315 protein-coding genes, 6 tRNA genes and 1 other RNA gene (1 of these 322 running past the window's edge) are annotated in these 341,010 nt (G+C 35.9%); 178 read left to right on the top strand and 144 right to left on the bottom strand.

Annotation, left to right across the window (positions count from 1 at the left end; all coding sequences use genetic code 11):
* Window positions 1-104 precede the first annotated feature (104 nt).
* The 7 genes from WJN01_RS12405 to rsfS all read right to left on the bottom strand — a co-directional run bounded on the left by WJN01_RS12405 (window position 105) and on the right by rsfS (window position 5,517).
* Entirely contained in the window at window positions 105-287 is a 183-nt protein-coding gene (locus WJN01_RS12405; protein WP_445197474.1) for a hypothetical protein, read from the bottom strand.
* A 331-nt stretch (window positions 288-618) separates the two neighbouring features.
* Entirely contained in the window at window positions 619-885 is a 267-nt protein-coding gene (locus WJN01_RS12400; protein ID WP_445197473.1) for an acyl-CoA-binding protein, read from the bottom strand.
* Window positions 885-1,535, bottom strand: coding sequence for a phosphatidylserine decarboxylase family protein (locus WJN01_RS12395; RefSeq protein WP_445197472.1), 651 nt, complete (start codon window positions 1,533-1,535; stop codon window positions 885-887). Before WJN01_RS12395 ends, WJN01_RS12400 begins: the two co-directional genes overlap by 1 nt.
* A complete protein-coding gene (locus tag WJN01_RS12390) occupies window positions 1,525-2,346 on the bottom strand; it encodes a phosphatidate cytidylyltransferase (RefSeq protein WP_445197471.1) in 822 nt (273 codons plus the stop codon). The genes WJN01_RS12395 and WJN01_RS12390 overlap by 11 nt, the downstream gene beginning before the upstream one ends.
* 1 nt (window position 2,347) lies before the next feature.
* Window positions 2,348-2,956, bottom strand: coding sequence for an LUD domain-containing protein (locus tag WJN01_RS12385; protein WP_445197470.1), 609 nt, complete (start codon window positions 2,954-2,956; stop codon window positions 2,348-2,350).
* A gap of 212 nt (window positions 2,957-3,168) precedes the next feature.
* Entirely contained in the window at window positions 3,169-5,136 is a 1,968-nt protein-coding gene (gene ftsH, locus WJN01_RS12380) for an ATP-dependent zinc metalloprotease FtsH (protein WP_445197469.1), read from the bottom strand.
* A gap of 9 nt (window positions 5,137-5,145) precedes the next feature.
* Complete coding sequence (rsfS, locus tag WJN01_RS12375; RefSeq protein WP_445197468.1) at window positions 5,146-5,517, bottom strand: ribosome silencing factor; 372 nt, start codon at window positions 5,515-5,517, stop codon at window positions 5,146-5,148.
* Window positions 5,518-5,610: 93 nt separating this feature from the next.
* Between rsfS and WJN01_RS12370 the strand changes: the two genes are divergently transcribed.
* Window positions 5,611-6,342, top strand: coding sequence for a biotin--[acetyl-CoA-carboxylase] ligase (locus WJN01_RS12370; RefSeq protein WP_445197467.1), 732 nt, complete (start codon window positions 5,611-5,613; stop codon window positions 6,340-6,342).
* Here the strand turns inward: WJN01_RS12370 and WJN01_RS12365 are convergent.
* Window positions 6,339-6,734 (bottom strand): SRPBCC family protein, encoded by a 396-nt coding sequence (locus tag WJN01_RS12365; protein WP_445197466.1) that lies wholly within the window; start codon window positions 6,732-6,734, stop codon window positions 6,339-6,341. The two genes, WJN01_RS12370 and WJN01_RS12365, sit on opposite strands and share 4 nt — an antisense overlap.
* A gap of 79 nt (window positions 6,735-6,813) precedes the next feature.
* The gene (pyrE, locus tag WJN01_RS12360; RefSeq protein ID WP_445197465.1) at window positions 6,814-7,458 is read right to left on the bottom strand and encodes an orotate phosphoribosyltransferase; all 645 of its coding nucleotides are present in this window, start codon (window positions 7,456-7,458) and stop codon (window positions 6,814-6,816) included.
* A 136-nt stretch (window positions 7,459-7,594) separates the two neighbouring features.
* Between pyrE and WJN01_RS12355 the strand changes: the two genes are divergently transcribed.
* Window positions 7,595-8,176, top strand: a complete 582-nt coding sequence (locus WJN01_RS12355; RefSeq protein ID WP_445197464.1) for an NUDIX hydrolase — start codon at window positions 7,595-7,597, stop codon at window positions 8,174-8,176.
* 82 nt (window positions 8,177-8,258) lie between these two features.
* Window positions 8,259-9,872 (top strand): SulP family inorganic anion transporter, encoded by a 1,614-nt coding sequence (locus WJN01_RS12350; protein WP_445197463.1) that lies wholly within the window; start codon window positions 8,259-8,261, stop codon window positions 9,870-9,872.
* Here WJN01_RS12350 and WJN01_RS12345 read toward each other — a convergent pair.
* From WJN01_RS12345 to WJN01_RS12335, 3 genes are read right to left on the bottom strand one after another with little or no spacing between them, the layout of a single operon-like run.
* Window positions 9,869-10,327 (bottom strand): HEAT repeat domain-containing protein, encoded by a 459-nt coding sequence (locus WJN01_RS12345; RefSeq protein ID WP_445197462.1) that lies wholly within the window; start codon window positions 10,325-10,327, stop codon window positions 9,869-9,871. The genes WJN01_RS12350 and WJN01_RS12345 overlap by 4 nt on opposite strands.
* A 60-nt stretch (window positions 10,328-10,387) precedes the next feature.
* Window positions 10,388-10,843, bottom strand: a complete 456-nt coding sequence (coaD, locus tag WJN01_RS12340; protein WP_445197461.1) for a pantetheine-phosphate adenylyltransferase — start codon at window positions 10,841-10,843, stop codon at window positions 10,388-10,390.
* 18 nt (window positions 10,844-10,861) lie between these two features.
* Window positions 10,862-11,833, bottom strand: a complete 972-nt coding sequence (locus WJN01_RS12335; protein ID WP_445197460.1) for a D-alanine--D-alanine ligase — start codon at window positions 11,831-11,833, stop codon at window positions 10,862-10,864.
* Window positions 11,834-11,972: 139 nt separating this feature from the next.
* On the opposite strand from WJN01_RS12335, the gene WJN01_RS12330 reads away from it, so the two are divergent.
* Window positions 11,973-12,530: a PASTA domain-containing protein gene (locus WJN01_RS12330; protein ID WP_445197459.1), complete on the top strand. Its 558-nt coding sequence runs from the start codon at window positions 11,973-11,975 to the stop codon at window positions 12,528-12,530.
* Window positions 12,531-12,532: 2 nt separating this feature from the next.
* On the top strand, window positions 12,533-13,573 hold the full coding sequence (locus WJN01_RS12325) for an RluA family pseudouridine synthase (protein WP_445197458.1): 1,041 nt from the start codon (window positions 12,533-12,535) through the stop codon (window positions 13,571-13,573).
* 13 nt (window positions 13,574-13,586) lie between these two features.
* Here the strand turns inward: WJN01_RS12325 and pepT are convergent, their stop codons facing one another.
* Window positions 13,587-14,834 (bottom strand): peptidase T, encoded by a 1,248-nt coding sequence (pepT, locus tag WJN01_RS12320; protein WP_445197457.1) that lies wholly within the window; start codon window positions 14,832-14,834, stop codon window positions 13,587-13,589.
* Window positions 14,835-14,947: 113 nt separating this feature from the next.
* Here pepT and WJN01_RS12315 point away from each other — a divergent pair, with 113 nt between their 5' ends.
* Entirely contained in the window at window positions 14,948-15,991 is a 1,044-nt protein-coding gene (locus WJN01_RS12315) for a quinone-dependent dihydroorotate dehydrogenase (protein WP_445197456.1), read from the top strand.
* On the opposite strand, the gene WJN01_RS12310 is transcribed toward WJN01_RS12315, so the two are convergent.
* Together WJN01_RS12310 and WJN01_RS12305 are read right to left on the bottom strand one after the other, a co-directional pair.
* A complete protein-coding gene (locus WJN01_RS12310; RefSeq protein WP_445197455.1) occupies window positions 15,981-17,900 on the bottom strand; it encodes a T9SS type A sorting domain-containing protein in 1,920 nt (639 codons plus the stop codon). The genes WJN01_RS12315 and WJN01_RS12310 overlap by 11 nt on opposite strands.
* 162 nt (window positions 17,901-18,062) lie before the next feature.
* On the bottom strand, window positions 18,063-19,004 hold the full coding sequence (locus WJN01_RS12305) for a T9SS type A sorting domain-containing protein (protein ID WP_445197454.1): 942 nt from the start codon (window positions 19,002-19,004) through the stop codon (window positions 18,063-18,065).
* A 133-nt stretch (window positions 19,005-19,137) separates the two neighbouring features.
* Between WJN01_RS12305 and WJN01_RS12300 the strand changes: the two genes are divergently transcribed.
* From WJN01_RS12300 to guaB, 6 genes are all read left to right on the top strand, one after another.
* Window positions 19,138-20,001 (top strand): hydroxymethylglutaryl-CoA lyase, encoded by an 864-nt coding sequence (locus WJN01_RS12300; RefSeq protein WP_445197453.1) that lies wholly within the window; start codon window positions 19,138-19,140, stop codon window positions 19,999-20,001.
* 212 nt (window positions 20,002-20,213) lie between these two features.
* Entirely contained in the window at window positions 20,214-21,392 is a 1,179-nt protein-coding gene (locus tag WJN01_RS12295; protein WP_445197452.1) for a putative porin, read from the top strand.
* A 116-nt stretch (window positions 21,393-21,508) separates the two neighbouring features.
* Window positions 21,509-22,036 carry an FMN-binding protein gene (locus tag WJN01_RS12290; RefSeq protein WP_445197451.1) on the top strand — a complete coding sequence of 176 codons (528 nt, stop codon included), beginning with the start codon at window positions 21,509-21,511 and terminating at the stop codon, window positions 22,034-22,036.
* Window positions 22,037-22,525, top strand: coding sequence for an Aq_1264-related membrane protein (locus WJN01_RS12285; protein WP_445197450.1), 489 nt, complete (start codon window positions 22,037-22,039; stop codon window positions 22,523-22,525).
* A 78-nt stretch (window positions 22,526-22,603) separates the two neighbouring features.
* Window positions 22,604-25,363, top strand: coding sequence for an outer membrane beta-barrel protein (locus WJN01_RS12280; protein WP_445197449.1), 2,760 nt, complete (start codon window positions 22,604-22,606; stop codon window positions 25,361-25,363).
* A gap of 74 nt (window positions 25,364-25,437) precedes the next feature.
* The gene (gene guaB, locus WJN01_RS12275) at window positions 25,438-26,910 is read left to right on the top strand and encodes an IMP dehydrogenase (protein WP_445197448.1); all 1,473 of its coding nucleotides are present in this window, start codon (window positions 25,438-25,440) and stop codon (window positions 26,908-26,910) included.
* 24 nt (window positions 26,911-26,934) lie between these two features.
* Here guaB and WJN01_RS12270 read toward each other — a convergent pair whose 3' ends face one another.
* From WJN01_RS12270 to WJN01_RS12230, 9 genes are all read right to left on the bottom strand, one after another.
* The gene (locus tag WJN01_RS12270; protein WP_445197447.1) at window positions 26,935-27,555 is read right to left on the bottom strand and encodes a hypothetical protein; all 621 of its coding nucleotides are present in this window, start codon (window positions 27,553-27,555) and stop codon (window positions 26,935-26,937) included.
* 262 nt (window positions 27,556-27,817) lie between these two features.
* Window positions 27,818-30,055, bottom strand: coding sequence for a TonB-dependent receptor (locus tag WJN01_RS12265; protein WP_445197446.1), 2,238 nt, complete (start codon window positions 30,053-30,055; stop codon window positions 27,818-27,820).
* A gap of 54 nt (window positions 30,056-30,109) precedes the next feature.
* Complete coding sequence (locus WJN01_RS12260) at window positions 30,110-30,442, bottom strand: hypothetical protein (protein ID WP_445197445.1); 333 nt, start codon at window positions 30,440-30,442, stop codon at window positions 30,110-30,112.
* Window positions 30,443-30,745 carry a DUF6787 family protein gene (locus WJN01_RS12255; RefSeq protein WP_445197444.1) on the bottom strand — a complete coding sequence of 101 codons (303 nt, stop codon included), beginning with the start codon at window positions 30,743-30,745 and terminating at the stop codon, window positions 30,443-30,445. It abuts the gene before it with no gap.
* A gap of 36 nt (window positions 30,746-30,781) precedes the next feature.
* Window positions 30,782-31,219, bottom strand: a complete 438-nt coding sequence (locus WJN01_RS12250; RefSeq protein WP_445197443.1) for a DUF6146 family protein — start codon at window positions 31,217-31,219, stop codon at window positions 30,782-30,784.
* A gap of 218 nt (window positions 31,220-31,437) precedes the next feature.
* Window positions 31,438-32,076, bottom strand: a complete 639-nt coding sequence (locus WJN01_RS12245; RefSeq protein WP_445197442.1) for a DUF937 domain-containing protein — start codon at window positions 32,074-32,076, stop codon at window positions 31,438-31,440.
* A 115-nt stretch (window positions 32,077-32,191) separates the two neighbouring features.
* Window positions 32,192-33,145 carry a D-2-hydroxyacid dehydrogenase gene (locus WJN01_RS12240; RefSeq protein ID WP_445197441.1) on the bottom strand — a complete coding sequence of 318 codons (954 nt, stop codon included), beginning with the start codon at window positions 33,143-33,145 and terminating at the stop codon, window positions 32,192-32,194.
* 75 nt (window positions 33,146-33,220) lie between these two features.
* Window positions 33,221-34,285 carry a 3-phosphoserine/phosphohydroxythreonine transaminase gene (gene serC / locus WJN01_RS12235; protein WP_445197440.1) on the bottom strand — a complete coding sequence of 355 codons (1,065 nt, stop codon included), beginning with the start codon at window positions 34,283-34,285 and terminating at the stop codon, window positions 33,221-33,223.
* A 73-nt stretch (window positions 34,286-34,358) separates the two neighbouring features.
* A complete protein-coding gene (locus tag WJN01_RS12230) occupies window positions 34,359-35,420 on the bottom strand; it encodes an acyl-CoA reductase (protein WP_445197439.1) in 1,062 nt (353 codons plus the stop codon).
* Window positions 35,421-35,486: 66 nt separating this feature from the next.
* Between WJN01_RS12230 and WJN01_RS12225 the strand changes: the two genes are divergently transcribed.
* The 6 genes from WJN01_RS12225 to WJN01_RS12200 all read left to right on the top strand — a co-directional run bounded on the left by WJN01_RS12225 (window position 35,487) and on the right by WJN01_RS12200 (window position 40,608).
* A complete protein-coding gene (locus WJN01_RS12225) occupies window positions 35,487-35,840 on the top strand; it encodes a 4Fe-4S dicluster domain-containing protein (RefSeq protein ID WP_370476864.1) in 354 nt (117 codons plus the stop codon).
* A 146-nt stretch (window positions 35,841-35,986) separates the two neighbouring features.
* Window positions 35,987-36,487, top strand: a complete 501-nt coding sequence (locus WJN01_RS12220; protein ID WP_445197438.1) for a PepSY-associated transmembrane domain-containing protein — start codon at window positions 35,987-35,989, stop codon at window positions 36,485-36,487.
* 78 nt (window positions 36,488-36,565) lie between these two features.
* A complete protein-coding gene (locus tag WJN01_RS12215) occupies window positions 36,566-37,171 on the top strand; it encodes a thiamine diphosphokinase (RefSeq protein WP_445197437.1) in 606 nt (201 codons plus the stop codon).
* A 39-nt stretch (window positions 37,172-37,210) separates the two neighbouring features.
* A complete protein-coding gene (locus WJN01_RS12210) occupies window positions 37,211-38,203 on the top strand; it encodes a Gfo/Idh/MocA family protein (RefSeq protein ID WP_445197436.1) in 993 nt (330 codons plus the stop codon).
* Window positions 38,204-38,236: 33 nt separating this feature from the next.
* Window positions 38,237-39,502, top strand: coding sequence for an endo-1,4-beta-xylanase (locus WJN01_RS12205; RefSeq protein WP_445197435.1), 1,266 nt, complete (start codon window positions 38,237-38,239; stop codon window positions 39,500-39,502).
* 206 nt (window positions 39,503-39,708) lie between these two features.
* Complete coding sequence (locus WJN01_RS12200) at window positions 39,709-40,608, top strand: hypothetical protein (RefSeq protein ID WP_445197434.1); 900 nt, start codon at window positions 39,709-39,711, stop codon at window positions 40,606-40,608.
* Between the two features lie 128 nt (window positions 40,609-40,736).
* Here the strand turns inward: WJN01_RS12200 and WJN01_RS12195 are convergent, their stop codons facing one another.
* Window positions 40,737-42,209, bottom strand: a complete 1,473-nt coding sequence (locus tag WJN01_RS12195; protein WP_445197433.1) for a carboxypeptidase-like regulatory domain-containing protein — start codon at window positions 42,207-42,209, stop codon at window positions 40,737-40,739.
* Between the two features lie 156 nt (window positions 42,210-42,365).
* Between WJN01_RS12195 and ychF the strand changes: the two genes are divergently transcribed.
* The 5 genes from ychF to WJN01_RS12170 all read left to right on the top strand — a co-directional run bounded on the left by ychF (window position 42,366) and on the right by WJN01_RS12170 (window position 49,445).
* Window positions 42,366-43,460: a redox-regulated ATPase YchF gene (ychF, locus tag WJN01_RS12190; protein WP_445197432.1), complete on the top strand. Its 1,095-nt coding sequence runs from the start codon at window positions 42,366-42,368 to the stop codon at window positions 43,458-43,460.
* A 139-nt stretch (window positions 43,461-43,599) separates the two neighbouring features.
* Window positions 43,600-44,505 carry a DMT family transporter gene (locus WJN01_RS12185; RefSeq protein WP_445197431.1) on the top strand — a complete coding sequence of 302 codons (906 nt, stop codon included), beginning with the start codon at window positions 43,600-43,602 and terminating at the stop codon, window positions 44,503-44,505.
* A 119-nt stretch (window positions 44,506-44,624) separates the two neighbouring features.
* The gene (locus WJN01_RS12180; RefSeq protein ID WP_445197430.1) at window positions 44,625-46,475 is read left to right on the top strand and encodes a DNA topoisomerase IV subunit B; all 1,851 of its coding nucleotides are present in this window, start codon (window positions 44,625-44,627) and stop codon (window positions 46,473-46,475) included.
* Between the two features lie 165 nt (window positions 46,476-46,640).
* On the top strand, window positions 46,641-46,778 hold the full coding sequence (locus WJN01_RS12175; protein WP_370476854.1) for a hypothetical protein: 138 nt from the start codon (window positions 46,641-46,643) through the stop codon (window positions 46,776-46,778).
* Between the two features lie 6 nt (window positions 46,779-46,784).
* Entirely contained in the window at window positions 46,785-49,445 is a 2,661-nt protein-coding gene (locus tag WJN01_RS12170; RefSeq protein WP_445197429.1) for a DNA gyrase/topoisomerase IV subunit A, read from the top strand.
* Here WJN01_RS12170 and WJN01_RS12165 read toward each other — a convergent pair.
* On the bottom strand, window positions 49,442-50,242 hold the full coding sequence (locus tag WJN01_RS12165; protein WP_445197428.1) for a TerC family protein: 801 nt from the start codon (window positions 50,240-50,242) through the stop codon (window positions 49,442-49,444). The genes WJN01_RS12170 and WJN01_RS12165 overlap by 4 nt on opposite strands.
* A 71-nt stretch (window positions 50,243-50,313) precedes the next feature.
* Entirely contained in the window at window positions 50,314-51,579 is a 1,266-nt protein-coding gene (locus tag WJN01_RS12160; protein ID WP_445197427.1) for a carboxypeptidase-like regulatory domain-containing protein, read from the bottom strand.
* Between the two features lie 434 nt (window positions 51,580-52,013).
* Between WJN01_RS12160 and WJN01_RS12155 the strand changes: the two genes are divergently transcribed.
* The 6 genes from WJN01_RS12155 to bshC all read left to right on the top strand — a co-directional run bounded on the left by WJN01_RS12155 (window position 52,014) and on the right by bshC (window position 63,692).
* Complete coding sequence (locus WJN01_RS12155; protein WP_445197426.1) at window positions 52,014-52,670, top strand: hypothetical protein; 657 nt, start codon at window positions 52,014-52,016, stop codon at window positions 52,668-52,670.
* A 160-nt stretch (window positions 52,671-52,830) separates the two neighbouring features.
* Window positions 52,831-53,352 carry a T9SS type A sorting domain-containing protein gene (locus tag WJN01_RS12150; protein ID WP_445197425.1) on the top strand — a complete coding sequence of 174 codons (522 nt, stop codon included), beginning with the start codon at window positions 52,831-52,833 and terminating at the stop codon, window positions 53,350-53,352.
* 23 nt (window positions 53,353-53,375) lie between these two features.
* Entirely contained in the window at window positions 53,376-55,604 is a 2,229-nt protein-coding gene (locus WJN01_RS12145; RefSeq protein WP_445197424.1) for a hypothetical protein, read from the top strand.
* A gap of 8 nt (window positions 55,605-55,612) precedes the next feature.
* Window positions 55,613-61,288: a T9SS type A sorting domain-containing protein gene (locus WJN01_RS12140; RefSeq protein WP_445197423.1), complete on the top strand. Its 5,676-nt coding sequence runs from the start codon at window positions 55,613-55,615 to the stop codon at window positions 61,286-61,288.
* Window positions 61,285-61,998, top strand: coding sequence for a hypothetical protein (locus WJN01_RS12135; RefSeq protein ID WP_445197422.1), 714 nt, complete (start codon window positions 61,285-61,287; stop codon window positions 61,996-61,998). Before WJN01_RS12140 ends, WJN01_RS12135 begins: the two co-directional genes overlap by 4 nt.
* A gap of 95 nt (window positions 61,999-62,093) precedes the next feature.
* Window positions 62,094-63,692 (top strand): bacillithiol biosynthesis cysteine-adding enzyme BshC, encoded by a 1,599-nt coding sequence (gene bshC, locus WJN01_RS12130; protein ID WP_445197421.1) that lies wholly within the window; start codon window positions 62,094-62,096, stop codon window positions 63,690-63,692.
* A gap of 57 nt (window positions 63,693-63,749) precedes the next feature.
* On the opposite strand, the gene WJN01_RS12125 is transcribed toward bshC, so the two are convergent.
* From WJN01_RS12125 to WJN01_RS12100, 6 genes are all read right to left on the bottom strand, one after another.
* The gene (locus WJN01_RS12125; protein WP_445197420.1) at window positions 63,750-64,715 is read right to left on the bottom strand and encodes a cadherin repeat domain-containing protein; all 966 of its coding nucleotides are present in this window, start codon (window positions 64,713-64,715) and stop codon (window positions 63,750-63,752) included.
* A gap of 11 nt (window positions 64,716-64,726) precedes the next feature.
* Window positions 64,727-65,092, bottom strand: coding sequence for a hypothetical protein (locus WJN01_RS12120; protein ID WP_445197419.1), 366 nt, complete (start codon window positions 65,090-65,092; stop codon window positions 64,727-64,729).
* A 221-nt stretch (window positions 65,093-65,313) separates the two neighbouring features.
* On the bottom strand, window positions 65,314-67,170 hold the full coding sequence (locus WJN01_RS12115) for a tetratricopeptide repeat protein (RefSeq protein WP_445197418.1): 1,857 nt from the start codon (window positions 67,168-67,170) through the stop codon (window positions 65,314-65,316).
* Between the two features lie 150 nt (window positions 67,171-67,320).
* Window positions 67,321-67,674 carry a hypothetical protein gene (locus WJN01_RS12110; protein WP_445197417.1) on the bottom strand — a complete coding sequence of 118 codons (354 nt, stop codon included), beginning with the start codon at window positions 67,672-67,674 and terminating at the stop codon, window positions 67,321-67,323.
* Between the two features lie 29 nt (window positions 67,675-67,703).
* Window positions 67,704-68,069, bottom strand: coding sequence for a hypothetical protein (locus WJN01_RS12105; protein WP_445197416.1), 366 nt, complete (start codon window positions 68,067-68,069; stop codon window positions 67,704-67,706).
* 225 nt (window positions 68,070-68,294) lie between these two features.
* Window positions 68,295-70,154: a tetratricopeptide repeat protein gene (locus WJN01_RS12100; RefSeq protein WP_445197415.1), complete on the bottom strand. Its 1,860-nt coding sequence runs from the start codon at window positions 70,152-70,154 to the stop codon at window positions 68,295-68,297.
* A gap of 138 nt (window positions 70,155-70,292) precedes the next feature.
* On the opposite strand from WJN01_RS12100, the gene WJN01_RS12095 reads away from it, so the two are divergent.
* The 5 genes from WJN01_RS12095 (at window position 70,293) to WJN01_RS12075 (ending at window position 76,161) form a co-directional block, all read left to right on the top strand.
* The gene (locus WJN01_RS12095) at window positions 70,293-71,663 is read left to right on the top strand and encodes a pyridoxal phosphate-dependent decarboxylase family protein (RefSeq protein ID WP_445197414.1); all 1,371 of its coding nucleotides are present in this window, start codon (window positions 70,293-70,295) and stop codon (window positions 71,661-71,663) included.
* A gap of 80 nt (window positions 71,664-71,743) precedes the next feature.
* A complete protein-coding gene (gene guaA, locus WJN01_RS12090; protein WP_445197413.1) occupies window positions 71,744-73,279 on the top strand; it encodes a glutamine-hydrolyzing GMP synthase in 1,536 nt (511 codons plus the stop codon).
* A gap of 139 nt (window positions 73,280-73,418) precedes the next feature.
* The gene (locus tag WJN01_RS12085) at window positions 73,419-75,344 is read left to right on the top strand and encodes a LysM peptidoglycan-binding domain-containing protein (protein ID WP_445197412.1); all 1,926 of its coding nucleotides are present in this window, start codon (window positions 73,419-73,421) and stop codon (window positions 75,342-75,344) included.
* Window positions 75,345-75,384: 40 nt separating this feature from the next.
* Window positions 75,385-75,921: a DUF922 domain-containing protein gene (locus WJN01_RS12080; protein ID WP_445197411.1), complete on the top strand. Its 537-nt coding sequence runs from the start codon at window positions 75,385-75,387 to the stop codon at window positions 75,919-75,921.
* 9 nt (window positions 75,922-75,930) lie between these two features.
* Window positions 75,931-76,161 carry a DUF3820 family protein gene (locus WJN01_RS12075; protein ID WP_445197410.1) on the top strand — a complete coding sequence of 77 codons (231 nt, stop codon included), beginning with the start codon at window positions 75,931-75,933 and terminating at the stop codon, window positions 76,159-76,161.
* Between the two features lie 158 nt (window positions 76,162-76,319).
* Here WJN01_RS12075 and WJN01_RS12070 read toward each other — a convergent pair whose 3' ends face one another.
* From WJN01_RS12070 to WJN01_RS12040, 7 genes are all read right to left on the bottom strand, one after another.
* Window positions 76,320-76,676 carry a cupin domain-containing protein gene (locus WJN01_RS12070; protein ID WP_445197409.1) on the bottom strand — a complete coding sequence of 119 codons (357 nt, stop codon included), beginning with the start codon at window positions 76,674-76,676 and terminating at the stop codon, window positions 76,320-76,322.
* Window positions 76,677-76,791: 115 nt separating this feature from the next.
* Window positions 76,792-77,658 carry an AraC family transcriptional regulator gene (locus WJN01_RS12065; protein ID WP_445197408.1) on the bottom strand — a complete coding sequence of 289 codons (867 nt, stop codon included), beginning with the start codon at window positions 77,656-77,658 and terminating at the stop codon, window positions 76,792-76,794.
* A 160-nt stretch (window positions 77,659-77,818) separates the two neighbouring features.
* Window positions 77,819-79,108: a retropepsin-like aspartic protease gene (locus WJN01_RS12060; protein WP_445197407.1), complete on the bottom strand. Its 1,290-nt coding sequence runs from the start codon at window positions 79,106-79,108 to the stop codon at window positions 77,819-77,821.
* A gap of 128 nt (window positions 79,109-79,236) precedes the next feature.
* Entirely contained in the window at window positions 79,237-79,881 is a 645-nt protein-coding gene (locus tag WJN01_RS12055; protein WP_445197406.1) for a head GIN domain-containing protein, read from the bottom strand.
* Window positions 79,882-79,949: 68 nt separating this feature from the next.
* The gene (locus tag WJN01_RS12050; RefSeq protein WP_445197405.1) at window positions 79,950-80,492 is read right to left on the bottom strand and encodes a Crp/Fnr family transcriptional regulator; all 543 of its coding nucleotides are present in this window, start codon (window positions 80,490-80,492) and stop codon (window positions 79,950-79,952) included.
* Window positions 80,493-80,658: 166 nt separating this feature from the next.
* The gene (locus WJN01_RS12045; RefSeq protein WP_445197404.1) at window positions 80,659-81,243 is read right to left on the bottom strand and encodes a phosphatase PAP2 family protein; all 585 of its coding nucleotides are present in this window, start codon (window positions 81,241-81,243) and stop codon (window positions 80,659-80,661) included.
* Window positions 81,244-81,255: 12 nt separating this feature from the next.
* Window positions 81,256-81,492, bottom strand: coding sequence for a hypothetical protein (locus tag WJN01_RS12040; RefSeq protein WP_445197403.1), 237 nt, complete (start codon window positions 81,490-81,492; stop codon window positions 81,256-81,258).
* Between the two features lie 146 nt (window positions 81,493-81,638).
* On the opposite strand from WJN01_RS12040, the gene WJN01_RS12035 reads away from it, so the two are divergent.
* From WJN01_RS12035 to WJN01_RS11995, 9 genes are all read left to right on the top strand, one after another.
* Window positions 81,639-83,594, top strand: coding sequence for a peptidylprolyl isomerase (locus WJN01_RS12035; protein ID WP_445197402.1), 1,956 nt, complete (start codon window positions 81,639-81,641; stop codon window positions 83,592-83,594).
* On the top strand, window positions 83,595-84,449 hold the full coding sequence (locus WJN01_RS12030) for a peptidyl-prolyl cis-trans isomerase (protein WP_445197401.1): 855 nt from the start codon (window positions 83,595-83,597) through the stop codon (window positions 84,447-84,449).
* A complete protein-coding gene (locus WJN01_RS12025; protein ID WP_445197400.1) occupies window positions 84,412-85,869 on the top strand; it encodes a peptidylprolyl isomerase in 1,458 nt (485 codons plus the stop codon). Before WJN01_RS12030 ends, WJN01_RS12025 begins: the two co-directional genes overlap by 38 nt.
* 4 nt (window positions 85,870-85,873) lie before the next feature.
* Window positions 85,874-86,827 carry an AAA family ATPase gene (locus WJN01_RS12020; protein WP_445197399.1) on the top strand — a complete coding sequence of 318 codons (954 nt, stop codon included), beginning with the start codon at window positions 85,874-85,876 and terminating at the stop codon, window positions 86,825-86,827.
* Window positions 86,828-87,290: 463 nt separating this feature from the next.
* Window positions 87,291-90,071, top strand: coding sequence for a bifunctional aconitate hydratase 2/2-methylisocitrate dehydratase (locus WJN01_RS12015; protein WP_445197398.1), 2,781 nt, complete (start codon window positions 87,291-87,293; stop codon window positions 90,069-90,071).
* A 129-nt stretch (window positions 90,072-90,200) separates the two neighbouring features.
* Window positions 90,201-92,468 carry an aconitate hydratase gene (locus tag WJN01_RS12010; RefSeq protein ID WP_445197397.1) on the top strand — a complete coding sequence of 756 codons (2,268 nt, stop codon included), beginning with the start codon at window positions 90,201-90,203 and terminating at the stop codon, window positions 92,466-92,468.
* A gap of 117 nt (window positions 92,469-92,585) precedes the next feature.
* Complete coding sequence (gene mazG, locus WJN01_RS12005) at window positions 92,586-93,359, top strand: nucleoside triphosphate pyrophosphohydrolase (protein WP_445197396.1); 774 nt, start codon at window positions 92,586-92,588, stop codon at window positions 93,357-93,359.
* Between the two features lie 55 nt (window positions 93,360-93,414).
* Window positions 93,415-95,487 (top strand): beta-galactosidase, encoded by a 2,073-nt coding sequence (locus WJN01_RS12000; protein ID WP_445197395.1) that lies wholly within the window; start codon window positions 93,415-93,417, stop codon window positions 95,485-95,487.
* A gap of 169 nt (window positions 95,488-95,656) precedes the next feature.
* Window positions 95,657-98,134 (top strand): FIDD domain-containing protein, encoded by a 2,478-nt coding sequence (locus WJN01_RS11995; protein ID WP_445197394.1) that lies wholly within the window; start codon window positions 95,657-95,659, stop codon window positions 98,132-98,134.
* 12 nt (window positions 98,135-98,146) lie between these two features.
* Here WJN01_RS11995 and WJN01_RS11990 read toward each other — a convergent pair whose 3' ends face one another.
* The 7 genes from WJN01_RS11990 to WJN01_RS11960 all read right to left on the bottom strand — a co-directional run bounded on the left by WJN01_RS11990 (window position 98,147) and on the right by WJN01_RS11960 (window position 107,838).
* On the bottom strand, window positions 98,147-100,141 hold the full coding sequence (locus tag WJN01_RS11990) for a DUF349 domain-containing protein (protein WP_445197393.1): 1,995 nt from the start codon (window positions 100,139-100,141) through the stop codon (window positions 98,147-98,149).
* A 105-nt stretch (window positions 100,142-100,246) separates the two neighbouring features.
* Window positions 100,247-100,987, bottom strand: coding sequence for a shikimate dehydrogenase family protein (locus tag WJN01_RS11985; protein ID WP_445197392.1), 741 nt, complete (start codon window positions 100,985-100,987; stop codon window positions 100,247-100,249).
* Window positions 100,984-102,000: a DUF368 domain-containing protein gene (locus tag WJN01_RS11980; RefSeq protein WP_445197391.1), complete on the bottom strand. Its 1,017-nt coding sequence runs from the start codon at window positions 101,998-102,000 to the stop codon at window positions 100,984-100,986. The genes WJN01_RS11985 and WJN01_RS11980 overlap by 4 nt, the downstream gene beginning before the upstream one ends.
* A 2-nt stretch (window positions 102,001-102,002) precedes the next feature.
* Complete coding sequence (locus WJN01_RS11975) at window positions 102,003-102,920, bottom strand: polyprenyl-phosphate transporter (RefSeq protein WP_445197390.1); 918 nt, start codon at window positions 102,918-102,920, stop codon at window positions 102,003-102,005.
* Between the two features lie 53 nt (window positions 102,921-102,973).
* Window positions 102,974-104,362 carry a tetratricopeptide repeat protein gene (locus WJN01_RS11970; protein ID WP_445197389.1) on the bottom strand — a complete coding sequence of 463 codons (1,389 nt, stop codon included), beginning with the start codon at window positions 104,360-104,362 and terminating at the stop codon, window positions 102,974-102,976.
* 152 nt (window positions 104,363-104,514) lie between these two features.
* A complete protein-coding gene (locus tag WJN01_RS11965; RefSeq protein ID WP_445197388.1) occupies window positions 104,515-105,705 on the bottom strand; it encodes an aspartate aminotransferase family protein in 1,191 nt (396 codons plus the stop codon).
* A 3-nt stretch (window positions 105,706-105,708) separates the two neighbouring features.
* The gene (locus tag WJN01_RS11960; RefSeq protein ID WP_445197387.1) at window positions 105,709-107,838 is read right to left on the bottom strand and encodes an OstA-like protein; all 2,130 of its coding nucleotides are present in this window, start codon (window positions 107,836-107,838) and stop codon (window positions 105,709-105,711) included.
* 181 nt (window positions 107,839-108,019) lie between these two features.
* Here WJN01_RS11960 and WJN01_RS11955 point away from each other — a divergent pair, with 181 nt between their 5' ends.
* The 3 genes from WJN01_RS11955 (at window position 108,020) to WJN01_RS11945 (ending at window position 109,330) form a co-directional block, all read left to right on the top strand.
* Window positions 108,020-108,337 (top strand): rhodanese-like domain-containing protein, encoded by a 318-nt coding sequence (locus tag WJN01_RS11955; RefSeq protein ID WP_445197386.1) that lies wholly within the window; start codon window positions 108,020-108,022, stop codon window positions 108,335-108,337.
* Between the two features lie 59 nt (window positions 108,338-108,396).
* Complete coding sequence (locus WJN01_RS11950; RefSeq protein WP_445197385.1) at window positions 108,397-108,783, top strand: rhodanese-like domain-containing protein; 387 nt, start codon at window positions 108,397-108,399, stop codon at window positions 108,781-108,783.
* A 220-nt stretch (window positions 108,784-109,003) separates the two neighbouring features.
* Window positions 109,004-109,330 carry a hypothetical protein gene (locus tag WJN01_RS11945; protein ID WP_445197384.1) on the top strand — a complete coding sequence of 109 codons (327 nt, stop codon included), beginning with the start codon at window positions 109,004-109,006 and terminating at the stop codon, window positions 109,328-109,330.
* A gap of 61 nt (window positions 109,331-109,391) precedes the next feature.
* Here the strand turns inward: WJN01_RS11945 and ssrA are convergent.
* Window positions 109,392-109,786, bottom strand: a transfer-messenger RNA (tmRNA) gene (ssrA, locus tag WJN01_RS11940).
* Window positions 109,787-110,009: 223 nt separating this feature from the next.
* On the opposite strand from ssrA, the gene WJN01_RS11935 reads away from it, so the two are divergent.
* The 3 genes from WJN01_RS11935 to WJN01_RS11925 all read left to right on the top strand — a co-directional run bounded on the left by WJN01_RS11935 (window position 110,010) and on the right by WJN01_RS11925 (window position 112,935).
* Window positions 110,010-111,218: an NAD(P)-dependent oxidoreductase gene (locus tag WJN01_RS11935; RefSeq protein WP_445197483.1), complete on the top strand. Its 1,209-nt coding sequence runs from the start codon at window positions 110,010-110,012 to the stop codon at window positions 111,216-111,218.
* A 28-nt stretch (window positions 111,219-111,246) separates the two neighbouring features.
* A complete protein-coding gene (locus WJN01_RS11930; RefSeq protein ID WP_445197383.1) occupies window positions 111,247-112,029 on the top strand; it encodes an SDR family NAD(P)-dependent oxidoreductase in 783 nt (260 codons plus the stop codon).
* Window positions 112,030-112,188: 159 nt separating this feature from the next.
* On the top strand, window positions 112,189-112,935 hold the full coding sequence (locus WJN01_RS11925; RefSeq protein ID WP_445197382.1) for a slipin family protein: 747 nt from the start codon (window positions 112,189-112,191) through the stop codon (window positions 112,933-112,935).
* A gap of 8 nt (window positions 112,936-112,943) precedes the next feature.
* Here the strand turns inward: WJN01_RS11925 and WJN01_RS11920 are convergent, their stop codons facing one another.
* The 10 genes from WJN01_RS11920 to WJN01_RS11875 form a co-directional block, all read right to left on the bottom strand.
* Window positions 112,944-113,606: a DUF1361 domain-containing protein gene (locus WJN01_RS11920; protein WP_445197381.1), complete on the bottom strand. Its 663-nt coding sequence runs from the start codon at window positions 113,604-113,606 to the stop codon at window positions 112,944-112,946.
* Window positions 113,603-113,971 carry a ribosomal maturation YjgA family protein gene (locus WJN01_RS11915; RefSeq protein WP_445197380.1) on the bottom strand — a complete coding sequence of 123 codons (369 nt, stop codon included), beginning with the start codon at window positions 113,969-113,971 and terminating at the stop codon, window positions 113,603-113,605. The genes WJN01_RS11920 and WJN01_RS11915 overlap by 4 nt, the downstream gene beginning before the upstream one ends.
* On the bottom strand, window positions 113,968-114,597 hold the full coding sequence (locus WJN01_RS11910) for a SanA/YdcF family protein (RefSeq protein ID WP_445197379.1): 630 nt from the start codon (window positions 114,595-114,597) through the stop codon (window positions 113,968-113,970). Before WJN01_RS11910 ends, WJN01_RS11915 begins: the two co-directional genes overlap by 4 nt.
* Complete coding sequence (locus WJN01_RS11905; RefSeq protein WP_445197378.1) at window positions 114,594-114,938, bottom strand: hypothetical protein; 345 nt, start codon at window positions 114,936-114,938, stop codon at window positions 114,594-114,596. Before WJN01_RS11905 ends, WJN01_RS11910 begins: the two co-directional genes overlap by 4 nt.
* Before the next feature lie 47 nt (window positions 114,939-114,985).
* Window positions 114,986-116,371 (bottom strand): DUF4153 domain-containing protein, encoded by a 1,386-nt coding sequence (locus tag WJN01_RS11900; RefSeq protein ID WP_445197377.1) that lies wholly within the window; start codon window positions 116,369-116,371, stop codon window positions 114,986-114,988.
* 183 nt (window positions 116,372-116,554) lie between these two features.
* Window positions 116,555-117,319 (bottom strand): oxygenase MpaB family protein, encoded by a 765-nt coding sequence (locus tag WJN01_RS11895; RefSeq protein WP_445197376.1) that lies wholly within the window; start codon window positions 117,317-117,319, stop codon window positions 116,555-116,557.
* 4 nt (window positions 117,320-117,323) lie between these two features.
* Window positions 117,324-117,617 carry a winged helix-turn-helix domain-containing protein gene (locus WJN01_RS11890; RefSeq protein WP_445197375.1) on the bottom strand — a complete coding sequence of 98 codons (294 nt, stop codon included), beginning with the start codon at window positions 117,615-117,617 and terminating at the stop codon, window positions 117,324-117,326.
* A 75-nt stretch (window positions 117,618-117,692) separates the two neighbouring features.
* Entirely contained in the window at window positions 117,693-118,301 is a 609-nt protein-coding gene (locus WJN01_RS11885; protein ID WP_445197374.1) for a hypothetical protein, read from the bottom strand.
* Window positions 118,302-118,402: 101 nt separating this feature from the next.
* Window positions 118,403-119,221, bottom strand: coding sequence for a 3-deoxy-8-phosphooctulonate synthase (kdsA, locus tag WJN01_RS11880; RefSeq protein WP_445197373.1), 819 nt, complete (start codon window positions 119,219-119,221; stop codon window positions 118,403-118,405).
* Window positions 119,222-119,253: 32 nt separating this feature from the next.
* On the bottom strand, window positions 119,254-119,613 hold the full coding sequence (locus WJN01_RS11875; protein ID WP_445197372.1) for a hypothetical protein: 360 nt from the start codon (window positions 119,611-119,613) through the stop codon (window positions 119,254-119,256).
* A gap of 147 nt (window positions 119,614-119,760) precedes the next feature.
* On the opposite strand from WJN01_RS11875, the gene typA reads away from it, so the two are divergent.
* From typA to WJN01_RS11845, 6 genes are all read left to right on the top strand, one after another.
* Complete coding sequence (gene typA / locus WJN01_RS11870) at window positions 119,761-121,560, top strand: translational GTPase TypA (RefSeq protein ID WP_445197371.1); 1,800 nt, start codon at window positions 119,761-119,763, stop codon at window positions 121,558-121,560.
* A 2-nt stretch (window positions 121,561-121,562) separates the two neighbouring features.
* Window positions 121,563-121,796, top strand: a complete 234-nt coding sequence (locus tag WJN01_RS11865; RefSeq protein WP_445197370.1) for a uroporphyrinogen decarboxylase — start codon at window positions 121,563-121,565, stop codon at window positions 121,794-121,796.
* 185 nt (window positions 121,797-121,981) lie between these two features.
* Window positions 121,982-123,286, top strand: a complete 1,305-nt coding sequence (locus tag WJN01_RS11860; protein ID WP_445197369.1) for an O-antigen translocase — start codon at window positions 121,982-121,984, stop codon at window positions 123,284-123,286.
* Window positions 123,287-124,579 (top strand): O-antigen translocase, encoded by a 1,293-nt coding sequence (locus WJN01_RS11855; RefSeq protein ID WP_445197368.1) that lies wholly within the window; start codon window positions 123,287-123,289, stop codon window positions 124,577-124,579.
* Window positions 124,572-126,110, top strand: a complete 1,539-nt coding sequence (locus WJN01_RS11850; protein ID WP_445197367.1) for a phosphoethanolamine transferase — start codon at window positions 124,572-124,574, stop codon at window positions 126,108-126,110. The genes WJN01_RS11855 and WJN01_RS11850 overlap by 8 nt, the downstream gene beginning before the upstream one ends.
* Window positions 126,103-127,176 (top strand): glycosyltransferase, encoded by a 1,074-nt coding sequence (locus WJN01_RS11845; RefSeq protein WP_445197366.1) that lies wholly within the window; start codon window positions 126,103-126,105, stop codon window positions 127,174-127,176. Before WJN01_RS11850 ends, WJN01_RS11845 begins: the two co-directional genes overlap by 8 nt.
* On the opposite strand, the gene WJN01_RS11840 is transcribed toward WJN01_RS11845, so the two are convergent.
* Genes WJN01_RS11840 through WJN01_RS11825 form a run of 4 tightly spaced genes read right to left on the bottom strand, consistent with a single transcriptional unit; the run spans window position 127,140 to window position 130,699 of the window.
* The gene (locus tag WJN01_RS11840) at window positions 127,140-128,063 is read right to left on the bottom strand and encodes a glycosyltransferase family 2 protein (protein WP_445197365.1); all 924 of its coding nucleotides are present in this window, start codon (window positions 128,061-128,063) and stop codon (window positions 127,140-127,142) included. The two genes, WJN01_RS11845 and WJN01_RS11840, sit on opposite strands and share 37 nt — an antisense overlap.
* The gene (locus WJN01_RS11835; protein ID WP_445197364.1) at window positions 128,060-128,914 is read right to left on the bottom strand and encodes a glycosyltransferase family 2 protein; all 855 of its coding nucleotides are present in this window, start codon (window positions 128,912-128,914) and stop codon (window positions 128,060-128,062) included. Before WJN01_RS11835 ends, WJN01_RS11840 begins: the two co-directional genes overlap by 4 nt.
* 39 nt (window positions 128,915-128,953) lie before the next feature.
* Window positions 128,954-129,646, bottom strand: a complete 693-nt coding sequence (locus WJN01_RS11830) for a cell division ATP-binding protein FtsE (protein ID WP_445197363.1) — start codon at window positions 129,644-129,646, stop codon at window positions 128,954-128,956.
* Window positions 129,647-129,706: 60 nt separating this feature from the next.
* Window positions 129,707-130,699 (bottom strand): class I SAM-dependent methyltransferase, encoded by a 993-nt coding sequence (locus tag WJN01_RS11825; RefSeq protein ID WP_445197362.1) that lies wholly within the window; start codon window positions 130,697-130,699, stop codon window positions 129,707-129,709.
* 222 nt (window positions 130,700-130,921) lie between these two features.
* On the opposite strand from WJN01_RS11825, the gene WJN01_RS11820 reads away from it, so the two are divergent.
* Both WJN01_RS11820 and WJN01_RS11815 read left to right on the top strand, forming a co-directional pair.
* Window positions 130,922-133,960 (top strand): tetratricopeptide repeat protein, encoded by a 3,039-nt coding sequence (locus tag WJN01_RS11820; protein WP_445197361.1) that lies wholly within the window; start codon window positions 130,922-130,924, stop codon window positions 133,958-133,960.
* 34 nt (window positions 133,961-133,994) lie between these two features.
* The gene (locus WJN01_RS11815; RefSeq protein WP_445197360.1) at window positions 133,995-135,728 is read left to right on the top strand and encodes a TonB-dependent receptor; all 1,734 of its coding nucleotides are present in this window, start codon (window positions 133,995-133,997) and stop codon (window positions 135,726-135,728) included.
* On the opposite strand, the gene WJN01_RS11810 is transcribed toward WJN01_RS11815, so the two are convergent.
* Window positions 135,710-136,429, bottom strand: coding sequence for a class I SAM-dependent methyltransferase (locus WJN01_RS11810; RefSeq protein ID WP_445197359.1), 720 nt, complete (start codon window positions 136,427-136,429; stop codon window positions 135,710-135,712). The two genes, WJN01_RS11815 and WJN01_RS11810, sit on opposite strands and share 19 nt — an antisense overlap.
* 109 nt (window positions 136,430-136,538) lie before the next feature.
* On the opposite strand from WJN01_RS11810, the gene WJN01_RS11805 reads away from it, so the two are divergent.
* Window positions 136,539-137,036 carry a YkgJ family cysteine cluster protein gene (locus tag WJN01_RS11805; protein ID WP_445197358.1) on the top strand — a complete coding sequence of 166 codons (498 nt, stop codon included), beginning with the start codon at window positions 136,539-136,541 and terminating at the stop codon, window positions 137,034-137,036.
* A gap of 108 nt (window positions 137,037-137,144) precedes the next feature.
* Window positions 137,145-137,987, top strand: coding sequence for a sterol desaturase family protein (locus WJN01_RS11800; protein ID WP_445197357.1), 843 nt, complete (start codon window positions 137,145-137,147; stop codon window positions 137,985-137,987).
* Here WJN01_RS11800 and WJN01_RS11795 read toward each other — a convergent pair.
* A complete protein-coding gene (locus WJN01_RS11795; RefSeq protein ID WP_445197356.1) occupies window positions 137,984-138,379 on the bottom strand; it encodes a DUF2721 domain-containing protein in 396 nt (131 codons plus the stop codon). The two genes, WJN01_RS11800 and WJN01_RS11795, sit on opposite strands and share 4 nt — an antisense overlap.
* Before the next feature lie 67 nt (window positions 138,380-138,446).
* On the opposite strand from WJN01_RS11795, the gene WJN01_RS11790 reads away from it, so the two are divergent.
* From WJN01_RS11790 to WJN01_RS11675, 24 genes are all read left to right on the top strand, one after another.
* Window positions 138,447-139,724 carry a DUF2851 family protein gene (locus WJN01_RS11790; RefSeq protein ID WP_445197355.1) on the top strand — a complete coding sequence of 426 codons (1,278 nt, stop codon included), beginning with the start codon at window positions 138,447-138,449 and terminating at the stop codon, window positions 139,722-139,724.
* A 102-nt stretch (window positions 139,725-139,826) separates the two neighbouring features.
* Complete coding sequence (locus tag WJN01_RS11785; RefSeq protein ID WP_370476793.1) at window positions 139,827-140,054, top strand: PspC domain-containing protein; 228 nt, start codon at window positions 139,827-139,829, stop codon at window positions 140,052-140,054.
* Window positions 140,055-140,057: 3 nt separating this feature from the next.
* Window positions 140,058-141,077, top strand: a complete 1,020-nt coding sequence (locus tag WJN01_RS11780; RefSeq protein WP_445197354.1) for a potassium channel family protein — start codon at window positions 140,058-140,060, stop codon at window positions 141,075-141,077.
* Window positions 141,078-141,183: 106 nt separating this feature from the next.
* Entirely contained in the window at window positions 141,184-142,806 is a 1,623-nt protein-coding gene (locus WJN01_RS11775) for an alanine/glycine:cation symporter family protein (RefSeq protein WP_445197353.1), read from the top strand.
* A 22-nt stretch (window positions 142,807-142,828) separates the two neighbouring features.
* Window positions 142,829-143,713 carry a ComEA family DNA-binding protein gene (locus WJN01_RS11770; RefSeq protein WP_445197352.1) on the top strand — a complete coding sequence of 295 codons (885 nt, stop codon included), beginning with the start codon at window positions 142,829-142,831 and terminating at the stop codon, window positions 143,711-143,713.
* Complete coding sequence (locus WJN01_RS11765) at window positions 143,710-144,876, top strand: acyl-CoA dehydrogenase family protein (protein ID WP_445197351.1); 1,167 nt, start codon at window positions 143,710-143,712, stop codon at window positions 144,874-144,876. The genes WJN01_RS11770 and WJN01_RS11765 overlap by 4 nt, the downstream gene beginning before the upstream one ends.
* Before the next feature lie 85 nt (window positions 144,877-144,961).
* Window positions 144,962-145,156 carry a 30S ribosomal protein S21 gene (gene rpsU / locus WJN01_RS11760; protein ID WP_445197350.1) on the top strand — a complete coding sequence of 65 codons (195 nt, stop codon included), beginning with the start codon at window positions 144,962-144,964 and terminating at the stop codon, window positions 145,154-145,156.
* A 246-nt stretch (window positions 145,157-145,402) separates the two neighbouring features.
* Window positions 145,403-146,293, top strand: a complete 891-nt coding sequence (locus tag WJN01_RS11755) for a tyrosine-type recombinase/integrase (protein WP_445197349.1) — start codon at window positions 145,403-145,405, stop codon at window positions 146,291-146,293.
* Window positions 146,294-146,329: 36 nt separating this feature from the next.
* On the top strand, window positions 146,330-146,632 hold the full coding sequence (hpf, locus tag WJN01_RS11750) for a ribosome hibernation-promoting factor, HPF/YfiA family (RefSeq protein ID WP_445197348.1): 303 nt from the start codon (window positions 146,330-146,332) through the stop codon (window positions 146,630-146,632).
* A 100-nt stretch (window positions 146,633-146,732) separates the two neighbouring features.
* Window positions 146,733-146,806 (top strand) — tRNA-Thr (locus WJN01_RS11745).
* A gap of 36 nt (window positions 146,807-146,842) precedes the next feature.
* Window positions 146,843-146,925 (top strand) — tRNA-Tyr (locus WJN01_RS11740).
* 58 nt (window positions 146,926-146,983) lie between these two features.
* Window positions 146,984-147,056: transfer RNA gene (locus tag WJN01_RS11735), tRNA-Gly, on the top strand.
* A gap of 71 nt (window positions 147,057-147,127) precedes the next feature.
* Window positions 147,128-147,199: transfer RNA gene (locus tag WJN01_RS11730), tRNA-Thr, on the top strand.
* A gap of 67 nt (window positions 147,200-147,266) precedes the next feature.
* Window positions 147,267-148,454: an elongation factor Tu gene (gene tuf / locus WJN01_RS11725; protein ID WP_445197347.1), complete on the top strand. Its 1,188-nt coding sequence runs from the start codon at window positions 147,267-147,269 to the stop codon at window positions 148,452-148,454.
* 64 nt (window positions 148,455-148,518) lie between these two features.
* A tRNA-Trp gene (locus WJN01_RS11720) sits at window positions 148,519-148,591 on the top strand.
* Window positions 148,592-148,643: 52 nt separating this feature from the next.
* Window positions 148,644-148,838 (top strand): preprotein translocase subunit SecE, encoded by a 195-nt coding sequence (secE, locus tag WJN01_RS11715; protein WP_370476784.1) that lies wholly within the window; start codon window positions 148,644-148,646, stop codon window positions 148,836-148,838.
* An 18-nt stretch (window positions 148,839-148,856) separates the two neighbouring features.
* Window positions 148,857-149,411 (top strand): transcription termination/antitermination protein NusG, encoded by a 555-nt coding sequence (gene nusG, locus WJN01_RS11710; protein WP_445197346.1) that lies wholly within the window; start codon window positions 148,857-148,859, stop codon window positions 149,409-149,411.
* A 71-nt stretch (window positions 149,412-149,482) separates the two neighbouring features.
* A complete protein-coding gene (gene rplK, locus WJN01_RS11705; protein WP_370476782.1) occupies window positions 149,483-149,920 on the top strand; it encodes a 50S ribosomal protein L11 in 438 nt (145 codons plus the stop codon).
* A gap of 19 nt (window positions 149,921-149,939) precedes the next feature.
* Complete coding sequence (gene rplA, locus WJN01_RS11700) at window positions 149,940-150,629, top strand: 50S ribosomal protein L1 (protein ID WP_445197345.1); 690 nt, start codon at window positions 149,940-149,942, stop codon at window positions 150,627-150,629.
* A gap of 19 nt (window positions 150,630-150,648) precedes the next feature.
* Window positions 150,649-151,170, top strand: coding sequence for a 50S ribosomal protein L10 (gene rplJ / locus WJN01_RS11695; protein WP_445197344.1), 522 nt, complete (start codon window positions 150,649-150,651; stop codon window positions 151,168-151,170).
* 62 nt (window positions 151,171-151,232) lie between these two features.
* On the top strand, window positions 151,233-151,610 hold the full coding sequence (gene rplL, locus WJN01_RS11690; RefSeq protein WP_445197343.1) for a 50S ribosomal protein L7/L12: 378 nt from the start codon (window positions 151,233-151,235) through the stop codon (window positions 151,608-151,610).
* 190 nt (window positions 151,611-151,800) lie between these two features.
* The gene (gene rpoB / locus WJN01_RS11685) at window positions 151,801-155,613 is read left to right on the top strand and encodes a DNA-directed RNA polymerase subunit beta (protein ID WP_445197482.1); all 3,813 of its coding nucleotides are present in this window, start codon (window positions 151,801-151,803) and stop codon (window positions 155,611-155,613) included.
* Window positions 155,614-155,641: 28 nt separating this feature from the next.
* Entirely contained in the window at window positions 155,642-159,943 is a 4,302-nt protein-coding gene (gene rpoC / locus WJN01_RS11680; protein WP_445197342.1) for a DNA-directed RNA polymerase subunit beta', read from the top strand.
* Between the two features lie 55 nt (window positions 159,944-159,998).
* Entirely contained in the window at window positions 159,999-160,316 is a 318-nt protein-coding gene (locus WJN01_RS11675; RefSeq protein ID WP_445197341.1) for a DUF3467 domain-containing protein, read from the top strand.
* A gap of 134 nt (window positions 160,317-160,450) precedes the next feature.
* Here the strand turns inward: WJN01_RS11675 and WJN01_RS11670 are convergent, their stop codons facing one another.
* Window positions 160,451-160,717, bottom strand: coding sequence for a (4Fe-4S)-binding protein (locus WJN01_RS11670; protein ID WP_445197340.1), 267 nt, complete (start codon window positions 160,715-160,717; stop codon window positions 160,451-160,453).
* A 98-nt stretch (window positions 160,718-160,815) separates the two neighbouring features.
* The gene (locus tag WJN01_RS11665; RefSeq protein ID WP_445197339.1) at window positions 160,816-162,405 is read right to left on the bottom strand and encodes a peptide chain release factor 3; all 1,590 of its coding nucleotides are present in this window, start codon (window positions 162,403-162,405) and stop codon (window positions 160,816-160,818) included.
* A 128-nt stretch (window positions 162,406-162,533) separates the two neighbouring features.
* Here WJN01_RS11665 and idi point away from each other — a divergent pair, with 128 nt between their 5' ends.
* The 5 genes from idi to WJN01_RS11640 all read left to right on the top strand — a co-directional run bounded on the left by idi (window position 162,534) and on the right by WJN01_RS11640 (window position 164,958).
* Window positions 162,534-163,058, top strand: a complete 525-nt coding sequence (gene idi, locus WJN01_RS11660; protein ID WP_445197338.1) for an isopentenyl-diphosphate Delta-isomerase — start codon at window positions 162,534-162,536, stop codon at window positions 163,056-163,058.
* Window positions 163,055-163,462, top strand: a complete 408-nt coding sequence (locus WJN01_RS11655; RefSeq protein ID WP_445197337.1) for a 6-pyruvoyl trahydropterin synthase family protein — start codon at window positions 163,055-163,057, stop codon at window positions 163,460-163,462. Before idi ends, WJN01_RS11655 begins: the two co-directional genes overlap by 4 nt.
* Window positions 163,463-163,483: 21 nt before the next feature.
* Window positions 163,484-164,455, top strand: coding sequence for a type I phosphomannose isomerase catalytic subunit (locus WJN01_RS11650; protein ID WP_445197336.1), 972 nt, complete (start codon window positions 163,484-163,486; stop codon window positions 164,453-164,455).
* Window positions 164,456-164,553: 98 nt separating this feature from the next.
* Window positions 164,554-164,823, top strand: coding sequence for a hypothetical protein (locus tag WJN01_RS11645; RefSeq protein WP_445197335.1), 270 nt, complete (start codon window positions 164,554-164,556; stop codon window positions 164,821-164,823).
* Between the two features lie 61 nt (window positions 164,824-164,884).
* Window positions 164,885-164,958 (top strand) — tRNA-Thr (locus tag WJN01_RS11640).
* 66 nt (window positions 164,959-165,024) lie between these two features.
* Here the strand turns inward: WJN01_RS11640 and WJN01_RS11635 are convergent.
* Both WJN01_RS11635 and WJN01_RS11630 read right to left on the bottom strand, forming a co-directional pair.
* Entirely contained in the window at window positions 165,025-165,729 is a 705-nt protein-coding gene (locus WJN01_RS11635) for a DUF4369 domain-containing protein (protein WP_445197334.1), read from the bottom strand.
* A gap of 559 nt (window positions 165,730-166,288) precedes the next feature.
* Window positions 166,289-166,882, bottom strand: a complete 594-nt coding sequence (locus tag WJN01_RS11630) for an alpha-ketoglutarate-dependent dioxygenase AlkB family protein (RefSeq protein ID WP_445197333.1) — start codon at window positions 166,880-166,882, stop codon at window positions 166,289-166,291.
* Window positions 166,883-166,921: 39 nt separating this feature from the next.
* Here WJN01_RS11630 and WJN01_RS11625 point away from each other — a divergent pair, with 39 nt between their 5' ends.
* Window positions 166,922-167,599 (top strand): M15 family metallopeptidase, encoded by a 678-nt coding sequence (locus WJN01_RS11625; protein ID WP_445197332.1) that lies wholly within the window; start codon window positions 166,922-166,924, stop codon window positions 167,597-167,599.
* Here WJN01_RS11625 and WJN01_RS11620 read toward each other — a convergent pair.
* The 9 genes from WJN01_RS11620 to htpG all read right to left on the bottom strand — a co-directional run bounded on the left by WJN01_RS11620 (window position 167,596) and on the right by htpG (window position 179,271).
* A complete protein-coding gene (locus WJN01_RS11620; protein ID WP_445197331.1) occupies window positions 167,596-168,099 on the bottom strand; it encodes a cupin domain-containing protein in 504 nt (167 codons plus the stop codon). The two genes, WJN01_RS11625 and WJN01_RS11620, sit on opposite strands and share 4 nt — an antisense overlap.
* A gap of 13 nt (window positions 168,100-168,112) precedes the next feature.
* Window positions 168,113-169,354 carry a DEAD/DEAH box helicase gene (locus WJN01_RS11615; protein ID WP_445197330.1) on the bottom strand — a complete coding sequence of 414 codons (1,242 nt, stop codon included), beginning with the start codon at window positions 169,352-169,354 and terminating at the stop codon, window positions 168,113-168,115.
* A gap of 32 nt (window positions 169,355-169,386) precedes the next feature.
* A complete protein-coding gene (locus WJN01_RS11610) occupies window positions 169,387-169,767 on the bottom strand; it encodes a hypothetical protein (RefSeq protein ID WP_370476764.1) in 381 nt (126 codons plus the stop codon).
* 64 nt (window positions 169,768-169,831) lie between these two features.
* Entirely contained in the window at window positions 169,832-170,467 is a 636-nt protein-coding gene (locus tag WJN01_RS11605) for an MOSC domain-containing protein (protein ID WP_445197329.1), read from the bottom strand.
* A 15-nt stretch (window positions 170,468-170,482) separates the two neighbouring features.
* The gene (locus tag WJN01_RS11600; protein ID WP_445197328.1) at window positions 170,483-171,691 is read right to left on the bottom strand and encodes an outer membrane beta-barrel protein; all 1,209 of its coding nucleotides are present in this window, start codon (window positions 171,689-171,691) and stop codon (window positions 170,483-170,485) included.
* A gap of 70 nt (window positions 171,692-171,761) precedes the next feature.
* Entirely contained in the window at window positions 171,762-172,373 is a 612-nt protein-coding gene (locus tag WJN01_RS11595; protein WP_445197327.1) for a YkgJ family cysteine cluster protein, read from the bottom strand.
* 200 nt (window positions 172,374-172,573) lie between these two features.
* Window positions 172,574-175,684, bottom strand: a complete 3,111-nt coding sequence (lacZ, locus tag WJN01_RS11590; RefSeq protein WP_445197326.1) for a beta-galactosidase, LacZ type — start codon at window positions 175,682-175,684, stop codon at window positions 172,574-172,576.
* Between the two features lie 119 nt (window positions 175,685-175,803).
* On the bottom strand, window positions 175,804-177,114 hold the full coding sequence (locus tag WJN01_RS11585) for an OmpP1/FadL family transporter (RefSeq protein WP_445197325.1): 1,311 nt from the start codon (window positions 177,112-177,114) through the stop codon (window positions 175,804-175,806).
* A 246-nt stretch (window positions 177,115-177,360) separates the two neighbouring features.
* A complete protein-coding gene (gene htpG / locus WJN01_RS11580) occupies window positions 177,361-179,271 on the bottom strand; it encodes a molecular chaperone HtpG (protein WP_445197324.1) in 1,911 nt (636 codons plus the stop codon).
* A 166-nt stretch (window positions 179,272-179,437) separates the two neighbouring features.
* On the opposite strand from htpG, the gene WJN01_RS11575 reads away from it, so the two are divergent.
* On the top strand, window positions 179,438-180,442 hold the full coding sequence (locus tag WJN01_RS11575) for a 3-oxoacyl-ACP synthase III family protein (RefSeq protein ID WP_445197323.1): 1,005 nt from the start codon (window positions 179,438-179,440) through the stop codon (window positions 180,440-180,442).
* A 478-nt stretch (window positions 180,443-180,920) separates the two neighbouring features.
* Here the strand turns inward: WJN01_RS11575 and WJN01_RS11570 are convergent, their stop codons facing one another.
* A complete protein-coding gene (locus tag WJN01_RS11570) occupies window positions 180,921-183,392 on the bottom strand; it encodes a TonB-dependent receptor (protein ID WP_445197322.1) in 2,472 nt (823 codons plus the stop codon).
* A gap of 147 nt (window positions 183,393-183,539) precedes the next feature.
* Here WJN01_RS11570 and WJN01_RS11565 point away from each other — a divergent pair, with 147 nt between their 5' ends.
* A complete protein-coding gene (locus WJN01_RS11565; RefSeq protein ID WP_445197321.1) occupies window positions 183,540-183,899 on the top strand; it encodes a CoA-binding protein in 360 nt (119 codons plus the stop codon).
* Here WJN01_RS11565 and WJN01_RS11560 read toward each other — a convergent pair.
* Window positions 183,870-185,330, bottom strand: a complete 1,461-nt coding sequence (locus WJN01_RS11560) for a sodium:solute symporter (RefSeq protein ID WP_445197320.1) — start codon at window positions 185,328-185,330, stop codon at window positions 183,870-183,872. The two genes, WJN01_RS11565 and WJN01_RS11560, sit on opposite strands and share 30 nt — an antisense overlap.
* Before the next feature lie 97 nt (window positions 185,331-185,427).
* On the opposite strand from WJN01_RS11560, the gene recR reads away from it, so the two are divergent.
* The 13 genes from recR (at window position 185,428) to WJN01_RS11495 (ending at window position 195,903) form a co-directional block, all read left to right on the top strand.
* Complete coding sequence (gene recR / locus WJN01_RS11555) at window positions 185,428-186,045, top strand: recombination mediator RecR (protein WP_445197319.1); 618 nt, start codon at window positions 185,428-185,430, stop codon at window positions 186,043-186,045.
* Window positions 186,046-186,118: 73 nt separating this feature from the next.
* Window positions 186,119-187,225 (top strand): glycosyltransferase family 2 protein, encoded by a 1,107-nt coding sequence (locus WJN01_RS11550; protein ID WP_445197318.1) that lies wholly within the window; start codon window positions 186,119-186,121, stop codon window positions 187,223-187,225.
* Window positions 187,226-187,311: 86 nt separating this feature from the next.
* Window positions 187,312-188,652 (top strand): dihydrolipoamide acetyltransferase family protein, encoded by a 1,341-nt coding sequence (locus WJN01_RS11545; RefSeq protein ID WP_445197317.1) that lies wholly within the window; start codon window positions 187,312-187,314, stop codon window positions 188,650-188,652.
* Window positions 188,653-188,832: 180 nt separating this feature from the next.
* Complete coding sequence (locus tag WJN01_RS11540) at window positions 188,833-189,609, top strand: exonuclease domain-containing protein (RefSeq protein WP_445197316.1); 777 nt, start codon at window positions 188,833-188,835, stop codon at window positions 189,607-189,609.
* 42 nt (window positions 189,610-189,651) lie between these two features.
* Entirely contained in the window at window positions 189,652-190,263 is a 612-nt protein-coding gene (locus WJN01_RS11535) for a fumarylacetoacetate hydrolase family protein (protein ID WP_445197315.1), read from the top strand.
* Complete coding sequence (locus tag WJN01_RS11530) at window positions 190,264-190,605, top strand: Hpt domain-containing protein (RefSeq protein ID WP_445197314.1); 342 nt, start codon at window positions 190,264-190,266, stop codon at window positions 190,603-190,605.
* A gap of 4 nt (window positions 190,606-190,609) precedes the next feature.
* Entirely contained in the window at window positions 190,610-191,860 is a 1,251-nt protein-coding gene (locus WJN01_RS11525; RefSeq protein WP_445197313.1) for a competence/damage-inducible protein A, read from the top strand.
* An 82-nt stretch (window positions 191,861-191,942) separates the two neighbouring features.
* Window positions 191,943-192,179, top strand: coding sequence for a 50S ribosomal protein L28 (rpmB, locus tag WJN01_RS11520; protein WP_027136933.1), 237 nt, complete (start codon window positions 191,943-191,945; stop codon window positions 192,177-192,179).
* A 26-nt stretch (window positions 192,180-192,205) separates the two neighbouring features.
* The gene (rpmG, locus tag WJN01_RS11515) at window positions 192,206-192,388 is read left to right on the top strand and encodes a 50S ribosomal protein L33 (RefSeq protein WP_445197312.1); all 183 of its coding nucleotides are present in this window, start codon (window positions 192,206-192,208) and stop codon (window positions 192,386-192,388) included.
* 6 nt (window positions 192,389-192,394) lie between these two features.
* The gene (locus WJN01_RS11510; protein WP_445197311.1) at window positions 192,395-192,547 is read left to right on the top strand and encodes a DUF4295 domain-containing protein; all 153 of its coding nucleotides are present in this window, start codon (window positions 192,395-192,397) and stop codon (window positions 192,545-192,547) included.
* A gap of 189 nt (window positions 192,548-192,736) precedes the next feature.
* Window positions 192,737-193,711, top strand: a complete 975-nt coding sequence (gene ftsY / locus WJN01_RS11505) for a signal recognition particle-docking protein FtsY (protein ID WP_445197310.1) — start codon at window positions 192,737-192,739, stop codon at window positions 193,709-193,711.
* A gap of 91 nt (window positions 193,712-193,802) precedes the next feature.
* Window positions 193,803-195,110, top strand: coding sequence for a 30S ribosomal protein S12 methylthiotransferase RimO (rimO, locus tag WJN01_RS11500; protein ID WP_445197309.1), 1,308 nt, complete (start codon window positions 193,803-193,805; stop codon window positions 195,108-195,110).
* 106 nt (window positions 195,111-195,216) lie between these two features.
* Window positions 195,217-195,903, top strand: a complete 687-nt coding sequence (locus WJN01_RS11495; protein WP_445197308.1) for a peptidoglycan DD-metalloendopeptidase family protein — start codon at window positions 195,217-195,219, stop codon at window positions 195,901-195,903.
* Between the two features lie 145 nt (window positions 195,904-196,048).
* Here WJN01_RS11495 and WJN01_RS11490 read toward each other — a convergent pair whose 3' ends face one another.
* The 4 genes from WJN01_RS11490 to WJN01_RS11475 all read right to left on the bottom strand — a co-directional run bounded on the left by WJN01_RS11490 (window position 196,049) and on the right by WJN01_RS11475 (window position 200,287).
* Window positions 196,049-196,822, bottom strand: a complete 774-nt coding sequence (locus WJN01_RS11490) for a DUF6090 family protein (protein ID WP_445197307.1) — start codon at window positions 196,820-196,822, stop codon at window positions 196,049-196,051.
* A 102-nt stretch (window positions 196,823-196,924) separates the two neighbouring features.
* Window positions 196,925-197,617 (bottom strand): N-formylglutamate amidohydrolase, encoded by a 693-nt coding sequence (locus tag WJN01_RS11485; RefSeq protein ID WP_445197306.1) that lies wholly within the window; start codon window positions 197,615-197,617, stop codon window positions 196,925-196,927.
* Window positions 197,614-198,840: a carboxylate-amine ligase gene (locus WJN01_RS11480; protein ID WP_445197305.1), complete on the bottom strand. Its 1,227-nt coding sequence runs from the start codon at window positions 198,838-198,840 to the stop codon at window positions 197,614-197,616. The genes WJN01_RS11485 and WJN01_RS11480 overlap by 4 nt, the downstream gene beginning before the upstream one ends.
* Before the next feature lies 1 nt (window position 198,841).
* Window positions 198,842-200,287 carry a RimK family ATP-grasp domain-containing protein gene (locus WJN01_RS11475; protein ID WP_445197304.1) on the bottom strand — a complete coding sequence of 482 codons (1,446 nt, stop codon included), beginning with the start codon at window positions 200,285-200,287 and terminating at the stop codon, window positions 198,842-198,844.
* A 231-nt stretch (window positions 200,288-200,518) separates the two neighbouring features.
* Here WJN01_RS11475 and WJN01_RS11470 point away from each other — a divergent pair, with 231 nt between their 5' ends.
* The 5 genes from WJN01_RS11470 to WJN01_RS11450 all read left to right on the top strand — a co-directional run bounded on the left by WJN01_RS11470 (window position 200,519) and on the right by WJN01_RS11450 (window position 206,828).
* Window positions 200,519-201,826, top strand: coding sequence for a TolC family protein (locus WJN01_RS11470; protein WP_445197303.1), 1,308 nt, complete (start codon window positions 200,519-200,521; stop codon window positions 201,824-201,826).
* A gap of 68 nt (window positions 201,827-201,894) precedes the next feature.
* Window positions 201,895-202,971, top strand: a complete 1,077-nt coding sequence (locus WJN01_RS11465) for an efflux RND transporter periplasmic adaptor subunit (protein WP_445197302.1) — start codon at window positions 201,895-201,897, stop codon at window positions 202,969-202,971.
* A 98-nt stretch (window positions 202,972-203,069) separates the two neighbouring features.
* A complete protein-coding gene (locus tag WJN01_RS11460) occupies window positions 203,070-206,291 on the top strand; it encodes an efflux RND transporter permease subunit (protein WP_445197481.1) in 3,222 nt (1,073 codons plus the stop codon).
* Between the two features lie 33 nt (window positions 206,292-206,324).
* The gene (locus WJN01_RS11455; RefSeq protein ID WP_445197301.1) at window positions 206,325-206,627 is read left to right on the top strand and encodes a hypothetical protein; all 303 of its coding nucleotides are present in this window, start codon (window positions 206,325-206,327) and stop codon (window positions 206,625-206,627) included.
* A 12-nt stretch (window positions 206,628-206,639) separates the two neighbouring features.
* The gene (locus WJN01_RS11450; protein WP_445197300.1) at window positions 206,640-206,828 is read left to right on the top strand and encodes a YgaP family membrane protein; all 189 of its coding nucleotides are present in this window, start codon (window positions 206,640-206,642) and stop codon (window positions 206,826-206,828) included.
* A 206-nt stretch (window positions 206,829-207,034) separates the two neighbouring features.
* Here WJN01_RS11450 and WJN01_RS11445 read toward each other — a convergent pair whose 3' ends face one another.
* From WJN01_RS11445 to WJN01_RS11420, 6 genes are all read right to left on the bottom strand, one after another.
* A complete protein-coding gene (locus WJN01_RS11445) occupies window positions 207,035-207,976 on the bottom strand; it encodes an alpha/beta hydrolase (RefSeq protein ID WP_445197299.1) in 942 nt (313 codons plus the stop codon).
* 120 nt (window positions 207,977-208,096) lie between these two features.
* The gene (locus WJN01_RS11440; RefSeq protein WP_445197298.1) at window positions 208,097-208,972 is read right to left on the bottom strand and encodes a helix-turn-helix domain-containing protein; all 876 of its coding nucleotides are present in this window, start codon (window positions 208,970-208,972) and stop codon (window positions 208,097-208,099) included.
* A gap of 44 nt (window positions 208,973-209,016) precedes the next feature.
* Window positions 209,017-209,841, bottom strand: a complete 825-nt coding sequence (gene ygiD, locus WJN01_RS11435) for a 4,5-DOPA-extradiol-dioxygenase (protein WP_508493504.1) — start codon at window positions 209,839-209,841, stop codon at window positions 209,017-209,019.
* Window positions 209,842-210,199: 358 nt separating this feature from the next.
* Entirely contained in the window at window positions 210,200-210,826 is a 627-nt protein-coding gene (locus tag WJN01_RS11430) for a tRNA (guanine-N1)-methyltransferase (protein WP_445197296.1), read from the bottom strand.
* Window positions 210,827-210,957: 131 nt separating this feature from the next.
* Window positions 210,958-212,406, bottom strand: a complete 1,449-nt coding sequence (locus tag WJN01_RS11425) for a glyceraldehyde-3-phosphate dehydrogenase (protein WP_445197295.1) — start codon at window positions 212,404-212,406, stop codon at window positions 210,958-210,960.
* A 200-nt stretch (window positions 212,407-212,606) separates the two neighbouring features.
* Window positions 212,607-214,013 carry a trypsin-like peptidase domain-containing protein gene (locus WJN01_RS11420; protein ID WP_445197294.1) on the bottom strand — a complete coding sequence of 469 codons (1,407 nt, stop codon included), beginning with the start codon at window positions 214,011-214,013 and terminating at the stop codon, window positions 212,607-212,609.
* 145 nt (window positions 214,014-214,158) lie between these two features.
* Between WJN01_RS11420 and dapF the strand changes: the two genes are divergently transcribed.
* The 5 genes from dapF (at window position 214,159) to WJN01_RS11395 (ending at window position 218,183) form a co-directional block, all read left to right on the top strand.
* Window positions 214,159-214,932: a diaminopimelate epimerase gene (gene dapF, locus WJN01_RS11415; RefSeq protein ID WP_445197293.1), complete on the top strand. Its 774-nt coding sequence runs from the start codon at window positions 214,159-214,161 to the stop codon at window positions 214,930-214,932.
* Window positions 214,929-215,450, top strand: a complete 522-nt coding sequence (locus WJN01_RS11410; RefSeq protein ID WP_445197292.1) for a GNAT family N-acetyltransferase — start codon at window positions 214,929-214,931, stop codon at window positions 215,448-215,450. The genes dapF and WJN01_RS11410 overlap by 4 nt, the downstream gene beginning before the upstream one ends.
* A 5-nt stretch (window positions 215,451-215,455) precedes the next feature.
* Window positions 215,456-216,499 (top strand): endolytic transglycosylase MltG, encoded by a 1,044-nt coding sequence (gene mltG / locus WJN01_RS11405; protein WP_445197291.1) that lies wholly within the window; start codon window positions 215,456-215,458, stop codon window positions 216,497-216,499.
* Between the two features lie 8 nt (window positions 216,500-216,507).
* Window positions 216,508-217,410, top strand: coding sequence for a DUF2279 domain-containing protein (locus WJN01_RS11400; protein ID WP_445197290.1), 903 nt, complete (start codon window positions 216,508-216,510; stop codon window positions 217,408-217,410).
* 110 nt (window positions 217,411-217,520) lie between these two features.
* Window positions 217,521-218,183 carry a lysozyme family protein gene (locus WJN01_RS11395; protein WP_445197289.1) on the top strand — a complete coding sequence of 221 codons (663 nt, stop codon included), beginning with the start codon at window positions 217,521-217,523 and terminating at the stop codon, window positions 218,181-218,183.
* A gap of 21 nt (window positions 218,184-218,204) precedes the next feature.
* Here the strand turns inward: WJN01_RS11395 and WJN01_RS11390 are convergent, their stop codons facing one another.
* Genes WJN01_RS11390 through dnaA form a run of 4 tightly spaced genes read right to left on the bottom strand, consistent with a single transcriptional unit; the run spans window position 218,205 to window position 222,277 of the window.
* A complete protein-coding gene (locus WJN01_RS11390; RefSeq protein ID WP_445197288.1) occupies window positions 218,205-218,921 on the bottom strand; it encodes an SAM-dependent methyltransferase in 717 nt (238 codons plus the stop codon).
* Window positions 218,922-220,331 (bottom strand): PQQ-dependent sugar dehydrogenase, encoded by a 1,410-nt coding sequence (locus WJN01_RS11385; protein ID WP_445197287.1) that lies wholly within the window; start codon window positions 220,329-220,331, stop codon window positions 218,922-218,924.
* Between the two features lie 51 nt (window positions 220,332-220,382).
* Complete coding sequence (locus WJN01_RS11380; protein ID WP_445197286.1) at window positions 220,383-220,838, bottom strand: low molecular weight protein-tyrosine-phosphatase; 456 nt, start codon at window positions 220,836-220,838, stop codon at window positions 220,383-220,385.
* An 11-nt stretch (window positions 220,839-220,849) separates the two neighbouring features.
* Window positions 220,850-222,277 carry a chromosomal replication initiator protein DnaA gene (gene dnaA / locus WJN01_RS11375; RefSeq protein WP_445197285.1) on the bottom strand — a complete coding sequence of 476 codons (1,428 nt, stop codon included), beginning with the start codon at window positions 222,275-222,277 and terminating at the stop codon, window positions 220,850-220,852.
* Between the two features lie 192 nt (window positions 222,278-222,469).
* Between dnaA and WJN01_RS11370 the strand changes: the two genes are divergently transcribed.
* A complete protein-coding gene (locus WJN01_RS11370; RefSeq protein WP_445197284.1) occupies window positions 222,470-222,868 on the top strand; it encodes an acyl-CoA thioesterase in 399 nt (132 codons plus the stop codon).
* A gap of 1 nt (window position 222,869) precedes the next feature.
* On the opposite strand, the gene WJN01_RS11365 is transcribed toward WJN01_RS11370, so the two are convergent.
* The 4 genes from WJN01_RS11365 to WJN01_RS11350 are packed head-to-tail and all read right to left on the bottom strand — an operon-like array spanning window position 222,870 to window position 225,548.
* Window positions 222,870-223,478, bottom strand: coding sequence for an IMPACT family protein (locus WJN01_RS11365; protein ID WP_445197283.1), 609 nt, complete (start codon window positions 223,476-223,478; stop codon window positions 222,870-222,872).
* A gap of 6 nt (window positions 223,479-223,484) precedes the next feature.
* A complete protein-coding gene (locus WJN01_RS11360; RefSeq protein ID WP_445197282.1) occupies window positions 223,485-224,096 on the bottom strand; it encodes an HAD family hydrolase in 612 nt (203 codons plus the stop codon).
* On the bottom strand, window positions 224,089-225,072 hold the full coding sequence (ribD, locus tag WJN01_RS11355) for a bifunctional diaminohydroxyphosphoribosylaminopyrimidine deaminase/5-amino-6-(5-phosphoribosylamino)uracil reductase RibD (protein WP_445197480.1): 984 nt from the start codon (window positions 225,070-225,072) through the stop codon (window positions 224,089-224,091). Before ribD ends, WJN01_RS11360 begins: the two co-directional genes overlap by 8 nt.
* A 20-nt stretch (window positions 225,073-225,092) precedes the next feature.
* Window positions 225,093-225,548 (bottom strand): LEA type 2 family protein, encoded by a 456-nt coding sequence (locus WJN01_RS11350; RefSeq protein ID WP_445197281.1) that lies wholly within the window; start codon window positions 225,546-225,548, stop codon window positions 225,093-225,095.
* 53 nt (window positions 225,549-225,601) lie between these two features.
* On the opposite strand from WJN01_RS11350, the gene WJN01_RS11345 reads away from it, so the two are divergent.
* The 4 genes from WJN01_RS11345 (at window position 225,602) to WJN01_RS11330 (ending at window position 229,769) form a co-directional block, all read left to right on the top strand.
* On the top strand, window positions 225,602-226,093 hold the full coding sequence (locus tag WJN01_RS11345; RefSeq protein WP_445197280.1) for a GNAT family N-acetyltransferase: 492 nt from the start codon (window positions 225,602-225,604) through the stop codon (window positions 226,091-226,093).
* Window positions 226,090-226,947 carry a peptide chain release factor N(5)-glutamine methyltransferase gene (prmC, locus tag WJN01_RS11340; protein ID WP_445197279.1) on the top strand — a complete coding sequence of 286 codons (858 nt, stop codon included), beginning with the start codon at window positions 226,090-226,092 and terminating at the stop codon, window positions 226,945-226,947. The genes WJN01_RS11345 and prmC overlap by 4 nt, the downstream gene beginning before the upstream one ends.
* Window positions 226,947-228,944: an NAD-dependent DNA ligase LigA gene (ligA, locus tag WJN01_RS11335; RefSeq protein WP_445197278.1), complete on the top strand. Its 1,998-nt coding sequence runs from the start codon at window positions 226,947-226,949 to the stop codon at window positions 228,942-228,944. Before prmC ends, ligA begins: the two co-directional genes overlap by 1 nt.
* An 87-nt stretch (window positions 228,945-229,031) precedes the next feature.
* Window positions 229,032-229,769: a hypothetical protein gene (locus tag WJN01_RS11330; protein WP_445197277.1), complete on the top strand. Its 738-nt coding sequence runs from the start codon at window positions 229,032-229,034 to the stop codon at window positions 229,767-229,769.
* Window positions 229,770-229,773: 4 nt separating this feature from the next.
* Here WJN01_RS11330 and WJN01_RS11325 read toward each other — a convergent pair whose 3' ends face one another.
* Window positions 229,774-230,154, bottom strand: a complete 381-nt coding sequence (locus tag WJN01_RS11325; protein ID WP_445197276.1) for a DoxX family membrane protein — start codon at window positions 230,152-230,154, stop codon at window positions 229,774-229,776.
* A 172-nt stretch (window positions 230,155-230,326) separates the two neighbouring features.
* Between WJN01_RS11325 and WJN01_RS11320 the strand changes: the two genes are divergently transcribed.
* Entirely contained in the window at window positions 230,327-231,073 is a 747-nt protein-coding gene (locus WJN01_RS11320; protein WP_445197275.1) for a hypothetical protein, read from the top strand.
* Here WJN01_RS11320 and WJN01_RS11315 read toward each other — a convergent pair.
* On the bottom strand, window positions 231,070-231,987 hold the full coding sequence (locus tag WJN01_RS11315) for a bifunctional metallophosphatase/5'-nucleotidase (RefSeq protein ID WP_445197274.1): 918 nt from the start codon (window positions 231,985-231,987) through the stop codon (window positions 231,070-231,072). The two genes, WJN01_RS11320 and WJN01_RS11315, sit on opposite strands and share 4 nt — an antisense overlap.
* Before the next feature lie 37 nt (window positions 231,988-232,024).
* Complete coding sequence (locus WJN01_RS11310; RefSeq protein ID WP_445197273.1) at window positions 232,025-232,720, bottom strand: 5'-nucleotidase C-terminal domain-containing protein; 696 nt, start codon at window positions 232,718-232,720, stop codon at window positions 232,025-232,027.
* 123 nt (window positions 232,721-232,843) lie between these two features.
* On the opposite strand from WJN01_RS11310, the gene WJN01_RS11305 reads away from it, so the two are divergent.
* The 13 genes from WJN01_RS11305 to WJN01_RS11245 all read left to right on the top strand — a co-directional run bounded on the left by WJN01_RS11305 (window position 232,844) and on the right by WJN01_RS11245 (window position 245,362).
* A complete protein-coding gene (locus tag WJN01_RS11305; RefSeq protein ID WP_445197272.1) occupies window positions 232,844-233,374 on the top strand; it encodes a DUF6913 domain-containing protein in 531 nt (176 codons plus the stop codon).
* Complete coding sequence (dapA, locus tag WJN01_RS11300; protein ID WP_445197271.1) at window positions 233,367-234,242, top strand: 4-hydroxy-tetrahydrodipicolinate synthase; 876 nt, start codon at window positions 233,367-233,369, stop codon at window positions 234,240-234,242. The genes WJN01_RS11305 and dapA overlap by 8 nt, the downstream gene beginning before the upstream one ends.
* Window positions 234,243-234,359: 117 nt before the next feature.
* Window positions 234,360-235,190 carry an outer membrane protein assembly factor BamD gene (locus WJN01_RS11295; RefSeq protein ID WP_445197270.1) on the top strand — a complete coding sequence of 277 codons (831 nt, stop codon included), beginning with the start codon at window positions 234,360-234,362 and terminating at the stop codon, window positions 235,188-235,190.
* A gap of 12 nt (window positions 235,191-235,202) precedes the next feature.
* Complete coding sequence (locus tag WJN01_RS11290) at window positions 235,203-235,529, top strand: DNA-directed RNA polymerase subunit omega (protein WP_445197269.1); 327 nt, start codon at window positions 235,203-235,205, stop codon at window positions 235,527-235,529.
* A gap of 90 nt (window positions 235,530-235,619) precedes the next feature.
* The gene (gene coaBC / locus WJN01_RS11285; protein ID WP_445197268.1) at window positions 235,620-236,831 is read left to right on the top strand and encodes a bifunctional phosphopantothenoylcysteine decarboxylase/phosphopantothenate--cysteine ligase CoaBC; all 1,212 of its coding nucleotides are present in this window, start codon (window positions 235,620-235,622) and stop codon (window positions 236,829-236,831) included.
* Window positions 236,824-237,711, top strand: a complete 888-nt coding sequence (porD, locus tag WJN01_RS11280) for a type IX secretion system protein PorD (RefSeq protein WP_445197267.1) — start codon at window positions 236,824-236,826, stop codon at window positions 237,709-237,711. The genes coaBC and porD overlap by 8 nt, the downstream gene beginning before the upstream one ends.
* Before the next feature lie 77 nt (window positions 237,712-237,788).
* The gene (gene recN / locus WJN01_RS11275) at window positions 237,789-239,441 is read left to right on the top strand and encodes a DNA repair protein RecN (protein ID WP_445197266.1); all 1,653 of its coding nucleotides are present in this window, start codon (window positions 237,789-237,791) and stop codon (window positions 239,439-239,441) included.
* Window positions 239,442-239,545: 104 nt separating this feature from the next.
* Window positions 239,546-240,364: an enoyl-ACP reductase FabI gene (locus tag WJN01_RS11270; RefSeq protein ID WP_445197265.1), complete on the top strand. Its 819-nt coding sequence runs from the start codon at window positions 239,546-239,548 to the stop codon at window positions 240,362-240,364.
* Window positions 240,365-240,472: 108 nt separating this feature from the next.
* Window positions 240,473-241,483: a glycosyltransferase family 2 protein gene (locus tag WJN01_RS11265; protein ID WP_445197264.1), complete on the top strand. Its 1,011-nt coding sequence runs from the start codon at window positions 240,473-240,475 to the stop codon at window positions 241,481-241,483.
* Window positions 241,480-242,439 (top strand): CdaR family protein, encoded by a 960-nt coding sequence (locus tag WJN01_RS11260; RefSeq protein WP_445197263.1) that lies wholly within the window; start codon window positions 241,480-241,482, stop codon window positions 242,437-242,439. The genes WJN01_RS11265 and WJN01_RS11260 overlap by 4 nt, the downstream gene beginning before the upstream one ends.
* Window positions 242,436-243,020 (top strand): dephospho-CoA kinase, encoded by a 585-nt coding sequence (gene coaE, locus WJN01_RS11255; protein ID WP_445197262.1) that lies wholly within the window; start codon window positions 242,436-242,438, stop codon window positions 243,018-243,020. The genes WJN01_RS11260 and coaE overlap by 4 nt, the downstream gene beginning before the upstream one ends.
* Before the next feature lie 69 nt (window positions 243,021-243,089).
* Window positions 243,090-244,655, top strand: coding sequence for a sensor histidine kinase (locus WJN01_RS11250; RefSeq protein ID WP_445197479.1), 1,566 nt, complete (start codon window positions 243,090-243,092; stop codon window positions 244,653-244,655).
* A 2-nt stretch (window positions 244,656-244,657) separates the two neighbouring features.
* Window positions 244,658-245,362, top strand: coding sequence for a response regulator transcription factor (locus tag WJN01_RS11245; RefSeq protein ID WP_445197261.1), 705 nt, complete (start codon window positions 244,658-244,660; stop codon window positions 245,360-245,362).
* 105 nt (window positions 245,363-245,467) lie between these two features.
* Here WJN01_RS11245 and WJN01_RS11240 read toward each other — a convergent pair whose 3' ends face one another.
* The 8 genes from WJN01_RS11240 to WJN01_RS11205 all read right to left on the bottom strand — a co-directional run bounded on the left by WJN01_RS11240 (window position 245,468) and on the right by WJN01_RS11205 (window position 251,990).
* Complete coding sequence (locus WJN01_RS11240; protein ID WP_445197260.1) at window positions 245,468-245,914, bottom strand: DUF3997 domain-containing protein; 447 nt, start codon at window positions 245,912-245,914, stop codon at window positions 245,468-245,470.
* A 67-nt stretch (window positions 245,915-245,981) separates the two neighbouring features.
* On the bottom strand, window positions 245,982-246,395 hold the full coding sequence (locus WJN01_RS11235) for an SRPBCC domain-containing protein (protein ID WP_445197259.1): 414 nt from the start codon (window positions 246,393-246,395) through the stop codon (window positions 245,982-245,984).
* Window positions 246,377-246,748 carry an iron chaperone gene (locus WJN01_RS11230; protein WP_445197258.1) on the bottom strand — a complete coding sequence of 124 codons (372 nt, stop codon included), beginning with the start codon at window positions 246,746-246,748 and terminating at the stop codon, window positions 246,377-246,379. Before WJN01_RS11230 ends, WJN01_RS11235 begins: the two co-directional genes overlap by 19 nt.
* 15 nt (window positions 246,749-246,763) lie before the next feature.
* Window positions 246,764-247,420: an alpha/beta hydrolase gene (locus tag WJN01_RS11225; protein ID WP_445197257.1), complete on the bottom strand. Its 657-nt coding sequence runs from the start codon at window positions 247,418-247,420 to the stop codon at window positions 246,764-246,766.
* Window positions 247,421-247,422: 2 nt separating this feature from the next.
* Complete coding sequence (locus tag WJN01_RS11220; RefSeq protein ID WP_445197256.1) at window positions 247,423-247,761, bottom strand: hypothetical protein; 339 nt, start codon at window positions 247,759-247,761, stop codon at window positions 247,423-247,425.
* A gap of 3 nt (window positions 247,762-247,764) precedes the next feature.
* Complete coding sequence (locus WJN01_RS11215) at window positions 247,765-249,021, bottom strand: dihydroorotase (protein ID WP_445197255.1); 1,257 nt, start codon at window positions 249,019-249,021, stop codon at window positions 247,765-247,767.
* On the bottom strand, window positions 249,018-250,943 hold the full coding sequence (locus tag WJN01_RS11210; protein WP_445197254.1) for a vWA domain-containing protein: 1,926 nt from the start codon (window positions 250,941-250,943) through the stop codon (window positions 249,018-249,020). The genes WJN01_RS11215 and WJN01_RS11210 overlap by 4 nt, the downstream gene beginning before the upstream one ends.
* A 39-nt stretch (window positions 250,944-250,982) precedes the next feature.
* Entirely contained in the window at window positions 250,983-251,990 is a 1,008-nt protein-coding gene (locus WJN01_RS11205; protein WP_445197253.1) for a glycosyltransferase family 2 protein, read from the bottom strand.
* Window positions 251,991-252,078: 88 nt separating this feature from the next.
* Between WJN01_RS11205 and WJN01_RS11200 the strand changes: the two genes are divergently transcribed.
* Entirely contained in the window at window positions 252,079-253,971 is a 1,893-nt protein-coding gene (locus WJN01_RS11200; protein ID WP_445197252.1) for a M61 family metallopeptidase, read from the top strand.
* Window positions 253,972-254,044: 73 nt separating this feature from the next.
* On the opposite strand, the gene WJN01_RS11195 is transcribed toward WJN01_RS11200, so the two are convergent.
* From WJN01_RS11195 to WJN01_RS11185, 3 genes are all read right to left on the bottom strand, one after another.
* Window positions 254,045-255,853 carry a cytochrome-c peroxidase gene (locus WJN01_RS11195; RefSeq protein ID WP_445197251.1) on the bottom strand — a complete coding sequence of 603 codons (1,809 nt, stop codon included), beginning with the start codon at window positions 255,851-255,853 and terminating at the stop codon, window positions 254,045-254,047.
* A 6-nt stretch (window positions 255,854-255,859) separates the two neighbouring features.
* Window positions 255,860-257,320, bottom strand: a complete 1,461-nt coding sequence (locus WJN01_RS11190; protein ID WP_445197250.1) for a PhoX family protein — start codon at window positions 257,318-257,320, stop codon at window positions 255,860-255,862.
* A gap of 150 nt (window positions 257,321-257,470) precedes the next feature.
* Complete coding sequence (locus WJN01_RS11185) at window positions 257,471-258,235, bottom strand: TIGR02757 family protein (RefSeq protein WP_445197249.1); 765 nt, start codon at window positions 258,233-258,235, stop codon at window positions 257,471-257,473.
* Window positions 258,236-258,430: 195 nt separating this feature from the next.
* Between WJN01_RS11185 and WJN01_RS11180 the strand changes: the two genes are divergently transcribed.
* From WJN01_RS11180 to WJN01_RS11170, 3 genes are all read left to right on the top strand, one after another.
* Window positions 258,431-260,821: a TonB-dependent siderophore receptor gene (locus tag WJN01_RS11180; protein WP_445197248.1), complete on the top strand. Its 2,391-nt coding sequence runs from the start codon at window positions 258,431-258,433 to the stop codon at window positions 260,819-260,821.
* Between the two features lie 56 nt (window positions 260,822-260,877).
* On the top strand, window positions 260,878-262,002 hold the full coding sequence (locus WJN01_RS11175; protein ID WP_445197247.1) for a PepSY-associated TM helix domain-containing protein: 1,125 nt from the start codon (window positions 260,878-260,880) through the stop codon (window positions 262,000-262,002).
* 125 nt (window positions 262,003-262,127) lie between these two features.
* A complete protein-coding gene (locus tag WJN01_RS11170) occupies window positions 262,128-262,940 on the top strand; it encodes a hypothetical protein (protein ID WP_445197246.1) in 813 nt (270 codons plus the stop codon).
* A 78-nt stretch (window positions 262,941-263,018) separates the two neighbouring features.
* Here the strand turns inward: WJN01_RS11170 and WJN01_RS11165 are convergent, their stop codons facing one another.
* Window positions 263,019-263,684, bottom strand: a complete 666-nt coding sequence (locus WJN01_RS11165) for an ABC transporter ATP-binding protein (RefSeq protein ID WP_445197245.1) — start codon at window positions 263,682-263,684, stop codon at window positions 263,019-263,021.
* Between the two features lie 189 nt (window positions 263,685-263,873).
* Between WJN01_RS11165 and folE the strand changes: the two genes are divergently transcribed.
* Both folE and WJN01_RS11155 read left to right on the top strand, forming a co-directional pair.
* Window positions 263,874-264,461: a GTP cyclohydrolase I FolE gene (folE, locus tag WJN01_RS11160; protein ID WP_445197244.1), complete on the top strand. Its 588-nt coding sequence runs from the start codon at window positions 263,874-263,876 to the stop codon at window positions 264,459-264,461.
* 55 nt (window positions 264,462-264,516) lie between these two features.
* Window positions 264,517-264,786 carry a hypothetical protein gene (locus tag WJN01_RS11155; RefSeq protein WP_445197243.1) on the top strand — a complete coding sequence of 90 codons (270 nt, stop codon included), beginning with the start codon at window positions 264,517-264,519 and terminating at the stop codon, window positions 264,784-264,786.
* A 5-nt stretch (window positions 264,787-264,791) separates the two neighbouring features.
* Here WJN01_RS11155 and WJN01_RS11150 read toward each other — a convergent pair whose 3' ends face one another.
* Window positions 264,792-265,409 (bottom strand): DUF4386 domain-containing protein, encoded by a 618-nt coding sequence (locus tag WJN01_RS11150; protein ID WP_445197242.1) that lies wholly within the window; start codon window positions 265,407-265,409, stop codon window positions 264,792-264,794.
* 45 nt (window positions 265,410-265,454) lie between these two features.
* Window positions 265,455-266,909 carry a hypothetical protein gene (locus WJN01_RS11145; protein ID WP_445197241.1) on the bottom strand — a complete coding sequence of 485 codons (1,455 nt, stop codon included), beginning with the start codon at window positions 266,907-266,909 and terminating at the stop codon, window positions 265,455-265,457.
* A 199-nt stretch (window positions 266,910-267,108) separates the two neighbouring features.
* Between WJN01_RS11145 and pyrG the strand changes: the two genes are divergently transcribed.
* The 3 genes from pyrG to WJN01_RS11130 all read left to right on the top strand — a co-directional run bounded on the left by pyrG (window position 267,109) and on the right by WJN01_RS11130 (window position 271,649).
* Window positions 267,109-268,749, top strand: a complete 1,641-nt coding sequence (pyrG, locus tag WJN01_RS11140; protein WP_445197240.1) for a CTP synthase — start codon at window positions 267,109-267,111, stop codon at window positions 268,747-268,749.
* A 129-nt stretch (window positions 268,750-268,878) separates the two neighbouring features.
* Complete coding sequence (gene yidC / locus WJN01_RS11135; RefSeq protein WP_445197239.1) at window positions 268,879-270,771, top strand: membrane protein insertase YidC; 1,893 nt, start codon at window positions 268,879-268,881, stop codon at window positions 270,769-270,771.
* A 173-nt stretch (window positions 270,772-270,944) separates the two neighbouring features.
* Window positions 270,945-271,649, top strand: coding sequence for a toxin-antitoxin system YwqK family antitoxin (locus tag WJN01_RS11130; RefSeq protein WP_445197238.1), 705 nt, complete (start codon window positions 270,945-270,947; stop codon window positions 271,647-271,649).
* A gap of 79 nt (window positions 271,650-271,728) precedes the next feature.
* On the opposite strand, the gene WJN01_RS11125 is transcribed toward WJN01_RS11130, so the two are convergent.
* On the bottom strand, window positions 271,729-272,712 hold the full coding sequence (locus WJN01_RS11125) for a fasciclin domain-containing protein (protein ID WP_445197237.1): 984 nt from the start codon (window positions 272,710-272,712) through the stop codon (window positions 271,729-271,731).
* A gap of 180 nt (window positions 272,713-272,892) precedes the next feature.
* Here WJN01_RS11125 and mnmA point away from each other — a divergent pair, with 180 nt between their 5' ends.
* The 6 genes from mnmA to WJN01_RS11095 all read left to right on the top strand — a co-directional run bounded on the left by mnmA (window position 272,893) and on the right by WJN01_RS11095 (window position 279,167).
* A complete protein-coding gene (gene mnmA / locus WJN01_RS11120; protein ID WP_445197236.1) occupies window positions 272,893-274,080 on the top strand; it encodes a tRNA 2-thiouridine(34) synthase MnmA in 1,188 nt (395 codons plus the stop codon).
* Between the two features lie 17 nt (window positions 274,081-274,097).
* On the top strand, window positions 274,098-275,726 hold the full coding sequence (locus tag WJN01_RS11115) for a S8 family serine peptidase (protein ID WP_445197235.1): 1,629 nt from the start codon (window positions 274,098-274,100) through the stop codon (window positions 275,724-275,726).
* Window positions 275,726-276,667 (top strand): NAD(P)H-dependent flavin oxidoreductase, encoded by a 942-nt coding sequence (locus WJN01_RS11110; RefSeq protein WP_445197234.1) that lies wholly within the window; start codon window positions 275,726-275,728, stop codon window positions 276,665-276,667. Before WJN01_RS11115 ends, WJN01_RS11110 begins: the two co-directional genes overlap by 1 nt.
* A gap of 267 nt (window positions 276,668-276,934) precedes the next feature.
* Window positions 276,935-278,311, top strand: coding sequence for an MATE family efflux transporter (locus WJN01_RS11105; RefSeq protein ID WP_445197233.1), 1,377 nt, complete (start codon window positions 276,935-276,937; stop codon window positions 278,309-278,311).
* An 11-nt stretch (window positions 278,312-278,322) separates the two neighbouring features.
* A complete protein-coding gene (locus WJN01_RS11100) occupies window positions 278,323-278,550 on the top strand; it encodes a DUF8828 family protein (protein ID WP_445197232.1) in 228 nt (75 codons plus the stop codon).
* 200 nt (window positions 278,551-278,750) lie between these two features.
* Complete coding sequence (locus WJN01_RS11095) at window positions 278,751-279,167, top strand: phosphatase PAP2 family protein (protein WP_445197231.1); 417 nt, start codon at window positions 278,751-278,753, stop codon at window positions 279,165-279,167.
* Here WJN01_RS11095 and meaB read toward each other — a convergent pair.
* Complete coding sequence (gene meaB / locus WJN01_RS11090; RefSeq protein WP_445197230.1) at window positions 279,157-280,233, bottom strand: methylmalonyl Co-A mutase-associated GTPase MeaB; 1,077 nt, start codon at window positions 280,231-280,233, stop codon at window positions 279,157-279,159. The genes WJN01_RS11095 and meaB overlap by 11 nt on opposite strands.
* A gap of 75 nt (window positions 280,234-280,308) precedes the next feature.
* The gene (locus WJN01_RS11085) at window positions 280,309-280,863 is read right to left on the bottom strand and encodes a DUF2911 domain-containing protein (RefSeq protein ID WP_445197229.1); all 555 of its coding nucleotides are present in this window, start codon (window positions 280,861-280,863) and stop codon (window positions 280,309-280,311) included.
* A gap of 176 nt (window positions 280,864-281,039) precedes the next feature.
* On the opposite strand from WJN01_RS11085, the gene WJN01_RS11080 reads away from it, so the two are divergent.
* The 3 genes from WJN01_RS11080 to WJN01_RS11070 are packed head-to-tail and all read left to right on the top strand — an operon-like array spanning window position 281,040 to window position 283,712.
* The gene (locus WJN01_RS11080) at window positions 281,040-281,591 is read left to right on the top strand and encodes an RNA polymerase sigma factor (RefSeq protein WP_445197228.1); all 552 of its coding nucleotides are present in this window, start codon (window positions 281,040-281,042) and stop codon (window positions 281,589-281,591) included.
* A complete protein-coding gene (locus WJN01_RS11075; protein ID WP_445197227.1) occupies window positions 281,575-282,153 on the top strand; it encodes a hypothetical protein in 579 nt (192 codons plus the stop codon). The genes WJN01_RS11080 and WJN01_RS11075 overlap by 17 nt, the downstream gene beginning before the upstream one ends.
* Before the next feature lie 11 nt (window positions 282,154-282,164).
* Complete coding sequence (locus WJN01_RS11070) at window positions 282,165-283,712, top strand: hypothetical protein (RefSeq protein WP_445197226.1); 1,548 nt, start codon at window positions 282,165-282,167, stop codon at window positions 283,710-283,712.
* A gap of 45 nt (window positions 283,713-283,757) precedes the next feature.
* Here the strand turns inward: WJN01_RS11070 and WJN01_RS11065 are convergent, their stop codons facing one another.
* From WJN01_RS11065 to WJN01_RS11020, 10 genes are all read right to left on the bottom strand, one after another.
* Complete coding sequence (locus WJN01_RS11065; protein WP_445197225.1) at window positions 283,758-284,435, bottom strand: GNAT family N-acetyltransferase; 678 nt, start codon at window positions 284,433-284,435, stop codon at window positions 283,758-283,760.
* On the bottom strand, window positions 284,422-285,348 hold the full coding sequence (gene miaA, locus WJN01_RS11060; RefSeq protein ID WP_445197478.1) for a tRNA (adenosine(37)-N6)-dimethylallyltransferase MiaA: 927 nt from the start codon (window positions 285,346-285,348) through the stop codon (window positions 284,422-284,424). The genes WJN01_RS11065 and miaA overlap by 14 nt, the downstream gene beginning before the upstream one ends.
* 29 nt (window positions 285,349-285,377) lie before the next feature.
* A complete protein-coding gene (locus WJN01_RS11055) occupies window positions 285,378-286,217 on the bottom strand; it encodes an ion transporter (RefSeq protein ID WP_445197224.1) in 840 nt (279 codons plus the stop codon).
* Window positions 286,218-286,252: 35 nt separating this feature from the next.
* Window positions 286,253-288,214: a DUF3858 domain-containing protein gene (locus WJN01_RS11050; RefSeq protein WP_445197223.1), complete on the bottom strand. Its 1,962-nt coding sequence runs from the start codon at window positions 288,212-288,214 to the stop codon at window positions 286,253-286,255.
* Between the two features lie 50 nt (window positions 288,215-288,264).
* Window positions 288,265-289,629, bottom strand: coding sequence for an exonuclease domain-containing protein (locus WJN01_RS11045; protein WP_445197477.1), 1,365 nt, complete (start codon window positions 289,627-289,629; stop codon window positions 288,265-288,267).
* A 69-nt stretch (window positions 289,630-289,698) separates the two neighbouring features.
* Window positions 289,699-290,367: a YggS family pyridoxal phosphate-dependent enzyme gene (locus WJN01_RS11040; protein ID WP_445197222.1), complete on the bottom strand. Its 669-nt coding sequence runs from the start codon at window positions 290,365-290,367 to the stop codon at window positions 289,699-289,701.
* Window positions 290,368-290,441: 74 nt separating this feature from the next.
* Window positions 290,442-291,680 carry a DUF1015 domain-containing protein gene (locus WJN01_RS11035; RefSeq protein WP_445197221.1) on the bottom strand — a complete coding sequence of 413 codons (1,239 nt, stop codon included), beginning with the start codon at window positions 291,678-291,680 and terminating at the stop codon, window positions 290,442-290,444.
* 5 nt (window positions 291,681-291,685) lie between these two features.
* Window positions 291,686-292,144 (bottom strand): YcxB family protein, encoded by a 459-nt coding sequence (locus WJN01_RS11030; RefSeq protein WP_445197220.1) that lies wholly within the window; start codon window positions 292,142-292,144, stop codon window positions 291,686-291,688.
* Window positions 292,145-292,147: 3 nt separating this feature from the next.
* Window positions 292,148-293,038, bottom strand: a complete 891-nt coding sequence (locus WJN01_RS11025) for a 3-hydroxyacyl-CoA dehydrogenase family protein (RefSeq protein ID WP_445197219.1) — start codon at window positions 293,036-293,038, stop codon at window positions 292,148-292,150.
* 114 nt (window positions 293,039-293,152) lie between these two features.
* Window positions 293,153-294,112 (bottom strand): Gfo/Idh/MocA family protein, encoded by a 960-nt coding sequence (locus WJN01_RS11020; protein WP_445197218.1) that lies wholly within the window; start codon window positions 294,110-294,112, stop codon window positions 293,153-293,155.
* 159 nt (window positions 294,113-294,271) lie between these two features.
* Between WJN01_RS11020 and WJN01_RS11015 the strand changes: the two genes are divergently transcribed.
* On the top strand, window positions 294,272-294,913 hold the full coding sequence (locus WJN01_RS11015) for a protein-L-isoaspartate(D-aspartate) O-methyltransferase (protein WP_445197217.1): 642 nt from the start codon (window positions 294,272-294,274) through the stop codon (window positions 294,911-294,913).
* Here the strand turns inward: WJN01_RS11015 and WJN01_RS11010 are convergent, their stop codons facing one another.
* From WJN01_RS11010 to WJN01_RS10995, 4 genes are all read right to left on the bottom strand, one after another.
* The gene (locus tag WJN01_RS11010; protein ID WP_445197216.1) at window positions 294,914-295,354 is read right to left on the bottom strand and encodes a YybH family protein; all 441 of its coding nucleotides are present in this window, start codon (window positions 295,352-295,354) and stop codon (window positions 294,914-294,916) included. It abuts the gene before it with no gap.
* A 2-nt stretch (window positions 295,355-295,356) separates the two neighbouring features.
* Window positions 295,357-295,911, bottom strand: coding sequence for a hypothetical protein (locus WJN01_RS11005; protein WP_445197215.1), 555 nt, complete (start codon window positions 295,909-295,911; stop codon window positions 295,357-295,359).
* A gap of 67 nt (window positions 295,912-295,978) precedes the next feature.
* On the bottom strand, window positions 295,979-296,437 hold the full coding sequence (gene smpB / locus WJN01_RS11000) for an SsrA-binding protein SmpB (RefSeq protein WP_445197214.1): 459 nt from the start codon (window positions 296,435-296,437) through the stop codon (window positions 295,979-295,981).
* 49 nt (window positions 296,438-296,486) lie between these two features.
* Window positions 296,487-296,696 carry a dodecin gene (locus WJN01_RS10995; protein WP_445197213.1) on the bottom strand — a complete coding sequence of 70 codons (210 nt, stop codon included), beginning with the start codon at window positions 296,694-296,696 and terminating at the stop codon, window positions 296,487-296,489.
* Window positions 296,697-296,990: 294 nt separating this feature from the next.
* Here WJN01_RS10995 and lpdA point away from each other — a divergent pair, with 294 nt between their 5' ends.
* From lpdA to WJN01_RS10970, 5 genes are all read left to right on the top strand, one after another.
* A complete protein-coding gene (lpdA, locus tag WJN01_RS10990; protein ID WP_445197212.1) occupies window positions 296,991-298,391 on the top strand; it encodes a dihydrolipoyl dehydrogenase in 1,401 nt (466 codons plus the stop codon).
* A gap of 348 nt (window positions 298,392-298,739) precedes the next feature.
* A complete protein-coding gene (locus WJN01_RS10985; RefSeq protein WP_445197211.1) occupies window positions 298,740-299,312 on the top strand; it encodes an RNA polymerase sigma factor in 573 nt (190 codons plus the stop codon).
* Window positions 299,312-299,485 (top strand): hypothetical protein, encoded by a 174-nt coding sequence (locus WJN01_RS10980; protein WP_445197210.1) that lies wholly within the window; start codon window positions 299,312-299,314, stop codon window positions 299,483-299,485. Before WJN01_RS10985 ends, WJN01_RS10980 begins: the two co-directional genes overlap by 1 nt.
* Before the next feature lie 24 nt (window positions 299,486-299,509).
* Window positions 299,510-300,337 (top strand): mechanosensitive ion channel family protein, encoded by an 828-nt coding sequence (locus tag WJN01_RS10975; RefSeq protein WP_445197209.1) that lies wholly within the window; start codon window positions 299,510-299,512, stop codon window positions 300,335-300,337.
* 349 nt (window positions 300,338-300,686) lie between these two features.
* The gene (locus WJN01_RS10970) at window positions 300,687-303,311 is read left to right on the top strand and encodes an MGH1-like glycoside hydrolase domain-containing protein (protein ID WP_445197208.1); all 2,625 of its coding nucleotides are present in this window, start codon (window positions 300,687-300,689) and stop codon (window positions 303,309-303,311) included.
* A 15-nt stretch (window positions 303,312-303,326) separates the two neighbouring features.
* Here WJN01_RS10970 and WJN01_RS10965 read toward each other — a convergent pair whose 3' ends face one another.
* Entirely contained in the window at window positions 303,327-304,154 is an 828-nt protein-coding gene (locus WJN01_RS10965; protein WP_445197207.1) for a helix-turn-helix domain-containing protein, read from the bottom strand.
* 191 nt (window positions 304,155-304,345) lie between these two features.
* Here WJN01_RS10965 and WJN01_RS10960 point away from each other — a divergent pair, with 191 nt between their 5' ends.
* The 3 genes from WJN01_RS10960 to WJN01_RS10950 all read left to right on the top strand — a co-directional run bounded on the left by WJN01_RS10960 (window position 304,346) and on the right by WJN01_RS10950 (window position 306,278).
* The gene (locus WJN01_RS10960) at window positions 304,346-304,693 is read left to right on the top strand and encodes a cyclophilin-like fold protein (RefSeq protein WP_445197206.1); all 348 of its coding nucleotides are present in this window, start codon (window positions 304,346-304,348) and stop codon (window positions 304,691-304,693) included.
* A gap of 20 nt (window positions 304,694-304,713) precedes the next feature.
* On the top strand, window positions 304,714-305,211 hold the full coding sequence (locus WJN01_RS10955) for a cupin domain-containing protein (RefSeq protein WP_445197205.1): 498 nt from the start codon (window positions 304,714-304,716) through the stop codon (window positions 305,209-305,211).
* A gap of 98 nt (window positions 305,212-305,309) precedes the next feature.
* Window positions 305,310-306,278, top strand: coding sequence for an alpha/beta hydrolase (locus WJN01_RS10950; RefSeq protein ID WP_445197204.1), 969 nt, complete (start codon window positions 305,310-305,312; stop codon window positions 306,276-306,278).
* A gap of 112 nt (window positions 306,279-306,390) precedes the next feature.
* Here WJN01_RS10950 and WJN01_RS10945 read toward each other — a convergent pair whose 3' ends face one another.
* Both WJN01_RS10945 and WJN01_RS10940 read right to left on the bottom strand, forming a co-directional pair.
* Window positions 306,391-307,743: a DEAD/DEAH box helicase gene (locus tag WJN01_RS10945; RefSeq protein WP_445197203.1), complete on the bottom strand. Its 1,353-nt coding sequence runs from the start codon at window positions 307,741-307,743 to the stop codon at window positions 306,391-306,393.
* Between the two features lie 41 nt (window positions 307,744-307,784).
* A complete protein-coding gene (locus tag WJN01_RS10940) occupies window positions 307,785-308,675 on the bottom strand; it encodes an aldose 1-epimerase family protein (RefSeq protein WP_445197202.1) in 891 nt (296 codons plus the stop codon).
* 80 nt (window positions 308,676-308,755) lie between these two features.
* Between WJN01_RS10940 and WJN01_RS10935 the strand changes: the two genes are divergently transcribed.
* Window positions 308,756-310,048, top strand: coding sequence for an anthranilate synthase component I family protein (locus tag WJN01_RS10935; protein ID WP_445197201.1), 1,293 nt, complete (start codon window positions 308,756-308,758; stop codon window positions 310,046-310,048).
* Here WJN01_RS10935 and WJN01_RS10930 read toward each other — a convergent pair.
* Window positions 310,045-310,788: a hypothetical protein gene (locus WJN01_RS10930; RefSeq protein WP_445197200.1), complete on the bottom strand. Its 744-nt coding sequence runs from the start codon at window positions 310,786-310,788 to the stop codon at window positions 310,045-310,047. The genes WJN01_RS10935 and WJN01_RS10930 overlap by 4 nt on opposite strands.
* Window positions 310,789-310,861: 73 nt before the next feature.
* On the opposite strand from WJN01_RS10930, the gene tilS reads away from it, so the two are divergent.
* From tilS to WJN01_RS10845, 17 genes are all read left to right on the top strand, one after another.
* Complete coding sequence (gene tilS, locus WJN01_RS10925; protein WP_445197199.1) at window positions 310,862-312,181, top strand: tRNA lysidine(34) synthetase TilS; 1,320 nt, start codon at window positions 310,862-310,864, stop codon at window positions 312,179-312,181.
* Window positions 312,178-313,797: an adenine deaminase gene (ade, locus tag WJN01_RS10920; RefSeq protein WP_445197198.1), complete on the top strand. Its 1,620-nt coding sequence runs from the start codon at window positions 312,178-312,180 to the stop codon at window positions 313,795-313,797. The genes tilS and ade overlap by 4 nt, the downstream gene beginning before the upstream one ends.
* A gap of 2 nt (window positions 313,798-313,799) precedes the next feature.
* The gene (locus WJN01_RS10915; RefSeq protein ID WP_445197197.1) at window positions 313,800-314,762 is read left to right on the top strand and encodes a YheT family hydrolase; all 963 of its coding nucleotides are present in this window, start codon (window positions 313,800-313,802) and stop codon (window positions 314,760-314,762) included.
* A gap of 69 nt (window positions 314,763-314,831) precedes the next feature.
* Window positions 314,832-315,287 (top strand): (2Fe-2S)-binding protein, encoded by a 456-nt coding sequence (locus WJN01_RS10910; protein WP_445197196.1) that lies wholly within the window; start codon window positions 314,832-314,834, stop codon window positions 315,285-315,287.
* Between the two features lie 11 nt (window positions 315,288-315,298).
* The gene (locus WJN01_RS10905) at window positions 315,299-317,491 is read left to right on the top strand and encodes a molybdopterin cofactor-binding domain-containing protein (RefSeq protein ID WP_445197195.1); all 2,193 of its coding nucleotides are present in this window, start codon (window positions 315,299-315,301) and stop codon (window positions 317,489-317,491) included.
* Between the two features lie 28 nt (window positions 317,492-317,519).
* Window positions 317,520-318,539 (top strand): XdhC family protein, encoded by a 1,020-nt coding sequence (locus WJN01_RS10900; RefSeq protein WP_445197194.1) that lies wholly within the window; start codon window positions 317,520-317,522, stop codon window positions 318,537-318,539.
* Between the two features lie 7 nt (window positions 318,540-318,546).
* Window positions 318,547-319,167, top strand: coding sequence for a nucleotidyltransferase family protein (locus WJN01_RS10895; protein WP_445197193.1), 621 nt, complete (start codon window positions 318,547-318,549; stop codon window positions 319,165-319,167).
* Window position 319,168: 1 nt separating this feature from the next.
* Window positions 319,169-321,463: an FdhF/YdeP family oxidoreductase gene (locus tag WJN01_RS10890; protein WP_445197192.1), complete on the top strand. Its 2,295-nt coding sequence runs from the start codon at window positions 319,169-319,171 to the stop codon at window positions 321,461-321,463.
* Between the two features lie 157 nt (window positions 321,464-321,620).
* Window positions 321,621-324,143, top strand: coding sequence for a nitrite reductase large subunit NirB (nirB, locus tag WJN01_RS10885; protein ID WP_445197191.1), 2,523 nt, complete (start codon window positions 321,621-321,623; stop codon window positions 324,141-324,143).
* Between the two features lie 52 nt (window positions 324,144-324,195).
* Complete coding sequence (gene nirD / locus WJN01_RS10880; RefSeq protein WP_445197190.1) at window positions 324,196-324,573, top strand: nitrite reductase small subunit NirD; 378 nt, start codon at window positions 324,196-324,198, stop codon at window positions 324,571-324,573.
* 11 nt (window positions 324,574-324,584) lie between these two features.
* Window positions 324,585-325,169: a DUF4202 domain-containing protein gene (locus WJN01_RS10875; protein WP_445197189.1), complete on the top strand. Its 585-nt coding sequence runs from the start codon at window positions 324,585-324,587 to the stop codon at window positions 325,167-325,169.
* An 11-nt stretch (window positions 325,170-325,180) separates the two neighbouring features.
* Window positions 325,181-327,001, top strand: a complete 1,821-nt coding sequence (locus WJN01_RS10870) for an ATP-binding protein (RefSeq protein ID WP_445197188.1) — start codon at window positions 325,181-325,183, stop codon at window positions 326,999-327,001.
* A gap of 63 nt (window positions 327,002-327,064) precedes the next feature.
* Window positions 327,065-327,727, top strand: a complete 663-nt coding sequence (locus tag WJN01_RS10865) for a response regulator (RefSeq protein WP_445197187.1) — start codon at window positions 327,065-327,067, stop codon at window positions 327,725-327,727.
* A 171-nt stretch (window positions 327,728-327,898) separates the two neighbouring features.
* Window positions 327,899-329,326, top strand: coding sequence for an MFS transporter (locus WJN01_RS10860; protein WP_445197186.1), 1,428 nt, complete (start codon window positions 327,899-327,901; stop codon window positions 329,324-329,326).
* 139 nt (window positions 329,327-329,465) lie between these two features.
* The gene (locus tag WJN01_RS10855) at window positions 329,466-332,987 is read left to right on the top strand and encodes a molybdopterin-dependent oxidoreductase (protein ID WP_445197185.1); all 3,522 of its coding nucleotides are present in this window, start codon (window positions 329,466-329,468) and stop codon (window positions 332,985-332,987) included.
* Window positions 332,987-334,417: a rubredoxin gene (locus tag WJN01_RS10850; RefSeq protein ID WP_445197184.1), complete on the top strand. Its 1,431-nt coding sequence runs from the start codon at window positions 332,987-332,989 to the stop codon at window positions 334,415-334,417. Before WJN01_RS10855 ends, WJN01_RS10850 begins: the two co-directional genes overlap by 1 nt.
* Before the next feature lie 296 nt (window positions 334,418-334,713).
* Window positions 334,714-335,127: an Hsp20/alpha crystallin family protein gene (locus WJN01_RS10845; protein ID WP_445197183.1), complete on the top strand. Its 414-nt coding sequence runs from the start codon at window positions 334,714-334,716 to the stop codon at window positions 335,125-335,127.
* A 35-nt stretch (window positions 335,128-335,162) separates the two neighbouring features.
* Here the strand turns inward: WJN01_RS10845 and moaA are convergent, their stop codons facing one another.
* The 9 genes in view from moaA to WJN01_RS10800 are tightly spaced (at most 3 nt apart) and all read right to left on the bottom strand, a layout consistent with a single transcriptional unit that may run on beyond the window.
* Window positions 335,163-336,170, bottom strand: a complete 1,008-nt coding sequence (gene moaA / locus WJN01_RS10840; protein WP_445197182.1) for a GTP 3',8-cyclase MoaA — start codon at window positions 336,168-336,170, stop codon at window positions 335,163-335,165.
* Window positions 336,170-337,081 carry a bifunctional molybdenum cofactor biosynthesis protein MoaC/MoaB gene (gene moaCB / locus WJN01_RS10835; protein WP_445197181.1) on the bottom strand — a complete coding sequence of 304 codons (912 nt, stop codon included), beginning with the start codon at window positions 337,079-337,081 and terminating at the stop codon, window positions 336,170-336,172. The genes moaA and moaCB overlap by 1 nt, the downstream gene beginning before the upstream one ends.
* Window positions 337,082-337,084: 3 nt before the next feature.
* Complete coding sequence (locus WJN01_RS10830; RefSeq protein ID WP_445197180.1) at window positions 337,085-337,528, bottom strand: molybdenum cofactor biosynthesis protein MoaE; 444 nt, start codon at window positions 337,526-337,528, stop codon at window positions 337,085-337,087.
* Complete coding sequence (moeB, locus tag WJN01_RS10825) at window positions 337,518-338,612, bottom strand: molybdopterin-synthase adenylyltransferase MoeB (RefSeq protein ID WP_445197179.1); 1,095 nt, start codon at window positions 338,610-338,612, stop codon at window positions 337,518-337,520. The genes WJN01_RS10830 and moeB overlap by 11 nt, the downstream gene beginning before the upstream one ends.
* 3 nt (window positions 338,613-338,615) lie before the next feature.
* Window positions 338,616-338,849, bottom strand: a complete 234-nt coding sequence (locus tag WJN01_RS10820; protein ID WP_445197178.1) for a MoaD/ThiS family protein — start codon at window positions 338,847-338,849, stop codon at window positions 338,616-338,618.
* Entirely contained in the window at window positions 338,839-339,417 is a 579-nt protein-coding gene (mobA, locus tag WJN01_RS10815; protein WP_445197177.1) for a molybdenum cofactor guanylyltransferase, read from the bottom strand. The genes WJN01_RS10820 and mobA overlap by 11 nt, the downstream gene beginning before the upstream one ends.
* Window positions 339,418-340,158: a sulfite exporter TauE/SafE family protein gene (locus WJN01_RS10810; protein ID WP_445197176.1), complete on the bottom strand. Its 741-nt coding sequence runs from the start codon at window positions 340,156-340,158 to the stop codon at window positions 339,418-339,420. It lies immediately after the preceding gene.
* Window positions 340,158-340,496: a winged helix-turn-helix domain-containing protein gene (locus tag WJN01_RS10805; protein WP_445197175.1), complete on the bottom strand. Its 339-nt coding sequence runs from the start codon at window positions 340,494-340,496 to the stop codon at window positions 340,158-340,160. The genes WJN01_RS10810 and WJN01_RS10805 overlap by 1 nt, the downstream gene beginning before the upstream one ends.
* 1 nt (window position 340,497) lies before the next feature.
* Window positions 340,498-341,010 carry the final stretch of a molybdopterin molybdotransferase MoeA gene (locus WJN01_RS10800; RefSeq protein WP_445197174.1) on the bottom strand. The gene runs 732 nt beyond the window's last position, so only the last 513 of its 1,245 coding nucleotides appear in the window; its start codon lies off the right edge, out of view; its stop codon occupies window positions 340,498-340,500.

The following is a 341,010-nucleotide window of genomic DNA, read 5'->3' as shown; positions in this document are numbered from 1 at the left end:
ACTATGAACTATAATAGTTTACCTGCTCTTTGGTCAATCCTAAAGTTACTATATTTTATTATGCAAGTCTAAAGGAATTATAGCCGGTGTTGTATCCAGTTTTTTTATTCAGGCCACTTAAAGTTATTTGCTTTCTCACTTTCTGGGTCAAACCATTCTTTAGCCGATTCTTTATATTTTGGTTGTCCGTCTTTGTTTATTCTTGTCAGAATTAAATCTCCAACAGGAGCTCCGTGCAAATATCGAAGTCGCCCAACGTTGTCAAACCTTATTTTTCCTTCTGTCAAAAGTTTTAAAAAATTCGGCCAATTTTCAATGTTGTTTTTAGTCAGACGTATTCTTTCGGGCGGATTTGAATTAGTCCGAAAAGCAGATTTTATTTTGTCAAAAAAGCTCATTTCTCAAATTGGCTACAACGGTTGGATAAACGTAATACGTTTATCTACATAATATTTATTCCACTAAATATACATAATATTCTTACAAGTAAAAATAGTTTTCCTTTAACCAGATAGTTTTTTCGCCTATTAATGGGTAATTAATGGATTTAAGCAAATTTGTTTTGTTGGGTAGTGCGGTAGACTTCGATTCGGTTACCAAATTTTCTCAAAATAACCCTTATTTCCGGTATAAAAAGTAATTGTTTACCAAATCAATGTAGTTCTGTTTGGCTTCTTCTTGGGTAAGGCCCTTTACTTGAAAAAGGGCGTTGGTTTTAAAGGCGTTTATTATGGGTTTTTTGCTTCGGGGTTTGCCATAATCGTTGGTGGCTTTTTTGTAGAAGGCATAAAGTTTTAAAAGCGTATCGGCAGGAAATGGGTCGGTGTGTGCGTTTACCCGTTCCACAGCTTCTTCAAACTCTATATCCAGTTTGGTTTTACCCATTACGATTCAGCAATAATAGTTTCTCCCCCACGAACTTTTTGGTTCAATGTTACTTTAATATTGGTGTTGAGCGGTAAAAATAAATCTACCCTAGAGCCAAATTTTATAAACCCAGATTCACCACCTTGTTCTACTTGGTCATCCACTTTGGCATAGTTAACAATGCGTTTTGCCAAGGCTCCAGCAATTTGCCTGTGCAATACTTTGCCATAGGTTTCGTTTTCAACAACCACGGTGGTGCGCTCATTTTCCTCACTAGCTTTTGGGTGCCATGCCACCAAATATTTACCAGGGTGATACTTACTAAAAATAACTTTTCCTCCAATGGGGTAGCGTGTTACGTGCACATTAACCGGCGACATAAACACACTTACTTGCAAGCGCTTTTCTTTAAAATATTCTTTTTCGAAAACTTCTTCAATAACAACCACTTTGCCATCAACCGGAGATACCACTTGGTTTCCATTAATTGAAGTTTTTCTTTTTGGGTTTCTAAAAAATTGAAGAATAATAATTAAGAACGCCAAAAGCAGAATCATGATGGTGGTTCGAAGCCAATTGATATTGATATAGCTATCCACCAATAAAAAGCCTGCAACAACAATAACAAATGTTACGAATATGATTTTATGACCTTCTTTATGAAACATAATGCAAAATTCTTAAAAATAAATAAATAATAGGTGCTGCGAAAATGATACTGTCTAACCTATCAAGCAGCCCGCCATGCCCGGGCATGATTATTCCACTATCTTTTACGTTGGCCTGTCTTTTAAATTTCGACTCGATTAAATCGCCCAAAGTGCCAAATACACTTACTATGATACTTAAAATCAGCCAATTTGTAAAACCTAGGGTTTCTGTAAAGGTAGCAATAAAATAACTTGCTATGCAGGCAAAAAATAATCCGCCAAGAAATCCTTCAACCGTTTTTTTAGGCGATATTTTTTCAAAAAGCTTTTGTTTGCCAAAGTTTTTTCCGACCAAAAATGCAAAGGAATCATTCACCCAAACCAAAATAAAGGAACCTAAAAGGATATTTGGGTTATAACTTTCATGATGATTACCAATTAACACCAAAAACACAAAGGCACTCGTTAAGTAAAATGTGGTGAGGATAAACCTTTTGGAATGAAATAGAGGTATGGTTTTTTCTGAAAATAAATCTTTAATAAGAAATAGTTGAACAAAAATCGTCAGCACCATAAGTATTTGAACAACTTCGTTAAAGCCATCATTCGTTTTAAAAATACTTTTCCAGTAGCCAAAAACGCCATAAAGGACAACAAAAATGATGTAGGGAACATAGCTTTTTAATTGGATGAGTTTTTTAAACTCGCCCAAACAAATCAATCCGAAAACAAAGAACAACCCTATAAGTGATTGCTCAAAAAACAAGCATGTAATAAGTAGTACAATGTATAGTAAACCTGAAAGCGACCTAACAAGAATTTCCTTCATGCTATAAATCTTCTAAAAGAAGTAGGTATAGGTTTTTGGCGCTGCTACCATAACTTAGGAAATCTTTTTCATCACCAGATTTAAAGTGCTTAATGGTGGTGATGTTAGTAGGTATTTTTTGTCTGTTTTTTGATTTTATACCGCGCAAGCCCTCACCAATATTTTCAACAATTTGGCTTGTGGTTGCAAAAACTATAAAGTTTAGTGGTAATTCGGGCAATTTTTTTTCGAAGATTTGTTTTGAGGAAATTAACAGGGAACCGTCGTTGGCAATCAAGTTTTCACAGGTGGTTAAAAAGAATGTAGACTCGCTAATTTTTGTTGTTGGATTTAAACTCGTTTTTTTGAATTTATCCTCCAAGTTTTCGTCAATTACCAAGGCTTTTTTTTCTTCCCAATTATTTTCGGCGATGATATTTTCCAGATTTCTGTAAATTTCATTTAAGTCTTCACAATACAAAAACTTGCCACCATTAGCTTTAAAGTTTATGGTAAACCTTTCATCTATCGGTAGTTTTATTTCCGGCATGTATTTGCCTCTATCATCAGATTTTAATTCGTCGTCTGTACGTTCAGATTTAGAACCAAAAAGTTTTCTAAAAAGACTCATTTAATGTATTGCTATTAACCGTAATGTAAAAGAGGTTATTCAAATATAAAAAATCTTAAACTAACCTACGACTAATTTAAGATTTTTACTCGATAATCGAGATTTAAGTGTTCCATGGTTTGATTTCAATCAAACTTTTGTTCCTTAAAATGCCTTGTTATCCTACCCAAGAGTAGTTTGCAAAAACCTTGACTTAATAATGTCCACTGTGCTTACTCCTCCTCCTGAGTGTCGTCTTGCGTTTTTGCTGCTATAGCCTCCTCTTTTTCAAAGGCTCGTTTTCCAAAAATTTTCTCTAGGTTGTCTTTAAAAATAACTTCCTTTTCAAGTAGCACTGTTGCCAATTCTGTTAACTTGTCTTTATTATCTTCAAGTAATTTTACTGCACGTTGATACTGTTCTTCAATAATTCTTGAAATTTCTTTGTCTATCAGTTCTGCGGTTTCCTCACTGTAAGGTTTGGTAAAACCATACTCGCTTTGTCCTGAAGAGTCGTAATAGGTTAAATTCCCAATTTTATCACTTAAGCCATAAACGGTAACCATGGCCCTTGCTTGTTTGGTTACTTTTTCAAGGTCACTCAAAGCACCAGTTGAAATTTTATTGAATACTACTTTTTCTGCAGCACGACCGCCAAGGGCAGCGCACATTTCATCTAGCATTTGCTCTGGGTGAACAATCAATCGCTCTTCTGGTAAATACCAAGCAGCACCCAATGAACGTCCACGAGGTACAATAGTTACTTTTACAAGTGGCGCAGCATGTTCCAACATCCAGCTCACCACGGCATGTCCAGCTTCATGGAAGGCCACGGCTCTTTTTTCACTCGGTGTAATGATTTTATTTTTCTTTTCAAGACCACCAATTATTCTATCAACAGCGTCGAGGAAATCTTGTTTATCAACTTCTTTTTTACCGTTTCTGGCAGCAATTAAAGCCGCTTCATTACACACGTTGGCAATATCGGCACCAGAAAAACCAGGAGTTTGTTTTGAAAGGAAATCTAAGTCTAAATCTTTGGCTTTTTTCAGTGGGCGCAAATGAACCTCAAAAATCTCTTTACGTTCCCTTACATCTGGTAAATCCACAAAAATTTGACGATCAAATCGTCCCGCACGCATTAACGCCTTATCTAAAATATCAGCCCTGTTGGTTGCTGCTAAAACAATAACGTTTGTGTTTGTGCCGAAACCGTCCATTTCGGTCAATAATTGGTTAAGAGTATTTTCGCGCTCATCGTTACTTCCAGACATGGCATTTTTACCTCTGGCACGACCAATGGCATCAATTTCATCAATAAAAATGATTGATGGCGATTTTTCTTTGGCTTGTTTAAACAAATCACGAACACGGGATGCACCAACACCAACAAACATTTCCACGAAATCTGACCCAGATAATGAAAAGAAAGGTACTTTGGCTTCGCCAGCTACAGCTTTAGCCAATAAGGTTTTACCGGTACCTGGGGGGCCCACCAATAGGGCGCCTTTTGGTATTTTACCACCCAAAGTGGTATATTTTTCAGGATACTTAAGAAAATCAACAATTTCTTGTACCTCTTCTTTGGCACCTTCAAGCCCAGCCACATCTTTAAAACTGGTTTTTACTTCAGTGTTTTGATCAAATAGTTTGGCCTTGGATTTTCCAATGTTAAATATTTGTCCGCCGGCACCTCCGCCAGCACCTCCAGACATACGGCGCATAATAAATATCCAAACGGCAATTAAAAGAATAAACGGTAAAATGCCCATTAAAAGATTCCCCCAATTATCAGTTTCCTTATCGAAGTCTATTCGAGGTTTGGTGGATAAGTCTTTTGTTACGTCATCTAAATCTTGTTCAAACTTTTCAAGACTTCCAAATTCAAAAGTGTAATTCGGTAATTTGTTGGTTGTTGGAAGAAATGTTTGCGGTTTCGATTTTCGGTGAACATCCTTGCTTTCGGCTTCCTTTGTTAAATAAACCTTGGCTACACGAGTGTTTGTTATGATATCAACCTGTTCAATATCACCATCTTCTAAATATCTAAAAAAGTCGGACTTGGTAATCTTATTGCCATCTTGGTAGCTTCCGCTACTAAATAACTGAAATCCTAGAAAAATAGCTATGAGTATACCGTAAATCCAATACGGGCTGAATTTAGGTTTTTTGTCTTTTGCGTTTTTATTATCGTTTGCCATTATAATTTTTTAGTAACTCGTTTCTATAACTGTTGTTTTTGCATCCCCCCAGAGACTTTCTATATCATAAAATTCCCTGACGTGTTTTTGGAACACATGCACTACAACGTTAACATAATCTATTAATACCCACTCGGCATTGTCGGCTCCCTCTGTATGCCATGGGTTGTCTTTTAGTTCTTTACTAACTTTTTTTTGGATGGAGTTAACTATGGCGTTTACTTGTGTGTTTGAAGTACCTTCGCATATAATGAAATAATCACAAACCGTGTTTTCGATATCCCTTAAATCCAGTATACTAATTTCTTTTCCTTTAACGTCCTCAATACCGCTTATAATAACTGATATTAATTGGTCTGTGCTTATTTTTTCTTTCGCCATTAATTTTAATTAATTTGTGCAAAGTTATTATTTTTTTGGTTCTTTATACTTTAAAATAATCATAAGATTTGATACTTATTTAATAACCTGCAAATGCGTATAATCAAACTTAATGCCACCGATTCAACAAATAGCTATCTGCGCAATTTAAGCGTCAAGGAAAAGTTGGATGATTATACCGTTGTTCTTGCCGAAAAACAGATAAATGGTAGGGGGCAAATGGGCACGATTTGGGAATCTGAAACAGCTAGAAACCTTACATTCAGTGTATTTAAAGACTTTTTTGGTCATGCTGTTGAACAGCCATTTGTTATAAGTATGGTTACTGCTTTGGCCATTTTAAAGACACTTCAAGGCTTTTCAGTTCCCCGATTGAGCATTAAGTGGCCAAACGACATTTTGTCAGAACATAAGAAAATTTGTGGTGTTTTGATTGAAAATGTCATTAAACAAAATACACTTCAGGCATCCATAATAGGTATAGGGTTGAATGTTAACCAAACTTCATTTGAAAACTTGCCACAGGCCTCCTCACTAAAAATTATAACAGGTCAGATACATAATCCCGAAGAAATAGCCATAAGCATTCTTGAGCATTTAAAAGGATACTTTAAACTACTTGCAAAAGGTGAATTTAATGAGGTTAAAGAAGCCTATGAAAGTTGCCTGTTTAGAAAAAACAAACCTTCAACCTTCAAAGACCCTGAAGGCTTGATGTTTTCAGGATTTATTAAAGGGGTTTCTGATTCTGGAAATCTTCAAGTTTTGCTGGAAGACAATATTTTAAAGGAATTCAATTTAAAAGAAATAACGCTGCTGTATTAAATGGCCTTTGGAATATTGGTTACCAAAGTTTCAATAAATTTTGAAATGGGCTTCTTGATCATCATTGCCATCATCGGGTTGAAGTCTCCAGTAAACTCCAATTGAACTTCACTTGATGACTCATCTTTTGGCAATATGTGTCCAATAAGTGAAAAATCTATTTTGCCACCAGCGGCGCCAAAAACAACCTTGTTTGGCGGTATGACTTCTTTCTTTTTAAGGGTTATTTCAGGCATGCCGGCTAAAGCGAAAATAAAGGTGTCATCATCCAAAACTTCAAACTTACTTGTATTTTCAGGCATCAAGGATTTAAAATTATTTACATCGGTTAGAAAATTAACGATGTCTTCAGGAGATTTTTCGATGCTTATTTTTGGGGATTCTAAATTCATTTCAGTTGAGCTGTTATTTGTTTAGATGTTTAGTTGCCGAGCCTAAACGCATTACAACTAAAACAACTTACTTTTAATGTCAATTAACATTCCATTCACTTGGATTGGAATTCCATTCAGACAAAGTTACCAATTCCTTTTGTGAGATATAGTTGGTTTCCAAAGCTTCTTCCAGTAAACTTTCGTAATTGCTTAAAGTGTGGAGCAGCACATTTTCTTTTTTAAAGTTCTTGGCCGCTACATCAAACCCATAAGTGAAAATGGCAACCATGCCCTTTACATTTATTCCAGCTTCCTTCAATGCTTTAACTGCATTCAAGCTGCTTTTTCCCGTGCTAATCAAATCTTCAACAACAACAACATTTTGTCCGCTTTCTACAAAACCTTCAATTTGATTTTTGCGCCCGTGACCTTTTGCATCAGGGCGAACATAAATAAATGGCAATCCTAAATATTCGGCAACCAGCATACCAACACCAATTGCCCCAGTTGCAACACCGGCAATAGCATCTGGTTTCCCATATTGTCTTTCAATATGCTTGCCCATGGTTTCACGAATGTAATTTCGGATGGGAGGAAAGGATAAAACAATTCTGTTATCACAATAAATTGGTGATTTCCATCCGGAAGCCCAAGTAAAAGGCTCTTTCGGGCTAAGTTTTATAGCATTGATTTGCAATAAAACTTCGGCAGTTTTTTTTGCTGTTTCTTTGTTAAAAATCATAAGGGCAAAATTAAGCATTAATTTAATTTTACGAGGTAGTAAAAGGTTGAATTAGAAAAATTATTTTTTAACAATGCTAAGTTTGAACCTAAAAATGATATTTTTACCACATTGAATACGATAATAGTCAGCGAACATGTATAAAGTTTTTGTTGGAGATAAGCCAATGGTTTTAACTACTAAAGTAGAAAAAGAAACTAACTTTAAGAACTATTTGCTTAAAACAGTAAATCTGAGAAGAGTTATAAGAAAGTTGAACAATGGATCATTAGAGGAGGCTCGTCTGATACATAAAAATAAGGATAAACTTCTGAAAAAGTTTTTAGCCAAGTTACCTAATGTGGTTGCTGGAGGAGGTAAGGTTTATAATTCCAGAGGAGAAGTGTTGTTCATTTACAGAAATGATAAGTGGGATTTGCCAAAAGGAAAGGCAGAACGCCGTGAAAGTATCGAAAAAACGGCAATAAGGGAAGTGACCGAAGAAACAGGGGTGGCCGGTTTGGAAATTACAAAACCCCTCGAAACAACTTATCATATATTTAAGCGCAATGGCCGTTACAAAATAAAAATAACCTACTGGTTTGAGATGAAAACCAATTTTGATGGCAACCTATATGCCCAAGAAGAAGAAGGCATTACCAAGGTAGAATGGCTAAATGGTCCTCAGATAGAAAAAGCCCTTGAAAATTCGTATGCTAATATCAAACTTCTAGTTTAAATTTAAACGCGCTTAATTTTACTTGGTTTAACCTTGTGGGGCAATATTTTAACTGTAAATTTGCACCTTCAAAAAAGTAACCATGACAGAGTTTATTAGAAAGCGTGCGGCCAACGCCAAAGACGATATTTTAAGTGGAATTACAGTGGCCTTAGCCCTTGTGCCAGAAGCAGTTGCGTTTGCATTTGTTGCAGGTGTAGATCCATTGGTGGGGTTATATGCCGCTTTTATGATTGGTTTGATTACGTCAATTTTTGGTGGCCGTCCAGGTATGATTAGCGGTGCCACGGGCGCTTTGGCGGTTGTTATGGTAAATTTAGTGGCAGAAGGAAACGCCATGGGAGAACCCAGTGAACAACTAGGACTATATTACCTATTCGCGACAGTAATTCTTATGGGGATTATCCAAATGATGGCGGGTGTTTTTAAGTTGGGTAAGTTTGTTAGGTTAATTCCGCATCCTGTAATGATGGGCTTCGTAAACGGATTAGCCATTGTTATATTTCTTTCGCAATTGAATATGTTTAGAGATGCCAGCGGTGATTGGTTTTCAGGAGCTCAATTATGGACGATGCTTGGTCTTGTAGCTTTAACAATGGGTATCATGCTCGGGTTGCCAAAGCTGAGCAAAAAGTTGCCTGAAGCCTTAATAGGTATTCTCGTGGTTTCGGCTATTGTTATTTTTGGAAATTTGGATGTGGCAACGGTAGGTAGTTTTATTCGTGATGGTGGTGGTACTGGATTGGAAGGAGGTTTACCTCAATTTCAAACCGATATTTTTAGTAAAGTGCCATTTAATATGCAAACCCTATCGTTTATTGGCCCTTATGCGTTAATATTGGCCGCAATTGGTTTAATTGAATCATTAATGACCTTAAATTTGGTAGATGAGCTTACCGAAACCCGAGGGAATGCCAATAGAGAGTGTTTGGCCCAAGGTGGTGCCAATATCGTTACTGGTTTCTTTGGTGGAATGGGTGGTTGCGCTATGATTGGCCAGTCGTTAATCAATATTAAATCTGGAGGTAGAACCAGACTATCCGGAATAGTTGCAGCGGTTTTACTTTTAATGTTCATTCTTTTTGCGTCCACCTATATTGAGCAAGTACCTATTGCAGCATTGGTTGGTGTGATGTTTATGGTGGTTATTGGCACATTTGCTTGGAGTAGTTTTAGAATTTTGAACAAAATTCCAATAAGTGATGTTATTGTTTTGGTTGCTGTTTCAGCTTTAACCGTTATTTTCGATTTGGCCATTGCGGTAATTGCAGGTGTTATTATCAGTGCTTTGGTGTTTTCTTGGGAAAACGCAAAACGTATTCGAGCAAGAAAACGAATGAAGGAAGATGGAACTAAAGTTTATGAAATTTGGGGACCATTATTTTTTGGTTCCATTATAGCTTTTAATGAAAAGTTTGATGTAAAAAATGACCCTGATAAAGTTGAAGTCGATTTTGTTGAGTCAAGGGTTAGTGACCATTCGGCCATTGAGGCCATTTTTAATCTGGTCAATAAATACGAAGAAGCTGGCAAGCAAATCAAATTAAAACACTTGAGCGAAGATTGTAAAGTGTTGCTTTATAAATCTAGCCCAAAATTTAGGGAGGTGATTGTTGAGGATATTGACGATCCCCGCTATCATTTAGCCGAAAACCCTGAGGCATTTACCAAAGGGCTTTCGGAATATAAGTTTTAAAATGATGCCCAAGTTATAGGACGTTTAAGTTGTTCTTTAACGCGGTCAAACGATTTTTTGCTGGCTCGTTCCCAACGGTAGATGTTGTATTTTTTATTTTTGTTGGCTTCGTATTTTGCTTTTCTGTCCTGAACTTGTTTTACCCAATAAAAACGTTTTTTTGTAATAGTTTTTATAAGTTCATCCTCTGCCCCAATGCTTTCTAGGGCATTTAAGGCAGCAATGGAAACGTTTTGAACTTTGTCGTCAATACATTTCAATAATACAGGAATAGATGAAGGTTGGCCAACAACTTCTAAGCCTTCAGCGGCCCATTTTCTGGTTTTGTAATTGCCATTTGTAACTGCATATTCAAGTTTTTCAACATGACCATAATACGTCCAAAAGTTTAATGTACTTTCAGAGGGCTGAACGAGTTTCAGTTTAAAAAGTAAATATGTAATTTGGTGTAACATGACGAAGAGCTGTAACCTTTATTTATAGGTATATAATACCATAAAAATGTTACAATCTGCTTATTTCACGTGAACACTCTCAGGAACCAACTTCGTATAATCACCATTATTTCTAATAACATCTCGAACAATGGAAGACGCGATATAAGATGTTTTAGCTGAGGTTAAAAGAAATACCGTTTCAATTTCCGATAGGCTTCTGTTGGTATGGGCAATGGCTTTTTCAAACTCAAAATCGGCTGGATTTCGTAGTCCGCGTAAAATAAAATCAACACCAATATTTTTGCAGAAATCAACGGTTAAACCTTCATAGGTCATCACTTTTACATGGGGCTCATCTTTAAAGGCATCTTCAATAAATTGTTTTCTTTCTTCAAGCGAAAACATGTATTTTTTATCAGCATTAATGCCTATAGCCACAATTATTTCATCAAAAAGCGTAATGCCACGCTTTATAATATCGTAGTGACCTAAAGTTAACGGGTCGAAAGAACCAGGAAATAGTGCACGTTTCATAAATTAAAATTACAACTTTTATTTCAAAGCTTCAGCAATGGCATTATCAAATAACTCTGCCAAGGTGATATTTGCCGCCGCCGCTTGTTGAGGTAGAATACTTTCTCGTGTTAACCCGGGAACGGTATTTACTTCCAGTAAGTGTGGCTCTCCATTTTTAAAAATAAATTCGCTTCGGCTAAAGCCTTTCATTTTTAAGACTTCATACACTTTTTTGGCTTCGGCCGTTACTTTATCTTCTTGTCCTTTGGATAATCTTGCGGGCGTTATTTCCTGCGATTTCCCCAAATACTTGGCTTCATAATCAAAAAAATCATTTTCAGAAACTATTTCTGTTATAGGTAATACTTTGGTTTTACCTTTAAAGGTAATAACACCAACGGAAACTTCGGTGCCCTCTAAAAACGATTCAATAATAATTTCATCATCTTCTTTAAAGGCAACATTAATAGCATTTTGAAGTTCTTCTTTTTTATGCACTTTGCTCACGCCAAAACTACTACCAGCTTTATTGGCTTTAACAAAACAGGGAAGGCTTACTTTGGCAATAATGTCGTCCTCATTCACTTCATCGCCAAAATTCAAATAAAACGATTCGGCAGTTTTTATGCCATATGGTTTTAAAACACTCAAACAATCTCGTTTGTTAAAGGTTAAACTCGCTTGGTACATATCGCAGCTTGTGTGCGGAATATTCAATAATTTGAAATAGCCTTGCATAAAACCATCCTCTCCGGGAGAGCCATGAATGGCATTAAACACACAATCGAAGGTGATTTTGAAATTATCAATATTAATTGAAAAGTCATTTCTGTCAATCGGGTATTCATTCTCATTTTCATCAACATAAACCCATTTGTGTTTAAAAATGTGAATTCGGTAAGCATTGTATTTTGAGGTGTCAAGGGTTTCGTAAACCACGTTTCCGCTTTTCAGTGATATTTGGTATTCACTGGAATAACCTCCCATAATAATGGCGATGTTCTTCATTTAATATTTTGTAAATCTAAAACCAACAATAAAACGTATCTGTTGATAGTTAATAATACTTAAAGCTAAAATATCATATATATTGCAAAAGAAAAAACAGTTCTGTTTTTATATATTTGCCTAATCGAAAATACTTCAAATGAGCATAATAAAATTCCTTACCAGTAAAACTTTTTTGAAACAAATTTTATTGGCCTTAGCGGCTGTTGTGGTTTTATGTTTTGTTATTTTGAAATGGTTAAACATTACCACGAACCACGGAGAATTTGAAACGGTACCTGATTTAAGGGGAAAATCTATTGATGTGGCAGAAATTGAATTAAAGCAGAACAATTTGGTCATGAAAATTCAAGATTCAGCCAATTATAACCCAGATTATCCTAGGTTTTCGGTAATAGAGCAAGAACCTTTAGCAGGTACAAAAGTTAAGGAAGACCGAAAAATATATATTACCTTAAATCCCTCGGGCTACCGAAAAATAAGAGTTCCAGATGGTTTAATAGACCAAACATTTAGGCAAGTTAAACCAACTTTGGAAGCTTTGGGTTTTAAGGTGGGTAAAATTAGCTATGAGAACAATATTGGAAAGGATATGGTACTTAAGCTTTACCACGAGGGCAAAAGAATAGAAGCTGGCGATAAATTGGCCAAAACCTCAAAGATAGATTTGGTGCTTGGTAATGGAAATAGGCCATAAACATGGAGGACTACACGCCTGAATTACCAGATGAAGAAAGCGACCTCTACGAGCATCATGCCTTTACTGTAGAAAAGGGTCAAAAACCACTTCGTATCGATAAATACTTGATGAACTTTGTTGAAAATGCCACCCGAAATAAAATTCAGGCAGCCGCCAAAAACGGAAGTATTTTTGTTAATGGAACGCCCGTAAAATCAAACTACAAGGTTAAACCAAACGATGATATTAGGGTACTGTTCACCCATCCACCACATGAAAATTTATTGGTTGGCGAAAACATTGATATTGATGTGGTTTATGAAGATGACCAACTTTTGGTAGTTAACAAACCTGCAGGAATGGTGGTTCACCCAGGCCATGGAAATTATTCAGGCACCTTGATAAACGCACTGATTTACAGATTTGATAATTTGCCAAACAATTCAAGCGAGCGCCCCGGATTGGTGCACAGAATTGATAAATACACTAGCGGACTTTTAGTCGTGGCCAAAACCGAACATGCCATGAATCATTTGTCGATGCAGTTTGCTGTAAAGACTAGTGAGCGCGAATACGTGGCTTTGGTTTGGGGTAATATTGAAGAAGACCAAGGCACTGTTGAAGGGAATATTGGGCGCCATCCAAAAAACCGATTACAAAACACCGTTTTTTTAGATGATGAGGCAGATAAAGGCAAGCCCGCTGTAACCCATTATAAAGTTTTGGAGCGTTTAGGGTATGTCACATTGGTTTCTTGTAAATTGGAAACAGGCCGTACCCACCAAATACGTGTGCATATGAAGCATATTGGGCATACCCTTTTTAATGACGAACGATATGGTGGTGACAAAATTTTAAAGGGAACAACCTTTACAAAATACAAACAGTTTGTAGAAAATTGTTTTAAGGTTTTGCCTCGTCAAGCGTTACATGCCAAAACATTGGGTTTTACACACCCTAAAACAGGTAAGTTTATGTCTTTTGAAACCCCTATTCCTGAGGATATGCTAGAGTGTATTGAAAAATGGCGTAACTATGCCAAACACCAAGACATGGAATAGTTTTGATGTTTAATTAATCATCTAAATTTATTAGAGCCGTTAACTCGGCAATTTTACAGATAACCTCGGTAGCTTTAATCATACTTTCAACGGGCACATATTCATATCGTCCATGAAAATTATGTCCGCCAGCAAAAATATTGGGGCAGGGTAATCCCATATAACTGAGTTGTGAACCATCGGTTCCACCTCGAATAGCTTTTATGATGGGTTCAACATCAACAGCTTTCATGGCTTGCTCTGCAATATCAACAATATGCATTACAGGCTTTATTTTTTCACGCATGTTGTAATATTGGTCCTTAATTTCGGTTGTAATAATTTCCATACCATACTGAGAATTTAGCTCGTTGGTCAATTTTTCCATAACCTCTTTTCGAGCCTCAAAATGGCCTTTTTCATGGTCGCGGATGATGTAGTGCAAGGTGGTTTCATCCACATCCCCTTTTATATTATGCAAGTGAAAAAAACCTTGGTAACCTTCGGTATGCTCTGGAGTTTCCATTCTTGGCAATGAATTGATGAATTCTGTAGCGATGTACATGGAGTTTATCATTTTGCCTTTGGCGTACCCGGGGTGCACAATCTTTCCTTTAATTTTGACTACGGCACTTGCAGCATTAAAATTTTCGTATTCCAATTCCCCAATTTGACTACCATCCATGGTATAGGCCCAATCAGCACCAAATTTTTTCACATCAAAATGATGTGCGCCACGCCCAATTTCCTCATCAGGGGTGAAGCCAATTCTAATTTTTCCATGTTTTATTTCTGGGTGATTTATTAAATATTCCATAGCTGAAACAATTTCACAAATTCCAGCTTTGTCATCTGCGCCTAAAAGTGTCGTGCCATCCGTAGTGATTAAGGTTTGCCCTTTGTACAGCAATAAATCCTCAAAATAATCAGGAGATAAAACAATGTTTTCCTTTTTATTTAGAACGATGTCTTTGCCATTGTATTTTTCAACAATTTGCGGATTGACATTCGCTCCTGTGAAATCTGGCGACGTATCAAAATGTGATATAAATCCAATTGTTGGCACCTCGTGTTTTACATTGCTAGGCAAAGAGGCCATGATGTATGCGTTTTTATCAATGGTAACCTCTTGCATACCAATGCTTTTAAGTTCTTCGGCCAGTTTGTTTGCCAAGTCCCATTGCTTTTCTGTGCTGGGTGTGGTTTTTGAATTGGGGTCAGATTCCGTGTCTACTGTAACGTAGCTGATAAAGCGTTTTATAAGGTGTTCTTTTGAAATCATTGAAATGAAAAATTAATAGCCTTTACTTGACCTCTAAAATACAATTATAAATTTTTTCAGCTTCGTAATTGGTTGATTTTTTAATAAGGCGTATTTTTGCACAAATAATACTGATGTATAAACTTTTACTGCGCCCTTTATTTTTCGCATTCGATCCAGAAAAAATTCATCATTTTACATTTTCACTGATTAAGTTTACTTCCAAAATTCCAGGATTTCAAGTGATTTTTAGAAGTCTTTACACGGTTGAAGATAAAAGGTTGGAGCGAAATTTATTCGGGCTCACCTTTAAAAACCCTGTTGGGTTGGCGGCTGGTTTCGACAAAAATGCCGTGCTTTATAATGAACTGGCAAATTTTGGTTTCGGTTTTATTGAAATTGGTACGGTAACTCCAAAAGGTCAACTTGGAAATCCTAAAAAAAGGTTGTTTAGGTTGAAAGAGGACCAAGGGATTATTAACCGTATGGGATTTAACAATAAAGGTTTAGAAGCTGCCATTGCTCAGCTAAAAAAGAATAAAGGTAAATTAATCATTGGTGGAAACATTGGAAAAAACACCAATACAAAACCCGAAGATTACACTAGGGATTATTTGGAATGTTTTAATGCCCTTCACCCTTATGTAGATTATTTTGTGCTAAATGTTAGCTGCCCCAATGTTGGTAGCCACGCCAAATTAAACGATAGAGATTATTTGGAGGAGTTGATTAAGACTGTTCAAAAAGCCAATACATCTTTTGAGAAGCAAAAACCCATTCTTCTAAAAATAGCACCAGATTTAAACAATAATCAATTGGACGAAATTGTAGAATTGGTGAAGGAAACAAATCTTGATGGGGTAATTGCCTGTAATACGTCAACCGATAGAAAGGGACTAAAAGCGTCAAATGAAAGGCTTGATGAAATTGGCAATGGCGGTTTAAGTGGCCAGCCCATAAAAGCCAAAAGCACTCGGGTTATAAAATATCTTTCCGAAAAAAGTAACAAAGCATTCCCAATCATTGGCGTGGGAGGGATTCATTCCGCTGAAGATGCTTTAGAGAAAATTGAAGCCGGGGCAGATTTAGTTCAAATCTACACAGGTTTTATTTATGAAGGCCCAAGTTTGATAAAGCGTATCAACAAGGCAATACTTCAACGCAATTCTATTTTATAAAACGTTTTACAACGGTTGATTTTCCGTTTGTTATACTAAGCAGATAGCTTCCAGAAGATAAGTGGCTGATATCAATGGGGTAATTATTGTTTACCGTGCCTGTCAGAAAGGTTTGCCCAATTAGATTCTTAATGGTAAAACTTGCAACTTCCGAAGGGTTGCTGTTTTTTACGTAAAGCAAATTATCGGTTACCGGGTTCGGGTAAACTTTGTAAATATCATCCGTTACTGCTGTGTAAATGGTTTGGAAAAAGACATTGTCAATGGCAATATCGCCATCCCAACCATAACCTCTTATAGCTCGAAAACGAACCTTAATGGTTTCATGGGCAAATGCAAATAAATCTATGGTTTTTGTTCTAAAAGGATCGCTTTGCTTGTTTTGCTGGCTACCGCGAAGGGGAGGTATAACATCATTGATGAATCCTTTTTGGGTTTTAATATCAATATGTAATTCACCAATGTTTTTGCCGTACATGTGGTATGCAAATTCCAATCCGCTATTTACATAATCTACATTAAAGCAAGGTGAAATAAATTCCGCAACGTCTCCATGTTCAGCACCTGAAGCCTCGGCATACATGTATCTGTTGGCAGAGCCATCTGAATTTGAGCTAAATGAAGGCCCTGTTTCGACAGATTGGGTTTCGCCAATGTTAGAATACCAATTGTAGCCATTTCCGGTAATATCGTTACTGGTCCAACCCGGGTTGTCCATTAGGTTGAAATTTTCAAAATCTTCATTGAAAAACCCTGTTTGCGTGCCTACCTTAATAAGATTTCTATAGGTTTTTTGAAGGGTTTTAGATTTGTTTGAAACGATTAGCGTAACGTCATAAATTCCTGTTTCAAAGGTGTGTGAAAGTTTTTTGGTCATGTAGTCAACAATGCCATCTCCATCAACATCCCACTGCCAATTTGTTGCATTTTCAGTTATGCTTTCAAAATCCACGGTTAGAAATTCTTCACAGGTTTCAGTCAAACTTGCCGATATGTTGGCATTAAACGATGGGCAAGCTAGATAGCTTTTGGCAGTCATGTAAAAAGCGTAAATTCGGGCGAGTTGCTGTTGCGAAAAATGCGTACGGCAAATTTTCTTTGAGTACGACATGATGTTAGACGTGTCCGGGGTGTACAAATCACCGTTGGCATCGGTTGCAATTCCAACATAATTGCAACCTAAATCCATATTTTTTGAGGTTAAACCAGGGTCGGCTGGTGTATCGCAAATGCCATCACCATCTGTATCGCAGTTACTTCCGTCAACCAATTCTGATGTGCCAGAATCATCGTTCCCATGGGTATGCAAAAGTGAAAAGTAATGTCCCAATTCATGTGCTAAAGTCGAATCATTTAGCACGCAACTATTTTTCATTACTACTACATCGGTTCGGCCTAAGTTGTCGCTGTAGCCACATATACTTTCTTCGTTTGAATTTTCAATATAATCTGTAAAGTATAGATTGATTAAACCAGGAACATAATGAGTTTCAATCAAAGTTTTTTCATCTCCTTTTTTAAAGTGACATAAGTTGTCTTCATCAATGTAATTGACATCAACACATAGAAAAAACTCTAAATATGCTTCGGCATAAATTGCATTAAGATTTGAAATAGCTTCATTGATTTCCGCTAAACTGATGCCTCCACTTCCATCAGAATGTCTAATGATATGGGCTTTAACAGGTATTGAGTTTAATATGTTTTGGGAAGAATTGCCTCTTCCAGATTTTTTAGACTGAAAATCATTCTCATATACTTTGATTTGAGCTTTTATACTATTAAAAAAAGAAAGATTTTTTTCAGAAGAGGTATTAACACAAATTGACTCAGGACCTTTTTGGGAATAAATAGGAGATATTTGCAAAATAAATATTGCAAACAGGGAAAGAAGGTTTTTGTAGGTCAAAATATTCATTTGGGGTAAAACATTTCTAGACCAAATGTATATTTAACTGAACCTTCTTAAGAATAAAGACGTTATAACGCTAAAATTGTCGATTATTTAACATTTTGATGATAAAAGGAGAATGTTCTAAAGCTCGAAATTGCTTAATATACTTGAAAAAATCTATTTTAATACAATTTTTTCGCTTGCCGTAGCCCCATTTACATCCGTTAAAGTCAAAAGGTAAATGCCTTTACTCAAATGGGTTAAGTCTATTTTTAGTTCAAGAAGATTTGACGCCACTTGTTTTGTGGTAACCAATCTACCCAAAACGTTATAGATTTTTACGGAATTTAATTGAGTGTTCTGAATATTCGAAATGGTTATAAAATCTTTGGTAGGGTTTGGATGAATGGTCAAATTTTTAAGGGAAAATTCGTTTTCAACACCTAAAGTGGAAGATTTATAAGTAAACGTTATCGTGCCAATTTTTCTATCATTAAAAGGTGAAATGTTGGATAGGGTTGAAATAAACCCAACAGGATTTGTCTCAGGATTGGTCAAGGAATACATATCGCCATCCTCGGTTCCAGCATCGTAAGGATATAAATCTAAAGAGAAGGTGGCTTTCCAGCCATTATTCATTCCTAAATTTCCAGATCTAAGATTTTCGCCATTTATGGCAATAAACCAATCTGGACTTGGAGCTATCATGGAAGCTAAGCTTATCAATGGAAATTCTTCGTTCACTTCAAGATTATTAATTGTTATTGTTCCTTTAGCTGAATTTAACCCGCTTCCAACAATAACTTGATTGGCATCGGAATTTGATGCAACTTCATTTTCAAAAGTGTTTGTGGCACCAGTTTCAGCAATCGATTCTATACCTGGTGAAGCTAGTGCGCCCATCATCAAAAACGTGTGTACCGTTTTATGCGTTACAACGACCAATGGCGACCAATGGGCGTTGGGGGGTAAATCTATTGTGCTGATACCGTCTGTTGTGTTATCTGCCACAGATTCCCAAACACTTTCAAAAGTTATGTCATAAAAGGCGACACTTTGGGCAGATGAAAACATTGAAAGTAGTAATAATAAGGAGAGCAATAACGCAGTGTTTTTCATATAGCATATTTTTTATTCCTTAAATAGTCGAGGCCTTTTAATCTGACTTACAAAACTATAGATAAAACATGCTAAGTTTTGATATGCTTTGTCAAATTAATACTATTTTTATCACACTTTTTGAAGTAAATGAATGTCCAAAGCTGTAAAAATAATTGAATGCCCCAGAGATGCCATGCAAGGCATCAAGGAATTTATTCCAACGGCAAAGAAGGTGCAGTATATCCAGTCGTTGTTGAGGGTTGGGTTTGATACCATTGATTTTGGCAGTTTTGTTTCTCCAAAGGCCATTCCGCAAATGGTTGATACGGCTGAAGTCTTGGCACAGCTAGATTTGTCCAAAACAACTAGTAAACTATTGGCTATTATTGCCAATACAAGAGGAGCGGATGATGCCAGTAAGCACCCTGAAATTGATTTTTTGGGCTATCCGTTTTCAATTTCAGAGAATTTTCAAATGCGAAACACCCATAAAACCATCGCGCAATCGGTGGATATACTTTCCGAAATTCTAGACGTAGCCAATAAAACCAATAAAGAAGTGGTAGTTTATATTTCTATGGGATTTGGTAATCCTTACGGCGACCCTTGGAATGTAGATATCGTTGGTGAGTGGACGGAGAAACTTGCTAATATGGGCGTAAATATTTTATCGTTAAGCGATACGGTAGGCACTTCAAGCCCCGAGAGTATTGATTATCTGTTTTCAAATTTAATTCCCCTTTATCCCAAAATAGAATTCGGGGCCCATTTGCACACAACCCCTTCAACTTGGTTTGAAAAGGTTGACTCGGCATACAAGGCAGGATGCAATAGATTTGATGGGGCCATTCAAGGTTTTGGAGGTTGCCCAATGGCTAAAGACGAACTTACGGGCAATATGCCAACTGAAAAACTGCTTTCATATTTCACGTCAAAAAGCAAGAATAGCTTAAATGCTCTTAGTTTTGAAAGTGCCCACAACGAAGCTTCAAAAATCTTCAATTTTTATCATTAACAATTCAAATTCATCTTTTAGTTTTAATTTCTAAAGAATTTAAATGTTAAAATTTAAACCCTAAAGACTTGATATTTAGATGTATGAATTTTTAATTTAAAATTATTTAAAATTAATCTAAATAAACTTTGTGAAAGTTTAAATAGGTGTTATTTTTGCCCCTATAAAAAAATCTATTTATAACCAATCTAAATAAAAATAACAAATCAGCCATGAGAAAAATAACCTTAATTTTTTCAATTTTAATGGTGTCATTTTTAAATGCCCAAACCCTGCAGGATTCAATTACTTTCGATCCCCAAAAACAACTTAATGCGGCGCAACGCCTATTATCAGGTAATTATGGTAAGGCCGTAACTGTTGGAGCATATGGAGAAACAACGTACAATCAACCGGAAGGGATGAATGGAGAATTGGATATACAACGTTTGGTATTGCTTTTTGGCTATAAGTTTGATGATAGAACTCAATTTGTAACAGAGTTGGAACTTGAGCATACAGTAGAAATTTTTGTAGAGCAGGCTTTTGTTAATTATGCCGTGGCACCTAACGTAAGTTTGCGCGGTGGTTTAATGTTGGTGCCTATGGGGATTATAAATGAGTTTCATGAACCTACTACATTTAATGGTGTTGAACGACCAGCAGTTGATGCCGCCATTATCCCAACAACATGGCGCGAAATAGGTGTTGGTGTTACAGGGCGCTTCAATGAATTATCTCTTGGGTATCAGGCCTATATTTTTAATGGATTTAAATCTACAGAGGCTGATGGCCAGGGAGGTATCAGTGGTTTTCTTGGAGGTTCCAACGGGCTGCGCGGTGGTCGCCAAAAGGCCATTCAATCTACCATTGATAGCCCAACACTATCAGCTAAATTTGATTATTACGGAATACCAGGACTTCGTTTGGGCCTTGCAGGATATTTTGGAAAAACCCAAGCAGCTGACGATATTGAGGAAATAGACGGTGCAAATATTGGCATTTCAATGTTAGGACTCGATGCCCGTTATGCTTATCAACGGTTTACAGCACGTGGGCAATTCGTTTATGCTAGTTTAAGTGATACTGCAGAATACAATGCGGCAACAGGTAGAGATTTGGGTAGCGCCCTACAAGGTTGGTATTTAGAAGGTGCGTATAATTTGCTTCCTCAAGATAACCAACAACGTTTATTTGCTTTTGTAAGGTATGAGCAATATGATACGCACGCCAAGACAGAAGGCGGTTTGCCGCAAAACGATGCCTATAACCGAAATGATATAACAACCGGATTGAGTTACCATATTGCCCCGGGTGTTGTCCTTAAAGGCGATTATCAGTTTAGGGATAATGCTTTGTCTGAACCCGATGTGTCCAACAGGCTTAATTTTGGTATTGGTGTTTGGTTCTAAGATAATTTAGGCAGCCCGAACCTACTTAACCAAAGGCAAATCATCAAAATTATTTTTGTCGATTCGCCTTTGGTCATTTTTCTTGAAATAACAACTAAAAGCAATACATTTGTAGCATGAAAATAAAAGCGGTTTTAACACTTTTTGCAACATTTCTGATGTTGTCTTTTGGCTTGCCACAGAACATTCAGAAAAAAGTAGATAAGGAAATCACCAAAGTTTTTGGTGTTGAAGCTTTTGATTTTACCGAGGTTGCCATCAACCCAGAAATTGCTAAGGAATTACCTTCAAAGTTTGAAAAGGATAATTTCTTCAAGATTGAAGCCAATAACACCGTTTTGGGTTATGCTTATTTGTCGCAAGCACCAAGTAAAACGGCCCAATTTGATTATTTAGTATTGCTCGACAAGGAACTGATTGTATTGAAATCTAAAGTTTTGGTATACCGTGAAGAGTATGGAGGTGAAATTGGAAGTTCCAGATGGCTCAGGCAATTTGAAGGTAAAACCGGTGGCGACGAGCTTAAATATGGCGATAACATTATGGCTATTTCCGGTGCCACCATTTCGGTACGTTCTATGACCAATGCCATGAACGATCTAATGGCCTCTTTAAAAATCCTTCAAAATAAAAACGCTCTGTAAATGCAACTAAACGGATTGATATTTACGCTTCCAAAAGAGATTAAATTATTGATCGGTGCATTTATTATTGTATTGAGCCTTGGATTTTTCACCGGGTTATTATTTGTAGAAGAAACATCATCCGCAAACCCAAATGGCATTGAAGAACAGTATTTGGGAAATGAAGATGATGAGCAAGCTGAAGTCATGCGCTTTAAAAAGAGCGACCAAGAAATGCTCACTTTGGTGCATAATCACATGCTGTCCATGTCCATAATTTTCTTCTTGTTGGGTTTGATTGTTTCCTTAACAAAGCTTCCAAAAAAGTTTAAGTTATTTTTAATTGTAGAACCATTTTTCTCAGTAGTCTTCACTTTTGGCGGGCTATATTTGCTCTGGAAAGGCATGCTTTGGATGAAGTATATTGTTATGCTTTCCGGGGTTTTGATGACACTTACATTTTCACTTGCCGTGGTCGTCATCCTTTGGCAACTGCTCCAAAAGAAATAATTCTCCATTTTAACAGTTTGTTATTAAACTATTGGTATTTGATTTAGTCTATAGTACAGATTAACCAAATAGCCACTCTTGAAAAAGTTACTGTACATTTCGTTTTTATTGATTTCTTCAACTTTATTTGCCCAAAAATTTTCTTTGGATGGCATTGTTAAAGACCAAGATTCCACGTCTTTGGAAGGTGCTACAGTTTACCTCCAAAGTATTTCAGATAGTGTGCCGATGTCTTACGGCATCACCAATAAAAAGGGTGAGTTTTCACTTCAAGTCAATGCAGAGGAGGATAAAAAAGCCATTTTCAACATTGCTTATTTAGGCTATAAGCCTTATACAAAAGAGATTGATGTGCCCAATGGCGACCAATTAAATTTGGGTGTGATTACTTTGGAAAATCAGGTTGAGGAATTAAATGAAATTTCAGTAGTTGGTAAAGCACCTCCGGTGGTCATTAAAAAGGATACGATAGAATATAATGCCGATAGTTTTAAAACCATGCCCAATGATATGGTTGAAGATTTACTAAGAAAATTGCCTGGCGTTGAAATAGACATGGATGGCGGCATAACGTACAATGGTATTGAGGTTGAAGCAATAAACGTTGACGGTATGGAGTTTTTTGGAGACAGAAGAGGCGATGTGGCACTAAAGAACATTCCGAGTAATGCCGTTAGCAAAGTTCAAGTAACAGATTATAAAACCGACACCCAAAAGTTTACTGGTGAAGAATCAGATTCTGGCACCAAGGAAATCAACTTAAAAATTAAGAAGGGTAAAAATAGGGCTTATTTTGGTGATGTTAATGTGGGTTACGGTACCGATGAAAAATATCAGGCCAACGCCAATTTATTTCAGCTCATTGAGGGCAAACAGTTAGGCGTTATTATGGGAACAAACAACATCAATATGACCCGCGGTTTTAATTCGTTGCCCGATGCAACTTCCAGTACGGGCTATATTGAATCTGATTTTATAGGTGCCAATTTTGCCAAAGGAAAATGGAATGAAACCCGTATAAATGCTGATTACCGTTACAGTGCTCAAAATACGGATAGGGCACAGAAAAGCTATTCAGAAAACTTTTTACCCGATTTCAACTATATCACCAATTCCAATAGTAGCAGCTACAACGACTCCGATAGCCATAATGCAGGCTCAGAGCTGAGGTTTCTCATTAAACCAAAAAATGAAGCCTCTAGAAAACAAGTTCGGGTATCCAATAATACCAGATTTAATGCGTCCAATAATGATGCATTTTCTACTACCGATAGGATTTCAGAATATGAAAACGGTGATTTGGTAAGCAAGTATTTTTCAACTAATAGTTCTTCAAGCTCCAATTATTCCATTAATAACGATTTTAATGTGGCTTCGCGGTTAGGTGGACGACGCGATTTTTTGGTCATAGGATTTAATACCAATTTTGATAAGCAAGATAGTGAGGGCTCTAACTATTCCAGAAATGAATTGGAAAGCAGTGCCGAAGACATCATTCAAGATCAGGTTTCAACCACCAATAATTCGGGCTCACGAATTGGTTTTTATGGTCGATGGAGCAAAGAAATATTGCCGGATTTTAGAATAATTCCTGGCTATAATGCCACGGTGAATACGCAAGTTGATGAAAAAAGTATTTACGATTTCAATGAAGACACCCAGGAATATGATAGCTTTAATGACCAAATAAGTATTGATAGCCGATACGTTTCTACTACAGTAAGTCCGTCTCTGAGATTGCGCTACGACCATAATGATTTTCGTTTTGAAATTGGTGCCACTCATACCAATACATTCAGAAAATATACCGATAACATTATTGAAGCCCGAAATTTTAAAAACGATTTTCAATATTTAACCTACAATGGTAGAATCCGCTATCGCGACGAAAAAGGCTATAAAAATATTTCTTTGGACTACAGACAAAATGTTGATTTGCCCAACGTCAACCAATTGCAGCCTATCGCCAATGTTAGCAATATTACCAATATAGTTACAGGAAATCCAGACTTAAAACCTGGTGTGAGCCATAATATTGATTTTGGTTACCAAAATAATCTGGCCGCTAACAAAATAAGTTTAAGTGCTGGCGCAGAAGCTACTTTTGTCAACGACAAAATCATCAATTCCACCATTACAGACACCGATTTAATCCGCTATACTACTTTTGAGAATATTAATGGTGATTATACTTTTTCGGGTAATGCAGGGATTTCAAAATCGTTTTTAAACAAGAAAACCAATTACAACATTAGCTTAAGGATGAATGGTGATTATAGAAATATCAGATCTATTCAAAATGCCATAAAGTTTACGGCAAAAACCAATACACTAAGGCCTTCATTGTCGTTTAGCTATTCATATGACAAAAAAATAGAGATTAGTTCATCGTACAGTTACGGTTTAACAAATACCACGTATAATACAGATGCCTTTAATGATAACGACTTTTTTGTTCAAAATTTAAGACTTGAATCCTCGGTATTTTTCCTAAAGGATGCCTTTTTCACCAATAAATTATCCTATCGCTATAACAGTAGGGTGGGCGACGATTTTGATGGAGCCGCCATATTTTGGAACGCTGGTTTGGGCATGACCATGTTTGAAAAGAAAGCAACGCTAACTTTGGTGGGGTATGATATTCTTGGCAAAAACAATGGCTTTAATCGTTCGGTAACCGAAACTTCCATTCGTGATGTGGAAAACATGATTTTAGAGCAATATTTTATGGTCACTTTTGTATACAAATTTGGCAAATTTGCAGGCCAAAATATGATGGATGGGCGCAGGGACTTTAGAGGAGGAGGCCGTGGAGGTTTCCGTGGCAGACCTCGTTAGATGAAGATGAAAAATTAGCCATTAAATTGATATAATATTGTATATTTGCACGCAATTATAATCGTAATTGCATCATGACTGCACATCAAAACAAAATTGTCGGCGAAGGTTTAACTTATGACGACGTTCTTTTAGTTCCAGCATTTTCTGAAGTTCTCCCGCGCGAAGTCAATATCCAATCCAAATTAACGCGAAATATTACCATTAATGTACCGATTATTTCAGCAGCTATGGATACGGTTACCGAAAGTAGAATGGCCATTGCGATGGCGCAAGAAGGTGGTATTGGGGTGTTGCACAAAAACATGACCATTGAACAGCAGGCACTAAAGGTAAGACGTGTAAAACGTGCTGAAAGTGGTATGATCATCGACCCAGTTACTTTGCCGATGAAGGCAACCGTTCGTGATGCGAAAGCGTCTATGGCAGAACACAGTATTGGGGGAATTCCTATTGTGGATAACAACGGAACATTAAAAGGTATTGTTACCAACCGCGATTTACGTTTTGAGCACGATAACAAAAAACCAATTGTTGAGGTGATGACAGGTGAAAACCTGGTTACGGCACCTATAGGAACCTCGTTACGTGATGCCGAAATCATCCTACAAGAAAATAAAATTGAAAAGTTATTGATTGTTGATGAAGATTATAAATTATCAGGATTAATTACGTTTAGAGATATTACCAAGGTTACCCAAAAACCAAATGCCAATAAAGATAAATACGGACGTTTACGTGTTGCGGCTGCGTTGGGCGTAACTGCCGATGCCGTTGTGCGTGCTGAAGCATTGGTAAATGCAGGTGTTGATGCCGTGGTTATTGATACCGCACATGGGCATACCAAAGGTGTGGTAAGCGTTTTAAAAGAAGTAAAAGCCAAATTCCCGGAGTTGGATGTTATTGTTGGTAATATTGCTACTGGGGCAGCCGCCAAATATTTGGTTGAAGCTGGTGCCGATGCCGTAAAAGTAGGTATAGGTCCAGGTTCTATTTGTACTACGCGTGTGGTTGCGGGTGTAGGTTTTCCTCAGTTTTCCGCGGTATTGGAAGTTTCAGCAGCCATAAAAGGTTCGGGTGTTCCGGTAATTGCCGATGGCGGTATCCGTTATACGGGTGATATCCCTAAAGCTATTGCTGCTGGTGCCGATACGGTTATGTTAGGCTCATTATTGGCAGGAACCAAAGAATCTCCAGGGGAAACCATTATTTACGAAGGCAGAAAATTCAAATCTTATCGCGGTATGGGCTCTGTTGAGGCCATGAAAGAAGGCAGTAAAGACCGCTATTTCCAAGATGTGGAAGACGATATTAAAAAACTGGTGCCTGAAGGTATTGTGGGTCGCGTGCCTTATAAAGGTGAACTATACGAAAGCATACACCAATTTATTGGCGGTTTACGTGCCGGTATGGGCTATTGTGGCGCCAAAGACATTGAAACCTTAAAGGAAACTGGGCAATTTGTGAAAATTACGGCTAGCGGTATTAACGAAAGCCACCCACACGATGTTGCCATTACCAACGAGTCCCCTAATTATTCGAGGTAGTTTTTTAAAATTTATTAAGTAGAGTTAATTGTTCCTTTTTAACTTCTTAAGTTTTTTTACGGCATCCCAAACTTGGTTTTTTCCAAACTCAGCTTTGTTGATGACATAGTTGCCTTCTTTATCTACTATAACTGAGCTAAAACATGGGTAGTGTAAATTGAAGAATGTGCTTTCAAAAAAATGTGCAGGATCGATTTTCCAGCTGGTCTTGCTATTCGTGTAATCTCTTAAATTATTATCCTGAGTTTTTGCTAACCATTGGATTTCGTAAGTCCCAATTTTATTCAATTCCAGTTCAAAATCATCTTGGAAAATATTCCAAGTAGATTTCCTTCCGATTTTATTACAACGGTCAACCCCTGGATAAAAAATATATATCCAAAATTCTTTTTGCTCGGACGGTTTTGTCATTGACTTTAATGTGTCAAAAGTTTGTTTGTCTAATTTTCCCAGTTCTGAGCGATTGACAATTCTATATTCCGAAATCGTATCAGTAATGTGATAACCATAAACTGTTTTTTTTGTAACTCGGTTTTCGTTGAATTTTTCTGAAGTTATTTCTTTACCATTTAAATCGAAATATTTTGTAATTGATTGTGCAGTTAGTTTTGAACAAATCAATAATATAAGAATGGTGTATTTCATGTTAATTTATGCAGTTTTAATATCGAAGAAATGTTCAATAGAGATAAACGAATTTAGCTGAAAATTTTTACAAAGTCAAGTTTTTTCTTTCAAAGAAAAAATGAGGGTGTTTAAATGATTTTAATATTCCGTCATTACAAATCACGCTTTTTGGCGTGGTGAAGTAATCTGTTAAATAGGAGTTTAAATTTAAAAGATTGCTTCCTCGCTCTGCTCCTCGCAATGACGTTATTTTTTAGACACCCTCATTTTAAATATAACTTTACAACTTATAATTTACCCCAAACATAAAGTTTCTACCCATATTAAAAATGCCGTCGGGCTTTAATCGAGATAGGTGGTTTATATAGGTTTTATCGGTTAAATTGTTTCCTGAAATGGCAACAGAAAGTTCTTTGTTAAACAATGTAAAGCTACCGCCTAATCCAGCGCTTAACAAATTATAGCCATCTGTGGCCGTTTCAAATGTGCTTACCTTGGTTTGTTTAAAAGTACTACGCAATTTTACAAAGGCATAACCTTTTTTAACCCATGGTTTTTCAAATTCCATGCGTACCACATTGCTTAAACTATTGGCAGGGATTAAAGGCAAATAGGTATCGTTTTGTTGCATTCCGGTAACGGTTTCAAAACTGCTTTCAAAATGCAACCAATCCAACGGGTGTGGGTGCAAATGGAAACCAATTTCACCCCCATACAGATGGGCATCGTCCTGTACATATAAAAATACGGGGTCTTCGTTTACAAAATCACCGTTTGGCGACAGAAAAATGTAGTTGTTTATGGTATTGTAAAAGCCGTTGGCAAACAATTCGATATGCTCGTTTTTGAGTTCTAAAGCCACATCGGTTTGAAAGTTTTGTTCGCTTTTAAGCTCAGCATTACCAATTTCGTAACGGTTGGTACCTTCGTGCGTTCCATCGGAAGTGAGTTCCGATAGATTGGGTGCCCGAAAGCCCGTTGCCAGATTGATTCTTAAGGTCAGGTTTTTTGCCATATCTGTTTTTACACCAAAAGCGCCGTTAAAACTGTTGAAGTTTCTCTCCATACCATGTAAAACCAAAATCGCTCGATTATCAAAACGTGCGCCCAATTGTACATCAACCTTTTCAAAATGGATGTGCGAGGTTGCCAATAGACCAATGTCGTTTGTGGTGGCATCAGGAATCAATTGCTCCTCGCCGTAATTGCCATTTACTTGGTGCATGCCCTGAACGCCTACAATGGTTTCAAATTTTCCCAATTCGGTTAAGTGGTATTTTACGTCGTAATTGGCGGTTTTTAATTTCATGTGAAGGGCAGCTTCCAAAGGTTCGTCTTCGTGTTCTTCCTCTTCGTGCTCTTCGTCATGATGTTCAATCAGGCCGTCCTCTTCATGATGGTGTTCCTCAAATTCCTTTCTGTCGTTGTAAATGTAACCCAGATTGATATCCAACTTGGACTTGTTTAAAAACCAAGTGGATTTTGAACTGAACACGTGGTTGGTAATATCCTGAAAGGGCAGAAGGGGTGTTTTGCTCAACGATTGTTCACCTATTTCTTCTGGAATGCCCAATTTTGAGTGGTTGAGGTTGTAACGGAATTCTGTTTTAAAACTATTGTTTTGATAGCCTATTCCGGCTTTAAAATCTTCTTCCTTAAAGCGCGTGTTGGTCACCCTGTAAGGTTTTGTATTGTAGTCGGCGTGTTCGGTAATACTTCCACGGAACAGGAATTTAAAATTGTCTTCAGAAGCTTTGTACCCTGCGTTAGAACTAAAACCATGGGTATTGCTAAAATAGTTGCCACTAATATCGCCTGACGAAGTATTATTTTGTGCAAATCGCTCAGGATTTAAATAAAGTACTCCACCAAGAGCGTCGCTACCGTAAAGCAAAGAGGCGGGACCTTTTATGACTTCAACACTCTCAACACCAGCGGAATTTAAGCCTAATCCATGTTCGTCACCAAATTGTTGGTTTTCTAGGCGAACGCCCTGTGTATAAACTAAAACACGGTTAGAACTGAGTCCACGAATAACAGGTTTGCCAATGCCCAAACCCGTGGAAACACTTTCCACCCCTGCAATATTGGTAATACCGTCCGAAAGGGTAACAGCTCCGTTGGCCTTTAAATCGTCAACCGATTTTTGCTCTACTTTCATCACATTCTCGCTCTGTAATTTGTGGAATGGTGTTGAAATGATAATGCTTTCCATTTCAATGGCCGACGGTTCTAAGGCAATGGACATTTGTTGGGTTGTTGGTACCGTAATTTTAAAGGATTTGGTTTCATAGCCCATAATAGAAACCACAATGTTATGGTTCCCTGGGGCAATGTTTTCAATATAAAATGCTCCTTTGGCATTTGTAACCGTTCCTTTTTCAAGGTCGGAAATATAAATGTTGGCGAACTCCAATGGTTCATTTGTTTCGGCATCCGTCACGATGCCCTGAATACTATTTTGACTGTATAGATTCGCGATTACCAATAACAGCAATGCGCTTAAAAATGATTTCATTTAAAAATGTATTTAATTTAATAATATGTGAAGCTGATATAGCTTGATTGCTTATTAAATTAAAACGGGAGGCCCCCGAAGCGAAAAGTGTAAACGTTGGTATTTACTTAAAAACTGATAAAATGATACCTGTTTTTCTGAGGTTTCGGTGGGTGAAAACAGTTGAAAATGTAAATCTGAAAACGTAAAGTAATTATAGATTTGGAACTTTTGAAAATCACAATCTAAATCCACTTTATGTAGATGGGTGGTACTATCGCCATTACAAACTTCATGATTATGATGCTGAAAAATGTGCACCATTTTTATTGAGGCCGGCAATAATAAAGCTGCCACTAAAAGCAGTGTAAAAACTCTAAAAACGATATGTTTTTTTAGGTCGTTCAACTAATCTACAAAACGTTTAAAACCAATTCTGCGGAGCATCTTTTTTTCAAAATTCCAAAAGAACTTATATTGACCAAATAGCCACCCAAAAAACACGAGCATAAACTGGTAAACAATAAAAAGAAGTATGATTCTAATCGTCCAATAGCCAAATGTGCCAAAACTTTCAGTATCAATATGCAGAAAGCTTAAAATGGGTTTTCCGATGTAAGATGCTGTAGAGCCTGTAATGGCAAAGACAATGAATATAAGTGCCACTTGCCAATTACTTTCAATGCCCCAACGCGTTTTTAATTTTTCCAAAATTTGCAATTTGATGCAAAAATAATGAAAACGGATTTAAATTCTAGGCATCCAAGGCCCCAATCTCTGATTGTAGGTCATTTGAAAATAGATAAAGTAATTGTACAACAAATAATTAACTTCATAGCCATAGTCAATATTCTGTTGGTAGTTAATTTGCATTTCATATAGCTGAGGGTTGTATTGTTGCGGTTGGAGCACTCGTTGGTTCCATTCCAAAACATATTGAAAGTTTCTGTTCTCTAGGTATTGTTGTGAATAAAACCCACGGGGTCTGGCTCTGCTGGCTACCCAAAAATTGAAGCCTGGTTCAATAATTATGATTTCATATTCCAGTTCTTCATTGGCAATTTTAACAGTGTCATTTTCCTTTACATTTTCCAACCGTTCATCTTTTTTTGAAGCGGTTTGTTTTGTTGTATTACAATTAAATAGGAAAGCTGAAATTAATAGAATGTAGATGAGTTTTTTCATGGCTTGAATGTTTTAGAATATACCTTCAAAAGTAGTACCCAGAGAAGCCTTTTAAAAGCTACAATGAGTTAAATGGGGTTTCCGTCGAGGGAAACAATTGGCTTATCATTAAAGTTACAAAAATCATTTCTGTATAAACTTTTATTCAAGATTGTTTTAATAAAAAAAGCGCCGAAAAACTAATATTCGACGCTTGTTTGGATATGATAAAGAAGTACTTATCTTTTTCCGAAAAGGCCACCCAATAAACCTCCAAGGCCACCTTTCTTTTTATTGCCCCCTAAAACCATTCCGGCAACATCGTCAATAACGCTTCCGTCTCCATCAGCGTCCAAAATAGATTCCAAGAAGCTTTGCTCTTGTTTTGGCGAGTTTCCTTGTATTAAACCTCCCAATAAGCTTTCAATACCGCTTTGGCTGTTCACGTTGTTTTGTCTGGTCTGTTTTCCTAAAACACCCATTAAAATTGGCGCAGCCACCTTTAATATTTGTGCTACGGAACCAGCGTCCATGCCCGCTTTGGCGCCTAGTGCTTGCTCAACACGAGGTTGCTTGTTGCCTAATACATGCCCAAGAATTTTACTACCATCATCAAGAACATTGGAATCTACACCTCCACTGAATAGGCCACTGAGGTTGTCTAAAATACTTCCGTCATGTTTGTTGCTTAAAGCACTCATTAAGCCTTCAGCACCTTGAGGTGTTGCTGCATTTCGTCTCATAGCTTGCATTAAAACAGGCAAAGCCATAGTCAATACATCTTGCGTTTTGTTTTGCGGTTGATTGGTTTGACTTGAAACACCATTGATAAGGGTTTTACCCAAGTCGCTGTTTAATAAATCTAGAATTCCGGACATGATAATTTATTTTGTTTTAAAAAGATTAGAAAAAATTCGGACAAACAATGTACAAAAAAAAGTCCCAACTTATGAAGTTAGGACTCAATTTTAACCTTATGGTCACATTTTATTATTATTGGGCCATTAGCGTAATAATTTGTGATGCCAATTCTGTACCAATTCTATCTTGTGCCTCGTTGGTTGCTGCTCCTGTGTGTGGCGTTAAAGACAACGCAGGATTCATCAACAATTGCATTTCTGGCTTAGGTTCGTTTTCAAAAACATCCAAGGCTGCTCTGGCAACTTTACCACTTTCAATGGCTTTTACAAGAGCTACTTCGTTTACCACACCACCACGTGCTGCGTTGGCGATGATAACACCATCTTTCATCATGTTAAATTCTGCTTCGTCAATAACATAATCCTTCTGTGCAGGAACGTGTAATGTGATAAAATCTGACTGTTTTAAAACCTCTTCCTTTGAAATGGTTTTAATGTCGAAGTTTACTTTTTGCCCATCAAAAAAGTCTAATTCCAAATTAGCTTTTTCAATAAAAGGATCAAAAGCAACCACTTTCATGCCAGCTCCCAAACCTACTTTTGCAGTAGCTTGGCCAATACGGCCAAATCCTAAAACACCCAAGGTTTTACCTTTTAGCTCAATACCTTTAGCGTACGCTTTCTTTAATTTGCCAAAGTTGGTATCACCTTCCAAAGGCATATCGCGGTTGGAGTTATGTAAAAAACGCGCCAATCCGTAAAAATGACCAAACACCAATTCTGCCACAGAGTGCGAAGATGAAGCAGGCGTGTTGATTACATGAATGCCTTTGCTTTTGGCATAATCCACATCAATATTGTCCATACCAACGCCACCACGACCAATGATCTTTAATCCAGGACAGGCATCAATTAAATCTTTTCGTACGGTTGTAGCACTACGAACCAATAAAACTTTTATGGCTTTTTCGTTGATGTAGTTACTTAATTGTTCTTGGGCCACGGTAGTAGTAATTACTTCATAGCCTCCTTTTTCCAATGCATCGATACCACTTTTTGAGATACCGTCGTTTGCTAATACTTTCATTATTTTAGTTAGTAGTTAAAAGTTAAAAGGTGATAGTTCAATGAACAAAACCATTTAACTTTAAATTAAATTTTATTATGCTTTGCTCTCCAATTCGCTCATCACTTCAACCAAAGCTTTTACGCTATCAATAGGAAGAGCGTTGTACATAGAGGCTCTGTAGCCACCCACACTTCTATGACCATTAACACCACTAATACCAGCTTCTTTCAACATGGTATCAAAAGTGTCTTTCAGGTTGTCGTTGGTTAGGTTGAACGTAGCGTTCATATCTGATCTATCTTCTTTGGCAGCAAATCCTTTAAACAATGGGTTTAAATCTATTTCAGAATACATTAAACGCGCTTTCTTTTCGTTTTCTTTTTCAATTCCTGCGATACCACCAATGCTTTTTAACCATTCCAAAGTCAACATAGAGGTATAAACCGCAAATACAGGAGGGGTGTTTAACATACTGCCATTGGCAATATGTTTTTTGTAATCCATGATAGATGGAATTTTACGGGAAACTTTTCCAAGAATATCTTCTTTAACAACCACAAGTGTTGTACCTGCCGGTCCCATATTTTTTTGTGCACCAGCATAGATTAATCCGAATTTTGAAAAATCCAACTGACGTGAAAAGATATCGCTACTCATGTCGCAAACCATTGGGATTGGCGAATCAGGAAAAGATTTCATTTGAGTACCAAAAATGGTATTGTTTGAAGTACAGTGAAAATAATCATAATCTTCAGGAATGGAGTACCCTTTCGGGATGTAGTTAAAGTTTGCCTCTTTTGATGAAGCCACTTCGTAAATATCATCCAACATTTTAGCTTCCTTTATAGCTTTTTCACTCCATGCACCAGTATTTAAGTAACCCGCTCTTTTTTCCAAAAGGTTCATGGCCACCATCAAAAACTGGGTACTTGCACCACCTTGTAAAAAAAGTGCTTTATATCCTTTGCCTTCCAAACCAAGAAGCTCTAAAACCAAAGCTCTTGCTTTCTCCATGACATCAACAAAATCCTTGCTTCTATGTGATATTTCAATTAAAGATAAACCAGAATTATTAAAGTCCATTACAGCTTGGGAAGCTTTTAATAATACCTCTTGAGGTAAAATACTAGGTCCTGCGCTAAAGTTATGTTTTTTCATTTTGTCTTATAAAAATTAGGATGCAAAGTTGCTAATTAATTAGGGATTATATGTTATAAAATCAATAATTTTTTCAAGAAATTGCTAACAAAAATTCAATGGAATCTACACTATCCGCATAATCCCAAAGTTGCGGTTTTTGTGTCTGTCCAAAGGGAATTTCATTTTCAACAAACCCTTGCGAAACAATGCATTGAATTTTGTTTTTTTCGGTTTCCAGTTTTTCTTTAAGACTAGCTGTGTCGTCATAATATTCATAGAATGCCGTAGCTATGGGCGATGCATACCTTTCGTCTTCTTTTATCATGAAAAATCCGTTCTCGAGCATGTCGAATTCGCTCATTAAATACACCGCTTTGTTGTAGTCGTAATTATTGGCATATTTTACTCGGTCAATAATGGGGTGCCAATGGTAAATGGCTTCAAAAAAAGCATCAAATTTATAGTCTTTTGGCACAAAAAGTTTTGATACATTTCTGCAACCTAAGCCATAGTATCTAAAAATATCTTCAGCAAGGTTTTTTAAATCTTCGGTCGATTCATTACCTGTTAAAACAGCAACCGAATTCCTGTTGTTTCTGATGATGGAAGGTTTACCTTTAAAATAGTATTCAAAATACCTTGCCGTATTATTGCTGCCTGTGGCAATAACTGCATCAAAATCTTCAACCTTGGCTTCTGTGAAATTTATTTTCCCTTTAAATTGAGGTTCAACATATTCCAAATACTTGGTCAAAAACGGAAGCAAATGTTTATCGCTTGACGATTGTTTTACCAAAACCTCATGGCCCGTAATCAATACCGATAAAAAATCATGAAACCCAACCAAAGGTATATTTCCCGCCATAATTATGGCCACTTTTTTAGGTGAAACATTATTAATTTGGTAGGGCTTAAGCCATTTATTTAGATTTTCGGTCGTTAGCAAATCAGCCCATCCTTTTATGGCGAAACGCATGTTTTCTGAGGTAAACCATCCATTATGTTCTTCAGCCAATTTTAGTTGATGCTTAAAACCATCAAAAAACAGGTCATTATGTGCAATATTGTCCGCCTTTAGAATAACATCATTAGAAAATTGCCTTAAAAAATCTCCTAATTTTACAAAAGCGTTAATTCTTTCAGGTAATTGCATCTTAATTTGGTTATGAAGGGTTTTGGCTTTATTTTTGCGACTGCAAAGTTAGAAAGAAAAAACGCTATGGCAATTATAATAACAGACGAATGTATAAATTGTGGTGCTTGCGAACCCGAGTGCCCAAATACAGCAATATATGAAGGTGCGGACGATTGGCGCTATAAAGATGGCACCAGTTTAGAAGGTACAGTGGTGCTAACAAACGGGAAAGAAGTTGATGCCGACGAGGCTCAAGAACCAATCAGTGATGAGCTATACTACATTGTTCCAGACAAATGTACCGAGTGTAAAGGTTTTCATGACGAACCACAATGTGCTGCAGTATGCCCGGTAGATTGTTGTGTTCCTGATGAAGACCACGAAGAAACGGAGGAAGAATTGTTGGCTAAACAACGCTTCATGCATCCAGAGGACTAGTTGGCAATCGAAAATATATTATAAAAAAATCCTGTGCTTTTTGCTCGGGATTTTTTTTGTGACTTATCCTGTTAGATAATGTAAACTTTTCTGGAAGGGTTATTAAACTTTATTAAAGTAATTTAGTCCTATTGCAAAATAAGGTAATGATGAATAAATACATGCGAATAGTACATCGCTATTTAGGGTTCTTCTTGGTAGGAATAATGACAGTTTATGCATTAAGTGGCGTTGTTTTAGTTTTTAGGGATACCGAATTTTTGAAAAGGGAAGTGAAGGTTGAAAAAACTTTAAAATCAAATATTTCTGCGCAAGAATTGGGCAAAGAACTTCGAAGAAAAAATCTAAAAATACTAAAGGCAGAAAACGATATTTTATTTTTTGAAGATGGCCAGTACAACAAATCTACTGGTGAAGCAATTTATACGAATAAAGAATTGCCTTTTGTACTCAACAAAATGACCAAACTTCATAAATCTAGTTCTAAAGAACCTCTATATTGGTTAAACGTTTTTTTCGGGTTGTCTTTATTGTTTTTTGCCATTTCATCATTTTGGATGTTTTTGCCAAAAACCAAGATTTTCAATAAGGGGTTGTATTTTACCTTTTTTGGAGTTGTTTTAACATTTGTTTTGCTTTTTCTCTAGGCTAAAAGGAAATATAATTTACGTTTGGGATTAGAAATTGAAATATAAAAGTTTCGAACCCTTTTGTATTTTTGTCAGATGCATTTAAAAAAAGCATTTATCTTAATAGATGGTGAGCAGCCAAACAAACTGCCAAATTTATCGGAATATGATTTGGTTTGTGCTACCGATGGTGCCTATAGGTTTTTGGCTGAAAATAACATTACTCCAGATTTTATTTGTGGTGACTTTGATGCTTTGGAAAAATTACCCATAAACATTGAGACAATTACTACCCCAAATCAAGATTATACTGATTTTGAAAAAGCACTCAAGATTTTAAAAGAACGAGACTTCTCTAATATTCATGTTTACGGTGCAAGTGGGAAAGAGCAGGATCATTTTTTAGGTAATTTAAGTACCGCCATAAAATGGAAACCCAAATTGAACCTCACTTTTTTTGATAATTACGGCTATTATTTTTTAGCTGATAAAACCACAAGAATTAATCACTGTAAAGGCAAAACGGTGTCGTTGGTACCATTTCCAGAAGCATTGGGGATTGTCACATCAGGATTACAATATCCACTCTATAATGAAAGCCTGACTTTTGGCGGCAGGATTGGAACTAGAAATGTGGCCATAGAAGATGAAGTTACCATTACCTTCGAATCTGGGGCTTTATTTGTTTTTGTTAATGATTAAACTGTAACTTAGCAGAACACCAAACCAATAAAAATCATCATGAATTCTATTGTTAAGTTTGCCATCATAGGAAGTGGTAATATTGCCAACACCTATCTTTCGGCAGTTAAAAATATTGCTAATGCCGAAGTTGTTGCAGTGGTTTCCGGCAAATCTGAAAAGCCACAATCGCTAAGCCATCTTCCCTTTTTTAAAAGTATTTCAGAAATAAATATTGATTTTGATGCCGTTATTGTGTGCACCCCAAATGGCCTTCATCATGTTAGCGCCGTTGAAGCAGCAAAATTGGGCAAGCACGTGCTATGCGAAAAACCCATTGACATTACATTGGAAAGCATAGACCAAATGATTACGGCCTGTAAAGAGCATAAAGTTCAATTGGGCGTGGCCTACCAAAGGCGTTATAGTTCAGATAATCCCGTTGTGAAAAAGTTAATTGATGCCGATGAGTTAGGGCGTATATTTTCAGTGGATCTGTCCGTAAAAAATTATCGCGACCAAGCCTATTACGATTCTTCACCATATCGTGGAACTTATAACATTGATGGAGGCGGCCCGTTTATTCAGCAAGCCTCACATTATATCGATTTATATTATTGGTTTTTTGGAAAGCCTAAAAAAGTGGTCAGTAAATTGGGCACTTTTGCCCACGATATTGAGGTTGAAGACCACGGTGCAGCCATATTTGAACATGCTTCTGGAATAATCGGTACCATAACAGCTTCAACAGCTACAAAACCAGGCTTCCCAGCCAAAATGGAAATTTATACCAGCAAAGGTTACCTTATTTTAGAAAACGATGTGATTACCCATTGGGACATTGATGGAATTCAAAACCCTACCACACAAAAAGCAAAAGAAAACACACATACTGGTGCAGCAACCGCCGCGGTAGCCGATACCACCAACCATGAAATCATACTGAACGATTTTGTAAATGCCATTAAAACAGGTAACGATTGTCTTATTACAGGTGAGTCGGCTAGAAATGCCACCGAAATGGTTTTGGAGATTTATAAAAGCCAGTTTTAATGTTGTGTTGAATTAATTCAAGTGCTAACCAATATGCTAGCGATTACGAAATATATTACGCTTAATTTAAGGCTTACTGTTTGCGCTTTGCTGCTTTTTTCTTGCCTTTTCTCGTGCAAAACAGAAACGGTAAAATTTGATTGTAAAAATGCTGAAATAATTGAGGCACCTTCAGGCCTATCTATTGCTGAAGAAGATAAATACTATTACGAAAGTTATGGATTCGTTCCACCGCTTAATCAAAAATATAAAAATGATTTTCCTTTGGGTGTAGCCATGGCGAATCATCAAAGATTTTCTGCAGAAGGAGAACTCGTGAAATACCACTTTGATGCCATTACACCCGAAAATGAGCTAAAGCCAAATTACGTTCAGCCATTTGAAGGCGATTGGCGCTGGGATGATGCCGATAATCTTTTGGCTTTTGCCCAAATGAATGGTAAAGAATTTCACGGGCATTGCCTAGTTTGGCACTGGCAAACGAGCGAATGGATGTTTCAAAGTCCTGATAATCCCAACAATCAAGTATCAAGAGAAAAACTGATTGAAAGAATGAAAACCCATATCAGTAATGTTGTTGGTCGCTACAAAGGAAAAATAAAATATTGGGACGTTGTCAATGAAGTTATTTCAACAGACAATACAAACCCAGATAACCTTTACAGGCCATCTTATTGGTATGAAATAATTGGTCCCGAGTTCATCGAACTGGCTTTTCAGTTTACCCAAGAAGCCGACCCCGATGCGTTATTGGTGTTTAATGAATATGGACTTGCAGATTCACAGAAAAGAGCAAAAGCATTAAAAGTGATTGGTGCACTGCTTGAAAAAGGTGTAAAAATAGATGCTATTGCAGAACAGGCTCATTGGTTTTTGAATTGGCCAAGCACAGGACAAATAAGGAATATGATTAACGACTTTCATAACTTAGGGCAACAATATGGCGTGGACCTGAAGTTTTTAATAAGCGAGCTGGACATAGATGTTTACAACGGAAACACAAATGCAGCAGAAATGGCATATGTTTCAGTAGAAGAAAATCTAACCGCACGTTATGATGACATATTTAAAGTATTTAGGGAAGAAAGTGACAAAATAGATAAGCTTTCGTTCTGGCATATTTCAGATAGTTATACTTGGCTTGAATTCTATTTTGCACCTGGGCGGGCAACCTATCCCTTACTGTTTGACAAAGAGCAAAAACCAAAACAATGTTTTTGGTCGGTTGTAAATTTTGATGCTGGTTCAGGATACGAAAACTTTAGGCAAAACTGGATTGAAGAAAACCTATGTAACTGATTAGGAAAATCGTTTAATGCCTTAAATAATTTTTGTCTATAATCTGGTCTGTATTGATTTTCTGATAATAAATATATAATTTCGTTTATCAATCGATAAAAAGAATTGAAACTGCTTTTTATCTTTACTTTAGCACCAATATGACCAAAATACTGCCAAAATTCATAAAATATTTTTTAATAAGCAGCCTGATTTACTACATATTCTTGATAGTTGAAACCATTAGCTTATATTTTAAAGAATTTGGCTTTAATTTGACATACGGAATTATTTTCAGTTTTAGTCAAATCGCATCAGTTATAAATTTTGGGATTTTCATCGCTTTTATATTAGTCACAGTATATTCATTAAATGATAAAGTTTCATTATCCAAATTGGTAAAATTCGGATTACTTGTATCATTAATCTTTGGAGGACTGATTTTTTTATTATCAGATAAAGTTGTCCCTGAATTACGAATGACCTCTTATCTCGACAGATATGAAAACGCAAAAAAAGAACCTTTCAATACTCAAGAAAGAGCAGAAAAGGAAATGGAACTTAAGAAAACGAATTCGGATATGATGAGTATTCGACTAATCGTAAAGTATACTGACTCATTGAATACCGAAAGTTCATCCCAAAAGAAGATAATCTCTGACTTATTTCAAAAAATTCCTGACAGCATAATTCAAAATGATTTTTCTATTAGGGAACTTGAAGAATATAGTCTAACAAAAAACAAATTCATAACTGAATACAATCGTAGAGATTTGTTTACACTACAGACAAAAATTAGACAAAATCAAATTTTGACAAAACAAATAAAGAAATCAAATTGGAGCAAAAACGAACGATATTTAAATAGTTTTCTGACCCTTTTTTTTGTATGCTTTGGTATTGTAATTGGGATTAATTTTAAAAATCAATTAATATTCTCATTGGTCTGTATTGGAATCGCTTTTTATTCTCAAACTCTAAGTCTATTAACTTCAATAGCTGATTATTTTACGAGCGAGAGAAATTTGATTGCTCTTATTTTTAAGCTAACAATTATCCTTGTAGTATTTTTGTATTTATGTTATAGGATGCAAAAGAATAAAAATACTGGTGCTAACATCGTATAAAAACAATGCGTAGTTTATTACAAAACCAAAAGTTAGTGCGTATTTGGTCTCTCTGATTTTCCTGCGGAAAATCCTAGGACACAAAACCGCACTATTCTAATACAAACCGATAAGCGTAACACCCAAACTCATTTCCCAACACCAAAGGCCTTCATCTCCTGCAAAGGCTCTAATGTTTCATCGTCTTGCCAAAGGGTGTCCTCAAACCTATCAAGTACTTTGTATGGCGCAATGCTGTCTTGTTTTATAGAGGCAAAATCATTTAAGGTCAGCTTGCTGTTATCTGTAAAAAGGAGTTCTTTTTTGCTACGGTTATCACCTTCAATTTTAAAGCTAAAACCAATTTTATTTTTTGCCCGGCTGTTTTCAATAAACTTTAAATCGCGGTTAACATAAAAATAACTGCCCTCGGTCTCTTTCAAGTATTTTAGGTGGTAGGTGTTGTTTTTGTTCTTTTCAAATAACAAGGTGCCTTCGCTTACATTGGCTATATACTTTACGCCAAGAAGTAGTTTTAAGTTCAATTTGCCGCCATGTCGATTTTTATAAAAGTTATAATCAAGCCTTGTTACAGCATATGTGGAATCGGCAACATAAATTTTTCCGGTGTATATGGCCTTTCCTTTTCGGGGTTCAAAATTAATGACATAGGTTAGTTTGTCGTTATTAATGGTCATGTATTCAAAAGCATACTCATATAAATCGCTATCTAAAATGTTGCTTAAAAAGGAGTTATTGCAGTACTGTGTCTTTCGCAACATATTGCGGGTTTCGTTATTTAAATTTGTTATGTTGAACTCGTTTTTTTCTTCCTTTTCAAAGTCTTCATCTTTGAGTGACAGCGAATCTTCAACTTTAAAAATACCTGTTTTTACTTTGTAGGTTTTTGTGGTATCTAAATAAGTGAGCATAATTTGTGTGGCTTTGGTTTGAACATCTTCAATGGAAAAATCATTTTTATAGTCAATCAGTTTGGTGGCTTTATTGACGATGAGTTTGCTGCTATCTAAATTAAAGCTGTACAATTCGCCTTTAAAATCAGTAAAATGGGTCATATCGCTTTCGCGTATTTTTTTTGAAAGTGCCATCAAATCCGTATTGGCTTGTTCAATATTCTTTTTCTTGACGTGTGATGCTTTTTCAATTTCAAATGCCAGGCTTTTAAAATCTACGTAATCGGAATTTCTTCTAAAAACATGGTATTTGTTCAATTCGTAATCGTAGTTTTTAGAAATATTCCGTTTTACTTTAGCTATAATTGAATCGGCATTGGGTTCTTTGTTGCTCAAATAAACTTCAGCTAATTGATTAACGGCTTCCGCCAGTTCAATTACAAGTCCAGAGTTTTTTATTTCTTGAATAGAAAGCGTTTTGTTTTGATAGCCCAAACAGGAAATGGTTACCATACTCGATGCATTATCCAGATTTATCGTGAAATATCCTTCTTCATTAGAAATTACACCCGTAAATTCCCCTGTTTTGATGGTGGCGTAAGTTATGGGGTTGCCATTGTTTTTATCTATTAACTTAGCTGTTATGCTTTGCGAGAAGCAAAAACAAGTGCCAAATGCCATGGCTAAAACAAAAAGTATTTTCTTCATCAATATTGAGTAGATAGAAACCCATCTTGGGCCTTTAAAAGTTAAAACGATTAAAGCCAAATAATGTTACAAAAAATAATAATGGAAATGACTACATTTGCACTCGCAAAAACCAAAGCTTGGTTCTTGTCTTTTTAATTAAATAGCTACTAAAAAATGAAAGCAGGTATCGTAGGATTGCCGAACGTAGGAAAGTCAACGTTGTTCAATTGTTTATCAAATGCAAAAGCGCAAAGTGCCAACTTTCCATTTTGTACCATAGAACCTAATATTGGTGTGGTAAATGTGCCAGATCCAAGGTTAGAAAAACTAGAATCTTTGGTGAAGCCCGAGCGTGTTATGCCTGCGACCGTTGAAATTGTAGATATTGCCGGATTGGTAAAAGGTGCCAGTAAGGGTGAAGGTTTGGGCAACCAATTTTTAGCAAACATTCGCGAGACTGATGCAATTCTGCATGTATTGCGTTGTTTTGATAACGATAACATTGTTCATGTTGATGGTAGCGTGAATCCCATTCGTGATAAGGAAACCATCGATATGGAATTACAATTGAAGGATTTGGAAACCGTTGAAAAAAAACTGGATAAAGTGAAGCGCGCTGCCAAAACGGGTAATAAAGAGGCTCAAAAAGAAGAGGCTGTTTTGCTGCAGATAAAAGCAGGATTGGAAACAGGAACGTCGGTTAGGGCTTTAGAGTTTTCTGAGGATGATTATAGCGATTTTGTAAAACCCGCGCAGTTTATTACAGATAAACCCGTGATGTACGTTTGTAATGTGGATGAAGGTTCTGCGGTTTCGGGTAATGCCTATGTTGAAAAAGTAAAGGAAGCCGTTAAAAATGAAAATGCTGAGGTTTTGGTACTTGCTGTTGGAACTGAGGCTGATATTAACGAACTTGATGATTACGAAGAACGCCAAATGTTTCTTCAGGATATTGGGCTGGACGAACCGGGTTCTGCAAAATTGATTCGTGGTGCTTATAAACTATTGAAACAACAGACCTATTTTACAGCCGGTGTTAAGGAAGTACGTGCATGGACCATTGATGTAGGCGCTACTGCTCCACAAGCGGCAGGCGTAATTCACACCGATTTTGAAAAAGGCTTTATCCGTGCCGAGGTTATTGCTTACAACGATTACATCACTCACGGTAGTGAGGCCAAGGTCAAAGAAGCCGGAAAAATGCGAGTTGAAGGGAAAAACTATGTGGTTAAAGATGGCGATGTGATGCATTTCTTGTTTAATGTTTAGTTTGTCATAAAATATAAGCCATAAGCTTTTTCCTGCTAAACATATTCCATTCAATTATGCGTTCCATTTATAATATGAACGTCGTAATTTCTTCAATTTTTGAAAAATAAACGATAATAGGTTTCCGATTTTCGTTTTTATGAAGTCAACCAAATCATTTATTTACGGCATTTTACTCGGTATAATCGGTATCGTGATGTTCTCTTCCAAAGCGGTGATGGTAAAATTGGCCTATCAATATCAAGTTGATGCCCTAAGTGTTTTGTTGTTGCGCATGCTGTTTTCTTTTCCATTTTATTTGGTTGTGGCCGTTATTTATAGTAGAAAGGAAAATAAGGTTAAAATCACCTCAAAAGATTATACTTGGGTAGCGTTTTTTGGTTTTTTGGGGTATTACTTGTCCAGCTATTTCGATTTTGTCGGGCTAGTTTACATCAAGGCAAGTTTAGAACGCATTATTCTGTTTTTGTATCCAACCATCATCCTAATTTTTAATCGATTGTTTTTGAATAAACCGATTACTAAAACCCAAATTATAGCCATTATTTTGAGTTATGTGGGCATTGTAATTGCCTTTTGGGGCGAAGTGGCCATTTCAGGAAATGACACCTTTATTGGCGGCTTCTTAATATTGCTTTGTGCCATTACATATGCTTCCTATTTGGTGGGAAGCGGCTGGTTAATACCAAAATTGGGCGTGGTTAAGTTTACATCTTATGCCATGCTGGTTTCTTGTATCTGCGTGTTTGTCCATTACGGTTTAGTATCTAAAATTGATATTCTAAATTATCCATGGGAAGTTTATCTGTTGGGTTTCTTGATTGCCATTTTTGCAACCGTTATCCCTTCCTATTTGGTATCGGAGGCTATTAATCGGATCAATTCATCTAATTTTGCCGTTATAGCTGGTTTTGGGCCTATTTCAACCATAGTTTTGGCAGCAATATTTTTAAATGAACATCTTACCATGATGCAATTATTTGGTGCTCTGGTAGTTATTATTGGCATCCTCCTCGTTTCAACCAAAAAGAAGGCCGCGGCCTAAATTGAGGTTCTCAACAATATCAAGCAGATATTGTTAATTACTTTGTTTATTGCCCTTTTCTTTTTTTATTTGGTTATGCTATATTAGCAACCCCTCACTGAATTTTACTGAGTAGATATATGGCGGAACAAATCAATTACACCGAAGATAATATACGTTCTTTAGACTGGAAGGAGCATATCCGTATGCGCCCTGGAATGTATATTGGAAAGCTCGGTGATGGTAGTTCGCCAGATGATGGTATTTACATTCTGCTTAAGGAGGTTTTAGACAACTCCATTGACGAGTTTGTCATGGGAGCAGGCAAAACCATTGAGATTTCCATTCAAGGCAACAAGGTGATAGTGCGCGATTATGGTCGAGGTATTCCCCTAGGGAAAGTAGTCGATGTGGTTTCGAAAATGAACACCGGTGGAAAGTACGACTCCAAAGCCTTTAAAAAATCAGTTGGATTAAACGGTGTGGGTACCAAAGCGGTAAACGCGCTCTCAAATTATTTTAGGGTTGAATCGAATCGGGATGGAAAGTCTGCTTCAGCGGAATTCGAGCAAGGAAATCTTACCAACCACGAAATGCTTGATGATACTACCCGAAGAAAGGGCACCAAAGTATCATTTATTCCTGATGAAACAATTTTCAAAAATTACAAGTTCAGGAATGAGTATGTCGTTAAAATGCTCAAAAACTATGTGTATCTCAACCCTGGGCTAACCATAGTTTTTAATGGCGAAAAATATTATAGTGAAAATGGGTTAAAGGATTTATTAAGTGAAACCATAAATGAGTCAGATACATTATATCCAATCATTCATCTTCGAGGGGAAGATATTGAAGTAGCCTTAACACACAGTAAAACCCAATATAGTGAGGAGTATCACTCTTTTGTAAACGGGCAGAATACTACCCAGGGAGGGACACACTTAAATGCTTTTAGGGAAGCTTTGGTAAAAACCATCCGTGAATATTTTGGTAAAAACTATGATCCTTCCGATATAAGAAAATCTATTGTAAGCGCCATTGCCATTAAGGTTATGGAACCTGTTTTTGAAAGCCAGACCAAAACAAAATTGGGCTCTACTGATATGGGTGGTGATCATCCAACGGTGCGCACCTTTATCAATGATTTTGTGAAAACCAATCTCGATAATTATTTGCATAAGAATACCGACACCGCTGAAAAAATACAGCGCAAGATTTTGCAAGCTGAACGCGAACGTAAAGAGCTTTCCGGAATCCGAAAATTGGCTCGAGATCGTGCAAAAAAAGCAAGTCTTCACAATAAAAAATTACGCGATTGCAGAGTGCATTTTGGCGATACCAAAAGTGACCGAAATCTTGAAACAACTTTATTTATTACTGAGGGAGATTCGGCTTCGGGTAGCATAACAAAATCGCGGGATGTAAATACCCAGGCTGTATTTAGTTTAAAAGGTAAACCACTTAATTGCTACGGCTTAACTAAAAAAATTGTTTACGAAAACGAAGAATTCAATCTGCTTCAAGCCGCTTTAAATATTGAGGAATCGCTGGAAGATTTACGTTACAATAATGTGGTAATCGCTACAGATGCAGATGTCGATGGTATGCATATTCGCTTATTGCTGATTACCTTTTTTCTTCAATTTTTCCCAGAAGTGATTAAAGAAGGCCATTTATATATTTTGCAAACACCACTTTTTAGGGTTCGAAATAAAAAGGAAACCATATATTGTTATTCTGAAGAAGAACGCATAAATGCCATTGAAAAGCTAAAACCCAAACCAGAAATTACCCGATTTAAAGGGTTAGGTGAAATTTCGCCAGATGAGTTTAAACATTTTATTGGTGATGATATGCGTTTAGATCCTGTAATGTTGGATGAGGGCATGTCCATTGAGGAATTATTGTCATTTTATATGGGGAAAAACACACCAGATAGACAGGAGTTCATCATTGATAATCTGAAGGTTGAAATGGATATTGTTGAATAAACAGGGGCTGAAATTTTCATTTTAACAGTTTGGGACTAAAAAAATGAGAATTTGGTTATAAAATAAAGTTAAATAGGTAAAGAATGATTCACATAAAATTTAATTTTGTAAAAAAATAAATTCAAGAATCATCCCGTCATTGCGGGAATAAAAAACTAAATTAAAATGTTATATTCAAAAGAAACTAAATTAGTAAGAAGAGAGGTTTATGATTTTGTAACTGCCTTAAACAGCAATATCAATAAAACAAAATCCAAAAAGCACGGTAAAACAATGCTTACTGGAAAACCCAAGAAAGATTGATGATTAATGATTGAAGAAAACGACGATTTAATTAATAACGAAGACGAGCCCCAAGAAACCATAACCCGTGTTACGGGCATGTACAAAGATTGGTTTTTAGACTATGCTTCGTACGTAATTTTAGAACGGGCGGTTCCCGCTATTGAAGATGGCTTCAAGCCTGTTCAACGTCGTATCATGCATTCTATGAAAGACCTTGACGATGGGCGTTACAATAAAGTGGCGAACATCGTCGGGCATACTATGCAGTACCATCCACATGGCGATGCCAGTATAGCTGATGCCATGGTGCAAATTGGACAAAAGGACTTGTTAATTGATACCCAAGGAAACTGGGGAAATATCCTAACAGGGGATAGTGCAGCGGCATCACGATACATAGAAGCGCGCTTGAGCAAGTTCGCTTTAGATGTTGTTTACAATCCAAAAATTACCGAGTGGCAGGCCAGTTATGACGGTCGTCGTAAAGAGCCGGTAAATCTGCCGGTGATGTTTCCGCTCCTTTTGGCACAGGGCGGAGAGGGTATTGCCGTAGGCCTGTCAACAAAAATTTTACCACATAATTTTGTCGAGCTTATTGATGCTTCCATAAAACATCTGCAAGGTAAACGATTTACTATTTTACCCGATTTTCCAACGGCTGGAATAGCCGATTTTTCTAACTATAATGATGGATTAAGAGGGGGAAGGGTTCGTGTTCGTGCACGAATTTCTCAACTTGATAAAAACACTTTGGTCATTACTGAATTGCCATATGGAACCACAACTTCCACGTTAATAGATTCCATTTTAAAAGCCAACGATAAAGGCAAAATTAAGGTTAAAAAAATTGAGGATAATACGGCTGCCGAGGTTGAAATTTTAGTTCACTTGCCTTCCGGATTATCGCCTGATAAAACTATTGACGCCCTTTATGCATTTACGAGTTGTGAAAGTTCCATTTCGCCTTTGGGCTGTGTGATTGAAGATAATAAGCCTCTATTTATAGGGGTTTCTGAAATGCTACGACGGAGTACCGATAATACGGTGGAACTCCTGAAGCAGGAATTGGAAATTAAGCTAGGCGAGTTTGAAGAACAGTGGCATTTTGCATCTTTGGAGCGTATTTTCATTGAGAACAGAATTTATCGTGATATTGAGGAAGAAGAAACTTGGGAAGGCGTAATAAGCGCCATAGATAAGGGACTTCAACCGTATATAAAGCATTTAAAAAGAGCGGTAGTTGAAGAAGATATTGTGCGCTTAACCGAGATTAGAATCAAGCGTATTTCAAAATTCGACATTGATAAAGCCCAACAAAAAATTGAAGCTTTAGAGGAGCAAATTGCTGAGGTAAAACATCATTTGGCAAACCTTATTGATTATGCCATTTCGTATTTTAAACGTCTTAAAAAAGAATACGGTGAAGGACGGGAACGCAAAACAGAAATTAGGGCTTTTGATGATGTTGATGCCACTAAAGTGGTTATTAGAAACACGAAACTTTATGTAAATAGAGAAGAAGGTTTTATCGGTACATCACTCCGCCGGGATGAATATGTATGTGATTGTAGTGACATTGATGACATTATAGTGTTTACCCAAGAAGGCAAAATGATGGTTACGAAAGTAGATGCCAAAACCTTTGTTGGTAAGGACATCATTCATGTGGCGGTGTTTAAAAAGAAGGACAAGCGCACCATTTACAACATGATTTATCGCGATGGTAAAAAAGGTGCATCCTACATTAAACGTTTTGCCGTAACAGGCATAACCCGAGATAGGGAATACGACCTCACGAGTGAAAATAAAGGTTCCAGTGTATTGTATTTTTCAGCAAACCCAAACGGAGAGGCTGAAGTAGTCACTATATTGCTGAGGCAAGCGGGCAGTATAAAAAAGTTAAAATGGGATATTGATTTTGCAGACATACTCATTAAAGGTCGGGCTTCAAAAGGAAATTTGGTTACCAAATATGCCGTAAAACGTGTTGAACTGAAGGAAAAGGGCATTTCAACCTTAAAACCTAGAAAAATTTGGTTTGACGATACCGTTCAGCGCCTTAACCTAGATGGTCGAGGGGAATTGATAGGGGAATTTAGAGGAGAGGATAAGCTTTTGATTATCAATCAATCAGGAATTTTGAAAACGGTCACGCCTGAAGTTACCATGCATTTTGACGATGACATGATTGTTTTGGAAAAATGGGTGCCAAAAAAGCCAATTTCAGTCATTTATTATAATGGAGAAAAGGAACTTTATTATGTTAAGCGGTTTTTGGTTGAGCAGGAAGGTAAGGAAGAATCTTTTATTTCAGATCATCCAAACTCACAATTGGAAATCGTTTCAACTGATTGGAGACCTATGGCGGAAGTGGTTTTCGCAAAAGAGCGCGGAAAAGATAGAAAAGATAACTTGGAGGTAAACCTTGAGGAATTTATTGCAATAAAAGGAATCTCTGCATTAGGGAATCAATTGACCAAAGATAAGGTCATCCAAATTAATCTGATGGATTCATTGCCATACGAAGCACCTGAGGAAGTCCATGCTGACGATTTAGAGGTGGTTGATGAAACCGATGTGTCATCCAACGTTTCGGATGATAAAATGGATAATCCATCAAGTTCAAATGATGATACAGACCAAGATTTTGACGTGGATGGTGAAGGACAGACTTCTTTATTTTAATCCTGTAACTGTTTGCTCTTCTTGTTTATTCTAAAATTCAAAAACTCTACAAACAGAGAAAAAGCAATGGCGAAATAAAGATAGCCTTTAGGTACTGCGCCAACTTCATTTCCAAACAATTTGGTATGTGATAGGTGAGCGGCTTCAGTAATAAGCATAAAGCCAATCAAGATTAAAAATGCCAACCCTAAAATTTGCATACTGGGGTGGGTTTTAATGAATTCCCTTATAGGGTTTGCAAAGCCAATCATTATTACAATTGATATAATAACCGCAATTATCATCAACGCTAAAGTATAGTTATGATTAGGATGTAAGCCATTGGTCATGCCTACGGCTGTTAATATAGAATCTATTGAGAAAATAAAATCAATAATTAATATTTGGATCAATGCTTGTGATAAACTCTTTATTTTTTTCTTGCTCAAACTGTTCTCGTCGTGGTTGGGCATTTCAACTTTTTCATGTATTTCAGAGGTACTTTTATAAATTAAAAATAATCCACCTGCAAAAAGTATAAGGGCTTGCCAACTAATGGCTATATGCAACCACGAAAGTTCAATAGTATAAAAAGGCTCCTTTAAACCTATTAAAAAGCTGACAAAAAACAATAATATAATGCGCTGAACCATAGCCAAGACCAAGCCAACTTTTGTAGCTTTTGATTGTTGGTTTTCGGGTAATTTATTGGCTGCAATTGATATAAAAACAATATTATCGATACCTAAAATTATTTCCAGAAAAGTTAGGGTAAGAAGTGCCATTATGGCATCACTGGTAAAGAGAAAATCTATCAACGTTCAATCAATATTTAGACTGTAAATTTAACAAAAAAGCACCTGGTTTTCTCTTTTAAATTTGCATGATTTTAGGTTCTTTTTAACTGCCGTTGAATTTTTTTTATGGCCGATTCTATTGATTTTTCAGGTTCAATGATATTGTATGGCCCCCAAAATTTTGGGTCTGAAAAGCCCGATGCCTTTTCCGTCAAAATGGTTGTAGGACGTATTAATTGGCTTCTGATTTCAGCAATTTTTGTGTCTTTAATTTCCCAATCGGTTATAGCCATTTCACTGTTCAAGCTATATAAACTATTAAATAATTTGCCTTTCCAATTCACTTTAAAAGTTATCGAAATATTGCTGTAAGCGTAGTGCCATTTGCCATTTTGGGTGCGATAATTCACTCTATAATTCGCCTCTTTAGGGTAAACTTCAACTTTTTTGGGTTTTTTACGAACAAACATTCGGCTGGATAATTCTCGATTGGAAACGTTTAGGCTATACACGGCACTTTTAAGGGCCAAAGAACCCGCATCAATATAGAGTTTACCATAGTAGAGAGGTGTATTAATATGGCTTTTTTGTTTAAAATCAATAACATAAATAGGCTTATTATTAATTGTTGTGGTTGGGGCATAGCTAAAGTTATAAAGTTCTAAGCTTTCTTCCGTAAAAATAAACTCCGGGTATTTTATAATATCGGTGTAAAGATTACTAAAAGGCCCACCTTGTAGCTTCAGGGCAATGGTGTCCAATTTTGTGTAATCGGTATTTTTTCTGGCTTTGACCAATTCAATATGGTCGTCTCTAAAATTATTGTATGGTTGTTTATGTATCTTTACAACCGCTTCAGAGATGGACGCATTTTTCTTCCTTTTCTTAATTGTTTCTCTATAAAATGCGGTCATTAAAGCGTTATTGTTATTGTAAATGGTGCTTTTGTTTTTGAGTGTTTTTTTAACGAGCTCCAGAGCATCTTCCATACGTGTGGCAATGATGCTAATTTCGTTTAGCGTAGTAAAACCTTGCTCTAATTCTATTTTTTCATTTTTTCCAATTGAAGAAATCTTTAGCTCCACTTTGTCATAACCTAAATAGGTAACGCTGATGGTTTCGTCAATAAGATTTTCAGGCACTTTTAATAAAAATTCACCATCACTATTTGTTACGGTGCTAATATTTGAGTTGTTTATAACAATATCAGCGAAAACAAGTGGTTTGCTTGTGGTTTTGTCAACCACTTTTCCTTCGATTTCTTTAAAATTATCTGAATTTTGGGCATATACTATGCTGCCACAAAATAAGAAAAGAGCTAACGCATAAATAAAACGATATTGGGTTATTTTGTTCATGACGATAATTTTTAGATAACCATGACATAAGTTACAAAATATTGGTCTAATTATCTAATATCCAATAATTTTTAACACATATGAGTAGTGTTGTTAAAAGAAGATTTATATTGAGAAATCTTCGAAAAATTTAATGAATTTGAACAAGTAATAAAAAGGTGTTGTTTCAAATTTGCTGGTATTTTGAGGAATTAAAATGTTTTGATGGACAAATAGTGGACATAAACGGATTTATTTTTTTTTGTAACCTGATATCAATACATTAGTATTGACCTTAAAATGAAATTAACCCATAGCTTCACTTTTGGCAACTGTACCAACCGCTTTTCCATTAGAAACAAATTATAGAATTATCTTTTATGAGCATATAGATATTGTTTTAAAAGAGAAAAGATTGCTAAAGGGAGTTATAATTTAGGTAAATTGAATTACAAATGATGAGAAAACTACTGCTAAGCTTTATTTTTTTATTTGGTATTTCGTGTTATGCCCAACAGCTTTACATGGAATCTGGTTCCACGATTTCAGTATTTGACTATAAAAATTCCCAAGGACAGCCTCTAGACAATTTGCTTTCTAGGTCTAAAACCCACTTTGGTATGGGCTATAGGCATGTTTTAAACAACCAAAAATCGTTGTTTTTAGGTTTGGGTTTGTCCTACAACAATTATGGGGCGATAGGTAGTGAAAGCAGTGTGGATAATTATTTTGCTTGGGATGTAAGTTATCTTGGTCTTAGCGCTAGTTTGGATTTACAATTGTTTCAAATCAGGAATCTTTCATTTTTTGCAAAAGGTTCATTGGCTTCAGAATTTTTGGTTAGAGGAAACCAAACCATAAATAACGATGTGTACAATCTGGTTGGTGAAGAAGAATTCAACAATAACATTTTGTTTTTTAGGGGAGGGGTTGCCTTGCAGTATCCTATATCAAATAATACGGCTATTTATGTGGGTTACAATTTTGGCAGGTCGGTTTTAATAAGCAGTGGCGAAAATGCCGAAAAATTAAATTTAAATGTCCATGAATTTGGCATAGGGTTCATAATTAACCTGCCAAACTGTTATTGTGATTTTGATCCCAGACTATAACAACAGTTTTTTTGACGGGGCTTTATTAATTTTTAAAGGAATTGTGCTTAAAACCCGATTTTAAAGGTGGACAAACATAGGACAAGCTATTACAATAGGCAGAAATATGCTAATTTTAGTTTTAGAACCAAAACCCTAATAACACAAAGAAAATTAAAGAATGAAAATATTTTTACCCTTAGCGTTTATTTTCAGTTTTGTCTTTTCAATTCAGGGGCAAACCAACTCTGATTCTAAATCATATACCATCGTTAGGTCGAATTTGGGTGCTGGTGGCTCATCCCGCGTTGTTTCAACACAAAAAGGAAACTATAAAGTAAGCCAAAGCATTGGCCAAAGTAGTGTTATTGGAACGCATTATGGTAATGGTTTTGCGCTACGGCAAGGATACCAACAACCGTTGAACAATATCAAGGTAGTGCCCATATCTAGAAACAATAATTTAGTCGCCCATGTTTATCCAAACCCTTTTGAGGAATCGGTTGATGTCACTTTTTCTCAGGACATAAAAAAGGATGTTTCCGTTCTCGTTTTTGATGTGGCTGGAAAGCTCGTGTATTCAAAGGAATTTAAACCCTCACAAAAAATAAATTTAAATCTTGTGGATATCTCCAGTGGTTCATACCTCTTAAAGGTTATGAGCGATGATAAGTTGTTCAACGCAAAACTCATCAAAAAATAAAATTATTTAAAATTCAATCAGCTATGAAACATATACTTACTCTAGGATTATTTCTATTATTCTCTTTAAAGTTGATGGCACAAACCGACGGCATTACTTATCAAGCCGTCATTATCGGGCCAGATGTGCTGGAATTACCAGGTGTAGATTCTGAAGGCAATTATTTGCCAGTTACAGATGTGGCCATTCGGTTTACCATATTCGATTCAGGCAATCAAGTTGAATTTCAAGAAATCCAAACCACAACTACAGACGAATTCGGTCGTGTGAATTTAATTATTGGCGCTGTTGAACATGACTATTTTGAAACCATTAGTTGGGACGGCACATCTAAGGATTTAAAGGTAGAAATAGATTTTGAAGGTGGTAGCAATTTTGTTGATATGAGCAGGGAACAGCTTACTTTCGCGCCTTATGCCTATCACAGAAACATAACAGCCACAGGAACATTGGATGTTGATGATGATACCTTTTTAAACAGAGAATTGACCGTAAATGGTCCAACAACCTTAAACAGTACCCTTTTGATAGATGGTGGCAATGAGGCTAATTTAACAGGAGATTTAACGGTTGATGGAACTACTAATTTAAATGGCTCCTTAGATGTAAATAACCAAAGTAATACTAATTTAACAGGCGCATTAAACGTTGGTGTCCCTGGAGCAATTGATGTTAATGCGCCAACAACTTTAAATGGAACATTGGATGTATTGGGAAAAACCACCGTTTCCGATTTTGAAGCAACAGGACAGGCCTCTTTTGCAGATTTGGAAGCAACTAATTTAGTAGTAAATCAGTCTACAAACCTTTTCGGGACTCTTGAAGTTGAATCAACCCAACAAATTGTTTTAAGGTCAACGGTTCATACAGCTGCCATTACCTATGCCAATAATGCAGATGGAGTTCCACAAGCACAAAATGACCCTGGTAGAAGTATGGGTAATTATCCGCTTTTGGTTGAAGGAAGTACCCAAGGGATTGCAATTAAAGTAAATGGCAGCAGAAGAAACGGAAACAATTTTGTTTCCTTCTGGGACGGTTTAGGTCAATGGGGAAGAATAGAAGGGGAAATACCTAGTGAGTATGAAAATAATGCAGATTATTTGTTTGATCAATCCTCATTGGATTATGATATTTATGATGCATATCTTGATTATGGCTTTGCACTTGCAAATGAAATTATTGCCGGAGCACAGCTTATTAAGGCTTCATCTGATTTTAGAGCTTGTGTTGGATTGGGAGGTTGTTTGGCTTCCCCCGGTCCAGCAGATATTGCTTTTGCCGGTGTTGAGCTAATTTCAGCTACGGCACAGGCTGTTTTTCAAGCTTTTGCAATTGGTAGGGCTGAAGATAATCAAACAAGATATGACAGTAACAAAGATTTTTATCAAGGGGTAACATATGCTTCAGGTGCCGGAGATTATGCTGAATATTTGCAAAGAGCGGACAAAAATGAAACGGTTACATATGGTGATATTGTTGGTGTTATAGGAGGTAAAATTTCTAAGAATACCCAAAATGCAGAGCGAGTAATGGTGGTTTCTTTCAAGCCAATTGTGCTGGGAAATATGCCACCAGCCAATAGAGAAGACGATTTTGAAAAAGTAGCTTTTATGGGTCAAGTTCCAGTTAAAGTATTTGGCAATGTAAATATTGGTGATTATATCTTGCCAAGTGGTAAAAACGATGGAATTGGTGTTGCAGTTTCATCCTTAAAAATAAAATCGGAGGATATAGCTAACATCGTTGGCGTTGCGTGGGAAAAAAGCAGTAAAACATTTGGTTTTAATTTGGTAAATGTTGCCGTTGGATTAAATAAAAATGACAATAACAGTATTGTAATTCAGCTCGAACAAAAGGTAAAAGAACAAGCTGAGGAAATAAATGAATTAAAAAGTCAAATAGATGAAATCCATAATATACTATCCAACTTAAAACAGGGTAAGAGTTTTTCCAATCAAAATTTGGATGAATTGGTTATAAATAATTTTGATGGTAGAGATTATGAAGTAGTAGATACAGATCATGGTAAAATTGTTTATTGGGAAGTTACCAAAGATGATTTTGAGAAAGGGCTTGCCATGGCACAGGAACAGATGAGTGCCAATGGTGTTGATGTTGAAAACCATGTTCTTTGGAAAAAGATTAATGAAGACCCCGCATTTAAAAATATGCTCTTTAACAAAATAAAAACAAGACTAGACAGACAGTTACACTATCATAAAAAAATTGAGTTAAAAGAAAAACACTAAACTTAGCTATGAATTTTAATAAATCAATCATCGCTAGGCATATTCTATTCTCTTTTATAGGCACATTGTTGTTTGTGCCATTTTTGGTGGCACAAACAACAAGCATTCCTGATGTTAATTTTGAAAATTATCTAGAAACCCATACAGCTGATGGAGCCTTGGTTAGTGTTGGTGATGCATCAAGTATGGGAGATGGCGTTAACGGTAATGGAACGGTTTTAACATCAAGTATAGATAATGTAATTACACTTGACGTCAGTAATCAAAATATATCGAATATTACTGGAATAGCAGCTTTCACGAGTTTAGAAACACTTATTTGTAGTAATAATGACTTGACTAACGTTGATGTTTCCAATAATACAAATTTGACCTCGCTATTATGTGGTTCAAATGCATTGGTTGGTCTTTCGTTGGCTAATAATACTGGTTTAGAAACTCTTAATTGTTCTGATAATCAAATACAAGTTTTAGATCTGAGCAATCTTTCGGCGTTAAAAAGTTTAACCTGTTCTGCTAACCAATTAATGCAACTGAATATAAGCAACAACACGAACATATCTTTTCTGAATGTTTCAAACAATAGGTTAACGGGATTAGATGTTAGCGTTCATTACAAATTGGAAAGCTTATTTTGTGCATCAAACCAAATAGCAGATTTAAATTTGTTAAATAATGCATCTCTAAAAAACCTTAATGCATCAAACAACTTATTGTCAATTTTAGACCTAAGTCTTATTAATATCGAGTCTTGTCCAGATCCCCAAACTGACCCTGCAACGGTTTGTCAAGGTTCGGGTTCCATAAATGTTTCCAAAAACCAATTGGTGACATTAAATATTTCCAATGGGTTTAATGACTTGATTTCAACTTTTAATTCAGAGGATAATCCAGATTTGTATTGTATACAGGTTGATGCCAGCTATTCGCCTCCCTTAGCATGGATTAAAGATGATTGGACATATTATTCAGAAACAACATGTGCAGATATTTTTACCTATGTTCCTGACGATAATTTTGAACAGGCGTTAATTGATTTAGGTTACGATAACGTGTTGGATAATTTTGTGCTAACTGCAAATATAAATGGCTTGGCCAGTTTAGATATAACAAATAAATCTATTTCAAGTTTATCGGGCATTGAAGATTTTGTTGATTTAGAAACATTGGATTGCAGCATGAACCAAATAGAATACATTGATTTTTCGAACAATACAGGGCTGTTACAAATTAATGTTTCAAATAATACGCTGTCGAGCTTAAATTTGAGTTCCAATTTGGTCTTACAAATAGTTGATTGTTCAAATAATTCTATTTCCAATTTGGATTTAAGAAATAATGTGGCGCTTACCAATCTAAATTGTGCCAATAACTCATTGACAAATTTAGATATTGCAAATAATGTTTTGTTGGTCAGTTTAGATTGTTCCTTCAACCAAATTGAAGTCTTGGATATCAGTGTCAATGCGTCATTGGTAAGTTTTATTTGCAACGATAATAGTTTGTTTTCATTGAATGTACAGAATGGGACTAACAATACCATAACAGCTTTTAATGCGATGAATAATGCCAATTTATTTTGCATTCAAGTAGATAATATTGCAAATGCCAATGCAGCGGCTGGCTGGCTAAAGGATGTTTCGGCAAGCTATAATTTAATTTGTGGAACTTATGTTCCTGACGATAATTTTGAGCAAGCTTTAATTGATTTGAACATTGATTCAGATGGAACACTTAACAATTTTGTGCCAACTGCCGATATTAACGCACTAACGATACTGGATGTTTCTGGTTTGGGCATCACAGATTTAACAGGAATAGAGGATTTTCTAGCACTTCAAACCTTAAATTGTTCCAATAACACCCTGTCTGTTTTAGATTTAAGCGACAATGTGGCTCTACAAATTTTAAACTGTTCAAATAATCAAATTGAATATTTGAATTTTGCTTCAAACACCTCGCTTTCAGAATTACTATGTAATAATAATGCACTTTTTACATTGAATATTAAAAATGGGGCCAATGTCAATTTATCGGTTTTTAATGCAACAAATAATCCAAGTTTGTTTTGTATAAATGTGGATGATGCAATTATTGGAAATATTCCTGGTAGTTGGCAAAAGGATGCCATTGCAACGTATAATGTCGATTGTGAAAACAATAGATTCACAACAATACCAGATGACAATTTTGAACAGGCTTTAATTGATTTAGGTTTGGATTCTGGTCCTTTGGATAATCAGGTTTTAACCTCAAATATTGAGCATATTTTGAATTTAAATGTCAATAATAAACAAATACAAAGTTTGGAAGGAATTCAGGATTTTGTATCGTTGACGAGTTTAGATTGTAGCAATAATTACCTGAGTGATTTGGATATTAGTGGCATGGTAAATTTGGAAGAGCTGTACTGTAGTTCAAATTATTTTTTAACTAATAATATTTCGAATACAGCTGGGTTACTCAACACCACAGGAACTGTTAGTTTAAAAAAGTTGTTTTGCTCAAGCAATAAATTAGCCGATTTAGATACTTCATTAAATATCAATTTAGAGGAGTTGGACTGTGCCGACAACAATTTAAGCGTTTTGAATATTTCTGGAAATAGTCTGTTAAAACTACTTGATTGTTCCAATAATAAGCTATCGGTTTTAAATATTACCAATAATGTTTTTCTAGAAGAAGTGAATTGCAACAATAATGACATTTCTAATCTCATTGCTGCAACTTCAACCAATACCACTTTAACAAAACTAAGTTGCGCCAATAATGATATGACCAACTTGCAGGTTAATAATTATCTATCGTTGGTGGAAATCAATGCGGGGTCGAATAGTTTAACACAGTTAAATACAAATTCAAATGTTGCTCTTGAAATTCTCAATATTACCAATAATGAAATTTCTAATTTGAACTTGGTAAGCAATACTAATTTGATGCAATTGTTTGTGGCGCAAAACCAGCTATCACAACTTGATTTAACTACTAATGCCCAATTGTTGAATTTAAATTGCAACTTTAATGAAATAAGTCAACTTTCACTCGATGGAGCAACATTGTTAAGATATTTATCATGTACAAATAATCAATTGAGCACTTTAGATGTTAGCAATAATTCCGATTTAATTGAAATCAATGTCAGTAATAACATTTTGTCGGTCATTGTTTTGGCAAACGATTTAAATCAACTCAAAATACTAAACTGTAGTAATAATTTGCTTGAGGCTAATCTAGATTTAAGCACCATGGGCACGGGTATCTGTCCTTTAGATTTAAATTCCCAAGATTTTTGTTCGAATGAAATTATGATTAATGTGGCGAATAACCAATTGCAATCCATAAACATTCAAAACGGCATAAATGCCAATATTTCAATGTTTAATGGAAGTTCTAATCCAGTTTTAAAATGTATTCAGGTAGACGATGTAAACAATATAGGTGCCGAATGGCAAAAGGATACCACGGCCCAATACAGTATTAATTGCCGTATTGGTGAAACATACGTTCCTGATGATAATTTTGAACAGACACTTATTAACTTGGGGTACGATGCTGGGCCATTGGATGATTATGTGGCAACATCTGTTATTGCAGTTGTCGTTTTGTTGGATGTAAACTCAAATGCCATTATGGATTTAACGGGTATAGAAGATTTTGCAGCCCTGCAAAACTTGAATTGCTCAAATAACTCATTGGTTGAAATCAACATAAACCAAAATGAAAATTTAATTGAACTTGATTGTTCAAATAATGGCTTAACCAATTTAGATGTTTCCAATAATGTATTATTAACAAACATTAATTGCTCAAATAATTCCCTGAGTTCTCTTGATTTAACGAGCAATGTTGATTTGGTAAATCTCAATATTTCCAATAACAGCTTTTTACAATTTATACCTGGCGATATTTTGTTTTTGCAAGTTTTTAATTGTGATTCCAATCAATTGGTCGATTTAGATTTTAGGTCAAATGAATCGTTAACAAGTTTGAGTTGTGCAAATAACTTGCTAGAAACATTAAATATTAAAAATGGACAAAATGCTAGCCTTAGCAATTTGAATGCACTAAATAATACTGACTTAACCTGCATTGAAACAGATAGTGGAACTGTGCCATCTGGTGTTACCTGGCTAAAAGATGTCACAACACAATTTGCTATAAATTGCCATTTTGGAGAAACTTATGTTCCGGATGATGCCTTTGAAACCGCTTTAATAAACCTTGGTTATGATTCAGGTGATTTAGATGATTACGTGCAAACGTCAAATATAAGTGTGATTTCTTATCTAGATGTTAGTGCACAAAACATTTCAGATTTGACAGGGATTGAAGATTTTGTAAAACTAAAAACATTGATTTTTGAAGGAAATCAAATTGCAAATGTTAATTTAAACAATAATATTCTTTTGGAAAACTTAAATGCATCCAATAATATGTTGTTTAATTTAGATGTTTCATTGTTTGTAAACCTAAAACAACTTAATACCTCAGGCAATATGTTGGCTCAAATTAATTTGGATTCAAATATTGATATACTAGATTTAAATGTTTCAAATAATGTTTTAACATCTATAAATCTCGGTCTTTTGATAGGTTTGAAAAAGTTGGTTTGTTCAAACAATCAATTGGTTGAGTTGGATGTTACTTCAAACCCAAACTTAATTGAGCTTACATGCCACTCAAATGCATTTATTCAAGACAAACTTAATCTCCAAAACGGAGCAAACGAAAAACTGGTAAAATTTACGGCTACAAATAATCCAGATTTAAGATGCATTTTGGTAGATGATCCTTTTGAGGTAATATCAAATACTAGTGGTACATATGATAATTGGTTTAAGGACGCAACTGCAAACTACCAAATCATTTGTGATGACGCCGATAATGATGGTGTGGCCAATATAGATGATCAATGCCCGAATACGCCATTTGGTTATACGGTAGATTTATTTGGTTGCCCCATTTTAGAATTGCCAAATAATAATTTTGCTATCCTTATTACTGGAGAAACCTGTCTAAATAATAACGATGGTAAAATCAATATCAGCACTCTAGAGTATTATAATTATACGGCAACATTAACTAAAGCGAATTTTTCAAAAACTTATCATTTTACCAATGAAATAGATATTTTGAATTTATTAGCTGGCACGTACCAACTGTGTATTACTATGGAGGAATGGCCAGATTTTGAACAATGCTATACCGCGGTAATTAGTCAGCCCGACCCCTTGGAAGTAATATCCAGTAAAAGCACTGACGGCGGAAAAGTGTCTTTAGATATGTACGGAAGCACCAGTTTCAACATTAAATTTAATGAATTTGAATTCACCACAAACGATGCATCTTTGACCTTAAATTTAAAACATGGAGAGAACACTTTAAAAATAAGTACAGATATTGATTGTCAAGGTATTTACGAAGAAAGTCTGTTTTTCTCTGATTATGCGCAGGTTTATCCCAATCCGTTTCAAAATAAGGTGGATGTTTATTTAGGAAGTGCAAAAGAAGAGGTTAAAGTAAATGTATTTTCGTACCTCGGTCAATTGGTTTACTCCCATAAGACTCTTGATGAAAACACTCGAAATATTCAAATTGATACTAGCCAATGGGCAGAAGGTTTTTATTCGGTTGTAGTTGAAGCAGGTTCATCATTCAGAACATTTAAAATTGTGAAAAAATGAAAAAAGTTATAACCATTCTTTGTTTGTTCTTTTTGATTTTTGGCTGTAGCAAATCCTCGAACGACGGTGGCGATTTGGGTGAAAACCCGGATGGCGAAGGAAATCAAGGCATAAATAGAATAGGAGTTAAACTCTATTTTCCACAAGAAAACATGTTGTGCAATTTAGGAGAAGACATAACACCAACGCACAGTACGGTCTATTTTGAATGGGAAGCCAATGGATCAGATAATTATAAAATAACGGTTGAAAACTTATCAAATGGTAACATAATTCAGGATGAAACGGTTGCTGATATTATTCCTGTAATTCTAGATCGAGCCACACCTTATTCATGGTATATAGAGTCCGTTTCGAGTTCAAAAACTGAAAAAAGTGAAGTCTGGCAATTTTATAATGCTGGCCCTGGGGTACAATCGTATGCGCCTTTTCCAGCTGTAATTGAAGCCCCGTTAATGGCAACTTCTTTTCCTTCGGGAACTACCACTGTAACTTTAAAATGGACTGGAAACGATGTGGATGACGATATTGTTGGTTATGATGTTCATTTTGGAACCGCGGAAAACCCAAATGCCCATTCTTCAGATATTACCACAACTGAAGTCAGTGTTTCAGTGTTTTCGGGAACAATTTACTATTGGAAGGTTATTACCAAAGATTCTTTCGGCAACACTTCCGATTCTGGCATCTTTCAGTTTAAGGTTTTATAGCACGATTCGGTTTTTACAGTTCTAATAACTCTTAACGTAATTTTTGGATTTCAAAAAACAGAATAGCTGTATATTTACATGATTTTTATTAGAACATGCAGCAAAACTTCATACCGTTTTATAAAACAGGTTACTTTTCATCTTTAATTTGTGATTATTTAGACGAAAAGTCTCAGTTAAATCTGTTTTATAATCGCTTTCCTAAAATTGAAAATTTTAAACTTCAAATTGAGGAGAAAGAGCTGTCGTTCAAAAATGAATCTCGAAGTGTTTTGGTTGAATCTCTTAAAAAACAATACCAAAACCTTGAAACGTCAAAAAATACACTACAAAATATTGAACGTTTAAAATCAGAAACAACATTTACAATCACCACCGGTCATCAGCTAAATTTATTCACAGGTCCGCTTTACTTCCTCTATAAAATTGTTTCGGCTATCAACCTTTCAAAAGAATTGAAAGATGAATATCCCAATTATGATTTTGTGCCAGTTTATTGGATGGCCACGGAAGACCACGATTTTGAAGAAATCAATTACTTCAATTTTAAAGGGAAAAAAGTGAGGTGGAACAAAGACGCCAGCGGTGCGGTTGGACAGCTTGCAACTGATGGACTGGAAGCTGTTCTAGATTTGTTTTCGCAAGATTTGGGCGTAAGCAAAAATGCCCAAATTTTAAAAGAACTATTTAAATCATCTTATATAAAACATGATGATTTAGCAGAGGCTACCCAATATTTGGCCAATGAATTGTTTAAGGACTACGGATTGGTAATTATCGATGCCAACAATGCAGCGCTTAAAAAAGAATTTGTACCATTTATGGAACAAGAACTTCAGAAGCAAACATCTTTTAAATTGGTTTCTGAAACGAATAAACGGCTTAACAATTTACCCGAAAATTACAAAATACAAGTAAACCCTCGTGAAATCAATCTGTTCTATATAAATGACGGCTTGCGCGAGCGTATTGTTTTTGAAGATGGTGTTTATAAAGTTTTAAACACTAACCATTCATGGAGCAAGAGCAACATGCTTAAACATCTCAATGAATTTCCTGAACGATTTTCTCCAAATGTGATTATGCGCCCGTTGTATCAAGAGGTCATTTTGCCCAATTTATGTTACATTGGCGGTGGTGGTGAGCTGGCCTACTGGTTTCAACTCAAAGCATTTTTCGATGAGGTAAATGTACCATTTCCAATGTTGTTGCTTCGAAATTCTGTTTTAATCCAATCTGAAAGACAATCCAAGAAACTAAAAAAACTGCATATTTCAGATGAAGATATTTTTTTAAAACGCGATGCTTTTATCAATAAAAAAGTTAGGGAAATATCAAATATAGACATTGATTTTTCACCTCAAATGAATCATTTAAAACAGCAGTTTGAAGATTTGTACAAGCTGGCAGAGCAAACCGATAAGTCTTTTTTAGGTGCTGTTAAGGCACAGGAAGTCAAGCAGATCAAGGGACTTGAAAATCTTGAAAAACGTTTGCTTAAAGCACAAAAAAGAAAATTGTCCGATGAGGTTTCTAGAATGGTGGAACTACAAAACGAACTGTTCCCAAATGGAGGCTTGCAGGAACGAAATGCCAATTTTTCAGAATTCTATTTAGAATATGGGGAAGCTCTTATTTCTAATCTTATTGAAAGACTTGATCCCTTAAAAGCGGAGTTTTCAATTTTGACTTAATAAAAAAAGACTATGTTTTCACATAGCCTTTTAACTAAACTAACAATTAAAAAAAACTTAATCCCATTGTTTTTGGGTACTACTTAGGCCTTGGTACATGATTAATGCAGAATTGGTGCCTCCTTTTGTAGTAAGATCTGTAGCATCGCTAAATGAATAATAATAATCCGTTGGGGTGTCAATAATTTTATAACCTAAGGATAGATTTGTAAAAACGCCTAAATAGCTTACTTCAGTTGTGGGCGTGTTATTGCCCTTTAAAAGAAAGAAATGATATCCGGTTATTGTAATAATAGGTAGCTCACTTCCCAGATTTTCATAGCCGGATATTGAAGTTGTCTCGGACATTTTTACATAGGATACATTTGCTGTCGGGCCATTTGCAGCATAGTATTTAAATGCAAAACAATAACTGTTTTGTGGGATTATAACATCATTGTCATTAGCTATTGTTATGTTGCTATTGCCATTAAGGCCAACACCAAATATTGAGTTTGAATAATCAAATTGCTCAGCCGTAGTTCCATTTTTTGTGACATTATTTAACACGTTGGCTAGCATATTGTATTCTTCTTCAGTTATTTTTACCCATTCATTATTACTGGCATCTAAATAATCTTGTTTTGATGTAGTTAAAAAATATGCTATATCGTCAATATTGTTTAAAGTTACGCTTACTGTAGAAGTAGCGACTTCTGAAGAATTGGTTACTGTAACCGTTGCAGTTAAAGTTGGGGCGGTTTCAAAGTCAAAAACAGAACTTTCCTTAACGGTTACTAAGCCAGTTGTACTATTAATAGAAAACGCATTTGGTACAGATTCTGTAACTATACTATAAATTAATGTACCCGAGAGGTTTGTTGTGACCGTGCCAACGGTTGTGCCATTTGTAGGGTATTCATCTAGGGTTTCGTTAATATTTGATGCACTGGGCTTAAAGGAATTATCGTCTTTGCTGCAAGAAGCTATTAAAATGAAAATGCTTAGCAGATATGTTTTGAATAAATAGTTTTGTGTTTTCATGATTTTTGATTTTAAAAAGTTAGGTTTAAGTCTTCACAGCTTGAAAGATCTAATACTTTGTTATCATCCAAAACCGACCAAGAAACCCAACATCTAGACCCATCGTCGTTACAGCCACCAGTAAATAATTTTATATGTGTCGTATAGCTACCTGCGGATAAGTCAATGTTTCCTTTGCTTTTTGGTTCAACAACTAAATCGCCTGGTGTGTTGCTAGCCTTCGGGCTACTTTTGTAAAAGTGAAGACTGTATTGCGTGTTTGCGTTCTCAATAATTACCGTTCCGGTATTGTCCTTGGCGCAACCTTCTTCAGTACTGCACGACATATTGAATGCAATAAGAGTTGCAATCAGAATTAATTTCCGTAAATTTTTCATAATACATTGTTTTGTGGTTAATGATAAGTTTTTGTAGCGCTTGCCACTGGTTTTATCTGCAGTTAAACCAGTGCAAGACACCACAAAACTGTATGGTCAAATTAATGACTTAACAAACTTAATGTATTGTTTTTAAGTGTTTTAATGATGAAAGTGGACAACCCGTGGACAGTAATTTTAAAGGCAGTGGACAAATGGTGGACGCTAAATAAGAAGCGCTTTTAAAGACTGAATACTAGGTCTTTGAGTGAATCTTCTGTGGAAATATCTAGTTTTTTTCGAAGTCTGTAGCGCGCTTTTTTTATGCCTTCTTGGGAAATATTCAGAATGCTCGCTATTTCTTTGGAAGATAAATTCATTTTTAATAAGGACATTAATCGCAATTCGTTTGGCGTAACATCTGGGAATTTTTGTTTTACGTTGCTGTTGAAATCTTTATGGACCTCTTGAAAATACTTGCTGAAATTTTCCCAATTGTTATCGTCCTTAAGGTCAAAATTAATGGTCCTAATTAATTGATTGTAACCTTTAATACTGTTTTCGGAATCTTTAAATGCTTGCGCTTTTTGTTTTAAATCTTCCAAAACTTCATTTTTCTTGGCTAAGTGCAAGGCATGGGTGGTAAGTTCTTTCTTTTTGTATTCCAATTCTAGGTCCACTTTTTCTTTTTCAATTTTACTGCGTTTTAGTTTTTGTTTAACGGCGTAAAAGCCAATTAACGAAAATAGTAGTCCAAAGCCCAATAAAACCTTATATAGAAAATCGATTTCTCCTTTTTGCTTTAAGAGGTCGATTTCGTTTTTCTGAAGCAAAATTTGTTGTTCTTTTTTTTCGTTTTCGTATTGGGCTTTTAATTCATCAATCTGTTTGGCGGTGGCTTGGTTAAATATACTGTCGTGAAAAATTTGATATTGCCTTTGGTCTTCCAAAGCAGTGATGTAATTTCCTGTCTTTTCATAAGCTTTAGACCTCTTGCTGTAGCCATCTTCAAGCAAATCAATGATGTCCATGGAGTCCGCAAGCCTAATGGCCTGAGAGTGGTTTGTGATGGCGTTTTTATAATTACCGTTTCTGAAGTACGCATCGCCTATTTCATTGAAACTGATAATTAGATTGTTTGCAGAACCAATTTTTTGGGTTATTGCATGGCTTTCCATGAGTAATTCCAGCGCTTTTTTGTGGTCTCCGCGCTTGGAGTAAATGCCTGCCATATTTGACAGGTTTGAGGCTACATAATCATTACGATTCATCTTTCTACCCAAAGCCAGACTTTGTTCATAGCTTTCCAGAGATTTATCGTAATCTTCCAAATACCAATATAAATTTCCAATTTCAATGTACATGGTCGCTATCCATCGTTCATTATTTAAGACTTTAAACGCATCCAACGATTCGGTTAAAGGTTTCATGGCATCATTATAATTGCCCCTTAGCATTTCAATGCGACCAATGTCCGCCAGTGCTATGGCTTTCCCGATTTTGTTTTCAGGTACAATCGTATCCAAAACCCGTGATGCATTAAGAGACGCTTCCATAGCCGATTTAAAATCTCCCATATCCATGTATATAGTGGATTTTCTTTGGTAATTATCCACCATGTGTGGGCCGTGTTTTATTTCTGTGGCCACTTTTAAACCTTCATCCGCCAAATTAAGTGCCGTTTTAAAATTGCCTTGTAATGTCTCAAAAACGGCATACTCGTTTAAGGCTAACCATAGGTTTGGTTTATCGTTGTAATCGGATAGTGATTTAACTGATTTTTTAAAATAAAACCTGGCAGAATCCAAATTTGGTGCAAACCTGTAATAGTAGGCTAGGTTGAGATAACCAAACCCAATACCAGTTTTGTAGCCAATTTTTTTTGACAAATCCAATCCCAAATGTGCATAGTTGAATGACTCTTCAGGGTTTTTATGTTTAAAGTTATGGTAGAGTTTTTGAATGGTTTTAACTTTTTCAATGCCTTCAGGTTGATTGTTAAGCGCGTTGAGAAGGCTATCTATTTTTTTATCGTTTTGGGAGATGCAGAACAGGGGTGCTAATAGAATAAAAACAATAAACTTTGAAAGGTGTACCATACTTTTAATTGACAAGTTTCAATAAAAGTAATAATTTCAGTGGTGCAAATCAACTTATTAGGCTTTGCATTTAGTTCGCTTTAAAAATACGAAAGTAAACCTGACGAGGTTTACTTTCTATATTGGGTAAAATGTGTGCTACAAGTTTTGCTATTTAAAGGAATAGCAGGCAGTTCCTTTAAACGTAGTACTAACAATAACATCATTTTCATTAGCTGTAAATGAAGTTTGGCAATAAGATTGCGAAGACGTTTGATAGGTTTCATTAAGCCATTCATTGTATTTTGTGGTAACCAAAGAATTATTGACGTATAAGTAGCTGTACATTTTGTTGCCGTTGGGCATCTCATAAATATCACTTGGTGGGCCCCAAGAGCTAATAAGACTATTAATGTCGTGACCCCTCCAAGTATTTACACGGTTAGCATAATTTTTTGTTGAAATACATGAGGTCATTATAAGGGCAACAAAAATGATTATAAAGGGTTTTATCTGGATTTTCATTTTGTGGATTTTTTAGTTACCGTATAATCTTAATAGCTCAGGTTTAGGTCTTCACAACTTGAAAGGTCGAGTTCTTTTGAGTTGTCCAGAGATTGCCATGACACCCAACATCTATTATTATCTGGATTACAGCCTCCGGTATATAACTTAATAACACTTGTGTAACTTCCAGCGGGGATGCTAATACTGCCCTTAGATTGGGGTTCAACAACCAAATCTGCGATTGAATTGCTGGCTTTTGGAGCGGTTTTGTAAAAATGAAGACTGTATTGTGCATTGCTGTTTTCAATAATGACAGTTCCAGTATTGTCTTTGGCGCATCCTTCTTCTGTACTACACGATAGATTGAATGCCAGAATCAATACGATAAATTTTAATCTTAAAAGAGTTTTCATGATGTGTTGTTTTGTGGATTAATATTTAGTTTGAGGAGTTGCTTGCTGCTGGTTTAGTCTGCAGCCTTAACCAGTGCAAGACTCCACAAAACTTGTTTGCCAACTTAATGACAACACAAACTTAAAACGGTAATCTAGGTATTAAAAATTTAGAGGGGGTACAAAGGGGGTACGCCTTTTAAAGTCAGCATTTAAAAGGGGTTTTTTAGGTTTTTGTATAATGGTTTAAATGGCTAAAACCGCATGTTCAAGAGAATCTTGCGGCGTTAAATCCATTTTTTTTCGCAAGCGCTGTCTCGCTTTTTTAACACCATCAGTAGATATGTTTAATATGGTTGCGATTTCTTTTGAAGACATATTCATTTTTAAAAGAGCCATAAACCGAAGCTCGTTTTTAGTAACCTCAGGGTATTTGTTCTTTACATTTTTACTAAAGTTTTTATGAACCTGCTCAAAATACTGTGTAAAGTTTTCCCAATTTTTGTCGTCTTGCTGATCAAAATTTATGGTTTTAATAAGCAGTTGGTATCCCTTGGTTTCCTTTCCTGATGTTTTTAACGCTTTAACTTGCTGTTTTAGGTTTTCTAAAACTTCGTTCTTTTTTGCCAAATGTAGTGCGTGTGTGGTGAGCTCTTTCTTTTTAAATGCCAATTCGGCATCTAATTTTTCTTTTTCAACTTTATTTCGCTTTATTTTTTGCCTGTAACCATAAAAACCAAAGCTGATAACCACTAGGGCCAAAGTTAAGCCACCACCCAAAAGAATTTTTTGAAGATTGCTGATTTTGGCTTCCTTTTCCAAAATTTCAATTTCATTTTCCTGTAAAACTATTTGCTGTTCTTTTTTTTCAGTTTCGTATTGAGTTTTTAGTTCGTCAATTTGTTTGGCCTTGGTGGTGTTAAACACGCTGTCATTAATTTTTTGGAACAACCTTTGGTCTTCAAGCGCTTTGATATAATTCCCTGTTTTTTCATAGGCCTTCGATCGGCCATTATAACCATCTCTTAGAATATCTACGGATTTTATTGAGTCTGCCAAAGCAATAGCCTTACTGTGGTATTGTATGGCTTGTGCATAATTCTTTTTGCCGAAATAAGCTGTGGCGATGTTATTTAAACCTATGATTCTATTATTTGTAGAGCCTCTGGTACTGTCCAGTCTTTCAGATTCCAAAAGATTTTTTAAGGCTAAATCGTAGTTTTTATTGCCTAAATGAATCAGCCCAATATTGGATAAATTCATGGAAATAAAAGGAACCCTATTCATTTCATAACTAATCTCCAAGCTTTTTTGATAGTTGATTAATGCCTTGTCCAATTCATCCATATACCAATAAAGATTGCCTATTTCCATAAGAATGGTAGCCTGCCAATGCTTGTTTCCCGCATCGGTGTAAATGGTGAGTACGTCATTTAGGGGCTTTAGAGCGTCAGCGTAATTTCCGCGTAAAATATCAATCCGAGCCAAGTAAGCCAAAACCATTGCTTTTTTTTCAGGGTCGTAGGGTGTTAAAGTATCCGATATTTTTGAAGCGCGAAGCGTTTCGGTTATGGCCATTTTGTAGTCGCCTTGATCTAAATAAATCGTGGCTTTTCTCCTGGCATTTTCCATAATCAAGCTGCCATTTTTTAATTCTTTTGCGATGTTTTCTGCTTTATCGGCTAATTCCAAAGCTTTTTTAAAGTTGCCTTGTATGGTTTCATAAACAGAAAATTCGTGGGTGGCATGCCATAAGCTTCTTTTGTTTTCGGAGTCTTTTAAGGTCATCATGGCCTTGTTAAAATAATGCCTTGCCGAATCAGGTTGTTTCTCCAATCGGTAAAAATATCCAAGATTAGTATATCCCAAGCCTTCACCCTTTGTGTACTTAATTTGTTTTGAAAGGGTTACAGCCTCATTGGCATAATGTAAAGCCTTTGGTTTATCAGAGTATTTATAATGATGGAACAAATTTTCCATAGTGTTCACTTTGTCAATGCCATTGGTTAAACGATTATATATATTCAAAAGGCTATCAATCTTTTTGTTCTGTTGGGCCACAATTAATAGTGGAATGAATGACAATATCAAAATGAATTTCTTCACGTAATAGGCAGGGTTAGTGTTTTATAAAAATACCCTTTTATTTTGTCTAATACAAAACGACCATAATTTGGGTTAGATTTAGCATTTTGGATTTGAATATTCTAACTTTGACATTAGAAGTCCATACATAAAAAAAACATGCATAAAATAGATATCGAGTTAGTAGAGATGACCTTGGATGTTATGAAATATACCATCGATCGTCTCACAGCAACAAATACTAAAATTGGCAAGCCTCAAAAGGAGGAAGAACTAAAAGCGTTGGTTGGTGAAACGGTTACCAAAGACGGTATTGGGGGAGAAGTTGCCTTTAAACTCTGGAAAAAATATTTAATGAAAGCCACGGTATCTATTGATCACCCCAGGCACTTGGCTTTTGTGCCTGCATCTCCAACACGTGCTGCAATCATGTTCGATTTGGTAACCTCGGCATCCAGTATTCATGGTGCCTATTGGATGGAGGGCGCAGGAGGTATTTTTTGTGAAAATGAAGCCATGCGCTGGATTGTTTCCTTAACGGGCTTGCCAGAAGGCGCTTTTGGTGTTTTTACGAGTGGCGGCACTGCGGCCAATTTATCCGCCATAGTTACCGCACGCGAGTATTGGAGAAAAGACGATACTTACAAAAGAGAAAAAGGTTTGATTATAACATCCATTGGGGCGCATTCTTCCATAAAAGCTATGGCTAAGGTTGCCGATGTGGATATTTTATTGGTAGAAAGTGAGGAAAAACTAACTGGCGATGATTTACGAAAAACGATTAATGGGTTAACCTTTCATCAAAGAAAGCGTCTTTTTGCAGTGGTGGCCACAGGTGGAACAACCAATGCCGGTATCATTGATGATTTAACAGGTATTGCTGAGGTTTGTGAAAAAGAAAAGTTATGGTTTCATGTTGATGCTGCGTATGGGGGAGGAGCCTTGATTGCCGATTCCGTAAGACACTTGTTCAACGGTATAGAGCGAGCTGATAGCATCACTATAGACCCTCATAAATGGATGTTTTCACCATACGATTGTGGTGCTGTAATCTATAAAAAACCAGAACTTGCCAAAGAGGCACATTCACAGGAAGGATCTTATTTAGATATTTTTAAAGACGAAGGGGCGCATGGTTTCAACCCAACCGATTATCAAATACAGTTAACACGGCGTGTTAGAGGGCTGCCTTTGTGGTTTTCTTTGGCTATGCATGGCACAGATAAATACAAACAAGCCGTAGAGCGAGGCATTGAATTAACCCAAATTGCAGGAAAATTAATTGATGATATGCCTCATGTTGAGTTGGTAAGAGAGCCAAGCCTATCTTGTGTTTTATATAGAAGGATAGGCTGGAAACCTGAAGACTATACACATTGGACCTATGAAAACCATAAAAAAGGATTTGCCTTGGTAACACCCACAAAATGGAAAACAGCCGGTGGTTTTGAAACAGTATCTCGCTTCTGTTTTATAAACCCAGATACCACAAAGCAGGATATCAAGGCTATTTTGGAATCCATGAAATAGTTGATAGTCTTGTTGAAAAAAATACCTGAAAAATTGCAATTCCGAATGCTTCAATAAAAAATCAATTCCTATTTTTGCGCATGCAACATGATAAGGTACTTATTTTAGACTTCGGATCGCAATACACACAACTTATTGCACGCAGAGTTAGAGAGCTCAATATTTATTCCGAAATACATCCATTCAACAAAATTCCAGAGCAAATTGAAGATTACAAGGCGGTTATTCTTTCGGGTAGTCCAAATTCTGTAAGAGGTGAAGATGCCCTGCATCCAGATTTAAGCAATATTAGAGGAAAAAAACCTTTGTTGGCGGTTTGCTATGGGGCACAATATTTAGCGCATTTTTCAGGTGGAGAAGTAGCTCCGTCAAACACACGTGAGTACGGTCGAGCAAATTTATCCTTCATTAAAGGGAATGAGCCTTTTTTCGCTCATATTCACACCGGAAGTCAAGTTTGGATGAGCCATAGCGATACTATAAAAAAGCTACCGAAAAATGGCGTTTTAATTGCCAGTACGCATGATGTTCAAAATGCGGCATATAGAATTGACGGTGAAGAAACTTATGCCATTCAATTTCACCCAGAGGTTTACCACACAACAGACGGTAAACAATTATTGGAGAATTTTTTAGTCAGCATTGCGGGCTTACATCAAGACTGGACACCACAATCTTTTGTTGAAGAGACCGTTGAGGCCATACAGAATAAAGTTGGAGATGGCAAAGTGGTTCTTGGTCTTTCCGGTGGTGTAGATTCTACAGTTGCTGCCGTTCTTCTAAATAAAGCTATTGGCGATAATCTTTACTGTATTTTCGTAAACAACGGTTTGCTTCGAAAAAATGAATTTGAAAACGTATTGAACCAATATAAAGGCATGGGGCTTAACGTTAAAGGAGTTGATGCTTCACAGCGTTTTCTAGATGCGCTAAAAGGGTTGGAAGATCCTGAGAAAAAACGCAAGGCCATTGGTAATGCGTTCATTGAGGTTTTTGATGATGAAGCCCACAAACTGCAAGATGTAGAATGGTTGGCCCAGGGAACCATTTATCCTGATGTTATTGAGAGTGTTTCTGCTACTGGTGGACCTTCCGCTACCATAAAAAGTCACCATAATGTTGGTGGTTTGCCAGATTTTATGAAATTGAAAATAGTAGAGCCGCTTCGTTCAATTTTTAAAGATGAGGTAAGGCGTGTAGGTGCTACCTTAGGTATCGACCCAGAACTTTTGGGACGCCATCCGTTCCCTGGTCCTGGATTGGGCATAAGGATTTTAGGTGATATTACTGCAGAGAAAGTCCGTATTTTACAGGAAGTAGATTTCATTTTTATCAATGGTTTAAAGGAATGGGGGCTATACGATAAAGTTTGGCAAGCTGCTGCTATGTTATTGCCTGTTAATAGTGTTGGCGTTATGGGTGATGAACGTACTTATGAAAAGTGTGTGGCGTTAAGAGCCGTTGAAAGCACCGATGGAATGACTGCCGATTGGGTGAATTTGCCTTACGAATTCCTTCAAAAAACATCAAACGATATAATAAATAAGGTAAAAGGCGTTAATAGAGTAGTGTACGATATTAGCTCCAAGCCACCGGCAACTATTGAGTGGGAATAAACAATTTTAAAGCCCAAAAATAGTTTTTGGCACATTATATGATTGCCTTGTTAATGAAATTAAATCATCCATTAAGTATCAGGCAACGTATATATGAATTGTGCGGCGTTTGTTATATTTATGTTTTATTTTGAACCAAATGAATAAATTTTTATTAGTAATAGTCCTGTTTCTGGCGTTTAGTTTAACTTCCTTAAATGCACAAAATTTCAGCACACATAAGGTAAAAGAGGGTGAAACCATAGAAGAAATATCTTTAAAGTATTATGTAACTCCTTTTGATATTTACTCCTTAAATCCGGATGCTAAAAATGGACTTAAACCTAATACCATACTAATTATTCCCATTTCAAAAGCGCAAAAACCAAAAGTTACCGTTACAAAGGACTTACAAGGGTTTAGGGAACATAAAACAAAACGCAAGGAAACTTTATACAGCCTGTCCAAAGAATATGATGTTTCTGAAGATGACATTAAAAAGTATAACAAGTTTTTATATTCCAATACCTTAAAAAAGGGGGATAAAATTCAAATACCCATTTACAAAATAACCGAAACCGTTGAGGAGGTAAAAACTACGAAACCTTATACAGTTTTACCTCAAGAAGGAAAATGGCGCATAGCGTACAAATTTGGAATTTCAGTGCAAGAATTAGAAGCGCTGAATCCAGATATGCCCGAAGTTTTAAAAGTGGGTGAAGTTATAAACGTGCCTAATTTAGATACCGAAGACCAAAATGAGGTAGATGAAAAATACAGTTACTACAAAGTTTTGCCAAAAGAAGGTTTTTATCGTTTAAAGCTCAAATTAGGTCTGGAGCAGGATGAAATTGAAGTGCTGAATCCAGGATTAAAGGAAAGCGGTTTAAAAGACGGTATGATTTTAAAAATTCCGCTTGCTAGTGGCGTTGGCCAGATATCAATGGATGATAAGGTTAATTTAATTGACAGTATTTCAGATTTCAAAACCAAGCGCATTGCCATTATGCTGCCTTTTAGGTTAAACCGAGTAGGGTTCGATTCGGTTGCCGATACTAAAAGAAGCATAAAAAATGATCCTTATTTAGATACCTCTTTAGACTTTCATTCAGGAGTTTTAATGGCCGTCGATTCTCTTAAAAAACTCGGCATTTCATTAAAAGTTGATGTTTACGATACCAAAAACGAAGTAAGCGAGGTTTCAAGAATTATAAAGGGAAATAATTTTGAAGATGTTGATGCCGTTATAGGTCCACTTACTTCAAGGAATTTTGAACAAGCGGCTTCAGAATTGAGAGCGTATAATACACCAATTTTTTCACCAATTGGTACCAATTTAAAATTATATGATAATGTATTTCAGTCAAGGCCATCAGACGACTTGTTGAAAACCAAGATTGTAAATTTTGTAAAGACAGATACTTCGGCAGCTAACATTTTGATTGTATATGATTCTAAAAATGTAGAAGTTTCAAACGAATTAAAACGTGAATTTGGACGTGCGAAACAGGTTTTGTCCCGAAAAAATAAAGATGGTAAGGATGAGTTTTTTGTGACGCGAGAAGATATTGAAAACGCATTAAAACCAGGAAAAAACATTGTGTTTTTGGAAACCGAAAATGCGGGTTTTGTATCAAATGTAACCAGTGTTTTGGCATCTTTAATCAGAAAAGAAAAAACGGAGGAAGAAGAGGCCAGAGAGATTGTTTTGGTGACCACCCATGCTAACGGAGCTTTTGAGGGCGAGCAAGTAAACAACACGTATTTATCAAAATTGCAGTTTCATTTTGCTACGGCATCAAAAGATTACGACGAAAACCAGCACAAAGTTTTCATCAAGAAATATAACCAAATGTATAATATAACCCCCAACAACAAGGCCGTTAAGGGATTCGATTTAACCATGGATGTCGTTCTGCGTTTAGTGTCTTCTGACGATTTGTATATGTCGGTTAAAAATGCACCGTTAACGGAATACGTCGAAAATAAATTTGCGTACAAAAAGCAACTTTTGGGTGGTTACTTTAACGATACCGTTTACCTTGTTAAGTACGATAATTTATCGATTGTTGAGGTAAAACAATAAGTTTAACGGCTAGTCGTTTTATTTCTACAATATTTAGCTTGTGCTTAAATTCATCCTTTTATTTTGTGGTTTTTTATTTTTCCAGCAAGACGAGCCTGTCATATCATGGAGCGAAACTTATAAATTATCTTGGGCAGATTTTAAATCAAAGCCCAATAATAATGAAAGCACCGCAGCTATAACCGCATCGGGGATAACCTTTGGTTTTTCCATTACCCAAACAGATAAAAATCAGGTGTTAAGTTTTACTTCTGAGGTACATGCCCATTTTTATCCGAAGCAATCTTGGTATAAAGTAGAGCAAACTGATGACCATGTTTTGGGGCATGAACAATTACATTTTGATATTACGGAATTGTATGCTCGAAAATTTAGGGAACGTATTGGTAAACTAAAAGTTTCAAATAACATTAGAAGAGAGCTGAAAGGCGTTCACCAAAGTATAAATAAAGAACTTGCGGAGATTCAGAATGCTTACGATAATGAGACCGACTATTCCCGAAATTACGAAACACAAGCTAAGTGGTCTGCCTTTATAAAATCGGAGCTCCAAAAATTGGCAAAATATAAATCATAAGAATAACGCATGTTGCCCGATAAACAATTCTTAATCGATTTGGCACATACCAAAATGCCCTATGGTAAATACAAAGGCCGTTATTTAATTGATTTACCGGAATATTATGTGGTTTGGTACCACAATCAAGGCTTCCCAAAAGGTAAATTGGGCAATATGCTTAAACAGGTTTATGAGTTAAAGCTAAACGGTTTAGAAGACTTGGTTAGGAATATTCAAAAGCAATATCCGAAAGGATGATTAATTGGGTTCGTTTAAAGGTAAATTGTATGAGTAATGGCAGATTGCGTGGTAATTTCCTTTCAAACCGTTACGCTGTTTGAGCGGGTTACAAAGTTTGATGTTTGCCACTGTCACTGCCATTACTTATACAAAATGTTGGCAACAGTTGTTAGCTGTTATTCCTTCAAATATACCAAAATCATCTTTGTCGGTTGATCTCCTGAGTTAATTACAGCATGTGTATCAGCATCACCGAACCAAATGGATGTACCGGATTCAACTTCAATTTCCTGAGCATCTCCATTCTCGGGGGTAATCTTAACTTTAGCATCTGTTAAGACAATCGTTAAGTGTGGTTCGTGATAGTGCATCCCCAATCCACATACATCGCCTTGTGGCAAACTAAAATGTTCGATTACTTTAATTTTGTCATTATCAATAATGACTTTTTCTCCTGATTCAGGAGTTTCCTGATTTTGTGCAGCAAGTGTGCCACATAAAAACACTAATGATAAAATAAATAAATGCCTCATGATGTTAATTTTTAATGATTAATAATTACATCACAAAGTTAAATGCGTATATCTCAAAGAGTTTTTCTTAAAAAATCAATCTTTTTGTTTTGGCATCCAATCCAAATTAAATTGACTATTTGTTTTGATTCCGATATTCGGAGGGAGAAACATTGAACGTATCTTTAAAAATCCGGCTAAAGTGAGATACATTCTCGAAGCCACAATTAAAAATAATATCACCAATCGATTTTTCTGAACTGATGAGAAGCATACGGGCTTTTTCAATTCTTTTCATTTTTAACCATTTCCCTGGAGTAGTACCATAATGTTTTTCAAAATCTCTTCTGAAAGTACTTGTGCTTCGATTAGAAATCTCAGCAAATTCTGAAATCTTTAAATTATATATATAATTCGCCTCCATTACTTCCCAAATAGGTGTCACATAATCTCCTGTTATTTGATTTATATATGCAAGTATGTGCTTATTATCAGGGTGTACTAGGATGTTGAAAATTAATTCCTTAAACTTCCCTTCGAAAATAGTATCAGGTAATAATTGTGGATTTTCAAAATAAGGTAAAAGGCTCTCATAACAAATACGAATCTGGTCGTTTAGCATGAACTGCTGAATCATTTCCACATTCACCTTAGGCAGATTATTTAACTTAAGATAGGTTCTAAATTCATCAAAAATTTTCTTTAAATAGTTATCTTTTAAATACAATACCAATACTTTCCAATCTGTAAAATCATCTGGTAATTCTTGATGGAACGCACCTCTTTTTAACAAAAAGCCCTGGCAATCATTTAAAATCCATTTTTTATCACCGTGCTTAATAATCCGTTTACCGCTAATAGTAAAGGTTAACTGATTATGATTAGAATATAACTGAAGGATTTTTTCCTTCTGAGGGCATTCGTAATAACAGAACAGTTGGTCCTTCAAACTTAGCTGATTAAATATATCAGGATTCGATTTATGTATTTCGTATATATTCATTCAATCAAGTTCTATTTGCTTCAACAATCCCAGGTTCAAATTGTTGTCAACTTTAAGATATGGATTTTTTTAATTATTTATATCGGTAGTTAAACGAAATTAGTTGAAAATTTTATAAAGTCAAGACTTTAGGGATTCCAATTCTGTTTGTCTTATAAAATCATTTAAAAAGAACAGAACTATATTTAAAACTAATAATCATTTCATCAAACTGTTTGATAAAGTCTTGGCCAAAGTTGCCATGAAAGTGATTGACATCGGTACCGATATTATTGATGTGAAGCCGTAAGTCTTTCAAAGTGGCGCTTGATTCACCAACGCTTAACGTTACACTATCCAGCACAAAACCTTCAAATTCTATAGTACCACCGGCACTAGCCGATTGAAAGGTTGTTGGCGTATATTTTTCTTCAATTTCGGTTTTATACTTCTCGTAAAATGGTTCATACAATGCAGTTTGTCTCGCACCCGTATCAAACCCAAAACTCAAAGTGTCTTTTTGATAAGTAACGGCAATTATGGGTGTTAGGCCGTCCAATGCAAAATTGTTTTTATTGTAGTCTATGGGAATTTTGGGAATGGAAATGGTATCGTTTTTAGAAATTCTGATTTCATCCATAGCTTCGATTACGGGGAATCCTATAATTCCATTAATATAATAATCAATTTGTGGGAATGAAACATCTGCATCATTCAGCACCAAGAACACCACGTTTTTAAACATCAGGTCGCCAATCATCAATTCATTGGCTATGGCAAGGTCGCTATCTACTCTTTGACCCGTAAAGGCGGTTACATAAAAGTTAGATTCTATAAAGGTTAGGCCAAGTTCTTCAACCAATGATTTTTTAATCACCGAAATGTTTGCGCCTGTGTCAAATATAAAATTCATGGTTTTGTCATTCATAGAAACATCAACGTTGAACAGCCCCACTTTGTCCTTAACCATTGGAAATGAAACATCGGCACTTTTAACAATTTCTTGCTTGGGAATGTTTTTCAGAAAGCTCCAAATGTTGATTTCATTTTTCAAATTTTCGATATCGGAAGAATCATTCAACTGAAGGAAGTTTTCTTGAATATATTTACTTGCCATGGCTGCCTCGCCGTATTCATAGAGATTCACATGGTTGAGCAGTTTGGTATTATAAAGGGTATTGAGAACAGTGTCTGAGAGTTTGGTTTTGCTTGGGCTCAATAATTCATCAATCACCGCGTTGGATTCTGATAGTTTATTGAAGACATTATATACAATTGCTTGGTAATATAGTTTGTGGTCTTTTGAGAGATTGTCTTTTTGGGCATAAAAGCTTTCTTTCAGTTTAAAATAGTTTTGCGTTTCAATTAAACTATCCAATAGGGTTAGTGTTTCTGGATTGCTTACCTTTTCAACTGAAGGATTTTTGCAGGCCATTGAAAGAATAAGAAGTAAAAGAAAAAGCTTTTTCATGCGTTTTAATTTTAAAAATGATGTGGATAAGTTAACCATAAAAAAAGAGAACGTTTGTAAAAATACGTTCTCTTTTGGGTTAGACGTTTTTATTTGTTTATTGTTACTTCATTTAAACGTTTAATGGGTTAGTTGTCATTGATGACTTGTCCTGAACCTAAAATATTAACATTCATTGAAGGGTTTCCCCTGTAATAAACATTCCCGCTTCCTTCAATTTTTACATCAAGGTTTGATTCACAGGCCACTTCAATTTCACCAGACCCTTCATTATCAATGTTACAACTTTTTGATGGCATGTTGAAAGCAAAAATACTGCCCGATCCTTCATTGGTAATATCTAAACCATCACAGCTGCCCTCCAGGTAAATGTTTGCAGCGCCACTGTTAAAAGCCTTAAAATTTTGAACATTGATGTTGTTGTACACGTGCATATCACCTGTGCCCGAATTTTCAATTTCTGTTAAACTAGTCACCGTTAAATGGGCTTCTAAATGTACATTGCGGTAATTGCCGTCGGCTAGGGACAATTTTAATTTTCCATTTCTGACATCGGTTTGTACTCTGCCCATAATATTGTTGTCGGCAATAATTTCAACACTCTGCTCAGTGCCTTTTGTAATGGTTACATAAAAGGTGCCCTCGCTAGATACAGCATCAAAATATTCTACTGGCCTAAATTCTGAAATGGTTTGGCCAGAACCAACAAACTGGTCTTCAGAACATCCAAAAAACGTTATGGATACTGTAAGAATCATAAATAATTTTTTCATTTTTTTTACTTTTTTAAGATTGAAGAAGCAAAACTAAAATGAAAAAAATGGCTGGGCATTGATCTATATCAAGATTTACGTTTTTTGAATTTAGCCCGTAAACGCGACAAAGTTTCGGGCGTCATATCAAGGTAAGAAGCAATAATGTGGTGCGGAATACGGTTAAAAAGGTTTAAATCTGTTTCATTAAATTCAATCAATCGTTCTTCGGCATTTTTTATGATTCTTGAAATTTCCTTATTGTGCTTTTCCACAATAAAGTCCTTGAGTTTGGCCGTTTCAAATTTGGCAAATTCAGGTTGGTTGACTCTTAAAACATCCAATTCATCTTTGGTCCAAAAAATTAATTTGGTGTCTAAAAGTGCTTGGCAGTTGATGTATGAGGGTTCGCCAGTCCAATAACTAACATTAGAGGAATAGAAGAAATCATGCTCTTTTGAAATTCTTATGGTTTTTTCGTTGCCCGAATAATCTATAACATAATGACGTACCACACCTTCAAGAACAAAGAAAACGCGTTTTGAAACATCGCCTTGGGTTAAAAGGTGTTCATTTTTTTTGTATCCAATGCTATGGCCAGATTTTAAAAAGCTATCTAAAGAAAAATACATAAAGGTGTGTTGAAAGCATAAGGTTAGCGAGAGGTTCGTTTAACTTGGTGATATGTGTCATTTTGGATGAATTATATCAGTTGCCAAACGAAGTTAGTTGAATTTTTCTATAAAGTCAAGTCATCGTTTTTTTCTTATCCCTCAATTATGATCATTAAATGATGGGTTAAAACTTATAACGTAAACCTAGCAAATACGATTCATTTTTGGAGCTAAAACCAATTTCTAAATGTTCCTTGGAATATGGAGAGGTAAAAATATAGGTACTGCCAATGCCCACAACGGCCCCAGCCAAAACATCCCAATGGTCGTGCCAGCCATCGGGGCCTTCCATTCGGCTAACGCCTACAATGGTTGCCCCTAAATAGGCCCATTTGCCATATTTCCAGCCATAACGACGTTGTATGAAAGATGCAGCTGAAAATGCTGATGTGGTATGCCCCGAAGGAAATGCGTCGTACAGATTTCGGCCTTCGGGCCTTTCTTTTTTAATGATTCGTTTGAGCGAATGGGTAACAATTAAACTTGTTCCATAAGAAAGGGCAAATTGTTTTGTCCCTTGCCAATCTTTTTTAATTAAGGTTGTTAATCCTGCAATTGCTGGCATGGCAACTTGCAATACATCACCGGTGTCTTCTAAAACAAATTCCCATTTTTCGTGATCCCCTTTTTGGGTTTGTGCTTCAGCATTTAAGTAAACTAAAATAAGTAGGGTGCAACTTAATAAATACCTGGTTAGTTTTCCTTTCAAAATAAATATGGTTTAAGGATTGTAAACTTGACCTCTGTGTGGTTTAAGGGCATCCCGTATGGGTTTCATGTCTGGTTCATCAACCACCAAATAAGCTATACTGTGTATATTGCCAATATTTTCAACTCCAGTAATGGTAATGGCTAACTTCTCCATTTTTGCATACTCCTTCAAGTGAATTTCATGGTGCTCCGCTATTTTACGGGCATTTGGTCCACGAAAATCCCAAATCAATTTAAGTTTACGCATGTTGGCTCTGGGTATTTTTTACCTATAAATATCTGTTAAATATAGTTTAAAAAGTGTAATAATCGCTATTTTTCACCGTTTGAAAAACAACTTGTATTATAGGTTTATATTAGTATTTTTGTAACCGCTGAAAAAAAATTACACTCATGAAATCAAACTATTTTATTGCCTTATTTTTAATGTTTTTTGTTTTAACTGCTAAAGGGCAATCTAATAACGAAACCGTATTGTTTACCGTTGATGGCGACCCTGTTTATACTTCAGAATTTATCAGGGTTTACAAGAAAAACCTCGATTTGGTTCAAGATGAATCTCAAAAAGATGTAGATGAGTATTTAAAGCTCTTCACCAATTATAAACTGAAACTAAAGGAAGCAAAAGCGTTGGGGTTGGACGAAAAGCTTGCCTATATAAGGGAGCTTTCCAATTACAAACAGCAGTTGGCCAAAAATTACATGTCTGATAGCAAGGTAACCGATGACTTGGTTGAGGAAGCCTACGAGCGTATGTCATATGATGTAAATGCCGACCATATTTTGGTCAAGGTTGATGAAAATGCAAGTCCGCAAGATACTCTGGTGGCTTACAGCCAAATAGTGAAACTTCGTGAAAGAGCACTTAAAGAAGGTTTTGAAAAAGTGCGAGCAGAAGTGCACAATGGGCAAACTATTTTTGGTGAAAAATTGGGTTATTTTTCTGGGTTTAGAATGGTTTATAAGTTTGAAAACGCTGCATTTAATACAGGAGTTGGTGAAATTTCACAGCCTTTCCGTACCCGATTTGGCTACCATATTGTACATGTTTTGGACAAGCGTAAATCAAAAGGTGAGGTTACGGTAGCCCACATTATGGTGATTGAAAAGCCAAATGATTCTTTGGCTGAAAAACCAGAAAACAGGATTCAGGATATATACAAAAAAATAGAACAGGGCGAAGATTTTGCATCTTTGGCTAAGCAATTCTCAGATGATAAAAATTCGGCCATAAAAGGTGGAGAATTGGCGCCGTTTTCAAGTGGACAGTTAAGGGCCAAGGAGTTTGAGGATGTTGCTTTTCAATTGGAAAACGAGGGTGATATTTCAAAACCGTTCAAAACAGATTTTGGCTGGCACATTGTTAAGCTAATCAACAAAAAACCGATTCCAGAATTTGAAACCATAAAGCTTGAATTGATTAACAAAGTTAAACGCGACAGCCGATCTAAATTAATTGATGAAGCTTTGGTGAATAAACTCAAATCCAAATACAATGTGAGTAGTGACCAACCAAATTTGGATTATTTTGTTTCTATTTTAAATGATGATTATTTTGCCAGAACATGGCGACTTCAAGAAGATTTTGAAGGCGATAAGCCATTTTTAAAAATAGGCGATGAACAATTGTTATTCAAAGATTTTGGTTATTATCTAGAAAACCAGCAACGTAATACCACGCCAAGGGCACCTTTTAAAACTATTGTTTCTGATAAATATCAAAACTTTTTAAAGGAAGAGTTAATTCAATATCAAGAAGACCATTTGGAAAGTGAAAATCCAGATTATGCCGAAATAGTTGCAGAATATAGAGATGGTTTGTTGTTATTTGACCTTATGGAAACCACAATTTGGAATTCAGCAAAAACCGATACTACGGAAATAGAAAACTATTACGAAACGAATAAAAGTAAGTATATTTCAGAAAAGCAAATTAATGCCGTTGTAGCGTCTTCTACGAAACAAAAAACTTTAAAGAAAGTAGCAAAGTTGTTAGAAGAAGGTATGGCAATAGATCGTATAAAGTCTTTGGTTAATAGCAACGATGCGATTGAAGTGATTTTTACATCAGGTATTATGGAAGCAGATGACCAAGCTTTGCCAAAGGATTTGGAATTTAAAAAAGGCATTTCTAAAATCCTGAAACATAATGATGGCTTTGTGGTGGTTCAAATAAAGGAAGTGCTTCCTGCAGGTCAAAAATCATTTGACGATGCAAAAGGTGCTGTTATTGGTGATTACCAAAACCACAAGGAAGAAAATTGGTTAAAAGAATTGGCTGAAAAATATAAAATTGAAGTAAACCAAGAGGCTCTGGAGCGTGTAAAGGCTCAACTCAAAAATAAATAGGTGCGCATTAAATCCCTCATATTAATAGCCTTATTGGCTTTAATGTTTTCCTGTGATTTTTTCAAGAAAACAGACGAACGCAAACCCATTGCTCGGGTGAACGAAAGTTATTTGTATGAGGATGATATTAAAAATTTGGTGCCCGAGGAAGCTTCTAAAGAGGATAGCACACTTTTGGTGCAAAACTTTATCAATCGCTGGGCAACACAACAACTTTTTGTTGATGGCGCCTTATTGAACCTAAGTGTAGATCAGCAAGAATCGTTCAATAAATTGGTAGAGCAATACAAAAACGATTTATATACCAAAGCTTACATAGAGGCTTTGGTAACCCGAAACCTTGACACCACTATACCCATTGAGGAAGCAAAAAAGTATTATGAAGACAACAAAGAGGTCTTCAAGCTCAACGAAGAATTGATAAAGTTCAGGTACATTCACGTTGATGAGAACATGAATAATTTTAATAACATAAAGGATCGCTTTCGCCGTTATAACGCCAAGGATAAACGCGTTTTGGATTCCATTTCAATTCAATTCAAATCTTACTCGCTAAATGACTCTATTTGGATAAAGTTAAGTCAGGCCGTAAGCAAAATTCCAACGGTGAATTCTGAAAATAAAAATGAACTGTTAAAAAAATCTAATTTTGTACAGCTCAAAGATTCATTAGGAGTATATTTGATGCAGATTAATGATGTTTTGTTGCGCAACGAAACGGCTCCTCTAGAGTATGTAAAGCCAACAATAAACCAAATAGTAATCAATAAAAGGAAGTTGGACCTCATTAGAGAATTAGAAAAAGATATTACTAAAGATGCTATTAAAAACAAACAATTTGAAATATACAATTAATTTGAAACGCATTACACTACTTGGTGTATTGATGTTCGCCTTTAATATTTCAACTTCACAGGAAATTATTGAAGATGAAGCAGAAGATGAAGTTGCTGTTGTTGAAACTCAGCCAATCGATATTCAAAATGGTAGAAAGGTAGATGGCGTTGCTGCTGTGGTGGGCGATTTTATTGTTTTGGATTCCGACGTGCAAAAGGAAAGAGACCAGATAATTGCTGCTGGTGGTTCGTTGGAAGGTGTTGATAATTGTCAATTGTTTGGTTTAATGTTAGAGAAGAAGTTGTATGCGCACCATGCCATTCAAGATAGTCTCCCAATATCTGATGCTGAAATCCGAAAAAGCGTTGATTACCAAATAGAACAGTTTTTACAACAAACCAATGGTTCTATGGAGCGGCTTTTGGAGTTCTATAATATGGATGACGAAAAAACCTTTAGGGATGAAATGTTCGAAATCAATAAATCCAATCAATTAGCGTCTAAAATGCAGGCGAAAATTGTTTCAGAAATTGAAATTACTCCAGAGGAGGTTCGTACGTTTTTCAATAAAATACCCAAAGATGAAAGGCCAACTTTTGGTACAGAACTTAAGGTGGCGCAAATTGTTGCCGAACCAAAAGTATCAGAAGAAGAAAAGCAGAGAATTATTGACCGGTTAAAACAGTTTAAGGCCGATATTGTTGAAAATGGAGCCAGTTTCCGTTCTAAGGCGGTATTGTATTCTGATGATCCAGGCTCTGCAAGTCGGGGAGGAAAATATACCTTGAACCGAAAGCAACCAAGAATGGTTAAAGAGTTTAGACAGGTGGCATTTTCATTGCAAGAAGGTGAAGTGTCCGAACCCTTTGAAACCGATTTCGGTTACCACATCATTACTTTGGAAAAAATCAGGGGACAAGAGTACGATGTCGCACATATTCTGTTAACGCCCAAAGTGTCCAATCAAGCTGTTGAGGAAGCCAAAGAGCGTTTGGAAAAAGTAAGGAAACGTATTGTTGATGGTGATATTTCATTTGCAGATGCCGCAAGGGAAGCCAGTGATGAAAAGGAGACTAGGGCAGATGGTGGTCAATTAATTAACCCAACTACACAGGACTACAATTTTGAATTGACCAGAATGGATCCAGAACTTTACTCACAAATTCAAAACCTAAAAGATGGTGAGGTAAGTTTGGTATTGAAAGAAGAAGACCGTACGGGAAAAATAAAGTTCAAAATCTTAATGGTTACAGATAGAATCAATGAGCATGAAGCTGATTATGCCCGAGATTTTTTAAAGATTAAGGAACTGGCTCTAGAAGAAAAGAAAATTAGGGAAATTGAAAAATGGCAAGAAGAAAAAATAATGGATACCTACATAAAAATTAGTGGCAATTATAGAGATTGTCAATTTTCTAGTAATTGGTTAAAAAAATAAGTCCATGTCTGATGTAACTGCCATTGAACAATTTGTAAAGCAATATAAAAGCTTAAAAAGTGAAATAGCCAAAGTAATTGTTGGCCAAGATGATGTGGTCAATCAAATTTTAATCTCTATTTTTTCAGGAGGGCATTCATTGCTTATTGGTGTGCCTGGTTTGGCAAAAACCTTAATGGTAAATACTATTGCACAGGCTTTGGGGTTAGATTTTAAACGGATTCAGTTTACACCAGATTTAATGCCCAGTGATATTTTGGGTAGCGAAATACTGGATGAAGACCGTCATTTTAAATTCATCAAGGGACCAATTTTTTCCAATATCATTTTGGCTGATGAGATTAACAGAACACCTCCAAAAACTCAAGCTGCTTTGTTGGAAGCTATGCAAGAGCGTGCTGTTACCGTGGCTGGTCATCATTATAAACTGGATTTGCCATATTTTGTTTTGGCAACCCAAAACCCTATTGAGCAGGAAGGAACTTATCCGCTTCCTGAGGCACAATTAGATCGTTTTATGTTTGCCATTTATTTGGATTATCCATCCTTTGACGAGGAGGTTGAAGTGGTTAAAGCTACTACGGCCGATACACAGCTAAAGGTAAATGCGCTTTTTTCGGCACAACAAATTATAGATTTTCAGCATTTAATTCGTCGTATTCCGGTGGCCGATAATGTTATTGAGTATGCCGTTAGTATGGTTGGCAAAACCAGACCAAATTCTGATGCAGCTCCGGAATTGGTTAAAACCTATATTGATTGGGGTGCGGGGCCAAGAGCTTCGCAGAACTTGATTTTGGCGGCCAAGACGCATGCTGCAATCCATGGTAAGTTTTCGCCAGATATTGAAAACGTTCAAGCTGTGGCGCACAGTATTTTAAGGCATAGAATCATAAAAAATTACAAAGCTGAGGCCGAGGGCATTTCAGAAGAACAAATCATTAAGAGTTTGTTTTAGGCAAATTCAAATAGTTTATCACAACAACCATCATTTTTATTGTTGTTTTGGTGCTGTTGCTTCTACTCATGTATAGGTTAAAAAATTGGTTTTTTCACCAGAAATTTAACAATAACCAGTAACGTTTTTTAGGATTCCGGCTATTTTATTGGCTACTATAAAATTGATTTTGATTTATCACATAAATTGAGCTTGATAAATCATCATTTTTCTACCTCTTTTTTAAAAAAACCTTTAACCATATCAAATAGTAATGACACTATCATAATTTGATATTATTGCACGAGTTAATCGAAGTTTTATTTAAAAAAAATGCTTTAATTTTGGTATTTTGCAACACTTTTGCAAAACTAAAAAAACACGAAAACGATATCGATGGCTTTTTACGATTAAGAGGACATTGTTTTTTTCTAAACAGTAGAGTCTTAAAGAAAAGTCTTTAAAATTGAAAAGAAACCTAACTATGAATAATTACAACGATTACATCAAGGAAATCGAAGAAAGGAAAGCCAAAGGCTTGCATCCTAAGCCAATTGAAAGTGCTGAACTACTTGCTGAAATAATAACGCAAATTAAAGATTTAAGCAATCCATACAGAGAAGATTCGCTTAAATTTTTCATTTACAATGTTGTGCCCGGAACTACCGGGGCAGCAGGGGTTAAGGCTAAGTTTTTAAAAGAGATTATTCTTGGTGATGCCGTTGTTGCAGAAATAACGCCAACATTTGCGTTTGAACTGTTGTCGCACATGAAAGGTGGGCCTTCAATTAAGGTTCTACTAGATATTGCTTTAGGTTCCGATTCTGAACTTGCCAAACAAGCTGCTGAAGTTTTAAAAACACAGGTGTTCTTATACGAGGCAGATACAGCTCGTTTAAAAGAAGCCTTTGAAGCAGGAAATCCTATCGCGAAAGATATAATTGAGAGTTACGCCAATGCAGAGTTCTTTACAAAACTTCCTGAAGTAGAAGAGAAGATAGACATTGTTACTTTCATAGCAGGTACAGGTGATATTTCTACCGATTTACTTTCACCTGGTGCTGATGCACACTCTCGTTCAGACAGAGAATTACATGGCCAATGTATTTTTGAGCACAACAAAGACATGCAGAAAGCTCTTTCTGAGTTGAAAGCAAAACACCCTGATAAGCGTGTGATGTTAATCGCCGAAAAAGGAACAATGGGTGTAGGTTCTTCAAGAATGTCTGGTGTAAATAACGTGGCACTTTGGACAGGTATTCAGGCTAGCCCTTATGTGCCGTTCATTAACATTGCGCCAATCATTGCTGGTACAAACGGTATTTCACCAATTTTCCTTACAACAGTTGGTGTTACGGGAGGTATTGGTATTGACCTAAAAAACTGGGTTAAGAAAACAGATGCTAATGGTAAAACTGTTGTTGATGCAAATGGTGATCCTGTTTTAGAGCAAGTATATTCCGTAGAAACAGGAACAGTTTTAACCATCAACACAAAAACAAAAAAACTATACCACGGTGATAAAGAACTGAAAGATATTTCAGCAGCACTAACGCCACAAAAAATGGAATTCATCAAAGCAGGTGGTTCTTACGCTGTGGTATTTGGAAAAAAATTACAAACGTTTGCTGCTAAAGTTTTAGGTGTTGAAGCACCGGTTGTTTATGCGCCGTCAAAAGAAATTTCTATCGATGGTCAAGGCCTTACAGCGGTTGAGAAAATCTTCAACAAAAATGCAGTTGGAACTACCCCAGGTAAAACATTGCATGCGGGTTCTGATGTTCGTGTAGAGGTAAATATTGTTGGTTCACAAGATACCACAGGGTTGATGACTTCCCAAGAACTTGAAGCCATGGCTGCTACAACTATATCTCCAATTGTTGATGGAGCTTACCAATCTGGATGTCACACAGCTTCTGTTTGGGATGATAAATCCAAAGCGAACATTCCTAAGTTAATGAAGTTTATGAACGACTTCGGTTTAATTACTGGTCGCGATCCAAAAGGAGTTTACCACGCCATGACCGATGTAATTCACAAGGTGCTTAATGATATTACGATTGACGATTGGGCCATCATAATTGGAGGCGACTCACATACGCGTATGTCTAAAGGTGTTGCGTTTGGCGCAGATTCAGGTACCGTTGCTCTAGCTTTAGCAACTGGGGAGGCAACTATGCCAATTCCAGAGTCTGTGAAAGTTACGTTTAAGGGTGACATGAGAAGTTACATGGACTTCCGAGATGTGGTTCACGCTACGCAACAACAAATGTTGAAGCAGTTTGGTGGAGAGAATGTTTTCCAAGGCAGAATTATTGAAGTTCATATAGGTACGTTAACATCCGATCAAGCCTTTACATTTACAGATTGGACTGCAGAAATGAAAGCGAAAGCTTCAATTTGTATTTCAGAAGATGATACCTTAATTGAATCTTTGGAGATTGCAAAAGATCGTATCCAAATCATGATTGAAAAAGGTATGGATAACGACAAGCAAGTCCTTCAAGGTTTAGTAGATAAAGCAAACAAGAGAATCCAAGAAATTAAAACAGGTATCAAACCAGCGTTAAGACCAGATGCCAATGCAAAATATTATGCAGAGGTTGTGGTTGATTTAGATCAGATTGCTGAGCCAATGATTGCCGATCCAGATGTAAATAATGAAGATGTTTCTAAACGTTATACCCATGATACTATTCGTCCTCTTTCATATTACGGTGGAACCAAAAAAGTAGATCTAGGTTTTGTAGGTTCTTGTATGGTGCATAAGGGAGATATGAAAATCTTAGCACAAATGTTAAAGAACATCGAAGCGCAACAAGGAAAAGTTGAATTTAAAGCGCCTTTAGTTGTTGCACCGCCAACTTACAATATTGTAGATGAATTAAAAGCTGAGGGCGATTGGGCAGTATTGGAAAAATACTCAGGCTTTGTGTTTGATGATAACGCACCAAAAGCGGCAGCACGTACCAAGTATGAAAATATGCTTTACTTAGAGCGCCCAGGTTGTAACCTTTGTATGGGTAACCAGGAAAAAGCAGAGCCAGGTGATACGGTAATGGCAACTTCTACGCGTTTGTTCCAAGGTCGAGTGGTAAAAGATTCAGGAGAGAAGAAAGGTGAATCATTATTGTCTTCAACGCCAGTGGTAGTGCTTTCTACAATTTTGGGAAGAACTCCTACCATGAAAGAGTATGAAGCGGCTGTTGATGGTATCGTTTTAACAAAATTCAAGCCATCCCAAAAACAATTAATCAACGCTTAAACCTTTTTTACCATTATAATCTAAAAGCCCAAATCACCAGATTTGGGCTTTTTATATTTCCTATGACTAAGATTTTTAGTATTTTAGTAAGGAATGAAAAGTTTAACATTGAAAAAATAAAAAATACATATGGCATTTGACATTGACATGATAAAAGGTGTTTATTCCACCATCGGGGAACGCGTAAATAAGGCCCGTGAGATTGTAGGGAAACCATTAACGTTATCTGAAAAGATTCTGTACGCCCATTTATGGGACGGTAACCCAACAAAAGCATATGTAAGAGGAAAGGATTATGTTGATTTTGCTCCTGATAGAATTGCGTGTCAGGATGCTACGGCACAAATGGCGCTATTGCAATTCATGCAGGCTGGAAAAAGTAAAGTGGCTGTGCCGACTACGGTACATTGTGATCATCTAATTCAAGCGAAGGAAGGCGCTGCGGCAGATTTAAAACATGCCAATAGTGTAAGTAGCGAAGTATTTAAGTTCCTAGAATCTGTTTCAAATAAATATGGCATTGGATTTTGGAAACCGGGTGCTGGTATTATTCACCAAGTAGTTTTAGAAAATTATGCATTTCCAGGAGGAATGATGATAGGTACCGATTCACATACAGTTAATGCTGGTGGGCTGGGCATGGTAGCCATTGGTGTTGGTGGGGCAGATGCCGTTGATGTTATGGCTGGCATGGCTTGGGAATTGAAATTTCCAAAATTGATAGGTGTAAAGTTAACAGGTAAGTTATCGGGATGGACAGCACCAAAAGACGTTATTTTGAAAGTAGCCGAAATTCTTACCGTCAAAGGGGGAACAGGTGCTATTGTGGAATATTTTGGTCCAGGAGCAACAGCAATGTCTTGTACTGGTAAAGGAACTATTTGTAACATGGGTGCCGAAATTGGGGCAACTACTTCTACTTTTGGATACGACGAATCAATGGAGCGCTATTTACGTTCTACCGATAGAGAAGATGTGGCGGATGCGGCGAATACTGTTAAAGAACATTTAACCGCCGATGCTGATGTTTATGCGAATCCTGAACAATATTTTGATCAAGTTATTGAAATTAATTTATCGGAATTAGGGCCACTTTTAAATGGACCGTTTACACCAGACTTATCTACAGAAGTAGGTGAAGCAATGGCCAAAAAGGCAAAAGCCAATGATTGGCCAATTAAAGTTGAATGGGGCTTGATTGGATCTTGTACCAATTCTTCTTACGAAGATTTATCAAGAGCATCCTCAATAGCCCAACAGGCATTGGATAAAAATTTAAAAACAAAGGCTGAGTTCGGTATCAATCCTGGTTCAGAGCAAGTGCGTTACACCGCTGAACGTGATGGTATTCTTCAAGTTTTTGAAAAGTTGGATGCTAAAATATTCACTAATGCCTGTGGGCCATGTATTGGGCAATGGGCAAGATATAGCGATCCTAAAAACGCGCCAAAAAACAGCATCGTGCATTCGTTCAATAGAAACTTTGCAAAACGTGCAGATGGAAACCCAAACACACATGCATTTGTAGCTTCACCTGAATTAACTGCGGCCATTGCCATTGCTGGTCGTTTGGATTTCAATCCTTTAAAGGATAAATTAATCAATGAAAATGGTGAGGAAGTTATGCTGGATGAACCAACAGGATGGGAATTACCTCCAAAAGGTTTTGAGGTAAAAGACAATGGTTATTTGGCTCCTGAAGAAGATGGTAGCCATGTTAATGTTGTGGTGAAAGAAGGCTCAGAACGCTTACAGTTACTAACACCGTTTGAGCCTATTGGGGATTCAATCACTGGTGCGAAATTATTGATCAAAGCTTTTGGAAAATGTACTACAGATCATATTTCTATGGCAGGGCCTTGGTTGCGTTTTAGAGGACATTTGGATAATATCGCCAACAATACTTTAATTGGTGCGGTAAACGCATTCAACCAAAAAACAAATTTTGTAAAAAATCAATTAACTGGAGAATATGGTGGTGTTCCAGATGTTCAGCGTGAATATAAAAAGGCTGGTATTAAAACCGTAGTTGTTGGAGACCATAATTATGGAGAAGGTTCATCACGTGAGCATGCGGCTATGCAACCAAGACATTTGGGCGTGGCTGCTGTAATTGTGAAATCGTTTGCGAGAATACACGAAACAAATCTTAAAAAACAAGGAATGTTGGCACTGACTTTCGCCAATGAAAACGATTATGATTTAATTCAAGAAGATGACACCTTCAATTTTTTAGATTTAAATGAATTTGCTCCAGATAAGCAATTGACTGTAGAAGTAGTGCATACCGATGGAAGCAAAGACATCATAAAACTGAACCACACTTATAACGCTGCACAAATTGAGTGGTATAAGGCAGGTTCAGCTTTAAATTTGATAAAGAAACAAAATGCTTAATTTAAAGGGTGACGATCCAAATAAAATGCTTTTAAAATCCAGCAAAAATGCTGGATTTTTTTACGTTAAACTTTATATAAAAATCTTATAATTGTATTTTTACCAAAACACCTTATCATGAATTCTAGAGCCGCTCAGCTTAAAGCCTTTGATAGATTATTAACCATTATGGATGAACTTCGGGAGCAATGCCCTTGGGATAAAAAGCAAACCATGGAAACTTTGCGGCACCTCACAATAGAAGAGACTTACGAACTCGGCGATGCCATTTTGGATAATGATTTGGAGGAGGTGAAAAAGGAGCTTGGCGATGTACTGCTTCATATAGTATTTTACTCAAAAATTGGCAGTGAAACCAACGACTTTGACATTGCTGATGTTTGCAACAGTATTTGTGATAAATTAATCAGCAGGCACCCCCATATTTATAGTGATGTTAAGGTGGAAAACGAAGAAGATGTAAAACGAAATTGGGAAAATTTAAAACTAAAAGAAGGCAAAAGAAGCGTTTTGGAAGGAGTTCCAAATAGTTTGCCGGCGTTGGTGAAGGCCAATCGTATTCAAGAAAAAGTGGCAGGAGTTGGTTTTGATTGGGAAGCACCAAATCAGGTTTGGGAAAAAGTGGAAGAAGAGTTAAGTGAACTAAAGGAAGAAGTGGAAAACGGAAACAAAGACGCTATGGAAAGTGAGTATGGTGATGTGCTGTTTTCGATGGTAAATTATGCCCGTTTTTTAGGTATAAACCCAGAAAATGCGCTAGAACGTACCAATAAAAAATTCTCAAAGCGATTTCAATATCTAGAGGAAAAAGCAAATGGACTCAACAAACCATTAAAAGAAATGACCCTCGCTGAAATGGATGTATTTTGGGAAGAAGCTAAAAATCTTTAGCTGTAATTTTGGTTTTAATTAATGCTTAAGTCCATTTTGTATAAAATAAAAGTATATGAAAAACAGAATAATTATTCTTTTGTTGTTAATAAGTTTAAGCGGTGTTGCGCAAAACGGGCAAGAATATTTTCCTTCAGATCAATTAACAACCGTTGGGGCATATTATTATCCTGAACATTGGGAACCATCACAATGGAACAGGGATTTGAAAAAAATGGCCGATATGGGTTTTGAATTTACCCATTTCGCCGAATTTGCTTGGGCACAATTGGAACCGCAAGAAGGTGTTTATGATTTTGATTGGTTGGACAAGGCGGTTGATATTGCGGCAAAAAATAATCTAAAGGTGATTATGTGTACCTCTACGGCAACACCACCCGTATGGTTAGTTCGCAAATACCCTGAGGTATTGTTAACTCGTGAAGATGGTACAAAATTAGACCATGGTTCTAGGCAGCATGCCTCTTTTTCAAATGAATTTTACCGTAAATATGCATTAAAAATGATTGCTAAATTGGCTAAACATTATGGTAATGATAATCGCATTATGGGCTGGCAGTTAGATAATGAGCCACGCTCAACCTCAGATTATGGGCCTGATGCAACAATACGTTTTCGCAATTGGTTAAAAAATAAATACAAAACTATTGAAGATTTAAACAAAGCCTGGGGAACAAATTTTTGGAGTGGGACTTACAACAATTTCTCTGAAATTAATATTCCTACCTATAATCAATGGGGAATAAACTTATACCAAAAACTTGACCATAGCAGGTTTGCTGATTCAGAAACCGCTTCTTTTCTAGATGAACAAGCTACAACCATTAAAAAATATGCAAATAGAAGCCAATGGATTACCAGTAATTATATACCTATGTACGATGCCCGTTTTATAGGTGGAAGTAAAGAACTTGATTTTATCTCGTACACCCGTTATATGGTTTATGGAGAAAGTAAAGGCATTGGGTTAAAAGGGTATCGAGTTGGCGATTATTTAAGAATCGCTATGGCAAACGACTATTTTAGACCTATAAGTCCGCTTTATGGTGTTATGGAATTGCAACCGGGCCAGGTAAATTGGGGCAGTATCAATTCACAACCTTTACCCGGAGCAGTACATTTATGGTTGTGGCATGTGTTTTCTGGAGGCAGCAAATTTGCATGTACCTACCGTTTTAGGGCACCTATTTATGGATTTGAACAATACCATTATGGTATTATTGGACCAGACGGGGTAACGCCTACAAATGGAGGGTTGGAGTATAAAAAATTTATAGATGAAATCAATTTATTGAGGGAAAAAATTACTTCTTCTAAAGTTCCAAAAGAGTACTTAAAGCGTAAAACAGCTATTTTGTACAATCCGGATAATACTGTGGCCATTGACCAAAATAAACAAACAACAGCTTGGAATACAGAAAAGCATGTGTTGAAATATTATAAATCCCTAAAATCGTTTGGTGCTCCGGTAGATTTTATAAGAGATACAATGGATTTTTCTAAATACCCTGTAATTATAGCACCTGCATACCAACAAATGGGGCTGAAACTTATTGGCAAATTAAAAGATTATGTGCAAAAAGGCGGAAATTTGGTTATGTCTTGCCGTACAGGGCATCAAGATGAATTTGGACATCTTTGGGAAGCTAAGCACGCCAAGCCTATATATGAATTGATAGGAGGAGAGATTCCTTTTTATGATCTTCTTCAACCATATGCTTCAGACAGCATTACTATGGACAACCAAAAATATGCATGGTCCATTTGGGGAGATGTGTTGATGCCCAATGGCAAAACAGATACCTGGGCAACTTATGAAGGTGATTTTTATGAAGGCAAATCTGCGGTTACGTTCAATAAGTTAGGAAAAGGCACGGTAACCTATGTAGGGGCCGATAGTAATTCTGGTGATTTAGAACAGGCAGTTTTAAACAAGCTTTACAAGAAACTTGGTATTTCGGTTGAAAGTTATCCTGAAGGTGTAATCGTAGAATATAGGGATGGTTTAGGAATAGCCATGAACTATTCAGATACGTCTTATAAAATGGAACTCTCTGCAAAGAATGAAATTTTATTAGGTAATGAAGAAATTAAAACTGCTGGGGTTTTGGTCTGGAAAATTGATTAGATAACGAAAAAGCTGCTAGTATTTAATCGTCATAATTTCATGCTTCACCTTAAACATCCTAATTTGGGGATGTGAAAACAGATATTTACTTTATTTTTATTGAAATAATTAAAATGTGATATTAAAACGATTGTACAGATTATGTTATTGCATAACATTTTTGGTGTTTATGGTTCAGCTATCTTGGTGTCAAAATATCGCACCTACATTAACGGCAACAGGCAATCAGCCATATTGTCCACAAAGTCAAATTAATATTGTCACCGATTTTAGTGTTGTTGACCCTGACGATACTGAGATTGAGGCATTTTACATACAAATATCAACGGGTTATGTTCTGGGAGAGGATTCTTTAATTCTCTTAGGGGCTCATCCAAACATTGTTTCTTCATGGAATAGTCTTGAGGGTAAATTAACGTTAACAGGATCAACTTCAATCGAAGTGAGTTATGTTGATTTTATTGCGGCGATAAAAGATATTGTTTTTCAAAGTACGAGTAATAATCCTTCTGATAAGGTTTTTTCAATAACTATAGGAGATGCCAATTACTTACCATTAACAGGTCATTATTATGAATACATTCCAGCTTATGGTATTACATGGGCTGATGCTAGGGTGGCGGCTGAAAACTTAACTTATTTTGGCTTGCAGGGTTATTTGGCAACCATACTTTATCCAGAAGAAGCCCAATTGGCGGGTGAACAAGCTCCAGGTGCTGGTTGGCTGGGAGGGTCAGATGAAGAAACTGAAGGTGTATGGAAGTGGGTAACAGGACCAGAAGCTGGCACAGTTTTTTGGAATGGGGGTAATAATGGCTCAACTCCAAATTATGCAAATTGGAATATCAATCAACCGGATAATGCTCATGGTGGTCCAGGAGAGGATTATCTTCACATAACCGATCCATCTATCGGTATCAGGGGTGCATGGAATGATTTAAGAATTGCGGGAGATGATCCCCCGGGACCTTATCACCCCAAGGGATTTATTGTGGAGTATGGAGGAATGCCAGGAGATCCTATTATAAATATAGCGGCCAGTACAAGTATTTATACACCATCAATTATTGATAGTACCCCAGGAAGTGTTTGTGGTAGCGGAACTGTTAGTTTATCGGCAACTGCTTCAAGCGGAGATATTTTGTGGTTTGATGTCCCAACAGGAGGGACTCCATTATTCAGTGGTCAAAATTTTACAACTCAAGTGATAAATATCACAACAACCTATTACTTGTTGGCCTCAGAAAATGGATGTATGGAAGGTGTCAGGGTACCCATAGTCGCAACTGTATATGCAGAACCAACATATCAATCGAATATTACTTTTAAGAATTGTGACGCAGATAGTGTCCCAAATGATGGCTTTACCAATTTTAACTTGGAAGAGGTTAATGATATTATAACAAATAATAATTCTGATGGGCTTTATTTTTCCTATCATCTAACTTATCTAGACGCAGATTCAAACACAAACAGTATAACATTCCCCAACTCGTATAATAATTCTAATGGCAATACCGTATATGTTAGAATATTTAATGATTTAGGTTGTCATGTTGTATCCACTGTTGATTTGGAAATAACAACAACTTCTTTTTCCCCAAACTATTTTGAATTGCTTCAATCATGTGATGACAGTACTGAAGATGGCTTTTTTGAATTTGACTTGGAGCAAATGTCGCCTTTGTTTATCGCCCAGTTTCCATCAGGACAAAATCTGAGCGTACATTATTTTGAAAATTTAGAAGATGCGCAACTGGAACAAAATGAAATTCTTCTGCCTAGTAATTATGTAAACACTGAACCTTATTCACAGATTTTATACGTTCGTGTTGAAAATGATGATAACGGCGGCTGTTTTGGGATTGGCCCACATTTGATTCTAAACGTTCTTCAAAGACCAGAATTTGGAGTAGATAATTCCGCATTTTATTGTTCAAATGCTCAACCAATAAGAATTCCTGTAGTTAATGCAAAAGGCAATTACACCTATGAATGGCGCGATGAAATGGGAAATATTATAAGCACTGAGTCTTATGCCGATGTGTTTTCTGGAGGCTCGTTCAGTGTAATAGCTACGTCTTCCTTGGGGTGCGAATCATTTCCAGTTACTTTTTCTGTTGCCGAATCTGGTTTTGCCGAAATAACTTTGGAAGATATAACTATTGTTGATGCATCCGAAAATAACACCATAACCATAAACAATACCAGTAATAACCTCGGAATTGGGGATTATGAGTTTGCCCTTGATGACGAAGAAGGGTACTATCAAGATACTCCTTTTTTCGACAGAGTTCAACCAGGATCCCATATGATTTATGTAAGGGATAAAAACGGTTGCGGCGTAACGTCAATAGAAGTTTTTATTCTTGGTTTCCCTAAGTTTTTTACACCAAACAGTGATGGTTATAATGATTTTTGGCAGGTTGAAGGTTTAGGTTCAGATTTCAATACCAACAAATCTAAAATAAGTATTTATGATCGATATGGAAAACTAATCAAGCAACTTACGGCAAAAAGTGGTGCTTGGGACGGTACTTTAAACGGGCAAGACCTTCCAAATTCTGATTATTGGTTTGTAGCTGAGTTGGTGAAACTATCAGGTGAATTGAAAACCTATCGGGGGCACTTCAGTTTAATTAGGTAAAGAGATCTTGAATCAGTACAATTCTTTTATTTTACTAAGTTTATTTTTCCAAAGTTTTAAAGATTCCTTGTGTTCCTTGATGTTGTTTTTCACTTCTTTTACAACAGGATTATCGTCTTCAACATTAGTGAAGAATTGCAAATTGTTTTCCAATTGATTTATTTGACTTTTTACTTCATCAATTTTTTTGCGGATAAATGCACGTTCATTGTCCAAATTTCTGCTATCCTCAGAGGCATTTAAAACATCAAGCTTGTTTTCAAACTTAATCATTTCAACCTCATTCTTGGCCATTTTTAAACCAGTTAGAAGTTGGTCAATGGTTTTTTGGAATTTCCCTTCAATAAAACGTTTGTCGTTTGGAACTTTACCAAGGTTTTGCCATTCGCTAATCTGCTCCTTTATAAGGTCTACACTTTTGTCCTTGTCTTTTGGCAATTTCAAATCTTTTAATTTGTCCAAAAGCTCATTCTTTTTATTGTAAGCTTCAACTTGTTCTTTGCTGGCTGCATTTCGTTTGGCATGTATACGGTCAAAGTAATGGTTACAAGCTGCTTTAAAGCGTTTCCATATTTTGTCGCTATCTTTTCTAGGCACATGACCAATTTTTTTCCAATCGCTTTGGATTTTCTTCATCAGCGGGGTGACTGTCTCGAAATCTTCACTATCCTTGTTATCTTCAGCTATTTTAATTAAATCGAGTTTTAACTGAAGATTACTATATTGGTCTTTTTTAAGTCCTTTATAAAATGCATTCTTTTGTCGGTTGAAGGTTCTAACAGTTTCTTTGAATTTTGCCCAAGTATCTTCGTTAACTTTTATAGGAACCTTTCCAGCATTAAAAAAAGCATCCCGTAATTCTTCAACAGCCCTAATTTTCTTTTGCCAAGCACCGTGCGTATTGCTTTCTTGTGCAGTTACATTATCAATTTGGGAAATAATTTCAAGCTTTTTTTCTAGATTCTTTTCGTAAACTTTATCTATTTCTTGGTAATACAGTTGGCGTTTGTCATTTATTATTTTGGTTGCTGCCTTAAAGCGTTCCCAAATCTCTTCCCTATGCTCCCTAGCTACAGGACCCAGCTCTTCTTTCCACATTTTGTGTAATTCCTGCAACTCTCTAAAAGCGTGCATCACGTTGTCGTCTTTGGTCAATTCTTCCGCACGCTCAATAATAAGTAACTTTTTTTCAAGATTATGTTTGAAATCAAGATCGCGTAAATCCCTGTTCAAATGTAAAAAGTCGTAAAACATTTCTACATGGTGGTGGTAGCTGTTCCAAGCATTGTTGTATTTGTCACGTGGAATTGGCCCCGTATTTCTCCAGCGTTCTTGCAGTTCTTTAAAGTGCTTGTAGGTAGTGTTTATGTTTTCTTCAACATCAATTAAGCCCTTTAATTCTTCGATAATCTCCAATTTATCTGCGAGATTTTGTTTTAGGTTTTTCTCTAAACTTTGATAATGCTCATTAAGTTTTTTTCTGTATTCTCTGTAGGCTGCTTTAAACCGTTTTTGAACGGGTGAAGAATAATAAAAATCTATCTCGTGGCCTCCATCGTTTACGAAATCTTCTTTTTTCTCGTCGATTAAAGCCTGTAATTTAGTTTTGAATTCTGAATTTATACTGTTTACATGGTTTCTAATGGCTTGTACCTTTTCATTTTTTAGGAGCCTTTCCAGTTCAATGGCCAATGCTTCCAGCGACATGGTGTCGTATTCCTTTACCTCAATTTTATGTCTGTCTTTGTTGCCTTCATCTTCTGCGTCTTCTGCGTTGGACTCCTCAATTTCATTTAGAACCTCGTCGTGTTCATCTAAATTTTTGACAGAATGCGTCTTGTCTTCCTCAAGCTTTTCTTCAGCAGTTTTAGCGACTACCTCGTTGGATTGAGCATCTGTATGAGATGTTTCTTCAACAGTTTTGTTGGTATCCAACCCCGTCGAATTCTCGTTGAGATTGGTTTCTTCAGCTCCTTCTGCGTTATGCAGTTTATTTATGTCAGACATTTTAAAAAATGTTAAGGTTCATTTCACTCATTAGAACTTTAAAGATACTAACAAGTAAAGTATTTACAAAGAGGTTGAAGATTTTTAGTTGTAATATGGTAGGTTTTATTCAATATCCCATATAGACCAAGCCTTTTCGGCCTGCAATTTTAGCATGTTTAGTCCATTTATAATGGTTGATCCATTTCGTTTACCAAGGCTTAAAAATTTAGTTTCTTTAGGGTTGTAAATGAGATCGAACAAAATATGCTTTTCAGTTATAGCATTGTAGGGAATATCTGGGCAAACATCAATATTTGGGAATGTGCCAAGCGGCGTGCAATTGATTATAATTTGATGGTTTTCAATATCTTGTGGAGTTAAGGTTTCATAACTAAAAGCAATACCGTTTGAAAGCTTTCTCGATACATATTGATAAGAAATACCTAATTCTTTGAGGCTATAAGCAATTGCTTTGCTAGCACCTCCAGTACCTAAAATCAAAGCGCTTTGGTGGTGTTTTTTTAGAAACGGTTCCAACGATTTTTTAAAGCCATAGCAATCTGTATTATAGCCCACCATATGACCTTTTTTTGTAATTTTAATGGTGTTGACTGCACCAATTTCTTTGGCCTTTTTGCTTAGTTTATCCAGATAAGGAATAACCTGCTCTTTGTACGGAATGGTAACATTTAATCCCTTTAAGCCTTTGGTGTTCTTTATTATAGAGGGAAAAAGATCAATACTTTGAATATCGAAGTTTTCATAGGAAGTATTGTCAATACCTTCGTCTTCAAATTTTTTTTTGAAGTATGCTTTTGAAAATGAATAGGATATATTTCTTCCTAAAAGGCCTAATTTGTTCATTTAATTTTTCTGGTTTTTTGTCCGTACCATTCCAGGGCCAAAACTATTAAAATTCCCAGAATTATAAAACCAATGGCGTAGTATGTTTCAGTGTCCCATTCTGGTAAATAGCGTTGGTAGTTTTTTATAACTTTTTTGCCAGCAGAATCCAGTAATAAGCTACCATCAGCGGCAACTTTGTATATGCTCTTTTTCCATGGCCAAACAACGCCCAATGAGCCAATAATGAACCCTATAATTGATGCAAGAGTAATACTTTTAAAGTGTTTAAGAATATAGCTTAATGCATGAGAGAAGGTAACCAAACCGGTAAAAGAACCCAAGGTGAAAATCCCCAAAACCTCCAGCATTCTAATCCGCTCTCTATTGTTGATAAAACTGAAATCGCCTGAAAAAATATCAGAAAAAGTATCGTATAAAGCATTAACAGAATCTACCAAAAGCAATACATAGTTGCCCAAAAGAATTAAAATAAACGATCCTGAAAAACCGGGCAAAGTCATGCCAGAAACACTAATAATACCGCAGAAAAAAACAAACCATAAGTTATCATTTTCCGTGGCAGGATTTAAAAAGCTAATACTGGCTCCCAATATAATACCAATCGCTAAGCTTATGTAGGTTTTATAGTTCCAGTCATTAAAATCTTTATTAATATAATAGATGGAGCCAATAATCATTCCGAAAAAAACACTCCAAACATATAGTTCATAATGTTCGATTAAGAAGTCCAAAACCTTGGAGACGCTGAAATAGCTGACAATCATTCCGAAGAAAAGCAGCGCCAAAAAACGGCCATTTACATATCGGTAAAAACTATTAAACCTTCCGTTAAAAAGCAACAAAAAGGCCTTTCGGTTTATTTTTTTTAACGAATAGATGAACTCCTCATAAAAACCAGCCACAAAAGCAACCACACCACCAGAAACCCCGGGAACCTTATTAGCTGCACCCATTCCCAGTCCTTTTAGAATCAGGAATATTTTGTCTCTGAGTGTTCTGGTGCTTTGCATGTTTATTTTTTAGAACCTAATCTTTCCAGAATAAAAATAGTTAAAAACCCTAAAACCATTAAAATTATGGCAAATGCTAATTGATTGTTGCCTTCAAAAGCAAGCGGAGAAATACTTTCTTGTAACAATGGAGTCTTAATTCCATTTGAATTGGTGTGCCAAGTTAGTGTATTTTTCCATGGCCAGACCCTGTTTAGAGATCCAAAAATAAAACCCGTCAACACAGCCAAAGTTATATTGTGAAAGTGTTTGAACAACCATTTTAAAACGTGGCTAAAACTTAACAGCCCAATCACGGCACCAATTATAAAAATCAATAGCTTTTTGAAATCCAAGTCATGAATGGCATTACTCAACGTTTGGTAGGCGCCAAGAATAATAAGTATAAATGAGCCAGAGATACCGGGTAAAATCATGGCGCAAATGGCTATAGCTCCAGCAAAAAAGAGAAATAATGAGTTGTCGTTTGTCGCCAATGTTGGTAATTTACTTATGTAAAACGCTATTACGGCACCAACAAGCAAAGATATGATGGTTGCTAAGTTCCATTTGGTGATTTGTTTGCCCACAAAGTAAATACTGGCAATGATGAGCCCGAAGAAAAACGACCATATTAAAATAGGGTGGTTTTCAAGTAAGTATTTGGCCAACCGCATAAAAGACACAAAACTTATGATGATACCTGAAAGTAACGCAACAATAAAATTTCCATTAAGCTGTATCCAGAAAGGTTTGATGCCTTCTTTAAAAAGGGTTTTAAATAATGATGCATTTACGTTACTAATGGTGGTGATTAATTCTTCGTAAATACCTGAAATAAAAGCTATAGTCCCTCCCGAAACGCCCGGTACAGCATCTGCCGCACCCATAGCTAATCCTTTAAGGGAAATAATTAAATAGTCGATTAAACGTCTTTGCATATTTGGTTTTTTAAGCGAAAACCAAAGGTATGTATTTTAATGGAACGTTTAAGTTATGGATTGGTTTTTAGTAAGTTTTTAACAACCATATTGTTAACAACATCAGGAAAAAGCTCATCAAGTATAAACGAGTAATCTTCGTTTAATTTTATGGCATTTTTTAAATGGAAAATGCCCTTGTTGTTTTGATTTAACGAAAAATATGAGCCGGCTAGACGATACTCAATTTCAGCATTTTCATTATAGAAATCTTGGGCTTGTTCAAAATTAAAAATAGCTGCTTCAAGTTCCCCCAGTTTTATTAATAAATCACCGCGGGACAGCCATGTACTCAATTCGTAATTGCCCAATTCCAGAGTTTTTTTGAAACCGCGCTCTGCTTCTTCGTAAAAATTTAATCGTTGATTGATTTGGGAATACAATTTCCAATATGTAACATTTTCTGGATCAATATTGATGGCTTTGTTGATAAAGTAAAGGGCTTTTTGAAAATCTCCTTTTCTTTTGTAAAATCTGGTGATAGCAATCCAACCTTTATCCAATAGAGGGTCTTCATGTACTGTTCTGTCGTAATATTGAAGAGCCAAATCAAAGTTTTTCAACTTTTCATAGCAGTTGCCAATGCGCAGTAATGCAAATGAAGTTGGTTCGTCCAATTTTAAGGTTATGGAGTAATTTTCTACGGCGTCCTCGTAACGTTTTAGTTTTTCCAATACCTTGCCTCGTTCAAGATACGCACCAACAAAAGTGTCGTCTGAAATAATTGCAAAATCAAAAGCAGTCAATGCTTTGTTGTAGTCTTTTAAAATGAAATATTGTTTGCCCAATTGATGCCAGGCCACTTCACAATAGGGGTTTTTGTCTAAAAAGATGTTCAAATATGAAATGGCATCTTCATTCTGATTTAAAAATTCGAAGCAGTAAATGATATTGTATAACGCTGAATAATCATCTATATCCTCTTCGAGACACTTCATAAAATACATTTTGGCATTTTCATATTCATCAAGAAATAGGTACTCCATGCCGATTAATGAATAGATGTCAACAACATCATCGGTAAGGCTAAGGGCCTGTTTTAAAACATCAATAGCTCTTTGGTGATTATCCTGTTTAGAAAAAATATTGGCTTTTTGGATGTAAATTTCTTCATTGGTAGGGTCAATGCTATAAAGCTCATTTAATAATGTGTTTGCTTGAGGAAACTTATCTTCAAAAACATAGATTTCAACTTTAAAAAGTCTTAAGTTGATAGAGGTGGGATGTTGATCTAAACCTAATTTAATGGCCTTTTTGGCTAGAGCTATTTTGCCTTGGTTTAGATAGTGGTGAATGATGTTTTCAAATTCTTCAGAATCGAAAAACAAAACATGGTTGGTTTTTAACATCGATTCAAACTTGGTGAGCGGTAAGTTATTGTTCTCTTCAGGACTAAACTCCATAGGCAAATTTGTGGGATTTCTACTCGAATAAATTTAAGCTTCTAAATGCTTTTGAATGGAAAATGAAGTAAATGTTTTTAACAAAGTAATCAACAGGTACCGGCTTTTTTTAATTTTATTAATAGTTTTTTATTGATTATCAGAAGGTTGTGTTATTTATTTTGACGGTGTATTTCATCTAAAATATCAATAATTACTTTGCAACCTTGTTTTATTTCGTCATTTGAAATTGTCAACGGCGGAGTAATTCTTACAGCTTTAGGCTCGAAAAGTAACCAAAAAAGTATTAATCCAGCATCTTGACACTTCAAAATAAGTTGATTTGTTATTTCTGCAGAAGGCGTTATAAAAGCTAACATGAGCCCTTTGCCTCTTATTTCTTTGATTAATGGATGGACAAGAAGGCTCTTGAATAATTTTTCCTTTTCCAGTACTTCTAACATTAAGTTGCTTTCAGTAATTTCCTTTAAAGTTGCCAAGGCCGAGGCAGCAATTACCGGATGCCCGCCAAATGTGGTAATGTGCCCTAATTTTGGGTTTTCATATAGCAAATCCATTAAGTCGCCCGATGCCGTAAAAGCCCCAATGGGCATACCCCCGCCCAAACCTTTACCGATCACTAAAATATCTGGGATGCAATTATAATGTTCAAAACCGAAAAGTTTTCCGGTGCGTCCAATTCCTGGTTGAATTTCATCTAAAATTAAAAGTGCCCCAACATCATCGCATTTCTTTCTTACTTTTTCCAAATATCCATTTTGGGGTTCTAAAAATCCAGCGCCTCCTTGTATAGTTTCTAAAATAACACCAGCGGTTTTTTCGGTTATCTGGTTTAAGTCTTCTTCGTCATTAAAAGTTATGAATCTCACGTCTGGTATAAGTGGCCTGAAAGCTTGTTTGCGCTCTTCATAGCCCATAACACTCATAGACCCCATAGTATTACCGTGGTATGCATTATGGGCGGCAATGATTTCACTCCGGCCAGTGGCTCTTTTTGCCAGTTTTAAAGCGCCTTCAATAGCTTCTGTTCCAGAATTGGTTAGATAAGTTTTTTCTAAAGAATATGGGAGTTTATTGGCTAGTAATTTTGTGAGTTCAACAGCAGGTTTTTGAATATATTCACCATATACCATAACATGTAGGTATTTGTCTAACTGCCCTTTAATGGCCTTTATAACTTTAGGGTTGTTATGGCCTAAAGGACAAGCGGAAACACCAGCAACAAAATCTAAATAGACTTTGTTGTTCGTATCATAAATAAATGAGCCATTGGCATGAGAGATTTCCATGGCTAAAGGATGCGCAGTGGTTTGTGCTTGATATTTAAGAAAGTCTGATTTCATTTTTTATTCAGAAAGTTTTAATAACTCAGCTCCCCAAGCGTATACTTCATCAGAGGGTTGAATTTGTCCTAGCAAAAACCTAAAAACATTGTCTTTTTCTTGTTGCCCTTCTAAAGTATATTTAGTCCAGGTGTTTTTTAGGGTTATGTCTGAGTGGGATAAGTCTCTAAAGCCTTTTCCATTTAAATTTTTTGATTGCAATCTAAAGACTATTTTGCCATTCCCTTTTATCCAAATTGAGATTTGAATTTTACCTTTCAAGTCAGTTACATCTTGAAGAATAATACCGTTTTCTGCATTCGTGTTGTAAATTTTATCAGCTTTTTGGGAGTAGTTTTCAACTAACATATCATCAGATTTTACAGAAATATTAATCTTTATCCAAGAGCTTTCATTAAAGTCATTTCCGGATTTCAATAGATTTTCACCAATTCCGTTAGAAAATACGCTGTAGTTGCCGGCCTGTTCTATGCGTTCCATCATATCTTCATCAAAAAAGGCACTTTGGGGCACATAATCCTCAAGCCCTTTTATTATTGGTAAATTATAAGGTTTGTCATCTTTAAATAAATCTTCAACGCTTAATGGACGCTCTTGCTCGCGCCAATCAAAACCTTTGAGGAATTTTTGGTTTTCAGGGTATTTTGATTCGGGGTACAAATTGCCATCTACTTGATTGAACCTCGTATATTCATCAATATCTCCATCGGAAAATAATATGGAGATACTACCCGATTTTGCTTTATCAATGCCAATTAATTCCTGTTGGTCGTTTCGAGCATAGAAAATAGATTCAGCATTTTTATTAATGTCTACTTGCCTTAATTTGTTTTCATCATTAAATAAACCAACCAATCGCATACCATAAATTTGGTTATAGCCCGTTTTGCTGATGGTATCTTGACTAATAATGAATGCATTATTGAAAACCAAAAGTGAATCTATTTTTTCGGTTTCGTTGTTTGATATTAAGTGAATGGTGTCACCCGTCATCTGGTTTTCCAAATTCCACAAAACAGGTTTTCGCTTTACCGAAAATTTGTCTCCTGGTGAAAAACGTGGAATATTTATAAATTTGGTCATTCCCGTTTTTTGGTTTGAATAGATGGAATCGGCCTTTCCGCTCATATCCGATTTATACATTTTGGCATTGTAATAGGCATTGATGATTCTGTTTTCTGGTTTACCGGTAACCATTATTTTATCGGCATGTATGTAAATGGAGTCATTCTCTTGTACTGTTATAGCCAATGCACGTTTTGTAATGAAAACAGAATCCTTTTCTTTAAACACTTCGGCATAGTGACCTTTTACAACACTGTTGTTTATGGTGTCGGTAATCTTGATATTATTTGAAGCAGAGGCAAAACTCTTAGTGTCATCAAAATATAAACTATCACCTTCAATAATTCGGTTGTCGTAATCTATTTTGGCGTTTTTCAGTGCATAGCCAACCTTGTTTTCTGTGTCATAAAAACCTTTCTCACAATAGGTCTTGCTGGTTTCGGTTGTTATTGTTGAAGGCCCATACAAATAAGCAAGACCGGTATCTGAATAAAAATCGAAATAATCAGAATTAATGGTTGATTCTTCATTCACCAAAACAACATCATCAACAAACTGATACTTTTTCATGTTCATGTAATACCTGCCAATTTTACTTGTAATTGTTCCAGAAGAGTCTTTTACAACCGTACCACCACTTTTGTAAAAGGCCTGTTCCTTGAGTTTGTCAAAATATAGTGTGTCTGAAGTTATTGTAGAGTTTGGGTCTTCCAAAACCACTTCGCCACGTGCAAAAGCAAGTTCTGTAATGCCGCTGTATTCAACATATTTTGCGGTCATATTTATGGTGTCACCCTGTTTTATATTAACATTGCCATAAGCTTCTATAAAATTTTCAGCACTGTAATGTATGGCTTTATCACACCACATATTAGCGCCATTATGTTCAATATGAACTTGCTGTGCATCATCCCGAGTAAGAATTTTGGCCCCAGGATAATTTTCTTCGTCAATAGTAAGTTTCCCGGCATATTCAATTTGGATTTTCTTTTTGGTTTGTCCGTTGATAAAATCGGTGGAAATATAGCAAATAAAAAGCGTGAAAATTAAAACCTGTAGTCTGTTCAAAATAAAAAATATTTGTAGCAAAAATAACGATTAAAATGATGTTTTATGATTGCAGAACAAAAAACGCCTCAAATATATTCTAGAAGACCGAAACAAGATGAATTTTAATCTTTATTGTCTGTTTTTTTTTCGTCTATAGTTTCATAATATGTTAATTTTGTAAAATAAAAACTAAAAATACATGGAAGATTTATCACAAGAGGAATGGGCAGAACAATTGGCTAACGACGATAATGCCGTTGTGCTGGATGTGAGAACAGACGCAGAAGTTGCCGAAGGTATTATACCAAATGCCATTCATATTGATATTTACAAAGGACAAGGTTTTATTTACCAAGTTGAGGAGTTGGACAAGAGCAAAAATTATTATGTGTATTGCAGGTCGGGGAACAGAAGTGGCCAGGCCTGTAAAATAATGGAGCAGCTGGGTTTTGAAAACACATATAACCTCGAGGGAGGCATGTTGCAGTGGACTGGTGACATTGTTGATATGGATTGAGTTTTCAAACCTTTCAAGTAAGCCAAAAACTATATAATTAATTTTAAACTAATACGCAGATGAAATACTTATGGTTTATAACCTTGGTCACATTTCCAATATTGTTTAATTGCCAATCGATAGGTAAGGAAATTAAAATAACCCCAGCAGAACTTAATGAGGTTTTGCAGAGTAACGAAGGCATACAACTGGTTGATGTAAGAACTCAGGAAGAATACCAAACATCACATTTAAAAAATGCCACAAACTTTGATTTTTATTCAAAGAGTTTTGCCGATTCTTTAAAAACGCTGGACAGAAATAAACCTGTTTATGTCTATTGTCGTTCAGGTGGTAGAAGTGGAAAAAGTGTTGAGCAATTGAAAAAACTAGGCTTCAAGGAAATTTATGATTTGGAGGGCGGCATTCTAAATTGGACAGATTATGGTTTGGAAGTATCTAAATAAAATGCTCCATTATTGAATTGAAAGTATTTCCCATATACTTGTATCGGGGTTTCCAATGAAATTGTCATTCCCGTGAAAACGGGAATCCAGATCAAGTGAAAAAGTAGCTGTAATAACATTCAACTACTTTTTTTAGTCATTCACCTTTTTTATTTTTTAGTCATATCTTATTTTTTGTATTTTTATGTATCATTTACTAATTAATAGCAAAAAGTACTGAATGATTTTTGACATATTTTCAATTGTAAAAATTTTTAAATTAATAATTTTAAAAAATATGGAAAACGGATATATAATTTTAGGAATAATTGCCCTGCTTTTTTTAAGCATGTATGGGTATTCTTATCTATCGGTTTACATGGAAAAAATCAGGCAAAATAAAGAGAAAAAGCAAGAGATAAAAAGGCAGGAATTAAGACGTCAAAAACGTTTGGAACATCAGGCCATGGTTGACGAAAAAGTTAAAAAATTCAATAAACGTAAAGAAGAAATTCAACATGAATTAATGCTGTTGGAAAAAATGAAAGAAAAGCAGCGAGTTAGTTAGTCCTTAAATTCTTCTTTAACAAAAAACCCATATAAGTGTTAATTTATATGGGTTTTTTAGTTTGTGGAGCCGCCGAGATTCGAACTCGGGTCCAAACAAGTAACCAAAGGGCTTTCTACACGTTTATTCTTTTCTTGTTTTTCGATTGTAAGCTGGTTAAAGACAACCCACCCACAACTTAGCTTTTAAATCTCGAAAGTGAATCAAAGCGCTACACTATCTTGGTTAATTTTTACGATGCCCCTAAAAAGAACGCCACTAACCAAGGCTTTCAAGGGACATTTAGCTTTCCCGCCTTGCGGGACTGGGCTTGCTCTTACTATAATTCAGAATTAAGCAGCTAAAGCGTAGTTATTCTCGCCGTTTAAATTTTGGTCTAGCCTTTTACGTGTTTCAAAACCATTACACGACGTGCTTACCGTTTAATTAATCTCGCTGTCAAAACCAGTCGACCCCCAATTAAATAGTAATTCTTTTGGCGTTGCCCTATCGGGTCAGGCTTTCGGCAGTCGCTCTTTACAAGTAGCTACAACAAATGCCTCAATCCTTAACGCGGGCAGCAAAGGTATCAAAAAAAGTTTGGTTAAACTTTCAAATCCCTTTACATTAGTTCAAAATTTATACCAAAAATTGTTTTGTCAGTTATAATGTCACAGCAACTAATTAATAAAAAATGAACATTAAATTTGCCATCATTAAAGAACGTAAAAACCCTCCTGATAGACGTGTGGTTTTTTCGCCGTCAAAACTAAAAGAGGCTCAAAAACAATTTCCCAATGCCACTTTTAAAGTGGAGGCTTCAGATATTCGGGTATTTCCCGATGACGAATATGCCCGTGCTGGTTTTGAGGTTACAAATGATGTTTCAGATTGCGATGTTTTAATTGGGGTAAAAGAAGTACCAGTTGAGGCTCTTATACCCAGTAAAAAATATTTCTTCTTTTCACATACCATAAAAAAACAACTATATAACAGAAAGCTGTTAAAAGCCATTTTAGAAAGAAATATCGAACTCTATGACCACGAAACCATTGTTAACAAAGATGGTTTTCGTTTAATTGGTTTTGGCAGGTACGCTGGCATTGTTGGTGCCTATAACGGATTTCGGGCTTGGGGATTAAAGTACAATTCATGGCAGTTGCCAAAATCTGAGACACTTCCAAACCAAACAGCATTAATTTCTGAGTTGAATAAAATAAACCTTCCAAGCATAAAAATACTTTTAACAGGAAGTGGAAAAGTATCCAACGGTGCCCAAGAAATGTTTGATGCCATGGGCATAAAATCGGTTTCAGTTTATGAGTATTTAAAGCAATCTTTCACCAAACCGGTATATTGCAAAATTGATGTGTTGGATTATAACAAACGCAAAGATGGAAAAGCGGTTGACGATGTCTTCGATTTTTTCAATAATCCGGAGGACTATGAATCCGATTTTTTCAGATTTGCCAAAGTAACAGACTACTACATTGCTGGGCATTTTTATGGAGACGGTGCGCCTTATTTATACACTAGACAAGATGTAAAATCTCCCGATTTCAATATTAAAGTAGTAGCCGATATTAGCTGCGATATTGATGGTCCGGTGGCTACAACCCTTCGAGCTTCAACCATTGAAAACCCCATTTATGGGTACGACCCTCTAACAGAAACGGAGGTTGATTACAGAAATGATAAAGCCATTGTGGTTATGGCAGTTGATAATCTGCCTTGTGAATTACCAAAAGATGCCAGTGAAGGCTTTGGCGATATGTTTTTAAGGTATGTTATACCTGCTTTTTTTAATAATGATAAAGACGGCGTGCTGCAAAGAGCAAAAATTACCGAAAACGGAAAACTGACCCAACGTTTTGCTTATTTGCAGGATTATGTGGATGAAAAGGAATAAATTTGTACCCTTACCCAATTTTTAATTTATGATAAAAACGGCTTTGGTTACGGGCGCAGCATCTGGCTTGGGTTATGAGTTGGCCATGCTTTTGGTAAATGATGGTTATAAATTAATATTAGTTGATATTGATGAACAAGGGTTGACAAAAGTAAAAGCTGAAATAGCCGATGAGTTTAATTTAGCAGTTGTTACCTTGGTTAGGGACTTAAGTGCCCCTAATGTAGCCCAGGATATAATTGACGCCATAAATAATGAACCTATTGACGTTTTGATTAATAATGCAGGTTTTGGTTTATTTGGTTCGTTTGTGGAAACAGAATGGGAGCGAGAGTCCAAGATGTTATACTTACATATTTTAACAACAACCCATTTAACGAAACTAGTTTTAGAGGGTATGGTTAAACGTGGCTCTGGGCGAATATTGAACATGTCTTCTTTGGCAGCTTTTCAACCGGGACCATTAATGGCTATATATTACGCTTCAAAGGGTTATATGCTATCTTTTTCTGAGGCCATTGCCAATGAATTGAAAGGTACAGGAGTTACAGTAACAGCTTTGTGTCCCGGACCAACAAAAACGGATTTTCAAAAAACGGTATCTGAAGATTCTTCCGATAATAAAATTACTTTCAATATGGCTTCTGCAAAGGCTGTGGCCTTATATGGCTATAATTCGATGCTAAAGGGTAAGGCCTATGCCATTCCTGGTAAATTCAATAAGTTTCTTGCTGTTTTACCAAGATTGGTTACTCGAAACGCGGCGACATTCATTGTTAGGAAAATACAGGAGAAGAACCGGGAAAAATAATAGGCTTTGAGCCAATTTAATAAGCAATCCAGCTTTTTTCAATCATCATTTTATTTCTACTTTAATAAGATAATTATTGCTCATTATCCTTTTATAATTTATTAAAAAGTGTTACCTTATAAAGTCGTTCACTGGCTGTTAATTTAAAAGTAATGAATCATGAGTTTTGCCTTAATTTTTACAATTTTATTAGTCGTATTTCTACTGTCGGGCATACGCATCATTTTTGAATATAAACGGGCTTTAAAGTTCAGGTTTGGTAAGCATATTAAGACTTTGCAGCCCGGTTTCAGATGGATTATTCCACTTGTTGAGACTATACAAATAGTTGACATAAGGGTTATTACTATTAATGTGGTTTCGCAAGAGGTTATGACTGAGGATAATGTTCCATGTAGTATAGATGGTGTGGTTTTTTTCAAGGTTATAGACCCCGAAATGGCCGTATTGGAGGTTGAGGAATACACCTTTGCTATCACCCAGTTGTCTCAGGCAGCACTTAGGGATGTTTGTGGTAAGGTAGAGTTGGATACGATTCTGTCTAAACGGGAAGAAATGGGCAACAATATTAAAAAGATTGTTGAGGTTGAAACAAAAGAATGGGGAATAGATATAATCGATGTTAAGATTAAGGATATTCAGTTGCCTGAAAACATGAAACGCATGATGGCAAATCAAGCTGAAGCAGAACGTTCTAGACGAGCACGAATTATCCTTGCTTTGGCAGAAGAGCAAGCTGCTGGCAAATTACTAGAAGCGGGTAAACTTATTGATCAGTCACCTTCGGCAATAAAATTAAGATTATATCAAACCTTGTCAAACATTGCGGCAGAGAAGAATTCCACAATATTATTCCCGTTCCCAGAGGAAGTATTGCCTAGAAACTCTAAAAAAGATGTAGGATAGAGTCATTTTTAATTTCCTTTTGTTGATAGCATTTTAAAAACCCAAAACCCGACCCATAAAAACGTTCCGAAAAGTAGGGTGAACAACCAAGCTTCTTTGTTGGCCAAAGGTTTTAATGCTATGCTTATAATATCATTAAAAAGATATTTGGGATTGCTTAAAATTTCCCAAGAATTATATCTTAAAAACCGTCCGAGATAAACTCCAAATCCCATTAAAAATAGAAGGGTGGCTTGCCATAAATTAAGTGCTGATTTTTTTATAATGGGTTGTAAAATCTTTTTCATTTCTAAAACAGACAGGTAAAACAATAACATCCCATTAAGCGCAAAGGAAGTCACTACCAAAATATCCAGCCAGAGAAAACTTGTGCGGCTTATTTTTATGTGCAATAAATCGGTGATTATGTATGGGGCGTTTGGTAAAAATAGCAGCCATACACAAAACCAAATTGCAAGCTTTACCTTATTAAGCTTGGGGAGACTTGACAAATAGCTTGTGATGGTAAAAGGTATGACTGCTAGAAATAAATTCCATACCAAAAACAAGTAGAAAAACGAATGGGTGAGCTTCATTCTAATCACGAGCAAAACAATACTAAAACCCGTTGTGGTTATTAAGATGGAAATTATTTTATATCTATTTATAATGAGCTGTTTTATGTTGTTCATGATTTTTGGAGTTTAAATTCTACAATTATAACCGTTAAAATCCCTAATGTGTAAGCCACCAAATCTGAAATTTGAAACGTGCTACCCAAAACCAATTTTGCAATTTTGTTGTTTTCAAGATTGAAGATTTTCAGTATATGGAAGTATTGAGAAAACTCAATGGCAAAAGCAAAAATTAAAACGGCTATAGCAAGTTTAAAAGGGTTTGCATCAAAAAAACTTTTAACGAATGTGTGGATTAGAATTACAACTAAAAAGTCGCCGAAGGTATACCGAATAAATCCGGTTTCTAGAAATATGGCTATGAGTGCTTCTATTGCAAATAGCAGTATAGCGATTATTAAATAGGAGGTGTTTAGTTTCATATAATCTTAATTTGCTTTCCCAAAAACTTAGGGCCAACATTGAAAAGTACATCGGTTGATGCTTTGGTGCGCGCTAGATATTCTCTTATTTTGGTCTTAATTCCATAACGCCCACCAATGTCTTTAGCATTGAATGCCACAGCGTTAATGTTAAAATGATTGGCCAAATACAGTGCTCGTTCATTATGAAATTTTTGAGATATTATAGTAGCCGAGTTTAACCCAAAAATCTGTTTTGCCCTAGCCATAGAATCGAGTGTTCTAAATCCGGCATAGTCCAGATAAATTTTACATCCAGGGACACCTCGAGCAATTAAATCCTTCTTAAAATCCGTTGGCTCGTCATATTCTTTTCTGCTATTGTCACCGCTAATCAGGATAAATTCAATTTTGCCAGCTTTGTACAATGATATTGCAGCTTCCAAGCGATATTTATAATATAGGTTGATATAGCCATTTGAAGTATATTTGCTCGCCCCTAAAACTATACCGACTTTATTTTTGGGTGTTTCTGAAATAGTATTGTAAATAGAGTTTTTTGCCTGATAAGAAACCCAAAAGTTTACGACTAAAATGTATGTAAAGGCAAACGGAATTAACCACTTTAATGTTTTTAAATAATTCATATTGAATGTTTTAACTTTTTTTCACTTGCAAACCAAACCCAAGATTGTAATGATGTAAAGTATGCAGCGCTGAAAAAACAGATTATTTCTGGAGTAGATATTGAACCATAAAAACACAAACCAAAACTTAAAATGGCATAAAAAGGAAACCATTTTTTAAATACATCTCTTTTTGTTTTGTTGTTGTTTTCTAGCCAAAAAAATGGAGCAATTGTAAATAAAATTGTAGCGGTGCAACAAATAGATATCGGAACCATAGATACTAAAATGTATAGAGCTATATCAATGTTTTCATGAAAGTTTTTCGACAAAATCACAACCCAAAAAATGATGGTTGCCAAAAGGGTTGACTTCATAATGTTTAATGGTACATTCAGGTTCATTTTGGTTATTTTAATTCTTTTTTAAAATTATCATAGGTTAGTTCTTGCCAATTTCTTGTTTTAAGTTCATTTAAATAATTATTGTACTTATTTGTCACCAATCTTTTATTTTCACTATTAAGCACTAAATGATCACTGTAGCTTTTCAATAACAATGTGTTATTATTAGAAAGATTTATGAGATAGTTAAAGTCTATAGCTTTTGCATAATTAAGATTGTAAGAAGTAATGTGTTTATCCCAATTAATCGTGCAGCAAATAATCAAAACAGCAAATGCGGTTATTGTATTAACCCTTAACAAATACCAAAAGTTTTTAATTTGCATCACTTTAATGGATGTTGTAATTAAACCAATTACTGTTAGCAATAAATAAACCAGAACACCTATTCTTTTATAAGTTAAGCCGAAATAATAAATGTATTGGTAATCCTTGACGGCCGTGTTTGCTACTAAGATGATATTGAGGACTATCCAGGTATAAGACAATAACTTTAGTGTTTTGTTTTCACGGTAAAAATTCAGGTTTCCTCGAAAAAAGTATAGAATAATAATAATGGCAATAATAATGGAAGCGATAAGCGCATTGATACCATCATGAACCTGACTGGAAAATATAGATGCCCTAAAATCATTGGAGGAAAATAGAAAACTAAAGTCGGTAATAAGAAAAATCACAATGAGTACATTCAATAAAGAAATAAGTATAATGCCCAACTGGTTTTCCTTTTTTGTGTTTTCAATTGAAAAATTTTCGATTTTATTTAGATAATTGTTTGTTGTTAAATCGATTTCAGTAGCTGGGTCTATGGAAATTGGTGTTGAGATGTTGTAAAGTAAATAGTACCCTAATGCGGCGAACAATATCCATTGAAAATTGAGAAAACTAAAATCAATTTTTGAAATGAGGTCATTAAAAACAGGATTACCATTTTTATAAAGGCTAATAAAAATAATGAGAACAACGAGAGGAATACCTATGATTTTAATCCATTGAACATAATCGATGGACTTTTTAGGTTTAACCTTTTGTTCGTTTTCCAAAACACTAAAATTGCGATGGAAAAAACCAGCAATAAATGTATATAAGCCATTAATCCAATTGATATAAATAGATGACTTATGTTGCGAAACACTGCCAACAAGGGTAAAAAAAGCAACGTAATTAGCGACAATTGAAAGCGTAGATTGGTAAAAGAAGATACTTATGGCCGTAATAAAGTATAAAAAGCCTAAAGTTATTGTTCTTCTATTTTTAAAAGATTTTGGATTATATATGCTTAAAACCAAAAAGGTAATTAAACTGAATAAGGTTAAGTTAAGCCCAACATTTTGTCTGTAAAACAATGTGCTGAATAATATGGCTCCGATGAATAGCGATAGTTTTTTCATAATTAAATATTAAAGTTCTTCATTAAGTTTTTCAATCCTTTTTGGTAAGTTTATGTATATGGTATGTCTGCTGTTTCAAGCAATTTCCAAATTTGTTTTGCGGTGGGGTGTTTTTGTGTTCTTCTATTTTTAGTGATTTAAAGTACTTTGTTTTTCAAAGTAAAAAATTAAAAAATTTTGTTTTTATTCTGAAATTATATTTAAACGTTTAATATCGGCTTTATATGCCGTAGGTAGCAATGCCTCTTTTAAAATCCAGTCTAGTTTGAATTGCCTAAAAATTTTATAGACCATAACTGAAGGGGTTAGAAAAGAATACTTTCTAAAACTCAAAAGGTTCCTGACTTGGTTTGGCAGCAATAAAATTTGGGTTTCAATGAGCAATAGATATCTCATGAGCCCTAAATGCTTTCTGTATTGTTTATAGAGGTGTTTTGTGTGTGCACCATTTTGAAGGTGATTTTCAAGATGATTTTGGCGTGCCTTTTCAAACTCAGAGTAGGTTTTAGCTAAGTCTTTTAAGCCCATCCTTTCTCCAACATTGTTAAATACTTTTAATACTTCCTGTTTTTCCAAAGGCGATAATGGTCTTTCAAGCGTTTCAAACGACTTAACTGAATAATAAATGAGCATGAACAGCACATCTTTATAAGCCCAGTCTGGGATGGTTTTGCCTCGTTTTTCTTCAACTGATTTATGAATGGTGGTAATATTGTCTATGGCATTTAAAGCGGATTGGTGTTCTGAAAAAACAATAGCCCTGGCATAATTTACTGTTGAAAACAACCTGCCCAAAGGGTCGTTTGGCAACTTTCCTGTAAAGTACAGCCAGTCCACAGCTTTGTTTAAGGCAAATTCTGCAGATGCACCAACAAAAACCAAAAGAATGGTGTCGCTTTTGCCCCAAATCTCCCTAACTACGGAATTTTTATCTACAAAATATTTCATGGTTTCAGCCTTTGTTAATTAATTTTTCAAGTGCTTCAATATGTTTTTTAAATTCGGTTTCACCAAGTTTTGTGGTGGAGTAGCGCGTATTTGGTTTTCTCCCAATAAATTGCTTTTCAACTTTTATATAGTCTTCTTTTTCCAGTGCTTTAGCATGGCTTGCCAAATTACCATCGGTTACATCGAGCAATTCTTTAAGAGTATTAAAATCGGCGTACTCGTTCACCATTAAAATAGACATGATGCCCAATCTAATTCGGTGATCGAATGCTTTATTTATGTTATTTATTATACTCATTTTCAGTTTGCAGTATTCGGTCAGCAGTTGGCAGTTGTTGCACTTCCTTTGTGCCTTTGCAGCTTTACGAGAAACTCAATTTCTATCGTACTTAAAATGCATCCAAGTACCGTAAACAATATGCATAAATCCAAAACCTAAAACCCAAAACCAAAATCCGTAACTTGGTAAAAAGGCACAAATTAACCCTAAGATAATATCTGTTAAGCCTAGGTACTTAATATCTCCAATGCTATATTTTGAAGCGTTTACTAGTGCTAAGCCATAAAAAATAAGCATTAATGCGGCAGTGTGTCCATATCTGCCTTGGTTTAGAATAATTAAAATGTAAATACCACCTGTAACAAGAGGAATTAAAAAACTAACCAACAATCTTTTTGAGGAACTGTCCCATATTTTTTCTCCATTCTTTTTTGCTTTTCTTGTAGTTAAATAGATTCCTGTGACGATACTGAAAAACGCTATTAGAGCAAGAATAAACATGCAAATAGCAAAAATTTTTCCGTCTAAAATTAGATAACCTCTAATAGAGTTGTCTACAATATAATAAGCAATTGCAGCACCAATTAAAGCATAAATACCGGCTAAAATTCCGGAAAGCCCACTGAGGGAAATAAAACGAGACGATTTATTCATTAAATTTTTAATCTCGCTAATGTCTTTCAGATAATCTTTTGATTCCATATAAAAGTACTTTGAATTACAAAGTAAATAAATATTTTTTAAATTTTCACAAAAAAAGTTGTTTTAAATTAAAAACTTTAGAGAATCTAAACTTTGATGGTTTACAGTTTGTTTATCGTTTTTCGAATAGCCACTAAATTGGTTAGCAGTTTTTCCAAATTATCCAAATGTAGCATATTGGCACCATCGCTTTTGGCATTGGCTGGATCGAAGTGGGTTTCGATAAACAATCCATCAACCTTATTCACAACACCAGCTCTGGCAATGGTTTCAATCATATCTGGTCTACCACCGGTAACCCCGGCCGATTGATTTGGCTGTTGCAAAGAATGGGTAACATCTAAAACCGTTGGGGCGAACTTACGCATGGTTGGGATACCCCGAAAATCAACAATCATATCTTGGTAACCGAACATGGTGCCGCGATCGGTTATCCACGTTTTGTGGTTTCCGGCATCCTTTACTTTTTGAACTGCATGTTTCATGGATTCGGGACTCATAAATTGCCCTTTTTTTAAATTGACCACTTTCCCCGTTTCGGCAGCAGCTACTACCAAATCGGTTTGTCTCACCAAAAATGCAGGAATTTGAAGCACATCAACATATTCTGCCGCCATGGCAGCATCCGAAATTTCATGGATATCCGTAACGGTTGGTATGCTGAAGGTGTCTGAAACTTTTTTCAGGATTTTTAAAGCTTTCTCATCTCCAATGCCCGTAAAACTATCAATTCTGCTGCGGTTTGCCTTTTTAAAGCTGCCTTTAAAAACATAAGGAATTTCAAGCTTCTCAGTAATGCCAACAACCTTTTCGGCTATACGCAGAGCCATGTCTTCACCTTCAATGGCACACGGACCACACAATAAAAAGAAATTGTTAGAATTGCTGTGCTTTATCCTTGGAACTTCAGAAATGTTCATTTGCTTAAAAATTTAAGCAACAAAGTTACATATTAAATGGCTTCTTTTAAACTATTTCTAATAATCCATAAAGCCATGACAAAATTTGCAAAAACCAGTATTCCACCATAAAGTAACGGCTCATTAATACAAGACAACGAGATTAGCTTAAGGGCATCAGATAAAAATGCTATGATAAGATATGACGAGATACATACAAAAGTAATTCCCAAGGTGAAATTGAGGTTTTTGTTGGGTTTAACAATTTGCCATAAAAACGGAATTGCAAATAATAAAATGGGATAAGCAGCTATACCTTCTTCTTTGTTAATTACTGTAAACCAGTAAGCGGAAACCGCTGTAAAATAGAGGTATGGAATTGAATTTGTGTATTTATTGATTAAGGACGACATAGAATTGGGTTTTGCTATTTGAAAATCAGTTCATTATAAAAATAACGAAAACTATTTTTTAAAATTATTATAACTTTTAATTATAACAATTTTTTAACTATATATGAAAATAACACGTACCTTTGCACGCTCAAAATAGGCACCATTATGGCTAACATTAAAAATATTGCAATTATTGCACACGTAGACCATGGTAAAACTACCTTGGTTGATAAAATCATGTACCACTGTCAGTTATTCCGTGAGAACGAAAATACAGGCGATTTAATCCTTGATAACAACGATTTGGAGCGTGAGAGAGGTATTACCATTACTTCAAAAAACGTTTCGGTAGTATATAAAGACACAAAAATTAATATTATTGACACTCCTGGGCACGCCGATTTTGGGGGTGAAGTAGAACGTGTTTTAAACATGGCTGATGGTGTTTTGTTGTTGGTTGATGCCTTTGAAGGGCCGATGCCACAAACACGTTTTGTGCTTCAAAAAGCTATTGATTTGGGTTTAAAACCATGTGTGGTAATCAATAAAGTTGATAAAGAAAACTGTACTCCAGATGAAGTACACGAAAAAGTTTTCGATTTAATGTTCGAATTGGGAGCCGAAGAGTGGCAATTGGATTTTCCAACTGTTTACGGTTCAGCAAAAAACAATTGGATGAGCGACGATTGGCAAAATCAAACCAGCAATATAGAGCCTTTGTTGGATATGGTGATAGAGCATATTCCATCACCAAAAATTGAAGAAGGTTCCACTCAAATGCTGATTACTTCCTTAGATTTTTCATCGTTTACAGGAAGGATTGCCATTGGACGTTTTACTCGAGGCACTTTAAAGGTTGGTCAAAATATTTCCTTGGTAAAAAGAAATGGCAGCATTGTAAAATCTAAAATAAAGGAGGTTCATACGTTTGAAGGTTTAGGTCGCAAAAAAGTAGATGAAGTTCAAGCTGGTGATATTTGTGCAATTGTTGGATTGGAGAATTTTGAAATCGGTGATACCGTGGCCGATTGGGAAAAGCCTGAAGGTTTAAAAACCATTGCTATTGATGAGCCAACCATGAGCATGTTGTTTACTATTAATGATTCGCCGTTCTTTGGAAAGGATGGAAAGTTTGTAACCTCCAGACACATTAAGGAGCGTCTAACAAAAGAATTGGAAAAAAATCTTGCGCTTAGGGTAGAGGAAACCAGTAGTGCTGATAAGTTTATGGTATTTGGTCGTGGGGTACTTCATTTGTCGGTTTTAATTGAAACCATGCGCCGAGAAGGCTACGAACTTCAAATAGGTCAACCTCAAGTTATCATTAAAGAAATTGACGGTGTAAAATGTGAACCGGTAGAGGAAATGACTATTGATTTGCCCGAAACGGTTTCTGGTAAAGCCATTGAAATGGTGACCCTTAGAAAAGGTGAAATGCTCAGTATGGAGGCTAAAGGGGAGCGCATGGTTTGCCAGTTCATTATTCCGTCCAGAGGCATTATAGGTTTGAGAAACCAGTTGTTAACTGCAACGGCGGGTGAAGCCATCATGGCACATCGTTTTAAAGAGTACCAACCATTGAAAGGAGGAATTCCCGAGCGTCAAAATGGTTCTTTGGTTTCGATGGAAAAAGGACAAGCAATTCCTTATTCCATTGATAAATTACAGGAAAGAGGTAAGTTTTTTATCGATCCGGGAGAAGATATTTATGAAGGCCAAGTTATTGGTGAAAACTCACGTGGCGATGATATGACTGTTAACGTTACCAAAACCAAAAAGTTGAGTAACGTGCGTTCTTCTGGTGCCGATGAAAAAGCAAAAATAGTTCCTGCCATAAAATTCTCTTTAGAAGAAGCTTTGGAATATATTCAAAAAGATGAATATGTTGAGGTGACTCCGAACCATTTACGCATTCGTAAAATCTTTTTGACAGAAGTAGAACGCAAGCGAAATAAATCCATTTAAAAATGGAGTTTCTGTGGATTTCTTGGGTAGAGTTGGTTGGTTATGCTGCCATGGCAACGGTACTAATTTCATTCTTAATGAAATCTGTAGATAAATTACGAATAGTAAATGCTTTAGGGTGTTTACTATTCGTGTTTTATGGCTTTGCGCTTCAACCATTATCAAAGCCAATCATTATAACCAACTTAGCCATTCTCAGCATTAACATATATTATCTAGTTAAAAAGCAAGCCTAACAGCATATAATCGATGAAATCTTTATTTCATATTGTTTTATCTGTATTGAATATGAAAGGTAGAATCATTTTGTATATTTGGTTTCCTTAAAAACTATGCAATAATAAACTACTCAAATTTTTGTTATTAGTGAGTATTTTGTTTGTTTTGATTGTTTAAAAGCAACGGTTAAACTTCACATTAATTGAAAAAACTAATTGATTACATAAATAGCAAGGTTTTAGTAGAAATGGCATCGTTGCAAATAGCCTCGGTAATAACTAAAATTATTGCAGGGATACTAACATCTAAGGCTATAGCAGTGTTTATTGGCCCTGTAGGATTGGCCTTAGTTGGCAATCTCCGTAATTTTGTTAGTGCTTTTCAAACTATTGCCACAGGTGGTTTTTATAAAGGAGCCGTTAAGTTTATTTCCGAATTTAAAGACGATTTACACAAACTAAGCAAAACCATATCTACAATCTATTATGTCGGATTTGTTCTCACAATATTGGTGTCTTTTTTTTGCTATTTTAAGGCAGATTGGATAAACAATGTCATATTTCCAACATCAACCAAATATGCCTACGTCATTCAGATATTTGCTATAGTTCTTCCTTTTTATGCTTTAAATATGTTGTCGTTTTCTATCATGAATGGCTTTTCAAAGTATAAAATTTTAATTATAATCAATATTATTGGCCAGATTCTAAGTGTATCGGTTGCTCTTTTGTTAATCTATCAGAACAAAATTGACGGAGCACTTATATCTGTTGTGATAGCTGAGTCCTTAATATTTTTGATAACATTAGTAGGTATTATCAATAGGCGAAGTTTGGTGCCGCTCATTAAAGCCAAGAATGTAAGTTTAAGTTTGTTTAAAAAATTAGGGCCATATTCATTAATGGCTGTTTTTTCAGCTGTTTTGTTGCCGTTTGTTGCCATTGCTATTCGTTCTTATATCATTAATAATGTTGGGTTTAAAGATGCTGGGTTTTGGGAGGCCATGACTAGGATTTCTAAATACTACCTGATGTTCGTTAGTTCATTGATTGCATTATACCTTTTGCCAAGGTTTTCCGAAATTGATACAACTAAGGAATTTAAAAAAGAAGTGTTTAGTTTTTATAAAACTATAGTGCCTTTTTTGCTTGTCGGTTTGTTGTTAATTTATTTTTTCAAGCATTACATTGTCCTTGGAATTTTTTCAGAAGAGTTTCAACCTGTTGAAGATTTGTTTTTATGGCAATTATTGGGTGATTTTGTTAAGGTATTGTCCATTGTAATAGCCTATCAGTTTTTAGCTAAAAAAATGTTCTGGCATTATGTTTTAACCGAGGCGTTTTTGGTAATTATTCTTTACATCACCAGCATTTATTTTATCAACTTGGTTGATGGTGCCAAGGGTGCCGTTATAGCACATTTTGTAAGTTATGTGATGTATTATGGTATTATTTTGCTCATTTTTGGAAGTTCGCTTTTTGGAGTTGAGAATGAAAAGGAATCTTAAGTGCTTAAAAAATTTTTAAATAATGAGCTTTACAAAACCATTTCATATAATGGTGTTATAGTTTTTTTTAAAGTAGTTTCTTCATTTATAGCTTCAAAGGTAACCGCTATTTATTTAGGGCCTTCAGGTTATGCCTTGGTGGGTAATTTTAAGAATGTCTTGCAAGGGCTTTTGGGTTTTACTTCTACGGGATTTGAAAGTGGCATAATAAAATATGTTTCGGAACATAGGTCTGATGATCAGAAATTGAAATTTGTTGTTTCAAATGTCTTTACTTTAAATTTTATTATATGTTGCATAATTATTATTCCACTACTTTTCTTTTCAGAAGAGTTGTCAATATTCACGCTCAAAGATGCTAGCTTTTCATATATTTTCAAATATCTGGCTTTTTTGATGCCTTTAATTTCATTTAGTTTTTTAATTGTATATATGGTTAATGGCTTACAGAAGTTTAAGTTATATACTACTTTAGTAAGTATTTCAAACATCTTAAATGCACTTCTAACATTTTTGTTTATTTACTTATATGGTCTAAAAGGAGCTTTAATGGCAAGCCTTTTTGTGCCAAGTTCAACTTTTGCTTTGTCTTTTTTATTTAGGGAGATCAGAATATTTTTTTTTGAGGCACTAAAAAGTTTACACGGTCTTTCGATAGCATTTTTTAAAAATATTTCCACCTATCTTTTGATGGCCGTATACTCTTCTATTTTAATCAGTTTGAGTTATTTGTTGATACGAAATAAAATTATTGAAAGTATAGATATGGAAACTGCTGGTTTATGGGAGGCCATGAACAAAATTTCCATGTTTTACATGATATTTTTTTCTTCATTGTTCACACTTTACCTATTGCCAAAGTTAGCAGAAAACCAAACAATTCAGGGCTATAATAAAATAATGATGGCGTATCTTAAAACACTTATACCTTTAACAATAATTGCTTTTATGGCTTTATTTTTTTTGAGGTCCTTAATTATTAGATTTTTTTTAACACCTCAATTTTTAGAACTGGGTAACTATTTTTATTTACAATTAATAGGAGATTTTATTAAAATTCTGGCATTTTCGTTTGCTTATCAGTTTCATGCAAAAAAAATGGTGTTCGCCTATTTTTTTACCGATGCTATTTTATACGGAGCTTTTTACTTGCTAAGTATAGGTTTTGTGGAAAATTTTAATCTTGATGGGGTTTTTTATGCTTATAATTTAAGTGTGTTCCTTTATTTGATTTTTGTTTTATTTTTTGTTTTTAAATTGCGCAATAAATATTTGGATGGCAAGCATGCTTAAAAGTCTAATTCCTTACATATCCCTATTAATTCCTTTATTCTTAAAGTATTTGTTTATTTTAATTTTTGGAGACATCAAGGTCGTTTTTTATGTTGATATTTTAGAAGATATTATATTTTTTTTAATCATTTCTTTTGCATTTAATATTTCAAGATTTCTTTTTTATAGATTAACATTATTATTGCTTTATGTGCTTTATTTTATTTTAGAGACCACATCTTATTTGGCAGTTTCTGCAAATTTTTCCTCTTCTTATATGTATGTGCTTATCGAAACAACCAAAGCAGAATTTGGAGAGTTTGTACATTCCTATGGTAATAAGGTGATAATAGCTTCAATTGTGTTTATGATTCTTTCTTTTTTATATATCAAGAGAAGAATGATGAAGGTTGAAAAAATTAACAAGTATGTAAGTTTGATATTAGGATTGGTACTTATTGTTCTTTTAAAACTTACCGGTCTTATTGAAAATAATGTTTACCATAATGTAGTAAGGGGTATTTATGGTTATTATAAATTGCAGCACAGTTTTAATTTGGCTAACAATTTAGATAGAGAAGATATAGAAGTAATTAAAGAAAATGACGTATTGGTTATTGTTTTGGGAGAATCTACAACTCGGGGGCATATGAATCTTTACGGGTATAGGAGAAACACTACGCCTTTTTTAAGTGGTTTTAGAGATAGTCTGTTGATTTATGATAATGTTATTTCAACAGATGTATTGACTTTAAAGGCCGTTCCTAAAATGATTACATCCATTTGTAATTCTCATGAAAATAATGAAAATATGGATTTGGTAAGTGTTTTCAATGCCTCTGGTTACAGCACATACTGGCTTTCCAATCAAAGACCAATTAGCTATCATGATAACGCTATTAGTCAAATAGCATCTCATTCAACATTTTTCAAGTTTTATAATTACAAAATAGAGAAGTATACTACTTCCACTGATGAAATTTTACTCCCAGATTACTATGAAATTTTAAATGAACCCGGAAAAAAAGTTATTTTTCTGAGGTTGATAGGTACGCATTTCGACTACCATAAGAGATATCCAAAGAGTTTCAATAAGTTTGATAAACCAGGAACATCAAAAAAACAAACCATAATAAATCAATACGATAACGCCGTTTTGTACAATGATTTTATACTAAAATCAATTTTAGAAAGTTTAGAAAAAGTTGGTGGAAAAACAGCTTTGATGTACCTGTCCGATCATGGTGAAAATGTTTATGATGATGGTGATTTTATTGGTAGAGTTGAGACTAACCTGAAAAAGAACATGTTTGAAATACCCTTTTTAGTTTGGACGTCAAAAGATTTTGAATTACCTGATGATTTTGAATATGTGCCCAATAGAAAGTTTATGGCAGACCATTTTTACGAAAGCGCACTTCATTTATTTGGGGTAAAGTATAAAGGTGTTGATGCTGGCAATAGCATCTTCAGTAAGGAATTTAAAGAGCGGAACAGAATAGTTGTTAACGGTGTAGATTACGATAAACAGTTTTTGAACAAAAATGAGTAAAAAAATATGTTTGTTGGTTGATAGTTTAAGCGGTGGTGGCGCCGAGCGGGTTGCCGCAAATATGTCTGTTTCTTTGTCCAGAAAAGGATATAAAGTGCACCTTGTTTCCATGAAGGATGAAATAACCTATGCCTTTGAGGGCGAGTTGTTTAATTTTGGTAAAGTTAAGTCGAAAACCAGTAAAATAAACGCATTTAAGGCCTTTAAGTTTTTTTTTGAATCCCAAAATTTTGACTTGATTATCGATCATAGGGTGCGTTCTGTCTTTTTAAAAGAGCTTATTTTTTCAAAAATTGTTTTTAAAAATAGTAAGGTAATTTATTGTATTCATAACTATAAGTTGAGCTATGCGTTTTCGTATGTTAAATGGCCGTGGTTGGCAAAACTTCCACTGGTAAAAAACAATAAGTTTGTATGTGTTTGCAATGAAATCAAAAACCATTTGCACAAAACTTTAGGGATTCAAGGTTATGTGATTTACAATTACTTCACAAAAAAGGGTTTAAATCCCGATGTTGAAAAAATCGATTTAAACGAAAATTATATTATTGGGGTGGGGCGGCTTACCAAAATAAAGCAATTTAACAAACTGATTGCCGCTTATTCCAATTCAAAATTGCACGAAGCCAACATAAAACTTTTTATTCTCGGCGATGGAGATAAAAAAGCGTTTTTAGAAAAACAGGTAGCTGAACTAAAATTGGGCGATTTTGTGAAACTTATGCCGTTTAAAAAGAATCCTTATCCCTTAATTGGTAAGGCCAAAGCATTGGTTATGTCTAGCAAGGCCGAAGGCTTTCCTATGGTTTTGTTGGAAGCTTTAACCCTAAAAACTCCGGTAATAGCGTTTGATTGTAAAAGTGGCCCAAAAGAAATTATTAAAAATGAAATTAACGGTATTTTGGTTGAAGATCAGAACGAAAGTCAATTAACTCTTGCCCTAAACAAACTTTTGGAAAGTTCATTTTATGAAAATTTAAAAATGAACACCCATGTTGGTTTAGAAAAGTTTTCAGAAGAAAAGATTGTTCAGGATTGGATAAACCTATTGGAAAACCAAAGATAGATGCGCTTGCTGTAATAAAATGCCCAAATAGGCAGGTGAAATTTTATTTTTTGAACCAGATTTAAGTTTTTGTTTGAAATTTTCTGTTTATAAAAACGCACTAAATCTTTATTCCGTTCCATTTTATAAAGTACCAATAGCTTATAGTGAATAGCATCTAAATAAGGTTTTAAATCTTTTATGTTTTTAGTGGTTGCATAACTTTCAAAATTTGGAATATTTCTTTTAAATTTAGGATTTGGGCTTGTTAACTGATTTGTGCCCAATATTCTGTAAAATGCCTTAGGCAAAGTGTAATAAACTAAATCAAAATTAGTTTCTGAAAATGCCCGGATGTAAAAATCCTCATCCTCGGCATAGTTGATGTGTTCATCGAAACAACCAACTTTATTAAAGACCCTTTTGTGTACCACCATGGCACCAATGTGCACCAAGATTTTTGATAATTGCGTGTAGTTTGCTATGTTTTTGGTTAAAGTGATATCAAATTCACTGGAAGCTAAATCTGTGTGTTTTGATTTTGCAAATACTTTAAATGCTGTGGTGAATAATGAATGTTTGCTAAACTTTTTAATCAGTTTAAAAATGGTTTCCAAAAAATCTTCAGCCCACAAATCATCCGCATCCAAAAAGGCAATAAAGTCTGCCTTTGCCTGTTTAATGCCGAAGTTTCTGGAAAATGACAAGCCTCCGTTTTTATTTGTAAACAGCCTTATTTTTTCAGTTTTTAATTTATTTACAATTTTTAGGCTTTGATCTGTTGAGCCATCATTAACAACAATAATTTCAAAATCCTGAAAAGTTTGGTTTAAAACACTTTTTAGGGTATCTTCAATAAATTCTTCTTTATTGTAAAGCGGTATGACAACGGAGAAAAAAGGCTTCATTCTTCGTTTTTTATGTTGCAAAAGTAACCCAATCTATAAAAATCAAACACCAATAACGAAGGTCGGGAGGAATTTAGGTTTTTTAAAATAATTTTTTTTGAAAGTTTGAATAAAGCGGCAACAGAGGTTGATAGTCCTAGCTTATTTAAAATGTTGTGATATTTTAAAATTTTGGAAGAGCTAACTTGAAGCTTTTTTGACTTTTCGAGAATAACAAGATTTTCAATAGCGTACTCAGTATTTTTTATATAAGTAGCGGCATCGTCGTCATCAAAATGAATTACTTGGTTTTTAATTAATTCAACCTCAATGCTATTGTCAATTAGATTATTAAAAAATAGCACATCCTCGTAGCCATATTTGTTTAAAGATTCATCAAAAGGATATTGAAGCATCAACTCTTTTTTTATTAAAAAGTTAGAGGAACAAAGCGTGTTGGCTTCCCGTTCTTTTGTATAAATCCATCTAAGTTTAAAGGGTGTTTGTGGAGGTTTTTCAGTATTGGTCATGCCTCCACAAATAACGCTGTTGGTTGTATGGTTTAAATATATTTTTATGAAGTCTTTTGATTTTGGAAATGTCCCGGCATCAACAAACAACAACAAACCATTTTTGGCATTCTTGGCAAGCAGGTTTCTTATGATACTGCGCCCAACGTTTTGTTTTAATATTGTATAGGAGGTGTTTTTTAATTGAGAAATGATGCTGTTTTTATCTGAATAATAGATTTCTGAAGCATCATCGTAAACCAAAATTTCAAAATCAATATTACAATCTTCAGCTTGTTTATGTAATTCTTTAACTAAAGAAACAATGTTGTAATTATATGTTGGTATTAAAATAGAAAGCATTATTTTTCAGCTACAGATACAGAAATTTGGATGCCAATTTTATATTGTTTTATTTTTCCGTTGAACAACCTCATAAACTTGGTTTTCATCACACCTTAAGGTTTTACTTGGGTATTTAAGCAAAAGCGCATAATCGTGAGTGGCCATAAGTATGGTGTTGCCATTTTTATTGATGTCCTGCAAAACCTCCATAACTTCAACACTGGTTTGAGGGTCTAAGTTCCCTGTAGGTTCATCGGCCAAAATAAGTTCAGGGTTGTTTAGTAAAGCCCGTGCAATGGCAACACGTTGTTGTTCGCCACCAGAAAGTTCGTGTGGGTATTTGAAGCCTTTGGTTTTCATATCGACTTTTGCCAGTACTTCTTCAACTCGCGTGTCCATTTTATCTTTGTCTTTCCAGCCCGTAGCCTTTAAAACAAAAAGCAAATTGTCGTTAACCGTTCTGTCTATTAGTAATTTAAAATCCTGAAAAACGACTCCTAATTTTCGTCTTAAGAATGGAATTTCTTTATCCGTTAATGTTTTTAAATCAAAATCAACAATATGGCCTTCGCCTTCTTTTAGAGGTAAGTCGCCGTAAAGGGTTTTCATGAAACTACTTTTCCCCGTTCCTGTTTTTCCAATGAGATATACAAAATCACCTTTGTTAACTTCAACATTAACGTTTGAGAGCACAAGGCTTTCACCTTGAAAAATAGATGCGTCCTTTAATTTTAAAATTGGATTTGCCATAAAATATGTTGAAGTTTTTGATGATATAAATGTATTATTAATTACTTGATTTTTTACTTTCTATGAAGCAATTATGTTTGTTTTTGGCTTGTATATTCCAAATATATAATCACTCTTGTGCTTTTGCAAATAATGGTCTTCATAGTCAAACAATGAATTTAGTGTGGCCTCTTTTTCATCATCAAGTTCTACAAAGTGATGTGCTATATCTTTTAGTGCCAATGTAAGTATGTTTCCGCCATAACCAGTTTCATGTACAGTTTCAAAATACTTGCGAATAGAAGGCATTATGCTAGCAGAATCCACACATTCTGAGGGGTCTGCCAAAACCATTCGTATTAAGCCAGCCCCATAAACCTTGTTTTTATAAAAATTTAATTTGAACCTTTTTCTGAGTTTTTTAGGAATTAATTTAATGGATTTATTTATGGATTTTATTTGATGCTTTGAAAATTGAAGCCTTGTAGGACCAACATATTCATCAATTATTAAAAAGCCATCCGATTTAAGGGTTTTTAAAATATGGTTTCCAATAAATGAGTCAATATTTCTAAAATGATGGAGCGATGCTCTAAAATAAACAACATCAAATTGATTTTCAGGAAGTGAAAAATTATTGACATCCTGTATTTGAAATTTAATGTTGTTCAAATTTTCCTTTGTTGCGATTTCTTTTGCTTTATTTAGGGGTTTTTCGGCAATATCGGTACATAATATTTCTTTAAAATTTTTGTATTTGGCAAATTTTAATTCAGACGTACAGTCGCCACTACCCAATGACAACATTTTTAAGTTTTTCAGTCCTTTCAAATGATTTTCCATTATGAACTGCTCAAGTTCTAAGTCCTTGTTGCCGCTTATCATTTTCCTCCAGCGTTGTTGCACCTTTGGGATAATCCACCAATTTGAAGATTGTATGGATAAATGATTAAAAGCCGTCTTGGCCCGGTCTATTTCGTTCAAATTAAACTTAGATGATATAAAACCTAAACCCCTTTGGCGAAGTTTTGCATAAGTTTCAATAAAATCATCAGGTGTAATAACTTTGGGCATTCTAAACAGCGTTTTTTCAAGAGGTAAAAGTATTATTAAAAAGTTAAATCTTAAAAAGTAACGGTAAAAGTTTAAAAAAAGTACTTCATTGCTTCGGCCTTCAAGCATCGGTCTTCCAATTTTTTAATCATTTAATAACTCGGTTTATAATTATGGCACGATTATTTCGTTATAGGATTCAGATTAATATATCTTTGATCATCAAATTAAAAACGAACGTTAATGACTATAAAAAATATGGTTTTGCTATTGTTGGCGGTTAATTTAAGTCTACAAATTTTAGCACAACAATCAGCCACATATACCAGTAATTTGGTAGAATACCAAAAGGCGTTATCGCTATATAACAATCAACAATATCGTGCTGCTCAGTCTTTGTTTGGAGACATTAAAAAAACCGCAGACGAAGAAGTATTGCAATCTGATTGTGCCTATTATGTTGCCAATTGTGCGGTACGTTTAAACCAGCAAAACGCAGACCAATTGGTTGAGGATTTTGTAAAGGATTATCCAACAAGTACCAAAAGAAACACTGCATTTGTTGATGTGGCCGATTATTATTTTACCAATGGAAAGTATGCATACGCCAGAAAGTGGTATGACAAAGTAGATGAAAATGCCTTGGGGAGAAAAGAGCGTGAAAAATTTTATTTCAACAACGGCTATACGGCCTTTACAACAAAGCAATATAAAGATGCCAAAAAATATTTGAGCCGTGTTGAAAATTCCCAAGAGTATGGTTCACAGGCGAAATACTATATTGGCTTTATGGCTTATGAAGGTGACGATTATGATAAGGCCAATACCTATTTTGAACAAGTTAGCGACCAAGAACGCTACAAGGAAAAACTGTCCTATTACCAAGCCGATTTGAATTTTAAATTGGGGAATTTTGATAAAGCGATTGAACTGGCAAAAGCACAATTGGATAAAAGTGATGCCAATGAAGTTTCGGAACTTTCAAAAATTATAGGTGAAAGCTATTTCAATTTAGAAAAATATGCTGAAGCCATTCCATATCTGACTGAATACAAAGGCAAAAAAGGGCCAAGGGATAGAACGGGGAAATGGAACAATACAGACTATTACCAATTGGGCTATGCCTATTACAAACAGAAGGATTATGAAAAGGCCATATCAGAATTCAATAAAATAGTTGGTGGAACCAATGCCATTGCCCAAAATGCCTATTACCACTTGGGTGAAAGCTATGTGCACCTTGATAAAAAACAAGAGGCTTTGAATGCTTTTAGAAATGCCTCACAAATAGATTTCGATTTAAAAATCCAGGAAGATGCTTGGTTAAATTACGCTAAAATTAGTTACGAAATAGGCAATCCTTACCAATCGGTGCCACAAGTGTTGGCAGGTTATTTGGAAAAATATCCTGAAACCAGCTACAAGGAGGAAATTGAAACACTTTTAATAGACTCGTACATTACTTCAAAAAATTACAAAGAAGCGTTAAAGCTACTGAAAGATAAAAAAAGTTTTGAAAGCAAAGTGGCCTATCAAAAAGTGGCCTTTTATAGAGGTTTAGAACTTTATAATGAAGGCAATTTTCTTGAAGCAGCGTCACTTTTTGATGCCTCTTTAACCGAACAACAAGACCTAGTTTATACAGCACGGGCAACTTTTTGGAAGGCCGAAACCGATTATAATTTAACCAATTATGATGATGCTTTAATTGATTTTAAGCAGTTTCAGCAGCAAACAAAATCGTCCTCAACTCCAGAAATGGAAAATCTGGATTACAACTTGGCCTACACATATTTCAAATTAAAAAATTACGGGAAGGCAACGGAACATTTCAATCAATTTATTTCCAAAAAGAAAGATGATAAGGTTAGATTGAATGATGCTTATTTGCGTTTGGGTGATGCGCATTTTGTGTCGAGTGAATATCAAAGTGCTATTTCAGCTTATGAAAAAGCCATAAAATTAAACGAAATAGATTCTGATTATCCAGCATTTCAAAAAGCCATGAGTGTTGGCTATACGGGGCAATCCACAAAAAAAATAAAGGAATTGGAGCAATTTGTGTCACAATATCCTAAATCAAAATTACGTGATGATGCCTTGTACGAGTTGGGTAATTCTTATGTAAAAGCAAATGAAACAGATAAGGCGATGCGGGCTTACGACCAATTAAGCAGCGAATACAGTATGAGTTCGTTTGTGCCAAAAGCTTTGTTGCGGCAAGGTTTGGTGTATTACAATGGAAGCGAAAATGAGCGCGCTTTAACAAAATTTAAAAAAGTAGCCGCCGATTACCCAAATACGCCCGAGGCAGTTCAAGCCGTTTCTACGGCACGCTTAATCTACATTGATTTGGGTCGAGTAAACGATTATGCCAAATGGGTAAAAACCTTGGATTATGTTGAGGTTACCGATAAAGAATTGGATAACGCCACATATGAGGCTGCGGAAAAGCAGTATTTAGACAATAATACCGATAAAGCCATAACACAATTTAATGGCTATTTAAATGAATTCCCAAATGGATTGCACACTTTACAAGCACATTTTTATGTGGCACAGTTGTATTACAAAAAGAATTTAAGCGAAAATGCAGCACCGCATTATAAGTATGTTGTGGAAGCTGCCCAAAATGAATTTACCGAAGAGGCTTTAACCCGATTATCACAATTCCACTTAGAAAAGAAAAGCTGGAACCAAGCCATGCCGTTGTTAAAACGATTGGAGCAAGAGGCTAACTTTCCGCAGAATGTCATTTTTGCGCAATCTAATATGATGAAGGCACACTACCAGTTGGAAAATTATAATGATGCCGTTTTGTATGCTGAAAAAGTATTGGCAAGCTCAAAAGTGGATAACAGAATTAAAGGCGATGCCTATATCATTATTGCACGGTCTGCAATGAAAACAGGTAATGAATCTAAGGCAAAAGCAGCTTATTCTAAGGTGGAAAATGTAGCAACAGGTGAAACCGCTGCCGAAGCCTTGTACTATAACGCTTATTTTAAAAATAAGGATGGACAATATGAAGCTTCAAATAATTCAGTTCAAAAATTGGCAAAAGATTTTTCAGGCTACAAATATTACAGTGCCAAAGGCTTGGTGCTTATGGCGAAGAATTTTTATGCCTTAAATGATGCTTTTCAAGCCACTTATATCTTAGAAAGTGTCATTGAAAATTTTGCGGAATTTAGTGATGTTGTCAGCGAAGCTAAAACGGAATTAAGCAAAATTAAAGCCGAGGAAGCCAAAACAAATTCATCAATTCAAACAGAAGATTAAAATTCATCAATCATATAAAACGAAAAATAAATACATGCGAAAGCACATAAAACACATATTGGTATTGGCAGTTGTATTAATTACTACGATTGCATTTTCCCAAAACAGACAAAACGATACCATAAACACGGGCGTTATCGATGTTGTAAAACCTTATACACCGACGATTTCAGACGCCTTTAAGGTAAAGGAAACTCCCTCTTTGGATGATGAAACCACTGAAACGAAAAAAGAAATTAAGTATAATATTTTTTCATTTCCCGTGGCATCAACATTTACGCCCGCAAAAGGAAAGGCCGCCACTGTTGAAAAACAAGCTCCTGAAAAATTGTATGACAATTATGCTACTTTGGGTTTGGGAAGTTATACCACCATTTTGGGCGAGGTGTATCTAAACCATGCCATTAGCCGAAACGAAAGTGTTGGAGGTTATGTTAGCCACCATTCCTCTGGAGGCGATATAGAAGGAGTTTCATTTGCGGATAGTTTTTCCAATTCAAAAATCAACTTGAATTATGCCAGTAGGTTGAGGGATTTGGCTTGGAATGTTGAGGCGGGTTTTCAGCATCAAATGTACAATTGGTACGGCGTGCCAGAATCCCAAGTTGCGCAAGCGCTGAACAATGGTATTGATGTTGGACATTCATTTTACGAAGCACATTTTGGGGGTGATATTTCTTTTGAAGATACATACATTAATTCTGGAAGTTTCTTTTTTAGACGTTTTGGCGATAACCAGGGTTCGGGCGAAAATCGTTTAAAAATTCAATCAACTGTTGATGTACCCATTAACGGCGAAGAGATTTCAACCGATTTAATCATCGACTATTTAGGAGGAAGTTTTGATAGAAATTATTTTACAGATGAAGAGTTGAGCTATGGTAATTTCCAAATTGGGCTTTCACCATCATACGAGTTGAAACAAGACGATTTAACCGTTAATTTGGGCGTGTCTTTATTCTATTTAAGCGATAAGGAATCAGGAAAAAGTAAATTTTATATTTATCCAAATTTTACAGCTTCGTACCGTTTGGTTAACGATGTATTGATTGCTTATGGGGGCATTCAAGGTGACTTGATTCAAAATTCATATTACGGGTTTGCCAACGAGAATCCTTTTGTTTCCCCAACGTTGTTTATTATGCCCAATGACCTACTTTATAACGCTTACGTGGGGTTAAAAGGAAAGCTGTCCAGCAACATGAGCTATAATATTAGTGGCCGTTATATTTCGGATAGAAACAGGGCACTTTATAAAACTAATGTGGTTAGAAATGTAACTCCTGAACATGGTTATGACTACGGAAATTCATTCGGGATAGTTTATGATAACGTCGATACATTTAGCGCAGCAGGTGAAATAAATATAGATGTTAATAGAAATTTCACTTTAGGCTTAAAGGCAGAGTATTTTACTTATAATACCGATGATGAAGCCGAACCTTGGAACTTGCCCGATTTTAAAGGTTCGTTGTTTTTAGATTACCAAATAGATGAAAAATGGTTTGCAGGAGCCAATTTGTATTATGTAGGCGAGCGCAAAGATATTTTGGAAATGGAAGGCTCATTAACGCCAGAAGCAAATGTACCCGCTGTTCTGGACAGTTATTTTGATGCCAATGCACACGTGGGTTACCACGTTAACGAGCAGTTTTCAATTTTTGGAAAGGTGAACAATATTACGGATAAAGCCTATCAGAAATGGCAAAATTTCCCGGTGCAAAGTATTCAGTTTTTGGCTGGAGCAACTTATAAGTTTGATTTTTGATGTAGGAATGACAATTTAGCCAAATAGTCAAAATGTTCCCCCTTCAAAACCAATTCGCATTTTAAACCAATGGTTTCAGATGCCAATTTTAAGGTTTCAAAATCGAGGTATAACCATTTCATGGGGGTTTCTTTTTCGCCTTTATAGCTTAAATAGTAATCGAGTTCGCCATAATAATTGGCATTCATGTCCATCCAATAACCACCATCATCATCTTCATACATGTATTTGATATCCGACGAGTCAATTAAAATCTGTCCGTTTGGCTTTAGCAGGCTTTTTAAATGGATTAAATACGTTGAAACCTGTTTAATCTCTTGAAAAATACCCGTGCCATTCATGAGCAATAAAATGGTATCAAACGTTTCGGTTTCATCTAAAACATTTAAAACTTCGGCATGCAAAACACCACGGTTTTTGGCAACTTCAATGACGCCTTTTGAAATGTCTATAGCTTTAACCTTAAAACCTTTTTCCTGCAAATACAAGCTGTGGCTTCCTGAACCACAACCAACATCCAACACATTTCCTTTGCAAAGTTTTAATGCTTTTTGTTCAATTTTGGGCATTTCGGAATACGACCTGAATAAATAGGGCAGTGGTAATTCATCTTCATCAGAAATATTAGTTGAGGTAATGATGTCTTCAGTATAATTTCCGTTGTAGTAATCCAATAGGGCTTTTCCGAAAAGGTCTTTCATTGTAAAAGTTACAAGTTAAAAAGATATATGTTAAAAGTTTTTAGAGTCGCGGTGTAAAAATCTAGGTGTTCTAAAAGGTCTAACAAATCTAAATGTCTAAATTTACCCTATGCAAGATTTCATTAACCAACTGCCTGAGCTCGCCAAAGATAAGCATAACGAAAACAAAAAATTCTTCGCGAAACTAAAAAAGAAACCGCCAAAAAACTTGGATTATGTGATGCAAAAATTGCACGAAGAAGAGTTTGAGCGAACGGATTGCCTAAAATGCGCCAATTGCTGCAAAACCACAGGGCCGTTATTTACTGATAAGGATATTGAACGCATAGCCAAGCATTTTAAGTTGAAACCACAGCAATTTATTGAGCAATTTTTGCGTGTTGATGAAGATAACGATTACGTTTTGCAAAGTGTACCTTGTAAGTTTTTGGGTAACGATAATTACTGCTCCATTTATGAGGTGCGCCCAAAAGCTTGCCGTGAATTTCCGCATACCGACCGCAAAAAGTTTCAGCAAATTTCAAACCTTACCCTAAAAAATGTAGCCATTTGTCCCGCTGCTTTTAACATCGTGGAGGCTATGAAAGTCCATAAGGGCATTAAATAGGCAAAGTATAGGTTTCATCGAAATGATGAAGTAACAAAGATTTTGCTGCAAAATTTTAAAAGGTTATCGAACAGATAAAATAAGTATATTTAGTTCAAAAATTATACTTTGGAAACCATCTTTAATTATTTTGAAACCATCCCATCGCATCATCGTGCCCTAATAATTTTAGGAGGCTTAACCTTGTTTTGGATTATTGAAGGTATCATGCCCCTTATTGGATTTAAATACAAAAAGTGGAAGCATGCTATCCCAAATATTTTTTTCACTATAACGACCATTTTGGTGAATATGCCATTGGCTTTTTTGTTTTTAAAAGCTTCAGATTGGGCGGTTGCCAATAAATTTGGCATTATAAATTGGTTGCCCGAAATGCCATTGTGGCTATACGCTTTATCGGGGTTATTACTTTTAGATGGAATTGGCGCTTATCTTCCCCATATAATAGAACACAAGGTAAAACCACTGTGGATGGTACATTTGGTGCATCATTCTGACCATTATGTTGATACGACTACCGCAAATCGTCATCATCCGTTGGAAAGCCTAATTCGCTATGTGTTTACGCTTTTTGGAATTATTATGGTAGGTTCGCCTATCGCATTAGTACTGCTTTACCAAGCGCTCTCAGTAGCGGCCACACAATTTAATCATGCCAATATTAAATTGCCTAAAAGAGTAGATGATTGGATAAGCTATATCATTGTTTCACCAGATATGCACAAGGTACACCACCATTATAAATTGCCTTATACGGATAGTAACTACGGCAATATTTTTTCTGTATGGGACCGCCTTTTTGGGACGTACATGAAATTAGATACAAATAAAATTATTTATGGTGTTGATGTGTTTCCAGACGAAAAGGAAAACAGCAATATTGTGGATTTGCTGAAACAGCCTTTTCAAAAATACAGGAAGCCAACTTCGGTAGATGAGAATTTGGACTAACCGTTTTCTATATCACTAATATGGTGCTCCAAAGCTTTCACTGAAATTTGGATTTCCTTAATTAAAAGTGCCAAAGAAAAAATCAATAAAATAAGTGCCAGGCCGAATACCCAGACGGCAATAATGTGCTGTTGTATGTAAATTAAAAACATGGTCAGCACACACAAAAGTAAGCTGCTGATCCCTGCAATTTGCATGCTTCGAGTAAGGTATAAGCGCTTTTTTAAATTTTGTATTTGTTTGATCAATCGTTCGTCCTTTTTCTTGAGATATTTGTCGTGTAAATCCCGAATAACCGCCGCATAGGCAATGAATCGATTCGTGTATGCCAACATAATCAACGAAATGGCAGAAAACAAAAGTGCTGGTGTAGTTAAGGTGAGCTGCTCCATTAAAAAAGTTTCTTCAAATTTAGATAAGTTCAAATAAAAAAGCCCAATATTTTTCTATTTTAGTGGCATGCGAGAAGACTTTCTACACTACATCTGGAAACATAAAAAATTTTCAACGGAAAGTTTACAGACTACAGCTAGCGAAAGCATTTCAATTACTTCTTTAGGGCAACATAATCTTGATTCTGGCCCTGATTTTTTTAATGCCCAAATGAAAATAGGTGAGCAACTTTGGGCTGGAAATGTTGAAATTCATGTAAAGTCATCAGATTGGTTTTTGCATAGTCACGAAACTGATAAGACCTATGACAATGTGATTTTGCATGTGGTTTGGGAACATGATACGGACGTGTTTAGAAAGGATAACACGCCAATACCAACTTTGCAATTGAAGGGTTTAATAGACACTTCAATTTTGAATAATTACGAGAAGCTATTTTCCAAAAAAAATAAATGGATTAATTGTGAAAACGATTTTGGTGACGTGAATGATTTTGTGTTGAACAATTGGTTGGAACGTTTATTTTTTGAACGTTTGGAAAGAAAATCCAAGGATATTGAAGCGCTTTTAATAGATTCAAAAAACGATTGGGAAGCAGTGTTTTTTAAAATGCTGGCCAAAAATTTCGGACTCAAAGTAAATGGTGAATCTTTTTTTAGTTTGGCCAATTCAATTGATTTTTCAATTATTAGAAAAACAAGGCCGAATCAAAATAGTTTGGAAGCGCTTTTGTTTGGGCAAGCTGGTTTTTTGGATGAAGATTTGGAAGGAGCCTATTTCAAAAAACTGAAACAAGAATACATGTTTTTAACGCAGAAATTCCAATTGAAGAATTCGCAAGTTTTGCCAATTCAGTTTTTTAGGTTGCGCCCGTCAAATTTCCCAACAATAAGGTTGTCACAATTGGCAAGTTTATACCAACAGCATCAAAATTTATTCTCAAAAGTGGTTGAAACCAATAAATTGGAAGATTTTTATGAGCTTTTCAAAGTATCAACTTCCAAGTTTTGGAAAAACCATTACACATTTCAAAAGGAATCTAAACCATCAGAAAAAAGGCTTTCAAAATCCTTTATAGACTTATTGCTAATAAATACGGTAATTCCTGTTACGTTTTGTTATGCAAAGCATCAAGGTAAAGATATTGAGGATACTATTTTAAATTTGGCTACATCAATTAATTCAGAAAAAAACAATATTGTTGATGCATTCAATAATTTGAAAAAAGTTTCTCAATCATCTTTCGAGTCTCAGGCATTCATTCAGCTTAAAACAACTTACTGTGATACTAATAAATGTTTGCAATGTGCTATTGGCAATACATTATTATCTAGAAATATTTAAAAAGCATATTCAAAAATTATTAAAATCATAGAAATATGATTAACCTAGAAATAGGAAACTTAAAAGATTAAATTATATTAATTTTATAATTAAATTGCGGGTATGAATAGTATTTACAAACCTTTGTTATTTTTTCAAAAGCACGGTTATTATGTTTGCCAACGTATTGCCGACAGGTTGGGTATTAGGGCAAAAGTGGTGAGAACCTCATTTATGTACTTAACTTTTGTTACCTTGGGTTTTGGGTTTGCACTCTATCTCTTTTTGGCTTTTTGGATGCGTATTAAAGACTTAGTTTACACCAAACGCTCCTCAGTTTTCGACCTATAATACATGAATCCACTTATACGATTTTTTAGAACCAAAATTTACACAGCGGTATTTTTACTGGTTGTTATTTTACTTATTGGTATTGCCGGTTACAAAATCATTTCGGGGTATTCTTGGGTTGATGCTGTTTATATGACGGTTATAACCATGACGACTGTTGGTTTTGGAGAGGTGGTTGCATTGGACGATACGTCAAAAATTTTCACCATATTTTTAATTTTGGCAAGTGTGGTTATTGTTGGTTACGCATTATCCATTATTACAGAATATATTTTGAGCAAAAACAATATTGAAGAACTAAAGCACAAAAAAATGCAAAAGAAGATTGATAGTTTTAAAAACCATGTGGTTATTTGTGGTTATGGACGTAACGGCAAACAAGCCGCTAGAAAGCTAAGTGCACACAATAAGCAGTTTGTTATTATTGAGAAAAACAAGAGCATTGAAGAGCGCCTACAAATGGATAGGGTGCCATATGTGATAGGTAATGCCAATGAAGATGAGGTTTTGAACTTGGCAGGTGTTGATCGCGCATCTTGTTTTATATCTGCGCTACCAAATGATGCTGATAATTTGTTTGTTGTGCTTTCGGCCAGACAACTAAATTCTAAAATAAATATTATTAGCCGTGCTTCAAGCGAATCATCATATGATAAACTAAAGTTTGCTGGAGCCAATAACGTTATTCTACCTGATAAAATTGGAGGAGATCATATGGCCTCCTTGGTCGTGGTTCCAGGTTTAATGGAGTTTATTGATAATCTTTCTATCGTGGGCAAATCAAACATCAATATTGAAGAAGTGGCCGTTGAAAAGTTGTTTAATACAAGAAGAGAACGAACTATCAAAGATTTAGACCTGCGAAGAAAAACAGGCTGCACAGTGATAGGTTATAAGGATGAAAATGGCGAATATATAGTAAATCCTGAGGCAGAATTAAGGTTGGCCGCAAATTCTAAGATTATTGTTTTGGGAAGACCAGAACAAATTGAGGCACTCAATTCGGAATACGATATTGATTAGGGAATCTTCTATTTTAACAAGCTTAGTTTTAAAAAACCATTTTTTTTTAGCATATTGCTGCTTTTTAGTGCGAATCTTTCAAAAAATTTTAACTAATATTCTCCTTATGAAGAAACATCTTCTTTCAATTTTTACAATAATTTTACCATTACTAACATTCGCTCAAGAAACAACTTCCGAAAAAATCGACCGGGTTTTCAAGGATTATACAGGTTGGTTTGTTGATGCCATTTTTTATGAAATTCCTTTTTCAGAAGAATATCAAATTCCATGGGTTTTAATTGTGTTGATTGGAGGAGCAATTTTCTTCACAATATATTTCAGGTTTATAAATGTAACCGGGTTCAGAACAGCTTTACGTGTGGTACAAGGTAAATATGAAGATATTGAGAAACACGGAGCAGATACTTTATATGGAGACCCCACCGATAATGTTGACCATAATATTATTGAAACTTTAAGGGACGATAGTGCCCACGGAGAAGTATCGCATTTTCAGGCTTTAACCGCTGCATTATCGGCAACAGTTGGTTTGGGAAATATTGCAGGTGTGGCGGTTGCCTTATCAATAGGTGGGCCAGGGGCAACATTCTGGATGATTCTTGCTGGTCTGTTGGGTATGGCATCAAAGTTTGCTGAATGTACTCTGGGAGTAAAATATAGAGATGTGGGAGAAGATGGTACCGTGTATGGTGGTCCAATGTATTATTTATCTAAAGGTTTTGGTGAAAAAGGCATGAAAGGGCTTGGTAAAGTGCTAGCTGTTGTGTTCGCCATTTTTGTGATTGGAGGCTCATTTGGTGGTGGAAATATGTTCCAAGCCAACCAAGCTGCTGCTCAATTTATTAAGCTTTTTAATTTTGAAAGTGGAAACGCTGGAATGTATTTTGGAATTGTTATGGCTATAATTGTAGCTATTGTAATTATTGGTGGAATAAAACGAATTGCCTCGGTTACTGAAAAAATAGTGCCTTTTATGGCGGGTATTTATGTGCTGGCTGCGCTTATTATTCTAGGATTTAATTGGCATTTAATTGATGATGCTTTTGCACTGATAATTGAAGGAGCATTTTCTGGTTTGGGTATTGCAGGTGGCCTTGTAGGTGTTATGATTCAAGGTATTCGAAGAGGGGCTTTTTCCAATGAAGCTGGTGTTGGTAGTGCAGCAATTGCCCATTCTGCAGTGCGCACAAAATATCCAGCTAGTGAAGGGATTGTGGCACTTTTAGAACCTTTTGTAGATACCGTTGTAATCTGTACCATGACTGCCTTGGTAATTGTAATTACAAATTTTGATGGTAGCTTCATGGAGTATGGCGTGCCAATTAAAGAAGGCGTTGAGTTAACGGCAACGGCCTTTGATAGTGTAATTCCGCATTTCTCTATTGTGTTGACCGTGGCAGTAATATTATTTGCCTTTTCAACCATGATTTCATGGTCTTACTATGGTATGCAGGGCTGGGTGTTTTTATTTGGTAAAGGTAAAATAAGCGATTTGGTATATAAAATTTTGTTCTTGTTTTTTGTGGTTGTTGGCTCATCCATTAGCCTTGGTGCTGTAATTGATTTTTCTGATGCCATGATTTTTGCCATGGTTGTGCCAAATATTATTGGTGTAGTAGTCCTATCTCCAATAATCAGCAGGGAGCTTAAAAAATATATGGATGCTATCAACGTAAAACATGACGCTCTGGATGAAGGTGCTGAAGACCTCACCAAGCACATGTAATTAACTAAACTAAATAGATTTTATGAAATCCCATTTCACGTTTTCTAAAGAACAGCGGAATGGGATTTTTTTGTTATTGGTGCTCATTGTCATTCTGCAATGTATTTATTTTTTTGTTGATTTTGGTTCGGATAAAATTGTTGTTGATGAAGAAGCATTGTCAGAATACACAAAAGAAATCGATTCATTGCGCCAAGTTCAACTGGAACAGAATAAGCCAAAGATATTTCCGTTTAACCCCAATTACATTACTGATTTTAAAGGTTCAACTTTAGGGATGAGCAATGAGGAAATTGATAGGCTGTTGGATTACAGAAAACAAGATAAATGGATTAACTCGGCACATCAATTTCAAGAAGTCACCATAGTGTCGGATTCATTGCTGGATGCCATTTCCCCATATTTTAAGTTCCCAGATTGGGTGACCAATTCAAAACAATCAAGTTCACATGCTAGTTTCAGTTATAATAATGCTCCCAAAACCTTTGCACAAAAAGGAGATTTAAATACGGCAACGGCGCAACAACTTCAAAAAGTAAATGGTATTGGTGAAGTGCTTTCAGAGCGTATTGTAAAATTCAGGAATAAACTCAAAGGTGGTTTTGTGGGTGATGCCCAACTTCAAGATGTTTATGGTTTAACACCCGAAGTTATTGAAAAAATCACAGAACAATTCACAGTTAAAACACCAATCCCAATTAAAAAAATAGATTTAAATACAGCTACTGTTGATGAATTGGTAACCATTCCACATATTGATTACGACTTGGCCAATGAAATTGTGGAGCAACGTAAATTGCGTGAAGGATTTCAGTCCATTGACGAATTAAAAAAAGTAAAAAACTTTCCTTCAAATAAAATCAAGATAATTGAATTATATTTGCACCTCGAAAAAGAAAAAAGATGAATAGTATGTACTTCACTGAAGAGCACAATCTTTTTAGAAAAAGTCTTCAGGATTTTTTAAAAAAAGAGGTGGTACCCCATATTGATAAGTGGGAGAAAACAGGAAATATCGACCGATTTATTTGGAAAAAATTTGGCGATATGGGTTTTTTTGGCATCAATTATCCTGAGGCCTATGGTGGCTTGGGTTTGGATTTGTTCTATACCATTATACTACTTGAAGAACTACAAAAAATAAATTCAGGCGGTTTTGCCGCGGCTATTTGGGCGCATACGTATTTGGCGATGACACATATAAATGCAGAAGGTGATGAAGCCATAAAACAAAAGTACTTAGCCCCAAGTATTACTGGTGATAAAATAGGATGTCTGTGTATTACTGAGCCTTTTGGCGGTAGCGATGTAGCAGGCATGCGAACGACTGCTGTTAAGGAAGGAGACCATTATATTATTAATGGTTCAAAAACTTTTATAACGAATGGTGTGATTAGTGACTATTTAGTGGTTGCTGCCAAAACAACACCCGATAAGGGTAACAAAGGGATTAGCATTTTTGTGTTAGATAGGGATATGGCAGGTGTTTCGGCAACCAAATTGGATAAATTGGGTTGGCGTGCTTCAGATACTGGTGAGATTGCTTTTGATAATGTAAAAGTACCAGTGGAAAATTTAATGGGTGAAGAAGGAAAAGGCTTTTCATATATCATGCAACATTTTTCGTTGGAGCGTTTGGTTATGGGCGTTAATGCACACGCGCGTGCCGAATATGCTTTGGAATATGCCCTGCAATATATGGGGGAGCGCCATGCCTTCGGAAAATCAATTGATAAATTCCAAGCACTAAGACATACCATTTCAGATTTATACACAGATATGGAAGTTTGCAAGGCGTTCAATTATTCAGTGGCTTACAGGTTGAATAAAGGCGAATACGTGGTTAAAGAAGCTACCATGTCTAAACTAAAATCTACTAAAATGGCCGATGAGGTGGTTTACCAATGTTTGCAGTTTTTGGGCGGTTATGGTTATATGGAAGACTACCCCATGGCACGACTGTTTCGCGATAGCAGATTAGGCCCTATTGGTGGTGGAACTTCAGAGATACTTCGGGAGATACTCGCCAAAATTATTATTGATAAAAAAGAATATAAACCCGCAACTTAAAATAATTTTGAATTTTAATTTAGGAATTGCGAATTAATTTTATATTTGCACCCACAAATTCTAAAAGAGAGGAGGTTAAGACACTATGTTAATAATACCAATTAAAGAAGGAGAAAATATAGATAGAGCGCTAAAGCGTTATAAGAGAAAGTTCGATAGAACAGGAGCTAAACGTGAATTACAAGTTCGCAAGCAGTTCAGCAAACCTTCCGTTGTACGTAGAGCACAAATTCAAAAGGCTCAGTACATTCAAAGACTAAGAGATGCAGAAGACATATAAGCTGCACTAAATAAATCGAAATCCCGCACCAAGCGGGATTTTTTTTGCCCAAAAATCAATATACAGAAAGATTATGTCATGCTGAACTCGTTTCAGCATCTCAAAACTGCTTTTGGAAAAAAGCATAATGAAAACCTGAAACATGTTCATGTTGACAAAACTTTAACTAAGTCTTTATATCCTGAGTGTAAAAAAATGTTGCGTTTTGGCGTTTAAACTTTTAACTTTAAACTCTAAACCTAACACATGCCTTTCAAATCGTTTCTTGATTATCTTTCTTTGGAAAAAAACTATTCGGCTTTAACCGTAAAGGCCTATCAAAATGATTTGGGGGATTTTTTGGATTTTGTAAAAACCGAATACGAAACCAACAGCATAAACACCGTTAACTACTCACAAATAAGAAGCTGGATTGTAAGCTTGGTTGAAAGTGGATTGAGCAACCGAAGTATAAACAGGAAAATATCGGCTTTAAACTCGTATTACAAATTTCTATTAAAGGTTGGCGATATTCAGTTAAATCCTTTATCAAAACACAGGGCTTTAAAAACAAGTAAAAAGGTGCAGGTGCCATTTTCGGAATCCGAAGTTAAAGCTGTTTTGGACGATTTTAATTTTGATGATGATTTTGAAGGTCTTCGGAACAGATTCTTGATAGAATTGTTTTATTCAACTGGCATAAGAAGGATTGAATTAATCGAGCTTAAGTTGTCGAGCATCGATTTGCAAAGCAAAACCTTAAAAGTATTGGGCAAACGAAATAAGGAGCGTATCATTCCGTTATTAAGCTCAGTGGTTCAGACTGCAAATCGCTATTTGGAGAAAAGGACTAGCCTGCCTGGTATTTCGGATGACAATTATCTGTTTTTGACGAAAAAAGGCGTTAAATTATATGAAACGCTTGTATACAGATTAATAAATGATTATTTTAGTTTAGCATCTTCAAAGGTGAAAAAGAGCCCGCATATTCTTAGGCACTCTTTCGCTACACATTTGTTAAACCAAGGTGCCGATTTAAATGCAGTTAAAGAACTTCTCGGACATTCAAGCTTGGCCTCCACCCAAGTTTATACGCACAACAGTATAGCAGAATTAAAAAAAGTGCATGTAAACGCACACCCAAGAAGTAAAAAGTAGTATTAAAATATTGTCTAACCAAAAAAGTGTATTAATATGAAAGTAAACACGCAATCAGTAAATTTTAATGCCGACAAAAAGTTGATAAGTTTTATCCAAAAACGAATGGATAAATTGGATTTGTTTTATGACAAGGTTATTAAATCTGATGTTTTTTTGAAAGTAGAAAATACCAGTGAAAAAGAGAATAAAATTTTTGAGGCAAGAGTAAGTGTTCCAGGTGATAGTTTTGTAGTAAAAAAACAGTGCAAAAGCTTTGAAGAAGGTGCAGATATGGCGGTAGCATCGCTAGAAAGACAACTTAAAAAGAGAAAAGAAAAATTAAGGCCGCATTTATAATAAAATTTCTTAAAAAATGTTTTGAATAAAATAAAAAATCTATACATTTGCAGTCCGTTAGAAATAACGGGCTTTTTTTTATGCCCAAAAAGCATAAAAAGCCGATGTAGCTCAGCTGGCTAGAGCAGCTGATTTGTAATCAGCAGGTCGTGGGTTCGAGTCCCTCCATCGGCTCAAGTTCATTAAAAAAAATTGGGATAAATTAAAATTGGGGAGATACTCAAGCGGCCAACGAGGACAGACTGTAAATCTGTTGTTTTTTAACTTCGCAGGTTCGAATCCTGCTCTCCCCACATTTAAAATTTAAGATGTCAGGTTTTCAAATCAAGATTAGAAAATCGTCATCAAATTGCGGGAGTAGCTCAGTTGGTAGAGCGTCAGCCTTCCAAGCTGAATGTCGCCGGTTCGAACCCGGTCTCCCGCTCAATAATTTACGAGTTACACGATGTGCAATTTACGAATCGTAAATCTAAAATCGGCAATCGTAAATGTAAAGCCGGTGTAGCTCAGGGGTAGAGCGTTTCCTTGGTAAGGAAGAGGTCACGAGTTCAAATCTCGTCATTGGCTCTATATTAGAAGAAAATTAGAATACACTAATATTATTTATAACTAAGATTAAAATTATTTAAAAAACATGGCAAAGGCAACTTTCGATCGTTCAAAACCACACTTAAACATTGGTACAATTGGGCACGTAGATCACGGTAAAACAACTTTAACTGCTGCTATTACTAAAGTATTAGCTGATGCAGGTTTCTCAGAAGCAAAATCATTCGACCAAATTGATAACGCACCAGAAGAAAAAGAAAGAGGTATCACAATTAATACTTCTCACGTAGAGTATCAAACAGCTAATCGTCACTATGCACACGTTGACTGTCCAGGTCACGCGGATTACGTAAAAAACATGGTAACTGGTGCTGCTCAAATGGATGGCGCTATTTTAGTGGTAGCTGCAACTGATGGTCCAATGCCACAAACTCGTGAGCACATCTTATTAGGTCGTCAAGTAGGTATTCCTCGTATCGTTGTTTTCTTAAACAAAGTTGATATGGTGGATGATGAAGAGTTATTGGAATTAGTAGACATGGAAGTTAGAGATTTATTGAACTTCTATGAGTACGATGGAGATAATGGTCCTGTAATTTCTGGTTCTGCTTTAGGAGCACTTAACGGTGAGCAAAAATGGGTAGATACTGTAATGGAATTAATGGAAGCATGTGATACTTGGATTGAAGAGCCTGTTCGTGATATGGATAAGCCTTTCTTAATGCCAATCGAAGACGTATTCTCAATTACAGGTCGTGGTACAGTAGCAACTGGTCGTATTGAAACTGGTGTTGCTAAAACTGGTGACCCTGTGGAGATTATCGGTATGGGCGCTGAGAAATTGACTTCTACTATTACTGGTATTGAAATGTTCCGTCAAATATTAGATAGAGGTGAAGCTGGTGATAACGCTGGTATCTTATTAAGAGGTATTGAGAAAACTCAAATCTCTAGAGGTATGGTAATCACTAAACCAGGTTCTGTGACTCCTCACAAAAAATTCAAAGCTGAGGTTTATATCCTTAAAAAAGAAGAAGGTGGACGTCACACTCCATTCCATAACAACTACCGTCCACAGTTCTACGTTCGTACAACTGACGTAACAGGAAACATTGCGCTTCCAAGCGGTGTTGAAATGGTAATGCCAGGAGATAACTTAACTATCACTGTTGAATTGATTCAACCAATTGCAATGAACGTAGGTTTACGTTTCGCTATCCGTGAAGGTGGTAGAACTGTAGGTGCTGGTCAGGTAACTGAGATTTTAGACTAATACAGTTGAAATAAATATTAAGCTAAGGTATTCCGTTTTTTTCGGAATACCTTGACTTATGTTTACGGGTTTAGCTCAGTTGGTAGAGCACTGGTCTCCAAAACCAGGTGTCGGGAGTTCGAGTCTCTCAACCCGTGCAATTATAAAGTTGAATACCATTTCAAATTACTTTTAAAAAAAACAATAAAAATGGCTGGATTTGTAAATTATATAAAAGAATCATTCGGAGAACTAAAGAATAATGTGTCTTGGCCTACATGGGCTGAAGGGCAAAGCTTAACAGTTTTAGTTGCGGTATTTTCAATTATATTTTCTCTTGCCATTTGGGGTGTTGATACGGTATTTAGTAAAGTTATTACAGCTTACTTTCAATGGATTGGTTAATTGGGAAAAAGAGAAGTTATGTCTGAAGTAAGTGAAAAAAAATGGTATGTTGTTCGTGCCGTAAGTGGTCAAGAAAACAAAATCAAAACCTATATTGAGAATGAAATTGCTCGATTAGGCATGCAAGATTATGTTGACCAAGTATTGGTGCCAACGGAGCGCGTGATTCAAATACGAAATGGAAAAAAAATACACAAAGAAAAGGTGTTTTTTCCTGGGTATATTATGATTCAAGCAAATTTAACAGGAGAGATTCCTCATATCATAAGATCGGTTACCAATGTAATTGGGTTTTTAGGTGAAACAAAAGGAGGGGATCCTGTGCCATTAAGGCAATCTGAAGTAAATAGAATGCTAGGTAAAGTTGATGAACTTTCGGTTGAAGAAAGTGCAAATGTAGCTATTCCATTTACCAAAGGAGAAACCGTTAAAGTTATTGATGGACCATTCAATGGATTTGATGGTACTATCGAAAAAATTAATGAAGAAAAGCGTAAACTTGAAGTTATGGTTAAAATTTTCGGAAGAAAAACGCCATTAGAGTTGAGTTATATGCAAGTTGAAAAAGTATAATAATTGTTACACTATATAAAATGATGCGGTTTTCGCTTCCAAATTAAAGCGCATCGACTAAATTATTAAAAATGGCAAAAGAATTAGGTAAAGTAGTTAAGTTACAAGTTCGGGGAGGTGCTGCGAATCCGTCGCCACCGGTTGGACCCGCTTTAGGTGCTGCTGGAGTAAACATTATGGAGTTCTGTAAGCAATTTAATGCTAGAACCCAAGATAAAGCTGGTAAAGTATTACCTGTTGTTATCTCTGTTTACAAAGACAAGTCGTTCGACTTTGTTATTAAAACTCCTCCAGCTGCAGTACAATTATTAGAAGCGGCCAAGGTGAAAAAAGGTTCAGGAGAACCAAACCGAAAAAAAGTAGCTAAAGTGACGTGGGATCAGATTAAAGCCATCGCAGAAGACAAAATGCAAGATTTAAATGCATTTGAAGTAGGTTCTGCTATGAAAATGGTTGCTGGTACTGCAAGATCGATGGGAATTACCGTAACAGGAAAATTTCCTTCTTAATCTATTAAAGCATTAAAAAATGGCAAGATTAACAAGAAAGCAAAAAGAAGCTTTAGCGAAGATTGAAAAAGGTAGGGTGTATTCATTAGATGAAGCATCAGCCTTAGTTAAAGAAATTACCAATACAAAGTTTGATGCATCAGTTGATATCGCTGTACGTTTAGGAGTAGATCCACGTAAAGCAAATCAAATGGTAAGAGGTGTTGTTTCACTTCCTCACGGTACTGGTAAAGACATGAGAGTATTAGCATTGGTAACACCAGATAAAGAAGCCGAAGCCAAAGAAGCTGGAGCAGATTACGTTGGTTTAGATGAGTATCTTGATAAAATTAAGAGCGGTTGGACAGACGTTGATGTTATCATTACCATGCCAAGTGTAATGGGTAAATTAGGTCCGTTAGGACGTGTATTAGGTCCTCGTGGTTTAATGCCAAATCCAAAAACTGGTACGGTAACTATGGATGTTGCAAAAGCGGTAAGCGAAGTAAAAGCGGGTAAAATTGACTTTAAAGTTGATAAAACCGGTATTGTGCACGCTGCTATTGGAAAAGCATCATTCAGTGCTGATAAAATTGCTGGAAACGCAAATGAATTGATTCAAACATTAATTAAATTAAAACCAACAACTGCAAAAGGAACTTATGTAAAAAGCATTCACTTGTCTTCTACCATGAGCCCTAGCATCATTGTTGACCCAAAAATTGGTTAATTAGGTTAAAACTTTTATTATGACAAGAGAAGAAAAATCACAAGTAATTGAGGACTTAACAGCAGAATTAGCCAATAACGCAAATATCTATTTAGCAGATATTTCAGGGTTAAACGCAGGAGCTACCTCAGATTTACGTCGCGCCGCTTTTAAGGCCAACGTAAAAATGGCAGTTGTTAAAAACACATTACTTGCAAAAGCAATGGAAGCTTCAGACAAAGAGTTTGGAGAACTTTCAACAGTTTTAAAAGGAAATACATCTGTGATGTATTCTGAAACAGGTAATGCGCCAGCTAAGTTAATAAAAACCTTCCGTAAAAAATCAGAGAAGCCCCTATTAAAAGGTGCTTTTATTGAGGAAGCTATTTACATTGGCGACAACCAATTAGACATGTTAGTTGATATCAAGTCTAAAGAAGAGTTGTTAGGAGATATTATAGGTTTACTTCAATCTCCTGCTAAGAACGTTGTTTCTGCACTTAAATCAAGTGGCGGAAAATTAGCTGGAATTTTAAAAACACTATCTGAAAAAGAAGGATAGTATTAAGCAGTACGCACTTTATTACAATTATATTATTACAAAATTATTAAAACGATAGAAAAATGGCAGATTTAAAAGATTTCGCAGAACAATTAGTTAACCTTACTGTTAAAGAAGTAAACGAGTTAGCAACTATATTAAAAGAAGAGTATGGTATCGAGCCTGCTGCTGCAGCTGTAGCTGTAGCTGCTGGTCCTGCTGCTGGCGGTGATGACGCTGCTGAAGCTCAAACTGAATTTGACGTAATGTTAAAAGCAGCTGGTGCTTCTAAATTGGCAGTAGTTAAATTAGTTAAAGAATTAACTGGTTTAGGATTAAAAGAAGCTAAAGAATTAGTTGACGGTGCACCTAGCGCAATTAAAGAAGGTGTTTCTAAAGACGAAGCAGAAGCTTTAAAAGCACAGTTAGAAGAAGCTGGAGCTGAGGTTGAGCTTAAGTAAGCTTAGCTACTCAAAAACATAAAGGTTTAGGTCTGGAACTTACGTTTCAAGACCTAGACCATTTTGTGTATATAATTGTATACTCAAATAAATTTTCTAACAGCACATAGATATTCAAGATTATTTTAAGCTGTTTTAAAAGTGTTTAAAAAGCACTATAACTATTTTTTAATCAAAATTCCGTCCATTGATGTTATCAACACAAGCTGAAAGATTAAATTTCTCATCTATTGTAAATAGAACGGAATATCCTGATTTCTTGGATATTCAGATTAAATCCTTCCAGGATTTTTTCCAATTAGAAACAAAATCTGAAGAAAGAGGTGATGAAGGTCTTTATAATACCTTCATGGAAAACTTTCCAATTACAGATTCTCGTAATCAATTCGTATTAGAATTTTTAGATTACTTCGTAGATCCACCACGATATACCATTGAAGAGTGTATTGAAAGAGGACTTACTTACAGCGTTCCGCTAAAGGCAAGGTTAAAATTATATTGTACAGACCCTGAACATGAGGATTTCGAGACCATTGTTCAAGATGTGTACTTAGGAACTATACCTTACATGACACCTAGTGGAACCTTTGTTATAAACGGTGCAGAGCGCGTTGTGGTTTCTCAACTACACCGTTCTCCAGGGGTTTTCTTTGGTCAATCCTTCCATGCCAATGGTACAAAATTATATTCGGCAAGAGTTATTCCTTTTAAAGGGTCTTGGATTGAATTTGCTACAGATATCAATCAGGTAATGTATGCCTACATTGATAGAAAGAAAAAGTTACCTGTTACAACGCTTTTCCGTGCTATCGGGTTTGAGCGTGATAAGGATATCTTAGAGATTTTTGACTTGGCCGAAGAGGTTAAAGTTTCAAAATCTGGATTGAAAAAATATTTGGGTCGCAAATTAGCTGCTCGTGTTCTTAACACATGGCATGAGGATTTTGTTGATGAAGATACAGGAGAAGTGGTATCTATTGAGCGTAACGAAATTGTATTAGATCGTGACACGATTTTAGATAAAGATAACATTGAGGAAATAATTGAAGCTGATGTTAAAACGATTCTTTTACACAAAGAATCTAATGAACAAGCAGATTACGCTATCATTCATAATACGCTTCAAAAGGATCCAACAAACTCTGAAAAAGAGGCTGTTGAGCATATTTATCGTCAATTAAGAAATGCCGAGCCGCCAGATGAAGAAACTGCACGTGGTATTATAGATAAATTGTTCTTTTCAGACCAACGTTACTCATTAGGGGAAGTAGGTCGATACAGAATGAACAAAAAATTAGGTCTTAATATTGAAATGGATAAGCAGGTACTTACCAAAGAGGATATTATAACCATTATTAAATATTTAATCGAGCTTATCAATTCTAAAGCTGAGATTGATGATATTGATCACTTATCAAACCGTCGTGTACGTACCGTTGGTGAGCAATTGTCACAACAATTTGGCGTTGGTTTAGCACGTATGGCACGTACTATTCGTGAGCGTATGAACGTTCGTGATAATGAGGTGTTTACACCAATTGATTTGATTAATGCCAAAACATTATCATCTGTAATTAACTCGTTCTTTGGTACGAATCAGCTATCTCAATTCATGGATCAAACCAATCCATTAGCAGAGATTACTCATAAGCGTCGTTTATCGGCTCTTGGACCTGGAGGTCTTTCTCGTGAAAGAGCAGGGTTCGAGGTTCGTGACGTTCACTATACTCACTACGGACGTTTATGTCCTATTGAAACACCAGAGGGACCAAACATTGGTTTGATTTCTTCACTTTCAGTATATGCTAAAGTGAACTCTATGGGATTCATTGAAACACCTTACCGTCCTGTCGAAAACGGTGTGGTGGACATCAAAAACGCCCCAGTATATTTAAGTGCTGAAGAAGAAGAAGAAAAATTAATCGCTCAAGCAACGGTTAAGGTTGATGATGATGGAAAGATTTTGCATGAAAAGGTAATTGCCAGAATGGAGGGCGATTTCCCAGTTATTGAGCCTACTGCAATCCATTTTACTGATGTCGCTCCTAACCAAATTTCATCTATTTCGGCTTCATTAATTCCATTCTTGGAGCATGATGATGCAAACCGTGCGTTAATGGGATCAAACATGATGCGTCAAGCGGTACCATTATTATTGCCACAAGCACCAATTGTTGGAACAGGTTTAGAGCGTCAAGTGGCTTCAGATTCTCGTGTATTGATTAATGCAGAAGGAACAGGAGAGGTGCTTTACGTTGATGCGAATGAAATTAAAATTAGATATGACCGTACTGAAGATGAGGCTAAAGTTAGTTTTGACAGTGATGTTAAAACATACCAATTAGTGAAATTCAGAAAAACCAACCAAGGTACTTCAATAAACCTTAAACCAATCGTGGTTAAAGGTGATAAGGTAACCAAAGGTCAGGTTTTATGTGAAGGTTATGCGACACAACAAGGAGAGTTGGCGCTTGGAAGAAATATGAAAGTTGCCTTTATGCCTTGGAAAGGATATAACTTTGAGGATGCGATCGTGATTTCTGAAAAAGTTGTTCGCGAAGATATATTTACATCCATTCATATTGATGAGTATTCTCTTGAAGTAAGAGACACGAAATTGGGTAACGAAGAATTGACCAATGATATTCCTAACGTTTCTGAAGAGGCAACAAAAGATCTTGATGAAAACGGTATGATTCGTATTGGCGCCGAGGTTAAGCCTGGCGATATTCTTATTGGTAAGATTACGCCTAAAGGAGAATCTGATCCAACACCTGAAGAAAAATTATTGCGTGCTATCTTCGGAGATAAAGCCGGAGATGTAAAAGATGCCTCTTTAAAAGCTTCACCTTCATTAAATGGTGTTGTAATTGAGAAAAAATTATTCTCTAGAGCGGTAAAAGATAAACGTAAGAGAGCTCAAGATAAGGATGATATTTTAGCTTTGGAAGCTCAGTACGACAGAAAGTTCGATGAGTTAAAGGATGTATTGGTTGAAAAGCTATTTAACATTGTAAATGGCAAAACAGCTCAAGGTATCTACAATGATTTAGGTGAAGAAGTATTACCAAAAGGTAAAAAATTCACGTTAAAAATGTTGAATGCCGTAGATGATTATGCTCATTTGATATCAGGAAAATGGACAACAGATGATCATACCAATCAATTGGTTGCCGATTTAATTCACAACTACAAAATCAAGGAAAACGATTTACAAGGTTCTTTACGTCGTGAGAAGTTTACCATTTCTGTGGGTGATGAATTACCAGCCGGTATCATTAAATTAGCTAAAGTTTACATTGCTAAAAAGCGTAAGCTTAAAGTTGGAGATAAAATGGCGGGTCGTCACGGTAACAAAGGTATTGTTGCACGTATTGTTCGTCAAGAAGATATGCCATTCTTGGAAGATGGAACACCAGTTGATATCGTATTGAATCCACTTGGGGTACCTTCGCGTATGAACATTGGTCAGATTTATGAAACTGTATTAGGTTGGGCAGGACAAAAATTAGGGCGTACGTTTGCTACTCCTATTTTTGATGGTGCCAATATAGACCAAATTAATGCGTTAACTGACGAAGCTGGAATTCCAAGATACGGACATACTTATCTCTATGATGGAGGAACTGGTCAACGTTTTGACCAACCAGCAACGGTGGGTGTTATCTACATGTTGAAACTAGGACACATGGTTGATGATAAAATGCACGCACGTTCTATTGGACCTTACTCATTAATTACTCAGCAACCTCTTGGTGGTAAAGCACAATTTGGTGGTCAGCGTTTTGGTGAGATGGAAGTTTGGGCACTTGAGGCTTATGGTGCATCAAGTACCTTACGTGAGATTTTAACTGTAAAATCTGATGATGTTATTGGTAGAGCTAAAACATACGAAAGTATTGTAAAAGGTGAGGCAATGCCAGATCCAGGATTACCTGAATCCTTCAACGTACTTATGCACGAATTGAAAGGTTTAGGTTTAGATATCAGATTAGAAGAGTAGTTAATTAAAAAATTTCAACCATAATATTATGGCAAGAAAACAAGATAAAAATGCAGTAAAGAGATTTAACAAAATCTCCATTGGTTTGGCATCTCCAGAATCTATTTTAGCAGAGTCTAGAGGTGAGGTTTTAAAACCAGAAACTATCAATTATCGAACTCACAAACCAGAACGTGATGGTTTGTTTTGCGAGCGTATCTTTGGTCCTGTTAAGGATTATGAGTGTGCTTGTGGAAAATATAAAAGAATTCGTTACAAGGGTATTGTTTGTGACCGTTGTGGTGTTGAAGTAACCGAAAAGAAAGTACGTCGTGATCGCGTAGGGCACATTAATTTGGTTGTTCCTGTGGCTCATATTTGGTACTTCCGTTCGTTACCAAATAAAATAGGTTACTTACTTGGTTTGCCATCTAAGAAATTAGATATGATTATTTACTACGAACGCTATGTAGTAATTCAGCCAGGTAATGCCAAAAACGAAGACGGTGAACCATTACAAAAAATGGATTTCCTTACTGAAGAAGAGTATCTGAACATATTAGAAACACTTCCTCAAGACAATCAATATTTAGATGATTCAGACCCTAACAAGTTCTTAGCTAAAATGGGTGCTGAATGTTTAATTGAGTTGTTGGCAAGAATAGATTTAGAATCGTTATCATACGAGCTACGTCATAAAGCTAATACAGAAACGTCCAAACAACGTAAAACAGAAGCTTTAAAACGTTTGCAAGTTGTTGAGTCGCTGCGCGAATCAAACTTGAATAGAGAAAACAGACCAGAGTGGATGATTATGAAGGTAATTCCAATCATCCCACCAGAATTGCGTCCATTAGTGCCACTTGATGGTGGTCGTTTCGCAACTTCAGATTTGAACGATTTGTATCGTCGTGTTATTATCCGTAACAACCGCCTTAAAAGATTAGTTGAAATAAAGGCTCCTGAAGTAATTTTACGTAACGAAAAGCGTATGTTACAAGAATCAGTAGATTCATTATTTGATAATACGCGTAAATCTTCAGCAGTAAAAACAGATTCTAACAGACCATTAAAATCGTTATCAGATTCACTTAAAGGTAAGCAAGGGCGTTTCCGTCAAAACTTACTTGGTAAACGTGTTGATTATTCGGCGCGTTCGGTAATTGTTGTTGGTCCGGAATTAAAATTATTCGAGTGCGGATTGCCAAAAAATATGGCTGCCGAGCTTTACAAACCTTTTGTAATTAGAAAGTTAATTGAAAGAGGTATTGTAAAAACGGTAAAATCTGCTAAGAAAATTATAGACAAAAGAGAGCCTGTGGTTTGGGATATCTTGGAAAATGTTCTTAAAGGACACCCAGTATTGCTAAACCGCGCTCCTACATTACACAGATTGGGTATTCAAGCTTTCCAACCAAAATTAATTGAAGGAAAGGCTATCCAATTGCACCCATTGGTGTGTACAGCATTTAACGCGGATTTTGATGGTGATCAAATGGCGGTTCACTTACCATTAGGACCCGAGGCGATTTTAGAGTGTCAATTATTGATGTTGGCGTCTCATAACATCTTAAATCCAGCGAATGGTTCTCCTGTAACGGTACCTTCACAAGATATGGTTCTTGGTCTTTATTATATGACTAAAGAGCGTAAATCTACTCCAGAAGTGCCAGTTAAAGGTGAAGGATTGACGTTCTATTCTCCAGAAGAAGTTGAAATTGCTTTTAATGAAAGAAAAGTTGATTTGAACGCTGGTATTAAAGTGCGAACCATTGATATCAATGAAAATGGTAAGCTTGATAGAATGATTGTTGAAACTACTGTTGGACGTGTATTGTTTAATCAACATGTTCCTCAAGCAGCTGGTTTTATCAATAAAGTATTAACTAAAAAATCTTTAAGAGATATTATTGGTGATATTTTAAAAGTAACATCAGTTCCAGAAACTGCAGATTTCTTGGATGCTATTAGAACATTAGGTTTCAAATTTGCATTCCAAGGTGGTTTGTCATTTAGTTTAGGTGATATTATCATTCCACCGGAAAAACAAAGTATGATTGATAAAGCCAATGGTTTAGTTGATGGTATTACAGGAAACTATAATATGGGTCTTATCACAAATAATGAGCGTTACAACCAGGTTATTGATATTTGGACATCTACAAATGCTGAATTGACCGAGTTGTCCATGAAACGTATTCGTGAAGACCAACAAGGCTTTAACTCAGTGTTCATGATGCTTGATTCAGGAGCTCGTGGATCTAAAGAACAGATTCGTCAGCTTACTGGTATGCGTGGTTTGATGGCAAAACCTAAAAAATCCAATGCTGGTGGAGGTGAAATTATTGAAAACCCAATTCTTTCTAACTTTAAGGAAGGGCTTTCAATTTTGGAATACTTTATCTCGACTCACGGTGCACGTAAAGGTCTTGCAGATACCGCTTTAAAAACGGCTGATGCTGGTTACCTAACACGTCGTTTGGTGGATGTTTCTCAAGATGTTATTATTAATTCTGAAGATTGTGGTACGCTAAGAGGTGTTGAAGTAGAGCCATTGAAGAAGAATGATGAAGTTGTTGAGACTTTAGAGGAAAGAATAGTTGGTCGTGTATCATTAAATGATGTTTACAACCCATTAACTGACGAATTGTTGGTTGCTTCAGGTCAATTGATTGAAGATGATATAGCAAAAGCTATAGAGGAATCACCACTTGAAAGTTTAGAAGTGCGTTCAGCTTTAACTTGTGAAGCATTACAAGGTATTTGTGCTAAATGTTACGGACGTAACTTGGCAACTGGTAAAATGGTTCAACGCGGTGAAGCGGTTGGTGTTGTTGCAGCACAATCTATTGGTGAGCCTGGAACACAGCTTACATTGCGTACTTTCCACGTGGGAGGTATTGCGGGTAACATTTCAGAGGAAAATAAATTGGCCGTTAAGTTTGATGGTATTGCCGAAATAGAAGATTTAAAAACAGTTAAAGGTAAAGACGGAGAAGGTAACGATGTAGATATCGTGATTTCCAGAACGTCTGAACTTAAATTGATAGATAAGAAAACAGGTATTGTTTTAAGTAATAACAACATTCCTTACGGATCTACGCTTCATATTAAAAACGGACAAGAGCTATCTAAAGGGGATGTAGTTTGTACTTGGGATCCTTATAACGGTGTTATCATTTCAGAATTTGCTGGTAAAATTAAGTATGAAAACATCGAGCAAGGTGTTACTTATCAAGTAGAAATTGATGAACAAACCGGTTTCCAAGAAAAAGTAATTTCTGAATCTAGAAACAAAAGATTAATTCCAACACTTCATATTGAAGATGGAAAAGGAGAAATTATCCGTTCTTACAACTTGCCAGTAGGATCTCACTTGATGATTGATGATAAAGAGAAGATTAGCGTTGGTAAGATTTTGGTTAAAATCCCACGTAAATCAGCCAAAGCGGGTGATATTACTGGTGGTCTTCCTCGTGTAACCGAGTTATTTGAAGCACGTAACCCATCTAACCCAGCGGTAGTTAGTGAGATAGATGGTGTCGTTTCATTTGGTAAGATTAAACGTGGTAACCGTGAAATCATTGTAGAGTCTAAACTTGGTGAGGTTAAAAAATACTTGGTTAAATTATCTAATCAAATCCTTGTTCAAGAGAATGATTATGTAAAAGCAGGTATGCCTTTATCTGATGGGTCTATTACGCCAAACGATATTCTTGATATCAAAGGACCTTCTGCTGTTCAGCAGTATTTGGTTAATGAAGTACAAGAGGTATATCGTTTACAAGGTGTGAAAATTAACGACAAGCATTTTGAGGTTGTTGTAAGACAGATGATGCGTAAAGTAAGAATCATTGATTCTGGTGATACTATCTTCTTAGAAGACCAATTGGCGCATAAAGATGATTTTATTATGGAAAATGATGAAATCTTCGGAATGAAAGTTATTGAAGATGCTGGGGATTCGGTAAATCTTAAAGCGGGACAAATTATTTCGCCTCGTGAATTAAGAGATGAAAACTCTATTTTACGTCGTGAGGATAAAAATCTTGTAGTGGCAAGAGATGCCAAACCGGCAACAGCTACGCCTATATTACAAGGTATAACAAGAGCATCGCTTCAAACTAAGTCGTTCATTTCTGCGGCATCGTTCCAAGAAACAACAAAAGTTCTTAACGAGGCAGCGGTAGCCGGTAAGGTTGATACCTTAGATGGCTTGAAAGAAAATGTTATTGTAGGTCATAGAATTCCGGCGGGTACAGGTATGAGAAACTATTCTAATATCATTGTGGGCTCAAAAGAAGAATTTGACGAGATGATGCAAGTAAAACAAGAATTAAATTATAACTAAAAATTGTCATTCCCGCTTAGGCGGGAATGCTTTTTTTATATCATATCTAAAAATTATGGCAGACGAAAAGGATAAACCAAAACAAGGACAAATCAATATAGAACTTGACGAGAAGGTTGCGGAAGGAACTTATTCCAACTTAGCCATTATAAATCATTCCGTTTCAGAATTTGTAGTGGATTTCGTGAACATTATGCCAGGAGTACCAAAAAATAAAGTAAAATCTAGGATTATATTGACGCCGCAACATGCCAAACGCTTGTTAAAAGCTTTAGGTGATAATGTGGCTAGATTTGAAAATGCCCATGGTGAAATCAAAGATTACGAGCAACCACCAATACCATTAAACTTTGGCCCAACGGGACAAGCTTAATAAAAACTTATACGAATTTTATATTTTCGAAAGGTTGCTCGAAATGGTTTAATGAGCAACCGCCAATACCATTGAATTTTGGCCGACGGGACAAGCATAAATAAAAAAGCCTTTGTTTTACAAAGGCTTTTTTATTATTCACTAATTTCTAGAATTTTGTTGAGGTGAAATTTTAAGGCTCCAGAAGGACATTTGTTTACTTGTTTCATGATTCTGTCCGTTGATGAGCCGTTTAGGTCAACCCAAGGTATAACAGAGTTCATAAAAACTTCAGAAAGTTCTTTGGCACATATACCAGAAAGAACACAAACACAGGGGTCGTAGGTTACAGTAATTTCATCATTACTGAATTCTTTTGCATTAATTTCCATAATATAATCAATTTGGGGTTGATTGTTCATTTAAAATTAGAAATACCTTAAGTTTATAAATCAATTAATCGTTAAAAACGTCCAAAAACTTGTCAAAAAGTTGCATTTTCGATGAAATACATAGTCATTTAATCAAATTCTGATACAAAATGAAATTTTAAACTCGGATACTTTTGTTGACTCATTTCAAGTGAAAAGGGTGAATCTGCAAGAAATACCAATTGGTTTTGTTTGTCTTTTGCAAGAAAACGTTGCTTTACCCTTAAAAAATCTTTGAATTCTTCACTTTTTTCATCTTCGGCTTCAATCCAACAAGCTTTATATACGTTTAGGTTTTCATAAGTACACTTTGCACCATATTCATGTTCTAACCTATATTGAATGACTTCGTATTGTAATGCACCAACGGTACCAATGACTTTCCTTCCATTAAGCTCTAATGTGAACAATTGAGCCACACCTTCGTCCATCAATTGGTCTATCCCTTTAAAAAGTTGTTTAGATTTTAAGGGGTCGGCATTATTGATATATCTAAAATGTTCTGGTGAAAAGCTTGGTATACCTTTATAGTTTATTTCTTCTCCTTCGGAAAGCGTGTCGCCTATTTTAAAATTACCGGTGTCATGCAGGCCGACAATATCACCTGGATAGGAGACATCAACAATTTCCTTTTTTTCGGCAAAAAATGCATTCGGACTTGAAAACTTCATCTTTTTGTTTTGTCTTACGTGAAGGTATGGCTTGTTTCTTTCAAACTTTCCAGAAACAATTTTTACAAAGGCCAAACGATCTCTATGGTTGGGATCCATATTGGCGTGTATTTTAAACACAAACCCTGTAAACTTGTCTTCCTTGGGTTCAACCAAGCGTTCTTCACTGTGTTTTGGTCTTGGTTTAGGGGCTATTTCGATAAAACAATCCAATAGTTCCCTTACACCAAAATTGTTTAATGCGGAACCAAAAAATACAGGTTGTTGTTTTCCTTGAAGATATTCATCTTTATCAAAATCAGGATATATGCCTTCAACCAACTCGATTTCTTCCCTTAACGTATTGGCAGCTTTTTCACCAACCAACTTATCAAGTTCAGGGGAGGACAGATCGGATATTTCAATAGTTTCCTCAATATCTTTTCTGCTATCTCCGGTAAAAAGGTTGATGTTTTTCTCCCATATATTATAGATACCCTTAAAATCATAGCCCATACCAATTGGGAAACTCAACGGAACAACTTTCAGACCCAGTTTCTGTTCAATTTCATCCAACAAATCAAACGCATCTTTACCTTCTCTATCCATTTTGTTGATGAACACAATCATGGGAATGTTGCGCATGCGGCAAACTTCAACTAATTTTTCAGTCTGTTCCTCAACACCTTTGGCAACGTCAATGACAACTATCACGCTATCAACAGCGGTTAAAGTTCTAAAGGTATCTTCAGCAAAATCTTTATGCCCAGGTGTATCTAAAATGTTGATTTTAATGCCATCATATTCAAAAGCCAAAACAGAAGTAGCTACCGAAATACCACGCTGGCGCTCAATTTCCATAAAGTCGCTCGTCGCTCCCTTTTTAATTTTATTGCTTTTTACGGCACCCGCTTCTTGAATGGCACCACCAAAAAGCAAAAGTTTTTCGGTTAATGTTGTTTTACCGGCATCGGGGTGTGAAATAATTCCAAAAGTTCGTCTGCGTTGTATTTCTTTTAAAAAGCTCATAACTGTTTGTGCAAATGGGTTGCAAAGATAATATTTATAGTTCATTAGAAATATAAGTTATAGCATCATTTTATTTTTCTATTTATAAATACGGGATTTAGCATTTTACTTGGTATTTTTGTTAGACTATGAAAGAAGAAAAGGTAATTTTGGTTAATGAAAATGACGAACAAATTGGGTTGATGCCCAAGTTGGAAGCACATGAAAAAGCATTGCTGCACCGCGCGTTTTCGGTTTTTGTTTTTAATGACCAAAACGAGTTGATGCTGCAACAAAGAGCATGGGATAAGTATCATTCTCCAGGACTTTGGACGAACACGTGCTGCAGTCATCAACGGGAAGGTGAAACCAATATAGAAGCCGGGAAAAGGCGGTTACGAGAGGAAATGGGTTTTGTTGTTGACTTGCAAGAATCTATTTCATTTATATATAAAGCCCCTTTTGATAACGGTCTCACAGAGCATGAATATGACCATATATTGTTGGGCAAATACAACGGCGAACCTGCAATTAACCCTGATGAAGTGGCCAATTGGAAATGGATGTCCTTAGAGGCAGTAAAAGATGATATTTCTTCGAATCCTGATTTATATACTGCTTGGTTCAAGGTGATTTTTGATAAATTCTACCAACACATAAATATCAAGTTATGAAGGTAAAGGTTAGTAGAAAAGCGCATTTTAATGCGGCGCACAGATTGTTTAGGAAAGATTGGAGTAATCAAAAAAATGAAGAGATTTTTGGAAAATGCAACAATCCTAATTTTCATGGCCATAATTATGAACTCATCGTATCGGTAATAGGCGAGATTGATGAAGAAACGGGTTATGTTATTGACATGAAAATTCTAAAGGATATCATAAAGGAAGAAGTTGAAGATGCCTTCGACCATAAAAACTTAAATCTTGAAGTTCCGGAATTCAAAACTTTAAACCCGACCGCCGAAAATATTGTCGTTGTTATTTATAATAAAATTAAGCCTAAACTAGATCCTAAACTGGAACTGGAAATAACACTTTACGAAACACCTCGAAACTTTGTTACCTTTTCAGGTTAATAATTTAAAATCAATAAAATTATGTCAAGTAATTTATACCCGCTTAAGTTTCATCCTATTTTAAAGGATAAAATTTGGGGAGGGCAAAAATTAAAAACTATTCTTAATAAAAAATCTGATTTACCAAATATTGGTGAAAGTTGGGAAATTAGTGATGTTGAAGGCGATACTTCAATTGTTAGTAATGGCAATTTAGCCGGGCAGTCGCTTAAAGAACTTTTAAAAACATTAAAAGCTGATTTGATTGGTGATAAAAACTATGAGGTTTTCGGGAACAAATTTCCCCTGCTTATCAAGTTTATTGACGCAAAACAAGATTTGTCTATTCAACTGCATCCAAATGATGAGTTGGCTGCAAAACGCCATAATTCGTTTGGCAAAACTGAGATGTGGTACGTTTTTCAAGCCGATGAAAATGCTAATTTAATTGTTGGTTTCAATCAAGAAGTAACTCCAGAGAAGTATTTAAAACACTTAGAAAATAAAACTTTGACCGAAATTTTAAACTTTGATGAAGTTAAAACCGGTGATACTTATTTCATTGAAGTAGGTCGTGTACATGCCATAGGGGCAGGGGTAATGGTGGCAGAAATACAACAAACCAGCGATATTACCTACCGTGTTTATGATTGGGATAGAGTCGATGACCAAGGAAATGAACGCGAGTTGCACAACGATTTAGCCATTGATGCCATTGACTTTAACATGCCAGATAATTTTAGGGTGAACTATTCAAAAATAGAAAATCAGTCTAATATGATGGTGAGTTGTCCCTATTTTAAAACGAGCTATTTGGAAGTGTCCAAAACGCTAAAAAAGGAAAATGACAAAGACTCGTTTTTCATTTATATGTGTGTTGATGGTGAGGCAAAAATCAGCGCCAATGGTTTTTCTGAAAACATTATAAAAGGGGAAACATTGTTACTTCCTGCCGGAATAAAGAACTATGAGATAAGTGCTGCACATGCTAAACTACTAGAGGTTTATGTTTAACGATAAGGGCAATAGATATTAAAAAACTATTCCTACAAATTCTGGAACTTTATACCAAAATATTAGCTATTTTTGTTTAAAATTAAAATGATTAAGACATGGCAAACGTTAGAGATTTAAAAAAGGATATAAATTACGTTCTAGGTGATATTATAGAGGCAGTGTATGTTTGGGAATATTCAAACACGGATAAAGACACAAAAAAGAGCGAGGCTATTATTGATGAAGCCATTGAAACTTTTGACGAACTTATTGCAAAAGTGAATGCTAAAAATGTAGAGAATCCCAAAGGCCATTTTAATGCCATTAAAGATGAGCTAGAAGAAAAAGGCAAAGCATTAATTGAAAAAATTAATAAGCTTGGATAATTTTTTTAGCGGATTTGTTGCAGATATTGTTTTTGAGATTATATTTGCAGCCGTTAAATAAGCCGATGTAGCTCAGTTGGCTAGAGCAGCTGATTTGTAATCAGCAGGTCGTGGGTTCGAGCCCCTCCATCGGCTCAGAAAATAAAAAAAGACCTTTCAAATCTGAAAGGTCTTTTTTTATGCTTATTTCTGATATAGATTCTATTCTATATTTTCGTTTATTTTTATTTGTTCAATAAACTCATTTAATTCTTTCCCGTATTTGGATTCTTTAATTTTTGGTGTCAACGATTTGTTTATGGTGTCCAAGAAATTAAATTTTGCATCGTAGATTTCCGTCAACGCCAAATATGGAGCCACCTCGCTATCACCATGACTAATGGCAAAATTAATGGTATAAAGATATTTTCGCTTTAAAATATTTTTGGATTCTTTTTCCAAAGAATCAATTTTAACGGAGTCGCCATCTCTTTGCGCATCAAAAGTTTCCTTTATCAAATCTAGTTTTCTATCATTAATTTTAGAAATAATAGATCGGTATTCCTCTAAAGTTTTTTGCTGTGCCGAACCATTAATTTTGGCATCAAAAACGAAGTTTTTTAAAGTTGTGTTTATTTCGGTGATTCCTTTATCCGCAAAAAAGGAAATTCTATCTTCAACAGTACTATTTTTATCTAAGTACAAAAAGAAAACTTCGGGAGTGTCAATTGGGCTATAAAGTTCAAAAGTAGGGTTGCCATTAATGACGATGGAATCCATAGTAACCAAGTTGGTATCTATTGTTTTCTTTAGATAAACGGTTCCCTTTTTTAAATCTTTGATGTTTACTTTTACTGTTAAATCATTTTGGTTGTTGCTACAGCCTATAATTATAAGGGCTAGCAACAAAATTGAAATTCTTTGCATGAAGTGATTTGTTTTTTGACGGAGCAAATATCCTATAATTATATTTTAAATACTAGTTGGCATAAAACTATTTTTAATTGTTAATTAAATCATAAAACGAAATTAACCAACAAAGTTTGGCACGGGTATTGCTATTTAGTAAATGATTACATTCAAGTAGTTAGTTTATTGAGTGGTTACTTTAAACTGAAGAATTGTAATTCATATTTTGGTTGGTTAGTTAGTAAAGAAGCATCCTTTTTTGGATGCTTCTTTAATTTTAAAATGGTCTGTTTTTAGTTTTTTAGCTATTGAAAAAACATGCATTTCGTCGACGATAAGCATATTTTCATCTTTAAATGTTAAAATTTTATGCATTTAATCGATTTTTAGTGTATTTTGTCGTTAGTTAATATTTAATAATTATATCTTTGGAGTGTACTAAATAACACACTTTTTAGTTCAATGGATTAATTAATTAATATTTGCATTATGTTGTTGATAAGGAGACCCCAAATCTGACATCATAATATTAAAAAGCAAATTGAAAAGAAACCGGGTTTGAGGGAACCCGGTTTTTTTATGCAATAATTCTAAAGGTCAGATTAATCCGTTTTCCGATATCTTTTTGGGTTTTTGGTATTTGGTGCAGCCAGTTATGTTGCGTTTCTCCTTTCATCAATAAAAGGCTGCCATGTTGCAAAACCAGTTTGGCTTTCAAAGATTTATCATTTTTATGTTTTATATGAAAAATACGCTCGGCCCCAAAAGATATTGAGGCAATAACTGGGTTTTTACCAAGTTCTTTTTCGTCATCGGCATGCCAACCGTTGCTATCTTTTCCAGAACGGTACAAATTTGCCAAACAGCTGGTAAACCCTATTTTTAATTCTTCATCAATTATGTTCTTGATTGCAAGCAATTCGCCTTCAAAAGGCAAAGGCTTCATTTTTATATTGCTATAGGTGTAGCTATTGTTGTTGGTTGCATAAAAAGCGGTAAGTCTTGGCTGTTCAAATGTTTTGCCAAAAACAGTAATGTTGTCCTGTTTCCATTGGATATCCTTTAAAAGCTTATTAAAAAAACCATCAGCTTCGTCGGTACTGAAGAAATTTGGGTAATAAATAACATCGGCATCTTTCAATTCTAAATTTATGCAGGGATTCAGCCTCATTATCTTTTATTTTCTAATTTAGCATAATCCATACATAAAATGAAGCACACTTTTCTTTTTTTATTCTTGTTGCTGGGGTTTAATTCAGTTGCGCAATTGCCGGAAGGCTTTGTTTACGTGCAAGATAGTATTCCTGATTTAGATGTAGAATTGCGTTATTACGGTTCAAACAATTTTGTGGGAAAGTCAATAGATGGGTATGAAACCAACAGGCTCATACTTACTATTGAAGCTACTATGGCTCTGAAGAAAGTGCATATGGCCTTGCAAGATCAAAATCTGTGTTTAAAAGTTTATGATGGCTATAGGCCACAACGTGCCGTAAACCACTTTATTCGCTGGGCAAGAGATTTGAATGACACCATTAACAAACATAAATTTTATCCTGATGTTAAGAAGAGTAATTTGTTTAAGGAAGAATACATAGCAACTAGATCTGGCCATAGCAAAGGCAGCACGGTAGATTTAACCATAATTGATGGAAATACAGGAGAACCTTTGGATATGGGCAGTGCTTATGACTTTTTTGGGGAACAATCTTGGGTTGATTATGAAGCTATTACCAAAAAACAAAAGGCCAACAGGCAATTATTGCAAAAAATAATGCTTCAACATGGTTTTAGAAATTACCCCAAAGAGTGGTGGCATTTTACTTTGCGCTGGGAACCATTCCCAAATACTTATTTTGATTTTCCTATTGTGCCAAAACCTATTTAGCTTCTGGTAAGTTTTTCAATAATTGTTTTGTGCTTTGGGAATTTGCTAATCAATGCATTTCGTTCTGCCAATTCAAAATCCCTAAAATCAAATCCAGGGGAAACTGTGCACCCAAGAAGCGAATAAGAATCTTTATTGGTAACTTCAGCAGCAAACCAATCTTTGGCTTTTACAACAAATTGAGGAATTTCATTTTTTTCTAAATTATTTCCAATAATTACCGAGCTATACTCACCTTCTGCGGAAATGATGTGCAACTTTATTGGAGAGCCTTTGTAAAAATGCCAAATTTCATCTTGTTTAATCTTGTGGAAAGCAGAAAACGTATCTGAAGTCAATAAGAAATAGATACAGGTAGAAAAGTTTCTGTTTTCAGTAAAGTCAGAACCGAGATTTTCCGGAGTTATTTCACCAGAACTTCTGTATGTTTCTTTAAAATATCCACCCTCCGGGTGAGGTTGCATGTTCAGTTGTTCAGCTATTTTTTTTGCCTCCTCCATTATAAAATATTGTTTAGTACCAGCGTTTCTTTTTCTTTTTGGAAGCTTCACTTTTTCTACCTTTTTTGTGTTTGCTTCCCGTTTTTTTGGATTTATGGACTATCGGTTTTGCTTTTGGATCCAGCGGATAAGGGTGGTCATCCACTACATCTATTTGAAGTTGAATAAGTTGCTGTATTGTTTGTACATAACTTTTTTCGTCGGCAGAACATAATGAATACGCCTTTCCTAAATTTCCTGCTCTGGCCGTTCGGCCAATTCTATGCACATAGGTTTCGGGTACATTGGGCAAATCAAAATTTATTACGGCATCTAAATCATCAATGTCAATACCACGTGCGGCCACATCGGTAGCAATTAAAATATTGGTTTCACCTTTTTTGAATTGATCTAATGCCTCTTGTCGTGCCGTCTGACTTTTATCGCCGTGAATGGTATTGACTTTGTAGCCATTTTTTAATAACGTATGCTCTAATTTATCCACGCCAAACTTTGTACGTCTAAAAATGATGATATGCCCTTTAATAGTATTGCGCAATAAATGCAAGCACAGTTCCATTTTATTTCGTTTCGGAACATAATATAGCAATTGGTCAACATCTTTTGAGGTTGATGCATTCTGTGTCACTTCAATGCGCTCTGGGTCTTTTAAAATGGTATTTGCCAAAAATTCCACTTTGTGCGGAATGGTAGCCGAAAACAGAAGTGTTTGTTTTTCTTTGGGGCAAAGACGTTCAATTTTTCTAACATCATCAATAAAGCCCATATCTAACATGAGGTCGGCTTCGTCCAGCACCAGAATTTCCACATAATCAAGATTTACAACATCTTGCTTGTGTAAATCGAGCAATCGGCCGGGAGTGGCAATTAAAATATCAACGCCTTTTTTCAGTACGTCTTTTTGTGGCTCAATAGATGTACCACCGTAAACCACGGTAGACCTTAAGTTGGTGTATGTACTATATGCTTTAAAGTTATCGTAAATCTGTACGGCCAGTTCCCTAGTGGGGCTGACGATAAGCGCCTTTATTTTTTTGCCGTTTCTAGGAGCGTCTTGGTCGTCAATCAATAATTGAAGTATAGGAAGTGCAAAAGCAGCAGTTTTTCCCGTTCCGGTTTGCGCCGAAACAATAAGGTCTTTTTTCTTTAAAACCAGCGGAATGGTTTTTTCTTGAACCAATGTGGGGTTATCGTAACCAGCTTCTGCAGCAGCCCTTAAAATGGGCCTGTTTAATTGTAAGTCTTTAAAGGACATTTAAAATGTTTTGCCGCAAAGATAACCCAATTTTAAGAGAGGATTTTTTTTATTTTCATGGCATTCCAGGTATTGTCCACATGAAGAAGTTTAGCCGGCTTTAAACGGTAATCGCCTAAAAAATCCCAATCAAACTCTTTGTGCAGATTGCCTATTTCGCTCAAGGTGGTTTCATTGGGGTAAAATACCCAAAGCACCGAAGAATCCATGAGCCTTGGAAACAGCGTAAGCATTTGCTCCATAAACTCATTTTTGCTTTCGGTGAACACAATGGCACATTCTACACAAGAGGTGATGACCAAAGATTCATTGTGCTCAATTTTGGCGAATATTTCCTCAAAATTGTCCGGAACATTCAAAATATAAATGTCTTTAAACTTTTTGAGTTTTAATTTTGTAGTGAGGGTTTGCATATCCTAAAGATACAAAAAAAATGATTTTAAAAGGGCGACAAATTGCCGTATAAAATGAAAAATTCTATTTTAAAAAGCCCATAAATTCCTTTCGTGCGCGTTCGGGTAAAGCATTGTTTTTTGTAGCACGATTAAGCAGGTCTTTATCTTTGGTTTTGGCAAAAATTAAATGATACAGTTGCGCCGTTGTTAGGCTGTTTTCAGGTCTTTCAACAAGCGTAAATGTATCGCCAGGTTTTACATAACCTTCTTCCAAAACCCGAATATAGGTGCCAGGGTGGCCGTGTGCTATAAATTTTTTTAAAATGTTTTGGTTGCCAAATTTGGCACCTAATTTAAAACAGGGTTCGCGCGGTTGGGTTATTTGTATTTTGGCTTCTCCAACTTTATAAATATCGCCAACAAAAATCTTTGTTTCATCAAGACCGGAAACGGTTAGGTTTTCCCCAAACATGCCCCAATTCCATTTTAAATTGGGGTACAAGTTTTTCCAATAGCCATAATAATCTTCAGAAAACAAATAACACGCTTTAAACTCGCCTCCATGGTATTTTCTGTCGGTTACTTCATCATCTTTTACATCACTCTTGCCCAAAAAAATAGGGGCGTTGGTTGGGGTTTTATAAATACCGGTAACCACTTCTTTTTTTCTCCAAATGATGGTTTTAGGTTTTGCTATGTTGGTTGATGTAATTTGCATAAGGGGTTTGATGATTTAGAATACCGTATATCCAAATATTAACGATGCTGTATTATAGTCGGTGGCCCAGTATATATATCTACTCAATACATCTCTTTTGGTCTGATATCTCAATTCTAAGCTGTATTTGTCGTTATATTTGTACCCCATTCCGAAGGCCAGATTACTTCCTGATTTTATATTTAAATCAAATGAACTATAACCAGCTTTGGTACTATTATATTCAATAATTGAGTTTTTTTTATTAAAATCAAGAGAATAAGAACAATTGATGAAAATTTTGGAATTATCATTAAGAAAAAAATAGTGCCTTAAGCCAAAAGGTAATTCAACAGATGTGTAATCTACATTAGCGGTTCTGTTGGGTAATGTTTTTTCAGATTTAAAATATTGGTATGTTGGTTCCACGATAATGCTCCATTTATTATTTCTGAAGGGCAAAATAAATTCGCCTTCAATCCCAAATCTAAAAGCTAAATCGTTACCGAATTCGGTATTCACATTATTAATTAAATTATTTTGAATGGCAAGGGTTGATTTGTTAATACCTGGCCTTATGCTTAGGTTAAAAAAATCTTTGTTCTTTTTTGCTTCATAATTCGTATATTCTTGATTGTTGCATTTATTATATTCTGTAAAAATATTTGCTAATTCATCTTTGTGATAATCTACACGTTCTATTTTGTTAGTAGTTAAAGTTGGGCACTTTAAATCATTCCACAATTGCTGTTTGAAATGATGATTTTTGGCAATTTTGTCATTTTGAGTTATGTAGGATTTGAAAATCAATGGTTTGATATTAGAGTTTTCCTTACTGTAAAAAAACCTCGTTACATCCTTGTCTCTAAACATGTATAAATTAGCACTACCTTCAACCAGTACTTTTAAAAAAACTTCTTCTTTGTTAAATAAGGGGTTTTTCTCAATACTGATTTTATTGATTTTTTCACTAGATCTATCAATATTTACAATTTCTCTGATAAATTTAGAAGTGTTGTTTATTCCAAATTCTTTCACATATTTTAAGACTGCCGTTTTGGTTTCGACATTTTCATCTAATTTATACTCAAATTCGGTTGGATTGTTTTCCCAAACGACGTTTTTGATCAAACAATTTATTTTTTGATTATTATTATCAATATAATAACCATTTTCAAAAGAAATTTGCGAAAAACAGTTTAAGCTTAAAATAGTTGTAAAAATAAGTATGATTTGGTTTTTCATTTTAGGTGTTTAAATTAATGAATGCCAATATAAGCAAATAAAATCTCACAAAAACGAAATAGCAAAAAAACTAAGCTATTTTTTCCAACCCACCTGGGAAAGGTCTGTAGGCGTAGTATTGCAGCACTTCCTCAATTGCCAGTTTTAAGGCTTTGTTTATGGGCACAATCATGTTTCCCAACTTAAAATCTATTTGGGACAACTGCATGTAGTAGTCTGTAAACATGGGTAGATACAGCCCGTTGTTAATGGCCTCCGTGGTATCTTGGTAAATGCCTTGTTGGTTTTCTTTAATGATTTTGCAGGTAACCAAACGTTGTTTGCCGTATTTATCTCGAGATGCGGCGTACCCAAAAAGCCGGCATATTAGCCCACGATATTTATAATTGCTGCATTGCCCCGCGGCATAATCAACTATGTTTAAGGGGTTGTATATATGGCAAATGCTCGGGTTTTGTTTGCTTTGCAATTCTTTAAGTGTGGTTTCGGCTTTTCCAGTTAAAAACAGATTAAAAGCCAAAGGTAAAAACTCTAACGGCGAAGCTTCCATAGTTGGGTTGTTGCAGCATTGGCCACAGCCCGATATGCATTGCAATTTTGTTTTATTTTGAAATGTAAAGATTTCTGAATCAAGTTGCTCGAATAGACCTTCTATCAACTTTACTTTTCGCTCTATGGACATAAATGACGCCTCGATATTTTTCGCGAATGTAATTTATTTTTCGATTGGTTGTTACGGTGTCTATTTCTTTTTTTAAGGAAAAATTAAAATATAAGCAATTGGGGTTTAGTGGTTTATGTCTTTACGAAATTAGCCAATCAATCTGATACATTAACGACGAAATAAGTCGATTCTGCAATGTCTTTTAAATTCAATATATTTTAGATTTCTGGTATTATGGTGAAACCAAAATCATAAACTTTATCAGCATAATACATGTATTTTGGGTGTGGTTTTGCACCCCAACTGTTGTCACCACCAACACCCATCATTTTATGGTCAATATGAAGTTCAACAAAATCTTTTTCAGTAATATCGGCAGTTGTTCTAAGTAATTTTTGCTTTCCGGGGTCAAAATCGGAAGTGCTGTTGTGCAATGCATTAAACTCCAAAACTTCGTTATACGCCATAAATTTTAATCCCAATCCGTATTGATTTTTTAAACTCAGCCAACGTACATCCGATTTATGCCCATTTTCCTGTGGTCGGTTGTATGCTACATATTGGTCGGCAACTTTAGAGTTGTAAAGTCCAACAAAAGCCGCTGTGTTCCGGTCTATGTAATTTTCCCATGGACCGCGACCGTAGTAGATTAGGTTGTCAAATTCCTTTGGGAGTTGAAGTTTTAAACCAATTCTTGGAATTTCAGGTAAATCCTCCTTTTTGGCTTTAAAACTATAATTGACATTGATTTGCCCATTTCCTTTTATGGTATAAGTAATGGAAACATGGCCATCAATTTGTGGGTTATGGAACGTTGTACTTACTATAATTTCTGATTCTGACACTTTTTTGGTTTCAATATCCTTCAAAACAAATTCATTGGCGGCTTGCTTCCAAATTTCAGCACGTTCCTGGAGCTTATTTCCAAAATCGTTATCGGTAGGCGCTCTCCAAAAATCCAATGCCAAAGGTTCCTTTATCAATTCGTAGCCATTGAGCATATATGAACTTAACATTCCCGTTTGTTTAGAAACACTGGCGGTAAAAGTATTCCCTGAGATGATTATATTGTTTTCATCTTCTGCTGAATTTATAGGAGCGGAACGCTCTAATTTATTTGCGGAGGGCACAAATTCATTTAGCCCAAACTGTTCTGAGGCTACACTATGGCCGTACGGAATCAAATAATTGAAATCGTTTTGAACGGCATAAAGATTTAAAAAGTATTCTTTGTTGTTATCGGGCAATGAAAATTCTATGGTAAACTCTTTTTCAGATTGCGGTGCAATGCCCACGGGCTTAAATTCCCCAGAATTGGCAACGGTACCATTGGCTAAAAGTTCCCATTTAACCATGTAGCCATCCAAATTTGTAAAGAAATTATCATTTTTTATACTTATCAGTCCTTTTGAGGCATCAATATTTTTGAACTTAATATTTTGGTAAACCTTTTTTATCTCAAATAGCGCAGGGTGTGGCTTTAGGTCGGGGTCAACAATACCGTTTAAACAGAAGTTGCCATCGTGGTGCACGCCTTCGGGTTCAAAATGACCGCCATAAGCCCAGAATTTTTTGCCCTGTTCATCGTATTTGGCCAAACCTTGATCCATCCAATCCCAAATAAAACCACCTTGTAATTGTGGATGCGAATAAACCAAGTTCCAATACTCCTGAAAATTGCCATTGCTATTGCCCATGGCATGTGAATATTCACACCAAATAAAAGGGCGTTCTTTATCTGTTTCCAACCATCTGTTTTTTATATATTCAATCTCCGCATACATAAAGCCTTGGATATCTGTGTGCCGTTCTTTTAAATCGGTCATTCTTTCGGCGCGTTCATAATGTACAGGGCGGCTAGCATCCAATTTTTTTATGGCATTATAGCCCGCTAAAAAGTTTGGTCCTGTGCCGGCTTCGTTTCCCATGCTCCAAACAATAACCGATGGATGGTTTTTATCTCTTTCAACCATATTGACTATTCGTTCTTCATGCGCTGCTTTCCAAGCAGGATTATTGGCTAACGTATGTTCTGGTTCATAGCCCATACCATGCGACTCGATATTGGCTTCATCATAAACATATAGTCCGTACTCATCGCAGAGCCTATACCAAGTCGGGTCATTTGGGTAATGGGATGTCCTAACGGCATTAATGTTAAATAACTTCATCGTTTTGATGTCGGCTATCATGTCCTGTTCGTTTACCACATGTCCGTGATAAGGATTGTGTTCATGCCTATTTACACCTTTCAGAAGAATAGGTTTGCCATTTACCAATAGTTGTCCGCCTTTAATTTCTGAATTTCTAAACCCGATTTTGATAGTGGTGGATTCTATCAATTCTCCTTTTTTGTTATGCAGGCTTAAAACTAGTTTGTACAAGTTGGGAGTTTCGGCAGACCATTTTTTAACGTTGGTAATTTCAGCACTGAAATTAATCTTTTTAGTGCCTTTGCCCATCTCGAAAGAAGATTGGTTGCCATCAATTTGATTCCCTGAATCATCTAATATTTGATAGGCAATGGTATATTTTCCTTTCTTTTTCTGGGTGTTTTTTATATCAACCTCTAGATTAAATATGCCGTTTTCATAGTTTTTATCCAGTGATGCATTTGCAAAGAAATCATTAATGTGTGTTTTGGGCCTGGCCAATAAAATAACATCTCTTTGAATACCAGATAGGCGCCAAAAATCCTGGTCTTCGAGGTAGCTTCCATCAGTAAACTGGAATACCTGAACGGCAATTTTGTTTTTTCCAGCTTTTAAGTAAGGTGTAATATTGAATTCTGAAGGCAACTTAGAATCTTGGCTGTAACCAACTTTTTGCCCATTCACCCAAATGTAGTAACCCGATTTTACAGACCCAAATTGGATGAAGATTTCTCTGTTGTCCCATGTTTCAGGTAAATTAAAGTAAGTAATATAGGACCCAACTGGATTTTGAGCTTCATTTATAAACGGTGGATTTCTGTCAAAAGGATAGTCTGCATTGGTATAATTAGGGTAACCGTACCCGTACATCTCCCAGCTTCCTGGTACAGGAATTTCATCCCAATTGCTATCATCATAACCTACTTTGTAAAAATCCAGATTTCTTTCTGACGCTTTGGGTGCATATTGGAATTTCCATTTTCCATTTAAAAAATGAATATACTCCTCTTCCTTAGGGGCACTTTCCATTGCGCTCTCATGAGTAGAATAAGGGTAAAATGAGGCATGGGCATTTTCTCTGTTCTGTTTGAAGATTTCTGGATTTTCCCAATCATTTTGTCCAATAATGTTTTGAGACAGAATGAATAAAAGGAAAAAGATTTTTAATGATTTCATGTGGTAATTCTGAATTTTGTTTAAATGTACTATAATCTTGCGCAAAAAAAACCGCTTTGTGAAAACAAAGCGGTTTAATACATTCTTAATAAACTATAGAAATGGATTTATCTTATGTTTTATTTATTAAAAATGTATTTAAAGCCAACCATAACCAAATCGGTCGTCATGTCATAAGATACGTTGCTTCCTGGTATAGCTCCATAAGGTGGGTAGCTTTGTGCAAACATAGGATTTAGAATTTGTCCTGATGTTTTACCACCGCTGTCACCATGATGATACATGGCATTTAAAGAAAAACGCTCACTTGCTTCGTAGGTTAAACCAAATTGAAAAGCATTTTTTATAATAGCTGTTGCCGGAATGTTGAAGAATGCCACGTCTTCATTTATAGGATTTGAGCTATAAGTATAACCAAGGCGAAGCGGTAATTTTTCAACACCCTTGTACTGAACACCGACTGAAATAATATCTATATTTTCCCAACCAAATCCTTTAACCGATGCCGTTTGTGTCCAACCTGTTGTGGAGAAACCATCTGTGTTTTCATAATCTACCAAACGGTAATCTAAAGCGATGTCAAAATCAGATTTAGAATAGCCTAATCCCACTGAATAAATAGCTGGATAATCCATGTTAAATGAATTGCTGGCCGTTGAATTATCTAAATGAACATTATTAAATTCAAAATCCTGAAATGATTGTGTGGTTTTATAAGAAGCACCTGCTTTGAAGCCAGTTCTGCTATCATAGAATAAGCCTATTTGTGCACCAATTCCTGTTGCTGTGGCTTTATCGGTAGATGGGTAGCCAGACCCGTTGGGATTTGCAGTAGGGTTTGGCATGAGTTCTAAGGAGGCGAAGTTGAATGTGGGTTGAACACCCACTGAAAACTTATCGCTTATTTCATAGGCATAGGTAAGCCCAATTTGTAGGAGCATATAATCTGATTCAATTCTGCCAAACCCACCCATGCTTTGGGGCATATTAATAGGGTTGGTCATACTTTCTGGAAATGTAACGCCAAAACCGCTAATGCCAAAAGCGGAAAAACCAAAAGTGTGTTTGCTGTCTTCTTTGCCCCAAACAAGAGCTAAAGCAGGCATTGGGGAAATACCTCTGTCATCTTCTGTCATTCCAGAAAAGAAATTTCCTGTTGGCTGCCCCGAATTATCAAATTCTGGTACTGTAGAATATAAAGTAGGAGATGAAAAGAAAAGCCCAATATCAAAATTTAAGATGGTTCCGTCAAATGTGGAAACAGTGGCTGGGTTCCATTGTAGCGCCCCTGAAATGTCCAACGGCTGGGCCGTTGCGGCGCCCCCCATAGACATATTAACAGAGCCTACCCCTTGCATGATGTGTCCAGATTGAGCTAATGATGAAATCGAAAATAATAAAAACAAAAACTTTGGTATAAATGAGTTCATGATGATATATTTAGTTGTATTACTTTAAGTTTGAAGTTCAAAATAACACATGGTTTTTCCGCTCGAGTTTGAAATCAAAAGTATGGTAGCCAAGGAAATATTTAAATGATATATATCATGAATTTGCTTTTAAATGCCATTAAGAATAAGTAGTTCTCCTTAGGGGAAAATAAAAACCACTTTGTGAAAACAAAGTGGTTTTTATTATTTGTGAGATACTGAAACACGTTCAGCATGACGCTAAACTTATTTTATCATTTCGTAGCTACGTTTGATAAAGTTTGTAAGCTCTTCACCTTTCAATAAACCTTGAGACAAGCGCGCCAAATCTAAACTTTGGTTTATTAAACGCTCTTGTTTCTTTTTGGTTTTGGTGTTTAAAATTTCGCCTACCAATTCGTGATTGGTGTTCACCACCAAATTATACATTTCTGGCATATTGCCCATACCAAACATACCGCCACCGCCAGTTTGTTGCATTTCTTTCATTCGGCGCATAAACTCAGGTTGGGTAATGATGAACGGATTCGCGTTGCTGTCCATAGCTTCCAATTGTACCATGAATTTTTCAGAAGGAATAACTTCTTTCAACAATTCATCCAATTCTTTCTTTTGGTCGTCATCCAATTTCGAAATGGTCGTGTCATCCTTTTTAATTAGATTATCAATATGGTCGCCATCAACGCGTGCAAAAGAAATATTTTCTTTACTAGTTTCAAGCTTTTGGATTAAATGTGAAACTATAGGAGAATCCAGCAGCAATACCTCATAATCTTTCGCTTTGGCCGCTTCAATATAACTGTGCTGAGCATCTTTATCTGAAGCGTAAAGAATCACTAATTTATCGTCTTTATCGGTTTGTTTCGCTTTAATTTTGTTGTAAAGCTCTTCGTAAGTATAATATTTACCATCAACCGTTGGGTAAAGTGCAAACGCTTCTGCTTTTTCAAAGAATTTTTCTTCGGAAAGCATACCGTATTCAATTACGATTTTAATATCGTCCCATTTCTTTTCAAAATCCTCACGATTGTTATTGAACAATGATTTTAACTTATCGGCCACCTTTCTGGTGATATATGATGAAATCTTTTTAACGGCACCATCGGCTTGCAAGTAAGAACGCGATACATTTAACGGAATGTCAGGAGAATCTATAACACCGCGAAGCATAGTTAAAAACTCGGGAACGATGCCTTCTACATTATCGGTTACGAATACTTGGTTTTGGTACAATTGTATTTTATCCTTCTGGATTTGCATGTCGTTGGACAGCTTTGGGAAGTATAAAATCCCTGTTAAATTAAATGGATAATCTACATTTAAATGGATGTGAAATAAAGGCTCCTCAAACTGCATAGGGTACAACTCACGATAAAAGCTGCTGTAATCTTCATCTTTTAAATCGGTAGGTTGCTTGGTCCAAGCTGGGTTTGGGTTATTTATAATGTTATCAACTGTTATTTTTCTTTGCGGCTCTTTAGTTTCCTTGCCATCTTTGTCTGTGATTGTTGCCGGTTCATGATCAGGATCGTTTATTTCCTTTGTTCCAAATTTGATTGGAATGGGCATGAACTTATTATACTTCAATAAAAGTTCTCTGATTTTACTTTCTTTAAGGAAGTCTTTTTCACCTTCAGAAATGTGTAAAATAATTTCAGTACCTCGCTCCGTTTTTTCGTCAGGCTCTAATGAAAACTCTGGAGAACCATCACAAGTCCAATGCGCTGCAGGTTCATCTTTATATGATTTGGTGATGATTTCAACTTTATCTGCAACCATAAAGGCAGAATAGAACCCTAAACCAAAATGGCCAATGATACCGGTGTCTTTTCCTGAATCTTTGTATTTGTCCAAAAATTCTTCCGCACCAGAGAACGCAATTTGGTTAATGTATTTTTCAACCTCCTCGGCTGTCATACCCACACCTTCGTCTATAATGTGAAGTTTTTTTCCTTTTTCATCTATTTTAACTTCAATTTTTGGGTTGCCATATTCAACCTTTGCTTCACTAATGCTGGTTAAATGTTTTAGTTTAAGCGTGGCATCGGTAGCATTACTGATCAACTCACGTAAAAAGATTTCGTGGTCGCTATACAAGAATTTTTTAATGAGTGGAAAGATATTCTCTACCGATACATTAATGTTTCCTTTTGTCATGATTTATAATGTTTTATTGTTGTTTTTGATATGCTCCTCATAAGGCAACAAAAATGCCAATTACTTAAAGGTGACAAACTGGCATTAAAAATGATTTTATTTTAAATTTTATAATTTGAAAATATTGGTAGTTGTTGTATTTTGTATGACTAAACGAAAAAAAGTTATGTACAATTCTAAAATTATAGGTTTAGGTAAATATGTTCCTGACAACGTGGTGACCAATGATGATTTGTCCAAAATGATGGATACCAATGATGAATGGATTCAGGAGCGGACAGGCATTCAGGAACGCAGGTGGATAAAAGAAGGAAGTAATGATACCTCTGCGGTTATGGGTGCTAAAGCGGCGAAAATGGCCATAGAGCGTTCTGGTTTAACCAAGGATGGTATTGATTTTATTGTGTTTGCCACCTTAAGTCCAGATTACTATTTTCCTGGCTGTGGCGTTCAAATTCAAGATATGCTTGATATGCCAACAGTTGGTGCCCTGGATGTAAGAAACCAATGCTCTGGATTTGTGTATGCCATTTCTGTGGCCGACCAATTTATAAAAACAGGCATGTACAAGAATATATTGGTTATAGGAGCAGAATATCATAGTAACGGGTTGGATAAAACAACAAGGGGTAGGGGCGTAACCGTTATTTTTGGTGATGGCGCGGGGGCCTGCGTGCTTTCAAGGGAAGAAGACACAACTAAAGGCATTTTGTCAACCCATTTGCACAGCGAAGGAAAGTATGCCGATAAATTGATGGTTGAAGGGCCAAGTATTGCCCATTGGGTTCCAGAAATTTTGGAGAACCCAGACGATACGTCCTATTTTCCATATATGGATGGCACTTTTGTTTTTAAGCATGCCGTTGTCCGTTTTAGCGAAGTAATTATGGAAGGTTTAATGAAAAACGGATTGAAAAAGGAAGATATTGACATGCTCATTCCACATCAGGCCAATTTAAGGATAGCTCAATTTATACAGAAAAAATTTAGGTTACGCGAGGACCAAGTTTTCAATAACATCATGAAGTACGGAAACACCACAGCGGCTTCTGTAATTATTGCACTTACTGAAGCTTGGGAAGAAGGTAAAATAAAACCTGGGGATAATGTGGTTTTGGCTGCTTTTGGTAGTGGATTCACTTGGGCAAGCGCTATTATTAAATGGAGTTAATTCATTCCTGAAATCACCAAAAAACGAAAAACCCGACACTGTAAAGTTTCGGGTTTTTCTAGCTATTAATCAACTTCAACTAACACTAATGTGAAGAATCTTAGTATATTAGACGTTAAAAGTCCAATATTATTGCACGGAATTTTAAGATTTAACTTTTTTTAACAGATAAAAAAAACCCGAAGCCAAATGCTTCGAGTTTTTATTATACTAATCTTTAAATACGAATTTTGAAATGTGTAGATGACTAACTCTAAATAATTATTATTCGTGTTTGGCTAGATTGTATGAACTTATAACGTAAGTTACTGATTTTTATTGTGTAAAGAAAAAATTTTAACATTTAAGAAACCAATGCCTTGAATTGAGTAAAATCAAACCCCTAAAACTAACTAGTTTTAGGGGTTTTTATTTAATATCAGCATGTACACTAACCATCAACTACTAATATGCTGAGTATTAAATATTATTTGTTTTCTTAAATGAAACCGCCGCCGCTAGACTCCACGTTATTGTCCCTTTGTTTTCTTGATTTAGCTCTGTACTTACCACCACCGAATCTATAGGACAAACTAACATTCCATGTGTTGCTTTCCCAATTAAAGGCACCAATTTGAGGAAATGGTTTGCTACCGTTAAATGCAAATTCCATGGTATTGAATATGTCGTTGTAGTTGAAGCTTAAGGTTCCTTTGCCTTCAGAAAAACTAATACGGGCACCTAGGTTTACAAAATACATAGGCTCCCTTAATATTTGTATGCTTTTGTTCTTGCCACGGTAAAAACCAAAAGCAGTTAGCGAAATAGTTTTGTTTAAACTGAAATTGTTATACATTCTAAAGTTCCACGCAACGTTGTCAACCTCATCTATTTTGGTTTCAATATCATCAATTGTAGCGGTTTCTATGGGAGCCGTTAGGTTTTCTGCAATACCTCTATTAACTTGGGAATATAAATCAAAACTTGAGTTTATGTTCCACCATTTTACCGGTCTGTAATTCGATGAAAGTTCAACGCCATAAGCCGAAACGTCATCAAAATTATCATGGGTCAATATCACTCGCCCAGAAGTAACATCGGTTCTGTCAATGAACAACGCTCTGTTAATATCGTCTGTAATCCTTCTGTAAAAAACACCAGCAGTTACAGTGCCCTTACGTTCATTCAATGTGCGTGTATAGTTGGCTTCTACCGAGTTGGTAAATTGCGGTTTTAAGTTAATATTTCCATAGGAGGAAACTAGTGGGGTACTCCACTCTTTTATGGGGTTAACCTGGCCAATCCCGGGTCTATCAACACGTCGACTATAACTTAATTGATATGAATTTTTTTCTGAAGCCGTGTAGGTTAAAAATGCAGATGGATATACTTGAACATAGTCATTTTTAAAAGTTTCGGTGCTCTCAGCTTCAGACGAAAGCGCAACGGCATCTTCTATAACATTTTCGGCCCGCACACCTACTTGGTATGACCATTTTCCAATTTCTTTGCTGAACGTCGCGTATGCCGAGTAAATATCTCTGGTATAATCAAAATTTGTACTGGGAGTGGGTCTTAAAACACCACTAGCGTTTAGGGATTCACCTGTTGATGCGTATTTTATATCTGAATTAAATAAGCGAGCCTGCAAACCCAATTCCAATTTTGAGGTTTCCGTAAGCGGATTTACATAATCTAAATTGATAGTTGTGCTTTTTCGTTTGGTATCGTTAAAATCCCTGTAATCTTGATTGGAACCTAAAAGAAAAATGAAATCGGCAGGTCTGTCATCAATAAAATCATTGTAATCTACTTCCAGTTCTATATTGTGCCCATCTTTTGAAAAATCGTGTTTATAATCGAAATTATATTGCGACGAGGTATTGTCACTTTCCGATAGAAAAAGTTGACTTTGATTAAAAGAGGGGTCATCGTAAAAGAAAGCATCTGTTTTTCCGCGGGTACTATTTACCGAAGGGTTCTGGGTGGTGAAAACAGAGAGCGTATTTTTTTCATCCAGGTAATAGTCAACTCCAACCTTAAATAAGTGGGAATTTCTTTTATCTAAAAACTTAAAGAACTGCTCCGAATTGTTTTCTGGCCTATTAACAATTCCCCTATTTTGGTTTTTGGAAATATTGTTGCTGTAGCTTCCGTAAAAATTAAACTTTCCGTTTCTGTAATTTAGGTTGACAGCGCTATTGAATTTGGCTTCAATTTGGTGGGTAAGGCCAATGCTAACATCACCATTAAAGCCAATCAACGTATTTTTATGAAGTATTATATTGATGATACCACTCATGCCTTCCGGATTATATTTGGCCGAAGGATTGGTAATTAATTCTATAGATTTAATTGCTGTAGAAGGAATTTGCTTAAGCAACTGAGCCGTTGGGATGTTGGATAGTTTGCCATCAACCATAACACGAACATTTTGGTTTCCGCGAAGGCTAATATCTCCTGTTTGGGCATCAAGACTAACAGATGGGATACCAACCATAAGTTCTGAGGCACTTCCAGCGGCTGCCAAATCCTTTCCAATGGTAATCACTTTTCTATCAACCTTTTGTTGGATGGTTGAGGTTTCGGCAATTACGGTAACTTCATCCAAGCCTTCCGCTTCTTCCTCAAGAAAAATATTTCCTAAATCTATTTTGTAGTTGTTCTTTCCAACAGCAATATTTTTGTTAATTGTTTTGTAACCGATGTATTGAATACTGACAATGAGGCTTCCTTCTTCAACTTTTTCAATTGCAAAAGTGCCATCGTCTAAAGTTATTCCACCTGTGACGGTTTCGCCTGAAGGATTTTTGATAATTACATTAACATAGGGTAAGGGCTGTTGTAAAGCAGCGTCTAAAACGGTGCCAGTTATGGTGCCTAACTTTGCGTTTTCTGGATCGGGATTTTTAGTGTGTGCCTTAATGGAAATTGAAAACAATAATAGGCACAAAAAGAGAACTCTTTTCATTTGGTTTGATTGATTTTTTGATTGATGATTATTTACAAGACGAGGAATTTTAAATCTTGTTACTATATTTAGGACAATTAACAGCATTTTAACATAAAAAGCCCCTAATGGGAATTTGGCTTTCAATACTTATTTTAATTTAAAAAGATGAAAAAAACTTTGGTGCTGGGTGCTTCGCTAAAACCCAATCGATATTCCAACTACGCCATACAACGGTTGGTGGCAAACCACATTGAAGTTGTTGCGTTTGGTTTAAAGAAAGGTGAGGTTGCGGGAATTTCAATTGATACAGAACTCATGCCGTATAAAGGCATACATACGGTAACGTTATATCTGAAATCAAAAAGTCAGCAAGAGTATTACAACTATATTATTTCGTTAAATCCGCAGCGAGTAATTTTTAATCCCGGAACAGAAAACCCCAAGTTTTACAGAATTTTAAAAGATAAAAATATTCCATTTGAAGAAGCTTGTACACTAGTGTTGCTTGCTACGAATCAATATTAAACCGATAAATGTAATAAGTCCATTTAGCGGTAAAATTTCCCAGTGAAATTTATAGGTGCCAATAACACTTTCAGGCAGAAGGGTTATTAAATAACTTATAATTATGGAAACTAAACCAATAATCCATGAGTAGTTGTCCTTGATTTGGTATTTTGTTAAAATACCAAAAGCGAATAACCCTAAAAGTGGACCATAAGTAAACGTGGCGAATTTGAAAAGGTTGCTTACTACGTTGCCCTCTAAAGTATTAAAGAAAATTACGACAAGGATTAATAGTATAGAAACGCCAACATGCACTTTTTTGCGCAGGGGTTTTTGTTGTTCTTTAGGGAGTTTTTCAATGTTTAAAAAATCAACAGAGAATGAGGTGGTTAGGGAGGTTAATGCGCTATCAGCGCTAGAGTATGCCGCCGCGATTAAACCGATAATGAACGTTATAGCCAGTCCTGTGCCCAAACCTTGGTTCATTGCTATTTCTGGGAATAGTAAATCGGTTCTGGTTTTACCATCAACAATAGGTATATGTAATCCAAATTTATCGGCATAAATAAATAATAAAGCTCCAAGTGATAAAAAGAAAAAGTTCACAAAAATGAGTAATGTAGCCATAGTGAACATATTTTTTTTGGATTCATAAGGGGTTTTGCAGGTTAGGTTTTTTTGCATCATATCTTGGTCTAATCCTGTCATGGCGATAGCAATAAAAATACCACCAATAAAGTATTTCCAGAAATAGGTTGTAGAGTTGGGATTGTCAAAAAAGAATATTTTTCCTCTTTCAGAAAACTCATAGGAATTTAAAAACCCAACAAAATTCCAATCCAATTTTTCATTTATCAAATAAATGGCGACACCAACTGAGGTCAACATTGCTAGTGTTTGTAATGTATCGGTCCAAATGATAGTTTTAATTCCACCTCTATTTGTATAAATCCAAATCAATAAAATGGAAATAACAACAGTAGCCCAAAAAGGGATGCCAATACTTTCAAAAACAATGTATTGCATCGCTAATGCCACTAGAAATAACCTAAATGATGCACCAGTAACCCGCGAAAGCAAAAAGAAAAATGCACCGGTTTTGTAACTAACTGTTCCAAAACGCTGTTCGAGGTATTGATAAATTGATGTTACATTGAGTTTATAATATATTGGTAAAAGAATAAGTAGGATGAACAAATACCCGACAAAAAACCCGAATACCCCCTGCATATAAGCAAACTGCTGACCGCCGATCATTCCAGGAACCGAAATAAAAGTTACCCCTGAGAGCGATGCCCCAATCATTCCAAAAGCAACCAAATACCAAGGTGCCGATTTGTTCGCTTTAAAAAAGGCATCGTTAGAGTCTTCTTTTCCGGTAAAATAGGATATTAAAATTAAAACTGTAAAGTAGGCGGCGATTAATAATAGTATTTGAGTTGCAGTCATAAAACCTTATGTTTATTTCGCCAAAATACAAAATAAGTTAAGGGAGCAAAGCTAATTTGTTGTTGAATTTGAGCCAAAAAGTGTTAATTTCGCGCCTATGGAATTTTCTTCTAAACTATTGGAACGCGCGGTTAACGAAATGTCGCAATTGCCAGGCATTGGTAAACGTACAGCCTTACGTTTGGTTTTGCATATGTTAAGACAGCCCAAAGAGCAAACCAATGCACTTGTCCAAGCATTGCAAACCATGCGCAACGAAGTAAAGTTCTGTAAATCATGTCATAATATTAGTGATATTGAACTTTGTGAAATATGTTCAAGCTCTAGCAGAAACAAAGATATTATATGTGTTGTTGAAGATATTAGGGATGTTATGGCGATAGAAAATACAAGTTCCTTTAAAGGCTTGTATCATGTTTTAGGAGGAAAAATTTCACCAATGGATGGTATTGGCCCCCACGATTTAAACATAGGGACCTTGGTTAAAAAGGTGAAATTGGGTAGTGTTAAAGAACTTATCTTTGCTTTGAGCTCTACCATGGAAGGAGATACCACCAATTTTTATATTTTCAAACAAATTCAAGATTTCAACATTATAACGTCCACAATTGCAAGAGGTATTTCTGTTGGTGATGAATTAGAATATGCCGATGAAATAACGTTAGGTCGAAGCATTATTAATAGAGTGCCTTTCGAAACTTCGTTGAAATCTTAATCGATTATGAAAAAACAGAGCAACTTCATTAATTATCTTAATTTAGATTAATCGATTACACTAAACTGCTTTCGTGAAACTTTCCATAATCATATTAAATTATAACGTACGCCATTTTTTAGAACTTTGTTTGAAAAGTGTCGAGTCGGCCATAAAAAATCTGGATGCTGAAATCATTGTGGTTGATAATGATTCTGAGGATGATAGTTGCCAAATGGTTAAGGATTTGTTTCCACAAGTTACGCTTATTGAAAATAAGAAGAATTTAGGGTTTTCAAAAGGGAATAATGTTGGGGTTTCAAAAGCAAAAGGTGAGTATTTATGTATTTTGAACCCAGACACCGTTGTTGCCGAAGATACTTTTGAAAAATTGCTAGAGTTTGCAGAATCAAAAACAATACTAGGGGCGATAGGCTGTAAATTAATCAATGGTGGGGGATTGTTTCTGCCCGAAAGTAAGCGCAATATACCATACCTAAGGGCAGCAGTAAAAAAAATATTCGGCAATCCTTCAGAATATTACGCCAATCATATCGGGCAAGATGAAATTGGCAAAATAGATATATTGGTTGGGGCGTTTATGTTTTTAAAACGACAAGTTTACAATGAAGTACGAGGTTTTGATGAAGATTATTTTATGTATGGTGAGGACATCGATTTATCATATAGAATTTTAAGAGCAGGTTATGCTAATTACTATTACGGAGCCATAACAGCTATTCATTTTAAAGGAGAAAGTACTTTAAAAGACAAATCGTATGCTAAGCGGTTTTTTGGAGCAATGCAAATATTTTACACGAAACACTTCAAAACCAATGTTTTATTCGATTTGTTCGTGTGGTTGGGTATAAAAATGGCCTATGTTTTTAGGAAAATAAAGCCAGAAAAAATTAAGAATGTCAGCGCTTATGTTTTTGTATCAGATAAGATGGACCAGCGAATAACCGATGTTTTATCTGGTCCAATCCATTTGCAAAACCAATTGGAAAGTAATTTTGAAAGTGAAGTGGAGGTCATTTTTAACGGAAACAAATTCTCTTACAAGATTATTATTGAAACTATGGAACGGAATTTTAAAAAAAATAAACAGCTAACCTATAAAATTCTACCAAATGGCTCAAGTTTTCTTGTCGGCAGCGATGATGGTTTTAGTAGGGGTGAAGTTATAATGTTGGAGTAGTTTTTATTGATAACATTTTAAAATAAATATTGTTTTTTAGTAATTTTGCAAAAGAAATTAAATAAAAAAGGCGTTACGTTGTAGATATGGCAAAATTTGAACTGAAGTTACCAAAAATGGGAGAGAGTGTTGCTGAGGCAACCATAACATCTTGGTTAAAAGAAGTTGGAGACACTATTGAAATGGACGACCCCATTCTGGAAATTGCTACCGATAAAGTTGATAGTGAAGTACCCAGTGAAGTTGACGGTGTTTTGGTTGAAAAGTTTTTTAATGTTGACGATGTGGTACAGGTTGGACAGGTTTTGGCCTTAATAGAAACCGAGGGTGATGACGAAACTAGTGATTTAGATCAGGAAAGTGTTCCAGTGGTTTCGAAAGAAGAAGAAAAGGCCGTTGAACAATTGACCCAATCCATAACAAAAGCCAAAGAAACTATTGCTCCGGTAATCTCAAGTAGCGATAGGTTTTATTCCCCTTTGGTTAAAAATATAGCCAAACAAGAAGGTGTTTCACAGTATGAGTTGGATACCATAAAAGGAACCGGAAAAGATGGACGTGTAACCAAGAATGATATTTTAAATTACATTGAAAATGGTGGTGGAACGCAGGTTGAAACATCTAATGTTTCAATGCCCAAACAGGTTGAAACTCCCATGGCAAAACAGCCACAGTCTGAAAATGTAAAGGAAACTGCACAGCCTATTTTATCAAGCGGTGAAGATGAAATTATAGAAATGACCAGAATGGGCAAACTTGTTGCAGAACATATGGTCAATTCTTTGCAAACATCGGCCCATGTGCAAAGCTTTATTGAGGCCGATGTCACTAAAATTTGGAACTGGAGAAATAAAGTTAAAGACGGTTTTTTGAAACGCGAAGGTGAAAACTTAACGTTCACACCTGTTTTTATGGAAGTTGTTGCCAAAACACTTCGCGATTATCCTATGATGAACATTTCAGTTCAGGGAACTTCCGTCATTAAAAAGAAAAATATCAATTTGGGGATGGCTGCAGCATTACCCGATGGAAACCTTATTGTGCCTGTCATAAAAAATGCGGACCAGTTAAATTTAGTGGGCATGACCAAAAAGGTTAACGATTTGGCAAATCGTGCACGTTTGAATCAGTTAAAACCTGATGAAGTACAAGGAGGAACCTATACGGTAACCAATGTTGGGTCTTTTGGAAGCATTATGGGAACACCTATTATCAATCAGCCTCAAGTAGGCATTTTGGCATTGGGAGCAATAAGAAAAGTGCCAGCAGTAATAGAAACCTCAGAAGGAGATTTTATTGGTATACGCTATAAAATGTTTTTGTCGCACTCATATGACCACCGTGTTGTAAACGGAGCACTTGGAGGCATGTTTGTAAAAGCTGTAAAAGACTATTTAGAGGCTTGGGATAGCAATAGGGAAATTTAAATATATTTTGAATAAATTATTCTCTTTTTTTAAAGAATCTGGGATGATAATATTTTATTACCTAGTTGGGCTTGCATTTATTTCTTTTTTCTTGTATGTCTTCTACCTTATAATAACATTGCTTGTTTAACGTCAAACTTATTAACCACCAATTGTTTTTTCAAATCATAAAACCTTAAAATGCAATTAAACCTAACAAAACCCATATGTTTTTTCGATTTAGAAACTACTGGGGTTAACATAACAACAGATAGGATCGTTGAAATTTCAATCTTAAAAATCTATCCAAACGGAACGGAAGAAAGCAAAACATGGTTGGTAAATCCTGAAATGCCAATTCCCAAAGAAGTTACGGCCATTCATGGTATAACCGATGAAAAAGTAGCCAATGAGCCTACGTTTAAGGAACTGGCCAAGGATATTTATAATATGATTAAGGATTCTGATTTGGGAGGGTTTAATTCCAACCGATTCGATATTCCTTTGTTGGCTGAAGAAATGTTGCGGGCAGAGGTCGATTTTGATATGAAAAACAGATTGGCTATTGATGTACAGACTATTTTCCATAAAATGGAACAGCGTACTTTAAGTGCTGCATATAAATTTTATTGCAATGAAAACTTGAATGATGCCCACACTGCCGAAGCTGATACCAAAGCAACTTACGAAGTTCTGAAGGCCCAAGTTGCCATGTACGACGAACTTGAAAACAATGCCAAATTTTTGGCCGAGTTTAGCGCACGAAAAAAGTTTGCCGACTTTGCTGGCTTTATTGCTTATAATAAAAAAGGAGAAGAATGTTTTTCTTTTGGAAAACACAAAGGTAGGTTGGTTACAGAAGTGTTGGAAAATGAACCTGGCTATTTTGGTTGGTTGCTTAATGCCGATTTTCCACTTTACACGAAAAAGGTTTTAACAGCTATTAAACTTAGAAATTTTAATAATAAGCTAGGTTAGTTTCTAAGAATCTAATTATTTAAAAATCTAAGAAGTCTAGAAATGAAACTTATTTGCATAGGTAGAAACTACACCGAACATATTAAAGAGTTGGAAAACGAAAAGCCAACGGACACAGTGGTCTTTTTAAAACCGGATACGTCAATTTTGCTAAAAAAGCAGCCTTTTTTTATTCCAGATTTTTCTGAAGATGTACACCACGAGGTCGAGGTTTTGGTGAAAATTAATAGGGTTGGAAAACACATCGATAGAAAATTTGCCCACAAATATTATGATGAAATTGGTTTGGGCATAGATTTTACAGCCCGCGATTTACAAGCTCAATTAAAGTCAAAAGGGCTTCCTTGGGAAAAAGCAAAATCTTTTGACGGTGCGGCCGTAATTGGTAAATGGATTGATAAAAAAAGCATTAGTGACATAAATAGTATTGAATTTTCGTTAAAAAAGAACGATAAAATTGTTCAAAATGGAAATACAAGCCACATGCTTTGGAAAATTGATGAATTAATAGAATATGTTTCAAAATATTTCACTTTAAAGATAGGAGATATTATATTTACAGGAACACCAGCAGGAGTAGGCAGAGTTATTGCTAACGATAAACTAAAAGGATATTTGGAAGACATTGAAATGTTTTCGATAACAGTTAAATAAATGGAATTAAACTACAAACTTCATAGGGTAAGAGAACTGGCAGACAACGACGAGGATTTTGTTAAATCCTTGGCCGAAGCTTTTTTGGAAGAGGTTCCCGTTGATGCCGAACGATTAAAAAAAGCAGTTGCAGAAAAGGATTATTTTAATGCTTACCAAGCCGCCCATAAAATGAAACCAACCGTCGATTTGTTTGAATTGGGGGTTTTGGATACTTTAATCGAGGTTCAGGACTGGGGTAAGTTTGAAAAACGCGATTTGGATGTTTCTGCTGAATTGGATATTGTTGTTTCTGCGGTAGAAAAGGCTGTTGCTGAAATAAAATCAGATTTTAACCTATAATGCCATGTTAGCCGAAATAATAACCATCGGCGACGAACTTCTCATAGGGCAAGTTATAGATACAAATTCTGCCTTCATTGCAAAACAACTCAACAAAATAGGGGTATCTATTTATCAAATTACATCGGTTCAAGATGATAAGGATCATATTCTACAGGCTTTGAGTGATGCTGAAGGTCGTGTGGATATTGTTATTCTTACAGGCGGATTGGGGCCAACCAAAGACGATGTCACTAAAAAAACTATAGCTGAATATTTTGGCGATATCCTCGTTAGGGATCAATCGGTTTTGGATAATATTGAATCCATTTGGAAACAACACGTTAGAACCCAGTTGCTTCAAGTTAATAGAGACCAGGCTTTGATACCATCAAAGGCTAAACCGCTGATGAATAGGTTAGGTACGGCGCCAGGTATGTGGATGGATAAAGGTGATAAGGTTTTTATTTCCCTTCCGGGGGTGCCTTATGAAATGATGGCTTTAGTTGAATTTGAAGTACTTCCAAAACTTAAAGATAAATACCATCGTCCATACATCCTTCACAGAACCCTTATGGTTTATGGCCTTGGTGAAAGTGCATTGGCGGAAAGAATTGAACCTTGGGAAGATGCGCTGCCCAAGCATATTAAATTGGCCTATTTACCAAATTTGGGTCAAATGCGTTTGCGTTTGTCAACCAAGGGATTTGATGAGGTTCAACTTAAAAATGAGGTTCAGGAACAGATTGATAAAGTTATTCCGTACATAAAAGACGAATTTGCCGGTTTTGAAGATGAAGAAGGCTCAGTGGAAATTGTTATTGCCAAACAGCTTACCAAACTGGGCAAAACTTTGGCCATTGCCGAAAGTTGTACAGGTGGTGCCGTAGCTGAAAGATTTACAATAAACCCAGGTGCTTCTGCCTTTTTTAAGGGTGGTGTAGTTACATATGCAACCCAATCAAAAATTAATGTTTTACACGTTTCAAAAACCTTGATTGACGCCCATTCGGTGGTAAGTGCTCCCGTTGTAGAATCTATGGCCGAAAATGCGCTTCAATTATTTCAATCAGATTATGCCATTGCAACTACAGGAAATGCTGGCCCAACAAAAGGTGATTCCAAAGCCGAAATAGGTACGGTTTTTATTGCTATTGCTACAAAAAACGGAGTTTATTCCAAAGAATTTAACTTCGGAAATCTTCGCCTAAAAGTTATAAACAAGGCAGTGAATAAAGCCTTGGAAATGCTCCTAAAAGAAATTTTTAAAAATTGATAAAATTTAGGTTGGCATAATATAAAGAATTTGTATATTTGCACCTCGATTTTAAGAAACAAAGAATTTAAAGTTATATATAATGTCAAGAGTTTGTGAACTTACAGGGAAGAAGGCTATGGTTGGAAACAACGTGTCTCATGCATTAAACAGAACTAAACGCAAATTTAACGCGAATTTAGTGAAGAAACGTTTTTACATTCCAGAAGAAGACAGCTGGATAACTTTAAAGGTTTCTACATCTGCTTTAAAAACAATCAACAAAATTGGTATTTCTGCAGCAATTAAAGAAGCAAAATCTAAAGGATTTTTAAAATAGTAGCTGCATTTAATAAGTTATAAGACATGGCAAAGAAAGGTAATAGAATACAGGTAATATTAGAGTGCACAGAGCACAAGGAGTCTGGTCAACCAGGAACTTCTAGATACGTTACTACAAAAAATAAAAAGAATACGCCAGGAAGAATGGAGATTAAAAAATTTAATCCTATCCTTAAACGTATGACAGTTCACAAAGAGATAAAATAGTAAGTCATGGCAAAGAAAGCAGTAGCATCATTACAAACAGGATCTAAAAGATTAACTAAAGCAATAAAAATGGTAAAGTCGCCAAAGACAGGGGCTTACATGTTTGTTGAGTCTATTATGAGTCCAGAACAAGTTGACGACTTTTTAAAGAAAAATTAAAAGGTATCGTTTCAAGATATTATAAGCTGCTTTCATTCAGAAAGCAGCTTTTTTTATTTTATATTTGAACGTTTTCTGCCATAAATGCAGTAAATCAATATTTGGTAAGAAAATTGAAAATAAAGTTTTGGTGGATTGCTTACTCAAATATGAAGTAATAGCTTCCAAGAATAAACAACAAATGGAACAATGAGTCTTTTTAAAAAAATATTTTCCTCAGAAAAAAAGGAAACCTTAGATAAAGGATTGGAAAAATCTAAAACCAGTTTTTTCGGGAAGCTTAGTAAGGCCGTGGCCGGAAAATCGAAAGTTGACGATGAGGTTTTAGATAACTTGGAAGAAGTGTTGGTAACGAGCGATGTTGGTGTAAATACTACCTTGAAGGTTATTGAGCGCATTGAAGAACGCGTTGCCAAAGATAAATATTTGGGAACGGACGAACTCAACCAAATACTTCGTGAAGAAATTGCCGCGTTGCTGAGTGAAACCAATTCTGGAGAAGAAAGCGATTTTACGATTCCAGATTTGCCAAAACTAGAAAGCGGAAATAAAACGCCTTATGTGCTTATGGTGGTTGGCGTAAACGGTGTTGGAAAAACCACAACCATAGGTAAATTGGCTTATCAATTTAAAAAGAAGGGCTTAAAAGTGATACTCGGTGCGGCCGATACCTTTAGAGCCGCTGCTATAGACCAACTTCAGGTTTGGGCGGATAGGGTAGATGTGCCCATGGTTCGCCAGAATATGGGTAGCGACCCAGCATCTGTGGCTTTTGATGCGCTTCAATCTGGGGTCAACCAAAATGCCGATGTCATTATCATAGATACTGCAGGACGATTGCATAATAAGGTAAACTTAATGAATGAATTGACCAAGGTAAAACGCGTGATGCAAAAGGTGGTTCTCGATGCTCCCCACGATGTCTTATTGATATTGGATGGATCCACAGGGCAAAATGCATTCGAGCAGGCAAAGCAATTCACTGCATCGACTGAGGTAACTTCTTTGGCTGTAACCAAATTGGATGGAACCGCTAAAGGTGGCGTGGTTATTGGCATTTCAGACCAATTCCAGATTCCTGTAAAATACATTGGTGTTGGTGAAGGCATTGAGGATTTACAAGTGTTTAATAAGTTTGAGTTTGTAGATTCGTTTTTTAAATAAGCCTTAAAACCTTTCAATTCAGCCTCACATTTTGGGATTTAAAATTCCAATATCATTGCGTACCTTTGCGCCCAGATTTATAAGAACATATATGCGCACAAAATCGATTAAGAAAAATAAGATTAATGTTGTTACGCTGGGCTGTAGTAAAAATGTTTACGACAGCGAAGTGTTGATGGGGCAATTGAAAGCCAGTGGAAAAGATGTAGTGCATGAGCAAGAGGGCAATATTGTGGTTATCAATACCTGTGGATTCATCAATAATGCCAAGGAGGAGAGCGTCAATACCATTTTGGAATATGTTCAAAAAAAGGAAGAAGGCGATGTAGATAAGGTTTTTGTAACAGGCTGTTTAAGTGAGCGCTACAAACCAGATTTGATGAAGGAAATCCCGAATGTGGATGAGTATTTTGGCACTACCGAATTGCCAGGTTTACTTAAAGCTCTTGGAGCTGATTATAAACATGAACTCATCGGCGAACGTTTAACCACCACACCAAAAAACTACGCTTATTTGAAGATTGCTGAAGGTTGCGACAGGCCATGTTCATTTTGTGCCATTCCTATAATGCGCGGAAAACATAGGAGTAAGCCCATTGAAGACATTGTTATTGAAGCTGAAAAACTGGCAGCCAATGGTGTAAAGGAACTTATTTTAATTGCGCAGGATTTAACCTATTACGGACTCGATTTATACAAAAAACGAAATTTAGCGGAATTGCTAGAAGCCTTGGTTAAAGTTGAAGGTGTAGAATGGATTCGTTTGCATTATGCCTTTCCAACGGGTTTTCCAACCGATGTGTTGGATGTTATGAACCGGGAGCCAAAAATCTGCAATTATTTAGATATTCCGTTGCAGCATATTTCAGATGATATTTTAAAAAGTATGCGTCGCGGTACAACAAAAGAAAAGACCACTAAGTTGATAGAGGAATTTAGGGCAAAAGTCCCTGAAATGACTATCCGTACTACACTGATTGTGGGTTATCCTGGGGAAACTGAAGCACATTTTCAAGAGTTGAAACAGTGGGTTAAAGATATGCGTTTTGAGCGTTTGGGTTGCTTTACATATAGTCACGAAGAAAATACCCATGCCTATAATTTGGAAGACGATGTGCCAGAAGAAGTAAAGATTGACCGTGCCAACCAAATAATGGAAATTCAATCGCAGATTTCATGGGAATTGAACCAGCAAAAAATCGGACAGGAATTCAAAGTAGTTATTGATAGAAAAGAAGGCAATTATTTTATTGGTCGCACCGAGTTTGATTCTCCAGATGTGGATAACGAAGTGCTTATAGACGCCACCAAAACCTATTTAAAAACAGGCGAGTTTACCACCGTTAAAATTATTGAAGCCGAAGACTTCGACCTTTATGGAGAAGTCGTGTCATCTTGAGCATTGGTTGAAAAGAAATGTATTTTCTTTGAAAACACCTTGCAAAGCAAGCCGAAAGATCGATTTGTATGCTGAAGTAGTGAGCTAGTTTACTATTTTTGAATGTATGCAACCCCATGAGTTTTCACAGTTTTTAAATCAAATTAGTTCGGAGGCATTGTTTGTATTGGATACAAGCATTCCGAAAGAAAAATATGTGCCTTTAGATTTGTCTGAATCTAACGGTGATTTAAAGAAGGTTGATGTTTCATCTTCTGAAAAGTTGGGAACTTACATTTCGGAACACATCAAAAACCACAATGCTTTAGTGGCTTATGGAGGGTATTTGGAAGTCAGAACCATTTACCAACGGAGTATACATTTTAATAAGCAAAATACAGAAGCCCGTAATATTCATTTGGGTATTGATTTGTGGAGCGAAGCAGGTTCTGCTGTTTTTGCACCTTTGGATGGCGAAGTACACAGTTTTAAAAACAATGCTAATTATGGCGATTATGGGCCAACCATCATCTTAAAACACCAAATTGAAGATGAGGCATTTTATACCCTTTACGGACATTTAAGTTTAGAATCTATGGCTAAATTGAAAATAGGTCAAACTTTTAAACAAGGCGATTGTTTGGGCACATTGGGAGATGCCAAAGTTAATGGCGACTACCCACCACACTTACATTTGCAGATTATAAAAGATATCCAAGGTTTTATGGGTGATTACCCAGGCGTTTGCAGCCAAACCGATTTAGAATTTTATAAAGCCAATTGCCCGAATCCTAATTTACTGTTGAAGTTGTAGTTTTTTGGAAAAGTCAGTTTAACAGTTCGAATATGATGCGTGCAGCACTTTGTTCAATAATTTTCTTTGTTGATTTTCAATTTTACTATTTCTTTTCTTTCTATTGCTAACCGCGGCATGCACTATGTTTTTTGTTGTGCTTTCGTTATTTATTCTTCGCTATTTTTGAGTCAATTATATCCAATAGTTTTTCAGACAGGGCTTTCATTTTCTTGTACTCACCAATAACTAGGTTATTGTTAAATTTAGACAGTACAAAACCATTTTTAAATGTTTGGTTTTTCAATAGTAATTCGATTTTTTCTCTAGAAAGTTCTGTTCTATCTCCTTGAGTTCCATTCGACACTTGATGTGTATAATTTGAAATATCTGATTCAAGGTCTGCTGTGCTGAAGTAAATTGGGAACATGTAATTTTCGAAATCTTTGTACATATGACTTTCTATGAATTCTATTTCCTTGTAAACTAGCTGTATATTAAGCAAAATATCCTTTATGGAGTCATTAGAAATAATGGCAAAATTTCCTGAGTTTATTAATTCTTGATAAGTGTTATCATTCTTCTTAAAAGGAGACCAAATCTGAACATTTAAGTTATGGAAATTAAATTCATCGAGAGTAGGCTCATTTTCATTATTGAACATTTGAATGATAGTTTTCGCAGAATTAATTGATGTCTTTCTCAGATTAGTATAATTTTCAAGTTCAATTATGGTAAGTTCCATATCAGATTTAATACCCGAAAGATATTTTAGTTCCTGATTTTTGAGTTTTCTTGCTTCATTCCAATTATTAATACTTAATGCAATTAAAATTCCAACGACAACGAGTACTATTTCACCAATTGCATATTTCAAATACTTTCCAGTTTTTCCTTCTGAAATTAAATTTTGTCTAATTTTTCTAAAGAATTTTATCATTGGTTAACGGTTTGTCATAATAAAGCACAACTTTAAGGTTAATTATTTATATCGATAATTAACCGAATGTAATAGAAATTTTTTATTAAGCCAAGTTATAAATCAAAAGTGACTCTGCAATACCGATTTTATAGCAGAAAACAAAATAAGCTTTAATTCCTCAGGAAAAATATTTTTGATTGCATATTTTTGGTTTACTTCCAATTCTATACCCAAATAATTATTTTGGAATTGTTTACGTAAATGGGTTGTAAACCCATCGGCTTTTCCTAAATATGGATAATTATAACGAATCTTTAAATTTGGGTCTTTGCTCAAAATATCTTCTTTGAAAAACTTGCAAAATGCTTTTTCGCCATTTCGACGTGAATCAAATAACAACCCAATATCGCAGTTACGTTCAATACCGTTAAGATTGGGCGTGAACGAATGCACTGAAACATGTAAAACGGTTTCACTCTGATTAATCCAACCACGGATTGTGTTTTCTACAGCAACTCTATACGGTAAATAATAGGTGTTTATAAGTTGCTCTTTTTCGGCTTTTAAAAGGGATTTGGTGAATTCTGAAAATAATTTGGGATGGTGTAACGATCGGTTCAATTCAATAAGTAGTCGGCTGGTTTCAGAATGTAAAGTATAACCGGCCAAAGGGTTTAAGTGATGAAACAAATCAAGCGCACCCAAGTCATAACCTCGATGAGAGTTTAAAAGGGCTTCCTGTTTTTCAAAATATACTTTAAAACCTTCGGGAATAACATTTCCTCCGTGTTCACAGGTTAAAACGAGTTTCACGGAGTGAACATTTTATTTTTTTGAAGGCATTGTGCCAATTCAAAATAGACCTTTTTAATGTTGGACTCTGAAAAGTTACCAGCCAGCGCATCTAATATTCTGGTTGATAAAGTGCCACGGTTTAAAATGGTTTCTATGGCTTGATGGTACATGTCTTCAATATCTGGTTTAACCAAACTATAAAGGTGTTTCCAAATGTTTTGAGAGTTGCATGCTTTGTTAATTCCGAAGAGCTTCAAATACGCTAAATTTGAAATAATGGCATCTTCACCGTATTTGATGCATGAATTCAAAATATCGAAAAGAGGCACTACTTCAAATATTTTTTGACGTTCCAAAGTTGATAATTTCTCAGAGACCAAAAGTTTTAAAACTTCAATAATGAGTACGCAAATAGCAATATCTGCCATGGGGCATTCCTGTATATCCACTAACCTTATTTCAATGGCACTTCTATCAAAACGGGCTATGGCACCACGGGAATTCAAGAAATAATGGTCTAAAATATGTTCGGTATCATGAGGTTTTATGGCCTTATTGATTGGGTTGAAAATAATATTTTCATAGTCTTTTTTGGAAAAGATATTTTCTGGAATAACGTGTCCAGTCATTTCCGGAATTTCCTTTTGGTTGGTTTTGTAATATTCCAATCGAGTATCTTTAAACCCTGTATTTTGTCCTTCTAAAATTGGCGAACTAGCACATAATGCTGGAATTAAGGGTAAAACAATTCGAATGGCAGCATGTAATTTTTCAAATTCAGCATCATCATAAAACGGAAGGTTGATGTGGGTGCTCTGTACGTTGCTCCAGCCATGCCCTTTACAATTAAAAATACGATTGTATAAAGCATAAACCTCACTATAGCTATGCTGCCAAAGCGTGGTTTCGGTTAATGGATTCATAAAAGGATGGGCCGCTGTTGGCAAGAGCATACAGTTTTCGGAACCCAATAAGGTGTTGATTTCCATTATATTTTTATGGAACTCCTCAGAAAGTGCATTTAGGTTTTTTGTAGGCCCATTGGTCTTTAATTCTACCACATGGGCAACCAATTCATTGCTCCACGCAATAGTGCCATTATCAACATCCGAGGTTAATTCACCGTTTTTCAAAGTAAGCAGTTGATCTACAACAGGCATAATCTTTAAATTGGAACGGCCAACCAACATATATTCCAATTCAATACCAAAAACCTCAAATAAATGATATTTCTTGCCCATGTTAGTCCAGTCTAGATTTTAACGCCATCAATATTTCAGAATAAACCAAATCGCCATAAAAAGCATCTTCAACACCAAAATCGATATTGGGATTATCGTTTATTTCAATTACCATCGGTTTTCCGTCCACAACTTTTATATCAATGCCAAAGAGCCCTTTGCCCATTAGTTTGGCTGATTTAACAGCCATTTTTATCACCTTTTTTGGTACTTCTTCAATAGGTAAACAGTCGGCGTCACCATCCTGATCGTGTTTATTTTTGGCTTTCCAATTATATATTTGCCAATGACCTTTGGCCATGTAATATTTACAGGCATAAAAGGGTTTACCATCTATAATGCCAATACGCCAATCGTAATCAGAAGGGCAAAACTCTTGGGCAATAATTAAATCAGATTCTTTGAGCATACTGCTTGCTAGTGAGCTGAATTCTTCGGCAGTTTTGGCCTTTTTTACACCAAATGAAAAGGTAGAATCCGGAGCTTTAAGCACGCATGGTAGACCTGTATGTTTCAAAACCTCGCTAAGGTTGTCTTTATGCACAATGATGGTCTTTGGGGTGTCTATATTGGCATTTTCCAAGGCTTCGGCCATATAAACCTTATTACAGCATTTTAGTATGGCATCGGCATAATCAACCACCGCAATACCTTCTTGCTGTGCTTTACGGGCAAAGGCGTAGGCTTCGTTGTTTACTTCGGTGCTTTGCCTAATAAACAGTGCATCAAATGACGATAAGCGAGTTAAATCTTTGGGTTCAATAATTTCGGCGTAAATATTCATCTTTTCGGCAACCTCAATAAACTTTTTTAAAGCCTTTGGGTTGCTTGGCGGAGCAGGATCGTTTGGGTTTACCAAAATAGCCAAATCAAAATCGCTGGTTATTAATTTTGGCTTATCGTACCTTTTTTTGGAAAAGTACTGATTGGCAAATAGATGCACACTTTCCAAATGTTCGTTTGGAATTTCGCTTTCTGAAATTACCTTAACGCTTTGTATGTTCCATTTCGTGGTGTAATTAAATTTCACCCTAAAAAATGGCACTTGGAAATGTCTATAAAACAAGTTGCTAAGCTCTTTATACTTTTGGGCCACATTTTGTCCGAAGTAAATGCTCAAAGTAAACTCGCGGGATTTTATGTTTTTTAAACTTTGCTGAATGATGTCGTCAAATTCATCCGAAACAATTCTCACCAGTTTTAAGTTTTTTAGATCAACAATGTTTTTTACTGTTGGAATAGGCAAATGCCCACGTGCCTCGGCCAAAAGCGATACGTAATAGCCTTTGGATTGGTAGTTGTAGTCTTTACATAGATTGAAAATCCGAGCTTTTTTCAGCAATGAAAATTTGGGGTTCGTTAAGTAATCCTGAGAAGAAATAACGGTAATATGCTCAATCGAAAAATTCCACTTTTCAGGTTGATTGACAACAATATATTTTTGCATTAACGTAGCATTCAGCAATATAAATTTTAAACAAAATTAGTGTTTTTTTGAATTGAAAATATTTTTTTGAAGATGTTTAATTTTCTTTAAAATAATTTGAACATCGCTCTTTTTCAGTGATTTATGATTTTTTGGAATCTAAAATTCTAGAAAAAATTCACCTTGGTAACCTTTGTTACGCACTCACCCGATTTACTGATATAATTTTGCGCCAAATAAATAAAACAATACATGCGAAATATATATTACTTAATTACTTTATCGTTTTTGTTTTGGTCATTTGGTCTTGAGGCACAAAATGTAGTTGCCATAACCAAAACTGAGGCTTTAATTAAAGTATCAGAACATAACGTGTCCTTAAAGATTTCTGCGGAAGAATTCAAACAGGCCAGAGCAGATTACCGTCAAACCAATGCGGTTTTCTTGCCAAATATTACAGCCAGCCATACCGGAATGGCCACTACAAATCCATTAATGGCATTTGGCTCAAAAGTGAACCAGGAAATTTTAACAGCAAACGATTTCAATCCAGCATTGTTAAACGACCCATCCCAGATTGAGAATTTTGAAACCAAGCTGGAAATTCAGCAACCATTGCTCAATTTTGATGGTTTTTATCAGCGCAAGGCGGCAAAATCAAAAATGGATGCCATGTCGTTACAAACGCAACGTACATCTGAGTATCTGGAATTTGAAGTAGATAAAGCTTATATGCAATTGCAATTGGCCTACAAAGGTGTTGCCGTTTTAGAGAAAGCTTTGGAAGCTGCCAACGCCAATAAAAAACTGGCAGACAACAGTTTTAATCAAGGTTATTTGCAACGCGCCGATGTATTAAACGTGGAGGTTCGAGTAACCGAAGTACAAAACCAGTTGCAAATGGCCAAAAGTAATGTGCTGAATGCCTCTAATTATCTGTCTTTTTTAATGAATGATGAAACCGATGCCGTTTACAAACCAACCGATAGTTTGAGTGTATCGTCTCCAACTATTGAAATGGCCATGATTTCAGAGAATCGCTCGGATATTAAAGCTATGGCTATGGCAACCGATGCCTATAAAGCCATGAGCCAATCTGATAAAATGGCGTTTTTGCCTCGATTGAATGCCTTTGGAAATTACTTCTTATATGACGATGAAATTTTCCAGGGCAATAGCAATGGCTACATGTTCGGGGCGCAGTTGTCTTGGGATATTTTCCAAGGTTCAAAACGTTTTGGAAAAGCCCAAAAGAGTAGAGCGGAATTTGAAAAATCTAAATTGGAATATGAGCAATATGTTTCAAAAAGCAATTTAGAATTCAACAAAGCCAAACGTACGTTTACCGATGCTGAAAACAAGTTAAACTTAAACACTTTGGCCTTGGCACAATCTGAAGAATCATTGCGAATTAGAACGAACCGATTTAGAGAGGGGTTGGAAAAAACATCTGATTTATTAATGGCAGAAACACAATATGCCCAAAAACAATTGGAATACTACCAAACCATATTTGAATACAACTATGCGTTGGCCTATTTACAATTTTTAACCAAATAACAAACTAGAAACTGTGCTTGATTTTAAGGTTGAGCACAATTGACACCTAAATTATAAACAGATTTAAAATGAAAATAATAAATACAGTAGCAGCACTAACACTAACCGTAATGATAGCAAGCTGCGGAAAGGAAGATAAAAAAGTTGTTGCAGATAATGCTCCGGCAATACAGGTAACAGTTGCCCAAGTTAAGGCCAACGAAAGTAACGCATTTTTAAGTGCAAGCGGAAAAGTGCAAGCCACAAATAGTGCTGATTTAAGCACCAGAATGATGGGTTTTGTAAATAAAGTACATGTTAATGTTGGTGATAAAGTAAACAAAGGACAATTGCTTATCACCATTAACAATACAGATTTACAGGCTAAAAAAGCACAGGTTAATGCAAGTATTACTGAGGCAACCGCCGCTTTTAATAATGCTGAAAAGGATTATAACCGTTTTAAAAGTCTATTTGCCAATAACAGTGCTTCACAAAAGGAAATGGACGATATGACAGCGCATTTTGAAATGGCAAAAGCCCGTTTAAGTGCAGCCAAAGAAATGGAGAATGAAGTAAACGCACAGTTCGCCTATTCTAACCTTAGAGCGCCATTTGATGGTGTGGTTACCTTAAAGACAGTGAAAGAAGGTGATATGGCAAACCCCGGTCAGCCTTTAATTTCTGTGGAATCTCCAGGAACTTTTGAAGTTATTACCATGGTGCCTGAAACGGAAATTTCCAAAATTAAGAAAGGCACTGTAGTAGATGTTTTAGTAAAATCTATTGATGGAACACTTAAAGGAAAAGTAACCGAGGTCAGTGCTTCGGCAAAACATACAGGTGGGCAATATTTGGTTAAAATAGATTTGGACAAAACCGACGCGAACATTCTTTCGGGAATGTTTGCAACGGTGCAGTTTCCAGTTGAAAAACAAACTAAAGCTCAAATTGTTTTAGTGCCGCTAGATGCTATTGTAACTAACGGCCAACTAACCGGAATTTATACGGTTAGCCAAAGTAATACGGCTATTTTACGTTGGGTACGTTTAGGAAGAACTTTTGGAAATCAAGTTGAGGTGTTATCTGGTTTAAGTGCAGATGAAGGTTACATTATTTCGGCTGAAGGAAGGTTGTTCAATGGCGCTAAGGTGAGCGTGCAGTAAGCTATATCAACTATTATTAAGATTATTGAATTTAGTATAAATTAAAAAATAGCCCAATAAAATTTCCCCTTTTGGGAAATAAGAAGGGAACACATATTATGGAAAAAGGATTCGCAGGACGCATAGCCAATTTCTTCATCAATTCAAAGTTGACCATTTTGTTGATGATAGCATTAATGATTATTGGCGTTTACAGTTCTACATTAATACCAAGAGAGGAAGAGCCTCAAATCATTGTTCCAATGGCCGACGTTATGGTTGGCTACCCAGGAGCTGGGCCAAAAGAAGTCGAAAACAGGGTTGTAAAACCTTTGGAAAAAATCATTTCCAATATTAAAGGTGTTGAGCATATCCATGCTATGGCCATGAACGGTCAAGCCATGATTATTGTTCAGTTTTATGTGGGTGAAGATACTGAACGCTCCTATGTAAAGCTTTATGATGAGTTAATGAAACATAGAGATATGTTTATTAATGGCATCTATGAACCCATGGTTAAAACACGATCTATTGACGATGTACCCATGCTGGGCGTAACACTTTGGAGTGAAACGTACGATGATTACGAGTTGCGTCAAATAGGTGAGGAACTTTCTACGGATATTAAAAAAATAAAGGATGTTTCTATAACCACGGTAATTGGTGGAAGAAACCGTCAGTTGAAGGTTATTTTGGATAAGGGCAAAATGGCAGAGTTGAATGTAGATCCGTTGAGCATTATGCAAATGGTTCAAGCCAACAATGGCAGTTCACAATCTGGTCATTTCAATGCTAACGATACCGAATATCTTTTAACAACCGGTAAATTTTTAAGTAGTGCAGATGATGTTAAAAACTTAGTCATTGGCACGTCACAAAATATGCCTGTTTACCTAAAACAAGTTGCGGAAATAAAAGATGGTCCTGAGTCGCCAGCTAACTACGTTAGTTTTGGCTATGGAAGCACAACAGATGAGGGTGTTATTCACCAATCGGAATACCCTGCAGTCACCATTTCCATATCAAAAGTAAAAGGTGCAGATGCAATGAAGATTTCTGAGAAAATCCTGGATCAAGTTGAAGACTTAAAGAAAACCTTGATTCCTGATGATGTTCATGTAGAAATCACCAGAAACTATGGTGAAACTGCATCACATAAAGTATCAGAATTGTTAATGCACTTGGGGGTTGCCATTTTAGCGGTTACGGTTTTGGTTATGTTGGCTATGGGTTGGAGAGGTGGATTAGTGGTGTTCTTTTCGGTGCCATTAACCTTTGCGCTTACACTGTTTAGTTATTATATGTTAGGTTACACGCTTAACAGGATTACACTGTTCGCTTTAGTATTTGTTGTTGGTATTGTGGTAGATGATAGTATCATTATTGCCGAAAACATGCATAGGCATTTCCATATGAGGAAGTTGCCATTCAAGCAAGCGGCTATTTTCGCCATCAATGAGGTGGGTAACCCAACCATTTTGGCAACGTTTACAGTAATTGCGGCAATCTTACCTATGGCGTTTGTATCTGGAATGATGGGACCATATATGAGCCCGATGCCTATTGGAGCATCTATTGCCATGATGCTATCGTTATTTGTAGCTTTAACGGTAACGCCATACTTAGGGTTTCATTTGCTTAAAGTGAAAGATAAAGAAGAGCATAAAGAGGAACAAGGTTTAGAGACTAGTAAAATTTATAAAATCTACAAAAAGGTTGAAGAACCATTGTTGGAAAGTAAATCCAAAAGATGGTCTATGATGGGAATAACTGTGGTTTTATTGCTGGTTTCTGTGTTGGCATTCTTTACCAAATGGGTGGCTGTAAAAATGCTTCCTTTTGATAACAAGAATGAAGTTCAAATTGTTATTGATATGCCGGAAGGCACAACTTTAGAGCGTACAGGAGCCGTTGCAAAAGATATTGCCCAATATTTAAAATCGGTTCCGGAGGTAGTTAATTACCAAAGTTATGTTGGGTCTTCGGCACCAATTACATTCAACGGTTTGGTACGTCATTACGATTTACGAGGAGCGAGCAATACAGCTGATATTCAAGTAAATTTATTGCACAAAGCCGAAAGGGATGCACAAAGTCATGATGTAGCAAAACGTATTAGACCTGAAATCCAGAAAATTGCCCAAAAGTACAATGCCAATGTAAAAATTGTTGAGGTGCCGCCAGGACCTCCAGTGCTATCAACTATAGTAGCTGAGGTTTATGGACCTGATTACGACGGACAAATAAAAGTGGCGAAACAAGTTGAGCAAATTCTTCAAAAAACCGATGACGTGGTGGATATCGATTGGATGGTTGAAGCACCACAAACGGAGTACAAAATTGAGGCTGATAAAGAAAAAGCCATGTTAAATGGTGTGGTTCCGCAACAAATTGTTGGAAACCTCACGTACTTAATGGGTGAGCATTCCATTGGTAATCTGTATGATGAAAAATCCAATGATGCCGTTAGTATTGTCATGAAATTGGATGATGCTGATAAAACATCGTTACAAGAGGTTACTAATCTTAAAATTAAAGGCCAAAGAGGGATGGTTCCTGTAAGCGATTTGGTAAAAATTAAACATGACACGTTGCAGAAAACCATTTTCAGAAAAGACCAAAAGCAAGTGGTTTATGTGTTGGCCGATATGGCAGGTGGATTGGAAAGTCCGGCATATGCTATTTTGGGTATGGAAGAAAAGTTGAAACAAATTAAACTTCCAAAAGGCTATAACATTAATGAATTGTACATGAACCAACCTGATAATGAAGATGATTACACCGTAAAATGGGATGGTGAATGGCAAATTACCCTTGAAGTTTTTAGGGACTTGGGTGCCGCATTTATGGTGGTTATCATCATTATTTATATGCTGATTGTTGGGTGGTTCCAAAATTTTAGAACACCAATAGTAATGATGGTTGCCATTCCGTTGTCGTTAATAGGTATTGTATTTGGCCACTGGTTGTTGGGGGCATTCTTTACAGCCACCTCATTTATTGGTATGATTGCTTTGGCTGGCGTTATGGTTAGGAATTCAGTATTGTTGATTGACTTTATTGAAATTCGTTTGAACGAAGGTGTGCCTATGAAACAAGCCATAATAGAAGCGGGAGCCGTAAGAACAACACCAATTTTGTTAACTACGGGAGCTGTGGTTATCGGCGCCGTAATCATCTTATTTGACCCGATTTTCCAAGGATTGGCAATTTCATTAGTGTTTGGTGCTATTGTGTCAACATTGCTTACACTTTTGGTTATTCCACTGATTTATTACATAACGGAAAAGAAAAACTGGGAAAACAACACTATTGAATCTGATGACGAAGGCATTGAATAATTCCCATCAATGATAACTTTAAAAATTTAAAAAATGAAACTCATACTTATAACTGCAATAGAAGAATTTGAAAAAGACGTAAAGAAAATTCTAAGCCATTCGGGCGTAAAGTCTTTTTCATATCAAGAGGTGAAAGGCCATAAAAATGATAGCGATGGCACCATTGATAATTGGTTTGTGTCCAGTCACAACGAATTTAATTCATTGTTGTTTACCGTATTTATAGCATGTGAATGCGTTGAAGACATTTATAAACGTGTTGAAAAATTTAATGCCAAGCAAGAAAGCTTATCTAAAATACATTTGGCAACATTAGAAATATCAAAATCAATTTAACGGATAATAAAAATGAAAAATAGAATAGTACGCGGTATAGCAGGAACATTTATTTTAGTAAGTCTTTTGTTGGCTATTTACGTCAACATCAATTGGCTTTGGTTTACCGCTTTTGTGGGGGCCAATTTATTGCAGTCCTCATTAACAAAATGGTGCCTTATGGATACCATTTTGGAGAAGGTTTTTAAGGTGAGGGATTGATTGTGTTTTGGGATTTTGTTTAACCACAAGATTTGGTTTTTGGTTAGTTATTTTTGGTTAAACATTATTGATAGCAATTTTGGTGGATTCGGTAATAATTGAATCCACCTTGATTGCAGTTACTCGTCGAGGTTAGTTCAATTTTTATTGAGGTTATTTAAGAAAAAAGCCGAAGTATAACTTCGGCTTATAAAATTAAAACTTGATTAAGCATCAACAAGTTCTGCAACGCCTATATACTCTTTAAAGAAGGGCACCAATTGTGCCACAGCTTCGTCAAGATATTTTGGAATATCATACAATTTCATATGGTTTGCTCCTTCAACAATGTGCATTTGCTTATTGTCTGTCCCTGCTCGTTTCATTAAATCATCACTCATCCATTTAGATTCCGCAACGCTACCTGCAACCACAAACAAGGGTTGTGTTAAAAATACTTCAGCCATATTAAAGGCGTCATAGGTTACTAATTGCGTTAAGCTCCTGGCAGTGCCATAACCTGGAGAAGTTGGGCATTGCGCTCTATCGGTGTGGTAATACTCCCAAGCTTCTTTTAAATCGGTGTATGGCGTGTCCTCTTTTTTCATCGGTGCCATAGGCATTTGCACTATCTCGCTTCCGTTGGCTTCTTGTGAGCGAGCAGAAGCTCCATATTCCAGCCATTTAATGGAATTCTTCATATCTTGGTCACCTAACCAACCTTTGCTAAACATGTGACCGATATTAACGGCACTTACAGTTCCTACAGCTTTTATGCGCTTGTCGTTAATGGCAGCGTTAACCGTATAACCACCACCGGCACAGATTCCCCAGGCACCTATGCGCTCGTTATCGACATAAGGTAATGTTGTTAAATAGTCAATGGCTGAACTAATATCTTCCGTTCTGATATATGGATTTTCTAATTGACGTGGCTCTCCACCGCTTTCACCTTGGTAAGAAGCATCTGTTACAATGGTAACAAAACCGTGTTCTGAAAACTTTCTACCATAAATACCTGCAGTTTGTTCTTTTACACCGCCTCCTGGATGTGTCAAAACTATTGCAGGATATTGTTTGTTTTGATCAAAATTATTTGGAAGGTCTAAATAAGCAGACATGGTTAGTCCGTTATTTGTGTTCTTGTAAGAAATCTTTTGTTGTGACATAATATGGATATTTTTAAGATTAATATTTAATTACAATCCAAAATTACCTCATAACAAGAACTTTACAGTGGAAGATTTACTGATAAAAAAGAAACATTTTACGGATGGATGATTTTTTGACTATTTTTTAACCTTTTGCTTAGCCCTAAACTGTTTTGGGGTTTGTTGTGTTTGCTTTTTAAAGAACTTGGCAAAATAATTAGGGTAGTCAAAACCTAACTCAAAGGCTATTTCGGCATTGGTCAGGTTGCTTTCAATAAGTAGTTTTTTGGCACTGCTGGTTATATGCTCATGAATGGTTTCAATGGCAGATTTATGGGTGTATGTTTTTAAAACATCACCAAGATAATTGGGTGTTAGCTTCATTTTTTCAGCAAAATAGTGTACGGTTGGTACACTCTCAACGCTATCTTTGTAGTAATCTCGAAGCAATTGCTGGAACTCACTTACTATATAGTTGTATTTTTTTGTTTCGGTAGCAAACTGCCTTTTGTAGAAGGACTCTACCAAATTTAGAATTAAGTTAACATAAGCCAACAATACATTTTGATAGGTATTTTCGCTATTGGATTTCTGAATAAGGCTTTCGTAAAGCAAAACAACTTCTTTTTCCTCCTGCTTTGATAAAAATAGGGCTTCATGATAACCATATTCCAAAAAATTCTGGAACAGATAGCGGTTTTTTTCAATGGCCTCTTTTGACAGTTGAAGATAATAACCTTCAAATTGATCGGTTAATTCCCATTCGTAAGGTTTCCCGGGACTATTGAAAAATACGGCAGTTATAGGTTTTGGGTTTTTTGAGTCAAAATCAGGTAAATCAGGATTAATATAATTGGTTTTAAAGGAAATTCTGTAAAAATCAATATAAATTTCTTGAGATTTTAATAAGGTTGTTTCTGGATACTTTCCAATATCTATATGCTCGTTTATTGGCTCTGGAACACCAATAAAACTATTGAATAATTTGAAGTCTGTAAATGTATTTGTTTGCATTTTAGTTAGTTGAAAATTCTATAAAATCAAGCTAAAAAACCTTGCTAATCAATTTTTATGGAGGTCATCGTTAATGAGCCACCAACAGGTTTGTCATTAAAAATGGCAACAGCCTCATTTTTTTCTTTTAGCCCCAACGTATAAATAAGCGGTAAAAAGTGTTCAGGCGTGGGTATGGCCAAATCAAAAGCTCTTCCTTGCTTTTTGAAATTAACCAGGTTTTGGTGGTTGCCGTCCAAAATATAGGCTTTCATTTTTTCGTTGGCTTCGGTAGCCCAATCATAGGCATAAGGTTCGTTAAGTTTATTCCAAGCCACCATTCTTAGGTTGTGCACCATGTTTCCGCTACCAACAATAAGCACGCCTTTTTGCCGTAAACTGGCTAGTTCTTTGGCCAATTCGTAATGGTATTGTGGTGGTTTGGTGTAATCAATGCTCATTTGTATTACTGGAATATCAGCATTGGGGTAAAGATGTTTTATAACGCTCCACGCACCGTGGTCCAATCCCCATTTATCGTCCAAACCAACTTCTGTTGAGGTAACGATGCGTTGGGTTTCCTTTGCCAATTCGGGGCTTCCGGGCGCAGGATATTGCACATCGAACAACGCTTGTGGAAAACCGCCAAAATCATGAATGGTACGCGGGTGTTCCATGGCCGTTACAAAAGTGCCGTTGGTTTCCCAGTGTGCCGAAATGCATAAAATGGCATTGGGGCGAGCCAATTCCTTTCCAATTTTCCTAAAGGATTGTACAAACTCGTTTTCTTCAATGGCGTTCATGGGGCTGCCGTGCCCCAAAAACAACACGGGCATTTTACTGGTGTTGTCCAAGTTTGATGTTATTTTGTTTAAATTACTTAGGGTCATAGAGCTTGCTAATATTGGTAAACTTGCCAAGGTTAATAAAAAATCTTTTCGTTTCATAGCTCATAAGGAAGAGTGTTAATTTGGCCGAATAAGTTCTAAATTTAATGAAATAATCGATTGTCACCTTGAGCATTGGTTGAAAAGAAAATGTTTTTTCTTTGAAAGCACCTTGCAAAGCAAGTCGAAAGGTTTAATCATTTCGCTATATTAAATAGGTTTCGACTTTAGTTTATTTGAGCGGAGCCGAAAGGCTCAACCTGGCAAAATTAAATAATTACAAGAAAAGGTTGAATTCCTTTTTAATGGTTCGGAATTCAACCTTTTTAAAAAACTTCAAAAAGTTTTCTATGGTTGCTTTTTAAATCTTTTTCTGCTTGTTGATTTCGTCCTGCAGTTGGCGTCTTACTTTTTGTTCGCGCTCCAAGGCTGTTCTGCGGTGCTCGTCAAATTCTTCCTCAATTTCAGCAAGTGCTTTTTTGGCGTCGCGTGTAATGGCATTACTGTTTTTGAATTTATAGATGAATAAAAGGAGTAAAGCCAAAAGACCTGCAATGATGGTCCACATTAGCGCATTGTAACCTGTTTTGCTCATTTGCATACCAAAAAGTGCCATGCTGTCTTTTTCAGTATTGGTTTTATCTAAATTTTCCTTTGTATTGGCCAAATTGGCTTTTAAATCTGAAATTTCATTGGCCTGAGATTTTACAACGGCTTGGGTTTCAGCAAGATTTTTATGGACTGTTTTAAGGGAATCAATAGTGTGCGCCCGTAAAGTTAAAAACATACTAAGTTTTACAGCTTCGTAGGCTTGGCCATTGGTACCTTTAAAGTTACCGGATTTCCTAAGAATATATTCGAATTGATTATCAATGGTGCCACTATTTAAGGATAGGGCTTCTTCTTGGTCGTCGTTAGATTGTGAAAATGAGGCTATTGAAATTAAACAAGTACATACGACAACGAAGAGGGTTTTGATAGGATTCATTTTTTGGTTTGATTTTAATGGTTGTATTTGGTTTGCCAATTTATAAAATTATGATTATAAATCATTTAAAAAGCCTCATTTTATGAGGCTTTTTTTATATACGAATCAAAATTTAATTTAGATGTTCAATTTTAATAATATGTATAACGCCTAACCTTGGCAATATATTTTGCAAGTCGAACAACTTGATGGCTATAACCATATTCGTTGTCATACCAAATATAAAGGATGATGTTTTTACCATCTTTACGCACAATAGTCGCTTTGCTATCATAAATTGAAGGTGCCGAACTGCCAACAATATCGCTGGACACCAATTCATCGCTCAGCTCATATTTTATTTGTTCTACTAAATCGCCTTCTAGGGCATACTTTTTCAAAATGGTATTAACACCATCCAACGAAGTTTTGTTTTCAAGTTCTAAATTTAGAATGGCCAATGAACCGTTAGGAACCGGAACCCTTATGGCATTTGATGTTAATTTGTCTTCCAAACTTGGTAAAGCTTTGGCAACTGCGTTACCGGCACCGGTTTCCGTAATGACCATATTTAAGGCTGCGGCCCTACCACGGCGGTATTTTTTATGGAAATTATCCACCAAATTTTGGTCGTTGGTATAGGCATGGATGGTCTCTAAATGACCACTTTTTACACCAAAAGAATCTTCAATAGCCTTTAAAACTGGGGTTATAGCATTTGTGGTGCATGAAGCTGCCGAAAAAATATTTAGTTTATCCGGATCATGCTGTAGATGGTTAACCCCATGCACAATGTTTGGAACATCTTTTCCAGGAGCGGTCAATAAAACCTTGTCAATTCCTATAGATTTTAAATGTCTGCTTAAACTGGGTTTATCCCGAAAAGCGCCTGTATTGTCAATGACCAAAGCGTTTTTGATGTCATAAGCTGTATAGTCTATATCTTCAGGGGCGTTTGCCGAAATAATATGAACGGTGGTGCCATTTATAATCAAAGACTTGTTTTTTACATCAATGGTAACTGTTCCTGGAAATTCGCCATGAACAGAATCATTACGAAGCAGAGCTGCTCGTTTTTCCAAGATGGTTTCATTCAATTCACCACGGGTTACAATGGCCCTTAAACGTAATTGGCTTCCCTTCCCGGTACGCACCATAAGTTCGCGCGCTACCAATCTTCCTATTCTACCAAAACCATAAAGCACAACATCTTTTGGTTCAATTTCGCCATATTTTGAAGCGTCCCTTAACTTTGAAGCGACAAACTGTGTGGCATTGCTTTGACCGTTATCTTCCAAATGAAACTCATAGGTGAGTTTGCCAATATCCAATTTTGCGGGAGCAAGATTCAGGGCTTTGATGGCTTGGGCAATTTCTACAGAATCGAAAATGGAAATGGGTTTTTGAACAAATTTCCCAGCGTATTCGTGTAAGTTTAAAATCTGGCTAACATTTCTGTCGATTAACTGATTTCTAAAAAGCACCAATTCAATGGACCTGTCATACCACAAATCGCTTACAATTTTTATAAATTCTACTGTTGCTTTTCGCCGGTCTGACTGAAAGGCTAATTCTTTTTCATAAGTTTTGTTGGAAACCATAGTTTATGTGTTTAGTATAGTGAAGCATATATAAAAATACCTTATTTCAAACGTTTTCGTAAGATATGTCGTAAAAAAATCGTTAATCTGTAAATTAGGGGCGATGAGCCAAATTTTTCCACCATTTTTATCGAGAATCTGCAAAAAAATAACCCTCCAAAAATTTTATTCCGAAGGGTTATTAACAACCATGAAACTAATTATCTAAAATTGTAGCGTTCTTTTTCGCCGTTAGAGTTTATGAGCTCAATTCTGAGAGGCTCATAGGGCGACCTGTTCTTAATTGCTTCTTGGGCATCATCAACAGAATTTATTTTGACATCGTTTATTGAAGTAATAATTGAGCCTTCTTCAACGCCGTTCTTCTTCCAATAAGACTCGTATTCATTATTCAATTCAATTATTTTTACACCATTCGATGCTTTTACTTTTTTCAAGTCTTCTTTTTTGGCATTTTTAACCCGGCCTACCAACGGTAATGTAATGGTTTCGTTTCTTGTTAAGGTAACGGCAACTGTTCTTAATTCACCGTCTTTTGATAGTGTTAAATTAACCACATCGCCCGCTCGTCTGGCACCAATATGCCCAGTTAAATCAGCAAATTTTGAAACTTTAATATAATCAATCTCTTTGATGATATCACCTTTTTGGATGCCTGCTTTCTCTGCTCCAGAATCTTCAACAACACTATCTACGTAAATACCTTCGGTGTCATTTATGCCCAGTTCATCAGCAATTTTGCTATTTAATGCTCCACCAGTAATACCCAAAATGCCGTTCTGTACATTTCCGTATTCCATAATATCTTCAATAACTCTTCTGGCAATATTGCTGGGCACAGCAAAAGAATACCCAATGTAAGAACCTGTTTGAGAGGAAATAGCCGTGTTGATTCCAACCAATTCTCCTTTTGTGTTTACAAGCGCACCTCCAGAATTTCCGGGATTAACCGCCGCATCAGTTTGAATGAATGATTGGGTATATTTTCCTGAAGGATCTAGATTTCTTGACTTTGCACTAATAATACCAGCTGTAACAGTTGAGGTTAAATTAAAAGGATTGCCAACCGCCAATACCCATTCGCCTATTTTAGCATTATCGGAGTCTGCAAAGGTAACATAAGGCAAATCTTCATCGGCATCAATTTTTAGTAGAGCAATGTCTGTTTTGGCGTCAGAGCCTATTATTTCCGCCTTATATGTTTTATTGTTATTTAAAGTTACTGATAATTCATCAGAATTATTGATGACATGGTTATTGGTGATGATGTAGCCGTCAGCATTAATAATTACACCAGATCCTGTACCCATTTGAGCACGCTGCGGACTTCTTCCTGAAAATAAATCCTGCAAAGTCATCTGTCCAGAACTAATGGTTACGTTCTTAACATGAACTACAGCATTCACCGTGTTTTCTGCAGCAATAGTGAAATCTGGAGCTTCATCCAAATTAGATAAACTTAAGTTGCTTGTGGGTAAAAATGTAGGTGTTGTATTTTCCTGAGCCACGATTACGGGCTTTTCGTCTTCTAAAAAAAGTTTGTAGGAGCCTAATGTAAAAATACCACCTAAAGCCGAAACTAATACTAATGTTATAATCTTCTTCATAATTTGAATTTAAGTTTTATTTACAACGATTAAAATTAAATATTTATTGAATTTTGAATTTTTATTTAACGATTTTTAACTTCTATTTTAACGACACCTTAACAATCAATAAAACGTTATAATATTTATATCTTTGTGCCAAATTATGCAACAGACTTTTTATAAATATCAAGGAACGGGAAACGATTTTGTGATGATTGATAATCGTCAGCAAACGTTCGACAAAAACAATACCAAACACATTAAAAGCTTGTGCGATAGACGTTTTGGCATAGGTGGAGATGGGCTTATTTTGTTGGAAAACCATGATTCGTTGGATTTTAGGATGGTTTATTACAATGCTGATGGAAATGAAAGTACCATGTGCGGAAATGGTGGACGTTGTTTGGTGGCTTTTGCAAACCAATTGGGCGTTATAAAAAATGAGTGTACGTTTGAAGCCATTGATGGGCTACACCATGGCTCAATCAACAATGGAATTGTAAGATTGCAAATGCTAGATGTAGATAAGGTGGAAAAGTATGAAAACCACGTTTTTTTAAACACGGGCTCGCCACATCATGTGCAGTTTGAAAATGACATCCAAGATTTTGATATAAAAACCCTGGGGTCTAAAATTAGATATGGCCAGCCGTATAATCAAATCGGGACTAACGTCAATTTTGTAAAAAAAATATCGGACGATTCGTTTAGGGTTCGCACCTACGAAAGAGGCGTGGAGGATGAAACTTTGTCTTGCGGAACTGGTGTTACTGCCGTTGCCATTGCCATGCATTATATTGGTGAAACAGAAAAAAATCTTATCAACCTTAAAGTTGAAGGTGGCGATTTAAAAGTAAGCTTTGATGTTGAAAATGGCACATACAAAAATGTTTGGCTTATTGGTCCGGCGACTTTTGTTTTTAAAGGTACAATATGAAAACGCTAAAGGGTGAAAACATATTTTTACGTGCTTTGGAACCCGAAGATTTAGAGTTTGTGCATGCCATTGAAAATGACGAATCCGTTTGGGAAATCAGTAACACACATACGCCATATTCCAGATTTTTGATTAAACAGTACTTGGAGCAGGCACATAAAGATATTTATGAAGCCAAACAATTAAGACTGGTCATTTCAAGTTATGAAAATGTAACCATCGGTCTGATAGATTTGTTTGATTTCGATTTCAAAAATAAAAGGGCCGGTATTGGTATTTTGGTAAAATCGCCAAACGACAGATTGAAAGGATATGGAAAGGAGGCCCTTAAATTATTGGTCAACTACTGTTTCACGCATTTGGGCCTGCATCAATTATATTGTAACATTTCAGAAGAAAATGAGGCCAGTCAAAAGCTTTTTAAGAGCCAAGGATTCAAGGAAGTAGGATTGAAGCGCGACTGGAATGTCATAAACGGAGGTTATAGAAACGAATATTTATTTCAGCTTATAAACTAATATAAATGTATTTCAAAAAGATACTTGCAGGCATTGCAATTTTAGGTCTTGTTGCGGCCGCTTTTTTTGCCAATTTCGTCTATAAAGCCATGATGCGCCCCAATACAGCATTCAATAACGACGTGGCATACATCTATATTCCCACAAATGCAAGTTACGAAGAAGTGAGAAACCAATTGGAGCCTTTATTGGATGATATTGATTCTTTTGATGCTTTGGCAGAACGTAAAAAATATACAGGCAATATTAAAGCGGGTCGTTTTGAGATTAAAAAAGGAATGAGTAATAACGATATTATCAATTCCATAAGGAGTAACAATCTGCCCATTAAATTATCGTTTAACAACCAAGAAACCTTGGAAAAATTGGCGGGTAGAGTGGCCACCCAAATTGAAGCCGATAGCTTGTCCCTTTTAGAAGTTATGAACGATGAGAATTTTTTAGCTGAAAATAATTTTAGTGAGGCTACAGCATTGGGCATGTATTTGCCAAATAGTTACGAATTTTTTTGGAATACTTCAGATGAAGGCTTTAGGGAGCGTATGCTAAAGGAATACAATCGCTTTTGGAATGAAAGTAGAATAAAGAAAGCTGAGGAACTTGGCTTAACCCCAAACCAAGTTATTACATTGGCATCTATTGTTCATGAAGAATCCAAACAACCCAGTGAGCAACCAAGAATTGCTGGTGTTTATCTAAATCGATTAAGGATTGGGATGCCATTACAGGCTGACCCAACACTGAAATTTGCGGCTTATCAGCTTCCACAGTATAAAAACACCGTTATTAAACGTGTGTTGAATGTGCATAAAGATATCGATTCGCCCTACAATACTTACAAAAATAGAGGATTGCCTCCAGGTCTAATTTCCATGCCCGATATTTCAGCAATAAATGCCGTTTTAAATTACGAAAAGCATAAGTACCTCTATTTTGCTGCCGATGCGCAGAGATTAGGCTTTCATAAATTTGCAAAAACCTTGGCACAGCATAACGTCAATGCACGGGAATACCAGCGTTATTTGTCATCACAAGGGATAAATAACTAGTGAAGTGCTTGCTGCTAAAATATATTGCCTTTTTAGTTTTATTGCCTGTTTTTTCCTTTTCTCAATCTAAATTAAACGCATTTTTAACACCGAGTGATACATTAAATGTCCCACGACGCAATGCTGTAATTATTTCTGAAGCATCAATTTCTGCAATTACATTGGTTGGGTTGAATCAACTTTGGTATTCAGATTACGACCAATCTAAATTCCACACGATTAATGATAACAGTGAATGGCTGCAAATGGACAAGTTTGGTCATGTTTTTACATCTTATCAGTTAGGGAAACATGGGGCGCAATTGTTAAATTGGAGTGGGGCGGAAAAAAAGAATCAATTGCTTTATGGAGCGACATTGGGTTTCACGTTTTTAACAGCGGTTGAAGTACTTGATGGTTATTCAAAAGAATGGGGTTTTTCGTGGGGAGATGTTCTAGCCAATGGAGTTGGTACAGGATTGTATATTGGCCAAGAATTATTGTGGAACGAACAAAGAATTGCCATTAAGTACAGTTTTCATGACACAAAATTCGCACAAGTAAATCCAAATAAGCTCGGTGAAACGTATATGGAGCAAATTTTGAAAGATTATAACGGGCAAACTTATTGGTTGAGTTTTAATTTGCATTCATTTTTTAAAAATAGTAAAGTGCCAAAATGGCTAAATATTGCAGTAGGATACGGTGCTGATGGTATGCTGTACGGTTCTAAAGATATTGACAATCAGGTGTTAACAAGTATTGAGAGGTACAGGCAGTTCTTTTTAAGTTTTGATGTAAATTTGAATAACATAAGGACAAATTCAAGATTATTGAGGTCTATTTTTGATATTTTTAATATGATAAAAATACCGTTTCCTACCCTAGAAATTAGCAAAAAAGGGGCTGTATTTCATCTATTCTACAATTAAAAAGAGCACATAATCGATTAATTTTGAACTTATTGAAAAAAATCATAATTTTGCACGCTCAAATTTCAAGGTGTATTTTTTATTAAAATATGCTGAAAAAATTTAAGACTATGGTAAAACATATTGCAAGTTACCTGACCCTCACACTTACAATATCAGCGCTATTGTATCTGTCGTTTCATTCAGATGAAACAATCGATTTAAGCAAATATTCTACGGAAGGCTTAAATTTGAACTACACGGTAAATGATGACAATGTTCAAGATGATTATTTGTTGGCATTAAACGAGAACTCAGAAGAAGTATTTTCCCCTTATTTAGGAAAATCGTTTGTTGGCTTTAAGGAGGCTTTGGCTTTTAAGGAGTCGGGTGGTAATTATAACTCCGTGAATACCTACGGGTATTTGGGAAAGTACCAATTTGGTGCTTCAACCTTAAGGCTTATTGGTATTAACAATCCAGCTCAGTTTTTAAAGAATCCAAGGTTGCAAGAAAAGGCCTTTTTGGCAAACACAGCACGAAATAAATGGATTTTAAGACGTGATATCAAGAACTTCGTTGGAAAACGAATAAATGGTATTATCGTTACAGAATCTGGTATTTTGGCTGCAGCACACTTGGCTGGGCCTGGAAGTGTTAAACAATATCTAAGAAGCTACGGTTTGGATAATTTTGCTGATGGTTATGGTACCACTGTGCATTATTACATGAAACGTTTTTCTGGATATGATACTTCTTTTGTAAAAGCGGATAAAAAAGCAAAAGCTATTTAAAAAAGCAATTCTAGGTTTCGACTAGAATTTATGAATTATAAATATGGTAGGTCTTTTATGAAGGTCTACCATATTTTTTTTCCATTGGTCAGCAGTAAGTGTTTTGATAAATTCTGCTGGCAAAGTAATGTCGCATGCTACACAAATACTGGTAGAATTGTTGAGAATTGTAGTTAAATCCTCTAACATTTTATTATTTCGATAAGGCGTTTCAATAAATATTTGGGATTGATTGAACTCAAAGGATAAACGTTCCAAGCGCCTTATTTCATTTTTTCGTTCATTTTTATCAATGGGCAAATAGCCATTAAAAGCAAAACTTTGTCCGTTCATACCAGAGCCCATCATGGCCATAAGTATTGAAGAGGGACCTACCAAAGGCACAACTTTAATGTTTTTGCTGTGTGCAATTTTTACAACATCTGATCCTGGGTCTGCAACTCCTGGACAGCCGGCTTCAGATAATAAACCAACATCAATACCATTTAAGCAAGGTTCAAGAAAATTAGGTAATTCTGCAGCTTCAGTAAATTTGTTCAAAAGGAAGATTTTAAAGGAGGGTTGTGACTTTTCTGGGCTTATTTTTTTAATGAACCGTCTTGCAGTTTTTTCATTTTCAACAATAAAAGTGTCAATGTTGTCAATAGCTCGTTTTACTGAAATGGGCAAAACCTCTAAAGGTTCTGTGTCGCCTAATGTGGTTGGAATTAGGTAAAGCTTTCCTGTTTTTTCGTTCATTTAGTTGATTGTAAGTTTTTTTATAGTTTTTGAAGAATCATCCAAACGGACTTCCACAAAATATAGACCTTTACTGTAATTTTCAGTTTTAATGCTGATTTTTCCCTGGTTTGGGGCAATATCAAAAATCGTTTGCCCCTGAATATTGTAAATGGTAATTGAGTTAACTTTATTCTGAATTCCTGATAAATCCAAGTTTACTATATCTTTTGTAGGGTTGGGATACATTTTAAAACTAAACTCTTTATTCTCGGAAATATCCAAATTGGCGTCGGAAATTTTGTAAACGGAAGAACCGCCTGCAATGTAAAGTTCGCCATTAAAATCTTCACCTAAAGTGGTCCACCCTTGGGTTATATTGGGTGTTTGAAAAGTTAAATTCCAATTACTTCCATTTTCGGTTAAAATTCCAATGTTTTGGGTGCAATAATCGGCGAAGAAATATTTGCCATAAAAATTTGGAAAACTAGAGCCCCTGTAAAGATAGCCACCTGTAATGGAACCAGAACATCCGCTACCAACATGAGGATACTCGGCAACTGGAGCGACGGTAGCACTTAATCCTCCAGCAGGGCAATTTGCACTGGTGTTGTAAGTATGTGTGCCCTCATAACAACGCCAACCATAGTTGTCTCCGGGATTACCAGAACCTGTTACTTTATTTATTTCTTCGTAAGCATTCTGCCCAACATCTGCAATCCATAAATCATTGTTGATACTGTCAAAGGAAAATTTCCATGGATTCCTTAATCCAATCACATAAATTTCGGGTCTTGGGTCGTTTGGTCCGTTTGCTGAGCTTGAAAAAGGATTATTTGAAGGGATGTTATATGTAGCTCCACTAACGTCAATACGCAGTAATTTCCCAAAAAGGCTACTTGTGTTTTGTGCTCTATTTTGTGGGTCGCCACCGCTGCCACCATCCCCAACACCAATGTACAAAAAGCCATCATTGGCAAAAGCCAGTTTGCCGCCGTTATGATTGCTATACGGTTGCTGGTAAGTAAGTATGCTTTCTCCCGAAGAATTTGCTGTATCTGGATTTCCGCTTACCGTGTATCTGGCTATAATAGTAATTGGTTGATCTGTACTAGATTTGTCCGTATAATTTACATAAAACCTGCCCGAAGTAACATAATCTGGGGCAAAAGCTAGCCCTAACAGCCCACGTTCACCGCCTGAACCAACAAGGTTTGAAATATTTAAAAATGGAGTAGGGTTAACGCTTCCGTCAGAATTTAAAATTTTTATAATACCGGATTTTTCAACGACAAATAGTCGACTGTCTCCTGCATGGGCAATTTCTACCGGACTGGAAAACCCTGAAGCAAAGCTATTAAGTTGGACGGTTTGTGCAGTACCGATGAGGCCTAAAACAAAACAAGAAAGGAAAATGTTTAAATTTTTCATAGTGCATCTTTTTAAGTAAATTTAATAAATAAGATGCTAATTAACATATTGTTAGCGTGTTACTTTTTCGGCAATAATGTCGCAAGCCTCGTCCAACATTTGATAAACGTTTTGAAAACCTTGGTCGCCACCATAATAAGGATCGGGAACATCATGGTTTTGATTTGGGTAAACCTCGTTCAGAATTAGCTTAACTTTAGCAAGGTCATTTTCATCTCTAGCCAGTTTTACTACATTTTGAAAATTTGAGTTATCCATGGCATATATCAAATCAAATCGGTCAAAATCTGAAACGCCAAATTGCCTTCCCATCAAATTTGAAATATCCAAACCATATTTCCTTGCTATGGCAACCGAGCGTCTGTCTGGCGAACTGCCAATGTGGTAAGCAGCCGTGCCGGCAGAATCAATGGTAAAGGAATGTTTTGGGAGCTTAGATCTTAAAATACCTTCGGCCAAGGGCGAACGGCAAATGTTTCCCAAGCATACCATCAGAATTTTAGTCATTTCAATTGAATTTATACAGAAAGCTTCTTAGAGATATCTTCAACATATTTTCTGAATTGTTTATCTGTTGAAGATAGATTGTCCACAGTTTTGCATGCGTGAAGCACAGTTGCGTGGTCGCGTTTTCCAATTTGCGAGCCAATACTTGCCAATGAAGCCTTTGTGAATTTTTTAGCGAAAAACATTGCCAATTGACGGGCTTGAACAATATGGCGTTTTCTGGTTTTTGATTGTAGTGTGTCTACATCCATTTGGAAGTAGTCTGAAACCACTTTTTGGATATAGTCAATAGATACCTCGCGTTTGGTGTTCTTTACAAACTTCTCGACAATAATTCTAGCCAGATCGAGGGTGATTTCTTTTTTGTTGAAAGATGATTGGGCAATCAAGGAAATAATGGCGCCTTCCAATTCCCTAACATTGGTTTTAATGTTTTTGGCCACATATTCAATAATATCATCAGGCATTTCAACACCATCACGATATAACTTGTTTTTTAAGATGGAAACACGAGTTTCAAAATCTGGATTTTGTAATTCGGCCGACAGTCCCCATTTAAAACGCGATAGTAAACGCTGTTCAATATCTTGCATGTCAACAGGAGCCTTGTCACTCGTTAAAACTACCTGTTTGCCATTTTGGTGTAAGTGGTTGAAAATGTGGAAAAATACGTCCTGCGTTCCTGTTTTTCCGGAAAGGAATTGTACATCATCAATAATCAACACATCAATGATTTGATAAAAATGGATGAAATCATTTCTGTTGTTTTTCTTAACGGCATCAATATATTGTTGCGTGAACTTTTCCGCAGAAATGTATAAAACCGTTTTTTCAGGATATTTGTCTTTAATATCAACACCAATTGCGTGTGCCAAGTGTGTTTTTCCTAAACCAACACCACCAAAAATTAATAAAGGATTAAAAGAGGTGCCTCCTGGTTTTGCTGCTACAGCAAGTCCAGCACTTCTGGCCAATCGGTTAGAATCACCTTCCAAGAAATTTTCAAAACTGTAGTTTGGATTTAGCTGAGATTCAATCTTTACATTTCTTATGCCTGGAATGACAAAGGGATTGCGCAATTCCGGACTTTTGTTGTTCAGAGGTATATCAACATCTTGCGATTTTACCGCACCTCTGTTTGAACTTGGAATTTTTTCAGTAAACGGTTGCTTGTTGCCATAGGTGTTTTCCATTTTAATAATGTAAACAAGTTTGGCAGACTCGCCCAGTTCCTTTGTTAAAGATACTTTTAGGATTTTAACGTAATGCTCTTCAAGCCACTCATAAAAGAATTTGCTGGGTACCTGAATGCTTAATGAATTATCTGTAAGCTTAACTGCTTTTATGGGCTCAAACCAAGTTTTGTATGCTTGCGGTTGGATGTTATCCTTTATAAATTCAAGACAGTTATTCCATACCGATTGCGCAGTTACACTCATTTTTAAATATACAGGTTTTTTTAGTTAGCTAGATTAATTTATGAAAAATGGCTTTTCATATCCCCCTATTCTGGTGAGGCAAATATGTGAACAAAATTCTTAAAAAAAAAATCAAACGGGGTTGAATTTTTAGAAAATTTTCATCATGTTTATCCCATTGCCGAAACTACAAAAAAATATCCAATAAAGCTTATGAAATTCGATGAAATACAAATAAGAGTGAGATATGGTGAAACAGATCAAATGGGGGTGGTGTATCATGGCAATTATGCGTTATATCTAGAGATGGGCAGAATTGAATGGTTGAGAAAATTAGGTATTTCTTATAAGTTGATGGAAGAAAACGGAATAATGTTGCCGGTCATTTCCATGAATATAAACTATAAAAAATCAGCTGTTTATGATGACATAATTAATGTAAAAACTCAACTGAAAAATAAGCCTACTGCCAAGATTGAATTTGAGTATGAAATCACAAATGAAGAAGGAGAAATTTTAACAACGGCATCTACGATTTTAGTGTTTATTGATATGAAAACCAACCGACCAACACGAGCTCCTCAATACATTTTAGACGCTATTAATAATTAATCTAAATTTCTTTTATTTTTATTTTGTGCAAATTTTCGAAGATTTCGAATATTGTTGTGGCTTCTTTCTTTCTAACCGAAATGGTTATTTGGCAATCCAATTCTAATTTTTGATTAACTATGTTTAAATTTTTCTCCTTAATGATGCGCATTACCGTGTTCATGTTTTTGTAATCAAAACTAATTAGATAATCAATGTTGATAGTCTTTTCAACAATTTTTGAAGCCTCAAGCGTTAGTTGTGCCGTTGTTTTGTAGGCATTTATTAAACCACCAACTCCCAATTTTACACCGCCAAAATAACGTACCACAACTATTAAAATGTTTGTGACTTCAAAAGATTGTATTTGCCCGTAAATGGGCATACCTGCACTGTTGCTCGGTTCGCCATCATCATTAGCACGGTAAATTTTGTTTTCTGTTCCAATTTGATAGGCGTAGCACCAATGCCTTGCCGAATGGTGCTCTTTTTTTAAAGCCTCAATGTATTGTTTTGTTTCTTCTTCATGCGTTACGGGGTAAGCGTACCCGAAAAACTTGCTGTTTTTGTCCTTAAAAAGCACATGTTCGACGGGAGATTTTATGGTTTTATATGTGTCTTTTGTTTCCAAAAAAAATTAGAAAAGGTGTTTTTTAGTTTCAAAAAGGTCACAAATGTCTTCTGTTTTTGGATTGATGTGCCAGGTGTGAATGCCGAGGGCTTTGGATGTTTTACAATTGTAAATGTTGTCATCAATAAATAAACATTCGTTAGCCCTTAATCTGTTTTCAGAAAGGACAAATTCGAAAATATCAGTATTCGGTTTTCGTAAATTAATTTCATGGGATAGGTAAAACGCATCAAAACAGTTTTTGAAGTCTCCATAAAAGGGCATATGTTTTTTAACGTAATCTATATGAAGTTCGTTGGTGTTGCTCAATAATATGAGTTTGTGAGTTCCTTCTTTTTTTAACTGCTGAAGAAACTCCAAACGGCTTTCAGGAAAATCCTTCAGCATGTAGTTCCAAATGCCGATAAGTTCATTTTTTGAAAGATTTGGAAAGTTTTCAACATAAAAACCGATAAATTCTTCAGTGGAAATTAAGCCTTTTTCATAAAGTTCATTAATGCGAAGCATCTCTTCCGAAGGCGATTTAATTTGAAACTGTTCTAGTGCATACTTTTCAGCGCCTTCAATATCTAAATTTATGAATACGTTGCCAAAATCAAAGATTAGGGTTTTAATCATTCTCATAAATTTTAAGAATGTCGTTCAAAATTTTTTCTTCTGAGATTAACTTTCCTTTAAAAACGGGGGCTAGAGTGCCGCTTTTAAATGTATTGCTCCCTGTAAATACACGAGCTTCATCCCACAGATTTTCATCAATAAAGGTTTGAAGGGTTTTTGTTCCTCCTTCAATTATGACGGAGTTTATGTCTTTTTGAAACAAAACGTGGCAAATTTGCTCGGCAACATGTTGTGAAAAATCAATGTCATTATTGCTGATAACAATCGTTTCGGCTTCATCATTAAAGACAGAAAGTGATCTTGAAAGTTTTTCGTCTCTATCCAAAACGACTCTAATAGGGTTGTTTCCAGTCCAATCTCGTGCAGTTAAACTTGGATTGTCCTGCAAAACAGTATTTGTGCCCACTAGAATAGCTTGTTCCTCTGTGCGCCATTTATGGACCAATTGTCTGGAAAATTCATTGGTGATCCAAACGGGTTTTTGTTCTTTTTTTGTGGTTGGGGCAATATAACCATTTTTGCTTTCGGCCCATTTTAAAATAATGTATGGGCGTTTTTTATTATGGAAAGTGAAAAATCGTTTGTGGTGCTTTTTGCATTCCTCTTCTAAAACGCCAACGGTAACATGGCAACCCGCATCCATTAACTTTTTTACGCCTTTTCCTGATACTTGTTCGTTGTTATCAATACACGCAATAAACACTTTTGGGATGCTGTGCTTGACAATAAGGTCGCTACACGGAGGTGTTTTACCAAAATGCGAACAGGGTTCCAACGTTACATAAAGTGTTGCCTCTTTTAATAGATTTTTATCTTCAACGGAATTTATGGCATTAACTTCAGCGTGATTTCCACCATATTTACTAGTAAAGCCTTCACCTATAATCTTATTGTTATATACAATTACACTGCCCACCATGGGGTTTGGCCTTGTTGTTCCCAAGCCGTTTTTTGCAATGTCCAGGCAGCGCTGCATATATGTTTCGTTGGTATTCACTAAAATTTGATTTTTACGTCTTCGGTAACATCAACGGTGTACGCGTGCGAAAAACCGAATACCTTATAATTTATATCTCCCTTGTACTGCACTTTTACTTTTTCACTAAATAGGCTTCCAATTAATCCGCCAATACTTTTATCACTGAAAATACTGTCGGTAGGCACTTTGGTTTTTAACGGAATACTAAACTCTTTTTTGGCTGGAACCTCAAAAGTTTCGGTAGAAACCGTAGCCATTTCATTATCGTTAATGAACACTTTTATTTCATCGGTTTGCAATTCACCACCAATATCGTTTGGGTTTATAAAAAGTGCATCTGCCGTAACGGTTATGAGTTTTGAACTCGCCCCTAAAACTTTAATATTCTCTACACCAACAAACTGTGGTTTTTCGGTTACCGTACAACTTATAAAAGCCACGCTTATTGTTAATAAGATTATGAGGTTTTTCATTACCAATTTTTTTGATTTACCGTATCTTCACTACTTTAAAAGTGCCCATTACAGTGAGTAAAGATACTATAGTTATTCGAGAAATTGAACCTCAAGATAACCGACAAATTGAGCAGGTTATTCGAGATTGTTTTCATGAATTTAAAATTCCGTTGGAAGGCACGGCGTATTCTGATCCTGAAACGTCAAAAATGTTTGAATCCTACCAAAATGAAAATGATGTTTATTTTGTAATTGAAAGCAATGGAGAGGTTTTGGGCGGAGGAGGTGTAAAACCACTCACTGACTTTGAAAATGAAATCTGCGAAATTCAAAAAATGTACTTTTCGCCAAAAATCCGTGGTAAAGGATATGGTAAAATACTTTTTGAAAAATGTACGGAATCTGCAAAACAGTTGGGGTATAAACAATGTTATTTGGAATCTGCTTCACAGTTAAAAGCCGCAATACATATTTATGAAAGTTGTGGATTTAAGCATTTACCCAATGCTCTGGGTAATACGGGGCATTATTCTTGCGGAGTTTGGATGATTAAAGATTTATGATGAAACTAAAAACTATTCAACATAATTTTCATGAAGAACTAGATTCAATTTATGCTTCCGAGGAGGTAGATAGTTTCTTTTACATGTTGGCTGAATCCCATTATAAAGTAAAGCGTATACAACTGGCAACAGACCCAGAATTATCGGTTGAAGATGAAGCACTTATTTTAAATAGTTTGGCGGCCCTAAAAGGAGAGAAGCCCATACAATATATTTTGGGCGAAACGGAGTTTTACGGATTGATCTTTAAAGTGAATGATGGCGTGTTAATACCTAGGCCAGAAACGGAAGAATTGGTGGAATGGGTTTTAAAGAAAGTTGAAAAAACTGCCGAAGTGCATATTTTAGATATCGGAACCGGTAGCGGCTGTATTGCCGTTTCATTGGCAAAACATTTGCCCAAGGCCAAAATACATGCATTGGATATCAGTAAAAAAGCACTTGAAGTTGCCAAACTTAATGCAAAGCTAAATGATGTTCATGTGGATTTTTTTGAAGCTAATATTTTATCCCATAATGCACAAACAAGTTTAAAATCAATAAAATACGATATCATTGTTTCCAATCCCCCATATATTCGCGAACAGGAAAAACAGTTTATGAAACCAAATGTTATGGACAACGAGCCTCATTTGGCACTTTTTGTAAACCATGAAAATCCGCTGTTGTTTTACGAAGTCATTTCATCCTTTGCGGTAGATAATTTAAAGGAAGGTGGTGCCTTATATTTTGAAATTAATGAATATCTGGGAAAGGATATGATTGATCTTTTGAGACGTAAGAATTTCATAAATATAGAACTGAAACAAGACATTTTTAAAAAAGATAGGATGATTAAAGCCGTAAAAAGTTAATGAGTACAGTAAAACAACAAATAGAAGCTTTGCGTGAGGAACTTCGCGAACACAACTACAATTATTATGTTCTGGACAATGCAACCATCTCAGATTACGAGTTCGATATAAAATTAAAACAACTTCAAGAGCTTGAGGCAAATCACCCCGAGTTTTTTGATGCCAATTCCCCAACGCAACGTGTTGGTGGAGCCATTACCAAAAACTTTGAAACCGTTGCCCATGAATACCGCATGTATTCTTTGGATAATTCGTACTCTAAAGAAGATTTGCAAGATTGGGAAAAACGTATTAAAAAATTGGTTGACGGCCATGTGCAATACACCTGTGAGCTAAAGTATGACGGTGCTTCCATTAGTTTAACTTATGAAAATGGTCTGTTCCAAAAAGCGGTGACGCGCGGTGATGGATTTCAGGGTGACGATGTTACTGCTAATGTAAAAACCATAAAATCGGTTCCTTTACAATTAAAAGGAGATTATCCACCAAAGTTTGATATCCGGGGAGAAATTGTTTTGCCTTTTGAAGGTTTCAATAAAATGAATGAAGAGCGTATTGAAATAGGAGAGGAGCCATACAGAAATCCAAGAAATACAGCATCGGGTAGTTTAAAGTTACAAGATAGTGCAGAGGTAGCCAAAAGACCTTTGGAGTGTTTGCTTTATAACATCATAGGTGATAATTTGGGTATAAAAAGCCAGTTTGAAAGTTTGGAAAAGGCCAGGCAATGGGGCTTTAAGGTGCCCGAAGCAGCGAAGTTGGTAAATTCCATTGATGAGGTTTTAGGGTTTATTGAGTATTGGGACACACACCGTCACGGTTTACCTTATGAAACTGATGGTGTTGTGGTCAAGGTCAACGATTTACAGCAACAAGAAGAATTGGGTTACACGGCTAAATCACCGCGTTGGGCCATGGCCTATAAATTCAAGGCAGAACAAGTTTCTACAAGGTTAAACAGTATTGTTTATCAAGTGGGCAGAACGGGTGCCATTACGCCAGTTGCTAATTTAGAGCCTGTGGAATTGGCAGGAACGACCGTAAAACGTGCCTCATTGCATAATGCCGATCAAATTGAAAAGTTGGACATCAGGGTTGGCGATGAGGTTTTTGTTGAAAAAGGAGGCGAGATCATTCCTAAAATTTTGGGTGTAGATTTAACAAAACGTCCCATTGATATCCAACCCACACAATATATTACCCATTGCCCAGAATGTGGTACAGAGCTTGTTCGGCAAGAAGGCGAAGCTCAGCATTACTGTCCAAATTATAATGGCTGCAAACCTCAAATAATAGGTAGAATCCAACACTATATTTCCAGAAAAGCAATGGATATAGAAGGTTTGGGTGGAGAAACCGTGGCTCTTTTGGTTAACGAAGGATTGATTTACAATTATTCCGATTTATATGAATTAACCAAGGAACAGGTTATTCCTCTAGAACGTATGGCCGAAAAAAGTGCCGAAAATTTAATTCAAGGTATAGAGCAATCAAAAAATATTCCTTTTGAACGTGTTCTTTATGCATTGGGGATTAGATATGTTGGTGAGACCGTTGCAAAGAAGTTGGCGAAGCATTATAAAAGTGTCGATGAATTGGCATCTGCTTCACCAGAAGATTTAGTAAGTGTGGATGAAATAGGGGTTAAAATCGCTGAAAGCGTGCATGCATTTTTCATTTCCGAAGAAAACAAAAATATCCTTAATAGGCTAAAGTATTTTGGTGTTCAATTAGAGATGTCTGTCGAAGAGCTTGAAGGAAAGACCAATATTCTAGAAGGTCAATCTATTGTTGTTTCGGGTGTTTTTGAGTCTATTTCCAGAAACGAGCTTAAAAAATTAATAGAAGACAATGGTGGTAAGGTAAGCAGTTCCATTTCTTCTAAAACAAGTTACATTGTGGCTGGTGATAACATGGGGCCTAGCAAAAAAGAAAAGGCTGAAGCACTTGGTATAGATATAATAAATGAATACGAATTCTTACAAAAATTGAATTAAAAGTTATTTTTTATCGATAAAAAACACTTTTTTTCGTTGAAATACAAAATTTTTATTTATATTTGACCCGAAGCTAAAATGTCTCTCATGAACAAGTCAAAAGTCTTGATCGGGTTTGTTTTATTATGTTATATATTGTTCGCTATCTTCGAACTTAGCGGAAAAGATGGTATAGCCTATTATTCACGGTCTTTAATTGTGCCTTTAATTACATTAATCTATTTACTGTTAATCAAAGACAAGAACAGATTATTTCTGTTATTTTTGGTATTTTATTCCATATCAGATTTGATGGGTTTAGTTATTGATAGTATGCCTTTTGATGAGTCTGGTGCTCTTCATGACTTCAATTACTACAGTGGTAATCTTTTATATATGATTTCCTATTTATTTTTGGTCATAAAGATTTGCAAGTCTATAAGCTTTAAACATATCCTGAAGCATTATTTAGTTCATGCCATTGTCCTAATAGCACTCAATATTTATTTTATTTATGTACTGCAAGTTATAATCAGTCCTAATTTGGTTGTACAAAACGATTATTATTTTGAATTGGCCTATAATATTGTGGCCCTTCTTTTGTTGCCATTGTCGTTGTTGAATTATTTTTACAGAGACAACAAAAAATCATTATACCTATTTTTAGGTTCTTTGTGTATCGTTTTTTCTGAAGTTATGGATGTGGCCTACATTTATATTTCTGAGCGAGGTATATTGAACTTTTTGTCAACCACACTGATTTTATTGGCTTTTTATTTGCTTTACCAGCAATCAAAATTAAATAATGTTGCCAACAAAAATGAACAATTTATGTTTGTTGACTAGCCGTTTATTTAAAATTCACAAGAGGTATATCTTTCCGATACAAGTATAAAATTATAGCTGAAAGAATAAAAGTTATTACCGCAGTTGCAAACAGTACGCCACTGTCGCCATTTACTTCCACCCCGAGTTGTGTTAAATGAATATAAATGGCAGCGCCAATAATGCCTAAAGTTAGGCTGGCCCCAATCCAAACCGTTTTCGGAATGAGCAATAAAATTCCAGAACTGAGTTCTAAAATACCAATGGTTATTCTTCCATAAGGTTCCAAGCCTATTTTTTGAAAAATATAGATACTGTCTGGATGTGCAAAAAACTTAAAACGCAAAGTTTGAATGAGAATAATGGACACAATAATTCTTAAAGCCAGAGGGAAGTACTTTTTCATCTTACAAATCTTAATGAAGTTTTAGACGCTTTTTTGGGCTGCAACTTAAAATTAAGCCATGATTTTTTCGATGAAAGGATATTTTTAAGTATAAAATCGATGAAACGTATGTTTTTATCGTTATAATTCAAAAACATTGTTATATTTGTAATAACCTACTTATGTCAAAATCATGAAAAATTGGTATTTCCGTAATTTCAATAATGTCTTTTTCGGCCTTTTTTTAACCATAATCATTTCAATTGGGTTTGATTATTTTTCTACAAGTGAAAGTTTAATACGGTTTGTTTTACCCACGATTGTGCCTCTGTTTTCTATACTGTATTTTATAAAATATAAATTTCTGAACATCCCATTTATTTTCTTTTTACTATTCTCTTTTTTAGGAAATGCACTCAGATTGGTCAATTTAAAAACTGAGGATTTTTACATTTTAAATATCATGTCGTTGGTAGCACTTGTGAGTGTGGTGTGTATCGCCGCCCAAAAGTTTAAAATAAAGGAAGTGCATAAATTGGTAGGCATTTATTTATTGACCGTTTTTACCATCAGTTTATTTTTTGTTTACGAGGTTATTGATATTTTCAGATATTTTATATTAGAGGATACCGATTTCTATCTGTTTGTGTTAAACAGTTTAGGTTTGTTGGTGCTCACGTTTATGTCCTTTAGTTATTATTTAAACACACAAACCAAATCGGCCATACTGTTTCTTACGGCTGCCATTTGCTTTGGATTTGCTTCACTAATAGATTATTTTGTTATTTACTTTGCTTATAATTGGAATTTTATATTTCTACATAAAGTACTTTATGCTGTTGGGCTATACCAAATGTTTAAGTTTATGGTTGAGGAATATAATAGGGTTAAACCCATTGAAGATTATGAAGTATTCTATTCTGAAATCACTTTTGCTTAGACTATAATAGACGTGCCGTTAGCAGATTTATTTTTATTGGAATCAAAATAAAAATCAATTTTTCCCAAATTAATTCCGTAGCACCCTACTTGATTGACAAGCATATTTTTGCCTTCAATATTTTTAACAATTGTTGGCTTGGAAAGAAAGGTATGAGTATGTCCACCTATTATTAAATCAATATCTTTTGTAGCTTCCGCTAATTTTAAGTCGCTGACTTTATTGGGCTCTTTTCTGTAATTATAACCTAAATGGGAGAGACAAATAATGAGGTCGCACTTTTCTTCAGTTTTTAAAATGCGTGTCATATCCTGAGAAATTTCAATGGGGTCTAGATATTTGGTCTCCTTAAACATAGCTGGGTCTACCAAACCGTTTAACTCAATACCCAAACCAAAGACACCTATTTTAATACCAGCTTTTGATAATATTTTATAAGGTTTGGTATGTGTATCCATTATCGTATTTGAAAAATCATAATTGGCCGAAACAAACTCAAATGTTGCATGGGGCATCTGTGCATAAAGGCCTTCAATGCCATTGTCAAAATCATGGTTGCCTATGGTAGCCAAATCATATTTTAATTTGCTCATGAGTTTGAATTCCAGTTCACCACCATAATAATTGAAATATGGTGTGCCTTGAAAAATATCGCCAGCATCCAATAAAAGCGTATTTGGGTTTTCTTTTCTAATGGACTCAATTAAACTTGCACGTCTGGCCACACCACCTTTGTTGGCATTTCTGCCATCTTCGGGGCCGAAAGCATCAATATGGCTGTGTACGTCGTTAGTGTGCAAAATGGTTATTTTGGTGGTTTTCTCTAAAGAGGTAAAAGACTGCAAGCCAAAACTGCCCATGGTTGCCAAGGCTGTTCCTGCGGAGGCTTGTTGTATAAATGTTCTTCGTTTCATTTTTTTTCTGAAATTTTGAATTTTCTAGCGCATTCTTTTATCTGTTGACTTGAATAAATCGGTCATCCATTACTGGCTTAACGGTGTCTAGCTTCATAAACTTATCCATTAAAACATTTCTAATTTTATAGTTTAAAACGTAAACGCTATCATTTGGTTTGAAAAAACTCATATTGTCACCTCCATTGCACAAATAGTCGTTGGTTGCAACATAATAAATACTATCCTCATAAATTTCATTTCCATTGATTTTGGCTTCCACAACATCAAAATTTTGGTCTATTACTAGTTTGAAATTCGATACTGGATGCGCCTTTTTAGTATCAGCCAAATAATGAATCATTTTTTTTATTTGCGTGCCCTTTAGGGCGGCAACAACCACGCTATTTTCAAAGGGCATTAATTCAAAAACCGTTCTTTTGGTAACGTTGCCTTTAGAAAGTATGGAGCGTATGCCTCCGTGATTAAGCAAAACCATATCAATATCATGGCCTGTTCTACTTTTAAAAATAGGCTTTGATTCGCTAAAAACGGCGTCGGCCATAAAATTTCCAATGGCGGTGTTAAACTCACCGTCTGTTTTTGTGTAAGTGTCTGCCGAATAGGCTAAAACGCTATCCAAGTCTTTTTGTATGTTATCCCTGAAAGGTTTTATATAAGATTCAATTTCAGGGTCTTTCTCTAGGGAATCTGTTATTGCAATTTGTTCTCCTTCAATTTTAGAGAGATGCATTTGTTGCTGTTTGCAGCTTGATAAAACAAAAAAATATAACAAAATAAAGAAATGTGTAAACCTCATGTATAATTAAATAATTTGAATGTACTTTTGCTACCTTTGCGCAAAGTATAAAGGTAAATGATTTTAAAGGGTTTTAAAGCAAAATCTAATAAAAAGTACTTGAACAAATTGTTATCAGAGAGACAAGTAAATGTTGCCGATAACAAGGTTGTGAGTTTGGGCGTTATCTTAAATATTGATGAGTTTGATGATTTTGAGGCGTTTAGAAAACTAGCCGATTACATAAAGGTTCGTCCGAATAGGTTAAAAATCGTGGCATTTTCAGAAAACAAAAAGGATGATTTAAATTCTTGGGACGAATGCCACAACCCCAAAGATTTTGGCTGGAACGGAAAGATTAACAATGTGGAATTACAGGAATTCCTGAACACAAAATTCGACCTTTTAATCAGTTATTACAACAATGAAGTTTTAGAGCTTAAATTGATGACCACCCTTTCTCAAGCCAGATTTAAAATAGGCATTTTACAAACAGATGAGCGCCTAAACGATTTGATAATAAAAACTGGTTTAAAGGATTTTGCCCTGTTTAAAAAGGAAATTTTTAAATACCTAACTATATTAAATAAAATAAATAATAATGAGTAAGTTTTTAGGAACAGGAGTTGCATTGGTTACCCCATTTAATGCAGATTTGAGTGTAGATCATGAAGCCCTGGCCAATATTGTAAATTATAATATTGATAATGGTGTTGAATATCTAGTGATTTGTGGAACTACAGGAGAAAGTGTAACCCTTACTAAGCAAGAAAAAAAGGAAGTTATAGCAACGATTTCCAAGACCAATAACGGACGCGTGCCTATGGTTTTGGGTATAGGTGGCAACAATACGGCTGCTGTTATTGAAGAGATTCAGGCAACTGATTTAAGCAATATAGATGCCATTTTATCGGTTTCACCATATTATAACAAGCCTACTCAAGAAGGCCTTTACCAGCATTTTAAAGCTATTGCAGAGGCTTCTCCCGTTGATGTTATTTTATATAATGTCCCAGGGCGTACCTCTAAAAACATGGAGCCTAAAACAACCTTGAGGTTGGCCAACGATTTTAAAAATGTTGTGGCAGTTAAGGAAGCCGGAAACAATATAGCCCAATATTTAGAGTTAATTAAAAACAAACCTGAGGATTTTTTAGTGATTTCTGGTGATGACGATTTAGCATTGGGAGTTGTTTTGGCTGGAGGAGCTGGTGTTATTTCGGTAATCGGACAAGGATTCCCAAAAGAATTTTCCGAAATGATTCGATTGGGACTTAAGGGCGATGCCAAAGCTGCCTACAAATTACATTTTAAATTAATGGATGTTATTGGGTATATTTTTGAAGAGAATAACCCCGCAGGCATCAAAGGTGTTTTTGAAGCTCTCAAATTGTGCAAAGATACCGTAAGATTGCCTCTGGTTCCGGCATCAAACAACTTAAAGGCCAAAATAGCAGATTTTGTAAAAAACTTTTAGTTGTTAAATATAACTTAAACCTCGATTTTATTGGATTTTAGCGTTTATTTTAGCCGTAAAATAATATTTTTAAAATCCATTTTAATAGCTTAATTTTGCAAGCTGTAATAAAAATTAATGAATAAGTTTTTTTACATAGTATTAGTTTTCACTGTGTTAACAAGTTGTAGCGAATTCCAAAAGGCTTTAAAGTCTGAGGATATTGCCACCAAGTTTAAAATGGGAGAAGAACTTTATAATGAAGGTGAATTTTCAAAAGCCAATAGGTTATTTGCTCAAATAGTGCCCAATTATAGAGGGAAACCACAAGCCGAAAAGTTAATGTTTTTGTATTCCAATTCATTTTATAAAATGAAGGATTACTATGTGGCGGGTTATCAGTTTGAGCGTTTTACATCTAGTTACCCAAAGAGTGAAAAGGTTGAGGAAGCTGCGTTTTTTGGGGCCAAAAGTTACTATATGCTTTCGCCAAGATATTCCAAAGACCAAAAGGAAACCAAAGAGGCTATTGAAAAACTTCAAGAGTTTATCAATGTTTTTCCTGATTCTGAATATGTGGCTGAAGCCAATGAGCTGATTCAAGAATTGGATTTTAAACTAGAAAAGAAGGCTTTCGAAATCGCCAAACAGTTTAATCATATATCTGATTATCCAGCTTCCGTAAGGTCGTTTGATAATTTCATTTTTGAATTTCCAGGGTCAAGATTGCGTGAAGAAGCTTTGTTTTATAGATTGGATTCAGCCTATAAATTGGCCATGAACAGTGTAGAATATAAAAGTACGGTTCAAGAAGGCTTGGTCTATCTCAAAAAAAATAGACTTGAAGAGGCTAAGGATTTTGCAAAAGCCTATAAACAATCATTCAGTAACTCAAAGTTTATTGATGAGGTTAACGAAATGGCCACAAATATTGACGAAGAATTAAAAAGATACAGCACAAAAAGTTAAACACAATTTCAAATGGATTTAAAAAAAACCAATGCTCCGGTAAATTCGGTAACGTACGATAGAAATCAAATAGATGAGCCAACTGGCAATATTTATGAGTCTATTTCTATCATTGCAAAACGTGCAGAACAGATTAACACAGAAATAAAAAAAGAGCTTATTGATAAGTTGGAAGAGTTTGCCACTTATAACGATAGCCTTGAGGAAGTGTTTGAAAACAAAGAGCAAATTGAGGTGTCAAAATTTTACGAAAAATTACCAAAACCTCATGCATTGGCCGTTCAAGAATGGCTAACCGATAAGGTTTATTTTAGAAATACCGAGGAAGATTCTCAATAATAATTTCTAAATTTAAACACCATTAAATAAACTCCAATACCGTTTTTGTAAATGGTGTTGGAGTTTGTTTGGTTAATAAATACGGGTTTTATGAGTATATTAAGTGGAAAAAATATTCTACTGGGTATTACAGGAGGTATCGCCGCCTATAAAACAGCTTCATTGGTAAGGTTATTGGTTAAATCTGGTGCCGATGTAAAAGTGGTAATGACGCCAGCTGCCAAGGATTTTATAACGCCGTTAACTTTATCTACTCTTTCTAAACACCCCGTGTATTCTTCGTTTACTAATGAAGAAGATGATAATGCCGCATGGAACAGCCATGTTGATTTGGGCTTGTGGGCAGATTTTCTCATCATTGCTCCAGCAACAGCAAATACAATGTCTAAAATGGCCAATGGTACTTGCGATAATTTGCTTTTGGCAACATACTTGTCGGCAAAATGCCCCGTGTATTTTGCACCCGCTATGGATTTAGATATGTACAAACACCAAAGTACACTTCAGTCTTTTGAGACCTTAAAAAGTTATGGTAATATCATGATTCCTGCAACAAGCGGTGAATTGGCAAGTGGATTAGTAGGCGAGGGGAGAATGGCCGAACCTGAGGATATTGTTGCTTTTATTGAAAACGATATTTTAGGCAAGCTTCCGCTGCGTGGAAAAAAAGTTTTAATTACAGCAGGACCGACTTACGAAGCTATTGATCCAGTTCGTTTTATAGGAAACCATTCCAGCGGCAAGATGGGATTTGAAATTGCCAAAGCTGCTGCAGAATTGGGTGCTGAGGTTATTTTAATTTCAGGGCCAACCCATCAAAAGGTATCAAATAGTTTAATTGAAGTTGTTCCTGTAGTTAGTGCAAATGAGATGTACGAAGCAGTTCATAAACATTTCAAGAATGTTGATGTGGCCATACTTTCAGCTGCAGTTGCCGATTTTGCGCCAAAAGAAGTAGCTATCCAGAAAATAAAAAAGAAGACTGATACGTTAACTTTAGAGCTGGAAAAAACGAAGGATATTTTAGCGTCTTTGGGCAACATTAAAAAGCAGCAATATTTGGTCGGTTTTGCATTGGAAACAGAGAATGAACTTGAAAATGCAAAAGGAAAACTAAAAAAGAAGAATTTAAATTTAATTGTTTTAAATTCGTTGAATGATAAAGGAGCTGGTTTTAAAAGTGACACCAACAAGGTGACTTTTATTGATGACAAAAACCAAATAATGGAGTTTGAATTAAAGTCGAAAGCTGATGTAGCTTCAGATTTAATGAATAAAATTATATCAGAAATTAATGCGTAACTTTTTAGTCATACTTATATTTTTCCTTTCAATTAAAGGGTTTTCACAAGAATTAAATTGTAGTTTGGTGGTTAATGCCGAACAAACAGGAAATGAAAATTTCCCAATCTTTAAAACTTTGGAAAAGCAACTTACCGAGTTTGTTAACAACACAAAATGGACCAACAAAACCGTTAAGCCCCAAGAGCGCATTAATTGCAGCATGATTATAAATGTTAGTGATTATAGTGGCGAAAATTTTCAGGCAACTTTGCAAGTGCAGTCTGGTCGCCCAGTTTATGGCTCCTCATTCAGTACGCCCCTTTATAATTTTAACGACAAGGATTTCACGTTTAGGTATTTAGAATTTCAAAATTTAATATACAATCCGTCTCAATTTGAATCTAATTTGGTTTCGGTTTTGGCCTTCCATGTTTATATGATTTTAGCTTTGGATGCCGATTCTTTTGAACAAAATGGAGGTGATGAATATTACCGTCAGGCCCAGGTTATTACCAATTATTCCCAACAAGGAAATTTTAAGGGCTGGAAAGTTGAAGATGGACTGCAAAGCCGTTTTGCGTTAATTGATAACGTGCTGTCCCCAACATTTAAAGAATACAGGGATGTTATGTACAACTATCATAGAAATGGATTGGATGTTATGAGTAACGATGTTAAGGCCGGAAAAGATGAAATTGCTGAATCCTTGAAAAAGTTTCAGGCCATGAACAGCCGCCGCCCAAATTCATTTTTATTGCGCACGTTTTTTGATTCCAAAGCTGATGAAATTGAACAAATTTTTACTGACGGTCCAAGTGTAAATATTGCGGCTGTAAAAGAAACGCTTCAAAAAGTAGCGCCAATGCACAATAGCAAATGGCAAAATATTAAGTACTAAAAATAAGTTGGCAGTTGGCAGTCGCAGTATCCAGTTACTGAAGACTGAAAACTGGGACTGGATACTGAACACTGAAAATGCTAACCTCCCTCTCCATAAAAAACTACGCTTTAATTGATTGTCTTCAAATAGATTTCAATAGTGGATTTTCAATAATTACAGGTGAAACCGGTGCAGGTAAATCTATTTTGCTAGGAGGTCTATCGCTCGTTCTTGGTAAACGGGCCGATTTAAGTAGTTTAAAGGATACCTCCGAAAAATGTATTATCGAAGCTGTTTTTGATATTTCAAATTATAATTTAAAGTCAATTTTTGAGGAAGAGGATCTTGATTTTGAACAGCAAACCATTATTAGAAGAGAGATTTTGCCTTCTGGAAAATCAAGGGCTTTTGTTAACGATTCTCCAGTAAACTTAAGCAGTTTACAGCTTTTGGGTGAAAGGCTGATTGATATTCATTCACAACACCAAACCTTGGAACTCACCAGCAATGAGTTCCAGTTTCAGGTTATTGATTCTTTGGCCAAGAATGAGGGGCTTTTACAAACCTATAAGACAGAATTAAGAAATTACAAATCACTCAAAAAGCAATTAAATGAGCTTTTAAATTTTAAAGCCGAAGCCATTAAAGAGCACGATTACAATACCTTTTTATTGAATGAATTGGTGGAAGCTAAATTGGTTGAAGGTGAACTTGAAGCTTTAGAAGAAGAATACGAGACCCTAAATAATATTGAAGGCATAAAAGAAAAACTTGCCGAAGCATATCAGCTATTAAGCGAGGAACAAATAGGGGTTTTATCTTCGTTAACAGCTTTAAAAAATGCGTTTCAAAAGTTATCCTCGTTTTCATCAAAGTATGAAGATTTGTTCAGCAGGGTCAATAGTAGCTTAATTGAAATGGACGACCTATTCAATGAGGTCAATAATTTGCAAGAAGATTTGGATGCCGATCCCAACCGATTGGAAGTTGTGGATAGCAAGCTCAAAGTTCTTCATAACTTAATGCAGAAACATGCCGCTTCAGATGTTTCGGAATTGATTGAGGTTAGAAACCAGCTTGAAGAAAAAGTTTCGGTTACCGAAAATTTGGATGGCAACATTCAAAAAAAGGAAGCAGAAATAACTTCAAAAGAAAAGGAACTGAATACCATTTCGAAAGAACTGAACAAAAGACGAACCGAAGTTCTTCCTGGTTTAAAGCAACAATTGGAAGCCATTTTAAGTGGTTTGGGTATGCCCAATGCGCAATTTAAAATGCAATTGATTTATGGTGTTGATTTCTTTAACAATGGAAAAGACGAACTGTCCTTTTTGTTTTCAGCCAATAAAGGAGGCAGTTTTAATGAGTTGAAAAAGGCCGCTTCGGGTGGCGAGTTATCACGAATTATGCTGGCCATAAAATCGGTTTTGGCAAAATATATCCAGTTGCCAACCATTATGTTCGACGAGATTGATACAGGTGTTTCTGGTGAAATTTCAAATAAGATGGGCGATATTATGCTGGAAATGAGCAAAACCATGCAGGTAATTTCCATTACCCATTTACCTCAAATTGCAGCCAAGGGGCATTCACACTTTAAGGTTTATAAGGAAGATGTGAACGATGTAACACAAACCAATTTAACTAAATTGAACTATGATGAGCGTATTGTTGAAATAGCCCAAATGCTCGGAGGCTCAGAAATGTCGTCATCTGCAATAGCCCATGCCAAGGAATTGCTAAACTAAAAAAGCAAAAAGTTTAAAATAAAACGTTCAAAGTTTAGTATTTTTGAAAGTATTAAAACTAATTAACTAAACAGCTAAACAACTAGCGACTTAACAAAATAGATATGTCATACAATTTACTAAAAGGAAAAAAAGGAATCATCTTTGGGGCACTAGATTCAAATTCTATTGCATGGAAAACGGCAGAGCGCGTACATGAAGAAGGTGGAAAATTTGTTTTAACAAATGCGCCAGTGGCCATGCGTATGGGGGAAATTAATGAGTTAGCTAAAAAAACAGGTTCTGAAATCATTCCTGCGGATGCCACTTCTATGGAAGATTTACAGAATTTGGTAGAAAAGTCAATGGAAATTTTGGGTGGCAAAATAGATTTTGTATTGCATTCCATTGGGATGTCTATAAACGTTAGAAAAGGAAAACACTACACGGATCAAAATTACGACTGGACACAAAAAGGCACCGATGTTTCAGCGATGTCATTCCATAAAGTGATGCAAACACTTTATAAGGCCGATGCCATGAACGAGTGGGGCAGTATCGTGGCTTTGTCATATATGGCTGCTCAGCGCGTCTTTCCAGATTATAATGATATGGCCGATAATAAAGCATATTTAGAGAGTATTGCGCGTAGTTTTGGGTATTTCTTCGGAAGAGATAAAAAAGTGCGTGTTAATACTATTTCACAATCGCCAACGCCAACCACTGCAGGTAGTGGTGTAAAAGGATTTGACGGATTTATTGCCTATGCCGATAAAATGTCGCCATTGGGTAACGCTACAGCGTTAGACTGTGCAAACTATACTGTAACCCTGTTTAGTGATTTAACAAAACGCGTTACCTTACAAAACCTTTATAATGACGGAGGTTTTAGCAATATGGGTGTAAGTGATGCGGTTATGAGCACCTTTGTTGGTGACAAATAAAATAAAATTTTATTAAGGAAAAGCCACCCGTAAAAAGGTGGCTTTTTTGTTACTTTGTGTTATGTAAGCCCATAATACGCATTAGGCATAAATATAAAGTATAAACCCTTGTCACAACTACAATTTTCATTCATTATCCCTGTTTATAACCGTCCTGATGAAATTCAGGAATTGTTACAGAGTTTTGAGACTTTGGAAGGCGATAAAGATTTTGAAATTGTAATTGTTGAAGACGGCTCACAAAAGTCTTCAAAACAAGTGGTTGAGGGGTTTGCCAAAAAACTGAATATTTCATATTTCTACAAAGAAAATTCAGGACCCGGCGATTCCAGAAACTATGGAATGCAACGTGCCAAAGGCAACTATTTTATCATTTTGGATTCTGATTGTCTTCTTCCAAAAGAGTATTTAATTGAAGTTGAAAAGAGCCTGAAAGAAGAGTACGTTGATTGTTTTGGCGGGCCCGATGCTGCACACCAGTCGTTTAGCAATTTACAAAAGGCCATCAATTTTTCTATGACGGCTTTTATTACTACTGGTGGCATTCGAGGAAGTAAGAATAGTGTGGATAAATTTCAACCGCGTAGTTTTAATATGGGGCTTTCAAAAGCCGCTTTTGAAGCTTCAAATGGCTTTGGACGTATTCACCCTGGTGAAGATCCTGATTTGACCATAAGACTTTGGAATTTAGGCTTTAAAACTAAATTAATCCCGGAGGCTTACGTGTTCCATAAACGCCGTATTTCGTGGAAAACATTTTACAAGCAAGTCAATAAATTTGGATTGGTACGACCCATTTTGAACAAATGGCACCCATCAACAAAAAAAGTAACCTATTGGTTTCCAACTATTTTTTGTTTGGGTTTGATGCTTTCTATCTTTTTGTTATTGTTTCAGGTAAAGTGGCTATTTATAATTTATCTAGTATATTTTGTTATTGCCTTTATTTTGGCATTGTTCGGTACAAAAAGTTTATGGGTATCCATTTTGGTTATACCTGCAATTTTAGTGCAATTTTTGGGTTATGGTTATGGGTTTTTAAAATCCACATGGGCAGTTTCCGTTTTAAATAAGCATGCTGAAACACATTTCCCTAAATTATTTTTCAAACAAAAATGATAAGAAAATTAAAGTCTAAAATATTAATCTCGATTAAAAACAGGCGAATCAATGTTTTTTTGTTATTTCTATTGTCAGCTTTTGTCATTTTAATTTTTTCAAAGCTTTCAAAGGAATACACAAAAACTGTTGCGTTTACCATTGAAAAAACAAATGTACCACAGAAATACATTATTCTAAATGATTCAATAAAACTCAACGTAACCTTAAAAACTCACGGATTTAAATGGATAAAGTATGCATTTAATAGGCCTAAAATTAAGGTTGATTTCAATAAGGATGTTTATAAAAAAGACGCCTATTTTGTTTGGCATAAAAGCAAGGCTTTTTTGAATAACACACAATTTGACAAGCAGGTTGAAATATTGAATATTTCCCCCGATACTTTAAGATTTAGGTTTGGTGTGAATTTGGTCAAAAAAGTCCCGGTTAAATTGAACACCGATATTGCCTATAGTGTGGGTTATGATTTGTCTGGTGATATGGTTTCAGAACCTGATTCGGTAATTGTGGTTGGTCCAAATACTTTGGCTTCAACAATAAATTTTTTAGAAACGGAAGTTTTAAAATTAGCGGATGTGCGCTCTAATATATCCGAAACCGTCAAGCTTAAATTGCCCGATAAAAAATCGGATTTAAAGTTTTCAACAGATAAAGTAACCATTAAAGCTAGCGTTGAGAAGTTTACAGAAGGTACGCTAAAAATTCCTGTCACGATGGTGAACGTGCCAGATAACATGACACTTAAATATTTTCCGAAAGCAATAAGTGTTTCCTATTATGTTAGCCTTAATAATTTTGATGCTGTAAAACCAAAGGACTTTAAAGTAGTTTGCGATTATGGTAAAGTGAGTGAAAACCAATCATTTTTGATTCCGGAATTGGTTCGTTTTCCCGAAGTGGTTAAAAATGTTAAGATCGGGCAACAACACGTTGAATTCATAATTACAAAATGATGATTGTAGGGCTTACGGGCGGCATTGGCAGTGGCAAAACAACAGTTGCAAAACAATTTAAGAAATTGGGCATTCCCGTTTATATTGCTGATGAGGAAGCCAAAAAGCTAATGAACAAATCTAAAGTCATTAAACGAAAACTTGTTGAATTGTTTGGAGAGGACGCTTATTTAGACGGAAAGCTCAACCGGCCTTTTATTGCCAGCATAATTTTCAATAACAAGGCTATTCTTGAAAAAATGAATGCCATTGTGCATCCAAGGGTTGCCAAACATTTTAAAAAATGGGTTTTAAAACAAGAGTCACCTTACGTTATAAAAGAGGTTGCTATTTTGTTTGAAAATGGAGGCCATAAAGCTTGTGATTATGTCATTACCGTAGTGGCTCCAAAAGACTTGAGAATAAAACGATTGCTTGAGCGCGATGATACTTCTAAAGAAAAAATTGAGGCTATCATGAAAAATCAGTGGTCGGATGACGAAAAGGCCAAACATTCACATTACATTATTGATAATGTAAATCTGGACGATACACAAGCCCAAGTTTTACAGATACACCAAGATTTACTTCGAAAAATCTAGAATTTTACGTTTTTGTTAATGTAAGGTTAAAAGGTAAGTTTTTAAATGTTAAAATGTTAATTTTGAATGATGAGCAAAAGATTATTCATCCTGTTGATAATATTGATGAGTTTATCACTTATTGGTATTATTTCCATCCAAGCTTATTACATTAACAATTCTGTAGAGAATGAAAAGGAACGTTTTAAATCTAATGTGGTTACGGTAATTAATAATGTTTCCAGTACCATTGAGAAAAACGAATTAGAAAAATACTTTTCAGAATACTTAAGCTTAGACAAGGAAAAAAAAACAGATGAAGATGCTGTTTCCCAGTTGTTGATTTATAGAAAAAACAACAGCACCAAAGAAACACTCATTTACCAAAGTAATGTTTTAGAAGAAAACTATAAACTTTCTTCATCGCTCTTTGACGTTTTAGATAGTCTCGAGGTTAAAAAAATCATAGGAAATTCGTCCACAGAGATTTATAGAGATTTAGGGTCTTCCGACAAGGATATTAAAAGCCCCATTACCAATATTGTTAGAAGTGGTATTATTGAAGAGGCACAAAAGATAAATTTTGAAAAGAATTTCAAGGCCATTCTCAAAAGAAATCCTATTTATAAAAGGGTTTCAAAAGACGAAATTAAAAATTTATTGTCTGAAAAGCTTGCAAAATACGATATAGATATCGACTTTGAATTTGCAATTTACGGTAATGACTTGGCCACCAAAGTAAAAAGTGAAAATTTTGAGTATGATAAAAATTCAACTTTTGGCGTGCCTATTTTTTATGATGATGAAAACCGGACACCTTACCGGCTGTTGGTAAATTTTCCGGATGACAGAAAGTTTATTTTGTCATCTATCATCGGCATGATACTTTTATCCGTTGTTTTTACCTTGATTATAATTTTGGCTTACGCCAGTGCCTTGTTTCAACTGGTGAAGCAAAGAAAGATTTCGGAAATAAAGACCGATTTTATCAATAACATGACGCACGAGTTTAAAACGCCCATAGCTACCATAAATTTAGCTTTGGATGCCATTAAGAACCCAAAGGTTATTGAAGATCAAGACAAGGTTAAGCGTTACCTTTCCATGATTAAGGAGGAAAATAAGCGTATGCACGCACAGGTGGAAAATGTATTGAGAATATCTAAGCTAGAAAAGAATGAACTGAACATCAGTAAGGATAGGGTTGAATTACACGACTTAATTGAAGATGCCATAACGCACGTAGAACTTATTGTTGAGGATAGAAAAGGGTACATAAAAACCTTTTTTGAAGCAGAGCAATCTTCGGTTTTGGCCAACGAAACACACTTTACCAATGTTATTGTGAATATTTTGGATAATGCCATTAAGTATTCTCCAAATGCACCAGAAATTGAGGTCTACACTGAAAATGTAGGTGCCAATGTTATTTTGAAAATTAAAGACCATGGTAGCGGAATGAGTAAAGCTGCCGCCAAAAGGGTGTTCGAAAAATTCTATAGGGAACACACCGGAAATATTCATAACGTAAAAGGCCACGGATTAGGTTTGGCTTACGTTAAACGAATTGTTGAAGACCATCAAGGTCATGTATCAGTAGAAAGTGAAAAAGACAAAGGAAGCACGTTTACAATCAAGCTTCCACTAATTTCGTAAATATGGAAGAACTTAAAAAAAGAATATTGTTAGTTGAAGATGATCCAAATTTTGGAACCGTTCTTAAAGATTATTTAATGATGAACGATTACGAAGTAACCCACGCCAAAAATGGTATGGAGGGCTTTGAAAAGTTTAAAAAAGACGATTTCGATTTATGTATTTTGGATGTGATGATGCCTTACAAAGATGGATTTACGTTGGCCAAGGAAATACGTGAAAAGAACAGCGATGTGCCGATTATATTCTTGACGGCAAAAACCATGAAAGAAGACGTTTTAAAAGGCTATAAAGTAGGGGCAGACGATTACCTAAACAAGCCTTTTGACAGTGAAGTGCTATTAATGAAAATAAAGGCCATTATTCAACGCAAGGCTACCGAAACCATTTCAGATAGCAAGCAATTTGAATTTAAAATCGGACGATTCGATTTAAACTCCAAACTACGTTTTTTACGATTTGATGGTGGCGACCCCGTAAAATTATCACCAAAAGAAAATGAATTGTTGCGTTTATTGGCGTTACATGAAAATGATTTAATGCCACGGGAATTGGCACTTACCAAAATATGGCGCGATGATAATTATTTTACCTCACGTAGTATGGACGTGTATATTGCCAAACTTAGAAAATACTTAAAACTAGACCCAAAAGTTGAAATTCTTAACATTCATGGGGAAGGGTTTAGATTGGTGATAAACGATTAAAACTAAATAAGTAGAAAATTTAAAATCCAGCTTTAGGCTGGATTTTTTTATTTATTTTTTTTATTTGGAAGCGGTTGAATCTGTTTTAATTGCTTCTATGAATATTTATTCCAATTTTTCATCATAAAATTTGTATTCTAAATTTTCAGGTACACCAAGATTCATTCTGCCCTTTATAAAGTCTTTTTCGTTTTTGTATTTATGTAGTTGATAGTTATTTTCTCCTTGCATAATTTTTATGATATAGTAATTTGTAATTTTTATATTCGGTTTTAGACTGTCAAAGTCAACTAAGTGAGGCGAAGTGTTCGCGCAAGGATGCTGCTTTGCAATTATAAAATCTTTTTCATGTCCCACAGCAAATACATCGTGCTGAATAATAATTTTTTCAGGTTCATAAATTTTATTGTTCAAACTATAAACAATTTGCCAATCCCTTTCATCCCAACCAATTAAATAAAAGTTGTCAATTATCTTTCCACCAGATTCATTCGTACTGAAATAGCAACTTGTTAAAGTCATTAAAACAAGAATTAGAGAGGTTTTCTTCATTTTTAAAAGTGCAGAAATTTTATGATAATACAGATGGGTTTTTATTTGATTTTTTTAATCTTTAAATTTAACTATGTTCCACATAGTTTTTGAAGTTGTTTAAAATGGCTTGCCAACCATTTTTTTGCATGTCAATGGGGTGTTCATCTTCAGGGTCGAAAACCACCACAATTTCTGTTTGATTGTTTAAAATGTGTAATGAAACCGAGGCCAATCTTCCGCCAAATTCATATGTAAAATGGTTTTTAGCCTCAATTTCGGTATAAACGGCTTCAAAACCAAAACCAAAACTGCCATCTTTGGCTTCCATTCTAGCTTTGTATGTGCCACCAACTTTCATGTCGTTGGAGGCTGACGGGCAATGCCAACTCGGGTCGGCAAAATTCCACTTGGTAATGTGTTTTGGGGTGGTGTAATAGTCCCAAACTTTGTCTTTGTCAGCATTTATTGTAGCCTTAACCGTTATTTTTTCTTTGCCCATTTTGTTTGATTTTCTTCTACTCTAAATTTAACTATTTTAATGATTAAATCGATAGGTAACGGTTGGTCTATGGGAAATTGTACTGAACCTTTTCCTTGTTTGTAAATAGAAAGTTCCTCCTGAAATTTTTCATGTCCACTAGGTGTGGCATAAAACCCAATATGTTTTGCAAAGCCACCAAAGTAAACCAATGGCTTTTTGTTTAGTTTATAAGCTGGCATACCATAGGCAATACTTTCAACCGTGTTTGGGGCGTGTTTCTTTATGGTTTCACGCATTAAATTTAGTTTTTCCTGTGTGGCTTCCGGAAAGATGGCTATGTAATCTTCAACAGTTTTAACATCATGGTTCATTGGCAATAGCTTAATTTAAATATGATTTTCCAGCCACTCCCTAAACTCATAAAAGTTTTGTGGAGCAACGCCATGGCCAACGGGAAATTCAGAATATTGATACTTAATCTTTAAACTATCTAAAAATGGAGGTGTTAAACGTGCCCAACTTACAGGAATAACCTGATCGGCACTTCCGTGCGAACAATAAAAGTTTAAATGCCCATAATCGCGGGTTTCAACATCTTCTGGAAGGATATCTTTATTGATGTATCCACTCAAAGCCACAATGTTTTTAACTTTTTCCGGATAGGTCAGTGCCACGGCATAACTTAAAATACTACCCTGACTAAATCCCAAAAGGGTCACGTTATTTTTGTCAACGGGATAGGCTTCGATGGCCTCATCAATAAAAGCGGCTATTAAGTCGCGCGATTGTTTGGCCTGAATATTATCGCTCCATTTGCCTTTTTCAGCATCAAAATTAATGGCATACCATGCATTGCCGAAAGGAGGTAAAGGGTATGGGGCTTTTACTGAAATGATAAAAAGTTCTTCAGGCAATTCTGAGGCAAAAGAAAACAAATCGTTTTCATCACTGCCGTAGCCATGAAGCATAATTAATAACGGTGCATTTTTAGCTAGGGTTGATTTACGTGTAATATGCTCTAATGAAAGCGACGTTCCAGCCATAATTAAGAGCCTAGATTGGCAAATAGTTTTTGGTAAAAGGCACCCAATAAAGGGACTTCATTTTTTTTTCTTGAAAGAGCTCCAGAAAACCCGTAAATAAAAAGTACTGCAAAAAATAGATAAAATCCTGAGGTTACAGTCCAGCTATCAAAACTGCCCACAGGGTAACCCAGTGCCCAAAACGTGAGCCAAAGCCCTAAAGACTGCCTGATGTGGAAGCTTGCAAAGGCGCTTTTATTTTTTTCGTCGTTGTTCAAAAAATAAGCAATAATGACACCAATTATGGTAATGTAGCTGATAATGGCATTATTTCGCCCGCGTTCAATATCTTGTTCTGTCATTTTTTATGGATTTAAAACCAGCTGATTGTTCGCAACAATACCATAAACGATTCCTTTTAAAGTTTCATTTTCAAAAATGGCATTTTTGGATTTTGAAATGATATCGTCTTTCTTAAAGGTAGATTTAGTATCTGGATTAAAAAGCGTCATGTTGGCGGCATTTCCGATGTTTATTGGTGTGTTTTCCAATCCGAATCTGCTTTTGCCCCTTGTTAAAATATCTATGGTTTTTTTTGTTGTAAAGCAGTTTTGTAAAGCCCCGAAAGCACTTTCTAGGCCAATGGTGCCATAATCGGCACGGTCAAATTCAACCTTCTTTTGTTCTACATCAATAGGGTTGTGGTCTGTTGTAACCATATCAATGGTGCCGTCTTTTACCGCTTCAATTAAAGCGTCAACATCAGTTTGTGTACGCAATGGAGGCAATACTTTAAAGTGCGTATTAAAATCGCTTAAAGCCTCATCGGTAAAGTATAGATTATGCACGGCAACACTGCAAGTAACATCAAGTTTTTTGGATTTTGCCTCACGAATCAGTTCTACAGATTTTGCTGTAGAAATGGTAGGAATATGCAATTTGCCACCTGTGTACTCCAACAGGAACAAATCGCGGGCAACCTGAAGTTCTTCCGCCAAAGCGGGAATACCTTTCAAGCCTAGTTTTGTGCTTGTTATATGTTCGTTCATCACGCCATGTCCGGCAATTTTGTTCTCTTGCGGAAACGAGCAAACCAATCCGTTAAAATTACTGGCGTATTGCAGGGCAATTTTCATGAGGTTCGGATTTGAAATGGGTTTGTGATAATCGTAAAAAGCAACAGCACCGGCAGTGCCCATATCAAAAAGTTCAGCTAAATCCGTTCCGTTGCTTCCTGTGGTCAATGCGCCAATGGGCAAAAGGGTTACCGCATGATTTTGGGCTTTCGATTTTAAAAAGGCAATATCGGAATTCGTATCTATAACCGGATTGGTATTGGCATTTACAGCCACAGCCGTAAATCCAGAAGATGCAGCTGTTTTAAGTCCATTTTTTATGGTTTCGCGTTCTTCAAAACCAGGTTCGCCGAAACTCACGCTACTATCAAACCAACCTTGCGAAATATGCAAGTTTTCCAATTTTACTTCTTGATAATTCTTTGGATTTTTAATGCTATTGGCAATCTTGGTAATCTGCCCTTTTTCAATTAAAATGTCTTGAGTGGTGTTGTGGAAATCACTTTTTGGGTCAATAATTGTGGCAGATTTTATAAGTATGTTCATTTAAAGAATTTTAAGATGAGCATTTCAGTAATCAATAACGCTAGCGCAAAAATAACAAACCATTTCCATAGGGCATTAACTTTTGAGTCACTTTTTAAGGTGTCAAAAATTTCGGAAACAGAATTACTCAAGGTTATTCGCTCAGAAACCGATGGATTGAGGTAGGTTAAAACACTTTCTTGCCTACCGTAATTATAACTGACATTTTTAATGCTTTCTCCATTGTTGGAAACAGCATAAGTTCCAGCCATTGAAGGTGTTTCTTGAGTAGTCACCACAACCTTGTTATTAAAATATTGCTGCTTTGGTATGATGTTTATGTCTTCTTTTATGAGTGATAAAACGGCGTCTTGCTGCATTTGTGTCTCTACGTCAAATCTATTATTCTCCCCAATTTCATAGTACAATTCAGGGATTTTTAAACTTTGTTTAGCAATGTTGTAAAATGTGGGAACTATGAGCGGTGAATTTTTAAAACTAGAGTTTTTCTGGTTTAATGCAGAAGCGAAGAGAAAGGTATTTTTAATTTGACCCAAAAAGGTTTTTCCATCTTCAAACTGCAATGCGGAAGACATGTCTGATGAGCTGAAATTGTAATAACTGCTCACCTTTGGGTATTGAAAGTTTTTAACCTGTTTTTCAAAAACACCCTGATTGTATAAGGGATGTGCGTAATTAATATTGGTGACCTGCTTGTCGGTTTCAACAAAATTGATAAACCGAGATTTATAATTAGTTAATAGCTGATTATACGATTCAATATTTATAGTTTCCGAAGGAATCGCAACAATAATACCACCCTGACGAGTAAATTGTTTTAAAGCAGTGGCCAGTGGCATGGGAATGTCATCCAATTCATTTAAAACAATGAGATGTTGCGAATCAATAAGATTGTAGTTCAACTGGTCTACAGGAGTTGACATATAATTGAATTCATCCAGCGTGTAAATACGTTTTAAAAACGAATCGTCATTGCCATTTATGCCCAAAACATTAATCTTTGAGGGCTTATTAATGCTGAAAAACAAGGTGTTGTCAAACTGCAAATTGGAATCGTCAATGGATATTTTTCCATTGATGACTTCGTTAACAGGAATTGAAAAAGTGGTTTCAGCACTTTTGTCAATTTCTACCGATGTTTTGGCAATAAGATTGTTGTTGTTGAAAAGTGAAATGGGTAAATTTTCAACAGGATTTCCGCTATTTATTAGCTTTACTTTTAGTTCAATTGATGTTGCCGTACGCTCCGAAATAAAAGCACTATCAATGGCTATGTTGTTCGCGTTTACGGGTGCGAGTTTAACCAAATGAAGATGGGTGAGCGAATCTAGTTGAGGACTTAAACTGCCATTGTTTTCTTGAAAATCTGAAATATAAACCAGATTTTTTACAATACCTTTTTTACTGTCAAAAACCGCATTGCTTTTTAATAAAGCAGCTTCAGCAGATATTTTCTCAGAAGAATAATCTATCTGCAGCAATTCGTTTTTTATGGCTTTTATTGTGGTATTTTTAAAACTATTGTCGTTGGTTACAATGGAAATATTTTCGTCTTCGGGAACGTTTTCAATAATATCCTGTACTGCACGTTTTAACAGTTCACCTTGACTCCCTTTTGCCTGCATACTAAAAGAATTGTCCAAATACACAACGGTTTCTTTTTCAGCATTCAAATTGCTGGTTTTTGATGTAAATGGCTGTGCAAATGCAAATACCAAGGTCGCCATTAGCAATAATCGGTTTATAAGTACCAACCACTTTTTTATTTGTGAACTTTTGCGTGTTTGTATGGTGGCTTCCTTTAAAAAAGCTACATTAGTAAATGGCACTTTTTGGAATTTACGCAGTTGAAATAAATGAACAATAATAGGGATGAGCAGTAAAAAAAGTGCGTAAAGAAGTTCGGGGTGTTTAAACTGCATATCTTTTATGGATTATCCAAACCTACATAAATTTTTTAATTAACAAAAGAAAAAATAGTCCGTCATTGGGTACATTTCTTGTTTTTTGAAATATGTCTTAATCTCAGTTTGGGCCTTCGGGTTGGCCACAGTTACGATACTTTGCGGACGGTTAATTTTTTCTAAATCTGTAAAAGGTTTTAGTTTTTGGTCGTAAATGGCTTTGCCAATTTTTTTTGGATTATCACAAATCCATTCAAAAGGAATGCCTTTTTCAACTAAATTTTTGGCAATGGTTTTTCCTTTTAATCCTGCGCCCCAAATTACTAACGGACGGGAAGCATCAAAATCGAGTTCCAAAAAATAATGGAGTTTTATATCTAAAAAGGTGTTTTCGGCGTAATTGCTGTGCGTGCGCGATGTGCGTGTTTGGTAATCGCGCCAAAAGTGTAAAATTTCATTGGATGGGATAATTTTATAACCCGCTTTATAAAACCGAAAGGTTAAATCGTAATCCTCAGGGTATCGGTTGGGTTGGAAGGCATCAATGGCCAGTAAATCTTCACGATGTAGCATCCAACAAGGGGAGGCGATGACACATTCCTTATAAATCTCGGAATAATTACTGCCAGTTGTAGTCAAATGGTTAAGCCAATCTTCATATTTTTTGTACCCATCGCTAATGCCGTGTTCTGAAAAATAAGCAACCAACCCAGTAGCAACATGGTTTTTGCCATGGTTTAATAAATTGTTCAAGAGAACCTCCAATTTATTTTCGGGCATCACGTCATCACTATCCATACGTGTAATATAGTTGCCGGTGCATATTTCAAAAGCTAAACGAAGGGCTTCAATAATACCTTTGCCAGAATTTTTAATAAGCTGTATCCGTTTGTCCTCTTCCGCGAAAGCGTTTACAATGTGGTAGCTGTTATCGGTAGAGCCATCATCAACAATAATCATTTCCCAGTTTTCATAGGTTTGGCTTATAACAGAATCCAAACAATCGGCGATGAAATCTTCGGTATTCTTAAACGGAACTAAAATGCTTATTAAAGGTTCTTGCATACTGCGAATTTAACAAAACCTTAAGAATGGCGACCGTAACATAATAGTATTTTGCACGTCAATTTAAAAAACTTTAAAATCCGAAATAATGAACACGAAAACCTTAATGGGCTTGATGGTTGGTATTTTATTGGCCAGTTGTAGCGCTTCTAAAAACTCTGGAAACGATTTGGCTATAAATTCACCTGTTGAAACGAGCATAGATTTAAGTAAAGTAACCAACGATAAAGTTCCGGTAACCATAAACCCTGGGCGTTTTACTGAGCAAACAGTAACCTACAGGTTGCCTAAAGTTGTTCAAGGTACTTATTCTATCAGTAATTTCGGTAGATATATTGATGATTTTAAAGCTTTTGATTATTCTGGAAATGAGATGCCTTTTGAAAAGGTTGATACCAACTCATGGACTATTACCGACGCTAAAAAACTTGACAAAATAACTTATTTTGTTAATGATACTTATGACATTGAAGAGCAAGGCGGAATAGGAAAAGAACAACCTTTTTCGCCTGCAGGAACCAATATTGAACCTGATAATTATGTGCTGAACCTTCATGGTTTTATTGGTTATTTCGATTCACTAAAAAGTAATCAATACAAGCTTGATGTAACTGCACCGACAGATTTCAAACGAAGCTCGGCCTTGCAAAACATCAGTTCAAAAACCAGTGAAGATGGAACCTTAATGACCTCCAGCTATTTTGCACCAAGGTATTTTGATATTACCGATAACCCTATGATGTATGGTAATTTGGATGTTGAAGAGTTTCAAGTGGGCGATATCAAAATTGTGTTGAGCGTGTATTCGCCAAACAAATTACATTCGGCGGCATCTTTAAAAGAAACCATTTATAAAATGATGAAGGCGCAAAAAACATTTTTGGGCGACATCAATTCCACGCCACGATATGATATATATCTGTATCTGTCGCCGGGAGAAGAAGACTCACCAAAAGGGTTTGGAGCTTTAGAACACCATACGTCTACGGTAGTAGTCATGCCAGAAGCTATGGATGAGGAAGCCTTGGCCGATGGTATGATTGACGTAGTTTCCCATGAGTTTTTTCACATTGTAACCCCGTTGAGTGTACATTCTGAAGACGTACATTATTTTGATTACAACAATCCAACTTTTTCAAAACACTTGTGGATGTATGAAGGCGTAACCGAGTATTTTGCCACTTTATTTCAAGTAGACCAAGGTTTGGTAGATGATAACAAATTCTACAGCGATATTTACGAAAAAATCATGGCCTCAAAACAATTGAATGATGCCATGAGTTTTACAATCATGAGCGAGAATGTTTTAAAAGCACCGTATAAAGACGAGTATTTAAACGTATATCAAAAAGGAGCTTTAATTGGCATGTGTATTGATATTTTAATGCGCGAAGAAAGTAATGGAAACCGTGGTGTTTTGTCTTTAATGAAAGAGCTTTCCAATAAATACGGAAAAAATAAACCATTTGATGACGATAAACTTATTAGTGAAATTACAGCCATGACTTACCCGTCTGTGGGTGAGTTTTTAAATACCCATGTGGTTGGAGATTTACCAATAAATTACAATGAATTTTTTGAAAAAGTTGGCCTGGAAATAGGTGAGGGAAAGATAGAAGCCAATTATATTTTAATGGATGGTGCTCCTATAGTTAGTGGAGATGGCCAAAAAGGAACCATTTTCTTTACAGATAAAGTGTTGAAAAATAGTTTTTGGGTAGAACAAGGCGTTCAGCCCAATGATGTGATAAAAAGCATTGACGGGACAGAGTTGACCTTACAAAACGCCAACCAAGTATTGCAACAAGTGTTTATGTGGAAACCTGGTAAAGATGTTGAAGTGATATTGGAAAGAGCTGGAGAAGAAATTGTTATTAGAACCACTACTACCCAAGGCTATACAAGTGGTGAAAAAATTGTTGAAAAACCTGATGCAACTGAGGCTCAAAAAGCTTTACGCGAGGCTTGGTTAAGAGGGTAGAACTATAAATAAGAGTAACAAAAATCCTGATTTATAAATCAGGATTTTTTGTTTTACAAAAGAATTGTTTTTTTTAATAAACTAAGTCAGGTTCAGGTTTATCAGTAAGTGTTTTTAAAAACGCTATAATATCTTGTTTTTCCCGTTCTGTAAGGTTTAGTGGGTCTGGTGGAAGTGTTTGGAATTCCATATCTATGCCCAATCCTGCTGCGCCACCAATGTTGTAAAAATGGATAACTTCCTCAAGGGTTTTGTAAACGCCATTGTGCATGTAGGGTGCAGTGAGTTCAATGTTTCTTAAAGTTGGTGTTTTAAAGAAATGTTTTCTTTCTTCGGTGTTAAACACGTTGAAGCGTCCTAAATCATCATCAATTTTAGCATTTATGGTATCGGTGCTTTCTGGAACACCAATAAGTTCAATTTCCGATTCTTTAAAAGTTGTTGGCACTGTACCGTTAAACACAGGAGCAAAATGGCAAGTGGCACATTTTGCTTTTCCATTAAAAAGGTTAAACCCGTTAATTTCCGATTCATTTAGCGAATTTTCAAGATTGTTGATGTTTCGGTCGAATTTAGAATCGAATGGTGCCAGACTTCTTATAAAACTGGCAATAGCATGTCGAATATGTTCTTGTTTTATTGAATCCTTAAAAACGGTTTTAAAAGTGGTAACATATTCTGGATTATCTTTTAAAGCTTTTTCAAAAGCGTCCAAATCAGTATGGAATTCATTTTCATTTTTTATTACCGAAACAATTTGTCCTTCAAGACTTCCTGCTCTATTATCGTAAAAAAAGCCCTTTTGCAATCCGGCATAAAGTAGGGTAGGGCTATTTCTAGTTACGCCTTTGGCAATGGTCATTCCATCAGTATATCCTTTTTCGGGCATATGGCACGTGGCACAGCTTATGGTTTTTGAAGTGGACAAATCTTTCTCGAAAAACAAACTTTTTCCCAATTTGATTTTGTCTTCCGTTAAGCTATCATTATAAACTGAAAAATGTTTGAGGTTGAATGTGTTTTTTGAAAACAATGAAGTTGCTTCATTATTTATCGCTTTGGAAAATGGGAATTTAACTTGCCAATCAACAACAGTTTTATTCCAAAGTTCAAGATTTTTATGGGTATTACTTTTAATGAACGAATATCTGTCAAAATCATTAAAATCGGCATTTAAGTCATCAATTGCTTTTTTAATGGCTGTTTGCCAGTCTTTAAAAAGAAGTTTGTCGTTGAATGTATTTTTATAAATGCTGAAATAATGCTCAATCGCCCCATAAGTAACCTGCGCTTCTTGTAACGATTGTTCTAAGGCTGGAGAGTCAAATCCAGTAATTCCAGTTAACACGGTTCTTATAATTTGATCTTTCACTATCCATAGAATATGGTAAGGTTTGATGTAGTTAAAGTTGAGGTTTTGTTCTATGAGTTGTAATCTCTCGGAAGTTTTCTTAGCGTGAACTTTTATACTTTCAAAATCTGGGTTTTCGGTAAAAATTTCTTCTTCCAAAACCTGAAAGCCTGTTGGGTTTTTTATTTTTATATCTGTGGCATCTTCTTCTTCAACCTTCAAAATATTAGGTTGGTTTAAAAACTTGTAGTTTTCAGAATCAACAAATGCCAATACAGGTTCAGCCCTTTTAAAATGAAATCGTGCACCTAAATATTGTCTTTCAAAATCTTCTTTACAGTTGGAGTTAGAAAGGCTATCCAAATAGATTTTAGACTGCAAAAGTTCATCAGAAAACACCTTTTGAAGTACTTGATTTTCTTCTTCAGCCTTAGTTTGATAAGAGGTTTGCTTTTCCTGTAAACAAGAACTTAATAATAGTGAAAAGAGGCCTATGAAAACATAAGCCCCTTTTTTTAATATGGTTGTCATAAATTGTTATCTTTTTAAACCTTGAACAACGTAAAGCATACTACCTTCGTTAGAATCTGTTGTAGGGTTAGCCAAAGGATCTGTGAACAATGGGTTTTCCCAACCGTGGTTTTGTGTAATTAATAGGAATGTGCGGTCTACATCAATAGTTTCAGAAATATCAATCATACCAGTAATTTCCCAAGTTCTATCTGTTGTACCATATCCCAATGAAGCAGCATAATCTTGGTTGCACTCTAAAACGGTTTTCAAGTTTTTAGATTTGATGTTGTACTCGTATAATTGTGCATAATGGCTTTTTCCTGGAGTATCTGGATATCCATTAGGGTCTTCTTGAATATACACATAGTTTTCGGTAACGACAACGTTGTCTGGGCTATGGAATGCTTTTGCTTTTCCATCTAGTTTGTCGCCATCCAACACACAAGAAATAGTTCCTTTAAGTGGATTGTTTTTTTCTAGAATGACATGGTAAATTCTCCCGTAAAAAGTACCCTTTCCTAATAAAGCATCTCTTTTTCTACCAGTTACTGCAAAGAAAAACTCTCTGTTGTTTTTTGCATCGCCTCTTCTCCAGTCAATATCTTCAACTCTTGAAAAGCCCATGATACCTTTAGCTCTAGATTCTGTTTCAAGTTCGTTTAAGGTTCTTTCACTGTATTCCTCAAAAGCAATATCATAAGTCATGCCTTCTTTCATATCCATTTCGTAGTTGATACCGTCTGTTAAAACTTTTAACCCATAAAGGTTACCACCGTTTAAGTCTCCATGGTTTCCAACATACATAGCCAATTGTCCAGAAGGCACTTCGTTATCGCTGGTATCGTCACCAATTAAAACAACTGTTTTTCCTGGAAACGCTTTTTTGTGCAATGCCACGGCGTTTTCAGTAGACCATTGACCTAAAGCAGGTAGTGTTTCTGCTATTGAAGCATCGGTAGCATCTTTGTAGGGGTCAACAGAAAATACTGCTTTTGAAGATCCACCCCATTCGCCACCAGAAAGATAAAGAGGGCCAAAGCCATGCTCTTCAGGTGTGATTAAAGAACCTGAACATTGAGCTGTTCTGGCAGTAGCTTCAGCGTTTAAGATATACTCACCACTTACTGGCTTAAAAGTTTCATCTAATGTAATTCTAGCTATAGAATAATCGGCTTCAATATTATTTATTAGAGTGTAGCTGCCATCGTTATTTTTGATTAAACCAGCACCGTCGGCCATACTACCATAAACAAAATCTGGAGATCCAGGTAATACATCTTCAGAGGATAAAAGTGTAGTGATTTTTAAATTTTTAAAACCTGGTTTTAAGTCCAGTAAGTTTGGGGTAACAGATTGGTTTTCAAGAATAACCTTGTTGTCGTCATGATGGTTTCCGTGGTCATTGCCGGGTTCAAAAAAGTCTTTTACATCGCAAGAACTCAATGCGGCCATTGCAAAAAAACTAAACAGAATTGATTTTTTCATTTTAAAGAATAATTTTTAGTGGATTAATAGTTGAAGCAAAATTATCCTTAAAAGCCAGCAATGAAGTTATGGAAACTTTGGGTTTTAATGAAGGTTGGGTTAACTTAAAGTTAAAAAGGTAAACCTAGTATTAACAACTTTAAATTAATGTTAGAAGTTTTCAAAAACGCCCAGTCCGAAAAGGGCAAAATCGTATTTAACAGGATCTTTTGGGTCTAGTTTCCTTAGGGTATTATCTAATTCCAACAAGGCTTTGGCATCATTTTGTTTTCGTTTTAGCAAACCAAGTTTACGGGCTACATTGCCTGAATGCACATCAAGTGGGCAAGAGAGTTGTGATGGTGATAGACTTTTCCAAATACCAAAATCAACTCCTGCGTTGTCCTGCCTAACCATCCAGCGCAAGAACATATTGATACGTTTTGCTGCGGAATTTTTCAAGGGGTCGCTCACATGTTTTTGTGAACGGGGTAAATGTTCCATTTCAAAAAAGATAGTCTTAAATTTTGATATTGAAGTTTGAAGTGAATTGCTTTCTGCATATTTTGTAAAAACGGCTTCCAAACCAACGTGTTGGGTGTAAATATGTTTTAGGGATGTAACAAACTGTATCGTATCATCACCATTGAAGGTACGATGCACAAAGGATTGGAGTTTTTCCAAATCCTGTTCTTCATGGTTCATCACAAAATCATGCGGCGCATTATCCAACAAATCCATCAACCTTTTAGCATTGGTAATAATGCTTTTTCGGTTTCCCCAAGCAATGGTTGCCGTTAAAAAGGCGGCAATCTCAATATCTTCTTTTTTGCTGAATTGATGGGGAACTTGAATAGGGTCGCTTTCAATAAACTTTGGGTTGTTGTACTGTTCGACTTTTAGGTTTAGAAAGTCTTTTAATTCGTTTTTTGTCAAGATTTCTGGTTTGAAAATGTAAAAATACAAGTTATTATTATTTCGTAATACCTTCATTGGTAATCTTAATCTATTTGCAATCAGTCACTTTTAAATTATTATTTGGATTTATTCTAAATAACTTGTTTTAATCAATCTTGGGATATACATTTGTTCCAAAATTAAATTATTTATAATTAGTCTAAATAAAAACAAATGAAAAAACAATCAATCTTTATTTTATTCTTCACTATTAGTTTTACTGCTTTTTCCCAAAGTGGTAAAGTTTCAGGTATTGTAACAGATGGAAATGGCAACTCATTATTTTCGGTTAATACGAGCGTTAAGAACACAAACAAAGGAGCACAAACACGTGAGTCTGGAGTTTTTGAAATTTCAAACATCAATGACGGCAATTATGTTCTTGCTATTTCCTGTCTCGGATTTAAAACCAAGGAAGTGCCCTTTGAAATTGCAAATGGAAAAAGTATCAATCTTGGAAAAATCATTATTTATGAGGGAAATGAGATTTTGGATGAGGTGGTGATTAATGGCGATAGAACCAATAAATTCTCAAGAAAAAAAACCGCGTATGTTTCAAAACTTCCTTTGAAGGATATAGAAAATACACAGGTTTATAGTACCATTACCAATGAGTTACTCCAATCTCAAGTAGTTACCAATTTTGATGATGCCCTTAAAAATGCTGTTGGCGTAGAAAATTTATGGACATCCACTGGTCGTGGGGGAGACGGAGCTGGATATTATGCGTTGAGAGGTTTTTCGGTTCAGCCAAAATTGGTAAACGGTTTGCCCGGTTTAACCAATGGAACCATTAATCCCGCAAACATTGAACGTATAGAAGTAGTAAAAGGACCATCTGCGACACTTTTTGGAAATGCAGTAACATCTTATGGAGGGCTAATAAATGTTGTAACAAAAAAGCCTTATGTGGGCAGTGGCGGCCAACTCTCCTTTACATCGGGAAGCTATGGTTTCAATCAAATTACTGGAGACTTTAATACAGCTTTAAATAAAGAAAAAGATATTTACTTTAGGCTCAACACCTCTTATTCAAAAGGAGAAAGTTTTCAAGATGCAGGTTTCAATAAATCATTTTTCATTGCACCATCGCTATCATATAAGGTAAACAATAGGCTGTCGCTTTCATTTTATGGTGAAATTACGCAAGCAGAGCAAACCAATCCAACATTTTTGTTTTTGAATCGGTCAGCACCTTCTGTTGCGAGCAATTTAGAGGATTTAGGCTACCATAATAAATTATCATTTACCAGCAATGATTTGTCACTTCAAAATCCTACGCAAAACTATAGAGTAGAAATGGACTATAAACTGTCTGATGCATGGCAGTCTCAAACATTATTGTCGAAAAGCTCAACCTCTACAAAAGGCTATTATACTTATTTATATGATTTTGGAGGAAATGCGGTAAATACATTTTCTAGATATTTAAATAAGCAAAATGCAAATACCCAAACTACGGATATACAGCAAAACTTCACTGGAAACTTTAATGTTTTTGGTTTAAGGAATAGAATTGTTATTGGCATTGATTATTTTAATGCTTCCCAAATAAATAATAGCACCGGTTACGTGTATTATGGTAGTGTAACAGCTGATGGTACAGAAGAGGAAGGTTATCCTTTGTCAACTTCCGGTGTTGATGCGGCTCTGTCATCTGCAGGCGTCACTAATGCAAAATCGGAATATACTATCTATAGTGCTTATGCTTCAGATGTTTTGAACATTACAAAAAGCTTATCAGCTATGGTTGGGTTACGTTTGGATAGGTTTGATAACGACGGGTCTATAACGACCACTTCGGACGATTACGCACAAACGGCCTTTTCACCTAAATTCGGACTATTATTTCAACCTATTTTAAATCAGCTGTCCGTTTTTGGTAATTATCAAAACGGATTCACAAATGTGGCTCCGCAATTGGTGGGCAATCCAGATGATGGTCCGCAAACTTTAAAAACCTTCAATCCGGAACAAGCCAATCAAATAGAATTCGGAATTAAAACAAACTTATTTCATAACAGGCTCAATGCAACTGTAAGCTATTATGATATAAAGGTGAAGGATAAACTAATGACCGACCCAAATTCACCATTCAATAAAATACAAGGAGGTGAAGTAACCAGTAAAGGTTTTGAAGTTGAGGTAAATGCAAATCCTATAAACGGACTAAATATTAGGGCAGGATTTAGTAATAATGAAAGTGAGGTTACGGAAACGGATAATGTTAATATTTTAAATACAAGACCGTTAGAGGCAGGGCCAGAAAATCTTTATAATTTTTGGGCAACGTATGCTTTTCAGAAAGGTGATTTGGAAGGTTTTGGATTGGGATTTGGCGCTAACGGAGCAAGCAAACGTTTTGCAATAAACTATGCTTCAACAGGTGAATTTATTTTACCGAGCTATACAATCGCCAATGCCTCGATATTTTACGAGTCTGATAAGTACAGAATAGCCCTTAAATTAAATAATGCCTTTAATAAAGAGTATTACAAAGGCTGGTCTACTATAAATCCACAGGCACCTCGAACCGTGTTGGCAAACTTCACCTATAAATTTTAGTAAATAACCTAAAGTGAAAAAGGGTAGTTAATGCAGCTATCCTTTTCATATTTATTATGAAATTTAGAAAAAACATACTCACACTTCATAAAATTTTAGGTTTAACTACAGGCCTAGTTGTATTTATTGTGGCCATTACAGGTTGCTGTTGGGTTTTTAAAGAGGAAATTGAAAGCTTTTACACCGATTACAAAATAGTTGAGGTACAAAATAAGCCTATAATTACCCCCACTCAAGTTAAGGAAATTGCCCATTCGGTATTTCCGGATAATAGTATTCACGGTAGTGTTTTCAGTAATGAAAATGAAGCCATTGAAGTCGTTTTTTATGATAGAGAACCCGAATTTTATCAAAGTGTTTTTATTAATCCCTATTCGGGAGAAGTGCTACACGTTGAAAATCGCCTCTCAGGATTTTTTGCTTTTATGCTAAAAGGGCATATGCGGCTTTGGTTGCCTCGGGAAATTGGCGAACAAATAGTTGGTGCTTCTATTTTGGTTTTTATATTAATCATTGTTTCTGGATTCATATTGTGGTTGCCAAAAAGGCGTAAGAACCTGAGACAACGGTTGAGATTTATATGGAAGCCAACTACTGGCTGGAAACGTAAAAATTTTGATTTGCACACTATTATTGGTTTTTATGTGTGTTCTCTGGCTTTGGTTTTGGCTTTTACAGGTAGTATAATATCGTATAATTGGCTTAAATATGTTGTGTATATTTCAGCCGGTGGCGATAAAGTACCGCAGTTTATTATTCCAAAAAATGAAAGTTTGAAGCCAGAACAAAAAGATGATATTTTACCATTGGATAATTTAATCGTAAAACTTAAACGAGATTTGCCAAATGCCAAAAGTTATGAGTTGCATTATCCGAAGACGGATACGTTAGGTATTTACGTTGAAGTTTCTAATAGTAAAGGCACATTTTACAATACCGATTTTCGGTTTTATGACCAAAATACCCTCAATGAACTAGAAACTCCAGGTATTTATGGAAAGTATAGTGATGCCAAAGTTCCAGAAAAAATATTGCGAATGAATTATGACATCCATATCGGTACCATTGGTGGGCTTCCCGGCAAGATTATTGCCTTTTTGGTTAGTTTATTGACTGCAACACTACCAGTTACCGGGATTTTTCTTTGGTACGGGCGCAAATACAAAAAGGTTAAAAGTTAAATTACAATATTTCATTAAAAACATCGATGAAATGCAAAATTTAACTGTGAAACGAAAAATTATATTTTCTCGTTTATAATAATGTTCAGAATTTTAGCGTTATTTGGATGAGAAAACAAACTATTATGAAGAAAATCTTAGTCCCAATTCTGGCAATCGTTTTAATGGGTTGCCAAGAAAAAGAAAATGTAAATAATGATACCGCGCAACAACAAACCATTGCTGCTTTGTTGGAATACACTGTGGTGAATAAAATTTTTCAGGATGTTGGCAATAATGGCGGTGATGCTGTTTTAAGTTCTGAAAGTTCGGCTTCAGGAAAATCATCTGTAAAATCTGAAGTTGATGGCCCTACCATAACTGTTGAGCCATTTGATTTAACAAGCTTCCCAAAAACCATTACTGTCGACTATGGTACTGGTGTATTGTGCCAGGATGGTATTACCAGAAAAGGTATTGTTACCATAGTTTCTACGGGTTGGTATCGCAGTGTAGGCAGCAAGCATACGGCTACGTTTGATAACTACTATCATGAAAATTTTAAAGTTGAAGGTACCCATGTTGTTGAGAATTTAGGCTTGAACCAAGACAATAATTTAGAGTACGGTGTAACCATTGCAGATGGAAAAGTAACTGCACCAACGGGAGTTGCCGTGTATTATTCTGAAAACACTACCCGTACTTGGATAGCAGGTTCAGATACGCCACTGAATATTTGGGATGACGAATATTTATTAAATGGAAATCAATCGGGAGTTAGCGCGGCAGGTGTTGAATACAGCTTAACTGTGGAAGAAGCACTTCATTTTATCTTATTGCCAAGAGGTATAGAGTCTGGCATTCTGGATGTAGATATTGCCGATTTAAATGACGTAAAAATAAACTTCACCAATAACACCATTACTATTTTCGGACAAATTTATCCGTTCAGTAGTTAGTGGTTTTATTTATACCAAAGAATAAAAAAAGAGACTGTTTTTAGCAGTCTCTTTTTTTTGTTTTTATCTATGGTTTTTCTAGTCGTTAACTATCTTTCCGTCAACCATCGTAAGTTTTCTGTCTGCCATATCGGCCAATTCTTCATTGTGGGTAACGATAACAAAGGTCTGTCCGAATTCATCACGCAGTTTAAAAAAGAGATTGTGTAGGTTTTCAGCACTTTCGCTGTCCAGGTTTCCGGAAGGTTCATCGGCAAAAATCAAATCCGGATTGTTGATTAATGCCCGTGCCACAGCAACACGTTGTTGCTCGCCACCAGAAAGTTCACCCGGTTTGTGGTCGTATCGGTGAGACAAACCTAAAAAGTCCAAAAGTTCTTTAGCGCGCTTTTCGGCTTCAGCCTTTTTGGTCCCTTTTATAAAAGCAGGCAAACACACGTTTTCAATGGCTGTAAATTCAGGTAATAACTGATGGAATTGAAAAATAAACCCAATATGTTCATTTCTAAATTTGGCTAAGGCTTTATCCTTTAGCCTAATGATATCAGTGTCATTAATAGTAAGCTCAAAGTTTTCTTTTGAGGAAGCCTTGTCCAAAGTACCCAATATTTGTAACAAAGTGGTTTTTCCTGCACCCGAAGCCCCGACAATAGAAACGATTTCGCCTTTTTCAACAGCTATATCAACGCCTTTTAAAACTTCTAAGTTACCGTAAAATTTATGGATGTTTTTCGCTTGGATCATCTGTAAAAAAATAACAGCGGTGAAATTACTATTTTCTGTTGGCTTGCACAATTAAGAATCCTTTTTATTGTTGTGTGCATTTTTAAGGCTATATTTATTCAAAATAAATTCCTCGAAATCTGTTTCGGGGTTTCCTTTGAAATTGTCATTCCCGTGACAACGGGAATCTAAAATAAAGTTAAAAACATCATGCCTTACAAGAGTTTTGAAGAGTATAACATGAAAGTTACCGACGACGTAAAAACGCGGTATAAAAACATTATAAAAGATTTAGGTGAAGATGCCAGTCGTGAAGGTTTGCTAAAAACACCAGAACGTGCCGCCAAGGCCATGCAGTTTTTAACCCAAGGCTATCATCAAGACCCCGTTGAAATTTTGGAAAGTGCCATGTTTAAGGAATCTTATAACGAAATGGTGATTGTCAAGGACATAGAGTTGTACTCGCTCTGCGAACACCATATTTTGCCTTTTTTTGGAAAGGTGCATATTGCGTATATACCAAACGGACACATTGTCGGGCTAAGCAAACTACCAAGGGTGGTCGATATTTTTGCGAGACGTTTACAGGTACAAGAGCGATTGACAGAGCAGATTTTAGATTGCATTAACGACACGTTGAAACCTCAAGGAACGGCCGTGGTTATTGAAGCGTCTCACATGTGTATGATGATGCGCGGTGTGCAAAAACAGAATTCCACGACTACTACTTCAGGTTTTAGGGGACAGTTTGAAAAAATTGAAACCCGAAATGAATTTTTAAAGCTCATCGGGAAATAGACAATGTTGAATTTTGGTACATTTCTTGCTTTTTACCAACCGTAAATTTTAATGAATGAATAAGTACAAAAAATTACTTCTCGGTATTCTTTTGGATGCCATGGGCTATGTTTCCTTTTTTATACCGGGTATTGGTGAATTCTCAGATATTGTTTGGGCGCCTGTTTCCGGTTGGCTCATGACCAAACTCTATAAAGGCAAATCAGGTAAAATTGCCGGGGTTATCACTTTTGTTGAAGAAGCATTGCCGGGTCTGGATGTTATACCAACGTTTACGCTTATGTGGTTGTACACCTATGTTTTTAAGAAAAGTGATGAAAATTAATTCTTTTAAGCCGCAACTTTTCCGCCTTTTACAAGCAACCAAATAGCAAAAGCCATTTCACCAATAATACTTGGAATGGCCACCATAGCCAAAAACACCGAAGCATAATCTTCGTAATTTGGCAGAACAAAATGCGCCAAAGTATCAACCATATACATGATACCAGCAATAACTAGGAAAACAGCAATGAGTTTTGGTTTACCAATAATTTTCCCTAATAAAATAAGGTGAATACCAAAAAACAAAAGCCCGATAAGCCAAATAGTATTGAATATATGGACTTGCTCAAGGATGCCCTCGGCAGTATTGTGGGTCAAAGCCATGGGAAGCGCAAAAATAGCAACGCCCATAATGGCAGCATGCATCAACCTAAAATAAGTGCTGAGGTTACTCAACACATGGGTTTTGTACAATTCATAAAGTGCCCAAGCCACAACAACATCAAAAATAACGGTGATGATAAACGCCACAATACCAAACTGCACCATCATGTGGTTGTTTTGTACGGTTTCCATGGGTGAGTTTAAAAGGTTCTCAAGGACAAGAAAATTGGCAAAAATGGCCGCAAAGAAAATAATCAGGTAGCTAAGGCCTACTATTATGGAGAGTTTTCTGGGATTCATTAGATGGTTGAAATATTGAGTATCAGTTAAAATTAAATAATTTTGTTAAATGTTCATCCTTGTATAGGATTGCTCTAAATATGACAAATCGAATTTTTGGAAATTAAAGATATCTTCTAGGTGCATTGAAAAATTGAATTTTTTTGTTTTAGGATTTAAATCGGCTTCTTTTATTTTATCAAGAAGATCTGTCAATTCAATTTTGTTGTCTTTTAAGATTTGAACTAGTTTATCCCAACTCTCTATATCAATAAAAAATAGGTTTTCATAGGGCACTATTTTTAGATCATCCAAACTGCAAATATTCATAGATTCATCTTTAAGAAATTGTTGCCAAATGTCACTAGAATTGCCTAAAAAAAGTTTTTTGTATGTTATTATCATTCCATAATATATTTCATTAGGATTTAGCTTTTTTGCAACATTAATCATTTGTTTTGCATATCCTTTGACTATGTTTTTTCTAAACTCATTTGCCAAAATTTTGTCATTTGGGTTAATACTTGTATATGGTTTTAACTCAATAGCTTTTACCTCAACTAAAATTCTATTATTAACAATAAAATCAACAAGGTTCTCCTTTTCTCCTAATATTGTTTTTAGCTGTTTTTCGGTTTTATATTTTAACTGAATTTCATCAAGCCCCTTTTTTATGTACTTTTCAAGTCTAATGCCTAACTCTGTTGTAAATCCTTCATCATTATTTTTCATAAACTCATAAATGAAATGGTTGAAATTATGTTTCAAGATGTCTTTATATGGGATAGTATATTTTCCATTATAAACAAAAAAAGGTTTTCTTGTAAATATAGATGCTTCAAAAGGTTGAAGATTATAGTTTCTTATAGCTCTTTTGTCAGATTCAATAAAATCTTTGATGCTTTCTTTTGAAATACTTAATAGATTAAAATAATTATAATATGTTTCCCTTCCATGTAATTGGATTAACAAATCTGAAATATCTTTTGTTATGTATCCTTTGTATATAAATTTTGGTTTGCCCTTTTCAGAACTTTCATTTATAAAACAAACTAAATAGACAATGAAAGATATTTTTAAAAATTTTTCTATACTAATTTTTGCTATTTTCTCGAAAGCATTTTTGATACAATGTTTATGTTTTAACTCATCAAATAAAATAAGTTGCCTGACAAATGTATCCCAATACACGTTGTTTTGGTATAGGAATTGTTGATGAGCTAAAATCGTCATTGCTTTATTTAAGGCAAAGTCACCATAGTTCGGGTTGAAAACTCCATGTGACATTTCCAATTCTTCAACTAGTTTTAAGAGTTTAATGATATCGTTTCTGTTTGCATTTTTTGATTGGTATTTTTTATCCGAAAATTCAAGATTCCATTTGAGGAGTAATAACAAGTGCCAAAAAGCAAATCTGATTTTTTTTGATTTTTCAATTTCCTTGAGTAAGATTAAAATTTCAATTGTTATTGACTCAAATGTAAATGACCTTAATTTATTTCTGATTGGTTTGTAGTCCATAAAAACCTCCGAGAGTTTCTGTTTTGCGTAGTTCAGCTAATCTAGTTGAAAATTTCTACAAATCCAATCATTTTTATGCTTTAAAACCACACCAAAACCCCAATTAAAACATTGTTAACAACTCCACCCGAATTACTGAAAAACAATTTCTTATTAACTGTTTTAATTTTGTAAATTTGCCTGCGTTTATAAGCGCAACATGACAACTACAGCAAAATATATTTTTGTAACCGGCGGCGTTACATCATCACTCGGTAAAGGTATTATAGCGGCTTCTCTAGCCAAATTGTTACAAGCACAAGGTTACCGGGTTACCATTCAAAAATTAGATCCTTACATAAACGTAGACCCAGGTACGCTTAACCCTTATGAGCATGGTGAATGTTATGTTACCGAAGACGGTGCTGAAACCGACTTGGATTTAGGGCATTACGAGCGTTTTTTAAACCGACCAACAAGCCAAGCAAACAATGTTACCACAGGGCGCATCTACCAAAGTGTGATTGAAAAGGAGCGTCGCGGTGAGTTTTTGGGCAAAACGGTTCAAGTCGTGCCACATATTACGGATGAGATTAAAGAACGTGTTCAAATGTTGGGAAAATCGGGCAATTACGATATTGTGATTACCGAAATTGGTGGAACCGTTGGTGATATTGAGTCCTTGCCTTATATAGAAGCCGTTCGTCAATTGCGTTGGGATTTGGGCGAAAACAACGGTATTGTTATTCATTTAACTTTGGTGCCATATCTTTCTGCCGCTGGCGAGTTAAAAACAAAACCAACCCAACACAGCGTAAAAACCCTCATGGAAAGCGGGATACAGGCCGATATTTTGGTGTGTAGAACTGAACATGATCTTCCAAGGGAATTGCGTAGAAAATTGGCATTGTTCTGTAACGTTAAGGAAGAGGCCGTTATTCAGTCCATTGATGCGTCTACCATTTATGATGTACCTAATTTAATGCTGAAAGAGGGGCTGGACAAAGTAGTGCTTCAAAAGTTGAATTTGGAAAGTTCAAAACCAGATATTGACCAATGGAATGAGTTTTTAGATCGCCATAAAAACCCAAAAAGTGAAATCACTATTGGTTTAATAGGGAAGTATGTGGAGTTGCAAGATTCTTATAAGTCCATTTTGGAAGCCTTTATTCATGCTGGTGCTGCAAACGAAGTTAGGGTGAATATAGAATCGCTTCATTCTGAATATATAAACCCTGAAAATGCTGAACTCATGTTGGGGCATTTAGATGGCGTTTTAGTCGCTCCAGGTTTTGGTGAACGAGGTATTGAAGGTAAAATTGATGCCGTTAGGTATGTACGCGAAAACAATATACCGTTTTTGGGTATTTGTTTGGGCATGCAAATGGCCGTTATTGAATTTGCTCGAAATGTTTTGGGAATTAAGGATGCCGATTCAACCGAAATGAAAATGGACACACCAAACCCGGTCATTGCCTTAATGGAAGACCAAAAAACGATTACAGATAAAGGTGGTACCATGCGTTTGGGCGCTTGGGCATGCGATTTAAAATTGGGCAGCAAGGTTCGCGATATTTACAAAGCTGAAAGCATAGCGGAACGTCACAGGCACCGTTACGAATTTAATGGTGTTTACAAAGAACGTTTTGAGGCTGCCGGAATGATTGCAACGGGTTTAAATCCAGACACGGGATTGGTGGAGATTATTGAATTGCCAGAGCACCCATGGTTTATTGGCGTGCAATATCACCCAGAATATAAAAGTACCGTGGCCAATCCGCACCCATTATTTGTGGCGTTTGTAAAAGCCGCACTTAGCAACAAGAAAAAAAAGAATGCCACAATGGCACAAAATAAATAAACGGATAGTTTTTTGATTATAAGAAATCCGCTTGTTTAAATAGATAGGCATGTCCTTTAGGACAGAAAGGTTAAAGTTATTTTAAAAAGACTTCGCTCAGTTTTAAGCAATGGGGTCTGAATCTAAAAAATGGAAGAAAAAAAACTAGACATTAATTCGATTATTGGTTTTATATTGATTTTCGGAATATTGGCGTATATGCTTTGGCAAAACCAACCAACGCCAGAAGAGTTGGAAGCCCAAGAAAAAGCAAAGCAAGAGCAAATTGAGGCAGAACAAAAAGCCAAAGAACAAGAGCAAACCATTGTAACCACTGCTGAAGACTATGTTGCGGGTTCAGGTTTGGATTCCCTACAACAAGTTCAATTAAGAAATAAATTAGGTGCATTTGCGTATTCGGCCATGCAATCTTCAGATGAAGAAACCGTGGTTGAAAGCGACTTATTGGCTTTAAAATTCAGCAATAGAGGTGGTTATCTTTCCGAGGTTAAGCTGAAGAAATTTGTAGATTATGATTCTTTGCCGATTTATTTGGTAAAAGATGACAATGCCGTATTCAATATCAATTTTGGAACTACGGACAGCAGAATTTTGAACACCAAAGATTTACCATTCATTCCTTCGGTAACCAAAAATGGTGATATCACGGTTATTTCTATGAAGCTTAAGGTTTCTGAAACCAAGTTTTTGGAGTATCGTTACGAGCTGAAGGATGACGATTACATGATGGGCTTTACAGTGCGTTCGCAAGGTTTGGCTGATGTCATCAACAGTTCGCAAGAAATTAACTTAGATTGGAAATTAAAAGGCTACCGTCACGCCAAAAGTATATCCTATGAAAACAGATATACCGATATTCATTACGATTACGAAGATGGAAAGGACGATTATACAGGTGCTCGAGATGCTGACGAAAGTATTGAAGATGTAGCTTGGATAGGCTATAAGCAGCATTTCTTTACTTCGGTTTTGTTAACAGATAACCGTTTTAAAAAGGCACATCTTACAGCCCAAAATTTGGTTGAAGATGAGGCTGTTGATACCGTTTACACCAAACTGTTTACGTCAAAAATTCCATTGGAATTGCAAGGCGGAGAACTAAACCAAAGCATGGATTGGTATTATGGCCCGAGTGACTTTAAGGTTTTAAACGCTTACGACAGAAATTTAGATGAAATAGTGCCGTTTGGTTGGGGTATTTTCGGTTGGATAAACCGTTATGTGTTTATGCCTCTATTTGCGTTTTTAGGAGGCTTTATGCCTTACGGTATTGCCATTGTGGTAATGACTATTTTGGTAAAAATCCTGTTGTCTTTTGTACAATACAAACAGTTTTTGTCCCAGGCCAAAATGAAAATTTTGAAACCGGAATTGGATGAAATCCGTGAAAAGTACAAAAACAACAAAATGAAAGCGCAACAAGAAACCATGGCTTTGCAAACCAAAGCAGGGGCAAGCCCAATGGCTGGCTGTTTGCCGGCTTTAATACAGTTGCCCGTGTTCTATGCGTTGTTCCAGTTTTTCCCCTCGGCATTCGATTTAAGACAAAAAAGTTTCCTTTGGGCGGACGATTTATCATCGTATGATGTTATTGCTAACCTACCATTCAATATCCCATTTTATGGTAACCACGTGAGTTTGTTCCCGTTATTGGCATCCATTGCTATTTTCTTTTACATGAGATTGACTACAGGGCAAAACATGCAAGCCACACCACAACAGGAAGGAATGCCAGACATGGCAAAAATGATGAAGTATATGATGTACTTCTCGCCAATCATGATGTTGTTTTTCTTTAATAACTACGCTTCTGGTTTGAGTTTGTATTACTTCATTTCCAACCTGATTAGTATTGGTATTATCTTGGTCATCAAAAATTATATTCTTGATGAAGATAAGATTCATGCCCAAATTCAAGAGAAAAAGAAACAGCCTAAAAAACAAAACCGTTTCCAGAAAAAAATGGCTGAAATGATGGAGCAGGCTGAGCAACAAAGGCAAAACCAACAAAAGAAAAGATAATTTGTTATTATGATATTGTCACGCTGAGCGCAGTAGAAGCGTTATTTCAATTCACATCATAAAAATTTTAAAAAACTGTCAGAATCTATTTTGGCAGTTTTTTTGTTACACGAAAACACTAAAACAGTCGTTAGTATTTTATAATTTCGGCAAATGCAAAAATTTGATTAAGAATGAAATTTACATATAGCCTTTTAGTCTTTCTCATGTCAGTAAATTTTTTGTTGGCACAAACCTTCAATCAACTTGACTCGGAAGGAAAACGACACGGCAAATGGAAAAAGAACTACGATAACACCGATATTTTAAGGTATGAAGGCGAGTTTTCCCATGGTAAGGAAATAGGCCTTTTTAAGTTTTACAAAAAATATAGAAATAAGGCCGTATTGTCTGCCACCAAACTGTTTAATACCTATAATAATTTGGTGGAAGTTAAATTCTTTACGTCAACAGGTAAGCTGGTTAGTGAGGGACAAATGGATGGTAGAACTTATGTTGGCGAGTGGAAATATTATCAAAAATACACAGACGGGCTGCTCATTTTGGAGCATTACAATAACAAAGGCGAGTTGGATGGGGAACGTTTAGTTTATTATCCAAACGGACAGGTTGCTGAAAAACAGACTTATGTTGCTGGAAAATTGTATGGAGAATCTTTATGGTATTCCGAAAACAAGGTGCTTTTAAAATCCTATGTGTATGAAGATGATGAGCTTCATGGTAAAGCCAAGTTTTTTAATGCGCAAGGAGAATTAATTTCTGAAGGAACGTACAAAAGAGGAAAGAAGGATGGTGTTTGGAAGTACTATGAACATGGAAAATTGGTAAATGAAGAAAATTTCAGCTATGTGCCAAAGCCAATAAAAAAAACGCCTTAATTTCTCAAGGCGCTCTCTTTCATAGGCAATTTTATGGGAATAATTAAGTATTGCCTATAATCAACAAACCAAACTAATTTTATTGTTCTAAATCAGGAAGTATAACGCGGTCTATAACGTGAACCACCCCGTTAATACCCTGAATATCTACTAATGTTGTTACAATGTTGCTCATTCTGCCATTGGCATCTGTGAGGGTAAAGGCAGTTGCATCCGCAGTAATCGGACCTCCTAATGTACCGACTTCACCACTGGTTAATTGATTGGATTGCACATTGGCATTTACAATATGATGTAAAAGCACGGCATCAACAGTTGAGGTTTCTACTTCAGATAAAGCAGAAACTTTCAACTCTGCCAATAATGCTACAAAAGCATCATTGGTTGGTGCAAATACAGTGAATGGTCCGGCCATAGCATCTGATACCGTAGAAATATATGAAACAGTTGGTGTTCCGGAATCGGCATAAGCCAACACGTCTACCAAAACCGATAAATTTGGATTTGTAGTCGCAAACGTTCCGATGGTAGGAAGATCAATTACTTTATCGATTACATGAACAACACCATTTGTTGTTAAAACATCAGGCATTGCAACTTTAGCTGTCCCATTAAACATCACTCCGGAGGTGCCATCATAGAAAAGACTCAAATTTGTTCCGTTCGGTCCACTAGCCATGGTATTGGCATAGCCTGTGTTTCCTATGAGGGCTGATGATGAAATGTTGGCGCCAGCAATTACATGGTTCAATAAGATTTGAGTTAACACATCGTTGGGAACTTCAGCAAGCGAGCTAAATCCCTTTTCGGCTAAAAAGTCTGTAAATGCTTCATTGGTGGGCGCTAAAACAGTTTTATCTCCAGAAGCAGTTAAGGCATTTACTAACCCAGCTTGAACTACGGCGTCAACCAAAATACTTAAATCATTAACTGATTGGGCGGTTTCAACAATGTTTAAGGTTGGCCCAGTTACGGTGTTGTCGTCATCATTACTACATGAAACAACTAGGCTTGTCGTTATTAAAACGATTACTAATTTTTGAATGGCTCTTAATCTTTTCATAATACAAGTTTTAATTTTTTGTTTAACAAAAATATAAAAAAAGTAAACAAAGTTCCAAATTTTTGTTTCATTTATTTTAAAAAATATTAAACAAAATGATTGTAGTGATTTATTTCCGATGTGATTAAACTATAAAAGAATAGGCTAATAATGTGTATCTTTGCACATCAATTTTTAATAATGAAACGGGTAATTATCGGACTTTCAGGCGGGGTAGATTCCAGTGTAGCAGCATACTTGCTAAAAGAGCAGGGCTATGAGGTTATTGGTTTGTTTATGAAAAACTGGCATGATGATTCCGTTACCATTTCCAATGAATGCCCATGGTTGGACGATAGCAATGATGCTATGTTGGTTGCTGAAAAATTAGGCATCCCTTTTCAAACTGTCGATTTAAGCGAGCAGTATAAAGAACGCATAGTCGATTACATGTTCCATGAATATGAAAAAGGTAGAACACCAAACCCCGATGTGCTTTGCAATAGGGAAATTAAGTTTGATGTTTTCATGAAAATTGCTCTGGAGTTGGGTGCAGACTATGTGGCCACCGGGCATTATTGCAGAAAAGGGATTATTCAAAAAGATGGTAAAGACATTTACCAATTGTTGGCAGGTGTTGATGGCAATAAAGATCAATCCTATTTTCTATGTCAATTATCGCAAGAACAATTGGCCAAATCTTTATTTCCAATCGGTGAATTGACTAAACCTGAGGTGCGAGAAATCGCCTCAAAATTGGATTTGGTTACTGCTGAAAAAAAGGACTCACAAGGTCTATGTTTTATTGGTAAAGTGAAATTGCCGGATTTTCTTCAGCAACAATTAAAGCCAAAAGAAGGTGTTATTGTTGAAATTCCAAAAGAACAAGACATTTTTAAAACTGTTGAAACCCATTTTGATTCCGAAGAGGAGAAATTAAAATATCTATCAAGAAAGATAAACTACAAACTGGATTATGGTAAAATAGTAGGTAAGCATCAAGGCGCGCACTACTTTACCAAAGGGCAGCGTAAAGGACTTGCCGTTGGCGGTACGGTTGAGCCTTTATTTGTTATTGATACCGATGTTGAGGAAAACATAATCTACACGGGTCAGGGGAAGGAGCATCCCGGTCTGTTAAAAAAAGCCTTGTTTGTAAACAACGAAGAAATACATTGGATTCGTGAAGATTTAGAGCTGGCCGTTGATGAAACCATGCATGTAAAAGCCCGAATTCGTTACAGGCAACCTCTTGAAAAGGCAACCCTTCATAAAGTAGATTCTGGCTTATATGTTGAATTTGAAAATTTTCAATCCGCAATAACCGAAGGCCAGTTTGTGGCTTGGTATATTGAAGATGAGTTGGTAGGATCAGGAGTTATTTCGTAAATTGTCATAAAAAAATTATGACTAAAGGAATAGTATTTTGCAGTTTCCTTTTATTTCAACTTTTAACCTTTGCCCAAGAAGATGCATGGGTTTATTTGGTTGATAAAGAAAACGTGTCAAATTCTATAGCCAATCCAATTACCATCCTTACCCAAAAAGCAATCGATAGAAAATCCAGATATGGTGTGGCTGTTGATGAACGCGATGTTCCGGTTAACGAAAATTATATTTCCCAATTAAAAATTACCACAGGTATAACAGTGATGGCTAAATCTAAATGGCTGAATGCGGTTCATGTTCGTGGTAGTCAAGCTGACATTTCTGGACTTTTGGAGCTAAGCTTTGTCAGTTCTATAGATTTTGCTAATAAAAGTTTGAACAGAAGTTCCAATAATATTGAACCTTCAAAACAAAAATTAAAATCTAAATTAGAAAGTACATTAACATTTTTTGAATATGGTAGTGCTTTAAATCAAGTACAAATGCTGAAGGTAGATGATTTACATGTTTTGGACTATACCGGGGCTGGTATGACCGTTGCGGTTCTTGATGCCGGTTTTCCAAATGTCAATAGCATGAATGGTTTTCAAAGGTTAAGAGATGCCAATAATATTTTAGGTGCGTATGATTTTGTAAACAGGGATACTGATGTTTATACTAACACAACCAGCGGACACGGTACATATGTTTTAAGTTGTATGGCTGGCTATTTGGAAGGCGGGTCACAATATGTAGGCACTGCACCAGATGCATCGTGCTATCTGTTCATTACGGAAGATGCTACCAGTGAAAACCCCGTTGAAGAAAGTTATTGGGTTGAAGCTGCCGAAAGGGCGGATAGTTTGGGGGTAGATATAATCAATACTTCTTTGGGATATACTTCTTATGACAATCCAAACTATTCACATACTGCTGCAAATTTAAATGGACATACGGCATTTATCTCAAAAGGAGCCAATATTGCTTTTGAAAAAGGCATGTTATTGGTGGTTTCTGCAGGCAATTCCGGTAATGGTGGAGTTGGGGCGCCTGCTGATTCGCCTAATGTACTTTCTGTCGGGGCTGTGGATAGTAATGGTAATTACGCCTCCTTTAGCTCAGTGGGCAGTAATAATCAACCCACTCAAAAACCCGATGTGGTTGCCCAAGGGCAAGCGAGCTTCATAATTGCCGAAAATGATGGCATTTATTCTGGTAATGGAACATCATTTAGTGCTCCGATTTTGGCTGGTGGTGTGGCATGTTTGTGGCAAGCCATGCCTGATAGAACCAACGCCGAAATCATGCAGTTGATTAGGGAGTCATCTTCTCAATATTCTTCCCCAGATTATTTTCTGGGTTATGGAATACCCAATTTCAGGGCTGTGGTGGATGGAGAATTACCAAATGGCACAAATCTTCCGGGTAATCTTATTGTTGAATATTATCCAAACCCGGTGAAGGATAAACTTTATCTAAAATTAACATCAAATCAAAACACGGTAACCTTTCAGTTATTTAATGCTTTGGGAAAATTTTTAAAGGAAATCTATGTTGCAACTAATGAACTCCAAACTATTGATTTGGATTTTTTACCCCAAGGGATGTACATGGCACGAATAACTTCATCTAGAAATACCAAGGCTATTAAATTGATAAAGTACTAATGGCAAATAAAATCACTAAATTATTCAATATTAATTATCCCATCATTCAAGCTGGCATGGTTTGGAACAGTGGTTGGCGATTGGCTTCAGCTTCTAGTAATTCTGGAATTTTAGGGTTAATAGGAGCGGGTTCTATGTATCCAGAAGTGCTCAGGGAGCATATTCAAAAATGTAAAAAAGCGACCAACAAACCTTTTGGTGTAAACGTTCCGATGTTGTATCCAGATATTGAAAAACTTATGGATATTATTGTTGAGGAAGGCGTAAAAATTGTATTCACATCGGCAGGAAATCCAAAAACGTGGACAGGCTGGTTGCAAGAACGTGGTATTACGGTTGTTCATGTGGTAAGTAGTGTGAAGTTCGCGCTAAAGGCCCAAGATGCTGGGGTTGATGCTATAGTAGCCGAAGGATTTGAAGCCGGTGGACATAACGGAAGAGATGAAACTACAACCTTGGCTCTAATCCCAATGGTGAAAGAGAAAATAAATATTCCTTTGATAGCGGCTGGTGGAATTGCAACAGGCAGGGCCATGTTGGCAACGATGATTCTAGGTGCAGATGGTGTGCAAATAGGAAGTCGGTTTGCAGCCAGCCAAGAGAGTTCGGCGCACATTAATTTTAAGCAAGCCATTGTTAATGCCAAAGAGGGAGATTCCCAACTCACCTTAAAAGAATTGGCTCCAGTTAGATTGATAAAAAACAAATTTTATAATGATGTCCAAGCACTTTACAAAACATCACCAACTGTTGAGGAGTTAAGGGAATTATTGGGAAGGGCAAGGGCCAAAAAAGGCATGTTTGAAGGTGATTTGGAAGAAGGCGAATTGGAAATTGGGCAAATTTCTGGATTGATAAATGACATTAAACCAGTTGCCCAAATTGTTGCTGAAATCATTGAGGAATTTGAAGAGGCACAAAAAAACATTCCAGAAATTTAGCATACGCTAAAAACAAAAGAGGAGGAAATTTCTTTCCTCCCCATAATTTGAAACTTTAAGTTTTTAATATTTTAAATCCCTATCAATATAAAACTTAACTGTCTCGTAGCCTGCTATTTAGTTTTAAAGAGAATTAAGTAAAGATACAAAAAAAGAGTAAATATCTGACAATATTCTCTGTTTTTATTAACATTTGTTAATGCGTTATCAACATAAAAGAGGTTGATAATATTCGCAAAAACAAAGGGTATAGTTTACATTTGCCTCATGAAATTGGCTAATTACACCAAAGAATTTAAGTACAACTGGAACCTTGCTTCACCTGTTATGTTGGGGATGCTTGGCCATACTTTTGTCAGTTTTGTCGATAACGTTATGGTTGGTCAGTTGGGAAGTGCTGAGCTTGCAGCAGTTTCTTTGGGTAATAGTTTTATGTTCATTGCCATGTCTTTGGGCATTGGGTTTTCAACGGCTATAACACCCTTAATCGCTGAGGCAGATGCTGAACAAAATTTCAAAAAAGGAAAATCATCATTCAAGCATGGGCTGTTTTTATGTACAGTTTTGGGTGTTTTACTGTTTTTGTTGGTGTTTTTTGCCAAACCCTTGATGCATTTGATGAAACAGCCCGAAGAGGTTGTAGAGCTGGCCATACCATATTTGGATTGGGTAGCGGTATCCTTAATTCCGTTAATTATTTTTCAAGGATTTAAACAGTTTAGTGATGGTCTGTCCATGACAAAACCTCCCATGTATGCCACAATTCTGGCAAATATTGTTAATGTGGTTTTAAACTATGTACTGATTTTTGGGAAGTTTGGCATGCCAGAATTAGGTATTGTAGGAGCCGCTTATGGCACACTGGTTTCACGGATAGTTATGGTTGGGCACCTTTGGTTTTTATTGAAGCAAAAGGAAAAATCAAAAGCTTATGTCACCCATATCAAGTTTTTTGTTTTAGAGAAATTAATGTTAAAAAAGATTATAAACCTCGGCACACCCAGTGCGATGCAAATGTTCTTTGAAGTGGCTATTTTTACCGCTGCCATATGGCTTAGTGGTTTGCTTGGCAAAAATCCTCAAGCGGCCAACCAAATAGCACTAAATTTAAGCTCCATGACCTTTATGGTTGCCATGGGTTTAAGTGTGGCTGCAATGATAAGGGTAGGGAACCAAAAGGGATTGAAAAATTACTTTGAACTTCGCCGAATTGCCCATTCTATTTTTCTACTCGGAATTATTTTTGCCATAACGTTCGCTATTTTATTTTTAATTTTCCACAAACAATTGCCTAAATTATATCTGGACAACAATGATATTGAAAATGCATTGGACAACACAGAGGTGATGCAAATTGCGGCAAAATTATTATTGGTTTCAGCGGTATTTCAAATAAGTGATAGCATGCAAGTTCTCGCTTTAGGTGCATTAAGGGGTATTCAAGATGTAAAGGTTCCCATGTTTTTGGTTTTTATTTCGTATTGGGTTGTTGGGTTCCCCATATCTTGGTTTTTAGGAAAAGAAGAAACTTATGGCAGTTTCGGTATTTGGTTGGGATTACTGGCAGGACTTACCTCGGCAGCAATTTTATTGTATATTCGATTTAATTATCTAACTAAAAAGCTAATTTTGTCCAATAATTAATTCCAAAAAGCATGTCTCTTCCAAAGTTTATATTAGGCGATAATTCAGATTATCCAGATGCTATTTTTATTATTCATACTGAATTTCCAAGGTTCATTATTAATCTTGAAAATGACGAGGTGGAATGGTTTGAAGATTTTGATGTCGAGGACCAAAAAGAATTGCAAACTGAAACAGAAAACGCCATTAAACAGGCTACCGAGTTTTATGATAACGAGATAGCGAAATACGAAGATTAGATTTTTTGGAACAAATTTAGGATATCATACTACTAAAAATGATTGAAAAACTTATAGAATACGATACCGAACTGTTCCTCTTCCTAAATAATTTAGGGTCACCAAAATGGGACAGTCTTTGGCTAATTATAACTAATAAATTATTTTTTGGTAGTTTTTTTGCTATAGTGTTGTTTTATCTTTTTTATAAAAAATTTGGATTGAAAGCAGTATTAATCCTAATTCTTCTTGTTGCATTAATGATAACGTTTACTGATCAAATTACAAACCTGTTCAAACGTGGTTTTGCCAGACCGAGACCTTGCGGAAACACCGATATTGCTGACCAATTACGTTTTATTGCCGTGCGGTGTGGAAAATATGGGTTCTTTTCAGGGCATGCCTCAAATTCTATGGCAGTTGCTGTTTTTGGCGGACTGTTATTAAGGCCCTATTACAAAAAACTGATTTATGTTTTAATTTCAGTTAGTTTGGTCGTGGCTTATAGCCGAATTTATATTGGCGTTCACTATCCTTTGGATATTCTTTGCGGATTGGCGTTTGGTGCTTTTTCAGGGGTACTGTTCAGTAAATTGGCACAATATCTTTTGAAACGGTACAATAATTCTATTGCTTAAGATTTAATAGATAGTCTGCTGCCGAAAAAGGTGTCGTTTTTTTGTTTTCAATAAGGTTCAATTGCTTTGCTAATTCCTTTTTAATTTTTGGTGAGTTGAAGAAATCAAATTTTAGTTGCGCTTCAATGGTTTGTATGAGCCAAAATTCATTTTGTTTGTTTCGCTTAACTTCGAAATAACCATTTTTGGTTGTTGTTTTTAAATAATCCAAAATCAGCTCCCAAATTCCATCTATTCCTTCATTATTAAGGGCACTACAAAGCGTCACTTTTGGTTGCCAATGCGATGCTTTTTCTGGGTAGAGGTGTAGTGCTCTGCTAAATTCTTCTTTTGCCAGTTTGGAAGATTTTAGATTTTCTCCATCTGCTTTGTTAATGGCTATGGCATCGGCCATTTCAATGATACCACGTTTAATGCCTTGTAGTTCATCACCGGCACCCGCTAGTTTCAGTAGTAAAAAGAAATCTACCATACTATGAACCGTGGTTTCACTTTGGCCCACACCAACGGTTTCAATAATAATGACATCAAAACCTGCGGCCTCACATAAAATTATGGTTTCTCTGGTCTTTCTGGCCACGCCACCTAAAGAATCCCCAGAGGCAGATGGGCGAATAAAAACGCTATTGTCTTTAGCCAAGGATTCCATTCTGGTCTTATCGCCCAAAATACTACCTTTTGATATTGAGCTTGTTGGGTCTATGGCCAAAATGGCAACCCGTTTACCTTGTTGGGTTAAATGCTTGCCAAAAGCCTCGATAAAAGTACTTTTGCCAACGCCCGGAACTCCCGTAATACCAATACGAATAGAATTATTTGCATAAGGTAAACAGCCCATTATAACACTGTTGGCATCTTTTAAATGTTTCGGGTTTTTGCTCTCGATAAGGGTGATGGCTTTCCCCAAAGCTGTAATGTCGCCTTTTAAAATAGAAGCAATTAATTGGGAAGGGTCAACTTTTATATTGCGCCTTTTTTTAATGGATTTGATGGAAGATTCATTGGTGGTTTCGGAAAAGGAAACTCCTTTTTTTTCTTTTAACGCCGATTTTTTTGCTTTTGCCACAAATGAAACAATTGTTAAACTAAAATAACAATTTTCTTTTCATTAAGAATAAAAGGTTGTGCTAAATAATCCCAGTTACTTTAAGGGCACAGAAATTTTAACATTGTCCCATGCCATGGTTAGGGCCAATTTGTCTGTAGAATTATCAAAAGCAATGGTGAACTGCTCTACGATATGGTCTAGTTTTTCAACAGGAACTTCAATATCCAAAACATCGTAATTTGGGTCCCACATGGGTTTCATTTCAGCATTTACACCCCACGAATATTGTTTGGAATTAAACATAACTGTCCAGGTAGAATCTTTAGGTACAGTCCAAAGTGTATATTTGCCGGCATCCAATGGTCTTCCATTAACTGTAAGCGATTGGTTGGTTTCAAAAGTAGTGGCTTCGTTCGCACCTGTTCGCCAAACCTGGTTAAAAGGAACAAGTCCACCAAAAATCTCCCTCCCTTTTTTAAAAGGTCTGTTGTAAAATACCTTCAGTTTTAAATCGTTTAGTTCAAATTTTACCGTGTCTTTAGGGCTTAATCGCTTCTCGAAAATATTTTCAACAAAAACAGAATATAAAAATAAACCTAAGGCTACTATGGATAATAGAATTAAAAGACGTTTCAAAAAGGTGTTCATAGAGAGCAATTTAGAAAGGCACAAAGATAATTTAATTGATATAACTACTAAAATGCAAACGTACATTTATTTAGCTTTGTTATGAGGCCGGAAAAAAATATTTTAATTTTTTGCAACACGACTGTTTTTTTGTCGTCTTTAAGATGAACTAACATAAACCAGAAGTAAAACCCCGTATGTTTCAAGTTGACATTATAGAACAATGTAAACAGAACAACCGAAAAGCACAACTGCAGTTATACAACCAGTACTGCAATGGTATGTATATTGTTGCCAAACGGTTTTTGAAAGATGCTGATGACGCTGAAGATGCGGTGCAAGAAGCCTTTATTAAGGCATTTACCAAATTGCACCAATATAAGGCAGAAGTTACTTTCGGGGCATGGCTAAAACGCATTGTGGTCAATAAGTGTATCGATTTTTTAAAAGCTAAAAAACATGAACTCGTTGAGTTAAAGGAGGCACACCTTAAAGTGGTCGATACACCAAAAGACGACAAATGGTTGGTAGATGATGCTATTACCCTCAACGATGTAAAAGTGGCAATTACCGAGTTGCCCGATAAATATCGTTTTGTGGTGATGCTGTACTTAATTGAAGGTTACGATCATCAAGAAATTTCTGAAATATTAAAAATTTCCGAAGTGGCCTCACGTACCCAATTATCAAGAGGAAAAGTAAAATTACAAGAACTTTTAACACTAAAAAAAGATGGCGCAAGATATTAGGGAGTTGTTTAAGGACGACAAAATAACAAGGGAGGAAATGCCAAAAAACCATCAAGCTAGGTTTTTAAAAAAGCTTGATGAAGCATTGCCAGTTTCCAAGAAATCGAAATTTGGATGGTTGCAAATTGCGGCAAGTATTGTTGTCCTTTTAGGCTTAAGTTTTGGTGCTTTCAAATATTTTCAACCTGTTGCAATAGAGGCTTCACCTCAAATGGTAGATGCTGAAGCCGTGGAGACTAAAACCTTGGGTGATGTTTCGCCTGGTTTAAAAAAGGTGGAGGATTATTATTTGGCAAGTATCAATTTAGAATTGTCTAAAATGAAATACACGCCAGAAACCAAAGAACTTTTTGATGGGTATTTAGAACAGCTTAACGAGCTTGACCAAGAATATAGGCGTCTCTCTTTGGATTTAACGGAATCCGGTCCGTCAGAATTGACCGTGAACGCCCTTATCGATAATTTAAAATTTCGTTTAAATCTGTTGTATCGCCTGCGTGAACAGCTAGAACAATTTAATGCTTCTGATGTTGACACTGATGAAGTTTCACAATCAATCTAAAAAATCAAAAAATGAACAGTACAATTATAAAATTGAAGTTTTGGACCATTTGTTTCCTTATTTCGGGAAGCATATTGGCACAAGAAAAGTTGACCAAAGTGTCGCAATCCATAAAAGTGAATAAAGATGTTACCATCGACTTGAATACGAGCCATTGTAACATTGTGTTTGACACTTGGAATAAAGACGTTGTAGAAATAGAAGCTTATATTGAAGGCGAAAAGTTGAGCAAGGAAGAGCTTCAAAACGCCTTGAAAGCTTGGGATGTTGATATTGATGCCGCGGTGGATAAAGTGTCCATTAAAACAAAAGGAGGAAGTCCAAATGTTTGGGTGGTTAAATCGTCGCACAATGGAGATGATAAGGATGTAGAGGTTATTTTAAAGGAGCTAAAATATGAATTGGCAGATTCACCTGATATGGATTTCGATTTTCATTTTGAGGTTCCAGAACCACCAATCGCACCAAATGTTTCTGGAATGCCAGAACTTCCAGAAATGCCTGAGTTACCGGAGTTACCCGAATTGCCAGAAGGTGTTTATAGTTTTAAATTTGACTACGACGCCTATAAAAAGGATGGTGAGAAGTATTTAGAAGAATACACCAAACAATTTGAATCTAAATATGGCAAGGAATTTCAGGAAAAAATGAAGGCCTGGGGTGAAAAATTTGGTAAGGAATGGGGAGAGAAATATGGAGAACAGGTGGAGGTTTGGGCGAAAAAAATTGAAGGAGAATTTGATAACGAAGAGTTTGCTAAGACCATGGAAGAGTGGGGCAAACGTTTTGCTGAGCAAATGAAAGGCCAAGCTGCGCGCATTGAAGTTCAGGTTGAAAGAATGGAGGCTCAAAAAGAACGTGCCATGGCTCAAAAAGAACGTATTGAAGCTCATAAAGAGCTAATTAAGAAGCGAGGTAAACTTATTGAAGAGCGTGAGGAACGAATTGAAAAAATTATTCATGGAAAGACAGGTACGAACATCAAAAAGACCATCAAAATAAAAATGCCCAAAAAGGCAAAACTAAAAGTTAATGTAAGACATGGTGAAATAGAATTGGCATCAAATGTTGATAATATAAAAGCCGATTTATCATATGCAAAATTTAAAGCCCAGAGCATTAATGGAAGTTTGACTTCCATTAATGCCTCCTATTCACCCGTTTATGTGTCCAATTGGAATTTAGGGGAACTTAGTTTAAATTATGTAAAGCAGGCCAATTTGGAGAATGTAAAGCATTTGGTTTTAAACGCGGTCTCATCGGATGTTGATATATATAACCTTACGGGAAGTGCCATTATTGATGGTAATATTGGTGATTTGGCCATTTTAAATATTGGTGATGATTTTACCAATTTAAATGTGATTTTACAAAACAGTAATGCCATTTTAAAACTTCCAAAAATAGATTGTAATGTGCAATACAAAGGAACGCGTTCACGTTTTACACACCCCAAAAAGAGCTCCAAAGATCAAGATTCTAATTTTTCATCTGGTAGCATGGCCAGCGGAAAAAGCATCGTAGTTAATGCTAAATACAGCAATGTGGTTATGCAATAACCTCTTCATTTTAACAAATGCCCTTTTGTTAACACAAAGCTGTTTTTAGCAGCTAATTCTCCAATACTCCATTTCTCTTCTTACCGTAAACCCCAGTTTTTTGTATAAAGCAATTGGGCCTAAATTGGTTTGATCTACATGCAAGAACGGTGTTTTATCCTTATCAAATATCGTATTTGCGGCATGAGCAATTAATTGTGTTGCATATCCTTTGCCCGTATGGCCTGGGTGCGTAGCTACAGCGCTTAGTTCGATGAAATTTTTTGTTTGGAAGCGTTCGCCAGTAATGGCAACTAGTTCACCGTTTTTAAAAATACCGTAATATGTTCCTAGGGTGTTGGTTTTTGCTTTAAAAAAATGCGGATATACAAGTTTTACCAAATCAATGAGTTGCTTATAATGGGTTTCATTCAGTGTAATGATTTCTTCATTTATGGGAATGTTCAATCGATCGTAAAGCATCATTTGGAGGCCAACATAGCGCACTAAAGGCTTAAAATGTTCAGGAATTTTAGGTTTATTGCCAACGATAAAAAAGTCTTTAGTTAATTGAGAATGCTTTTCAATGGCTTCAGAAGTGTCTTCATCATTTATAAACGCCCCAAACGGCGCATAATCAGTTTGATAAAACTTTACATTTCCATAGTCAATGCATTCATTAAAATGGGTATCGGTTAACGCGCTCCAAACAGGATTATCCAAGGCATCTTCATTTGCTTTCATCTTCCATGCTTTTTTTCAATCGGTCGGTTGTTGTTTCCGTTGGTGTTAAATAATCAAACCAAAGAGTGTCTTCATTTTTTTTAAACCAAGTGAGTTGCCGCTTGGCAAATCTACGTGTATTTTTCTTTATTTCTGAAACTGCAAAATCGAGTTCCCACTCACCATCCAAATAGTTGAAAAGTTCTTTGTAGCCCACTGTGTTAAGGGCGTTTAGATTTTTAAACGGGAGTAAACTTTTTACCTCGTTGAGTAAACCTTGCTCCATCATGATGTCAACCCGTTTGTTAATACGGTCGTAAATAGTTTGTCTTTCGGCAGTTAAACCAATACTAATTGTTTTAAAGGGACGCTTAGCTTTTCCTTTATTTAAAAATGATGAATAGGGTTTGCCCGTGCCAATACAAATTTCAAGAGCACGGATAACCCGATGAGGATTGTCGATAGCTATTGTTTGGTAACTTGGTAAATCGAGACTTTTTAATTGATTTTGAAGATGTTCTAAGCTTTTTGTTTTTAGCTCATTATTTAGCCTTTTCCTGATGGCACTATCAACATCTGGAAAATCATCCAAACCATGAATCACAGCATCTACATACAGGCCAGAACCACCAACCATAATCACGACATCATGGTTTTTAAACAGTGCTTCCAAGCATTCTAAAGCATCTTTTTCAAAAGAACCAACACTATAGTGGTCGTGAATGGATTTATGGTTTATAAAGTGATGTTTTGCCCCTTTCAGTTCAACAGGAGATGGGGCAGCTGTTCCGATTTGCATTTCTTTAAAAAACTGGCGGGAATCGGCCGAGATGATTTCGGAGTTAAAATGCTGTGCCAGTCTAATGCTTAAAGCAGTCTTTCCAATGGCCGTTGGTCCAACAATAGATATGAGATATTTATGCGTGGAGTTGATAAGCTATAATCGGTTATAAATTAAAGGATTCAAAGTTTGTGGCCACATTTATGGCAAAATTCTGCACCATCTTGATGCCCCTCTGCCGAACAGTTTGGGCAGGCTTGTGTGTTTAGGTGTATTTTGGGTGTTGTTTCAATTTGCTTAAGCTTGCTTTGATTGGTGTACTCTGCCGATACAATACCCGTTGGCACCGCAATAATGCCATACCCCAAAATCATAACCAAAGATGCTATAAATTGACCCAAGGGTGTTTGGGGTGCGATATCTCCAAAACCAACCGTCGTAAGCGTTACAATGCACCAATACACACTTTTTGGTATATTGGTAAAGCCATTTTCTTCACCTTCTACCAAATACATAATGGTTCCTAAAATGATGGCAATGATTAATACTGCGAATAGAAAAACCGATATTTTCGCCCTGCTTGCTTTGAGCGCTCTCAATAAATTATTGGATGCTCCAAGATATCGTGCTAGTTTTAAAATCCTAAAAATCCTTAATAATCTCAGCGCTCTTAAGGCAGCCAAGGCGTGCACGCCTCCAAAAATTAGGGAAATGTATTTTGGAATGGTGGCAAGAAAATCTACAATGCCATAAAAGCTAAAAATGTACTTAAAAGGTTTTTTTACGGTAATGATTCTAGCTATATATTCAATGCTAAATAGGATAGTTATTATCCATTCTGATATGTTAAGAAAATTATGGTATTTGACATCTATGCTCTTTACGCTTTCTAGCATGACCATCAAAATACTGGCAATAATGGCAATAAACAAAACTACATCAAAGAGCTTTCCCTCTGGGGTGTCGGCTTCATAAATAATTTCATGTAGCCTATTTTTCCAATGCTTTTTTGTTTTACCCATAATTTTTTAACTCCTTCAAAAATAAGAAAGATAACTTATATCTTCTTTAAGAGCAGTAAAGAGTTTTTCTGGATATCTACTATCTTACCCATATATTCTTTTAGGTATGGATAGAATTCTGCTGAATACATAGCCGATTTAAAGTCAAATTTCATTACAATAACAACGGAGTTATTCATAATTTTTGTTGAAAACCCAATTTCCCCGGTATTACTAGGAAGCGCTAACCTAAAATCTTTTGGTTTCTCGGCTACTGTGTACTTTTCTCCCAAATTTAATTTGAATATGTAAATGTAATCATCTTTGTAGCCAAAATCAATGGGGTAGGTTCGTTCTTGAAGTTTAAAAGGGTTTTCATTAAAGAATTTTACAAAAAAAGGATTTAGGTAAATGTTTTCACCGGTATTTTCAGGATGGTATTCAAATTTGTATACCTCTGAAAAATCTTGGGCCCTTACATCATCTTCTGTAACTGTATGGTCCATTATTTCTAAATATGGCGCATTGTTGGTTAAATTTTCTTTGTACTCTGCAGGGTTAGGGTAGTAAGCTTTTTTGTATTTTAAAGCATGGTAGCCTGTTCTTTTGCTTTTAACTTTTCCAACCAGTTTTTGATCCTCATCAAAGTTCATTTCAACATCATACATTACCCGAGATAATGACTGCGGCTCTATTTCTATCCATTTGCTGCCATTTTTAAAATCCAATAAACGGGCATATTGGTTTAGACATCTAAAAGGAAGGTCTCCAAAACTTAGGAAGGGGTCCGTAGCATCAAGTAAAAAAGTTTTGTTATTGATTGTGGACTGAACAATTAAATAATTAAACTCTGAAATAACGGGGAATAATTTTGTGGAAAAACCATTGCCTCTTGTGGAAAGCAAAACGGGATTGGTCTTAATTCCTGTTTCTTCAAGAAGTATTTTTAGAAGAATATTTATAACAGTTGCGTTTCCAGATTTTTCTTGAATGAGGTCTTTAACTGAAACATCTCTAAAAATTCTAAATTCCTCGTTCCATGTATAGTTTTCTTGTACGAACCTGTAGATCGATTTGGCTTTTGTTAATGGTTCTGTTTCATTAAGAATGGTGGTAGGGAGTATTTCTTCAATTTTAATGGATTTTGCCAATTGTCTACCTATTGTTTTTTCCTTTTTAAGTTCTTTATCAACATCTTCCCATGTTTTTGTAAAGGATTCTTTAACACCATTAAATTGTGTAAAGCTCTTTAATTCGTATTCAATCCTAGCCAAATAATTTGATTTACTCGTCATATGGTTTTCCTCAATAAAAGCAGGAATGTCTTTCATTGCATATTTAGCATCAAAACAATGGGCTACACCTCCATTACCACCTCTTAAACATTCTTTTTTCACTTTTGTTTCATTAATAAAAAGTTTTTTCCCACCAATAAGTTTTATGTTATAATCCCAGTTTCCAGGAATACTGGCGCAGTATTCACTGTAAAGTTTGGGAATGCTACTCTGAAAATCCCAACTTTTATAATTAAACATAAAGGGAGTAATTGTGGTATAGCTATAGGTGATTACCGAGCCTTCCCTTAGGTTTGGTAACGTGAATTTTACTAAGGAGTAATATTCGTGTTTTTCTTTATAAATATTTTCTTTATTTAATTTGGTGGTGGTTACTTTTTCCCCTTCCAAATTGTAAGTTGTGGCCACAATGTTCTCTATTTTATCAAAACTATTGTTGTCTTTTTCGCGTAATGGTATGGTAATGGTGGCATTTTCAAACCCTTCTTTATTGAAAATTTTTATTTTATATTTCTCTTCGGTGTGTAGCTTGTAATCATTTTCGTCAACAAAACTATTTCCAAATTCATATAAAACAATGGCGTTGGCTGTAGAATCTTTGGGATAGGAAGTCATTTTTAGGTCGCTAAGTGAAACTCTAAAAATAGGTTCTTCACTTGGTTGGGAGAATGTAAGTATGGAAAAGGTAAGAAATAGGACAACGGTAAAAAGATTTTTTGACATAGTTTAGTTGATATTACTTTAGAAATATGTCTTAAATTTCTTAAAATAATTCAATTGAACAAAATTGTTTTCACTCTTTTGTTCTTGCGAAGGTAACTTTGAATAATGTGCTGTGTGTCCCGGTTATTTTGCATGGGGGTTATTATGGATTTTAGAATATCTATATTGTTAATTTGATAGTTTAAATTAAAATACCCAACTCCTTGAAATACACCATTTTCTATAAGTATAACGCTTCGCTCATCTACTGCACGGCCTTTGTCCAAAATAACCATGTTTTTATTGGCATAGCTGTTTTTTGTTATGAGTTGTTGAACGCGTTTGTTGTAGGAATCTGCGGGTTCTTTTTGGATACAGGCACCTTGACATTCTTTTATATCATAATTAAAACAGCTAGACTTTGTTTTGTATAAACCAGTGAGCTTTTGGCATAAATTATATTCATTAACGGCGCTTGTAATGAAGCTTTTTCCACTTTGTCGGTTGCTAAATGTGGTAATGGGTTTTTTGCGCCCGTCTGAGATGTCAATTTTTAAATTAATATAGTTGTTATCATCAGTAAAACTATATAAAGCATGAGTAAAAATGGAGCGGCGTAAAGCTCTGTTGTATAGTGGTTTGTTTTTTTTTATTTCCTCACTTTCTTTCAAAAGGGCAATTAATTCGCTGCCTGTTTCTTCGTAGGTCACCGCAGAAACTTGAGCTTGAATTTTTTTTGACTTTTGATTTGTGCTTGTGAAATGTTGGTTGATCCGTTTCTTAATATTCTTGCTTTTGCCAATGTATATAATTTGACCGTCCGCTTTATGGATATAATATACTCCTGTAATAGATGGTAACTCTTCAATTATATCTATATGTCTGGGTTCTAATTGGTGTTTTGGGTTTAATCTAATTGATTGTTGTACAATAGTTTTACTTATATCTTTATCAAGTAATAGTTTGAATAGCTTTACTGTAGCCATAGCGTCCCCAGCTGCACGATGTCTATCAGCCACTGGAATACCCAATGAACGTACTAATTTGCCAAGACTATATGACTGTTGGCCCGGTATTAAATCTTTAGCCAATTCTACAGTGCAAAGGGATTTTCGTTTGTAATCGAAGCCTAATCTTCTAAATTCGGTACAAAGTATACGGTAATCAAACTGCGCATTATGGGCTACAAGAATACATTCATCCGTGATTTCTACAATCCGTTTGGCAACCTCGTAGAATTTTGGCGCATTGCGCAACATATTACTATTTATACCTGTTAGATTGACAACAAAGGGTTGAATATCTCGTTCGGGATTAATTAGGCTAATGAATTGGTCCACTATGTTATGGCCGTCATATTTATAAATGGCTATCTCGGTAATGCCCTCTTCATTGTACTTTCCGCCAGTGGTTTCTATGTCTAGTATTGCGTAGATTTCTTAAAAGTTAAATGTTGAAATTAATAAGTTGTTGGTTTATAGTTTTTGGGTTCTTGTTGATTTTCATCAATTATAGTTTCGTTCTCCAAAAATACTGCTTCCAACTCTAATCATATTGCTTCCGCAGGCAATAGCTAATTTATAATCGCCACTCATACCCATGCTAATGATTTTAGGTTTAAAGTTAAAAGTTTCTTGGTTTTTTATGCTATCAAATGTGGTTTTTAACAGAGTGAATTCCTTCTTTATTTGATTTTGGTCATCGGTATAGGTTGCCATGCCCATAACACCAGTAACTCTTACATTTTTAAGTTCTGAAAATGCTTTTGATTTTAGAATTTCGGAAGCGTCTTTTGCAGACATACCGAATTTGGAATCTTCCTCTGCAATTTTTATTTGCAATAAACAGTCTGTAACTTTTGCGTGTTTTTCGGCTTCCTTGTTGATTTCTTTTAAAAGTTTAAAACTGTCAACACCATGAATCAATGATACGAACGACGCCATATATTTTACTTTATTTCTTTGAACATGTCCAATCATGTGCCATTCAATATCTTTAGGCATGACCTCATGTTTTTCAATCATTTCCTGGATTTTATTCTCTCCAAAAATGCGTTGTCCGGCGTTATAGGCCTCCATTAAATCGGTAACAGGTTTTGTTTTGGAAACTGCCACAAGAGTAACGTTTTCTGGTAAAGAGGATTTTATATTGTTTAGGTTTTCTTGTATGCTCATAGTTGTTCGTTAAACCGTTTGATGTTTAGTTGTAAATATCTAAACGACCGAACAACTAAACAAATAAACATTACTTAAAATTCGTAAATGGTTACACCGCTTCGTAGTTTGGGTTCAATATACGTGCTTTTTGGTGGCATGGTCAGCCCTTCATCTGCAATGGCCTTTAATTCTTTGACGGTTATGGCGACCAAACCAAAACCAACAGCAAATTCACCACTATCAACTTTACTTTTTATAGTTGCCATATCATTTTTACCGTGGGAATAAGCTATTCGGGTGTCGTTTCTCAAATCTGAAATCCCTAAAATGGGCTCCAATACCTTTTTATACAGAATTTGGGTGTCTAAGGCATCTAAAGCGGTTTTAAAGGCGTCATTGTTTTTGCGTAAAAAGAGGGAATAGAAATCGCCATCCAAATACATACTAAAATGATGTTTTTTGCTGGGTTCGTAAAGCTGATTTCCTCTATTTTCAATTCGGAAAATAGCATCTAATTTAATTAGAAAAGTTTCCTTTGAAAGTCCGTTTAAATCTTTTACCAACCTGTTGAATTCATGGATTTTTAGTTCCGATTCTGGAATCAGGAAACTCATAAAATAATTATACGGTTCGTTTCCTGTGTGTTTTTTGTTTTCAGATTTTAATTGTTCGGCCAATAAAACAGATGAAGCCGAACGGTGATGACCATCTGCGATATAAATGGTTTTCATTTTTTCGAATTCAAGACTTATTGTTCTAATGGAGTCTTTATCGTCAAGCTTCCAAAGATAATGTGTGTCGCGATAAGTGGTTGTAAACTCATATTCGGAGCGCTCTTTTTGAATTTCTGAAATGATGTTGGCAACAATTTTGTTATCTGGATATGTAAGCAATACGGGCTCTGCATTAAAGCCAACGGTTTTTAAATAGTCTTTAAAAATATTTTCGCGATATTCAATGGTGTCTTCGTGCTTTTTTATCACATCGGTTTGGTAATCTTCAGTACCTGCCGCTGCAATAATGCCCGAAAAGGTTAAACCATCTCGGTTTACAATTTTATAAATATAATAGCTTGGCTTTTCATCTTGGATAAAAATACCATCTTCCTTAAATTCTAAATAACGGTTTTTGACCAAAGTATATCTGTCCTTACCTTTGATGTCTTTGTGGTATTTGTAACCCGGATTTACAATATGCAAAAATGAAAAGGGGTTATAATCCATACGAGCCTCCAATTCAGCTTGGGTATAGCTTTGATAAGAACGTGATGCTACCAAGGTAACTTTATCGCGCGTGGGTCTTACAGCCTTAAATGGAATTATTTTTGCCATCAGAATTAGGTTCGGTTTATCAAGCTGGAAAACTTATTGAAGTCTTCTGTTGAATAAAAAATGTTTTTTGGAATATATATAAATCGACCTTTAGAAATGTATAACAACAAATAGTCATTATTTGAAACGATATTTTGAATAGTACCAGGGCTTAGTTTTGTTTCATTCTCGCTTTGTTCAAAGTATAAAAAGTTGTCATCAAATGAAAGTTTGGTTTCTGAAAAGATTGGTTCATGCCCTTTGGAATAAGCCCATACCCATAAATAAATAACTATTGCTATTGGATATATGAATGCAAAAAGAACAAAAAATGAACTAAAACTATCTTTTCCAAAACTTGGTAAATAGATCAATCCCATTACAATCATTATGGCATACAGCCACCAAGATTTTTTAATCCTTTTACTGATTATAATTTTGGCGTAATCTTTTTTAGTTAAGATGTAATTTTTGGTCTGAATCATTGTTTACATTAAAAACTGCTTTGACACCTTTTCAGCCTTTTTGCTTTCGGAATAATTGTAAAAGCCTTCACCAGATTTAATGCCCAACTTACCTGCGTTAACCATGTTTACCAATAATGGGCAAGGAGCGTATTTAGGGTTTTTAAAGCCGTTATACATTACGTTTAAAATGGACAAACAAACATCCAAACCAATAAAATCAGCCAATTGCAAAGGGCCCATAGGGTGTGCCATGCCCAACTTCATAACGGCATCAATTTCTTTAACGCCGGCAACACCGTTGTAGAGGGTTTCTATAGACTCGTTAAGCATGGGCATTAAAATGCGATTGGCCACAAAACCAGGGTAATCGTTAACTTCTACAGGTTCTTTTCCCAAAGTTTTGCATAGCTGCATAATGGAATTGGTAACTTCGTTTGAAGTATTGTAGCCTCGAATAATCTCAACTAAGGGCATAATAGGAACGGGGTTCATAAAATGCATGCCAATGACCCGCTGTGGATTGGAGGTTACTGCCGCTATTTGTGTAATGGAGATTGATGACGTATTTGTCGCCAATATGGCACTTTCAGAACACGCTTCGTCCAACTCTTTAAATATTTTTAGTTTTAAATCCAGATTTTCGGTTGCTGCCTCAACAACCAATGCGGCAAAATCTACACCAGCTTTAATGCTTGTAAACGTTGAGATATTATTGAGGGTTTCTGTTTTTTGTTGCTCTGATATTTTTTCTTTAGCAACCATTCTGTCTAAGTTGGTTGAAATAGTTTTGAGACCTTTGTTCAACGCTTCTTGGCTAATATCAATCAATTGAACCTTAAATCCGTTTTGGGCAAAAGTGTGGGCAATGCCGTTGCCCATTGTTCCTGCGCCTATAACTGCAATGTTTTTCATTATTTATTTGTTTTATGATGTCATAGAGAAACTTTGAAGAAAAAGGGAATCCTTGAATTAACATTGTAAATCAAAAGATTATTGCATCAAGTTAATCGGTAATGACCTGGTTTATTAAAAACAATCAATGATTTGGTTGGCTATTCGTAGTGCCTCGGTTCCGTCATGTAGTGTTACCTCTGGTGCTCTGTCATTATTTATAGCATTTGCAAAGGATTCCAATTCATCCAAAATGGAATTATTATCCGGTACTGGTGGATTGTCAAAATATATCTGTTTTTTGACGCCTTCGGCATTTTGCAAGATCATATCAAAATCTCCAGGCACTTCAGGGGCGTCCTTCATTTTTACCACTTCGCATTTTTTGGTGAGGAAGTCAACCGAAATATAAGCATCCTTTTGAAAAAATCGTGCTTTACGCATTTTTTTAAGTGAAATCCTGCTTGCCGTTAAATTAGCAACGCAACCATTTTCAAATTCCAATCTGGCATTTGCGATATCTGGGGTGTCACTAATTACGGCGACACCGCTGGCCGAAATACTTTTCACTTTAGATTTTACAATGCTCAAAATAATATCAATATCGTGTATCATTAAATCCAAAACCACAGGAACATCCGTGCCTCTCGGATTAAACTCCGCCAACCTATGGGTTTCTATAAACATAGGCGATTTGATTTCATTTTTTACCGCTAAATAGGCGGGGTTAAAGCGCTCAACATGGCCCACTTGTCCCCGCAAATTATTTTCGGCCAATAATTCCCGAATATGTTCAGCTTCTTCAACAGTATTGGTAATGGGTTTTTCAATAAAAACGTGCTTGCCTTTTGCAATGGCCTGTTTTGCACAGTTGTAGTGTGAAAGTGTTGGAGTCACAATATCCACCATATCTACGGCATCAATGAGTTCGTCAATGGAATTGAAAAATTTATAACCAAATTCAGCTTCAACCTTTTCGCCGTTAGTCTCATCGGCATCATAAAATCCAACAAGGTTATATTTTTCTGATTGCTTGAGAAGCCTCAAATGAATTTTTCCTAAGTGACCAGCGCCAAGTACACCTGCTTTTAGCATAATTTTTTACGTTTTCAACAAAAATAAGATAATTAAAAGTTGAAGTTAAGGAATTCATTCAAATTTTTGGGGTTAATAATGTGAAAAATAAATTCTGAATAAATTAGTTTCAGGCTTTAAAATGTTTACCTAATTTTAACCGATCAAACGCAACCAAAATTGAAGGATACTTTTAAACATAAAGGATTAAGACAGCAGCTCGTTAATGAATTAAAGCACAAAGGAATAAGGGATGAAGCCGTTTTAAAAGCCATAGGTAACGTACCGAGGCACTTGTTTATGGACTCTGGTTTTTTGCATTATGCCTATGTTGATAAAGCATTTCCCATTGCTGCAGACCAAACCATTTCCCAGCCTTATACGGTAGCTTTTCAAACGGAATTGTTGCAAATTAAAAAAGGTGATAAAATTTTGGAAATCGGTACTGGTAGCGGTTACCAAACAGCCGTTTTGTGCGAATTAGGAGCAAAGGTCTATAGTATTGAACGCCAAAACGAACTCTTTAAAAAAACCAGTAAATTTTTGCCAAAATTGGGCTATCGAGCCAAAAAACTTGTTTTTGGTGATGGCTATGAAGGTTTACCCGAAGAAGCACCTTTTGATGGCATTATTGTTACTGCTGGAGCGCCTTTTGTTCCAAAACCTTTGCTGGGCCAATTAAAAATAGGTGGGCGGTTAGTCATTCCAGTGGGTAAAAATGTGCAAGAAATGACGCTGTACACTAGAAAAGGAGAAAAGGAGTTTGATAAAGAAGAGTTTGGTGAGTTTAGGTTTGTGCCTTTGTTGGAGGATAAGAATTAACTAATCCCATACAAATTTCCAAGTGTTGTCTGCTTGTCTTTTCCACACGGTATGAAAAATACCCTCACTGGTTTTTTTGTTCCCCAAAGAATCTTGATATTCAAAAATATACTTGCCGTAGGTGTAGCCCATATCGCCTGAGGCTGAAACATCAACGAAATCTGGTTTCCAAGACAAACCCTTAGAAGTGCTGTTTTGCATAAAAGTTTTAATGCTATCCTTTCCTTTTATAAGTTTATTGTTTCTGAGCAAAACGCCATCATTGGCAACAAACTTTAAAAAAGCGATATTCATGCCTTTTTCTTGGGCTAGATTGGAAAATTCAATTTCAGTTTTTACGATCTCATCTTTCCAAACCTTGGTCATTTCCTTCTCAGCTTCATTTTTACATGAATAGAAAGAAAGTGTGAATATGATAAATATTGTAAAAAGTTTATTCATTATTATGGCAGATATTTTATTGGTATAGGGTTTTCAGGTGTTTCCTGCGTCCAATAGATATTGACTATCCACCAACGCGCTCCGTCATTTAAAAGTTGAATACTATTGATGCCCCGCATAAATGGCTTGTCGTCAGATTCAGAATAAAACGCTTCATAAGTGCTATAAACTTGGGCTATATTGCCAAAAACATCAACGTCACGATGGATTTCTTTCTCAAAAAAACCATGTTCCACCAACCATTTTCCAGAACTTTTTATATAATCTTTAGGGGATAGGTAGCGAACTTGGTAAACGTCATCTTCATCCTTATAAGAGGGAATCAACTTGGCCTCTTCCTTAAAAAGATATTTAAATTGTTTCCAGTTTCTTTCTACCTCTTTTTCACCTGATATTACATTGTACAGAGTATTTAATGTGGTGTCCAAGGTCAAAACCAAAGTGCTGTCAATTTCAAATTCTTTGGCTTCCTTCTTTGGGATTGCTTCAACTTCAGTTTGGGCATAAAAGCTTGATGAAATAAGGCAAACTAGTAAAGTGGTGAATATTTTTTGCATTTTTTTAGTTTATTAAAAGGGGAAAATAAATAATTGAAAACGCATCAAGCGTTAAGAAACACTTAAATTATTTGTAGATTTTTTTAATCCTGTCTAGATTTCGTTTGTTGTCACGGTCTTTTATGGTTTCACGCTTGTCATAAAGTTTTTTACCTCTTGCCAAAGCAAGGTCCATTTTGGCGTAACCTTTTTCGTTGATAAACAATCGTAAAGGAACAATGGTAAGCCCTGAATTTTGAACTTCTTTGTTCAGTTTGTTAAGCTCCCTTTTGTTTAAAAGTAATTTGCGTTCGGCCTTTGGTCTGTGGTTATAATGCGTGCCATATTTGTATTCCTCAATGGTCATATTTATAACAAATAACTCACCACGTTCATTGAACTCACAAAAACTTTCGGCAATAGAAGCTTTACTGTCTCTTATAGACTTTATTTCAGTTCCGGTCAAAACAATTCCAGCAGTGTATTTGTCCAATATTTCATATTGAAAACGTGCTTTTTTGTTTTGTATGTTGATGTTTTTTTGCATGAAGCACAAAACTACATAATTTCAAAGGAGAAATATATAGCGTGCTTTATTAATTTTTCATGGTAAAGCCCATTTTAATGGTTACTTGCCACATATCAACTTTGCCTTCTTTTATATTGCCCCTGGTGTCAATAACTTCAAACCATCTTAGGTTTTGAACCGATTTTGAAGCTTTTTTAATGGCGTTTTCAATGGCATCGTCACTGGATTTTGCTGAAGTGCCTACAATTTCAATTTTTTTATAAATATGCTCATCCATAATACTTTGAATTTAGTTAAAGTGAGACATTAAGGTACGAAAAAAATAGGAAGTTGGTGATATTAGGGGTTTATGAATATTTTGACAGCTAGTAAAAAACAATCGATTACATTTTTCGAAATGGCTTTGTAAAAAATATAGGGATTTCCTTAATATTTCATGATTCAAGAAAATAGTTGTGTCTTTTTATCAAAATCACTAATTCATTCCATAAAGCCAGCTTTTTTATTGCTGTACAATAAAACATTCGTATTTTTGAATCTGTCTTAAACTAAAGAAATTCAATATAAAAATATGAACTCATACGATGTAGCCGTAATTGGCTCTGGTCCTGGAGGATATGTTGCGGCTATACGCTGCGCACAATTGGGCATGAAAACTGCCTTAATAGAAAAATATGCAACACTTGGAGGCACCTGTTTAAATGTGGGATGTATACCTAGTAAGGCGCTTTTAGATTCGTCGCACCATTACGAAGATGCTGTAAAACATTTTGAAGAGCATGGCATTGAGATTCCCGGCGATGTGAAGGTGAATTTGGAAAAAATGATTGCCCGTAAGCAAGCTGTTGTAGACCAGACCACTGGTGGTATCGATTTTTTAATGAAGAAGAATAATATTGATGTTTATAACGGAATAGGCAGTTTTAAAGATGCTACGCATATTACCGTTTTAGGTGAAAAAGCTACAGAAATAGAAGCTAAAAGCACCATCATAGCAACAGGCAGTAAACCATCAAATTTGCCATTTATCAAAATTGATAAAGAGCGAATCATTACTTCTACCGAAGCATTGAAGCTAAAAGAAATTCCAAAGCACTTAATCGTAATTGGTGGCGGTGTTATCGGGTTGGAGCTTGGGCAAGTTTACAAGCGTTTGGGAGCAGAAGTTACTGTGGTTGAGTATATGGACCGTATCATTCCAACCATGGATTCAGGCCTGTCAAAAGAATTGAACAAAGTTTTTAAGAAAGCAAAATTCACCATCAATACGTCACATAAAGTAAAATCTGTTGAGCGTAAAGGTGATGAGGTTATTGTAAAGGCAGATAACAAAAAAGGTGAGGAAATAGAACTTACAGGCGATTATTGTTTAGTGTCTGTTGGTCGTCGTCCATATACCGATGGTTTAAACGCTGAGGCTGCTGGGGTAAAACTAAATGATAGAGGACAGGTTGAGGTCAATGACCATTTACAAACTAGTGCATCAAATATTTATGCCATTGGTGATGTGGTAAAAGGAGCCATGTTGGCTCATAAAGCTGAGGAAGAAGGCGTTTTTGTTGCCGAAACTTTAGCAGGACAAAAACCACATATCGACTATAATTTAATTCCGGGTGTGGTTTATACTTGGCCTGAGGTTGCTGCGGTTGGAAAAACTGAGGAACAGTTAAAAGAAGCTGGGGTTGATTATAAAGTAGGTTCTTTTCCTATGCGCGCGTTGGGTAGAAGCAGGGCGAGTATGGATTTAGACGGATTTGTCAAAATTTTGGCAGATAAAAATACTGATGAAATTTTAGGTGTACACATGATAGGTGCCCGTGCTGCCGATATGATTGCCGAGGCAGTTGTAGCTATGGAATATCGTGCATCTGCTGAGGATGTTTCAAGAATGTCGCATGCGCACCCAACGTTTACTGAAGCCATTAAAGAAGCTGCATTGGCAGCTACTGATGATAGGGCTTTGCATATTTAAAAATTAAGAATTTAAAAGAAAAGCGAATCTTTTTAGGTTCGCTTTTTTTGTATTTAGGATTGAAGCCTGCTATGTTTATTAAATGAATTTACTGTTTTTAACTTTTCTTAAATTAGGAATCATTTTATAGGGCTTCACCAAATAATGATTTAATGTTTTGATAATCAATAGTCTTTATAAATGCAATTTTTCTGTAAAAGCTATTCTTCATTTTGAGTAAGAATTGCGTACCAATTAGAAGAAGCTTAGATGTTCAATAATATTATTTTTATTTTTTAATTTTTTTGTGACCTATTTAAAACATGTGTGTCCTAACTTCAACAAACAACTAAATAGCGAAAGCTAAATTTGGAAACCCTAAACGACATCAATAAGTTATCAGACGAAGATTTGGTAAAGGCAATTGTTAAAACTAACAATACCTTGCTTTTTGAAATTTTATATGATAGATACGCCGGTTTGGTGTACAATAAATGTTATGGCTTTGCAAAAGATGCAGATGAAGCCAAAGATTTAACACAAGATGTATTTTTAAAGCTCTTTGTTAAATTGGCCAGTTTTAAGGGTAAATCTAAATTTTCAACTTGGTTGTATGCGTTTACCTATAACCATTGTGTAAATTACGTAACCAGAAATACGGCTAAAAAGTTTGAAAAGCAGTCTGTAGACTATCATGATATTGAAAACCTCTCAGAAGATGAGGATGATAATAGCTTTGAGGAAATGCGGGTGGATAAGCTAAAGGCCGCTTTGGAGCTAATTTCTCCTGAAGAGAAAATGATACTGTTGCTAAAATATCAAGATTTTCTTTCCATAAAGGAAATTGAAAGTGTTTTAGGCATTGGGGAAAGCGCGGTAAAAATGAGAGTGAAGCGTGCTAAAGATAAGTTGATAACCGTTTATAATGAGAATTTTAGCTAATGGAGAATCCGTTTAAACATATAAATCAGCCGCTTAAGGAAGTTCCTGAGGAACTAAAAGCGAAGGTTATGAGCGACATTGCCACAGCTAAGTTGCTTATGGATTTGGCTAGCCTTTTCTCTATTGATGCAGCCAAAATTGTGGAACAAACCATTAAAAAAAGAAAAAAATAACCCTAACAAAATAATTAAGTTATTATGGAAAAAATAACAGCATGGAATGAAGGTGTTATGGCTTCATTATCCGCTATGACAGAAGAAGTTGCGAAAGTTATACCAAATATTTTGGGAGCCATAGCCGTTATTATTATTGGTTGGTTGCTTACCAAGATTTTGGTCGGTATTATCGGCAAAGCATTAAAGTTGGCAAAGGCTGATAAGCTAGATGATAAAATTAATGAAATTGAAATTTTTGAAGGTAAAAAGCTCAATTTTGATGTCATAAAAATCACAACCAAATTTGTGAAATGGGTTATGTACATCATGATTTTGATTGTGGTGACCGATATCCTGAATTTGACAATGGTTTCAGAGGAAATCAAAAATTTCCTCGGTTATTTACCAAGATTGTTTTCCGCATTAATCATCTTTACGATTGGGTTGTTACTGGCTAATTTTATCAAAAAAAGCATTAAGTCATTTTTTGAATCTATGGATTTATCAGGTTCAAAATTATTTAGCCAGATTGTATTCTTTTTGTTGTTGCTTTTTATTTCGATAACAGCACTAAACCAAGCGGGGGTAGATACTGAAATTATAACCAGCAACGTTACCATGATTTTGGCTGCTTTTTTATTGGCTTTTGCTTTGGCATTTGGTTTTGGCGCGCAAAAAGTAGTAGGCGATTTGTTAAAAGCTTTTTATGCTAGAAAAACCTATGAAATAGGTCAAAAAATAGAATTTGGTGACATTAAAGGGGAAGTAGATTCAATCAATCACATTACGGTCACCCTAAAAACAAAGAATGGAAAATTAATAGTCCCTATAAAAGATATTGTAGAGAGCCAAGTAAGCGTGCAGGATTAACTTTAAGTTAGGGTTAAAATTTGGTTGGTTATTTTTCTGTATGCCGAAAAACTCTCTACATGTCATCATCCCTTTTCATTAATTTGAAAAGGGATTTTTTTATGTTAATCAATAAATTTTAAAAAAAAAGGCAAGTCATGGTTAATTTGACTATCACTTCTTCATTTTGGAATACCTTTTTTTTGATAAATTTTAAATTTTATCCCTTAAAAAAGACAAATAGGCAATACTTTTTGGGCAATTAAAAAAATGTCCAAAAATATCTTATTTTTATTTGGAATAGCTGTTGAAATTGGCTTTTGAGCTTAGTTATTCCAAAATTAACTTGAACACTTAATTTTTATAAAATATGTTTCAAAAAGGGGCTGAAGTAGAACGGTTGGCGGTGTCGGACACCTATAAATACTGGAAGAAATGGGGGCCATATTTGGCCGACAGACAATGGGGGACCGTACGTGAAGACTATAGTGAACATGGTGAATCTTGGGAATTTATAGATCATGAAAAAGCCAGGAGTAATGCTTTCAGGTGGGGTGAGGAAGGTATTGCGGGTTTTTGCGATTCGCGCGAAATTATGTGTTTGGCACCCGCATTTTGGAACGGAAAGGATGCCATTTTAAAGGAACGTTTATTTGGGTTGACCAATAATCAAGGCAATCATGGTGAAGACGTGAAAGAACTTTATTTTCATCAGGTATCTTCACCCACGCATTCGTATTGCAAGTTTTTATATAAATATACCCAAAATGAATTTCCTTATGGCGATTTGGTTCATGGTAATCAAAGAGGAAGGCATGAACCCGAATATGAATTGCTCGATACTGGTTGTTTTAAGGATAATGCTTATTTCGACTGTTTTATTGAGTATGCCAAGGCCGATGTAAATGATATTCTCATGAAAATCACGGTGGTAAATCGTGGCAAGAATAAGGCTAAAATACATGTGCTGCCTCATATGTGGTTTCGTAATTTCTGGAAACACAATAAACGGCATACACGCCCAAATATGAAGTCCATTTCAGAAACAAGTGTCATGTCCAGAAGTACAAGAAATGGTCGGTATTATTTATACCATGAAAAGGGCAAACAACTATTTTGTGAAAACGAAACAAACAACAAGCGCATTTATAATATTCCAAATGATACCAAATATGTAAAGGATGGTATAAACGACCGAGTCGTGAATAAAAAAAAGCAAACGGTAAACCCAGAATTGAATGGGTCTAAGTTTGCAGTTTGGCACAAGCTTAAATTGAAGCCAGGTCAAGAAAAGACGATTAGAATTCGCTTGACTAAAACCAAACTTCAAGATCCTTGGGCTGGTTTTGATGCTCTTTTTGAACAGCGCATGAAAGAATGCGAAGAGTTTTACAACGAAACCATAAATAAGGATATCCCAGAAATGCACAGGGCGATTGCGAAGGATGCATTTGCAGGCTTGCTCTGGACAAAACAGTTTTATTATAACGATGTGTTTAAATGGCTTTTTGGAGGCCCTGGAGAAGCCAAACCAAACCGCTATAATATGCGAAACTATAATTGGCAACATCTTACTAACAGGCACATTATTTCCATGCCTGACAAATGGGAATATCCGTGGTATGCCGCATGGGATTTGGCATTCCATATGGCCTCGTTTGTTGAGGTTGATCCATATTTTGCTAAAGAGCAGCTTTTACTTGTTTTAAAGGAAAACTACATGCATCCTAACGGGCAAATTCCTGCTTATGAATGGAATTTTAGTGATGTTAATCCACCCGTTCACTCATGGGCTGTTTGGCATGTTTACGATAAAGACAAAGAATATAGAGGCAAGGGAGATACCAAGTTTCTAGAGACAGCTTTTCAAAAATTATTGCTCAACTTTACTTGGTGGGTAAACCAAAAGGATAAAAGCGGTACCGATCTTTTTGAAGGCGGCTTTTTAGGGTTGGACAACATTGGAGTTTTTGACCGAAACCATATGCCACCCGGCATTACAAGAATGCAGCAGTCTGACGCTACTAGTTGGATGGCTATGTTTGCCTTGAATATGTTGCGCATGTCACTCGAACTTTCAAAAACCAACAAAATTTATGAAGAAGCGGCGGCCAAGTTCTTTAGGCATTTCTTAAACATTGCTTGGGCCATGCACCATATTGGGAAAAAGGACATTTCATTATGGGATGACGAGGATAATTTTTATTACGATGTTGTTGAAATGTCAAGCGGTGCAACGGATCGCCTTAGGGTGCGATCATTAGTTGGTGTTATACCTATGTTCGCTGTTGAAATCATGCATAAAAACCTTTTTGAGGAACTTAAGGAATTTAGAATAAGAGCAAACGAAATTATAAGAACGCGACCCGATTTGGCATCTTTAATTTCCAATTTGGATGACCCTAATGAAGAGGGCAACTATCTGTTTTCCATTATGCGGGCCTTTAGATTGGAGCATCTATTGATACGTTTGCTCGATGAAAATGAGTTTCTTTCAGATTATGGTATTAGATCACTATCTAAATACCATGAAAAACATCCGTTTGTATTTCAGCACCACGGTCACCACCAAATACAGTACGAACCAGGTGAAAGCCGTTCGAATATGTTTGGCGGAAACTCCAACTGGCGTGGGCCTATTTGGATGCCGTTGAATTATATGATTATTCAATCATTGCGCAAGTATTATAAGTTTTACGGACCAACCTATCAATATGAATTTCCAACAGGTTCAGGAAAAAAACTGAACCTAAAGCAAATTGCCAATGAGTTGACAAAACGACTTATAAAACTTTTTGAGGCCAATTCTGATGGGAAATTCCAATATCATTCAGACGACCCTAATCATATGTTCACCAAAGAGGAACACTTTAAGAATCTACATTTGTTTTATGAGTTTTTTGATGGTGACACAGGAAAAGGTTTAGGAGCATCCCACCAAACAGGCTGGACAGCTTTGATTGCCAATTTAATTATGGAATTGGATGAAGATTGATGTGATTGAATAATTTCATTCCATCCTTCTTCTAAATTCACTAGGTGTGAAACCAAGCAATTTTTTTACATATCTGGTAAAAAATGATCGGCTTGAAAATTCCATCACATTTGAAATTTCGGCTATGTTAAGGTTTTGGTTTTCCAATAGAATGATAAGCCTTTCCCTAACAAATCGATGAATCCATTCTGAGGCGGTAATATCAGTATTCTGTTTACAGACAAAGTTCAGGTGCTTGGGTGTGATGTGTAATTTGTCAGCATAAAATTGTACTTCACGCTCTGTTAAACAGTTTTGTTGAACTAAATGAATAAACTGTTCATAAATAGAGCCACTTTCAAGTGTCCGTTTATTGCGTTCAAACTCGGCAGCAAAAACATGCCACATTTCTAGTGTAAAAAGCCGCATCTGTGTATTTGTAGCCTCTTCAAAAAAAGTATGGTCTTTTTCTAGATATTTTTCATAGAGTAACCTAAAATTACTGAGAACCTTTTGTTTATTCTTCTTTTCATTGAAATGCAGAACAGGATGATCGCGAGTATGAACGAGAACGTCAATGCTCCAACTTAAGTCTGGTAAATTACTGTTCAAAAATTCTTCCTCAACCAACAACACGGTCGCTGTAAAATTTTTGGAAAAGTGCAAATTGGAAACAGCACTGTGCGCATACCAAAACACAAATTCTCCTGCAGTGCCTTTCAAGGTTCTTCCTTTAAATGTAAATGACATTGTACCGCTATGACAATAGATGTGTGTATGATAGTGTTTCAGAAAACTCCCGGGAAAATTAATCTCTCCAGACGCTTCAAATAGCTGAACCTTTGGTGTTTCATCTTTTTTCAATTGATAATGATTTATAATGAATACGTGAAATTTGACATAATTTACGAAATTAATGTAATATATAGAGCAATTGCGTGTTTTAACTTTGCAGTGTTGTTAAATAACAAAAAATGAAACCAATTAACTATATGATAATATTCATCACTAGTCTAAGCCAAAATGGACTAACTAATGATACAATTAAAGATTCTATGAAACTGAAAATAACCATTGGAAAAAATATTGCCACGGCCATTTTATTTGATAATGCAACAAGTAAGGATTTTGTATCACTGCTACCGTTAACTTTAGAATTAAACGATTATGCTAACACAGAAAAAGTAGCTAATCTCGACAAAAGGCTTTCAATAGAAAATTCTCCAGACGGATTTGACCCTTCAATTGGAGATCTCACCTATTATGCTCCATGGGGTAACATAGCTTTGTTTTATAAGGATCTTGGTTATGCAAAAGGATTGGTTTCCTTAGGAAAAATAACTAATGGCATGGAATATTTAAGTGTGAAAGGTTCGTTAAACATAGTAATCGAGTTAGATTAATAAAATTTAAACATTAGAAAATGAATGAACGTCTTAAAATAATAATTCTGGTATTGTTTACAGGTCTTTTGGGCTGCAATCCAGGAAATGATAAAAGCCAAAAAAGTATGAAAACACAAGAACATAAATTAGATGCTATTTTTCCAAAAGGGGAAAAGGGGGCTAAAGAATTTTTTACTGGTAATGCCCATAATTATGGCTTAGTGGCTCCTGACTCTATATTTACTACTGCGGTGGGGAATGTATATTTTGAGCCGGGATCAAGGAGTAACTGGCACAGTCATCCATCAGGTCAAATTTTGATTATAACGGATGGTATTGGCTACCACCAAATTGAAGGGCAGCCAATAGAAATTATTAAAAAAGGTGATGTGGTTAAATGTCCGCCAAATGTAAACCATTGGCATGGTGCAAGCCCAAATATTGGACTCCAACAATTGTACATAGTCCCCAACACCGAAAAAGGAATTGTTGATTGGAAAGAACCCGTTTCCGATAGTGAATACACAAAGGTTTGAAAATGAAAAATACAATAATGATAGTAATGGTGGCCATACTGAGTTTAACAATGGCAAACAGTCAAAATAAAATACAGAACAATAAAAATCTAAAAAAAATGAACACATTAGTTGAAACAGAGAGTTATACTTTTAATTTAAGTGAACAAGTAACCCGTAAAAAAGTAAGTTTTAAAAACCGATATGGAATTACATTAGTTGGTGATTTATATCTTCCGAAAGATGCCCAAAATAAAATACTCGCAGCTTTGGCGATTAGTGGACCTTTCGGGGCAGTAAAAGAGCAATCCTCGGGTTTATATGCCAACCAAATGGCAGAAAGAGGCTTTGTTGCATTGGCCTTTGATGCATCATATACAGGCGAAAGCGAAGGTGAGCCGCGTAATGTGGCGTCACCAGACATCAATACAGAGGATTTTAGTGCTGCGATTGATTTTTTAGGACTTCATGAAAACGTAGATAGAAATAAAATAGGAATCATCGGTATTTGTGGCTTCGGAGGTTTTGCCTTGAACGCAACAGCAATAGATAAGCGTGTTAAAGCTGTTGCCACAACAAGTATGTATGATATGTCTCGGGTAAGTGCAAAAGGGTATTATGACCAAACGTCGTTGAAAGATCGAACTAAAATGCTTGAACAAATGAGCTTGCAGCGTTGGAAAGATGCAAAGAACGGAACACCTGCTCTAACCCCATTTGGCCTTCCGGACACATTATCTGGCAAAGAACCTCAGTTTGTTAAAGACTACTATGATTACTATAAAACGGACCGAGGATTTCATCCAAGGTCTATCAATTCCAATAGTTCTTGGGCTGTAACTTCACCATTGTCATTAATGAATATGCCAATTATGACCTATATTGAAGAGATTTCACCAAGACCTATCTTGGTAATAGCTGGCGAGAATGCGCACTCCAGATATTTTAGTGAAGATGCCATTAAAGCAGCCGTAGAACCAAAAGAATTAATGATTATTCCTGATGCGGTTCATACAGATTTGTATGATAAAGTTGATGTCATTCCTTTTGAGAAATTGAAAGATTTCTTTAACGAAAACTTGATTTAAATGAAGTATTAAACAAGTTCTAAAAGTAATGGCGATTTGGGTATTTTCCCGAATCGCCATTTTATTTTAATGATAGCAATTATGTTTGAAAAGATACTGGATTAACCCAAATCTACTTCCTCTTATTCCGCTTATTAAAATTCTTATCGCCTCTAGTTTTAGGCTTTTTGTATTTTTTGGCTATTTCCCTTCGGTAGGAACCGCCTAAATTCACTTTTTGGTTTTTTTCTTTCTTTTCATGAAAGGCCGGTCCAGGTTCGTCTTCATCTTTTCGTTTGGTTGGGTTGTTGCGCTCTTTAATTTCGGGTCGCTCCTCAGGAATAAGTTCTGTTGAAATATCAACCATTTCTGGAAAATCAATTAGGGGAATTTCCATTTGCATCAATCCTTCAATATTTTTAAGGTGTTCTTGTTCTTTTTCCGTTGAAAACGTAATGGCAACACCTTTGCGTTCAGCACGTCCGGTTCTACCAATACGGTGCATGTAGTTTTCAGGATATTCAGGTGTGTCAAAATTGATGACGTGGCTTACATTATCAATATCCAAACCGCGTGCCATGACATCGGTCGCCACCAAAATACGGTTTTCGCCTTTTTTAAATTGTTCAATACTTCTCAGTCGATAGTTTTGTGTTTTATTGGAATGAATGACACAGAGTTCTTCCTTAAAATATTCATCGAGTTTTTTAAATAAACGGTCTGCCATACGCTTGTAGGCCACAAAAACCAGAACTTTATGGAACGTTTCGGCATCGTTTAATAGCTGCACCAATAAATTCACCTTGGTGTAGAAATTGGGAACATCGTATCTTGATTGCTCAATATTCTCCAAAGGTGTGCCCGAAACCGCAATGGAAACGCGTTCTGGATTTATAAAGAAATCATTAATCAGCAAATCAACATCATGGGTCATGGTAGCCGAAAACATAATGTTTTGACGTTTTTGTGGGAGGATATCAAAAATATTGATGAGCTGGTGTCGGAATCCCAAATCGAGCATCACATCCACTTCATCAATCACTAATTTTTGAATGGACTTTAATTGCAAAGCCCTACTCACTGCCAAATCATAAAGTCGACCCGGAGTAGCTACGATAATATCCAATCCTTGTGCAACTTCTTGTTTTTGGGTGTTTATATTGGTGCCTCCATAAACCCCTAAAACACGATTATTGATGTATTTTGAAAGTTTTTCAATTTCTTCAACTACTTGAATGACCAATTCGCGTGTGGGCACTAAAACCAGTACACGGGGATTATCTTGTTTAGAAAATTTCAAATCCCTTAAAATGGGCAACATGTAGGCAAAGGTTTTGCCTGTACCCGTTTGCGCAATACCAACCACATCTTTTCCTGAGGCTACAACGTTGAAAGATTGCTCCTGTACAGGAGTTGGTGAGGTGAAGCCTAAATCGTCTAAGGCGTTATATAATGGGGTATTTAAATTGAGGTCTTGAAACGTCACGTGGTGCTATTTACCTGGCAAAGTTACACTTAAAAATCATTTTACGCTAAATGGTTGTTATGTATTTCAATGCTGTACGTTGCTGTGGCGTATTTGTTTGGCTTTAAACTTAAAATGCCTTCTTTGGTTTTAAAATCTTGATTGGTGTTTTCATTGTCGGCAATACCCAACCAAGGTTCAATGCAAACATAATTGCCATTGGGTTTTGCCCAAATGCCCAAATACGGAAAGTCTTCATAAGAAACCGATAAAATGTCACCATATTTTTTGCTTTTTAAGGTTACTTTTCTTGATTTTAAATCCTTAAAAATTAAGGCGTCTTCTTCAAACATATCATGTGTTAAAGGCAAAATTTTACTGTTGTTGAAAACGGGTTTCGTTCTGGATGAAATCAAACCGTTTTCCATATTTATAAGGTGTCTTTTGGAGTTTTCGGCGTGTTCAAATTCCAAAAAATAATCAGTGTAATCTTCGTCTGCATAAACAGGACATTTAAAGGCGGGGTGGCCACCAACGGAGTAATATATGGTTTTGGAATCTTTATTTTTCACGGTTTGGCTAATAATAATGGTGGAATCTTTCAGCGTATAGGAAATGTAAAATTCAAATTTAAAAGGATAGATTCTCAAGGTCTTTTCATTGTACGCAAGTTTTAACGTAAGGTTGTCTTCAGAAAGTTTATGCAAAGTAATATCGGTGTTATTTCTAATCAAACCATGTTTTGGTAGCTTATAACTTTGGTTGTCAACTATGTAAGTATCATTTTTTAAGGCGCCGATAATAGGAAAAAGGTTGGGCGCATGACTACTCCAAACATTTGGGTTGGCATCCCACATAAACTCGGTATTGTGCTTTACAGAAGTTATTTTGCACAGTTCAGCACCTGTTTTTTTAACGGCAATTTTTAGGAGGTTGTTTTCTAGCTTGAACATAAACTTATATTTAATCTTAAAGATACAAAACTTGCTATGTATTCAGTATTCTTTCTAAATTTACGGCATAAACCAACCGATTGAGAAAAGCACACATCCATAAACTGAAAGACGGCCAAGCGTTTAAGAAAAAAGCGTTGATTTGGAGTCAGCAATTTGAGGATGTTGTTTGGTTGGATTCCAACAACTATCATCAGAATTATTCAACTTATGATGCTATTCTTGCCGTTGATGCCTTTACGAGTATTCAAACCGATTTTCATAATGCTTTTGCAAAATTAAAGGAATACCAAACATATATCAACGATTGGATTTTTGGTTATTTAACCTATGATCTAAAAAATGATATTGAGGCTCTTGAATCCAAAAATTTTGATGGGCTTGGTTTTCCAGATTTGTTTTTCTTCCAGCCAAAAAAACTCTTTTTGTTTAAGGGGGATGAAGTTGAAATACAGTATTTGAATTTTATTGCCAATGAATTGAATGACGATTTATTGGCCATTAACCAAAGCGTGCAGTTGCAGCGTGGAAAAGTGGCCAGCGACATCAAAATAAAATTACGTATTCACAAAGATGAATATTTTGATAAAGTGAATGCCATTTTGGGGCATATTCGACGGGGCGATATTTACGAGACCAATTTTTGCCAAGAGTTTTATGCAGAAAACACCGTGATTAACGCTTTTGAGACTTACCAGAAACTCAACGACATTTCCAAACCGCCATTTGCCGCATTTATTAAAACAAAAGATAAATATGTGTTGTGTTCATCGCCAGAACGCTATTTGAAAAAAGAAGGGAATACGGTCATTTCGCAACCTATTAAGGGTACGGCAAAGCGTTCAGATAACCCAGATGAAGACAACAGGTTAAAATTGAACCTTTCTAAAGATAAAAAAGAGCGAAGCGAAAATGTGATGATTGTCGATTTGGTAAGGAACGACCTTTCAAAAACCGCATTAAAAGGCAGTGTAAAGGTTGAGGAATTGTGCAAAATTTATACGTTTGACCAAGTTCACCAAATGATTTCAACGGTTACATCGCAAGTGGATAGCACGACTCATCCAGTTGACATCATTAAAAGTACATTCCCCATGGGAAGTATGACTGGAGCACCTAAAATTTCGGCCATGAACATTGCGGAGGAACAAGAAGAAACCAAGCGAGGGGTTTATTCCGGAGCCATTGGTTATTTTTCCCCAGAAAGGAATTTTGATTTTAATGTGGTTATAAGGAGTATTCTTTACAACCAAACCAAAAAATATGTGTCATATTCCGTTGGTGGTGCTATAACCGTTAAGAGCGACCCACTGAGGGAATACGAAGAGTGCTTGGTGAAGGCCAAGGCCATGAGAACGGTTTTGGAAAACTAATCCAAATAATTTTTAAAAGACTTCACGGCAATTCCCAAAACACGTTCTACACGCTTGGCTTCAATATTCTTTATTTTGGCAATTTCATCATTGGTCAGTTTACCGAACACCGATAAATCCACAATATTTGAAACGCCCAATGGTAACCATGTGTAGATTTTGCCCAAAAGTTTTCTGTTATGCGTAGAACTTAAATCCTTAATTTCAAAGGCATCCACTACAGAAGTATTGTTGTCGTCATACAAGAAAAGATGCTTTTGTCTGTTTTCTTGTTTGTACGAAATATCATTGAGCTCATCGTTCATGATAAAATCAAAATCTTCATCAATGGTGAACTTTTCATCAAGGGCATCCAGTTCATCCGTTAAAATAGCATGCGTGCTCATGGTGTCTTTATGAAAAGCCTCTTTTCTAAAAAGTTCATCTAATTCGGCATCAACAATTTTAAAGAGTTTAAGTTTTATAACTCCCGTATCGTTATCAACGTTAAAGCCATTTTCGTAATATTTGGCAATGGCTTCGTCAATAAAATCGTTGGAAGAATACATGTTTTTTGGGATGATGCCCGTAGATTCTGCAATGTACAACCTGTGTTTTACGTAAGCCTGTAAATGTTGGGTTATTGAAACCACCTTTTTGTTGAATGCAACTTGGTTAGCTTTGTCGTTTAATTCTTCCATAGAGCTCATAACAACATGTATTAAAGTTAATATTCTAAAGTTACGAAATTTATAAATCATTTTAAATGATAATTGTCATTTCAAATAACGGCAGAGGTGTCTTTTAAATGCTCAAAGTTGTATATTTGAAAGCATGTTGAACAAATTAAAAAACCACATTGATAACAAGCTTGGCTTTTTAACGGAAAGTCGCTTGCTCGTTGCTGTTTCTGGTGGAATAGATAGTGTGGTTTTAACCCATTTATGTCATAAGTTGAATTTCGATATGGCTTTGGCACATTGTAATTTCAATTTGCGCGGAAAGGAAAGCGATGCTGATGAAGATTTTGTATTAGAGTTGGCCGATAGTCTAAACTTGGAAGTTTTTGTACAACGTTTTGATACCGAAAAATATGCCAAGGATAATAAGCGTTCCATTCAAATGGCAGCTCGCGAATTGCGCTATGATTGGTTTGAAGAATTAGCGGAACAACTAAAGTTTGATTACATTTTAACTGCACATCATGCCGATGATAATCTGGAAACCTTTTTAATCAATTTTACGCGAGGAACGGGGTTGGAAGGCTTAACGGGTATACCTTCAATTAATGGGAAATTTGTTCGTCCACTTTTACCATTTTCAAGTGATGATATTCATAATTACGCCAAAGAAAATAAAATAAAGTGGCGAGATGATAGCAGCAATAAATCGATTAAATATTTGCGTAATAAATTGAGGCACGAGGTAATTCCCGTTTTAAAGGAAATTAACCCAAGTCTGTTACAGAGTTTTCAAACGACTTTGGGTAATTTGAATGATTCAGCCTCCATCATTGAAGATGGCATAGAGAGTTTTCTTAATCATGCCATGGAAAAGATAAGTGATTTGGAAGTTAAATTCAAAATTTCTGAATTTAAAAAAGTCAACAATCCGAAAGCGTATTTGTTTGAGGTTTTTAAGGACTTTGGTTTTAATGAGTGGAATGATGTTTTAGACTTGCTGGATGCCCAAACGGGAAAGCAAGTACTTTCAAGTACCCACAGATTAATTAAAGACCGAGCTTATTTGTTGTTAAGTGAAATTCCAAAATTTAATGATGAAATCATTTTAATTTCAGGAGGTAAAAATGAAATTGAAACCCCTTTTGGAGCATTGATATTGAATGCAACAGATACCACTTCAGACAACACATCAAATATTATTTATGTTGATAAAGACTTATTGAAGTTTCCTTTAGAAATTAGAAAGAAACAAGAAGGTGATGTGTTTTTTCCTTTGGGTATGAACGGTAAAAAGAAAAAACTCAGTAAGTTTTTTAAAGATGAAAAGTTCTCTTTGTTGGACAAAGAAAATGCATGGCTGCTCTGTTCTGACAATGATATTGTTTGGATTATTGGCAGTCGCGCCGACCATCGATTTCGAGTTACCAAGAGCACCAAAAATGTTTTAAAAATTGAATTAAACAAGCATTGAAACTAAAAGGCAAGATAGTCGACATCCATAACAAACGGATTTTTAAAGGTGAAGTCACTTTTAAAGATGGTAAGATTTTTTCCATTGAAGAAAGGGAACATGATTTTGAGAATTATATAATGCCAGGTTTTGTTGATGCTCATATCCACATTGAAAGTTCCATGCTAGTGCCAAGTGAATTTGCTCGCTTGGCAGTAAAACACGGTACTTTGGCGACGGTTTCAGACCCCCATGAGATCGCCAATGTTATGGGGATTGAAGGCGTAAATTTCATGATTGAAAATGGTAAACAAGTACCGTTTAAGTTCAATTTTGGCGCGCCATCTTGTGTTCCGGCAACCACTTTTGAGTCGGCAGGAGCGACAATAGATTCCAACGACATTAAAAGTCTCCTTGAGAATCCAGATATCAAATATTTGGCAGAAATGATGAACTATCCTGGCGTTCTTTTTGATGATGCTGAAGTGATGCAAAAAATAGAATGGGCCAAACATTTTGGTAAGCCTATCGATGGTCATGCTCCAGGATTATTGGGCGAGGATATTTCAAAATATATCAATACCGGTATTTCAACAGATCATGAGTGTTTTACCCACGACGAAGCATTGGAAAAGCTTCAAAAAGGCATGAAGATTTTAATTCGTGAAGGCAGTGCTGCCAAAAATTTTGATGCCCTTATTGATTTAGCGCCCGAGTATTTTGAAAGCATGATGTTTTGCAGTGATGATAAACATCCTGACGATTTATTGGTTGGTCACATCAATCAGTTATGTGCCAGAGCAATTGCCAAAGGAATTGATGTATTTAAAGTGTTGCAAATGGCTTGTGTTAACCCTGTTAAGCATTATAATTTGGAGGTTGGTTTGCTGCAAGTTGGAGGTGCTGCCGATTGTATTGTTATTGAAGATTTAACCCATTTTAAAACACTGCAAACCTATGTAAATGGTGAATTGGTTTTTGATAATGGAATATCTAAAATTAAGCCAGTTACATTTAAAAATTTAAATAATTTCAATTGCGATAAAAAACAAGTTTCAGATTTTAAAGTGAAATCAAAGTCCAATAAAATTCGCGTAATTGAAGCTATGGAAGGGCAGTTGGTCACCAACGAAATTATTGAAAAATGTAAAATTGACAATGGAAATGCTGTATCAAATACAGACAATGATATTTTGAAAATGACTGTGGTAAATCGTTACCAAAACACCAAACCTGCCATGGCATTTATCAAAAATTTTGGATTAAAACATGGAGCCATTGCGTCCTCTGTTGGTCATGATTCGCATAATATCATTGCCGTTGGCGTTTCAGATGAAGCTATATGCCAAGCCGTCAATTTAATTATTGAACATAAAGGAGGCATTTGTGCTGTTTTCAATGCCGAAGAAAAAATTCTCCCGCTTCCCGTGGCGGGTATAATAAGCGATAAAGATGGAGAAACCGTTGCCAAAGCTTATGCAGAACTTGATGGAATGGCAAAAGCATTGGGTAACACACTTCAATCGCCATATATGACCTTATCGTTTATGGCCTTACTGGTCATACCATCATTAAAATTGAGTGATAAAGGCTTATTCAACGGAAAAATATTTCAATTTACCTCTTTAGAAGTTTAAGTATGCCCATTGTTGAAAGTACCTATAAACCACCAATTTTGTTCAAAAGAGGCTTTGTCTCTACCGTTTATTCTGGTTTGGTTAGAAAAGTCACTTTAAAACAGGAACGTGAACGCATCACCTTAAGTGATGGGGATTTTTTGGATTTGGATTGGAGTTATTCTGAAGAAAAGACCAATAAACTCATTATTCTTTTACACGGCTTGGAAGGAAATGGGCAACGACCCTATATGACGGCGCCAGCAAAGCTTTTTAACACAAATAGAGCTGATGCCGTTTGCGTAAATTTTAGAGGGTGTAGTGGTGAGGATAACTTGAAATTTAGTAGCTACCATTCTGGTTTTACATGTGATTTGGTTGAAGTGGTAGAGCATGCCATTTCCCAAAAAGGCTATACTGATATTTATTTGAAAGGCATCAGCTTAGGGGCCAATATTATTTTAAAATATTTGGGTGAACGGAATGTCCCAAACGAAATAAAAGCAGCTATTGCAGTTTCCGTCCCTTGTTTTTTGGCAGGTTCGGCCAGAGAATTACATACATTTAAAAATAAGTTATACCACGATAGGTTTTTAAGGCATTTGGTCAAAAAAATTGAATTAAAGCATCAACGATTTCCGAATCAATTAACAGTTTCCGACTTAGAATCTATTAAAACATTAACCGATTTTGATAATGTTTATACGGCAAAAGCCCATGGGTTCAAAAACGCAAATGATTATTACAGCCAGTGCAGCAGTTTGCAATTTCTACCAAATATCAAAACACCAACTTTGATTATCAATGCATTGAACGATTCTTTTCTATCACCTGAATGCTATCCTGTTAAAGAAGCAAAAAATAATCCCAATGTGTATCTAGAAATGCCCAAGCATGGTGGGCATGCTGGTTTCATTGATAAGAAAAATGTGTATTACAATGAACGCAGAGCACTGGACTTCGTCTCGGTCTTAAAAAATAGTTAAAAAACTGTAATAAAAGAGACTGAGCTATCTTTTTCGTAATTTTAAAGGAAATCCAATTCTGATAAAATTATGGCATTATTCAATTTAAAAATCAACAACAAATCATTTTCTGTAGAAGCCGACCCAGATACTCCAATTTTATGGGTTTTAAGAGACCAACTTAACTTGATGGGCACCAAATATGGATGTGGTATTGGTCAATGTGGTGCATGTACCATCCATGTTGATGGAAATGCATTTAGAAGCTGTATGCTTCAGGTTTCACAAGCTTCTGGCATGAACATTACAACCATTGAAGGTTTGTCCGAGGAAGGTGACCATCCTGTTCAAAAAGCATGGTTGGAACACGATGTTCCGCAATGTGGCTATTGTCAAAGCGGTCAAATTATGAGCGCTGCAGCACTTTTAAAGCATACGCCAAACCCTACCGATGAAGATATTGATGGGGCAATGCATGGTAATATCTGTAGATGTGGCACATATACTAGAATAAAACAAGCAATAAAAACGGCATCCAAAATTTAAATCCATAAATCATGACAAAAATAAAAACACAATATAATCGTCGTTCGTTTTTGAAAATCTCTGCAGCCGCGGGTGGAGGTATGCTCATTGGGTTTAATTGGCTTTTGGCATGCAAGCCCGAAGTTAAGGATGAAGTATTAGCGATACCCAATGAATGGTTTGAAATTAATGGATATATAAAAATTGGAGATACAGGATTGGTGACCATTTATTCCCCTAATCCAGAAATTGGCCAGAATGTTAGGACTTCCATGCCCATGATTGTAGCGGAAGAATTGGATGTTGATTGGAAAAATGTTGTAGTAGAACAAGCGCCTCTAAACATTGGGTATTATAATAATCAATTTGCAGGAGGAAGTCAATCCATCAGAAGAGGGTGGGATGCCTTGCGCATGGCAGGAGCAACAGGAAGAAGAATGTTGCTGGAAGCAGCTGCAAAGGAATGGCAAGTTTCAGTTGAAGATTTAACGGTAGCCGAAGGAATTATAAAGGAAAAGAATGGAGAAAGAGTCATTGGTTATGGTGATATAGCATCAAAAGCTGTTGGAATTGAAGTTCCCGAGGAAATTGAATTGAAAGACGTTAAAGACTTTAAGATTATTGGGCACAGCAAAAAAAATGTTGATGGCTTAAAAATAGTAACAGGAAAATCCGAATTTGGTTTAGATTTTAAAAGGGAAGGCATGAAATTGGCCATGATTGAACATGCACCAGCTTTCGGAATGAAAATCAAGAGTTTTAATGAAGAGGAAATAAAAAGCATGCCAGGTGTTAGCGATGCGTTTATTATAGATACTACAATTGGTGATTCGGGTAATTCTGACCAGCAAGGCTATTACCAACATATTGCCATCGTTGGAGATTCTACGTGGCAACTTATGAAGGCTAAAAAGGCTTTAAAGGCTAATTGGGACGTGTTCAGCGAATTGGAAAATTCTGAAACACATATGGCTCGCATGGAACAAGTTTTGGCGTCAGACAAAGTTGAAATAAATAGAAAGGATGGTGACCCAGATGCCGCTTTTGGTAAAGCGGTAAAAGTAATTGAGCGTACTTATAGTTCTCCGTTTTTAGCTCATAACACGATGGAGCCCATGAATTTCTTTGCCCATGTTACTGACGATTCCGCAGAATTAATAGGTCCCACGCAATCTCCAAGAGGCTTGGAAAATGCAGTTTCTAGATTAATTGATTTGCCAGTTGAAAACATAGACGTTAATATGACTAGAATTGGTGGTGGGTTTGGCAGGAGGCTTTACGCCGATTTTGGCATTGAAGCTGCGGCTATTTCAAAGAAAATAGGAGCCCCGGTAAAACTTATTTATACTAGAGAAGATGATATGACCAAGGGCGTTTATCGTCCAGCCTATTTATCAACTTATAAGGCCGGTTTGGATGAAAACAACAATTTGATTGCCTTTTCTGTTAAGGGAACCGGCTTGCCATCACCTGCTGTATTTCAAGATAGATTTCCAGCTGGGACTGTGGAGAATTATCAGGCCGCATCAAAGAGTAGTGACACTAACATTACCGCAGGGGCTTGGCGTGCACCAAGATCACATTTTGCGGCTGCTGCAGAACAATCGTTTTTAGATGAGTTAGCTGAATTGGCTGGCAAAGACCCTATTGAATTTCGATTGGAGTTGTTTGATCGTGCCATGAAAAACCCAGTTGGGGAGAAAAATGATTATGATGCTGAACGTTATGCTGGCGTGCTAAAATTGGTTAAAGAAAAATCTAATTGGGGAACAAATGAATCAGGTGTGCATAGAGGTGTGGCCGCCTATTTTTGTCACAATTCTTATGTAGCAGAAGTTGTAGATGTGGTTATGGTCGATAATCAACCAAAAGTCAAAAAAGTTTGGTGTGCTGTAGATTGCGGTATTGTTGTAAACCCTGATGCAGCTATTAACATGATTCAAGGTGGTGTAATTGATGGTATTGGTCATGCCATGTACAGCCAGCTGACTTTTGAAAACGGGGCACCTGTCCAGAATAATTTTGATAGGTATCAATTAATTCGCCATTCACAGGCTCCTGAAGAAATAGAAGTATTTTTTGTAGAAAGCGACATAGCACCAACAGGACTGGGTGAGCCCGGATTGCCACCAGCTGTAGGAGCATTGGCCAATGCACTTTATCAAGCTACTGGCCAGCGCTATTATCACCAACCATTCATATCAAGTCAAAAAGTTTTGGGTTAACGGTTCCGAATTTAATAACGGTTTTTTAATGACACACGAATTTAAAAACATAGTCCATCAAGCTTCATTGGCGAACAATAAAGGAATTAAAACGGTTTTGGCATCAGTCGTAGATTTGGACGGCTCGTCCTACAGGCGGCCAGGCGTGAGGATGCTTGTTTTAGAAAACGGGAATATGGTTGGTGCCGTTAGTGGTGGCTGTGTGGAAAAAGAGGTTTTATTGCAGTCTGAATCTGTTTTTAAGACCGGAAATGCCAAAATAATGACTTATGATGGCCGCTATCGTTTGGGTTGTGAAGGTGTGCTTTACATATTGTTAGAGTTGTTTCAACCTGATGAGAAATTTACTTCGGTTTTTTTTAATTTTTTAGAAAATAGAGAATCTTTTGAGTTGCTTTCATTCTTTAAAAAGGAAGTGGGTATCCATACTGAAATAGGTACTCATGTAAAAATTAATGATAAACTATTTTCGGTTTCTGGCAAAGAAACTAAAATGGAAACCATTAAACTTCCAAAATTCAAACAGACAATGCCACCATGTTTTAAATTAATTATTATTGGTGCGGAACATGATGCCGTTCAGCTTTGTAAATATGCGGCTTTAACCGGATGGGAAGTGACTGTTGTCTCGGGGGTATCCGAAACAAAATCAATTGATAATTTTCCAGGCGCTAATCAATTCGTTTGCTCATCTCCGGAAAATTTGGATATAAAAGGTATAGATAATCAAACAGCCGTAGTTTTAATGACGCATAATTTTGCAAATGATTTGAGGTTTTTGGTTGCATTGCAAAAAACCAAACCAACTTACATTGGTTTATTGGGGCCAACAAAGCGAAGGGATGATTTGATATCCCAGTTTTTAGAATATTGCCCTGATGTAGATTATGGTTTTTTGGATAGCATTCATGGGCCTGCTGGGCTTGATATAGGGTCTGAAACACCGCAAGAAATTGCGGTTTCAATTATTTCAGAGATATTGGCATATTCTCGTCATCGCAATCCAATTTCTTTAAGTAAAAAAACTGGAAAGATTCACTCAAAATAGTTTAAGCTTGTCGGATACTAATAAAGCAAATATTCCTATAGTTGTTTTAGCGGCTGGAGCATCAAACAGAATGGGAAGGCCTAAACAATTATTAAAATGGGGCGACACAACACTGTTGAGACATACAATAAACACTGCTTTAAATTCTGGAGTAAAAGATGTTTTTGTCGTGCTTGGTGCCCATTACAAAACCATTGAGAAAAGTATTCAACAAGAGTCTGTTAAAATTTTGGTGAATGAGGAGTGGAAGCAGGGGTTGGGTTCATCAATTTCCTTTGCTGTAAATTATTTGTTGAAAAGCAATTCAAAAATTGAAGGTGTTCTTTTTATGTTGGCAGATCAACCTACAATAACATTTGATTTTCTTAATGAATTGATTCAAAAATTTGAACCCAATAAAAATCAAATCATCGCAACGGATTATGAAAATGGAAAGTATGGCGTACCTGTTGTATTCGACCGAATTTATCTAGGGGCATTGTCTAAATTAAAGGGAGATGATGGGGCGAAATTGTTAATTAAAGAAAACCAATCTTTTGTCAGAGCCATAAAACCTTCAAAAAAAAATGTAGATTTAGACACAATTGAAGATTACAACAAGCTTTTAAACAAAACTTTTGAAGAATAAAATGAGCCGATCACCTTCAGAAAAAGCCAAAACCCCCGAACATTTTTCAAATTTAAAAATAACCAAACCGACAACGGATAGCGCTGGTTTTGCCGCTATTAAGTCGGCATTGAATCATGTTTCAAAATACATGAATACTAATGATGCAATTAAATTGTCAGGAAAAATAAACCAAAAAGGAGGTTTTGATTGTCCAGGTTGTGCTTGGCCCGACCCTGATGACGAGCGGTCTTCTCTTGGTGAATATTGCGAAAATGGTATAAAGGCTATTGCCGAGGAAGCTCAAAATAAAACTATTGGTGCCGATTTTTTCGCCAGACATTCTGTAGAAGAACTAGCAATTTGGACGGATTTTGAAATTGGTAAATCGGGCAGGTTGGCAGAGCCTATGTTCTTGGCAGAAGGGGCGACCCATTATCAGCCCATTTCTTGGGAAGATGCTTTTAAAAAAGTTGGGGAGCATCTAAATGCCTTGGCAAATCCAGACGAGGCTGTATTTTACACTTCAGGTAGAACAACTAACGAAGCCGCATTTTTATATCAACTATTTGTTCGTGAGTTTGGCACGTCCAATTTACCAGATTGTTCCAATATGTGCCATGAGGCCAGCGGAAAGGCTTTGTCTGAAACTTTGGGCATTGGAAAGGGTTCAGTAACGTTAGAAGATTTATACAAAACGGAAGTCATCATGGTCATTGGTCAGAACCCAGGCACGAATCATCCAAGAATGCTCACGGCTTTAGAAAAATGTAAAAAGAATGGAGGAAAAATTATAGCCATCAACCCACTTGAAGAAGCCGGATTAATTAAGTTTACCAATCCACAAAATCCATTAAAACTATTAACTGGTGGTACTGAATTAACTGACGTTCATGTTCCCATAACCATAAACGGCGATGTGCCATTCGTAAAAGCCTTGTTGTTAAAGCTTTTGGAAAAGGAAGAGTCAGAAGGGAATATATTTGATAAGCCATTTATTGAAACATACACCCATGGTTTCGATGCTTTTATTTCAGATTTAAAGACGTATAATTTTGAGGAATGTTTGAAGGCTTCTGGTGTATCCAAGGATGTTTTTGATGCCGTTTTTGAACTAATTTTAAACAACGATAAAATTATTTGTTGTTGGGCCATGGGCTTAACGCAGCATGAAAATGCTGTTGATAATATTCGCGAATTGGTCAATTTGCTGCTGTTGAAAGGAAGTATTGGCAAAGAGGGAGCAGGTACTTGTCCGGTTCGAGGTCATTCCAACGTGCAAGGCGATAGAACTGTTGGTATTTGGGAATCGGCTCCAAAAGCATTTTTGGATAAAATTGAAGTAAAATATGGTTTTAAACCAACGGCTAAACATGGCTATTCCGTGATAGATGCCATTAAGGCCATGTATGAAAAGAAGGCTAAGGTGTTTTTTGGTTTGGGGGGTAATTTTATTTCAGCGGTTCCAGATACTGAATATTCTGCTGAAGCCATGGCAAACTGCAATTTAACGGTGCATGTAAGTACTAAACTCAACCGCTCGCATTTAGTAACTGGTAAAGAAGCCCTTATTTTGCCTTGTTTAGGACGAACGGAAATAGATTATCAAAAAACTGGTGTCCAGATACAAAGTGTGGAAAATTCTATGGGTATTGTTTCGTCAACCAAAGGCGTTTTACAACCTTGTTCAAAAGATTTGTTAAGCGAAGTGGCAGTAGTATGTGGTATTGCCCAAGCTACTTTAGGGAAGCATTCCAAAGTTAATTGGGAAAAATATAAAGATGACTATAATTTGGTTCGCAATGATATTGCTGAGATAGTGGCTGGTTTTGAGGATTATAATATCAGAATTAAACAACCTGCCGGCTTTTATTTGCCTAATGGAGCACGGATTAGAACATTCGAGACTTCCAGTGGAAAAGCAAATTTTTCCATAAATAAATTGCCCCAATGGAAATTAAATGAAGGGGAGTTGATGATGATGACCATACGTAGCCATGATCAATTCAATACGACTATCTATGGACTGAATGACCGATACAGAGGAATTTTTAATGATCGCCGCATTATTTTCATGAATCGTGACGACATGGCCGAAAGAGGATTAAAAGAGCAATCTATTGTAAATATAAAATCAGAGTTCGACGGCGTAATCCGAACAGCTAATAACTTCAAGGTTGTTGGGTATAATATTCCAAAAGGCTGTTGCGCCACTTACTTTCCAGAAACCAATGTGCTTGTGCCACTTGATAGTTTTGCGCATACGGCCAAAACTCCAGCTTCGAAAAGTGTGAAAATCACTGTTGAAAAAGTTTAATGTTTCCATAAAATCAAATCCAATTCTTTTCTTAATAAGCAATTATTTGTATTTCTATTTGAGAAATTGGTAATAATTGGGGTTCTACGTAAAATTATTTAAAAAAAACACCATAATTAAGTATTAATACTTAGATTTGCTAAATAAATACGTAGATATGCGAAAAATTATTGTAGTTGGTAACGGTATGGTTGGTTACAAATTCTGTGAGAAATTTGTTGAAAAACCTGGAAGTGAAGCCTTTAAGATTATTGTTTTTGGTGAAGAACCACGGCCTGCTTACGATCGTGTTCATTTAAGTGAATTCTTTGAAAATAAGGATGCCAAAGCTTTGGAAATGGCTCCCCGTGAATGGTATGAAGAAAATGGCATTGAATTGATAACTAATGAGCGTATTACAGATATTCATAGATCTTCAAAAAAAATAACCTCCTCAAAGGACATCAATTATAAATATGACTACTTAGTTCTAGCTACGGGTTCGTCTCCTTTTGTTCCTAATATTAAAGGGATTGAAAAAAAGGGCGTATTTGTTTACCGAACTATAGAGGATCTTGAAGGCATGTTGGATTATGCTGATAAAATTCAACAAGGAAGAACAGATAAAGTAAAAGCTGCTGTTTTGGGAGGTGGCCTTTTAGGTTTGGAAGCCGCAAAGGCTGTTATGGACATGGGGCTTGAGACTCACGTTGTTGAGTTTGCGCCTAAATTAATGCCGCGTCAGTTGGATACTCGAGGGAGTAAAGTGCTCATGGAGAAAATTGAATCTATGGGTATTCATGTGCATTTGTCAAAAGCAACCAATAAAATATTGGGAGATGAAGGAGCCATAACAGGTATGGAGTTTGGCGAATACGATAAAATTGATGTTGAAATGCTGGTTGTTTCTGCAGGTATAAGGCCTAGGGATGAACTAGGTAAAACTTGTGCATTGGAAATGGGCAAACGTGGAGGCATCGTTGTGAACAACAGAATGCAGACGTCAGACCCTGAAATTTATGCCATAGGTGAAGTAGCCTTGTACAACCAAATGATTTATGGATTGGTGGCCCCAGGCTATGATATGGCCGAGGTTGCCGTAAACCAAATTTTAGGTAAAGCAGATGTGTTGATGCAAGAAGATATCGACATGTCTACAAAACTCAAGTTGATAGGTGTTGATGTAGCGAGCTATGGTGAACCGTTTATGCCTGTTGAAAAAGGTTATTCTATCATTTTTGAAAATAAAACCAAAAATTTATACAAACGAATCAATGTTAGTCATGATGGAAAAAAATTACTTGGCGGTATTTTAATAGGAGATGCCAGTGATTATAATATGTTCCATCAAATATATTTAAACGGACTGCCAATCCCTGAAGATGCCGAAGAATTAATCATTGGCTCTAGAGGTGAGGGTGGCTCATCATTTGGCAGTGTGTTGGATATTCCAGATGTGGCTCAGGTGTGTTCTTGCGAGAGCGTTACCAAAGGAGCTATTTGTTGTTCCATCACTGAGGGTGATTGTAGCAATCTAGGTGATGTTGTAGCGAAAACTAAAGCCACTACAGGCTGTGGAGGGTGTAAACCTATGGTGGTCGATTTGGTGAATGAAACCCTAAAATCACTTGGAAAAGAAGTCAAAGAAGTACTTTGTGAACACTTCAGTTTTAATCGTCAAGAGCTTTACGATTTAATAAAAGTAAATAAAGTTGCCAATTACGAAGAGGCGTTGAATTTGTTTGGCGAGGGCCATGGATGTGAGGTTTGTAAACCAGCTCTAGCATCTATTTTTGCTACCATAACCATGGAAACTGCAAATAAACAGCCAACTATTCAAGATACAAACGACAGATTTTTAGCAAATATCCAGCGAAACGGCACCTATTCCGTGGTGCCAAGAGTCGCTGCTGGTGAAATTACACCACAGCAATTAATTGTTTTGGGTGAAGTTGCCAAAAAATATGATTTATATACAAAAATTACGGGTGGTCAGCGAATCGATTTGTTTGGAGCTCAGATTCACGAGTTACCGCTAATATGGAAAGAATTGATTGATGCGGGTTTTGAAAGTGGCCACGCTTACGGAAAGTCGTTGCGAACTGTTAAGAGTTGTGTAGGTTCAACCTGGTGTCGATATGGTATGCACGAAAGTGTAACTTTTGCTATAGAAATTGAAAACAGATACAAAGGGTTGCGTTCGCCACATAAATTAAAAGGAGGTGTTTCGGGCTGCATCAGGGAATGTGCCGAGGCTAGAGGCAAGGATTTTGGACTTATAGCCGTTGAAGGTGGGTGGAACTTATACGTTTGTGGAAATGGTGGAGCAACACCAAAACATGCCCTTTTGTTTGCGGAACAGTTGGACGATAAAACTGCCATAAAATATTTAGATAGATTTTTAATGTTCTATCTAAGAACCGCAGGACCATTAGTGAGAACTGCTCCTTGGTTGGAAAAGCTGGAAGGTGGCATTGAATATCTAAAACAAGTAGTTATTGAAGATTCTTTAGGGATTGCTGAAGAATTGGAAAAAGAAATGCAAGGCCTTGTAAACAAATATGAGTGCGAATGGAAACAGGCCATTGAAAACCCTGAAATGATGAAGCGTTTCAAGCATTTTGTAAACTCTGATGATACGGACGATAACCTTGTGTTCGTACCAATGCGCGACCAAAAAATGCCTAAGGCATGGAGTTAAAAAAGTCTAGTCATGGGTTTGAAATGAGAAAATTTTAAAAAAAATAGAAGTGATGCAAGATATTTTAGAACAATACAAATCAGTAACGGAAGAACACGTGAAAACTTGGTTTAAGGTCGGTTTAACTTCAGATTTTCCAGAAAATAGTGGTGCTTGTATTAAGTATAAAACCAAACAAATAGCGGTTTATAATTTTACACGAACCGGTAAATGGTATGCTACGCAGAACCTGTGCCCTCATAAAATGGAAATGGTTTTGTCATTGGGTATGATTGGTGATAAAGATGGTATTCCAAAGGTAGCATGCCCCATGCATAAAAAGAATTTTTCGTTGGAGGATGGTATCAATTTAGGAGGTGATGACCTAAAAATTGCAACTTATCCTGTAAAGATTGATGAGGGAAATGTGTATATTGGCTTTTCAGATTAAAAAATGAAAAGATGAAGCCAACCAGATTTGAAACGGCAATTGCATTAATAGACGAAAAAAACAGTGAAGACACGAACACTTACGATGTTTTCGGTATAAAATATCCCAAAGAGCTTCTTTATTCACAGCGTATGACAAGGAAGCTTTTGCAGTTTGAGCCAAATGCATCAAAAGCATTGCAGATTGCCGCTCGTGCCCAGCATATTTGCAGATGGAAAATACCACGGGACGAGTACCCGATGGATCGGGTTGGCTATCTGAAATGGCGAGAAACACTAAAAAAAATGCATGCCGAGTTGACTGCAGAAATATTGAATAGGGTAGGTTACGATGATATTTTTATTGACCGCGTTTCATTTTTAATCAATAAAAAACTCATTAAAAAGAACGAAGAAACCCAAATTTTGGAAGACACTATTTGTTTGGTGTTTTTAGATTATTATTTTGAAGAGTTTGCTGAAAAGCACGATGACGATAAACTCATAGATATTCTGAAAAAAACATGGGTTAAAATGTCCGATAAAGGTCATGCGGAAGCATTAAAGCTTCCGTTCTCAGATAAAAGCTTGGCCCTTGTTAAAAAAGCTATTTCTTAAATTGTAGGCTTATGACTGATAACGGTAATTCATTAGACCAACGTACGTTTAATAAATTAAGCCGTTTATACATCATCGCTTTAAGCGCCATTGCAGTTTCCGTAATTGCAAGCCAAATTCTCATCAGGAAGCATCTTGACGACCAGCAAAGTGATTCCACAGTAATCAATGTAGCAGGTCGGCAGCGTATGCTTAGCCAAAAACTGACCAAAGATATTGTTTCACTTTCGGCAGAATCTTCTTTGGAAGACAGGGTGTTTCTTAAGGATAAAATAAAGGAGACGCTTCATGTTTGGGAACTTTCACATCACGCACTACAAAAAGGTAATGATAGTCTAGGTTTACCTAAAAAGAACAGTAAGGCAGTAACCGATAAATTCAGGGTTTTAAATCCCATTTTTGATACTATTTCCAGGGCTTCCAAATCTATTATTGAAAAGATTGAAAACATTCCTCCAATGCCTATCAGCGCATTTGCTGAAGAAATAGAACAGGTTAAAACGAATGAGGGAGATTTTCTGATGTTGATGGATGATATTGTAAATCAATATGATTTGGAGGCTGATAAGAAAGTAAGTTGGCTGCGCAACCTCGAAATCTGGCTCATGTGTTTTACTTTGCTGATTTTGTTGGGTGAGTTCATGTTTATTTTCTGGCCTACAGCTAAAAACGTTAAAAACATATTGGCGGATTTGCTTTTTGCCGAGCAGCGTGCCAAAAAGATGGCCTTTGAAGCTGATGAATTAAGTATTGCCAAGGAAAAATCCATTAAAGAATTGCGTGCGCTTAGCCATGCCATGGATGAGACTTTGTTGTTTGCAAGAATTGCCCCGAACGGGCAGGTACTTCATATGGGAAATAAGTTTTCTCGGCTATTTCGGTTTTCAAAACTTGACGAAAATGTATTGTTTTGGAAGGTCTTGTCCACTGCGGAAAATGAGCAACTTATTATTGAAGATATAATTGTTAAACATAAGAAAACAGGTTGGCAGGGAGAATTAAAGGGAACAACAAAGGACGGTGATGGAGTTTGGTTGGAGATGTCCATAATACCGTTTAGCCCAACAGAAGATAGGTCTGAATTACTCATTATTGCCTCTGAAATAACAGAACGAAAAAAAGCGCAACTGGAAATAGAACGCTTAACAAAACAAAGTTTTGAAGAGAAAATGAGCCAACAAAAAATAATCTCAAGTAAGATTATTGAAAATCAGGAAAAAGAACAAAATAGGATTGCCAAAGATGTGCACGACGGTATTGGACAGATGCTGACTGGTTTAAAATACAATTTGGAAAGCATAGATACAAAAGATGTTAAAAAGGCTACGGCAAAAATAGAACATTTAAAAGAACTCACCTCAAACATCATAAAAGGAGTTAGAACGGCAACGTTCAACCTAACGCCGCCAGAGCTGACCGATCATGGTGTTGTTCCTGCAATTACCAAGTTGACCCAAGAATTGTCTCGGCTTACAGGAAAGCAAATCATGTTTTTTAACAAAACTGATTTTAATCAAAGATTGGATTCGCTTACCGAAATCAATATTTACAGAATTACCCAAGAGGCTATAAATAATGCCATAAAATATGCCGATTCTACTCATATACTGGTGTCGCTGGCACATAGCGAAAATATGTTGAGCATTGTTGTGGATGATAATGGAAAAGGATTTGAGCCATCCAAGGTTGAAAAAGTAAAAAATGGGGATGGTGGTATGGGCATGACCTTTATGCAAGAGCGTATAAATTTTATTGGAGGTCGCTTGTTTCTTAATTCTGAAGTTGGAAAAGGCACTCGGGTAACCCTGAATATTCCTTTACAGAGCAAATAGATTTGTAGATAAATACGTATTATTACGTAATTTTATTAATTTTGTACTGAATAACTTAAGTTTATGGATATGATTAAAGTGGTTTTAGCAGACGACCATGTTTTGGTTAGAGATGGCATTCGGGCACTTTTAGAAGACCAATCGGGTATTGTGGTTATTGATGAAGCGTCCAATGGAAAAGAGGCTTTGGAAATTATTGAGAAAAACAAGCCCCGTGTCTTAATTGTTGATATTAGAATGCCTGAAATGAATGGAATTGAAGTTGTTGGAGAAATCAATAAACATTACAAAGATGTTAAAACTTTAGTGCTTTCCATGCACGATTCAGAGGAATATGTTGTACAATCCATTCAAGCTGGTGCAGACGGATACTTGTTAAAAGGAGCTAGTAAGGAAGAATTCCTAAAAGCCTTAAACAAAGTGGCATCGGGGGGTAAGTATTTCACGGGGGATGTGTCTGCAATTATAATGAATAACTTTGTTAATGGAAGCACAAGTGCACCAACACCGACAAAAAAATCAAAAGAAGATCCATTCAATTTAACCAAACGTGAAAAGCAAATACTTGAATTGGTATTGCAATTAAAAAATAACAAAGACATTGCCGAAGAACTTCAAATTAGTAAACGTACTGCTGAGGTACACCGCTTTAACCTTATGAAAAAACTTGACGTTAAAAACTTGATGGAGCTTACTAATAAAGCTAAGGAATATGAATTGGTTTAGGGTTGTTTAAACCAAATGTCATTTTAAAAGGAGGTATGTGTTTTATTTTTGCCGAATCCACAAAAAGCATATTCAAAAATTATCAATCTCGTATAAATATGTAAATACGTAAATTTATATTGCATAATTAAGTATTAATACTTAGTTTTGTACGTATAAAATTTATGTATCATGGCACAAATTGCACAATCAAAAGCTACAAAGCTTAGTTTATTGGATTTTAAAAATGTATCTACACGTACATTTTGGATAACCTCAATATCATTCTTTTTATGTTTTTTCTCATGGTTTGGTATTGTTCCGTTCATGCCCGATGTTGTTAAGGATTTAGGTTTAACACCAGACCAAAAATGGAACTCCATTATCCTTGCGGTTTCAGGAACCGTATTTGCACGTTTACTTATAGGCAAATTGTGTGATAAATACGGACCAAGATTATGTTACACTTGGTTGCTCATGTTGGGTGCCATTCCTGTAATTCTGTGTGGATTGGTGCAAACACCCATGCAATTTTTAATATGCAGACTGTTCATTGGGTTTATTGGGGCTTCTTTCGTTATTACGCAAGTTCATACATCTTTAATGTTTGCACCCAATATTGTTGGAACAGCAAACGCAACCTCAGCTGGTTGGGGTAATCTTGGAGGAGGAGCAAATCGTTTGGGGATGCCATTGATTGCTGCTGCCGTAGTTAGTTTTGGTGTTGCTGAAGGAGAGGCTTGGAGATACTCCATGGTAGTTGCCGGTGTGATTTGTTTTTTAATGGGATTGGTTTATTTTTTCTTTACTAAAGATACGCTACAAGGAAACTTTAAGGATTTAAGAGCTTCAGGAGAAATGGTAAACACCAAAAAAGATCAAGTAGGCTTTTTAACTGTTATTAAAGACTATAGAACATGGATTCTTTTCTTGGTGTATGCAGCTTGTTTTGGCATTGAGTTGACGGTCTATGGTACGATGGATGATTATCTTCAAAACACCTTTCAATTAGAGAGGGTAACTGCCGGAAACATAGTTTTGTCTTTTGCACTTATGAATATTTTTGCCAGAACACTAGGAGGTTTCTTTGGGGATAGATTTGGAAAACTTAAAGGTTTAAGGGGGCGTGTACTGTTCTTGTCAGGAATTTTAGCCATTCAAGGAACAATGTTGATGACCTTTTCAACAACAACAAGTATCATTGTCGGCATTGTGTTTTTAATATTGTTCAGCTTATCTGTTCAAATGGCTGAAGGGGCAACTTTTTCAGTGGTCCCATTTATTAATAAAAAGGCTATTGGTTCAGTATCCGGAGTTGTGGGTGCAGGAGGTAATGTAGGTGCGTTTTTGGCTGCTATGTTATTAAAATCGCAGTCGGCAGTTGCCGAAAAGGCAGCCATAGTAGCCAATGAAGGTTTGGGTGTCGAGGCCATAAGATCTGCCCAATCGGCGGCATCTTCTGCAGCGGTTTCTTCTGGCTATTTCATTATTGGTTTGATTGTGGTTACAACGGCAATTGTGGCTCTGGCCATTAAGTTTTCAAATGAAGACGATGAAATATCTGAAGAAAACATTCCTAATGGAGAATTGGCTACCATAAAAATTGGTGCAGATAACTAAAGAAAATATCTAAAATTAAATAGTCAATTTTAATGGATTAAAATATTAGAACTGTGATTTTTGTTGTATTCTGAATAATGCTTTAGTGTTCGTTCCATTCTAAAATTATTGTCTTAACTTAGTCTAAATCTTGGTTTAAATGTTAAAAAACGAGGTAAAAACAACATGTTCCTATTGTGGCGTAGGCTGCGGTATTATTGTTAAAAAAGATAGCAATAACAAGGTTTTGGTTGAGGGCGATAAAGACCATCCCGTCAACAAAGGTATGCTTTGCTCCAAGGGAATGAATTTGCACTATGTTGCCAATGATGTTTCCGACAGGATTTTATACCCCGAAATGCGTTGGAGCAGATCGCACCCCCGAGAACGAGTAAGTTGGGATGACGCTTTGGATAGGGCAGCCAGTGTTTTTAAATCGATTATAAAAAAATATGGGCCAGATAGTGTTGGCTTTTATGTGTCCGGACAAAGCTTAACCGAAGAATATTACATTGCCAACAAGCTAACCAAAGGGTTTTTGGGAACCAATAATATTGATACCAATTCGCGATTATGCATGAGTTCTGCCGTGGTTGGCTATAAGAAAACATTTGGGGAAGACAGTGTGCCCATTTCTTATGAAGATATTGAATTGGCCGATTGTTTTTTAATTACAGGGGCAAATCCAGCGTGGTGCCACCCTATTTTATTTAGACGTATTGAAAAGCGTAAAGAGGAAAACCCAGAGGTTAAAATTATTGTAGTAGATCCAAGAAAGACAGATTCAGCAAACTTTGCAGATTTACATTTACAGTTATTGCCGGGAACAGATGTTGTCCTTTACAATGCCATTGGAAGGTGTTTATACAAAAGGGGGTTAATTGATGAAGAATTTATAAAAAATCATACTGAAGGTTTTGATGAGTACAAAGATTTAATTTTTAAAACAACATTAAAGCAAGCTTCTTTGTTATGTGGTGTTCCCGAAAAAGATATCCAAAAGGCAGCTGATATTATTGGTGTTTCAAAAGGTTTTATTAGCATGTGGGCGATGGGGCTTAACCAGAGTGTTGTGGGTACGGATAAAAATGTGTCTTTGCTAAATTTATCACTAATTACCGGAAAAATCGGAAAACCCGGATCAGGTCCTTTTTCATTAACGGGTCAACCAAATGCTATGGGCGGACGTGAAGTAGGGGGTATGGCCAATCTTTTGGCGGTTCACAAAGATTTAATGAATGAAGAGCATCGACGTGAAGTAGCCCAATTTTGGGGTGTTGACAGAATTAACCCGAAACCGGGGTTAACAGCCACCGAAATGTTTGACGCATTGGAAAGTGGTAAGATGAAAGCGGTTTGGATTGCTTGTACAAACCCTTTAGTAAGCTTGCCAAATACGCATCGTATTGAAAAAGCTATGAAGAATGCCAAGTTTGTTGTGGTTCAAGATATTTCACATAAATCAGATACTGTTGCTTATGCCGATTTGGTTTTACCTGCCGCGGCATGGTTGGAGAAGGAGGGCACTATGACCAATTCTGAACGGCGTATTTCATATTTGCCAAAGGAAATCAATGCACCAGGAGAAGCAAGGCCAGATGTTGAAATTTTATGTGACTTTGCACAGCGAATGGGTTTTAGGGGATTTAACTATAGTAATACGGAAGAGATTTATGATGAGTATGCCTCAATGACCAAAGGGACCAATATTGATGTATCCTTTTTAAATTATGAGCGCTTAAAGCTTGAGGGCACCTTTCAATGGCCCGTCCCAGAGTACAGGCATAAAGGCACGCCAAGGCTTTTTGAAGATAAAAAGTTTTATACGCCATCGCAAAAGGCGCAGTTCAACATTCCAAACCATATTGTAAATACTTCAGTTCAACCCAATGAAGATTTTCCGCTTATATTAACAACGGGTCGTATTCGTGACCAATGGCACACCATGACCAAGACGGGCAAGGTGTCGCGTTTAAAAACACATTATCCTAAACCTGTTTTGGAAATCAATCCCGTAGATGCCTATTTGTACAAACTCAAAGATGGAGATATCACAGAAATTAAAAGTGAAAATGGGGTAGTTCGGGTGCGGGCAAAAGTTACTGATAGCATTAAAAAAGGGGTTGTGTTTTTGCCCATGCATTGGGGCAAGCAGCTGCAAAGTGACTTGAACAGAGCCAACAATTTAACCAATACCCACGTGGATCCAACTTCTAAGGAACCTGATTTTAAGTTTACAAGGGTTTCAGTTGCAAAGTATAAGAAAGTTGTAGAAAAAATAATTATCGCCGGGGCAGGCGCAGCGGCTTTCAGGTTTGTTCAAAATTATAGGGAATATAACCAAGCTGATGAAATCCATGTGTTTTCAAAAGAGCCCAATTTGTTTTACAATAGGGTGTTACTGCCAGAATATGTAACCGAGGAGTTAAGTTGGGAACAACTTCTAAAGATTAAAAAGTTAGAGTTAGCCAAACTTAACATTCAGGTGCACCCCGAAACCCATATTATCAATATCGATAAAAAGCACAAAGTAGTAGTCGACAGCAACAACAAAGAGTATGGTTTTGATAAATTGATACTGGCTACAGGCAGCCGTGCATTCATTCCAAAAGATGTGCAAATAGATTTGCCTGGCCGCTTTACCATGCGAAACAAAAGGGATGCTGATGACTTTAAAGCATATTTAGAAGCTACCGGATTACCTCCTGAAGAACAACACGTTGTCATTGTAGGTGGTGGTTTATTGGGACTTGAGTTGGCGGCAGCCATGAAGCATAAAAACGTTAAGATTACCATAATACAAAGGGCATCACGTTTAATGGAACGCCAATTGGATAAAGTGTCGAGCAAGTTACTGGCTTTAGATGTGCAAGAGCGAGGTATCCAAATTTATTTTGATAATGAGGTAAGTACTGTTTTTGATGACGATGAAACAGGGGAGTTGAACATCACATTAAAAAGTGGAAAGTTTATTACGGCTAATGCTATTGTTTATGCCATTGGAACAATTCCTAATATTGAAATAGCAAGAGAAAATGGTATAGCTTGCAGTAGAGGTGTTAAAGTGAACCAGCATTTGCAGTCCTCGCACCCTGATATTTTTGCCATTGGTGAGATTGCCGAATTCAATAACCAGTTGTTCGGAATTACATCGGCCGCAGAAGAACAAGCCAATATTTTGGCGAACTTTATAGCAGGAGATATAAGTGTGGCATACAATGGCTCGGTGTTAATGAATATCTTAAAATTCAACGATTTAAACCTGTGCAGTATTGGTGATATAAGTGTTCCCGAAAATGATGACAGCTACGAAGAAGTCATTTTCACTGATATTAAAAAGCGTTACTATAAAAAATGTATTGTAAAAGACGACCTATTGGTTGGTGCAGTGTTAATGGGCGATAAAAACGAATTTGCCGAATTTAAAACCATGATTGAGAGCAAAATTGAAATGGCCGAAAAACGCGATACCTTGTTACGAGGCGCATCAAACACAGAACCTGTTGTTGGTAAATTGGTGTGCTCATGCAGTCAAGTTGGTGCAGGAAACATTGAAGAGGCGGTTAAAAAAGGTTGTTCCGATTTTACTGAACTATGCAACAAAACGGGTGCAGGTTTAGGTTGTGGAAGTTGTAAAACGGAGGTGAGGGAAATACTCATGAATTCAAAAGTATTAGTGTAATGGAAGAGCCATATAGATTAAGGATAAACGGAGGTGTTTTATCACCCGGTGAGCTTAAGTACATTTGTGAAGCCGCAGAAGGTTTAGGTTTGGATGCCATTTCATTTGGTTCTCGCCAAGATATTATTTTTCCCGAGGATATTGATGAGAGCAAGTTTGCCCAATTTGATAAAATCAAATTTGTAAAGCCAAAAAGAGATGGCGTTGAGAATATAGCCTCATCTTATGTTTCGGCCGAAATCCTTCCGAGCACATCTTGGTTGACAAGTGATAGGTATTTATACATTATTGAGCAGTTTAAGCACAAACCAAAATTACGAATAAACGTTACAGACCCTAAGCAACGTTTGGTTCCATTGTTTACGGGCAATGTTAATTTTATTGCTTCAGAACATGACGATTATTGGTATTTGTATGTAAGGCTGCCCGGTTGGAAAAAAACGGTAATGTATCCAGCACTTATTTACAGTTGGGACATGGACAAAGTGGAGTACGCCATTGAAAGTGTCCTGCAAGAAGAACCGGAGACTATTGAGACCCTTTTTGACCTGGTAAGTGATGCTGTAGATACCAATAACAGAACGGTTGACAAACCTTTGGAAGTCCCTTTTTACCCATTTCCATATTACGAAGGCATGAACCGTATTGGTCCCGATAGATATTGGTTGGGGCTCTATTGGAGAAATAATCGATATGATTTGAAGTTCCTAAAGGCCATGTGTGAATTGTGTTCGGAAAACAAAATAGGTAAAATATCCATTACCCCGTGGAAATCGTTTATCGTAAAAGGTATTCCGTTAAGTTCAAAATTACAGTGGGAAAAGTTTTTGGGTAAATTCGGAATCAATGTTCGGCACTCCATGTTGGAAATGAATTGGCACTTGCCTGTAAATGATCCAGGGGCTTTAAATTTAAAAAAATATCTAGTTTCCAATTTTGACCAAAATGACATCAGTACATACGGACTAACCTTTGGTGTAACTAGTTTCGACAGTGACACCTATAACTTCACTTCAATAGTTATCGAAAAGAACAAACAACCGGAAGCTATTGGTGATTTTGTGACTAGGGACACATATAATTTATTGTATGCCAAGAATTTCGACCCCAATACCCGAGAGTATATCATGCATGTTCAAGACGTGGATAAGGTGGAGCTTCCCGGATTGTTAATGGAACTGAGCCAAATGTATTTTGACCAGCTGGGAACAGAAAGGGATGATGAAGAATCGATAGTGGAAGTAAAGGATACCTTTGAAGAGGAGGTACACCAGTGCCCTGAATGCCTAACGGTATACAATGAAGTTTATGGAGATATCACCCAAAATATTCCTCCCAATACACCTTTTCAAGATTTGCCAGAAAACTATGTGTGTTCGCTTTGCGAAGCGCCTAAAAGTAGCTTTCAGAAGAAGGTTTTAGTAAATTAGAGATACCTTATCAGTCTTCTTCAATAGGTTGATAATCAGTATATTTTAAATATTTGTCAAAAAAGCACCCAATTTAATTTGATTAAATAAAAATCAATGTTGCTGTGTTAAGGAATGCTTAAAACTAGGTATAGTGCTTGTGCAGTTTGAAACATTGTTTTAATTTTAAGTGATCTTCAACTAAATAGGGTTAGTTCAATATTTAGGTAATTTTTCTCCATTCTAAGTTTACTTTATCTTATTTCCAATTTGGGAGGTAACTATATAGGTCTTAAAAATTAAAAAACACGGGAATTATGCCTCAAACTAAAAAATACGGTAACGAGTTAAAAAGCGTTTCCAGATTGCTTCAAAGGAGTTTAAAACTTAAAGATGATCTTAAAGAAAATTTGTTCAGTATATCAAAATTGAACAATTTAAAAATTACTGAAACAGAAAAATGCTTTCATTACGAACTAAAATTGCCCGGTTACATTAAAGACGACTTTAATTTTTATTTGGATAATGGTAATTTAGTCGTAACAACAGATAAAAGTAAGTTGTCTGAATCTGCCCAAGAGGAAAATTTCAGCAAGAAAAAGCATTTTTACTGCTATCCTTCAGCACGCTTTAAAATCAAAATTCCTTTGCCAGATAAATTGATCAAAAAGGAAATAGATGTGGATTACGCCGATGAGGTTTTGAAATTTGATCTATTGAAATTACCATAGTTTTTGAATAATTAACATTAGCCGCTTTTTATGAATTAGCCACCAATGGTAATCATGCTTCTGTTTTTGGTGTGCAGTTCGGGTTTTTCCAGTTTTTTAAGGCTATCCATGCCACCTCGCATTTTAAGCTTGACTTTTACCGCTTTTTCAATGGCGGGCTCAATAGGTCTTCCAGCTCGGAGTAAGGTCAATAAATCCGATTCGGTGGAAGAAAACAAACAGTTTTTTAATTGTCCGTTGGCGGTTAAACGCAGCCTATTGCAAGAATCACAAAACGGATTGGTAACCGAACTGATGATGGCAAAACTTCCCTTGTAGCCTTTTATTTTATAGTTTTTAGAAGTGTCGTTTGGTGCATCTGCAAGACGAATAATGTCTTCTTTAGAAAATGAGTTTTCAACATAATTCATCACTTCAGCATAACTTACCATTTTACTCATATCCCATTTGTTGCCATCAAAGGGCATAAACTCAATAAAACGAACAGAAATTGGATGTTCTTTGGTGAAATTGATGAAATCTATTATTTCATTATCGTTAAAACCGTTTATTAATACGGTATTTACTTTCACATTAAACCCTTCTTTTACCAATAGTAGAATATTGTTGTAAACTTTATCAAATTCAGCTCTTCGGGTAATGTGTTTGAATTTTTCACGGTTTAGAGAATCCAGACTAACGTTGATGTTTTTGACATTATTGGTTTTTAAAACATCAATAAATCTATCGATAATCACCGCATTTGAGGTAATGGATAATTCTACGGGAAGCGTTGCCAATTTTTCTAAAACGACTTTAAAATCCTTTCTTACCAAGGGCTCACCACCAGTTAACCTTATTTTGTTAACACCGTGTTTCACAAATATTTTAGCAATGTCATAAATCTCCTCATAAGTCATAATATGGCTTTTCGGAGAAAGTTGCACACCTTCTTCAGGCATGCAATACGTACAACGCAAATTGCAGCATTCTATTAGAGATATACGCAGATAGGTGTGGTCTCTACCAAAAGTATCTTGTAATATGTTTTTGTTTTTACTCATTAGTCGTGTCTTGCCCCTCTTAAAACTCCAAAAATGTGTAGTACCGATGGAAAAATGGCATCCATCGATTCTTTGGCACCATTCGTTGATCCTGGTAAAGCCAAAACCAAAGTGTTTTTCATGGTTCCTGCGACGCTTCTGGATAACATGGAGTAAGGCGTTCTTTCTTGCCCGTAATTACGAATGGCTTCTTCAATTCCAGGAATACGTCTATCTAAAATTGGAATCAATGCTTCAGGAGTTACATCACGCCCTGAAAGTCCTGTTCCTCCAGTATAAATAATTAAATCGATGCCTTTTTCTTGGTATGTCTTTGCTTTATTCTGAATAGTTTCCAATTCGTCAGGAATAATGATGTAATCATCAATTTTCACGTTTGAAGCGTCCAGTTTTTCAATAATGGCTTTTCCTGCTCGGTCTTCCTTTTCTCCTTTTGAGATGGTATCACTACAGACAATTACTGCTGCGGTTAAATCGGTTTTAAATCGGTTTTTAAAGTCAGATTTCCCACCTTTTTTATTTAATAGTTTGATACTGAGAATTTCAATGCCTTTATCGATGGGTTTAAGCATATCATACATGTTTAAGGCAACTACGCTAGCACCATGCATGGCCTCAACTTCAACACCTGTTTTATAAATGGTTTTTACAGTGAACAAAACAGTAATTTCAAGTCCGTTTATTTCGTATTCAACACCTGTAAATTCTATTGGCAAAGGATGGCAATCTGGTAAAATATCTGGTGTACGTTTTACACCCAATAAACCAGCCGCTTTACTCATGGCAAATACATTGCCCTTGGGAACGGTGTCGTTTTTTATAGCTTCTATGGTTTCAGGTTTACTGACCTTTACGGTGGCTTGGGCTATAGCTGTGCGGAGCGTGGTGCTTTTATGTGTTATATCTACCATTTCTTAACTATTAACTTTCCATTGGTGACTCTCGTCTTCAAAGATTTCCTTGCCAAAAACGGGAACAACTGCTTTAATAGCTTCTACAATAAATTCTAGAGCCTCAAAAACCACTTTTCGTCGTGGTGAGGACACAAAAACAAACAAGCATATTTCACCTGCTTTTACGGTTCCTAAGCTGTGATAGATATGCATACAAGTGAGCTCGAATTTTTCAAAAGCGGCTTCCCTAATCTCATGGAATTTTTGATTGGCCATATCTTCATAAGCGGTATATTCAATGGCTGTGACTGTTTTGCTATCAATAACATCAGCACGCACTTGGCCCAAAAAAATATTGTGGGCACCAATGCTTTTTTTGGTTTGGTGCTTGGCGATGGAATCACCTATAAATTCTGAGGAAATTGCTCCTTCCTTAAAAACATTCTTTATTTTTTTATCTGACATGTGTTGTTGTTTTATTTTCGTTTAGATACTTAATAATTTCCGAAGCGCCCTCGTTTAGGCTATAACAGTTTTTAATGTTGAGGTTTTGCAACATTGAAACTGCTTTTTGACTTCTTATTCCTGATTGGCAAAACAGAACTTTGTCTTTATTTGCATCTATTTTTTCTAGGTTGTTTTCCAATTGGCTTAATGGAATTGAAGTTACTTTTAGTTCTTCTACTTTCGGGATTTCCTCAAATTCCCTAACATCAATAAACTGAACGTTTTCTTTGTTTAGGGCGTCTTTCATTGAAATGGTTTGAACGGGAAGTTCGCAAATAACATTCATTTGTCTTTTACTGAAATCGCTTTTATTTTTCAAAACTTTGTTGATTTCACTTCCAGAGCGTTTGATGGTTAAGGTTGAATTTTGAAGCGTTAACGCGTTGTAGCAAAACAATTTACCAGATAGCGTGTTGCCAATACCCAAAATAATTTTCAAAGCTTCATTAGCTTGCATGCAGCCAATAATTCCGGGTAAAACACCTAACACACCAATCTGCGAACAGTTTGGAACACTGTCCTTTTTTGGCGGATTTGGAAACAAGCACCGGTAACTTGGCCCATTTTCATAATTAAACACAGAAACCTGACCTTCAAACTTGTAAATAGCCCCAAAAACAAGCGGTTTATTGGCAATGATGCACGCATCGTTCACTAAATAACGGGTCTCAAAATTGTCGCTACCGTCCACAATAATATCGTATTCTTCAAAAAGCTGAAGTGCGTTTTGGTAAGTCAGTTTTTCCGCGAAAGCGATGATTTTTATGTTGCTATTTAAATCCTGTAAACGTTTTTTGGCGGCAATGGCCTTATTTTTTCCAAGAGAATTTGTTCCAAATAAAACTTGGCGTTGTAAGTTAGATTCCTCAACAATATCAAAATCGATGATTCCCAAGGTTCCAACACCCGCAGCAGCTAGATATTGTAAAACAGGACAACCCAAACCACCAGCGCCAACTACCAAAACACTCGCGTTGTTGATTTTTTCTTGACCTTTTTGGCCAATTTCGGATAGGATGATATGTCGGCTGTATCTATTCATAAATTATCCACCAGCAAACGGTGGTAATAAAGCAAGTTCTTCTCCTGTTAAAAGAGTTTCGATGGAAACCAACTCCTGGTTTTGAGCCACTTTAAAATCCTTGTTTTTTAAATCGGGGTATTTTACAATCAAACGCTTAATAAGTTCAGAAATTGAGCTTTCTTGGCACTCCAATGATTCTTCAATTTTTTGCGTTGCTTCAGCTATTTGTCCAAAATATTTAATGTTAACAATCATTTTCAATGGATTTTAGTTCCTCAAAAGTATTCACGTTTTTGGTGAATCTATCATTTTCATTATTTAACTTGATGGTCTTTACCTGGCATTGGTTCACTGCGTATTGCATTCGGCGTTCACCACTTTTTAATAGCTCATAAAACTTGTCTTTGCAAGCGGTTTTGTAAAGTGCAATCAATGGCATGGTTTTGTTGTTGCTTTCAATTTGGATGACTTCGGAAGTCTCATCAACGGCTTCAACTAAAAGTGTTAAAATTTCTGAAGTAATCAGCGGAATATCGCAACTTAAAACCAAATTCCATTCCGTTTTTGACTTCTTTAAACCTGAGCATAATCCTGCCAATGGACCAGATTCTTTAACTTCATCCTCAATCCTCCTTAATTTAAAAACATCATAAGCCACATCGTCTGAAACGATTATGATTTCAGAAACCAACGGTTTTAAGGCATCAATACTGTGCTGTACAAATAGTTTTCCGTTAACGGATAAAAAACCTTTATCGGTGCCCATTCTGCTACTTTTGCCACCAGCAAGTATAATGCCTGTTATGTTTTTTTTATGAATCATTTAAGTGAACATTAGTTTTGCACAAGCAATGAGCAATACAAACGCAAGAATGTACCTCAACCTGTGATTATTGATTTTTTTGCTGCCATAATAACCGCCTAAAACACCACCAACTAAAGCAATTGCCACAAGGATAAACGAACTTTTTTCCAATGATACACCACTGGTAAATTGTCCAACCAAACCTGCAGCAGAATTCACCCAAATAAACAATGCCGAAACCGCTGCAGCTTCTTTCATTTTCCCCCAATGCAACAGTAAAATCAATGGTGTTAAAATAATACCACCTCCTATACCGATGAGCCCTGAAAAGAAACCAATAAAGCTACCGACAAGTAATCCTTGCCAAATTTTTACGGGTTTCAGTAAATCCTTTTCCTTTCCGAAAACATTGAGCATTTTTAAAATGGCGAAAACCAGCAAAATGGCTAATATTTTTTTGTAGACGGAAGCGTCAATTTCAATAGTGCCTCCCAGAAAAGCCATGGGAATTGAGGCTAAAGCAAAGGATAGAAACAATTTCTTGTTGAAAAAACCAGCTTTAAAATAATAATAAAATGAAATGCCTGCCACGAACAAATTAAGTAATAAGGCTGTAGGCTTCATAAACTCAGGTGCAAACGAAAACAAAGCCATTAAGGCCAAATAGCCACTGGCGCCACCGTGTCCAACACTGGCGTATAAAAATGATATAATAGGTAATATCACCAAAAACGGAAATATGTTTTCAATTTCTTGCACTATAAGGTGTTGATTTTGTTAAGTTGCTCATCTAAAAAGGCCCAACAGTTTTTATTTATTTCTTCAAAAGCATCGATTAAAGACCTTCCATAATCCGTTAATTCGGCACCGCCACCACCTTTTCCACCAATGCTATTGATGGTTACCGGTTTTTTTGCTGATTTGTTAACTGAATCTAGTAGTTGCCATGCTTTTTTATAGGATATGTTCAATGATTTAGCTGCTTTGGACAGTGATCCTGTTTCCTGTATGGCTTTTAGCAAATGAACTCGCCCTTCACCCAAAAGCACATTATCTCCAGATTCAATCCATATTCTACTTTTAATTTTATAACTCATATTATACAGGCAATAAAATGGTTTCAACGGCATCGTTTACATTGATGCTTGACAAGGTTTCAGGTGCATAAACTAACGCATTTGATAGTGCAAATGTTTGTTGCATGGCAGAACTTTGTCCTTCTAAAATTTCAACTTTGCCGTTTTCGTAAATCGCCTTTAAAAATTGTGGACGATCACCTTTTTTTTCAAAATCTGTGAGCGATTTAGCACTAACTCGGGGCAATTCATTTTCCTTTCGGTCCATCATATTTTGTAAAGCGATATAAACGTAAAGGTAAAAACACGATAGCGCAGCTGCAGGATTTCCGGGAAGGGCGAAAATGTTTGTTTTTCCTTTTTTTCCATAGAATAACGGTTTACCTGGTTTTTGTTTTACCTTATAAAATAGCTCCTCAACCTGTAATTCACTCAAAGCTTTTCCAACATAATCATAATCACCGACGGAAATGCCACCTGTTATTATCACTAAATCATTTTTACTTATTGCAGCGCTAAGTTCAGAGACGGTTTT

This window comes from Tamlana sedimenti (assembly GCF_038148895.1).
In the GTDB taxonomy this organism is placed as follows: domain Bacteria; phylum Bacteroidota; class Bacteroidia; order Flavobacteriales; family Flavobacteriaceae; genus Tamlana.
Note: the sequence above shows the minus strand (reverse complement) of the source record. Positions and strands in the feature narration are given on the sequence as shown.

Excerpts from the sequence above, each read along its gene's own strand:
- coaD (WP_445197461.1), bottom strand. The coding sequence starts at position 10,843 with ATGAAACGTGCACTATTTCCTGGTTCTTTCGACCCGTTAACTTTAGGT.
- mazG (WP_445197396.1), top strand. The coding sequence starts at position 92,586 with ATGAATTCTAGAGCCGCTCAGCTTAAAGCCTTTGATAGATTATTAACC.
- WJN01_RS11980 (WP_445197391.1), bottom strand. The coding sequence starts at position 102,000 with ATGCAAAGCACCAGAACACTCAGAGACAAAATATTCCTGATTCTAAAA.
- WJN01_RS12250 (WP_445197443.1), bottom strand. The coding sequence starts at position 31,219 with ATGAAAAAACTCATCTACATTCTATTAATTTCAGCTTTCCTATTTAAT.
- WJN01_RS11850 (WP_445197367.1), top strand. The coding sequence starts at position 124,572 with ATGCTTAAAAGTCTAATTCCTTACATATCCCTATTAATTCCTTTATTC.
- WJN01_RS11575 (WP_445197323.1), top strand. The coding sequence starts at position 179,438 with ATGTACAATTCTAAAATTATAGGTTTAGGTAAATATGTTCCTGACAAC.
- WJN01_RS11370 (WP_445197284.1), top strand. The coding sequence starts at position 222,470 with ATGAAATTCGATGAAATACAAATAAGAGTGAGATATGGTGAAACAGAT.
- WJN01_RS11010 (WP_445197216.1), bottom strand. The coding sequence starts at position 295,354 with ATGAATAAACTTTTTACAATATTTATCATATTCACACTTTCTTTCTAT.
- WJN01_RS11175 (WP_445197247.1), top strand. The coding sequence starts at position 260,878 with ATGAAATTTAGAAAAAACATACTCACACTTCATAAAATTTTAGGTTTA.
- WJN01_RS12025 (WP_445197400.1), top strand. The coding sequence starts at position 84,412 with ATGCTATTAAAAACAAACAATTTGAAATATACAATTAATTTGAAACGC.
- rplJ (WP_445197344.1), top strand. The coding sequence starts at position 150,649 with ATGACAAGAGAAGAAAAATCACAAGTAATTGAGGACTTAACAGCAGAA.
- WJN01_RS10915 (WP_445197197.1), top strand. The coding sequence starts at position 313,800 with ATGCCCATTGTTGAAAGTACCTATAAACCACCAATTTTGTTCAAAAGA.
- WJN01_RS11245 (WP_445197261.1), top strand. The coding sequence starts at position 244,658 with ATGGAAGAACTTAAAAAAAGAATATTGTTAGTTGAAGATGATCCAAAT.
- WJN01_RS12105 (WP_445197416.1), bottom strand. The coding sequence starts at position 68,069 with ATGAAAACTCTTTTAAGATTAAAATTTATCGTATTGATTCTGGCATTC.
- WJN01_RS12335 (WP_445197460.1), bottom strand. The coding sequence starts at position 11,833 with ATGAAGAACATCGCCATTATTATGGGAGGTTATTCCAGTGAATACCAA.
- WJN01_RS11560 (WP_445197320.1), bottom strand. The coding sequence starts at position 185,330 with ATGACTGCAACTCAAATACTATTATTAATCGCCGCCTACTTTACAGTT.
- WJN01_RS12185 (WP_445197431.1), top strand. The coding sequence starts at position 43,600 with ATGAAGTCAACCAAATCATTTATTTACGGCATTTTACTCGGTATAATC.
- WJN01_RS10955 (WP_445197205.1), top strand. The coding sequence starts at position 304,714 with ATGAATGAACGTCTTAAAATAATAATTCTGGTATTGTTTACAGGTCTT.
- mobA (WP_445197177.1), bottom strand. The coding sequence starts at position 339,417 with ATGATTCATAAAAAAAACATAACAGGCATTATACTTGCTGGTGGCAAA.
- WJN01_RS11130 (WP_445197238.1), top strand. The coding sequence starts at position 270,945 with ATGAAATTTACATATAGCCTTTTAGTCTTTCTCATGTCAGTAAATTTT.
- nusG (WP_445197346.1), top strand. The coding sequence starts at position 148,857 with ATGTCTGAAGTAAGTGAAAAAAAATGGTATGTTGTTCGTGCCGTAAGT.
- WJN01_RS11775 (WP_445197353.1), top strand. The coding sequence starts at position 141,184 with ATGAAGAAACATCTTCTTTCAATTTTTACAATAATTTTACCATTACTA.
- WJN01_RS11050 (WP_445197223.1), bottom strand. The coding sequence starts at position 288,214 with ATGTCAAAAAATCTTTTTACCGTTGTCCTATTTCTTACCTTTTCCATA.
- rplL (WP_445197343.1), top strand. The coding sequence starts at position 151,233 with ATGGCAGATTTAAAAGATTTCGCAGAACAATTAGTTAACCTTACTGTT.
- rpoC (WP_445197342.1), top strand. The coding sequence starts at position 155,642 with ATGGCAAGAAAACAAGATAAAAATGCAGTAAAGAGATTTAACAAAATC.
- WJN01_RS12110 (WP_445197417.1), bottom strand. The coding sequence starts at position 67,674 with ATGAAAATCCAGATAAAACCCTTTATAATCATTTTTGTTGCCCTTATA.
- WJN01_RS12215 (WP_445197437.1), top strand. The coding sequence starts at position 36,566 with ATGCATTTAAAAAAAGCATTTATCTTAATAGATGGTGAGCAGCCAAAC.
- WJN01_RS11025 (WP_445197219.1), bottom strand. The coding sequence starts at position 293,038 with ATGAAAAACATTGCAGTTATAGGCGCAGGAACAATGGGCAACGGCATT.
- WJN01_RS11815 (WP_445197360.1), top strand. The coding sequence starts at position 133,995 with ATGCGAAAGCACATAAAACACATATTGGTATTGGCAGTTGTATTAATT.
- WJN01_RS12305 (WP_445197454.1), bottom strand. The coding sequence starts at position 19,004 with ATGAAAAACACTGCGTTATTGCTCTCCTTATTATTACTACTTTCAATG.
- ribD (WP_445197480.1), bottom strand. The coding sequence starts at position 225,072 with ATGCAGCGCTGCCTGGACATTGCAAAAAACGGCTTGGGAACAACAAGG.
- WJN01_RS12085 (WP_445197412.1), top strand. The coding sequence starts at position 73,419 with ATGAATAAATTTTTATTAGTAATAGTCCTGTTTCTGGCGTTTAGTTTA.
- WJN01_RS11460 (WP_445197481.1), top strand. The coding sequence starts at position 203,070 with ATGGAAAAAGGATTCGCAGGACGCATAGCCAATTTCTTCATCAATTCA.
- WJN01_RS12125 (WP_445197420.1), bottom strand. The coding sequence starts at position 64,715 with ATGAAAACACAAAACTATTTATTCAAAACATATCTGCTAAGCATTTTC.
- guaA (WP_445197413.1), top strand. The coding sequence starts at position 71,744 with ATGCAACATGATAAGGTACTTATTTTAGACTTCGGATCGCAATACACA.
- WJN01_RS11570 (WP_445197322.1), bottom strand. The coding sequence starts at position 183,392 with ATGAAAAGAGTTCTCTTTTTGTGCCTATTATTGTTTTCAATTTCCATT.
- WJN01_RS11170 (WP_445197246.1), top strand. The coding sequence starts at position 262,128 with ATGAAGAAAATCTTAGTCCCAATTCTGGCAATCGTTTTAATGGGTTGC.
- WJN01_RS11825 (WP_445197362.1), bottom strand. The coding sequence starts at position 130,699 with ATGCCCAAAGTTATTACACCTGATGATTTTATTGAAACTTATGCAAAA.
- prmC (WP_445197279.1), top strand. The coding sequence starts at position 226,090 with ATGATGAAACTAAAAACTATTCAACATAATTTTCATGAAGAACTAGAT.
- WJN01_RS10805 (WP_445197175.1), bottom strand. The coding sequence starts at position 340,496 with ATGAGTTATAAAATTAAAAGTAGAATATGGATTGAATCTGGAGATAAT.
- WJN01_RS12195 (WP_445197433.1), bottom strand. The coding sequence starts at position 42,209 with ATGAAGAAAATACTTTTTGTTTTAGCCATGGCATTTGGCACTTGTTTT.
- WJN01_RS10940 (WP_445197202.1), bottom strand. The coding sequence starts at position 308,675 with ATGTTCAAGCTAGAAAACAACCTCCTAAAAATTGCCGTTAAAAAAACA.
- WJN01_RS11865 (WP_445197370.1), top strand. The coding sequence starts at position 121,563 with ATGGAGTTTCTGTGGATTTCTTGGGTAGAGTTGGTTGGTTATGCTGCC.
- WJN01_RS11845 (WP_445197366.1), top strand. The coding sequence starts at position 126,103 with ATGAGTAAAAAAATATGTTTGTTGGTTGATAGTTTAAGCGGTGGTGGC.
- WJN01_RS11945 (WP_445197384.1), top strand. The coding sequence starts at position 109,004 with ATGATTTTTGACATATTTTCAATTGTAAAAATTTTTAAATTAATAATT.
- WJN01_RS11075 (WP_445197227.1), top strand. The coding sequence starts at position 281,575 with ATGGCGCAAGATATTAGGGAGTTGTTTAAGGACGACAAAATAACAAGG.
- WJN01_RS11480 (WP_445197305.1), bottom strand. The coding sequence starts at position 198,840 with ATGGGCAAGAAATATCATTTATTTGAGGTTTTTGGTATTGAATTGGAA.
- WJN01_RS12230 (WP_445197439.1), bottom strand. The coding sequence starts at position 35,420 with ATGCAATTACCTGAAAGAATTAACGCTTTTGTAAAATTAGGAGATTTT.
- WJN01_RS10870 (WP_445197188.1), top strand. The coding sequence starts at position 325,181 with ATGACTGATAACGGTAATTCATTAGACCAACGTACGTTTAATAAATTA.
- WJN01_RS12220 (WP_445197438.1), top strand. The coding sequence starts at position 35,987 with ATGATGAATAAATACATGCGAATAGTACATCGCTATTTAGGGTTCTTC.
- kdsA (WP_445197373.1), bottom strand. The coding sequence starts at position 119,221 with ATGAACATTTCTGAAGTTCCAAGGATAAAGCACAGCAATTCTAACAAT.
- typA (WP_445197371.1), top strand. The coding sequence starts at position 119,761 with ATGGCTAACATTAAAAATATTGCAATTATTGCACACGTAGACCATGGT.
- WJN01_RS11635 (WP_445197334.1), bottom strand. The coding sequence starts at position 165,729 with ATGCAAAGAATTTCAATTTTGTTGCTAGCCCTTATAATTATAGGCTGT.
- WJN01_RS10890 (WP_445197192.1), top strand. The coding sequence starts at position 319,169 with ATGAGCCGATCACCTTCAGAAAAAGCCAAAACCCCCGAACATTTTTCA.
- WJN01_RS11005 (WP_445197215.1), bottom strand. The coding sequence starts at position 295,911 with ATGCAAAAAATATTCACCACTTTACTAGTTTGCCTTATTTCATCAAGC.
- WJN01_RS12115 (WP_445197418.1), bottom strand. The coding sequence starts at position 67,170 with ATGGTACACCTTTCAAAGTTTATTGTTTTTATTCTATTAGCACCCCTG.
- WJN01_RS11565 (WP_445197321.1), top strand. The coding sequence starts at position 183,540 with ATGAAAAAAACTTTGGTGCTGGGTGCTTCGCTAAAACCCAATCGATAT.
- WJN01_RS12345 (WP_445197462.1), bottom strand. The coding sequence starts at position 10,327 with ATGTTACACCAAATTACATATTTACTTTTTAAACTGAAACTCGTTCAG.
- WJN01_RS12135 (WP_445197422.1), top strand. The coding sequence starts at position 61,285 with ATGAAAAAAGTTATAACCATTCTTTGTTTGTTCTTTTTGATTTTTGGC.
- WJN01_RS11020 (WP_445197218.1), bottom strand. The coding sequence starts at position 294,112 with ATGCTAAAAGCAGGTGTACTTGGCGCTGGTCACTTAGGAAAAATTCAT.
- WJN01_RS11100 (WP_445197232.1), top strand. The coding sequence starts at position 278,323 with ATGTCTCTTCCAAAGTTTATATTAGGCGATAATTCAGATTATCCAGAT.
- WJN01_RS11510 (WP_445197311.1), top strand. The coding sequence starts at position 192,395 with ATGGCAAAGAAAGCAGTAGCATCATTACAAACAGGATCTAAAAGATTA.
- WJN01_RS11030 (WP_445197220.1), bottom strand. The coding sequence starts at position 292,144 with ATGATTCAGACCAAAAATTACATCTTAACTAAAAAAGATTACGCCAAA.
- WJN01_RS11650 (WP_445197336.1), top strand. The coding sequence starts at position 163,484 with ATGTCAAGTAATTTATACCCGCTTAAGTTTCATCCTATTTTAAAGGAT.
- WJN01_RS11585 (WP_445197325.1), bottom strand. The coding sequence starts at position 177,114 with ATGAACTCATTTATACCAAAGTTTTTGTTTTTATTATTTTCGATTTCA.
- WJN01_RS11910 (WP_445197379.1), bottom strand. The coding sequence starts at position 114,597 with ATGAATTATTTAAAAACATTAAAGTGGTTAATTCCGTTTGCCTTTACA.
- WJN01_RS12270 (WP_445197447.1), bottom strand. The coding sequence starts at position 27,555 with ATGAAATACACCATTCTTATATTATTGATTTGTTCAAAACTAACTGCA.
- WJN01_RS12010 (WP_445197397.1), top strand. The coding sequence starts at position 90,201 with ATGGCATTTGACATTGACATGATAAAAGGTGTTTATTCCACCATCGGG.
- WJN01_RS11295 (WP_445197270.1), top strand. The coding sequence starts at position 234,360 with ATGAATAAGTTTTTTTACATAGTATTAGTTTTCACTGTGTTAACAAGT.
- recN (WP_445197266.1), top strand. The coding sequence starts at position 237,789 with ATGCTAACCTCCCTCTCCATAAAAAACTACGCTTTAATTGATTGTCTT.
- WJN01_RS11315 (WP_445197274.1), bottom strand. The coding sequence starts at position 231,987 with ATGAAACGAAGAACATTTATACAACAAGCCTCCGCAGGAACAGCCTTG.
- WJN01_RS11930 (WP_445197383.1), top strand. The coding sequence starts at position 111,247 with ATGATAAAAACGGCTTTGGTTACGGGCGCAGCATCTGGCTTGGGTTAT.
- WJN01_RS11620 (WP_445197331.1), bottom strand. The coding sequence starts at position 168,099 with ATGGAGGAGGCAAAAAAAATAGCTGAACAACTGAACATGCAACCTCAC.
- WJN01_RS10830 (WP_445197180.1), bottom strand. The coding sequence starts at position 337,528 with ATGTCAGATAAAAAAATAAAGAATGTTTTTAAGGAAGGAGCAATTTCC.
- WJN01_RS10905 (WP_445197195.1), top strand. The coding sequence starts at position 315,299 with ATGACAAAAATAAAAACACAATATAATCGTCGTTCGTTTTTGAAAATC.
- WJN01_RS11235 (WP_445197259.1), bottom strand. The coding sequence starts at position 246,395 with ATGGGCAAAGAAAAAATAACGGTTAAGGCTACAATAAATGCTGACAAA.
- WJN01_RS11625 (WP_445197332.1), top strand. The coding sequence starts at position 166,922 with ATGAAGCACACTTTTCTTTTTTTATTCTTGTTGCTGGGGTTTAATTCA.
- WJN01_RS11545 (WP_445197317.1), top strand. The coding sequence starts at position 187,312 with ATGGCAAAATTTGAACTGAAGTTACCAAAAATGGGAGAGAGTGTTGCT.
- WJN01_RS12020 (WP_445197399.1), top strand. The coding sequence starts at position 85,874 with ATGTCTGATGTAACTGCCATTGAACAATTTGTAAAGCAATATAAAAGC.
- WJN01_RS11410 (WP_445197292.1), top strand. The coding sequence starts at position 214,929 with ATGAAAACGCTAAAGGGTGAAAACATATTTTTACGTGCTTTGGAACCC.
- WJN01_RS11395 (WP_445197289.1), top strand. The coding sequence starts at position 217,521 with ATGGTAAAACATATTGCAAGTTACCTGACCCTCACACTTACAATATCA.
- rplA (WP_445197345.1), top strand. The coding sequence starts at position 149,940 with ATGGCAAGATTAACAAGAAAGCAAAAAGAAGCTTTAGCGAAGATTGAA.
- bshC (WP_445197421.1), top strand. The coding sequence starts at position 62,094 with ATGCAGCAAAACTTCATACCGTTTTATAAAACAGGTTACTTTTCATCT.
- WJN01_RS12180 (WP_445197430.1), top strand. The coding sequence starts at position 44,625 with ATGGCGGAACAAATCAATTACACCGAAGATAATATACGTTCTTTAGAC.
- WJN01_RS11475 (WP_445197304.1), bottom strand. The coding sequence starts at position 200,287 with ATGCAAAAATATATTGTTGTCAATCAACCTGAAAAGTGGAATTTTTCG.
- WJN01_RS11665 (WP_445197339.1), bottom strand. The coding sequence starts at position 162,405 with ATGAGCTTTTTAAAAGAAATACAACGCAGACGAACTTTTGGAATTATT.
- WJN01_RS11970 (WP_445197389.1), bottom strand. The coding sequence starts at position 104,362 with ATGGAGTTTAGTCCTGAAGAGAACAATAACTTACCGCTCACCAAGTTT.
- coaE (WP_445197262.1), top strand. The coding sequence starts at position 242,436 with ATGATGATTGTAGGGCTTACGGGCGGCATTGGCAGTGGCAAAACAACA.
- WJN01_RS12400 (WP_445197473.1), bottom strand. The coding sequence starts at position 885 with ATGGGTAAAACCAAACTGGATATAGAGTTTGAAGAAGCTGTGGAACGG.
- htpG (WP_445197324.1), bottom strand. The coding sequence starts at position 179,271 with ATGACAAAAGGAAACATTAATGTATCGGTAGAGAATATCTTTCCACTC.
- WJN01_RS11070 (WP_445197226.1), top strand. The coding sequence starts at position 282,165 with ATGAACAGTACAATTATAAAATTGAAGTTTTGGACCATTTGTTTCCTT.
- WJN01_RS12160 (WP_445197427.1), bottom strand. The coding sequence starts at position 51,579 with ATGAACAAAATAACCCAATATCGTTTTATTTATGCGTTAGCTCTTTTC.
- WJN01_RS10820 (WP_445197178.1), bottom strand. The coding sequence starts at position 338,849 with ATGATTGTTAACATTAAATATTTTGGACAAATAGCTGAAGCAACGCAA.
- WJN01_RS12245 (WP_445197442.1), bottom strand. The coding sequence starts at position 32,076 with ATGTCCGGAATTCTAGATTTATTAAACAGCGACTTGGGTAAAACCCTT.
- WJN01_RS12050 (WP_445197405.1), bottom strand. The coding sequence starts at position 80,492 with ATGTATTTTTCTTTAGATAGCTTTTTAAAATCTGGCCATAGCATTGGA.
- WJN01_RS12140 (WP_445197423.1), top strand. The coding sequence starts at position 55,613 with ATGAATTTTAATAAATCAATCATCGCTAGGCATATTCTATTCTCTTTT.
- WJN01_RS12265 (WP_445197446.1), bottom strand. The coding sequence starts at position 30,055 with ATGAAATCATTTTTAAGCGCATTGCTGTTATTGGTAATCGCGAATCTA.
- rsfS (WP_445197468.1), bottom strand. The coding sequence starts at position 5,517 with ATGGCGAAAGAAAAAATAAGCACAGACCAATTAATATCAGTTATTATA.
- WJN01_RS11165 (WP_445197245.1), bottom strand. The coding sequence starts at position 263,684 with ATGATCCAAGCGAAAAACATCCATAAATTTTACGGTAACTTAGAAGTT.
- WJN01_RS12040 (WP_445197403.1), bottom strand. The coding sequence starts at position 81,492 with ATGCGTAAACTTAAATTGATTTGGGATTTTCGTGGACCAAATGCCCGT.
- WJN01_RS11145 (WP_445197241.1), bottom strand. The coding sequence starts at position 266,909 with ATGGACTACAAACCAATCAGAAATAAATTAAGGTCATTTACATTTGAG.
- rpmG (WP_445197312.1), top strand. The coding sequence starts at position 192,206 with ATGGCAAAGAAAGGTAATAGAATACAGGTAATATTAGAGTGCACAGAG.
- rimO (WP_445197309.1), top strand. The coding sequence starts at position 193,803 with ATGCGCACAAAATCGATTAAGAAAAATAAGATTAATGTTGTTACGCTG.
- smpB (WP_445197214.1), bottom strand. The coding sequence starts at position 296,437 with ATGCAAAAAAACATCAACATACAAAACAAAAAAGCACGTTTTCAATAT.
- WJN01_RS11215 (WP_445197255.1), bottom strand. The coding sequence starts at position 249,021 with ATGAACATACTTATAAAATCTGCCACAATTATTGACCCAAAAAGTGAT.
- WJN01_RS12300 (WP_445197453.1), top strand. The coding sequence starts at position 19,138 with ATGTCCAAAGCTGTAAAAATAATTGAATGCCCCAGAGATGCCATGCAA.
- WJN01_RS12325 (WP_445197458.1), top strand. The coding sequence starts at position 12,533 with ATGGAGGACTACACGCCTGAATTACCAGATGAAGAAAGCGACCTCTAC.
- pepT (WP_445197457.1), bottom strand. The coding sequence starts at position 14,834 with ATGATTTCAAAAGAACACCTTATAAAACGCTTTATCAGCTACGTTACA.
- WJN01_RS11810 (WP_445197359.1), bottom strand. The coding sequence starts at position 136,429 with ATGAAAGACCTTTTCGGAAAAGCCCTATTGGATTACTACAACGGAAAT.
- WJN01_RS12095 (WP_445197414.1), top strand. The coding sequence starts at position 70,293 with ATGCATAAAATAGATATCGAGTTAGTAGAGATGACCTTGGATGTTATG.
- WJN01_RS11975 (WP_445197390.1), bottom strand. The coding sequence starts at position 102,920 with ATGCAAAGACGTTTAATCGACTATTTAATTATTTCCCTTAAAGGATTA.
- coaBC (WP_445197268.1), top strand. The coding sequence starts at position 235,620 with ATGAGTATATTAAGTGGAAAAAATATTCTACTGGGTATTACAGGAGGT.
- WJN01_RS11525 (WP_445197313.1), top strand. The coding sequence starts at position 190,610 with ATGTTAGCCGAAATAATAACCATCGGCGACGAACTTCTCATAGGGCAA.
- WJN01_RS11385 (WP_445197287.1), bottom strand. The coding sequence starts at position 220,331 with ATGAAAAATTTAAACATTTTCCTTTCTTGTTTTGTTTTAGGCCTCATC.
- recR (WP_445197319.1), top strand. The coding sequence starts at position 185,428 with ATGGAATTTTCTTCTAAACTATTGGAACGCGCGGTTAACGAAATGTCG.
- WJN01_RS11875 (WP_445197372.1), bottom strand. The coding sequence starts at position 119,613 with ATGTCGTCCTTAATCAATAAATACACAAATTCAATTCCATACCTCTAT.
- WJN01_RS12015 (WP_445197398.1), top strand. The coding sequence starts at position 87,291 with ATGAATAATTACAACGATTACATCAAGGAAATCGAAGAAAGGAAAGCC.
- WJN01_RS12065 (WP_445197408.1), bottom strand. The coding sequence starts at position 77,658 with ATGAATATATACGAAATACATAAATCGAATCCTGATATATTTAATCAG.
- WJN01_RS12350 (WP_445197463.1), top strand. The coding sequence starts at position 8,259 with ATGACAGAGTTTATTAGAAAGCGTGCGGCCAACGCCAAAGACGATATT.
- WJN01_RS10930 (WP_445197200.1), bottom strand. The coding sequence starts at position 310,788 with ATGATTTATAAATTTCGTAACTTTAGAATATTAACTTTAATACATGTT.
- WJN01_RS10875 (WP_445197189.1), top strand. The coding sequence starts at position 324,585 with ATGAAGCCAACCAGATTTGAAACGGCAATTGCATTAATAGACGAAAAA.
- nirB (WP_445197191.1), top strand. The coding sequence starts at position 321,621 with ATGCGAAAAATTATTGTAGTTGGTAACGGTATGGTTGGTTACAAATTC.
- WJN01_RS11955 (WP_445197386.1), top strand. The coding sequence starts at position 108,020 with ATGGAAGATTTATCACAAGAGGAATGGGCAGAACAATTGGCTAACGAC.
- WJN01_RS12285 (WP_445197450.1), top strand. The coding sequence starts at position 22,037 with ATGCAACTAAACGGATTGATATTTACGCTTCCAAAAGAGATTAAATTA.
- WJN01_RS12330 (WP_445197459.1), top strand. The coding sequence starts at position 11,973 with ATGAGCATAATAAAATTCCTTACCAGTAAAACTTTTTTGAAACAAATT.
- WJN01_RS11830 (WP_445197363.1), bottom strand. The coding sequence starts at position 129,646 with ATGGCAAATCCAATTTTAAAATTAAAGGACGCATCTATTTTTCAAGGT.
- WJN01_RS10900 (WP_445197194.1), top strand. The coding sequence starts at position 317,520 with ATGACACACGAATTTAAAAACATAGTCCATCAAGCTTCATTGGCGAAC.
- WJN01_RS11535 (WP_445197315.1), top strand. The coding sequence starts at position 189,652 with ATGAAACTTATTTGCATAGGTAGAAACTACACCGAACATATTAAAGAG.
- WJN01_RS12290 (WP_445197451.1), top strand. The coding sequence starts at position 21,509 with ATGAAAATAAAAGCGGTTTTAACACTTTTTGCAACATTTCTGATGTTG.
- moeB (WP_445197179.1), bottom strand. The coding sequence starts at position 338,612 with ATGAATAGATACAGCCGACATATCATCCTATCCGAAATTGGCCAAAAA.
- WJN01_RS10855 (WP_445197185.1), top strand. The coding sequence starts at position 329,466 with ATGTTAAAAAACGAGGTAAAAACAACATGTTCCTATTGTGGCGTAGGC.
- WJN01_RS11205 (WP_445197253.1), bottom strand. The coding sequence starts at position 251,990 with ATGCAAGAACCTTTAATAAGCATTTTAGTTCCGTTTAAGAATACCGAA.
- tilS (WP_445197199.1), top strand. The coding sequence starts at position 310,862 with ATGTTGAACAAATTAAAAAACCACATTGATAACAAGCTTGGCTTTTTA.
- WJN01_RS11465 (WP_445197302.1), top strand. The coding sequence starts at position 201,895 with ATGAAAATAATAAATACAGTAGCAGCACTAACACTAACCGTAATGATA.
- pyrE (WP_445197465.1), bottom strand. The coding sequence starts at position 7,458 with ATGATTTTTAACAAAGAAACAGCAAAAAAAACTGCCGAAGTTTTATTG.
- WJN01_RS11065 (WP_445197225.1), bottom strand. The coding sequence starts at position 284,435 with ATGAAAGCAAATGAAGATGCCTTGGATAATCCTGTTTGGAGCGCGTTA.
- tuf (WP_445197347.1), top strand. The coding sequence starts at position 147,267 with ATGGCAAAGGCAACTTTCGATCGTTCAAAACCACACTTAAACATTGGT.
- WJN01_RS12395 (WP_445197472.1), bottom strand. The coding sequence starts at position 1,535 with ATGTTTCATAAAGAAGGTCATAAAATCATATTCGTAACATTTGTTATT.
- WJN01_RS11420 (WP_445197294.1), bottom strand. The coding sequence starts at position 214,013 with ATGAAGAAGATTATAACATTAGTATTAGTTTCGGCTTTAGGTGGTATT.
- mltG (WP_445197291.1), top strand. The coding sequence starts at position 215,456 with ATGTATTTCAAAAAGATACTTGCAGGCATTGCAATTTTAGGTCTTGTT.
- WJN01_RS11530 (WP_445197314.1), top strand. The coding sequence starts at position 190,264 with ATGGAATTAAACTACAAACTTCATAGGGTAAGAGAACTGGCAGACAAC.
- WJN01_RS12210 (WP_445197436.1), top strand. The coding sequence starts at position 37,211 with ATGAATTCTATTGTTAAGTTTGCCATCATAGGAAGTGGTAATATTGCC.
- WJN01_RS12070 (WP_445197409.1), bottom strand. The coding sequence starts at position 76,676 with ATGAGGCATTTATTTATTTTATCATTAGTGTTTTTATGTGGCACACTT.
- mnmA (WP_445197236.1), top strand. The coding sequence starts at position 272,893 with ATGAAACGGGTAATTATCGGACTTTCAGGCGGGGTAGATTCCAGTGTA.
- WJN01_RS11920 (WP_445197381.1), bottom strand. The coding sequence starts at position 113,606 with ATGAACAACATAAAACAGCTCATTATAAATAGATATAAAATAATTTCC.
- WJN01_RS11360 (WP_445197282.1), bottom strand. The coding sequence starts at position 224,096 with ATGATTAAAACCCTAATCTTTGATTTTGGCAACGTATTCATAAATTTA.
- WJN01_RS11645 (WP_445197335.1), top strand. The coding sequence starts at position 164,554 with ATGGCAAACGTTAGAGATTTAAAAAAGGATATAAATTACGTTCTAGGT.
- WJN01_RS11895 (WP_445197376.1), bottom strand. The coding sequence starts at position 117,319 with ATGAAATATTTTGTAGATAAAAATTCCGTAGTTAGGGAGATTTGGGGC.
- WJN01_RS11040 (WP_445197222.1), bottom strand. The coding sequence starts at position 290,367 with ATGAGCATACAAGAAAACCTAAACAATATAAAATCCTCTTTACCAGAA.
- lacZ (WP_445197326.1), bottom strand. The coding sequence starts at position 175,684 with ATGAAATCATTAAAAATCTTTTTCCTTTTATTCATTCTGTCTCAAAAC.
- WJN01_RS11795 (WP_445197356.1), bottom strand. The coding sequence starts at position 138,379 with ATGGAGCAGCTCACCTTAACTACACCAGCACTTTTGTTTTCTGCCATT.
- ygiD (WP_508493504.1), bottom strand. The coding sequence starts at position 209,841 with ATGACCCTAAGTAATTTAAACAAAATAACATCAAACTTGGACAACACC.
- WJN01_RS11495 (WP_445197308.1), top strand. The coding sequence starts at position 195,217 with ATGCAACCCCATGAGTTTTCACAGTTTTTAAATCAAATTAGTTCGGAG.
- WJN01_RS12155 (WP_445197426.1), top strand. The coding sequence starts at position 52,014 with ATGATGAGAAAACTACTGCTAAGCTTTATTTTTTTATTTGGTATTTCG.
- WJN01_RS11490 (WP_445197307.1), bottom strand. The coding sequence starts at position 196,822 with ATGATAAAATTCTTTAGAAAAATTAGACAAAATTTAATTTCAGAAGGA.
- WJN01_RS11270 (WP_445197265.1), top strand. The coding sequence starts at position 239,546 with ATGTCATACAATTTACTAAAAGGAAAAAAAGGAATCATCTTTGGGGCA.
- WJN01_RS10975 (WP_445197209.1), top strand. The coding sequence starts at position 299,510 with ATGGAAAAAATAACAGCATGGAATGAAGGTGTTATGGCTTCATTATCC.
- WJN01_RS11425 (WP_445197295.1), bottom strand. The coding sequence starts at position 212,406 with ATGGTTTCCAACAAAACTTATGAAAAAGAATTAGCCTTTCAGTCAGAC.
- WJN01_RS11440 (WP_445197298.1), bottom strand. The coding sequence starts at position 208,972 with ATGCAAACAAATACATTTACAGACTTCAAATTATTCAATAGTTTTATT.
- WJN01_RS11200 (WP_445197252.1), top strand. The coding sequence starts at position 252,079 with ATGAACACGAAAACCTTAATGGGCTTGATGGTTGGTATTTTATTGGCC.
- WJN01_RS11035 (WP_445197221.1), bottom strand. The coding sequence starts at position 291,680 with ATGGCAAAAATAATTCCATTTAAGGCTGTAAGACCCACGCGCGATAAA.
- WJN01_RS12365 (WP_445197466.1), bottom strand. The coding sequence starts at position 6,734 with ATGAATTTAGAATCCCCAAAAATAAGCATCGAAAAATCTCCTGAAGAC.
- WJN01_RS11610 (WP_370476764.1), bottom strand. The coding sequence starts at position 169,767 with ATGCAAACCCTCACTACAAAATTAAAACTCAAAAAGTTTAAAGACATT.
- WJN01_RS11250 (WP_445197479.1), top strand. The coding sequence starts at position 243,090 with ATGAGCAAAAGATTATTCATCCTGTTGATAATATTGATGAGTTTATCA.
- WJN01_RS11595 (WP_445197327.1), bottom strand. The coding sequence starts at position 172,373 with ATGTCCATAGAGCGAAAAGTAAAGTTGATAGAAGGTCTATTCGAGCAA.
- WJN01_RS11190 (WP_445197250.1), bottom strand. The coding sequence starts at position 257,320 with ATGAAAAAATCAATTCTGTTTAGTTTTTTTGCAATGGCCGCATTGAGT.
- WJN01_RS11115 (WP_445197235.1), top strand. The coding sequence starts at position 274,098 with ATGACTAAAGGAATAGTATTTTGCAGTTTCCTTTTATTTCAACTTTTA.
- WJN01_RS11350 (WP_445197281.1), bottom strand. The coding sequence starts at position 225,548 with ATGAAAAACCTCATAATCTTATTAACAATAAGCGTGGCTTTTATAAGT.
- ychF (WP_445197432.1), top strand. The coding sequence starts at position 42,366 with ATGAAAGCAGGTATCGTAGGATTGCCGAACGTAGGAAAGTCAACGTTG.
- WJN01_RS11225 (WP_445197257.1), bottom strand. The coding sequence starts at position 247,420 with ATGGCTGGAACGTCGCTTTCATTAGAGCATATTACACGTAAATCAACC.
- WJN01_RS11805 (WP_445197358.1), top strand. The coding sequence starts at position 136,539 with ATGCAAGATTTCATTAACCAACTGCCTGAGCTCGCCAAAGATAAGCAT.
- WJN01_RS12315 (WP_445197456.1), top strand. The coding sequence starts at position 14,948 with ATGTATAAACTTTTACTGCGCCCTTTATTTTTCGCATTCGATCCAGAA.
- folE (WP_445197244.1), top strand. The coding sequence starts at position 263,874 with ATGCCTTACAAGAGTTTTGAAGAGTATAACATGAAAGTTACCGACGAC.
- WJN01_RS11790 (WP_445197355.1), top strand. The coding sequence starts at position 138,447 with ATGCGAGAAGACTTTCTACACTACATCTGGAAACATAAAAAATTTTCA.
- moaCB (WP_445197181.1), bottom strand. The coding sequence starts at position 337,081 with ATGGTAGATATAACACATAAAAGCACCACGCTCCGCACAGCTATAGCC.
- WJN01_RS11925 (WP_445197382.1), top strand. The coding sequence starts at position 112,189 with ATGAGTTTTGCCTTAATTTTTACAATTTTATTAGTCGTATTTCTACTG.
- WJN01_RS12060 (WP_445197407.1), bottom strand. The coding sequence starts at position 79,108 with ATGAAAAAGCTTTTTCTTTTACTTCTTATTCTTTCAATGGCCTGCAAA.
- WJN01_RS11325 (WP_445197276.1), bottom strand. The coding sequence starts at position 230,154 with ATGAAAAAGTACTTCCCTCTGGCTTTAAGAATTATTGTGTCCATTATT.
- WJN01_RS12240 (WP_445197441.1), bottom strand. The coding sequence starts at position 33,145 with ATGAAAGTATTAGCAAACGACGGTATCTCAAAAAGTGGTATCGATGCA.
- WJN01_RS11310 (WP_445197273.1), bottom strand. The coding sequence starts at position 232,720 with ATGCATCTCTCTAAAATTGAAGGAGAACAAATTGCAATAACAGATTCC.
- ligA (WP_445197278.1), top strand. The coding sequence starts at position 226,947 with ATGAGTACAGTAAAACAACAAATAGAAGCTTTGCGTGAGGAACTTCGC.
- ftsH (WP_445197469.1), bottom strand. The coding sequence starts at position 5,136 with ATGGCAAACGATAATAAAAACGCAAAAGACAAAAAACCTAAATTCAGC.
- WJN01_RS11240 (WP_445197260.1), bottom strand. The coding sequence starts at position 245,914 with ATGAAGAAAACCTCTCTAATTCTTGTTTTAATGACTTTAACAAGTTGC.
- WJN01_RS11540 (WP_445197316.1), top strand. The coding sequence starts at position 188,833 with ATGCAATTAAACCTAACAAAACCCATATGTTTTTTCGATTTAGAAACT.
- WJN01_RS12170 (WP_445197429.1), top strand. The coding sequence starts at position 46,785 with ATGATTGAAGAAAACGACGATTTAATTAATAACGAAGACGAGCCCCAA.
- ftsY (WP_445197310.1), top strand. The coding sequence starts at position 192,737 with ATGAGTCTTTTTAAAAAAATATTTTCCTCAGAAAAAAAGGAAACCTTA.
- WJN01_RS10980 (WP_445197210.1), top strand. The coding sequence starts at position 299,312 with ATGGAGAATCCGTTTAAACATATAAATCAGCCGCTTAAGGAAGTTCCT.
- rpsU (WP_445197350.1), top strand. The coding sequence starts at position 144,962 with ATGTTAATAATACCAATTAAAGAAGGAGAAAATATAGATAGAGCGCTA.
- WJN01_RS11450 (WP_445197300.1), top strand. The coding sequence starts at position 206,640 with ATGAAAAATAGAATAGTACGCGGTATAGCAGGAACATTTATTTTAGTA.
- WJN01_RS10910 (WP_445197196.1), top strand. The coding sequence starts at position 314,832 with ATGGCATTATTCAATTTAAAAATCAACAACAAATCATTTTCTGTAGAA.
- WJN01_RS11900 (WP_445197377.1), bottom strand. The coding sequence starts at position 116,371 with ATGAAAAAACTATCGCTATTCATCGGAGCCATATTATTCAGCACATTG.
- porD (WP_445197267.1), top strand. The coding sequence starts at position 236,824 with ATGCGTAACTTTTTAGTCATACTTATATTTTTCCTTTCAATTAAAGGG.
- WJN01_RS11950 (WP_445197385.1), top strand. The coding sequence starts at position 108,397 with ATGAAATACTTATGGTTTATAACCTTGGTCACATTTCCAATATTGTTT.
- WJN01_RS11780 (WP_445197354.1), top strand. The coding sequence starts at position 140,058 with ATGAATCCACTTATACGATTTTTTAGAACCAAAATTTACACAGCGGTA.
- dapA (WP_445197271.1), top strand. The coding sequence starts at position 233,367 with ATGAGTAAGTTTTTAGGAACAGGAGTTGCATTGGTTACCCCATTTAAT.
- WJN01_RS10850 (WP_445197184.1), top strand. The coding sequence starts at position 332,987 with ATGGAAGAGCCATATAGATTAAGGATAAACGGAGGTGTTTTATCACCC.
- WJN01_RS12355 (WP_445197464.1), top strand. The coding sequence starts at position 7,595 with ATGTATAAAGTTTTTGTTGGAGATAAGCCAATGGTTTTAACTACTAAA.
- WJN01_RS11180 (WP_445197248.1), top strand. The coding sequence starts at position 258,431 with ATGAAAAAACAATCAATCTTTATTTTATTCTTCACTATTAGTTTTACT.
- rplK (WP_370476782.1), top strand. The coding sequence starts at position 149,483 with ATGGCAAAAGAATTAGGTAAAGTAGTTAAGTTACAAGTTCGGGGAGGT.
- WJN01_RS11670 (WP_445197340.1), bottom strand. The coding sequence starts at position 160,717 with ATGAACAATCAACCCCAAATTGATTATATTATGGAAATTAATGCAAAA.
- WJN01_RS12000 (WP_445197395.1), top strand. The coding sequence starts at position 93,415 with ATGAAAAACAGAATAATTATTCTTTTGTTGTTAATAAGTTTAAGCGGT.
- WJN01_RS10960 (WP_445197206.1), top strand. The coding sequence starts at position 304,346 with ATGAAACTGAAAATAACCATTGGAAAAAATATTGCCACGGCCATTTTA.
- WJN01_RS12075 (WP_445197410.1), top strand. The coding sequence starts at position 75,931 with ATGTTGCCCGATAAACAATTCTTAATCGATTTGGCACATACCAAAATG.
- WJN01_RS11965 (WP_445197388.1), bottom strand. The coding sequence starts at position 105,705 with ATGAAATCAGACTTTCTTAAATATCAAGCACAAACCACTGCGCATCCT.
- serC (WP_445197440.1), bottom strand. The coding sequence starts at position 34,285 with ATGAAAAAACATAACTTTAGCGCAGGACCTAGTATTTTACCTCAAGAG.
- WJN01_RS11995 (WP_445197394.1), top strand. The coding sequence starts at position 95,657 with ATGGTTCAGCTATCTTGGTGTCAAAATATCGCACCTACATTAACGGCA.
- WJN01_RS11840 (WP_445197365.1), bottom strand. The coding sequence starts at position 128,063 with ATGAAGCCTTTTTTCTCCGTTGTCATACCGCTTTACAATAAAGAAGAA.
- WJN01_RS11630 (WP_445197333.1), bottom strand. The coding sequence starts at position 166,882 with ATGAGGCTGAATCCCTGCATAAATTTAGAATTGAAAGATGCCGATGTT.
- hpf (WP_445197348.1), top strand. The coding sequence starts at position 146,330 with ATGAAAGTAAACACGCAATCAGTAAATTTTAATGCCGACAAAAAGTTG.
- WJN01_RS11835 (WP_445197364.1), bottom strand. The coding sequence starts at position 128,914 with ATGCTTTCTATTTTAATACCAACATATAATTACAACATTGTTTCTTTA.
- WJN01_RS12295 (WP_445197452.1), top strand. The coding sequence starts at position 20,214 with ATGAGAAAAATAACCTTAATTTTTTCAATTTTAATGGTGTCATTTTTA.
- guaB (WP_445197448.1), top strand. The coding sequence starts at position 25,438 with ATGACTGCACATCAAAACAAAATTGTCGGCGAAGGTTTAACTTATGAC.
- WJN01_RS11305 (WP_445197272.1), top strand. The coding sequence starts at position 232,844 with ATGATTTTAAAGGGTTTTAAAGCAAAATCTAATAAAAAGTACTTGAAC.
- WJN01_RS11155 (WP_445197243.1), top strand. The coding sequence starts at position 264,517 with ATGAATAAGTACAAAAAATTACTTCTCGGTATTCTTTTGGATGCCATG.
- WJN01_RS12055 (WP_445197406.1), bottom strand. The coding sequence starts at position 79,881 with ATGAAAAAATTATTTATGATTCTTACAGTATCCATAACGTTTTTTGGA.
- WJN01_RS11600 (WP_445197328.1), bottom strand. The coding sequence starts at position 171,691 with ATGAAAAACCAAATCATACTTATTTTTACAACTATTTTAAGCTTAAAC.
- WJN01_RS11320 (WP_445197275.1), top strand. The coding sequence starts at position 230,327 with ATGAAAAATTGGTATTTCCGTAATTTCAATAATGTCTTTTTCGGCCTT.
- WJN01_RS11470 (WP_445197303.1), top strand. The coding sequence starts at position 200,519 with ATGCGAAATATATATTACTTAATTACTTTATCGTTTTTGTTTTGGTCA.
- WJN01_RS10950 (WP_445197204.1), top strand. The coding sequence starts at position 305,310 with ATGAACACATTAGTTGAAACAGAGAGTTATACTTTTAATTTAAGTGAA.
- WJN01_RS12150 (WP_445197425.1), top strand. The coding sequence starts at position 52,831 with ATGAAAATATTTTTACCCTTAGCGTTTATTTTCAGTTTTGTCTTTTCA.
- WJN01_RS11785 (WP_370476793.1), top strand. The coding sequence starts at position 139,827 with ATGAATAGTATTTACAAACCTTTGTTATTTTTTCAAAAGCACGGTTAT.
- WJN01_RS11125 (WP_445197237.1), bottom strand. The coding sequence starts at position 272,712 with ATGAAAAGATTAAGAGCCATTCAAAAATTAGTAATCGTTTTAATAACG.
- WJN01_RS11990 (WP_445197393.1), bottom strand. The coding sequence starts at position 100,141 with ATGTCTGACATAAATAAACTGCATAACGCAGAAGGAGCTGAAGAAACC.
- WJN01_RS11260 (WP_445197263.1), top strand. The coding sequence starts at position 241,480 with ATGATAAGAAAATTAAAGTCTAAAATATTAATCTCGATTAAAAACAGG.
- rpmB (WP_027136933.1), top strand. The coding sequence starts at position 191,943 with ATGTCAAGAGTTTGTGAACTTACAGGGAAGAAGGCTATGGTTGGAAAC.
- WJN01_RS12370 (WP_445197467.1), top strand. The coding sequence starts at position 5,611 with ATGCGTATAATCAAACTTAATGCCACCGATTCAACAAATAGCTATCTG.
- WJN01_RS11390 (WP_445197288.1), bottom strand. The coding sequence starts at position 218,921 with ATGAACGAAAAAACAGGAAAGCTTTACCTAATTCCAACCACATTAGGC.
- WJN01_RS11380 (WP_445197286.1), bottom strand. The coding sequence starts at position 220,838 with ATGACTAAAATTCTGATGGTATGCTTGGGAAACATTTGCCGTTCGCCC.
- WJN01_RS11150 (WP_445197242.1), bottom strand. The coding sequence starts at position 265,409 with ATGAATCCCAGAAAACTCTCCATAATAGTAGGCCTTAGCTACCTGATT.
- yidC (WP_445197239.1), top strand. The coding sequence starts at position 268,879 with ATGGAAGAAAAAAAACTAGACATTAATTCGATTATTGGTTTTATATTG.
- pyrG (WP_445197240.1), top strand. The coding sequence starts at position 267,109 with ATGACAACTACAGCAAAATATATTTTTGTAACCGGCGGCGTTACATCA.
- WJN01_RS12225 (WP_370476864.1), top strand. The coding sequence starts at position 35,487 with ATGGCAATTATAATAACAGACGAATGTATAAATTGTGGTGCTTGCGAA.
- WJN01_RS11890 (WP_445197375.1), bottom strand. The coding sequence starts at position 117,617 with ATGAGTATAATAAATAACATAAATAAAGCATTCGATCACCGAATTAGA.
- WJN01_RS12205 (WP_445197435.1), top strand. The coding sequence starts at position 38,237 with ATGCTAGCGATTACGAAATATATTACGCTTAATTTAAGGCTTACTGTT.
- WJN01_RS12035 (WP_445197402.1), top strand. The coding sequence starts at position 81,639 with ATGAAATCAAACTATTTTATTGCCTTATTTTTAATGTTTTTTGTTTTA.
- WJN01_RS11985 (WP_445197392.1), bottom strand. The coding sequence starts at position 100,987 with ATGAACAAATTAGGCCTTTTAGGAAGAAATATATCCTATTCATTTTCA.
- WJN01_RS11915 (WP_445197380.1), bottom strand. The coding sequence starts at position 113,971 with ATGAAACTAAACACCTCCTATTTAATAATCGCTATACTGCTATTTGCA.
- secE (WP_370476784.1), top strand. The coding sequence starts at position 148,644 with ATGGCTGGATTTGTAAATTATATAAAAGAATCATTCGGAGAACTAAAG.
- WJN01_RS11105 (WP_445197233.1), top strand. The coding sequence starts at position 276,935 with ATGAAATTGGCTAATTACACCAAAGAATTTAAGTACAACTGGAACCTT.
- moaA (WP_445197182.1), bottom strand. The coding sequence starts at position 336,170 with ATGAGTAAAAACAAAAACATATTACAAGATACTTTTGGTAGAGACCAC.
- WJN01_RS10845 (WP_445197183.1), top strand. The coding sequence starts at position 334,714 with ATGCCTCAAACTAAAAAATACGGTAACGAGTTAAAAAGCGTTTCCAGA.
- WJN01_RS11445 (WP_445197299.1), bottom strand. The coding sequence starts at position 207,976 with ATGTCACAACAAAAGATTTCTTACAAGAACACAAATAACGGACTAACC.
- WJN01_RS11820 (WP_445197361.1), top strand. The coding sequence starts at position 130,922 with ATGACTATAAAAAATATGGTTTTGCTATTGTTGGCGGTTAATTTAAGT.
- WJN01_RS11770 (WP_445197352.1), top strand. The coding sequence starts at position 142,829 with ATGAAATCCCATTTCACGTTTTCTAAAGAACAGCGGAATGGGATTTTT.
- dnaA (WP_445197285.1), bottom strand. The coding sequence starts at position 222,277 with ATGAGTGTAACTGCGCAATCGGTATGGAATAACTGTCTTGAATTTATA.
- WJN01_RS11220 (WP_445197256.1), bottom strand. The coding sequence starts at position 247,761 with ATGACAGAACAAGATATTGAACGCGGGCGAAATAATGCCATTATCAGC.
- WJN01_RS11885 (WP_445197374.1), bottom strand. The coding sequence starts at position 118,301 with ATGGAATCAAAAGATTATCTGAAAGACATTAGCGAGATTAAAAATTTA.
- WJN01_RS10860 (WP_445197186.1), top strand. The coding sequence starts at position 327,899 with ATGGCACAAATTGCACAATCAAAAGCTACAAAGCTTAGTTTATTGGAT.
- WJN01_RS11455 (WP_445197301.1), top strand. The coding sequence starts at position 206,325 with ATGAAACTCATACTTATAACTGCAATAGAAGAATTTGAAAAAGACGTA.
- WJN01_RS11210 (WP_445197254.1), bottom strand. The coding sequence starts at position 250,943 with ATGCAGTTTAAACACCCCGAACTTCTTTACGCACTTTTTTTACTGCTC.
- WJN01_RS10865 (WP_445197187.1), top strand. The coding sequence starts at position 327,065 with ATGGATATGATTAAAGTGGTTTTAGCAGACGACCATGTTTTGGTTAGA.
- rpoB (WP_445197482.1), top strand. The coding sequence starts at position 151,801 with ATGTTATCAACACAAGCTGAAAGATTAAATTTCTCATCTATTGTAAAT.
- WJN01_RS11655 (WP_445197337.1), top strand. The coding sequence starts at position 163,055 with ATGAAGGTAAAGGTTAGTAGAAAAGCGCATTTTAATGCGGCGCACAGA.
- nirD (WP_445197190.1), top strand. The coding sequence starts at position 324,196 with ATGCAAGATATTTTAGAACAATACAAATCAGTAACGGAAGAACACGTG.
- WJN01_RS11085 (WP_445197229.1), bottom strand. The coding sequence starts at position 280,863 with ATGAACACCTTTTTGAAACGTCTTTTAATTCTATTATCCATAGTAGCC.
- WJN01_RS11195 (WP_445197251.1), bottom strand. The coding sequence starts at position 255,853 with ATGACAACCATATTAAAAAAAGGGGCTTATGTTTTCATAGGCCTCTTT.
- WJN01_RS12120 (WP_445197419.1), bottom strand. The coding sequence starts at position 65,092 with ATGAAAAATTTACGGAAATTAATTCTGATTGCAACTCTTATTGCATTC.
- WJN01_RS11230 (WP_445197258.1), bottom strand. The coding sequence starts at position 246,748 with ATGAACCATGATGTTAAAACTGTTGAAGATTACATAGCCATCTTTCCG.
- lpdA (WP_445197212.1), top strand. The coding sequence starts at position 296,991 with ATGAACTCATACGATGTAGCCGTAATTGGCTCTGGTCCTGGAGGATAT.
- WJN01_RS11765 (WP_445197351.1), top strand. The coding sequence starts at position 143,710 with ATGAATAGTATGTACTTCACTGAAGAGCACAATCTTTTTAGAAAAAGT.
- idi (WP_445197338.1), top strand. The coding sequence starts at position 162,534 with ATGAAAGAAGAAAAGGTAATTTTGGTTAATGAAAATGACGAACAAATT.
- WJN01_RS12385 (WP_445197470.1), bottom strand. The coding sequence starts at position 2,956 with ATGAGTCTTTTTAGAAAACTTTTTGGTTCTAAATCTGAACGTACAGAC.
- WJN01_RS11110 (WP_445197234.1), top strand. The coding sequence starts at position 275,726 with ATGGCAAATAAAATCACTAAATTATTCAATATTAATTATCCCATCATT.
- WJN01_RS11055 (WP_445197224.1), bottom strand. The coding sequence starts at position 286,217 with ATGGGTAAAACAAAAAAGCATTGGAAAAATAGGCTACATGAAATTATT.
- WJN01_RS10995 (WP_445197213.1), bottom strand. The coding sequence starts at position 296,696 with ATGGATGAGCATATTTATAAAAAAATTGAAATTGTAGGCACTTCAGCA.
- WJN01_RS12390 (WP_445197471.1), bottom strand. The coding sequence starts at position 2,346 with ATGAAGGAAATTCTTGTTAGGTCGCTTTCAGGTTTACTATACATTGTA.
- WJN01_RS11615 (WP_445197330.1), bottom strand. The coding sequence starts at position 169,354 with ATGTCCTTTAAAGACTTACAATTAAACAGGCCCATTTTAAGGGCTGCT.
- WJN01_RS10970 (WP_445197208.1), top strand. The coding sequence starts at position 300,687 with ATGTTTCAAAAAGGGGCTGAAGTAGAACGGTTGGCGGTGTCGGACACC.
- WJN01_RS11290 (WP_445197269.1), top strand. The coding sequence starts at position 235,203 with ATGGATTTAAAAAAAACCAATGCTCCGGTAAATTCGGTAACGTACGAT.
- WJN01_RS11675 (WP_445197341.1), top strand. The coding sequence starts at position 159,999 with ATGGCAGACGAAAAGGATAAACCAAAACAAGGACAAATCAATATAGAA.
- WJN01_RS11080 (WP_445197228.1), top strand. The coding sequence starts at position 281,040 with ATGTTTCAAGTTGACATTATAGAACAATGTAAACAGAACAACCGAAAA.
- WJN01_RS11330 (WP_445197277.1), top strand. The coding sequence starts at position 229,032 with ATGAACAAGTCAAAAGTCTTGATCGGGTTTGTTTTATTATGTTATATA.
- WJN01_RS12175 (WP_370476854.1), top strand. The coding sequence starts at position 46,641 with ATGTTATATTCAAAAGAAACTAAATTAGTAAGAAGAGAGGTTTATGAT.
- WJN01_RS11430 (WP_445197296.1), bottom strand. The coding sequence starts at position 210,826 with ATGAATCCTATCAAAACCCTCTTCGTTGTCGTATGTACTTGTTTAATT.
- WJN01_RS12145 (WP_445197424.1), top strand. The coding sequence starts at position 53,376 with ATGAAACATATACTTACTCTAGGATTATTTCTATTATTCTCTTTAAAG.
- WJN01_RS11605 (WP_445197329.1), bottom strand. The coding sequence starts at position 170,467 with ATGCAAATTACATCAACCAACATAGCAAAACCTAAAACCATCATTTGG.
- dapF (WP_445197293.1), top strand. The coding sequence starts at position 214,159 with ATGCAACAGACTTTTTATAAATATCAAGGAACGGGAAACGATTTTGTG.
- WJN01_RS11755 (WP_445197349.1), top strand. The coding sequence starts at position 145,403 with ATGCCTTTCAAATCGTTTCTTGATTATCTTTCTTTGGAAAAAAACTAT.